Here is a 425,951-nt window from a genome sequence, read left to right on the forward strand (position 1 = left end):
TTTGGTGCGCGAAGGAGGAGACGTATACTTGGCGGATGAACTTGATGCGCAGGCAGAAGTAACCGGAAAGTCTTTTGTCGAGGTATTCCGTAACGAATATGGTTATCTGCTTGATTATGTAGACGGTAATATGATGGATTGGAGTGTACGTCCTAACATGATATTTACCGTAGCGTTTGATTATTCTCCTTTGGATCGTGCACAAAAGAAACAGGTGCTTGATATTGTGACCAAAGAGCTGCTCACTCCGAAAGGAATTCGTTCGTTGAGTCCGAAGAGTGGCGGATATAATCCGAACTATGTAGGTCCGCAGATACAACGCGATTATGCTTATCATCAGGGTACTGCTTGGCCTTGGTTGATGGGATTCTATCTGGAAGCTTATCTTCGAATTTATAAGATGAGCGGGTTGTCATTCGTTGAACGTCAGCTGATTAGTTATGATGATGAGATGACAAGCCACTGCGTTGGTTCCATTCCCGAATTGTTTGATGGGAACCCGCCTTTCAAAGGGCGTGGCGCAGTATCGTTCGCGATGAATGTAGCAGAAATACTGCGTGTCTTAAAGCTACTGTCTAAGTATTATTAAAAAAGGAGGAACGAAGATGAAAGTTTTAATGTTTGGATGGGAATTCCCTCCCAAAATATATGGTGGTCTTGCGGTTGCTTCTTATGGAATAACTAAAGGATTGAGTCTGCAAGGTGATATGGAGACGATTTTCTGTATGCCTAAGCCTAGCGGCGAAGAAGAGAAGTTCTTGAAAATAATCGGTATGAATCAAGTACCCATTGTGTGGCGTGATGTTCACTATGACTACTTGAAATCCCGCTTGTTGGAGATGACACCGGAAGAATATTACTCTTTCCGCGACCATATTTATGCCGATTTTTCTTATATGCATGTAAATGATTTGGGATGTATGGAATTTGCAGGTGGTTATCCCGGGAACTTGCACGAAGAAATTAATAATTTCTCGATCATTGCCGGAGTAGTAGCCCGTCAGCAGGAGTTTGATATCATTCATGCGCATGACTGGCTGACTTACCCTGCCGGAGTACATGCCAAAATGGTTAGCGGAAAGCCGCTTTGCATCCATGTGCATGCTACGGATTTTGACCGTTCTCGTGGCAAAGTCAATCCTACTGTTTATTCGATTGAGAAGAATGGTATGGATCATGCCGATTGTATCATGTGCGTATCCGAGCTAACTCGTCGCACTGTTATTAACGAGTATCATCAGGACCCCAGAAAGGTATTTGCAATGCATAATGCTGTTTATCCATTGTCGCAGGAACTGCTGGATATTCCGCGTCCCGATCACTCAAAAGAAAAGGTGGTCACTTTCCTCGGACGTATTACAATGCAGAAAGGACCAGAATATTTTGTAGAAGCTGCTGCGCTTGTATTGCAGCGTACTCGTAATATTCGTTTTGTAATGGCGGGGTCGGGCGATATGTTGAATGCCATGATTAACTTGGTTGCTGAACGTGGTATTGCCGATCGATTCCACTTCCCGGGCTTCATGAAAGGTAGACAGGTATATGAGGTTTATAAGAACAGTGATGTATTTGTCATGCCGTCTGTCTCTGAACCTTTCGGTATCGCTCCGCTGGAAGCTATGCAGTGTGGAACACCTTCCATCATTTCTAAGCAATCTGGATGTGGCGAGATTCTTGATAAGGTGATAAAAACTGACTATTGGGATATTCATGCGATGGCTGACGCTATCCATTCTCTGTGTACCAATCCGTCTCTTTTCGAATATCTCAAAGAAGAGGGAAAGAAGGAAGTAGATGGGATTACGTGGGAAAAAGTCGGCTTGAGAATCCGTGCTCTCTACGAGTCTGTGTTAAGAAACTATGGTAAATAACAAAACAATAAATAAAAATGAGAACTATCTGTCTTTATTTTGAAATACATCAAATTATCCATTTGAAACGTTATCGTTTCTTCGATATTGGTAATGACCATTATTATTATGATGATTATGCCAACGAAACGGGTATGAATGAGGTCGCTGAACGTTCGTATATTCCTGCTCTCAATACATTGATTGAGATGGCGAAAAACTCGGGGGGGGCTTTTAAAGTTGCGCTTTCTATCTCGGGAGTAGCCTTGGAACAATTGGAAATTCATGCTCCGGCAGTCATTGATTTATTGCACCAGTTGAATGAAACTGGGTGTTGCGAGTTCTTATGTGAGCCTTATTCTCATGGCTTGTCTTCACTGGCTAACGAGGATTGCTTCCGTGAAGAAGTACTTCGTCAACGTGATAAGATGAAACAGATGTTTGGTAAAGAACCGAAAGTGTTCCGCAATTCTAGTCTGATTTATTCTGATGAAATTGGTGGATTGGTAGCTTCTATGGGCTTCAAGGGAATGTTGACGGAAGGTGCTAAACATGTGTTGGGATGGAAGAGCCCGCATTATGTTTATCACTGTAATCAAGCTCCAAGTCTTAAACTCTTGTTGCGGGATTTCAAACTCTCTGACGACATCAGTTTGCGCTTCTCTAATTCAGATTGGGCGGAATATCCTTTGTTTGCTGATAAGTATATTAATTGGATCGATGCATTGCCACAAGAAGAACAAGTCATCAATATCTTTATGGAATTGAGTGCACTTGGTATGGCTCAACCGTTGTCTTCTAATATTCTTGAATTCATGAAGGCACTGCCGGAATGTGCAAAAGCTAAAGGAATCACATTCTCTACACCGACGGAAATCGTGACGAAGTTGAAATCAGTATCACAGCTTGATGTTGCCTATCCGATGTCATGGGTGGATGAAGAAAGAGATACTAGTTGTTGGCTGGGTAATGTCATGCAACGTGAGGCTTTCAATAAACTGTATAGTGTAGCCGAACGTGTCCATTTATGTGATGATCGTCGTATTAAGCAGGATTGGGATTACTTACAGGCTAGCAATAATTTCCGTTTTATGACAACGAAGAACAATGGTATGTGGTTGAACCGTGGTATCTATGATTCTCCTTATGATGCTTTCACCAACTATATGAATATTTTGGGTGACTTTATCAAACGGGTAGATGCATTATATCCTGCCGATGTAGACAGTGAAGAATTAAATTCTTTGTTGACTACCATTAAGAATCAGGGGGATGAGATTACTGAATTGGAAAAGGTATTGGCTAAATTACAGGCAAAAGTAGAAGCGGCAAAGAAAACGGCAGTCAAGAAGGCTACTAATGCTAAAGAGCCGGTGAAAGAGGCCCCTGCTACTAAATCAAAACCTGCTGCAAAGAAAGCTGAAGTAAAGAAAGCAACAGCCGAGCCGAAGAAGGCTACGGGAAAAGCTAAAAAGGCTGCTGTTAAGTAAGAAGTATAAAAATTTATTATATGGAACCGTGAGTGAGATAAAATCAAACTCACGGTTTTTAATATGGATTAAGTTAAGATCTTTGTAGGAGAATATACTTTTGTAAGATAGTAGCGCTATCCGATAGAAATAGTGACGCTATATGGTGACGATACCGTTAATATCCTAAGCATATACCGTCACTATTTCTTCTATATTAATCAGGAATCTTAGGCTTATTTATAACTATAACGTACGCTAGCAAAGATTGCTGTTTGAGCGGTTTTATTATGGAATTATTCTATCTGACTTCTCTATAAATATATTATAAAGCAATAGCGCAAGTTACATTGAGTAACCTGCGCTATTGCTTTATAATATTTCAACTATTTCTTATTTTGATTTTGTTCCAAAGTTTGTAGAAACAACTTCAAGTTTTAATTTGTATTTATCTTGTTGTTCTTTATCTAAAGAAATATTTGTGGCATTTGTACCTCCTTTTAATCGTGCATAACCAGGTTTCAGGTCATGTTGTATACTAATAACATTGCTCGAAGAACCATAATAGTTATTGCTTGAAGAAGAATCTGTGGTAACAAGTACTGGAATAAGTATAAATTTATTCCAATCGCTTAATCTTTCCCAATCTACGATATTATCAACAGGCTCTTCTTTGACATTTCCTTCTGCGTCAGTTATTTGGAGAGTTATCGTTCCACCATTCTTGAACTTCTTTTCTGCTTCTTCTCGTTCTCCATCTGCTAAACAGTCATTAATCATTTGAGTAATGTTGTTGAATGTATATTGAGTAAAGCTAGTAGTAGTAGGATTAAATAGAGATGAAGTTATACCATCACTAAGCTGATTATCTTTAAAGAAACTATCTTTATACTTTTTACGTATTAATAAAACATTACGAGGAGTAGACATACCAAACTTCTTGTCACTAGTTTCATTGTAGATAGGAATTCCTAATTTAACTGCATTCAAAGTATCTCCTTGGAGCTTTTCTGCTATTTGACTGATAGGGAGGGTTATTTGAGTGAAAATCCCTGCAGGACTCTTTAAGTAAGTCCATTTGGACTCATTTATACATTCTTGAATTTTTTCCGTATCGTTTTCCAATCGATTGGCTTGGATGACTTCACGGGTAGATGTGAATGATCGTCCGTTGTATATTACAGAGTCTTTTCCAGCAGATGTGTGTAGTAGACCACCTGTTATGCTGTCTCTGGCATGCTCCAAGAATGCTACATCCATTTGTACGGAATTTACGTAGAGGATAGTACCGTCTCCATAGTCGCTTTTTACGTACAATCCGGGGAATATACTTTGAAATTTTTTGTATAGGTCTTTCGTGCGTCCTTCTTTTAAAAGTTTCAGTCCCAAATCCTGTGTTTTAGTCTGATCCAATGTAATTTTAATATAAGGAACGTAAGTTGAAAGATTACGTATAGAATCACTAATAGACAAATCAACTGCTGTATAAGATTTATTGCCTAATAAACTTGTCGTACTATCATAATATCTTGTAGGGTCGATATTGGTATAATAAGCATCTGGGTCTTCATTCCAATACTTGTCGCCTTTTTTCTTATCTAATACATACATACTTAGTCGGCAAGCTGTTAATGAATCTCCAAAATAACTGTCATACCAAAGATAAATATTGATTTGGCAGTTACCAATAGGATTTCCGTTCTCGTCTTTAATGATGGTGTAGTTACCAGATACACCTTCTGCCAAGTTTTCGAAATTTGTCATCATCTTTCCAGTACCACTTTCGGTGGTTCCAGAAAAAGCTTCTGGGAAAGTCATTCCTTCAGGACAATTAAGTTGTGCCAAGAACCCTGCCTGATAAGTTCCGAATGTTTCATCAGTGAACTTACCTACATACCCCACATTAGTCATTGCATATATCTTACCGGCATGAACGGATTCTGTAGTCACATCAAATGTAGATAGCTTTCCATTGATATTCTGGTCGCTTCCCGGAAACATTCCCAATCCCAGTCCGGCAGTGTTATCATCACAACCCCAAAAAGTGATTGCCAGTAAAGCTATTAAGGCGTATTTTGCTTTCATGATCGTCGTATCTTGATTTTTTTTATTCTTCTTCGTTTGCAGTAGCATCCCATACCTGATCGTAGAACTCGTTGCAGGCATCTGCATAGTTTTCCGGGTTCTGGTAGTCAAGTACCAATTTGCCAGATTGGCGGGCATATTCAATAATAGACTCGTCTACTTTTTCGCTGTTTTGTATGACTCCATCCGAATAATCAACAGCGAGTTTACACAGAGCAGCATAGTCTACCGGCTCTTTCAAATCACCTAAATCTTTTTTGGAAATACCTTTCAGCATCAATTTGGCTGCGAAATCATCGCTAAGTGTATTCTTGAAGTCATCTTCATAAACAGAGAATACCACTTTGGCATCGCGGAAAGAAGGTTCGTCTTTATAGGCTTTCTTTATATAAAGAGGAGCTAGAGCTGTCATCCAGCCATGACAGTGAATGACATCAGGACACCAGCGAAGTTTTTTCACTGTTTCCAATACGCCGCGTGCGTAGAAAACGGCACGACTATCATTATCTTCATATTCTACACCATTTTCGTCCGCTGTCTGCATACGATTCTGGAAATAATCATCGTTATCGATGAAATATACCTGCATGCGTGCGGATTGGATAGATGCAACTTTTATAATCAAGGGGTGGTCAGTATCGTCGATGATCAGGTTCATACCCGAGAGGCGGATCACTTCGTGCAGCTGGTTTCTGCGCTCATTGATATTTCCCCATTTAGGCATAAAGGTTCTGATTTCACGGCCTTTTTCTTGTATCGCCTGTGGAAGGTTTCTACCTATATTGGCCATTTCGGATTCTGAAACGTAAGGTGTAATCTCTTGAGTAATAAATAAAACTTTATTCGCCTTTGTCATAATAACAATAGTTCACTATAATATTCTGCAAAGATACGAAAAAAAAGACACATTAAATAAGATATTCTTTCTTTATGTGGCAAATATTAGTTTATTTTGCAGAGTTTTTGCAAACGAGTAAAACATAAACCAATTGACGAAAATGAAAGTAGTGCACACTATCAAGGACTTACAGGCAGAATTGACTGCCTTGAGAGCCCAAGGTAAAAAGGTGGGACTGGTTCCTACAATGGGTGCTTTACATGCGGGACATGCATCTCTGGTAAAGCGCAGCGTAAGTGAGAATGGTGTAACTGTTGTGAGTGTTTTTGTGAATCCCACACAGTTTAACGATAAAAACGACTTAGAGAAGTATCCGCGTACATTAGATGCAGATTGCCGTTTGTTGGAAGAATGCGGAGCAGATTTCGCTTTTGCTCCTTCGGTAAGCGAAATGTATCCGGAACCGGATACCCGTCAATTTAGCTATGCACCATTAGATACGGTGATGGAAGGTGCTTTCCGTCCGGGGCATTTTAACGGTGTTTGCCAGATTGTCAGCAAACTGTTTAATGCCGTACAGCCAAACCGCGCATATTTCGGGGAGAAAGATTTTCAGCAGTTAGCAATTATTCGTGAGATGGTTCGACAGTTGAAATATAACCTTGAAATTGTGGGTTGTTCAATTGTGCGTGAGGAAGACGGGCTGGCATTGAGTAGCCGGAATAAACGTTTATCGGCAGAAGAACGTGAAAATGCTTTAAATATTTCCCGGACCTTATTTAAAAGTCGTAACTTTGCAGCCACTCACACAGTGAGCGAGACGCAAAAGATGGTAGAAGATGCAATCGAAGCTGCTCCGGGTTTGCGCATGGAGTATTTTGAGATTGTAGACGGAAACACATTGCAGAAAATTAGTAATTGGGAAGATACTTCCTATGCAGTTGGATGCATCACAGTGTTCTGTGGAGAAGTCCGACTGATTGATAATATTAAATATAAAGAATAACTAAAAAGACGAAACCTTATGATGATTGAAGTGTTGAAGTCGAAAATTCATTGTGCACGTGTCACAGAGGCCAATCTGAACTACATGGGTAGTATCACGATTGATGAAGACCTGTTGGATGCTGCAAACATGATTGCGGGAGAGAAAGTGTATATCGCTGATAATAACAATGGTGAACGCTTTGAAACCTACATTATCAAAGGTGAACGCGGTTCGGGTAAAATTTGCCTGAATGGTGCTGCTGCCCGCAAGGTGCAACCGGATGATATTGTTATAATCATGTCCTATGCATTGATGGATTTTGAGGAAGCCAAGTCGTTTAAACCGGCTGTAATCTTCCCCGATCCTGCGACGAACAAAGTGGTAAAGTAGAAAGTATCTTTGATATTTGAAATAAGAAAAGCCCCGTTTACATTTTGTAGACGGGGCTTTTCTTATTTTATTTTTATGCCGGGGGACGAGCGATGTTCCGCCCACGTGTGAGTTGGTTTTAGCCCACCTGCTAATAAGCGGCAATTAGTTACCGGCGTTTGCCTTCAATTGTTCATTCATGGCGGCAGCGGCTTTACGGCCATCGCCCATCGCCAGAATAACAGTAGCTCCACCGCGAACGATATCGCCTCCTGCATAAATCATAGGGATGGAAGATTCCATGTTGTCATCCACAGTGATGGTTCCTTTTCGTCCTAGTTCCAGTCCTTTGATGGAGCTTGGAACAATTGGGTTAGGGGATACTCCGACGCTGACAATTGCCAGGTCGATATCAATTGTTTCTGTTGCTCCCGGGATGGCTACAGGACTACGACGTCCGGAAGCATCCGGCTCGCCTAATTCCATCTTTTGCAAAATAACCTGTTTTACGCAACCTTGTTCATCAGCAATATATTCGATCGGATTATGTAGTGTAAGGAATTCAACTCCTTCTTCTTTAGCATGTTTTACTTCCTCGATACGTGCAGGCATTTCCTCTTCCGAACGGCGATAGATAATGATAGCGCGTTCTGCACCAAGACGTTTGGCAGTACGAACAGAGTCCATCGCTGTATTACCACCACCGATTACTGCTACGTTTTTACCGAAAGCTACCGGAGTGTCCGAATCTTCACTGGCAGCGTCCATTAGATTAACACGGGTGAGGTATTCGTTGGACGACATGATATTGATGGAATTCTCTCCCGGGATATTCATAAAGTTAGGCAGCCCGGCGCCGGAAGCCACAAATATTCCTTTGAAACCTTCAGCTTTCAAGTCCTCTACGCCGATTGTTTTTCCTACGATACAGTCTTTGATGAAGTTAACCCCCATCTTGCTAAGGTTATCGATTTCTACGTCTACAATCTTGTTTGGCAAACGGAATTCTGGAATACCATATTTCAACACACCGCCAATCTCATGCAATGCTTCGAATACAGTTACATCATATCCATATTTAGCCATATCTCCGGCAAATGCCAATCCTGCAGGTCCCGAACCGATCACAGCTATTTTGATGCCGTTCTTCTCTGCAATGACAGGTACGGAGATTTGCCCGCTTTCACGTTCGTAATCAGCTGCGAAACGTTCCAGATAACCGATAGCGACGGGCTTTTCATTCATTTTTAAATGAATACATTTTGATTCGCACTGTTTTTCCTGTGGACACACACGACCGCAAACAGCCGGAAGCGCACTTGTTTCTTTCAATGTTTTAGCAGCTTCAAGAAACTCTCCACGTTCGATATTCTTAATGAAGCGGGGAATATCAATACCTACCGGACAGCCTTCCGTACATCCCGGATTAGCACAGTCGAGACAACGTTTAGCTTCTGTAACAGCCTGTTCTGCTGTTAATCCTTGATTTACTTCCTCTTTACGGCTGTGTGAACGATATTCAGCGTCAAGCTCGTTCATTTCTACACGGGGAATGGCCGTACGTTCTTTCGGTTTCATTGATTTGCGTAATTCCTGTCTCCAGGCTGCATTACGGCTTTTCTCGTCGATTTCTTTGGTTGCTTCACATTCCGGTTGCAGTTTATGCATTTCTTCGCGCTCGATATTTTTGAATGCACCCATACGTTTCAGCATTTCATCAAAATTCACTTGGTGACCGTCGAATTCAGGACCATCTACACAAACGAATTTAGTCTTTCCTCCTACAGTGATACGGCAAGCACCACACATACCAGTTCCATCCACCATGATGGTGTTCAATGAAACATCAGTCGGAATTTCATATTTCTTAGTCAGCAAGCAAACGAACTTCATCATGATGGCAGGGCCGATAGCGAAGCATTTGTCCACTTTCTCGCGTTTGATAACTTCTTCTACGCCTTCTGTCACCAGACCTTTACGACCGTAAGAGCCATCATCTGTCATGATAATTACTTCGTCAGAGCTTTCACGCATTTCTTTTTCTAAAATAATCAGGTCTTTGTTGCGTCCGGCCAGTACAGTGATAACACGGTTGCCGGCTGCTTTCAAAGCCTGTACGATAGGAAGCATCGGAGCTACGCCTACACCACCACCAGCGCAGACTACTGTTCCGAATTTCTCTATATGGGTAGCTTGTCCGAGCGGGCCTACTACGTCAGTGATGTAATCGCCTTCATTCAGTTCACAGAGACGGGTAGAAGAAAGTCCGACTTCCTGCACTACCAGAGTAATGGTACCTTTTTTGAGGTCAGAACCTGCGATAGTCAATGGCATACGTTCTCCTTTTTCACCTACACGCACGATGACAAAGTGTCCGGCCTTACGGGATTTAGCAATCAAAGGAGCTTCAATTTCAAATTTGAATACTTTTTCAGAAAAGCGTTCCTTGCTAATGATTTTGTTCATTATCTAATTAATTTGTTGTTTTTATTACGTAACTGCTATCAGAATGATATAAATTTTGGCAAAGATACAGCTAATTTACGAAATATAAAAGAAAAGCCACTCTTTTGATGAGTGGCTCTCTGTATATGGGTGCTTTTATTAGTCTGTCATGTCAAGTCTTAGTCTATCATGTCAAAGCCGCAATACGGAACCAATGCTTTCGGAATTCTGATACCTTCCGGAGTCTGGTTGTTTTCGAGTAGGGCAGCAACGATGCGTGGCAGTGCTAATGCTGAACCGTTCAGTGTGTGGCAGAGTTCGGTTTTCTTTTCTGCATTACGGTAACGGCATTTCAGGCGGTTGGCCTGGTAAGTGTCGAAATTGGATACGGAACTTACTTCCAACCAACGCTTCTGTGCTTCAGAATATACTTCGAAGTCGAAGCAAAGAGCAGCAGTGAAACTCATATCTCCACCGCAAAGACGGAGGATACGATAGGGGAGTTCCAGTTTTTGCAACAGTCCTTCTACATGGTTAAGCATTTCCTGATGAGATTGTTTAGAATGCTCCGGTTTGTCGATACGAACCAATTCTACTTTGGAGAACTCGTGCAGACGATTCAGGCCACGTACATCTTTACCATAAGAACCTGCTTCGCGACGGAAACATTGTGTATACGCACAATTCATTATAGGTAATTGTTTCTCTTCCAGAATCACATCACGGTAGATATTAGTTACGGGAACTTCCGCTGTCGGGATCAGGTATAAATCATCTACTTCACAATGATACATTTGTCCTTCTTTGTCCGGAAGCTGCCCGGTGCCATAGCCGGAAGCAGCGTTGACTACTGTCGGCGGCATGATTTCGGTATATCCGGATTTGCGTGCTTCATCCAGGAAGAAGTTGATAAGGGCACGTTGAAGTTGTGCTCCTTTACCTTTGTATACAGGGAAACCCGCACCTGTGATTTTTACGCCCAGGTCGAAGTCTATTAAATCATATTTCTTTGCCAGTTCCCAGTGGGGGAGTGCATCTTTAGGAAGTTCGGTTTCCATACCTCCCATTTTTTCTACGACGTTATCTTCGGCACCTACGCCTTCCGGTACACTGTCATAAGGTATGTTTGGGATGGTATAAAGTACATTCTGCATATCAGTTGCAGCCTGTGTCATGGCAGCATCCAGCTCTTTGTTGCCTTCTTTTAGTTCGGCAACGCGGGCACGTGCAGTTTCAGCTTCCTCTTTTTTGCCTTCTTTCATCAGTTGACCGATGGTGCGCGAAAGTGAGTTAACCTCTGCCAGGTTTTTATCTAATTCATTTTGTGTGCTACGTCTCTTGTCGTTAAGAGCGATCACCTGATCGATCGTTTCCTTTGCATTCTTGAAATGCTTCTTTTCCAGTCCGCGGAGTACCGCCTCTGTGTTTTCTGTAATTTGTTTAATGGTAAGCATATCTATACTTTTTATGAACTTTCTTATTTAAGCTTACAAAGATAAAGAAAAAACGAATAATCAAGCAAATATATACCATCATAATATATATAGAAATAATATATATGGAAATAATACTATTGTGTGTTGTATATAAACCTCTGATGTCTGTTTGTATATAAACGTATTTTAATGATGGGTGTTTTATATAGAAGCTGGGCTATGAAGTGAATTGGATATAAAAAGAAAGGAGATACAATCTTGCAGATTGCATCTCCTTGTCTTAACTATTTTCAGTCCGGATAATTATGCTTCTGTTGCAGGAACGATAGAAACATATCTTCTATCTTCTTTACCTACTTTGAAATTAACTGTTCCGTCTACTAAAGCGAAAAGAGTGTGGTCTTTACCCATTCCGATGTTTTCACCCGGGTGGAATTCAGTACCTCTTTGACGAACGATGATGTTACCTGCTTTGCAAGCTTCGCCACCAAATATCTTAACGCCTAATCTCTTGCTCTGTGATTCGCGGCCGTTCTTAGAACTACCGACACCTTTCTTATGTGCCATTTCTTCTTACTTTTTAATTGATTAAGCTACTACTTCTGTAATTGTTAATTCAGTGAACTGTTGACGGTGACCGTTCAGTTTTCTGTGTCCTTTTCTTCTTTTCTTGTGGAAAACAAGAACTTTGTCGCCTTTAACCAAGTTTGAAACAACCTGGCAAACAACTTTAGCGCCTTCTACGGTAGGAGCACCTACTGTAACGTTTCCGTCTTTGTCTACCAAAAGAACTTTTTCAAATTCTACTGTTGAACCGTTTTCTGCACCTTCGATGTGGTGAACGAACAACTTTTGACCAGCTTCTGCTTTAAACTGCTGACCGTTAATTTCTACAATTGCGTACATCTTATATATAATGTATAAGTTAGCTCCGGCGGGTGGTCTTTAATCACTTAAAGAGCTCTTTATCGAACCCGTTGCGGAATAATCGGGCACAAAAGTACTATTTTTATTCGTTCCCGACAAATATTTCTTTTATTTTTTGTAGGAGATAAAATGATTACAGTAAATAAATGAGCATTTTAACTCTCATTGTAGCCTATTGGACCAACTCTCCCAAATTCTGCATAATGATTTTGTGTGGATAGTCACGGAGTTCTTCGGCTGTTGTCATTCCGTTCAATACGCCTGCAAAATCTACTCCTGCATTTCGGGCCGTTTCAGCATCTACCGTGCTATCTCCGATATACAAAGTTTCTTCGGGTGTACTTCCCAAATGTTCCAAAGCAAATAGTACCCCTTCCGGTGAAGGTTTCGGTGCTTTTACATCTTCTCCTCCCACAACTATATCGAGAAAATCCTTTGGCAGATATTCTTCCAGATAACTCAATATTCGGAAGCGATACTTGGTAGAGATAATTCCGACGCGGGCACCCCGTTTCTTCAATTCTTTCAGTGTAGATAATGTATCAGGAAAAAGACGGGTATTTACATTCATGTGTACATCAGCTTCCTGTCTGTATTCCTGCCGGAAAGATTCTAACTGTTCCGGGTCGGTAATTCTGGTAAGGATACTGAATGATTCTTCCAGTGTTTTGCCGATCGTGCGCTTGATAGCTTCATCGGTAACGGTTAAATACTGGTGCCGGGTGAGCACAATTCTGAAACACTTAACGATACCACGCGACGAATCGGCTAATGTGTAGTCGAAATCGAATAAATAGGTTTTGTAGTTCATTGGGGAAAACTTTTCCGCAAAAGTACTAAATACTTTTCTTATTTCACAGGTTCTACTGTATATCCTTGGCTTTTTAGTAACTTTAATAATCCTTTTTCTCCGGGAAGGTGCAGGGCGCCTACCGCAACAAAAGTCGGAGCAGCTTTCATGATAGCCGGTAATTTTTCAGCCCATATTTTATTACGGTTGTAAATTAGGGCATCTTCTTCGCTGGGAAGTGCGTCGCATTGATTGCCTTTGCGCTCTTCGCTGATTTTGAACATAGTGTTCAAATCCTGTTTCATGTAAGCGTTCGTGAGCTTTTTTAGGTTTTCTACTTCGGCTTCTATGTTATTAAGAGTGCACATGAGTAGCTGTGCTTGTCGTTGTAGTGAACTACCGTTGAAAAGCAGGTTGAATTGGAATTCGGCAGTTTCCAGACCATCCACTTTTTTCCCGTTTTGGGTGGCTTGGCTTTGAAAGAACGTGTCGAGTTGCTCTTGCGGGTTGAACTTTCCTACATGTTTTACGTAAGCCATTACCACTACATTATTCAACAGGAAGGCAGGTTTTAGCTTCGGAGCCATATTTAAGTCTACCATCAGGTTTTCTTTGCAGAATTTGTTAGCAGTCTCAAAGTCTTCCGGAGAAAGGAGGGAGGTCAGTGTGGTATCACTTTCGATCATCATTGCCTTTTGCATCTTTCCCATGGTGGCGGGCGACTGCATTTCCGACATTTTCAGTTCCCCATATACCTGTTGTGTTTCATTCATCGCTTTTTGAAGTCCGGCAATGCTGTCCATGATGCTGAATGGTGCCAGGTGATGAGTACCTATGATGTAGGACGGTTGGGTTAGTCCGTTACCGGACACTTTCCATAAAAGTTGTGCATTGGCACTGAATGCCACACAGATAAATATAACTGCTCCGATGAATGATTTCATAATTTTATATCATTAGAAGTTGATAATTAACGTATTCTGCCTCCGCTTATCCAGTGTTTGGTATAATAACTCTCGTTCAAGTTGCTAACGATCACTCCTTTACTGGTACTGGAATGAATGAACTTTCCGTTTTTCAGATAAATACCCACATGAGCTACTTTCTTTTTTGAACGGCTACTGGTAAAGAATACCAAGTCTCCTTCCCGAAGGTTTCGCTTAGCGACCTTATTACTTTCTTTTTTCAAGTCCTCTGTATTGCGTGGCACTTGGGTACGGTATACTTTTCGATACACTTGATAAACCAGCCCCGAACAATCTGTTCCTCGTTTAGAATCACCCCCACCACGATAAGGAACTCCTATCCAGTCGGCTGCTTCGAGATAGAGCTTATGATTATCTTCCAGATTGACATCTACACCTAATAAAATAGAAGCTCGTGCCAATGCTTGATAGTCCAGCCGGGGAGCGGAAGTGCGACAGGAACTAAATATAGCAGCCAGCCCAACTAATAGATAGATAAATCTTAATTTTGCCTTCATCAACTGTATTTCAATCGTCAATCATAAATCATAAATCACAACTCATAACTCATAAATCTCCCTCACTCTTCTTCTACATTAAAATAATCCTCCAGTTCTTTTTCTGCGGAGTTATCTTCGTTGATAATATCCCGGATGATGACCCCGTGTTCCAGTAAAGCGATCCGTGGACATACATCTACGGTATGATTGAGGTTGTGACTGGATATGATAACCGTAGCCTGATGTTCCTCATTGTATTTTTTAAGCAGATGTTTAATGATAGACTGCGAACTTGGGTCGAGGAAGTTGAACGGTTCATCCAATATCAGTATTTGCGGATAATGAAGCATAGCGGAGATTATCCCGATCTTTTGCTTGTTACCGGCGGAGTAGTTGCGAATTAATTTTTTGTGTCCGATCACTTCTCCGCTCATAAAGCGTTCGAAAGGGATAAGACGTTCGTCTACTTCTTCTTTCTTGAGTCCGTACATTTTCCCGATGAAATAGAAATATTCTTCCGGAGTGAGATAATCGATCAGGAAGCCATCGTCGATGAAAGCACCGGTAATGCTTTTCCAGTCTTCACTCTGGCTGACATCAATATCATTTATAATCACTTTTCCATCGTCTGCTTTTAGCAGATCCAACATCAATCGGAAAAGAGTTGTTTTACCGGCACCGTTGTTACCCACCAATCCGAGCATGTCGCCTTGATTGATTTCGTAATGTTCTATGTCTACGGCAACCTTTTCACCAAAATTCTTTTTAAGTTTATCAATGGTAATCATGATCTTCAATGTTTATATAGTTAATGATTCATGAACGTTTATTGGCGGCTGTCTCTGAAGCCTTCCATATTTTCGTACCGCCGTTTCATGAAGCGATGATATACATTTTTTATCCATAAAGGGGAGGTCAGGGTAAATCCGAGACCAATCACTAACAGGATTGTGTAAGTGATTGTTTCTCCCCAAAGTGCATTTAACAGGCTATATAAGATAAGCGGTACGCCGAAAGCACCGAAATTGACCAACATCTGTATGGCGCTATTGTTTTGTCGGCTTGTTACTTTTTCGTTCAAAGGTACTGTCTGTTTGTTGTAAACAGCCAGTTGGAAGAAACAGAAATAAATAAAGCCAATGGTATAGAAAAACCAGGCAAAAGCACCCAGTAAGGTAAGTTTGTTCATGATGATAGCGGGGATCATCAGTATGAAAGGTATAATCTCACCAATACTGTATGTGTAATATTTAGCTTTCAGCAAACTCATAATCGATTCTTTGCGAGACATCAGACCATCAATGTAGTTGCCTTCGAATGACATTATCTGTGAAAGGATAATCATTCCGAATACGGCAAAGTTATACACACAAATAAAAGAGGTCATGAAATTACCGTCATAGACACTGGAAAAGCTAAGTGCAACGGAGAAAGCTACAATTACGATAGAGATATTGCGTAGTGCACCTTTGCAGCGGCGGTTGCGTAAGAGCATTTTCAGTTCCAGCCGCATATATTCGCCCACTTCTCCGTAACGTTCGAAGAATTTATATTCGGAGACGTGTTTAATTTGGGTATCATCCACTTTGGCTAGCTCTGCATAAATCAGCCCGGACATGATTTTGCGGTTAATCAGCCATAAAAGGGCAATCACAAGTATGGTGCCGAGAAAATAGAAAATGTTTCCTTGTATATATCCGTCTCCCAGATCCATGAAGAAATAGAAGAGCGGGCTATCTTCGGGAATAAAAAGAAGGCAGCCTATTCCACCGTAGAAAGCGATAGGTAATAGAATCCACCAAATACGTTCGTTGATAAGAGTGCGGCAAAGCAAGTACCAGTAATTGTTGGCAATAATTAATAGTAAGATACCGATAAGATAGGTGATAACACCGGAGATACCGAAAAACTTGGTAATAGTGATGAAGGAAAAAGGGACAAACAGAAACAACCAGAACAGGTTGAACAGACTTAGTCCCGAGCGGATCAGTAAAAAGTCGATGACACGAATTCGTTTAACCGGCAACAGGAGGTAAGGTTTTACCTCCTGTGTCGGTGTTTTTTGTAACGGAACACGCAACAGAAAGTCCAGTGCCAGGATAAAGATCAGTACCACTGCGTTCATTACATGATATGGTTCCCGGTTGGGAACCATATCTGAAAAACCGAACGCGAACGTCGTACCGAAAAATATCAGGTAACCGGCCCAAAATGCGCCCATGACATAACCGAGTATTTTAGCAACTTTGTTCTTTTCATACATCGGGTGCCGTTTGGCGGCGAGCCTTCCATGTTTACGTAATTCGTTGAATATCATCATTCAGTAGATATACTAGAGAAATATTTATTTGTTTTCTTCCGGCATAGTCATAATGACTTGAATTTCGTTGTTCTGTTTCAGCAACTTGGCAAGGAAGTCTTGTACTTCTTTTGCAGTGATGCTGTTGACCAACTTTTCATAGTCTTTTGTATTATCGATACCGGTGTAGAAGTATTCGTCCATGTTATTGAGCCAGTAGCCATTTTCTTTTTGGGCGTCTTTATACTTCTTCAGCATATATTCCTTAATCTTCTGCATGTGTTCGGCAGACGGACCTTCTTTGGCCATTTTGTGGAGTTGTTCCACAACGATAGCAGAAAGGTGGTCTTTCTTGGCAGGATCAGTCTGGAATACGATTTGAAGAGCCAATTCTTCTTTCGGATATTTACCCAGGCTGCCGTTACAGCTTACGCCGTATGTACCACCTTCTTTTTCACGGATTTCTGCTGTGTAAACCAAATCCAAAGCCTGATCTAAGAAGCTAAGCAGGACATTGTTGCGCAAGTCGTATTTGCAACTACCGCTATAAAGGAACATGATGGTAGCCATCGGAGTTTCCTGTGCTTTTGCGAATACATTCTTGATCTGTCCTTTGCGGATATCCATGTGGTTGTCCTTGAAAGTCTCTTTACGGTTGATAGATGGCAGGCTACCCAGATATTTGGCGATCAACGGTTTCATCGTTGCCAAGTCTACATTTCCCACCAGGTAGAAAGTAAAGTCGCTTGCGTCTTTGTAGCGGTCTTTGTACATTTCGAGAATACGGTCGTAGTTGATCTGGTCCACCATATATTCTTTCATTCGGATAGCACGCGGATGATGACCATATAATACACTTGTAATAGTGTCACTGAAAGCAGTCATCGGGTTGGCATCCGCATTTTGAAGTTCGGCTTTCAAGCGGTTCTTGTAAGATTCGAATGCTTCATTGTCCTTGCGTGGAGAAGTGAAAGTCAGATAAGTGAGCTGCATCATTGTCTCAAAATCTTTCGGTGCACAGCTACCGGAAACCGTTTCTGTTGTATTGCCGATACCGGCAGCCACGTTTGCACGTTTACCGGCAAGAGCTTTACCCAAGTCAACCTTGCTGAAATTACCGATACCACCCACCAAGGCTACTCCGTTTAATTGAGCAATATTGATGATCTCTTCGTTCGGGAATATGCTCGTACCACCGAAACTTACCCCTTTCATAACAATTTGGTCAGCTTTGAAATCAGTAGGCTTCACATACACAGTTACACCGTTGGAAAGTACTAACTTAGTTGTACCATAAATGTCTCCGGCTTTTTCAGAAACAATTTTGCCACCTTTCAGTTCTTCCGAGATCAGCGGTTCGTTAGAGACTTTGTCTTCATAAGGCTTCAAGTCGAATGACTTCATTTGTTTCAGCAGAGCGGCAATCTCTTCTTTAGTAGGATATTTTACTCCTTCTTTTTCCGGACCGGCCAGCAGAACTACCTGGTTATTATCAGTAATCAGTTGTTGCATGATCTGGTTAACAGCTTCTACCGGAATATTCGGAGCCAATTTGTTCAAAAGCGTATATTCAACTTCGATTCCCGGAATCGGTTCTTTATCAAGGAAGTTGTTAACGTATTCGTTGACATAAGAGCCGCTTTTGGTTTTTTCACGTTCGTTGTAAGCAGATTCTACGGCTTGCAGATAGTTGGCGCGTGCGCGGTCATATTCTGTTGCTGTAAATCCGAAGCGGCGTGCGCGTTCTGCTTCTTCCAGGATAGTCTTCGTAGCTAAATCGATTCCGTCGATTTTGCTGCTTGCGCTGATACTGAATGCTTCTTTAGTTTTGGCAAGGAAATATTCTCCATATTCTGCACCGGCACTTGTGAAAGGAGGATTAGCAGTCTGGCGAAGTTCGTTCAAACGGTTGTTCAGCATATTCATAGCCATGCTGACCATGTAGCTCGTTGCGTAATAAGCGATGGTATTCTTCAAAGAATCCGGGGTAGCATCTTGTTTGAAGAAGATGTTGACAGACGGATTCTTCACTTCTTTGTCAGTACCGATATAGATCAGCGGTTCCTGATTGTCTGCTACCGGATAGTAGATACGTTCGGCCGGATTTACCGGAGCTTTTACGTCTGCGAATACTTTTTTAAGTTTGGCTTCAATTTCATCTACGTTGATGTCACCTACAATAACGATACCTTGCAGGTCCGGACGATACCATTTGGCATAATAATCGCGGATATCCTGATACGGGAAGTTGTTGATAACGTCAATGCTTCCGATAGGCATACAGTCTGAATATTTAGAATCCGGATACATTGTAGACTGTGCATCAGTCATGATACGAAGCATACCGCTGTTGCGGCTTCTCCATTCTTCACGGATTACGCCACGTTCTTTGTCTATTTCCTTGTCAGCAAGATCGATAGCGCTCGACCAGTCATGAAGGATAAGCAGGCAAGAGTCTACTACATTGATATTTTCAGTTGGTACGTTGCTGATATTATATACCGTTTGGTCGACACTGGTATATGCATTCAGGTTCGTTCCGAACTTGATACCTTTTGTTTCACACCAAGGTACGATACCGAGTCCGGTTTCATCACCCGGGAAGTTTTTGGTTCCATTGAAAGCCATGTGCTCCAGGAAGTGAGCCAAACCACGTTGTTGCGGTTCTTCAAGGATGGAACCTACTTTCTGTGCGATGTAGAATTCTACTCGTTTTTCAGGAAGTGCATTGTGTCGAATGTAATAGGTAAGCCCGTTGTCCAGTTTACCGATGCGGACATTTTTGTCCACAGGCAGTTCTTGCATGGGTTGTGCAAGTACGAGCTGGAAATTGCAGCATATAAAAAGGACTGCAATAAATAATCCACGTAATAAATGTTTCATGTTCTATTTAGTTTAAATAAATATTTCTTTGTTATTTGTCGTCTTGTTTGGTTGTAAATCACAAATAGACAGGGAAAAGAGTTATTTTATAGCTTCCCGTATCCTGACTAACTTCGTTAACAGCCCTTCCAGGAGGTCTAACTTTAGCATATTGGCACCGTCACTTTTAGCTACTGCAGGATTCTCATGTGTCTCAATGAATATCCCGTCAGCACCCACGGCGATACCAGCTTTGGCTACTGTCTCTATCAGTTGCGGCATTCCACCGGTTACTCCACTGGTCTGGTTGGGCTGCTGCAGGGAATGGGTGACATCCAGAATAACCGGATAACCGAATGATTGCATTTCAGGGATGCCGCGATAGTCTACAACAAGATCCTGATAACCGAAAGTCGTTCCACGTTCGGTAAGCATCACATTTTTATTTCCTGCTTCCACCACTTTATCGGCAGCAAACTGCATTGCCAACGGAGAAAGGAACTGTCCTTTTTTGATATTGATGGTTTTTCCGGTTTTCGCTGCTGCAACCAACAAATCGGTCTGGCGGCAAAGGAAAGCCGGGATTTGAAGTACATCTACATATTCGGCTGCCATAGCTGCTTCATCTGCACTGTGAATATCTGTCACAGTCGGAACTCCGAAAGTCTCATGTACCTTTCTTAATACTTTGAGTGCTTTTTCGTCACCGATACCTGTAAACGAATCCAGGCGTGAGCGGTTTGCCTTGCGGTAAGAGCCTTTGAATACGTATGGAATTTGCAGAGCTTCGGTGATTTTTACTACTCGTTCGGCAATACGCATTGCCATTTCTTCACCTTCTATAACGCATGGACCCGCCAACAGAAAGAAGTTACCGGCAGGATTGTTTTTAAGTTCTATCATTTTTCTTAATCTAATTATAAGTTTATGTTTCAGGCACGGATTACGCGGACTATACGGCTTTTGCAGATGTAGATTTACTAAAAAACGTGTAATCCGCGTAATCCGTGCCTGAATTTATCAATTTGGAATAATAAGCGTTGTTTTTTCCGAAAGTACCCCTACTTCCAGCGGGAAATGCCTGGGCAACAACCGCCCGTCCAAATCCACAGCGGCGTTTTGTGCCCGGAGTACTTTCACTTTCTTCGTCCGGTAGCTTTTCACTACCTTATGATTCAGGATTCTTCCCTGAATCAGCATCCATAGTCCGGAGATAATTTGCAGGAATTCCGGTCGGTAGATAACGGAGACATCCAGCCATCCGTTATAAGGAACGGCGCTAGGCGTCTGTCCCCATCCCCAGGCACTGCCTATGCATACGGTCATGATGCGTCCGCGGATATGTTCGTCGTTGATGCGGAGGTGCATTCTATAGAGTTTCCGTTCAAATATAAGAGAAAACAGGGCGGCCACGTAGGAAAGGAATTTCACCCCCCAGAAGCGTTTGGTCTGATCGGTGATTTTAACGATTCGTGCCCCCAGTCCGATATTAACAGCATTGAGGAAGTAGCGGCGTTGGTGTTCTTTTCCATCGTAGAAATTGCAGTACCCCACATCTATTTTCTTCAGCCGGTGATTGATGATACAGTCGACAGCCGGTTTATATTCGGTACTAAGCCCCCAATATTTGGCGAAGTCGTTTCCGATACCATTGGGAATCATGCCGAGAGCGATGTTTTCTTTATCTTCGGCATCGGATAGCATAATGCCGTTGATGGCATCATTCAATGCCCCATCACCGCCCACAATGACAATCGTGCGATAACCATTGTTGGCTAAAATCTTGGCAAGACGCTCTACCGAACCGAAACCTTCGGATTGTACATAGTCATAGTCCACGCCTTTACTGTCCATGTACTCCTTAATTTCTTTCCAGCGCTTTTTTACCTTTCGGGTACCAGCTTTCGGGTTGTAAATCACTCCCCATTTCTTTGGTTCTACACTCATATTCGTATATCTATCCTATTGTGTATTAAAAATCACACTATATAACTGACAAAGATACTAAATCCCTTCCAGTTTCTCTTTTACAAAAGCTATCTTTTCTTCCATCGGCAGTTCCGCATTCATCCAATGGATGGTAAATCCTCTTCTTTCCATGCCGCGAAACCAGGTCATTTGCCGTTTGGCAAACTGATGGATCGCAATTTCCAGACCGTTGAACATCTCTTCATAGGTTAGTTTTCCAATAACATACAATGTCAGGTATTTATATTCCAACCCATAATAGATTAAATCATCCGGCGCAATTCCTTGCTCGATCAATTGTCGCACTTCATCTACCATTCCTTCGTCCAACCGTTGTTTTAATCGGCGGGTGATCTTTTCACGACGCAGTTCCCGGTCAATATCCACTCCGATAATGAGGCTGTTCAATTCAGGAAACTCCCGTTCGGGAACCGGATGGGTAGCATAATATTCTTCAATCTCTATCGCACGGATAGCACGTTTCACGGTATCTACGTCGGTAGAATTGTGTAATGTTTTGTACCGGCCTAATATTTCCGTCAACTCTTCGAGCGAATGATTTGCCAAACGAATACGTAATTCAGGGTTTTCTGGCACGGGCATCAGCTTATATCCTTTCAATACGGATTCCAGATACATGCCTGTCCCTCCACATAAAACGGGGAGACAGCCTTTTTGTTTGATTGATTCGTAAGAAATCAGGAAATCGCGTTGATATTCGAATACATTATATTTATATCCGGGATCTGCAATGTCGATTAAGTGGTAGGGGATTGTACGTCCGTTTACTGTATAGTCTGCCAAGTCTTTTCCCGTACCGAGATCCATCCCTCTGTATATCTGACGAGAGTCGGCACTGATAATTTCTGTATTGAGTTCATAGGCCAAGGCCGCGGCAAAGGGAGTTTTACCCGAGGCTGTAGGTCCGAGTATGGCGATTAAATCATAGTCCGGCATAGCTTCATTCTTTTATATCTGCAAAATTACGAAATAATTTTAACCTGTTTGATATTCAATCACTTTTTTATCAAGATAAGGAGAGGGAGAAGGATTCTTTATGTTTTCGTTCTTGTACAAAATGAATTTCCACCTCCACGCCTGAAAAAGAATTTTTCATTTCATTTCTCATATTCTCATTGTTTTTGATAAACGAAAGATAATCAGATAGATATTTTATGAGAAATACTTTTTAAAACGGCATTTCTCATAAGTTTACCCGTATTTTGGCTCAAAATCGACCTTATTCTCATAGTGTTTCAGGGTATTTCTCATAGTCAAAAGCCATTCGTCCTTCCTTTTTTCTTTCGACTTACCTTATTTTTATCAGGAAATGAAGCTACTATTTAGATAAAATAGTGGCTTTTTGCTTGAAGATGCTCATTAGTTCCGATTGTCCCATATATTGTGGGAAAGTATTCCCATATATTGAAGGAAAACTTTCCCACAAAATGAGGGAATCCTTTCCCAAGCTGTTGGGAATCTTTTCCCACAATATATGGGACTAAGGCACTGTATATGGAAACAAGCAAAAGGAATACATCGTTCTATTTATTTAATGCCGGCTTCCGGCACATTACACTATGAGAAATACCTTGAAACACTATGAGAATAAGGTCTATTTAGAGCTAAAATACGGATAAACTTATGAGAAATACCGTTTTAAAAAGTATTTCTCATAAGATATTAATCTGATTATCTTCCGTTTATCTAAAAACAATGAGAATATGAGAAATGAAAATGAAAAATCGTTTGCAGGGAGCACGGAATAGATTGTATTTAGTTCATTTTTTGTACCAATAATGAGTCTATTCATATCTCAAATTCAGTTTCATTTATTTTTTGTTGATCGTTTGTATCGTCCGGCATACCTTTCCGTTTTTATCCACGCCTTCTATGGTAATATCCTCCGGTGCAGTGCTGTCCGGAGTATAATATTCTATAGTTGCTTTTCCGTCTGCATCCAGTTGTAAGGATGGATTCCAGTAGATAGTACTTCGTAAATCCGAACGTTGATCGTTCTTTTTCTCGGGAGTGTCATAAGTCGGTTGATAGAACTCTACTGAATCGCTATATCCCAATGGAGTACATGTAATAATGCCCTGTGCCGGTCTTGCCGGGAGATCCTTGCCGTCTTTCAGGGTAATGACAATAGCGCCTGCCGAACCGCGGGAACCTAAAATTGCTGCATCAGCACCACGAAGAAGGCTCAAACTGGACATGTCGCTGGTTTGAATCATGGTCAGTATGTCGTTGTCGTCTTCATAGACAACATCATCAATGACGATAACGGGCTGTTCAGGATTATTACGGATATGTATTTCGTTTCCGTTTGTCACACTGACCCCCGGAAGCCTGCTGACTGCATCGAAGGCCGTCTGTGCGCCGAATCCTTCAAGTCTGTCTCCTTCGATAGTGTAGGTGTTGATGCCTCCTGTATAAATACTTTCCGAACTGGCTTTCTTGCGGCTTCCTGTAACCACTACTTCTTTTAGGTTGTATACTCTCATTCCACCCTCCATGTAATACTGGTCGCGGGTATTTAGCAAATAATCTTCCATAAAGGAGGTTGATGTTCCATCATGAAAAGGAGATTTAGGAGCAGCTACCGGATATTGGGGAGCATCGATCACGATGTCTACTCCGGCGAATCCTCTTTTGGTACGTGCCTGAACGAGGAAAGTTGTGCTGTCTCTGAATGATGTATTGACGATGAATTCTCCTTTCTCATCTGTGGTAGTAGTGGCAACGATGTTCTGTTTGGGAGCTAAAATACAAATAGGTCCTTTTTTGACGTTGCCGCCGAAGAAACCCTTGATACGTCCGCTGATCGTTTGTCCTTTTTCTATATAGTTGGTAAGGTTCAGTGAAGGCGAAGTCAGTACATTTCGGATATGATGCCTACGCCATCCGTGCGTCATCATCAAGAAATCTATCGTGCGAAGTGTACGCAGGTCTTGCTGAAGAACATAATACCCCGGATTTTCTACATATCCTTTCAAATCTGAAGTTAGTAGAAGGTTCGATAAGATATTATCTGCAAGTGAGTCCGGCTGGATACTTCTTCTGTCTGTAATGCTGACGGAGAAACTACCTTCTACCGGAGTTCCGTTATCATCCTTTGCTGAAATTTGCAAGGAAACCTTTTCTCTTTTTCCGTATGTAGGCTTATCCGCAAGGATTTGCCATTGATGTGGATTCCGGTCGGGTACGAAAACTAAACGTTCGCTAAGTGCGTTTCCCTGTTGGTCGATTAACATAAAATGGGTGATACCTGCGTTGAATAAACTGTCATTCATTCTTCCAAAAGTCCTGTCGGCACTGACCGGTTGCAAGATTGCCAGCTTCCCACGAGTGTGTGCAATCAAGAATAACTTTTGAGGCCACTGGGTAGCTTCTGTTTTTTGGATTTCGTAGCGTATTTCTTTTTTGTAATGCGTCATGGAAAGAGCGATTCCTTTTTCTTCTGCGGCCGGAAGATCGAATCGCTTGGTAATGCCGTCACTAGACTTGGCAATCACATAATAGGAATTCCCTGCAATCGGGTTCAAGGTGAAAACTCCCATACCATCATGCTCCGAACGAAAAGCAGTTAATGTGTCTCCTTTTGCATCGAACAGAAATCCTTCTATTTCTGTGGAAAAACCATCCGATCCTTGAGCTTTGAAAGCTATGTTTTGATGAGCAACGGTCAAGAGAGCTCCACCTTCCGGGAAGAACTTAACGTCAAAGTCTTTTGTAAACGAAGGCAGATAGAACGTTCTCTTATAAATATATTGAGGATCGTCAAATTCTACTTCAATCTGGCGTGCGGCAATAGGCTTCAGATCCGGCAGAGAAATAGAAATCAAACCGCTTTCGTCCGTCTTTCTTTTACCTTTATCTTTTATCTTTCCGTTTTCGATGGTGCGATAGCGGATGGTTGTATTTCCGAAAGCCTCTTGTGTGTTGCTGGTAAATCTGACCCTGGCTGTATAATGTGATTCGTCTTCTTGTTGATACTCAATAGTTGAAACAATCGTGTTATCAATCGAATTACCAATTTTCAGATTACGTGAATAAAAGAATTCCGGTTCCTGGTTAAGCATCCAGTTGCTATATCCTCGCAAATAATAGTCACCTGCAGGGAGAGTGGGAGGGAGCGTGAAAGCATTATGAAAACCTAACGAATCTCTGCGAATCTTCTTGCGTTCCACGATAGAGTCGGAACGATTGACAAGCTCCGTAATGATGAAGTTACTTTGCGTATTGTCTTGATGAGTGACAGAATTTACGAGATACCCCTTGAACCAGATTTTTTCTCCTGCTCCATAGAAAGGCTTATCCAAATGCAGATACAGTTTCTCTTGCGGAACTTTCTCCAGCAGGTTGAAATACGCAAGAATTGTGTCTTGTGCATTTTGTGCAGATAAAGAGGTAACACAAAGCAGCATTCCGAAAAAGAAAGCCATTAAACCTCTATGGATGGAAAATGTAGTTTTGCTTTTCATACAGTATATCTTTAATACTGCGTAAAAATACCACTTATTTCAAGATCGCAAAAAAAGATTCGTCAAAACAATACAGAATGTGTATGATATTACAAACTTTTGTACGAATGATGGCTTTATGATTTATGCATCCAGATAGAAAGTACCTTTCTCTTTACTGCCAGTATGTTGATTACTGATACGACTATGAATAGAAGAATGCCCATACTGATAGCCGCCCACAGTGATCCGGTTTCCAGTTGTGGAAACAATAATTGGATGCTGTCTATGTAATAACTGCGTAGCCAGGAGACTAATCCGATGGATAATACAAGTACGATAACATTCAGTCCTACCGTGAGTAACTGATAAGGCAATGCTACCTTGTTGGGACTGTATCCGATTAATAACAGACTTTCCAACTTAGTCGTATTTTTTTGCAAGAGCAAGAAAATGCTCAACATCAGGATATAGAATGAAAGAATACTGATAAATAAACCTACCCCCAATACAATGCCTACGATAAGACGGAGGAAATAAGTCGTTTTTCCGGCATCCAGTTTGCCGTCTTCTGTTTCATATCCTTTCTTTTGAAAATAGCTGGCGATAGCGGAATCCGCCGGATTGCTCACTTCGATAATCAACCGCGCCGGTTGTGCTTCTGCATTCGGTGCGAAATTCTCATTCGCCCATTTCATAAAAGACTGGGGAACAAGAATCGTATTCAGACGATTGGAGAAGCCGACAATGTTTCCTTTGTATTGTTCCACCCGTCCGTTTCCACGCATCATGATATCCATTTGAATCAGCCCCATCAATCCTTCCGAGAGCTTGGGAAGACTACGGCTCTGTGCAAAACCGAAGTTATAAAGGTTCAGATAGTTGCGGGGAATGATAATGGGGATGGTATGCGTGCTTTCGTCGAAGTGCCACTTGTCGAGTTTGATGTCGACAAACTCATCAGGAACAGACTCAAAAAACATATCCGTGGAAAGATGAATACCAGCTTCCTGCATACCCAATCCTGCCGATACTTTGAATTGAGAAGGAGTGAAAGCCCCTATTGTTTTGGTAAACGGTTGTTTCTTCAAATCCGCAATATCTTCGGCAGAGAACGTATTACTCTTTCCTGCAAAAGAACCGAGTGTGCTGATTTTCTTTGTAGCTATGATGAAATCCTTTTTCATAAAGCTGTCTCCCTCGGTGAATACCGGAATGACATCTTTATAAAACTGCACACTAAGCAATACAATCATCATGCCGAATAGATTGGCTAAAAAGAAACCGGCCAGTTGACCGATACTGATATGTTGGCGGAGGAGCTTCCAGACAAGAGTTGGCATTTTATTTATGATTTTAAGATTTACGATTTGAAATGTTGCAGTGGAGGGAGACGGCTGATTTTCTCACTTACTATTTCCCACTCATTTTTTGTTATTTATTACTCGTTACAGTTGAAGTATATGGTTGTAAGGCAACTCGATATGCTTACCGATGGAGGTTGCGATTACACCGGCTCCTTGTGCCTTTGCCTCGGCAATGATAAGTTCACCCATGATGCGGCTGTTATCATCATCCAGATGGCTGATCGGTTCATCCAGAAATAAAAAGTCGAACGGCTGGCAGAGTGTCCGGATAAAAGCAACACGTTGCTGCTGTCCGAAAGATAGTTTGCCGGCTTTCACATTTATTTTATCTGCGATACCCAGTTGCTCGAAGAATGATAAGATTTCTTTTTTCTTTTTGCATCCGGTAAGGTTATTCTTCAATTGCACATTTTCAAGAGCGGTCAGTTCGGTGAAGATGCGTAAATCTTGAAAAAGCATACTTAGTGAATGCTTTCTTAGGTCGACCCATTGCTTCACGGAGTATGCTTTGATATTGGTTTCATCGAAATTAATAATCCCCTGGTAGTCGTTGCGATAACCATAGATATAGCTGCACAACGAAGATTTGCCGGTGCCGGAAGCTGCTTCAATCAGATACATTTCTTCTTTCCGGAAGATCAGATCCTGGTGCCATACATCCGAAGTCACCGAATTACGGTCAGCAAACACTTGGGGAAGTGTTTGCTGCAGGTGAATACTATTCATACCGTTTGTTTACAAATTAATTACATGCCGGCAAATTGCTTGGCAAAGTCTACGATTTGTTTGAGAGCGTTGACGTCTTTGTCTTTCAGGCAAAGGTCGATTTCGCTGATTTCTCCCTCTGAACTCATTGACAGATAAGAAATCTTATTGGCTAACTCAATATATGTTTTAACTTCCTGTCCTCCGAAACCTGCTACCATTTTAACAACAGGCAAGTCCAGTATTGCTTCAGCGTTGATTGCTACAAAGATGGTTTTACCCTTCATATCCGATGCGTAAGGAGCATCTTTTATCGATTTGTCGGCAGCTTTGCCCACGTTCTTGTAGAGTAACTCATCATTGGTAGCATACATTTGTTTATCCTTGATACCGAAGAATATATTCATGCCTTTTGTTTTGTAGACATATTCGTCCTTGCCAAGCTGAATGATATCTTCCCCTCTTTTCAGTCCCAATGATTGCTTGTTCTTATAAATTGTTTCGAGGGCATTACCATTCTTAACATCCGCATACATCATGAAAGTAGGAGCACTGTTCATCGTTACGTTGATTAATCCCGCAGAAATATCACCATTGAACGAGCCGAACAACTCTTTTACTTCGTCTGCTTTAGCAATAGATACTGTATTGCGGAATTCCTTATTCTCGCTCAACAGATTATAAAGCCCTTCTCCTTTCACACCTACGTTGAAGAACATCAGCGTGGAAGACGGGAAGTATTTAACGAAAGTGTTGTTTGCTTTTCCAAATGACTCCATTTGTTTTTTTATAAGTGCTTTCACGGCTTCGTTTTCAGTGTAGTTTTCTGTTTTGAGGGCAATCTTGCCTTTCTCAAAATTCAGTCCTCCTACAAGAGTGATGTCCTCTGCTTTCACCTCGGTTGGTAACCCCATGCTTATCTGGTTGCGATAGGTTGCAGGGATAGCTTCCATAGAAGCAAGGAAGTTGATATCGCTTTTCTGCTTTTCCATTTTTTGGAAAGCTCCTGATTTTACGATACTGTTATCGGCCGTCTGTTTCAACAGATTAGTGATGGCTTCTTTGGCTTTTTCAGTTTGAGTGGTTCCGCTTACATTGACTATCAATACAGTAGAATTGTTGAAAGCGAGCAGGCCGCCATTCATTGTTGTAAAACTGTAGCCGTCAGCTTCGCTTATCGGCTGGCAGATTTGTTCTTTAGCCATCACGTCGAGTGAAGCATGAAGATTGTCCTCATTGTTCACTTTACCTACAACAGTAGGGTAAGGGAAAGAAGAGGATGAGAATACATAGAATGGAGATTCGACATCGATTCCCGATTCACCCGGATTCTTCATGACCTTTTCCAGTTGTTGGAAGGTGGCGGCATTCATTCCGCTTTTCAGTGCTTCCAGTACTTTTTGTTTCGCAGCTTCATTCTCTTTATCATCCAATCCCGCTTTACTTGCAAGGGATTTGAGGTTGATAGAGGCAACTACCGAGGCGTCAGCCGGTATCACATTGGTATACTCCGATGTTTTGGAACATGCTGCCAGAAAAACAATCAGTACTGCCAGTACCGAGAGTCGTGAAATCGTTTTCTTTGCCATACTTATGTTATTTAAAAGTTGTATAATCATTGATTCAGACGTTTCTTTTCATTATTGATTTTGTAGATTCAGCGTATGGCAGGCCACCAGTGCCGCTGTTTCCGTACGGAGTCGTGATTTGCCCAAACTGATCGGAACAAATCCCTGTTCGATGGCTTTCTTGACTTCTTCTTCACTGAAATCTCCTTCGGGACCTATCAGGACAAGGGCGTCTTCTCCGGGTTTCAGGACATTCTTTAATAAAGGTTTTTCACCTTCATAACAGTGGGCGATAAACTTCTGTCCTTTGAACTCCTGTCTGATGAACGGATCGAATTCGATCATCTCATTCAATTTAGGCAACCGTGCCTTGAGAGATTGTTTGATTGCTGATACAAGAATCTTTTCAATCCGTTCGGTCTTGATGACTTTACGTTCCGAGAAACGGCAGTTGAGGAAAGTCAGTTCGTCAAATCCGATTTCGGTAGCTTTCTCTGCAAACCATTCGTTACGGTCCATGTTCTTCGTCGGTGCCATGGCAATGTGTAAATGGCACGGCCATAACGGTTCCTGAAAAATCGTTTCTTTGATCGTTACAAAACAACGTTTGTTGGTCGCAACAGTAATTTCAGCTTTGTAGAAGTTCCCCTTACCGTCCGTAAGAGTGATTTCATCTCCGATACCTAATCGCAGAACGCGGGTACAATGTTGTGCTTCCTCTTCGGGAAGTTCGTTGCTTTTCTGTATATCGGGAGTATAAAATACGTGCATAATGTTACTTATTGGTTTTTATTTCTTGAATTGATTTGGTCACGTATCCGGGCGGCTAATTCATAATTCTCATCTTTGATAGCCTGTTCCAGTGCTTCCTCAAGCGTTCTGGAAGTAGCGCCCGGCAAATCATGTTCTTCTTCAGCCTCTTCGTCGTTATCTGTTTCTTCAGAACGGGTTCTTTCTTCCGACGACATGTGAAGACATTCCTGTTCAAGAATAGATTCATAAATAAGGATCGGGCAGTCAGCACGCACTGCCAAGGCAATTGCGTCTGAAGTCCGTGCGTCAATGCGTATAATCTCTTCGTCTTTTTTAAGGTAAATATAGGAGTAGAAAATACCATCCTTTGCTTTGTAAATTAACACACGTATCAGACTGGTTCCCAGTATGGTAAGACTTGTTATAAACAGATCGTGTGTCAACGGACGGGGCGTTTTTACTCCCTTCAGATATAAAGCGGTAGCCTGGGCTTCCGCGGGACCGATGATGATAGGCAGTTGCCGTTCACCGTCCACTTCGCCTAATAGCATAGCAAACGCGCCTACTTGCGCCTGGCTGTTCGTGATATTTATAACTTGTAATTCTACCTTTTTGTCCATCGTTCTCTTTTACTTAATTTGTTTTACTCTCCTGCTGGTGTTTGTACTTGAATACCAAGGCAAACAGGATGCCGATCACCAGCGCGTATGCTGCGAATATCAGCCAGATATCCATCCATTCGCGACTCACCAGTCTGCCGTCAGCATACACAGAGAATGCATCAACTACCGCACCGCTGGCATATCCGCCAATGATGGCTCCCAGTCCGTTGGTCATCATAAAGAACAACCCCTGTGCACTGGCACGGATGGAGGAATTGGCTTCTTGTTCAACAAACAATGAACCGGAAATGTTGAAGAAATCAAAGGCCATACCATAAACGATCATGGAAAGGATTAGCATCCATAGTCCCGATCCCGGATCTCCAAAGCCGAACAGCCCAAACCGGAACACCCAGGCAAACATACTGATTAGCATGACTTGCTTGATTCCGAAATGGCGCAGGAAGAAAGGTATGGCAAGAATAAACAGTGTTTCCGACATCTGCGAGATGGACAGCAGGATTACCGAATGTTTCACTCCGAATGATTCTGCATATTCGGGGATGCTGGCAAAGCTACTTAAGAAAAGATCACCGTAAGTATTTGTAATCTGCAATGCCGCACCTAAAAGCATGGAGAAAAGGAAGAAAATAGCCATCTTCTTTTTCTTGAATAACACCAGCGCATCCAGACCGAAAGCGGAGAGCCATGATTTGTTTTCTGATTTAGCCGGTCGGCAAGCGGGAAGGGTGAAAGAATAAAGCCCGAGCAGTAACGCGGAAGCACCACCGACATAAAGCTGTGCACTTGAATTCTTAAACCCGGTAAGGTCGACCGCCCACATGGCACAGATAAAACCGATCGTTCCCCATACACGGATGGGAGGGAAGTCTTTAATTAGGTCACATTTATATTGTTCCAGTGCATTGTACGATACAGTGTTAGCGAGGGATAGCGTGGGCATGTATACCAACAAGTTGAGTAGCATAGCCCAATACATCTGGTCGTATCCTGTTGCGGTAGAAGCGTAGAAGAGGCATCCGGCTCCTGCGATATGGCAAAGCCCGTATAAACGTTCTGCATTAAACCATTTATCGGCAATGATACCAATAATACCCGGCATTACCAAAGAGGCAATCCCCATAGTGGCGAAAATGGCTCCGATCTGTCCTCCTTCGAAATGAAGTTCTCTTCCCATATAACCACCTAGTGATATTAACCAGGCCCCCCATACAAAGAATTGCAGGAAGTTCATAATAATCAAACGAACTTTTATACTCATGACTTTTTTTAATTTGTGTTTCTCTTCATGTTCATAAACCTTGCAAATATAATATTTTCGTTGAATAGGTGGACAAGTAATTTGATAAAAAGGGGATAAAAATGGCATAAATGCGAAGAAAAGAAGAGATTTGATCGTGAAAAAACAAATGAAGGGGGGTATAAAAAAAAGAAGGCTATCTATCCCAGACAGCCAATCTTTGTTAACCTTAAATCTAATACCATGAAAAACACAGTGCAAAGATAGACGGTTTATGTTATACAACATAATGTTTTCTCGAAAATCTTCTATTTGTTAACTCTAATTAACTTTGAATCCTCCATTTTTCTGTTATTGCCCTTCTGTTTCACCACAGATTACACGGATTAACACAGATTTTTATCAATCAATCATCATATCCGGATTCTCTGTTCTCATTTTAGAAAAGGAAAAGGACTTCGTGAAGCCCTGTGCCACCCTGTGGAACTCCTGCATGACTTTGTGATAAAAATCTGTGTTAATCCGTGTAATCCGTGGTGAATCCGGTTATTCTACATAAAGTACCAGGCCTTTCAGGTATTCTCCTTCAGGATGGTAGATGTTTACCGGATGGTCGGCGGGTTGAGTCAGTTGATGCAGGATGCGTACACTACGGCCTGACATGGCTGCTGCGGTAAACACGGCAGTACGGAAATTGTCCTTGCTTACTACTTGCGAACAAGAGAAAGTAAACAGGATGCCGCCCGGTTTGATTTTCTCGAATGCTTTGGCATTCAGTTTGCGATAACCTTGTAAAGCATTTCGCAGGGCGTCTTTGTGTTTGGCAAATGCGGGCGGGTCGAGAATGATTAAATCATACTGGTCGCCCATGCGGTCGAGATATTTGAAAGCGTCCTCGGCAAAAGCCTCGTGGCGGGAATCACCGGGGAAGTTCAGTTCTACATTTTTATTAGTCAGATCAATCGCTTTGGCAGAGCTGTCGACAGAGTGGACGAGCTTTGCACCTCCGCGCATGGCATAGAATGAGAATCCGCCGGTATAGCAGAACATATTCAGTACCGAGCGGTCTTTGGCATAACGTTCCAGTAAAGAACGATTTTCGCGCTGGTCTACAAAGAATCCGGTCTTTTGACCTTTCAGCCAGTCTACATGGAACTGCAAACCATATTCTTGCGCGATATTATCACTGCTTCCTCCTTTCAGAAAACCGTTTTCGGGGAAAAGATCTGCTTTAAAAGGAAGAGTTGTTTCTGATTTATAATAGATATTCTCGATCTTGTCGCCCATTACTTCGGATAAAGCTTCGGCAATTGTCATGCGGTCTACGTGCATTCCTGCAGAGTGTGCCTGCATGACTGCAGTTTTGGCATAAACGTCAATAACCAGTCCGGGGAGATTGTCTCCTTCACCATGAACAAGCCGGTAAGTGTTGTTGGTCGGATTGGTGGCGATGCCGATACTGCGACGCATATCGTATGCTATTTCCAGTTTGCGTTTCCAAAAACCGTGATCGATAGGTTCCTGATGGAAAGACAGTACGCGCACAGCAATACTTCCGATCTGGAAATGTCCTTCGGCAATAAATTCTTTTTTGGAGGTGTATACTTCTACAACTTCACCTTCATCGGGCTCTCCGTCAAAACGGGCGATAGCACCGGAAAAAATCCAGGGGTGGAATCTCTTAAGAGAATCTTCTTTACCGGGTTTTAGATATACTTTATGCATAATATAGCCTTTCCCTAATCCTCTCCCAGGGAGAGGAGGATTGAGATAGTTTTGTTATTGGTTATTAATTACTTATTTTATTATTTATCACTTATCATTTATCGTCTATGACTGCTGGTTGCTTATAGGGCCGGTAGTGACTTCTTCCCTTTCCTTGGGAGCAGGTGGGAGGGCAGCTATTTCCCAATCTCCTGTCTGTTTCAGCTCTTGCAACAGATTATAGATGTTGAGGCAAGCCCATGCATCCGTGGCGGCATATTGTTTCTGCCCGTCGCTCAATACATCAGCTTCCCAGTTGGACAAGCGCTGTGATTTGGATATTTTTTCTTTGAATAAGATGGCATAAATCTTTTGCAGACTTTTGTCCTGTATACCGAATTGGCGCACATAGTCCTGCAACTCGATACAGCTTTGTTGAGCGAAAGGTGCGCGTTTGTGCAGCATCATAAAGTCATCTTTCAGTGAAAGGCCCACTTTGATTACAGCCGGGTTCTCTAATAAGTCAACCAATGGCTGGGTCAATCCCGTCATGTTGAGCCGGAATAGGAAACAACATTCTTCAGAAGAAATCTGGAGGAGTGCTACTTTGTGCGATTGTCCTTTGGTAAAGGAAGGACGCGTTTCACTGTCAATGCCTATCACAGATCTGGATTGGAGGTAAGCTACTGCTCTTTCCGTTTCAGCTTCCGACTGGATAACGTAAATTCGTCCCGGAAAAACAGTTTTCGGGAGTTCTTTTAGTTCATCTTTATCTATGGTTCTTCTTACAATCATTTCTATTTTTATTCATCATCGTGGCAATGGCAACCGTCTTCGTGACAGTGGCAATCATCGTCGTGGCAATGACAGCCTTCTTCTTCACAACAATCGTTGTCGTCGCTTGGTTCGTAAAATCCTTCTTCATTACCATTCTCTTCCTCTTCTTCTTGGTTGTATTTCACGTCATGAAGGGCGCGTAGCGTGTTTACCAGTTTCTGTCCCCACAGTGTACCGAAGTTTTCCTGGCAGATAGCCAATGAATCATTCATTGTTTCGTTCAGTCCCAGTTGGAAGACAAATATGAAATCTTTAATATCCTGATAAATGTCAGCCAGATCTTCCGATATTGATTTTTTGATAGGTTGGTCGCTATAAACCATATCTTGCACGAATACGTCCAGATAATCATCCTTGTCACCCATCAATCCTGAAAGGTTAATACGCAGAATTTCGTAAATCTCTTCTGTGACATACGTTTCGGGTGCTTCGTCCCCGATCGTCTCACATTTGGGTAGCATAGATGCTTTGAGATAGAGCAGGGGGAGTATTTTTAATGATGTATCAACGAAAGTACTACGCTTCATGCGTTCGGCACGTTCGAGAAATGCACAAAATTCGGCGGCTACTGTAACGAACTCAATTACGTTCTTATCAAATATCGTTTGGCTTTCTTTTTCCATGATCTATATTGATTTGAAACGCAAAGGTAAGAAAAAGGATTGAATGAGCGTAGTGCTCGTTATTTTTTTATTATTTTTGCAGCTTAGAATCTCATTCCAGTTTTATAAAAATAGAATAAAAGACTCATGGCAAAGAAGAAATTAGATAAGGAGGCAGAAAGCACTCCCTCTTCCCCCAGTAAAATTGTGGCTGTATGTAAGAATGAAACTGTTCATTTTGTGATTGGATTGATGCTGGTCATCTTTTCCGTTTACCTGTTGTTGGCTTTTTCTTCCTTCTTCTTTACGGGGGCTGCCGATCAAAGTATTATCGATAGCGGTAGTTCGGCGGATTTGGCGGCTGTTAATAATCAGGTGAAGAATTATGCCGGTTCACGTGGAGCGCAGTTGGCAAGCTATCTGATAAACGACTGTTTCGGTATTTCCTCTTTCTTCATACTTGTTTTTCTGGCAGTGGCAGGATTGAAGTTGATGCGTGTACGTGTGGTCCGCTTGTGGAAGTGGTTTATTGGCTGCACGCTTTTATTAGTCTGGTTCTCCATATTCTTCGGATTTGCTTTTATGGATCATTATCAGGATTCTTTCATTTATCTAGGCGGCATGCACGGATATAATGTCAGTCGTTGGTTAATCTCACAAGTAGGAGTACCTGGTGTATGGATGATCCTGTTGATAACTGCTATCTGTTTCTTTATATATATAAGTGCGCGTACTGTTATTTGGTTGCGTAAACTTTTTGCGTTGAGCTTCCTAAAACGCGAAAAGAAAGAGAAGGAAGAAGTCACTCCGGAAGGAGAAGGCGATCAGGAATTCACGACTTCTCAACCGCAGGAAGTGGAGTTCAATTTGAAACGGACGTATAAACAGACACCTCCTCCGGCACCTGTGATGGATATACAGGCTGAAGAACCCGAAGATGAATTCCCGGTCAACCAGCCGGAGCCGGAAGAGTCTCCTTTGTCTGATGAAAGTGAAGGAGTGACGATGGTGTTTGAACCGACTGTTTCCAACCCTGTTCCCGCTGTGCAGGACGAACCTTTGGAAGAGGCGGAACCCGGGTTTGAAGTAGAACCTGCTGCTTCTGAAGAAGAATATGAGGGACCGGAACTCGAACCTTATAATCCTACTAAGGATTTGGAAAACTACCGCTTCCCGACTATCGACCTGATGAAGCATTTCGAAAATGATGATCCGACGATTGACATGGACGAACAAAATGCAAACAAAGATCGTATCATCAATACATTGCGCAGTTTCGGAATCGAAATCAGTACGATTAAAGCAACGGTAGGACCTACGGTAACTCTATACGAAATCACTCCGGAGCAAGGAGTACGTATTTCTAAAATCCGTGGTTTGGAGGATGATATTGCATTAAGCCTTTCTGCTGACGGTATCCGTATCATCGCTCCGATACCGGGTAAAGGAACAATCGGTATTGAAGTGCCGAACAAGAATCCGAAGATTGTTTCCGGACAAAGTGTGATCGGAAGTAAGAAATTCCAGGAATCCAAATATGATCTGCCTATTGTATTGGGTAAGACCATCACGAATGAAGTCTTTATGTTCGACCTTTGCAAGATGCCGCACGTATTGGTGGCGGGTGCAACCGGTCAGGGTAAGTCAGTAGGTTTGAATGCTATTATTACTTCCTTATTATATAAGAAGCATCCGGCAGAATTGAAATTTGTACTGGTCGACCCGAAGAAAGTAGAATTCAGCATCTATTCGGTGATTGAAAATCATTTCCTGGCCAAACTTCCTGATGGAGGCGAACCGATTATTACAGACGTAACGAAGGTTGTGCAAACCCTGAACTCTGTTTGTGTAGAGATGGATACCCGTTATGACCTGCTGAAGATGGCGCATGTACGTAATGTAAGAGAATATAATGAGAAGTTTATCAACCGTCGTCTGAATCCGGAAAAGGGGCATAAGTTTATGCCGTATATCGTAGTGGTTATTGACGAGTTCGGAGATTTGATTATGACTGCCGGTAAGGAAGTGGAACTTCCGATTGCCCGTATTGCGCAGTTGGCACGTGCTGTCGGTATTCACATGATTATTGCTACACAGCGTCCGACTACCAATATCATTACGGGTACGATTAAAGCCAACTTCCCGGCGCGTATCGCTTTCCGTGTATCTGCCATGATGGACTCTCGTACTATTCTTGACCGTCCGGGTGCTAACCGTCTGATTGGTAAGGGGGATATGCTCTTCTTGCAGGGAGCTGATCCGGTACGTGTACAGTGTGCCTTTATCGATACGCCGGAAGTAGAAGAGATTACAAAATTCATTGCCCGTCAGCAAGGTTATCCTACTCCGTTCTTCTTGCCCGAATATGTGAGTGAAGATAGTAATAGTGAAGTAGGGGATATTGATATGGGACGTCTCGATCCGTTGTTTGAAGATGCAGCCCGGTTGGTTGTTATTCATCAGCAAGGTTCCACTTCATTGATTCAGCGTAAATTTGCGATTGGCTATAATCGTGCCGGCCGTATAATGGATCAATTGGAGAAAGCTGGAATTGTTGGGCCTACGCAAGGTAGTAAGGCGCGTGACGTATTGTGTATTGACGATAATGATCTTGAAATGCGATTGAACAATTTACAGTAACAGTTCGTTTATTAATCAAATGAGAAAGTACATTTTTAGTGTTTTAATAGCTTTACTGTCTTTGCCTGTGATTGCTCAACAACAGCAGTCCCAGGCTAAAGTCATTCTTGACAAAACGGCAGAGGCGTTTCGTAAAGCTGGTGGCGTGAAGGCTGATTTTACTGTAAAGGCTGTGGCAAACGGCTTGGTAGAAGGTGCTGAAAACGGAACAATTCAGTTGAAAGGAGAGAAATTCGTACTGAAAACATCTGATATCATCACTTGGTTTGACGGAAAAACGCAATGGAGTTATGTGACAAAGAATGATGAAGTGAATGTCAGTAATCCGACGCAGGAAGAGTTACAGCAGATAAATCCGTATACATTTCTGTATATGTATCAGAAAGGATTCTCTTATAAGTTGGGGACAACCAAAACGTTTCGTGGAAAAGCTGTTTGGGAAGTCGTTCTGACTGCCAGGGATAAGAAACAGGAGTTGGAACGTATCACTCTTTTTGTGACGAAGGACACTTATGAACCTCTATATATTTTGCTTCAGCAGCGTGGACAGCAGACACGAAATGAGATAACCGTTACAAGTTATCAGACGGGGCGGAATTATACGGATCGTGTTTTTACTTTTGATAAAAAACAATATCCCAATGCAGAGGTGATAGATTTGAGATAACATGTTTTTATAACAAAACAATAAAGATAAATTAAAATGGCAGAAATAGAAAAAGTGAAATGCCTGATTATAGGTTCAGGACCTGCCGGATATACGGCAGCGATTTATGCTGGACGTGCAAATTTATGTCCGGTACTATATGAAGGATTGCAGCCGGGCGGCCAGTTGACTACTACGACAGATGTAGAAAACTTTCCCGGTTATCCGGAAGGTATCAGTGGCCCGCAGTTGATGGAAGATTTGCGTGCACAGGCGAGCCGTTTCGGAACAGATATTCGTTTTGGTATCGCTACGGCAGCAGATTTAAGCAAAGCTCCTTATAAAATAACAATTGACGGTGATAAAGTGATTGAAACGGAATCATTGATTATTGCTACTGGGGCAACTGCTAAATATCTGGGACTGGAGGATGAAAAGAAATATGCCGGAATGGGTGTAAGCGCTTGTGCTACTTGTGACGGATTTTTCTATCGTAAGAAAGTGGTTGCTGTAGTTGGTGGAGGTGATACTGCTTGTGAAGAAGCGGTTTATCTTGCCGGTCTTGCATCCAAGGTATATCTGATCGTTCGTAAACCTTTCCTGCGTGCATCGAAGATTATGCAGGAACGTGTCATGAACCACGAGAAGATTGAAGTTCTTTTTGAACACAATGCAGTTGGTTTGTTTGGTGACAATGGCGTAGAGGGTGTAAACCTGGTGAAACGTTGGGGTGAACCAGATGAAGAACGTTATAGTTTACCTATCGACGGTTTCTTCCTGGCTATCGGACATCAACCAAATACTGAAATATTTAAGGAGTATATCGATACGGACGAAGTAGGTTATATTATTACAGACGGTGATAGCCCTCGTACGAAAGTGCCCGGAGTTTTTGCAGCAGGAGATGTGGCCGATCCGCATTATCGTCAGGCTATTACAGCTGCGGGAAGTGGATGTAAGGCTGCCTTGGAGGCAGAACGTTACCTTTCTTCCAAAGGGCTTGTGTGATAAATATATCTTCGGTGTAAACGAATGAATGATAATTATGCCTTTTGGGGTGTGATTGATTATAAATAAAACGGTGAACATTAGTATTAAACTGGCGTTCACCGTTCTGTTATTCAGGTCCGGAATAAATGATGCGGATTCCACGCCCTGTTGAGTCAGCACCGTGAAATCCGCATGAAATATAGTTAGCTTTGTTTAATAAGCTTCTATTTCATCAATCCATAATTCGGCAGGAATAACTTCCGGGCCATTGTTCTTTTCAAAGTTAACCCCATTGCGCAGTGTGCCGCCATTCTTAATCTTAACTTTCAGGAAGGTAGCCTGTGTTGGCTCAAATTCAATGGAATCAGTGAATGCAATTCGTCCTGTTTCCGGATAATCGTGTTTCAAGGCTTTTTCAGCTACCGGAGTGTATTGTTTGCCATCTGCTGATACTTCTACGGCAACTCCTCCTGCAGGAAGAATTCTCATAGCCGGATTGAATAAAGAGCCGAAAATTATTTTGCTGATTTGTGTCGGCTTATCCAAATTAACGATAAATTCCAAGTCTTTACCTTCAACAATGCCGAAGCTGCACCACGGAGTATAAGAAGCGTTATTACCTCGTTTACCGTTGGTCAGTCCGAAGGTTGTCTTGTCAGCTCCTAATACATCGTTTTCATCAAATATATCGCCTGTCCATCCCATCTTATAATTAACAGTATAGGGCTTTCCTGTTAATAAATTACCATACAATGGTTTGTGAGCTACTTTCCCTAACATCTTTCCGTCTTTGAAAGCAACAGCTTTCAGGTCGATATTTCCTTCCAGAGCGAAAGGCTTTTCGTACAGAGTGGATGCTTTGTTTGGTTCACTGCCATCCGTAGTATATCGTATTTCTGCATTCGGATAGAAACTTTCCAGCATTACCATTAAAGGAGCGTTTTCATCCGCGTGCGTATTTACGTTTACGTCAAAGAAGTTGAGACAAGGTTTGGTGTTCATTACTTCCAAACGTTCAAATTCAGTTACCATTCGTTCGCAGAAATTCTTCCAGTCTTTGTTTGCGTTTTGTGTCCAGGCCGTTTCGGCAATAGCCATTGCACGCGGGAAGGCCTGATAGTCTGTACGTTCGGAAGTCTGCATATATTCTCTCCATATATTGCCTTGTATTCCGATGATATGCTTCTTGGCAAGCTCGTCTGCATCATCCGGGACAGGGTTGTAACTATATGTTTTTTTCAGTGTGTTGTATCCGCCGATAGTAGTCGGGGCAATTTCCGGTTCTTCCTGGTAGTAGTCCAGATATACATAAGGGTTCGGAGTCATGATTGCATTATGTCCGGCTTTGGCAGCGTTCATTCCTCCTTCTACACCACGCCATGACATAACAGTCGCATTTGGAGCCAGACCACCTTCGAGAATTTCATCCCAACCAATGATGTTCCTGCCTTTGCCATTCAGATATTTCTCCATGCGGGTTACAAAATAGCTCTGCAACTTATCTTCTTTACTATGCTTTATTCCGTCCGTCTTGCTGGGAGTCGTATCATCCTTCAGTCCTAACTGGCGGATTAGCTGCTGGCAGAAAGCACTGTTCTTCCATGCTGTCTTGGGACATTCGTCGCCACCGATGTGAATGTATTCGCTAGGGAATAATTCAATTACTTCATCCATCACTCCTTCAAAGAATTTGAAAGTTGTTTCACTCGGACAGAATACCTGTTCGAATACACCCCATGTAGGAGATACTTTATAAGTCTGTGTAGAATCACATGACAGTTCCGGATAGGCGGCCAGTGCAGCCAACGCATGTCCCGGCATTTCTATTTCGGGAACAACGTTGATATATTTACTTGCAGCATAAGCTACTACATCTTTGATTTGTTCCTGTGTGTAATACCCTCCGTGTTCTTTTCCGTCGAATACTTGCGGATAATTTACATAGTAATAGTCTACCAATGTCTTTTCACGTTTAGAACCGATTTCTGTCAATTTAGGATATTTCTTGATTTCGATTCTCCATCCCTGATCGTCTGTCAAATGCCAATGGAAAACATTCATCTTGTTCATTGCCAGCAAGTCGATAAACTTGTAAATATAGTCAATCGGTACATAATGGCGGCAAACATCCAGCATCAGTCCGCGGTGAACAAAACGGGGCGAATCTTCTATTTCTACAGCAGGAACCGACCAGTTTGCTTTCTTATCCAACTGGTTTCCGTAAACCGCCGGAGGGAGTAACTGATAAAGTGTCTGTACGCCGTAGAAGAATCCGTTCGGTTGAGAAGCGGTAAGCGTGATGCGACTGGGAGTAACGGATAATTTATATCCTTCCTTCGGCATACCTTCTTGTACAACAAAACAGATTGCTGATTTTCCATCTGCACTTTCTGCCTCTTTCAACGAGATTCCTGCTGTCTGTTTCAGACGTTTGGCCAGGCTGTCGGCAATACCTTTAACTTCCGGAGCATTGGCAGGAATTACCAGACTGACTTTGCTGTTTAGTTCAAAACGTCCTTCCTGTGGGAGAATTTGATTGGGTTTGGGAACGATGTTGTACTCGTTCACCGCTTCTTTTGTCTTTTGGCAACTGGGGGCAATCATAAGCAGAGACAAAAGAAGAAGAGAAATACTTTTCTTCATGGTCAAAATGTGTGTTAAGTTATAAATAGATTTGACAGGGCAAATGTACTTGTTTTAATGATAAGTTCCAATGATATGGAAATAAAAAAGCCGGAATGATGTCCGGCTTTTAGCTAAAGTTTCAGATTAATGTAGTTATATAATAAAGAGAGAGTTTTTATTTCAGTAGTTGCTCTTCGATGATTTGCACATACTTTTCCGGCGTAGCACCAACCTCGATTATCGGTTTGCCGCCTACCGGGATGAAGAATAACGTAGGTAATGCTTGTACACTGAAGTGGCTGCATAAATCTTTTTCTTTATCAGCATTTACCTTATAGAATATAACTTTTCCTTTATATTTTTCGGCCAGCTTTTCCATTTCCGGAAGTAAACGCATGCAAGGTCCACACCAAGTTGCCCAGAAATCAATCACAACCGGTTTGTCACCATTATAAACGAAATCATTTCCTTTTCGGTAGTCGAAAATGTGTTCGAGGAAGAACTGGCGGGTAATTGGATTCAATTTACCATCTTCAACTTTGGTTTCTGTCACTTTAGCTTCCGCTTCCGGTATAGGAACCATGTCAAACGGCTGAAAATAAATTTTCTGATGAATATAGTCGATGGATATAATTCCGTAGTCCAGTATCTTTTTGCCTAATACGGAACGTTTCAAGAATGGGTTTTTCACTGCTATGGCATCTTCAATCTTTGTTTTTACAAACATCGTTTCAGGTAGGATGAGGCTTTCCTCATTTTGACTTATTTCTTTATATCCATTGGAGACTTTTTGGTTACTCCCTTTGGTATATTGTGCGCTCCATGTATTGAAATCTGCTTCAGTAAGATTCACTAATCCTTCGCTCCATGTATCCAGGACAAAAGATATCGGCTTTCCCTGAATGTTTATCGGGCATACTACTCCTAATCCTGTTATCAGGTTAAAATTTTCCCGATAGTTAAGTTTCATATAAGAAGGACGGTAGGGTTGTGTAATCGTAATTTTCTTCCGTTGCATGTCAATGGTTAATACAGAAGTGCGGAAAACAGCACCACTTAATACACCCATAACCCCTAGCTTGCGTAGATAAGGTTCGTCTTCTAATGTGAAAGCCGGAAGATCGTTTGCAAATGTATTTTTACCAATAGCTACTGTTCCCATTTCATATACCTTTCCAACAGGTACCTGTTTAAATACAAAATCTTGGTAAGAACTAAAAGTTCCTCTCTTTTCTGTATTGATGTGTAACTTTTTGAGAGCTTCAGGAAGTAGAGCGTTATGTCCCGATAAATCAAGGACAAAGTCAGCTGCTTCACCATTTATAGTGGCTTCCACGATAATTTTTCCATCAATAGTTTTGAATGGAATGACCTCTGTCATACTGTTTTGTGTTTGTGCACTGATGCCTCCTGTGATACAAAATGCAAGCAAACAGAGATACATTTTAGTTATTATTCGTTTCATATATTCTTTCTGTTTAAAGTTTATTTCTCTTTCCTGATTTCAATTCTTTTCTCTTGATTATCTTTTTTGATGATAATATAGCCGGTATCACCAGGTATAGCATTCATAATTTCTTCTACGGTTATCTGGCTCATGGGGCAATCTTTAAGAGAAGTTCCGTTGATATTAATCACTTCGTCGCCGAAAGCAACTGTATCTTTCATGCTATCCCATATAGTTGTAATTTCGAATCTTTCGTTACGCGGTAATATGCTTACGTTCCAAAGAGCGGGAGCACCACCCATGTCGATTTTCCCTTCTTCAAATGGGAGGAAGTAAAAACGTCTCCGCATATAATCAATAATTACTTTACCATATTGCAGTAGATCCACCCCGATGATAGTTCCATTCATGACAGTTGTTGTACTACCTACGTTTGTGAATTCTTTTCCCATGATATTGATGGAAGGTACAGATACTTTTTTAATATCCACCGGCTTGCCCAACCCTGTTATTCCGGCAGCTACGATACCATATCCATGATTGGTAACTTGCGAGATGTCAGCCAGCCTGTTGTAATCTTCCGTAGAATAAAGTAGAAAGCCTCCGGCACCTGTGTCGAACAGAACTTTTAAATCATTATTTCCTAAACGAACGTTGACGATGGAATGATGTTCTGTTTCATCCAACAAAGGAATTCCGTCTGTAACCTTTAACTTTTCGGGACGATAAGGATAGTTGATTACCATTATTTTAGAACGGGAATCGAATGTTACTACCGACTGTGCAAAGGCATCTCCTCCAAGAATTCCGACAACTCCCAGGTCTGTGAAGAATGGATTCTTAGGTAGTACCATCGTTTTCAACTGTTTGATTTTGTAGTTCTTTCCGATGGAAACATTTTGTACGTGGGCTTCCTGATAGTTGGAGCCTTGTGCATTCACATCGGAAATGCGCATATATCCTGCGGCAGTAGCTTTCATTTCAGTTGCGGCGTCATACATAGTCCCGGTTCTTCCTCCTGTATCGACGATGTATTTTACATTTACACCATTAACAGTAACGGGTATAATGATTTTCTCCTGAATGAATTCATAAGGAATGGTATCGCAAACTTTATTCTGGATTTGCGCTATCGTTTCTTGTCCGCAGTTTAGAAATAATAGCAGCCATAAGCCGGTCAGTATTCCTATTCTTTTCATGTCATTCTTTTTTATAGATAATATTCTTTATTCCGGAAGCAGTTTCAATCGTTAGCTTCGTCTGTTTTTTCTCTTTCAATTCCGGTATTCCGTTCAGAATACTTTCGCAGAAGTCATATTTTTTAGCAGGTTTGCCATTAATCTTAATCACTTTGTCTCCTACTTCTATCTTACCTTTCGTGCTGCTCCAGACAGTAGATACATATAAGTCTCCGTCTTTGACCGTCAAATCGAAGTTGTTGCATTGATTGTTGATTTCATTATCCGGTTGGAAAGCTTCAAAATAGAATCTTCCACGTGGATAGTCGATAGTCACTTTTCCGTATTGTAATAACTTTACACCTAGTAATGTATAAGGGTGTTTGTCTGTATGGGTCGTTAAGTTGCGGAATTTGGTGGCTCCTACTGATAATAAGGGAATATGTACTCTATATGAAGATGCTTTATCTGCTTGTCCGGCTACTCCGATACTTCCTTCCCCATATCCTTCAGAAACGACTTCCATAGATGCCTCCGGTTTAATTCTCTCAAAATCACTTTCAATAAGAGATAACAGACTGGGACTGCCTGTATCAAATAATACAGTGATGTTGCTGACCGGAGCGATCTGTACATTGACAATTGGCATTCCCCCTTCTTTCGTGAAATTCAGCATTTTTCGTAAAGATACTGTAGAAGGCTTTTCGGCAGATGTGACTATGATATTTTTAGTCTGCGAATCAATGCTTACAATAGTACTTGCAAATAAATCGCTTCCGATGATACCATCTACTCCAAAACATTCCCAGCCTTTTACTTCATTGATGATTAGCGACGGGGCATTTTTAAAGTTAATAACATCATCGGGAGTCGTCAGATTTTCTATTCGCGTAGTTTTGTAATAGCTTTCCACGTTATTCACATCTGTCACCTTCATCGAGTCCGTTGCTGTTATTTGTAGTGCTTGGCCGGCTTTAGTAGTGAGTGCAGTGCGTCCTCCGGTATCAAAGATAAAAGGGCGTGCATTGCCGTTTACCTTCATTTCGATAATCATTTTTTCGCCTACCATCCGATAAGGTATGGTTGCTTTATATTGTTGGGCGAATAAAGAGACCGCCATGCAAAAGGCAATGACGGTTCCTATTAGACGAGTATGTTTCATAGACTAATCTTTATTTGCTGACTTTTTCTGCTTCCAAGATTGCTTGATAAGCATTTACGATACCTCCGGAAATACATAGGTCATCAAAAAGGAATAAATCCTGTGAAGGTCTATCGTCCACGCGGATTCCTTTTTCTACTTCTACACCTTTGCGTGAAGTGGCGCTTTTTAGTAATATGTCACGGATTTGAGAGCCGGTCAGTTTAGGAAAATAAGATTTTACCAAAGCAGCTACGCCAGCTAAGGTGGCCGAAGCCATTCCTTCTCCGCTTCCTTTTTGATAGGTATCACCCATATAAGATGAATAAATATCTGTTCCCGGAGCATAGATATCAAGAGTAGTTGCGCCGTAATTAGTATTCAATACCGGATTTCCATTCTTATCCGAGGAAGCAACTACCATAAAATTAGTAAGTTCCCCCTCTTTATTCATCTTACGATTGGGGAAGAATTCGTCTCTATCCATATCTACTGATAGATCCCAAACCGGAACTATGACTAATGCCCCTTTTTTCTCAGCCTCTTTCAACGCCTCTGACACCCATTGTTTCTGCTCTTCCGGATATATGGAGTTTTGTTCTGGTAATACGATTACATCTGCACCGTGGTTTACTGCATAGCGGATGGCCAATGCCATATCTTTCAGGTATGGTTCTCCTTCTCCCGGATGGATGCGTAAGGTCATGATTTCAGCATTGTCTGCAATACCGTTACTTCCGATACCATTGTCACGTTTAGCTGCGATAACGCCAGCCTTCATTACGCCTGTCGCCGCATCGGATGTCAACAATACATTATTGCCATAATGCGTATCGTTAATATCAAAAGGGTTATCACCTACAATTTCTTTTCGATTATCACTACCGTATTTCTTTAAAGCCTCTTCATAGGACGCTTTAGCTGTCTCTACACTTTTCTTTCCCATATTCTGATATACAGGTTCCCATTTGTCCGTATTATAGATGCTGAAATAGTAGGCGGTAAATACAAAAGCGACTTCAGAAAGACTGTCTCTTTCAGCTTTGGGATCATAACAACTTTGAAAGTCTTCAACGGTCAACTCTTTTCCGGGAAAACGTTTTTTCATGTCCTTATCGAACTTTTCAACATATTCTTCTATAACATAAGATAGTTGAAGACCACCGTAAGTTCCACCGATTCTTGATTCCGGCATAACTTTATAGCGATAGTAATTATACTCTTCCATGTTTTCCGGTGCGGAGACTTCCTGGCGTTTTCCATTTATTATTTTATAATACTTCTTTCCGTCAAAGATATAATCAGCATATTTATCTTTGAGACGGAAGAATTCACGTTCTCCTTCGCGTGTTAAAGTTTCCATTACTTGACCGTCTTTACCACCGATAAAGTTCCAGCCATTGATGTCGTCAACAAGCCCGTTTTTATCATCATCTTTTTGATTTGATTTTTCTTTTGGGTTGATCCAGATTGCGTGTTTCAGGTCTTCGTGCTCTACGTCCATTCCGGTTCCGATCAGTGCAACAACCGGTCTTTTTTTTGCTTTCTTTTTGTTGGCTTTCAGGTAATCATACGCTTTGTTTACTTCGGCTCCGTACACACTGTCCTGATCGAAAGAACAGTTAAACCAGTCCAGTTCGGATTGTTTTTTTTGTGTTTCTGCCTTTTGTTTGACTAACTGGGCTGATACAGCAACGCTGATAAAACAGCATACGATAGGAAATATAAGTTTCTTCATTGTCGAAAGAGTTATAATTTATATAGTTTGTTTATTGTCTTATTTTTAAAATGGCCTCGCGTACTTGTTCACCCCGAACGTTGCGTGCAGCGAGTTTGCCTTCTTTGTCAATGACTACAAGGAAAGGGATGGAGTAGAAGCCGTAAGCAGTCTGAATAGCGCTTGGAGTTTTGCTGTTTTTAGGGAATCCTGTCTTATCCCATAGCATCACCCACGGCAATTTTTCTTCATCCAGCATTTTTCTCCATTTAGCTTCGCTGTCATCCAGCGAGACACTGATGAATTCCAGATCGTCAGCCTTCAATTCATTGTATATGGTCAGCATACTGCGCATTTCTTTGCGACAGGGACCACACCAGGAAGCACAGAAATCCAGTACGACAATTTTTCCACGGAAGTCTTTCAAACTTACATTTTTTCCGTTGGCATCTATGAAAGTAAAGTCGGGACATTCTGCACCGATAATTTGGTGGGATAGGACCTCTACTCTGTTTACCAACCATTTGGCAGATAAGGACTTTCTGTCTTGCTCTGGTATCATGTCCAATAGCATTTTGTTGGATTGGTAATCATTTATATCTGCCAGATAGGCTAATGCAGCTGCCATGCTGGGAGTGAGTTTTCCTTTGACAGAAGTAGAAATCGTTGCTATATCCGGATCTCTTTCTGTGGGCATATAGGTTTGCAAGGTCAGAAACGGATCGATACCGGTGAATGAAAGCGAACTTTGTTCGGGGTTCTTTTCATCAAAGTAACCATTGATTGTTACCGGATTATTTTCCAGATAAATATTCTGTTCAGTTTCTCCTAAATAGAGTTTGTAGACATCAGGAATGATGTTTATTTCATTGGTACTGAATGTGCTGTTAGTACCGATGATACAACTTAATACAACGCCTTCATTCATATCTTTTATTTGCAAAGTCGTTGGTTTTAAGACCTTTATTCTTCCAGATATTTTCAGTCCATTATTTCCCCATACAGTGGCACCGCATAAGAGTAATATGATTAGCAATAGATTTCCTACTTTTGTCATTATTATAAGTTTATTGTTAATTATCAGAGTTCTTATTCTTCATCGGGAGTCTCCTGTATTGTAGGTAAAGGTAAATCCCAATCTTCCGGTCCGTTGGCTATTGCTTCCAGATCGATCTGGTATTTTTCTTTTAAATATTTCTGTACGAAAGCAAACTTTTCGGTGAGAAAAGGATATTTATCAGCGGGGTATACCTCTGCTAGTCGTGCTTGGTTATAGAACATGGAAAGATGCATATATCCTATAAAAGTCTCTTCATTGGTTGGAGGATAAGAGTTATTATCTGGTGTGCTGATACTACTGAATACATACGTGTTTACACTTCCCGGATATCCTCTGGTAAGATAAAAGTTCGGGTCATCTTCCATTCCCAAGCCTGCTATCAGATTGGTGACATGGTCGAATCCCACTTCAAATTCTTCAGGTATAATGATGTTCCCGGCTTTTACTGCTTTTTCCAATACGGGACCCAATATCATTTTCCGGCGTCTGTCAAGTATTTCCCTGTCTGTAGGGATTAAATAAGACTCGCTGGGATTGTCTTCTCCAAACATACAAGTACACCAATAATCCAGCCCATCGTAATTTTCGTGTATGGGTACAATCCAACTTGCTAGGATTACGCCTCCAACTTCTAATACGCCTTTACTATGGACATTGTATCCCAAATACCAATACATCGGCAGAACTTTAGAAGTGATCGGCGGATTCAAGTATGCAAAGATATGCTTTTTCATAAATTCGACATAGTAATTGGTCATTTCATCATTTATACAGCCTTGACCTTCGTAGCCACTACCGTATGCTATACCTGTCCAGCTACGGTTGAAATCCTCCTTTTGCAAATCCTTATAAATCAGATATACATTATAGTCTTCGTATATTTGAGCGATGTCATTGTCCCAACTATTATTTCCTTGAGGTACCTTGAAGCGTAATTCAACGCCTCCTTCTGTAGGAGTCAGTGTGTCTTCTTCATAACATGAGGTGAATGCCATACAAGCAAGTACCCCCCATAAGATATATATATTTCTCATATTCATTTCCTTTGTTTAATTCATCAGATATATATTATTAACTTTCCCGTTTTGGAGCTAAAGGGTTCTGTTCCAGTTTCTTATTTTTAATCAAGACAGCGTCCGGTATAGGCATGGTATAGGAAGGGTCATTCTGTTTTAATGTATATACCTGTTCTCCCCATCTATGAATGATTTGTGGCATTCCGTAGCGTCGGAGGTCAAACCATCGTTGCCCTTCAAAACAAAGTTCTTTTCTTCTTTCATTTTTGATGAAAGTTTTGAGTGCATCGCCTGTCAATCCGGTAGGTTCAACAAATTTGTCGGGGTCATAACGTTTAGCCAGTAAGGTTTTTAAAGCAGAGAGTGCTGTACCTTCATCATTATTATGAGCAGCTGCTTCTGCTAGATTTAAATAGGCCTCACCTAGTCGGAAGGATAAGGCAAAGTTTTCCGATCCACTAGGCTCACCTGTAGCCGAAAGTTTGTATTTACCGAAAGTAGTATAAGAGTCTTCATAGAAAACTTCATCATCTTTATTGAACTCTTTTGCTATATACTTTTCTTTTCTTAAATCTCCATCTTCAAAGCTTTCAATCAGGTTGTCAGAAGCGATAAAAGCTTCTCGGTAATAGGTGGTGGTATTACCGAAGTAACCTTCTTCCTCATACTCTACCGCCTGATCATTGAACACGGTAAGGTCTGAAACGCTTCCGTATAACCAAATAACCTCAGATGATTTTAAAGATGTAAAATTATAATAAGGCTCTGCCACTGTTGGAGAAGGGAGGTTATTTAAGTCTACTAAAGCGAAGGACCAGTCTTTTATTACTTTGTTGGCGTATATGGCTGCATCTTTCCAGTTTTCCATATAGAGAAAGACGCGGGACTTCAGCAATTGTATCATTGGAAGGCTAACCAGATAATTCGGTTCATATTGTTTATCTTTGCTTAAAGTAAGGAATAAACGTTCAGCTTCATTCAGATCGTCCACAATTTGGTTGTATACTTCCTCAACGGTGTTTCGTGTCATTAATAGTTGGTCTTCAGGTAGCAGGTTGCTGTCTAGTTTGAGTGGAACTCCTAAAGCCTGTTTGTTATAGTTGTATGGTGCTCCAAAATGATTGACTAACATAAAATAATAGAAAGCTCTTAATCCGAGGGATTGGGCTATTACATAATTTTTTTCAGCCTCCGTACCATTTACGTCACCGATATAATCAAGAGCTGCATTTGCGCCTAAGATATAGTTATAGTATCCTTCCCAGATATTCTGAAGAGGATAACCATTTCTTTCCATAATGAAAAACATATCCGGTTGCCATGTATAAACAGCTTGTTTGGCTTCTATATTTTTTAGAGAGTTGATGCTAAATTCATAATCAGTTTTGTGGAACTGAATGTCATCGTCTAAGAAGCTAAGAAAGGGTAGTAGGAAATTGCTTTTATCCTGTTTGGGATAAGCAGAACCGATTAACATTTCTTGCAAAGCATTTGCATCTTTGGGAACGTACTCACTTTGAGATTTAGGCTCTAGAAAATCTGAGCAAGAGGATAGTGATAGTAAGACTATTCCTGTTAGTATATATATAATTCTTTTCATTGTCTATCTTTTTATTTTTTTAGAAACCAATGTTAATACCTAATGAATAATTCCGTGGAAGTACACTGTTGCTAACTTCCGGGTCGAAACCGTTGAAACGTTTGCTGGCGATAACAAAGATGTTATCCATGTTAAAGTTGAGTGATAGATTTTTCATATATATTTTTTCGCACCACTCACGTTTCATTTGCCAGGATAGGCCGATGTTACGGCAGCGTAAGAAAGAACCACTGACCACCATAGCGTCAGATTGTTCCCATAATGGAATGCTATAAACATTCTCATTGTTGGGCAATTCTATATAAGCCATTCCTGCTTTGGGTAAAGAAGGAATGATTGTATGGGCTTCGTCTCCCGGTTCTTTCCAACGGTTCAGTAAATCGCGGTTTATATTTGTATATGGATCCGGCATATAATAAGAACTAGCGAATTGGTTGTATGGTGATGGCAGACGCTTCTTGTTGCCGAGTAAAAGTGAAAAACTGGTGTTTAAAGTTAATGATTTATAGCGGAAACTTAAGCTCAATCCACCGGTGAAATAAGGCTCTTTCTGACCAGAATATACCAGATAAGTAGTCGGATCTATTTGTCTGCTACGTTCTTCTTCCGGAATATCCAAAAGATTGAATAAAGCTTCACCGGTTTTTCCGTCTAATCCTGCAAAAGAGTATGACCAGAAACTGCTGAGCGGATATCCTTCTTTTAATACAATATCTGAACGTCCACTTAAGAAGGAAGCTGCATTGACATCAATGTCTGTATGTCCGCCTTCATTCCAGTTCTTGGAAGCATTCAAACTGACACTTAATGCATAGTCCCGTTTCTGTATCGGGGTAAAAGTTAATGTGTATTCGATACCTCTGTTGTGGATAATACCACCGTTGCGTTTCATGGATGTTATTCCATATTCATAAGGTAATTCCAGTTCAACAATGGCATTGGAGCGTCTTGTATAATATTCCAAATTCATATAAAACATACTGAATAATTCCAGGTCTACACCGAAATTCCATGATTTGGTACGTTCCCATGATAGATTCGGATTTGGGATTTGGGAGATGGTAGACTGATATCTGTTGTATAGATTAGCCACTTTCCCCTGATTTAAAATCAAATCCGGACTAATGCGCGTTACTGCATTTCCTTGAATACCATAGGTGCCGCGGAAGTTTAAAGTTGTTATCCATTTTACATATTTCCTCATGAAGTCCTCTTCTGAAGCTCTCCAGGAGAAACCGAATGAATAGGTAGGATCAATACGGTGATTGGCATCCTGACCGAAACGGTTGGATGCATCATTACGTATATTTGTATATTGAAGTTACGAAAAGAGTGTAATTTATTGGAACTGAGCGTAGGTTAATTGCTCATGATAGTAATAGGTTACGATTTAGTTAGTTATCTACTGCATCATCCTTCTGCGCGTTGCGTAACCTTCAAAGAACTCTTCGTATGCAAAAGTAACAATAAAACGGGAGATTTTGAAATGAATCTCCCTAATTTTTTTCTTCTCATACAAGTTTTTCCGTAAAAGCGGTTTTGTCCGTCGGCACACCATCGCCCAAAAGGATTTTGGTCGAACGTATGCCGACTACGCATAAGCGGAGAAAAGGGCTTTGCCTCACGCCTAAACAACAGTTTAGACTAATGATGCAAGGCCCATTTCTTTTGTGCTTATGCCAAAGAGGTGCTTTTACGGGTTTCTGACGATTTTTCTTTTTCCACTGTTCCTTTGAGCCGTAAGCGGAAAGCCGTGTCTGACCGCCCGATCCATAAATGGAACAAGCCGTCACACACGGCAGGCAAACCGGGAAGAATGATTTTATCCGTCCGACCGTACACGCTCGGCCAGACATATAAAATCATACTTCCTTGCCGGTGGTTTGCCCGGTTTCACGCCTCCGGCTATGTCCCTTTTCCTTTTGGCGTTTTCCCTTTTTTACGGATTTCTCTTTTGAAGTTTTCCTGTCCAATCTGCCTCCACTTCCGTTTACCTCCATTTTCGCGTCTTTCAGTGAGCCGCATCAGACAGTCATTTCCGTTCTGGGCGCAAAGGTAATTCCGGGATTGGACGGGAATGCAAGGTCAAGCCTCCTGTTTTCGGAAAAAATCTCCAGCCCTGCGGGTAGTATTTTTCCCGAAAAACCTTGCATTCCCTAATCCCTACCTTTTCAAGCACCCGAAACGAAAACGACCAATGCGACAGAAAGACGCATAAAAAAAATGTCGGATAAACGAGAGACAGATAAGATAGTTTGAAACTCAACTCCCTCAGCTCTTGAATCCGCATTAAAAAACAAAAAAATCAAAAACAGCGAAGATATGACGGCAACGGCAAATTTCAGACAAATGGCGCAGTACATAGGGCTTGCGATATGCGGCTTGATGGTGCGCACCGCCTTCGGGATGTTCGGCATCTTTTGGGGCATTATTAGAGAGATTGTAAACGGAGTGTTCCGAGTGGCGATAGGTGTAATCGTGGCTATCCTTTCCACTATTGCCTTCTTCGGCTTCATCCTTTGGTTATTCACCCTTTAACCCCTACTGACATGGCAAAGAGAAGCAGCAAAACGGCAGCGCAGCAGTGCAGATACTACGAGGTGGACAACATCTTCGTGTACATGGTGGAAACATACATCAACGGCAACATATCCGTGTTCCGTGAACTCTACCGAGAACTGAACAAGGACGCACGGAGGGACTTTACAGACTTCCTTTTGAGCGAGGTTGAGCCGACCTATTGGAGAGAGATACTGAAACAGACAATCTAAAAACGACAGCGATATGAAAGGAACAGAACATTTCAAGAGAACGATACAGATGCACTTGGAGCAGCGTGCGGCGGAAGATGCGCTCTTTGCGAAAAACTACCGCAACCCTGCCAAGAACATAGACGATTGCGTCACCTACATTCTCAACTACGTGCAGCGGAGCGGTTGCAACGGCTTCACGGACGGGGAGATATTCGGGCAAGCAGTCCACTACTATGACGAGAACGAGATAGAGGTGGGCAAGCCAATCCAATGCCAAGTGGCGGTGAACCACGTTGTGGAACTCACGGCAGAGGAAAAGGCGGAAGCACGGCAGAACGCAGTCCGCAGATACCAAGAGGAGGAACTCCGCAAGTTACAGAACCGCAGCAAGCCGAGAACCGCCACCAAAGCGACCGCACAAGAAGTACAACAACCCAACCTATTCAATTTCTGATTATGAAACCGAGAACACCCATACAGCAGGAAGTCGCACGATTGAGCGAGCGACTGCCGAAATTGACCGCCACACAGAGGGCATACGCTTTCCGCCATTGCTTCAAGCATTACGCCATCAAGAGGGCGGACGGCACGAACATCTGCACCGAGTGCGGACATTCGTGTAGGAGTGAACATGACCTTGCGGACACCGTTTGCGGATGCACCTGCCCGCATTGCGGAATGGAGTTGGAAGCGTTGCGCACCCGAAAGAGCGTGTTCAGCGAGAACGAGTATTTCTCCATCGTCACCACCTGCAAGCAGTACCAAGTGATACGCTTCTTCTTCGTCAAGTCCAGATACAAGGCAGGACAGGCAGCCGGGTATTCCATTTATGAAGTGGTGCAAAGGTGGATTTCGCCCAAAGGCACAACCGTCACCGTTGCCCGACTGCGTGGTATGTCCATACTTTACTACGACCTATGGGCGGAATACAGCGACATGGAGGTACGCAAGAACAACAAACTCCGTGCATACGATATAAACCCCGTCTGCACCTATCCCCGACAGCGTTTCATTCCCGAACTGAAACGCAACGGATTCAACGGCGAATACCACAACATCCTGCCTTACGACCTTTTCACGGCTATCCTTTCCGACAGCCGAGCCGAAACGCTGTTGAAGGCAGGGCAATACCCCATGTTGCGCCACTACATCCGCAGTTCCTTTGACATGGAGAGGTATTGGGCATCCGTGAAGATATGTATCCGCAACGGCTACACCATTTCGGACGGCTCCATGTGGCGTGACACCATAGACCTCCTGCGGCATTTCGGCAAGGATACGAACAGCCCGAAGTACGTTTGCCCCACCGACCTCAAAGCCGAACACGACAGACTTATGCACAAGCGCAACAAGGAGATAGAGCGCAAGAAGTTGGAGGAACGCATCCGCCAAGCGAAGAAGCACGAGAAGGCATACCGCAAACTCAAAGGCATATTCTTCGGCATTGCCTTTACGGACGGCACTTTGCAGGTGCGTGTGTTGGAGAGCGTTGCGGAGTTTGCAGCGGAAGGGACGGAACTGCACCATTGCGTGTTTTCCAACTCCTATTTCCTTGAAAAGAACTCCCTTATCCTATCCGCCACCATTGACGGCAAGCGCATAGAAACGGTGGAGGTTTCCTTGAAGACATTGGAAGTTGTGCAAAGTCGTGGCTTGCACAATTCCAATACCGAGTACCACGACCGCATTGTAAACCTTGTGAACAGCAACGTGAACCTTATCCGCCAGCGAATGGAAGCGGCATAGTATCAACCTATAATACCCAATAGTATGGAAGTAAGAATTGAAAGTATGATTTGTCTGTGGGACGATAAAATCCCCACGATGTTCCTTGAATTTGTGAACCTCCTCACTCTGGCAACGAGTGAGGAGCAGTTAAGACGGAGTGTAAAGGACTTTGCCGAAAAACACGAACTTGACAGGTTTTTCCTTTACGGCTTCGGCTCCCACCATTTCTACCTACACCAACGCTATACGAGCAACCCCGAAATGGTGATGCAAAACAGAGTGCTGTCAGTACATTTTTAACCACTCTAAATAAAATCAACGATTATGGCAACACGAATGACCATCAACGGAATAAGCACCTGCACCGAAGCAGGTACGGAGAAATACGAGCGTTTCCAATTAGGTATCGGCAGACGCAAGCGGACACTTGTGCAGTACGACTACCGACACACGGACGGAGAGTTATACTCTTGTGTAAAACCCACATTGGACGAGTGCCGAGCCGCACGGGACAAGTGGGTCATGGCAAAGGGAGGGAAGGAGGACAACCGATGAACACAGCCTATCAAACGCTGATAGTGAAGTTCAGCGAGCCTATCAAAGCATTGGACGGCATCTTTGACGATGCCGAAGCGTGGGGAGTTGATACCCTAAAAGGGTGGATAGACGACTACGAGAGCAGCAGGTTTACCGCCATCAATAGCCATACGGCAGTCATCACAAGCGAGTACAATATGGAGTGCCTGATGGAATGGTTGAAACGAAACACACCCATTGCCGAGATAACAGAATGTTAAACAAGTTGGCGGTGTCCGCACCGCCAACCTAAAACCAAGAAAAGCATGATAGCAAAGACGATTTTACAGCAGATAGGCGGCAGACGCTTTGCCGCCATGACGGGAAGCAAGGACTTTACAGACATGGGCAACGGCTTACGCATGAGCCTTGCGAGGAACAAGACAAGCGCAAACCGCCTTGACATCATCTACGATGCCGGCTTAGACCTCTACAATATGCGTTTCTACCGCAGGACGTTCAGTAAAAAGACATTCGAGTGCAAGACAAAGGACATCGAAACGCACGAGGGCATATATTGCGATATGCTGGAAGAAATGTTCACGATGGTAACGGGACTCTACACCCGTTTTTGAGTGGTGGCGGCGAAAGCCGCCCTACTTTCTTTCGGTGAGCATGATGGCGGACAAAGAAAGTAGCAAAGAAACCGCTGTCCCAATCTACGATAGTATTCACCAAAACAAGTTTCAATCATGGAAGAAATCAGGCAGAACGGAAAAATCATCCTGCACAGCGATGACGGGACAAGCATAAGGATGATTTTCAAAAACCTCACGGGGAGGAATTTTCAAGGTCAGGAATATGCGGAGTATATCCGGCATATCGCAATCGGGGAGATGGGATTTTCGCCCGGCATCATAGAGCATTGCAGGGACGGTGAAGTAATCGGCAAAGGAAAAATCCCGAATGTATGAAAAGCGGAAACTCCGATGAAGTTGCGGCTTCATCGGAGTTTCATTTGTCAGGCATTTGCCATATTACGGAATGTACAGCAGCGCAAACTCCGCCTTTCTCCGTTTGAGCAACATGGCGTGCCGTTTACCCTTGTAGTTGCAGAAAGCGATATATTCCCGGTAAATGTTCCTGTCGCCCGCCTCCAATTTTCGGATCAGCGTGCTTTTGGGTATCTTCCCGCTCCCCAAAAGCCGGTATGGACCGACATTGTAGGCGAGCGTGGCAAGGAGCAGACTGTCACGCCCGAATTTGCGGAACATGGCGCAGAACTTCCGCAAGTCTTTCCGCAGGAGCGCGTCCGCCTGCCGCTTCGTCATGGTGCGTGCCGAATACCTTTCCCCCGGCTGCACCTGATGACCCCAGCCCACGTATGGGTGGTGTTTCTCCGAGTGCCAGCCCTCAAAATACTTCGTACAGCGAACCGCCCGCTCGAAAGGCGGCAGGCGGTAGATTGCCGCCTGCCCGTCCGTCCCCTTCTGACGGCTGTCCCGTGCGGACACGGAGCAGACCGCCAGAAGCGAACAGAGGATAGCCATGAATGCACGCATCATCTCGGCAGAGGTTTGAAATTGCCTATGGGGATGACGGTCTGAATGTCATCCTTCACGTTCCGGTTGTTGAAGTCAAATTCCAATTCGTAGGAATTTTTGAAATTGTCCTCAACCACCACGATGAAGTTGTGCGCCTCGTCGCCCTCTGCCGTATAGTACAGCCGGAACTTCTCGTTTTCGAGCAGGTAGCGGTCGTTGGGCAGGAAAGTGATGCCGCCCGCCATTTTCAGCGTGCCTTCCCCCTCGAACTGGAAATACCGGATGGTGTAGAGCGTGTTGGCGTAATCGCCCGTCCTTTTCAGCTCACAGCGGATTTCCACCGTCTGCCCCTTTGTGACCTTGTTGGGCACGGGCATCGTTTCCACCGTGAACGGATAGGATTGCTGGATGTCCATGTCATCGTCACACGATGCGAGGGTGAGCGACACGGCGGCGAACAGGCAGAGTGCCAACGCCTTGAAGATGGATGTTCTCTTGTTCTTGTTGTTCAGTATGTTCATTGTCCTTTGATTTTTAAGTTATTGTTCATTTCTTTTTTTGCTGTCAGTTGCAGATACTCGTTCAAGTCCTTGCAACCGTCATAGAGTGCGGAACGGTCGGTGACACGTCCGCCGTAGCGTTTGCCAAGAACGTCAAGCGTCCTCCGCCCGGCTTCGTCACGGTCGAGGAAGCAGTCGATACGCCTGTACCCGTCCAAGTGTTTCACCGCCTTGCCTATGTTGGCGACGGAGTTCAGCACAAGGCTGTCGCCATTGCCGCCTATGCCGAGTGTGTCAGCGGACAAAAAGTCCATGAAGCCCTCGAACACGCTGCACACGTCAGAGGCGGTATCTTCCGGTTTTATCAGTGACACATCTTTCGGTGGTACGCAACCTTTGAATAGTTTGCTCCGGATTTCATAGCCGCCAGCCACGTTCGGGAAACCGATTGCGAAATACCGTTTTCCACGCACGCCGTAGTTCAGACGGCAGCAGTGACGAGATGCAACGGCATAAGGGATGCCCCGTTCCGCCAGATATTCCGTCAGTGGTGAGCGGAGCAGTGGGACGGCTTCCACTCCCTCAAAGGCAGGTTTGGACGGTTCCGGCAGGTACAACGGCTTTTCCGCTGCGACCAACGGCATACGGGCGGTTTCCGCTATGAATCTCGTCTGCGCCATGAAGTCGCCGCTTCGGGCAAACTCCCCGGCAAGCGTGAAGATGTCGCCGCCCCTGCCCAAACCGAAGTCGTACCAGAGTCGTTTCGCCACGTTTACGCGGAAAGAGGGCGTGCGTTCACTGCGGTACGGCGCACGATACCAAAGTTCGTTTCCGCTCCTTCGGACAGGCTCATGTCCCAACCGTGCGAGAAAGTCCGCGAGGGATATTTGCCTCATGGCGTCTATATCCGTCCGTTCCATGCGGCGCATCAGTTGATGACGAACTTGATGCCCAGCCCCCATTGGCAGTGGAACTTCCGGGTGTCGCCACCCCACAGGCAACGCTCCCGGAGGTTGGCGAGCAGGGCGATACGGTCAGCCACGTAAAACTCCACATCGAGCGTCAGCGCACCGCCGTAGACGAAGGCGTCCCGGTCATGCAGTGTCGAGCCGTCATGCAGTACCTTTTCGCCCCAATTCACCGATTCATACCCGGCGAGAGCCGAAGCCCCCGCATAGACGAACACGATTTTACGGGCATCGGAAAGTATCTTGAAATAGTAGCCGCCTTCCGCCGTGAACTGCGCCACAGGTATGGCGGTGTCCTTGTACGGGTTGTTTTTCAGGAGATACTCACCTCCGAACACCCATTTGTTACCCTTCTTCGTGTAAGTGGAGAGAGCCGCCCCGAAACTGTACCCGCCGTCGTTGCCGCCGGGTTTGAAGCCATCTGCCAGATTCGCCCTTGCCTCGATGCCCTGCATCTTCGGCAGGCATCGCTGGGCGTGCGCCTGCCCTGTGAACAGGGCAAGCGACGCGATGATTATTGCGATGTGCTTTCTCATGGTCAGCGCACTTGAAGTTCATTGATGGTATTGGCGCGCACCAAGTCCTCGTTCTCAATCACGAAAGACTGGTGACGCCCCCCGTTTTTCTCGTTCAGCTCCACCACGAGGCACTTGCCGTCGGGGATGGTGAACTTCGCCATCGTGAAGACCGTGCGTTCGCTTTTTTTGCCCGGCACGAGCGTGGCGTAGTTCTGCGCGCGGAGCGGCAGGATGATACGCTCCTGCACGGCGGTACGCTTCGCCACCTTCTTGTCCACGATTTTCCACGTGATGTAGTCCACATCGAAAGGCACGTTGCTCTGGTTCCTGATTTCCGTGTGGAAATACAGAAGCCCGTTGTGCGTGTAGATGCCTTTCAGAAGGTACTGGATGCCGAAACGCTTGCAGCCGATATGCTTCACCTCACGCTTGTTCTGCTTGTGGATGGACTTCATGATAAGGCGTACCAGCATGGGATTTTCACTGCCTAATTCTTTCAGGTAGATTTCCTGCGCGTTGTTCGGACGGTTCACCGCCTCGCCGTCATGGATGAAGTCGCACATCTCCACGTTGAGCAGCAGCGGTTCGGCGGCGTACTTCACGTTGAAAGTGTAAAAATTCCCGTCCTCCGTGATTACGGACATATTGGTTTCGTTCGGGAAGTTCCTCACGGTAGCCTTCACGCGGATGACGTTCTCCGCTCCGTCGGCTTTGCCCGCGATCAGGTCGGGCGAGCCTAAATCGACATAGCGCACCTCCGCCGGGAAGATGACATGCACGGTCTTGTCGTAGGTCACTTCCAAGCCGTGCGGGGGAACCATGCGGTCAAAACCCAGCTTTCTCGTCAGACCGTGATACAGGTCGCCGTTCGCTTCCTTCTGCGGATAGACCTCTTTTGTCAAGGTCGGTTGTTCACTGCCGTTGGTCGTTTCAACGGTTACGTTTTCCTGCGCGTTGGCAGTTGCGATGCCCATAGCGAGGGCAAACATCATGATTACTTTTCTCATTACTTTGGATTTTTAGTGGTAAATAAAAATTTGATTGATTGTTTCCTTAATTCACCTCCTGATAGAGCATGACCCTATACCCGGCTTTCAGATGCACTTTGACGGTGCGCATCTTCTTGGCAATGTACTGGCTCGTGCCTTGTATCAGCCCCTTGCCCAAGTCGGAGGCGAGCTGCGCCCCGGCATTGGTGGAGATGTTGATGCTGCTGCCGAGCGAACCGCCCATGTTGGCGGCAACCTCCCGGACAGCGTTCATCTCCATCGAGTTGGGGATGAATATGCCGGGCTGCCCGTCTGTGTCATAGACCTCCAACTCCACCGGGATAATCGTACCGTCGTGTTCCAGAGAGGTGATTTCAATGCCGAGCCGTTCGCCCTGAATCTTGGCTGCGCCGACCACCACCGTATTACGTGGGATGATCCTCTCAGCTACCGCCATCGGCTCCAGCAGCCGCAACCTGACCGCCTGCCCGTCCGTCACGCTTTGCGCCCCATAGACACATGCCGGTATGGTGTTCCTGTCCGATACGGTCGTGACGCCCACCGCCGTGTTGAAACTGCGGTTGCGCTCCTGCGAGAACGTGGTGACAAATTCGGCATTGCTCATGGGCTGTCCGAGCGAGGACACCACTTGGTGCGTCACTTGCCTGACGGGTTTTGCCGTGTTCTTTCCGGTTTTCTGCACGGGGGACGGCTCTGCGGTCTGTCCCGCTGCCGCCTGCGTGCCGTTCTGACCGCCCATGTACTTCGCCGCCAGTTCGTAGGATTTTTCCATGAGTGCCACCTGCTCGTCCATCGTGGAGCTTCTCTCTTTTCCGCTTTCCAGTTCGGATTCGAGCGTGGCGATGCGTTCCAGCAGTTCGTCCATCTCCGCATTGTCGTTCTTCGGCTGCTCGTAGAAGTTGCCGAGCGTGGCATTGAGGTCACGGTAGGCGGCTGCCGATGATTGGATGGTCTTCGGTGCGGGCTTCACCGCCTCTTCCGTTCCGCCGGGATTGGCAAGGTCGAAGTCGCCGCCATTGTCCGCTTCCGCCGTTTCGCGGTCGAACAGGTCGCCCAACTGCTGCATGGCGCGGCTGCGGTTCTCCTGCCTTTCCTCCATCGCCCCCTGCTCGTAGGCTTTCGCCTTGTCACCGATAATCCGGCGGTTCTCCTTGTCCGCATCGGGCATCTCGATGTTGTAGCCGCCCGTTCCCGGCTCCTGCTCCTTGCCGGAGGACGGGGCGAATATCAGCCACATCGCCCCGATGAATACCAGCACCATAGCAGGAAGCACTATCATTTTCTGGCGTTTCAGCCGTTGGGCTTCGGTCAGCGGCTTGCGCTCCTTTTTCGGCTTGTCGTTGCCGGGAGCCGCCTTGTTTTCGTTTTTGGGTTCATTCTTCGTCTGTTCCATATAAATAAGGTGTTACGTTGTGATTGTTATCCGGCTTCACGGACAGTTCCACCTGTCCGGCATGGTCTATCACCATCCGGCTGCCGTCATTCCTGCCGATGTCATAGACGGCTTTACCGAAAGTGTAGAGGGCAAGCGTGGCGAATGTGGCGAGCATCGCCAGCACGATGCGCCTGCGTGTCTTCGGCGGCAAGCCGTCCAGATACCCTTTGAGCCGTTCCACTAGCATTTTCTTTTTGTCGTGGAGTTTCCAGTACGCACTCCACAGTGATTTCTTGATTTTCTTCATGTCCGTTTACCTTTTGATGGTTTGTAAATCCTTGTTCTCGATGATGGTGAATCCTTCGATGGTGAACCCGTTGGGGTTGTCGTCCGAACGGGACGAGTTCAAGAGGCGGCATGTGGTCACGAGGCTGCGCTCGGTGACGTTGCTCTGCCGGATGATTTTCTGCGTGGCGTAGGTCACGGCACGGTAGGGATAGCCGTTGAAGTCGCACACCACGCTGTCCACCTTCAGCACTTGGTTGATGTTCCCGGCGATGATGCGGTTGTAGTACCCCTTCTCGGCGAAGTCCGAATAGTAGTTGTACACGCTCTTGTCCGCCAGCAGCAACGCACGCTTCACGTTGTGTTCTATCGCGCTCTTTTCGGGCGAGAGCGTGAAAAACAGCTCGTGGAAGCGGCGCACATGCTCCCTCGCTTCCGCCGGACGGTTCTGCGAGAGGTCCTGCGAGAGTGCCAGCATCAGCGACTTGCCGTTGTCCAGCACATAAATCTTTTCCCGCTGCCGCTCCGCGAAGCGGTAGGAACTCCACACGCTCCATACCGTTATCACGGCGCACAGCGAGAGGAAGACGATACCGAACAGGCGTATCTGCCTGAACGATGATTCGATGTTTTTAAGTGACTTGAATTCCATTTTACTTTTTCCGTTTATAATTGCACATTGATTATTTCAGCAGTTTCCCGGCACGTCCTACCACATTTCCTGCGGTAGCACCCGCCACGCTGCCCGCCATGCCTCCGGCGCGTCCCGCCATCTGGTTCACGTTGCGCCCGTAGCCGCCCATGCCCCCGGCTTGGATGATCCAGCCCGCCACCGTCGGAATGGTGAAGTAGCCGATGATGCCGATAATCATGAACACGATATACACCCCGTCGCTGGAATCCAGCGAGAAGTTGGGGTCGGTCTGCATGCGCTCGATGTCGCTCTGGAGCATCAACACCTGAATCTTGGCGAGTATGGTGCTGAATATGTCCGACACGGGCAGCCACAGATAGACCTGAATGTAGCGGCATATCCACTGCGTGAGCGTGCTTTGGAAGCCGTCCCACACCGATATGGCGAAGGCTATCGGACCGAGTATCGCCAGCACCACGAGGAAGAACGTGCGGATGGTGTCTATCACGAGGGCGGCGGCTTGGAACATCAGTTCCAGTATCTCGCGGAAGAAGTCGCGGATGCCCTTCTTCATCTTGTACATCCCCCGGTCGATATACATCCCCGCCATCGTCACCATGTCGGAGGGCGACCAGCCCAATTCCTCCAACTGTTTGTCAAACTCCTCGTTGGACACGAGGTAGGCGGTTTCGGGATTGCGCACCATCGCCTCGTATTCCAGCCTGTCCTTCTGCTCCCGGTACTTGTTCATGTCCAAAGTCTGCGTTTCGAGCAGTTTCGCCGTACCCTGCACGACGGGCGAGAGGACGCTGTTTATCGTGCCAAGCACCACCGTAGGGAAGAACATGACGCACAGACCGATGGCAAAGGGGCGGAGCATCGGGAAGACGTCTATGGGTTCGGCTCTCGCCAACGACTGCCATACCCGGTAGGCGACATAGAAGAGCGCGCCCAGCCCGGCGATGCCTTTAGCCACGCCCGCCATGTCAGCGCACAGCGGCATCATCTGCTCGTAGAGCGAGCGGAGAATCTGGTGAAGGTTGTCGAACTCCATAGGCTACCAGTATCTTTCGTTCATGCTCCCGTACAGCCCCATGATGCGGTCGAGGTCGTTTTTCTTCTTCGCACGCAGGTAGCTCACGCTGATGTTCTTGTTGGTGTAGTAGCTCACGAGGTTGCGGTAACGCTTCATCTTGGAGTGGCAGCGTTCCACCACGTCCATGCGCTCCTTGTCCGTCATGGAGAGCGTGGTGATGTTCACCACGTTCTTCAGCTCCGTAAGCACGTCATTGGATTCTTCCAGCAGCTTCGTGTAGCCGAAGGCGATGGCTCCGAGTTCCTCCACCGTGAAGTTGTCGTCGCGCAGCATCTTTTGGAAGTTGGTCACGTAGATGTCCGTGATGTCGCCCACCATCAGGATGGTCTGCTGCACCTTGCGGGCGTCCTTGACCAGATTGTTCACCGATTTGAGAGCGTCATAATACTTCTTGCCCTGCTCGTAGATTTTCACCGTTTCCTGAAAGTTGTTCACCATGTTCGTGGCGGTCTTCGAGGTGTGGATGATGTTCTTCGAGGCGTTGATGATGCCCTGCGCCAGATTTCCCGGATCGCTCACGACCCATTGGGCGGAAGCCCTGCCCGCGAAAAGCAGGCACAGGCAGATGGCGAATGTTATTCTTGTTCTCATGTTTCTTTGGATTTTAGCGGTTTATTATTTTTCTACCGGAGTTTCCGGCTGCGGCTTCACACGCACGTAGTCCCCATTCGGTGAGAAGGTCAGCACGTCGGTGGCTTCGTTATACGCCACGTCGATGCGGAATCCGGTGTTCATGAACAGGTTGCCGTTCTCCTCCTGCAAGAGATAGGTTTCCGGTTTCAACCTGCGGCGGATGCCGCTCCGTTTGAATACCGTCACCTTGTAGGCTCCGCCCTCCTTGTAGATAAGCACGTCGGGCTTGCCCTCCACGCTTTCCCAGTTCCCGCACAGCAGGTCGCGGCGGTTCTCCGCCACGTCGCAGGATTGCAGCACCATGACCGCCAATCCGATTAAACACTTGCTGACTTGCAGCATCTTCATTCTTGATATGCTCATACGCTTTTCTTTTTTCGTTGATAAATCTGTTTTACTGATTATTGATTACTTATTTCTTGTTTCTCCGTCTTTCGGCAAGCTGCCGGATGGCGGCTTCGATGTCTCCGCCCAATTGCTCCGCCAGACGGTACACCTCCACCTTTTCCGTTTCCTCGGTGGTGTACGCCAGATACTCTTCCGCGCTCACCTCGGTGGCATAGACCGCCGACTGCGTGCCGCCCAAGCCTATCCACACCTCCTTGTAGAGCCGTGAGGGGTTGTTCGCCATATTGATGGAAAGTATCTGCGACTTTTCCTTCTCCGTCAGTCCGAGCAACGCCTGAATCTGGTCGAACTTGTTCATGTACTTGCGCTGGTCGAGCAGGATTTTACAGTCCGAGTTGTTGATGATGCTCTCCTTGACGACGGGCGAGGAAATGATGTCGTCCACCTCCTGCGTCACCACGATTGCCTCACCGAAATACTTGCGCACCGTCTTGTACATATAGCGCAGGTAATCAGCCATATTTACCGAAGAAAGAGCCTTCCAAGCCTCTTCCACGATAAGCTGCTTACGCACACCTTTCAGACGCCGCATCTTGTTGATGAAGGCTTCCATGATGATGATGGTCACTACCGGGAACAGTTCGCGGTTGTCCTTGATGGAATCAATCTCGAAGACGATGAACCGTTTGCCCAGCAGGTCGATATTCTCCGCCGAGTTGAGCAGGAAGTCATAGCGTCCGCCCCGGTAATACTGCCGCATGGTGGTGAGCATGTTGTCGATGTTGAAGTCCTCCTTCTCCACCTTGATGTCACGCTCCGCCAGTTCCCGGCGGTAGTCGTCGCGCATGTACTCGTAGAAGGTGTTGAACGAGGGGACGATGCTCCGGTCTGCCCTGATGCGCTCGATGTAGGCACTCACGGCACTTCCCAATTCCCCGCTTTCGGTTTTCGTCACCTTGTCGTCCTCCGACTTCCAGAGCGTCAGCAGCAGCGTCTTGATGCTGTCCTTCTTCTCCACGTCGAACACGTAGTCGTCGGTGTAGAACGGGTTGAAACTGATGGGCTTCTCCTCCGTGTAGGTGAAATACACGCCGTCCGTGCCGCCCGTCTTGCGCCGTATCATCTCGCATAGCCCCTGATAGGAGTTTCCCGTGTCCACCAATACCACATGCGCGCCCTGCTCGTAGTATTGTCGCACAAGATGGTTCATGAAGAACGACTTGCCGCTGCCCGAAGGACCTAATAAGAACTTGTTGCGGTTTGTGGTGATGCCCCGCTTCATCGGCAGGTCTGAAATGTCGAGGTGCAGCGGTTTTCCCGTGAGCCTGTCCACCATCTTGATGCCGAAGGGCGAGAGCGAACTGCGGTAGTTGGTTTCCTCCGTGAAAAGGCACACCGCCTGCTCGATGAAGGTGTGGAAACTCTCTTCCGCCGGGAAGTCCGCAGCATTGCCGGGCATCGCCGCCCAATAAAGTGTCGGGCAGTCGATGGTGTTGTGGCGCGGCACGCACTCCATACTTGCCAGCTGGCTGCCCACGTCGTTCTTTATGTGCTTCAGCTCCTCCGCGTCGTCGCTCCACGCCATGACGTTGAAGTGCGCCCGCACCGAGGTCAGCCCGTAGGAGTGCGCCTCGTTCAGGTAGCGGTCTATCCACTCGCGGTTGATGCTGTTGCTTCTTGAATAGCGCGAGAGCGACTGCATATTCCTTGCGGACTTCTCGAATTTTTGGAGGTTCTCCTCGCTGTTGTCGATAATCACGTACTGGTTGTAGATGTGGTTGCAGGAGAGCAGCAGCCCCACCGGGGATGCGAAGGAGAGGCGGCAGTCCGAGCGGTCGGTGGAGAGTTTTTCATACCGGGTGTCGGTAGCCACCGTGCCGGGAAGGTCTTCCGCGTCGGACAGGGTGTGCAGGCACAGGCGGTTGTCGCCGATGCGCATCTCCCGTGCCGAGAGGTCGATGTCCTGCAACGTGGCATCGCCTTCGGGCATGAGCGAGAAATAACGCTCTATCAGTCCGGCTTTGCCGTCCGTCCCCACTATCTCGTCGGTGGAGAGGCGGCGCAGCCTGACGAAGCCGCTGTCGTTGATGATGCGCTCGAACTGTTCCGCAGCCTCCATGAACTTCGCGGCGGTTTCCTTGTCCAGTTCCTTCGGGATGATATGCCCCCGGCACAGCGTACTGAAATTGCTCTGCATCCGGTTACGCTCCTTCGTCGTCTTGGTCAGGTAGAGGTAGCAGGTGTGCTTCAGGTACGGACGCTCGTTGAAGTGACGTTCGAAAGAGCGGCTTAAAAAGCTCATGTCCTCCTTCTGCAATTCCGGCGTGTACTTCTCCTTGATGAACCAGTCCTGCTTGTGGACGATGGAGAAGTCCGGCAGCACCTTGATCGCCTTGCACCAGCAGCCGTGTATCGCCTCGTACTCCGCGCCCGTCACGGTGTAAAGCTCCGGCAGCTCCACCTCGAAAGCCACCGTGATGTCGGCGTCTTTGGAAATGATGCAGCCTTGTTCCACCGCTAATAGCGGGAACTTGTTTTCCAGTGTTGTCATTTTGGATGTATTCCTCATGTCGTTTCTTCCTTTCGTTTCCGTTTGAATAATCGGGTGATCCGCCGCCGGTTGATAAGGTATCGGGGATGGCTCCTTGTTGCCCCTAATTTCATAAGCCCGTGTTCGCCGTACCGGGCGTTCAGCGCGAAGGTCTGCCATACGAGTATGGAAGACGATGCCACGCCGAAGCCGATACATACCCACTGGTCAATGCCGACCATGTAGAGGATGACGAACAGGACGAAGAGAGCCAGCAGACCTCCGCAGAAGATGAAGAGGTACTGAGCCTTCAAGCCCTTGAACTCTACCGGACGGCCGATACCCTTGTTTATCGGGTATTCAGCCATACATTGGTTTATTAAAGGAAGAATGAGCGCAGGATAGTGGCGGCGACAATCAGGAAGATGCACGCCCCGAACCACGAGGCGGCAGTCTTGGAGGTGTCGGGATCGCCGGACGAGAATTTCCCGTACACTTTCACGCCCCCGATAAGCCCGACTACCGCACCGATGGCGTAGATGAGTTTCGTGCCGGGGTCGAAGTACGAACTCACCATAGAGGTGGCTTCGTTGATGCCCGCGATGCCGTTTCCCTGCGCGAAGGCGGAGGCGGTTGCGGCAACCAGAAGTGCCGCTGAGAGGATAAGTTTCTGTCTGTTGTTCTTATTCATAAACTGTTCTTGTTTTGTGCCGTCAAAAGGGTGGATGGTCCTTTATCGAGCGGTTGATATTCGGTTACTTTACTTTGGTTTAGTGGATTGCCCGTTTGTTTCTACGGACTTGGGTGTGTCCGTTGCGGACCGGCTGTTCCTTGTACCGCCATGCGCGTGGATGATGCCGTCTTACGTTTTCATTGTCATTCTTTTTTTATCGTTATACATAGTTGCGGATGTCGAAGTCCTCAATATTGTCCGGGACGACAAAATCCTTTTTCGGTTTCTTCAGCCGGATTTCGATAAGCCCCTTGATGCGGATGCTCATTTCAGACGAGCCGGTCATCAGCTTCTCGTATAGTTCCGTCCCTTCCATGTCGGTGAAGACCTTTGCCGCCCGCTCCCGTTCCGTCGCTGTCGCTTCCGGGGTCTTGGCGGTTCTGACCGCATCGTCTATCTCGTCGAAGCTGCTTCCCGATGCCCTCGGCGCGTCGGGAGTTTCTTCCTCCGGCTCGTCCTCCCCGAATTCCAGTTCCGAAGGCGTGAGGCTCGTGAAAGTTTCGTCGAGTTTATCCTCCGGGACTTGGGCGGGACGGGACACGGTTTCCGTGTTTCCGTCGTCAAAAGTAGCCTCTTCCTCCGTCAGCTCAATGCCTTTTTCCGAAGTGGCGGCTTCTTGCGTCGGTATGGCAGCGGTTGTCCGGGTCGATGCCATCCTGAAACGGCTCTTGCCGATGATGTCCGGGGGGTCTGCGGGCGGTGTGTCCTTTACTGTTTCGGTTTTTGCAGCCGTGCCGTCCAACGACCGCCACAGTCCGGCTATGCTTCTTAGGAAGCGGACAAGTCTGGTTTCCATGATTCTGTCATAAAGGAGCAGGAACAGGAACCACAGGTTGCAGCCGACCGATACGGTCAGCAGAATATCAGTCATGCTTATTGTTTCACTCATGCACGTTCTCTTTTTTTGAGGGTTAAAATACTGCGTCGTAATTCTGGGCGTAAAGGCTCTTTATCGCCTCCTCGCACTGGTTGAAGTGGTGCGTAAGCACATGGTCGATGTAGGCGGACAGCGACAGCCGGTCATGCCCGATCACACGGGTGATGCGCATGATGCGGTCGTGGTACTCCGGGCGCACATAAGCCATCTTTCCCTCGCGTGCCTTCACTTCGGCATCACGGATGAACAGCCGTTCATAGTCCTTCTCACCGCATTTGCCGCATAACGGCACGGGGGACAGGATTTCCACACTCGCCTGCACTTGGGCAAGCATACCGCCGCCGTCATGCTGCGGACTTCTGTTTTTCTGGTTCTTTTCCATATTCAAATCAAGTCTTCACGTTGTTTCTTGTACAGTTCGTTTATTTTCTCCTTGTGCTGTTCCAGATGTTGGCGCAGCACGGTATCCACGTAGCCGCCTACCGAGATTTCACGCCCGGCGATGTCGTTCACGATTTTGAGAATCTTGCTGTGAACGTCGCGGCTGATATAGACACACTGGCGCGTCTTTATCTCGTTGCGGCGGAGGAACAGCCCGGAATAGTCGTCCTCCTGCCGTTTGCGGCGGACGGTGTCCCTCTGCGGCTTTTCCTTTGCCGTATATTGCACGGGCGGCGGTTCCGTCTCAGGGACGCTTTCTTCTTCGGGAGCAGGTGCGGGCGGCTCCTGCGCGTGGTACAGGGTCCCGTCCTGCCTGCGTCTGCCGATGGAGGCTATCAACAGCTCTTCGTCGATGCCTTCGGTGTTCACTTTCCTGCTGCCCATGATTATTGAGGTCTGATGATACGGCTTATCTCTTCCGAGAACTCACGGATGCCGCTCCCTTTCAGCAGGGACGCATCCATCGGGAAGATGGTCGAGCGGAACACGCTCTTGCGCTCTTCCGAGAGGTCGCGCCGGAACTTCTTGCTGTCGGGCAGGCGGGTGGACAGCACCGGCAGCCCCATCTCGGCGATCACATCCTCATACAGGTCGTAAAGCCCGTTCTTCTCCCTGCCGTCCACCATCGTCCAGAACAGGTACAGCCCTTTTGTTTTCGCCTGTCCCGTCGTCATGAGGTTGTCACGGAACATCACGGCGAATTGCAGGGTGCTTTCCACGACAAAACGGTCGGCACTCATGGGCGCGAAGATGTAGTCCATCTGCGAGAGGGTCTTGACCACGCCCTTGCTTTTCAGGGTTCCCGGCATGTCGAAGAACACGACGTCGGGTCTCACCTCTTCTTCGGCAAGCATCCTTTCGGCGTCATCGAGGGCGTTAAGGGCGTCGCTTGCGATGACCGGGTAGGCGTTCTTCCTTATCTTGCGGAAGTGGTCACACGCGAGTGCCTTGAAATAGAGGCTCCCGCCGATAAGTCCCGTTTCACGTTCACGCAACCCGTGTATGCTGTGCTGCGGGGCGTCGCAGTCTATGACGGCGACATTGTGTCCTTTCACGTTGTGGAGGTAGTTGGCGGCAAGTGCCGTGACGGTGGATTTGCCGATGCCCCCTTTCTGTGTTGCGAATGCAACGAATGTTTCATTACTCATGGTTCTGTTGGTTTTAATGGTTGATGAATTGTTTTCCTGCTCCGATACGGAATCGGTGACATGTATATCCGCGTCCGCGAATCTCCGCCCGTCCGGTTCGTCACGTATCCGCTTCAACGGTGGGGCAGGGATTCGGATAACTGGTGAATGACGACATTGCGTCATGAAGTCATTGAATCCGTGAATCACCGCGTCATTGGAAAGCCGGGTATCCGGAGGTTCGGGTATCCGGTCAGGCAAATAGCCGCCGAAGCGGTTTGCCGGGTATTTGAAAGCCTCATTTTTCATATCTTCAAATCGTTCGTTTCTTGAATCATGCTGCAAATAAACAAGGATATTTTGGAACCTGTACCACTTCCCCGGCAAGTGGCGGCATGTTGCGCCGGTTGGCACTGATTGTCCGGGTCAAGCCTCTGTCCGATACCGCTTTAAGGGCGTAACTTTGCACCCGAACGGCAGGGTTCGCCGCAGGTGGCGCAGCCCGGAGTTTGAAAGGCATTCCCCCAATCCGTCCCCGACGGATTTTTATGTTCGCCTGAACATAGCAAGATGTCTTTTCAGCCGCTCAAAACGTTTTGAGCAGCCACGAAAAGCACTTGCCCTTGCAGGGGGCGGGCTTCCTCTCCGAAGTCGGGAAGCCTTTCAGACCTGCGGTGTCTGTGACCCCAAGCGGCGGCTTATGCCGTCCATCCGCTAAATCCAAAGTTTATATGAAAGAGAAAAGAAACAAGACCGGGAGAAATCCCAAACTTGATCCAGCGGTGTTCCGTTACACCGTCCGTTTCAACGAGGAGGAACACAACCGTTTCCTCGCCATGTTCGAGAAGTCGGGCGTTTACGCCAAGTCGGTTTTCATCAAGGCGCACTTCTTCGGGCAGCCGTTCAGGGTGCTGAAAGTGGACAGGACGCTGGTGGATTACTACACCAGACTGTCCGATTTCCATGCGCAGTTCCGCGCGGTAGGCACGAACTACAACCAAGTCGTGAAGGAACTCAGGCTGCATTTTTCCGAGAAAAAGGCAATGGCGTTGCTCTACAAGCTGGAGCAACAGACCGTCGAACTCGTGAAACTGAGCCGTCAGATTGTGGAACTTTCAAGGGAAATGGAGGCGAAATGGTCGCAAAAATCAGTGTAGGAAAGTCGCTGTACGGCGTGCTTGCCTACAACGGGGAAAAGATCAACGAGGCGAAAGGGCGGCTGCTCACCACCAACCGCATCTACAATGACGGCACGGGGACGGTGGACATACGCAAGGCGATGGAAGGTTTTCTCGCCTGTATGCCGGAGCATACGAGGGTGGAGAAACCGGTACTCCATATCTCGCTCAACCCGCATCCCGACGATGTGCTGACCGATACGGAATTGCAGGACATCGCACGCGAGTATCTGGAGAAACTCGGCTACGGGACCCAGCCGTACCTTGTTGTCAAGCACGAGGACATAGACCGCCACCACCTGCATATCGTGACAATCAATGTGGACGAGAAAGGCAGACGGCTCAATCAGGATTTCCTCTTCCGCCGCAGCGACCGCATCCGCAGGGAACTGGAACGGAAGTACGGGCTGCACCCGGCGGAGCGTAAGAATCAACGGATAGAGAACCCTCTGCGCAAGGTGGACGCTTCGGCGGGCGACGTGAAGAGGCAGGTCGGGAATACCGTCAAGGCTCTGAGTGGACAGTACCGTTTCCAGACGATGGGCGAATACCGCGCCCTCCTTTCCTTATATAATATGACGGTGGAGGAAGCGCGGGGAAACGTGCGCGGACGTGAGTATCACGGGCTGGTCTATTCCGTCACCGATGATGCCGGGAACAAGACGGGCAACCCGTTCAAGTCCTCGCTTTTCGGGAAGTCCGCAGGCTATGAAGCCGTGCAGAAGAAGTTTGCCCGTTCCAAACAGGAGATTAAGGACCGGAAACTCGCCGACATGACGAAACGCACCGTCCTTTCCGTGCTTGAAGGCACGTATGACAAGGAGAAGTTCGTTTCGCGGCTCAGGGAGAAGGGTATCGACGCCGTACTGCGCTACACGGAGGAAGGGCGCATCTACGGAGCCACGTTCATCGACCACCGCACGGGCTGCGTGCTGAACGGCTCGCGCATGGGCAAGGAGCTTTCCTCCAATGCCTTGCAGGAACACTTCACGCTGCCTTATGCCGGACAGCCGCCGATTCCGCTGTCCGTTCCGGTGGAAACAGGAGAGGATATGCGCGGACAGACCGCATCCGACTACGAGAACACGGCGGGCGGTGTCGGTCTGCTCACTCCCGAATGTCCGGCTGTGGATGCCGAGGAGGAAGCCTTTATCCGGGCGATGCAGCGCAAGAGGAAAAAGAAGAGGCGCAAGGACTTGGGAATGTAACCGGAAGTATCAACAATAAATATTTTTCAATCTATGTCACAACAAGAAGACGATTTGAGGGCATTGGCGAAAATCATGGATTTTCTGCGTGCCGTGAGTATTATTTTAGTGGTCATGAACGTGTACTGGTTCTGCTATGAAGCCATACGGCTCTGGGGCGTGGACATCGGCGTGGTGGATAGAATCCTGATGAATTTCAACCGCACGGCGGGGCTGTTCCGTTCCATCCTCTACACGAAACTGTTCGCCGTCCTCCTGCTTGCCCTGTCCTGTCTGGGGACAAAGGGCGTCAAGGGAGAGAAAATCACTTGGGGAAGAATCTGGACGGCACTTGCCGCAGGGTTCGTGCTGTTCTTCCTCAACTGGTGGATACTGGCATTGCCGCTGCCGGTTGAAGCGGTGACGGGACTTTACGTGCTGACCGTCGGCACGGGCTATGTATGCCTGCTGATGGGCGGTCTGTGGATGAGCCGCCTGTTGAAGCACAACCTCATGGATGATGTGTTCAACAACGAGAACGAGAGCTTCATGCAGGAAACACGGCTCATCGAAAGCGAGTATTCGGTCAATCTGCCCACACGCTTTTATTACAGGAAACGTTGGAACAACGGCTGGATTAACGTAGTGAATCCCTTCAGGGCTTCCATCGTATTGGGTACGCCGGGCAGCGGAAAGTCATACGCGGTGGTAAACAGTTTTATCAAGCAGCAGATAGAGAAGGGCTTCTCGATGTATGTCTATGATTTCAAATTCAGTGACTTGTCCACGATTGCCTATAATCATCTGCTCAACCACCCGGAGGGATACAAGGTGAAGCCGAAGTTTTATGTGATAAACTTCGACGACCCGCGACGCTCGCACCGTTGCAATCCCATTCACCCGGACTTCATGGAGGACATCACGGACGCTTACGAGAGCGCGTACACCATCATGCTCAACTTAAATAAAAGTTGGGTGCAGAAGCAGGGCGACTTCTTTGTGGAATCGCCCATCATCCTTTTCGCGGCTATCATCTGGTATCTTAAAATTTTTCAGAACGGCAAGTATTGCACGTTCCCCCATGCCATCGAGTTCCTGAACCGCCGCTATGAGGATATTTTCCCGATTCTGACCTCTTATCCCGAACTGGAGAACTATCTCTCACCGTTCATGGACGCATGGCTCGGAGGGGCTGCCGAGCAGTTGATGGGGCAGATAGCAAGTGCAAAAATTCCGCTCTCGCGCATGATTTCCCCGCAACTCTATTGGGTAATGTCAGACAGCGAGTTTACGCTGGACATCAATAATCCCGAAGATCCGAAAATCCTGTGCGTGGGTAATAATCCCGACCGTCAGAATATTTACGGTGCGGCTCTCGGTCTGTATAACTCCCGTATTGTGAAGCTCATTAACAAGAAGGGGATGCTGAAGTCTTCGGTAATTATAGACGAGCTTCCGACGATATATTTCAAGGGACTGGACAACCTTATCGCCACCGCGCGAAGTAACAAGGTTGCCGTGTGTCTGGGATTTCAGGATTTCAGTCAGTTGGTACGTGACTACGGGGACAAGGAAGCCAAAGTGGTGATGAACACGGTCGGAAATATCTTCTCCGGTCAGGTGGTGGGCGAAACAGCCAAGACGCTCTCCGAACGCTTCGGAAAGGTGTTGCAGAAACGGCAGTCCATTTCCATCAACAGGCAGGATGTTTCCACCTCCATCAACACGCAGATGGACGCGCTTATCCCGCCGAGCAAGATTTCCGGATTGACGCAGGGCATGTTCGTCGGTTCGGTGTCCGACAACTTCAACGAGCGTATCGAGCAGAAGATTTTCCACTGTGAGATTGTCGTGGATGCCGAGAAGGTCAAGCGCGAGGAGAAAGCCTACAAGCCGATACCCGTAATTACTGACTTCACGGACGAGGATGGCAAAGACTGCATGAAGGAAACAGTGCAGGCGAATTACAGGCGTATCAAGGAGGAGGTGAAACAGATTGTCGCCGACGAGCTGGAGCGTATCGCGGGTGACGAGAACTTGAAACATCTGTTGCAGCAGAAATAGCCGGCAGACGGCAACAAAAACGGGCGGGGCAAGTTTGAGACCTTGTTCCGCCCGTTATCTTTACCCTTCGTTTTCCGGATTTTCCTCTTTCAGCAATTTGTTTATGGTCGTTATCGTATGTGTCTGAAAGTAGGTCTTCAGTTCCGCGTCATCTTTCAGGAGTATGTCGCATTCCTCATCGTAAGTTCCGATGATATATTTTTTAAGTTCGGAAAAACTGTCCGAAAACGGTATCTGTCTGTTTTCCTGCCAGTATTCGGTTACTGCTTCGGTGATAAACGCCTTCAACACGGCTTTTTCCTCTTTGTCCAGTTTCTTGAAGCGTGTCGTTTCACGGCTCACGGGTAACGGCTCCGGCAGAATATCTTCCGGATTCTTGCCGCTGTGCATGGCGGACATGCAACTCTTGCAGATATGTTGTGCGTGACCTTTGCCGCTGAACTTCTCGTTCGCCTTGTAATCACCGCAGATACGGCAATAGTGTCCCTGCTGTTTCTTCTTCTTTTTCGCCATGCCTATTGCTGTTTTAACAATTCCAAGCCTTTCTCTGTAAGGCGGTATTTCTGTCGTGGGTGTTTAGGCTTTTCCGGGTAAATCGGCTCCACCAAATCCAGCCTTATTGCAGGATATAGGTAGAGTTCCAAGAAATTGCTTTTGTCTTTCAATCCGATCATGCCCATAATCTCTTTTGTCGAGAGCGTCTGTTTCTCTATTGCGGACAACACTTTTCCCACTTGTGGGGTGGTTGTGGGGTAACTGTCGGGCGACTGTGGGGTAACTGTCGGGTTGTACCCCACAGCTTTCCGGACATAGCGGAAAATAACCCATACGCTGTTTCCGTCCGTATGGAATTCCGGATCAGGAATGCCTACACGACGGCACTCGCTTATAATAAGCCCGATGCCCCTTCCCCAGCTTTCCAAGACCTCGCTTTTATACAGCACATTCGCTATGATCAGGTTTTGCGGTTCTGAATTATGACCGCTTAACAGCTTTTCCATTGTCATGTCAGGTGGAAATGTTCCGCTGTTCTCTATTTCCACACGGTCGTCATAGATGGCTATCCCCACCGAACTTCCGGGACGGTGGTACGAGCGGTGGCACAAGGCGTTTGTGCAGCACTCCCTCAAAGCCTTGTAAGGTATTTCCAGTTCCTCCTCACGGTATAGCCCCTCTATCTTTCCGGAAAGGGAGAGATGCTTGAAAAAGAACGCCATTGCCGCATCCAGCAGTGCGTAGATATTCCCGGTGACACGTTGATTGTCTATAAACTCGTCTTTCGTCGTGCCTTTGAAACGCGCCAGACGGAGCAGGCATTGGGGATAATAATAAAAATCACGACCGAACAGCACTGCTGAAGCATTGTTAAGTTTCCCGTCATGCAACAGACTGAATTTTTCGAGAATGGTCGGCAGGTCTTCCCTTATGGTTGTTTCAGGTAAACGACCGCTTCTGATTCCCCCGCGAACAGCACTAATGACGGCATGTTCGTCAAGGTCGGATATTTTAAGGTCGGGATTTGTCATTGACTCCCAAGCGTATTTCCCGCCCCGCTGTATCAGGTATTGGTTATACATCTCCTGCGGCATGGTGGACGTCGCGCTTTCCACCCGCAGGTAAGCCCGTCCTTTGTAAGAGAACGGACGCATATATCTTTGTTCTTCCGCAGACAGTGCGATGACGCTTTTGCCGGTGTATGGTATTTCAGTATAAGAAACTTCAACTGTGGCAAACGGCTCGATACGCCGGATCGCGTCCGCTATATCCCGCTTGGTTTTGTCGCTCACGTCCTGTCCGATGATTTTTCCCTTGTCGGTGACACCGAACAATACCGTGCCGCCTTCTCCGTTAAGGAAGGCACAAAGCGTTTCCATGCCGCGCTCCAACTGTCCGGTAGTTTCCTTGAACTCCACCCGTCCGCATTCTTTTTCGGCTATCAGCCGTTTTACTATGTCGAGGTTGTCTATGCTCATATACAATTCTGTAATGTGGGTACAAAGATAGTGCTTTTCGCTGGTTTTCGGGTGAATAGATAACGAAATGTATTTGCACGGCAGGTACAAAACCTACAAAAAATCAGAGAGTGGCATAACGTCACCCCCTGATTCATCATTGGTACAGGATTATTTTCTCAAACGTTCCATTTCCTCGTCGCGGAGCATCCTTTCGTTCAGTTTCTCCTGCATCCTGTCAAGGAAGTAGGTGCGGCTTTCGTTCTTCCGGCGTTTGATGTCGATATAGAAGCGGTAGCAGTCCTTTGATTCGATACCGAAAATCTTGTAGAGGAGCGGGGCGAGCTGTTTGAGCGGCATGTTGCCGTTGTTGATGCAGCCCATCTCGTTGATGCCGTAGATAAGTTCCACGAGGTCGATGGCGTTGCCCGTCCATTGCAGGGGTGAGGAGGGATTTTCGGTTGTGTTGTCGGAGGATGTACGGATGGGGATTAGTGGTGGCACTTGGGGAGCGGCAAGGAACTTCTGCATCTTCCTCACGAAAGAGAGTGCCTTGCTGATGTAGGCTGCAATCTCCCTCTTTTCTTCGGGAAGATTGCGTACGGGATGGTGCTGCAACTCGATTTCAATGTAAGCCAGCGCGATGATGGTGCGGTTGGTGTCCACATTGCCGCTGCATAGCTCGATTACTTGCGTGGCGAAAGCCGTATATGCCGTTTCCATATTGCAGTCCCCGGCTTCGTTTATACGGCGGAAGAACTCGGTTTCCGCCAATAAGAAATAATTCATGTCCTGTCAATTTTGAAATTTTACACTCTGTTTTTCGGTATGCGCACATGAATATGATTGGCAAAAAGCGTGTTCATAAAATAAAAAATCCGGCACGCTCTCTGCAAGGTGCTGGATTTCAGAATGATAATTTTATAATTTATTTGTCCGGCAGGAATCGTATTCAACGTAAAATGTTCATTTCCTGAACATTCGTCCACTTTCCGGACATCAAACGCACGCTTTATAGATATGGCGGACCACTCCGTTGCGATATGCTTTCTGTGAGGTCAGCGTCCATTGTGCCTGAGGCAAGGCGGATTGGAAAAAACGCTTTCCCGTTCCGGCAATGAAAGGAATCGTGTAAAGTATGATTTCATCCACCACACGCATACGCAGCAGCCCGTTGATATAGTCCGTCTTTTCAGGGGTGACTTCCGCCAGATAGCAGATGTCTGTTGTGGATTTCCGCCATTCGTCAAGCATGGATATGGAATAATCCGGTGTGATATGATAAAGGGCGTTTTCCCTTATCTCGTTGATACCGCAATCTTCAAGGCGCAGTTCCTTATACGCTTTGCAATATAACTCGGAGCTTTGACAACCGTCCATCGTGAGGACGGCAAGAATCTGTACTTTACCCATTAGCGTTTCCTTTCGTTGGGCAAGGGCAAAAAAGTAGCGTGCAATCCACGCTATCACTAATGGAGGCTCTGGAATGCCCTTAACAGGAATAGGTGAATGCACGCTATGCGTAGGCATAGCATAAGCAATCACGCAATAGTTCCTGTTAATGTTAATTTTCCAGATTCCCATTAGGACGCCTTGCGGTCTTATGTTATATATAGGCGGCAAAAGGCTCTGCCAATCGCCGTTACCTTCTGATATGTCATGCAAAGATAGCCATTTTCAGCGAATTGCGGGCTATGGTTGCTCAAATTTATACTTCAATCCATATTCTTCCAGTTTATTATAGAGTGTTGTCCTGCCTATTCCAAGCAGTTCGGCGGCGACCTTGCGGTTCCCGTCAGCCTGCTTCAAAGCACGTATAATCCGCTCTTTATCTTCCTCGTCGTTGCGTAGGGAGAAGCCGGTAACAGAGGTTGTTTCGGTTATCCCAAGTTCCAGATGCTCTTTCGTGACAAGTCCCGTCTGTGCCTGCAACACCGCACCCATGATTTTCTGCCGAAGCTCGCGCACGTTGCCCGGCCATGAATGGGTCAGCAACGCTTTCCGTGCTTCGGAACTGAATCCGCTAACCTTGCACTCCAATTCCTTATTGGCAATCTCACGGAAGAACTCCGCCAGCGGCATGATGTCCTCCTGACAGTCACGTAAGGGCAGAACGGTTATTTCAAAGTCATGTAGGCGGTATAACAAATCCTGCCGGAAACGCTTTTCATTGACCGCCTTTTCCAGATTCTCGTTGGTGGCGGCGATGATGCGGACGTTGAAACTGCGGTCGGACTTGTCGCCAACGGGACGGAACCGCCGTTCCTGTATGGCACGGAGTAACATCTGTTGAGTTTCTGGTGCGAGATTACCCACTTCGTCTAAAAACAATGTGCCGCCTTCCGCCTCGTGGAAATAGCCTTTCTTTGTGTTTTCAGCACCAGTGAACGCTCCTTTGACGTGTCCGAAGAACGCCGATGGTGCAAGCTCTTTGGTGAGTGAGCCGCAGTCCACCGCCACGAAAGGCTTGCCTAAACGCTTGCTTTTATCGTGCAGTAGATGGGCAATATGCTCTTTGCCAGTACCGTTCTCCCCGAATATCAGTACGCTCATGTCGGTAGGAGCTACCAGCCTTATCCGGTGCATGATTTTCTGAAAGGCTGAACCGTCACGGGCAAATACGGGCATGCGGCTTCGCCCGATATTCCGCTCTTTCAGTATGGTGCGGAGCAAAGGCACGAGTTTGTCCTCCACGAGTTGCTTGGGTATGTAGTCCAGCGAACCGAGTTTCATGCTTTCAACCGCCGTATGTACTTCGGCATAGTCGGTCATGATGATGAACGGCTGCGTCATGCCTTCTTTGCGCATCCAGCGCAATAGGTCGATGCCGTCACCGTCAGGCAGACGCAAATCAGAAACTACTATATCATTGTCAGCGGCTTGTTGCAGAAGTTTCTTCGCTGTCGAGAGGTGGAAAGCCTGCACGGTACGGAATTTCTCCCGTGCCAGCAGGTTGCAGACAAACTCGCAATATACGATGTTGTCCTCCACCACGATGATTTTTGTTTTATCCATTTTCGTATTTTCTCCTTTCTTCTTTTGCCAGCCGGATTATCTCCGAACCCTTATCCAATACGGCAGTCACGGCGTTGTTCAATGCTTCATAATCGGGAACGGCACTCCCATGAAGCTGTTTATAAAGTTCCCTTAATGGTTGGTCGGCACGCAGTATCTCCCACGAACTACGTAGGTGGTGTGTCAGGGCGTCCAGTTCTTGAAAGTCTTTCCGTTGTTCCGCATCCCTGACCGACTGCATTTCCTTTTCGGTTTCCGCTATCAGTTTATCCAACATGACGGATTCATTGCCGTAAGACAGTAGGGAGGAGAAATCAGGCTTTTCATTTTGTTTACCTTTCATGGCGCACTTGTCGGAAACTTCCATCAGCTCCGATATGGAAAACGGCTTGAGAAGGCAATCGGAAAATCCACGTTCTAAAAGTTCCTCTCTGTTGCAACTGCCCGAAGCGGTTGTTACAATAATCGGAATGATCCTTGAATTGCCCACATTGGAGGTGCGTAGCAGTTCCAACAACTCGAAGCCGTTTATATCCGGCATATTCAAATCGGTCAGAAGCAGACTGTATTCTTTCCGGCGTATCATTTCCATCAGTTCCGCAACATCGGTGCAAGTGTCGCAATGTATCCCTTCTTGTGCATACATTTCTTTCAGCATTAGGAGAAGTACCTTGTCATTGTCGATGGCAACAATATCATGGAGTGTTCGGTTATGATGAATCTGTGTTTTATTTATCCGTTCCGGCAATTCCTCGGCTGACTGCATGGGTATCTCCACCGTGAAACGGCTGCCCTTGCCTTTCTCGCTCTTCAGCTGGATTGTGCCGCCGAGCATTGTCACAATGCGCTGAACAATGGAAAGACCTAATCCGAAGCCGTCCTTTGCGGCAGCGTTTGACAAACGTTCAAACGCACCGAACACACGTTGCTGTTCCTCTTCGGTCATACCCGAACCCGTATCTTTGACGATAAGTTTCAGCATACCGTTATCATACCCCATTGTCAGAGAAACGGCACCGTTCTCAGTGAACTTGATGGCGTTTGACAGCAGGTTATTTCCAATTTGTAGAATGCGTTCCTTATCGGTCAGTACAACAGCATCCGTGTGATTCGTCACAGTAAGAGCAAGTCCCTTGTTTATGGCAATTGGCATAAACTCTGATTCGAGCGTATGCGCTATTGATGAAATCCTACACGTGGAGAAATTAGGTTGTTCCTTGCCGTCGTCCAGCCGGAAGAAACTCAGAAGAGTATTAAGCATTTCACGCATACGGTCGGAGGATTGCTGAATATTTCGGATATACATCCCGGTTTTATCCGCATTGAAGTTTTTTTGTATCAGTCCGGCATAGCCCGTTATTGCAGTCAGCGGTGTGCGTAATTCATGGGTAATGGTATGTACGGCTTTCTTGCGGGAGGTTATCAGTGCCTCGTTTCGCTTTGCCATTTGTTGCAGTCGCTCGATTAAATCTGCGGTTTCCTGTTTATATCGCTTGATGCGGTTGGCATTTCGGTGTATGATGATATATGATATGACCAGTAGCAGTATAACGAACCCTGTCAAGCCCCCAATCTGAATGAACGACCGTTCCCGCATGGCTGTTATCTCGGCTTCCCGCTTTTGTAGGTCAGTTTGTACTTTCCCGTCTATTTGAACAACCAGTCCTTGCAGTTGCCTGTTAAGTTCCGCATTTCGTGCGGCAAGGCTATCGGCATGAACCGATAAGCGGCGGCTTTGCGCCTGTTGTTCGGTTCTCATATTCCGGTTAAAGGAACGGTGCATCGTGGTAGTCACAGTTGGTTTCGCTTCTTCCTTTTTGCCGAAGATGCCCAAGAAACCTTTGCGCTTGGACTTCTTGGGCTGTTCCTGCACACTCTTCTGCACGATTACAGGTACTTGACTGGTTATCTTATCGTTGATGGCTTGTTGTTGTTCAAGTATTTGAACGATTTGGCACATCTGCCGTTCCTTATCTTCGAGAAGATGGCGTACGCTGTCTATACGCTCTGCCGGATAGGTAGCTTTGAAACGGCAGAGCATACTATCCATTGCCATACGCTGTGCATGGTAATGTTCGATATCTTTATCGTTCCATTCCAGTATTGTTTCACCAAATAGAGAAAATTTTATCATTTGAATATTGATATTGTTTATCTCTTTTCGGAACTCGTCTATTTTTTTATTGTCAAGTTCTAATGCTTCTATCTCCTGCCATTCATAGAAGCTATTATATGCTATACATCCGATAAGAACGGAGATAAGTATATACCCCAACCGTATTGTCTTATAGAAATTCCTGGATCGTTCCATTATTTTGATGATACTGATTTTTCAAACATGAATAAAAGTTTATCCTTTTCTTCCATACGGATATTATCAGAATAACCGCCTTTTGTTATTTGATACCCACACGGCTTAACCATAAAAGTGCCTAAGCCTTTAGTGTATGAACTTACTTCTGAAGCATAGTCTTTACTTGTATTTAATGGAACTTTCCCTTCAATAAGACACCACTCTTTATTACAACTGATACCTTTAATCTCAGACATCATTTTTTGCAGATCTGTAATAGCTTTGGAACTTGCTACTTGTGGTATCTGTAACTCAAAATAGAGCATCGGTTCGAGAATATCCACTCCTGATTGTTGCAAAGCCAACCTGAAGACATAAGGAGACAATTGTCTAAAATCGGCAGGGGTACTTATCGGACTATAATAAAGGGCATAAGTAAAGGTTACTTTCAAATCCGTCACTTCCCATCCATGCAATCCCGATTGGCAAGACATACGGATTCCTTCAAAAACGGCATTTTGAAAAGAATGGTTCAGATAACCAAAGGAGATTTCACTTTCGATTTGCACCCCTGACCCTATCGGTAAAGGTTCCAGAGTCAGTCCTATTGAGGCCCAGTAAGGGTTGGGAGGGACTTCGATATGGATAATCTTATTCACCTTCTTTTTAGGTCGTTCTTTGTAGATAGTCTTGATTTCATCAAAATGGGTCTTTACGGAGAATCGTTCTTCCAGCAATGTTTGTATGATTTCTTTTTGGGTTAAACCATATAACGAGATTTCCAATTCATCACTATATGAATTTATGGAAAAGGACAGAGACGGGTCTTCAATAAACAATACATTTAGAGCGGATATCAACTTGCTTCTCTCTTCGGGCTTGTCTGGTCGGACAGAAGATTTAAGGGCGGGATGCTGATGAGATAATCCTTGAATCAGACAAGGTTTAACACCTAAATAATCTCCGATTCTTAATTCTTCTATATCTTCTATAATTGCGATATCATTAGCAACCACTTCATCAACATTTATCTCTTTGCCCTGATAAATGGTTTTTAGATTTTTAATCTTGATGAATTTTTCCGAATCATTGACTTTTATAACGGTTCGAAGTCTCAGACTTCCGTCAATAATTTTTAGAAAACTTCTTTTATGCCCTTTGGGGTCATGTTCTATTTTATAAAGATAAGCTGAAAGTCTATTTGGGACTGATGCCGGAGGAAATATAAAAGAAATGATGGCGTCTAACAACTCATTGATGCCAATATTGCACATTGCTGATCCATGCAAGACCGGATAGGCTTTGGCTTTTGCCACAAGAGCGATTATCGCATTCCAATAATCTGCCGGTAAGATTTCTTTATCCGCCAAATATAGTTCTAATATATCGTCGTCATGGTTGCATACAAATTCTTTGTGTTCTGCCCTTATATCTGTTGAGGTGCAAATCGGGTAAACTACTCCATCGACAACCGTTTGCATAAACAAGACGTCTTGCGACAGATTTGTTTTTATGTCCAGATATAAACGCTCAAGATTTACGCCGGCACGATCAATCTTATTGATAAATATAATTGTCGGGATTTGCAGTTTTTGCAAAGTCTTGAACAGCAACTTTGTTTGTGCTTGTATGCCTTCCTTTGCCGATAATATGAGGACTGCTCCATCAAGCATTTTGAATGTCCGCTCCACCTCTGCAATAAAATCCATGTGTCCCGGAGTGTCAATGATATTGCATTTCACACCATTCCAAACAATAGATGTCGTAGAAGCCCGAATAGTAATTCCTCTACGTTTTTCTATATCCATAGAGTCTGTTATGGTGTCACCTTTATCAACACTGCCGCGCTTTTCCGTTGCTCCGCAGGCAAATAGCAGATTTTCGGTTACGGAAGTTTTTCCTGCATCAATGTGAGCAAGAATTCCTAAATTTATAATGTTCATTTGATTAAGCAATAATATACTACAATAGATGCATTGCCGAAACGCACCTTTTAATACCTCCTCGTAGCATGTGGAAAACTACAGGATTCTTAACTCGTATTAATATGTATATTATTACTGCCGCATAATTGAACGCAAATTTACGAAAAAAAAGTTCCCTGACAAAAGCACAAAGAACTTTTTTAATCTATACGTATTTTTATTTGGTATTATTAATTTGTTATGCGGCAGCTTAAAAGACGACACCAAACCAGAAAAATCATCTTGACAACCACCCGACTTTGAACTACGAAGGATGAAATTTTTCAGGGACAACTTCCAGCATTTCCAAAAAACAGTTTACCCATTGACTTGGAGACAAACAAACAATTTGAGCATTAAGGTTTAAACCGAATTTTTCCGAAATTGACCTGACCTGACTTTTCCTGAAAATCGACTTTAAAGCTGTTTTTACAGATAAATCAGGTTTCTCTAACAGACAGGAAATAAATGCTAAGTATTTGGCTTTAAACTTAAAATCAAAAAATAACTGTTTTCTTTTAATGTTTAACAGGGCTGATTTGACAGTTGGCGGTGGAAAGAAACTTTCAGGACCTACCTCATAGACAAGTTTCAAATCAAAAAAAGTATGATAGAAAACGGTATATGGATTGTAAAGCTTCCTCGAAAATAACTTTTGTGTAGGTTCTAACTGAAGGACAATGGAACCTCCCAGAAAATTTCCAAGACTCTCAAACATCAGGATTTTGAAAATATCGGAAGTAATGCCATAAGGAATATTTGACACCACTTTGAAAGGAAATTTCGGAACTGCAAAATTCCTAAAATCACAACCGACAACTTGAACATTTCGGGCATCAGAAAATAATTTTCGTAAATGTTCAACCAAAGCTGTGTCGTTTTCAATAGCAACAACATTGTTGGCGATTTTTAATAAATGAACAGTAAGAAACCCCTTGCCTGCCCCAATATCTAAAACCGTATCCTGATTACTTATATTTGCTTGTCTTATTGCATCTTTTATTAGCACTTTATCAATAGTAAAGTGCTGACCCGTAAAACGAACGGGCAATTTCTTTTTTGTCATTAGTAAACCCGTTGGCGGAATTAATTTAAGTTGATAAATATGAGTAAAAAGTTGTACATGTCGCTGATTTTTAGTAACTTAGTGGTGATTAAAACATTAAGTTCAAACCATCGTATGTACAACCTTTATGCAAAATTCGTCAAAATACTTGAGATATGCAAGCAATTCTCTGAAAATCTCGTCAATGATTCGGGTAATGTTCCACGTCGTGGTCCTGTTCCCAAGTTTTCGGATTTGGAAGTGGTGGCGCTATCCCTGACGGCAGAGACCGAGAGCATTGATAGTGAGAAGTGGTTGTTCGACTATAAATTGCAAGAATACAAGGACAGCATTCCCAATCTCATATCAAGGAGACAGTTCAATGACCGCAGGAAGAAAACGTCAGGCCTGTGTGAGGAACTGCGCAAGCGGATTGCCATGGAAATGGATGGCGGAGAGGAACAATTCTTTGTTGACTCCAAGCCGATAGAGGTCTGTAGGGTTGCAAGAGGAAAACGTTGCAAGATGGGGCGTGCCGGCAATTTCTCGCAAGCTCCCGACTTCGGCTTCTGTGCTTCGCAGAACACGTATTATTTTGGTTATAAGTTACACGCTCTCTGTGGGTTAAGTGGAGTTATCCATTCCTATGATCTGTCAAAGGCAAGTGTGGCTGACCTCCATTATATGAAGGATGTAAAACATACTTATCACGACTGTAGCATCTATGGTGACAAAGGGTATATTGGAGCTGACGTACAGCTTGACTTGTTCGAAACCGCACACATAAGACTGGAGTGTCCGTATCGGCTCAACCAAAAGGATTGGAAACCGACATTCATTCCGTTTGCAAAGGCAAGAAAGAGGATTGAGACAATATTCTCACAACTTACAGACCAGTTCTTGGTCATCAGGAACTACGCGAAAATAACGAATGGTTTGTTTGCCAGAATCATTGGCAAAATTAGTGCACTTACCATTCTGCAATACGTAAACTTCATTAACGACAAGCCCATTGGCAGAATTAAGTATGCACTAAATTAATTCCGCCAACAGGTTTAGTAACTTCTTACAGGTGAATACTTGAATTCAAATCGTGGAGAAGTGAATAGACAGTATTACCCGACAGAGCAACTATGACAACGTAACGCCTTTACAAAAAAGTCGGTACACGAAACCCATAGACTAATTGTCTTGACCTAAAAGAGATTGGAATTTTCAGGACTGCCTATCACTTAGATAGAAGTCCAAGGTCTGCTGAAATACATAATTCAAAAATTGAAATTGCTTGACTGCAAATTTAGTAACTTTGCTTGACAAATTAACGAGAAAGAAGAGAAAATGAAAACCGACCGCATAACATCACCTATACGCAAGCAGGGCTTTCGTGCTTCGTAGGACAGTTAAGTGGTAAATTTAAAGTTCAGTTCTTCGTAGGAAGTTCAGTGGTTAAAATCCCTGCCTGCGTATAGCTGAGAACCGTTATTTGATGATGAGGGCTATTCATATAAATGTAGGTTAAATTTTTCTGACCATTTCAAACTGTTGTCCTTTTGGGGTAAGTCCTAATGATGACAAGAAACCAGTGACTGATTCACAATCGCAATCAACATTAGTAAATTTGAGTACATCGCTTTGAAAATGACTGACAGCACTTTTAAGCAAGGACTTACCTATTCCTTTACGCCGGTAATCTTTTGCAACTGCGAGGGATGAAATATCGCCTGATGCCGGTTCAAAGATAACAAATCCGACAAGTTCTTCTCTTTCATAAGCTCCCAATATGTCCAAATTGTCGATTCCGCGTTCCAGTGAAGCCCTGTCATTTTGCCATGAAGGATGAAAATCGAACCAGGCCGTTTGGTTAAGGCAGTTTTTTAAATCCGATGGGAGTATGCGACATGCGGTATGGTTTACTTGCAATACAGGAACAATATCGCTCAGTTTGGCAGAGTAGTAGTTGAAATTTCTCTGTGTTTCAAAGCCTAATTTGCGATATATTTTTATTGCTTTGTGATTGTGTTGCAAAACTTCCAGTACATATTGCCGAACTCCTTGTTGATATATCAATTCGAGGCTGAAAGTGAATATTTTTTGGGTTAGGTGTAATCCCCGGAATGAAGGTACGGTTCCCGTCCCTGTGTCATAGGCCGTCAAGATGTTGTTGTACATGCCTGTTCCGTTAAACACAAAAGAAATCAGCCGTCCTTCGAAAAATGCTCCGAAAGATAGTTGTGGATTGTATCCTCGTCGGTCGAGCATGCGTCGCAATTCATCCGCATTCAAAGAGAAATCATAATCTTTGAATGCGGATGAGAATGCCGCATACAAATCTTTGAAAGAAACGGACTCTAAAGAATGAATGATGATTCCCATATCGGACGGTGTTATGTGTTTGGATTTTTATCACTATTCTCTACGGTTAAACCGTGCTGTTTGAGAAAGCTGAGCTTATCCCAATAACCTCTTTGGAAAACGATTTTATCGTTTTGCACATGGAAGAATCCGCATCCTCGCAACCCGAGCGGATCTTTCCATTCCATGATAGCCCATTCTCCATCCTCGAATATATGCTCAACAATACAAACCATTTTTGAGGTTGCAAATTCATTTACAAACATTTTATGGATAGCTGTTTTTCCTATAACCGGGGTGTTTGCGACTTGATGGTTTATGGCATCCTGAGCGTATAAGTTTGCCAAAGCGACTGCATCGGCGGCGTTGAAGCAGTCAATCCATTCTTGTAGTATCTCTTTTGGCGTCATATTTTTCGTATCTTTTATTCTTTAATATTTAATTGTTGCTTTTTCCTCTATAAGTTAGAATTAGACATTTTTTCTAATTCCTTTTGAAATGATCATCAAAAACAAAATTAGTATTTTTTTCTGTTTTACTGATGATTCTGTAGAAATATTCTCGTTCATATTATTGTGTCATAAGGAACGTGTCAAAAAAGCGGTTTCCACATTACAGCTTTATGGTAAAATGAGTTTAACCAACTACATAACGCAATCTGTTGTCGGTACTGTTATCTATTTCCCATTCGTATTCTATTTAGCCCCTTATTGTGGGTATGCAGCAAGTTATCTTATCGAATTCACTCTCTTTGGGAGTCAAATATGGTTGTGCAAATGGTGGCTGACAAAACATAAACAAGGTTAGTTGGAATGTTTTTGGTATAATGTTTATAAACATAAATCAAGAAAGAATAAATAAATTTAATAGAGGCTGCCCAAAAAGAAAGAAATTCTTGCAATCACTCTTCTACAGATACTTGCAGAGGGGATAAGATTTACTTTTAGACCTTTTGGATAGCCCCTATTAATATTTTATATAAAATTCATAATTTTAAATTTTTATCCCTTTCGATCGGTTTTCATCCTTAAACTGAAAACCCGGACGCCCGATAATGATATGATTGGCAATGAAATTGCCAGACGGACTTCGTTTATCCATCGGGCTGCGAATCTGCGGGACATCATCGGTTTGTTGTGGCGATATGCTCCGTACACCTTCCGCATCTGGCTTGATCTCCTGCCCGTTCTTTTCTTTTTCGGTGACTTCCTGCGCGGGCGGCGCAAGCTCCAACTGTATCTTGCGGTCAAGCGCGGCAAGTTCGGACTTCAACTGTTTCAGTTCGTCCTCTTTCTTCCACACCTTGCCCGCTATCTCCTGCAACTGCGGAACCTCCTTTTCCAGCACCTCGTTCTTCGCCTTATACTGGTCGATGATGGACGGAATCCTCTCCAATGCATTCAGGAAATTACGTGCGGCGGCTACCGGGTCAGCCATCGCCAGATGCCCGTTGTTATAGGTGTATTTGTAATTCCCTTCCACCACGAAGCGATTGTCGGTAAATTCCAGCCCCTCTTTGAGTATCCTCTCGCTGACCACCATTATCGGGAAACCGTAAATCTCCCCGACAGGCTTGTACAAACCGCCCGTCGTGGCGTTCTTGGCTATCTCCTGCAAACGCTTTCCAATAACTTTTTCGTCGGTTGAATCCACGCCGTCCACCTTGACAATATTAAGGCGACTACCTTCCTTATCAGTCTGCACAACGGAAAGAAAACGGTTCCAGTCCTCCGTCATGGCTTCGATGACAGCCGTGTTGTTGCGCAGTTCCCCCGTCTTGGCTTCCAGCTTGAACTCCGAATCGCGCTTGCCCTTGTTGAACGACTTGCGTTCCCCTTCAAGCGATGCGATACGCTTCTCCAGTTTCGCCTTGTCCAAAAGGTCGGTATTGCCGGAGAGCAACGCCATGTACTCCGAGAAGTTCATGCCCGATTTCTCGTCCATAGCCCCCTCATCGATGGTACGTGCGCCCATCGCCCCGCTTTTGAGCTGCGAGATGAACGTCTGCTTGCAGTGCAGCAGGTTGAACTTGTAGCTGTCCAACGACTTTTCCACCGCGTAGATGATGACATCCACATTGTTCCCGGCAAAACGCTTGGCAATCTCGTTGCCCGCCCTAACTCCGCGTCCGTCACGCTGTTGCAGGTCGGATGGACGCCACGGCGTATCCAAATGATGGATTGCGACACACCGTTTCTGCGCGTTCACACCCGTTCCGAGCATGGAAGTGGAACCGAACAGCACGCGCACCGTTCCGGCGTTCATGGCGTCTATCACCCCCTTGCGTGCCTTGTCGGTCTTGCACTCCTGAATGAAGCGCACCTCGCTTGCCGGGATGCCGTAGTCCTCCGTCAGCTTCCGCTTTATCTCGCTGTACACGTTCCATCCGTCGCCCGGCTGGTATGTTCCCAGATCCGAGAACACGAACTGCGTGCCTTTCTGCGCGTCGTATTTGTGGTAATACTCCGCAATCGTCTTGGCGCAGTGGGAAGCCTTGTTGTCGGGGTGGTCCTCATAATGCGGGTCTATCATGCGCATGTCGAGAGCCATCTTCCGCGCGTAATCGGTGGCGATAAGCATCTTCGCCTTCTCCTCCGTTTCCGACAGGGGCGGTCTGCCCAGCAGCGTGGCGTCACCCGTCTTGGCGAACTGCATCAGCTGTTTGATGAAATACTCTTGGTCGGGCGTGGGAGGTATGTGATGCAGTATCTCGTTCTTACGCGGACGATCCACACCCACGTCCTCCGCCGTGCGGTAATCGGTAATCTCGTTGTAGAAGGCGGCAAGCTCCGGCACTTTGATGAAATATCGGAAACGCTCCTTCTGAACCACATTGTTCGTCACGTTGAACTCGAAGTCGGTTGTCTTTTTGGCGAAAATTGCCGCCCATGCGTCGAAGCATCGGATATCCTGCCTTTCCAATTCCTTCGGACGCAGATACTTGAAGAGCAGGTACAATTCCGTCAGACTGTTGGAAATGGTTGTGCCGGACAGGAACGTAGCCCCCAAGTCCTTGTCCGTGCGCTCCTGTATAGTTCGTATGGCAAAAAGCATATTCAGGGCTTTCTGGCTTCCTTCCGAGTTTCCCAACCCCGCCACACGGTCATGCCGGGTGTTGAAAGTCAAGTTCTTGAATTGGTGCGATAAATCCGAAATTTTGGATTTGAGCCATTATCAGAACTTTTTTAATTTTCTTATTATATGAGATAATTAACTGATACCCATCCTTTTTTAGCCTAGTTTGGTTTGGATTATTTATGGATAGTTTTGTAAGAAAAGAGGCACCACACTTACAAGTATAGTGCCCATATTATCATTTACACAATCCTAAAAAACAACATGAGTTCGACGAATTATAAATATCTAAAAAGATTGTAATAAGTAAAATCTATCTTACTTTGTAGTATTAAATTACAAAGATTATTCTATACAATACTTATTATATGCGTCTTTATATATATTCCTCACTTCTTCTTGAAAAGCCGCTCTTCGATTATGTAATTCCATCAATTGGCCATTAATCTGCTGATAAATAATCTTGTGTGCCGGATTTGGGAGCAATGCTTCATCATATGCATCTGTTTCAAAATCCTCTTCTTCTATAGCCGCATGAGCAAGATTCAATAAATCTTCCTTGGTCATATCTGTTACAACCATCCAGTTTTCGCCTCTCGTAAAATAGGCTTTCCGATCTTCAATTTTTAAGTGTTTCATAAATGTCTTTCCTTTCTGAATATGCATGTTCACCAGCTTCTAAACTGTTCAACGTGATTTTGTAGTTCTCAATTGTATTACCTTTAACATCCCTTAAGGCTTTGGCAGTTGGATAGCCGCTATAAATGTTGAAATGAGTTCCATTTGCCTCCATCTTCTTTTCCGTATAAAGAATGTAATCAGGCTTTATAGAACCCCCTATTGTGTTATTATGCGTAGAAATAATCACTGGCATATTCTCTGCCATCTCCTTGATAAACTTATTTACCTCGTTCTTCAAAAAGAGATTATCAAACGAAGACTCTGGCTCATCAATAATGAGAATGTCACATAGAATAGCATCTTTAATTTTCTGCAAGAAGTTAAATTCCGAACGTTCTCCACCGGACACGGGCAAGCCTGAAGAATTAAGTATCCTGTAATCTATGGCTGCAAACAACTTATAAATACGGTCACTCTCAACACCTGCCGCTTTCAATTCATCTAAATACTGAACAGGGTTTCCATACTTCGCAAATGCGTTGGTAAGTGACACCTGTTTTAATCCGACAGTTTTCAAATCTGTGGCATTCGCAAATGGGCGTGCGGACACACTGATTGTAAAATGTCCGGCCTTTTCTGTACTAATAGTTCTGCTTTTCTTTATTGCTATAGCTACTTGGGCAAAAATTTCACGCTTTTTCTTATTGATGAAGTACTGGTATAAATCTATATTTGGAATACGAGGTGCAGCAGATTTCAATTGTAACGACTCCTTTACCATCTTGATTATGTTATTAACTTCTTTGAAGTACAAGTTGGCAACGTTATCCTTCCGGCATTGTTCTATCAACTCTTTCAAGAGTGACTTCAGTGAAGCTTCGGGCAAATGTCTATTGACAAGCGATTTGTAAAGCTGTGATTCTAATAAAGTCAGTGTCGCATTGATAAGTTTTTTAATCTCATCATAACTAAGCTCTTTGAAATCGCTTTCATTAAACAGTTTTGACTTTGAGAAAACATCGTTTACATCGCTCTGCTGCGCTGAAGACATAACCGCTTCAAGGTACTTCTGCAACTTCATCTCATCCTCATCTGCTGAACAAGTTTTCAATATATCTGTTACTATAATGCCAAACTCGCGCAAGTAATCCTCTGCAGAATTTTCTTGTCTTACTTTTAAATCATTTTCAAACTGTTCAGAATCATTCCTACTGGTATTGAGCAGTTCAAATTGTTTAATGTATTTTGCCCTTCCTTCAAAACGGCTGGCAATAGCATTCAAGGTATGAGTTTTTCCTGTAGAACGTTTCCCAAACATAATATTAAGCCCCGTTGACAACATCTGTCCATTCGGGAATATCTGAAAAAGTTTAATTCCTTTTTCTGAGGTCAGTGAAACCTTTGTCTTATCCATTAGGCAGAGTTTCAGTGTATTGACATTCACCTGATCAATATCAAAAAATGTATGGCTGACAGGATATTTATCTGGTGTAACACCTTTTTCTATTCTAAAGTCACTGAAATAGACAGGTGTAAGCTCTGTATCCTCCTTCTCCATATAAATAAACTTCTTGACGCTTGACACTTCACCTGCTATTATGTTTCTTCCCAATTTTTCGATGGTATCTTTATGAAGTTTTGGTTCTTTTTCATAATGTGGTATAAGTAAATATTTACTCAAGTCACCAAATATTCTAATGAATGTATCATAAGGAATATCATCATCCTTAGTTTTTATTAGATTTTTTACTTCTTCACATTTTGCATTAAAATCAAACAGCGTCCCGTCATCGTTATTCGCTATGACAAGAATATGCCCATTCTCCAAATCTACTTCAATACCGGGTAAGACGACTATTTGAGTCAATGCATCCTTTATTTCTTGGAACTGTGCGTAGTCAAACAAGTTGTGATTTGTGATAGCAATTACATCCAATTCTGTCTTTGCAACATAATCCAACAAAATGTCCTTATCGTACGTAAACGCTCTATCTGATACAGAAGGTACTGTATGAATATGCAGGTCACATCTTTTCATATTTTTTTAATCATTGTTATACCTATTTCAAAATCCCACAGGTCAAGTGGAGTTTTGGTTTCAAATTTACTGAATTATTTTGTATGACAGATGATTTTATGTAAATTTTGATGTAATGATGGCAAAATATACGCTAAATGATGCTTAAAATATTTCTATCTTGAAAGGGCTTGTAAACACATACTTCATTTATTTCTCGAAAGGATATTCAGGGGCATCGAACAGGTAGAATATTCAAAGCGCTACAACTTTAATAACTTCATTGTAAACATACTGGGATCATGACTACATATTGCTGTTTTCCCAAAGAAGCCATGCATCAATATCCTTCGTATATTGATGCATGGCTTTGGTTTGAATTCATCAAACTTACGTTAAAGATATTTTAAGACTCATATCCCCCCGTTTTTCCACTTCTTTGCGATATTTCTTTGATTCTCATTTTCAAGAGTTTCCAAAGCTTTTTCTTCTTGTTCTGTAGTTATGTCAAGATATACCATTGTGGTTTGAATACATTCGTGTCCAAGCAAATATGAAATTTGAGCTATGTTCATTCCGTTTTCGAGCCAATGTGAAGCCTTGGCATGCCTGAATTGATGAGCATGTAAATCCAACGGTACATCTTCACAAGTTTTATGAGCTATTGAGGCATATTTTTTCAGCATTTTATTCACATTTTCGGCAGACATCGGAATGTATAACCCTTTACTTTTTGAATAAAAGATCAATGCATCCATATCATCATGCTTTGGATGGTATTTCTTGAGGTACTTTTTTAGGCATTGCACCGGCTTGGATAAAAGAGGAAGAGGCCGTTTTTTTCTCCCTTTTCCTATGACAATCATGTGAGGTTTGGCACAATTCATGACAATATTACTAATTTTCAGAGTAAGAAGTTCATTAATGCGTACAGCTGTAGAGTACAAAAGCAACATCAATGTAAAGTCTCGAAAACCTGTTGCCGTTCTTTGATCAGGTGCGGACAACAGGGCATTGACTGCTTGCTTGCTAAGTCCGGCAACTTTCTTTTTGGTAGTCTTTTCATTCGGTACATTCTCTGCTTGTAGAAATAGAGCCATATAAGTCACATCTCTGTCCGCTATGTATTTTAAGAAGGCACGCAAAGCGGACAGTCTCACATTGCATGTTGTAGGAGTACAGCCTCTATTGTTTTTCATCCAGATAATCCATTCCATGATGTATTCTTTACGAAAACACTCCGCATTCAATGTTTCTGGCAAAACACCTTTCACATTTCTAAGAAATTCAGTATAGAGTGTCATGGAAACCTTGTAGTTTCTTTTTGTGTGAGGACTACATGCCTTTATTGAAGGTACATAGTATTCGAGCCAGTCATGTAGATAACAGGTTATCTGTACCGCTTGCGGATTAATCTTTTTCTTCATCTGTTCCTTGTATTAACGATTCGTACATTTCTATATCATCGAACTCCATGATGTCTGAGATTGCAGGTGTCAAAGAATAATAAGCCAAAGTACTCTCTATCTGCTTATGTCCCATGCTTTTGCTTAAAGCAAGCAACTTGTCGTGAATGGCAAATCCTTGGTGGATCCAACTGTTTATATTCTCAATGGCATAGTTGTGTCTTAACTCATACGGTGTGGCATGAAGTTTATTGCAACCTTGCCACAACACCCGAAAGTGATATGTTACCCAAGCAGGATTGTGCGGTTTGTCATCTGGCGTTGGGAAAAAGATTCTGCGGTTGGGGATCAATTCGGAAATCTTTCTGTCATAGATGCGCATCAGTGCCAACATTGTATCATGAAGGACAACAAAATGCTGGTCATACCCTTTACCCCTCTTGATGGAAATTACTCCGTTTTCAAAATTTACATCTTCCCGTTCCAATAAAATTGCTTCTGTCGTTCTCATTCCGGAACTGTATAACAGACGGAAAAATACAGGCAGGATTATACGTTGAATGACAGAAAGCGTACCGCGTCTCGGTTTTATGTTGTCACAGGCATTAAAAAAGCGTTCCAATTCTTGACGTGTGAAAGCATGTGGTATATAGGTTCGTGGAACTGACTTCGGGACTTGTGGTAAATCAATGTTCGTCAAACCACGTTTTTTCATGTACTTGATGAAATTGAGTATGGGATAAATTCTTGACACACAAGAATTGGTACTCTCTGATACCCTTTGTCTGCACCATTTATCAGCCATTTCTTGTGTAAGTTCTGCTTGTGCCGGATATTCTCTTGTACAAAAATGTTCGAACAGAATCACATTCTTAATGTAGCTGTAACTGTCACGTCCGGATGCTTTACGGTATTTTATGTATCCGTCTATTATTGGAGAAAGGTATGATTGTGCTCTCATTTATCAAACACCTCCTTTCTCATAGGGAATCCCTTTATACTTAGTGAACACTCTTTCAGGCGTTTGAATTCCGCACTGAGATAATGATCAAGGGATTCTGGCGATGAATGTCCGAGAGCAGCACTTATGACAGGTTGTTGTACACCTGACTGTAGCAGGGCTGTTGCAACGTGGTGGCGGAATAAATGTATGCTCTTTCTTTCCTTGGATTGTAACCTTATTCCAGCCTTGTACATGAGTTTTGAGCATATTGCATCGAGATTACTTGTGTGTAGTCTTCGGTATGGCGCATTTACTGTAAGGAAAATGTATGGATCCGGACATATCGGCCGCTCTTTCTGTAAGTAGTCAAAAATAGCATTTCCAACCACAGCACGAAGAGGCAGTATTAACTGATTACCGGTTTTTGACTGTGTAATTTTTATTAGGTCATGTTGCCAATCGAAACTGTCGAAAGTCAGCCCAGATATATCACAACCACGCAACCCAGTGTACATGGCAATTGTTATAATAGCTTTATCTTGTAATGAAACAGTGTCGTCATATTCCAGTGTATGCTTGATAGCGTTCAGTTCTTGTTTCGTGAGATATTGAATGTTTTTTCGTTTGTTTGGTATGGAGGGCAAGTATGAGATTATCCGTCCGACAGCTTCTCCATAATACGGTACACATGCCTTCAAGCCATATTCTACATTGTATTTGAAAGAATGTCCTTTCATTGGCATCTCTTCTGGAGAGAATACATGCAGTATAGCATCTTCAGTTATTGATGCAAGAGTAGCCATTCCATACCTTTGTAAATCAAAAAAGAAGGAACAAAGTGCAGACCTCACACTTCGAAAGAACCTTTTCTGCTGGTCGATAGAAGCGCTGACAATATCTACGACTTTCCTATATTCTTTGTTGAGCAAGTCATAGTGGTACGGCTTGTGGTAATGTTTATGTCCATCCGGAAATATACCCTCTTCCGCATACTGCCGGATTACACGCAATAAACGGACTTTATTCCTAAGTGTGTACTTGTTAGACCACAAATCCGCCAATGTACATTCCACATCGGCATAATTTTCCCACTGGTATTGTTTAAAATTATCAGACAACCATTTACCAAATTTACTCACATAATCTATATACATAGATGAATATCCGGCATTTTGCAAGTAGGTTAGCAGGCATGGGAGCTGCTCGTTTAAATGTAATACATCCATAATTGAATATCATTTTAATAGTTTGTTATTCTTAGTTATAGATGCAAGAATAATCATAACCTATTGTTTGGCAAAGTTTCTGATTATTAATATTATTAGATATAAAATAGGAGAGTTAAAAAAGTTCTGATAATGCGATAAATCCGAAATTTTGGATTTGAGCCACCAGTTCAAGAATCTGACTTTCAACACGCGCCACGACCGTGTGGCGGGATTGGGAAACAGCGAGGGAAGCCAGAAGGCACTTAACATGCTCTTTGCCATACGCACCATACAGGAGCGCACAGGAAAAGACTTGGGTGCGACCTTCCTCTCCGGCACGACTATCAGCAACTCACTGACTGAATTGTACCTGCTGTTCAAGTACCTGCGCCCGAAGGAGCTGGAACGGCAGGACATAAGGTGTTTCGACGCTTGGGCGGCGATATTTGCCAAGAAGACGACGGATTTTGAATTTAACGTGACGAACAATGTGGTCCAGAAGGAGCGTTTCCGCTACTTCATCAAAGTGCCGGAGCTTGCCGCCTTCTATAATGAAATCACGGACTACCGCACGGCGGAGGATGTGGGCGTTGACCGTCCTGCCAAGAACGAGATACTGCACCATATACCGCCCACGCCGGAACAGGAGGACTTCATACAGAAACTGATGCAGTTCGCCAAGACGGGCGATGCCACCTTGTTGGGCAGGCTGCCGCTTTCGGAAACGGAAGAAAAGGCGAAGATGCTCATCGCCACGGACTATGCCCGGAAAATGGCACTCGACATGCGCATGATAGACCCGAATTACGAAGATCATCCCGACAACAAAGCGAGTCACTGTGCCAAGATGATCGCGGAGTATTATCAAAAATACGACGCCCAGAAAGGCACGCAGTTCGTTTTCTCTGATTTGGGGACATACCAGCCGGGCGACGGGTGGAACGTCTATTCGGAAATCAAGCGCAAACTGACGGAGGACTACGGTATACCGCCAAGCGAGGTGCGCTTCATTCAGGAGTGCAAGACCGACAAGGCGCGGAAGGCGGTGATAGACGCCATGAACGCCGGGACGGTGCGTGTGCTGTTCGGCTCTACCTCTATGCTCGGAACGGGTGTGAACGCCCAGAAACGGTGTGTGGCTATCCATCATCTCGATACGCCGTGGGTGCGACATGAAGTCGCATAGATAATTGTTGGAATGATACTTTAAGTATCAGTTTTAACCCGCTGTTCCGTCAGCGGTAGCCTACCGACCGATGCACCTTAATGTTGTATTAAGCGGTCGGGACAAAGTACACTTTCACAAGACAAGACAGAACCGTGAGGGGAAGTCAAGTATGGTTAGTATCATACCGTAGAGTGGCGAGGCTGGATAGTATGGTTAGCGTAAGCGAACTGTTAGTAAACTTCGTAATGTCGTAAAAGAGTGCAAGATACTGATACACTCTACCCAAAATGGGATGCGGTCAGATAATCCTCTCCATGGTAGGATTACACGGATGTAAAGACCGTCGGAGGATGAGACAGAACCTAACCTATCCGTTAGTAATCTATGTGGAACATGGTAAGCCTGTACATCTCCTGTCAGACAAAAGACAGGTAAGCTGAAAGTAATGGATGCTGAATGATGTGCAGGTATAAGATAACAGAGAAAGCGAATGCCGTTCTGTAATGGGACGGATAGGGTTTGAGCCACTTATCACGAGTTGACAAGGGACAACATCAACCTACCACGAAAGTGGGCAGACTTCTGTGGTAATGTTTGGGAGGCAAATACCCAACATTAGCCAAATGGTAATTCTTTACAATAAACTTTTAGAACTTTTTAAAGTAGGAATGCAAATGAACGATAAAATCAAAGAAAATCTCCTCGACCAATCGTGTGCGCCGACTGACAACCTGCAATCAAATTGGGACAGAATAGACTGGACTAAGGCGGAGCAAGCTGTTAAGAAGCTTCAAGCTCGTATTGTAAAGGCTCAGAAGGAAGGCAGACATAACAAGGTGAAAGCCTTGCAATGGACGCTTACCCACTCTTTTTACGCAAAAGCCTTAGCCGTAAAGAGGGTTACTTCTAACGGGGGTGGTTGTACTCCTGGGGTTGACAAAGAAATATGGGATACCCCTAAAGCTAAAATGCAAGCAATAACCCAACTCAAACGCAGAGGCTACCAGCCAATGCCGCTGAGAAGAGTTCATATCAAGAAGAGCAACGGCAAACTGCGACCGTTGGGAATACCGACAATGAAAGACAGAGCCATGCAAGCACTCTATCTTATGGCATTGGAGCCTGTATCAGAAACTACAGCTGATACTCGTTCATACGGTTTCCGCAAGGAACGCTGCTGTATGGATGCAATACAGCAATGTCATAACATTCTCCGAAAGGGATATTCTCCCGAATGGATTTTGGAGGGTGACATAAAAGGGTGTTTTGACCATATCAGCCATGAGTGGTTACTTGCCAATATCCCAATGGATAAGGCAATACTCCGAAAATGGTTGAAATGTGGCTATGTTTTCAACAAGCAAATGTTCCCGACCGAGGAAGGAACACCGCAAGGTGGTATAATTTCTCCGACACTTGCCAATATGACTTTGGACGGATTGCAGAAAGCTCTTGCAGATAGATATAAGCGCCATCATGTTAATGGTAAGTTGTATTCACCAATGGTGAACCTTGTACGTTATGCGGATGATTTTATCATCACTTGCGAGAACAAGGAAACTCTTGAAAATGAAATCAAGCCATTGGTTGCTGAATTTATGTCTGAAAGAGGTCTGACCTTATCAGAGGAAAAGACGGTGATAACCAACGTGCATGACGGTTTTGATTTTCTTGGCTTTAATATCCGCAAATACGGCAAGGACATATTGACCAAGCCGACAAAGAAATCCGAGAAACGCTTTATGGAGAATATCCGTAAGGTAATTAAGGAGAACAAGGGTTGCAGACAGGAGTCGTTAATCAGAATGTTGAACTCTAAAATCCGAGGATGGGGAGGTTATTATCAGCATGGAGCGACACGTGATTCATTTCACAGAATCGACCATCAGATATTCCTCTCACTATGGCAATGGGCAAAACGCCGTCATTCCAAGAAAGGGAAACGGTGGATAAAAGACCGATATTGGCATGACATTCGAGGGAACAAATGGACTTTCGCTTCAAAATTCAAGAAACCAAACGGAAAGGAAGACCAATTGACATTATTGTCTCTGACTTCATCGTTTCCATTCCTGCAATACACGCAGATTAAAGGAGACATGAACCCGTTTGATGCAGACTGTCGTCTGTACTTCTATAAAAGAAAGAAGTCGAAAATGCTTGTTACGCTAAAAGGACGCAAGTCACTGCTGTACCTATGGGAAAAGCAAGGACGCAAATGTCCTATATGCGGTGAGCCTATTGATACGCACAAGGCATGGAATGTCATGCCAACCGTTCAAAACGGAAAGAAATGCAATCTGTTGGTTCATGATGAATGTTTTAAATTATCCCGCAAATCAAATGGAAACAAGAAGTAGTTTGAGCCGGTCTCTGCATACAAACAGAGGCTTAGAAAAGCTTGAGCCGTATGAGGGGAAACTCTCATGTACGGTTCTTAGGGGGGAAGAGGGCAGCAATGCCCTTGACCTACCCGATCGACCGTCCGACTTGCAACAGCGTGACGGACGCGGAGTTAGGGCAGGTAATGAGATTGCCAAACATTTCGCCGGGAACAACGTGGATGTAATCATCTACGCGGTGGAGAAGTCACTGGACAGCTACAAGTTCAACCTCCTGCACTGCAAGCAGACTTTCATAAGCCAGCTCAAAAGCGGTGCGATGGGTGCGCGTACCATCGACGAGGGGGCAATGGACGAAAAATCGGGCATGAATTTCTCGGAATACATGGCGTTGCTCTCCGGCAATACCGACCTGTTGGACAAGGCGAAACTGGAAAAGCGGATCGCATCGCTCGAAGGGGAACGCAAGTCGTTCAACAAGGGCAAGCGTGATTCGGAGTTCAAGCTGGAGTCAAAGACCGGCGAGTTGCGCAACAACACGGCTTTCATAGATGCCATGACGGAGGACTGGAACCGCTTCCTGTCGGTGGTGCAGACCGACAAGGAGGGCAACCGCCTTAATATAATAAAGGTGGACGGAGTGGATTCCGCCGATGAGAAGGTCATCGGAAAGCGTTTGCAGGAGATAGCCAAGAATGCCACGACCGGAGGGTTGTACACGCAGGTCGGTGAACTTTACGGTTTTCCGATAAAGGTGGTGAGCGAAAGGATACTCAAAGAGGGATTGGAGTTCACCGACAACCGCTTCGTGGTCGAGGGGAACTACAAGTACACCTACAACAACGGGCATCTGGCGATGGCTGACCCGTTGGCCGCCGCCCGCAACTTCCTCAACGCGATGGAGAGGATACCCTCCATCATCGACCAGTACAAGGCGAAGAACGAGGTGCTGGAGATGGAGATACCGCAGTTACAGGAGATAGCGGGTAAGGTGTGGAAGAAGGAGGACGAGCTGAAGCAGTTGAAGTCCGAACTTGCCGCCCTTGACCGAAAAATTCAGCTGGAGCTTGCGCCACCCACGCCCGAAGTCGCAGAAAAGGAGAATGAAGGGCAACAGCTCAAGCCGGAAGCGGAAGATGTGAGGAACAGGCAGGCGCAATATCCCGAAAATGCACCGCCGCAGATACGCAGTCCGGCGGATAGTATCGTTGCCAACCATGTCATAATCGGGCGTCCGGGACTGTATGCCAAGGAGGAAACCCGGTCCAAAGGATTGAAAATATAACCTAAGGAATTTTATCTGAAGTATTAATAAGGGCTATCCCAAAAGGTCTAAAAGTAAATTTTATCCTTTCTGCAAGTATCTATAGGATGGCAACTGCATTTTTTTCTTTTTGGGCAGCCCTTATTAAAATTTATTCTTATTTTAGGTTATATACATTCATGTCCATTTATGTAAAAAATTCCTGCTGACCTTGTTTATGTCTTGTCAGTCACCATTTGCAAAACCATATTTGACCCTCAAAGAGGCTGAATTTGATAAGTAACTTGCTACATACTCATAATAAGGAGCTAAATAGAACACGAATGGGAAATACACAAATGCTAAACTAAAGAAGATATTGGCCAAAATAAACGCTATACCGAGAGAGAAACTTGATTTTTCAACTTCCTAAAACGGTGTTGTTCAAACATTTCTACTTATTTGTACTTGCCAGTTGAACCTACGCTTCCCTAATAAAATGTCTATGGTAAAAAGTTAAAAAATCCTCCCACTTTTGTTAGATATATTTTTTTGTGTAATTTTGTAATCGTTATGCGGCAGTAATAATATACATATTAATACGAGTTAGTAATCCTGTAGTTCTCATATGCTACGAGGAGGTATTAAAAGGTGCGTTTCGACAATGCATCTACTGTAGTATATTATTGCTTAATCCAAATGAATATTATAAATTTAGGAATTCTTGCTCACATTGATGCAGGAAAAACTTCCGTAACCGAGAATCTGCTGTTTGCCAGTGGAGCAACGGAAAAGTGCGGCCGTGTGGATAATGGTGACACCATAACGGACTCTATGGATATAGAGAAACGTAGAGGAATTACTGTCCGGGCTTCTACGACATCTATTATCTGGAATGGAGTGAAATGCAATATCATTGACACTCCGGGACACATGGATTTTATTGCGGAAGTGGAGCGGACATTCAAAATGCTTGATGGAGCAGTCCTCATCTTATCCGCAAAGGAAGGCATACAAGCGCAGACAAAGTTGCTGTTCAGTACTTTACAAAAGCTGCAAATCCCGACAATTATATTTATCAATAAGATTGACCGTGCCGGTGTGAATTTGGAGCGTTTGTATATGGATATAAAAACAAATCTGTCGCAAGATGTCCTGTTTATGCAAACTGTTGTCGATGGATCGGTTTATCCGGTTTGCTCCCAAACATATATAAAGGAAGAATACAAAGAATTTGTATGCAACCATGACGACGATATATTAGAACGATATTTGGCGGATAGCGAAATTTCACCGGCTGATTATTGGAATACGATAATCGCTCTTGTGGCAAAAGCCAAAGTCTATCCGGTGCTACATGGATCAGCAATGTTCAATATCGGTATCAATGAGTTGTTGGACGCCATTTCTTCTTTTATACTTCCTCCGGCATCAGTCTCAAACAGACTTTCAGCTTATCTCTATAAGATAGAGCATGACCCCAAAGGGCATAAAAGAAGTTTTCTTAAAATAATTGACGGAAGTCTGAGACTTCGAGACGTTGTAAGAATCAACGATTCGGAAAAATTCATCAAGATTAAAAATCTAAAGACTATTTATCAGGGCAGAGAGATAAATGTTGATGAAGTGGGTGCCAATGATATCGCGATTGTAGAAGATATAGAAGATTTTCGAATCGGAGATTATTTAGGTGCTAAACCTTGTTTGATTCAAGGATTATCTCATCAGCATCCCGCTCTCAAATCCTCCGTCCGGCCAAATAAGCCCGAAGAGAGAAGCAAGGTGATATCCGCTCTGAATACATTGTGGATTGAAGACCCGTCTTTGTCCTTTTCCATAAACTCATATAGTGATGAATTGGAAATCTCGTTATATGGTTTGACCCAAAAGGAAATCATACAGACATTGCTGGAAGAACGATTTTCCGTAAAGGTCCATTTTGATGAGATCAAGACTATCTACAAAGAACGACCTATAAAAAAGGTCAATAAGATTATTCAGATCGAAGTACCACCCAACCCTTACTGGGCCACAATAGGGCTGACTCTTGAACCCTTACCGTTAGGGGCAGGGTTGCAAATCGAAAGTGACATCTCCTATGGTTATCTGAACCATTCTTTTCAAAATGCCGTTTTTGAAGGGATTCGTATGTCTTGCCAATCTGGTTTACATGGATGGGAAGTGACAGATCTGAAAGTAACTTTTACTCAAGCCGAGTATTATAGCCCGGTAAGTACACCTGCTGATTTCAGACAGCTGACCCCTTATGTCTTCAGGCTGGCTTTGCAACAGTCAGGTGTGGACATTCTCGAACCGATGCTCTGTTTTGAGTTGCAGATACCCCAAGTAGCGAGTTCCAAAGCTATTACAGATTTGCAAAAACTGATGTCTGAGATTGAAGACATCAGTTGTAATAATGAGTGGTGTCATATTAAAGGGAAAGTTCCATTAAATACAAGTAAAGACTATGCCTCAGAAGTAAGTTCGTACACTAAGGGCTTAGGCATTTTTATGGTTAAGCCATGTGGGTATCAAATAACAAAAGACGGTTATTCTGATAATATCCGCATGAACGAAAAAGATAAACTTTTATTCATGTTCCAAAAATCAATGTCATTAAAATAATGGAGCGGTCAGGAAATTTCTATAAGGCAATACGGTTGGGATATATACTTATCTCCATTCTTATCGGATGTATGGCATATAATAGCCTCTATGAATGGCAGGAGATAGAAGCATTAGAACTTGGCAATAAAAAAATAGACGAGCTCCGAAAAGAAATAAACAATATCAATATTCAAATGATAAAATTTTCTCTATTGGGTGAAACAATACTGGAATGGAACGATAAAGATATCGAGCATTACCATGCACGGCGTATGGCAATGGACAGTATGCTCTGCCGTTTCAAGGCCACCTATCCAGCAGAGCGCATCGATAGTGTGCGCAGTCTTTTAGAGGATAAGGAACGACAGATGTTCCAGATAGTCCGGTTAATGGATGAACAACAATCTATTAACAAGAAGATAGCCAATCAAATTCCGGTTATTGTACAGAAAAGTGTGCAGGAACAGTCCAAAAAGCCAAAACGAAAAGGTTTCTTAGGCATATTCGGCAAAAAAAAGGAAGTAACTCCAGCAGTATCAACCACTATCCTTCATTCGGTCAATAGAAACGTAATCAGCGAACAGAAAGTGCAGGATCGCCAATTGTCGGAACAAGCCGACAGCCTTGCAGCTCGTAATGCAGAACTTAACAGACAACTGCAAGAATTGATTTGCCAAATAGAAGAAAAGGTACAAACCGAACTGCAAAGCCGGGAAAACGAAATAGTTGCCATGCGTGAAAAGTCATTTATGCAAGTAGGCGGTTTAATGGGATTCGTTCTTCTATTGTTGTTAATTTCCTACATCATCATACATCGTGATGCAAAAAGCATTAAACAATACAAGCACAAGACAACTGATTTGATAAGGCAACTGGAACAATCCGTACAACGGAACGAGGCACTGATAACGTCAAGGAAGAAGGCGGTACATACTATCACCCATGAACTGCGCACACCGCTGACAGCAATAACAGGCTATGCCGGACTGATACGGAAAGAACAGTGTGAGGATAAGTCCGGGCAGTATATCCAAAACATACTGCAATCCTCCGACCGTATGCGGGATATGCTTAACACTTTGCTTGACTTCTTCCGCCTGGACAACGGCAAGGAACAGCCCCGTCTGTCACCCTGCCGGATTTCAGCAATCACGCACACACTTGAAACGGAGTTCATGCCTGTTGCCGTGAACAAAGGGCTGTCCTTGTCCGTGAAGACTGGACACGATGCCATTGTATTGACCGACAAAGAGCGAATAATACAAATCGGGAATAACCTGCTGTCAAACGCTGTCAAGTTCACAGAAGAAGGCGGTGTTTCTTTGATTACTGAATATGATAATGGAGTTCTGACACTGGTCGTTGAAGATACAGGTACAGGCATGACAGAAGAGGAACAGAAACAAGCGTTCGGTGCGTTTGAACGTCTATCAAATGCCGCCGCAAAGGAGGGTTTCGGGCTTGGGCTTGCCATAATGCGTAATATTGTGTCGATGCTTGGCGGAACAATCCGTTTAGACAGCAAGAAAGGGAAAGGCAGTCGTTTCACAGTTGAAATTTCTATGCAGGAAGCTGAAGAACAGCTTGGATATACAAGCAATACACCTGTTTATCATAACAATAAATTCCATGATGTTGTCGCCATTGACAATGATGAGGTATTACTTCTGATGCTGAAAGAGATGTATTCCCAAGAAGGAATACACTGCGACACTTGCACCGATGCTGCGGCACTGATGGAAATGATACGCCAGAAAGAATACAGCCTGTTGCTGACAGACTTGAATATGCCCGATATAAACGGTTTCGAATTGCTGGAACTGTTGCGTTCGTCCAACGTGGGCAATTCACCAACAATCCCGGTGGTTGTGGCAACCGCTTCGGGCAGTTGTAACAAAGGGGAACTATTGGCAAAAGGCTTTGCCGGATGCCTGTTCAAACCGTTCTCCATATCGGAACTGATGGAGGTTTCCGACAGGTGTGCCATAAAAGCGACACCGGACGGGAAACCGGACTTTTCCGCCTTATTGTCCTATGGCAATGAAGCCGTCATGCTGGAAAAGTTGATAACTGAAACAGAAAAGGAAATGCAGGCGGTACGGGATGCAGCAAAAGAAAAAGACCTGCAAAAGCTGGATTCCCTGATCCACCACCTGCGCAGTTCGTGGGAGGTGCTCCGTGCCGACCAACCGCTGAATGTACTTTACGGATTGCTTCGTGGCGATGCTCTCCCGGATGGTGAAGCGTTAAGCCATGCCGTGACTGCCGTGCTGGATAAGGGAGTGGAAATAATACGGTTGGCAGAAGAGGAAAGGAGAAAATACGAAGATGAATAAGACAAAAATAATTGTGGTGGAAGACAACATCGTGTATTGCGAATATGTCTGCAATATGCTGTCACGGGAGGGCTACCGCAATATGAAGGCTTACCACCTCTCAACCGCGAAGAAACATCTGCAACAGGCAACAGATAATGATATCGTGGTTGCCGACCTGCGTCTGCCTGACGGCAGTGGCATAGACCTTTTGTGCTGGATGCGAAAGGAGGGAAAGATGCAGCCCTTCATCATTATGACCGACTACGCCGAAGTTAATACCGCCGTGGAAAGCATGAAACTCGGCTCGATAGACTATATTCCCAAACAGCTTGTGGAGGATAAACTTGTCCCCCTGATCCGTTCCATACTGAAAGAACGTCAGGCAGGACAACGCCGTATGCCTATATTCGCCCGTGAAGGTTCCGCCTTTCAGAAAATCATGCACCGCATAAGGCTGGTAGCCGCCACCGATATGAGCGTGATGATATTTGGTGAGAACGGCACGGGCAAGGAGCATATTGCCCACCTGTTGCATGACAAGAGCAAACGTGCAGGCAAGCCATTTGTGGCGGTGGACTGCGGTTCACTCTCCAAAGAGCTTGCACCGTCGGCTTTCTTCGGACACGTCAAAGGTGCATTTACAGGTGCGGACAATGCCAAGAAAGGATATTTCCATGAGGCGGAAGGCGGCACGTTGTTTCTGGACGAGGTAGGAAACCTCGCGTTGGAAACCCAACAGATGTTGCTCCGTGCCATACAGGAGAGGCGGTATCGCCCGGTCGGAGACAAGGCAGACCGGAATTTCAATGTCCGCATCATCGCTGCTACCAATGAAGATTTGGAGGTATCGGTGAATGAAAAGCGTTTTCGGCAGGATCTTCTGTACCGCCTGCACGACTTCGGGATAACCGTTCCTCCGTTGCGTGACTGTCAAGAAGACATTATGCCGCTGGCAGAGTTCTTCCGTGATATGGCAAACAGAGAGCTGGAGTGTAGCGTGAGCGGGTTCAGTTCCGAAGCACGTAAAGCGTTGCTGACACACGCATGGCCGGGCAACGTGCGGGAACTTCGGCAGAAAGTTATGGGTGCTGTATTGCAGGCGCAGGAAGGTGTTGTCATGAAAGAGCATCTGGAACTTGCCGTGACGAAACCGACCTCTACTGTCAGCTTCGCCTTGCGCAATGACGCGGAGGATAAGGAGCGGATATTGCGTGCGTTGAAACAGGCAAACGGCAACCGGAGTGTCGCCGCAGAACTGCTCGGCATAGGCAGGACAACACTATACAGCAAACTTGAAGAGTATGGACTTAAATATAAATTCAAGCAATCATAGCCCGTAATTCACTGAATTTGGCTATCTTTGCATAACATTTGAGAAAAACGGCGATTGGCAGGAGCTTTTCGCCGCCAACATATAGGATAAGACCGCAAGGCGTTTCAAGCGAAAATCTGGTAAATTGGAACTACGGAGACGATTGCGTGATGCTTATGCTATGCTTACGCATAGCGTGCATTCACGTACTCTCCGTAAAGGCTTTACCAGAGCCATCGCTTGAAGGTAGTGTGAATTGCACGCTACTTTTTTACCCTTGCCTAACGAAAGGAAACGATTATGGGTAAAGTTCAGATTCTCGCCGTACTGACGATGGACGGATGTCTTTCTTCAGAGTTATATGATAAAGCACATCAGGATTTGTGCCTTGACCGTTGCGGTCTTGATGAAATCAGGAAGAAAGCCTTTTACCGTGTGACACCGGACTATTCCATTTCAATGCTGCACGAATGGAGAAAAGACTGCACAAACATCCGTTACCTCGCGGAAGCCACACCGGACACGGCAGACTATATAAACGGACTGCTGCGGATGCACGCTGTGGATGAAATCATACTATACACCGTTCCTTTCATATCCGGAAGCGGACGACATTTTTTTAAGTCGGCTCTGCCAGAGCAACACTGGACGCTTTCCTCTTTGAAAAGCTATCCCAACGGTGTATGTCGCATTATCTATATCCTTGATAAAAAAGCAAGATAGCCAAAATGTGCGGCAAGCATACATTTCTATTTTCAGGAATAGAATAAATGTTCCGATTACAAACAATTTAAGTCGGAGATAATTTGTCCTTGTGAAAAAATACTGAATTTTATACCTCTGAAATCCAGCACTTTGTAAAATTGAGTGTTGGATTTTTTATTTTCTGCCGCGTTTTTTGCCAATTATATTCATGTGCGCACGCAGAAAACAAAGTGTAATTTTCAAAATTGACAGAACCATGAATTATTTCTTGCTGGCGGAAACCGACTTTTTCCGCCTGATAAACGAAGCCGGCGACTGCAATATGGAAACGGCATACACGGCTTTCGCCACCCAAGTGATCGAACTGTGCAACGGCGGCATGGACATGAACCTTACCGTCATCGCGCTTGCCTACATCGAAATCGAGTTGCAGCACCATCCCGTACGTAATCTGTCAGAAGAAAAAAGAGAGATTGCCGCCTACGTCAGCAAGGCTCTGTCTTTCGTAAGAAAGATGCAGAAATTCCTTGCCACGCCCCAAGTGCCACCACTAATATCCGCCAACAACGCAACAGAAACCACCGCCAGCCTTCTTCAATGGACGGGCAATGCCATCGACCTCGTGGAACTTATCTACGGCATAGACGTGATGGGCTGCATCAACAACGGCAATATGCCGCTCAAACAGCTCGCCCCACTTCTCTATAAGATATTCGGGGTTGATTCTAAAGACTGCTACCGCTTCTACACTGATATCAAACGCCGGAAGAACGAAAGCCGCACCTATTTCATTGACAGGATGCAGGAAAAACTGAACGAGAGAATGTTGCGTGATGAGGAGTTGGAGCGGATGAGAAAATAAAAAAATATCCATTACATATGAGAAGACAGGAATACTCGTATCCTGTCTTTTTATTTTCATTTAATTATATATTAATTAGCACAATATATGTGAGTTTTTCATTCCTATAAGGACAAATTTCAGAAACGTATGTCTGGTAAATTATTGAGTCATCATAGTATGAACATATATCATTACTAAAAACAATGAAACAACTTCCATAAGATTGTGGTTGTAAAAATCGCCATTTAATAGCCCGTTTTTTTTGTAAAATTCGCCAATTAAAAAAATATGATTATCTTTGCATTATATTTTATAAGGTATGGAAACAGTAAATAGAATACTTCAAGAGAAGATTACAGCACGAATCGCGCCCAATAAAGCAGTACTGATTTTTGGTGCTCGCCGTGTTGGTAAAACGGTAATGATGCGTAAAATTGTGGACAACTATTCAGGTAGGACGATGATGCTCAACGGCGAAGACTACGACACATTAGCACTATTGGAGAATCGCTCAATAGCCAATTATCGGCATTTATTGGATGGTATTGATTTGCTGGCTATTGATGAGGCACAGAACATACCACAAATCGGTAGTATTCTGAAGTTGATAGTTGATGAAATACCGGGAATAAGTGTCTTGGCAAGTGGTTCTTCGTCATTCGATTTGCTGAATAAGACTGGTGAACCGTTGGTCGGCCGCAGTACGCAATTTCTCCTTACACCATTCTCGCAACGGGAAATCGCACAGACGGAAACGGCACTTGAAACCCGCCAGAACCTCGAAGCGCGCTTGATTTACGGTTCCTATCCCGAAGTAGTAATGATGGAGAACTATGAACGTAAAACAGACTACCTACGTGATATTGTCGGTGCATACCTGCTTAAAGATATCTTAGCAATTGACGGCTTAAAAAATTCGAGCAAGATGCGCGATCTACTGCGATTGATAGCTTTTCAGTTGGGCAGCGAAGTTTCTTACGAAGAGTTAGGTAAACAACTCGGCATGAGCAAGACGACCGTTGAAAAATACCTCGACCTATTGGAAAAGGTCTTCGTTATCTATCGTCTGGGGGCTTATTCGCGTAACCTACGCAAGGAGGTTACAAAAGCTGGCAAGTGGTACTTCTACGACAACGGCATTCGCAATGCCATTATCGGGGCTTTCTCACCGCTGGCCATTCGGCAGGATGTCGGTGCGCTGTGGGAGAACTACATCATCGGAGAGCGGCGCAAAGCGAACTTCAATGAGGGACTGCACAGGGAGTTCTATTTCTGGCGCACCTACGACAAACAGGAAATCGACCTGATTGAGGAGAGTGCCGACAGTCTTACCGCCTTGGAGTTCAAGTGGGGAAATAAAATGCCGGCCGCACCGAAAGCCTTCCAAGAAGCCTATCCCTATGCCGAGTTTCATGTGGTAAATCGGGAGAATTATTTGGAGTTCGTATAATCAATAAATTACGTATATGGAAACAAAACTACAATCCAAACAGCAATATCCGCGGTTTATCCAAAATAAACCGTGTGGTATTGACAAATTCGATGGAGGTTCGCAAGAAAGGTTGGCAAAAACTATTGCTCGCCATTTTTGTCAGAATGATTCATTGGATGAGGAATGTACTTTACCTCGAATTATCGGCATCGAAGGTATTTGGGGATCTGGAAAATCCAACGTGGTTAAAATGTTGGAACGTGAATTATCAGACGACTATTACTTTTTTGAGTATGACGCATGGGGACATCAAGAGGACTTGCAACGCCGCTCTATATTGGAATTGCTTACAAGCAAACTTATTGATGATGGTATCCTATCTGGAAATGCAACAATAAAAGTCAAAGGTGGAGGTACGAAAACCGTATCATGGTCTGAAAAGCTGAAATATTTATTAGCCCGTAAAACGGAGACCGTAACCGAAAAATATCCCCTTATCAGTAATGGTATGGTTGCGGCATTTTTGGTTGCAGTTTTAACTCCGATATTTACATTTATTGCGTATGCAGTAAAACCTACACCCACAACATGGTGGTTTTCTTTATTGTCTATTATCATAGCTGCACTGCCAGTTCTTATTGCATTGTGCGTTTGGAAATGGGCATATAGCAAAGATCATAAATATGGATGGAGTTATATGTTAGCTATTTATCAAGATAAAGTCGAAAAGGACGTTTGCTATGAGACTTTGAGCGAAGACGAACCAACGGTTTACGAGTTCAAAACATGGATGCAAGACATTTCTGATTTTATCAAGGAAAAAGGACAACGTAAATTAGTCCTTGTTTTTGACAACATGGATCGTCTCCCCGCTGAAAAAGTAAAAGAATTATGGTCTTCTATCCATACGTTCTTCGCCGATAGCGGTTTTGAAAATGTTTGGGCTGTTATTCCTTTCGATGAAACACATTTAGCTTGTGCATTCGGAGATGAGACCGACGAACAAACGAAACAACTGACCAAGTATTTTATCAATAAAACTTTCCCTATTGTTTATCGTGTTGCTCCTCCTGTTATTACCGACTATCGAAGTATATTCAACAAACTGTTTGTTGAAGCATTTGGAGAAACAGAAAATGAAGCGAAAGAAACTATAAATCGGATATTCAGATTGGTAAATCCTAATGCCAATGTTAGGGAAATTATATCATATATCAATGAGATGGTCGCTCTTAAACAAGAGTGGTGTAACGAAATTTTGATGATAAACATAGCATTGTTCTGTTTGAAGAAGACGGATATTCTGGCAAATCCAGTAGAACAAATATTGTCCGGCGACTATCTGAATGGCATTCAAACAATAATTAACAATGATCTGCAAACACAACGCGAAATTGCAGCTTTGGTATATGGTGTCGATGTTGAAGATGCTCGACAAATTCCATTGAAAAAATATATTGAAGGCTGCATCAACGGAGAAGAAGACCACGACATAAATCAATATGCAGAGACTAATAAACAATTTGACACTGTATTAGAAGAAGTTATACAATGTATGGACAATGCGCTTATCGATAAGATTATACATTGTTTGCATAAATTAACTCGAAAGAGCGATGTTATTCTGCGTGTATGGCAAAGAATAGCACAATTGAAATTAAAAGAATCCATAGAGAAGCAGGTGTTCCCTGTCGAATACCAAGAACTGCTGTTGCATTTAGACACGGAAAGCCAAAACCATGTGATTGCTCAATTATATAAGAAGATAGTTCGGTTCAATGACTTCAATGGCGGCGACTATTTCAAAACGTTAGATGCAATAGACAGGTTTATTGCGCAAAATAAGTTGGCGTGCGATTTTACGTCATTGATTGAAGCAAAAACAGTCAAGCCAAATACATTTATCGATTATATTCAAGCTGCAAATGCAACAGATGCTGCCTATCGGGATAACGCGACAACTAAAGCATATAAATATTATCAAGTAGCAACAAATTCGGAGGCGCTCGATAATTATTTGGCAAACTTACTACCCGATAATTTCGACCATGCAGATATTGTAAAAACGTTAAAAGATAATTCTACCTATACGTTTCCAACGCTTTTGCAAGCGATCACGAATTGCATTGATGAACAGAATGTAAATAAAGATAATATAGGGGCTATATTTACAACCTATCGTTTATTGGCATCTGACGAAGAAAGACCTTTACCTGTAACGTTAGATTCAACCTACATAAATCAGTTGCATTCTGAATTAGAAACTGATGGCCGAAACATTAAAGAGTCTGGATATTACGATTTAGTCGCCATGCAATTGGCACATGGTCATTCCGTTTCCTTAATAGAGGGTGGAGATATAAAATATGTTGCAGAACTCATGGACTATTATGTGGATCATGGAGACTTATTAGTAAATAGTGTGGGATGGAATATACCGCTATTAAATGAAACACTACAATACATGGTAAATCATAAACTTGGCTATAAATTATTGCTCTCAGACATATTGCCCCAATTTGAAGATATTAAGAACAGAATAGGTGTAACGGATGAGGTATTTATCGAGCATTTAGCAGAGTGGAATACCGATTTGGATAAGTATATCACTAAGAACAATATTAAAGATGTAATTCCTGACGCATCTTTTTACGATTTGACCACTAAAATAAGCAATGTCCTGACCGATCATATCAATAAAATAGCGTTCGAAGCGTTGTCTGAAATAAGTGTTGATACATTATACGCCCAAAGAACAGCACATACATCATATTATTGGTTTGTCGCAATAAAACATTTACTGGCTAAAATCAAATCCTTGCCAGATAACTTGACTGAATTTGGCAAAAAGATTCTGATGGATATTGCTTCTGGAACTCAAAGTTTGAATCCTTTCCCTAATTGTTTCAAGAATATAGTTGAAAGATTGGATAAACGAAAAATTAAATCGACAGTTACCGATATAAGAAATGATTTCTGCATCGGTAAAAAGACTATCAATGCAATAAAGTTTCAATTTTTCGAAACATGGCTTAGATCGCATGGTAATTTGAAAAGTCAAGCTGGAGACGTTATTGATAAAATAGTGAAACCTGTAATTTCCGATGGGGCATGCCGTTCATTGATTCTGCAAAACAAAGATTTTTATATGGATTTAATAAATACAGCAGGGGATGATGCTTATGAATTGAAAAAGAGTCTCCGAAACCTCATACAAAAAGATTCAGATCCGCAATTGGTTAAATTTGTCAATTCGATAGATTCAGTACCTGAGGTTGAAACCGCGTAAGTATTTGTCTAACAAGTCCGAATTTTACGATTTTACCCGTCAGAACTGAAGTGCCCCCCAAAAAAATTGTATCCAACTTTTGGGGGTCACTTCAAACTTCGATAGGGATAATTTTCAATTTTGGGGACTTGTTAGACAGTCTCATTATCTGGTAGCAGTTTACACAGCACCGGATCGTTTTTGATACGCTCCAGTTCCTCCTGCACAATCTGCTTCACCTCTTCCTTGATGCGCCGGTAGTTCGCCTGCACCGTTTCCTTCATGCGGTCGTTGCCGTCCTCGTCCGTGAAGTTTGTAATGACGGGAATTTTCTTGTAGGCACTTTCTTCCCGTTTCACCTTTTCGGCATCCACCACAATCTCGCAATGAAAAATCTTCTGCTCGATACGCTCGTTGAAGTTGTCGGATACAGAACCGACAAACATTCCCTGCGTAAGCCCGGAAATCTTACTCGGTGGAATGAGCGCGTCCATCTGCGTGTTGATGGAGGTGGAAACATCCTGCCGGTTGATGGAGATGGACTGCCGTTTCTGCAACACCTTACCGAACCGCTCGGAGAGCGTCTTGGCTGTTTCCCCCACCACCTGACCGGAGAAAATATTGCCGACAGTGTTCATCACCACTTTCGCCTCTTTGTCCCCGTAGTCACGCACTAACTGGCTGAAATCCTGAAAGCCCAGACACACGGCAACCTTGTTGCTTCGGGCGGTAGCTATAAGATTGTCCAACCCTTTGAAGTATATTGTGGGCAACTCGTCGATGATGACCGATGACTTCAGCATCCCCTTCTTGTTGATGAGCTTCACGATACGGGAATTATACAGACCGAGTGCCGCACCGTAGATATTCTGACGGTCGGGATTGTTACCCACGCAGAGGATTTTCGGCTCTTCGGGATTGTTGATGTCCAGCGTAAACTCGCTGTCTGACATCACCCAGTAGAGCTGCGGTGAAATCATCCTCGAAAGCGGGATTTTTGCCGACGCTATCTGACCCATGAGCTGCTCCGCAGCCCCTCCAAGCCACGCATCCATGAACGGCGAAAGGTAGTTCTCCAGCTCCGGATAAGAGGTCAGTATCGGAAATATATCCTCGTAACGGCGGTTCAGAAACTCGATAGCATGGGGAAACGTGCAAAACTTCCCGTTCTGATAGATTTTGAGATACCAGATAATACTGGCAAACAGAATGATAGGTGACTCCACGAAGAAGTCGCCCTGCTTTTGCACCCACGTTTTATTGAGGTTGAGCATTATTGTGTAGGCACTCTCATAGGCATCCGTAATATCTTCCATAAAATCCGGGTGAATGGGATTGCACCGATGAGAGCGTCGCGGGTCGTCGAAGTTGATCACATAGAACTTCGGCTTTACCTTGTAGCCGTCCGGGTGGTTCAGCAAATGGTTGTAGGCAATAGTAGATAGGTCGGGATACTTGAAATCGTAGATGTATTGACTAAAGCCCTTTTCAATCTGTTGCTTGATAAAATTGTTTACCACGGCATAGGACTTGCCGCTGCCCGGCGTACCCAACACGATGGACGCACGGAAGGGATTAACTACATTGATCCAACCGTTGTTCCAGCGTTTCCTGTAATAGAAACGTGTCGGCAGATTGACCGAATACTCGCTTTCGATAAGCCTCGTTTCCTGCATGAAACTCTCGTTCTCGTTGTTGAAAACATCCTCCATCAAATTGTGTTTCAACAGGCGGCTCATCCACAGACCACCCATCAACAGGCAGACATAGCCCGTTCCAATGGTAAGGACATACAGTCCCGTCACCGCTTCAAGCGGCAGCGGCAGGGGCAGCAACCACCAGTTCAGGAAAAACAGCACGAACCCGACGGCAAATGCTGTCCAGATTCTCCCCCAAGTGATTTTCTCACCCTTGACACCCTTCGTACCCAGACAGGACAAGGCAAGCAAAAGGACGGAAAACAGCTTCGTGTAGAGAATGGAATGGAACAGCCCCGCCGTGCGGTCGAAGTTCAGAAGGATTTTGTCCACCACGCCGATGTTCACGCCCCACAGCCGGATGGCTTCGTAGCAGAACCAGTACACGTTCATGACCACTAAAATGATACTCACGGCACGCAGAAAATCCATGATTTTCGCCAATGCCCTCAAATCGTCTTCTTGTTGTGACATACATTGATTTTTTAATTGTTGATACTCTGATTACATACCCAAGCCCTTGCGTTTTTTCTTCTTTTTGCGCTTCATCGCCCGGATGAAAGCCTCTTCCTCGGCATCTACCGCCGGACCTTCGGGAGTGAGCAAGCCCATACCGCCCGATATATCTTCACTGTCGTAGGCGGTCTGCCCGTGTGCCTTGTCCGCAGCATCCACAGGGATGGATAGCGGTATCGGCGGTTGTCCGGCGTATGGCAGGGTGAAGTGTTCCTGCAAGGCATTCGCCGAAAGCTCCTTACCCATGCGCGAACCGTTCAGCACGCATCCCGTGCGGTGGTCGATGAAGGTAGCCCCATAGATGCGCCCTTCCTCTGTGTAGCGCAGTACGGTGTCGATGCCCTTCTCTTTGAGTTGGGATACAAATTTGTCCTTGTCATAAGTGCCTTGCAGCACGGAAAGGACGGTGCGTTTCGTCATGTCTGCCAGTTTCCTATCCTTGATTTCCGATTTGGAACGGACAAACTTCTTCTGTACGGCTTCATAGCCTGCGGACTTCCCGAAAAGCGAGGATTTGAACGGGTTGCCCACCTTGTTACCCTTGTCGTCCGTGACGGAATAGACCAGCCCGTGATACTCCCGTCCGCGCACGTTGCCCCTCGCTTCCTCCACCGTCATATTATATAAGGAAAGGAGCGCACGGTATTCGCCCATCGTCTGGAAACGGTACTGCCCATTCAGAGCCTTCACGGTGTTGCCTACCTGCTTCTTCACATCACCTGCCGATGCGGCCACCTTGCGCAACGGATTATCCAATCTCTGATTTTTACGTTCTGCCGGATGCAATCCGTACTTCTGTTCCAGTTCCCTGCGGATACGGTCGCTGCGGCGGTAGAGAAAATCCCGGTTGAGCCTTTTCCCGTTCTCGTCCACGTTGACCGTCACGATGTGCAGGTGGTGGCGGTCGATGTCCTCGTGCTTGAATACAAGATAAGGCTGGTTTCCGAAACCGAGTTTTTCCAGATACTCGCGGGCGATATTCTGCAACTCAATATCGGTCAGCACATCCTCCGGGTGCGGGTTGAGAGAGATATGCACCACCGGCTTCTCGATCTTCATCTGCGGTGGCAGGAAGGTGAGAAAACCCTCCATCGCCTTGCCTATGTCCACCGTTCCCGAACCGTCATTGTAGATGCGGTTGGTGGTGAGAAGCCGCCCCTGCGCCTCGTTAATCTTCTCCCCGTTGTAGGCAATCGCGCCGTACAACGAACTTCCTACACTGATTTTTGCGACCATTTTGCCTCCATTTCCCTTGAAAGTTCCACAATCCGGCGGCTCAGTTTCACGAGTTCGACGGTGTGTTGCTCTAATTTGTAGAGCAACGCCATCGCCTTTTTCTCTGAAAAATGCAGCCTCAGTTCCTTCACGACTTGGTTGTAATTCGTACCCACGGCACGGAATTGTGCATGAAAATCCGACAGTTTGGTGTAATAGTCCACCAACGTCTTGTCCACCTTCAGCACCTTGAACGGTTGCCCGAAGAAGTGCGCTTTGAGGAAAACAGACCGTGCATAGACACCCGATTTTCCGAACATGGCGAGGAAACGGTTGTGTTCCTCCTCGTTGAAACGGACGGTGTACCGGTACACCGCCGGATCAAGTTTGGGATTTCTCCCTGATTTGCTTTTCCTTTTCTCTTTCATATTACTTTGGATTTAGCGGATTGACGGCATAAGCCGCCGCTTCGGATTACAGCACCGCAGTTCTGAAAGGCTTCCCGACTTCGGAGGGAAAGCCCGCCCCCTGCAAGGGCAAGTGCTTTTCGTGGCTGCTCAAAATATTTTGAGCGGCTGAAAAGACATCTTGCTATGTTCAGGTGAACATAAAAATCCGTCAGGGGACGGATTGGGAAAATACCTTTCAGGACTCCGGGCCGCGCGTCATCGGCGAACCCTGCTGTCCGGGTGCAAAGTTACGCCCTTAAAGCGGTATCGGACAGATGCTTGACCCGGTCAATGACTGCCAACCGGCGCAACGTGCCGCCACTTGCCGGAGAAGTGATACAGGTTCCAAAATATACTTGTTTATTTGCAGCATGATTCAAGAAACGAACGATTTGAAGATATGATAAACGGAACATTCAAATACCCGGAAATCCGCTTCTTCGGATACTTGCCGAAACGGATACCCGAACCGTCGGAAACCCGGTTCTCCGACAATTCGGTGACGTATGGATTCAATGACTTCATGACGCAATGTCGTCAATCACCATTTGTCCGACGCACCGCTTCACCACAGAACCGGATACGCGACGACCCGCCTGCGTGTGTAGTCACGGAAGCGGATGGTGCGACAGCCAAATCCGTATGGAAACAGAAAAACAAATCATCAACAATTAAAATAAATGGAACTATGAGTAAGGAAATCTTCGTTGCATTCGCAACACAGAAAGGTGGCATCGGCAAATCCACTGTCACGGCACTTGCCGCCAGCTACCTGCACAACGTGAAAGGCTACAATGTCGCCGTCGTGGACTGCGACGACCCGCAGCACAGCATCCACGGGCTGCGCGAACACGAAATGGGGCTTATCGACAGCAGCACCTACTTCAAGGCTCTCGCTTGCGACCATTTCCGCCGGATCAAAAAGAACGCCTACACCATCGTCAAAAGCAATGCGGTGAACGCCCTCGACGATGCCGAGAGGATGATTGCCACTGAGGACGTGAAACCCGACGTGGTGTTCTTCGACATGCCCGGCACACTCCGAAGCAACGGCGTGATAAAGACGCTCTCGCAGATGGACTACATTTTCACTCCGCTGAGTGCCGACCGCTTTGTCGTGGAGAGTACCCTGAAATTCGTCACGATGTTCCGCGACAGGCTGATGACTACCGGACAGGCGAAAACAAAGGGGCTGCATCTGTTCTGGACGATGGTGGACGGCAGGGAGAGGAACGACTTGTACGGCATCTACGAGGAAGTGATAGCCGAAATGGGCTTTCCGGTACTTTCCACCCGCTTGCCCGACAGCAAGAAGTTCCGCCGTGACCTTTCGGAAGAGCGCAAGAGCGTTTTCCGCTCCACCATCTTCCCGATGGACACGGCACTGCTGAAAGGGAGTGGCATCCGGGAGTTTTCCGAAGAGATAAGCGACATCATCAGACCGCAGTGAGCATGGGCAGCAGGAAAGTGAACACGGAAGGCATCGACGAGGAACTGCTGTTAGCCTCCATCGGGCGGCGCACACAGGACGGGACACTGCGCCCCGCACAGGAAGTACCCGCAGCTGCACCGACCGAAGAGGACACCGCCGCACCGGAACCATCTCCTGTGCAACCCGTAACACGGGAAAAAGCGCAGAGGGAAAGTGGACGCCGGAAAAGGCAGGACGAGGACTACAACGAGCTATTCCTGCGCCGCAACGAGATAAAGACCCGCCAATGTGTCTATATCAGCCGTGACGTCCACGGCAAGATCCTCAGAATCGTGAACGACATCGCCGGAGGGGAAATCTCAGTAGGCGGATATGTGGATACCGTGCTGCGCCAGCATCTGGAACAGCACAAGGAGAGAATCAACGAACTGTACAAGAAACAACGTGAAGATCTGATTTGAAAATGGAAAAAGAAATGACACCGAATGAAAAAAGACCACAGCAAGACTGCGGAGGTATGTTTACCCAAGTGCAGGCGAGTGTGGAAATACTGTCGCCTGTCCCGGTAAGCGGCAAATGCAGTGAGAAGGACTATGAACGCCTGTTCATCCGCGACCCGGAAGTAAAGGCACGTGAGGGGAAGATGGCGTATGTGCGCCCGGAGTACCACGAGCGTATCATGCGTATCACCCGTGTAATCGGGCATGACCGGCTTACGCTGTCCGCTTACATCGACCATGTGCTGACGCACCACTTCAACCAGTGCGAAGATGCGATAAAGAGCCTTTATGCCCGAAATTACAATTCAGTATTCTAACCAAAAACGGAAGGATATGAATTACACAATCAGCATGACAGACATTCTGCTGGCGGTATCGGTCGGCTGCAACCTCTGGTTCCTGTTCCTGCTCCTTTACGAGCGCATCATGGACACGCGGATTGTCCGCTTCTTCAAGGGCATTGTCGGATTATGGCGGTCACTGGACGGGAATGAGGCTAAACGCATAGCGGCACACGAGGAAGTCCCTGCGGAAAAGGCGGACATCATCGGCAAGAGCCGTTTCAGGATGGCATCCACCCGGACAACCGCTGCCATACCGACGCAAGAAGCCGCCACTATTGAAAAAGGCATTGAGCTGTCGGAGGAAGAGGCTACTTTTGACGACGGAAAAACGGGAAACGCATCCCGCCCGGCACAAGTCCCGGAGGAAAAACTCGATGAGACCTTCACGAGCATACCGCCGGAGGAACTGGGATACGGGGACGACGAACCGGAAGAGGACGCCTCGGACACGCCACGGGCTTCGGGCAGCAGCTTTGACGAGATTGACGACGCCTGCAAGACCGCCAAAAACCCGGACGCGACACAGGCGGAACGTGAAAAGGCGGCTAAGGTGTTCACCGACATGGAGGGCACGGAGTTGTACGAGAAAATGATGGAAGGCTCTTCGGAGATAGGCATCCGCATCAAGGGGCTTATCGAGATTCGGCTGAAGAAATCTGAAAAGGAGTTCGTCGTGCCGGACAACATCGAGGAGTTCGACATTCGCAACTATGTATGACAACAATAAAAGAAATGAACATGAAAGAATGACATCAACCCACGCGGCGAGGAAACGCAAGGCGCATCCCCATCCGCAACGGACACGCCCACGTCCGTGGAAACAAACGGGCATCCACTAAAACCAAAGTAAAGAAACAAAGTATCAACCGCCCGACAAAGGACCATCCACCCTTTTGACGGCAAAAAACAAGAACAGTTTATGAACAAGAACATCTTGAAAAACAGAAAAGCAATCCTCTCCGCGGCACTTGTCATCGCCGCAACCGCCTCCGCTTTCGCGCAGGGAAACGGCATCGCGGGCATCAACGAAGCCACCTCTATGGTGAGTTCTTATTTCGACCCCGGAACTAAACTGATATACGCCATCGGTGCAGTCGTCGGGCTTATCGGGGGCGTAAAAGTGTACGGCAAGTTTTCATCGGGCGACCCCGACACCAGCAAGACAGCCGCCTCGTGGTTCGGCGCGTGCATCTTCCTGATTGTTGCCGCCACCATCCTGCGCTCATTCTTCCTTTAATAAATAATGTATGGCTGAATACCCAATCAACAAGGGTATCGGCCGTCCGGTAGAGTTCAAGGGCTTGAAGGCACAGTACCTCTTCATCTTCTGCGGAGGTCTGCTGGCTCTCTTCGTCCTGTTCGTCATCCTCTACATGGTCGGTATCGACCAGTGGATATGTATCGGCTTCGGCGCGGCATCGTCCTCCCTCCTTGTATGGCAGACCTTCGCGCTGAACGCCCGGTACGGTGAACACGGGCTGATGAAATTAGGAGCGGCACGGAGCCATCCCCGATACCTTATCAACCGGCGGCGGATAACCCGTCTGTTCAAACGACAACGAAAGGAAGAAAGACAATGAGGAATACATCGAAAATGACAACACTGGAAAACAGGTTCCCACTTTTAGCGGTGGAGCATGGCTGCATCATCTCAAAGGACGCCGACATCACGGTGGCTTTCGAGGTGGAACTACCGGAACTTTACACCGTGACGGGTGCGGAGTACGAGGCGATACACAGTTGCTGGTGCAAGGCTATCAAGGTGCTGCCGGACTACTCCGTCGTCCACAAACAGGACTGGTTCATCAAGGAACGCTACAAACCGGAGCTTCAGAAGGACGACATGAGCTTTTTAAGCCGCTCTTTCGAGCGTCACTTCAACGAGCGTCCGTACCTGAAACACACCTGCTACCTCTACCTGACCAAGACAACAAAGGAGCGTAACCGGATGCAGAGCAATTTCAGCACGCTGTGCCGGGGACATATCATCCCGAAGGAGCTGGACAGGGAAACCACGACCAAGTTCTTGGAAGCCTGCGAACAGTTCGAGCGCATCATGAACGACAGCGGGCTTGTCAGGCTGCGCCGCCTCTCCACCGATGAGATTGTGGGTACTGAGGGAAAGACGGGACTTATTGAACGCTACTTCTCGCTCATGCCGGAAGGTGACACCACCTTGCAGGACATCGAGCTTTCGGCAAGGGAGATGCGCATCGGCGACAACCGCCTGTGTCTGCACACCCTCTCCGACGCGGAAGACCTGCCGGGCAAGGTGGCTACCGACACCCGTTACGAGAAGCTCTCCACCGACCGGAGTGACTGCCGACTGTCATTCGCCTCCCCGGTGGGGCTTCTGCTCTCCTGCAACCATATCTACAACCAGTATGTGCTGATAGACAACAGTGAGGAAACCTTGCAGAAGTTCGAGAAGTCCGCCCGTAACATGCAGTCGCTATCTCGCTATTCAAGGAGCAACAGCATCAACCGCGAGTGGATAGACCAATACCTGAACGAAGCCCATTCCTACGGACTGACCTCGGTACGGGCACACTTCAACGTCATGGCGTGGAGCGACGATGCGGAGGAACTGAAGCATATCAAGAACGACGTGGGCAGCCAGTTGGCAAGCATGGAATGCGTGCCGCGCCACAACACCATCGACTGCCCGACACTCTACTGGGCGGCGATACCCGGCAATGCGGCGGACTTCCCGGCGGAAGAGAGTTTCCACACCTTCATCGAACAGGCGGTGTGCCTGTTCACAGAGGAAACCAACTACCGCAGCTCGCTCTCGCCCTTCGGCATCAAGATGGTGGACAGGCTCACGGGAAAACCGCTGCACCTTGACATCTCCGACCTGCCCATGAAGCGAGGTATCACGACCAACCGCAACAAGTTCGTGCTGGGTCCTTCGGGCAGCGGCAAGTCTTTCTTCATGAACCACCTCGTGCGCCAATATTATGAGCAAGGCGCACATGTGGTATTGGTGGACACGGGAAACTCCTATCAGGGCTTGTGCGGCATGATCCGACGCAAGACAGGCGGAGCGGACGGTGTGTATTTCACCTACACGGAAGATAAGCCCATCAGCTTCAACCCGTTCTACACCGACGATTACATCTTCGACGTGGAGAAGAAGGACAGCATCAAGACCCTGTTGCTGACGCTCTGGAAGTCGGAGGACGACAAGGTGACAAAGACGGAGAGCGGCGAGCTGGGCAGTGCCGTGAGTGCCTATATTGAGCGCATCCAATCCGACCGTAGCATCGTGCCGTCGTTCAACACCTTCTACGAGTATATGCGTGACGACTACCGCAAGGAACTGGCACAGCGTGACATCAAGGTGGAGAAGTCCGACTTCAACATCGACAACATGCTCACCACCATGCGGCAGTATTACCGGGGCGGGCGTTACGATTTCCTGCTCAACTCCACGGAGAACATCGACCTGCTCGGCAAGCGGTTCATCGTCTTCGAGATAGATTCGATTAAAGAAAACCGCGAACTGTTCCCCGTCGTGACCATCATCATCATGGAAGCCTTCATCAACAAGATGCGGCGGCTGAAAGGCGTGCGGAAACAGCTTATCGTGGAAGAGGCTTGGAAGGCCCTCTCATCGGCGAACATGGCTGAATATCTGCGCTATATGTATAAGACGGTCAGAAAATATTACGGCGAGGCAATCGTGGTGACGCAGGAGGTGGACGACATTATCAGTTCTCCGGTGGTCAAAGAGAGCATTATCAACAACTCGGATTGTAAAATCCTGCTTGACCAAAGGAAATATATGAACAAGTTCGACCAGATACAGGCGTTGCTCGGACTGACGGAAAAGGAGAAGTCGCAGATACTCTCCATCAACATGGCGAACAACCCTTCACGGCTCTACAAGGAGGTGTGGATAGGCTTGGGCGGCACGCAGTCGGCGGTCTATGCCACGGAGGTCAGCGCGGAAGAGTATCTGGCGTACACCACCGAGGAAACGGAAAAAGTGGAGGTTTACCGTCTGGCGGAGAAGCTGGGCGACGACATCGAAGCCGCCATCCGGCAGCTTGCCGAAAGGCGGAGAAACAAGGAATAACTAAAAAACAGAATGTATCAACCAAAAAAGAAAAACGCGTATGAATTTACCAAAAGTGAAAATGCTGCAAGTCAGCAAGTGCCTTATCGGATTGGCGGTCATGATGCTGCAATCCTGCGACGTGGCCGACAACCGCCGCGACATGCTGTGCGGGAACTGGGAGAGCGTGGAGGGAAAACCTGACGTGCTTATCTACAAGGAGGGCGAAGCCTACAAAGTGACGGTGTTCCGTCGTAGCGGTCTGCGCCGCAAGCTCAAGCCGGAAACCTATCTCTTGCAGGAGGAGAACGGCAACCTGTTCATGAACACCGGCTTCCGCATCGACGTGTCCTACAACGAGGCCACGGATGTGCTGACTTTCTCGCCAAACGGGGACTATGTGCGGGTGAAGCCGCAGCCGGGACATCCGACCGAAGAATAACAACCACTAAAATCCAAAGTAACATGAGAACAAGAATAACAATGATTATCTGCCTGTGCCTGCTTTTCGCGGGCAGGGCAAGCGCACAGTGGGTCGTAAGCGATCCGGGCAATCTAGCGCAGGGCATCATCAATGCCTCCAAAAACATCATCCATACCTCCAAGACCGCCACGAACATGGTGAGCAACTTTCAGGAGACGGTGAAAATCTATCAGCAGGGCAAGAAGTATTACGATGCCCTCAAATCGGTGAACAATCTGGTCAAGGACGCCCGCAAGGTGCAGCAGACCATCCTGATGGTGGGCGACATCACAGACATCTATGTGAACAGTTTCCAACGGATGCTCCGTGACGGGAATTTCAGACCCGAAGAGCTTTCCGCAATCGCTTTCGGCTACACGAAACTGCTGGAGGAAAGCAACGAAGTGTTGACGGAACTCAGGAACGTGGTGAACATCACCACGCTCTCCATGACCGACAAGGAGCGCATGGACGTGGTGGAACGCTGCCACTCGAAGATGAAGCGTTACCGCAACCTCGTGAGCTACTACACGAACAAGAACATCTCCGTGAGTTACCTGCGTGCGAAAAAGAAGAACGACCTCGACCGCATCATGGGGCTGTACGGGAACATGAACGAAAGATACTGGTAGCCTATGAAGTTCGACAACCTTCATCAGATTTTACGTTCACTTTATGAGCAGATGATGCCGCTGTGTGGGGACATGGCTGGTGTGGCGAAAGGCATCGCCGGGCTGGGTGCGCTGTTCTACGTCGCCTACCGGGTATGGCAGTCGCTGGCGAGAGCTGAACCGATAGACGTATTCCCGATGCTCCGTCCTTTTGCCATCGGTCTGTGCATCATGTTCTTCCCGACTGTGGTGCTGGGCACGATAAACAGCATCCTCTCACCCGTCGTACAGGGCACGGCAAAGATGCTGGAGGCGGAAACGCTGGACATGAACCGATACCGGGAGCAGAAGGACAAACTGGAATACGAGGCGATGGTACGCAACCCCGAAACCGCCTACCTCGTGTCCAACGAGGAATTTGACAAGCAACTGGAGGAACTCGGCTGGTCGCCCTCCGACATGGTGACGATGGCGGGAATGTATATCGACCGGGGAATGTACAACATGAAGAAGAGCATCCGCGACTTCTTCCGCGAGATACTCGAACTGCTGTTCCAAGCCGCCGCCCTCGTGATAGACACCGTCCGCACCTTCTTTCTCGTGGTGCTGGCGATTCTCGGTCCGATAGCCTTCGCCCTGTCGGTATGGGACGGTTTCCAAAACACGCTCACGCAGTGGATATGCCGCTATATACAGGTCTATCTGTGGCTACCGGTATCGGACATGTTCAGCACCATACTGGCGAAGATACAGGTTCTGATGCTGCAAAACGACATCGAGCGGATGCAGGCAGACCCGAACTTCTCGCTGGATTCGAGCGACGGGGTGTATATCGTATTCCTCTGCATCGGCATCATCGGCTACTTTACCATTCCCACCGTTGCGGGCTGGATTATCCAAGCCGGAGGCATGGGCGGTTACGGTCGCAACGTGAACCAGATGGCGGGACGAGCCGGAAGCATGGCGGGCAGCGTGGCGGGTGCAGCCGCAGGAAACGCAGTCGGACGTGTCGGCAAATTGCTGAAATAATCAATGTGCAATCATAAATTGGAAAATATAAATGGAATTCAAATCACTTAGAAACATCGAATCGTCGTTCAGGCAGATACGCCTGTTCGGTATCGTCTTCCTCTCGCTGTGCGCCGTGGTGACGGTGTGGAGCGTGTGGAACTCCTACCGTTTCGCAGAGAAGCAACGGGAGAAAATCTATGTGCTGGACAACGGCAAGAGCCTGATGCTCGCCTTGTCTCAGGATTTGTCGCAGAACCGCCCGGCGGAGGCACGGGAACATGTGCGCCGTTTCCACGAGATGTTCTTCACGCTATCACCTGAAAAAAGCGCGATTGAACACAACGTGAAACGTGCCTTGCTGCTGGCGGACAAGAGCGTGTACCACTATTATTCGGACTTCGCGGAGAAGGGGTACTACAACCGCATCATCGCCGGGAACATCAACCAAGTGCTGAAGGTGGACAGCGTGGTGTGCGACTTCAACGCCTATCCCTACCGTGCCGTGACCTACGCCACACAGAAAATCATCCGGCAGAGCAACGTCACCGAGCGCAGCCTCGTGACCACCTGCCGCCTGCTGAACGCATCGCGGTCGGATGACAACCCGAACGGTTTTACCATCGAGGGTTTCACCATCATTGAGAACAAGGATTTACAGACTATCAAACGGTAACAGGACATGAAAAGTATCAGAAAATCAATGTGGGGCATGTATTGGAAACTCCACGACAAACGGAAACGCTTGGCGGCAAGTCTCAAAGGGTATCTGGACGGCTTGCCGCCGGAAACACGCCGCCGCATCGTGCTGGGGATGTTCGCCGCCTTCGCGGTGCTTGCCCTTTACACCTTCGGCAGAGCCGTCTATGACATCGGCAGGAACGACGGCTCACATATGGAAACGGGACACGCCGGACGGGTGGAACTGCCGACCCCGGCGGAAACAGGCAATCACTTAACACCTTATTTATATGGAACAGACAAAGAATGAACCGACGAAAGAGAACAAAGCTGCTCCCGAAACGGGGAAACCGAAAAAGGAGCGCGAACCGCTGACAGAGGCGCAACGGCTGAAACGGCAGAAGATGATCGTGCTGCCCGCTATGGTGTTGGTGTTCATCGGGGCGATGTGGCTGATATTCGCCCCGTCCTCCGGCAAGGAGCAACCGCCGGGAACGGACGGATACAACACCGAGATGCCCGACGCTGACAAGGCGAACCGGCAGATTATCGGCGACAAGCTGAAAGCCTACGAGCATGGGGAGATGGAAGAGCGTCAGGAGAGCCGCAACCGTGCCATCGGGCAGCTGGGCGACATGTTCGACCGCGAGATAGCGGGAACGGAGAACGGAGTGGACTTCGACCTCGCCAATCCGGGCGGCAAGGAAGAAAGGGCAAAGCCAGCCACGCCGCAGACCATCCAGTCCTCCGCAGCCGCCTACCGTGACCTGAACGCCACGCTCGGAAACTTCTACGACCAGCCGAAAAACGACAATGCGGAGATGGACGAATTGTTGGAGCGCATCGCATCGCTGGAGTCGGAACTGGAAAGCGAGAGGGGCAAGGCTTCCTCTATGGACGAGCAGGTGGCTCTTATGGAGAAGTCCTACGAGCTGGCGGCAAAGTACATGGGCGGTCAGAACGGAGGACAGCCATCGGCGGAACAGAGGGCAGAGCCAACTACCGTGCAGAAAGGGAAGAAGAACAAGGCAATGCCTATCAGACAGGTGGAGCATCAAGTAGTTTCTTCACTCTCACAGCCTATGAGTAACGCGGAGTTTGTCGCCGCCTTATCGCAGGAACGCAACCGGGGTTTCAACACGGCTGTCGGCACGGCGGAGGTATTGGACAGGAACACCATACCGGCGTGCGTGCATGGGGCGCAGAGCGTGACGGACGGGCAGACGGTAAGGCTGCGCCTGCTGGAGCCTATGGCGGTGGCAGGCAGGACAATACCCCGGGGTGCGGTGGTGGTCGGCACGGGCAAGATACAGGGTGAGCGGCTCGACATCGAGATTACCTCGCTGGAATACGACGGCACGATTATCCCCGTGGAGCTTGCGGTCTATGACACGGACGGACAGCCCGGCATCTTCATCCCGAACTCGATGGAGATGAACGCCGTCCGGGAGGTCGCCGCCAACATGGGCGGCTCGCTGGGAAGCAGCATCAACATCTCCACCAATGCCGGGGCGCAGCTCGCCTCCGACTTGGGCAAGGGGCTGATACAAGGCACGAGCCAGTACATCGCCAAAAAGATGCGAACCGTCAAGGTGCATCTGAAAGCCGGGTACAGGGTCATGCTTTACCAAGAAAAATATTGAAAACAATAAAAATTACCACTAAAATCCAAAAGTAATGAGAAAAGTAATCATCATGTTTGCCCTCGCTATGGGCATCATAACTGCCAACGCGCAGGAGAATGTAACCGTTGAAACGACCAACGGAAGTGAACAACCGACCTTGACGAAGGAGGTCTATCCGCAGAAGGAGGCGGACGGCGACCTATATCACGGGCTGTCACGCAAGCTGACCTTCGACCGCATGATACCGCCGCACGGTCTGGAAGTGACCTACGACAAGACCGTCCACGTCATTTTTCCGGCGGAGGTGCGCTATGTCGATTTAGGCTCGCCCGACCTGATTGCCGGGAAAGCCGACGGAGCGGAGAACATCATCCGTGTGAAGGCTACCGTAAGGAATTTTCCCAACGAAACGAATATGTCCGTCATCACGGAGGACGGCAGTTTCTACACCTTCAACGTGAAGTACGCCGCCGAACCGCTGTTGCTCAACGTGGAGATGTGCGACTTCATCCATGACGGCAGCACGGTGAACCGCCCGAACAACGCGCAGGAAATCTATCTGAAAGAGCTGGGCAGCGAAAGCCCGATGCTGGTGCGCCTTATCATGAAGTCCATCCACAAACAGAACAAGCGCGAGGTGAAGCATATCGGCTGCAAGCGTTTCGGCATCCAATACCTGTTGAAAGGCATCTACACGCACAACGGCTTGCTTTATTTCCACACGGAGATAAAGAACCAGAGCAACGTGCCTTTCGATGTGGACTACATCACTTGGAAAATCGTGGACAAGAAGGTTGCGAAGCGTACTGCCGTGCAGGAGCAGATTATTCTGCCGCTCCGCGCGCAGAACTACGCCACCCTCGTGCCGGGCAAAAAGAGCGAGCGCACGGTCTTCACGATGGCGAAGTTCACCATCCCCGATGACAAGTGCCTCGTGGTGGAATTGAACGAGAAGAACGGCGGCCGTCACCAGTCCTTCGTGATTGAGAACGAGGATTTGGTACGCGCGGGTACCATCAACGAACTTCAAGTACGCTGACCATGAGAAAGTACATCGCAATAATCATCGCGTCGCTTGCCCTTTTTACAGGGCAGGCGCACGCCCAGCGGTGTCTGCCGAAGATGCAGGGCATCGAGGTGAGGGCGGACATGGCGGACGGCTTCAATCTCGGCGGCAAGGACGGCGGGTACAGCTTCGGGGCGGCTCTCTCCACCTACACGAAGAAGGGGAACAAGTGGGTGTTCGGTGGCGAATACCTGTTGAAGAACAATCCCTACAAGGACACCAAGATACCCGTGGCGCAGTTCACGGCGGAGGGCGGCTATTACTTCAAGATACTGTCGGACGCCCGAAAGATTGTTTTCGTCTATGCCGGGGCTTCGGCTCTCGCCGGATATGAGGCGGTAAATTGGGGGAAGAAGGTGCTGCATGACGGCTCCACGCTGCACGACCGGGACGCCTTCATCTACGGCGGTGCGCTGACGCTCGATGTGGAGTGTTACGTGGCAGACCGTATCGCCCTGCTTGCCAACCTGCGGGAGCGTTGCCTTTGGGGTGGCGACACACGGAAGTTCCACACGCAGTTCGGGGTCGGTATCAAGTTCATCATCAACTGACACGGGCATGGAAAGGACGGAAATAGATGCTGTCAGAAGGATGCCGCTTGCGGATTTTCTCGCACGGCTGGGGCATGAGCCTGTCAGAAGGAGCGGTAACGAGCTGTGGTATCTTGCCCCGTACAGGGGCGAGCGCACATCCTCTTTCCGTGTGAACGTGGCGAAACAGCTCTGGTACGACTTCGGTTTGGGCAAGGGCGGCGACATCTTCACGCTTGCCGGGGAGTTTCTGCAAAGCGATGACTTCATGAAGCAAGCGAAGTTCATAGCGGAAGCCGCCAATATGACGGTTGCCGGATGGGAAAAGCCCGTCTATCTCTCGAAGCCGACCGAATCCGTTTTTGAGGATGTGGAGGTCGCTCCGCTGCTCCGCTCACTGCTGACGGAGTATTTAGAGGAACGGGGCATCCCTTACGCCATCGCATCCCGTCACTGCTGCCGCTTGAACTACGGTGTGCGTGGGAAACGGTATTTTGCCGTTGGCTTTCCGAACATGGCAGGTGGCTATGAAGTCAGAAGCCGATATTTCAAGGGTTGCATACCTCCGAAGTCTGTATCACTGGTAAAGGCGAATGACATCCCGGCTGACGAGTGCCTCGTGTTCGAGGGCTTCATGGACTTTCTCTCTGCCGTGACGCTTGGTGTAACCGGTAACGCTGACTGTCTTGTGCTGAACTCAGTCGCCAACGTGGAGAAGGCGGCGGGATTGCTGGACGGATACGGGCGCATCGGCTGCTTCCTCGACCGTGACGAAGCCGGACGGCGGACGCTTGCCGCACTTACCATGCGATACGGGGAACGTGTCACCGACCGTTCCTCCCTCTATGACGGTTGCAAGGACTTGAACGAGTACCTGCAACTGACAACGAAAAAACAGAAAAACAACCATCTAAAAATCGAAGAACAATGAACATACTGAACAACAGAAACAAGAGAACATCAATATTCAAGGCAGTGGCGTTATGCCTGATAGCCGCCATGTCATTCACCCTCGTGTCATGTGACGATGACATGGACATCCAGCAGTCCTATCCCTTCACGGTGGAGGTCATGCCCGTGCCGAACAAGGTAGTAAAGGGGCAGACAGTGGAAATCCGCTGTGAACTGAAAAAGGAGGGCGACTTTTCGGGTACGCTCTATACCATCCGCTATTTCCAGTTCGAGGGGGAAGGCTCGCTCAAAATGGATAACGGCATCACCTTCCTGCCTAACGACCGCTACCTGCTGGAGAACGAAAAATTCCGCCTGTACTACACGGCGGCGGGTGATGAGGCGCATAATTTCATCGTGGTGGTGGAGGATAACTTTAGCAACTCCTACGAACTGGAATTTGACTTCAACAACAGGAATGTAAAGGACGACGATCTTACCATCGTTCCCATCGGCAACTTCAGCCCCTTGTTGAAATGATGCGTGTATTCATGACAATGCTCTGTTCACTTCTGACGGTCTGTTCTGTGTCCGCGCAGATCAGCCGCCAAGAGGGAACGGACGGGCAGGCGGCAATCTACCGACTGCCGCTTATGGAACGTGCTTTTTTATGCTGCCGCTACTTTGAAGGCTGGCACTCAGAAAAACACTACCCATACGTCGGTTGGGGTCACAAACTTTTGCCAAACGAGAAGTATTCGGCACGAACCATGACAAAACGGGATGCGGATGAACTTTTGCGGAAAGACCTGCGCAAATTTGTCGCCATGTTCCGTAAATTCGGGGTTGATTCGATTTTGCTTGGCACGTTAGCTTACAATGTGGGACCGGCGAAGCTGTTAGGCAGCAAAACAATCCCCAAAAGCACCTTAATCAAGAAGCTGGAAGCTGGTGACAGGAACATCTACCGTGAGTATATAGCCTTCTGCAACTACAAAGGAAAACGCCACGCCATGCTGCTCAAACGGAGAAAGGCGGAGTTTGCGCTGTTGTATATCCCATAAAAGGACTGACAAAACTGGCAAAAGACGTGCCATATTTAACTTGGCACGTCTTTTGCTCTATCACTTGATAGATTATCGTAGGATTTTCTCGTTAATTGACATCGTTGAGCCATTTTTGCCTATCGGTTTCCAAATAACACTTCAAGTTGTAAGTGTTGTGAGAGCAATACAAAACATAGTTATTAACCATAAAAAGTATAGCGAAATTATGAAGAAAGTATTTAGGAAAATTCAGAAAGGAACAACAAAAATGATTGAACGTATCAAATCGTTGGGGGAAATGGAGACGAAGCAGAAATGTGTAGTTCAACGGTTCGAGATTATCATTCCCCTCCACCAAAAAATAACGACCCAATATATAGCCTCCGCAAGTTTTACTTGCGGATTTTTTAGTTATCGCAGATTGGACAAAGGTTTCTTTGCTACTTTCTTTGTCCGCCATCATGCTCACTGAAAGAAAGTAGGGCGGCTCTCGCCGCCCCGCCACTCAAAAGCGTGTGTAAAGTCCCGTCACCATCGTGAACATTTCCTCCAGCATATCAAAATAGATACCCTCGTGTACGGCAATGTCCTTTGTCTTGCACTCAAAGGTCTTTTTGCTGAACGTCCTGCGGTAGAAGCGCATATTGTAGAGGTCTGCCCCTTCGTCATAGATGATGTCAAGGCGGTTGGCACTTGTTTTGTTCCTTGCAAGGCTCATCCGTAAGCCGTTGCCCATATCTATGAAATCACGGCTACCTGTCATGGCGGTGAAGCGTTTTCCGCCTATCTGCTGTAATATCGTCTTGGCTATCATATCTTTTGTTTTTAGGGTTTTAAGTATTGGCGGTGCGGACACCGCCATCCCGTTCAAAATTCTCGCATTTCGGAAATGGGGGTCTGCCGTTGTAGCCACTCTTTCACACATTCCATATTGTACTCGCTCGTGATGACTGCCGTATGGCTGTCGGTGGCGGTGAAACGTGTGCTTTCGTAATCATCTATCCACCCCTTGAGGGTGTCCGTTCCCCACGCTCCGGTATCGTCAAAGATACCGTCCAATGCCGTGATAGGTTCGCTGAACTTGACTATCAGCGTTTGATAGGTCGTGTTCATAGTCTGTCCTCCTTTCCCTTCTTTGCGTTCAGCCACTTGTCCCGTGCGGCTCGGCACTCGTCCAACGTGGGTTTGACACAAGAGAACAATTCTCTGTCTATGGGGTGGCGGTAGTCGTACTGCACAAGTGTCCGCCTGCGTCTTCCGATACCCGATTGGAAACGCTCGTATTTCTCCGTACCTGCTTCCGCGCAGGTGCTTACTCCGTTGATGGTCATTCGTGTTGTCATAATGTTGCTTTTTAGATGGTTAAAAATGTACTGACAGAACTCTGTTCTTCATCACCATTTCGGGGTTGCTTGTGTAGCGTTGGTGCAGGTAGAAATGGTGTGAGCCGAAGCCGTAAAGGAAAAACTTGTCAAGTTCGTGCTTCTCGGCAAACTCCTTTACGCTCTTTCTCAATTCCCCCTCACTCGTTGTGAGAGTGAGGAGGTTCACAAATTCAAGGAACATCGTGGGGATTGCATCATCCCACACACAAATCATACTTTCAATTCTTACTTCCATATCAATGTTGTTTTAGGGGTTATGCTATGCCGCTTTCATCCGCTCACGGATAAGGTTGGCGTTCTTGTTCACAAGGTCTATGATGCGCTCGTGATATTCGGTGTCCTGGTTGTGCTTGCCGTGGCACTGCACCACTTCGAGGGTTCGCAAGTCCACCTCTACGGTTTCAATAATCTCATCGCCAATCCTTGCCGATAGTATGAGGGTGTCGGCTTTCTTGTAGTATCCACTGCCAAACACGCAGATGCCCTGCGTCTTGCCCTCGTTGTAATACTCGTCTATGCTTTCAAGCACCTTGACGATTATTTCCTCGTCCGTGATTACCAAGCCGAAGAATTTGGATTTGTTGGCGATGAAATCCTCCGCATCTTTCTTTCGTTGGAGTTGTCGCTGTTGCTCACGCTCACGCCTTTCAATCTCCCAACGGCGTTGCTCTGCGGCTCTTTCCTTCTCGTGTATGGCTTCAATTTTTCGGGTTGCGTTGTCGTGTGCCGCCATGAAATCTTCGGGACAGATGTTCTTCGGGTTACGGAGGTCTTGACCGAGTTTTTTGAGCATACGCAGATAGTCGCACCACATTGAGAGGTTGTCTATCTGATACTTGTGACGCTTGGCAATCAGATATGATGCCCAACATTCATCGGCAGTACGGGTATTGAAAAGAAAGTGTTTCATGACCTCAATCTCACCGCCTTTCATAAGGGTTTCAATTCTTGGGTCTGAAAGCAAGGCTTTGAAAAGACGCACGGGGGAGATGCCGTGGAAATCGCCCTTGAAGCCGTTACGTCTGAGTTGGGGCAATATCCTCATCTTTGGATATGCACAGCTTCTTGCCACCACATCATCGTATAGGCTGTTGTGCGGTCTTACCTCCATATCGCTGCCTAATGCCCACACATCGCAATAGCAGAAAAGGAAGCCACGGAGCAACGCCATGTCCGTAACCTTGCCGTCGGGTGAAATCCAACGCTGCACGACCTCGTGGCAGTAGAAACGCATCGGTTCGCCTTTCCTGCTCTCGCATCTGACCTGCGCCACGCGGATTACCTGATACCCTTTGCAGGTGGTTATCACGCTGAAATTCTGCGTTTCCTTGTAGATGCGTCTGCGTGTGTCCTGCACTTTGAGTTCGGCATGGCATTTGGGGCAGGTGCAGCCTTCAAGGGTGTCGCATAGTCCGCTGTCGCTGTGCCACTCGTGACCGCAGTCGGAACAGGTGATGTTCCCTTTCTTGGTGCGGTAGCCGATATGCTCAACGCAGTGGCGGTATGCCCAATCTATTTGTGTCGCTGATATGGGGCGAAGGTTGGCGGAAAGTCTTGCCACCTCTTTCTGTATCTTGGTCTTCGGTTTCATAAGCCTAAATCAAATAATGAGGGTTGGGGTTGGTTTTCTTTTCTCGCTGACGGTCTGTGGCGGTTCTGCAACTTGCGGAGTTCCTCCTCTTGGTATTTGCGGACAGCGTTCTGACGTGCCTCCGCCTTTTCCTCTGCCGTGAGTTTCACAACGTGGTTCACAACCACTTGGCAGTCCATCGGTTTGCCCACCTCTATCTCGTTTTCCTCATAGTAGTGGATGGCTTGCCCGAATATCTCTCCGTCCGTGAAACCGTTGCAACCGCTTTTCTGCACATAGTTCAGAATGTGGGTCACGCACTCGTCCATGTTCTTGGCAGGGTTGCGGTACTTCTTTGCAAATAGCGCATCTTCCTCCGCACGCTGTTCCAAGTACATATATATCGTTCTCTTGAAATGGTCTGTTCCTTTCATATCGCTGTCATTTTTAGATTATCTGTTTCAGTATCTCTCTCCAATAGGTCGGCTCTACCTCGCTGAGAAGGAAGTCCATGAAATCCCTCCGTGCGTCCTTGTTCAGTTCGTGGTACAATCTTCGGAAAGTTTCAAAATTGCCGTTGATGTACGTTTCCACCATATACACGAAGATGTTGTCCACCTCGTAATATCTGCACTGCTGCGCTGCCGTCTTGCTGTTTCTTTTTGCCATGTCGGTAAGGGTTAAAGGGTGAATAACCAAAGGATGAAGCCAAAGAAGGCAATGGTGGAAAGGATAGCCACGATTACACCTATCGCCACTCGGAACACTCCGTTTACAATCTCTCTGATGATGCCCCAAAGGATGCCGAACACCCCGAAGGCGGTGCGCATCATCAAGCCGCATATCGCCAACCCGATGTGTTGCGCCATTTGTCTGAAATTTGCCGTTGCCGTCATATCTTCGCTGTTTTTGATTTTTTTGTTTTTAATGCGGATTCAAGAGCTGAGGGAGTTGAGTTTCAAACTATCTTATCTGCCTCTCGTTTATCCGACATTTTTTTTATGCGTCTTTCTGTCGCATCGGTCGTTTTCGTTTCGGGTGCTTGAAAAGGTAGGGATTAGGGAATGCAAGGTTTTTCGGTCAAAATACTACCCGCAGGGCTGGAGATTTTTACCGAAAACAGGAGGCTTGACCTTGCTTTCCCGTCCAATCCCGGAATTACCTTTGCGCCCAGAACGAAAATGACTGACTGATGCGGCTTACTGAAAGGCGCAAAATGGAGGTAAACGAAAACAGAGGCAGATTGTGTAGAAAAAAACTTCAGGGGAAAATCCGTAAAAAAAAGAATCACCAAAAGGAAAAAGACATCACCGGAAGCGTGAAAAGGGCAAACCACAACAAAGGAAGTATGATTGTTTCCGATCCGACGAAACTTGTTCAGCCGGGTGGCAACAATCATTCTTCCCGGTTTGTCCGGCTGTGTGTGGGCGCCTGTTTCATTCATGGGGCAGGCTGACACACTCTGCATTCACTTTCCGCTTCCGGCAAAAGAGACAGCGAAAAAAGAAAAATCATTTGAAAACCCGTAAAAGCACCTCTTGGCATAGGCGCAAAAGAAAGGGGCATTGCTTCATCTGTCTAAACATCGTTTAGGCGTGAGGCAATGCCCTTTTCTCCAGCTATGCGGTAGTCGGCACACGTTTGTTCCAAACTCGTTTTGGGCAATGGTGTGCCGACGGACAATACCGCTTTTACGGAAAATTCTTATGAATGAGGGGATAAAAAACGGGAGTTTATATCAAAATCTCGAATTAAATAGCTACTTTTGCATACGAAGAGTTCTTTGAAGGTTACGCAACGCGCAGAAGGATAATGCAGTAGATAACTAACTAAATCGTAACCTATTACTATCAAGAGCAATTAACCTACGCTCATTTCCAATAAATTACACTCTTTTCGTAACTTCACGTTGCAAAGTTACAATAAAAAGAGGAATAAAGGCAGACGGTTTGTTTTTAGAACCGAATCTCCATTTAATTTCATAGAAATCTCTATCTTTGTTACTCGTTTTTTTTGAGTTTGAATTTTAATTGGATATACAATAATGAAAATAGGAGATAAAGTACGCTTTCTTAGTGAGGTAGGCGGTGGAATCGTAACTGGATTCCAGGGAAAGGATTTTGTGTTGGTAGAAGATGCAGATGGGTTTGATATTCCAATGCCGATACGCGAGTGTGTCGTGATTGAAACAGATGACTATAATATGAGGCGTAAACCCGGTTCGTCTGCGCCGAAACCGGAAGAACCTGTTAAACCGGTAAAACCGGAGATGCCTGTTATTCAACGTCAGCCGGAGGTGCGTGGAGGAGATACTTTGAATGTATTTCTGGCTTATGTGCCCGAAGACGCAAAAGCGATGATGACTACTCCTTTTGAAACTTATCTGGTAAATGATAGCAATTATTATTTGTATTACACTTATTTGAGTGCCGAAGGGAAAGCATGGAAGAACCGTTCGCACGGTTTGGTGGAGCCTAATACAAAATTGCTGTTGGAAGAGTTCACCAAAGATGTACTGAATGATATGGAACGGGTGGCTGTTCAGTTGATCGCCTTCAAGGACGGTAAGCCTGCGGCTATCAAACCGGCTGTTAGTGTGGAGATACGGATCGATACCGTGAAGTTCTATAAACTTCATACCTTTAGCGATTCTGATTTCTTTGAAGAACCGGCTTTGATTTATGACATTGTGAAAGATGATATGCCTGCCAAACAAGTATATGTTTCGGCGGAGGAGATTCAAAAGGCTTTGTTGCAGAAGAAGTCTGTAGATAAACCGAAGTCACAACCTATTGTGAAACCAAACCATACTACTCATGGCGGAAAGAGCGGAATTATTGAAATAGATCTTCATATTGATTCTTTGCTGGATGATACTCAAGGGATGGGCAATGCTGAAATACTGAATTATCAATTGGATAAGTTTCGCGAAGTGATGGAAACTTATAAGAATAAGCGTGAACAGAAGATTGTCTTTATTCACGGCAAGGGGGATGGGGTACTTCGAAAGGCTGTCATTGATGAATTGAAACGGAAATATAGTAATTGCCGTTATCAGGATGCTTCTTTCCAGGAATATGGGTTTGGGGCTACGATGGTGACTATTAAATAATAGTATAAAAAAAGTGGAAGCCAACCGGCTTCCACCCTCTCTCTCTTTTACATATTAATCATTTTACTTATTCAGTTCAATACCTTTATTCTGTAAAGTGATATTCATCAAAGCTGCATACTTGGCGTACTGTTCAGCACTAAGAGTCTTTCTCATCAGTTTCAAGTTACCATAAACAGCGTTGCGCAATTTTGCTTCTTTATCTTTCTTCGCTGTTGTGGCTCTTGACATCTGTGTGGAGAAATAATCGCAAATATTGGCTACTTCTTCACTCTGATCGGAGTTTAACTTTAAATATTTGCCTAGTTTACTTACATTGATGTTACCTTCCCATTTTGCAGTTGTAGGCTGATTTCCGGCTGCAAATGTTGAAGCAGCAAGGCAGAGCGCTGCCACTAATGTTAATCCTAAACGTTTCATAATACCTACTTTTTTAATTGTTATACCTAAAAACTATTCCTAAAAACAAATCTAATACCTATTGAAAATACTGTCTAAGCGCTTAGCTTTTTCTTTTTACCTATGCAAATATAAGAATATGTTTTATAGCATAAAAATAAAGAAAAGGAAAAGATTCTTTTTAGGCTGATTTCTTGATGTAAGTCAAGAGATGATCTGCTTTTTGATATAAAAATACCTTTTTATGAAACATTTTTGTAATACGTGTGCGAAAACGATAGTAGAGTATTTCTCTATTTTAGGATTTATTGCTGTTAAAATGATATTGAGCAAAGGAATGTGACTAGGAACGGAACGCTGAAATCGACAACAAAGCCATGGAAGATGGAAATGATTACAAATTCCTTTCCCGAATATCGGGTAATGATAGGAAGAGTGGTATCCATCGTTGTGGCTCCACCAACAGAAATAGGAGCTAGCTTTCCAAAATATTTCACTAATAAGGGTGCACACAGCAAAGCGATAATTTCACGCATAATATTGGAAAGTAATGCGATAGTTCCCAATTCGGGACCTTTATATTCGGTGATAAATATGCTGGAGAGCGAGTAATAACCAAATCCGGCTCCAACTGCCATACAGTCTAAAGGACTTCGCTGGCTCATAAAAGCTCCCGCTATGGCGCAGCCTGCTAATGTGCCGAGTATCGTCATGATAGGAAGGAATACAAGCCGGGGATTCAGGGACCGAAAACTCTTCAGGGTGTTCGGATCGTTACCGATGCTGATACCTACGCAGAACATGAGTCCGCAGAGGGCATAGTAACTAAGTTTACTGTCGGTGAAGTCGTATGGGATAAGATGGTAAACTCCACAAAGAGTGCCGATAATGAAAAAAGAGACAATAATCAAACTACCTTTCATGCTTTTGTCTCCTTTCCTTTACTATATAATAGGTACCACAAGCCCCATGCACATAAAGTACTTCCTATGACCGCAGCTACCGTGATGACAACAGCTTCCAGTCCAAGAGTGTGTAATCCTTTGATGATAGATTCATTACCCCCTACATCTATTCCGAGAAGAAAGAGAAGAATCCATATAAGGAGAGTGATTATCTTGTGTATCCATGATAGTCTTTTACTGCGTAACAAGTAGCCAAGAAGCATGCCTGTCAGCATAATTCCAATAATGATAAACATAGTTAGTGCCTGCTTTTTGGCTGCAAAGATAGTATTAAATGTAAATCTTGGCTAATCTCTTCCACGATTTCTTTCATGGCTATTGACAGACATTCGACCATATCATCCACGCAAGCGGCATTGACAGACGGTGAATCTTCAAAACTACGGTTTATCGCAGTCTGCTATCCATAATTTATGATTTGTTTTCATCGTTGTGGTTTTTCTATATGAATGATCTTACTTGTCTCCGTACTGATTCCAATCATCCCAATTCCTCCATGTACATTGCTGGGGTACTTGATTGGTTCATTTATTGTTTCATCGTAAGCGTCGGAATCTACCAGGTTAAGTGCTTTCAGATAGTAATATTCTGTTTCCGTGATGCTTAAAAGACGTACAATAATATCCATCTTTACATTGGTGCCGTATTCAGGAAATCCGTCAATATCTGTCTGGTTGTAAACCGTCATTGTGTAAGATGTATTTTTGAATCGTGAGTCGTCGAATACACCATATATATTCTTTACGGTGTCGAACATGCCGTTGTCTTCGTCATCGCTGTTGGTGGGCTGTCCGTCTGTCAGCACAATATCCTCGCGGGATATAAAATGATAGCGATGTATTGTCCGGCTGACAAATTCCCCTGTTTCTTCATTATAGTCTTTCACTGTCATTTGCTTATCCATGATAAGCCGGTAGTAATTATCTTCGTTGGATCGATCTTTGATATTGATTTTGTATCGGAGAAAATTCTGCGTATAATAATACTTTGTCATTGGAATGGTGACCGTATCGATATCAGCTATTTCATGTGGACGCTGTGGTACGGTCACTTCAGTCCATGCGTGATATTGTCCGTCGTCTGTGAGGGCGTCGATACGAACTACATCTCCGGGAGTAAATTTGCTGGAAATATGGAAGCGGCATTGCATATCTCCTTCCGTTTGGGGTGGGAGCGGACGTAAACTTTCTGATAACTGTCCGTTAACGCGTACTTCCACCGTGGCATTTTCTACATGAGTGGCGTATCCTCTTCCCGTGAAATTGAGATAGAGAACGTTGGTCAGACTGTCTGCGTTGATTAGTGCGTTCATCACTAGTTTGGGGGGATTGTCCTTTACACTAAAAGGGAGTTCGTTTTCGCAAGAAACTGTTGTCAGCAATGCTATTAACAGGATAAATGGATAACATATACGAGTTCTCATAATGGGTTTAGAATTTATAAGTGTAAGTGAATGATGGAATTAATGGAAGTATAGTATACTTCTTGATAATCGGTTTGTTGGGATCGTTTTTGCTGGTGCTGCGATATACAAAGGTAGGATTCATCGCATTATATGCATTATACAGACTGATATTCCAGGTACGCATACCATGTTTGGTCTTTTTGTTGAAATTGACTCCCACATTCAACCGGTGACTGGCTGGTAACCGGTAATTATTACGATGCTCCACATATGAAGCTTCTCCGATGGTGGGTGAAGTTATGCTTGAATCAAAATAATCTCCATATCCATATCCTCCCCCAAATCCGTTGTTTGTGCCGTCACTAGGACGGATGACAGCGGTTTTCTCTTCAGGGATTGTACTTGTTCCACCTGTATAGAACACCCAGGAAGCACCGATGTCGATACGGTCGCTGAACTTATGGTTGATTGTCAGGTTGATATTGTGTCTTCGGTCATATTTATATGGGAACCGTTCACCGTTGTTGATACCGCCTTTGGCAAACTGACGATCACTTTTGGATAAAGTGTAGGACAACCATCCTGTTGTTCTTCCAAGGGTTTTCTGTGCCATAAACTCAATGCCGGCCGAACGTCCTTTGCCCATTTCCACTTTGTTTTCCCAACCGGAGGAAGAACCGAAGAAACTGACGCCTTCCTTATATTCCAGCACATTATACATATCCTTATAATACCCTTCTACCGAGAATTCCCATCCTTTGATTCCCGTATAGTATCCGCCCAATGAATATTGGTGGGAGCGCATTGGCTTGATCTTTTTAGTGACCGGAACCCATAAATCCGTAGGCATGGCAATGGGCATTGACGATAGTAAATGTACATATTGGCTCATTTGGGTATAAGATGCTTTCAGGGTTACATCTTTTCCCAATTGATAGCGTGCGGAAACACGTGGTTGCAAGGAAAAGTAACTTTGTTTTTGCACATGAAACAATGAGAAATGCAGTCCGAGATTCAGGCGCAGACGATCATTCATCTTGATGTTGTCTTCCAGGTAAGCGGATAACTCATGTCCGTAAATCCGGTTGTTGGCTATGCTGTGGTAGGTTGTGTCCAGGTCTATTTTATCTCCTGTCTTATTGGAGATTTTAGAGGTCATAACTTCCGGGCGGAAACGATGATAGATATATCCTGTTCCAAATTTGAGGTGGTGTTTGGGAGATGGATTATAATCGAAGTCGATCTGGTAATTCCAATCATTGATTCCCGAACGGTAATCGGCTGAATACCGGTTGGTAAATGATGTACCGCTACTGCCGAGATATTGATTGTTGGTATATGAGTTGATGTCGAATAAATAGTTGCTGTAGGAGACTGTCGTATTGCAGAATAAACGGTTGTTGAATACATAGTTCCATCTGGCAGAAAGAATCGTGTTTCCCCAATTCATTTTGCTTCCGTCTTTGAAATCTGTATTTCCGTCATAATTGGCAGCAAAATGATCCTTTCCATTGTAGGCAGATAGATAGACGCGGCTCCGGTCGGAGAATTTATGATTGATTTTGGCATTGATGTCATAAAAATAATAACTGTATTCCTCGTCATCCGGCATGAATGGTTTAGCGATGAGGTCGAGATACGAACGTCTGGCGGAAATATTGAAAGACGTTTTCCCTTTCACAATCGGACCCTCCAGGTTGATTTTGCTAGTTAGTAGTCCGATACTAAGTGTGCCGTGGTATTTCTGCATATCTCCGTCATTGGTACGGACGTCGATGACAGAAGAAAGCCGTCCGCCGAAACGTGCCGGAAAAGAACTTTTGAATAGTGTTACTTTTTTGACGGCTTCCGGAGTAAAAACCGAAAAGAATCCGAACATATGGTCTACGTTATATACAGGAATCCCGTCAAGTAAGATTAGATTTTGATCCGGGCTTCCACCACGTATATACAGTCCGGCAGATCCATCTACTCCTGCCTGTACGCCGGGCATCAGTTGGATGGCTTTCATTACATCTGCCTCTCCCAGTATGCTCGGAGTATTTTTTATTTGCGTCATTGGAATTTCGATAGATCCCATTTGGGTGGCTATAGTTCCTGTCTCGGTTTTGTCGGAAACGATGACTACTTCCTGCAATTGCGTGTTACCCTGCATGCGGATATTTAATAATGTATCTTGTGAGAGCGTAAAATGATGCGCTTCTGTGGCATAGCCCAGATAGGAGAAACGCAGTTCGGTTTCTCCTTCGGGCAGGGTGATGCTGTAAAAACCGTAAGGATTGGTGGTTGTTCCTTGATTTTGATGACTCTCAATGATGTTGGTTCCAATCAACGTCTCGGAAGACGTCCCATCAGTGACATATCCGCTGATAGTGAACTTGCGGCTTACAGTTTTTGATTCTTTTTTCTTTTGCAGAAGGATATGCCGGCCGGTGAACTGATAACTGATCTGCTCATTTTTGAACGCAAGGTCAAGTATCTCACGCAAAGGCTTATCCTTTACTTGCAAATTGATTTTATGTTTTATGGTAATTTCCTCACTGTAGATAAAGGAATATCCGGTTGAATTCTCAATCCGTTTGACGAATTCTTTCAATGTGGCGTTTCGTAGTGTCAGCGAAAGTCGGGCGTCCGCATTTTGCGCGTATATTTGTGTGGTGATAAGGAATGCTACCCCTATCAGAACAATGGTTCTGACAGGGAAGCGATCTTGGAATATAATATTCATCTTAGTCTGGTTTAGCAGTGATAATAATCTGTTTATTGTTTTGTGAGTAGTCGAAATAACCGGCATTATGTAATACAGATAAAATAGTTGTCAGGTCTTCTCCATTGCGGAAGCGTGCTGTGATCCGGTAATTTTGCAAAGCCGTGTCGGCTATGTGAATCGTTGCTCCGAATGAATTGGATAGTTCGCGGGCAATCTCCTGCAAAGGTAGGTCGTCGAATATAAACTCTCCCTGCCGCCAGGAAATTTCATCTTCTACGTTTTCTAAAACCTTGCGGGTGAGTTTTTCTTCCACCTTATTATATATAGCAATCTCATTCGGCTTCAAAATCATACGAACTGACTTACTTTTATTGCTGACTGCTACCGAACCTGTCAATAACGTTGTCTTTACATCTGGATTGTTCTGATAGGCATCTACGTTGAAGTGAGTTCCCAACACCTGAACGTCAATCGTTTCAGTCTGCACGATAAACGGATGTTTCTTGTCTTTGCTTATTTCAAAATAAGCCTCCCCATTTAGCTCCACTTCCCGCTTGTCCGATTTGAACTTTTCAGGATAAGAAAGTGAAGAATAATGGTTGAGAGTGACGGTGCTGCCATCAGGAAGACAGACCGTGCGTGTCTCTGCCAAGGTGGAAACCGTTTGTATCGTGACCGGTTGCATATATAAATAGGCTGTCCATACCGATAGGCAAAGTAGAGCTACTGCCGCCGCTGCCGAGAAAGTACGTATCAGTGTCAGACGCCGGGTATATGACTTCAGTCTTTTCTCTAGTTCCGGGTAACTGGCTGTTGCTGAAAACCGCCCTCGCGGTGAACGCGTGGAAGCGACGAGCTTGTTCAGTATTTCTTCTAATTCCGTATCGGTAAATTTCATAGTTCTTTCTGTATTACTTTTGATCTGTTATTTTCGTTTCAACAGAATGGTCAGTTTGCTGATTCCTCCTTCTTTCCACTGGGGAGTGCAGGATAAAGTGACATTCTGCTTCTTCAATATCATCTGTTTAGGATAGATTTTTATGACAGTTGTTGCTGACTTCTTACCCGCTTTGATGATTACTTTCTTTTCTGTTAGCTGTACCACTGCTGCTTGTCCTATTACCGGAGGAGGTGTGGCAAGTACTACCGTCCGGTCTTCTTTTGTTTTTTCTGTTGCAACGATTTTAATTTTCAACTCACATTCGGATTTGTCGCTTTCACATTCTACTGTTTCCTTCGAATGTTCAAATCCTGCATAGTCCTTTGGTAGGTTGTCGTTGTCATTGTTGCATGAAAACAGGCACAGACAAACTGAAAGAAGGACAAAGATTCCCATGTTTGCGTCATTTAGCTTTTTCATTTTCTGTCTTTTTTAGTGATTGATTGACTTATTTGTTGATAAAGACCGGAGGGGGACAGAAACTCCCTACGCTCTTTGTCTAAAAGAATGTTAATCTATTTCGGCCCGGTTAATCATCTCTTTTAAACGTGTGATTGCTTTCTGAAGTTGTGCGTCCACTGTATTCATGCTGATGCCTAATTCTTCTGCTACTTGTGCGTAACTCTGTTTTTCTTCACGGATGCGGATGAACACTTCCCTGCAACGATCCGGAAGCCGGTCGAGTGCTTTTACGTAAAGAGCGAACAGTTCTTCACTGATGAGCGATTCTTCCGGTGAATAGCTTTGTTCTTGAGGCTCCGGCAGAGAATCGGGATGAATAAGCGTATGTCTTGATTCTTTTTCCAGATAATTGAGCGAAGCATTTTTGACGAGAATGAAACAATAATCTTCAATGTTTCTCACATCAAGCAAATTGCTGCGTTGCTTCCATAGTTTCAGGAATACATCGAGAACGATTTCCTGCGACCATTCTTCCTGTTTCACATAATAATAGGCAATACGAAAGAGACGGTCGTAAGTCATGTTGTAAAAGTCCCGGAAAGCAGTCTGCGAATCCAGTTCTTTCATTTGCCGCAATAACTTTCTTACTTCTGATTCGGTCATCGGCTTTTTGTTTGTTTGGTTAGTCTACCCAAAGTAAATCACTCATTATACTGTCGGAAATAAAAATCCCTTCACGCGTCAGGCGCAAAGCTCCGTTGTATTCCTCCAGTTTACCATTTTTCAGATAAGGTGCAGCCATTTTTTGACAATACTCCCACATTTCATTGCCGAACATCTGTTTCAGTTTCTCTATAGGTGTTCCCCATACGGTACGTATGGTAGTGATAATAAATTCGTTGTAGCGGGTGGTTGGGTCCAGATACTCTGTCTCGAAAGCACGGCAGTCTTCTTCTATACCTTTTATATAGGTGTCGATTGAAGACACATTCCATTCCCGTGTCATTCCGTCAAAAGAATGTGCCGATGGTCCGCATCCCAGATAAGCTATTCCTTTCCAATAGGAAGTGTTGTGGCGGGAATATTTTCCGGGGCGGCAGAAATTGGAAATCTCATAGTGTTCGAATCCTGCTTTCTGCAAATGCTCTATCAGTGATGTGAAAAATTCTAAACTGGAGTCTTCGTCTACCTCGGATATCTGGTGCTGTTTTAACATATTATATATAGGTGTATCTTCCTCATAAATCAAGTGATAGGCGGAGATATGTTCTACATTCAGACTGATAGCTTGACGGAGATCGTTTTCCCATCGTTCTTTTGTTTCTCCGGGCAATCCGTAAATTAGGTCGATACTGATGTTCTGGAAATCGGCTTTCCGGCATCTGTCAATTGCTTCGATGGCTGTACGGGCATTGTGGCGGCGTCTCAATAGTTTGAGCGTAGCGTCATCAAAAGTCTGTATTCCCATGCTGAGGCGGTTGAAAGGAAGTGAGGAAAGCATTTCCAGATATTCCTGCGATAAATCATCCGGATTAGCTTCCAGAGTGATTTCCTGACAATGATTCAATCCGTAGTGCTCGCGGATGGTATCAAATATTTGTTCAAAATCCTCTTTTTCCAGTTGAGACGGGGTTCCGCCACCGAAATAAATAGTTTCTATATCTTCTCCTTTCAGGTATTCTTTACGCATCGCCAACTCCCGGCAGAGAGCCTGTACATAACGGGTTTTGAGTTCGCTGCGAGTGGTTGAGTAGAAGTCGCAGTAGATGCAGCGCGTTTTGCAAAAAGGAATGTGAAGATAAATACCTGCCATAGCTATGCTGTTTGGGTTTGTGGGTGTAAAAGTAAGACTATTATTAGATATATCAAAAAAGCTGTTGACGGAAATTATTTATAATGCAGCAGGAATACGCTAAAGAGATAATTCCCCCATTGATTAGTGGAAGATAATTTCCTGCAATGCTGAATTTAAGATCTTTTCTTTTATAAATAAGATTCGAACTAGTAGCCGGGTTTTCGTTTGACTTAAGTCAAACGATAGAATGACTTAAGTTAAACTATCGCTTGACTTAAGTCAAACGAAAACTGATTAGGCAACGGGGAAACTATTGTATGAAAGGAAAACAACTAAAAATAACATCGTGCCGGATTACTCGTTGCAACTATGAAATTAGTTTATAGCCATGCGAAAATAATTTTTAACCCGATTCGAAAATGTTCGTGTTAAAGATGTGTTACATAACATTGTTTAGTAACACTGCCATAAGTGTTGCTTTTCCCCCAATTAATCCCTAATTTGCGCATCACAAAATTAATGGTATGTGAGAAACATACTGAGTAATTACTAAAATCTTATATATTATGAAAGTATATCAGACTAATGAAATCAAGAACATTGCCTTGTTGGGAAGTTCTGGCTCTGGGAAAACCACTCTCGTGGAAGCGATGCTTTTCGAGAGTGGTGTTATAAAACGTCGCGGATCTGTTGCCGCAAAAAACACAGTTAGCGATTATTTTCCTGTTGAACAAGAGTATGGTTACTCCGTTTTCTCCACCGTTCTCCATGTAGAATGGAATAACAAAAAACTTAATATTATTGACTGTCCGGGATCGGACGACTTCGTAGGCAGCACAGTGACTGCACTAAATGTGACCGACACAGCAATTATCCTTCTTAATGGCCAATACGGCGTCGAAGTCGGTACACAAAATCACTTCCGTTATACAGAAAAGCTGAATAAACCTGTTATTTTTCTAGTCAACCAGCTTGATAATGAAAAATGCGATTATGATAATATCCTCGAACAGCTGAAAGAGGCATACGGCTCTAAGGTTGTTCCCATCCAATATCCGATAGCTACCGGTCCGGGCTTTAATGCGTTGATCGACGTATTGTTGATGAAGAAATACTCATGGAAACCCGAAGGAGGGGCTCCGACAATCGAAGATATTCCGGCAGAAGAAATGGATAAGGCTATGGAAATGCACAAAGCATTGGTCGAAGCTGCTGCCGAGAATGATGAAAATCTGATGGAGAAATTCTTTGAGCAAGATTCCCTGTCAGAAGACGAAATGCGTGAAGGCATCCGTAAGGGATTGATCGCCAGAGGTATGTTCCCTGTATTTTGCGTCTGTGGAGGTAAAGATATGGGCGTTCGTCGCTTGATGGAATTCTTGGGTAACGTTGTTCCTTTTGTATCTGAAATGCCGAAGGTACAGAATACGGAAGGTAAAGAAGTGGCTCCGGACTCCAATGGACCGGAATCTCTTTATTTCTTCAAGACAAGTGTGGAACCGCATATCGGTGAAGTTTCCTATTTTAAAGTAATGAGCGGTAAAGTTCATGAGGGAGACGATTTGCTGAATGCCGACCGTGGTTCGAAGGAACGTATCGCGCAAATCTATGTGGTAGCCGGTGGTAACCGTGTCAAGGTGGAAGAATTGCAGGCCGGTGATATCGGTGCTGCCGTGAAACTGAAAGACGTGAAAACCGGTAATACGCTGAACGGTAAGGATTGTGACTACAAATTCAATTTTATCAAATATCCGAACTCTAAATATACCCGTGCCATTAAGCCGGTGAATGAAGCGGATGTGGAAAAGATGATGAGTATCCTGAACCGTATGCGCGAAGAAGATCCTACCTGGGTGATTGAGCAATCAAAAGAACTGAAACAGACTTTGGTACACGGTCAGGGAGAATTCCATCTTCGTACCTTGAAATGGCGTTTGGAAAACAACGAAAAACTTCAGGTAAAATATGAAGAACCGAAGATTCCGTATCGTGAAACGATTACAAAGGCTGCCCGTGCCGACTATCGTCATAAGAAACAGTCCGGTGGTGCCGGCCAGTTTGGTGAAGTTCACCTGATCGTAGAACCTTATAAAGAAGGTATGCCTGTGCCTGAAACGTATAAGTTCAATGGACAGGAATTTAAGATTACCGTGAGAGGTACGGAAGAGATACCATTGGAATGGGGTGGTAAACTGGTGTTTGTTAACAGTATCGTCGGTGGTTCTATCGATGCCCGCTTCTTGCCTGCTATTATGAAAGGTATCATGTCTCGTATGGAGCAAGGACCGTTGACGGGTTCGTATGCTCGTGACGTGCGCGTTATTGTTTACGATGGTAAGATGCACCCAGTAGATTCGAATGAAATCTCCTTTATGCTTGCCGGACGTAATGCCTTTAGTGAAGCCTTCAAGAATGCCGGTCCGAAAATTCTGGAACCGATTTATGATGTAGAAGTGTTCGTTCCGTCTGATAGGATGGGAGATGTGATGGGAGATCTGCAGGGACGTCGTGCCATGATTATGGGTATGAGTAGCGAAAAAGGTTTTGAGAAACTGGTTGCGAAAGTACCTTTGAAAGAAATGTCGTCTTATTCTACGGCGCTTAGCTCTCTCACGGGTGGACGTGCTTCGTTCATTATGAAATTCTCTAGTTATGAACTTGTGCCGACGGATGTTCAAGATAAGTTAATGAAGGACTTTGAAGCTAAACAAACTGAAGAATAAGTATAAATGATAGGTGATAATTGATTGAATATTCACTATAATATTCGGTATTTATCATCTGTTAGGCATAAAGAATCAACTAAAACGTTAAAACCGCCGCCTTTTTTAAGTAAAAGGGGGCGGTTTTTGTTTAACTATGATTAATAAAGATGGAAAAACACAAGGAGAAGATTTAATTTTTTATTAAATTTGCAAACCAAAGGAGGGGTTTTATTGTTGTAGTAATCAGAATACAACCTAAATAGCTCCTTACGGTTAATTTCCGGGAAGTTCCGGTTAAATCAAGTTAATGCATTAGGAGTGTTAATTAGGGAGTGTTAATTTTGTTGCTATGAAGAAGTCAACAATTTGGATATTAGGTATTGTAATGGGGCTTTCCTTCCTTAGCTTGCTGTATTTGCAGGTAAGTTATATAGAGGAAATGATGAAAACCCGTAAGGAACAGTTTGATTCGGCTGTACGCAATAGCCTGGATCAGGTTTCCAAGGATGTGGAATATGCAGAGACCAGACGTTGGTTGATCGAAGATATTTCAGAAGCAGAAAGAAAAGCGCTGATTGCGAATAATGCTTCCATACAACAAGACAACTTGATTCAGCAAACGCAGCGGTTTACAGTGAAGTCTAAGGATGGAAAAGTATATTCGGATTTTGAGCTGAAAGTGATGACCACTAAGCCCTCCGAGCTTCCGAAGGCTATGATTTCTCCTTACAGGGGGACAAAGACCATTCCGGAAACTTCGCGTTCATTAGTGGAAGCCATCAAGAATCGGTATATGTATCAACGGGCATTACTCGATGAAGTGGCCTGGCAGATGATTTACCGGGGAAGTGACAAGTCGATTGGAGACAGAGTACGGTTTAAAGAATTGGATGACTATCTGAAATCGAGCTTATATAATAATAGTATAGATTTGCCTTATCACTTTACAGTGATCGACAAAGACGGAAGGGAAGTCTACCGTTGTGCGGATTATGAGGCAAAGGGAAGTGAAGACGCTTATCAGCAGGCATTGTTCAAGAATGACCCGCCTGCCAAAATGAGTATCTTGAAAGTACACTTTCCGGGGAAGAAAGATTATATCTTTGACTCCATCAGTTTCATGATTCCGTCGCTGATATTTACACTGGTATTGTTAGTGACATTCATCTTTACGATTTATATCGTATTCCGGCAAAAGAAACTGACGGAAATGAAGAATGACTTTATCAATAATATGACGCACGAATTTAAAACACCGATATCTACCATTTCATTAGCAGCCCAGATGTTGAAAGATCCGGCGGTGGGAAAATCTCCGCAGATGTTCCAGCATATATCGGGAGTGATTAATGATGAAACCAAGCGTTTGCGCTTCCAGGTGGAAAAGGTGCTCCAGATGTCGATGTTCGAGCGTCAGAAGGCAACTTTGAAGATGAAGGAGATTGATGCGAATGAATTAATAGCAGGAGTTGTCAATACCTTTGCGCTGAAAGTGGAACGGTATAATGGTAAGATAACATCGAACCTTGAGGCCACCGATCCTGTTATATTTGCAGATGAGATGCATATCACGAATGTAATCTTTAATCTGATGGATAATGCGGTGAAATATAAGAAACCGGAAGAGGATCTGGAACTGAAAGTGAGAACGTGGAATGAGTCGGGTAAACTGATGATTTCGATACAGGATAACGGTATTGGTATCAAAAAGGAGAACCTGAAAAAGATATTTGAAAAGTTCTATCGTGTACATACGGGTAATCTGCACGATGTGAAGGGCTTTGGACTGGGATTGGCTTATGTGAGAAAAATTATATTGGATCATAAGGGAACCATCCGGGCAGAAAGCGACCTGAACGTGGGAACTAAATTTATTATTGCATTACCTTTATTAAAAAATAATTGATATGGACGAGAAACTGCGTATTTTATTGTGCGAGGATGACGAAAATCTTGGCATGCTTTTAAGAGAATATTTACAGGCAAAAGGTTATTCTGCTGAGTTATATCCTGATGGAGAAGCCGGTTATAAGGCTTTCTTGAAGAATAAATATGACTTGTGCGTGTTTGACGTGATGATGCCTAAAAAAGACGGCTTCACACTGGCACAGGATGTCCGTGCAGCAAATGCTGAAATTCCTATTATCTTCCTGACGGCCAAAACGCTGAAAGAAGATATCCTGGAAGGCTTTAAAATCGGTGCGGATGATTATATCACCAAACCGTTTAGTATGGAAGAATTGACATTCAGAATTGAAGCGATCTTGAGACGTGTTCGTGGAAAGAAGAACAAAGAAAGCAATATCTATAAGATTGGTAAGTTTACTTTCGACACACAGAAACAAATTCTGTCGTCAGAAGGCAAACAAACTAAGCTGACTACCAAAGAGTCTGAACTGCTCGGATTGCTTTGCGCACATGCCAATGAGATTTTGCAACGTGACTTCGCTCTGAAAACAATCTGGATTGACGATAACTATTTCAATGCCCGTAGTATGGACGTGTATATCACGAAATTGCGTAAGCATCTGAAAGAAGACGATTCAATCGAAATTATCAATATTCACGGAAAAGGCTATAAGCTGATTACTCCGGAAGTTGAATCTTAATGATTTGAGATAACTCCAAATAAAAAATCCCGGGAACATTCGTTTCCGGGATTTTTTATTGATTTTGCGAAATTAATCAGCGATCTTCTTATTAATAACAATATAAGAAATGAGTCCCAGTACTACAAGTACTACTGAAGTACCCAGGATGGCGTTGTTGTTTACATTTCCTGTAAAGGAACAAGCCAGCAGGATGACTACTCCGACCAAGATTAATATCAATCCTAAGTTCTTTAATAAACCTTTCATGTGTGTGTATTTTAATAGATTATAATATTCCAGTCACAAATTAAAGCATAATTCTTTAACGGGCGAAATTATTTGGATAAAAATTCCATTATAAATGCACGATTTAGTGGATTTTATGATTTGGAGAGAAGTTCTTCTATCTAATCTTTTGTATTGTAGAACACCTTTTTCAGTACCTCCTGTCCAATGCTCAATTCGTCGAGAGTGATACCGTGAAGAGCCTCTTTCAGAGTCTGTCCGGCAATGACACGCGCTTTTTCCTCCAGTTCTTTCCCGTCTTTGGTCAGATGGATCAGGTTGGTGCGGCGGTCTTTTTTATCGGAAATGCGCACAACAAGATGTTGCCGTTCCATATTATCTATCAAACGGGTCATGCTGGGCTTGTCTTTAAAAGTTGCATTACACAACTCTTGTTGCGTCACGCCGTCTTTTTCCCACAGGAAAATGAGTACCGTCCATTGTTCGGGGCTGATTTCCAATCCGTTCTGACGGAAGTTACGATACAGTTTCCGGTTGATTGCCGCAGAAACTTTGCCATTTAATATGGCAAATATAAGTCGAATGTCGAAATTGAATTGCTCTATCATGAAATTATTGTTTAAACAACTTTGCAAAGGTAAGTCTCTTCCCGGATAAATCCTATCTTCGGATACAAAAAAAGATTAAATATTTGTAGTTCAAAATAAAATGTCTAACTTTGCACCCGCATTTAAAATCAAATAATTTATTTATTTAATTAAACGAAGTATGAATCAATACGAAACCGTTTTCATTTTAACTCCCGTTTTATCTGATGTTCAGATGAAGGAAGCGGTAGAAAAATTCAAAGGCGTTCTTCAAGCTGAAGGTGCTGAGATTATTAATGAAGAAAACTGGGGACTGAAGAAATTGGCTTACCCAATTCAGAAAAAGTCTACAGGTTTTTATCAACTGATTGAGTTCAATGCAGATCCTACTGTAATTGACAAGCTGGAAATTAATTTCCGTCGTGATGAACGCGTAATCCGTTTCTTGACTTTCAAGATGGATAAGTATGCTGCTGAATACGCTGCAAAAAGAAGAAGTGTTAAATCAAACAAAAAGGAGGATTAATCATGGCACAACAAGTTCAATCAGAAATCAGATATTTAACTCCGCCGTCAGTAGACGTTAAGAAGAAAAAGTACTGCCGTTTCAAAAAGAGTGGTATTAAGTATATCGACTACAAAGATCCTGAATTCTTGAAGAAATTCTTGAATGAACAAGGAAAAATCCTTCCGCGTCGTATTACAGGTACTTCTTTGAAGTTCCAACGTCGTATCGCGCAGGCTGTGAAGAGAGCTCGTCACTTGGCATTGCTGCCTTATGTAACTGACATGATGAAATAAGAAGGAGGAAAAGTATGGAAATTATATTAAAAGAAGACGTAGTAAACTTGGGTTATAAGAACGATATCGTAAACGTGAAATCCGGATACGGTCGTAATTATCTGATCCCGACTGGAAAAGCTATCATCGCTTCTCCTTCTGCAAAGAAAATGTTGGCTGAAGAACTGAAACAGCGCGCTCACAAACTTGAGAAAATCAAGAAAGATGCTGAAGCTATGGCTGCTAAGTTGGAAGGCGTTTCTTTGACTATCGCAACTAAAGTTAGCTCAACCGGTACTATCTTCGGTTCTGTTGGTAACATCCAGATTGCTGAAGCATTGTCTAAACTGGGTCATGAAGTTGACAGAAAGATCATCGTTGTAAAAGACGCTGTGAAAGAAGTTGGTAGCTACAAGGCTATCGTTAAGCTTCACAAGGAGGTTTCGGTAGAAATTCCTTTCGAGGTAGTTGCTGAATAAGAGCAAATTTACTTCATATATGAAAAGCGATTTGTTCTGAACGAATAAATCGCTTTTTTTTGTTATCTTTGCTATTACTATTATGAAATTCAACTATTGTTTTCTAAAGAAGAGGTTTTTGCTTCTGCTGATTGCTTTGGGAATTGGCAGTGTTCTTTATGCAAATAATGAGTTGAAACTATTGACTGATTCTTTGCGTAGAGTGATAGATGAAAAACACGTCTTTGTTAAAGAGAAAGAGGATCGGATAAACCGGATAAAATGTATGTTGAGAAGTCCCGGTTTGACTCTTGAAGGAGAATATAGAATCAATCTACGGTTATATAATGAATATAAAAAGTTTCATATTGATTCAGCCATCCATTATGTTGATCGCAATATTGAGATTTCTCGCCAGTTGAATAGACCTTATTTCACCAACCAGTCGTCTTTACATCTTAGCCTTTTATATTCGATGTGTGGCAGGTTCCGCGAAGCGGAGATTATTTTGAAAAGTATAAAGACTTCAGAACTTCCCAGAGATTTATTAATAAACTATTATCAAACTTATTCCAGTTTTTGGGGACACTATTCGATTTCTGTCGCCAATAATCTGTATGGTAAGCAGCAGGCTGCTTATCAAGATTCTCTGTTTGCCCTCATTGACCACACTTCTTGGGATTATCGAATGTCCCAGGCTTCTTATTATATTTGGCGTGATACATTGAAATCGAAAGAGATTTTTAAGGAACTGTTGGAGATTGAAGAAGTGGGGACGCCTAATTATGCCATGATAACTCATTCGTATTCTAGGTTATGTCACCATCAGAAAAAGTATGATGAGGAAAAAAAATACCTGATGTTGTCGGCAATAGCCGATACCCGGAATGCTACGCGGGAAAATGCATCCCTGCAATCTCTTGCATTGATAGCCTATGATGAACAGAATTTAGCTGATGCCTTTAAATTTACACAGTCTGCTATCGATGACGTTATATCTTCCGGTATTCATTTCCGTGCCATCGAAATTTATAAATTTAATTCTATTATTAATACAGCTTATCAGGCGGAGCAGGCCAGATCACGGTCGCATCTGACTACTTTTCTTATTTCTACAAGTATTATCCTTTTTCTTTTAGTCCTGTTGGTGCTTTTCATCTATATTCAGATGAAAAAGACGTTGAAAATAAAACAGGCATTGGCACAGAGTAATGAGGAACTTTTGCGATTGAACAACAAACTGAATAGCATGAACAGCCAACTGAATGATACAAATAATCAGTTGTGCGAAATTAATAGTATAAAGGAGTATTATATAGCCGAATTCTTTGACGTATGCTTTAGCTATATCCATAAAATGGAGAAATATCAGAATATGCTGTATAAAATAGCTATTAATAAATACTATGATGAACTGATTAAGAAGCTAAAATCATCTGCGCTTATCGACGATGAACTTAGCGCTTTATATACTCGTTTTGATAAGGTCTTCTTGGGTTTGTATCCTACTTTTGTTTCTGATTTTAACGCTCTGTTGAAAGATGAAGAGAAAATTATTTTAAAACCGGATGCTTTATTGAATAGAGAACTTCGTATTTATGCTTTATTACGCTTGGGTATTACGGATAGTGGAAAGATAGCGAACTTTCTCCGTTGCTCTACAAGTACGGTTTATAATTATCGTACGAAAATGAGAAATAAGGCAGCCGTCGACAGGGATGAATTTGAGAATGAAATTATGAAAATTAGTTCAACACAAGAGACATAATTATCATTTTAACATTATAATACTTTCCAAATCATCTACATTTTTTTGATGTGTCAGGTTAGCTAAGTTGTTGATTAATAGTGAAAAATGCTATTTTTATATCTACATAAAGTAGTGTAAGTCAAATAAGCCGTTATTTATTTAGCTAGATTTGCAATATCAGTTTTTAGCTCATCAGTTTGGTAGTTAGAAGTTGATGTTTTATCTATTATTTGTACTTAAATTCACTATGTTTAATTATGAACACGCAATCTTCAGTAGACACGAGAATTAAAGTTGGAATTATCGGTTTTGGTAGGATGGGAAGATTCTACTGGGAAGCGATGACTAAAAGTGATCGGTGGAATATTGCTTATATTTGTGATACTAATCCGGCATCACGTCAGTTAGCCAAGAAGCTTTCTCCTAACTCTATTATATTAGAAGATAATCAAAAGATTTTTGAGGATGAAAGTGTGCAGGTAGTCGGGCTTTTCACTTTGGCTGACTCGCGGATGGAACAAATAGAAAAAGCTATTCGTTACGGTAAACACATTATTTCAGAAAAACCAGTTGCAGATACAATGGAAAATGAGTGGAAAGTTGTAGAAATGACAGAAAACACAAATCTCATTTCTACGGTAAACTTGTATCTGCGAAATTCCTGGTATCATAATTTAATGAAGGAATATATCCAGCAAGGGGAAATCGGAGAGTTGGCTATTATTCGTATTTGTCACATGACTCCCGGCTTGGCACCAGGTGAAGGTCATGAGTATGAGGGACCTGCTTTCCATGATTGCGGAATGCATTATGTAGATATTACCCGTTGGTATGCAGGATGTGATTATAGAACATGGAATGCCCAGGGAGTGAATATGTGGAACTATAAAGATCCTTGGTGGGTGCAATGTCACGGAACTTTTCAAAATGGGGTCGTTTTTGATATTACCCAAGGATTTGTTTATGGGCAATTATCTAAAGACCAGACACATAATTCGTATGTAGATATTATAGGTACAAAAGGGGTTGTGCGTATGACGCATGACTTCAATACTGCTGTTGTCGACCTGCACGGTGTCAATCAGACCATCCGTGTAGAGAAACCTTTTGGCGGCAAGAATATAGACGTGTTGTGTGACCTGTTTGCTGATTCGGTAGAAACCGGAAAACGCAGTTCACGATTACCGCTAATGCGCGATTCGGCTATTGCATCCGAATATGCATGGACATTCTTGAAAGATACCCGCAAACACGATTTGCCCGCTATTGGTAATTTGCGCACTTTGGAGCAAATACGCGAACGAAGAAAAAACATGAAAAATGGATATGGATTGTTGCACGGCAACCTTCCAAAGATTATTAACCCTTAAACAAATAAAATCATGTCAAACATTTCGAGGAGAAAATTTCTCAAAACGGGAGCCGCTGCTTTAGCAGGTATAACCATTGCTCCTAGTACAATTTTAGGTATGAGTCACGGGCATGTGTCGCCTACTGACAAATTAAATCTTGCAGCTGTGGGTATTGGTGGCATGGGACATGCCAACATTAATCACGTAAAGGGCACTGAAAATATTGTGGCTCTTTGTGATGTGGATTGGAAGTACGCAAAAGGCGTGTTCGACGAATTCCCCAAGGCTAAAAAATACTGGGACTATCGTAAGATGTATGATGAAATGGGTAAATCTATCGACGGTGTGATTATCGCAACTGCCGACCATACTCATGCTATTATCACTGCTGACGCAATGACAATGGGAAAACATGTATATTGTCAGAAACCATTGACCCACTCTGTTTATGAATCTCGTTTGTTGACAAAACTGGCTGCATCAACGGGCGTGGTCACCCAAATGGGTAATCAAGGGGCATCGGATGAAGGTACGGATTTAGTATGTGAATGGATTTGGAATGGTGAAATCGGTGACGTAACGAAAGTAGAATGTGCAACAGACCGTCCTATTTGGCCTCAAGGATTGAATGTTCCTGAAAAGGTTGATAAAATTCCTAGCACATTAAATTGGGATTTGTTTACAGGTCCTGCTAAAATGAATCCTTACAATGCTATTTATCATCCTTGGAACTGGCGTGGATGGTGGGATTACGGAACAGGTGCATTGGGTGATATGGCTTGTCATATTTTGCATCAGCCGTTTAAAGCATTGAAATTGCAGTATCCTACCAAAGTGGAAGGTTCATCGACATTATTGTTGAATGCTTGTGCTCCACAGGCACAACACGTGAAAATGATTTTCCCTGCTCGTGAAAATATGCCGAAAGTAGCTATGCCTGAAGTGGAAATACATTGGTATGATGGCGGTATGATGCCAGAACGTCCGAAAGGATTCCCAGAAGGAAAACAACTGATGCAGAGCGGTGGTGGTTTGACTATTTTCCACGGAACAAAAGATACATTGATTTGCGGATGTTATGGACAGAATCCTTGGTTGCTTTCAGGTCGTAAACCAAATGCACCGAAGGTTTGCCGTCGTGTTCCTAAAGCAATGAATGGTGGTCACGAAATGGATTGGGTACGTGCATGTAAAGAAGATAAATCTAATCGTATCATGACTAAATCTGACTTCTCAGAAGCCGGACCAATGAATGAAATGGTGGCAATGGGCGTATTGGCTATTCGTCTGCAAGCGCTGAACAAAACTCTCGAATGGGATGGAGCTAACATGTGCTTTACAAATATCGGTGACAACGAAACCATCCGTACCGTTATCAAAGACGGATTCAAGATTCATGACGGTCATCCTACATTTGATAAGACATGGACTGATCCGATCAATGCAAAACAGTTTGCGGCTGAATTAGTGAAACATAATTATCGTGAAGGCTGGAGACTGCCTGATATGCCAAGATAAAAGTAGATTAAAAATTAAAGATTAAAAATTAAATAGTTGATATCATGAAAAAAGTATTTTATCCATTAGCTTGTTGTTGTCTTGCTGCAGGCGTTTTCGCTTCTTGCGGTGGTCAGAAGAAAGCAAATGCTCCGGAAGAGCAAAAAGTTGCGTTGACTTACTCTAAATCATTGAAAGCGGCAGAAACAGATAGCTTGAATCTGCCTGTTGATGAAAATGGTTATATCACAATCTTTGATGGCGAAACATTTAACGGATGGCGTGGTTATGGAAAAGACCGTGTTCCTTCTAAATGGACAATTGAAGACGGTTGTATCAAATTCAACGGTTCTGGTGGCGGTGAAGCTCAAGACGGTGATGGTGGTGACCTGATCTTTGCTCACAAGTTTAAAAACTTCGAACTGGAGATGGAGTGGAAGGTTTCTAAAGGTGGTAACTCCGGTATTTTCTATTTAGCTCAGGAAGTTACATCGAAAGATAAAGACGGTAATGATGTGCTTGAACCTATTTATATTTCCGCACCTGAATATCAGGTATTGGACAATGCCAATCATCCGGATGCAAAATTGGGTAAGGACAACAATCGTCAGTCAGCTTCTTTGTATGACATGATTCCGGCAGTTCCTCAAAACTCTAAACCGTTTGGCGAATGGAACAAGGCTAAGATTATGGTTTATAAAGGTACAGTTGTTCACGGACAAAACGATGAAAACGTACTTGAATATCATTTGTGGACAAAACAATGGACTGATATGTTGCAAGCAAGTAAGTTCAGTGAAGAAAAATGGCCTTTGGCATTTGAATTGCTGAATAATTGCGGTGGCGAAAATCACGAAGGTTTCATTGGTTTGCAAGATCACGGTGACGATGTTTGGTTCCGCAACATCCGCGTGAAAGTTTTGGACTAATCGAATAGCAATAAAGAAAGGCACGGGTTACGTGTATTTCACGTTTTTTTTGAATGGCGATTGCCATGGAGTAACCGTGAAGTCTGTGTAATCCGTGCCTGTTTTTTTCTATGTAAACCTGAATAATTGTAACCCACTAATATCTATTATATGAAAACTAGAATTTATATCTGTGCATTGGCTGCTCTTTTCATGATTCCACTGGCAGTAACGGCACAAACCAAGAAAAAAGCTAAAAAAGAAGTAGCAATTCAGCTCTATTCTGTCAGAGATATATTAAACAAGGTAGACAACAAAAATGGTAAGTGTGACCCCACTTATACTGCTCTTCTGAAGAAATTGGCAAACATGGGATATACCGGTGTTGAAGCAGCTAATTATAACAACGGTAAGTTTTATGACCGGACTCCCCAACAATTTAAGAAAGATGTCGAATCGGCAGGATTAAAAGTCTTGTCTTCACATTGTACAAGACAATTGTCTAAAGAAGAATTGGCTTCCGGCGACTATTCAAAGTCACTTGAATGGTGGGATCAATGTATTGCTGATCACAAAGCTGCCGGTATGAAATATATTGTAGCTCCGTGGATGGATGTACCTAAGACGCTCAAGGATTTAGAAACATATTGTGTATATTATAATGAAATAGGTAAGCGTTGCAAACAACAAGGTTTGTTGTTCGGATATCATAATCACGCTCATGAATTTCAGAAGGTAGAAGATAAAGTGATGTATGATTATATGTTGGAACATACGAATCCTGAATATGTTTTCTTCCAGATGGACCTTTATTGGGTAGTTCGCGGACAAAACAGTCCTGTTGATTATTTTAATAAATATCCTGGTCGCTTCCAGATATTCCATGTGAAAGATCACAGAGAGATTGGACAAAGTGGAATGGTAGGTTTTGATGCTATCTTTAAGAATGCAAAAACTGCAGGCGTTAATTATCTCGTTGCTGAAATCGAAAAGTATAGTGTTCCGGTAGAGGAAAGTGTAGAAGTAAGTCTGGATTATTTATTGAACGCTCCTTTTGTGAAAAGTTCATACGCTAAATAACGTGTGGCTTGCTAAAAATAAAGGCATAAAAAAAAAGTCTGTGCATGCTTTCGCATGGCAGACTTTCAATTCTCTCTAAGCTGTTTCTGAATTATTCAGCTACAGTTTCAGTTGCAGTGCTATCAGCATTCAAAGAATCTGCTGCTGCGGCTGCTGCTTGTTCAGCTTCAAGAGCTGCTGCTTCTACTGCTGCGATTGAGTCAGCGATACGGATAGAATCCTGAGTTGCTTTTGCTGCGTCAGCTGCTTTGTTACCACATGATGCGAATGATACTGCTACGATAGCTACGGCCATCAAAACTAATTTTTTCATTTTCTTTGCTTTTTAAAAACGTAATACAATCAATTGCTTTATTAAAACGATGCAAAGGTATGTACTTTTTCAATATGTTGTTCTCGAAACGCCAACTTTTTTTATATTTTTTTTTGTAACTGGCCACTTTTCTCCCCTTTTTATATGTTTTAGAACATGCTAATCGACAGCAATACTGTTATATAAGTATCTTTTTATGCTTCTTTTGGGTGTTTTTTCAAATTCAGTAGGGTAGAGTTGGATCTTGCTGATTTTCTCATAAGCGGCTACGTTGCTGTTCAGATTCTTAAGATTTTCATCCATGATTGTTTTCAGGTTATCCGGATTATTTAATCCGAGAGAATCCAACGCTTCGTAATCGGCATAAACAAGTGCCACTAATTTTTTATTGCGTTCGATAACAAGACTTTCGAGAATGAAAGGCAGGTTATTCAGTTTGGTTTCCAACTCTTCGGGGAAGATATTTTGTCCGCTAGAGCTTAAGATCATAGTCTTGAGTCGTCCCCGGATGAAAATATTTCCGTTGCTGTCCATGGAACCGAGGTCGCCGGTACGTAACCAGCCGTCCTGCGTGAATACTTCCTGCGTTGCTTCCTGGTTCTTGTAGTAGCCCACCATCACATTCTCTCCGCGAACCTGGATTTCTCCGGTTTCTGCTTCCGGGTTTTCTTTATAGATACGTGCTTCCATTATATCCAGAATCTTTCCGGAGGAGCCTAATACAAATTCATCCCAGGGGGCATAGCTGATAAGCGGACCACATTCCGTCATTCCATAACCGATCGTAAAAGGAAATTTGATTTTGTAGAAGAATTCTTCTACTTCCTTATCCATAGCGGCGCCACCGATAATGATCTCTTTAAACCGGCCTCCCAATGCATCAATCAGTCTTTTACGTATCTGGTTGTAGATTTGGGTGTCGAGCAGAGGAATATTGAGTGCCCACTTCATACCTTTTTTATTAATGAGTGGCTGGATAATATTCTTATATATCTTTTCAATCACTAACGGGACAGTAATAATAAGGTTGGGTTTCACTTCTTCAAAAGCCTTCATTATAATTTTAGGAGAAGGCGTTTTTCCAAGCAAAGTGACATGGGTCCCGACAGCGGTTGCTGTCAGAAAGTCAAATGCACAACCGTATGCGTGGGCAAGGGGAAGGAAAGACAGCACTTTATCCCCTTTTTTAAGGAGTTCGGTACGAATACCGAAAGTGACATTGCCGGCAAGATTGTTTCCTGTCAGCATCACACCCTTACTGAAACCGGTGGTTCCGGAAGTGTAATTTAACAGCATCACCTTGTCATTGGATAAAGTGGTGTACTGAACATCTTCACGGGTAAATCCTTTCGGATACAAAGCATGCATCTCTTTATCGGTATTTTTCAGAAACTTCTGTATGGTTTCCCCGTCACGTTGATAAAGACACCGGAAATCAGTCAATGAGAATACTCCCCGTAGCCCCGTTAATTTTTCCTCTTCCAAATTCTCCCAAATGCTGTCGCTGGTGAACAGGAATACAGATTCGGAATGATTGACGATATGATGAACGTCATTAGGCGTAAAATCTTGAAGGATAGGGACAATGATCGCTCCGTATGTGATCGTTGCCATATAGGCGATGCACCAATGAGCGTTATTTTTGCCGATAACTGAAATTTTATCTCCTCTGCGAAGGCTACAATGTTTGAATAACAGATGTAAACGGGCGATTTTTTCAGCTACCTCACCGTATGTGTATTGGGTATCTTCTCCATAATCAGTATAACAAGGCAGATCCCAATTCTCACGAAAACTATTTTCGTATAGTTTAATGAAATTCTCTTTAATCATTGCACGTTTTTTAGTGAATTGTGCAAAAATAGGAATAAACTTTCGTATCCTAAAGTGTTTTACTGATAATAATGTGTAACTTTGCAAAGTTAATGTGTTTATAACAGCTTATGATAGATACCACTGTATTTCAAAATAAGACAGCCGTTTATTATACTTTAGGCTGCAAATTAAATTTTTCAGAGACTTCAACTATCGGTAAAATCCTGCGTGAGGCAGGAGTCCGGACTGCGCGCAAAGGAGAGAAAGCAGATATCTGTGTGGTAAATACCTGTTCGGTGACGGAGATGGCGGATAAAAAATGCCGGCAAGCCATTCATCGCCTGGTAAAGCAGCATCCTGGTGCTTTTGTGGTAGTGACCGGATGTTATGCGCAATTGAAGCCCGGCGACGTGGCAAAGATTGATGGAGTAGATGTAGTGCTGGGAGCGGAACAGAAGGGAGAGTTACTTCAATATCTGGGCGACCTCCAAAAGCATGAAAAAGGAGAGGCTATCACCACTACAACCAAAGATATCCGTTCGTTTTCTCCCTCGTGTTCACGGGGAGACCGTACCCGTTTCTTCTTGAAGGTGCAGGATGGATGCGATTACTTCTGTTCATATTGCACGATTCCTTTCGCCCGCGGGCGAAGTCGTAACGGGACTATTGCTTCCATGGTTGAGCAGGCCGGGCAGGCAGCTGCTGAAGGCGGAAAAGAAATCGTTCTGACCGGAGTGAATATCGGAGATTTTGGTAAAACAACAGGAGAGAGTTTCTTTGATCTGGTAAAAGCATTGGATCAGGTAGAGGGAATCGAACGTTATCGTATTTCTTCCATAGAACCCAATCTGTTGACTGATGAGATTATCGAGTTTGTGTCTCATTCCCGTAGTTTTATGCCTCATTTTCATATCCCTTTGCAATCCGGTTGCGATGAAGTTTTGCAGTTAATGCGTCGTCGTTATGACACTGCTCTTTTTGCTTCGAAAGTGAAGAAGATAAAAGAGGTGATGCCGGATGCTTTTATCGGAGTGGACGTGATTGTGGGAACCCGTGGAGAAACACCCGAATACTTTGAACAGGCTTATCAGTTTATTGATGGTCTGGATGTGACGCAGTTGCATGTGTTTAGCTATTCCGAACGTCCCGGAACGCAAGCCTTAAAAATAGAATATGTGGTTTCTCCGGAAGAGAAGCATCAGCGTAGTCAGCGTCTGTTGGCACTATCGGATCAAAAGACACAGGCTTTTTATGCACGTCATATCGGGCAGACAATGCCGGTATTGATGGAAAAATCGAAAGCTGGTGCTCCGATGCATGGATTTACGGAGAATTATATTCGTGTAGAGGTGGAAAGTGATGACTCGCTGGATAATCAGGTAGTTAATGTACGTCTGGGAGATTTTAATGAGGAGATGACAGCACTTAAAGGTATAATTTTGATATAAGTTATGAGATCAAAACTTATCTATTGGTTGGTATACAGTGGAATGTGGCTGTTTTCAGCTCTTCCGTTCCGGGTTTTATATATGCTTTCGGATTTAAATTATCTGCTGATGTATCGTGTTGGAAAATATCGTCGGAAAGTAGTTCGGGGAAATCTATTGAGATCATTTCCGGAAAAAACAGATGCGGAGAGATTACAGATAGAACGCAAGTTTTATCGCTATTTGTCGGATTATATGCTTGAAGATTTGAAATTGTTGCACATGTCTGCCGAAGAACTTTGTGAGAGAATGACTTATAAGAATACGGAACAATATCTTGAACTGACAGAAAAGTATGGAGGTATTATAGTAATGATTCCTCATTATGCCAATTATGAGTGGTTGATAGGCATGGGAGCAATCATGAAACCGGGGGATGTTCCCGTACAGGTCTATAAACCGTTGAGGGATAAATATTTGGATGAGTTGTTTAAACGTATTCGTTCTCGTTTCGGGGGGTATAATATTCCGAAACATTCTACAGCCCGTGAAATTATTAAGCTCAAACATGATGGAAAAAAGATGGTAGTCGGTTTGATTACTGATCAATGGCCCAGTGGATATGATAAATATTGGACTACCTTTTTAGGACAGGAAACTGCTTTTCTGAATGGTGCGGAGCGAATTGCCAAAATGATGAATTTCCCTGTTTTCTATTGTGAGCTTAGTAAGAAGCGCAGAGGATACTGTGAAGCGGAGTTCAAGTTAATGACGGAAACACCGAAAGAAACAAGAGAAGGAGAAATCACGGAAATGTTTGCTCATAGATTAGAACAGACGATTCGTAAAGAACCGGCATATTGGTTGTGGTCTCATAAACGTTGGAAAATGACTCGTGAAGAAGCTGACCGATTAGAAGAGAAAGAATTGAACAAGAAGAAGGAATAACAATGAAAGTTTCAGTTGTAATTTTAAATTGGAACGGATGTGATATGCTCCGTACTTTTCTTCCGTCCGTCGTCCGGTATTCGGAAGGGGAGGGGATCGAGGTCTGTGTGGCTGACAATGGTTCTACGGACGCTTCCGTTACTTTGCTTCAACAGGAATTTCCTTCTGTCAGAACGATTGTTCTCGATCAGAATTATGGCTTTGCGGATGGATATAATTTAGCATTGCAGCAGGTCGACGCAGAATATGTAGTTCTTTTGAATTCGGATGTCGAGGTGACGGAGCATTGGTTGGAACCAATGATTGCTTATCTTGATAAGCATCCGGAGGTAGCTGCTTGTCAGCCGAAGATACGAAGCCAGCGGCAAAAAGAATATTTTGAATATGCCGGAGCAGCCGGTGGCTTTATTGATAAATACGGTTATCCTTTTTGTAGGGGGCGTATTATGGGAGTTGTGGAGAAAGACGAAGGTCAGTATGATACGGTAATTCCTGTTTTCTGGGCCACGGGGGCAGCGTTGTTTATCCGGCGCACTGATTATGTGAATGTCGGAGGATTGGATGGACGTTTCTTTGCTCACATGGAAGAAATAGATTTGTGCTGGCGACTTCGTTCGCGGAATCGTGAGATTGTCTGTATGCCTCAAAGCATTGTCTATCATGTGGGGGGAGCTACTCTTAAAAAAGAGAATCCTCATAAGACTTTTCTTAATTTCCGTAATAATCTTGTCATGCTCTATAAGAATCTTCCACAGGAGGAGTTAAATAAAGTGATGCGTATCCGGACTTGTCTCGATTATCTGGCGGCGTTCAATTTCTTGTTGCAAGGGCACTGGGATAATGCTAGTGCTGTGATGCGTGCGCGGAAAGAGTATAAACGATTATGTCCGTCGTTCTCTTTATCCCGTGAAGAAAATATGAGAAAAAAAACTTTGAATCCGATACCTGAACGGACAAAAAGTAGTATCTTGTGGCAGTTTTATGCGAGGGGATGCAAACGATTCTCTCAATTGTCGGATTTAAAAGGATAGCAAATGGAATCAAAGGTTAGAAGAGGCATCGGGCTGGTAGCGCATGATGCAATGAAAAAAGACCTCATCGAATGGGTACTGTGGAACTCGGAACTGTTGATGGGTAATAAATTCTATTGTACAGGTACTACGGGTACTTTGATATTGGAAGCATTGAAGGAGAAACATCCTGATGAAGAGTGGGATTTTACGATTTTAAAATCAGGTCCGTTAGGTGGTGATCAACAGATGGGATCACGTATTGTGGATGGGCAGATTGATTATCTCTTTTTCTTCACGGATCCCATGACATTGCAACCGCACGATACGGATGTAAAAGCATTAACCCGTTTGGCCGGTGTAGAAAATATTGTTTTCTGTTGTAACCGTTCTACGGCGGACCATATAATTTCCAGTCCGTTATTTATGGATCCTGATTACGAACGCATTCATCCGGACTATTCCAGTTATACGAAACGTTTCCAGGATAAACCTGTGGTGACGGAAGCTGTCGAATCGGTAAATCGAAGAAAAAAGAAGAGAAAATAAGTTGGTTCGGAGTGTAAATAATAGAAGCGGATTGCCTATTATTTAATAAGATAATGCAGATAATACAGATTAAAATTGTATTATCTGCGTTGTTTATAAGGCAATTATCCCCTGTTTATACTTAACTGGAAATAATGGATCAATTGAGAAAAGTTGTTGGTGAGTTCCCTTTATAAAATAGTGACGCTATCCAGTAAGGATAGTGACGGTATATGACAACGATAGCGTCACTATCACAAGCATATACCGTCACTATCTTTTCTACTTCAATTAGGAAGTTTGCGTTTGCATATTGTGTATGCTAACAACAATTCCCAATTGTTCCGAAATAATGGCAAGGGGAGTTCTTGCAAGTGATTTTAATCTGTATTCTGCTAGTTTACGTCATATCATTTATAGAGCAATATATCATTCATCTCTGCTACATTGCAGTTCAATGCCTGCTGATTCTATATCTGCTCCCATTGGCGGATTCCGTTTGGAAAGCCGGAGTTCTATTTTCTCAATGCAAGGGAATTGGTCAAAGAGTTTTTGTATAATCCGTCCGCTGACATGCTCCAGTAACTTTGACGGAATAGCCATTTCATTTTTTATCACCTGATGTACTTCGGCATAGTTGACGGTGTCGGTAACTTCATCTGTCCGGGCAGCTTTGCTGATATCCACTTTCAGTTTCAGGTCAATGAGATATTCATTTCCAATCAGATTTTCTTGCGGTGCGACTCCATGATAGGCGTAACAACGAATTTCCTTCAAAAGGATATAGCTACTGTTTATCTTCATATACTGTCTTTTTAGTGTGATCTTGTTTGACTTTTAACAGGTCTTTCTGTGCAACCATTTGTGGAATCACTTTAAGAAAGACGGGTGTGAGCAGAAGGCAGATGCTTAATGTTATAAGCAGAAGTGCGCTTGCCTGTGCCCAACTATTGTGAATATAACGGCTGACTAATGGACCTAAAAAATGAAGTATCGGTCCATGAATACTCAAGGTGATGATTGAATATCGTCCCAAGTAAGAAACAACCTTTATCTTTTTCACTTTTTTGCAAAGTAACATAATCATAAATATTCCTGCAAACGCAGCGATATATACTTGAAAAATATTTCCCGTATAATTGTTGGTACGCATACCCAATGTGGTAGCGGTAAAGTACATTACCACCAGTGCCAATACAATAAAAACCGGTATCAGTTTGTCGAAACGATGGCTGGGATATAGAAAGAAATTATACCGTCGGATCCAGAAACCGGCCACATAGAAGGGGAGGGCAGTCATGGAAACATCTATATACAGGGGTAACTCTATCTGTAATTTTCCGAGATAAAATCCTGCGCAACCAATCAGGATTGTCACAGCGAACATGACAGGCAGATGCTTTTCGCGCAGAAAGTGAATTAGATAAAACAGGATGTTGCAATTGAATAATGCGAGTAGAAACCAGATCGGTGGATTGAACTTGATAAGGTCGTGTCCATGAAATACAACCAAGAGTTCATTCCACGACACAGGCAGTTGAAATACCCCCGGAGCAATCTTCCAAACAATGTATTTCATTAGAAATGCACTTAGATAGAAGAAAAGAAAAGGAATAATCAATTTGTTTATTTTTCGCAGGATGAATCCGAGCAGGCCTTCGTATGATTTGAAAAACACTCCCGAGATAAAGAAGTAAAGCGGCATGCGGAAACAGGATAACATCGAATTCGTATCCAGTTGTTCGAAGGCCCCTCCAACGTGTGCCATTACCACAAGGATAATGCAGACTCCTTTGGTTAAGTCCACAAAATCAATACGTCTGCTCTGGTTGCCTTCCATTATCTCTTTTAATTTCTCTTTTTCGGCGCAAAGATACTTTATAAATCGGAATAAAAAGAGGAACATTGAAAAAATAAACGAATGATGCGAAAAGCGAAAAAGTATGATATATAGTAATGATATTATTGCGAAAAAAACGGTTGACTATGTTTTGAAACTCCTTATTTTACCTCTGTTATCAATATATCCTTGAAAAACGAATGACGCGGATCACATAGATTTTAGTGTTCTTAATCTAGTGTTATCCGCGTCGGTAGTGTCCGGAAAATATCCTTTTTGAAAGTTACTTGTATCTTTTATTCTATTTATTCGGATCTCTTCCTGTGTATTTAATCAGTTCACCAATCTTATCATTAAGTGTTTTTGCTTTCATCAACTGTTCCAGAGTGAGATGCATTCGGTATCTCCAGTAATTGCGTGGATTGGATGGAACATTAATTCGCTCTTCCGCCACATTCGGATTTCTCCATTTCCCGTCTATCGATAACCAATCCTGGAAAGACAAGATACAGAGAATGGAATTACTGTTGAGATGGTTGCGTACGATTTCCTCGCACAACTCCGGAGTGGCAGTTGTCGGTGCAACTCCGTAATGTCCTAACGTTGCATTATAGTAACGTTGGGTCTGTTGATAATCTTCTTCCCACCAGCCACGCAACGTAGACATATCGTGAGTGGAGATTGTGCAGACAGACCGGTACGGATACTCATTTAAATGCCCGAATTCATGCATCGGATTCTTAGGCATTCGCTGAATTTCCAGACTAAGAATCCGGAGATCATTCATCACCGATGACACACAAGCAGGAATCATCCCCAAATCTTCTCCACAAACCAACATGCGGGTTGATTGTGTCAGTTGAGGTAACTTCTTCATAGCCTGTTGATACCAGAACTCGTTGTGCCGGTGATAATAATACTGGTCGTATAGTCTGTTAAACGCATTTTTCTCTTCTTCGTTCAGCGACCGGAATACGAAATCCCGTTGCACACCGATGCGCGGGTGGTATTTACCTTCCTCTTTCTTATCCGCAACAAATAAGACGTTGCTGATTAATGAATAAAGCCCTTCCCGAATCCAGACACTATCTTCATCATTTCTACCGATAAAGAATTGTTCTACCTCCCGTTGTGTTTCGAATCCCGGTTTCATCCGATAAAGTCCGGAGTCATCAACCAATTGAAGAAAGTCCTGTTTGACTAAATGGGTATGCGGTCCGAACAACTGTCCGAGGAAAGATTCATGGATGAATGGTAGCAGATATTCATCCCGGAACGTTAGACCATAACTTTCGATTTCTTCCCGGCTCATCGGTAAAGAAGGATCAAACTGACCTAACAATCCGTGTACAGCGTGCATTGGTATTTCCCAAATACGGAAGAAACCGAGGATATGATCGATCCGGTAAGCATCGAAGTATTCCGCCATTTTCTGAAAACGCTTCATCCACCAGCGGTATCCGTCTTTTTCCATGACATCCCAGTTGTATGTGGGGAATCCCCAGTTTTGCCCGTTGATCGAGAAATCATCGGGCGGAGCACCCGCTTGTCCGTCGAGATTGAAGTAATGGGGTTCTGTCCAGGCTTCCACGCTGTTGCGGCTGATGCCAATCGGAATATCCCCCTTTAATACGACACCGTGTTGGCGGGCATATTCGGTTGCAGACAATAATTGCAGATGCAAATGATACTGGATATAATAATACAACGAGATGTGAGGATAATCTGCTGTTCCCGGTTGGCACATTTTTTCTATATCTTCCGCTTGGTAAACAGAGTGTCGCGGCCATTGGCGGAAATTGGGCGTTTTGTAGGCATCGCGCAGATAACTAAAGACTGCATAAGGTTGCAGCCATTCCTTGTTCGTTTCAAAGAAATCTTTGAAACCTTTGGAAGCCAATACCTTTTCTCCTTCCTGTCGGAACAGTAAGTTGAAAAACTCCCATTTAGTTTGGTTGACCGCTTCGTAGTCAATAGCAGGGAGGCTGTTCAGTTCCTTTTGTTTCTTGCTGAATTTCGATGCCGCTTCTTTATCTTTCAGAGTTCCCATTTGCCTGATATCCGCATACATCGGATGGAAAGCATAAATAGAAATGCTGTTATAAGGATAAGAGTCCGTCCATGCATGAGTCATGGTGGTGTCGTTGACCGGTAAAATCTGAATAACTTTCTGGCGAGTATTTACTGCCCAGTCTACCATACGTTTCAAGTCGCCGAAATCACCTACTCCGAAACTTTTCTCTGATTTTAAAGAAAATACGGGTATAGCGATTCCTGCCCCTTTCCATGCGGGAATGTCGAAATAAACATATCGGTCGGCAATCACGAGCGTTTCGTTGGTCTTCAGTTCCGGGTCTGCCAGATAGCGGTTAGGGTTTTTCTCCCAGCAGTCTGCTTTTTTTTCCTGTTTGTTGTAGAGGATGAATTTATATTCCAGCGGATATTTTAGTTTGCTGGCGTCCAGCTCTATCTGCCATTCTGGGAAATTGGTATCACTCATCAATACCGCTTTCTCCGGGTCCCAGTGACCTAATGATTTCTGGTTGCCACAAATTGCCAGGCAATAATCTTTATTGATACGTGGGGCGTAGGCCTTGATAACCAGTCCCTTCTTATATCTTTGCGGGATATTCTCTTTTTCAGGATGTGCCAGTAAGGCTTCTGTAAAAGCAGAACTATAAAGATATAGTTGTTCCGGAATATTTTTCCAGCAATCATTGATTCTGTATATCTTCCTGGAGCTGCCTGATAAGAAAATAGATCTCGAAAAACTGTCCCATTCCTTGCGGATAACTATTCCGTTTTGCTCTATCTGATAGCTATAATTGATAGTCATCCCTTCTTGAGGGACTTCAAGCTCAAGTTCTGCCGTCCAATAGATACCATCGGTGGTGTGTAAAGGAATTGATTCCGGAAATAAGCCGGAAATCCTTACTTCTTCTCCCCAATTGGTGCGGTATTCAATATTAAATGATAGAATCATATATATTAGATTTTGATTGTATATGTAAGACACTGCAAGTATAAGACATTTTTTTGAATAAAAAATAAAAGGAGCCGCACCGGACTCCTTTTAATCTTTTGTTTATATATTAATTAACATACGTAGGACTATTATCCACATCTGGAAGCGCCGCAAGTAGTACAAATCAGACAGCCTTCCTGATAAACCAATGTCTCGTTGCCACAGTTCGGGCACTTCTTACCTTTGGCTTCCGTTCCATCCTGAATATACTTCTTCAATGCACGTTCTACACCGTTTTTCCAAGTGTTGATACTTTCACTGTTCAATTGCAGAGAGCCAACCAGTTTGATAACCTGTTCAATCGGCATCCGGTAGCGAAGCACGCCGGAAATCAATTTTGCATAGTTCCAGTATTCCTTGTTGAACTTCTCTGACAATCCTTCAATGGTCGTCTTATATCCGCGTTTGTTCTCGAATTGGAAGTCGTAACGTTTGGTACCGTCTTCATCCACATTTTTGATGATACGTCCGCAAGTTACGCTCTTAGGCAGCAAGATACCTTCGTCGTCATCTTGCAAACCAGTGAATATTTCATAAGGGTGTCCGTCCAATAATCCGACAAAAGCTACCCATTTTTCCTTGTTGTTCTGGAAACGGACAACGTCTGCTTCCAATATTCTCGGACGTACCTCTACAACCGTAGGCGGTTTGCAAGGAGGAAGTCCTTCTTTCTTGTCTTTATCCGATTTCGTAGAGATCAGCACTCCGGAGCGTGAACCGTCACGATATACGGTACAACCTTTACAGCCGGATTTCCATGCCTCTACATACAGGCGGTTTACTAAATCTTCGTCCACATCGTTCGGCAGATTGATGGTTACGCTGATAGAGTGGTCTACCCATTTCTGGATTCTTCCCTGCATCTTCACCTTCATCAACCAGTCGACATCGTTAGAAGTCGCTTTGTAATAAGGAGATTTGGCAACCAGTTCGTCAATCTCTTCCTGGGTGTAACGTCTGACCGGGTCGTATCCGTTAGCTTCCATCCAAGTAACAAATTTATGATGGAATACGATGTATTCTTCAAATGCGTCCCCTGTTTCGTCTACAAAGTCTACATGCACATTCGTATCGTTCGGGTTCACCTTTCTTCTACGTTTGTAAACAGGCAGGAATACAGGCTCGATACCCGAAGTGGTCTGCGTCATCAAACTGGTCGTTCCGGTTGGAGCAATCGTCAGGCAGGCAATGTTGCGGCGACCATATTTCTTCATGTCCTCATACAGTTTCGGATCAGCTGCTGCCAGGCGTTGGATGAACGGATTGTTCTGTTCACGTTCGCTATTATATATTTCGAAGGCACCGCGTTCTTTGGCCATTTCCACTGAAGAACGATAGGCGCCGAGAGCTACTGTCTTGTGTACTTTTTCAGAGAATTCCGTTGCTTCTTCCGTTCCGTAGCGCAATCCTAAAGCAGCAAGCATATCACCTTCTGCAGTGATACCTACGCCAGTACGACGACCTTGTCCGCTCTTCTTGTAGATTTTCTCCCAAAGTGCACGTTCCGCATGTTTCACTTCTTCGTTTTCCGGATCTTCGTCAATCTTGGTCATGATACGTTCGATCTTCTCTAGTTCGAGGTCGATAATATCGTCCATGATCCGTTGAGCGAGAGCCACGTGTTTTTGGAACAGGTCGAAATCAAAATAAGCATCCGGTTTGAACGGATTTACCACATAAGAATATAGATTGATAGCCAATAAGCGGCAAGAATCGTAAGGACATAGAGGAATTTCTCCGCATGGGTTGGTAGATACCGTTCTGTAACCCAGGTCTGCATAGCAATCAGGCACAGATTCACGGATAATCGTATCCCAGAACAAAACGCCCGGTTCTGCCGATTTCCATGCATTGTGAACGATTTTCTTCCACAAGGTAGAAGCGTCGATTTCCTTGGTGAATGTAGGTTGGGCAGAGTCGATAGGATATTGCTGTACATACGGCTTTTCGTCTACGGCAGCCTGCATGAAAGCGTCGTCCAACTTGACAGAAACGTTTGCTCCGGTCACTTTGCCTTCGGTCATCTTGGCATCAATGAATGCTTCCGAATCCGGATGCTTGATAGATACGCTCAACATCAATGCACCGCGACGTCCGTCTTGAGCTACTTCACGAGTGGAATTCGAATATCGTTCCATGAACGGAACAAGACCGGTAGAAGTCAACGCCGAGTTTTTAACGGGAGAACCTTTCGGACGGATGTGTGATAAGTCATGACCTACACCACCGCGTCTTTTCATTAGTTGTACCTGTTCTTCGTCGATTTTGATGATAGCGCCATAAGAGTCGGCTGCACCATCCACTCCGATAACGAAGCAGTTGGATAGTGAAGCAACCTGGTAGTCGTTACCGATTCCTGTCATCGGGCTACCTTGGGGGACGATGTACTTGAAGTGATCCAGTAAATCATACAGTTCTTTTGCTGTCAACGCATTCGGATACTTCGATTCTACGCGTGCCACTTCATTTGCAATTCTCCAATGCATGTCTTCCGGGGATTTTTCATAGATATTACCGAAAGAATCCTTTACTGCGTATTTGTTTACCCAAACCCTTGCAGCAAGCTCGTCGCCTTGAAAATATCGTAAAGATTCTTCATAGGCTTCGTCGTAAGAATAAATCTGTTTTTCCACGATTCAATTTGTGTTAAATCTCGTTTTTAATAAGTAATATGTAGAAGTTTACTTATCGTTAACAAATGTAGGCGCAAAGCTAAGAATGTTTTTTCATCTATCAAAATAAAAATGAATTAATTTATTAACAGGTTGCAAGTTTTCCATTTGTTTATGCTAAGTATTTGATAAACAGTTAGAATTGAATTTTGTTCAAAGGTTAAAGTTCTCCAAAAAGAAAACTATTCTATTCTGCTAGTGTGGTGGATTATTTTTTTCTTTTTATATCTTTGCAAAAAAAAGATATGTTTGAAACCGTAAAGAACAGAAGAACTATCCGGAAATATCTGCCTAAAGATATAAATCCGAGTTTGTTAAATGATTTGCTTGAAACCTCTTTCCGTGCTTCTACGATGGGTGGGATGCAACTTTATAGTGTGATTGTGACTCGCGATGCGGAAATGAAGGAGAAACTTTCGCCTGCTCATTTCAATCAGCCGATGGTAAAAAATGCTCCGGTCGTATTGACTTTTTGTGCTGATTTCCGTCGTTTCAGCAAATGGTGTGAACAGCGGAAAGCAGTGCCGGGCTACGATAATTTAATGTCTTTTATGAATGCGTCTATGGATACTTTGCTTGTTGCGCAGACTTTTTGTACGCTGGCGGAAGAAGCAGGACTCGGCATTTGTTATTTAGGAACTACCACTTATAATCCTCAAATGATTATTGATACCCTCCAACTCCCCGAACTGGTATTCCCTCTCACCACAATAACGGTAGGCTATCCGGACGGTATTCCCGCACAAGTAGACCGTTTGCCTTTGGAAGCTGCCGTGCACGATGAAAAATATCACGACTATACACCGGAAGGAATAGATAAACTCTATGCCTACAAAGAATCATTGCCGGAAAACAAGCAGTTTATCGAAGAAAATAAAAAAGAAACATTGGCTCAAGTCTTTACAGACGTGCGTTACACAAAGAAAGATAACGAATTTATGTCCGAAAATCTATTGAAAGTACTTCGTCAGCAAGGATTCTTGAAATAAGTATTAAGTATCAAGTATTAAGTATTATCCATGCGGATGGACTTTATCATGCGATATTGTATAGCAACGGTAATACTTAATACTTGATACTTGATTTCAGTTTCTCTTTTTCAGTAACGATTCTATTTCCTGTACTTCTGCACTAAAGCTTTTGTCCACCTCCAATTGTCCTTTTACGGTTTTGCAGGCGTGAAGTACCGTTGCATGGTCTTTGTTACCGATAAACTTACCTATCTTAGAAGTTGAAAAGTCTGTGTGGTTTTTAGCTAGATACATGGCAATCTGTCGTGCTTGAACGACTTCCCTTTTTCTGGATTTTGTATGTATGGCAGACGGTTCCAGATCAAAATGTTTGCATACCACTTTGAGGATATCATCGATGGTAACCGCTTTTGTTTCGTTATGAACCACGCCATGTACAATGTGTTGTGCCAAATCCAAATCTATTTCTTTGTTGAAAATAGTGGAACGAGCCATGATAGCAATGACGATACCTTCCAGATCGCGTACACTTTCATTCACATTTTCGGCAATATAATCGATCACTTCCGGAGGGAATTGTAATCCGTCGCGGTGTATCTTGTTGCGTAGAATGTTTTTGCGAAGTTCTACCGTCGGCTTTTCAAGCTCGGCTACCATACCCCATTTGAAACGGGTCAGGAGGCGTTCTTCAATACCTTGCAACAATACAGGAGCACGGTCTGAAGTTAATATAAGCTGTTTGCCGTTCTGGTGTAAATGATTGAAGATATGGAAGAAGTTGTTCTGCGTCTTGGTGACACCGGCAAACTCCTGAATATCATCAATGATTAATACATCGATCGTCTGGTAAAAGTTAATAAAGTCGTTGGTCGTGTTATTGCGTACAGAATCCGTATATTGTACCTGGAACAAATGTGCCGAAACGTACAATACTCTTTTCTCTGGATAAATTTCTTTGATTTTCGTGCCTATTGCGTTTGCCAGGTGCGTCTTTCCTACTCCGGATGCTCCATAAAGGAATAACGGATTGAAAGCAGTCCCTCCCGGTTTTTGCGCTACGGCTTCCGCCACACTTCTTGAAAGTTTATTGCTGTATCCTTCAATGAAGTTCTCAAAATTATAATTGGGATTCAAATGCGGGTCCAAATCCTGAACGGCAGGAGCCTGTAGGAAGCTGGGAGCTTTGTTTCCTCCGATTATGCTTTTGGGAGTAACAGCCGTAGAACGATTGCTTGCTTCGAGATTCACGGTTTGATTCGGAATCGAAGTCTTGTCCACCATGACATTGTACATCAACTTGGTTCCTTCGCCAATGACCTTATATAATGTCTTACGTATAAGATCTACGAATCTCTCTTCCAGTATTTCATAGAAAAACTGGCTCGGGATCTGTAAGATCAACGTTTTGTCCTCATATTTCAACGGAACAATAGGGGCAAACCAAGTATTATATGTCGTCTCGGGAACATTGTCTTTAATAACGTCGAGACAGCGGTTCCAAAGTACGACATGATTTGATTCAATCATAGTAACTTTTAATACATTTATTAATTAAGCAAAACTTCTACGTTTGCAAAATTGGGAATCTTATTCGGAAAAAACAAATCTATTTTTTCTTGTTTTTTTCATGCTAACAATAATGTGTTTACTTTCAATGACTTATGCGTTTGTTGTCGGACACACTCTGTTTACCCTCTCTTGCATTTTTGTAAGTATCTGTATGTTAATGTCTTATATATATAATTTTAGCCTTTTTTCTCACTTTTGTACGTTTGTACGGGAATATTATTTCGGTTTGTAGATAGACATTTGAAGAGCAATCTACTTTCTTTTGAAAGCCCTTCGTTATTTAGATAAAATCTATATAACGATAATTTGCTACTTGTCTTTCTTGCCGAATAATGAGAAGTGAACGTACCGTTTCGGATGCTCTTTCAGGTCTTCTAATAAGCTGGCTGCATTTTCAGTTGTTGCATTCAGATTATTGTATAAAGTCGGGTCGTTGAAGAGCAGTCCGATAGTGTTATCTTTGCTGTTTAATTTTTCTGTAAGTATTTTTACGTTAGCCAGCGTTTCGTCTATTTTTTTGAAAGTGGCTGCATAGTCTACTTCTTTCAAATTTCCGCTGATGACAACGAAGTTGTCTCCGATGGTGTTCAGCTTGCTGGTGAGTTGAGGTATGTCATTACTCATCAGCCCTTTTACCTGCGAACTGACTACTGCCAGGTTGGCGGTTGTCTTCTCTATCGAGTGCAGGGTGGCAGGGATGCTCTTGTCTCCTAATATATTGTTCAGAGAGATGAGGATAGAATCCAGTTTCGGAAGCATTTCTTCTACCTTTGGGATCAGTTTCGCCGCGCTTTCCATCATTCCGTTGTTCAGTGTGCCGGGGATCGTATCTCCTACGGCATATTTTTCGCGCGGGTTGTTTGCCAGAAGAATATTCATGCGTACGCCTCCCATAAGTTCGGATACAAGCTCGGCACTACTTCCTTTGGGAATCCGCAGTTCCGTGTCCAGTTCCACTTCGACAATTACATTTCCGGGTTTGGCATAATCATAATAGATGTCACGTACGATACCTACACGAACACCGTCGGCAAATACCGGGCTTGATTTGGTGAGTCCGTTTACATTTTCAAATTTGGCATAGAAATAGCTGGAAGGTTGAAACATGTGTATACCTTTCAGCCAGTTAATTCCGTATATAAGCACACATAGTGCAACGATACCTGCAATACCTATTCTGACTTCTTTTGTAATGTACTTCATTTTATCTTTTTATTTATTTCTTCTTTTTTTGAATTCGGCAATCGCTTCATTGACGTTCATTTTCTCGCCGTTCCGGAAAGCGATGATAAAGGCGTCTTTGAATTGTGCCGTAATGGTGCGCTTCGTACGCAACACCTTGTTATAATCGGAGGAAGCTCCATACGTGTATTTGTATATTCCCCCTTCCTTATAATAATCTACCTCTTTCAGTCCTTTCAGCCGTTTGTCGTTTTTGGCGAGAGGTTTGGAAGAAGTAAGTATCTGTATCTTAAACGTAATTTCACTGTCATTGGTTGCACTCTCTACTACAATTGGGAGTTTCGGTGCTGTTTTGGCTGTCGCGGCAGGTTTTGTTTTTGCTTCGGCCAATAGCTTTTCCTGTTGGGGAGCTGTGTTCACGCTTTCGGTATCCTTTTGGGCAATTGCCGGGGCATTGTCTTCTTCCTGTTCGGTTGGGACGATCGTTCTGCTGACTCCCGTTAGGCGCAGTTCATGTTCTCTCTTATAATTTAAGAAAGCACGGTAGATGCCTTTTGCCATGGTGCCGGCCCCTTCTTCAGAATTCAGATAGCGCTCCTCTTCGGGCGTAGAAATAAATCCTAGTTCTATCAGAATGCTCGGCATGGCACTCGCTTTTAAGACAAGGAATCCGGCTTGATGCACTCCACGGTCTGCCCTTCTACAAGTTTGGCGAAATTGTTTTTGCATCAGCGAAGCTAGGTGTACACTCTGCTCCATATATTTATCTTGCATGAATTCAAATATAATATATGACTCGGCAGAGTTCGGGTTGAAACCGGCATATCTTGTTTTGTAGTCACTTTCGTAGAGGATTACGGAGTTCTCTCGCTTGGCAACTTCCAGATTTGCGTCTGATTTGGCCAAACCCAGTGTCCAGGTTGAAGCACCTTTTGCGGTACGATTGTTAGCCAGTGCGTTGGTGTGAATGGAAATAAAGAGGTCAGCCTTCGCGTTGTTGGCAATTTCTGCGCGTCGGTCTAAAGGGATGAATACATCTTTGCTACGAGTGTAAATCACTTTGACGTCGTCGCAATTCCTTTTAATCAGATTTCCCACTTTCAGGGCAACGTTCAGATTGATATTTTTCTCTTTCGAGATTTTGCCGATGGCGCCCGGATCATGTCCGCCATGTCCTGCGTCAATAACTACTACAAAATCCTTCCCCCATAAGTGGTTAGTACATGAGGGTAGAAAAAGTAGCCAGAGGCAAATGAATATGTATAATATGTACGGTCTATTCAGTTTCATATCTATAATACGGTGCAAATGTAGTAGAAATTTGTAGAAAACTCATTATTTGCCATTAAGTTTTGTGTTTTTTTCGGTTTAATGGTAGCTTTTTTCCTGAAATCTCCGTTACTTTGTGCTTCGAAGTTAAAATGTACGACGATGCTTAAGTTTTTGAAGAATTGGACGTTACCTATTGCTATGCTGGTAGGTGCTATAGGTTATCCGCTGTTTATCAGCCTTTCTTTTCTGACTCCCTATCTTATTTTTACGATGTTGCTATTGACCTTCTGTAAGGTATCTCCTCGTGATTTGAAGCCTAAACCTCTCCATTTGTGGTTGTTATTGATTCAGATTGGCGGAGCGTTGGCTGCTTATTTGTTGCTTTATCGCTTTGATAAAATAGTAGCAGAGGGAGTGATGGTTTGTATTATTTGTCCTACGGCTACGGCCGCTGCGGTGATTACTTCCAAGTTGGGTGGGAGTGCAGCCAGTCTGACTACTTATACATTGATAGCAAATATCGGTGCGGCTATTGCTGTGCCTATTCTTTTTCCTTTGGTGGAGGTGCATCCTGATGTCACTTTTTGGGAGGCGTTTCTTGTTATTTTAGGTAAGGTATTTCCGTTGTTGATTTGTCCTTTTTTGGCTGCCTGGTTGTTGAGTAAGTGTTTGCCAAAAGTGCATCAGAAGTTATTGGGCTATCATGAACTTGCTTTTTATTTGTGGGCTGTGTCTTTAGCTATCGTAACAGCGCAGACATTGTATTCCTTGCTCAATGACCCAGCGGATGGTTTTACGGAAATCATGATTGCTGTCGGAGCACTGATTACCTGCTGTTTGCAGTTCTTTTTGGGGAAGACAATCGGCTCAATTTATAATGACCGTATCAGTGGCGGGCAGGCGTTGGGACAAAAGAATACGATTCTGGCTATTTGGATGGCACATACTTATTTGAATCCATTGTCTTCTGTGGCTCCCGGTTCGTATGTGTTGTGGCAGAACATCATCAACAGCTGTCAGTTGTGGAAAAAGAGAAAAAATGAGATAAAATATTAAATATAAGATATTGGTATTTAGTATTTTATGTTTATTGAGTGTAATTTCCTTTATTTTCCTTGTTTTCTTGTTTAGTCTAATAAATGCCTTTATTTTGTTACTATTTTGTTACCCGTATTCATTGGAGTAACAAAACAAATCGCTATATTTGTATCGGTAACAAAATAAGAACATAATTATGGCGAAGAAAAAACAAGAAGTTAAATTGAAAGAACCTGTAAGGATTAGATTCAAGCAGCTTGCCAATGGCAACCAGTCTATTTATTTGGACTATTATACAGGTGATGTTATTAGAAAAGAAAATTATGTTGGCGGTAAACGGCAATATGAATTTTTGAAGTTGTACCTTATACCCGAAAAAACGAGGGAGGATAAGGCGAAGAACGAAGCTACATTGGCTCTTGCAAAAGCGATTCAGAGTAAGAGGATAGTGGAGTTACAAAATGATGCACACGGTTTTCAGAACACCAACAAGTCAAAAGCGAATGTGATTGATTATTTAATGAACATGAGAAGCCAATCTAAAGAACGTGGCAGCTTGAACTATGAAAAGACTGTTGGTAATACCATCCGTGAACTAAAGTTGTTCAGAGGGGATTACATAGCTTTTCGTGATATAGATAAGGACTTCTTAAATAGCTTTGTGGATTTCTTGAAACAAGCGAAGAAAGCAAGCAAGTTTGGTTTGTTAAAGGCTGGGGGTGTATTAAGTAATAATTCCGTTATTGCTTACTATGGGGTGCTGCGTACCGCTATAAATAGAGCCTATAAAGAGGGGATTATTACGGTCAATCCAACGAAAGAGTTTGATTTTGCCAGTAAGGTAAAAGCGGAAGTCAGCCGCAGGGAGTATTTGACAATAGAGGAATTGAAGCGGCTTATCGGGACAGAGTGCAAGTATGAGATAATGAAACAAGCCTTTCTTTTCAGTTGTTTGTGTGGGCTGCGTGTAAGCGATATAAGAAAATTGAAGTGGAACGATTTGCAGAAAAGCGGTGAAAGAATAAGAATTGAAATAAAGATGCAGAAAACAAAAGAACCGCTTTATCTGCCTATATCCGATGAAGCGTTAAAGTGGTTGCCGCAACAAAATGAAGCAAAAGGCGATGATTTGATTTTTCCTTTGACGCATGAGGGAACTATAAATAAAATACTTCAAAAATGGGCGAAAGACGCAGGGATTATTAAGCATATCTCGTTTCATGTTGCCCGGCATACCCATGCTACCATGATGCTTACATTGGGGGCTGACTTGTACACAGTTAGCAAATTGTTAGGACATAAAAATATTGCCACAACTCAAATTTATGCGAAGATTGTCGATAAGAAAAAAGAAGAAGCTATAAGTTTGATACCGAATTTGACGGACTGATTTAAAAAGAAAGTATGGTTATATCACAGTTACCGTACTTTCTTTCTTTTTTTGTCTTTGTTTAGCCGGAAAAATATATCTTTGTTTCTACTAACTGAAACATAGATTATTATGACAGAAGAAGAACTGAAAATAAAATTCGACCATATACAAGGTATATTCAATCGCTGTATCAATCATGCCAGCCAAGTTATGATAGATAATATTGCCTCTAAGTCCTTATATTTCGACGCAGAACAGGCTGATAAACTGGAACAGCAAGAATATGTTCGTACCACTGATGAGTTGGTGCAGTTATATATTCGTTATTCTGTGTTGAATGATATTCAATATTTTTATTCTGTATCTGATTTCTTTTGGGAAAGCGGTTTTTATGAATCCTTGAAATCCGATGAGAAAAGAAAATACATGTCGTTTAATCCTCTTTCATTTGATTATTCCCGGTATGAGCAAGATAATACGGTTTATGATGAAGAACTGCCTTATTTTTCTGTAATAGTTAAAACTGTTGTATTGGAAAAATATTCTGCGTACTTGCGAAAAAAGAAAGAAAGTAAGGTGCAAGCGGAAATGCAGCCACAACAGAAAGAGCCGCAACCAATTCAAGATAAATGCCAAGAGCCTAAAATTATCTCCCATATTGCTGAAACAGAAAATCCGTTTAAGTCTATTTTAAACGACAGACAAATAGCATTGTTGGTGGATTGTATCAATGAAGTGGAAATTTTCAATGCTCCTATGACTTTTGAAGATTTGAAAGCAATACTTTCCTGTAAGCCAAAAGTTATATTTAGGTCTAATAACAACAGGCAGGTAGCTTTTCTTTTTTCGGAATTAAGCAATCGTGGTTTGATAACACCTAACTGGCAATCTGTTATAGCAAAGAATAAGTTGTTTGTTACGAAGAATATAAAGAAAGATAAATATCTGAATCAAGGTGATTTAGCCACAGCCGCCAATTATGTAAAAGGGGTGGAACATGAAAAAGATTATGTAACCATCAGCAATTATATCAAACAACTGAAAAAACTTTAAGAATAGGTTAATACCTCAAACATAGCTTAATCCACTATCAAGCTATTCCTCAATACTTTTGCCCCCGTAATCGATTACAAGAAACTGGAGGGCATGCACTCCATATTGTCTAACGCAAATACTTTTGTTATATGGAAACAAGTATTGAGAAGCGAGTTGCAGAACTCGAAAATTTAGTGTTCCTTTCAAAGAATGTGCTTAGTTTTGATGAAGCGAGCAAGTTCTTGAACCTTTCAAAAAGTTACCTGTACAAGCTGACTTCGGGTAACTTGATACCCCATTACAAGCCGCAGGGCAAAATGCTTTATTTTGAGAAAGCGGAATTAGAAGCGTGGTTGCGTCAGAACCCGGTGAAGACGCAGGCGCAGATAGAGCAGGAAGCGCAGAAATATATCCTTAACCGTCCCTTAAAGAAATAGCGGCTATGGAAAATAGAAAAGCGACAGAAGCCGGGCAGGATGTCACCATGCAGAAAGAGGATTTTGCAGCCCTTTGGAAAACCATCCATCTAAAGGTGACGGACACTTACGAAGTGCCGCCCGAAATACTCTGGGTGAACGGCTCTACCATTGGCACGCTGGGTAATTTCAGCGCATCCACAGGAAAAGCCAAGAGCAAAAAGACATTCAACATTTCCGCCATCGTTGCGGCAGCGTTGAAGAATGACGAGGTACTGAAGTATTCGGCATATCTGCCACCGAACAAGCGGAAAATCCTCTATGTAGATACCGAGCAGAGCAAATACCATTGCCATAAGGTCATGGAGCGTATTTTGCGACTTGCCGGACTGCCTACCGACAAGGACAGGGACGATTTTGTTTTCATCGTGCTAAGGGAGCAGACCCCCGACAAGCGGAAACAGATTATCGGCTATATGCTTGAAAATATGCCCGATGTGGGGTTGCTCATCATTGACGGAATCCGTGACTTGATGTATGACATCAACAGCCCCAGCGAATCAACCGACCTAATCAACCTCTTGATGCGCTGGTCAAGCGGATATAACCTGCATATCCACACTGTACTGCATTTGAATAAGGGGGATGACAACACAAGGGGGCATATCGGTACGGAACTGAACAACAAGGCTGAAACCGTCCTGCAAATCACGAAAAGCCAGCAGGACGGCAACATAAGCGAGGTAAAGGCGATGCACATACGTGACCGGGAATTTGACCCGTTCGCATTCCGTATCAATGACAACGCTTTACCCGAAATCGTGGATGATTATGTATTCCAACAACCTAAGCAGGACAGGAACTTTTCGCTTGCGGAACTGACTGAACGGCAACACCGGGAAGCGTTGGAGAACGGTTTCGGCAAGCAGGTGGTACAAGGCTATTCCAATGTCATAGCGGCATTGAAACAGGGTTATGCGAGTATCGGTTACGAGCGTGGACGCAATGTTCTTGTGTCGCTTAACAAGTTTCTTGTGAACAAGCGCATGATTGTGAAAGAGGGCAAGGGCTACCGCTATAATCCCGATTTCCATTATTAAAAGTCAGTTTGGTTTAGTCCGGGTGTATATACAAGAGGAACGGACTTACTATTTCCCTGTATCGGAACAGGCAGGTTTAGTATGGTACGGGTGTATATATAACGGACTAAACAGGACTGGCGCACTTTTCAACTATTTTTTTTATCCCCAAAAAAGAAAATGTTATGAACATCGAAGATGTGAAACAAATACCCATCGCAGACTATCTGCACAGTTTAGGTTACTCTCCTGTCAAGCAGCAGGGTAACGGTTTATGGTACAAATCACCGTTAAGGGAGGAACACGAACCGTCTTTCAAGGTGAACACTGACCGCAACCTTTGGTATGACTTTGGCGCAGGCAAGGGCGGTAACATCATCGCACTGGCAAAGGAACTCTATTGTTCCGACAGCCTGCCATACCTTTTAAACCGGATAGCGGAACAGACACCGCACGTCCGTCCGGTCAGTTTTTCTTTTCCCCAGCGTAGGACAGAACCGAGCTTCCAGCATTTGGAAGTCCGTGACCTTACCCATCCGGCATTGCTCCGTTACTTGCAGGGACGGGGTATCAATGTCGAACTGGCAAAAAGAGAATGTAAGGAACTCCATTTTACCAATAATGGCAGACCGTTCTTTGCTATCGGTTTCCCGAACATGGCAGGAGGTTACGAGGTTCGCAATTCCTTTTTCAAAGGCTGCATCGCCCCGAAAGACATCACCCATATACGGCAGCAGGGAGAGCCGAGGGAGAAGTGTTTGGTGTTCGAGGGTTTCATGGACTACCTCTCTTTCCTTACGCTCCGCATGAGGAACTGTCCGACCATACCCGACCTTGACAGGCAGGATTATGCCATTCTTAACTCTACCGCCAATGTGTCGAAAGCCATTGACGTGCTGTACCCGTATGAACGCATCCACTGTATGCTTGACAATGACAAGGCTGGATATGAAGCGACACGGGCTATCGAATTGGAATACCCCTACCGTGTGCGTGACTTCTCGCACAATTATAGGGGATATTCGGACTTGAACGATTATCTGTGCGGCAGGAAGCAGGAACAGAAAAACGCAGCCAGCCAAGTGCAGGAAACGAAGCAGGAAACCGGACAACGTGCCGCCCCAAGACAAAAGAGAGGCAGGGGCATTTAATCCGGCAGGACTACCAACGGCTGGCGGTTTATTTGGAGAGCAAGGTTATGTTTCGGTAAACCGAAACTACCTTGCTTTGCTCACCGCAAAGAAAATTTCTCCCGTTGGTCGCAATTTTTAAGATACCATTTAAATGTAAAAACCTATGACGAATATAAAGGATAAGCCGGGGGGACGTCCGGCAAAGAAACGGATAGAGAAGCAGCAACGGGTTGTCAGTACGAAACTGACCGAGTTGCAGTATTACGCCATCAGAAAGCGAGCCGGGGAAGCTGGGTTACGTGTCAGTGAGTATGTAAGGCAGGCGGTTGTTTCGGTAGAGGTCATACCCCGGCTGAACAGGCAGGATGCGGACACCATCCGCAAACTGGCAGGGGAAGCCAACAACATCAACCAGTTGGCGCACCGGGCGAATGCCGGAGGTTTCGCACTGGTGGCGGTGGAACTGGTGAAGCTCAAAAACCGGATTATTGAAATCATAAACCATTTGTCAGATGATTGGAAAAATAAAAAAGGGAAGCGGGTTTAAGGGCTGTGTGAACTATGTGCTTGGCAAGGAGCAGGCGGTTTTGCTTCATGCGGACGGGGTTCTGACTGAAAGCCGGGGAGATATAATCCACAGCTTCTGTATGCAGACCGGGATGAATCCCGACTTGAAAAAGCCTGTCGGACATATTGCGTTGAGTTATTCGGCAGTGGATGCGCCCAAATTGACAGATGGGAAGATGGTACAGCTTGCGCAGGAGTATATGCGTGAAATGAAAATCACCGATACGCAGTATATCATCGTGCGCCATCAAGACCGGGAACACCCACATGTGCATATCGTGTTCAACCGCATAGACAATAACGGCAAGACCATTTCGGACAGGAACGACATGTATCGTAACGAACAGGTATGCAAGAAGCTGAAAGCCAAACACGGGCTTTATTTCGCCGAGGGAAAAGAGCAGGTGAAGCAGCACCGATTGAAAGAGCCGGACAAATCAAAATACGAGATTTACACGGCTGTGAAAAATGAAATCGGCAAATCCCGTAACTGGCAGCAGTTGCAGCACAGGTTAGCGGAAAAGGGTATCACTATCCAGTTCAAACGAAAGGGACAGACTGACGAGATACAGGGCATATCCTTTTCCAAAGGCGAATACACGTTCAAGGGGTCGGAGATAGACCGCAGTTTCAGTTTTTCCAAACTGGATAAATGTTTCGGGGATGCAGGAATGAATGTTGCCGAAAGCCAACGGCAAACAACTTTCGCACCCGTTCGGGAACAAGCACCTGCACCGGACAAGGCTGACAGTCCGTTGATAACAGGTTCACTCGGTCTGTTTTCTGCTTCTTCTCCCCCAGTGGATGAAGAACCTAATTTTAATTTGAGAAAGAAGAAGAAAAAGAAAAAACAACTTAAACAGTAAAGACATGGAAGATAATTTGATTTTAGAGGGGCTTCTCTCTATGGTTACGGAACTGAAAGAGAAGCAGGAAGCACAGGCAACGCCAGCCAGTCGGGAGGAAACTCTCGAACGGCTGGGAGCAATCGAACAAGCGTTGTCGGAACTGCACAGTAATTCGGCTGTTCCCGAAGAAAAGTTGCGGGTTATTCAAAGCCAACTTGACGACATAAGGAGCAGGATGCAAGGTCAGCAGAAGAACATAGAGGACACCAAGAAAATAACATTGGAAACCTACCGTTGTTTCAAGGTAATGATTGATACTTTGGGCTCTTGCAAGACGGATAAAGAGGAAGCTACGCCCTTACCGTTCTATCAACGGATTTACAACAAGGTCGCTTCTTGGATTCGTCCGGGATTGTTTGTTTTTTCGGCAGTGCTGGTCGTCTGTTCCGTTTCCATATTCTTGAATGTCCGTTTGGCTGAACGTATGCAGCAGTTGCAGGACAACGATATGAAATACCGCTATTTGCTGATGCAAGGACAGGCAGACGGGGAAACTTTTGATATGCTGGAAAACAAGTTCAAGTGGCAACGGGATAACGGTTTTATCCGAAGTTTGACCGATTCAGTGATGGATTTTGAATATCGCATCCAAAAGCAGGCGGAAGCACTGGAACGTGCAAGGCTGTTGAATGAGCAAGCCGAACAGCTAAAGAAAGAAGCCGATAAGTTGGGTAAGCCATAAACGGGGAAAGTCGGAACAGATGAAGTACATTCACCGTTCCGGCTTTTCAGATTCACTTCTTTTTCTTCGTACAGTGTTCTTTCTCGAACTGGCGTAGCGTGGTGACGCTGAACCGTTCTTTAATAAACTCCCGGATATCGGAAGCCTTGTAATACACTTTTCCGCTGATAGTGAAGTAAGGCAGCGCACCGATAGCCCGGTAGCGTTGCAGAGTTTTGATACTTACTTTGAATAATAAACACAAGTCTTGATTATCCAATAGGTTGTCATCTTCGGGTAGTACCTTGTCCGCATTGCGTAGTACCCGTACATCCTTGCAGAGTTCTTCCAGCTTGGCGTACAGCTTCTGCATCCATACGCTGAAATCGTCATTGTCTATATACATGATTGCTTCATTTTTCTGATTATACATTCTTGTCTGTCAATCAATTGATGAAGCAAAGTTCAGAAAATAGGCGCAAAGAAATTACGGGGGAACTAATGGAATCCCCTATAAATAAATCATAAGTCACAGATTATCTATATCCTTTCTTGTCATGTTCCTTTTTGATAAGTTCTACCAATCCATTAAGAAACCCGGTCAGTTTGCCCGGCTTTCGTTTTATCACGTCCTCATGTTTTTGGTAACAGTCGCCTATCTTGATGTTGAACAGCCATTCAAAGGCTTTCACCAAGTCCACCAAGTAGGCGGGCTTGCCGTTCTGATACACGATGTTTTTGGAGAGGAACAGACCGCTTACCATTTCCATGATGTTGATAAGGGTTGTCTTGTCTGCGAGATAGAGAGGGGAAAGGGGCTGTTTGTTGATACGTTGCTGTAGCTGTTCCGGGTATTTGATGCGCCACTCGATAAGGCGTATTTCAGTGTTCAAAAGTCCTATCGCTTCATCAATTAGATGCAGATGGGGCATTTTTTTCTTGCTCAAACCGTACACGATACGATTTAAGACGGTGCAAACCAAAGGAAAAATAACGTAGTAAAACGTTGTAATCCTGCTCATTGATACTAAAATTGGCTACATGGGTCGCCAATTCTTCGATAGCTTCTGCAAATTCAGATGCAGACACTTTACGTTGTGAGCATTCCGACAATAAGCGGAAAAATCTTTGGTCGAATATTTTTTTCATTGAGTCGATTAAAAATACTATTTGACAGCAATCAAATAGAAATGTTATTGATAATATTTTTAACTTCATATTTTAAAGAATCTGGTCTTATTATAGTTGCACTATCTGCAAAAGACAGATACCAATGTGCAAACTTACTGATTGAAAATGTTAGAAAATGAAGTTCAAACATATCCCCTATCTCTTTCTCAGATGTTAATCCGTAATAATATTTATCATCATTCATTATGGAGGTTTTATTCTTTTCTATTCTTATAACGATTTCATGTAATTTTTCTTTATCATAAAACTCGCGTATGAATTTTTCCAAAGGAGGATGCTCCCGTGATTGTAATTCATTAAGAATGTGCATTTTTTGAATTCTATCTATCCGAAATGTAAGATAGATTTCTTTGGGAAGATAAAAGCCTATTAGATACCAGTTAGTTCTCGAAAAGAAAATTCCAACAGCTTCAATCTTTCGTTCTGAAACACTTAACGCATTACTTCCCAAATAAGATATTTCAATAATTCTTTTTTGGTATATACTTTGTAAAATAAGTAAAAGAATATCAGGTTTATAGGTAGATGATTTATAAGTATCCAATACAGACATGCACTTTTCCATTGTTTCTAACATATTTTTGTCTGCAAAACGCATGACAGACCTAATCTTTTCTATTCCAGACTTATAATGTTCGTTGCTATTTGAATCAGTTAGTTCATGTACTAATTTCTCTGCAATCAAAAAGGACAAAGCCTCTTTTTGAGTAAACATTAGAGGAGATAATTTGAATCCTTCTGCAAGTGAATAACCAATACCGGGATTTCCTATGATAGGAATGCCTGCCTCTTCCAATGTTCTTATATCTCGATATACAGTGCGAATGCTTATATTAAAACGTTCTGAAATTTGCTGTGCTTTCACTAACGAGTGCGATTGTAACTGAATCAATATAGCAGAAATACGGTCTATTCTATTCATTTTGCATCTTTAATTTGAATATTTGAATCTTCAATAATAACAGCTTGTTTATTACTTATAGGAATAAGCTGCAACTTCTCATTATATAGTTGAACTATCTTTTCACCTTTTTTCTTGAATGGAAAATTTCCATAATGGGGAATCGTATAAAAATCGACCAAATCTAAAGAAGTACAGTCTTTCAATTCAGGAGCCTTTTCTATTGGATCAAAATTCACACTTCTCATATATTCTGCATCGGGAGAGGCTATTATTGCTCCGGCAGATTCCCCAATATACAGTTTACCCAATTTCACTTGTTTAGATATAATTTTATCAACACCTTTTCTTTTTAACTCTTGCAAAAGGAAAAATGTATTTCCACCTGTTATGTAGATATAATCGCATTTATGTAATATAGAAGATATTTCCTCTTTGGGCAGTTGGGTAATCTCGACTTCTTCAACAATCATTCCTGCTTCTTCTAAAGCCTTTTTCCCCTTTTTTACATAGAATCGTATTGGTTCTGTAAGGCTTGCAGTTGGTATAAAAGCTATAATTTTCCCTTGCAAATCTTCTTTGGCACAATCGACAAATAGATTAGCAACATCAGCAAATGATGAGCATAAAAATAATCTTTTCATATTCTATAATATTAAGTTGAATACTTTTTGATACAAAGATAGCGTCTTCTATGACAGCCCTATGTCAGTAAGTCTAAATATTGAAGAGTTTTTTTCATCAAAACAATCCATTATTGAAATTTACCCTATTTGTAATGTGGCTGCGTTCCCTTATGAAAAGAAGAAATAATTTTGTTCCCTTTATGAAAAACAAGTGCTACACAACCTGCCGGGATAGAACGTTGAAAGCCTTGCTTTACATCATCTATCCTTAAAAACCAATATTGCTTTATATAAGGAGCGAGCAATTTGGTAGGTTGTATTACTTGAATTTTCTCCATTCTGTTTTAATTATCAAACAAAAGTAAGATTTCTTAGATAGATATTAGGTGTAAAAAAGGGACATTCTAATTAAAACATCCAAATATCTGTTGCCTAAATCATTCAAAGTTCTCTGCATTGGAAGATATGTCATAGATAAGTTGAAAAAGTTATTATAAACACAAGTTTAGTTTGTGTTTTTGTCTATATATCCAAAACGGACTAAACTAATTTCTATTGACAGCAAATTATATATGCTGGCGAAAAGAAAAACAGTATTCTTCTTTTCGCCAGTTTTGCTTTTATGGTTAGAGAGCTTTTGTTACCTTTGCACATGAAGCCCACCGCAAAGCGATTTCTTCGTTTTTTTGTTACTATTTTGTTACCCACTATTAGTAATAGGTGGGCTTTTGCTTTGATAATCAGAGTTATATTATGCTGTATGTATAATATGTGGCAGAATATTATCAATTCGTGGCAGTTGTGGAAAAAGAGGAAAAATGAATTGAAAAATCAAGCCAAAGAATCGTAATGGATATAAATCAGAATTTAATTCAATACTAACAGAGTGGAAAGCATGAAAGATATAATAGAGTTATTACAAAACGAAAGAACAAAAACAGTTGACGCTTTAAAACAAGGCGAGCAGGATAAGTTATCTCATCTTCAACAGATAGACAAGGCTTTAGGCTGGCTGAAAGTCGTTGAAGATAATGAGTTGGCAACTGTAGGGAGCTATAAGATTCATAGATTGCCTGATCCAAACTCTGGCTTCTCTTATTATCATTTAATGGTAGACAACGAAAGTGGCGATCCGAAAGATTGGACGGAGTACAAACCCGATAATCAGTCATTGGAACTCTGCTTTGATGATATTATAATAACACGAAAGTAATCTTTTACGTCAGTTATATTTTAGAACTGGTTCTGTTTTGTTATCTTTGCGTCGAAACATTGTAACACACAAAGAAAACATGAAAAATAAAGCCGTTGTAGTCGTTGTTATTTTAGGAAGTTTGATTATATCGATATTTGCAGGTTGCCGACAATCTCCTTTGAAATACATTCCCCCGACAATAGATTCTGTCAATAACGACAAAAGCAGGATGGGGTTGAACGGAAAAGTCAAAACGTTGGATATCTATTATTATCGTCCGGAAAATACATCGTCTTTCTTTTCGACGAAATTCAAAAAAGGCGAGAAATGGGAAGAGGACGGAATACATCACTACCATTTTCATTTCAATATCGACGGCAATCTTGCTCAATGCAACGAGTACAAAATATTATCCGAAAGACCGATTATACCTATGAGACTTGGGGACATACATCTACACTTAGCTTTCCGAAAACTAACAGTACGATTGTCAGTAAGTATAATACTGACGGGAAACTGCTGGAAATTGTGTATAGTGATTCCCATGGGGAGATAAATACTTATGACGACAGGGGAAATCTTATCCGAACCAAACAGATTGACGGCACGATTGACAAACCGGCTATGACCGAATATGATTATAACGAACATGATTTGTTGGTAGCGAAGAGGGAATATTATAATATAGGGGAATTATCGGGAAAAACAGTCTATGAGTATGATACAAATGGCTTGTTGGCGCAGACCCAAGTGTATGATTTGTTGAGTCGTGATAGGCCGGAAACGCATTTCATCTATGAATACAGTGACAGTAACCGCGTTGTGAAAAAATATAGGATTGGCGATGAAGGTAATAAAGAGTTAGAGTTCTGGTGTAAACGTGAATATTATCCGAACGGTAAACTGAAAACCGTTGTTCGTAATAGTATCGTGCAAGAGAAATACGATGAACAAGGACGGCCGATTGACGAGCGGCCAGGATTTGAAATACTCTACAAAGACTTCCAAGACTACGGCTGTGATGCGAATGGCAACTGGATTGAAACAAAGAATTTCAAAGATTATGTTGATTTTGGCACGGGGCTCGGTCGTATATTAAAACCTTATGTCGAGCGTATTTTTACTTATTACGAAGAATAAAAACTTAAAATTGAACAATATGCACACAAACACACCCACATAGCAAGCGGTAAGATTCCAGAAATCATAGTAACATTGTTAGTGCATACTAAAAAAAAGAAAACGATGGGAAAAGTAATGAAAGTATTCAAGACACTGATAAACGAGTTGTTTGGAACTAAGAGAGAGTATAAAGTGGAAGGTTTGGGCATCTTTACCTGTAAGGTTTGTGATTGGTGGCGAGATAAATGCTGCCTTTGGAGTGGTGCAGTGCAATTGCCCTTTTACTCGGTAGAAACTCTTGTTTTGATAGAAGGGGACGCTTCTGCTCCGTTCTCCAGGCAATTATTGGAATTACAGGTGCTATTGCAGAACTGGGTACCTATGGCAGAACAACTAGATAGCATGCTGTCCAGCAAAAGCCAGCAGAAACATAAAGAAAAAATATACGGATCCTGGCAGGATGATTTTTATCCCTATACGATCGTGCCGGCTGTACTATATAGTGACAGTTGGGAGATTGTGTTTTACAGGAATAGTGGTGTAAATTATAATTTCACTGTTTTTTGGAAAGACAACAGAGTACAGGATTTACGTTTGGGAGGTTCTTGAATCCTTCCTTTATTTATAGCATTTCCCGTTCTTTCTTTGTCAAACTTTTGACTACAATATCGTAGGAGTTGCTTACAAGCTCTTTGATTTTCTCATCAGGTACATCTTGGTTGAAATAGACACTGATCCAATATTTCTTGTTCATGTGCCATCCTGGCCTTATGCCGGTATATTCAGTTTGCAGTTCTCCGGATTCGTCAGGGTTGCATTTGATACAACAAAAATCGAAAATCTCAATGTTAACGAAACAGAACCATTTGTCCGCTACATAAAAGCATAGAACGTCACGGCTATATTTGTCGGGCACATTGGGAAACGGCATCTTCTCATGGACTCCCTTAAAAGACAGGCAATATTCTCTAAATTCTTCGATATTCATTTCACTTTTTTATGTTCGGTTATCTATGCAAAAATAGTTAGAATAAAGGAGTGGATAACCATCTTTCTATGAAAATATTCAGGTGAGATGTGTTTCCACGTCTTTGTTTGGTTAGTCGACTTCTTCAAATGAATAGCCGATCTTAAAAACTACTTGACGCTCCACCGCCACCGCTACGTCCACCACCAAAACTGCCGCTACTGCTACTGCTGCCGCTACTACTACTGCTGCTACTACTGTGACTATTACTAGGACTGTCACTATTTGGGGGTGTCTTGCGGGGAATCTTCTGTGTTGTCTGCTTTTTATCTCCGCACATTAAGCAAAGATAGTCGGCAACCTCCAATCCGGCATCGGAATATGTGGCTTCTTTAACTGTTTTCCACGGACTGATACGCTTGGAAGCAATGGTATGGCATTGATTACACATCTTATATTCGCTTCCGACGACAGATTTATACCGCAATATCCAGCCGCAGGAAGTACATTGATAAATACGGTGGATGGCAGAACCTAGTTTGTGTTCCATTTGCTCGGAAGCAGATAATAAAGGGGTTGCAAGCTCATTGGATAAAAGTTGTAAAGCCACAGCTTTGCAAGAGTCGCAGGTCTTACTCTGCAAAATAACACGTTGTTTTTGGTAGAACTTATACCATAAGGATGCCGCAATAAGTGCAGGCCAGACCGGAAAAAACAACACAAGACATCCAAGTGGGCTGTAAAGTGTCAGGACTTTGATTGCTGCTAATGCTGAACCGTCTTTGGGGCGAGCTTTATTTACCTTCATGCGATAAGTGAGAACATTTACCAGTATCAAGAATATCCAAAGCATAGGCGACTGATTTGCCAGAAAATTCCACAACGTATTGCCGGCACTTTTCCAGTAATTATCAGAAGTGCTTTGAGAAACTGGTTCATAGTCGCTTCCATAAAGCACCAATGTTACAGTCCGGACTCCCTCTGTCATTCCTCTGTCAAAGTCGTTTTTTCTAAACCACGGAACCATTTCATTCTGTTGAATGCGAAAGCATAAAGCGTCGGGAAGTACTCCTTCTAAACCGTATCCGGTTGCGAAAGTGACTTTACGTTGATCGAGTACTAAAAGAATCAGTAATCCGTTGTCGTCCGCTTTCTTTCCGATGCCCCAGTGCTCAAAAAGCTTGTGGGCAAACTCTGCCGGAATATCTTCTCCGATAGAAGAGAGCGCAACAACCGCCACTTCAATACTCAATGAATCTTCTAACTGTGACAACATATTATTTATCTCCCACACATAACTTTCATCCAATATCTGATTCGGATTGCTAACCCAATTGGAAGAGCTTTCATTACGCGGATTGGGGACATCTGTTACTTTATAAATTTCTACTGTTTGTTCGTGCTCTAAAGTCAATGCAAAAGCATGATTACCAAAGGCATAACAGAAAACAAGAAGTAATGTCCGGGCTATTCCCCTGAAGCTTTTTTGTGTTTTATCTTTCATTGTTTTGTTATTAACTGATTGTTCTTAGAGTAGAAAATAACTATCATAACTCTCATTCTTTTTGCTAATATAGTTATAATCTGATGAATAAGAATGATAGATGTCTCTGAAATTTTGTATCTATCATACTTTCTTCATGAAATATGGGTATCTATCATTCTTATTCCACTGTTTTTACTGTTTAATCTTTCATGGTATTAACCCGCACATAAATTTTATGACTGCCGCTTCCAATGGTGTCAAGTACTCCTTCCTTTACCCATCCGTTCAATTCATTCAGCGCTTTGTTCTTTAGTAGTCCCGTCAGTTGCGTATACTCTTTGCGTCGTATCATCGGTCGTTCATCCAGAAACCTCTCCAACCTGCGCCGACGCTCTTCCACCGGAACTTCGGCGGAATGTGCAAATCCCGACTTCGCTTTTTCTACAAATCCGCGAACCTTCTTTCGGAAAGAAGATGATGGACGAAAATTTACATTATCGAAATAAATGGACTGCGCATGTATTTCTTTGGCATCCATCACCGGACGTGCTTTCAGCTTGGCTGAAAAATATCCAAGGTTCCCCAACTGAACGTGATATCCGCTGACTAAATATTCGGATATTTTATTTTCAATAGCCAGCTGAACTCCTTCAATATCTGCCGGCGTAAAGCTGGAAGCTTGAGCGATCTCTTTTACAATTTGTTGAAAGTCGATGGTTCCGTTCGATACGATGCGGGGATACAACGGCTGTTCGTCTTCGTCTTCTTTCGAAGACGGCTTTTTGCGAAAATCATACTTTGCGTACATGTCTTTTCTATTATGGGTTAATGTGGCTAAAATGCCTTTTAAAAGGCATTTTAATGATTGTTTTGCAGCAAGATAACCTACAATTGAAGCCTGGATAATCAACTGGAATCAGTGGCTTTTCTTGGGCACACATTTGTGGGCTCTACAGCCCACGAATGTAAACTATACAGCCCGCATAGGTGGGCTGTACGGCACACTTATGCGGGCTGAAGTCTAACTGCCTGCAAAGATACATTATCCTGCCTTTATTCGCAAATTTAGTAAGCATTATTTCTGTAAAATAAAGTCGTGTGGCGTAGCAAATAAAAGCGGTGAAATTTGTTTGGGCGAAGAGCATGTTGTATCTTTGTATGGCTGTAGTGCAGCTTTCCTTTTACTGGAAATAATAATAAAAAAAGATGAGAATAACATTAGTCAGAGACGATGGCAAGGTAAAAACCTTACGGACGTTGAAAATGGAGCTCCTTTTGGAGCAGATGAAAACGGAAGTCAAGGCGCAGCCCGTCTCAAAGATGAGGGAAGTCTTGCGGTATACTCTTCCGGGAAATTCGATTGAAGAGGTGCGTAAAGTTCCCAAAGTGATGCCTGCCGCAGCTTTTGTCCGTAAAGAAGGGGTAATGACCTTGAATGAATATAACGGCATAGTGATGATGGAAGTCAATAACCTTTCGGGGAGGGCGGAAGCCGACGAAATAAAAGAACGGGTCAAAGAGCTTCCGCAAACATACCTTGCTTTTACCGGATCTTCCGGCAAATCAGTAAAGATATGGGTGCGGTTCACCTATCCGGACGACCGCTTGCCGACTTTACGCGAGCAAGCGGAACTTTTTCACGCGCATGCTTATCAGACGGCTGTGAAATATTATCAGCCACAACTGCCTTTTGATATCGAACTGAAAGAACCGTCGCTCGAACAATATTGCAGGCTGACGTATGATCCTGAACTTTATTTCAATTCGAAAGCAATGCCCATTTATATGAAGCAGCCCGTCAGTCTTCCGTCCGAAACGACTTTTATCAAACGAACGCGGGAAACTGATTCTCCTTTGCAGCGAATGGCGCCCGGATATGAAAATTATGAAGCATTGTCGGTGCTTTTCTCCGCTGCATTCAACAGGGCGCTCGAAGAACTGGACGGATATCGGGAGGGAGACGATCTGCAACCGCTACTAGTGTGTTTGGCGGAGCATTGTTTTCGGGCAGGTATCCCCGAAGAAGATACGGTGCGGTGGACAAAGGCGCACTACCGGCTCCCTTCGGACGAGTTGCTGATTCGTGAAACTGTGAAAAGTGTCTACCGTTCCGCTAAGGGATTCGGCAAGAAGAGCAGTCTGACGGCCGAACAGCTTTTCGCCATGCAGATGGACGAATTTATGAAGCGCCGTTATGAATTTCGATACAATACGCTGACCACGGAAGTGGAATATCGCGAACGGAATAGTTTTAATTTCTATTTTCGTCCGGTGGACAAGCGGGTGCTGGCGAGTATCACGATGAATGCCATGTATGAAGGGGTGAAAATGTGGGATAGGGACGTAATCCGCTATTTGGATTCTGATCATGTGCCTGTTTATCAGCCTGTGGAGGATTTTTTGTATCATCTGCCTCACTGGGATGGTAAAGACCGGATTTTGGAACTGGCCAACCGTGTTCCCTGTGATAATCCACATTGGGCGCCGTTGTTCCGTCGGTGGTTTTTGAATATGGTTGCCCATTGGAGGGGAATGGATAAGAAACACGCCAACAGTACGTCACCTTTGCTGATTGGCCCGCAGGCATATCGGAAATCGACTTTTTGCAGAATGCTTCTTCCTCCTGCTTTACAGGCGTACTATACGGATAGCATTGATTTCAGTCGGAAACGGGACGCGGAGTTGTATCTGAATCGCTTTCTGCTTATCAATATGGATGAATTCGACCAGATTAGTCCTACCCAGCAGGCTTTTCTGAAACATATTCTGCAAAAGCCGGTGGTGAACACACGTCGTCCGAATGCTTCGGCAGTGGAAGAGCTTCGCCGGTATGCATCGTTCATTGCCACGAGCAATCATCGGGATTTGTTGACGGATACTTCCGGTAGCCGTCGTTTCATCGGTATTTACATGACGGGAGCTATAGATGTGTCGCGTCCTATTGATTATGAACAGCTTTATGCACAGGCGTTGGAGTTGCTTTATCACAACGAACGTTATTGGTTTGACTCCGAAGAAGAGGCTATCATGACGGAAAACAACCGTGAGTTTGAACAATCTCCTGCCATCGAACAGTTATTTATGGTTTATTATCGTAGGGCGGAAGAAGAGGAAGAAGGAGAATGGCTACTGGCTATTGACATTCTGCGCCGGATTCAGAAAGCGAGTAAGATGACGTTTTCCGCCAGGCAGGCATCTTATTTCGGGCGTATCTTGCAGCGGCTCGGAGTGAAATCTAAACGGAAAACGTATGGTACGTATTATCATATTGTACCTTTGGAGGTAGAATAATCAAGTATGATAGATACCCCGTTTTTGATGGTCTAAGTATGATAGATACCGGAAATAATAGTTATCTATCATACTTATTCTTTTAATTATAAGTGGTTTATGAAAATGAATGAGAGTATGATACTAGTTTTTTTACTCATAGAGAAGATATTTTTTTCTGATCTCCTTGTAATCCTGTAATTCCTTTTGCCAACTATTCCGGATAGCCTCTTCCGATTCTCCTTTGAGGATAGCTTTGCGTACGCTGTCAGTTCCCATCAGCAAATCAAACCATCGGGCACGGGAGAAGAAAGCTGCTTTTTCGCCGGATAAGCGATAAAAGTTCAAGAAGTAGCGGAGTGTAAATCCATTTACATTGGTTACATTCCGGAGATCTTCCCCATAACAGGTGATACCTTTGTGCATCGGATTTTTGTCAAAACCGGGTAAGGAGCGGGGAGTAAAAGTGAAACTTCCGTATTTCTTATTAGGTGCGCCTAATACCTGGAAAGGAAAAGTTGTCCCCCGTCCCACGCTGACGCGGGTGGCTTCAAAAGGACAGAGCGAGGCGTACAATCGGATAGACTGATCGTTCGGGAGGTTGGGCGACGGTTTGATGGGAAGTGAATAAGGTGCTCCGTGTTTCCATCCGGTCATTGGAATTACCTTTAATGAACAAGGATTTTTCTTGTTGGCAATCCATCCTTCCCCGTTTATCATCTGTGCCAGTTCGCCGATGGTACATCCGTGGAGAACCGGAAGAGGTAACATACCGACAAAACTCCGGTAGGCAGGTTTGAGTATCGGACCATCCACATAATCGCACGGATTGGGGCGATCCAGTACAACCATTTCTTTCTTGTTCTCTGCGCAAGCTTCCATCACATAATACATCGTGCTTATATAGGTATAAAAGCGTGCCCCTACATCCTGAATGTCGAATACAATCACATCGACATCTTTTAGTTGGGCAGCTGACGGCTCTTTGTTGTCACCATAAAGCGATACGATAGGAATGCCGGTGCGGGAATCTTTTCCGTCTTTCACTGTTTCACCTGCATCTGCGTTACCACGGAAACCATGTTCGGGAGCAAATACCTTGACCACTCGGACCTCTCTCTTTAATAAGGTATCGAGAAGATGAACCTGCTTTCTTCCCACAACAGAAGTGTGATTGACCACCATTCCGATGCGTTTTCCTTTCAGCAACGGCATATATTGATCCATTTGTTCTGCTCCCGTGACAATTTGACTGCTTACACGCATTGGTGACAACATAATGAATAGAAATATAAGAATGAAGGAAGCTCGAGTTTGCATATCGGTAATTTTTTTTGTAATATTGCACAAAAATATTAATTTCTCATCAAGAGAGCAAAAAATAAAGCACATGAATCCATACGAAATCATTGATAAATATTATCCGGAAAATACGCAGCAGAGACAAATCTTAGTAATTCATAGTCTGGCGGTGTCCGGAAAGGCAATGAAAATGCTGGATGCTCATCCCGAATTGCGTTTAAACCGGAGTTTTGTGAAAGAAGCTGCTCTGTTGCATGATATTGGAATTTTTCAGACCGATGCTCCCACCATTCAGTGCTTTGGCACTCATCCTTATATCGCCCACGGATATTTGGGAGCTGAAATCTTGCGGGCGGAAGGTTTCCCCCAACACGCATTGGTGTGCGAACGCCATACGGGAGCCGGACTCTCGTTGGAAGATATCATTGCCCAGCAGCTCCCCGTTCCTCATCGTGAGATGCTGCCCATTACCCTGGAAGAGCAATTGATTTGCTTTGCGGATAAATTCTTTTCTAAAACCCATCTGGATGAAGAGAAAACTGTGGAAAAAGCGCGGCAAAGTATTGCAAAATATGGTGAAGAAGGCCTAAGCCGCTTTGATAGATGGTGTTCTCTCTTTTTATAGCACTAAAAAATAATTAAATAACGAAGATTCTAACTCATATTTGGTGAAGATTGTGTACTTTTGCCACTTCAAGCGTAAACTATTAGTTAATGGCGCCATTGAAAGCAAAAATACTTATATCATTCATACTGCTGATTGTCTTACTGATGCTTCCCGATGAGGCTACGTCTCAGCGTCGAAGAAGAGGAATGATTGCCTCCAATACCGCACAAACGGATTCCCTTCAGGGAAATGATTCGTTGAAAGCAGATACGGTAACGGTACGCATTGATTCCATCGCACCGGTAAAGAAGAAACAACCACTCGATGCACCGGTTGTTTATGAATCCAACGACTCCACTGTCTTTACTTTGGGAGGAGCCGCTACACTTTATGGTAGCGGAAAAGTGAATTATCAGAACATCGAACTGGCTGCGGAAGTTATTTCGATGAATCTGGATAGTAGTACTGTGCATGCTTATGGTATCAAGGATACTACCGGAGTGGAAAAAGGTAAACCGGTATTTAAAGAAGGTGATACCTCGTATGATACGGAAACAATCCGATATAACTTCAAAACCAAGAAAGCGGGAATTACTGATATCGTCACCCAGCAGGGAGAAGGATATGTGACCGGAAGCAAGGCGAAGAAAGGGGCCAATGATGAAATTTTCATGGAGCATGGGCGTTATACAACCTGCGATCATCACGATCATCCCCACTTCTATATGCAGCTGACGAGAGCTAAGGTGCGCCCTAAAAAGAATGTAGTGACAGGACCTGCCTATCTGGTTGTGGAAGATGTGCCTCTGCCGTTGGCTGTGCCGTTCTTCTTCTTCCCATTCTCCAGCAGTTACTCTTCCGGTTTCATTATGCCGACTTATATGGATGACTCCAGTCGTGGTTTCGGTTTGGCAGAAGGAGGATATTACTTTGCCATGAGTGATATCATGGACTTGAAAATAACGGGAGATATCTTCACGAAAGGTTCATGGAGATTGTCTGGATTGACAAACTATAATAAACGCTATAAATATTCCGGTACGCTGCAAGCGGACTATCAGGTCACCAAGACTGGAGATAAAGGGATGCCGGACTATACAGTTGCTAAGGACTTTAAGGTGGTATGGAACCATCGACAGGATGCTAAAGCCAGTCCGAACACTACATTCTCTGCCAGTGTGAACTTCTCGACCAGTAGTTATGAACGTTCTAATATCAACAACCTTTATAATTCGCAGTTGTTGACTCAAAATACCAAAACATCAAGTATTAGTTATTCTCGTAGTTTTCCCGATATCGGTCTGACCTTATCCGGAACTACCAATATCGCACAGACAATGCGTGACTCTTCTATTGCGGTCACTTTGCCTGACTTGAATATTACGTTGAGCCGTCTGTTTCCGTTCAAGCGCAAGAAAGCGGCAGGAGCCGAACGTTGGTACGAGAAGATTTCCATTGGTTATACGGGACGTCTGACAAACAGTATCCGTACTAAAGATGACCATTTGTTCAAAGCCGGACTAAGCTCATGGGAGAATGCGATGAACCATAACATTCCTATCAGTGCTACTTTTACGCTGTTCAAATATTTGCAGGTCAATCCTTCTGTGAATTATACAGAACGATGGTACACCCGTAAAATCAATCAGCATTATAACGAAGATACTCACAGGCTGGAATCATTGCCGGGCGATTCTCTTAACGGCTTTTATCGTGTATCCAATTACTCGGCTAGTTTGGCTCTAAGTACGAAATTGTATGGTATGTATAAACCGATCTTTGCGAAGAAGAAGGAGATACAGATTCGTCACGTATTCACACCGCAGGTGAGTTTGAGTGGTGCTCCGGGATTTGGCAAGTACTGGGAAGAATATACCGATTATAATGGTAATACACAATATTATTCTCCTTTTACCAATCAGCCTTATGGCGTGCCTTCTCGTGAGGGGTCGGGAACGGTTAGTTTCTCGATAGCTAATAACTTGGAGATGAAGTATTATGACGCAAAGAATGATACAGTCAAGAAAGTTAGCCTTATTGATGATTTGAGTGCCAATATGTCCTATAATATGGCGGCAAAGGAAAGACCGTGGAGTGACTTAAGTATGAACCTCCGTCTGAAACTGACCAAGAATTATACTTTCAATATGAATGCCCAATTCGCTACGTATGCTTATACATTCGATAAAAGCGGTAATGTAGTGACCAGTAACCGTACAGAATGGTCGTATGGTCGTTTTGGGCGTTTCCAAGGATATGGTTCTTCTTTCAACTATACCTTTAATAATGACACATGGAAGAAATGGTTCGGTCCGAAAGAGGAGGATGAAAAAGGAAAAGATAAGAAGTCGGAGGATAGTGACGATGAAGAATCTGACGGAACGGAAGGAGATGGTACTACACCTAAGAAAGTAGAGAAAGCACAGGCAGACCCGGATGGTTATCAGGTGTTTAAGATGCCTTGGTCGTTAAGCCTTAGCTATTCGTTTAATATCCGTGAAGATAGGTCTAAGCCTATTAACCGTTATTCCATGCGATATCCTTATACGTATACGCATAACATCAATGCAAACGGAAATATAAAGATTTCTAATAACTGGTCGCTCTCGTTCAACTCGGGCTATGATTTTCAGGCAAAAGAGATTACGCAGACTTCTTGTACAATCTCCCGTGACTTGCACTGTTTCAACCTGTCCGCCAGTCTTTCTCCTTTCGGACGCTGGAAATATTACAATGTTACCATCCGTGCGAATGCAAGCATCCTGCAAGACTTGAAGTATGAGCAGAGAAGCCAAACGCAAAGTAACATTCAGTGGTACTAGGATAAGTTGAGAGTGGAGAGTTGAGAGTGGAAATTCGGACGTGTAATTGTTTTGTTACAATATAGAAAAAGAAAAATGGCTGCGCTATCATTCGACGAATAGTGCAGCCATTTTTTTACTCTTTACTCTTTATTCTTAACTCTCAACTCTTAACTCTCAACTCTCCACTCTCAACTTCTCCAACTACCATGCGATTTCTGTTTTTCCATGGGTTTTCAGGTAATCGTTTGTACGGCTGAAATGTTTGTTTCCGAAGAAGCCGTTGTAAGCTGAAAGAGGAGAGGGATGGGCGGAAGTGAGTACCAGATGCTTGTTGCGGTCGATAAACGCTCCTTTCTTTTGAGCGTATGATCCCCATAAGATAAATACCAGGTTTTCTTTTTCTTCTGCCAGGGCACGGATTGCAGCATCGGTAAATGTTTCCCAGCCACGATTCTGATGTGAACCTGCTTGATGGGCACGTACCGTCAGAGTTGCGTTGAGTAATAAAACTCCTTGTTCTGCCCAGCGAGTCAGGTTTCCCGTGGTCGGGGCATCTGAACCGATGTCGGCTTTGATTTCTTTGAATATGTTCACTAATGAAGGGGGAAAAGGCACTCCGTCGTTTACAGAGAAACAGAGACCATGTGCTTGTCCCGGTCCATGGTAAGGATCTTGTCCTATAATTACAACTTTCACTTTGTCGAAAGGACAAAGGTTGAAAGCATTGAAGATCAGTTTTCCCGGAGGGAAGATCTGATACTGGCTATATTCGCTTTTGACGAAATCGGTCAGTGTGCGAAAGTAGTCTTTGTCGAATTCGGGTTTTAAATGTGCTTTCCAGCTTTCTTCAATTTGTACGTTCATAGTCTGTTATATAAGGTGTATATCAAGTTCTTCACATTCTTTGCGCATATCTTCGGGCCAGATGCTGGCTTGTATCTCTCCAATGTGAGCTTTGCGAAGGTAGAACATACACAAGCGGGATTGTCCGATACCTCCTCCGATGGATAGTGGAAGGGTGTCATTCATCAATCGCTTGTGGAAATAAAGTTCCAGTCTTTTTTCTTCTTTTTCTTCTTTCAACTGACGTTGCAAGGCTTCTTTGTCAACACGGATTCCCATAGATGACAATTCGATGGAGCGTTGCAGTACATTGTCCCACAGAAGGAGGTCGCCGTTTAGTCCGGGCAAGTCGTTCAATCCTTTGGTTGTGTAGTCGTCATAGTCCGGTGCGCGTCCGTCGTGTTTCTTGCCGTCGCTAAGTTTACAGCCTATGCCTATGATAAACACAGCTCCGTATTTCTGACAGATGGCATGTTCGCGACATTTGGGTTCCAGATCCGGATAAAGTTGGCGCAATTCTTCTGAATGGATGAAATGTAGCTTTTGTGGCAGGCACGGCTTGATTTGCGGATACATTTCGTATACCATATATTCTGTACGGATCATAGCTGCATAAATACGGTTGACGATCTCTTTCAGGAAGTTTACGTTCCGGTCTTCATTGGTGATGACACGTTCCCAGTCCCACTGGTCTACGTAGAGAGAATGCAGGTTGCCCAGTTCTTCGTCTGAACGGATTGCGTTCATATCCGTATAAATACCATATCCGGGTTCGATATGATAGTCAGCTAAGGTCAACCTTTTCCATTTAGCCAATGAATGAACCACTTCGGCTTGTGCATCGCCCAGATCTTTAATAGGGAAAGAAACGGGTCGTTCTATTCCGTTCAAATCGTCATTGATACCCATTCCTTTCAATACGAAAAGGGGGGCAGTTACACGTCTAAGGCGTAGCTCGGATGACAAGTTTAATTGGAAGAACTCTTTTATTTGCTTGATTCCCAGCTCGGTCTGTTTGAGGTCGAGTAGCGGATTATAGTTCTTAGGTTTTATCAAGTAACTCATAGGTTTGTTAAATGTTAATTGTCGGCAAAGATAGGAATAAAATTGATATATGTAATGGATATTCTCTAAAAGATTGTCAATTTGATAAAGTAAATGCTCTAAAGCATTTCAAAATAACAGTCTTCTAATATAGGGAAGTACCTTAAGAACTATAAAAAAAGGAGAATCATTAGGAAGATGAGAAGATTTTTTATACTTTTGTCCTCGCATTTAGAAAGAATGGCCCCGTAGCTTAGTGAATAGAGCGTCAGATTCCGGTTCTGAAGGTCGTGCGTTTGAATCGCACCGGGGTCACAGATGAATCCCTTGATAATCAGTAGATTATTGAGGGATTTCTTCTTTGTTATACCTTGTAGAACTGGGCTTAAAATGGTGGATTTACTCGTTGTAGTTGATAGTTGTTGGTTAATTGTTGGTGGAAAATATAATACCTAACATGCTGATGTTCAAGGTGACAGTTAGATTTAAAAGAGGTCGATAGCATCCGGATTGGTATAGACATCGTGCTGCATTCCGAATTCATGAATTTGTCCCGTCTCGGTGAATATTTTCACCCGATACGAGAAGCAGGGGGCGACAAGGGGATCGATCTCGAACATTGTATAATCGAAGCAGTAGAGCTTGTGATAAGAACTATGATAACGGTTACATCCACTATTGACCCCGTAATTATAAAAACATTTAGTGTAATTTCTGATTCCTTCCTTTCGAGCCAATTTACGCAACTGACTTTGCACCTCTTTATTATTGCAATAATCCGCATAATCCGATGTATTGTCGAGTGGAACTCCGTTTAATAGAATCTTGCCCTTGAAAAAATTAACCGGAACCTCAGCCGGATCCGGATCGTCATAATCGTACTCTTTTTCTTTCGGCACGTAATCCCAATGCAAATTGAACTGCATCACCTCCTTTTCGGGGGAGACTAAAGCGACAAAGCCGATTTCATCCCAAAAATAGTTGTTATATCCCACATTGCCATCTTTTCCGTAAAGGATTCTATTTTCGGGTCCAAATATTTTAATAAGGGAATCAATGGGGATGCCTATCGAGAATACTTGCCCGTTGTAAGTTGCACATTTTTCTGTAAATACGAACAGATGCTCGGTATTGATCCCTTTGGCTTCGAGCTCTTTTTTCGTATAACCAGAGTTCATGTACCCGTTGTCAGCAACTTCACGATTACCAATTCCGATGCAGCCAACAACAAAAATAACCAATAAGGAAGAGAGAATTATTCTTTTCATAATCACTAATAGCCCAAGTTGGAAATAAGAATTTGCATCTTTAATATACTGCCCGTGGTTGGGGTAATTGCGTTTTTTAATTTTCTATTTATTCCTCTTTCAGATGGGAAGTGCAAATCAGCTGTTTGGCAGCGTTATCCGGGTTGTTGTCATCATAGAAATTCCAGTCTCTTTCCAGTCTTTTGGCTACATCAATTCCTGCTGTATAATAGAGATATTTGTTCTTTGCTACATCAAGAATACCGTAAGTAAGAATATCCTTTTCTTTTCCTTCTTTATCTGTATAGACGCTTTTTACTAATAATATCTTATATTTTCCATCTTCCCGAACACAGTATTCTTTATTGGCTTCCAACGTATATGTGCCGGAAACATCTGTCACATTGGAGGCGGCAGCGTCCATTTCTACAACAATTTGTTTGGGCTCTCCGGTAGTCGGAGTGTCTTTTGAGTCGTCATTGCAGGCAAACAGCAAAACAACGAATAGTAATTTAAGTAATTTCATCTTTGTATTTTTATTGTTTTTTGATTCTTTTCCTGGTGTGAATGTGTTTAATCAGAATTGTCAATTATGCAAATATACAACTTTCACATGATAAAAAAACAGTAATAGATAAAATCTTGTGTTCCATATTATTATCTGTAGTTGCATAATTTAGTCTAAAGAGAATGAAAAGTTGTTTTAGATGATTGAAATCTCATAGAAAATGCTAACTTTGTAACGATGAAGAAGTAAAAAAATGATGTTGATATAGTGTATTTATAGCTTTCCGGAAGTAGATATCTGACGATAAATTATATTAATCCCATAAATATAAATTAGAATGGAAGAAGCTAGAAAAAAGAAATGGGCTAGTGTGGCGCTGATTATCGGAGCTATTGGTTTTATCATTATTATGATTTACTTTACAGTTATTTCAAGTCTCAACATGTAAAACAGATCATTATGGCATTGAAAAATTGAAGCTTGGACATTTCGTTTGAATCTGTCCAAGCTTGTTTTTTGTGGTTCTGAATGAGATTGACCGGTAATCTGGCAATGCCTCTTCTTTAGCTTCTTGAAACCTGAAGTCCCTTGTCAGAAAGCGTCATTTCTACAAAACGAGCGCGTGGGTTGGGAGCTTGTTCTGTCAATATCCGTCGGATCTGTCCGGCTGCTTGAGGGTCTTTGGCTACCATATATAAATAACCGCCGCCGCCTGCGCCGGGGAGTTTGTATCCTAGGGTATAATCTTTGATTTTCTCGATAATGGCTGCTACTGCCGGCGGATTGGTTCCGCAATCTAATGCCTGGTTTTGTATCCAGGTTTTGCCGACCAATCGACCGAAACTATCGAAGTTGCTGCGCAGGATAGCTTCACTCATATCCATTGCATGGGCTTTCATCTCGGCTAGCAAACTTAGATGTGGACCGGAATTGAGGAACATGGAACTGACGATTTCTGCCAGAATACTTTTGGCAGTACGGGTAATTCCTGTATAATATAACAGATGACAGTCGCGGTAGTCAGGATGAATAAAGAGTTGATCGGGCAACCAACGCACTAATGGATGTTGTTCGAAACCTGCTTCGGATTGTAGTAGTTTAATGCCGGAAAAAACACCGCCATATTGATCCTGCCAACCTCCTCCCGTGGTCAGTAGTTGTTCCAATACTAATGTGTAACTGCATATATCATTCTTATCCCAAGCCAGTCCGCAGAAATCATTGATTGCTCCGAGCACGGTGGAGGCCAGAATGGAACTGGTACCTAACCCCGAGCCAGCAGGAATAGCAGCCAACAGGGTAATTTCAATTCCTGAACCGAAAGCTTCCAGTTGTTTGGCTAAAGAAGGGTAGGATTCTGTTGAGAATGCCGGTGCGAAGCCTGCCAATGTTAGGGCAGCTTTGGGGATAGAAAATGGAGAACCCACCTTTTTGTAATCTTGCAGTTCCTCGTAATTTCGTATCACTTCCATTGCGCCCATATCAATGGAGCGAAGGGTAATATGATATTCTTTGCAAGGTTTAACGTATACTTGCAGCGGCGGTTGGCCGTTCAGTTCGATGGCAAGATTGACAACGCTTCCTCCTGAATAAAGAGAGTAGGGAGGGGTGTCCGTCCATCCTCCTGCCACATCAATGCGTACAGGGCTGCGGCTCCATACAATCTGATCGGAATAAACGTTGAGTGTGGGATGACTTTTACGTTCGTTCATCACTCCCAATAAACCGTCGCGGAGCAGTTGGAAGGCTGCCTGTTCTTCTTTTGCGCAATCTTTGTCTTCACGTAGTTTCATGATGCGTGCGCGAAGCATCCGGTTGTGTATCCGTAGCATGGGTGCGGCATCTTCTTGCAGGACATCGGGAGTATCCAGATTAAAACGTACAAATTCGTTTGCGGCATCCAGTAAGTCAAGTTGATAGAATACGCTTTTTTCATAATTAGCCGCCAGTCCTTTCCAGTTCTCTTTACGGAAAGCATTGCGCTGTTCATAAAGACGCTTGAGGTTGGCGCCTGCCGAGATTTCGTCGGCAGAAACTTTCTCTGCTTTCAGCCAACGTTTTTTCCCTTCTTCCAGTTGGGGCTCCGATGTCATCCAGCGCACTAATATGCCTAAATCTTCAACAGAAGTTACTTTGGGGAAGATAGATGCTGATTGTAAATCATCGGTGCGTCCTTTTATATCCTCCCAGGTAATTCCTCTTTCTTCCATCCAGCGGGTGAAAGGGATATTAAGATAGGTAGTCGTTGATTTGTCTAACGCTCCTTTGAACACATCATCCAAGCCATACGGACGTGCAACAAAGTCATTGTCGCCGATAGGGATAATGTCGATGCAGACTCCATCCGGCAAGTTGATGTTCCATTGATTTTCGGGAACTCCTGTTATTATTTGGCGGGAACCCAGTTTCCAGCCTTTTCCCACATGGCTATTCTCAATCCATAAGTTGGCATTGTCTGCAGAAAGAGAAACTTGTGTAATAGAGTTCTGGATAAAGATAGCCGGATTCGGTTTTACTTTCCGGTGCATGATCCTTCTTTGATCGCGTACCTTGTCTTGTATGGCTAAAGTAGAAGAAATCAGTTCATGGCTTGTGCCATAATGATAGAATTCTCCACCGGGCAAAGGCAATATGGCTACGGATAACTGATTGATTTCTTCATCTTCCGTTTTGGGATGCTCTCCCAAAGCCAAGCCGTAGTCCGAGTATAAGTCATAATAATTAATATCATTGGTTCCTTCTTTTAATGACCGTTTCATCAATACTTCGATGGCGCGGTCACTCAAAATCCAGATACCGATGTCCATCAGGAAAAGATGAGTTTTCGATAATCCTTCTAATTCTTCAAGAGAAGGTTTCTGTAACATGAAGTCGAGAACCTCCGGCTTTTTCCGGTCGGAAACAAATACACCATGATGGGTTGCCAAGGAAGGATTTACCCATAAGCCGTAGCACACTACGTCTGCATTCGGAATATCCTGAAGTGGCTTTTCCGAACGGATATATACATCTCCGCTTGCGATCAGCGTATTCAGACCGGCCGGAGCCTGATTCATAATCCTTTCATAGAGCGGGAGCTGCAATGATAATAGATTCTGTCCGAGTTTTTGTCCTCTTTCCCAACTGAAGATCGGGATCGGAGTCAATATTTTGCCGGAAGGTCCGTAGCTGGGCAGGCGACGGCTTTGTCCGCCTGCATGGAGCAATATTCTTTTTTCATCTCCTATCCAGTTGCCGAAAGATTTTTGTGGCGCGAATGCCTGATGGCAGGCTTGCAATAACCATGTCGTTCCGCCGCCGGAGCCTAGTTTGCTCCCAATGGGGTCTGATGTACAAAACCAATCGGTATGGTTGACTTCTTCCAGTTCGTGGAAGCAATGGATCAAATTGGGTGGTAGGGATAATAACTTTTGCATAGTAGAATCTGCGTTGGCTTAGATGGAATCTAAGCGAATTAAACTCCTGTAAAAATACGATTTATATTCCTTCTTTTCAATGTTTTTCTCCTGTTTTGAAGAATAAATTATCTTTTCAGCTTTTAGGTGTTCTTTTCAAACAGCGTATCCCAATGGTCGCTTAGTGCTTGCATGGATGGCAGTAGCAGATCGGCTCCGGCATCCAGCAATACTTGTCCGTCCAAAGGACCTGTATTTACAGCTATTGTAAAGATACCCGCATTGTGTCCGGCTTCCACTCCTAACGGAGCGTTCTCTACTACGATGGCTTCATCAGCTTTAAGTCCGCCTTTTTTCAATGCCATCAGATACGGTTCGGGATTGGGCTTACCATATTTTACATCGAACGCTGTAACCATCAATTCTTTACGAAACATTCCCGGATAGTTGTGCTCCAACCGTTCGAGCAGGGATAGTTGGCCGGAACCAGTGACCACCATCGGAATCAGTCCATCCTTTTTTACTTTTTGTAGCAACTCCCATGCACCGGGCATACGTTTTGCTTCGGGATACGAATTGAACAAAACACTTTTCTCCTGATAGATACTTTCTATTTCTTCTTGGGTAGCTTCTCTACCCAGTTCACGTTGGAAAACAATATTAATAGTGGAGGCTCCTGTCCGTCCTTCGTGCATATATGCTTCTTCGCGGCTAAGAGTGAGTCCGTGAGATTTCATTACTGTATGCCAGGCTTCCGAATGATAGGGCATAGAGTCAAAAAGTACGCCGTCCATGTCAAACAGGACGGCTTTCAGTTTCTTTTTCATACTTTGGTACGTTGCAGAATCTTTTTAAGATGATATTTTATTTTTTTATGAGCATTTTCTTCAGATCAGACACGGGAATAACCACATCGTGTTGCTTGCCGGATTCCTTGCCAATATATCTGTACATTATGTTTTTGTTGTTATTCACGCAGGTTTTGATGAATAACTGGGTGGCCGGATCAGTCTGACTTGCCAGCATTGATACAATACTCTCTTTCACTTCTGCTGCATTTTCTTTAATCTGGCTGATGGGAGACAATTCTTCGTCCACACTGCATATATAAACAACCGATTCGCCTATGACTTCGATCTTTTCGACCATGACTTCTTCACTGGCTTTCATTGGAAATTGCAGATTCGCTATTTTCAACTGTGCTTCAAGCTTTGTTTGTTCGCTTTGTGCCGGGTTGACGTTTGTATTAAGAACTTCTTTCAATTCTTCGGAGGTCAGCTCGCAAGTTGCTTGTTCGCCCGACTTATTGCCCACAAATATCATGTATAATCCAGAATTACACTCGGTCATCAGCTTAAGCATCTGTTTAACATCTGCCGCCGGATTTTGAAACATCATTTTGATAGATGATTTCATGATTTCCGGATTGTCTTTCAACATTTTTATATCGGTAATCTCTTCGTTCATGTTCAGTGTGTACACTACGTTATTCCCGTCGTAGATGATACTGGTGATCTTACCGACTTCCCCCATGTCCAATGGACACTGTTTGTTGGCTACCGCGATCACTGTTTTGAGTTTGGCTTCCTGGCAACCGGTCATTACGAGCATTAGCAATGATATGCTACATAATAATATGAATCCACTAGATTTCTTTAATAAATTTCCTGTCATTCTATTTGTTTTTTTAGTTTGATTCGCTTAATCTACAACTGTATACGAGGCAAAGATAACGATAAAAAACGAGAGATAAGTTAGAACGGGGAGATAGTTTAGTGATTAGTTGTCATGTGGTATGTACTATCAACTCTTGTCGCGCAGACTGCTCGCCACTACTAAATTGTGGCGTATTACTTGTATAATTATTTGTTGTTTAGAAGAATATGTGTATTTTTGTAACGTTATAAACTCGACGATAGCATGAAAAAGAGAGTATTATTGTTGCTACCATTGTTTTTAGGCGCCTGCTCTGATAGCGGGGAAAGTCCTGTTATCAAGATAGAAAAGCTTTATGCAAAGGTTGAATCGGATGATGAGAATTCCAGTTCCGGTGAAAAAGACTATGCAAATCAGAGGGACGAACTGCCGGCCTTGAAGGTGGGAGATGAAGTGAAAGCTCTTCTGCTTTTGGATGGAAATGGAGCTGAACTGAAAACCTTTAGACTTCAGAATGATGATGAAGTGGATACTAAACTCATCTTTGAGAAAACAGAAGTATCTACAGAGGGAAATCTGACAGATGTGGAAAAGGGACAGCTTCGTTTTAAGGATGGTGTGTCAAAAGCTAAAATTATGGTGATTGCGACCATCAAACAAGTAGATAAGAACGGCGATGTAAAATTAGAGTTCTATCTTTCTTCCAAAGCCGAATGTGAAGGAGCACAGGAAGAAATCGGTTTGAAGACGAAAGCGGAGGATGATAAGTGAAAATTGACGAGTGGTAGCAACTAACAAAGTAAGTCGGTAAATTGTAACTAAATAGCGACATTTAGGAATGCCTCCATTTTGGATTTCAATGAATAATGAACGGTGAACAAATCCATGCATATAGCATAGTTGTTCACCGTTCATTGTTTATAGTTCACCGTTTATAAAAACGTTCTTGATTACAGTTTTGCACGGATTGCTTTAGATTCTTCTTCATACCCCGGTTTGTCAAGCAACGCAAACATATTCTTTTTGTATGCTTCCACACCCGGTTGGTTGAATGGATTCACGCCTAACAAGTAACCGCTGATACCGCAAGCCTTTTCGAAGAAATAGAGCAGACCACCGATGTTGTATTCGCTCAATTCCGGAAGTACGATGCGCATATTAGGTACACCACCGTCTACGTGAGCCAACTGTGTTCCCAATTCGGCCATCTTGTTCACTTCGTCCACACGTTTGCCGGCTAAGAAATTCAAGCCGTCCAGATTTGCTTCATCAGAAGGAACTTCCAGTTTGTGGTTAACCTTCTCTACTGAAATCACCGTTTCAAAGATAGAACGTTCGCCTTCCTGAATCCATTGACCCATAGAGTGGAGGTCTGTTGAGAAATCTACCGATGCAGGGAAGATACCTTTATTGTCTTTTCCTTCAGATTCTCCGTAAAGCTGTTTCCACCATTCGCTTACATAGTGCAGTTTTGGGCAGAAGTTAACGAGGATTTCGATCTTCTTACCATTTCTGTACAACTCATTGCGGGTAGCAGCGTAGATAGCAGCAGGGTTTTCAGCAAATGCAACGTCCGAACCACATACTTTTTCCATGTCGGCAGCACCGGCAACCAGTTTGTCGATATCGAATCCGGCCACTGCAATAGGCAGCAAACCAACCGGAGTCAGGACAGAGAAACGTCCGCCTACGTTATCGGGGATGATGAATGTTTTGTATCCTTCTTTGTCGGCTGTTACACGGGCAGCACCTTTCTTGGCATCCGTCACGGCAACGATTACTTTCTTTGCAGTTTCTTTGCCGCGCTGATCTTCACATTGCTTCTTCAGCAAACGGAAAGCAAGAGCTGTTTCAGTAGTAGTTCCTGATTTAGAGATATTGATGACACCGAATTTCTTGTCTTTCAGATATTCAGTCAGTTCGTACAGATAATCTTCGCTGATATTGTGTCCTGCATAGATCATGACAGGAGCTGTTTTCTTTTCCTGCAACCAAGTGAAGCTGTTAGACAAAGCTTCGATGACGGCACGGGCACCCAGATAGCTACCACCGATACCGGCTACGATTACTACTTCACAATTGTCTCTTAATACTTTTGCAGTAGCGTTCAGGTCGGCCAGGTGTTCTTTAGTGATAGAAGAAGGCAAATGCAACCATCCTAAAAAGTCGTTACCTTTGCCTGTACCTTTTTCAAGCATTTCCTGTGCGGCTTTTACTTCAGCTTCGTAAGCAAAAACCTTTTCTTTGGAGATGAATCCAAATGTTTTTTCAATGTTTAAACTAATCATATATTTTAAGTATTAAGTTTTAAGTATTAAGTATTAGTCATCAAGTATGGATTGTCAAGTATGAGTACCTGCGGGTAATACTTAAATGCCTAATACTTAATACTTAATATTTTTTTATCTAAAAGAGTCAGTCAACAGTTTAATCTCGATCATTGGTGAGATACGTTCGTACAGAATGTTGTACACTGCGTCCAGTATCGGCATATTGACATGATGATGCTTATTGATTTCTTTGATACATTTTGTACCATAGTAACCTTCCGCAATCATTTCCATTTCAATTTGCGCACTCTTAACGGAATACCCTTTACCTATCATCGTTCCGAAAGTTCGGTTGCGGCTGAAGTTGGAGTAACCGGTCACCAATAAATCCCCCAGATAAACAGATTCATCCACGTTTCTGTTCAACGGATGCACCGTATTCAAGAAACGGTTCATTTCCTGAATGGCGTTGGAGATCAGTACAGCCTGGAAGTTGTCGCCATATTTCAGACCGCTACAGATACCGGCAGCGATGGCATATACGTTTTTGAGTACCGAACTATATTCGATACCCGCTACGTCATCACTGACAGATGTTTTGATGAAGCTGCTTCCCAAACGACGTGCGAAGATACGTGCTTTGTCTTTGTCAGGGCAGGCGATAGTCAGGTAGGAGAGGCGTTCCAAGGCTACTTCTTCTGCGTGGCAGGGACCTGCAAGGACTGCTATATTTTCTGGTGGTACACCATATTCTTTTGTGAAGTATTCCGATACAATAACGTTGTCATCGGGTACGATTCCTTTGATAGCGGTGATGATAAACTTATCTTTTATCTTGGTTTTCAGTTTTTTCAGATGCGCCTTCAGATAAGGAGAGGGAGTGACGAAGATCAGTGTATCCGATTCTTTCACCACATCGTTGATGTTGGAACTGAATGAGATGCGTTTTGTATCAAATTTCACTCCTGTCAGATAAGCCGGATTGTGCCCTAATCGTTTAAAATCGGCAATGCGGTCGTCTCGCCGCATATACCAATTGATAGAGTCTTCTTGGGCCAGACACATCTTTGCGATGGCTGTAGCCCAACTTCCTCCGCCCATTATCGCTATCTTGCCGGGTAATTTCATTTGTATGGATTTGGATGAAGAACTTATTAAATTTTCTGTATCCACTCAGTTACGTCGTTTACCGACGGATTGGTCAGTTCTAATTTATATTTCTTGTTAATGCCACAGATGTCCTGGTGCAACTTCTGCGGATTGACATCTTTCATGTCAGCTACAGTGTTGTAACCGGCTTTTTGGATCACCGGAACCCAGTCTTCTGCGATTCCCAATTCCATATATTTAGCGGCAGCGTCTTTTTTCACTACTTTTTCCGGACGCATTTGCGGGAAGAATAATACTTCCTGAATAGTGGTCTGTCCGGTCATTAACATTACCAGGCGGTCGATACCGATACCGATACCCGATGTAGGAGGCATACCATATTGTAAAGCGCGCAAGAAGTCCTGATCGATAATCATCGCTTCATCGTCTCCCTTGTCGGCCAAACGCATCTGCTCTTTGAAACGTTCTTCCTGATCCAACGGGTCATTCAATTCCGAGTAAGCATTAGCCAGCTCTTTACCGTTCACCATTAACTCGAAACGTTCGGTCAGTCCCGGTTTAGAACGATGCATCTTGGTCAGCGGAGACATTTCAACCGGATAATCGGTGATGAAAGTTGGCTGGATATACGTACCTTCGCAGAATTCTCCGAAGATTTCATCAATCAGCTTGCCTTTACCCATTGTCTCGTCGATTTCCTCCATTTTCAGTTCCTTGCAAACTTGGCGGATTTCTTCTTCGCTCTTGCCGTTCAGGTCGTATCCTGTCTTTTCTTTGATAGCATCCAGGATAGGCAGGCGGCGGTAAGGAGCTTTGAAACTGATCGTTTTTCCGTCAACAACGCTTTCCGTACAGCCGTTTACAGCGATACAGATACGTTCCAGCAGTTTTTCGGTGAAATTCATCATCCAGTTGTAATCCTTGTACTGAACATAAAGTTCCATACAGGTAAATTCCGGATTGTGAGTTTTATCCATGCCCTCGTTACGGAAGTTCTTACCTATTTCATATACACCTTCAAAACCACCTACGATCAGTCGTTTCAGATAAAGCTCTGTTGCGATACGTAGGTAAAGGTCTATATCCAATGAGTTATGGTGAGTGATGAACGGGCGTGCACTGGCTCCACCGGCAATAGATTGCAGGATAGGAGTTTCCACTTCCGTGTAACCAGCCTCATCCAAAACGTTGCGCAATGTTTTCACTACAGTGGCGCGTTTCAGGAATGTTTCTTTGATGCCGTCATTTACTACCAGGTCAACATAGCGTTGGCGATAACGGAGTTCGGGATCTTCAAAAGAGTCGTAAGCTACTCCGTCTTTGTATTTAACGATTGGCAACGGTTTAATAGACTTTGCAAGTACAGTCAGTTTCTTTGCATGGATACTGATTTCACCCATTTGTGTGCGGAACACGAAACCTTCGATACCGATAAAGTCACCTAAGTCGAGCAGGCGTTTGAATACAGCGTTGTACAGTTCTTTGTCTTCTCCCGGACAGATATCATCGCGGGTGATATACACCTGGATGCGACCTTTAGAGTCCTGCAATTCAACGAAAGAGGCTTTACCCATCACGCGGCGGCTCATGATACGACCGGCTACGGAAACCTGGCGTGGCTCTTCGTCGTCTTTAAATTCAGCTTTAATATCTGTAGAGAAAGCATTGGTTACATACTCTGCTGCAGGGTATGGATCAATACCCATTGCACGAAGCTCATTCAGACTGTTACGTCGAATAATTTCCTGTTCACTTAGTTCTAATATATTCATTTCGTTACGTATTAACTCAATTTTGTGGGCAAAAATACGAAACTTTTCTCATATATCCTGTAATCCGTCTCTTTTTTGTATCTTTGCACCCTCAAACTAATAGGTATGACAGGACAAAAGACACCCACTGCGTTGGGTACGGAAAAGATTGGAAAGCTTTTGATGCAGTATGCCATTCCGGCAATTATCGCCATGACGGCGTCTTCTCTTTATAATATGGTAGATAGTATTTTCATTGGTCATGGAGTAGGGGCGATGGCTATCTCCGGGTTGGCATTAACCTTTCCGCTAATGAATCTTGCCGCGGCTTTCGGCTCTTTGGTGGGGGTAGGTGCGGCTACATTGGTTTCGGTGAAATTGGGACAGAAAGATTACGATACCGCACAGCGGGTACTTGGCAATGTACTGGTATTGAATATTATCATCGGGCTTGCCTTTACAGTCGTCACATTGTTGTTTCTCGACCCTATTCTTTATTTCTTCGGTGGTAGTGATGCTACGGTAGGTTATGCCCGCGATTATATGGTTGTTATCTTGTTGGGTAATGTCGTCACCCACCTTTATTTAGGTCTGAATGCTGTACTGCGTTCGGCGGGACATCCGCAGAAGGCGATGTATGCCACGATTGCTACGGTAGTGATTAACACAATACTCGACCCTGTTTTTATTTATGGCTTTGGTTGGGGAATACAAGGAGCGGCAATCGCTACCATTACTGCACAGGTGATCGCATTGGCATGGCAGTTCAAGCTATTTTCTAATAGAGAGGAACTGTTACATTTTCATAAAGGTATTTTCCGGTTAAAAAAGAAGATTGTGTTTGATTCTTTAGCAATTGGTATGGCTCCTTTTCTGATGAATCTGGCAGCTTGTTTTATCGTGATTTTGATTAATAAGGGGTTGAAACAGTATGGAGGTGATTTAGCTATTGGAGCTTTTGGAATTGTCAACCGCCTGGTATTCCTTTTTGTCATGATTGTGATGGGATTGAATCAGGGGATGCAGCCCATTGCCGGGTATAATTATGGTGCCAAGCAATATCCCCGTGTGACGAAAGTCTTGAAAATTACGATTTATGTAGCCACCCTTATCACTACTATCGGTTTCTTGATGGGGATGCTGATACCTGATTTGGCAGTTTCTATTTTCACCACGGATGAAGAACTGGTTCGTATTTCTGCTAAAGGACTGCGTATTGTGGTCATGTTCTTTCCCATTGTCGGTTTTCAGATGGTGACTTCCAACTTTTTTCAGAGTATAGGTATGGCAAGCAAGGCTATATTCTTGTCTGTCTCCCGTCAGGTTCTAATTCTGATACCTTGTCTGCTGATCCTTCCACACTTCTACGGACAACTAGGAGTTTGGATCAGTATGCCGATTTCCGACCTGATAGCAAGTATGATTGCCGGAACGATGCTTTGGTATCAGTTTCGCCAGTTCTCATTATCGAGTAATTTAAAACATTAAAAAAGAAAATATGATAACTTCACAAATGTCCTACGAGGAATTGGCGAATGAAGTAGCAAAGGATTATATGGACGTGAGCATAATCATGCGGAAAAAAATGCCGGATGCTCTAAAATATTTCCGCAGGCAAAGCAAATTTCCGATGTTTCTTTTCTCTACAGTCACTTCACCCAGGAAGAACAAATGGATTTTGATATTCTTCGCCAAGAGTAAGCGACGTTTGAAACAGTATGTTGATAGTTTTCTTGTTTGTGTTAGAGAAACAGATCATGGTAAGTATGTTTATCGATACGATTTACCGGCTAAAGAAGGTTCTCTCCCCGGTGTGACTTTTTATCCACCTCATTTTTTTAGCAGATATGCTCTACGGATGGGATTGGAACTCACCGGAGAAGATCTGATAAAAAGATATTTTAAAACGAACACTGCTATGCACTATAATGCCGATCATTTATTCTTGAGTGAAGAAGAAATGAAAGATTTGCTGAATCCTGTGTGGTACACTAGTCCGGATGGTATTTCGCTCGGATCGGCTACGATGGTGTCCGGCATGGAACTTTTTATCTGCAAGACTTTCGTTCCCTGGAATATGTGTAAAAGGGATCAACTGATAACGTGTGGAAAAGAGGAAATGTTTCGATTGCAAGAAGATCTTGCGCTGGATACTCATGAGGAGGACGTTGTGAGTCAATCAGAGAATCATAAGATTGTTGAAGAGTTTGCACGGATGATAATGGAACTTATAGAGAAGGCTGGTTAAACTAGTCAACCATCATCAGGGAAGTACTAATGCAATCTTCCTGAAATAATCGGTTGGTAACAAAGGTAGTGTTGGGTAGTCGTTTTTAATATAAGAATAGGACGATTATATATCAATATTGTACGCAATCGGCGAATAATCCTTTTCTATTGATTATGTGGCTTATTTAAAAGCGGCAGGACAGCTGTAATGATAAAACCAGTATTCTGGACATCCTTATGGAATGTCCAGAATACTGGTGATGATTTGTACCTGCCGGGGAGTAAACGTTCGTGTACGCGGGTGATAACCTGTGGCAGTTAATAACTGAAGCAGTTCTTTATTTATTTTAATCCATTTGGTGAATATGCGTATGGCGCAACGGGGTGTAATGTTCGGATTGTACATACAAGCCAATTCCTTTTTCTTATAAGTTTTAATGCGAAACGGAATTTCTTCCTCTTCTGATGGCAATTCTTTCATGTTGATATTTTAATGTTTTAAGATGTGGTAAAGATACAAAATAAAAAAGGCGTTGTCAAGTCTTTTACAGGAATACTTTGGGAAACAGTATCCGCCCGTAGGCGGGTACTGTTTTTCTGCTTTTAAAGGCTGATGATTAATCTTATGCTGCCGGGTCCGGTGCTTCTCCTTTGCCGTCATCCGGGTTTGGATTCGGGTTGGGGTCCGGTTGTTCCGGGCTGATGGAACCATCATCGGAAGCTACCGCTTTTTGAACACTGACTTTACTTAGCATCTCTTTGAATTTGTAGCCCGGAGTGAAAATGATTTTCACTCTGCGTATTGTATCGCTATCTACCTCTTTTTCAGTATCCTGACTTTCGCAATTCATGCCAGGACGGAAGCATCCGAAATCTCCTAATTGAACAGAGATGCCTTTTCTAAGGTTGAGATTTAATGTATCGATCAAAGCATCGAGTACAAATTTTACCGCTCCACTGGGGACCATTCCGACTTTGGTGATTTCCTCGCACAAATCTCTGAAATCCACCGTATTGGTGATTACATTTTGTGCTACATACTTTTCAGCTTTAGTTTTATCAAAGCCGAATGTTCTTTTTTTAATGACGTATCTAAGTGCCATAATTTTTTGTTTTTTAAATTAGTTACTTTATTTATCAATTCTCTTTGTGATCACGATGCAAAGATACTATGGGCACTTTCCGGGGAGGTGCTTTAACGGTCCTAGATGTACGTACTTTGATTCACTTTTATTTATTTTGTTTGTATGCTTCTGATTTATAGGTTCTTATATCTTCTGCTTTAATAGCCATTTCCAAATAGGGAGTATTTCAATCAGTTTCACGATACTCAAATGTTCTTGATAATCATAAAATATGCCGAAAAACGATGAACGTTGTAAGAATAAACACTATATTTGTACATATTACACTAAGATAATAGAGGTATAGTATGCTACATTCAAGCCAATCAGCCCCCATTGTTGATGGCAAAGTCATGGAGTTTGTGATTTTTGCCATTGAGAGTGCCGCCCAGAAGTTGGGTATTCCGGCTCCTACTCTTTATAACCGTTTGGAAAAACTGAATCTTATCCGTCAATACCTGATAAGTGGATATGACATGCTTCACACCCAGAGTCGTGAGTACATAGCCGATACGTTGGTAGAAGCTCTTGAAAACTGGGAAGCCTACTATAAAGAAAAAGGAGAATTTGTATGAAAGTCTATCATGGTAGTACGCAGGCCGTAGAATATCCTTTGGTCGGTGTCGGACGCGAAAACCTCGACTTTGGTAAAGGATTCTATGTAACAGATATCTATGCCCAGGCTGAACGTTGGGGAGCTGTCATGGCATTACGCCATCCAGGTAGCACATCTGTAGTAAACATATACGAGCTTGATGTTGAAAGGATAACTTCATCCGGATACAAATGGCTTCACTTTGACGGGTATAACAATGACTGGTTGGAATTTATTGTCAGTAGCCGTTTAGGAAAACAGCCATGGTTGGAGTACGACATTGTGGAAGGCGGTATTGCTAATGATCGGGTTTTCGACACAATAGAAAATTTTATGGAAAACCAGATTACTAAAGAAGTAGCTTTAGGACGTTTGCGTTTTGAGCAGCCCAACAATCAGTTATGCATTCTCAATCAACGTCTTATTGACGAGTGTCTCTCTTTCAAAGAATATATAACAATAAAATAAACTACGTTTATGATAGATGTATTAGTATGGAATAAATACACTCGTGTGGTGATGCAATTAGCGGAGCGTTTGAATATTTCTCCCGAAAAAGCATTGTACTTGTTCTATAACAGTAAGGTATACGCATTGCTTCTTAATAAACAATACCCGCTTATAACATTGAGTGATGCCTACATCACTGATGAAATCATACTTGAGTTACAACAGCAATAATCCTGTTGTAACTCTTAATTCTACTTGTTCCAAGAGTTTATACCTTTATATATACAGTCAACTTTCCAACCCCTTCTTTCCGTATTATTCCGTCAGTGATAAAGGAATTTAATTCTTCAATAGCCACTTTTTTATTTCGTCCTGTCAGATGGCTATAATCTGTCCGGCTGATGAATAGGTGATTTTCCAAGTATGTGTTGAGGCGGTCGCGACACGTCTCACGGGAGATACTATTTTTCTTAGGGCGTGTGATAGATTCTCCTCGTTGCAGCCTCATTTTGTCGCCTACTTCTTTCTTGAATGGACGACTTGCGCGGAAATTAATATTTTTCATTTGGACAGACGCTGCCCGAATTTCTTTTTTATCTTTAACCGGCGGACATTGCAACGATGTAGAGAAGAATCCGAAGTTTCCCATTTCTACATTCCAGCCGTCGGCTAGTAAATCCCGTGCTTCATTGGCAAAGGCTTCCATGGCTCCTGCCAATAAACTTCTGCTGATACCGGTAAATTTGTGGACACGATCCAGAAACTCTTCTTTATCTACGGTTCCTTTGGAGACAATACGGGCATGTAGCGGTTGTTTCTCTTCTTTGTTTGGACTAGGAGTCTCAAATAAGTCATATATTGCACTCATATACTAATGTTTAGTGGTTTTATAGTTACTGTTAATTCGTTCTACAACTGTTGACTTTTAGTTCCACAGTTGTTTCCCTTTAGTTCCACATCTGTTATTGTTTCGTTCCATATTTGTGGAACGAATTGATGTGTGCTACAAAAGTAGTTAGTTTATGTAAGAGAGAGGTGCTTTAATTGTAGAGTGGTTTCTTATATGAATAAGATAACTAATTGAAGCCTGTCTATTTATATACATACGCTTTAATTATACAATCATCATTTATTTTCTTTCCTAAACATTTATAACTCTCTCTTGTTATTTTCCGAAAAGTATTTGTACCTTTGTCATTGGAACGTAGCATGCCTTTGTGGTATGCGATTGTGCGTTTCCTCGGTGAACAGGAAATCGTAGCGGATTTTTTTTACTTACGCCGGGAGACGCCTGTACTTCTATGACTTCTCATAGGGTACGGGCTGTCTGCCCGTGTAAGTAAGGTAGCCGCTACTACCTCCTGTTTGCGGGATTGTGGCAGCTCCGTACTCTTTTATAATAAAAGGTACGGAACTAGTTGATATTATTAATCTAGTTCCGTTTTTTTTATGTCAAATTGGCTCACAACAAAACAGATGTCTGAAAGACGCGACATTCAAGAAGCTATTCTAAAGAATTGGGCAAATCTTGGATACATTACGAGTTCCCGAATCAACGATCAGTTGTTTTTGGATGATGAGAGTTTGGACGCTTATCTGGAAGCTCACAAAAGACTTGGTTTAGAAGCGGATTACCTTTCCAAAATCGTAGAAGAAAAGAAACTGGAACGGGACTTTATCATTTCCAAATATGATGATTTACTATATGTATTGAGAACACAGAAGACTTGTAAACCGCTATATGAAATAATCATTCGTGAACTGGCAGCATTGATTCTTCACCCTGTTGCCCGCAATGTTTTCTATTCTATTTCTACAGGAGAATCGGTAGCGAAAGTGGCTGGTCGGCATCAAATTACCTATGGGAAGACATTACAAATGTATAATTCTATACTTAAAGGGTTGAAATTGAAGAAAGATATATTGGCTACTTATCGAAAGCGTGCTATCAATGCTCGTTTTTTATCTTTGGCAGACAATAATAAGAATATAAATGTTGGGCAGGAGGAGTGGATACTTCAATTGCCTGTTTGTAAAGTAGCTGATACCCGGTTGGCTAATATCTTGTATAATCAAGATGTTCGAACGGTAAAGGACTTATTGGAAATCGTATCGGGAAGAGGTTGGAAAAGTCTGTTGAGAATAGAAGGAGTAGGAAAAACTTCCTACTATCATTTATTATCCAAACTTCAGATGATAGGTGTTGTGGATGAAAGTCTGGATCGGATTCTTGCCGGATGCTCTAATGGTAAGTTCGATAATAAATGACGGGTAGGACATAATTATGGAAAGAGAGATGATATAAAGAGGTTATTTTAAAGGAAAGATAGAGATTTCAACTTCTAAAATAGCCTCCTTATATTATATATGTATGAACATACTGTCTATCTCTCTGCCTCTATTGTATAAGTAAAGCTATCTGCCCGGTAGTATCCGACGTTGTATTCAATAGGTACTCCGTTCACATCATAAACAAATCTTTTCCTTATTAATATAGGGTCATTGGATTTTATCTCCAGTTTCTCTGCAATAAATTCCCCTGCAAGTCTGGCTGAAATCTCCTCTTTGCTGGTTTTTACCACTATATTATATTGGGTTTCCAGCATTTCGTATAATGGGCGTGTATAATCTTCCTCTCCTGTCAGTGGAATATTGGGGTTGAAATAAGAGATGAAGTAAACAAACGGATATTCTTTTTTTCCTCTGACGCGCTCCATCACTACACAGCGAGTGTCGGGACTGGAACCTAAATCAAAGAATGTGCCGATTTCTTCAGTTGGACGCTTTAAACTGATATGCAGCTCGAAATTGCGAATCTCGATACCTAACATCTTCATTTCCTGTGAGAAACTAAGCCAGTTCTTTACTCCGCCTACGATACCTTTCTTTACTACCTTCGTTCCGTAACCTTTCTTGCGCACCAAAAGCCCCTCAAACACGAGTTTGTTGATAGCTTGTCTCAATGTGTTCCTTGAAATATGTAATTGTTCAGACAATTCTACCTCGTTGGGAAATAGCTTCCCGTTTTTGTACTCTTCAGATTCTATGAGTCTTCTTAGTATCTCTTCTGCCTGAATATGAAGCGGTTTATCACTATTATGATCTAATTTCATATCTATCCTGATTGGTTTATTTTCAGCAAATATAAGATTTATCAAAAAATAATCCAAGTTTTGTTTGGAATAAAAATAAAATCTATATATTTGCACAATTGAAAGTATGTATGAACATGTAAAATTTAAAAACGCTATAAACATGAGAAAAGCTAATTATGATAAATTTCCTTCTACGAAGCTGACAGGGATGCTTGTTCAGGGGTGGGATTCTATCATTTCTATGTTAAAAGAGAAAATGGATGCAAGAAAAGTGCTGGCTGTGGATTTATATACAGGAGTATATGAAGAAGAAGTGCTGGATGCTTTTTCAAAAGAATTCTCCGGAAGAGTGATGAATGTACGTGATTTGATGAAACCGGAAAAAGAAATTCAAACGTTGACAGAACGCTTCATGACTGAAGATGTATTATTCGGCTATGTCACCAACTTGAGGCTGGAAGATTATTTGGATGCGGACAAGGTGGCTGCTGCACGGAAGCAAATCAGTGAAGCGAAAGAAACCATTGTAATCATAGGTACGGGAGCTGCCGTTGTTGCTCCGCAGGATGCGATGGTGGTTTATGTGGATATGGCACGTTGGGAAATCCAACAACGTTTCCGTCGGCATGAGGTAAAAGCTTTAGGTATAGACAATCGGAACGATGCTGTTTCTTTGCAATACAAGAGAGGGTATTTCAACGATTGGAGAGTATGTGATAGGTATAAGGAAAGATTGTTTGACAGGGTAGAATTCTGGATTGACACCCATGTGGCCGGGACACCGAAGATGATTGATAAGGATACTTTCTTTAAAGGGGTAGAGGCAACGGTGAACACACCGTTCCGGGTAGTTCCTTTCTTCGATCCGGCTCCCTGGGGTGGTCAATGGATGAAAGAGGTTTGCGATCTGGATCGTGAACGCGAAAATTTCGGCTGGTGCTTTGACTGTGTACCTGAAGAGAACAGCCTTTATTTTGAAGTGAACGGAGTGCGCTTTGAACTGCCTTCGGTTGATTTGGTTTTGCTGAAAAGTAAAGAGTTGCTTGGTGAACCGGTGGAGGCACGCTTTGGAAAAGACTTCCCTATTCGTTTCGACTTTTTGGATACGATGGGCGGAGGTAATTTGAGTTTGCAGGTGCATCCTACTACTCAATTTATCCGTGACAGCTTCGGTATGTACTACACGCAGGATGAAAGTTACTACATGGTAGACGCGGAAGAAGATGCCGTAGTTTATCTGGGAGTGAAGACAGGAGTGGACAAAGAAGCGATGATCGGCGATTTGCGTAAAGCACAAAAAGGTGAACTGGTGTTTGACGCAGAAAAATACGTAAATAAGATTCCGACGAAGAAACACGATCACTTCCTGATCCCGGGAGGAACCGTTCATTGTTCCGGTGCCAACAGTATGGTGCTTGAAATCAGTTCGACTCCGAACCTCTTTACTTTCAAACTATGGGACTGGCAACGCTTGGGACTGGATGGAAAACCGCGTCCAATCAATGTGGAACGTGGTAAATGCGTTATCAACTGGAATCGCGATACGGAATATGTGAATGAACACCTTCGCAATCAGTTTAAGGAAGTTGCTTCCGGAGAAGGTTGGGTAGAAGAACGTACCGGACTGCATCCGAATGAATTTATCGAAACTCGTCGCCACCGTTTCTCATCACCGGTGTTGCATCACACAAACGATAGTGTAAATGTACTGAATCTGTTGGAGGGAGAAGAGGCCGTAGTTGAGAGTCCTATTCATGCTTTTGAACCTTTCGTGGTGCATTATGCCGAAACATTTATCATTCCTGCTTCTGTGGGTGAATATACAATAAAACCTTATGGAAAGTCCTGTAATAAGGAATGTGTCACTATCAAGGCGTATGTCAGATTTTAGTAGTTGAACTTTTTAAGCCTAAAATAGTATATGTATGAATATGATAAACGGGTCGTTTTGACCCTGGATGCAGGAGGAACAAATTTTGTGTTTTCTGCCATTCAAGGAAATAATGAAATGATAAGCCCAATAAGTCTTCCGGCAGTTTCTGATAATTTAGATGAATGTCTGGAAGTATTGGTAAAGGGATTTGATAGAGTAATAGCTGCTATATCAGTTCCTCCGGTAGCAATAAGTTTTGCTTTTCCGGGTCCTGCTGATTATAAGAATGGAATAATTGGTGATTTGCCCAATTTTCCTTCATTCAGAGGAGGTGTTGCATTAGGTCCTTTATTGAAGCATAAATACGGAATTCCGGTTTTTATAGAAAATGACGGAAATCTGTTTGCTTACGGTGAAGCCTTATCGGGTGCATTACCTATGATAAACAGAGAGTTATCTTTAGCTGGTTGCAGCAGGGAATATAAAAATTTGATTGGTATAACATTGGGAACGGGATTCGGCGCAGGAGTTGTTATAGATAAAGTCTTATTGACCGGAGATAATGGTTGTGGAGGGGATATCTGGCTTATGAGAAATAAGAAATATCCAGATATGCTTGCCGAAGAAAGTGTTAGTATACGCGCTGTGAAAAGAGTGTATGGCGACTTGTCCGGACAAAACTCTGCCTCATTGAGTCCAAAGGATATTTATGACATTGCTGAAGGTATAAAGGAAGGCAACCGTCATGCAGCAATCACAAGTTTTAATGAACTTGGCATGATGGCAGGTGCTGCTGTCGCTTCGATGCTGAATGTTGTGGATGGCCTGGTGGTTATAGGTGGTGGGGTTGCAGGCGCATCAAAGTATATATTGCCTGCTCTGATAACAGAACTTAGAACACAACTGACTACTTTTTCGGGAAATAAGTTTCCATGTGTTTCCATGGAGGTATATAATGGAGAAGATGAATCGGAAAGAGCTCGCTTTTTGAGTTTATCTGATAGTCAGGTTGTCATTCCAGGTACTCGTTTGACTACTACCTATCATCAATTAAAACAGACCTTGGTACTGTGTAGTAAAGAAGGTGCCAGCCGCTCTATTATGCGAGGTGCTTATGCCTATGCGCTACAAAAAATAGACTTAACGTAATATTCGTAAACTAAATATCATATGAAAACACTTAAAAAAATCATTTTCATTTCTATTGTGTTAGGAATGATATCATCATTAATTATTTCGTGTAAAAATGATGATAAGGGACAGACAGGGTTACTGACCTTAAGTACTTTGGAGGGGAAAATTAAGATTGGGGATTATGTTTCTGTAGAACTGTCACTGCCTCATCCTGATTTGATTTCGAAAATTGTGGTTAAAAAAAGTATCGAAGGAAAAGAAGTCAGTTCCTATTTAAAGGAATTGAATGTGAGGGAATTGAGCTTTCCATATACATTTACTGAGGAGATTATTGCCGGTGATGAAAATGGAATATTAGTGTACTCCTTTTATGGAATGGATGAGAATAACAGTGTGGTGGATGCCGCAGATCTGGTTTTAACAGTGGAGCTGGCGCAGATTCCGTTATTGCTAAAATATGACTGGGTATTGGCATCACAAACTATTAAAGGAGAAGATACAGCTACTCCTGACTTGAAAGATGATATACACCGGTTTAATTCAGACTTGACTTGGCAGGTTGATTGGGGATTCATATTCTCAAGTGCCGCTTTGGAAACGTTAAATTCCTATTGTGCATGGAAGGTTACTATGGACGGAGCTACTGTCAAGACTTTATCTACCATTCACTATAATGTGTTTTCACCGTCCCAAGCTTTGATGACTCATTATAATGTATTACAGTTGTCGGATCGTAAAATGATATTGGAAAGTTATCAAGACCTTTCAGGACTAGGGGATGGCTATTCTTCAAATGAAAGAGTGTTGGAAGTTTATACGCCAGTATCCAAAACTGAAGATTTTACTCCTTATCGGGGACAAAATCCGGATAACTATATTGTAGCGTCTTGTAATCCGGGATCTTATTAATAAACAATCTAATCATAAAAACACATGAATAATTTATTTAGGAGCATAACTTTATTGTTGTTGATGTTTATTCTGGGAAGTGTTAGTGCACAGAATAAAAGTTTGAACGTCAAGGGTACAGTTCGTGATGCAATGGGTGACCCCATTATCGGAGCTACTATTTTACAGCAAGGTTCAACTTATGGAACCATTTCTAATAAGGATGGAGAATTTTCATTATCTGTTCCCGACAAATCAGTACTTGAGATTTCTTTTGTGGGATACCAAACAAAGATCGTTAAAGTTACCGCACAAAAGAGAGAATTTCACATAGTGCTGGAAGATGATATGCAAGTATTGGCTGATGTGGTAGTGGTAGGATATGGTGTGCAGAAGAAAAGTGATCTGACTTCGTCAATTTCCACTATCAAGTCAGAACAATTGTCTTCCACTTCGATAACTTCTTTGGACCAGGGTATTCAGGGAAGAGCAGCCGGTGTAGCTGTTTTGAACACTTCGGGGCAGCCCGGTGCCGGAACTTCTATTCGAATCAGAGGTACCAGTTCTATTAATGGAAATAATGAACCTTTGTATGTGATTGATGGTGTTCCTGTGATTAGTGATGCAAATACATTCAGCACCGGGACTTTAAAGAATCCGGCTCTTAATCCTTTGACTAATATCAATCCCAATGATATTGAATCCATTGAAATTTTGAAAGATGCTTCTGCAACTTCCATATATGGTGCCCGTGGAGCGAATGGGGTTGTGCTGGTCACTACCAAACAAGGTAAAAATGGAAAGCCTAAAGTCTCTATCGGAGCTAAATACACATTGCAGCAGGTAACTAAAAAAATGGATATGCTGAATGCAGTCCAATTGGCCGAATTAGGAAATGAAGCAACGGACAATGCTGGTGAAGAAAGAAATCCCGTTTTTGCTGGGTTAAATAATCTGTCCAAACTGAATACGAACTGGCAAGATGAGATATTCCGCACAGCACCTATGCAGAACTATGATATTTCAGTATCAGGTGGTAATGATAAAACGACTTATTTTGTTTCCGGTAATTTACTGTTGCAAGATGGTATAATTATTGGTTCAGATTTCGGAAAAGGAAGTTTCCGCATTAACTTGGGGCAGCAAATAAATAAATGGCTAAAGACTGGCGTATCTGTGAATCTGAGTTATAGCCGTTCAAATGGTGTAGTAACAAACTCGGAAGGAGGATTTGCTTCTTCTATCACTTCTTGGGCATTGGAGATGAATCCGGCTCTTCCCGTGAGAAATGAATCCGGAGATTATATTTATGAAAACAATCTGACGACAACTAATAATGTGGGTAATCCTGTACAAGATGCCTATGAAGCGAAAAATAGAAATACTTCATTCCGGACATTGGCTAATGCTTATTTAGAATGGGTTCCAATTAAAAATCTAACCTTTAAGACTAGTATCGGTGTTGACTATTTCTATATAAAGGATCAGGCTTTTGCTCCCGGGGAGATTAAACGTGCAGAATCGAATGGTGGCTATGCCAGCATAGGAAATCGTGACGGTTACAACTGGGTATGGGAGAATACCGTCAACTATACAAACACTTTTGAGAAGCATACGATTAGCGCTTTGGCCGGTATGACGGCGCAAGCTTTTGTCTCGGAAAATTCGGCAGTTTCAACAGCTGATTTTACAGACGGATTTTTAGGATTCAACTCAATACAATCAGGAGCATTGCGTCAAGCTGCAAGTTCGGGTATCTCCGAATGGCAGATGTTATCTTATCTGGCTCGTGTGAATTATAATTACGGTGGTCGTTATTTAATGAGTCTGACCGGTCGTATTGACGGATCTTCAAAATTTGGTAAGGGAAATAAATATGGCTTTTTCCCTTCAATCTCGGGTGCATGGAGAATTTCAGAAGAGAATTTCATGAAGCAGGCACAAGCCATTTCAAATATGAAGTTGAGAGTAAGTTATGGTATTGTGGGCAATGAAGGAATTCCTCCATATAGTTCGCAAGGTTTAATGTATAACACGGAAGCTTATTTTGGCAATAGTGAAGTGGCAACCGGCGTGGTGCCTTATACATTGAGTAATCAAGACTTGAAGTGGGAAACAACTTCGCAGGTGAATCTTGGTTTTGACTTGGGTTTATTTAATAATCGTCTTACCTTAACTGCGGACTATTACCGAAAAAATACGCGCGACTTGCTGCTTGCTATGCCTGTGTCGTTTAATACCGGTTATGATACAGCCGTAAAGAATGTTGGCAGTCTGCGTAATGAGGGTTTTGAATTTGCTTTGGGTGCAGTACCTTTTGCCGGTAAATTCGGCTGGGATATGAATTTTACTCTCGGTTACAATAAGAATGAAATTACAGATTTAGCTGGAAGCCAGGAAAATCTTTCGGGGACATCTATTTTGGGAGTAACCTATTGGACTAAAATAAATGAGGGTAAGCCTATCGGTACAATTTATGGATATAAAACTGATGGAATAGCACAATTGAGCGAAGACTTGTCTAAAATTCCATATTTCTCTGGAAAAACCTTGAAACATGGTGATCGTAAATATGTCAATAAGAATGGTGATAATGTGATTAATGAGGACGATTTATATGAGTTGGGAAATGCTAATCCGGATTTTACTTTCGGATTCAATAATACCTTTACTTATAACCTGCGCGATCATTCATCCATTGGGCTGACAGTCTATTTGCAAGGTGCGGTAGGTAATGAGATTGTGAACTTCAATAAGTTTTCATTGGAAAGTTTTGACGGACATAAAAATAATTCTGTGGCAGCATTGGAAAGATGGACTCCTGAGAATCCTACTAATAAATATCCTCGTGCCACGACTAAATCATCTGGTACTATTTTGTCCGATCATTATGTGGAAGACGGTTCATATCTCAGAATAAAAGATATCACGTTAAGTTATACTTTCCCCAAAAGCATCCTTCAGAAATTTTATTGTGAGGGACTTACAATCTTTGCCGGATTAAAGAATATTTATACGTTCACCAATTATTCCGGATATGATCCTGAGGTAAGTCGTTTTTCTAACGACAATCTTTCAATGGGAGCTGATTATGGTTCTTATCCGATGTCTAAATCGTATGAGTTTGGTTTAAGAATGAATTTTTAAAAAAGAATAGATTATGAAAAAATACATATTAAGCATTTTATTGAGTGGAGCATTCATGTTCACTGCTTGTTCGGATTTCCTCGACGAAGTGCCTAAAGGGAATATTACAAGTGAAGGATATTATAAAACAGCTCAGCATGCTATATCCGCCACCAATGCTATTTATGATTATTTGATTATCGGATATGCTCCGAATGGGTTATGGGATAAAAACTATGGTGGTACTTTCTACAATGATTATTGGGTTCTTCAGGATATGTTTGCTGATAATTCGGAAACTAATCAGACCAGCATTGACTACCAATCGGTGGAAAATATGCAAATAGACCAATATAATCAGCCTGTAGAATTGCTGTGGAGAGATTTTTATCAAACGATAAAATGTTGTAATGTCGTGATTGATAAAGTTCCATCTATTGATATGGATGTGACTTTAAGAAATCAGTTGGTGGCCGAAGCAAAATTCTTTAGAGCAATGATGTATTTTGATTTGATCCGGATGTTTGGTGATGTTCCTTTACGCGAACATAATGTTGAAAGTGCAGAGGAAGATGCAACTAGCCGGACCTCCAAAGAGACAATTTATGAATTGATCTTTTCGGATCTTAAGACTGCTGAAACCGATTTGAAGTACACTGAACGCTTTGGCGGAGGAAGACCTTATCCTGCATCTGCATCAGCTTTGTTAGCCAGGGTTTATCTAACTTATGCAGCAGAACATCATAGTCAGGAGCATTACCAGCTTGCTGTAGACAAGGCTAAATCTGTCATCCCGAATTTCCCTATGCTTGAAAACTACGGTGATTTATTTAAAGTGGCCAATCGTTTTAATACGGAAATAATCTGGGGAGTAAACTTTAGCGCAACGTTGAGTGAAGGTTGGAAAGGTGCACAGTTTTTGGTACGTTTATTGCCTGCCCTTGACGGAGTAAGCAATGCCCAAGGATGGGAAAATGCTACCGAAGATTTATGGAATAGCTTTGACCAGCAGAATGACCAGCGCCTGGATGTTACTTTGAAGAGAAGTTTTACTTATAGTGATGGTAGCATTAAGGATTTCGATAAGCCCTATGTTTTTAAGTATTGGGATAGTCAAGCCGAACCTAAAGGGAATAATACAGAGGCTATATTTCCGGCAATTCGTACAGCAGAGATGTATTTGATTATAGCCGAAGCTTTGAATGAAATAAATCAAGGAGCTAATGAGGAGGCGGTAATCGCAATTAATGCTGTAAGGAACCGTGCCGGACTGACCACGGCTGTACCTACTGACTATAAGGGATTTAAGAAGGCCGTATTGAATGAGTATCGTCATGAATTTGTGATGGAAGGACATCGTTGGTTTGATTTGACCAGGATGTGTACACCGCAAGAATTTGTGTCTATCATAAAGGCTGCCAAACCGGAATCTACTCCTAAAGAATACCATGTGAAATTTCCTATTCCTCAAAGAGAAATAGACCTGTCACAAAACATGATTACGCAGAATGAAGGCTATGGACAATAACCAAAAAGATAGAATTATGAATAAGTTTATCTATTTGTTGGCCTGTACATTATTTGTATCTTGCCAAAACAACAATAAGTCATCTGTAACACAGATGGAAGTCGAACTGGATTCAATGTGGTGTACACGGTTGATGCCTGGACTTGGCAGTGGAGTGACAGGAGGTGACGGTGCTATATCAATAGACTTGAAGGATGGACGGAATCTTTTTATGTGGGGTGACTCGTTTTTTGGAGATGTTGTCGATGATAAAAGGAGTAAAGACTCTAAATTTGTGATGGGTAACACTTTTACGATTATCAATGAGAAAGGAGAACTGGAGACCTTGTATAGTGGTGATTTGAAGAATCCTTCTGCATATATACTGGCAGAGCAGGATGGGGATTCACCCCGTTGGTATTGGCCTGGAGATGGATTTGTGAAAGATGGTATTCTTCATTTGTTCATGTCCAAGTTCAGGAAAGTGGGTGAGGGATCTTTTGGTTTTGAATATATGTGTTGTGACTATTTTCGTCTGGATGTGAAAACCATGAAGATCATTGATAAGATGAATATCCCTGCTGCCAATCAGAATGGTGTACACTATGGACATGCAGTGATGCCTTATCAAAATGCAATCTACATTTACGGAACAAAGTCGGACTCGACAGGAGCAAAGGCAGTTGTTCATGTGGCGAAGGCTGAATTGGTTGATAATAAGCTGGCGAACTTTGTGTATTGGGATGGGGCTAGCTGGCAGGCGGATGCTACTAAAACAGCGAAACTTGAAGGACTTCAGAAAAATATCTCTGAGCAATTCAATGTATTTAGTCTAAATGAAAAAATTGTGTTGGTTTCCCAAAATCGTTCGGGAAATGCCAAAGAAATTTATTCCTATATTGCCGACAGCCCTGAAGGTGCATTTAGTCATGAGAAATTGCTCTATACGGTCGATGAACCTAATTTTGAAAAAGACAGTATGATGACTTATAATACAATGGTACATCCTCAATACATGAAAAATGATAAAATATTGATGTGTTATAACGTTAATACCTATGATTTGAAGAAGGTATTTGAGAAGGCATCATTGTACCAGCCTCGTTTCTTCTGGGTACCCGTAGATCATATATTAAAGTGATAGTTATGGTAAAGAATAACTCTTATTTGAAAGCCATTCCCGTGCTTGCCGCTTTTTTTGTTATGGGATTCTGTGATATAGTCGGTATTTCATCCGACTATATGCAGAAGAGCTTTAATTGGTCTCCAACTATGACAGGTTTTGTTCCTTCAATGGTATTTATCTGGTTTCTATTTTTAGGGATTCCTGTTGGTAACAGAATGAGTAAATACGGACGGAAAAATACAGTACTCGCCAGTATGGCGGTAACAGTTGTTGGGATGTTTTTGCCATTGTTGGTCTACAGTAGTGTAACATGTGTTATTGCGTATGTTTTGCTAGGTATAGGGAACGCCATATTACAGATCTCTTTAAATCCGTTATTGAATAATGTTATTTCCAGCCCTCGGCTATTGACTAGCAGTCTGACGGCCGGACAGGTTATCAAGGCTGTCTCTTCGTTGGTAGGTCCTGAAATTGTATTATTTGCTACCCTGCATTTTGGTGATGATAAATGGTATTATTGTTTCCCCATTTTAGGCGCTATTACATTATTCTTTGCTTTATGGTTGACGTTTACTCCCATTCGGAGAGAGCAGGTGGAAGAGAGTAAAGTATCTGTTTCTGATTCTTTCAACCTGCTGAAAAATAGAACCATACTCATTCTTTTTTGGGGAATATTCTTTATTGTAGGTGTGGATGTCGCTACAAATTATGTCAGTTCAAAATTAATGAGCATCCGGTATGATTGGACTGCGGAACAAGTGAAGTTTGCTCCACAAGTATATTTCTTTAGTAGAACGGTTGGTGCTCTTCTCGGTGCTTTCTTGCTGACCCGCATTGCAGGTGCCCGCTATTTCAAAGTCAATATTCTGGCATGTATCATGATGCTTGTATTATTGATTAGTGTTCAGAATCCCGCTGTTAGTCTATTATGTATTGGCGGAATTGGCTTTTTTGCTTCGTCTGTATTTTCTATTATTTACTCGATGGCATTTCAAGAGTGTCCCACAAAAATGAATCAGATTTCCGGGTTAATGCTGACGGCTGTAGCCGGAGGGGGAGTGGTAACTCCTGTTATTGGGTTTGCAATAGATAACGCCGGAATTACGGCTGGAGTTATTGTCATTTTACTTTGTGTGTTGTATCTCACCTATTGTGCTTTTGCGGTAGGAGAACGGAAATGTGGAGAGCAGACATATAATAAATAAAAATATAATGATGAATCAAAACATAATAAAAGGATTGCTAGTAGCTGCTATATGGTGCAGCAATATTCTTGTACTTCAGGCAGCACAAGATAATATAGCCCCACGGGCGCATGTCACGGTATCTAATGTGTTGAATGAGAATTATGCTGCCGACAACCTGGTTGACGGTAAAATAATGTATGATGATAAGGGCGAGTGGGCTTGCAAGGGAAGTGTTACATCGTGGGGAGTCATGTATACCCCGTGGGCACAGTTGGAATGGGATGAAGAAGTGTGTGTGGATCGAGTGGTGCTGTATGACCGGGTATCTCTTGCTGAACACCTTGCCGGTGGAACTCTTCATTTCAGTGATGGATCTCAGCTTAGTGTAACAGCTATTCCCAATGATGGAAGCCCGAAAAGTATCTCTTTCCCTAAGAAAAAGGTGAAATGGATTCGTTTTGAGGCAACAGATGGGAATGGAAAGAATTTGGGGTTGTCTGAAATCGAAGTTTTTGCCGCACATGGTAATCAAACTGACTATGTAGAGTGGGTTGACCCTTATATTGAAACTACCCGGGGACGGTGGTTTTTCTGTACTCCGGGCGGACGTCCCTTTGGTATGGTGGCTGCTCATGCTTTCACCCGCAATAAAAATCAGGGAGGTGGCGGATATAATTATAATTTTCCGGATATCTTAGGATTCTCTCAAATAAATGAATGGATGATTTCCGGTCCGAACATTATGCCGGTTGTAGGGGAAATAAATCCTACTGAAGGTATGGCAGGATGGAAATCACCTTTTAAACATGAAAGTGAAATAATTCAGCCAGGCTATCATCGTCTGTATTTGGACCGGTATAAGACTTGGGTGGAGTATACGGCAACAGAGCGGGCTACATTCTACCGTTTGAATTATACCGAAAATGTAAATGCCAAATTATTGGTGGATGTAGGTAGTGTTTTAGGGAATTGCTCTATGGATAAAGCTACCTTACTGCGTGTCAGCAATACACGTGTTGTAGGAGAATTTTTCACGACAGAACGCTTTTGGGGTGGTCCTGACAGCATAAAAATAAGCTTTGTACTAGATTGTAACCGTCCCATAAAAAGCATTGACGGATGGAATGAGAAAGGTGTCTTGCCCGATGTTGAGGCTATTGCGGGGAATGCTGCCGGTATGGTTTTGAACTTTGGACAATTGAATGCTGAAGAGTTGCTTTTTAAAATGGCATTCTCATATACAAGCGTAGACAATGCAATAGCCAATATGGATGCGGAACTGAACCATTGGGATTTTGACAAGGTATGTAAAGAAACCCGTTCTGTCTGGAATGAGGCTTTAGGACGTATAGCTGTTGAAGGTGGTACGGATGCTCAACGCATCAAATTCTACACTGACCTTTGGCATGTATTGCTAGGGCGACATAAAATAAATGATGTGAATGGCTATTATCCGGATTATGCCGGAAATAAATACGTCAATAAACGTACGTCTGAACCTATGAAGGTACGTCGTCTTCCACTTACGGCGGATGGAAAACCTAAGTTTAATATGTATGGCTTTGACGGGCTTTGGTTGACACACTGGAATTTAAACGTATTATGGGGTCTGGCATGGCCCGAAGTCATGGATGATTTATCTGCTTGTTTAGTTCAGTATGCTGATAATGGTAAGCTGTTGCCTCGTGGGGCATGTTCGGGTGGATATTCATTTATTATGAGCGGTTGTCCGGCTACCAGCTTGCTGGTAAGTACATATATGAAAGGAATTATGAAAAAAGCCGATCCTTTGCATACATTTGATGTCATAAAACGTAATCATATGCCTGGCGGAATGATGAGCTATGAGAGTGCTGATGATTTAAAGTTTTATATCAGTCATGGTTATTGTCCGGACAATGCAAGTAAAACTCTGGAATGGGCATTTCAAGATTGGGGAGCAAGCCGGATGGCTGCAAGGTTGGGAAAACACTCGGATGCACGTATGTTTGAAAAACGCTCACGAGCATGGACTCCTTTATTCAATGCGGAACTGGGCTTGGTATTTCCGAAAAAGAGAAATGGTGAATGGCTGCATCAGGATGCATTGAGTGGAAACGGTTGGGTGGAAGCGAATTCCTGGCAGGCCACATGGTCTTTGTCTCATGAACTGCCTAAGCTGGTAAAGATGATGGGAGGAGCAGATAAGTTTTGCGAGAAATTAAATTTCGCATTTGAGCAGGCAAGAGATTTAGATTTTGTTTATGCTTACAGTGGAGGATACGTAAGTTATGCTAATCAGCCCGGATGTTCTAATGCACACATCTTTGCTTATGGTGGAAAACCTTGGTTGACACAATATTGGGTACGTCAGGTAAAAGAACGTGCGTATGGAGGAATTACTCCAGATAAAGGGTACGGTGGTCATGATGAAGATGAAGGTCAAATGGGAGGGGTCAGTGCATTGATGGCACTTGGACTATTTAGTGTAACAGGTACGGAATCTGATACTCCATACTACGATATTACTTCACCTATTTTTGATAAGATCACAATCAAACTGAATGGGGATTATTATGAAGGAAGTACATTTACTATAACTACCCACAATAATTCTGCTGAAAATTGTTATATCCAACGTGCGCAATTGAACGGTATGGAATGGAATTATGCACAATTTAATCATGCAGACTTTACGAAAGGAGGAAAGCTTGAGCTATGGTTAGGCAATGAACCCAATAAATCGTGGGGAAAACTTAAATATTTGGCTCCGGACTCAGATTTATAATTGAAATAAAACAGTTGTTATTTCTCTATTAAGTGATTGGAATAATGCCGAGTAGTGGTTCTGTTATAACTAATCATGTTGACAGAACCACTTCTTTTAGAGGCGTCTATTAAAGAGAAGAAGATGCTATCTTCGCCCGAATCCTACTTAGCGACTGCGGAGTTATCCACAAGTAAGACGCAATATGTTTTAAAGGTACATATTGCAATAATTCCGGAGTCTCTTTGATAAGGTTGAGATAGCGTTCTTTAGCCCGTGGGCTTCCCGAGCTGATAAGCCAGTTCTCCTGTTGAAGAAACTGATGATCCATGAGGCGGAGCCCCAAATTAGCGAGTCCGATGGATGAGGCGAATAGCTGATTCAGAGCTGTTCGGGAAATACAATAGGCCACACTGTCACACATGACCTCAATATTTATTAATGAGTAGGCATTATCTACATAGCCCCAGACGGAGAAAGCAGCTTCTCCGTCTGAAGCAAACCAGATGGTAGTATCCACTCCGTCTTTATGATAATAGGCTCGCCATATTCCTGTCTTGATAAAATAAAGATTACAGTTCTTTGTCCCCTCGCGTACTATTAAATCTCTCTTTTTGAAATGTACCTCTTCCATACAGTTCAGTAGAGACTGTACATCGGTTTCTGATACCTTGTATCTATCGCAAAGTTTTTCAATGAATGTTCTCATATTGCAAAGATACTTATCGTCGGCAGACAATGAAACGATCTTTCAAATAAATTCCGAAAATATAGAAAGTGGTTAATAACTCTGCCAATGGTACGGCTAGCCAGATACCCGGTATACCCAATACCGGAGGGAGCGCAAAGAATCCGATCAACATAAATACGACTCCCCGGAGAAGAGTGATAATTGTTGCCCGCTGACCTCTTTCGACACTCTGATAATAACCAATGCCAATCATGTTGACGGCAAAGAAAATGAATCCTACTCCGAAATAAGGAAGCCCGTTTACTGCTATATCAAATGCAGCGTAGCTGCGGTCAATGAATAACGAAACAATGTCCTGACAGCATAGTGCGGTAAGAATGAAAAAGCTGATACCGCAGATTAAAGCAGTCCGAATGGCGAGATGCAGTGTCTTTCGTACACGTTCGGGCTGTCCGGCTCCGAAGTTGTAGCTGATAATCGGCTGTGCGGATTGTGCAATGGCATTATAGACCATGAAGATGATAGGGAAGAAGTAACAGGCAATACTGAATGCTGCCACTCCGTCTTCACCGAGATGGCGGATGAAAACGTAGTTCCCCAGAAACATCATACAGGCAATGGAGGCTTCACTGATAAAAGCAGAACTTCCCAGTTTAATCATATAACCGATGTTGCGAAGAGTCAGTAACAGACTTTTGATACTTAACTTTATCCGGCATAGATGGAGGGTACGAGAGAAACGGAGTAAGTAAATCAGTGTCATCAACCCTCCCACGACAGTTCCCAGACTGGTGGCAAAAGCTGCTCCCATTATTCCCCAACCAAGTTCGAAGATGAATATATAATCCAGTATGATATTGAGTATGGCTGCAACCGCATTACACATCATGGCATAGGTGGGTGAACCGTCCAGACGGATGCAGAACATACCTATATTTAAGACTTCGTAGAATACGAGAAAAGGAATGTACCATGCCATATATTCTACAGCTAACGGCAACAATCGGTCCGAACTACCTAATAATCTGGCTAATGGCTCTATAAAATAAAGGCACAGAGCAGACAGGATAAGTATGAGCAATGCGGAAAAAGCAATTGCCTGAGTGATATTAATACTTGCTACTTTGCGTTTTCCCTGAGATAAATGAATGGAAGCCACCACCGAAGCTCCCACTCCGAACATCAGTCCGATACCCGCTGCGATCATAAAAAGCGGTGCAGTGATATTTACTGCCGCCAGCGCGTCACTGCCAATTCCTTTTCCTACAAATATCCCGTCCGTAATAACGAACAGAGCCGAGAATACCATCCCAAGTACCGTAGGAATTAGTAACTTACGGAACAACGTGGAGATGTTCATACTGCCGAAATCAATACTATCTTTCATAACTTTCTACCTTTGTCGTTGAAAATGGCGACAAAGGTAGGGTTATGGGAGGAGATAAAAATTACCATTTGGTAATTTTTATCTCTATATTTAATAGGGAAAAGAATCTCTTATGTATATTCTATCAATTATTTGAGCATGTTGAAATCCTTTATTCCAAAAACTTCAGTGGATATTTCACCCAACCAACCGCTTTTACTATTAACACCCACTTGTACTTTGATAAAATCAACGTACTTCAGGTTTGCATCCTTACCGTCGAAAGTTACAGCATGGGATATCTTGAAATGATTGTCAGACGGTCCGGCATTATAGTTGTCATCATCTGTCAGACGATCAATGGCACTGAAATTATCAGCATATCCCCATTCATAACTATCATTTACCCAATAAGTACCATTACCGGATTGATCGTAATTACGCTCTTTCAGGCGAGTACCTCGCAAAGTATATTGTTTTTCCTTTACCCAGGCGGGATAATAATAATCTTGCCGGTGAAAAGCACCCAGATAATCAATAGACCCACTTTGACCATGATTGTCTGTCCATGGGGTGGGAAGCTGAATACCAGTTGGTTTATGATAGGTGACGGCATAGTCCTGCCAGGTTTCGGCTTTCCCATATTCGGATCCGCGCAATTCATACCAAGTGTCATTAGGTAACCCATCACCATTTTCGTCCTGCATTACCCATATAATTCCTGGTTCTGACGAACCATCAAAAGCGTTTCCTGTAATAGCAATGTTGTAATCTCCATCATTCACGATACTATGATCGAATCCAACGATGATGTATCCACCGAATCCGCCTAGGGAAACATAAGCCGTCTGATTGATTCGTTCTTCTGCATAGGTGCAGGCTTCTGCCATAGTTGTTGTGGTATGATTCTCATTGATGAATTGACCGGGAGCCGGTAAATATTCATATACTCTGTTCATTGACGCAGAACTTGTGGCGCTAATCTTCCGCTGGTATGTTCCTGCGGGAGGGCAAACATTGATTTTTAATGTTTGCGTAGCGAGTATATATGAGTTCCTCATTTCTACCTTTACTGTGTGTTCTCCCTGCTGCTCGGATGTAAACAGATAAGTATCATTTTCTCCGGATTGCACTTGTTCATTGTCCACAGTCCATGTATAGACTGCATCCAGTGCATTATTCACGTCAACCGGTTTGATACGGATAGTTCTGCCGGCTGACATGTTATATTCCGTTTGCAGGAATGTCCAGTTGAAATCTACTTGATCCGGTGAACAAACTTCTACTTTGAAAGTTACTTCGTCATCGCCATCTTCATTGTGAGTAGCAAAACGAACCTGATATTCGCCAAGCTCGATTGTGGGGAGAGTACAGGTTAATTCGTTCGAAATATCTTCACCGTTTATTTGCCAGGAGTAACTGGTTTCCAGAAAAGAATCTACTATAGGTGTAATGGTTAGTTCAGAGCCTTGAAGCACTTTGAAACCTTTGTCGGCATCCGCAATAGAGATAGTAGGTACATCAAGTTGAAAGACATCGATACGTATCTCCTTTTCTGTTGTCCCTCCGGCATTGGTGGCAGAAATCAGAATGAAATACCTGCCTGCTTCATCGGCTGAAAATGTCAGGGTGGAAGTGGTACAGATACTCTTTCCATCTATTGTCCAGTTAAAGGTCGTTTCCGAATCGGTATTTTCATAAATGGGAGCGATGGTTATCTCCCGACCAATTTTTGTTTTATAGATGGGGGATTCTTCTTTCAAGGTAATGACAGGAGCGGAAAGAAGAGGAGAGTCCTCCTCTTCTTTCACGCATGATATTAATGCTAACAGAACAAATAAAAAAAGTATAATATGTTTCATTAGAATCTCACTGCTACATCATCATAAGCAAAATAGGCAGGTTGGCTGAAACCATATCCGTTATCATTACTTCCAGTGACATTAAAGTCTATTTTGACCACTTTGCCTAATGCGGATAAATCCCATTTTGTCCATTCAAGTATATTACCCTCGGCTCCAACCAAATAAAATTCCGGACGTGTAGCTACTTCTTTTCCATCTTCATCATAACCGATAGCAACCAGTTTCACCCAATCATCTTTGCCTGCGGGTGCGGTCAAACCGTTACCGTTGGCCACACAGTTGGCTAGGTAGGTCGTCATAGTCACATACATGTGGTCAACTACACGAGCAACTCCGTCTCCAAAGTAAATATAGGGTAATGGACCGTTGGCATATCCGGAATTGTCTGCATAGCCGTAATGTACGCAGAAGTTTTTGGAACCATTATGTCCTCCAAAACCAGTTTTTGCATCCTGATAATAAACGGCTAGTTGGTGCTGGAAGTCTCCATGAGTAAGATCCATATCCAGATAATTGGAAATTGCGTGTCCGCCACCCCAGTATTGGTAATCACCCCATCCGTTAGGAAGTTCGGAAGCAAGAAAAGTGTTGTTTGCATCACTCCAGTTATAGAGTTGGTTATTCTTAGGATAAAGTAGTGGGCCACCATATTGTTGGCTGTCAATTAATGATGACCAGTTTCTTTCTCCTACCATGTTAGCATCACCTTTATAATCAACATCCTCGAATGTCAAGAAGTGTGCTTCACGCACTGCTCTTAATTGCATTTTTATTACTTTACCGAAAGCTTTGGACGGAGTGACAAGTATTTTAAGTTCACCATCTTTGACATCATCACCTGAAACTGCCGGAGCTGTGATTCTTAAGTCTTTATCATTAAGAACCGCTGTCCATCCTTGCGGAATAGCAATTAATGTTGCGTCGTCTATATTGGCAGTTGTAAGAAGATACGTCCTTGTTTCATTAGACGAGAACAAGGTATAATCCCTATTGGCAATGTCAAATGTATATGTTTCCCCTTTGGGCAATGTGAACGACGTTCCATCTGCAAGAGTAACTAGTACATGATTGTCATTAACTGTAACAGATTTGAAGAAAGAGTCTCCGTCTTGTCCTTCCGCTTTCACAGGTTTTCCGTCTGTTCCGTTAATGCGTTTGGCTCCTTCGCCTGTATCAACGGTCCAGTATCCGTCACTGTCAACTCCCATAACTGGAGTTGTACCCGTCACTTTTAACTTGTTAGTTGCATCCGGCAGCCATTCTGTAGTACCGTTGGTAGTAATGGTCCAGTAATATATTCCGTCTTCGTCAGCTTTCACTCCAATCACAGGAGCATCTGTACCATTCTTTCCATTTTTGATAGATACGGTGCTTCCATCACTGAAAGTTAATGTGTAGCCATCAGATGTCTGTTCCGTGTTGGTGATTACTTTCCCTTGATTTAATGCGTCTACCAAACTCTGTAAAGTTGTAATTTCAGAGTTCATTTTCTTGACTGTTGTTTCTAGTGTTTCTACTCGTCCGTCGAGATCATTGACTTTATCCCAGAGATCATCGTCATTGTAGCAACTGCATACTGTAACGACAGTGAGCAGTAAAAATAGAATTTTCTTCATTGCTTTTGTTTTTAATTATTAATAGAATTGTGAATTATTGAATCTCTTTTAGTTTCTTATCTGTAAAGGCAATATGTGCCGGAATGTCCCCCGTGATGACTGACCATTTCTTTTTTCCATCCCGGGAGAAACAGTATAATGTGCCGGGAGTCACATAGTCTTTGGCATCGGTGACGAAGAATTCACCTGTTTCCGGATTGATTGCTATTCCATAAGGTATCTTGATAGATTTTTCCGTACCATCTGTAATAAAATTGCGGGTATCAGTTTTCTTTGTTTTTGTATTATAGATGGCGTAAGAGACTGTCCAACTGTTGGTGTAATAACTCCATTCTGTACTGTATACATACAGTGAATCTCTGCAAATGGCCATTTCTGTATTGGGAAGAAGCGGTAGTTCTTCGATTACTTTATCGGTATTGGAATCTATTACAAATGTTTCGGAGTAAGTGTCATAATAATCTCCCCGGGATGAGACATAAATATTTCCGTATTGGTCTAATTCCATTCTATGCAAATTGATTCCCACATCAATGGTTTTGATAACTTTGAATGTGTTCAAGTCGATGACGGATACCGTACGGTCATAATTAGGTACGCGATACCCGCCGGAGTTGGCTACATAGAGTTTGTTGCCCACAATCACCATTTCTTCCGGCTGGTAGCCGACCACACAGGTGTCCTTGACAGTCAGTGTGGTAGTGTCAACACGTGCTACATACCCCAGTCTGGCGTTGGGATCTATTTTGACAGGGCCTGCATACGAACTGACGTATGCATATTTATCTTTAAAGACGATATAACGGCAATTAGGTATGGAAATTTGCGTGATGTGTTTTGCTGTTTCTACATTCATCACTTCTACGAAATGAGAACAGTTGATGATGGCATATAACTTATTTCCATAGATTTGGATATCATTTCCCACATCCCCCAATTCTTGTACGACTCCCGGGTTCCGTTCCGCATAGATATTCTTATGATAGATACCGGTTTCGTAATCAAAGTAATCAAGGGTAGCCTTGTTGCTTCCCATATTTCCTTCATTGAGTAGAAAGAAACCTTTGACAGAGGTGCCGCTTACTCCGGGAGTAACTTGGTTGGGAGTTGACGGAATAATGCGTTCATCTTCGCGACAAGAAGTCGACAGAAGAACAAAACAGATAATGATGGATAGAACAGATATTCTCATAACATGACGTTTAATTTGATTTTAAAACTTGTACCGGGCATAGGATAGCATTGCACTACTTCATATTGCTGATTGAAGATATTATTAATTTCTGTCGTTACACGTATTCCCGTTTTCCCCCATTGAAAAGTTTTGGATAGGGAAAAATCATGGGTATACCAAGGCTGTGCGTAGTTCTCCGGGATATTGGCGACTGCTTCATAACGTTCACCTGTATAAATGAAACTATAGTTGCAAGACCATGTTTGATAACTTCCATTGAGGATGATGGAACCTCCATGCCAAGGTATATAAGGAATCTGGCCTCCATACCATTCACTGGTAGGATCGGTAAAATCCTGTGCCTTTTGATAGGTGTAATTGAATAGAGTGCTAAGTTCCACCTTTCCGAAACCCCATTCTCCTCGTATGGCTGCGTCTAATCCCCGAATTTCCACATGTCCGAGATTTATCATAGTCCAACGGAACTGGTTGGAGGTAGGCATGGCAATGATTTTATCATCTACTTCATTATAGTAACCATCTATTTGTAAGTCCAGGCTTTTCAGCCAATGGTTATTCCAGGTGTGAGAGAAAGTGATACCCACATCGTATTGGGTGGTATATTCTGGTTTTAAGTCCTTATTGCCTATAAAAGTATAATACAAATCATTGAGAGTCGGCATGCGAAAGACTTTCTTATAAAAGGCCCGTACATTCAGAGGGAGCTTGGTCAATGGTTGCCAGGTGGCTATGACAGACGGAGTGTATTTGTTTTTGGTGCCTGCATTGGCTCCTTTGGTACGTGTATTGTCGTCGACATGAGTATATAACAGGCTCGCCTGCAACATGAGGCGGTTGAAGTCAAAGGACGTGGCGGCAGAAGTCAGGATTGTATTACGGGTTGGATAGACAAAATCTATGAGATCGGCCCGTAATGTATTCCATTGAAAATCGTTGGATAATGACATACTCCACCAGGGATAGATGGTGAATAAATGGGCGGCCGAAGCATAGATTTCTTGCTGTCGGTAGTGATTGTCTACATACATGGTGGTGACATCCAGTCTGGGATCGGATAAATAGTGGAGATAGTCATAAGCATATTTTCCGTTGGCTAGCAGACTGTACCAAGGCTTAAAATAGTTTTGAAAAGAGCCTTGCACAAACAGATTGGTATCCCACTGCCGGTCCTGATGGCGAAATTTACCCGGTTCTTCTCTTACCGCAGCTCCGGGGTATCCCCGTTCCGAATTGTATAGGTATGCTTTGGCTTTCCATTCTCCTTTGGGGATTTTTCCGAAGAATGCATTCTCCAAACGTAACATTCTTACGTCTCCATTTTGACGGACAGCTGTTGTGTCGTAACCATCTTTCTTGGCGTATGTGAATTTATATCGTCCTGATGTATACATATACTCCGTACTGATGGAACTGCTTATTCGTTCGTTGAAACGATGTTCCCAAAGTAGTGACGGATTGATGGTAGAGAATGAACCGCCTTTCACCCCGATGTTCAGATTGTTTTTCTTTTCCCCTTTGAATAGGGGTTTTCGTGTCTGCATATATATGGCACTTGCGGAACTATAATCTTTGGCAGGTTGGAAGATGGCACTTTTTTGACCATTATATAGTGAAATGACTTCCATATTATCTAATGAAAAACGGCCTAGATCGACAACTCCATTTTGCGCATTTCCTAATTCAATACCATCATAAAATACTCCGACATGATGACTGCCCATACTTCGTATATTGACGGTTTTTAGTCCTCCAATACCTCCGTAATCTTTTATCTGTACTCCGGAAAAGTAGCGCAAAGCATCGGCAACGGAGTAAACATTGAGCTTCTCAAGTTCTTTGCCGGACAGAATCTGTACAGGAGACATCTTTTTTTGCATCCGATTACTGTAGATAGTAACTTCTTTGAGTTTGAGAAGTGTATCAGACAGAGAAGTCTGATGCCGAACCTTGGATTGGGAAATGGCCGGTAATGTGGTAAATAAAGATAGAATCAAACATAATATCCACCGTAAATGGATACAATGCTTATTGTATGAATGGACTTGAATAGAAAGCATGTCTTTTATTTTATAGGTATAAAAAATCCGTTTGTTCAGATCTGAATTCAATCTACACAAACGGACATATAGCTATTATACCAAATAAAAGATAATTGCTTATTTTCTATTTGACTACTACCCGAAATCCCGCAGGTGTAAATCAGAGCATCAAGGCAGGTCTTCTGACTCATCCCATTTTGCAACGCCTTCCCAGATAAACTATCCAGTGACTTTCGTGTTGCAATTTTGCTCTCTGATTACAAGGAGCGGAGATTTACAGCAGCAGGTTCTGTTGCCGGTTTACACGGCATTCCCTTTTAATTCCTTAACAACGCAAAAGTTGTTCAAGGAAACCTTAACGGCACAAAGTTAGAAAGTTTTTATTAATTAGTTTGTTTTATTCTAAAAAAATATCCCATTGACCAATAACAAATATTCCGGCATCTGATCCTATTCTCTCCATTTGTTAGTAATCAATTGGATGGAAAAGGATATATTAATATGTTATCCCAACGACAGAATCAATATTTGTGCCGTCAATACTCGCAGGAACATGGTGAGCGGATAGACTGTAGCGTAACCAACGGCAGGCGCATCACAGGATGTTAGGTCATTGGAGTAAGCTAATGCCGGTGGGTTGGTGGTCGAACCTGCCAAAACCCCGATCAGCGTGAAATAATTCAGCTTGCAATAATATCGTCCTATCAATCCCGTAATCAGAAGTGGCAGGATAGTTATAATTACTCCGTAGCCTACCCATACATATCCTCCGCCATGAATGACTGTTTCTACAAACCCTTCGCCTGCCCCCAGACCTACACAGGCGAGGAAGATGGAAATACCGATTTCACGAAGCATCAGGTTGGCACTCATGGTGGTATAAGTAATCAGCTTGTATTTCGGACCGAAACGGCTAATCAGGATAGAAACGATGAGCGGACCGCCTGCCAATCCTAGTTTCACAGGTTGCGGAATTCCGGGAAATGCGAAAGGAAGACTTCCCAGAATACATCCTAAAGCGATACCTATAAAGATAGGAATCAGGTTCGGATGATTTAAGCGTTTCATGGAGTTGCCAAGTACTTTCTCTGCATGGGCAACAGCCAGTTCAGAACCTACAATGGTGACACGGTCTCCCATTTGTAACTGTAATTGTGGAGAGGCTACCAAGTCTACTCCCGAACGATTGATACGGGTGATGTTTGCTCCGAAGTTGTTTCTGATTTTGAGTTGTGAAAGCGTTTTTCCGTTCAATTCCGGTTTAGTAATCAGGATACGGCGTGAAATGAGCTCTTTGTTCAGTTGTTCCCATTCCATTTTGATTTCCTTTCCGAAGAATACAGTGATTGCTTCCACGTCAATCGGGGTAGAGATCACTAATATGATATCCCCTACATGTAGAATTGTTTCGGAATTGACCAATTCGGTTTCTCCACCCTCGCGGTGTTTGATGCGGGAAATGACAAACTTACGGTTCAGTAACGGGCGGAGTTCTTTAATCCTGATGCCGTCTACCGATTCGTTTCTCACTTCAATGGAGATAGGACGTACGGTAAGTTCCTGGAGATGTCCCAGACCGACTTCCGCTTCTTTTTCTTCTTGAGCAGTATTGATGCGAAGGAGATATTTCAAAGCAAGCAGTGAAAGGATGATACCTACTACACCCAGCGGATAACTGACAGCATATCCTAAAGCAATTTCGGGAGCATCTATACCATTCAAATCACTATTGGCCTGTTGTGCGGCTCCCAGCCCCGGAGTATTGGTGACGGCTCCCGACAGAATACCTACCATTGTGGTAATCGGAGTTCCGGTGGTGAAGTGCAGGATAACAGTAATGGTTACTCCTAATACTACTACCAGCATGGCCAGCATATTCAGGGTAAAGCCACCCTTTTTGAATGCTGAAAAAAAGCCGGGTCCTACCTGCAAACCAATTGAGTAAACAAACAGAATCAGACCGAATTCTTTTAGAAAGTGGAGCAGGTGTTCGTCCAGATTCATGTTGAAATGACCGAATACGATTCCGACAAAGAGTATCCAGGTAACTCCCAGAGATACTCCCCACACTTTGATTTTTGCAAGGATGATTCCAAACGCTATGGTTAGTGACAGAATCAGTACGGAGTGTGCCACTCCGCCGCCCCAAAGATTGGGGTAACCTTCAAATAAATTTCTTAGAACTTCCATTGTGATTATTATATGATGATATTTAGTTTAGCTAAAAGTACCCCCGGAGAAATCACTTCTGCGGGGATACGCACACATTGAGCATGACGGTCTAATGCCGTCCTTTTGATATTTTAGCTAGAGAGAATTTATCCTCCTTCAATCATTTCCGATGTCATGACTACTCGATTATTTTTTACAGTTTGCCGTTTTCCTATCCCACGAGTAAAAACAACTATAAAGGTATGAATGGCAGGTCTTCTGACTGACTCCCTTCCTGATTCCTTCCCGACCTTGACTATCTATACCCGGTCAGTGGTAAAAGTAAATATCAAGAAGTTGAATAGAGTTTCACAGCAGCGGGACTGTCCGGGATTTACACCCGATTCCCTTTTAATTCAGATAGTTGATATGGCTATCTGAAACCAATTCGGGGGCAAAGATAGCGAATTTATATAGAACCCAAATGAATGCTACCTATTTATTTTATACACAGTCTGATTGTTGTCGGATATCTGTTTGTTTATTTGATGCGTACTCTCATCTCCTGCACATCAAACGTGACGGATTCATTTCGGAAAAGTCTTTCTATATGTCCGCTGGCCACCATTTCCGGAGTAGGCAGCGTGTACATCTGCGGATTATCTATGAGCATGATGGAGTCGCAAAGCGATAAGGCGATGTCGAGGTCATGAGTGGAGAATAAGACACATTTTTTTTCTTCCTGTGCCAATTTTTTTAAAAGCAAACAGAGCTCGTAGCGGTTGGGTAAGTCCAGGAAGGCGGTCGGCTCATCAAGCAGGATGACAGGAGTATCCTGTGCAAGGGCACGGGCAATCATGATTCGCTGACATTCGCCATCGGACATTTTATCCATTGTCTTTTCTGCATAACTGGACATACCGACTAGTTGCATAGCGTCGTCCACCCGCTTTTGGTCTTCCGGTTGCAGTTGGCCGATCCAGTTGGTATAGGGAGCACGCCCTAAGGCTACTACATCTTTACAGCGGAGATTAGCGATGCGTACTTTATCGGTGGTGACAAAGCTGATATTCCGGGCTAATTTTTCCGGTTTCAATGAAGCTATGTTTTTTCCTTGCAGAGTAATTTCTCCTGATTGAGGCTTTTCCAGTCCCATCATGGCACGGAGCAGGGTACTCTTTCCCGTTCCGTTACGTCCTAACAGGGCAACGAGTTGTCCGCCTGTGATTCGGGCATTTACCGTTTCCAACAGCGTGCGCTGTCCATATCCTAATGTCAGTTCTTTAAGCTCTATCATTTGAATCTACGCAAGTTTTTAGCAATTACCCATAAAATAACCGGAACACCTAGCAAGGCGGTGATGCAGTTAACCGGAAGCAGAAACTTCTTGGCGATGATGTCGCAGAGAAGCATGCTGATAAGCCCTGTCAGCATGGTGCCGGGGACCAGTATCCGGTGGTCGGCGTTGTTGAACAGCAGTCGTGTGACGTGCGGTACTGCCAGGCCGATAAATCCTACCGGACCACAGAAAGCGGTGACCGTTCCTGTCAGCAGTGCGGTAGAAACGAAGATGAACGTGCGTGAACGTTTAATGTTCATTCCCATCGTTCGTGCATAATTTTCACCGAGCAGTAGCAGGTTCAGCGATTTGATACAGGCTACGGAAATCAGTAAGCCGATACATAGCATTGGTATCATGATTCCCAATTGGGTGACTGTGATATGGCTAAGAGATCCCATTGACCAGAGTGTGAACATTTTCAGTTGTTCGGCCGAACTTAGGTATTGGAGTATCTGAATGATAGCGCCTGCTACGTAGCCTATCATGACTCCCATAATCAATACACCGAGAATGTTTTTTACTTTCCGGCTGATAATGGCTACTCCCAATAAGATTACGGCAGTTCCTATCCAGCCCGAACCTACGATACCCAGCGACTGAAGAATTGGAAACTCCGCCCATCCAAGTAATGGAGCACCTAGTATGAACAGAGCTACGCCCAGTCCTGCACCGGAACTTACTCCCAGCAGGTAAGGATCTGCCAACGGATTCTGGAATACTGTTTGCATTTGTAAACCGCTAACGGAGAGTGCTATTCCTATCAAAGCCGCTACCACTACCCGTATGAAACGGATAGAAAGGAGAATATTCCGTGTCATTTCGTCACATTCGCCTCCGGTGAGTACAGCCCATACCTTGGTGATAGGAATATATGTATCTCCCGTTGCCATGTCTATCAGTAATAACAGTATGGCAACTATCCCCAGTGTAATGAATAAAAAGGGAGTACGTTTATCAGGCTGTTTCATTCCAGGTGTCTGTAATAGTAAAGTGAATCGGATACGAGTTCGGGGTGAAAGATATGAATCAGGTCACGCAATACGACGTCGGGACGTACCACTGCAGATTCCCAGTAGTCATTACCTCCTGTTGGTGTTGTTCGTAAATTGTTGTTGTAAACAGTTTTTTCGCGTACAGCTTTGGCGTCTACAAATTTAGGATTGACCGTCTTTAGTTCATCCAACGTAGAAGCCATGCCTACATTAATCCAGTAGTCGGCCTTTTGTATCAGTTTGTAAGCCGTTTCCAGTCCGATGGGAGTGGAACTGTTAGAATTGTTTTCTTTGTAGATGTAATCCGCACCCGCATCAGTTACCAATTGTGCCATGTAACTTTGTGTGGAAGGCATCACCCAACTGTCGTTCCACGGGGTATTGAGCATAACGGTAGGACGTTGCTCTACCGATTCGGTGAGCGCTTTCAAAACTTGATAACGTTTAGGGATTTCACGGAATATCTCGATGCCTTTTTTCCTGCTGTCTGTTAATTCGGAAAGAGCTACCAGCCATTCGGCTTTACCAAGCGGTGATTCCTCCAAATATTCTCCTACATACATATAAGGTATAGACAGTTCTTTCAGTTTGTCTGTTACGGCAGTTTGCGCATCTCCGATACCGTATAACAGGACAACATCCGGTTTCAGTCCCAATAATAACTCATAATTCATTTCGGGACCCATGTCTTTAATGGAATCTTTGTGTGCAAGGATATATGGATTGGATACATAGTCGATGCCCGATACTCCGATAATTCTGTCCACTTGTCCTAATGCGTCGAACATGGCGATGTAGGAAGAAGCCATACATACGATGCGTTTGGCTCCGGCAGGAATCGTAGGACCGGTAAATCCGGCAGGCGCTTGTTCACCGTTGCGGGAAATGAAATAAGACATTTTCACGTCTTTGGCTCCCTGCCATGGATTGGAAACCTGAATAAGTGTGCTGGCGGTATTGTTCGCACCCATAATCTTGAATCCGGTAGCATATTCAGGTGTATAGACATCCTGTTTGAAAGCCTCGAGAGAAGTCTTCTTGTTGGATATACAACTAGCCAGAAAGAGAAGACATAGCCATGTGAGGATTGAAATAGGAGATTTCATCTTTATTCGTGTATCTTTTAAATGAATAAATAATTTTCGGTGTCTGAAGATTGACATTGTGGGGCAAAGATAAGTATCTTTGGAGATATTCTTTCTTTTTTTATTGCATTTTCTCCGAAATCATTCCTATTTATGTATCTTTGCAAGGTGAATTTTGGTGTCACTTTTCCGATGCTACGGAAAGAGTGGTGAAAAGGGAATCAGGTGAAAATCCTGAACAGACCCGCTGCTGTAAGCTCCGCTGAAGTTTTCCTGCAATACTCAAATCCACTGTCTCGATCATGAAGAGGCGGGAAGGGCGTCAGGAAAATGGAGTAAGTCAGAAGACCTGCCAGAATGAAGTTTTCGATACTTTCCGGGAGTAAGGTTCGAAAAATACTTGAATAATCTGAAGATTAATCTTATAGATAAAATATGAGCAGATATAATAGTATGCGGCTGAAAGGAAAATGCTGGCCGGTTGTTTGCCTTTTGTTATTTCTCGTTTCTTGTGGACAGAAGAGTAAAAACAATACGCAGGCAGTCGGAGTGGCGGTTAGCGCCTCTGATTCCTCCCGGATCATTCTTCCGGAATATGCTGAAGGTTTCGAAGTGCAATATGTAGAGGGAGGGTGTCTGGTGACCATTCAAGACCCGCAGAAAGAAAAAGGTAAAGGGGAAATTTATCAGTATGCGTTTGTCAGGGATAAGGAAGCCTTTGCGAAAAATAAAGTATCCGCTGATTATGTAGTGCAGCCCGTTCCGATAAAGAATATCATTTGTATGACTTCGTTGCAGCTATCCAATTTTATAAAACTGGATGAGCTGGATCATGTGGTAGGTATTACAAGCACCCGCCATTTGTTTAACGAGGAAGTAAAACGCCGGTTGAAAGAGAAGAAAATTCGTAAGATAGGGATAGAGGGGAACTTTGATAATGAAGTCATTATCTCCATGAATCCCGATCTGATTCTGATTTCTCCTTTCAAACGGGGAGGATATGACGCATTGAAAGAGGTAGGTATTCCTTTGATTCCGCATTTGGGATATAAAGAGAATTCTCCCCTCGGGCAGGCAGAATGGATTAAGTTTATCGGTCTGCTGATTGGAGAAGAGGAGAAAGCAAATGTAATCTTTGATTCGATTAAGGCTGAATATAATACATTGAAGCAGCTGACGGCAAAGATTGAGAAAAAGCCGGTTGTTTTTAGTGGTGAGCTGCGTGGCGGCAACTGGTACGCCGTAGGAGGACGTAATTTCCTCGCACAACTTTTTCGGGATGCCGGTGCAGATTATTTCCTAAAAGATGATCCGAATACAGGTGGAGTGACTTTAGACTTTGAGACTGTTTACAGTCGCGCGGAAAGTGCTGATTATTGGCGGATATTGAACAGCCATAACGGCACGTTCACTTACGACGCCTTGAAAGCACAGGATTCCCGGTATGCTGATTTCCGGGCATTCAAAGATAAAGGAGTGATTTATTGTAATCTCAAGGAGAAACCTTATTATGAGAATGTTCCCACTCATCCGGAAGTGCTGCTGAAAGATTTGATTAAAGTATTTCATCCGGAACTGCTACCGGAATATACTCCCGTTTTTTATGAGCTTTTAAAATGAGAAGGGTATGAAAACTCCTGTCTGGTTGTTGATGCTTCTGTTGGTTGGATTGATTTTTTTTCTTTTCTTCCTGAATCTCGTATTGGGTTCTGTATCTATACCGTTTCGTGCTGTATGGGATATTTGCCTGTGGGGAGATCATGAGAACCACATCTGGACGAATATTATCTGGAAATCGAGAATGCCCCAGGCAGTCACTGCGTTGGTTGCCGGAGCAGGGTTGTCCGTCAGCGGATTGCAGATGCAGACAGTTTTCAGAAACCCGTTGGCAGGGCCTTCAGTGTTAGGGATTAGTTCCGGAGCAAGTATGGGAGTGGCTTTTGTCGTTTTATTGTCAGGCAGTCTCGGGGGAGTGGCGTTGAGCAGTCTGGGGCTGATTGGTGAATTGGCGCTGACGGTTGCCGCTATTGCAGGAGCATTGTCTATCATGGCGCTTATTGCTTTCGCCTCACAGAAAGTAAAAGGAAACGTGACTCTGTTGATTATCGGTGTGATGATTGGTTATGTAGCCAATGCCGTGATTGGAGTATTGAAGTTTTTCAGCGTCGAAGAAGATATTCGCGCGTATGTCATTTGGGGATTAGGAAGCTTTTCCCGTATTTCCGGTGACCAGTTATTCCCATTCCTTTGTACAATGGCTGTACTTCTTCCACTCTCTTTTCTGTTGATTAAGACATTGAATCTGTTGTTGCTTGGAGACAGTTATGCGCGAAATCTGGGCTTGAATATCAAACGTGCCCGTTTGTTGGTAATCTCCTGTTCCGGAGCTTTGGTGGCGATTGTAACGGCTTATTGTGGCCCGATTGTTTTTCTGGGACTGGCTGTTCCGCATCTTTGCCGTGCTTTGTTCCGTACTTCCGACCATCGGATATTGATGCCTTCTTCTTTACTGGTAGGGGCGGCAATGGCGTTATTGTGTAATCTGATAGCCCGTATGCCGGGATTTGAAGGTGCTTTGCCGGTCAACTCCGTCACAGCTTTGGTCGGTGCACCGGTGGTAGTGTCGGTGTTGTTCCGTAAGCGTAAGGGAGAGGTAAATGAATGATAATCAGAACAGGGAGAAACTTAACATGCAAGAGCAAGAAACCATAACTATCAGGAACCTGGCCACAGGCTATAAAGGAAAGCATAAAACGCATATCGTAGCCCGTGATATAAATGCCAGTATTTATGCTGGCGAACTCACTTGTCTGCTTGGAGCCAATGGAGCGGGGAAGTCCACTTTGTTGCATACACTGTCCGGTTTCCTACCGAAATTGTCGGGAGAGATCCGGATCATGAATAAAGAGGTTGAGAAATATTCCGATGCGGATATGTCGAAAGTCATCAGTGTGGTGCTGACAGAAAAGTGCGACTTGCGTAATATGACGGTGGAAGAGATGGTAGCGTTAGGAAGAAGTCCTTATACTGGTTTTTGGGGAGTGTTGAAGAAAGGAGATAAAGAAATTGTTTCCCGTGCGATAGCCGGTGTAGGGATAGAGGTGCTAACCGGTCGGATGATGCATACGTTGAGTGACGGAGAAAAACAAAAGGTGATGATTGCCAAAGCGTTGGCGCAGGAAACACCTGTGATTTTTCTGGATGAACCGACTGCTTTCCTTGATTTTCCAAGTAAAGTGGAGATGATGCAACTGTTGCATCGGTTGTCCCGCGATACGGGGAAAACTATTTTCATGAGTACCCATGATTTGGAACTGGCTTTACAGATTGCCGATAAAGTCTGGATGATGGATAAAGAAAACGGTGTGACTATCGGAACTCCTGAAGACTTGTCACTGAATGGTACATTGAGTAACTTCTTTTCCCGTAAAGGAATCATGTTCGACCAAAATACGGGATTGTTTAAAATCAACAATGAATATTCTGTAAAGATGCATCTTGAAGGGCATGGTCAAAAATATGCGATGGTCAGGAAAGCTCTTTTGCGAAATGGAATTCTGGCAGGGCGTGAGATTGAATCTGATGTTTACATAGAAACAGGTAATCTTCAGACGGAAGGATTTTTGCTGCATTTGCCGGAGAATGAAGTTCGAAAAGCGGAAGACATTGAGGTATTGCTCAAGTTGGTGTCCGGTTATCTAGTGAATAGCAGATATAGTTGATTCAAAAAATCCTCAAAACTGTATGGAAATGAGCCGAAATATAATCTCTTAACACTCTACTACAGAATTAAAAAGTAAAAAATTGCTGTCACCTGTCACATGTTTGTATTTAAACATCTGACAGTGAATGAGTAGTGGTGTGACGGCAGCATGTGACAGCACAGTGACAGTACTTTTGCTGTCACCTCTTCTCCTTCTTTTAGAAGCAAGTTCCAAGCAAGTTTCCTTTGTTTGAAACTAAAGTTTCAACAAAGAGAAACTAGAGTTTCCAGCCTTGAAACTGATGGTTTCAAGCAATTGGAACTAGAGTTTCAAGCTTATGGAACTAAAGTTCCATCCCATGAAACCAATGGTTTGAAGGTATGAAACGAATGTTTTCCTATGACTAAAAAATATGAAGCTATACAGGTTGTGATTTTCAGGAAAGAGAAAAGGAAGAGAAGAAAGAATCGTGGGAGAACATGTGACAGCAAAAGTACTGTCACTGTGCTGTCACATGCTGCCGTCACACCACTACTCATTCATTGTCAGATGTTTAAATACAAACATGTGACAGGTGACAGCAAATTTTCACTTTTTAATTCTCTAGTAGATGCTCGCTGGGATTATATTTCAACTTATTTTTTATGACTTGACTTATTTCAAAACCGTATAGAAATAAACCTGTCAATAATAGATTTAGAATAGGGTAGAGTGAAATTGATATGAAATCTCCCCAGTCTCATTGATTAATAAAATGGCGAGCTCTCCTTTGGGAAAAAGTGGTGTACAGTGTATATGACATAGTTGTACCAACTTGTTGAACAAAATTTCTTTATCTTTCTTGTTTGGTATTCCCCATAGTTCGCGGGCAAGCGTCATTTGTTCGATCAATGCTAAAGTCTCATCTGAACAGCTGCACTGAATAGCTATTTCTTTTAAAAAGTCTTTGTTCATTATGACTTTCTTGCTGTGAGTATCCAAGTGTCCTTCTGCCAGTTTTACCGCTTTTCCTATCATAATCCCCATGCTTACCTTTTGAAAACCAGTCTCTGCTGCTATTTTTAATGTCTCTCCGATAAAGTTTCCGTAATGCACAAAAGCCTGTGGAGGGAGATTCGGATAGAGGCTCCGGACAAATTTCTCACTTTTGGCTCCGGAATTGATAACCAATCGTTCCGCATTAATTGCATAGGCCACTTCCACTTCCTTGCGTATGGCATCGACGAATGCTTCCGAAGAAAAAGGTTTCACAATACCCGAAGTTCCGATAATGGAGATCCCTCCAATAATTCCCAATTTCGGGTTGAATGTTTTCAGAGCCAGTGTTTCTCCTTCGGGAACGCTGATAGTTACGTCCAGCCCTCCTCCATAAAGCAAGGATAGTTCATTGACGATCATTTTCCGGGGAGTCGAATTAATGGCAGGTTCACCGACGGCTAATCCCAATCCGGGAAGTGTGACTTTTCCCACCCCTTTTCCTTGCAGGAAATGTATGCCGGGAGAATCGGAAAAAGATACAGTGGCTACAATCTGATGTCCGTGGGTAACGTCCGGGTCATCTCCGGCATCTTTGATGACACTGGCAGTGGCGGTATTCTCATCCGTTTTTTCTACCTTATATATAGGTAGGACGACCCTTTCTCCATCCGGTAATGTCACTTCCGTTTTTTCTTCAAAACATTCTTCTGTCAATGCAAGTAAAGCGGCTTTGGCTGCGGCTGTTGCGCAGGTTCCGGTAGTGAATCCACTTCTTAGGGCATAAAATCCCGGTACATTTAGTTCAACAGCCCGTCTCAATCCGTATTTCCCATTTACTGTAATAAAACCCTCGGGCAGGGGAGGACGGCGGACCACATAAATTTTGATTCCGTTTTTCAGAGCAGCTTCTATTTTTTCGATGAAGCCTCCCGAACTGCCGCTTTCTTTTGTGATAATCGCTTGCGGGGAAAGTTGCTTAAAAAGGAGTGATTCATCTTCTTCGGGTTGATAGAAAATCAGTTTTTCTTTGGGGAATCCTGCCTTTATGGCAATATCTACGGATTCCGACCGTTCCAGAACCCGAAAGATACAGTCATGCTCTTTCCAGAAACCTTGTAGCTTGGTAATAGTTTGAGTGCCGGTAAGAGCCAGTAGTTTCTCTATACCGTCCTGTTTCATACGGGCGACGGCATCTTCGAAGTCATCACACCAAATGATTTCCTCCGATAATTCCGGATAGATACGTTCCAGACGTACTACCTTGATCGTTAATTCTTTTGCCGCGAGGAAGATATTCAGGTGGAGTTGTTGCGCAAATGGATGGGCGGCATCTATTATTAATCGGATGTCGTGTTCACGGCAGAAAGAAATGATTTTTTCTGAATCCATGTTGCCGGTCAGTCGCGTCATATTTCTGCACGTGACTTCCTGAAGGGTGCCACGTGTGGAATAATAAAAGGGTTGTCCTGCTTCATCGAGGGTTTCAGCGGCAGTGCGTCCCTCCGTCGTTCCTCCGAAAATCAGTATCATGGGCGGAAAAGATGTTTGAATTCATCAGCATATAGTCTGGATAATCCCTCCCGGTGGTCGATGGCATTACCGACTACAAGCAGGGTAGTAAGAGTCAGATGGTTGTCACGGACAATTTGAGCAAGATCTTTCAGCTTGCCGCGATATATCTTTTCTTCTTTCCAAGTGAGTTTGTAGCAGGCAGCTACGGGCGTTTCGGGAGAGTAGGCTTGCAAGAGTTCTTCCTGTACCTGCTCCACAATAGCAGCACTTAGATAGATGCACATCGTGCTTTGCGAGCGCGCCAGCAAATGAAGTTTTTCTTTCTCGGGCATCGGTGTCCGACCCTCTCCACGTGTGAGGATAATGCTTTGCACTTCTTCAGGAATGGTGAACTGTGATTTGAGGGCGGCTGCTGCGGCCTGAAAAGAAGAAATGCCGGGAGTGATGTGATACCTCATTCCGTATTGGTCGAAGAATGCCATCTGTTCGGCAATAGCTCCGTAAATACACGGGTCACCTGTGTGGAGACGTACCACAAACAATCCCTTGTCATAGAAAGACTTCATGAGGGTGAATTGTTCCTCCAATGTCATGTCTGCCGAACTTCTAACGGTAGCGCCCGGTTTGGCGTAATATGTCAGTTCGCGGGGCACCAGACTGCCGGCATAAAGAATGAGGTCTGCCTTTTCCAGCATTCTCTTGCCTCTTACAGAAATCAATTCCGGGTCGCCCGGACCGGCCCCCACAATCTCGATATGCCCGTTGTTGCGGTCACTATCAGCAGAAAGTGCTACGGCAAAGGTAAAATTATTTCCTTCGGATAGTATTCTTTTTTGCTTTTCCATCAACAATCTGCCGTAATCGGAGGCACGGATAGCAGAACTTTCGGCCACCCCATCAACGCCTGTCACTTCTTTCACTTTTTCGGAGGGATTCGGAACGCTGATATCTGCCAGTTCTTCGGCTTTATAAATATGTAGTTCACTGTTTGAGAACTGCGTATGTAATTCTGCAATCAACGGTTCGTCTTTTTTCAGTTCAATCGTTGAAATGCTTTTCACTGCAAGTGGAGAAAGATGGTGTCGCAATAATTCATCTTTCATATAAATGCAGACTCCTTGTGGAGAACATTCTTTTTTGCAGCCTACCCCGATATGAAGCACGGGCGGATAGAACTGCAGTGTCGGGATAGGAGCGTCATATTCCCACGGACCAACAGTGATGAGTAATTGGTATTCGGCCAGCGGTATTTCTTCCAATCTATAATAGATATCTGTATGTTCCGGACAGCTCTGTTCAAGTTCGGCCGTTCCTTTATCCTTGACACTAAGCAGCAGGGCTGTCTTGTGTTTATTCACAAACTGAAAAATAGCCTGATTCATGGAAGCCGGTGTTGCCGAAGTTCTCCATCCGTAACGGGAGGTAAACGTATCCAGCGCCCACAACTGTTGATTATCACTTTGGGTGGTGACGATGGCTTCCCCTCCGGTGATTCCCGCAACGATTCGTGTCAGTTCATTGCCGCCTCCGATATGTCCGGACAGTACGGAGATAACGAAACGTCCGGTACTGTCAACGTTAATCACTGCCGGATCGGTATATTTGTTCCGGATGCAGGAAGCAATACTTCTCACACAGATGCCGAGTGCACCGATAAAAACGATTGCTTTAAAATCGGAAAAATGTTCTTTCATAAATCCGCTGTACGAGGTGATTGTTTCGCATCCCTCTGCTTCTCCTTTGAGGTATATGGCGGATTCTGCTAACTCTCTGCTTATATTCCTGGCTATGGGCAGACTTGACTCGGAAATTAAAATGATTGCTGTCTGAACGCTCTTTTCCATCCTGAAAATAATTAATTGAGGTAATGTTGCAAAAGTACAATAATAATCAGTTTCTTTTCTTGAGAGGTAGTGTAAATTTCGTGTTACTAAAAATATTTTTAGATATGTTATGAGATACAAATTAAATGTAGTAATTTTGCAGCACTTTAGGTGATGTTTTCAATCGTCCGATTGAACATAAAAGGGAATCCGGTGTGAATCCGGAGCAGTGCCCGCTACTGTAACATCCATCTATTGAAAGTTTTACTACTGCCACTGTGCCGGATGCACGGGAAGGCGAACTTTCAGGATGAAGTCAGGAAACCTGCCTAAGGAAGAAACAATAGTTAACTTGTTCTCGGGGCTAAGAACATAAACTATAGAAATTTAAGCATAATCACAAAATGTTGAAAAAACTTATTTTGACCACCATGTTGGTCGGTGTATGTTGTGTTGTGTCCGCTCAGGTTACAATCAAGGGGCGTGTGTTGAATTCTGAAACCGGAGAGCCTGTTGTCGGAGCGAATATTCGGGTGGACCATAGTCTGCAGGGGGGAACTACGAATGCAAAAGGAGAGTTTATAATCAAGGGATTGCCTGATGGCAAACAAACCCTGCAAGTATCACATCTCAATTATGAACCGCAACGGTATTCCACTTCAAAGAGTGTAAATGACGTCGTGATACGCATGACGGAAAGTCATAACAATTTAAATCAGGTGGTAGTGACCGGAACCGGAACACATCGCCGGATGGTGGATAGTCCCATCCCGGTAAATGTCTTGACTGCCAAAGATATCAAGGAGGCCAATGTTACGAATCTTGAGGAGGCTCTTACCAAACTCACTTCTAACTTTTCTTTCTCTACCAGCGGTATGGGAACGGAAATGGTGCTTAATGGCTTGAATAGCGATTATATCCTTGTATTGGTGAACGGTCGGAAACTGATTGGCGATGATGCGTTGATGCGCATCAACATGGCAAACGTGAAACGAATTGAAATACTGAACGGTTCGGCATCTGCGCTGTATGGTAGTGACGCCATTGGTGGAGTTATTAATATCATCACGGATGATAGCAAAAACAAGATTGACGCATCGAGCACTACTAAGGTGAGTGACCACGGACGTTTTTCGGAAGCTGTGAATCTGGATTTGAATGTTGGCAAACTTTCATCGTATACTTCTTACCAACGCCAACAGTCGGATGGCTGGAAACTTCATCCGATGACCGAAACGGTGAATAAAAAAGGGGAAGTGAAACTGGATCCTACCGATAAACAGGCTTTCACCGGTTATCATTCGAATACGGTCAACCAGAGTTTCTCTTATTCTCTGAATCATAAGACAACGCTGTATGCACAGGGTTCGTACTATAATTTCCTGAACGACCGTCCGGTAACGGAATATAAATATAATATGTATCATGAGAATTATACGTATGGTTTCGGTATGAAGTATATTGTGAATAAGAAAGCATATATCGATGCCGATTTTTATTCGGACAATTACAAGTCGGCTTATGACTATATTCAGGAAAGCGGTGACTTTAAGATTGGAGATAAGGAAACACGTAAGAAACAATATTTTTACCGGGGAAATGTGAAGAGTATCATCAAGGTGAACAGCAAGAACAAACTGTCTGCCGGATTGGAATATCTGGATGAAAAGCTGGAAAGTGAATCGGACAATATCTCTAATAAGACGCTCTACACCATGGCTTTATATGCACAGGATGAGTGGACGATTGCCGAATCTCTGCAAGCAGTAGTGGGATTGCGTTACATTTATAATGAAACATTTGAAGATCATTTCACTCCGACAGCTTCTATTATGTATAGGGAGGGTGGTTTCCGTGGCCGATTGTCTTTTGCAACAGGTTTCCGCACGCCTACTCTTTCTGAAATTTACGCTACGGATCTGGCAAAGACTACCAATCGCTATACTATCGGAAATCTGGAACTGAAACCGGAAGAAAGCAAGAATTTCTCATTGAATCTGGAATATACTCATTCCCGTTTTTCTGTATCAGCAACGGCTTTTGTAAATAATGTGACGGATATGATTAATTACCGTACTTTGAGCGATGAAGAAGCTGCACAGTACGGTGATTATGATGAAGTGCGCCAGCGTGACAACATCGATAAAGTGAGAATCAAAGGGGTGAATGTAAATGCAAATGCTTACCTGGGACTTGGATTCAATCTGGGAGCCGGCTATACGCTGTTGGATGCAAGAAATCTGATAACGGACAAACCGATTGACAAAAGTGTCAAGTATGCAGGAAACGTAAATGCGCAATGGTCTAAGAACTGGGGATTGTATGGACTGAACATCAATATGGTTGGTCGCGGACAGGGAAAGAGATATTCCGAAACGTATGACTATGATTCATCCGGTTTTATGCTTTGGGATTTGAATACAGGACATACATTCAATCTGAAATATTTCATTCTGAATGCCGGTTTGGGTGTTGAGAACCTGTTCGACTGGGTAGACGACCGTCCCTGGAATACGAAGAAACCTTATTCGACCATTACACCGGGAAGAGCTTTCTATGCAAGCCTGACGATTCGTTTTAGAAAATAAGGATAAGAAATAATCGATAAGAAAGATGGAAGATTTGAAACCGGTATATATCGTTTCTTTAGGTCCGGGTGAAGCGGGGCTTATCTCTTTGATAGGAGGTGCTACACTATGTCGGGCAAATGCTATTTTTTGCCCGAAAACAAATGCGCGTTCCCGGTCTTCTGTTCTTCTGAAAGAATTGAAGATAAAGAAAGAATCTATCAGACGCTATACATTGCCGATGAGTAAGAAGCGTGAGATGGCTTATGAGGCTTACGATAAGGTTTTTGAAGAAATAGTCAGCCTGTATTCGGAAGGTTTATGTGTGGCGATAGTGGCTGAAGGAGATGCCGGTTTTTATTCTTCTACCAGTTATTTGGTCGGAAGGCTCAAGAAAGCGGGAATACCTATCAAGCAGATTGCCGGTGTTCCGGCGTTTATTGCAGCGGCGGCTTCCATCGGTCTTTCCATTGTGGAACAAGAAGAACGGTTGACGGTGTGTCCGGGAAAAGTGGACAGAGAACTGTTCAGCCGGATTGCTTCCGGTAGTGAAGTGGCGGTAGTGATGAAACTATCGCAGTGTGAGGAGGAAGTGAAGCATTTTATAAGTTTGGAGGAAGGACTTGTCTGTCATTATTTCGAGAATGTGGGAGCGGACGGGGAATTTTATACGTGTGATAAGAAAGATATATTGGCAAGGGAATTTCCTTATTTCTCTTTAATGATAATAAAAGGTAGATGAAACGAATGAGACAAATATGGTTAGCAGGACTTGTTTTGTTGTCTTTATCCGCAGAGGTAAGTGCACAGAGCAATGTCGCCATGCAGGATTCGATTCCTGAAATAGTGGTGACAGGTACGGGAACGGAACACTATCTGAAAGATGCACCTGTGCAGACGGAAGTGATTAGCCGCAAAATGCTGGATAGTTATGCAGGGGCTACCTTGGAAGATATTTTGAGCGGACTGTGTGCTTCTTTTGATTTTAGTGCTGGTGATATGGGAGCCAATATGCAATTGGGAGGACTCGGCAATGGTTATATATTAATCCTTGTTGATGGTAAGAAGATGCATGGTGATGTAGGCGGACAGAATAATCTGGGCTTGATCGATCCGGCTCGTATTGAACGTATTGAAATCGTGAAAGGAGCTGCTTCGGCACTTTACGGAAGTGATGCTATTGCAGGAGTGGTGAATATTATATTAAAGAAACACCGCGAAAATATTTTGATAGAAAATACAAGTCGCGGCGGATCGTATGGAGAATTCCGGCAGTCGAATACCGTACAGTTCAAGGTTGGTAAATTTACTTCTTCCACTAATTTCCAACTGAAGCATTCAGACGGATGGCAGAATACAACTTATGAAGATCCGAACCGTTATGAATATCCTATAACCAATTCCATCAATAAGACTGTAAATCGCTATACGGACTGGCAAGTGGCACAGCGTTTCGATTATCAGGCTACAAAGGATTTGAGCCTTTACGCTGACGGTAGCTTTTATCGCAAACGGATATATCGTCCTTGCGGAGTGCCTGACTATAAGACTTATGATTTCCTTTATCGTAACTCTTCTGTTGCGACAGGAGGTAAGTTGAAGCTGAAAAATAGCAATAGCATTATGCTGGACGTCAACTATGATAGTCATGCTTATTATTATATGTACACTCGCGAGACTTGGGATAAGGAGTATGATGATAGTGGCAAGGAGATCAGTTTTCCATATTTCCCTGGTGATAAAGGATTGCAAAGCGATCAAAGCCGCTTGTTATTGCAGTTGAAAGGTATATTCAATCTGCCATACTTCAATCGTTTGAGTGTGGGTACTGATACGGAAATCAATTGGCTGGATGCTCCCCGTCGACTGGATGAAAAAGATCAGGTATCCGATTATACGACCTCTTTCTATGCGCAGGATGAATGGACGCCTATTGAACGGTTGAATATCACAGCGGGAGGGAGACTGACAGTGAATCAGAACTTTGGTGTGCGCATCACTCCGAAAGTATCGGCACTTTATAAGTTAGGAGCTTTTAATCTGCGTGCTACCTATTCGGAAGGATTCAAGACACCGACACTGAAAGAATTGCATTACCGTTATATCCGTCAGATGTCAATAATCTCATTGAATCTGGGAAATACGGAGTTGGATCCACAGACCAGCCGTTATGTTTCCGGTGGACTGGAATATAATGGAACTCGTTTCAGTATCAATGTCACGGGATATTGTAACTGGGTAGATAATATGATAACTCTAGTCACTATTCCTCTTTCGCAGGCTCCGGGTGATCTGGTTGTTACCTATGATCCTGCCCGTGTACGCCAGTATCAGAACATGGATGATGCCCGTACTTATGGGGTGGATGTGAATGCCAAATGGACACCGGTCCAATCACTGACTCTGACAGGAGGTTATAGCTATCTGGATACTGAAGCGAACCAATATGATGAAGAAGATCAAGTGATGAAACATGTCATTATTGATGGTATGGCTCATCATCGTGCTACTGTGAGTGCCATCTGGACGCATGCGTGGAGACGGAGTAACTATCGTCTTGGCATTGGAGTTTATGGACGTATTCAGAGTAAACGTTATTATCAGGATGATGGAAATGGCAAGGCTTATAATCTTTGGAGGCTGAATACCCGTCACCAATTCAAATTGGGCAAACGATGGAATGCCGAGGTGAATGTGGGAATCGATAATATCTTCAATTATTATGAGACAACGTATCACAGCCTGAATTATGGTACAACTACAGCGGGACGAACTTTCTATGGTTCATTGATGATACAATTCGGACAAAAAAAGACAAAAAATACATGATGTTTAACCCTTTAAAATTTTAAAGACATGAAACAGTTTAGATTTATGATGATGACAGCTTTAGTAGCTGTAATGTCCCTTTCGGCAGTATCTTGCTCCGACGACGATGATGATGTGGCAAAATCCAACCACGATAAGAAGATGGAAGCAGTAACTGCCGAAGTACAAGCCAACAAAAAGCATGATACAGCCTTGCTGCTAGTGACTTTTGGTAGTACGTGGGATGCGCCTCAAACGACTTTCAATAATATGAAAGCGCAGTTTGCTAGTAAGTTCCCTAACATGGATATTTATTTTTCTTTCACTTCGGAGATTTGTATGACCCGTTGCGCGGCAAAAGGTTGGAATTATTATGCACCTTCTTTCTATTTGGAAGCTATTGGTCTGGCAGGATATAAGACGGTTTGCGTGCAATCTCTTCATGTTATTCCCGGCGAAGAATTCCTTCGGGTACAGAATGTCGTGAAAGATTTCCATAATGATGGTGAGCACCCGGAATTTGCCAACGTGAAAGTATATTTGGGTGGTCCGTTGTTGGAAACAGAGGAAGATGTAACCAATGTAGCAAAGATTCTGCATGAAACTTATAAAAGTAAAGTGGAGTCGAATAATATTGTGACTTTCATGGGACATGGAAATCCCGAAAATTATAACTACGGGAATGGTAACTCTCGCTACACGATGATGGAAGCAGAGTTGCAGAAACTTAATTCTAATTATTTTGTGGCTACTGTAGATATGGAAGATAATTATATAGACGATATGATTTCCCGTATGCAGGCAGCTAACAAGAAATCAGGTAATGTGATCTGTCATCCGTTGATGTCTATTGCAGGCGATCATGCTAATAATGATATGAAGGGTGGTGTTGGTGCCACGGCTGAAGAAGGAAGTTGGCGCTATGAATTGGCAAAAGCCGGATATACTTGCCCGTTGGCTAACTGTGATATCAAAGGATTAGGTGATTATTCCAAGATTGTAAGCGTATGGGTTAGCCATATTGAGAAGAAGGTCGCTGATAATGATGCAATGTATGATCCGGATGCGGAAGAAGAATAATTGGTTGATTAGTTGAGTGTGAAATAATCATACTGCTAATAAACAAAATAAAGCCAACCAAAATGGCCGTATTTGCTATAAATAAAACGGGATCATTTTAGTTGGCTTTTTATATAGTCAGGATATTCTGTGATTTTTTATTCAGAACTATCTGATTACATTTTATCTTGTTTAAGTTTTTATCTTTACCTTTGTTTCAGGTATAATCCTGAAGATGTATGAAAGAAAATAAGATCATAGTAGCAGGTATCGGTCCCGGTAGCCCGGAAGATATTACTCCAGCTGTCGTTAATGCCTTGAAAGAGTCAGATGTAGTGATTGGATATAAGTATTATTTTCAGTTTATTACCTCCTGGCTGTCGGAACAGACAGAATGTATAGATACCGGAATGAAGCGGGAGAAAGCCCGTGCAGAATTGGCTTTTGAATATGCTGAACAGGGAAAAACTGTTTGTGTCATCAGTTCCGGTGATGCGGGAATTTATGGGATGGCTCCGTTGATTTATGAAATGAAACGGGAACGGGGGAGTGAGGTCGATATCCTCGTGCTGCCCGGTATTAGTGCTTTCCAGAAAGCTGCGTCATTGCTGGGTGCTCCCATCGGTCATGATTTTTGCATTATCTCTCTGTCCGACTTGATGACTTCCTGGGAAATCATAGAAAAAAGAATCACTGCCGCTGCTACTGCCGACTTTGTAACAGCCATTTACAACCCTAAGAGTGAGGGACGTTACTGGCAGCTTTATCGTCTGAAAGAAATCTTTCAGGAATCCCGTTCACCGGAAACGCCCGTAGGTTATGTCCGTCAGGCAGGTCGGGAAGAAGAAACGGTGGTAGTGACCACCTTACAGGATTTCGATCCGGAAGAAGTGGATATGTTTACAGTAATACTGATTGGCAATTCACAAACTTATCAATTTCAGAACCGGATGGTAACTCCTCGCGGATATTATCGCGAACAGGAAAAGGGGGAAGTCGGAAAAGGACAGGAGATTATGATGAACTCTTTCCGGAAGATAGAGGAAGAGATGCAGAATAAAGAGATCGACCTTGACCGTAAGTGGGCTTTATTTCATGCCATACATACCACAGCGGATTTTGAAATGGAGAAGCTGGTATATACGGATAAGGAGGTTGTAAAGAACTTGTATGAACAGATTGCTTCCGGACGGATTAAGACGATTATCACAGATGTCACGATGGTAGCTGCCGGCATACGGAAAGGTGCTTTACAGCGTTTAGGGGTGGAAGTGAAATGTTATCTCTCCGACGAACGTGCAGTGGAACAGTCGAAGAAACGGGGAACTACCCGCTCACAGGAAGCTATTCGCCTGGCTGTAGAAAAACATCCGGATGCTCTTTTTGTATTTGGTAATGCACCTACGGCATTAATAGAACTGTGCGATCTGATTCGAAAAGGAAAAGCACACCCATCCGGGGTTATTGCCGCTCCCGTAGGATTCGTGCATGTGAAAGAGTCGAAATACATGATAAAGACATTCATGGAAGTACCGAAGATTATTGTTCAGGGCAGACGGGGAGGAAGTAATCTTGCCGCTACATTGGTGAACGCGATTTTATGTTTTGATGATGCCCGGACACTGCGCCCCGGCAGAGATGTATAGAAGAGTATAGACATTTTATATGACAGAATGCAGGAATTTCATATCATAGGAATAACAGATAGTCGCGAACTCTCTTTCAGTAAGGAGGTTCAGGCTTTGATTGCCCGTTCTCATGTCTTTTCGGGTGGAAAGAGACATCATGAAATTGTGGCGGCCATGTTACCGGAATCATCGGTTTGGATAGATATAACTGTGCCTCTTGACGCTGTGTTCGAGTGTTATGCCGGTTATCAGGAAATAGTAGTTTTTGCTTCCGGTGATCCTTTGTTTTTTGGTTTTGCCAATACGGTGATGCGTAAACTGCCCGAGGCTGTTGTCAAAGTCTATCCGTCTTTTAATTCCTTGCAGCTTTTAGCGCACAAAGCCTTGTTACCTTATCATGATATGCGGACGATTTCTCTGACTGGCAGACCGTGGAAAGCCTTGGATGAGGCTCTTATTTCCGGAGAGACATTGATTGGTTCGCTCACTGACAGAGAAAAAACACCTGCATCCATAGCTGCCCGGATGCAAGCGTACGGATATGCCAACTACCGGATGATTGTGGGTGAGCAGTTGGGGAATGAAGAGGAAACAGTGGTAGAATATAGTGTGGAGGAAGCGATGGAAAGGCATTTCAGGATGCCGAATTGTGTGATTTTAAAGCGTATTACCGTTCGTGAACGGCCGTTCGGAATTCCGGAAGAGCAGTTTGAATTGTTGGACGGGCGGGCGAATATGATAACCAAAATGCCTGTTCGTCTGCTGTCATTGAGTCTGTTCGATTTGAGAAACAGATCGGTGATGTGGGACGTGGGTTTTTGTACCGGTTCTGTTTCCATTGAGACGAAGTTGCAATTTCCTCATCTCGATATTGTTGCTTTTGAGAAAAGAGAGGCGGGGCGGCAATTGATGGAAACGAATAGTCATCGGTTTGGCTGTCCGGGAATAACGACGGTGATTGGAGATTTTTTGGATATACCGTTAGAGAAATTTCCCATGCCTGATGCTGTCTTTATTGGAGGTCATGGTGGCAAGTTGGGAGAAATGATAAAGAAAATAGCTCCTTTATTGCCTGTTGGTGGGACGCTGGTGTTTAATTCTGTATCCGAAGACAGTAGGAATCAATTTGAGAAAGCAATAGGCGATAATGGATTGAAACTTGAACAAGTGATCCGACTGACAGTAGACGAGCATAATCCCATTGATACACTGAAAGCTATAAAACGATGAAACAGACCAGTCATTTTTTAATTGGAGCCGCTTCTTCGGGGGGTGGAAAAACAACCTTTACAACAGGGTTGTTAAGACTGTTTCGTGATAGAGGACTGAATGTGCAGCCTTATAAATGTGGCCCTGATTATATTGATACGAAATATCATGAGATGGCAGCAGGTAATGCTTCCGTCAATCTCGATCTCTGGTTCTCTTCTCAAAAACATGTAAAGGAGACGTATGCAAAATACGCGGCTGCAATGGATGTATGTGTGACCGAGGGAGTGATGGGACTTTTCGACGGCTTCGAAGGAATGGAGGGAAGCAGTGCGGCTATTGCCGCCTTATTGAATATCCCTGTTGTTCTTGTAATCAATGCCAAATCAACGTCTTATACAGTAGCTCCGATTCTATATGGCTTTAAATATTTCAATCCGTCGGTGCGACTTGCCGGTGTGGTATTCAATCAGGTAGCTTCCGAACGCCATTACTCTTTTTTACAGAAAGCCTGTGAAGATGTAGGTGTAGAATGTTTCGGCTTTCTTCCTCGATTGAAAGAACTGGAAGTACCCTCCTGTCATTTGGGATTGACGTTGGATGCTTCCTATCAGTTTGATAAATTCGCTTCTGTGGTGGCGCAGGCGATTGAAGAGCATGTGGCGGTTGACCGGATTCTTGAAGTATGTAGTGTACCATTGGTTGATTATAATGCACATACCTCGATTCCATCGACAGAAATCTCCAAAGACATTCTTTTAGAAAGAAAATGGAAGATAGCAGTAGCACAGGATGCTGCATTTAATTTCATGTACCGTGAGAACTTGGCTCGTCTGAAAGAATTAGGGACAGTTACCTTTTTCAGTCCCATGAGCGATGAACATCTGCCCGATTGTGATTTAGTTTATTTGCCGGGTGGTTATCCCGAATTTTTCCTGAAAGAGCTGGAAAGTAACATAGCCATCAAGCAACAATTAAAAATGTATGTGGAAAGCGGAGGTCGTTTGCTTGCCGAATGTGGTGGGATGATGTATCTTTGTGACAGTATCCGGGGAATGGATGGAAAACAATATGCCATGGTCGGATTACTGCATCAGAGGGCTACTATGGAAAATATGAAATTAAGGCTTGGTTATCGAACCCTCCGGATAGGAGAGCAGGTATGGAAAGGACATGAGTTTCATTACTCTTCCATTGAAAAAGAACTTCCATCCATTGCGGAGGTGACAGATGCAAAAGGAAATCCTGTTTCCACTCCGCTTTATCGATATAAGAATCTGATTGCAGGCTATACACACCTCTATTGGGGTGAAATGAACTTAATGAAACTTTGGGAATGATGAGAAGAATATATACCCGTACGGGAGACAATGGAACTACCGGAATCTTTGGTGGTGAGCGTGTCGAAAAAGATGATATCAGGATTGAGGCTAACGGTACGATTGACGAACTGAATACGGTGATAGGAATAGTCCGCTCACTTCTTCCTGAACAGGATGAATGGCACGAATGGCTGTATGAAATACAGATGGAACTGATGTCATGCATGAGTCATGTGGCTACTCCATCCGTTAAAAGGGGCGAAAACCCGAATACCTTGCGTACGGATCTGACCGGTCTTCTGGAAAAAAGAATGGATACAATGAATGCCGCTATGGAAGATAATGGCTATTTTATACTACCGGGTGGTACACAAATTTCTGCACAATTGCATCATGCGCGTGTTATAGCAAGGCGTGCCGAACGGAGGCTTTGCACATTACATTGGCAGGACCCGGTGCCGCAATCTCTGCTTGAATTCATCAACCGATTATCCGACTTATTCTTTGTCATGGCACGCTATGAAATGTATCGGCAGCACTGGACTGAAGAGAAATGGAGAGCTTTCGGTTATAAGCGCAAAGCTTCAACCCCTGACCAAAGTAAATAGAAAGATGGAGAAGAAAAAACTAAATTCCTTTATGCTTGCCGGAACAGGTAGCGATGTCGGGAAAAGTATTCTGGCTGCGGCATTCTGCCGCATATTGAAGCAGGACGGATATCATCCTGCACCGTTCAAGGCCCAGAATATGGCTTTGAATTCGTATGCCACTCCCGAGGGATTGGAGATCGGCAGGGCGCAAGCTGTTCAGGCGGAAGCTGCCGGTGTTCCCTGTCATACGGATATGAATCCGTTGTTGTTGAAGCCAAGCTCCGAACATACTTCGCAGGTTGTGTTATTGGGGAAACCAATCGGTGACCGGAATGCGTATGAGTATTTCCGCAAGGAGGGAAGGGAAGAATTACGAAAAGTAGTCAATGAGTCGTATGATCGCCTCGCTACCAGATATAATCCGATAGTGATGGAGGGGGCCGGCAGTATCTCGGAAATTAATCTGCGGGACGTCGACCTGGTCAATATGCCTATGGCAAAACACGCTGGGGCAGATGTTTTTCTGGTGGCGGACATTGATCGTGGTGGTGTATTTGCCAGTGTGTATGGTTCTATTCTATTGCAGACTCCGGAAGAACGTTCATTGATTAAGGGTATTATTATCAATAAGTTTAGAGGGGATATCCGCCTGTTTGAGTCCGGAATAAAGATGATCGAAGACCTCTGCAAGGTTCCTGTGCTTGGAGTAGTGCCTTACTATAAGGGGATTTATATAGAAGAAGAGGACTCTGTGATGCTTGAGTCTAAAAACCGGGAGGCTATGGCCGGAAAAATCAATATAGCTGTGATCTTGCTGCGTCATCTGTCTAACTTTACCGATTTTAATGTGTTGGAACGGGATGAACGGGTACATTTATATTATACCAATAATGTGAATGAAATAGCGAAAGCAGATATTGTATTGTTACCCGGAAGCAAGAATACGCTGGATGATCTTTATGAATTGCGCTGTAACGGAGTAGTACAAGCTATTCTGAAAGCTCATCGGGAAGGGGCGACCATCATGGGCATCTGTGGCGGTTATCAGATGATGGGGCTGGAAGTACGCGATCCTGACGGAGTAGAGGGAAGTTTTAAATTACTCCCCGGCTTGGGGTTACTTCCTGTTATCACTACCATGCAGGGAGATAAAGTGACCCGGCAGGTGAATTTCACTTTTGATGAGTCGGATACGGTTTGTAAGGGATATGAGATACACATGGGCAGAAGCGTACCTGCCGAAGGATTCTCCCCTTCTCCTTTAAATAAACTGGAGGATGGAAGAGAGGATGGTTACCGGAATGGCCGAAAGTGTATGGGAACATATATTCATGGCATACTTGACAACCGGTCATTTATAGATTTCCTGCTCAAGCCTTATGCTGACAAACTGGAACAGCAGACCTTTGACTATGCAACATTCAAGGAAGAACAATATGATAAGTTGGCGGAACATGTGAGAAAACACATCAATATGTCGTTACTTTATAAAATATTAGAAAGAAATGATTGAGGGACACGGAGACGATCTTTATAAATACGGAAAGAAAATAGTTAGCAATTTCAGTTCAAATGTGTATAACCGGATCGATCATTCGGGACTTTACCAACGACTGAATGAGCGGCTCTCTACCATTTGCAGTTATCCCGAGCCGATGCCTTATTCTTTGGAAAGTGAAATAGCTCGGAGGTATTCGCTCACTCCCCGCCAAGTTTGTGTGACTAATGGAGCGACGGAAGCTATTTACCTGATAGCACAAGTCTTTCAAGGACGTATTTCAGCCGTGTTGGGACCAACCTTTAGCGAGTATGCGGACGCATGCCGGGTACATCGGCACAAAGTGAAGCCTTTTTATTCGTTGGATGCTTTACCGGAAGATGCGGAACTGGTATGGATCTGCAATCCGAATAATCCGACAGGTGAAGTGCGAAATAAGGAAGACCTGAAAGCATTGGTCGATTCTCATCCTGATAAATTGTTTATATTCGATCAGTCTTACGAGTATTTCACATTAAAGTCACTTCTTGGGATTAAAGAAGCCGCTTCCTTTCCAAATGTGATCCTGCTCCATTCAATGACCAAGCAATACGCGATTCCGGGACTGCGGGTAGGTTATTTTACTGCCTCCGAGGGATTGACCGATGATGTTCGTTGCCGTCGGATGCCTTGGTCTGTGAATAGCCTGGCTATTGAAGCCGCAAAATATCTTCTGGAAGAGGGAGACGGCATTTCAGCGGATATTCCGCAACTTCTGGCAGAATGTGAGCGACTGACAAACCTCCTGCTTGCCACGGGTATGTTGGAAATATGGCCAACTGATACGCACTATATGTTGATAAAACTACGTATGGGGAAAGCGGCGGCCCTTAAGGATTTTCTAGCCGTGAATCATGGAATACTCATTCGGGATGCATCCAACTTTGAGGGATTGGACGAGCGTTTCTTTCGGATTGCTACGCAAACTCCCGAAGAAAATGATAAGCTGGTGAAAGCAATCAGTGAATGGATGGAGCAGATAATGAGTTAAGATATATTTTTGTTTATGATGAGTTACTTTATCGCTATAGGAGTAGTGCTGCGTGTTTTATTGCCGGCCTGGTTGATGGATCGTCTATTCGGTGATCCGGTGTCTTTGCCTCATCCTGTCATCTGGTTCGGCAAGATGATTGCTTTCGGGGAAAAGAGACTGAATAAAGGATCTTATAAGCTATGGAAAGGAGGAATCATGTCTGTTCTGTTGATCCTGTTCGTTTATTCGGTCACCATAGGGATCGAATATGCCCTTTCTTTTTTAGGAACTCCTGCGGTGATTGGTTTTGATATAATCTGCATTTTCTTTTGTCTGGCCGGAACTACATTGATTAAAGAGGTCAGAATGGTATTTGAGGCGGTTGATCGTTCTTTGGAAGAGGGGCGTATTCAGGTTGCCCGTATTGTAGGGCGTGATACCTCCGAACTTTCTGCACAAGAAGTCAGGACTGCTGCTCTTGAAACTTTGGCGGAAAATTTGAGTGACGGAGTGATTGCTCCTCTTTTCTGGTATTTGTTGTTGGGCGTTCCGGGAATGATGGCCTACAAAATGGTGAATACGCTTGATTCCATGATTGGTTATCATAGTGATCGTTATCTTCTTTTTGGGCGTGTGGCAGCTCGTGTTGATGATGTCGCTAATTATATTCCTGCCCGTCTTACTGCTTTTCTGATGGTCTTGGCAAGTGGTCGGCTGAAACTCCTGTCATTTGTGAAGAGATATGGCAGAGAACATGCAAGTCCCAATTCCGGCTATCCGGAAGCCGCTCTTGCTGGTATCCTGAATTGTCGTTTCGGCGGTCCTCATCACTATTTTGGTCAACTTTTTACAAAGCCTTATATCGGAGTGAATGAACGTTTGCTGGACACATCCGATATGCGGATGGGAGTTGCTATCAACCGTCGTGCAGAAGAGATGATGATTGTCCTGACTGTTTGTTTACGGGCGCTCTTGATATAGAAAAATTCCTCCATAGGCAGGTACTGTCTGAAATGCTTCTTCCGGTTGAATCAACTTTGCATAAATCTGTGCGCAAATCAATACGCCGCCATGAGCAAATACTACTATATTTTCAGCCTCCTTTTGTTTGATTTCGTCTAAAAACGCGGCTACTCGTCTATATTGGTCGGCAAACGATTCTCCATTGGTTGCTTTTACATTCAAGTAATCGTCGTACCAGCACTGTAGATTCGGGTCTTTGATTTTATCAAAATACTGCATTTCCCAATCTCCGAAATTAAGTTCCAGTATTCTTGGGTCACGGATGGCATCTCCGAATCCACAATACTGTGCCAGACGGGTGCATCTGGATAGAGGACTGGTGTAAGCCATATCAAAGTGAATGGATTCGATTTTAGCTTTGGTTACGGCTGCTTCTATCTCAAATGTAGGACGTAAAGGAACGTCTGACTGACCGTAACAAAGACCTTTAGGAACGTCGACAGAGGTATGTCTGATTAGGTAAATATTCATAGGTTTACTTATTTTATATAGATAGACATCACTGCTCCCAGCCAGAAACTTATTTCGCTTAAGAGAAATAATGCACCGCAACAATCTCCGGTATATCCGTTCAGACGTCGTTTCATCATCCGGCAGATAAAGAAGAATACCAGAATGGGAAATATACACACGGGCCAGTAGCTTGGAGGAAGTAATAGGAGAGGCAGTATTCCCCCCATCGCAGACATAACGATCTCCCCCAAATTCATTCTTGTATATACTGTTCCGGATTTGCTATCTTCTTCTTTCCGTGCGTAGGGCAGGTAATTGATGATATTGGAAGAAATGAATTTGCTCCAGGTATCTCCGCTTAGTAATAAGAAAGGAGTAACTGTTAAGGGAAGTGCGACCAGTAGATTGTAAGCAAGCAGATAATAGATGATTAATCCCAAAACTCCATAGCTTCCGATATGGGAATCTTTCATGATGCGTAACGTGCTTTCCCTGTTCGTTCCACCTCCGAATCCATCGAAGAAATCGGCCAATCCATCCTCATGCAATGCTCCTGTGATAAGTAAACGTGAAGTCAGTGCCAGGATTACGGTTACTCCGTGAGGTAAAATAGTACTGGCTCCCCAGAAAATCAATGCCATCATTCCCCCGGTCAGCCAGCCACTGAAACTCCAATAACTGACAACGTGTTTGAAACACTCCTGCGGAATTTCTTTTATTTTCCAGAAAGGCAATCGTGTAAAGAATATGAGTGCGGCAAGTATCTGGTTCATCTTAGAAATATTTAGTGATAGAAGCATGAGCAAATGAATCCATCTCATTCAACATTTTCACTGCAGAATCTACAATGGGATAGGCACAAACGGAACCGCTTCCTTCTCCAAGTCTTAGTCCGAGATTGAGTAGGGGACGTGCTCCGAGATAGTCCAATAATAGCTTATGTCCGCTCTCGTCTCCCTGATGACCGAATATGGCATAGCTCATCACTTCCGGATAAAGGCGTGAAGCGGCAAGAATACAATTGGTCATAATAAATCCATCAATTAGAATAACCATTCCCAGTTCGGCAGCTTTGAGCATTGCTCCTACGGCCATTACCATTTCGTAACCTCCGAAACGGCAGAGGATTTCTTCTGTGGAATGCTCTCCCGGATATTGTTCGAGAGATCTTTTCAGAACTTCGTATTTGTGATTTATTCCCTGATGATTGAGTCCGCTTCCTGCACCTACACATTGATCTAATGGGATTCCGGTGAAGCAAGTCATCCATAGGGAAGAGGACGAAGTATTTCCGATTCCCATTTCACCGAAGCTAATGATATTGCAGCCTTCCTGGTGAGAAGTGTCCACACATTGGGCACCATGCTCCAAGCAGAGTTCCATCTCTCCAGGTGTCATGGCTGCTTCATGAAGGAAATTGCGTGTTCCTCTTCTGACTTTCATGTTAATGATGCCTTTTTCATAAGGTAAATCATAATCGACTCCTGCATCTACAATTTTAAGAGTGAAACCGTGCTGTCGGCACAGGAAGTTAATCCCTGCTCCTCCATGAAGAAAGTTGCTGATTTGTTGCCAGGTTACTTCTTTAGGAGATGGGCTGACTTTTTCTTCTACGATGCCATGATCTGCGGCAAAGATTATATTTTGAGGATGAGTTAATCGTGGAGAAAGGGATTGTTGGATCAGTCCGATTTGCAAAGCGATTTCTTCCAGTCTTCCAAGCGATCCTTTAGGCTTGGTCAGATTATTGATTTTGTCAATCAGAGCTTCTTTGATAGCTTCATCCGGCTTTTGAATATGAAACGTTTTCATGTTTATTTTATTTTTACGGGAATACCACTTGCCATGAGATATACATCGTCGGCATGCGATGCGATGTATTGATTGGTCCAACCTTGCAAGTCTGTGAATTTACGTTGCAGTTTGTTCTCGGAAACTCCCCCCCAACCAATCTCATTAGTTACAAATATGAAAGTGGCGTCCTGCTGGGTAAATTTGTCGAATTCTTTTTTGACGGCTTCCAATGAGGAGGCAACATTAGAATCAAACTCCATAAAGAAGTTAGTGCACCAAAGAGTTACACAATCTATCACTACGACTCTGCCCGCTACATTGTGACGGCTCAATTCTTTTTCTTCTTCTATATTTGTCCATTCAGGACCGCGGTTCTTTTGATGGCGTTCCACCCTTTTTCTGAATTCTTCGTCCCATATCCTGGCAGTGGCCAAGTAAACCGGTGACGTAGTAAGTTCATGCGCTTTTTTTTCCGCGAACGAACTTTTACCGGATCGTTGTCCTCCTGTGATTAATATAATCCTTTTCATTAAGTTGCTGATTGAATAATGGATGGACAAAGGTATAAAAAATAACTCTGGGATTAAACGTTTTACGTAAAAGTTATTAACTTTGTCCCGATTTGTTTTAGATCAACATAAATATCAGACTTAACTACTATTGGATATGAACGCTTGTAAGTTAGTGGGATTGCTTTTGCTGCTACTTTGGGGACATACTACTTTGTATGCTCAACAAGTGAGAACTGTGCGAGGAAGAGTGCAGACAGTGGAAGCCGGCAGTAATGAGAAGCGGGCATTACCATCTGCCAGCATTGTTATTTTGGCGAAAAGCGATTCTGCTTTTATCAAGGGAATAACAAGTGATAAGAATGGGCGTTTCGTTCTTAATTATCAACCGCAGAAGAAAAAGAAATACCTGTTAAAGGTCTCTTTTATGGGAATGCAATCTGTATACCGGGCACTGGAAGACTCTGTATTGGTGAATATCGGTACAGTGGTATTGAAAGATGATGATATTCAGATTAGTGAAGTGACGATAACGGGAAAATTGCAGGAAGTAGTGATGGAGGGAGATACTACGGTTATCAATGCTGCCGCTTTTAAAACTCGTGAAGGAGCTTATCTGGAGGATTTGGTGAAGCGTGTTCCCGGATTGGTATATAATAAGAAAGATAATTCGTTGACATACAACGGACAGCCCATCAGTGAAATCAATGTAAATGGCGAAGCCTTTTTCTCCGGAGATAAAAAGACGGCACTCGAAAATCTTCCGGCAGACCTGATTAGTAAGTTGAAAGTGTACGATAAAAAATCAAAAGAAGAAGAATTTACCGGAATTAGTTCAGGAGAAAAGAAATATGTACTTGACTTGCAGACTAAGGATGAATTGAATAAAACCTGGCTGACGAATGCCACTGTGGGATATGGAAACAATCAAAAGAAGGATTTGGAAGGGCAGGTGAATTATTTTAGCAAAGATGGAGAAAATCTTTCTTTCATAGGACGTTCCACCAACCGATATCAGAATAGCACTTACAAGGATAATATTAATAATTCGGTGGGAATGAATATGACTCATAAATTCGGAAAGAAGTTTTCTTTGACCGGAAGTATGAACTATAATCTCAATCGGAACGGAAATATTTCTTCCATGTATCAGGAGCAATATTTAACTGCTGGTAACCAATATTCTGCGTCCACTAATGAAGGTAACTCTAAAAGCCGGTCGTTCAATTCTAATATCATGGGTAGTTGGGAAGTGGATAAACGTACACGCATACATTTTAACGGTGGTTTCAGCTTTTCTCCTAACCGGAATGAAAGTAATAGCCAGAATGCTTCTTTTGACGCTCCTCCTAACGTCAATCATGAAAGCTTGTTCGATGATTTTGAATCGATTTCCCAAGATATCAAAGTAAATCGTAGTGAAAACCGGTCGCGTTCGGAAGGGCAATCGAACCGTTATAATTGGATGATGGGGATTATGAGGCGGCTGAATGAAAAAGGTACAACTTTAGGATTGAACATTCAAAGTTCGGATTCTTGGGGGGATAATGAAAGTTTTTCGCTTTCAAAAACTACTTATTTCCGTCTCAAAGATAAGCAAGGCAACGATTCATTGCTTTATCGTAACCAGTATTTGAAGTCACCCCAGAAAAATAATTCGTGGCGGGTAGGGATTAACTTCACCCAACCTATCGGTAAGAAAATGCATTTTCGTGCAGCGTATAATTGGAACACTCATTATGAACGCGATAACCGCGACACTTATGAATTGTCTTCTTTGGCGAAGTCGGATGTTTTTGGTGAGTTGCCTCCTGACTATGAAAAGGGGTATGTAGATAGTTTGAGTAATCGAAGTCATAGTCGTACTAATGGACATGATCTGAATGTAGGCTTCAATTACTCTGATGACACATGGATGGTGAATGCATCATTAGGGATTACTCCGCAAAGGCGAACCATTGAACGAAAAATGGGGAAACTGTATGCGGATACCACTGTGCATACTATCGACTTTCAGCCTATGATATGGCTGGCCTGGAAAAAGAAAGAGGCACGAATAACTTTCAATTATGACGGTAGAACCCGGCAACCTTCTTTATCGGACTTAATGCCACTTACAGATAATAGTAATCCATTATATATTACTCGAGGGAATCCGGATTTGAAGCAAATGTTTGCTCATAGTATGCGTATAAGCTTTCAACATTCTAAAAAAGGCATATCTGCGAATCTTGGAGGACAGTTGGAACAGAATAGCGTTACACAGGTAATGATATATGATGCACAGACTGGCGGACGTGAGACATATCCTGTCAATATAAACGGTAACTGGAATGTGTATGGAAGTGCTAACTGGTGGAAACGTTTAGGACATTTCTCTTTACGGTTGGATATGAACGGTAATCATAGTAATCGTGTCAGCATGATTAATGAAGATAGAAGTCTTGAGCCGGTGAAAAGTACAACGCGTGACACTGGCTTGAATTGTGAAGCGAATGTTTCTTATCAGCCTGCCTGGGGAGGTATTGACTTCTCTACTTCCTGGAATTATCAGTATTCGCTCAACTCTGTGAATGATAACAATACATATACCCGTTATTATAATTTCCGTTTGGAAGGATATGTTGATCTTCCTTTGGGCATACAATTACGAACGGATGGGGCTTATACTTTCCGTAATGGTACGAATATCCGTAAAGGAGAAGATGATGAGATGTTATGGAATGCGAGTGCTACCTGGAGATTCTTGAAAAAGAAAGAAGCAGAACTGTCTGCTTATTGGGTAGACATTTTAGGAAAGAGGAAAAGTTATAACCGTATGGCAACTTCCGACGGCTTTTATGAGTATCGTACGCAGGAAATAAAAGGGTATTTCATCGTTACTTTCAAATATAACTTTCGTTTGATGATGTGATTTTTAGAAAAAAGTCGTATGTTTGCTACAGAACCATAAAACAAAATGTACTATGAGCGGTAATTATGTTATCAACATCGGTCGGCAACTAGGTAGCGGCGGAAAAGAAATAGGAGAGAAGTTGGCAGCCCGTTTGGGGATTGACTTCTACGATAAAGAATTGATTAATCTGGCTTCTGAAGAAAGCGGGTTGTGCAAAGAATTTTTTGAAAAAGCGGATGAGAAAGCTTCGCAAGGTATTATTGGCGGATTGTTCGGCATGCGTTTCCCTTTTATCAGTGAAGGAGCTATGCCATGTAATAACTGTTTGAGTAATGATGCCCTGTTTAAAGTGCAAAGTGATGTGATTCGTCATCTGGCGGCAGAAAAATCTTGCGTCTTTGTCGGACGCTGTGCGGACTATATTCTGCGTGAACATCCCCGTTGTGCGAATGTTTTTATTTCGGCCTCTAAGGAAGATCGTATTGCGCGATTATGCGCCATGCATCATATTGATGCGGAAGCTGCAGAAGAAATGATAGAAAAAGCGGATAAGAGACGTTCGGAGTATTATAATTATTATAGTTATAAAACGTGGGGAGCAGCTGCTACTTATCACTTGTGTGTCGATTCTTCTTCTTTGGGAGTTGAAGAGACAGTTCGGTTTATAGAAGAATTTGTAGTGAAGAAACTACAGCTTATATAATAGGCGTAGAAGAAGTCTATAAGAAAAAGAAATAAAGCCGGTATATTCCATTGAAGGATATGACCGGCTTTATTATTTATAAATAAAACATGATTTACATCATCGTTAATAATATCATCTGCCCCGTCAGAATACGGAGGAACATGGATAATGGGTAAACTGTAGAATACCCTACTGCCGGAGCATCTCCGGATGTTGTTTGATTGGCATAAGCCAATGCGGGCGGGTCGGTATTACTACCGGCTATCAATCCCATCAGGGTGAAGTAGTTTACCTTATAATATAATCTTGCGATAGCACCGATTATAAGCAACGGGATAACGGTGATAAGGAAACCACAACCTACGTATAGTAATCCGTCACCTTCAACTACCGTTTGCACAAAGTTGGCTCCGGCATCTATACCGACACTGGCAAGGAAGAGCACGATACCGATTTCGCGAAGCATCAGGTTAGCGCTCATGGTTGTATAAGTCACTAAATGGAGCTTATGACCGAAACGTCCGATAAGAATAGCTACTACCAGCGGTCCGCCTGCCAAACCTAATTTCAGAGGAGTCGGCATACCGGGGAATGCTATAGGAAGGCTACCCAGGAGAATTCCTAAGAAGATACCAACGAAAATAGTCACAATGTTCGGTGTGTCCAGACGTTTTAACTGATTACCCAAAACACCTGCCACACGTTCAACTGCATCTTGCTGACCTACCACCATTACACGGTCACCTACCTGAAGTACCAGATTTGGATCGGCAAACAAGTCCATACCGGAACGGTTGATGCGGGTAACGTTCACTCCGTACATACTACGAAAATGCATAGATCCTAAAGTCTTTCCGTTGATTTCCGGTTTAGTCACCAGAATACGGCGGGAAACCATGGGAAGGTCTTGTTTCTCCCAGTCGAGTTCCACTTCTTTACCGATAAATACGGTAATTGCAGGAGCATCTTCTTCTGAACAGACAATGAATAATTGATCCCCCATATTGAATATGGTTTCATGGTTGGGGATACTTACATGACCTTCATGACGAATACGGGAACAAACGAACTGGCGGCCTAAAAATTCCTTGATTTCAATCAAAGTTTTTCCGCTGATTGATTCATTGCGTACTTCCAGACTCATCATGTGAGGTTTGTGATGTGCATCTCCACTTTGGATTTTCAGACTTTCTTCCTCTTTAGCCATATTGACACGGAAGATGTAACGGATAGCAATGATTGAACCGATAATACCTACCACGCCCAGCGGATAAGCACACGCATATCCCAGTGCGATTTGTGGACCAGTGTAATTAAGCTGGTTCAATGCTTCATTGGCGGCACCAAGTCCCGGAGTGTTTGTGACAGCTCCATAGAGGATACCTACCATCATCGGCAGTTCTACTCGGCCGTTCCAGAGGTAGTAAAGCCCCAGTGCAACGGCAATATTTAACACTACGATGCCTACAGCCAACAGGTTCAATGTCATTCCTCCTTTTTTGAAAGAAGAGAAGAAAGATGGCCCCACCTGAAGACCGATACAGAATACGAACAAGATCAATCCGAATTCACGGATGAAATGTAGGATGTGTGTATCGGCTGTGAAGCCGAAATGTCCCATTAGGATGCCGGCAAACAAAACAAATGTGACGCCCAAAGATACTCCGAATATCTTTATCTTGCCCAAATACACTCCGGCTGCCACTACAAATGCGTAGAGAAGCACGATGTGAGCTACGGAGCTGGGGTCCCACAATAAACTTTGTAACCAATCCATAATATAGCAGTTTTTATAATGTTTTTCTAAAAACGGGTGCAAAATTACTCATAACATTGGAGCAAATCAAATAAATGGAGAACTAAAAAAATAAAGAATGAAGAATTTCTATACAGATTCTATGCGAGAGTGAGAGGTGTGCGAATTTTCTATAAAAAGAAGTTTTGTTTTAACTTATTGGTTATATTTGCATGTCGAACAACAGACAATAAGAAAGAGATAGATAAAAATAAAGACAATATTAATCTTGTTTTAATTTTAGATAAACTATGGCAGACAAAAAAGAAAAACTCTTCTCAGACTTTTCTCCTGTCTCCACCGAACAATGGATGGAGAAGGTTACAGCCGACTTGAAAGGTGCTGATTTTGAGAAGAAGCTCGTTTGGAAAACAAACGAAGGGTTTAAAGTGAAACCTTTCTACCGGATGGAAGATCTGGAGGGTTTAAAAACTACTGATGCGCTTCCCGGAGAGTTCCCTTATCTGAGAGGAACTAAAAAAGACAACAATGAGTGGTTGGTTCGCCAGGAAATCAGGGTAGAATGCCCCAAAGAGGCCAATGCAAAAGCACTGGACATCTTAAATAAGGGTGTTGATTCACTATCTTTCCATGTAAAAGCAAAAGAACTCAATGCGGAATATATCGAGACGCTGTTGAATGATATTCAGGCAGAGTGCGTTGAATTAAATTTCTCAACTTGCCAGGGGCATGTTGTGGAGTTGGCTAATTTGCTGGTGGCTTATTTTCAGAAGAAAGACTATGATGTGAAGAAGCTGAAAGGCTCTATCAATTATGATTTCTTCAATAAGATGCTGACTCGCGGTAAGGAAAAAGGGGATATGGTACAGACAGCGAAAGCGTTGATCGAAGCTATCCAGCCGCTTCCTTTTTATCGTGTATTGAATGTAAATGCAATCTCATTAAACAATGCCGGAGCTTATATCTCTCAAGAGTTGGGTTATGCATTGGCTTGGGGTAATGAATACATGAATCAGTTGACTGATGCCGGTATTCCCGCTGCCGTAGTAGCTAAAAAGATAAAATTCAACTTCGGTATCAGCTCCAATTACTTCCTTGAAATTGCGAAGTTCCGTGCCGCACGTCTATTGTGGGCAAATATCGTAGCTTCTTATAAACCTGAATGTCTGCGTGATTGCGATAATAAGGGAGCTAACGGCGAATGTCGTTGTGCAGCAAAAATGGCGGTTCATGCCGAAACTTCTACTTTTAATCTTACTTTGTTTGACGCACACGTGAATTTACTTCGTACACAGACTGAAGCAATGAGTGCCGCTTTGGGTGGGGTAGATTCAATGACAGTCGTTCCGTTTGATAAGACTTATGGGACTCCGGATGAGTTATCAGAACGTCTGGCTCGCAATCAACAACTATTGCTGAAAGAAGAATCTCATTTCGATAAAGTAATTGATCCGGCTGCCGGTTCTTATTATATTGAGAACCTGACTGTATCCATTGCTAAACAAGCGTGGGAAATCTTCCTTGCTACAGAAGAAGCAGGTGGTTTCTATGCCGCATTAAAAGCTGGTACGGTTCAGGCTGCAGTAAACGAAAGCAATAAAGCTCGTCATAAAGCAGTGGCACAGCGTCGTGAAATTCTGTTGGGTACTAACCAATTCCCGAATTTCAACGAAAAAGCCGGTGACAAGAAACCTGTGGAAGGAAAATGCTGCTGTGGAGGTGACTCTCATACTTGTGAGAAAGATGTGGATACATTGGTATTCGATCGTGCAGCCAGTGAGTTTGAAGCGTTACGTCTTGAAACGGAAGCATCGGGCAAACGTCCGAAAGCGTTCATGTTGACAATTGGTAATCTGGCGATGCGTCAGGCACGTGCGCAATATTCTTGCAACTTCCTGGCTTGTGCCGGTTATGAAGTAATCGATAATCTTGGATTTGAAACAGTAGAGGCAGGAGTAGAGGCAGCGATGGCTGCGAAAGCTGATATTGTTGTCATCTGTTCCAGCGATGATGAATATGCTGAATATGCAGTTCCTGCTTTCAAGGCCTTGAATGGTCGCGCTATGTTTATCGTTGCCGGTGCTCCGGCTTGTATGGATGACTTGAAAGCCGCAGGTATCGAAAACTTCATCCATGTTCGTGTCAACGTATTGGATACCTTGAAAGAGTTTAACGCTAAACTATTGAAGTAAGATGAGAAAAGATTTTAAAAACATCGATATATATGCCGCATTTCAGCCTGCTAATGGTGCTGAATGGCAAAAGGCTAACGGTATCTCCGCTGACTGGAAAACACCGGAACACATTGAAGTGAAGCCTGTTTATACAAAAGAAGACCTCGAAGGAATGGAACATCTCGGCTATGCTGCCGGACTTCCTCCTTATTTGCGTGGTCCGTATTCAGTAATGTACACCCTTCGTCCCTGGACCATCCGTCAGTATGCCGGATTCTCTACTGCCGAAGAATCCAATGCTTTCTATCGCCGTAATCTGGCTTCCGGTCAGAAAGGTTTGTCAGTAGCATTTGACTTGGCTACTCACCGCGGTTATGATCCCGATCACGAACGTGTAGTGGGTGACGTAGGTAAAGCAGGTGTATCTATCTGTTCATTGGAAAACATGAAAGTTTTGTTCGATGGTATTCCTTTGAATAAGATGTCTGTATCCATGACGATGAATGGTGCTGTGCTTCCGATTATGGCATTCTATATCAATGCCGGTTTGGAACAGGGTGCTAAACTCGAAGAAATGGCAGGTACTATCCAGAATGATATTTTGAAAGAATTCATGGTGCGTAATACCTATATTTATCCGCCTGCATTCTCTATGAAGATTATTTCTGATATTTTCGAATACACTTCACAGAAGATGCCGAAGTTCAACTCTATTTCTATCTCCGGTTATCACATGCAGGAAGCAGGTGCTACCGCAGATATTGAGTTGGCTTATACATTGGCTGACGGTTTGGAATATCTCCGTGCCGGAACAGCAGCAGGTATTGATATTGATGCATTTGCTCCGCGTCTTTCTTTCTTCTGGGCAATCGGAACCAATCACTTCATGGAAATTGCCAAGATGCGTGCCGCACGTATGCTGTGGGCGAAGATTGTGAAACAGTTTAATCCGAAGAACCCGAAATCACTGGCCTTGCGTACTCACTCACAAACTTCCGGATGGTCATTGACGGAACAAGATCCGTTCAACAACGTAGGACGTACCTGTATTGAGGCTATGGCTGCAGCTTTGGGACATACCCAATCTTTGCATACCAATGCATTGGATGAGGCTATTGCTCTTCCGACAGATTTCTCTGCACGTATCGCACGTAACACACAGATTTATATTCAGGAAGAAACTTACATCTGCAAGAACGTTGACCCATGGGGCGGCTCTTACTATGTAGAATCTCTGACGAACGAACTGGCACACAAGGCTTGGGAACATATTCAGGAAATTGAAAAACTGGGTGGTATGGCGAAAGCTATCGAAACAGGTATTCCTAAAATGCGTATCGAGGAAGCGGCTGCACGTACACAGGCTCGTATCGACAGCGGTCAGCAGACCATTGTGGGTGTGAACAAGTATCGTTTGGAAAAAGAAGCTCCGATTGATATCCTTGAAATTGATAATACGGCAGTTCGTCTTGAACAGATTGAAAACCTGAAACGTTTGAAAGAAGGACGTAATCAGGCTGAAGTGGACAAGGCATTAGCAGCTATCACTGAATGTGTGAAGACCGGCAAGGGTAACTTGCTTGAACTGGCAGTTGAAGCAGCTCGTGTTCGTGCTACTTTGGGCGAAATTTCTTATGCGTGCGAACAGGTTGTAGGACGTTATAAAGCAATAATTAGAACTATATCAGGCGTGTATTCATCAGAAAGTAAAAACGATAGCGACTTCAAGCGTGCTTGTGAACTGGCAGAGAAGTTTGCGAAAAAAGAGGGACGTCAACCTCGTATCATGGTTGCAAAGATGGGACAGGACGGTCATGACCGTGGTGCCAAGGTAGTAGCAACGGGTTATGCGGACTGTGGTTTCGACGTGGATATGGGACCGTTGTTCCAGACTCCGGCAGAAGCTGCTCGTGAAGCGGTAGAAAACGATGTTCATGTAGTAGGTGTTTCTTCACTGGCTGCCGGTCATAAGACATTGGTTCCGCAGATTATTGAAGAACTGAAGAAACTGGGACGTGAAGACATTGTGGTGATTGCCGGTGGTGTTATTCCTGCACAGGATTATGACTTCCTGTATAAGGCAGGTGTAGCTGCTATCTTTGGTCCGGGTACTCCGGTGGCGAAGGCTGCTTGTCAGATTTTGGAAATTCTGATGGATGAAGAATAACTTCTGAGATTCTTTAGAATCTTATAATATTCCCACCTTTTAGACTTGTTTTGGTTTAAAAGGTGGGATGTTTTTTTTGTTTGCATCCATTGCCTGAAATTAATTTTGCCTATATTTGCCCCGGGTTTCATAGTAAAAGACTCGACAGATGAACGAAACGATAGCAGAATTGGATATCCGTTTTGAGCAGTTTTATGCCGCTAACTTCCCTCGTGTGAAGAACTTTGCGAAGTTGTTGACCAAGTCGGAGGAGGATGCGGAAGACATTGCCCAGAATATATTTCTTAAGTTATGGACACGTCCTGAACTTTGGCAAGATCAGGAAACCATGACTGGTTATCTCTATACTGTGACTCGGAATGAAATATTCAACCTGTTCAAGCATCAGAAGGTAGAGCAGGAATATGAAGACAAAGTTTTGAAAGCCCAGTTGTTGGGTGAACTTTGTGACGAAGATTCCTCCCTGTTAGAAAATCTATACTATAAAGAAGTATTAATGCTTATTAGGATGACACTCAGTCAGTTGCCTGATCGCCGTAGACGGGTTTTTGAGATGAGCCGTTTTGAAGGACTTTCTCATAAAGAAATAGCAGATAAACTGCAAATCCCCTTGCGTACCGTAGAAGATCACATCTATAAAACATTGACGGAACTCCGCAAAGTGTTAATGTTTGTTATTCTATTCCGTCTTTTCCCGTAGTTGTCCTTGCTGAGTAGTGATATTTACGTAAGCGTTTCTAAACAGAACAATAAATATCACCTTATGAAGAATTATATTCGCGATGTAATCGACCGTTATATCAATCACGACTATCCGAAAGAAGTCGATCAGGATTTCCGTACATGGCTGACCGACGAAGAACGTGCCGATGAAAAAGATCATGAACTCAATCAACTTTGGGAGGCTACCGAATCGGCAACGACTTCCGGCTACCGTCATTCTTTGGAACGGATGCGTGAACTGACAGGCATCGGAACGAGGCGCAGGATACATTCTTTACGTACTCATCTGGTAGTGTGGCGCGTAGCGGCAGCTTTGTTGATTGCATTTTCTTCCGTTTCTATCTATCTGGCTTTGCAGAACCGGCAGGCACCAGATTTGTTGCAAGCATATATTCCTACCGCCGAGATGCGGAACATCACTTTGCCGGATGGTACGCAGGTATTGATTAATTCCCAAAGCACTTTACTTTATCCACAGCAATTTAAGGGTGATACCCGTTGTGTGTATCTTGTGGGAGAAGCCGGCTTCAAGGTGAAACGTGACGAAGAGCATCCTTTTATCGTGAAGTCCTCGGACTTTCAGGTGACGGCACTCGGAACGGAATTCAACGTGACAGCCTACCCCGACGAAGAGGAAGTGACAGCTACCCTGATTTCCGGAAAAGTGTTGGTAGAGTACAATAATCAGCAGGGGCAGGAGATCTTGAAGCCGAACGAGCAACTGGCTTATAACAAACGTACCCGCTCCGGAAACGTACTTCATCCTGATATGCAGGATGTCACTGCTTGGCAACGTGGCGAAATCGTTTTCCGCAGTATGACATTGGAAGAAATCTTCACCCGTCTCGAACGCAAATACCCTTACACCTTTGTTTATAGTTTCCGTAGTCTGAAAGAAGACCGGTTCAATCTTACTTTCGGGCAAAATGCTTCTATGGAAGAAGTGATGGATATTATCGCTCGTGTGACGGGAAATCTGGACTATAAAATAGTGGGAGACAAGTGCTATATTTCAGGCACCGGGGAAGGGCGTCTCCGGCACCGATGAAGATAGGCTCCGGTACCGGGGAAGACATGCTTCGGCACCGGGGAACAAAATAGAACTTGTAAACACTGAATATTAACCTTAAAATACATTGAGCCTATGTGGAAAAAATATCCGGGAGAAGCTGCAACCTTCCCCCGGATGTGAAATCGAAATTCTTACTATTAGCGTTAACCAGACGCTACTAAATTCGAGAATCTAACTTTATCTGTATAAACTAATACTAAGAAGATGCAGCAAATTTATGAATTTATAGCCAATAAGCAGGCAATCAGTCGAGTATTTATGCTTTTTTTGTGCTGTCTGCTCCTTTCTACCCCTACTTTTGCTCAAAGTAGTAATGCCCGGATTACGATCCATAAGAAAAACATATCGGTCATCGAGGCATTGAAAGAAGTGGAAAAACAAACGAAACTGTCCGTTGGTTACAACGAGTCGCAGTTGAAAAACAAACCCTCCATCGATTTGGCGTTGGAAAAAGCCACGTTGGAGAACTCTCTCACGGAAATCCTAAAAGGTACAGGATATACGTATCAGCTCAAAGGAAAATATGTCATCATCGTTCCACAAGAACAGAAAGCAACCGAAACTGCTTCCACCAAACGTATCACCGGACGCGTACTGGATGATAGCGGAGAACCGTTGATTGGTGTCAATGTACGTGTGGAAGGTACAAGCATTGGAACTATCACAAACATAGACGGTAACTTTTCGCTCGAAGCTCCTGCAGGAAGTGTGTTGAGTATCAGTTATGTAGGTTACACTCCACAGACGGTAAAAGTAACCGGACAGAATACATATAGCGTGCAACTGGCTTCGGATACAAAACTGTTGAGTGAAGTCGTTGTAACAGCACTTGGCATCAAACGCGAGCAGAAAGCATTGAGCTACAACGTACAGCAAGTAAAGTCCGACGAACTGACCCAAATTAAGGATGCTAATTTTGTAAACAGCCTGAATGGTAAAGTTGCGGGTGTTACTATCAATACGAGCTCTTCCGGTGTCGGTGGGGCAAGTAGAGTGGTGATGCGTGGAACAAAGTCTATTGAACAGAGTAGTAACGCCTTGTATGTGATTGACGGTATTCCGATGTATAATTTCGGTGGCGGAGGAGATACGGAATTTGGTTCAAAGGGAGCTACCGAGGCCATTGCTGATATTAATCCGGAAGATATAGAAAGCATTTCCGTACTGACTGGAGCGGCAGCTGCCGCCCTTTATGGTAGTAATGCGGCAAACGGTGCGATTGTGATTACTACAAAAAAAGGACAGGTAGGTAAGCTGCAAGTAGGTGTATCAAGTGGCATCGAATGGTTGAATGCTTTTAAGATGCCCGAGTTCCAGGACCGTTATGGTACAGGTAGTAATGGTAAAACAGGAAATTCCAATATTTATAGCTGGGGACCGAAGTTAAACTCGGCTGCTCAAACAGGATATGAGCCGGATGATTTTTTTGATACGGGTGCGGTATATACAAATTCCGTTACGTTGTCTACCGGAACGGATAAAAATCAGACTTTCTTTTCTGCGGCTGCCGTCAATTCGGCAGGGATGGTTCCCAACAATAGGTATAACAGATATAATTTCACTTTCCGCAATACGACCAGTTTCTTGAATGATAAGATGAAACTGGATGTAAGTGCAAGCTATATTCTTCAGAACGACCGTAATATGACCAATCAGGGGCAGTACTCCAATCCGTTGGTTTCTGCTTATCTTTTCCCTCGTGGGGATGATTTCTCTATAGTGAAGAATTTCGAGCGTTGGGATGAAGCCCGGAAAATTAGCGTACAGTTTTGGCCGCAGGGCGAAGGTGACCTTCGTATGCAGAATCCTTATTGGATTGCTTACCGTAATCTCCGTCTCAACAATAAGAAACGCTATATGGCTTCAGCAGGTTTGAGTTACCAGATTCTTGACTGGCTGAATGTGGCAGGGCGTGTCCGCATCGACAATACTCATAGCGAATATGAAGGCAAGCTTTATGCAAGCAGTAGCAACACGCTGACTGACGGTAGTTCACAAGGCCATTATACAGTAAATAACGGACAATATTCGCAGACTTATGCCGATGTGTTGGTGAATATTAATAAACGTATTCAGGATTTTACGATTGTAGCCAATATCGGTGCCAGTTATAGTGGAGTGACTAGTAAGGAATTGGGCTATGCGGGGCCTATACGAGAAACTGGTATTCCTAATCTGTTCAATGTTTACGACCTTGACAACGCAAAAAAACGTGCTACGCAGGTGGGTTGGCGCGAAGCGACCGAATCTATTTTTGCCAGTGCCGAAGTAGGGTGGAAAAGTATGCTTTATCTCACCGTTACAGGACGTAACGACTGGGCTTCGCAGCTGACACATTCTCCGCAGGCTTCATTCTTCTATCCTTCCGTAGGGCTTTCGGCTGTCATCACTGAAATGTTGAAACTGCCTGATTGGGTGGATTATCTTAAAGTACGCGGAGCATTCAGTTCCGTAGGTAATCCTTATCCTCGTTTTCTTACCTATCCTACTTACTCGTATGATGCCAATAAGCAGGACTGGAAATCGCAGACGAATTATCCCATTGGTAAACTATACCCCGAGCGTACTGACTCATGGGAAGTAGGTCTGGATGCAACCCTGTTTAAAGATTTCAAATTGAGCGGATCTTTCTATTACGCCAATACTTATAATCAGACATTTGATCCTCGGCTTCCTGTTTCGTCAGGATATGACAAACTGTATGTACAGACGGGTTATGTACGCAACTATGGTTTCGAGGCTATGTTGTCTTATGGACATCGTTGGGGAGATTTCGGTTGGGACAGTAGCTTTACTTTCTCGGCCAACAAGAATGAAATCGTTGAACTGGTGAAGGATTATGTTCACCCGGAGACGGGAAAAACTTACAACGTCAATAAACTGGAACTCAAAACCGATGAAGGCCGCGGATTCGGAAAGGCGAAATTTATCCTGAAGGAAGGTGGTACGCTGGGCGATCTTTATACCCATGCCGATTTGAAGCGTGATATTAACGGTAATATCCTGATTGACGATAGCGGCAATGTGACAGCCATCGACAATGCCGGTGACATAAAGTTGGGAAGCGTACTTCCTAAGGCAAATTTAGCTTGGAATAATAGCTTCTCTTATAAAGGTATCAATGCCGGTTTCTTGTTGACAGCCCGTTTGGGCGGAATCGTTTATTCGGCAACACAGGCTTATCTTGATCTCTACGGAGTATCTGAAACATCTGCTGCCGCGCGTGATGCCGGAGGAGTATGGATAAACGGCCGTAGCCGCGTGAATCCGCAAAGCTTCTATGAAGTGGTAGCATCGCAGAGCGGATTGCCTACCTACTATACTTATAGTGCTACCAACCTGCGTCTGCAGGAGGCACATATCGGTTACACCGTTCCGCGCCGCTGGCTGGGCAATGTTTGTGATATCAATGTATCCCTTGTGGGCAGAAATCTCTGGATGATCTACTGTAAAGCTCCTTTCGATCCTGAAGCAGTAGCTACTACGAACAACTATTATCAGGGAATCGACTACTTCATGATGCCGAGTACCCGGAATATAGGATTTAACATAAAGATTAACTTCTAAATACTATGATGGACATGAAACGAATATATAACATTCTTCTGATAATGATCCTTTCATTATTTCTGCTTCCGTTGGGCGGTTGTTTCGACAGCGACATCAACCGGAGTATGTACGAAGCGGACGGAGAAGAAATGCAGCGTGAGAATCATATTGTAGGTGCTACGCTCAAAGGAATGCAGGGATTGGTGATTCCTACACGTGAACACCTTTACCAGTTTATGGATGCCATGGCAGGAGGAGCATACGGTGGTTATCTGGAAGGAATTGTAGACACTTGGGTGATGAAATTCTCTACTTTCAATCCCGAACAGGGATGGCTCAAATCCCCGTTTGCCGATCCGATTAAAGACATGTACCCGCAGTACCGCGATATGATGAACAAGACGGATGACCCTGTGGCTTTAGCTTTTGGTAAAATTCTCCGGGTGTGTATCATGCATCGTGTGACGGACATTTATGGTCCGATTCCTTATTCGAAGATGATGGATAATGATAATTCGGGTGAAGACCTGGCTGTCCCTTACGATTCGCAGGAGCAGGTATATACACAGATGCTGAAAGAACTGGAAGAAGCGGATAAAGTGTTGGAGGAAAACAAAGACCTGTCGTCCGAGGCTTTCCGCAAACTGGAAGACTTGTATTACGGAAATATTTCCAAATGGCGTAAGTTTGTACATTCCATGCAACTTCGCATTGCCATGCGTATGAGCTATGTCAATCCTACCGAGGCGCAACGTATTGCGCAGAAGGCTGTGGAAGCGGGAGTGATTGAATCGAATGAGGACAACGCCATGCTTCATGTGGCGGAGAACCGTTCGGAGTTGCTATTTAATAACTGGAATGACTACCGTATCAGTGCCGATTTAGTTTCTATTATGAAAGGTTATGAAGATCCGCGTTTGGATAAGATGTTTGTCAAAGGTGTGCAGACAGTCGATCAGGATGGCGAGAAAGTCGATGTATACGATTATTACGGTGTACGTATCGGCATATTTACCCAGAAGAAAGACGACATGATTAACCTTTACTCAAAGCAGGTGATTTCCAGCACCGATCCTTATCTCTGGATGAATGCGGCGGAGGTGACTTTCCTTCGTGCCGAGGGCGCGTTGCGTGGTTGGAATATGGGAGGCGATGCGCAGGCATTGTATGAAAAGGCTATTGCCCTTTCATTCGAAGAGCGTGGCGGAGCCACCGGAGCGGACCAATATGTGAAGGATGCGACGAAAAAGCCTATAGACTATGTGAACCCGATGGACGGGGCTGATATTAAGTATAGCCATCCGGCGGTAAGTACCATTACGATTGCCTGGGAACCTGGAGCGGAGTATTTCGAACGGAACCTGGAGCGTATCATTACTCAAAAATGGATTGCAATATTCCCGCTGGGGCTGGAAGCATGGGCGGAACATCGTCGTACGGGCTACCCGAAGTTGTTGCCTGCCGTGGAGAATAAAGACCCCAATAATAGTGTGAATGTAACAATCGGTCCCCGTCGTCTGCCTTTCCCTGCAGATGAATATACGGGAAATCCGAAATACATCGATCAAGCTGTAGAAATGCTGAATGGTCCCGATGCCGCAGGAACTAAACTTTGGTGGGATAAGAAAGACCATTCCATTGAGAATAGTCAATCTTCAAACTAGAACGAACCTTTAAATCAATGAGATTATGAAATATAAATCAATCTTTAAGTTATGCCTACTGACTACTTTCCTGTCGGTTGCCACCATCAGTTGCGACGACTGGACGGAAATGGAAATACACGATAGTCAGGTGAATGGGTTTAAGGAACAGAATCCGCAAGAATATGCGGCATATACGCAGAATCTTCGCGCATATAAAGCAACGAAACATGCTGTCGTTTATGCCCGGTTGGATAATGCTCCGGAAGTATCTACCGGTGAGAAGGACTTTCTCCGTGCGTTGCCGGACAGTATCGATATAGTGACGATGCGTAATGCCGACCGTCTGTCCGAATATGACCGGGAGGATATGAAGTTGGTACGTGAGGATTATGGTACGAAAGTGCTTTACTATATAGATTGCACGGCTAAAGATAAACTGAATACCTCTATTACTTCTGCTGTTGAGGCAGTGCGTACAGGGACATTTGACGGGCTTGCCCTCGGTTCGGAAGGCTCTGCGGTAGACGTCTCGGCGTTAAAGTCGCTACTGGATGCTTTGGGACAGACACCGTGTCTGTTAGTTTTTGAAGGTACCCCTTCCTTGTTGCCGGAAGCGCAGCGCAGCCTTTTCAACTATTTCGTACTTGATATTTCCGGTGCATCCGATGAATATGATATAGAAACCTCCGTATTTTATGCCACCGGATATGGCAAGGCCGCTCCGGATCGCCTGCTGTTGGCTGTCACTCCTGACGGTACATTGACCGACTATAACGGAGTGACGCGCAATGCCATCGCCGGAGCTGCTTACGGTGCTCTCAATATGGAAACGCCATTGGGAGGTATTGCTATTTACAATATCTCTACCGATTACTACGATACTGATATTATTTATAAACAGACCCGTGGAGGTATTCAATTCCTGAATCCTGCTTCGGCTCACTAAACGATGTAAACTATGAGAATACATAAACTTTATCAGTGCTTTGCAGCCGCAGTTTTGTTATTTCTGCCGGTTGCCTGTGATAATACGGATTACAGCGAAAAGTCACCGTTCGATAATTCGGCATACTTGAATGTGGCTGCCAGTAAAAATACGGAGGCTTTCACTTTTAACCGTAAGGTGACAAGCCAAACGAAAGTCTTTAACGTGAACTTGACTTATCCGTCGGGGAATGACGTGAAGGTCAGTCTAAAGGTAGACCCTTCAATGATTAGTACCTATAATGCAAAGAATGATACTCACTATGAAGCACTTCCCGAAGCATATTACCAGCTGTCGACAGACGCGGTGACTATTCCGGCAGGGAAGACTACCTCCGAAGAAGTACACATCAAGTTTCTGAAACTCGATGAACTGGAGATTGATGCTACCTATCTTTGTCCTCTTTCTATAGGAGGAGCCGAAGGGGTAGGCATCATGAACGGTTCACGCACAATGTATTACCTCGTGCGTCGTTCCAGTGCCATCACTACGGCAATGAACCTGAAGAACGTGTATGTTGCCGTTCCGGGATTCGACAAGGGAAGCCCTACCGCAGATGTAGTGAATAATCTGACAGCTATTACAATGGAAGCAATCATACGGATTAACCAATTTGATGATGAAACGAATATTTCTTCAATAATGGGTATCGAGCAGTATTTGTGTGTGCGTTTGGGAGATGTTGACTTTCCTCGTCAGCAGTTGCAGGTTCAGACCCCTGTGGGTAAATTTCCTACTGCCGACAAAAAACTCCAACTTCAAGCGGGAGAGTGGTATCACATCGCATTGACGTGGGATTTGAATACGCAGGTGATTGCTTTCTATGTGAACGGAAAATTGCAAAGCAGAGAAGAAGGACACGGCAAGAGCGATGTAACAACCATTAGTTTGGGGGATAAACTGGCGGATGATGACACAGGTAATGGTGGTGACTTTAATTTCTATTTCGGACGTTCGTACGGACAATCTCATGATATAAGTCGTCAGTTAAACGGTGATATTAGTGAAGCCCGTATATGGAGCGTGGCACGTACCGAACAGCAAATCTATGAGAATATGTATAATATCGATGACCCGGCAGCCGAATCTGATTTACAGGCTTACTGGAAATTTGATGAAGGCACCGGAAATACGATTATAGACCGGACCGGACACCATAATGATGCGAAGATGATTCCATACTTTACGAATGACACCTATACACAGCCACGTCCGAAAACGGAAGCAGAGTTATGGCCCAGTGGTGTGGAAGTGCCTATAATGAATAAATAAGTCAAAGTGGTTATAAACTAAAAACGAATGACGATATGAAACGAATATTAAAATATATCTGGCTTTGGGGCTTGCTGTCTTTATGCGTTTCTTCTTGTGAGGAAGAAGCAGCTGTAATCAATCCTGATGTTTCGCATGATAAACCGACCGAAGTGGTTATAGGTGATTCACCAAGATTGTGCAGCGAGTTGCAGACAGATAATCAACAGGTGTTCCTTATAGTTACTGATAAAGAGAATGAGGTCGTAACAGACCAAGTGTCTGTTGTACTGAAAGAAGCCGCTACGGGAACGAAGAATTTGACAGTGGTGGTAGATAAAGATTTCGATGTGGAAACTTTCCAATTAGCATATACCAACTCGAATTACACATTGTTGCCGGATAATGCTTATGAGTTGGGCAATGGTGGTAGTCTGACAATTGCTGCCGGAGCTATGCAATCGGGTAAGATGACTTTAATTCTTAAAGGATGGATGTTACCGGTTCCAAGTAATTCTAATTTAGGAGCTTCTCAGTATCTACTTCCTCTTAAAATTAAGGAAGATGGTAAATATCAAACGTTGCTTTATCGTATCAATTGGACCAATGGAAAGCATCGTTTGACTTCTTCCAGAAAAGGATATACTTGTATAGGATATGTTGACACTGAAAAGATGAGTCCTTTGGTAAGCTCTGTGTATTGGCTGGAAGATGCAAGCTGGGAGATGAGTAAAGCTTCTCAACTTTTTGATGTTGTAAACTTATTAAGAGCTACTGTTGGTACAGGAGGTGAACTGAAATTGAATGCGGACATAAGCCACGTTCTGAAAAATGCGGATAAATACATTCGTCCGTTGAAATTAATGGGAATGAAAGTTTGTCTGACTGTGAAGAATAGTTCAACTATAGGCTTTTGTCATTTGACAGATGGTGAGATTGAGAATTTTGTAGCACAAGTGAGAAATGCAGTGGAGTTGTACGAGTTGGATGGTATTGATCTTTGGGATGACAGTGATGAATATGGTATAGATGGTATAAAGAATACTAGTACTTATCCTAAATTAATAAAAGCCTTACGTGAGGCATTATCCAAAGAGACAATGTTAACGGTTGCTGATAAAGGGGAAGCGACTGCCCTCTTTTTTGATAAAGAAAAGTGTGGTGGTATAGAGGTTGGAAAATATATTGATTATGCTTACACAGGTTATATAAACCAATATTCTCTTCCTTTTTGGACGAAGTTTGAAATACCTGAAGCTGAATGGATGATTTGTGGACGAAAACCGTTTGCTGGATTGGAAAAAAGTGATTTTGTTTGTTTTACACGAGACTTTACGAAATTTTATCTTGACTATTATTCGGCTGATATGAATTTTATGTCTTTCGTTATGGATATGGGTACAGGCGATGTGCCGGGAATGTCTGTTTTTAATGAAAGCAAAGGGTATATTGCTTATGACATACCTGATAATGTGCGAGGAATGGAGATACTCACAATAGGAGTTACGACTGATATGCAAATGATGATCGATCCGTCAGTTCAGATCTCTGTACATCCTCACGAGGCTGGTGCAGTTGGAAATGATGTTGATAATACTTATTTCCGTAAAGACTGGTAACAGCTTAAGATGCTAATTCTCCATATTGAGAATCCATAAACCTTTTCTGGTGGATATTATTTATTCTTTTGATAATAAAGTAGTATATCAGAATTCGTAATCAAACAGTTATCAGTCATCTCGGACTGGCTGATGTCGAATCTGTCCGTAGTTTATAGTTGAATACAACAAAATAACTTTTTTACTAATAAATTGAATCATGAAGAATGTATTGAAAATCTGGTTAGTCGACAACACTGTAACCGTCGACAACAAAGACGATAAGATCGGTCAGCTCGAATCGTCCGGTAATCTTTCGTTGAAGGACATCCTCGACGAGATGCACAAGGAAGACACCGGGCTCCGTCCCGAAACCATCGAGCACGTCGTGAAGCTCTACAACCGTGTTGTGAGCGATCTCATCCTTAGCGGATATAGTGTCAACACCGGTCTTTACCACGCCGTAGCGCAACTCCGCGGTGTTATCGATGGCGGAAAATGGAATCCCGAGAAGAACTCCGTCTACGTCTCCTTCACCCAAGACAAAGAACTGCGTGAAGCTATCGCCCAAACCTCTATCAGTATTTTGGGCGAACGCCAAAGCGTGATGTACGTTGCCGGATTCTCACCTGCCACCGCCACTGCAGGCCGTCCGTTCACAGTCAATGGCCGTATGTTGAAAATTGCAGGTACGGATTCTTCCGTCGGCATCACTATCACCGACAGCAAAGAACAAACCACACCTGTCGACCTCAATATGTTGGCCGTCAACAACCCGTCACAACTCACATTCATTGTTCCTGCCGGTCTGGCCGATGGCGAATATACCCTCACCGTCACTACACAGTATGCAGGAAGCACGCTCCTGAAGACACCCCGAACCGCTATCGCTACTTTCTACGTCGGCACGAAACCCGATGCAGGAGGCGGCTCCGGTTCCGGTGGTAGCGAAGGCGGCGGAGGAGAGGCGCCCGATCCTGCGGCATAAATGTTCTCTTGGCCTGGCGGAGCAATGTCCCGCCAGGTTTATGCAGAGAGGCTGCATAGCTCTATACACGCATCATGTATAGAGTTGTGCAGCCTTCGTGTATAGGGCTATACATGATAAATGCATAACTTTGATCTTTTTCTCTGTTTTGCCCTCTTTTTCATCAAAGACTTATGTATATAGCCATAATTGAGCTTGGTATTTATTTATCTTTTTCGCATTATCTTTTTTATGGTACTAATTTATTAGTACTTTTGTCTTTACCGAAAGAAAAGATCAACGATTATGGCAAGAATAACGATTCCATACGCAGTGGCCGACTTCGCAGAAATGCGTGAACGTGGCTTTTATTATGTTGATAAGACAAATTACATTCCGGGGCTTGAAGACTATAATGCTCCCATCTTTCTCCGTCCCCGTCGTTTCGGGAAAAGTCTGCTCATCTCCATGTTGGCCCACTACTACGACCGTACGAAAGCGAATCGTTTTGAAGAACTTTTTGGCGGCACCTGGATTGGCGAACATCCTACGGAAGAACATAATCAATATTTGGTGATTCGTTATGACTTCTCGGCTATGGTGATGGCGGATGATATGGAAGGGGTGGTACAGAACTTCAATGACCTGAATTGTGGACCCGTGGAAGTTACGGTAGAACATAACCGAGACCTGTTTGGTGATTTTCAGTTTACAACTCGAGGAAATGCTGTGCAGATGTTGGAGGAACTTTTGGGTTATATCAGCTCACATGGATTGCCTAAAGCATATATATTGATTGACGAATACGATAACTTCACCAATCAACTGCTTACTTCCTATAATGACTCACTTTATGAGGAAGTAACCACTAGTGATAGTTTTCTTCTCACCTTTTTTAAAGTTATCAAAGCGGGTATCGGCGAAGGCACGATTCGCACTTGTTTCTGCACAGGCGTATTGCCTGTCATCATGGACGACCTGACCAGCGGGTACAACATTGCGGAAATCCTCACATTCAAACCCGTTTTTTTGAATATGCTCGGCTTCACCTATGAAGAAACGAAAACATACTTGCGCTATGTACTTGATAAATATGCTCCCGGTGCAAGCGAAGAACGTTTCGATGAAATCTGGCAGCTTATTGTGAACAACTACGACGGTTATCGTTTTAGCCCTGTCGGTGAACGTCTTTTTAACTCCACTATCTTAACTTATTTTTTTAAGAAATTTGCCGCTAATGCCGGAAGTATTCCCTCCGAACTGATCGATGAGAACCTGCGTACGGACATCAACTGGATTCGCCGCCTGACTCTTTCGCAGGACAACGCCAAAGAGATGCTCGATGCCCTGGTGATAGGCGGTGAATTGTCATACAACGTCAGAGATCTGTCCGGCAAATTTAACAAGAAGAAATTCTTCGAGAAAGAATTCTATCCGGTCAGCCTGTTCTATTTAGGCATGACAACCTTGAAGAGTGCTTACCGCATGGTACTTCCCAACATGACCATGCGCAGCATCTACATGGATTATTACAACCAACTGAACAAGATCGAAGGTAACGCCAGTCGTTACGTCCCGGTTTATGAACTTTATGATTCCAATCGTAGTTTTGAACCCCTTGTGCAGAACTATTTCGAGCAATATCTGGGACAATTCCCCGCACAGGTTTTCGATAAGATCAACGAGAACTTTATCCGTTGTTCTTTCTACGAGCTTGTCTCCCGCTATTTGAGCCATTGTTACACTTTTGCCATCGAACAAAATAACTCCGTCGGTCGTTCGGATTTTGAAATGATCGGCATCCCGGCACGGATTATTACACGGACGATCGCGTGGTGGAATTTAAATACTATCGTTCCAAAGATGCCGACCGTATGCTTGCGCTCACCGAACCGCTGGTAGAACACGTAGAGCAAGTGAAAGGTTATGCCGCAGATACAAAAAGAAAATTCCCCAATTACCATGTTCGTTCGTACATTGTGTATATCTGTGCCAACAAAGGGTGGAAGTGTTGGGAGGTTTAATATGAATCATTTGTAGATAAATATGAGGAAGAAGTAATTATACTCTCTTATTCCTCGGGTAGCCATCGACTGACATTTCGTGTGTCAGTACTGAATTCTATTCCAACCTTTTTGACTTCCCGTTCATCTGCCTGATAAGGGATAAGATATCCTTTATCTTCGATTTGCTGTAATGCTTGCTCGGCTGTGCCATTTAGTTTGAATTCGAATACATAAATATACTTCGGTGTTTTGACAACTGCATCAGCCCGTCCTTTTGCACTGCGTACTTCTGCTTGTGTGAACTGTCCCATGAGTTTGAATATCAGATAGAAAACAGTCTGGTAATGCCGCTCTGTCTGGTCATTCAGTTCGTAAGGTATATCGGCAAAGAAGGCTTGAAGGCGGGTTAGAAAAGCATTGATATTGCCACTTTCCAACTCATGGACAAATTTGCCAATATAGAAATCTTGCTCATTATCGGGAATATTAGAGTAGAATGGCAGAAGGAAATTCATAAAGCCATATCTCACTTCATCATTGGGAAAAGCAAGTTGATAAGTCTTGAAACGAGGGTCGTATTCTTTAATCGTCAGATACCCGCTTTGATAAATCAGCGGAATAGGATTCCTGCTTTCTGCCCGGTACTCGTTGAATGACGCTGCGTTTGCTTCCACTCCGTCAATGAGCGTTCGCAGGTCATAGTTGCTATCCATCAGCATCTTGACAAGGAAAGTAGGAGTGCCTGTCTGAAACCAGTAATTCTCAAATTTATATCCATCGAACACATTTAATACACTGAACGGATTGAACATGCCTTCTGCATATTCACAGAAATGATACCCGTCGTAAAGTGAGGTCATCTTATGGATTGTATCTTCTGGTGTCATCCGGTTGTATGAGGCCAGCTTATCCAATTCCGGAGTGAATGTATCTATCAGTTCCTGCTTGGTGATGCCGCAAATGGTGGCATAAGGCGGTTTCATGCTGATATCATTCAGTTGATTCAAATCACTGAATACACTGACTTGTGAGAATTTGGTAACACCTGTCAGAAATACGAAACGCAGATAGCGGTCAGCACTTTTCAATACTCCATAGAATGCTTTTAGCATTTTGCGGTATTCTTCAAACAAGGGCAGATTATCCAGAGCTTGCAAAAGAGGTTTGTCATATTCGTCTACTAATACGACTACTTGCTTTCCGGTTTGCACACATGCGCGTTCTATAATATAGGCGAATCGTTCTTCCGGTTGTCGATCTTGCTTTTCGGTTCCGTAGATTGCTTCCCATTTTTCCAGATGTTGGTTGAGCATCGCTATCAGATCTGCCGGAGAATCATACTTGCGTGCATTCAAGTCAATATGAAAAACCGGATAGACTTGCCAGTCAACTTCCATTTGTGAGATGGCTAGTCCTTCGAATAAGTCCTTGCGTCCCAAAAAGTAAGCCTCGAAAGTGGAAATCAGCAGGCTTTTTCCGAAACGTCGGGGACGGCTAAGGAAATAGGGGATGCTTGTGGACACCATTTTTCCGACAAGGGCGGTTTTATCTACATACAGATAATTTCCTTTGCGGATTTTCTCGAAAGTTTGTATTCCGATGGGCAATTTGCGGTTTAAATCAATCATACTTGTTCTTTGTTATAAGAATTCTACTCTTGCAAAGGTAACATATTTTGTGGGATATTGTTCTTTTAGACAAATATTCGTGTAACTTTGCAAATTGATAGTTTAAAAACAAGAAGAGAAAAAATGATAGTTTGCATAGCCGAAAAGCCGTCTGTAGCACGTGATATAGCCGAAGTACTCGGCGCTCATACCAGAAAAGAAGGATATATAGAAGGAAACGGATACCAGGTGACCTGGACATTCGGGCATCTTTGTACCCTGAAGGAGCCACATGAATACACCCCTAACTGGAAATCATGGAGCTTGAGCAGTCTGCCGATGATTCCGCCACGTTTCGGTATCAAGCTGATTGGGCATGATCCGGGTATTGAGAAGCAGTTTCATGTGATAGAGTGGCTGATGCAGAATGCGGATGAAATCATCAACTGCGGTGATGCCGGGCAGGAGGGAGAATTGATTCAGCGCTGGGTGATGCAAAAAGCTGGCGCACGCTGTCCGGTGAAGCGCCTGTGGATTTCTTCGTTGACGGAAGAAGCTATTCGTGAAGGATTCTCGAAACTGAAAGACCAAGCTGAATTTCAATCACTTTACGAAGCCGGTCTTTCCCGTGCGATGGGTGATTGGCTGTTGGGAATGAACGCTACCCGTCTTTATACCCTTAAATACGGTCAAAACAAACAGGTGCTCTCTATCGGTCGTGTACAGACACCGACGCTGGCATTGATTGTCAACCGTCAATTGGAGATAGCCAATTTTGAACCCAAACAATATTGGGAACTGAAAACAAACTATCGTAATACCACTTTCTCTGCACTCATTCGCAAAAGTGATGAAGAAATTGCCGCGGAAGAGGAAAAGAACGGCGGAAAAAAGAAAATAGATAACCCGGGCATCGACCCTATTGCCAACCGGGAAGAAGGCGAAGCATTGGTAGAACGTATTAAAGACCTACCTTTTGTAGTCACCAATGTCGGCAAGAAAGACGGGAAGGAATACGCTCCACGTTTGTTCGATTTGACTTCCCTTCAGGTAGAATGTAACAAGAAATTCGCTTATTCGGCCGATGAAACACTGAAACTGATCCAGTCTCTTTATGAGAAGAAAGTGGCTACCTATCCGCGTGTGGATACCACTTTCTTGAGCGATGATATTTATCCGAAATGTCCTGCTATCCTGAAAGGACTCCGTGATTACGAAGTCTTGACAGCTCCGTTAGCTGGCACTACACTTCTTAAATCAAAAAAGGTATTTGACAACTCGAAAGTGACGGATCACCATGCCATTATCCCAACCGGAGTCTATGCTCAAAACTTGACGGATATGGAACGTCGTGTCTACGACTTGATAGCCCGTCGTTTTATAGCCGTGTTCTATCCGGACTGTAAAATTTCTACTACCACCGTGATGGGAGAAGTGGATAAGATAGAGTTTCGGGTAACTGGAAAACAAATTCTGGAACCGGGATGGCGTGTCGTGTTTGCCAAGGAAGTAAAAGATCCTACCGAAGAAAAAGAGGAAGAGGATGAAAATGTACTTCCTGCTTTTGTGAAGGGGGAAAGTGGTCCTCATATTCCGGACCTGAACGAAAAATGGACACAGCCGCCCAGACCTTATACTGAAGCAACCTTGCTTCGTGCAATGGAAACAGCCGGAAAACTGGTGGACAATGATGAACTTCGCGATGCTTTGAAAGAGAATGGTATCGGTCGTCCGTCTACCCGTGCTGCAATCATTGAGACGTTGTTCAAGCGAAATTATATCCGTAAGGAAAGAAAGAACCTGATTGCCACCCCGACAGGAGTGGAGTTGGTGCAGCTTATTCACGAAGAATTATTGAAATCGGCAGAATTGACAGGTATTTGGGAAAAGAAGTTGCGTGAGATTGAAAAGAAAACATACGATGCCCGCCAGTTCCTCGAAGAACTAAAGCAGATGGTTTCAGAGATCGTAATGAGTGTACTTTCTGATAATACGAATCGACGCATAACTATTCAGGACGCAGTTGCTGCAAAAGCCGAAGAGAAAGAGAAGAAAGAACCTAAAAAGCGTGAACGAAAACCGAGTACACCGAAAGAAAAGAAACCAAAAGCGGAAAAAACGACGAATGAAGTGAAGACTGATTCGCCCGGTTCTCCTGCTCCGGTGGCCATGGCAGCTTCAACTCCTTCTGCGGCAGGTGAGGTAGATGCGTTTGTAGGTCAACCCTGTCCACTTTGTGGTAAAGGAACCATCATTAAAGGGAAGACTGCTTACGGGTGTTCGGAATGGAGAAATGGATGTACTTTCCGGAAGAATTTCTAATTTTCTGCACAGTAACAAGGTAAAGTGTATGGCTGAAATAGTTTAGTGGAAAACTACTTGATTTATAGAAAAATACACTATATTTGTACATAAATCTATATGGACTACTATGAACCGTTTTGCAAACTACTACAAGAAGATATTCTCGCAAGAGTATATAGATCGCACCATTTCGGGCGGTATCAAGTCACAGCTCACTCTACTACTCGTTACCATTGCTACGGCGCTGGCTATCTTTTTTATTATCGCGATACTCTTTTCCATCCAACTGCATGGACACGAGGAATGGGGAGAAAGGCTCTGGGCGGTGTACAACAACTTTGTCGATCCCGGTAACCAAATAGAAGAGACTGCCTGGCCTAACAGGATATTAGTGGGACTTATCAGCATTTCGGGATCCGTTTTATTGGGTGGTGTGCTCATCTCTACCATCTCTAATATTATAGAGCGGCGTGTGGGAGTGGTATACGCGGGGCGAATGACCTACCGTAATATAAAAAATCATTATGTATTGATCGGGTTCAATGAGTTGTCTATCAATATGATACGTGAACTGTATGACGAATGTCCTTCGGCACGTATCTTGCTGATGAGCGGTATAGAGTCGGCAACGGTGCGGCATCGTATACAGTCGGCTCTGCCTGTTGAAGTTGAGCGACAAGTGCTTGTTTACTTTGGCAACATTGAGTCGATCGAAGAACTTCAGCGGTTGAACATAGAGAGTGCTATTGAAGTATATGTGCTGGGTGATGAAGAACGTTACGGGCGCGATGCTAAAAATATAGCTATTGTGCACTTGGTAAGTACTCTGCGTGGTAAATGTTATGATGGTAAGATGATGCCTGTGTATGTACAGTTTGATAGCATCCCTTCGTATTCTAACATACAGAAAATGAATCTGCCGCCCGAAGTCTTTTGTATAGAAGGCAAGCCTAATATTTTCTTTCGGCCCTTTAATCTCCATGAAAACTTGGCCCGGCAGCTATGGAGCCTTTATGGAGCTGATTGTGAAAGGCGTTATGATCCGCTGGATTATCGCCCCATAAGCATTACACAACAACCTGATGGAAGTTGGAGTGCTACCAGTCAAGACTATGTGCATCTGGTTATCGTGGGATTCAACCGAGTGGGACGTTCGTTGCTACTCGAAGCATTGCGTATCTGCCATTATGCCAATTATGATGACCGTCTGCCTGCAGATGAACGTATACGTACCCGTATCACTTTAGTGGATCGCGAGATGGAGGCACAGAAAGACTACTTCAAAGCTCAATTCCCCTATATAGAGAGCCAAATAGATGATATTGAGGTGGAATATTGCCATGATGATATTTGCAGTACTGCTATGCGTACCCGCCTGCAGCAGTGGGCACAAAATAAGCATTGTATGCTTACAGTGGCCATTTGTGTGCATGATCCTGATTTGAGTCTTTCATTAGGACTCAACTTACCACATGAAGTTTATCAGTATCAGTGTCGTGTGCTAATCCGTCAGGAGTTTAATAATGATTTGTCGTCGATGGTGGACGACGAGAAGGGACGCTATCGCTATGTCAAGGTGTTTGGTATGGTAGACAGGGGAATAAAGAAAAACATCTTGCAAGATAAACTGGCTTTGTATGTGAACTACTTATACGATTGTTGTTATGCTGATGAAAGCCTCAAACAAAAAGAGGTATTGAAGAAGATGTATGAATCCTATGGTAACCATTCTGCCGACTTTATTTTGATGAACCACCAGGCGCAGTATTTGTGGAATAAACTAAGCGAGCCGTTGCGTTGGGCTAACCGCTATCAACTAGATGCCTATAGTGTATTTTGTCGCACATTGGGCTACGGCATCAGACGGAGTGACCACTCACCGGCACACATATCCGAATCTATGTTCAATGAAGATCTGCCAGCTCAAGTTTTGTATCTGTTAGTACGCATGGAGAAGTACCGATGGAATGCCGAGCGTACGGTGGCCGGCTGGAGACGTGCTAAGGTGAAGGATAAGGTATTTTTGCAACATCCTCTTATTATGCCTTTCAGCGAATTACTACAAAAGTATCCCGAGGAGGTAGAGAAGGATGCTGATGTAATTTATAATCTGCCCTACATACTGGCATTGGGAGGATATGAGCTTTATAGATTGGCCGATTAATAAGCCGACTTAACATTTATACATAAGTTAGAGAGACACTACTAACCGCAACCCGTAATCAATATCCCACCGTTGTGGGGTCACTCCATAACGGCTGGTGACTTTACAGTATTTCTCGAAGGTGTAATAACTGCCTCCGCGTAATACTTTATGCATATCCTTTTTATTTATTTAATATCTATCGCTAGAAATGAGTTCTGCGATGATAACTATCATGCGTCGAAAACCAAAAACTTCCTCATTCACTGAATAAATTCTTTTTTTTCATTAAAATCATCTTTCTTGTAGGCAATAATCGTGGCATATTTGTTATTTATAAAATGAGAGTATCAATTATTTAAATAGAAAGAATATGAAGAAAAGATTAGTAGGAGTTGCATTGGTGTTGGCTGCCGTCTCTTTGGGGAGTATACAGCCTGTGGAAGCATGTACGCGTGCAGTATACATAGGTCCTGATCAGATGGTGATAACGGGGCGTACCATGGACTGGAAAGAAGATATCATGACGAATATCTATGTGTTTCCACGTGGTATTCAGCGTGCGGGACATAACAAGGATAAAACGGTGAACTGGACTGCCAAATACGGAAGTGTGATTGCCACAGGATATGATATTGGTACTTGCGATGGAATGAACGAGAAAGGATTGGTGGCGAGTCTGCTTTTCTTACCGGAATCCATTTACTCTCTTCCCGGTGATACCCGTCCGGCAATGGGAATCAGTATTTGGACACAGTACGTACTCGATAACTTTGCTACGGTACGCGAAGCCGTGGATGAACTGAAAAAAGAGACTTTCCGAATTGATGCTCCCCGTATGCCGAATGGAGGGCCGGAATCTACCTTGCATCTGGCTATAACCGATGAAACTGGGAATACGGCTGTACTGGAATATCTGGATGGAAAATTGAGTATTCACGAAGGGAAAGAATACCGGGTGATGACAAATTCTCCCCGATATGACTATCAATTGGCTATTAATGATTATTGGAAAGAAATTGGTGGCTTACAGATGCTACCGGGAACAAATCGTGCGAGTGACCGCTTTGTCAGGGCTTCTTTCTACATTCATGCCATTCCGCAAACTGCTGATGCAAAAATTGCAGTTCCCAGTGTATTGAGTGTGATGCGTAATGTTTCCGTGCCATTTGGTATTAACACGCCGGAGAAGCCTTATATTTCTTCTACCCGTTGGCGTTCCGTTTCCGATCAGAAGAATAAAGTGTATTATTTCGAATCTACTTTGACACCGAATATGTTTTGGCTGGACCTGAAGAAAATTGATTTTAGTCCGAAAGCAGGGATTAAGAAATTGTCTCTGACAAAGGGAGAGATTTATGCAGGTGATGCAGTGAAGGATTTGAAAGACAGTCAATCGTTTACTTTCCTTTTCCAGACTCCGGTCATGTAATTTGTTGGTATCTGTAAATATATAAAAAGAGCGGTGGACAGGTTTGTAATCAAACACTTGTCCATCGCTCTTTTTTATATACCGTTTATAATTAGACTTTTTGTCTGTCCGCTTTATCGTCTGGCGTATTCTTGATGAAATTCAATGACTGCCTCTATCCCTTTACGGAAAATATCCAGTGAAAAGTTTTCGTTTGGTGAATGGATGGCGTCTGATTCCAAACCGAATCCCATCAATACAGTTTTGATTCCCAAGACTTGTTCAAAAGTAGAAATGATAGGAATACTACCACCACGGCGTACTGCCAACGGTTTCTTTCCGAAAGCAATTTCAAAGCCTTTTTCGGCAGCCTGATAAGCAGAAAGCGAAATCGGGCATACGTATCCTTGTCCTCCATGCATTGGAGTTACTTTCACCTGAACAGTTTCCGGAGCAATGCTTGAAATATACTCTGCAAACATCTGCGAAATCTTATGATGATCCTGATGCGGAACTAACCGGCAGGAAACTTTGGCATACGCCTTTGAAGGAAGTACGGTTTTAGAACCTTCTCCCGTATATCCGCCCCAAATGCCACATACGTCAAAAGACGGACGACAGCTGTTACGTTCCAATGTGCTGTATCCTTTTTCTCCGAAAAGCTCTTTTACGCCGATTGCTTCTTTGTATTTCTTTTCGTCAAAAGGAATATGCGCAATCATTTCCCGTTCGGCTTGCGGAACTTCTTCCACATCGTCATAGAATCCGGGAACGGTAATCCGTCCGTCAGCATCCGTCACCTTGCTGATAATCTGGCAAAGTGTGTTGATGGGATTAGCCACCGCACCGCCGAAATGTCCGGAATGTAAGTCCCGGTTCGGTCCGGTCACTTCTATTTCCCAATAAGCCAGTCCGCGAAGACCGGTTGTTAAAGACGGAAGTTCAGCTCCCAGCATACTCGTATCCGAGACAAGGATGACATCTGCCTTCAGTAACTCCTTGTGTTCTTCGCAGAAAGCCTCCAGGCTGGGTGAGCCTATTTCTTCTTCACCTTCGAAGATGAATTTTACATTATTCTTCAGCAAATCGTTTTTAAGCAGATACTCGAACGCCTTTACCTGGATGAATGATTGTCCTTTGTCGTCATCTGCTCCACGCGCCCAAATATATCCGTCCCGTATTTCCGGTTCGAACGGCTGGCTTTTCCAAAGCTCCAGCGGTTCGGCCGGCATCACATCGTAATGAGCATAAACCAATACAGTCTTTGCGTCCGGATCGACCATCTTTTGAGCAAAAACAATCGGATTGCCCTTTGAGGGCATCACCAATGCTTCATCTGCTCCGGCTTCAAGTAACAACTGCGCCCAGCGTTCCGCACAAGCCAGCATATCATCGTGATGCTCCGGCAGAGCACTGATGCTGGGGATACGGATGAGGCTGAACAAGTCATTCATCATTTCCGGTTCGTGCGCTATTATGTATTTCTGAATTTCGTTCATTACAGTTGCGTCGTTTTATCCAGTAAGTAATAATCAAGTATAGTCATGGCGGCCATTGCTTCCACGATAGGCACGGCACGGGGCAGTACACAAGCGTCATGGCGTCCGCGTGCTTTCAGGGTGGTGTCGATACCATCAATGTTGACGGTTTCCTGTTCCATCAGCAACGTTGCAATCGGTTTGAATACTACACGGAAATAAATATCCTGACCATTACTCAATCCTCCCTGGATACCTCCGGAGTGGTTGGTATGTGTCTCGATGCGTCCGTTGTTATTATAGAAAACATCGTTCTGTTCGGAACCTTTCATTTTCAATCCCTTGAATCCTTCGCCGTATTCAAATGCTTTGGCAGCGTTGATACTTAACATGGCGTTGCCCAAGGCAGCGTGAAGTTTACCGAAAACAGGTTGTCCAAGTCCGATGGGGCATCCTTTGATGACGCAGGTCAGTGTGCCACCGATGGTGTCGCCTTCTCCTTTCACCTTATATATAAGGTCTGCCATTTCTTTTGCTTTTTCCGGGTCCGGACAACGTACATCGTTTGTTTCTATCAAATCGAGGTCGTAATCCGAGTAAGTGCCCTCCAATTTGATAGGACCTACCTGCGAAGTATAGGCAGTGATATTGATACCCAGTTGACGAAGTGCCAACTTAGCCAATGCGCCGGCTACCACGCGCGAAATCGTTTCGCGTGCGGAAGAACGTCCGCCGCCACGGTGGTCACGGATTCCGTACTTCACTGTGTACGTGTAATCAGCGTGTGAAGGACGATATACATTTTTCAGATTGTTGTAGTCATTGGAGTGTTGGTTTTCATTCCAAACGATAAAACCAATAGGGCATCCGGTGGATTTCCCCTCAAAAATACCTGAAAGAAACTCAACTTTATCAGCTTCTTTACGTGCAGTGGTAAGAATGGATTGTCCCGGACGGCGACGATTAAGTTCTTGTTGTACAAATTCTTCGTCGATGACAATTCCTGCCGGAAATCCGTCAATCACTCCTCCAACTCCTTTTCCATGAGACTCACCGAAACTTGTGAGCCGAAAGATATTGCCAAATGAATTAAACATAGTTGTGGCTTTTTTAAAATTACTATATGCAAATATAACAAAGTTTTCGATAAGAAAGTTGTGAACTCGAAATATCTTCGAAAAAGGAAGCATATTGAACCTTTTTTCTTCTTTTTAGTTTATAAGGGACGAAATTTATTATAATAACTAAACCAAAGACGTATGAAAAAGAATCTATTGTATTTATTGGCATTGGTCTGCTCTCTTACTTTCTTTGCTGCTTGTAGCAGTGACGATGACGACAGTGATAACAAGAATAATGGGAATCCTCCTGAAGAGGAAGCTGTGATAACGGCTCCGGATGTAGTCGGAACGTATTGGGGAAATCTGGATATATCCATGATACCGGATGGTTCTGACCAGGAAATTGTCATAGGAGATGGAATAGAGAAGTTTATCACCCTATCGCAGGTCGGCAATACGGAGGTGAAGATTGAATTGAAGGAGTTTGAATTGTTCATCAATCAACAGATTCTGAAGTTTGGAGATATTGTTGTTGATAAGTGTGAAGTGAAGAAAGGGGAAGGTGTGTCTACATTTACCGGACAGCAAGACCTTACGTTTGAGGGAAATGCCGCTGCTTTGGGTACCTGTCCTGTAACTGTTACGGGAACGGTAGAAGATGGAAATGCAGACATGACCATTAACGTGAAAGTGCCTACATTGCAACAGACTGTAAAGGTGACCTACTCCGGAGTGAAACAGGTGGCAGAGTCTGGTGGAAATTAATTTCTTGTTCACCACAGATTACACAGATTATTTATATTGATAGTCTATGACTTATAAATCAATCTGTGTTAATCTGTGTAATCTGTGGTGAGACTTAAAATGCGTACCCAAAACCTATATTCAAATAGATAGGATACATTGCAAAAGTGATTGTATTAAAATCGCTTTTAAATATATCGTTCAATCCCCAGGTGAGATCAGCATACACATTGAGGTGCTTGAAAGCTCGCCATCCGGCTCCCACCTGTAATCCCCACTGGAAATGTCTCAAGTCGTCCGAGAAATCGTAGGTTGCAATTTTGCCGTCGGTAAATTCTACTTTCGGACCGGTGGGATCATCTTCCCGCAAATATCCTTCGTACACATGACCTGAAAATTCTCTTGAAAGCAGATACGAGAAATAAGGTCCGGCTTTGATGTTCCATCGGTTACTTAGTTTGTAGGTAGCCATTAGAGGTATAGTCAGTCCGGCGGTATGTACTTTGGTTTTCACTCCGCCCGTCCATACTCCGCTGATTCTTTCACCTCCTTGTCCGAGAATTTCCATATTGTAATTTTTTACGGTGGCTTCGGTGGTCATTGCTTTGTTTTCGAGCCGGAGTCCGACTATGATTCCGAGTTTGTTCTGAACGGCAATCCATTTGGTTACTTCGCCCCCTATGCTGATGGCCAGTGTCGGGTTATATCCGTCAATCGAACGGATTTCTACCGGAAGGGGAAGCGGGGCTGTGCCGCCAATGCTGAAACCTGCTTTGATTTCATATTCCAGTCCGTGAAGGGCGGAACGGATCAGTGTTTCATTTCGGTCTACCTGTGAATAGCCGGGGAGAGCTATTCCTATACAGGCTAGTAAACTGAATATATACGGATAGATTCTTATCATTATGATTGTTATAAAGTTATTTAATTCCGTTCGTTTGATAATGTGCACGTTTTGTATGAGTACATTGCTTGAGCGCATTATCAGCGTATTGCTATGGGAAATTCTTCTTCGAAATCCCGCTAATTTTCCGAGCGATAGATTAACTCTGCCTCGTCGATCAGTAATGTACTTCCGATTGCTCCGTTAAAATGATCTCCTTCCAGGCTTGAGGTGAACACGATGGCTATATTATATTTCCCATCCCTTAGCTTCTCCTTATCAATGAATTTTCCGGGGAGAGTGATGAAAGGAAGTTTAAAGTAAGTCCATTCGTTCGTTTCTTTGGCATTATTAATCCGTGCTGTTGAAATCAGGTTCGGACTGGTGAATGCATTCGTTCCGTCAAGAGTAGGAACAGATTCGCTGGTTTCGTACATGATGGCATATATGTCACAGATGTCCCGTTTCCCGTTCACTGGCTTTCCTCCTTCTGTAAACTGATCTCCCGCTTTGTATTTATAATAACCTGCCAGATAAGTGGGTACATGCCGGAAAGGGAGGCCGAATTTGGTTGCTTTCAGAGGATTGCTCATAGCGTTATTCACATCGAAAGAGCCGATAAACAGATTTCCTGCCGCAATAGGCATTCCTGCTATCTGGCCGAAGAATCCGGTACTGCGTGTCACTAAGGAGAGGCATTTGCCGGCTTTTCCGTCTGTTATTTGGAAAGTGGGATAATCATCGGCTGTTTTAGCTACTCCGGTCATGGCATAACCCGCATTTCCGCTGGCCCATTCCATGACGACCTTATCTCCTTCGCGTTCCACAAATATATAGTACTTCTTTCCGCCCAGTGTATCTTCGAAATTATAGTTCGTGGCAAGTTCCGTGTCGATCACTGATACGGTATACATTTTCTTCCAAACACCATCGGCAGCTGTGACAGTATATTCCTGTGGGGTATTGAAGTTTCGTTCCGTGCCGCTAAGCGGACTGATCGCAGCTCCCGGAGTCAGTGTAAATTCAGGCTTGAGTTCTGAAATATCAGTTCCCGGACCAACAAAGATAGTTATGGAATTATTGTTAATAATAGGACTGGTTGTCATGGCTACTCCCGGTAGTATACAACTTAATATGTCTGCTTCTGCATTGAGAGCTTCTTCGCGGATACATGAAGAGGAAACAATAGCTAGTAGCAAATAAACAACTATGTGTTTTGCTTTCATTTTTCTATCAATTCTTTCTGTTAAAGTTTGGTGTATGGGAGGTTTTATAACAATATGAGATTTTATTTGTTCATTATAGAATGTTGGAAAAGAAAGAATTTCCTATTTTTGTGGAACCAAAACTTATAAGTCCATGACTGAATCAGAAAGAAGGCAAATTATAGAATTGATTAAGAAGGAGGTCATTCCGGCTATCGGATGTACGGAACCTATCGCAGTAGCGCTTTGTGTAGCTAAAGCTGCCGAAACACTGGGAGCGAAACCGGAAAAGATAGAAGTCCTGTTAAGTGCTAATATATTAAAGAATGCCATGGGAGTCGGAATACCGGGAACGGGTATGGTCGGGCTTCCCATAGCGGTTGCTTTGGGTGCGTTGATTGGCAAATCAGATTATCAGTTGGAGGTATTGAGGGATTGTACGCCGGAAGCGGTGGAGCAGGGAAAACAATTCATCGCAGAAAAACGGATTTGTATTTCTCTAAAAGAAGATATTACGGAAAAGCTGTATATCGAAGTGATTTGTAAAACGGAAGATAAAACGGCTAAAGCCATCATTGCCGGTGGACATACTACCTTTATATATATAGCCAAAAATGAACAAACGTTGCTCGACAAGCAACAGACAGTCAGCGAGGAAGAGGAAGAGGCTTCGCCCGAACTAAACTTGCGTAAAGTATATGACTTTGCACTGACTGCTCCGCTGGATGAAATCCGTTTCATCCTTGACACAGCCCGTTTGAACAAAGCTGCTGCCGAGCAAGCCTTTAAAGGTAACTACGGACATTCTTTAGGGAAAATGCTTCGGGGAACTTATGAGCATAAAGTGATGGGGGATAGCGTGTTTTCTCATATCCTTTCTTATACGTCGGCTGCCTGTGACGCCCGTATGGCCGGTGCTATGATTCCTGTAATGAGTAATTCCGGCAGTGGTAATCAGGGGATATCCGCTACACTTCCTGTCGTTGTCTTTGCAGAAGAAAACGGAAAAAGTGAAGAAGAACTGATCCGTGCTTTAATGCTTAGCCATCTCACTGTTATATATATCAAACAAAGTTTGGGGCGTCTGTCTGCTTTGTGTGGTTGTGTGGTAGCTGCCACAGGTTCCAGTTGTGGAATCACCTGGTTAATGGGAGGAAACTACAATCAGGTTGCCTTCGCTGTTCAAAACATGATTGCCAATTTGACAGGAATGATTTGTGACGGTGCAAAACCGAGTTGTGCCTTGAAGGTAACCACCGGAGTTTCGACAGCCGTACTGTCTGCCATGATGGCAATGGAAGACCGTTGTGTGACTTCCGTAGAAGGAATTATAGATGAAGATGTAGACCAAAGTATCCGTAACCTGACAAGAATCGGCTCGCAAGCCATGAACGAAACGGATAAAATGGTGCTTGACATCATGACGCACAAAGGATGCTGATTTTAAGTATTAAGTATCAAGTATTAAGTATTAGGCATTAAGTATTAGCCGGAATGACGGCATAAAAAAAGTATTAAGTATTAAAACTCCGGCTATATTCGCACGAAATTAATACTTAATACTTTATACTTAATACTTCAATTAATGACAGTGTCCGCCTTCGCAACCGCAGTCGTCGCCACAGCCATCACCGCAGCTGTCGCATCCGCAACCGCAACCACCTTCGCCACTCATCATTTTCACCAATTCCTGGATTTCTTCGTTGGTAGCAGGACGGCTTTCCAGTATTTCACCTTCGAAAATCAGGTCGGCACCAGCCAACGGGTGATTGAGGTCAACTACTACAACATCCGGTTTAATTTCTACTACGCTGGCATTCACGCGCTGACCGTCGCCAGTCATCAAAGGTACGATGTTACCTTCTTTAATACGTTCGCTGTCAAACTTGCCATCTATTTCAAAAATATTTTTGGGGAGGTCAATAACGTGTTGTTCGTCATATTGTCCGTAAGCCTTATCTGCCGGAATGGTAAAATCAAATTTATCACCTTTAGAAAGAGCAGTTATCTGATTTTCGAAATCTTCGAGTGTTGTTCCTAATCCTGAAATGAATTGAAAGGGATGTTCTGCTTTTGCTTCTTCGAACAACTCTTTTTCACCATCTTCCATTGTATATAGTTTGTATGCAACGGTAATGTACTTGTTTTCTACTGTTTCCATCTGATCTTTTTTGTTTCTGATTAATAATTCCCGTAAATACGGGTCTACAAAGATACGAATTATTTGCTTGTACTCCGGTATAGGGAGGGTAAATTTCAGATTATTAAGTGCTTTTGTCAGAAAAAGGAAGTGAGGTGCGCAGTTAGATAATAGTTGTAAATTCAACCTTTAAGTGATAAAATAGAGAAATAATACCTCTCTTTTCTTACAATTATTCGCTTTTAAGTGATTTTTTTCTTCGATTTGTTTGGATATAATAAAAAAGCCCTTACCTTTGCAGCACGAAAATAAAGAAAAGAAGATATGAATATGTTACATACATCTATTAACCTAGCAGTCCTGCATATTATTCGCGTCGTGGTGGTCCCATCAAGAGCGTGAGAAAGGTTTTTGTGTTGTATGTGTTCGTACCATAAAAGATAGAATTTAGAGCCTTTCTCACTTGTGTGAGGAAGGCTCTTTAATTAAAAGATAGATTGAAATGAAAAAGCAATTACGCAGTTCGTTTAGTACACAAGGCCGTCGGATGGCGGGAGCCCGTGCATTGTGGGCAGCCAACGGCATGAAGAAGAATCAAATGGGTAAACCCATTATCGCTATCGTCAATTCGTTCACACAGTTTGTCCCGGGGCATGTACACCTACATGAAATCGGTCAGCTGGTGAAGGCAGAGATTGAGAAGCTGGGATGCTTCGCTGCGGAATTCAATACAATAGCTATCGACGATGGTATAGCAATGGGACATGACGGTATGCTTTATTCGCTTCCTTCACGTGACATCATTGCAGATAGCGTAGAATATATGGTTAATGCGCACAAGGCGGATGCAATGGTATGTATCAGTAATTGCGATAAGATCACTCCCGGAATGTTAATGGCGGCTATGCGTCTGAATATCCCTGCCGTATTTGTATCGGGTGGTCCGATGGAAGCGGGAGAATGGAATGGCCAGCACCTGGATTTGATCGATGCGATGATTAAATCGGCCGACGAGAGTGTTAGCGATCAGGAAGTAGCGAATATCGAGCAAAATGCTTGTCCTACTTGCGGATGCTGCTCCGGTATGTTTACCGCCAACTCGATGAACTGCCTGAATGAAGCAATCGGACTGGCTCTTCCCGGCAACGGAACCATTGTAGCGACACACGAAAACCGTACGCAACTTTTCAAAGACGCTGCGGAACTGATCGTGAAAAATGCAAAATTATATTATGAAGAAGGAGACGAAAGTGTACTTCCCCGTAGCATCGCTACCCGTCAGGCTTTCCTGAACGCCATGACGCTGGATATAGCAATGGGGGGATCTACCAATACGGTTCTTCACTTGTTGGCTGTTGCTCACGAAGCAGAGGTAGACTTCAAGATGGATGATATCGACATGCTTTCCCGCAAGGCTCCTTGTCTCTGCAAGGTGGCTCCCAATACACAGAAATATCATATTCAGGATGTAAACCGTGCCGGTGGTATCATTGCCATTATGGACGAACTGGCAAAGGGAGGTTTGATAGATACATCCGTTCGTCGGGTAGACGGAATGTCACTGGCAGAAGCCATTAATGAATATTCAATCACCAGCCCGAATGTGAGCGAAAAAGCAATTAAGAAATATTCGAGCGCAGCCGGAAATAAATTCAATCTCGTACTTGGTTCACAAGGTATGTACTATAAGGAACTGGATAAGGACCGTGCAAACGGATGTATTCGTGACTTGGAACATGCTTACAGCAAAGACGGCGGACTGGCCGTATTGAAAGGTAATATTGCTCAAGATGGTTGTGTAGTAAAAACAGCAGGTGTAGACGAAAGTATCTGGAAGTTTACCGGACCTGCCAAAGTATTTGATTCGCAAGAAGCAGCCTGTGAAGGCATCCTCGGAGGTCGAGTCGTCAGTGGCGACGTCGTCGTCATCACGCACGAAGGTCCGAAGGGTGGTCCCGGTATGCAGGAAATGCTTTATCCTACCTCTTATATAAAATCCCGTCATCTCGGAAAAGAATGTGCTTTGATTACCGACGGACGTTTCAGCGGTGGAACTTCCGGATTGAGTATCGGACATATTTCTCCTGAAGCGGCAGCTGGAGGCAATATCGGAAAAATTGTAGACGGAGACATTATCGAAATCGATATTCCGGCCCGGAAGATTAACGTGCGACTGACGGATGAAGAACTGGCGGCCCGTCCGATGACTCCTGTTACTCGTGACCGTTATGTACCGAAGAGCCTGAAGGCGTATGCCAGCATGGTAAGCTCTGCCGATAAGGGAGCAGTGAGAATTATATAATATAGTTGGTGATAGTTGATAGGTAATAGTTAGCTGCGCAGCACTTAGCGCAATGATTGTAAACCATTCATTTTCAACTGTCATTTCTCAACTATCATTTATCATTTATCAACTATCAACTAATATGAAAGATTTAATAACAGGTGCAGAGGCTTTGATGCGCTCCTTGGAACATCAGGGAGTGACTACCATCTTTGGTTACCCCGGTGGTTCTATTATGCCGGTATTCGATGCCTTGTACGATCATCAAAATATATTGAATCATATCTTGGTTCGTCACGAACAGGGAGCTGCCCATGCCGCACAGGGTTATGCCCGTGTATCGGGTGATGTAGGTGTTTGCCTGGTGACGAGCGGTCCCGGAGCAACCAATACGGTAACAGGCATTGCGGATGCGATGATCGATAGTACGCCTATCGTAGTGATTGCCGGACAGGTCGGAACAGGCTTTCTTGGGACGGATGCTTTTCAGGAAGTTGACTTGGTAGGTATCACCCAGCCAATCACTAAATGGAGTTATCAGATTCGCCGTGCGGAAGATGTAGCCTGGGCGGTAGCACGTGCGTTTTACATTGCTCGTAGTGGTCGTCCGGGGCCGGTGGTACTGGACTTTGCCAAAAATGCGCAAGTAGAGAAAACGAAATACGAACCGACGAAAGTCGATTTTATCCGTAGCTATGTTCCTGTTCCCGATACGGACGAGGAGTCTGTACAGGCTGCTGCCGAACTGATTAATAACGCTGAACGTCCGCTTGTATTGGTTGGACAAGGTGTTGAACTGGGAAATGCACAGAGCGAATTGCGCGAGTTTATCGAAAAAGCGGATATGCCTGCGGGTTGTACGCTGCTCGGGCTTTCGGCTTTGCCAACAGAACATCCGTTGAATAAAGGTATGTTGGGTATGCACGGCAATCTGGGACCGAATATCAATACCAATAAATGTGATGTGCTGATTGCTGTCGGTATGCGTTTTGACGACCGTGTGACCGGTAATTTGGCTACTTATGCCAAACAGGCAAAAGTGATTCATTTTGATATCGATCCTGCGGAAGTTAATAAGAATGTAAAGGTAGATGTAGCTGTATTGGGAGATTGCAAGGAAACACTGGCTTCTGTGACGAAACTTCTGAAAAAGCACACTCATACCGAATGGATTGATAGCTTCAAAGAATATGAGAAAGTAGAGGAGGAAAAAGTAATCCGTCCTGAACTTCATCCTGCCACAAACTCGTTGAGTATGGGGGAAGTGGTACGTGCGGTAAGTGACGCTACTCACCATGAAGCTGTTTTGGTAACAGATGTAGGTCAAAATCAGATGATATCTGCACGCTACTTTAAATATACGAAAGAACGCAGTATCATTACTTCCGGAGGACTTGGAACAATGGGCTTCGGGCTTCCCGCAGCTATCGGGGCAACTTTCGGAGCACCGGAACGTACCGTATGCGTATTTATGGGAGATGGCGGACTGCAAATGAATATTCAGGAACTGGGTACGATTATGGAGCAGAAGGCTCCGGTGAAGATTATCTGCCTGAACAATAATTACCTCGGAAACGTACGTCAGTGGCAAGCTATGTTTTTCAACCGTCGCTATTCGTTTACCCCGATGTTGAATCCGGATTATATGAAAGTGGCCTCGGCTTATGATATTCCTTCCAAACGTGCTTTCACTCGTGAAGAACTGAAGGAAGCTATTGCTGAAATGCTGGCAACGGACGGTCCGTTCCTGCTCGAAGCTTGCGTGGTGGAAGAAGGCAATGTTTTGCCGATGACTCCTCCAGGTGGTTCGGTAAACCAGATGTTGCTGGAGTGCTAGGAGAAGTTGAGAGTTGAGAATGGAGAGTTGAGGGTTCGCATTTAAAAAATTAGAGTTATGAGTGATAAAACGTTATATACAATCATTGTTCATTCGGAGAATATAGCCGGGTTGCTGAATCAGGTAACTGCTGTATTTACCCGTCGGCAAATAAATATTGAGAGTCTGAATGTATCTGCTTCTTCTATTAAAGGTGTACATAAGTATACAATAACAGCCTGGACTGATAAGGACATCATTGAGAAGGTAGTGAAACAGATCGAAAAGAAGATCGACGTGATTCAGGCACATTATTTCACAGAGGATGAAATTTATTTCCACGAGATTGCATTATATAAGGTGTCTACTCCTGCTTTTCAGGAGAATCCGGAAGCATCCAAGCTGATCCGTAGATACAATGCACGTATAGTGGAAGTCAATCCGGTATTTTCCATTGTCGAGAAAAATGGAATGAGCGAAGATATAACTTCGCTCTATGGTGAACTGAAGGCTTTGAATTGTGTTTTGCAGTTTGTTCGTTCGGGACGTGTAGCGATTACTACCAGCTGTTTTGAACGGGTGAATGAGTTTCTCGATGGACGGGAAGCTATGTATAACCAAAGTAAAAACCAATAAGAATAATGAATGAAGAAAATAGAATAGGGACTTATCAGTTTGTGGCAGAACCGTTCCATGTTGACTTCAACGGACGTCTGACTATGGGGGTACTGGGAAATCATCTGCTGAATTGTGCAGGTTTTCACGCCAATGACCGTGGTTTTGGTATTGCAACGCTGAATGAGGACAATTACACATGGGTGCTTTCACGTCTGGCTATTGAGTTGGATGAAATGCCTTATCAGTATGAGAATTTCTCGGTTCAGACGTGGGTGGAAAATGTCTACCGCTTGTTTACGGACCGTAATTTTGCTATTATTGATAAGGATGGGAAGAAGATTGGCTACGCACGTTCCGTATGGGCAATGATTAATCTTAATACCCGCAAGCCTGCCGACTTGTTGACTTTGCATGGGGGAAGTATCGTAGACTATGTCTGTGATGAGCCTTGCCCGATTGAAAAGCCTTCACGCATCAAAGTGACAAGCGATCAGCCGATAGCTACCCTGACGGCAAAATACAGTGATATAGATATCAACGGTCATGTAAACAGCATCCGTTACATCGAGCATATCCTTGATTTGTTCCCGATTGAATTGTATAAGACCAAACGTATCCGTCGTTTTGAAATGGCGTATGTGGCGGAAAGCTATTTTGGTGATGAACTCTCTTTCTTCTGCGATGAAGTGAACGCAAACGAGTTTCACGTAGAAGTGAAGAAGAATGGCAACGAAGTTGTTTGCCGCTCGAAAGTGATATTTGAATAAATGTGAGAATATAAAATCAATTAATAACAGATGGCGTAAGTCATCAAAAACTAAAAACAAAAAGAAAATGGCACAGTTGAATTTTGGAGGTACTACTGAAACTGTAGTAATCCGTGACGAATTTCCATTGGAAAAAGCTCGTGAAGTATTGAAAAATGAAACAATCGCTGTAATCGGTTATGGCGTACAGGGTCCTGGACAGGCGCTGAACTTGCGTGATAACGGTTTCAATGTAATCGTTGGTCAACGTGAAGGAAAAACATACGATAAGGCAGTAGCGGACGGATGGGTTCCGGGTGAAACTTTGTTCGGTATCGAAGAAGCTTGTGAGAAAGGTACTATTGTAATGTGTCTGTTGTCTGACGCAGCAGTAATGTCTGTATGGCCTACTATCAAGCCTTACCTGACTGCCGGAAAAGCTCTTTATTTCTCACACGGTTTTGCTATCACTTGGAACAACCGTACAGGTGTAGTTCCTCCTGCTGATATCGACGTTATCATGGTTGCTCCTAAAGGTTCGGGTACATCTTTGCGTACTATGTTCCTCGAAGGACGTGGCTTGAACTCTTCTTATGCTATCTATCAGGATGCTACAGGCAAGGCTTACGAAAGAACTATCGCACTAGGTATCGGTATCGGTTCCGGTTATCTGTTCGAAACAACTTTCCAACGTGAAGCTACTTCTGACTTGACAGGTGAACGTGGTTCATTGATGGGTGCTATCCAAGGTTTGTTGCTGGCACAGTACGAAGTATTGCGTGAAAACGGTCATAGTCCTTCTGAAGCATTCAATGAAACAGTGGAAGAACTGACACAGTCGTTGATGCCGTTGTTCGCAAAGAACGGTATGGACTGGATGTACGCTAACTGCTCTACTACTGCTCAACGTGGTGCTCTCGATTGGATGGGCCCATTCCACGATGCTATCAAACCGGTAGTTGAAAAGTTGTATAACAGTGTGAAGACTGGTAACGAAGCACAGATTTCTATCGACAGTAATTCACAACCTGATTATCGTGAAAAATTGAACGAAGAACTCCGTCAATTACGCGAGAGCGAAATGTGGCAGACTGCTGTAACTGTTCGTAAACTTCGTCCGGAGAATAATTAAACTGGATAAATTATACAAGTTTTAAGAGGGGAGAGAGCAAATAGTTCTCTCCTTTTTTATTGGAAATACATTGTATAAAAGGAGGAGTGAATCCTTTAAATTGCTTTTTTTAGAAAAATATATCTATAATATGACTAAAATATGCAAGTTTATGTTTATATTTGCACCATCAAATAAAATAAACGAGAAGTATGATGTATTTTAACTTGCCCAAAAGAATGATTAACATTACTAAATTAGTATGTGTTATTGGTGTTGTTTCTGTTGCTTTCTCCAGCTGTTTGCAGAAAGATGTATATGATCCTGCTAATTCAGGAGATAAAGAAGAGGAGGTTACTTTAGATAACTATTTCGACTTTGCTACTACTAAAAATATTCAATTGAATATTGATTATGGAAAGGAATGTCCTAGAGCTTATTTTGAAGTTTATGCTGAAAATCCGCTTTCTTATGTGGCAGAAGGCGGTCAGATTATAAAGAAAGCAGGGGTGTCACACATTGCAACCGGATTTACAGATATACAAGGACGTTATATCAAACCGGCTTCTTTCCCGACAGCTGTTTCAGAAGTTTATATTTATTCTCCGGATTTTGGTGTGCCGACTTTGTATAAAACTAAAGTTGTCGGTTCGGATGTCAGCGCAAAAATAACCTTCGAGAATGCTCTTGATGTTACTCCTGTGGATTCATCAACGAGAAGTGCACAAACAAGATCCTCTTTGAAATTTATTACAAATGTAATTCCGAATGTATTAGGAACTTGGAATGTAAATACTGGTAGACCTAACTATCTGGATGCTTCCAAAAAAATAAATGTGGACGCAACTCTCAAGAGTTATATAACGACATATTTTCCGGAAGGAAAGAATAATGTAGGAACTAATTTAGTCTCTGATGATGCTGATATTCTGATAAAAGAAGATGCGAATGTCGTTGTCAACTATTTCGGAGGAGATACAGGTGCGCAAAGTGTGTTTGCTTACTATTGTTATTCGGAAAATGCCAGTATTGATGAAATAAGACAAGCTGCAAAGCATGCATGTGTAATCTTCCCTAATGCACATAAAAGTAGTCTGGGTAATTATAGTGGGGTTGCGGTAAATTTGAAATATATAAATGAGACAGGCAGCTTTCCGGAAGAAGAACCGGAACGTATCCCAGCAGGTACAAAGATTGGTTTCCTAATTTGGAATGACGGTTGGAGAGGTGTTAAGGCCAATGGAAATATGTTCTATTCGACTAAATCTTTGAATAGTGACAAAATTTCTCACACTGCAATTTTTGCAGCAAAAAATAAAGTAGGTGAAAGAGTGAATGTGATAACAATGGAAGACTGGAAAAATGGAGAAAATGACTATAATGATGTTGCTTTCGTCATCTCTTCTAATCCTATTGCTGCTATTGAAGTGCCGGATGTTCCTAATCCGGGTGATCGGCAAGGAACAGAAAAGTATTCTGGAGTGCTTGGTTTTGAAGATAACTGGCCGGAACAAGGAGATTATGACTTGAATGATGTGGTCATGAAATATCAGTCAAGCGTTGATTATAATATAGATAATAAGGTGCTTAATATTATTGATAAGTTCACCTTGGCTTGGACGGGAGCTAATTATAAGAACTCGTTTGCTTATGAAGTTCCTTTCGATTTGAGTAAAGCTTCTAAAGTAACGGTTAATGGTAGTGAAACTTCTTCCTATTCAGGTAATGTGATAACATTATTCAAGGATGCTAAAGCTGAATTGGGAGTATCCAATGTGAATGCGGAGGATATGATTAATCAGAATATTCAAGAGAAGACATATACGGTATCCATACAATTTAATAACCCTACTCTTGATAAATCAGTGGTGGTAGCTCCTTATAATCCTTTTATAAAAGTATTCAACTCTGCCACAGAAGTCCATCTGACAGATCATAAGCCGACGACTGGTGCGAATAATCGTTTCCCTTCCGGAGCTGATATTTCTCGTGGTGATGTAGATGGTACCTATTTCATTTGCAAGGATGGTTTTCCGTTTGCTATTCATGTAGATGCACGTTTGGACGCTTCTATTTTGAATTTAGATCTTAAAAAGGAGAATCAGCGCATTGACAAAACATATCCTAAATTTGCAGAATGGGCAAAAACGCGCGATCCGCAAATAAAATGGTGGAAATAGTTGGATCGCATTAGAATAATCGACTATCTTTGAGGATGAAAAATTAAGAATAGTACTGATGTAAAATATTGTTTGTTTTGTTTGTGTTAAAAAAAGTGTGGTTTCGGGAGAAAGTGTGCTTTGTTAAAAGGAGGATTAAGTATTTAATCCTCCTTTTTAATGAATAACATCAACCTTTTATAGAAAGGATGCTTGGCAAGGGTGGAGGCATCTCCTAATATAACAAGTTTCATTCTTGCCCGCGTAATCGCTACATTCATTCTTCGCAAGTCATTTAGAAACCCGATTTGTCCGTCCTCGTTGGCACGTACGAGACTGATGAAAATAACGTCTCGCTCCTGTCCCTGAAAGCCGTCTACCGTATTCACGGTGATGAGGCTGCGGAAAGGGCGTAAAAAGCTGCTTCCTTTTATTTTTCCTCTCAAATATTGCACTTGTGCCTTGTATGGCGAAATCAGACCGAAATCAATTCTTTCATCCAGTATTCGCTCTTTGCCGATACGTTCGATGTAAGTTTCCAGTTCTTGCAGTAGTAGGTTGGCTTCCTGCTTATTGATGCGTCCGAAGCTTTCTCCTACAAAATCTTCGTGAAAGTCCATCTCTGAAGTATCGATCCAGTTCATGGGAGTGTCGAAATCAAGAATCCCCCGATAGCGTACTTCCGGAGCAGCTTCCAGTTCTCCGTGATAAAACCAGTCGGAGGGAAACTGCATGATGGTTTCATGCATTCTGTACTGTACTTTTAATAGAGAGACCGCGGAAGGTTTTTGTTGAACGACTTTTTCCATTAATGTATGATCCAATCCTCCACGGGAAGCTTCTATACATTTGATAGTCGGCGGAAGCTGACAATGATCTCCTGCAAGGATGACCCGGTCTGCTTTGCGGATAGCGATCCAGCAGGCAGCTTCGAGGGCTTGTGCAGCTTCGTCGATGAATAAAGTCGAAAAACGACGTCCGTTGAGCAGGCGGTGGTTGCTGCTGACTAGGGTAGAAGCAATCACACGGGCACTGTCGAAAAGATCGGCATTGATTTGTATTTCCAACTCCGTGGCACGGTCGCGGAGACGACTCATGCGATTACGCATTCCTTCCCGTTCAGAATAACTACCCCGGCGCATCCGGCTACCCATTTCGCGGATAGATTTACGGATTCCCCAAAGCTCCGGATAGGCAGGATGACTTTCAAACCGGCGTTCGTAGGTGGATGAAAGCATTTTGTCGTTGACTCGGGTCGGATTTCCAATGCGGAGCACGGGTACTCCCCGGTCTACCAGTTTCTCACAAATCCAGTCGACAGCCGTGTTGCTTTGTGCACAGACAAGCACTTGTGGTTCCCGGTGTAACGTTTCGTAAATCGCTTCGACAAGAGTCGTTGTCTTTCCGGTTCCCGGAGGACCGTGAACAATAGATACGTCACGCGTACATAGCACCTTGTTGACTGCTGTTTCCTGTGTACTGTTCAGCCATGGAAAGCGGACAGGATATAATTCGCGGAATCCCGGTTTTTGGGTACCCAACAAAATGTCGCGCAGTTCCGCCAGGCGGTTGTCTTTGGCGCGTATCGTGTCTTCCAGTGCCTCGAACATGGCCCGGTACGATGTTTCGTCAAAATAAAGTTGTACCCCCAGTATACCGTCAGTTTGCAGTTCCGCTAAAGCTCCCGCTCCGGGGAGTACAACGACCATTCGTTCTTCGTCGGCAAAGCTGACGGTAGCGATGAAATCCATATACTTCACTTTTCCTTCGAATGACTGGTGGAAAAAGCAAACAGGACGGCCGAACTCAAAGGAATGCTCTATTTCTTTATTTTCGGTCCGTGTAATATCTATTACAAGCTGATTCAGCGAATTGTAGTAACTTCGGCCAAGAGAGACAGGATACCAGCAGAGACCGCGCTTCACTTTACGGGCAACGCCCATTGTTTCGGTCTGCCGCTTAAATTCTTCCTTCTCATATTCATACTCCATCCGCAGGAGGAGTTGCTGCTGCTGAAGGTCTATAATGGGACTTTTCGGATTATTACTCATAATAGGCGCAAAGGTAACAAATCTTCGTTCCGGGTAGAAAAAATATTTCATTTTGTTAAACATTACTCGAACGTCGTTCGTTATTTTAATAGATAGACTAAAAAAACAAAAAGCAATATGGTATATGATGTGACTATGTTAGAAGCTTTCTACGCTGCTTATAAAGGAAAGGTAGAACACGTACGGGCTATACTGAAACGCCCTTTGACGTTGGCCGAGAAGATTTTGTATGCTCATCTGTATGATGTAGCCGATTTGAAAGATTACAAACGGGGGGAGGATTATGTGAATTTCCGTCCCGACCGTGTGGCTATGCAGGATGCAACTGCGCAGATGGCATTGCTTCAATTTATGAATGCAGGTAAGGATCAGGTGGCTGTGCCTTCAACAGTGCATTGCGATCACTTGATACAGGCGTATAAAGGTGCAAAGGCGGATATTGCTACGGCAAGACTAACCAATGAAGAAGTATACGACTTCCTCCGTGATGTATCTTCCCGTTATGGTATCGGCTTCTGGAAACCGGGAGCAGGAATTATCCATCAGGTAGTGCTCGAAAACTATGCTTTCCCCGGCGGTATGATGGTGGGAACAGACTCTCATACGCCTAATGCAGGCGGACTGGGCATGGTGGCTATCGGTGTTGGTGGTGCGGATGCCGTGGATGTGATGACAGGAATGGAATGGGAGCTGAAAATGCCGAAGATTATCGGTGTCCGTCTGACCGGAAAACTAAGCGGTTGGACCTCTCCGAAAGACGTGATTCTGAAACTGGCCGGCATCCTTACCGTAAAAGGAGGAACGAATGCTATTATCGAATATTTTGGTCCCGGAACCGAATCCCTTTCTGCTACCGGGAAAGCTACCATTTGCAATATGGGTGCCGAAGTTGGAGCTACTACCTCTTTATTCCCGTTTGACGGACGCATGGCTACTTATTTGAGAGCTACCGGAAGAGATTGTGTAGTCGATTGGGCTGAATCTGTTGGTGCAGACCTTCGTGCAGACGACATTGTGACCGACGAACCATCCAACTATTACGACCGTGTGATTGAAATTGACTTGTCAGAACTCGAACCTTATATAAACGGGCCGTTTACACCGGATGCCGCTACTCCTATCTCTGAATTTGCAGAAAAAGTGTTATTGAACGGCTACCCTCGTAAAATGGAGGTGGGCTTGATAGGTTCATGTACCAATTCTTCTTATCAGGATTTGAGCCGTGCAGCTTCTCTGGCAAAGCAGGTGACAGAAAAGAATTTGAGCGTCGCTTCTCCGCTGATCGTCAATCCGGGTTCGGAGCAAATCCGGGCTACTGCCGAAAGAGACGGTATGATTGAAGCTTTTGAACGGTTGGGAGCCACGATTATGGCAAATGCTTGTGGACCTTGTATCGGTCAGTGGAAACGTCAGACGGACGATCCGACACGAAAAAACTCAATCGTCACCTCTTTCAATCGTAATTTTGCCAAACGCGCTGACGGTAATCCCAACACATACGCGTTTGTAGCTTCTCCGGAACTAACGATGGCGTTAACAATAGCCGGTGATCTCTGTTTCAACCCGTTGAAAGACAGACTGGTGAATCATAACGGAGAAAAAGTGAAACTCTCCGAGCCTGTAGGAGATGAACTTCCTTTGAAAGGTTTTGAACAGGGAAATGAGGGATATATTGCCCCCCACGGAGCAAAAACGGAAATCAGGGTAAAACCGGATTCCCAACGTCTCCAGCTTCTGACTCCTTTCCCGGCATGGGACGGACAGGACTTGCTGAACATGCCTTTATTGATTAAAGCACAGGGAAAATGTACTACCGACCATATCTCTATGGCAGGTCCATGGCTCCGCTTCCGGGGACATTTGGAGAATATTTCCGACAATATGCTGATGGGAGCTGTCAATGCTTTCAATGGTGAAACGAATAGTGTTTGGAATCGTTCGACAAATACTTATGGAACAGTTTCCGGTACGGCAAAGATGTATAAATCCGAAGGTATTCCGTCTATTGTTGTTGCCGAAGAGAATTATGGAGAAGGTTCCAGCCGTGAACATGCAGCCATGGAACCACGCTTCCTCAATGTACGTGTCATTTTGGCTAAGAGTTTTGCCCGTATCCACGAAACAAATCTGAAAAAACAAGGAATGCTTGCTCTTACTTTTGTAGATAAAGTAGACTATGACAAGATTCGGGAACACGATCTTTTGTCCGTATCAGGCTTAGTCCATTTCGCACCGGGGCGCAATCTGACGATTATTCTTCATCACGAAGACGGAACGAAAGAAAGTTTTGAAGTGCAACATACCTATAATGAACAGCAGATAGCTTGGTTCCGTGCCGGTTCTGCCTTAAATACAAGATAAAAAATGAGCAAAATAACCATGCAAACAGATGGTACGCTGTTGGTACCCGATGTGCCTACCGTACCTTATATTACCGGCGATGGAGTAGGAGCCGAAGTAACTCCTGCCATGCAAGCCGTAGTGGACGCAGCTATCCGGAAAGCATACGGCGGCAAACGTCGGATCGAATGGAAAGAAGTGTTGGCGGGAGAACGTGCCTTCAACGCGACTGGTTCCTGGTTGCCGGATGAAACAATGGAAACCTTTCAGGAATACCTGGTAGGAATCAAAGGTCCGTTGACAACTCCTGTCGGAGGTGGAATCCGTTCGTTGAACGTAGCACTGCGTCAGACACTTGATTTATACGTCTGTCTTCGTCCGGTTCGTTGGTATCAGGGAGTACAGTCGCCTGTCAAATCACCGGAGAAAGTGAATATGTGTGTGTTCCGTGAAAATACGGAAGATATTTATGCAGGTATCGAATGGGAAGCCGGAACTCCGGAAGCTGAAAAGTTCTATCAATTCTTGAAAGACGAAATGGGCGTGACAAAAGTCCGTTTCCCGGAAACCTCTTCTTTCGGTGTGAAACCTGTATCACGTGAGGGCACGGAGCGTCTTGTACGTGCTGCCTGCCAGTATGCGCTCGACCATCATTTGCCTTCCGTAACACTGGTGCATAAAGGGAATATCATGAAGTTTACCGAAGGTGGTTTCAAAAAATGGGGCTACGAACTGGCGCAACGTGAATTTGGCGATGCTTTGGCAGATGGCAGACTGGTGATAAAAGATTGCATTGCAGATGCTTTCTTACAAAATACACTCCTGATTCCCGAAGAATATTCCGTAATAGCCACCTTAAACCTCAATGGAGACTACGTTTCCGACCAACTGGCGGCCATGGTAGGCGGTATCGGCATCGCTCCGGGAGCAAACATCAACTACCAGACAGGTCATGCCATCTTTGAAGCGACTCACGGAACAGCCCCCAATATTGCGGGAAAAGATGTGGTGAACCCTTGTTCTATTATCCTTTCGGCAGTAATGATGCTCGAATATTTTGACTGGAAAGAAGCGGCTGCTCTGATAGAGAAAGCCTTGGAACAAAGCTTCTTGGACGCTCGTGCTACACACGATTTAGCCCGTTTTATGCCGAATGGAACCTCCCTCTCTACTTCCGCTTTCACTCGTGAGATCGTGGAAAGAATTGAAAAACAAAAGTAACGAATAAAAAACGAAGAAAGATGAAAAAAGAGTACTTGATTTACAAGCTTTCCGAGGAAATGAAGGAAGCTACCCGGATTGATACAGAATTGTTCTCCAAGTTTGATGTGAAGCGCGGATTGCGTAATGAAGACGGCACAGGTGTATTGGTAGGTTTAACCAGAATCGGTAATGTAGTAGGATATGAACGTGTTCCGGGGGGGGGACTGAAACCCATACCGGGAAAACTGTTCTATCGCGGTTATGATGTAGAAGATATTTCTCACGCTATAATCAAAGAGAAACGCTTTGGCTTCGAAGAAGTGGCTTACCTATTGCTTTCCGGACGTCTGCCGGATAAAGAAGAATTGCTTTCTTTCCGTGAGTTGATTAATGACAATATGCCGTTGGAACAGAAAACGAAAATGAACATCATCGAGTTGGAAGGAAACAACATCATGAATATTCTTTCACGCAGCGTATTGGAAATGTATCGTTTTGACGCAAATGCGGATGATACCTCCCGGGATAACCTGATGCGTCAGAGTATTGAACTGATTTCAAAGTTCCCCACTATCATCGCTTATGCTTATAATATGCTTCGTCATGCTACTTTCGGACGTTCTCTGCATATCCGCCATCCGCAGGAAAAGCTCTCTATTGCCGAGAATTTCCTGTATATGCTGAAAAAAGACTATACCGAACTGGATGCACGTACCCTCGATTTGTTATTGATTCTTCAGGCAGAGCACGGTGGTGGTAATAACTCCACTTTCACCGTTCGCGTTACTTCTTCTACCGGAACAGATACTTATTCGGCCATCGCCGCAGGTATCGGTTCGCTGAAAGGCCCGCTTCACGGAGGTGCCAATATTCAGGTTGCTGACATGTTCCAGCACCTGAAGGAAAATATCAAAGACTGGACAAGTGTAGATGAGATAGACACTTACTACACCCGAATGTTGAACAAAGAAGTGTATAACAAAACCGGATTGATCTATGGTATCGGACATGCCGTTTATACCATCTCCGACCCTCGTGCTCTTCTATTGAAAGAACTGGCTCGCGACCTTGCCCGTGAAAAAGGCAGAGAAAGCGAATTTGCTTTCCTCGAACTGTTGGAAGAACGTGCCATCGCTACTTTCGGACGGGTTAAAAACAACGGAAAGACAGTGTCCAGCAATATCGATTTCTATTCGGGCTTCGTGTATGAAATGATCGGTTTGCCGCAGGAAATCTTCACTCCACTGTTTGCCATGGCACGTATCGTAGGCTGGTGTGCACACCGCAATGAAGAATTGACCTTCGACGGTAAACGGATTATCCGCCCGGCTTATAAAAATGTACTTGATGATTTGGCTTATATCCCAATTAAGAAACGCTGATAAGAATCAATCCTTTTATTAAATAGATAAGTAATCCCGGATGTGTGCCTGATCATTTCAGAAGCGCATCCGGGAAATTTTATATTTTCTCCTTTTTTATGTTCGTAAAAGAATGTACTTCAGATTCTTTCTATTTTTTGTATCGTCGTTTATCTCATTTTTGTTATTTTTGCGTGTTACAAAATAGATCGGTATGAGTATAGATACTTTTAATCTGTTTCTGGGGGTGATGAGCCTGATTGCTTTGTTTGTTTTTATCGCCCTTTACTTTGTGAAAGCCGGATATGGTATTTTCCGCACAGCATCGTGGGGAGTAGCTATCTCCAATAAGCTAGCCTGGATATTGATGGAAGCTCCGGTTTTTGTGGTGATGTGCGTGATGTGGATCTATTCCGAACGTCGGTTTGAACCGGTGATTTTCACTTTCTTCCTCTTCTTTCAAATTCACTATTTTCAGCGTGCTTTCATCTTCCCTTTGCTATTGAAAGGGAAAAGTAAGATGCCACTGGCAATCATGTCGATGGGAGTTCTTTTTAATTTGCTGAATGGTTATATGCAAGGGAAATGGATTTTCTATCTTGCTCCCGAAACGATGTATCAAGCCGGCTGGTTCACTTCACCGTGGTTTATTTTCGGCACACTGCTCTTTTTCGCAGGTATGCTGTTGAACTGGCAGTCGGATTATATCATCCGTCATTTGCGCAAACCGGGAGACACCCGGCATTATCTGCCTCAAAAAGGAATGTACCGTTATGTCACTTCCGCCAACTATTTCGGTGAGATAGTAGAATGGGCAGGTTGGGCGATACTCACTTGTTCACTTTCCGGTCTGGTCTTCCTTTGGTGGACGATTGCTAACCTTGTTCCCCGTGCCAACGCTATTTGGTGCCGTTACCGGGAAGAATTCGGAGACGCAGTGGGAGAACGGAAACGAGTGTTCCCTTTCCTTTATTAGGGGCGCTTTTTATCATGACTTACGTATGACTTAAATAAAATATCAACTACTATGGAATCTAAACTTTTTAGCCCGGTCACCTTTGGCCCTTTGACGCTGCGGAATCGAACGATCCGTTCGGCAGCTTTTGAGAGCATGTGTCCGGAGAATACTCCCACGCAAATGTTGCTGGATTACCATCGGTCGGTAGCTGCGGGGGGAGTGGGTATGACAACAGTGGCTTATGCTGCCGTGACACAAAGCGGACTTTCTTTCGACCGTCAGTTGTGGTTGCGTCCGTCCATTATTCCCCGTTTACACGAATTGACAAAAGCCGTGCACGATGAAGGTGCCGCAGTAGGTATACAAATCGGGCATTGTGGAAATATGTCCCATAAAAATATATGTGGTGTCACTCCTATATCCGCATCTTCAGGCTTCAACCTCTATTCTCCTACGTTTGTGCGTGGAATGGAAAAAGAGGAGCTTCCGGAAATGGCGAAAGCGTATGGAAATGCAGTCAATCTGGCGAGGAAAGCCGGGTTTGACGCCGTTGAAGTACATGCGGGGCACGGCTATTTGATTAGTCAATTCCTGTCTCCCTACACCAATCATCGGAAAGATGAATACGGCGGTTCGCTCGAAAACCGGATGCGTTTTATGGATATGGTGATGGAAGAAGTGATGAAAGCGGCGGGCAATGATATGGCAGTTTTCGTAAAAATGAATATGCGCGACGGCTTCAAAGGAGGAATGGAGATAGACGAATCCATACAAGTGGCCAAACGTCTGTTGGAACTTGGCGCTCATGGATTGGTGTTGAGTGGTGGTTTTGTCAGCAAAGCGCCGATGTATGTGATGAGAGGTGCCATGCCGATTCGTTCGATGTCTTACTATATGAATTGTTGGTGGCTGAAATACGGAGTCCGTATGTTTGGCAAATGGATGATCCCCTCTGTACCCTTCAAAGAGGCCTATTTCCTTGAAGATGCACTGAAATTCCGTGCGGCTCTTCCGGATGCGCCGTTGATTTATGTCGGTGGTCTTGTTTCCCGTCAGAAAATAGATGAAGTGCTCGATTCCGGTTTTGATGCCGTGCAGATGGCGAGAGCATTACTGAACGAACCGGGATTCGTGAACCGGATGAAACAGGAGGAACAAGCACGCTGCAACTGTGGACACAGTAATTATTGCATAGGACGTATGTATACGATAGAAATGGCTTGTCATCAACATTTGAAAGAACAATTACCTTCCTCTTTACAAAAGGAGATTGATAAACTGGAGAAAAAATGAGTGAAATGAAATGGGCAATCATCACCGGTGCGGACGGAGGAATGGGAACAGAAATAACACGTGCCGTAGCCAAAGCCGGTTATCGAATCATAATGGCTTGTTATCATCCGAAGAAAGCGGAGGTTGTTCGTGAACGTTTGAGCAAGGAAATTGGAAACCCGGATTTGGAAGTAATAGCTATCGATTTATCTTCTATGCAATCCGTAGTTGCTTTTGCCAGTCAGATCTTAGAAAGGAATCTTCCCATCTCTTTGTTAATGAATAATGCCGGAACGATGGAGACAGGTTTTCATACTACTTCCGAAGGATTCGAACGAACAGTAAGTGTGAACTACATGGGACCTTATCTGCTTACCCGGAAATTAATTCCGTTGATGGTGCGTGGAGCGCGTATCGTAAATATGGTTTCCTGTACATACGCAATCGGCAAGCTCGACTTCCCAGATTTCTTTCATAGAGGGAAAACGGGAACGTTTTGGCGGATTCCTGTTTACAGTAACACGAAGTTGGCTTTATTATTGTTTACTTTCGAGCTTTCCGAGCAACTTCGAGAGAAGGGGATTACCGTCAATGCTGCCGATCCGGGAATTGTTTCTACTGATATCATCACTATGCACAAGTGGTTCGATCCGTTAACGGATATTTTTTTCCGTCCTTTTATCCGTAAACCCAAGAAAGGGGCTTCTACGGCAATCGGTTTACTGTTGGACGAAAAGGAAGCCGGTGTGACAGGACAACTGTATGTCAATAACCACCGGAAAAACTTGTCTGATAAATACACGAATCATGTGCAAAAAGAGCAGTTGTGGGAGGTAACGGAACGTGCGTTGGCGAGTTGGCTGAAGTAGGTTTTCTTTTCTTTTTTTATTTAAATTATCCAGTATTTACTTATATATAGGTATTGTACATATCTATATATCTCATTTTTGTTGTCTTATTTTTACCAATAGATAGGGATTGTTTGGCATCCCTCTTTCTGCTTACCTTTGCATCGCTTTTAGAGCAATGAAAAGGTATAAAGTAAAAAGGTAAAAAGGAGATGAGCAATAAATATTTTTTAGTTTTTCTGGCATTCTTGTTTTCCGTATCTGTATATTCACAACATGGGCGTCATCGTAGTAGTTTAATTTCGGGCAGAGTGATGTCTACAGAAAAAGAAGTGGTGGATTTTGCGACAGTTTATCTGAAAGGAACCAACCAAGGATGTTATACCGATGAAAAAGGTATATATCATTTGAAAACTACAGCAGGTGAATATACACTCGTCGTTTCGGCTATCGGTTATCAAACGGTAGAAAAGAAAGTTAAATTAGCCAAGGGAGAAAGAATAAAAGTAAACGTCACTATCGCGCCGGCGGTAAAAGAACTGGGAGAGGTGCTGGTCACGACATCCGGAGTCGGCCGTGTGAATCAGTCTGCTTTTAATGCGGTAGCCATTGATGCGAAGAAATTGCATAATAGTACGCAGACTTTGGCGGGTGCACTGACTAAAGTGCCCGGTGTAAAACTCCGCGAATCAGGTGGAGTGGGATCGGATATGCAATTGTATATCGATGGCTTTAGCGGGAAACATGTGAAAATCTTCATTGACGGCATACCACAGGAAGGAGCCGGTGCCGCATTCGATTTGAACAATGTTCCTATTAATTTTGCCGACCGTATAGAAGTCTATAAAGGAGTGGTTCCTGTAGGATTCGGAACCGATGCTATTGGGGGAGTGGTTAATATTGTCACCAACAAGCAACCCGGAAAGTGGTTTATGGACGCTTCCTATTCTTACGGGTCATTTAATACTCATAAATCATACGTGCGCTTCGGACAAACGTTCAAGAATGGTTTTATGTATGAGGTCAATGCTTTTCAAAACTTTTCGGATAATGATTATTATGTAGACACTTACGTACGCGAATTTGAGATTAAAGAAGATGGAAGCGTACGTTTTCCGCCACTTGATAAAAATAAGATTTATCATCTGAAACGTTTTAATGACCAGTATCATAATGAAGCCGTGATTGGAAAAATCGGCCTGGTAGGAAAGAAATGGGCAGACCGTTTGGCGTTGAGTTTCAATTATTCCCATTTCTATAAAGAGATACAAACAGGCGTTTATCAAGATGTCGTGTTCGGTGAAAAATTCCGCAAAGGACATTCGTTGGTCCCTTCTTTAGAATATTACAAAAAGAACTTATTGGTGAAAAACCTGGATCTGCTGTTGACTGCCAATTACAATCATAATATCACCAACAATGTCGATACCGCTTCGCGGGCTTACAACTGGCGTGGAGATTTTTATGAAAAAGGTAGCCGGGGAGAACAGTCTTACCAGAACAGTGAATCTAAAAATAGAAACTGGAATGGGACGCTGAAGATGAATTATCATATCGGACAGGCGCATACGTTTACTTTCAGTCATGTAATCAGTGATTTTGAACGTACGAGCCGTTCTACCATCGGTGCTTCTTCCAAATTCACGGACTTTTCTATTCCTAAAATCACTCGTAAAAACGTCAGCGGGCTTTCTTACCGTCTGATGCCGTCGGACAGATGGAATGTGTCGGCATTTGCCAAATATTATCGGCAATACAACAAGGGACCGGTATCGCAGAATACGGATGGAATAGGCAATTATATCAATCTGTCCAATACGGCAAGCGCTCTTGGATATGGAGCGGCAGGTACCTATTTTATATGGAAAGATCTTCAGGTGAAACTTTCGTACGAAAAGGCTTTCCGCCTGCCGACCACGGACGAACTCTTTGGAGATGAAGACCTTGAAGCTGGCAAAATGAATCTGAAACCGGAGAAAAGTGATAATGTCAATTTGAGTTTCAGCTATAATCATCAGTTTGGCAAGCATGGATTGTATGCCGAGGCCGGTTTGATATATCGGGATACGAAAGATTACATAAAAAGAGGACTGGACGTATTGGGAGGAACAAGCTACGGATATTATGAGAACCACGGTCACGTAAGGACCAAAGGGTATAATTTGTCATTGCTTTATAGCTTCTCGCGTTGGTTTGATATAGGAGGAACATTCAATAGCATCGATACTCGTGATTACGAAAAGTTTCTGGCGGGTTCCTCTTTGCAAGAAAGCATGCACTATAAAGTGCGTATGCCGAATCTGCCCTATCGTTATGCTAATATCAATGCAAATTTTTATTGGAATGACCTGTTTGTCAAAGGAAATGTGTTGAGCATCGGCTATGATAGCTACTGGCAGCACGATTTTCCTCTTTATTGGGAAAATCTCGGAGATAAAGATTCAAAGAATATGGTGCCGGAACAGTTTTCTCATAATCTGTCTTTGTCCTACACCATGAAGAATGGACGTTATAATGTATCATTTGAATGTCGGAATTTCACCGATGCCCAACTGTTTGACAATTTTAGCCTGCAAAAAGCGGGGCGCGCATTCTATGGAAAGTTCAGAGTGTTTTTCGGTAAATAATAAGAGTAAGTTTTTAGTATCAATCAATAATAAAGAATATATGAAGAAGTTTTTATTACAGGCTTTTGCTGTAGCTTTTTGTTTGAGTAGCGGTGTGTTTGTGGCATCTTGCGACGATGATAATAATTCGGTGGATAACCCTCCGATTGATGGAGAAACGGCTTATGTGGTGGCTGCCACAACTGGTGAAGCAAGTTATTTGGTAGTAGCCAATTCTTTGGATGAAGGAACAGTGTCGACCCAAGGGAATGGAACTGAAGTGATTGGCGGTACCTATTGGGTATATAAAGGATTGGATTATGTGTTTGCTTTGGTTTATAATAAAGGTGGCGCAGGTACAGGCGCTTCCTATTATCTGGGTGCAGATGGTAAAATGAAAGAAAAGTACACATACACTTATAATCGTATCACGTCTTATGGAACTTGGGGGGATAAAGTGGTGACTGTTTCCACCGGGGACTCGAAAATAACGGATGAGGATCAGAATGTGGCTCAAGCATTGTTGTTCAACTATCTGGATGCAACCGACGGCAGTCAGGAAGAGGGTACCTTGCTTGCCGAAAATTACTTGGGTAATGGTGAAAAAGTTTCATGGGCAGGTCTGGTTGAAGCTAACAATAAGATTTATACATCTGTCATCCCAATGGGAATGAGTAAGTACGGTATTAAAAAATGGCCGGAAGCTGTGACAGATCAGGAACTTGTGACTAAGACTGACGGTGGTAGCGGCAGCGGTGCATATACAGCCGGTGTCATTCCTTCTACACAATACCCGGATAATGCTTACGTGGCAATTTATAGTGGCACGAACTTCAATGAGACTCCGGTGATTGCCAAGACTGATAAAATAGGCTATGCATGCGGTCGTATGCGTTCACAATATTATCAGACCATTTGGGCTGCTGATAATGGTGACGTCTATGTGTTCTCTCCCGGATATGGACGTACGGCAGTTTCATCTTCAGATTTGAAGAAGGTTACAGGACAGAAGCCTTCGGGCGCAATGCGTATCAAAGCAGGCGCAACAGATTTCGATCCGGATTACTATGTGAACTTTGAAGAGATAGGCACTAAACATCCTATTTTCCGTTGCTGGCACATCTCTGAAGATTACTTCCTGCTTCAATTGTATAAAAAGGGAGCGGAAGATATGATTAATGGCGGTACAAGTGCAGATGTCAGCGAATTAGCTGTTTTCAAGGCGGAAGATCAGACGATTATGCCTGTTACAGGTCTGCCGGCTGACGGAAAATTTGGTGGCGAGCCTTATGGAGAAAAAGGCTATGCTTATATGGCTGTCACTGTGACTACGGGCGAGAAACCGGCCTTCTATAAAATAGACGCAAAAACAGGCAAGGCAGTTAAAGGTTTGACGGTAGAGGCTGACGCTATCACTACGGTAGGTAAGATGGAATATCTTTCAAAATAATACAGTCGGTTAAATAGAGAATCTTTTGTATATAAAAGCCTGCCGAGCGGAAAGCTTTGCAGGCTTTTTCAAGAAATAGGATTGAAAACATGAAAAAAATATTCAGAAAGATACATTTGTGGCTTTCCGTCCCTTTCGGACTGATAATAACTCTTGTCTGCTTCTCCGGTGCCATGCTGGTATTTGAAAATGAGGTGAATGAGTGGTTTCGACGCGATCTTTACTACGTGGAAACGGTAAAGGAGTCTCCTCTTCCTATGGATAAGTTGCTTGAAAAAGTGGCGACGACATTGCCTGACAGTGTATCGGTGACCGGTGTCAGCATATCTTCTGATCCCGGACGTGCGTATCAGGTTAGTCTTTCCAAACCACGTCGTGCATCTTTGTATGTAGACCAGTATACGGGCGAAGTAAAAGGAAAAAGCGAGCGTAGCGGCTTTTTTATGTTTATGTTCCGAATGCATCGCTGGCTGCTGGATAGTATGAATCCGGGAAATGAAGGGATCTTTTGGGGCAAAATGATTGTAGGTGTCAGTACGCTTTTACTTGTTTTTGTACTGATTTCGGGAATTGTCATTTGGTGGCCGCGTACACGTAAAGCATTGAAGAATAGCCTGAAAATAACAGCAACAAAAGGTTGGAGAAGGTTTTGGTATGACTTGCATGTGGCAGGTGGAATGTATGCTCTGATCTTTCTACTGGCTATGGCACTGACGGGATTGACCTGGTCTTTTCCGTGGTATCGGACGGCTTTCTATAAGGTCTTCGGGGTGGAAGTACAGCAACGTGCCGCCCAAGGACATGAACAGAAAAGTGATGCTCAAAAGAGGGATACCAAACTGGCAGCCCATCGGGAAAAGAAAAGAGAAGGAAATGAGGTTCGAAAGGGTGAAAGAGGCGGACGTCCGGAAAACAATCACAGTGATATGTACTCGGTAACTTCACCATTCGTTTATTGGCAGGAGATTTATGATAAACTAAGACGTCAAAATCCGGAGTATAAGCAAATCAGTATTTCTTCTGGTACGGCAAGCGTGTCTTTCAACCGTTTCGGGAATCAGCGGGCATCTGACCGTTATTCTTTCAATACGGATAATGGTGAATTTACAGAAACAAGTCTTTATCAACATCAAGACAAGTCGGGAAAGATTCGTGGTTGGATTTATTCTGTGCATGTTGGTAACTGGGGAGGAATGTTTACTCGCATACTTACCTTTATTGCTGCCTTATTGGGGGCTGCACTACCACTGACTGGATATTATTTATGGATAAAAAGACTCATAAAGGTACGGAAATGAATGAAATTTTTTCCTACTATAAAGTTGAAAAACATAAAAACATCTGCCACCTGCAACGAAACGCGTGTAATACACTAGTTAATAGATAGTTGTAACGTTGCAGATACCTGTGGCAGATAGGTTGCAGATAAAGTATCTGCAACACGTTATATAATCAAAGAAAAAGCCTTGCTTCCTTTGTGCAAAGCTATGGGATAATTGGGGTGACCCTATGGAGAAATTGTGGTGTCTCTACGGGGAAACGACAGTATCCTTACGTAGAAACTGTAGTGTCCCGCCTTAGAAACTCTCGTTTCCTGCCGTGGAAACTGTAATTTCTAATGCCGGAAACGACAGTTCCCCGCCTGGAAACGGGAAGTTAATGTATACAATAAACTTTTGTACCCATAGAGAATTAGCTTATGTAAGGCTTATACTGTGTGGCAGATACTTTGATCTGCAACCTATCTGCAACAGTATCTGCAACGTTACAACTATCTATTAACTAGTGAATTACACGCGTTTGGTTGCAGGTGGCAGATGTTTTTATGTTTTTCAACTTTATAGTAGGAGGATTACGCATCAAAATTAGGGTCGCAATCGTAAGTCATAAAACAAATTCACCTCTGTGTCCGTGTCCTCTGTGGTGAAAAGAAGCATTGAATAAATGAAAGAAGAGCGGTGAATGATAAGGAAATCTCCCGTTCATCCACCGCTCTTTATCTTATCTTATATACTGATATAAGCTGAACTCCTAAAAATAGAAAGATTAGATTGAAAGCTCTTTCAATACAGTGACAAGATCTCTCTTGATTGGTTTGTCATTCTTAATAGCCTTACTGAACGGTACGTAAACGATTTCATCATGTTCGATTCCGATCATTACGTTACGTTGATCTTCCATAATAGCATCGATAGCAGCAGCACCGAGGCGGCTTGCCAGGATACGGTCGTGGGCAGTCGGGCTACCACCACGTTGCAAGTGACCTAAGATCGTCACACGTACATCGTATTGCGGGTATTCGTTTTTCACACGTTCGGCATAATGCATGGCTCCTCCGGTCAGTTCGCTTTCGGCTACCAATACAATACTACTGTTTTTTGATTTACGGAATCCGTTCTTGATAAACTCTTCCAGTTGGTCGACTTCCGTACTGAATTCCGGAATAATAGCAGCTTCCGCTCCCGAAGCGATCGCTCCGTTCAATGCAAGGAAACCGGCGTCACGTCCCATCACTTCTACAAAGAACAAACGTTCGTGTGAAGTGGCCGTGTCACGAATCTTATCCACAGCGTCCAATATCGTATTTAATGCAGTGTCATATCCGATGGTAGTATCTGTACCGTAAAGGTCATTATCAATAGTTCCCGGCAGTCCGATACATGGAACATCAAATTCCTGTGCAAAGATGCGTGCACCTGTCAGTGAACCGTCTCCACCAATGATAACCAAGGCGTCAATGCCTTCTTTTTTCATATTATCATAAGCCAACTGGCGACCTTCCGGAGTCGTGAACTCTTTACAACGGGCTGTTTTCAAGATAGTACCACCCAACTGGATGATATTACTCACATTCTGACTCTTAAATTCTTTGATTTCACCTGTGACCAGACCTTTATAGCCTCTGTATATACCTTTGACTTGCAATCCATTGTAGATAGCTGCACGTGTCACTGCACGTATAGCAGCGTTCATTCCCGGAGCATCACCTCCGGAGGTCAAAATTCCGATACACTTAACTGTTCCCATATAACAATCTCTCATTAATTAGTTTGACGCGGCAAATGTACAATAAAAAGTTGAAAGCAGCGGTTATGAAGTTTTTTTTCGTATGAAGAAAACATTAAAAATGTTCAAATAGCCCTTTCTTGCTTTCTTTTTATTCATTCGTGTTACTTTGCCGTTTTTTCTTATGTTGCTTTGCTATTATTCTTTATATGAATAAAGCAATTATTCTTTGATAAGCGTCCGAATGTGATTGTAAATCTTCTCCATCAACCATTTCGGAGTAGAAGTCGCCCCACATACACCAATCGATTTTACGTTTTGAAGAAGAGAAGGATCGATTTCTTTCTCGTTATCTATCAAATGCGAATTAGCGTTCACCTTCAAACATTCTTCAAACAGCATCTTTCCGTTCGAACTCTTTTTGCCGCTGACGAAGAAGATCAAATCGTGTGTAGCCGCAAACTCCCGGAGCTTAGGCATACGGTTGGCAACCTGACGGCAGATCGTATCATAATATTCGAAAGTCGCCTCCGGTGAAATATGTTGTTTGAAGTATTCTACGATTTCTTGAAATTCGTCCAGTGACTTGGTTGTCTGTGAGAAAAGGCGGATACTTTTATTTAAATCCAGCTTTTTGGCTTCCTCTGCCTTTTCAATCACAATTGCTTTTCCGTCTGTCTGCCCTACCAGTCCCAGCACTTCTGCGTGTCCGCTCTTGCCGTAGATGACAATTTGTTTTTCTTCGTCACTGTCTGCCAGATAGCCTTGTCGGATGCGTTTCTGCAAACGTAATACAACCGGACAGGTCGCATCGATAATCTCGATATTATTTTCACGGGCAATCATATAAGTTTCCGGTGGCTCTCCATGCGCCCGGAGCAATACTTTTGCATTTTTCAATTGCTTGAATTCTTCCCGATTGATAGTGATTAATCCCATCGTTTTCAGCCTGTCCACTTCCCGGCTATTATGCACAATGTCTCCGAGGCAATAGAGTGTTTCTCCCTTTGCCAACTCTTCTTCTGCCTTATGAATGGCTGTCACCACACCAAAGCAGAAGCCGGAACCTTCGTCTATCTCTACCTTGATCATAAAACAAACTATTTACTTACCTTATTAAATTGTTCGAAAAGCCATTTTTTCTGCTCTTCAATCGATAAGTCGGTATTATCCAGGAGCAGCGCATCTTCTGCTTTGCGCAACGGACTTACTTCCCGGTTTTGATCGATATAATCCCGTTGTTTCACATTTTCCAGAATCTCGTCGAAGCTGGCTGCCTGTCCCTTTGCTTTCAGCTCGTCATAACGGCGTTGAGCACGGATTTCGGGAGTGGCGGTTACAAATATTTTCAGTTCCGCATCCGGGAAAACAGTGGTACCTATGTCCCGGCCATCCATGACAATCCCCTTCTCATTTCCCATTGCTTGTTGTTGAGCTACCATTGCTTCACGTACGAAGTCGAGCGTACTGATAGGACTCACTTTGGAAGAAACCTCCATCGAACGGATTTTATTCTCTACATTCACACCGTTGAGATAAGTGTCGGGACGTCCGGTTTCCTTATTCAGCCGGAACGATATATGAATGTCCTTAATTTCTTTTTTCAGCCTCTCCGTATCGATAACGTCTCCGTCGAAAATTCCGTTTTCTATACTATATAAAGTGACCGCACGATACATGGCTCCGCTGTCAATGTAAATGTAGCCCACTTCACGGGCCAGATCTTTAGCCATTGTGCTTTTTCCGCAAGAGGAAAAACCATCGATTGCAATTGTTATCTTTTTCATATTCAGTTCATCTGATTTGTTCGCCAAAGATACGGTAAATTTGAAAATCAACCATAAGTTTGCCGTTAAAAGGAGCAAGACAAGTACGAAAGAATTAAAAAAGTTAAAAAGCCGGATAAAAAGAGGCAAAGAGGGGAACGAATACATGAAAATGTACTATATTTGCCCGGAGACACATGAAAGGACACTTTTTTTTAATCATTATATTAATAAATTTATGGAAGTTAAAAAATCACCCAAAGCAGACCTGGAAGGCAAGAAGTCTACATGGTTGCTCGTTGGTTACGTGGTAGTTCTAGCTTTCATGTTCGTGGCGTTCGAATGGACCCAGCGTGACGTGAAGATTGATACAAGCCAGGCAGTAGCTGATGTCGTGTTTGAAGAGGAAATTATTCCTATTACCGAAACCCCTGAACAAGCGGCTCCACCACCACCTGAAGCTCCAAAAGTAGCAGAATTGCTGGAGATTGTGGATGATAAAGCTGATATTGAGGAAACAACAACTATTATCAATGAAGATAACCAAGCTCGTGTAGAAGTAAAATATGTGCCTGTACAAGTTGTTGAAGAAGAACCGGAAGAACAGACTATTTTCGAGGTTGTAGAAAACATGCCGGACTTCCCGGGCGGACAAGCAGCTTTGATGCAGTATCTGGCAAAGAATATTAAATATCCGACTATCGCACAGGAAAACGGAACTCAAGGACGTGTTATCGTACAGTTCGTTGTTAACAAAGACGGTAGTATCGTAGATGCGAAGGTTGTACGTAGCGTTGACCCGTATCTGGATAAAGAAGCCCTCCGTGTGATTAATACCATGCCGAAGTGGAAACCAGGTATGCAGCGCGGAAAACCGGTACGTGTTAAATTTACGGTTCCTGTGATGTTTAGATTGCAGTAATTTGTAATAATATAAATTAGGAGGCTGCTTTCGGCAGCCTCTTTTTATTCATTAATTTTTTTATTCATCATGTTTACAGCTTCTCAATTACTTGATAAGATAAATCATCATATTTCTGAAATTCAGTTTACCCGGACGCCGAAAGGACTTTATGAACCGATTGAATATATCCTTTCTCTGGGTGGGAAGCGGATACGTCCTGTATTAATGTTGATGGGATATAACTTGTATCGGGAGGATGTGGCGTCTATATACGATCCTGCCACTGCAATTGAAGTTTACCACAACCACACCTTGTTGCATGATGATTTGATGGATCGCTCGGATGTGCGCAGAGGCAAACCTACTGTACACAAAGTATGGAACGATAACACTGCTGTTCTTTCGGGAGATGCTATGTTGATTCTGGCATTTCGCTATATGACGGGATGTCCGCAGGAACATCTGAAAGAAGTGATGGATTTATTCAGTCTGACTACACTTGAGATCTGTGAAGGGCAGCAGCTGGATATGGAATTTGAGTCCCGCTGTGATGTGACAGAAGACGAATACATTGAAATGATTCGTTTGAAAACGGCAGTGTTGCTTGCTGCTAGTCTTAAAATCGGTGCAATTTTGGCAGGAGCGACTGCTGAAGATGCAGAGAATCTTTATCATTTTGGGATGCATATCGGAGTTGCGTTCCAATTGCAGGATGATTTGTTGGATGTATATGGAGACCCGGAAGTGTTCGGGAAGAAGATAGGCGGAGACATTCTTTGCAATAAAAAAACATATATGCTTATCAAAGCATTGGAGCACGCAGATGAAAAGCAGCAGGAAGAATTGAATCGTTGGTTGAATGCAGAAACTTTTCAACCAGCAGAAAAAATAAAAGCGGTAACTGAAATCTATAATCAGTTGAATATCCGTAATGTCTGCGAAAACAAAATGCGCGAATATTACACCCTTGCTATGGAAAGTCTGGCTGCAGTCGCCGTTGCAGAAGACAGGAAAAAAGAATTGAAGAATCTTGTGAAATTATTAATGTATCGTGAAATGTAGCTAAGTGTCAGAGATATGCCTTACAGACGATTACCAAATACAGATCAAGCAAGAGTTCGGGCGTTGAAAGCGGCAGTCGAAAAGGGGGAGATGTATAACGTACGTGACTTGGCTATTACATTAAAGACATTATTTGAGGCACGTAATTTCTTACATCGGTTCGAGGCTGCGCAAATTTATTATACACAGTGTTACAACAACCAGTCGCGTGCCAGCCGTAAGCATCAGATGAACGTGAAGACCGCCCGGTTGTATATCTCTCATTTTATCCAAGTACTCAATTTGGCAGTACTTCGCGATGAAATCAAAGTGGCGCATAAAGAATTATATGGCCTGCCTGCTTCAAACACAGTGCCGGACCTGTTGAGTGAAGCCGCACTGGTAGAGTGGGGGAAGAAAATAATTGAAGGCGAACAACAAAGAACAACTCAAGGCGGCATACCTATTTATAATCCGACTATTGCACGTGTAAAAGTGCATTATGATATTTTTCTGGAAAGCTACGAACGGCAGAAAAACTATCAGGCATTAACCAGTCGCAGTCTTGATGAATTGGCATCCATGCGTGGGCGTGCAGATGAATTGATTCTGGATATCTGGAACCAGGTAGAAGCTAAATATCAGGATGTCACTCCCAATGATACCAGATTAGAAAAATGTCGCGACTACGGACTGATATATTATTATCGTTCCAGCGAGAAAGTAAAAGAAGAAAAAGAAATATCATGCTGATAGATACTCATTCTCACCTTTTTGTTGAAGAATTTACCGAAGACCTGCCGCAGGTGATGGAACGTGCACGGAAAGCGGGAGTTTCCTATATTTTCATGCCCAATATAGACAGTACCACCATTGATGCTATGTTGTCAGTGTGTAGGGATTATCCGGGTTTTTGCTATCCGATGATCGGGCTGCACCCGACTTCCGTCAATGAATCCTATGAACAGGAATTAGCAGTTGTACACAAGTACTTGTCGACTTCTAATGAATTTGTGGCTATCGGAGAAATAGGCCTTGACCTTTATTGGGACAAGACTTTTCTGAAAGAACAAATTTTGGCTTTTGAAAAGCAAATAGAGTGGGCACTAGAGTATGACCTTCCGATTGTAATTCATTCAAGAGAAGCATTTGAATATATATATAAGGTAATGGAGTCCTATAAAAAGACACCATTGACCGGCATTTTTCATAGTTTCACCGGGACATCGGAAGAAGCGGCGAAATTGTTGGAATTCGAAGGATTTATGTTAGGCATTAACGGAGTCGTTACTTTTAAGAAATCGACTTTACCGGAAACACTGACGACAGTTCCTTTAGAACGCATTGTGCTCGAAACCGACTCCCCTTATTTAGCTCCTGTGCCGAACCGGGGGAAGAGAAATGAGAGCGCCAATGTAAAAGACACACTTATGAAGGTGGCGGAGATTTATCAGATAACTCCAGAGCACGTAGCAGAGGTCACTTCTGTTAATGCGCTAAAAGTGTTTGGAATCCGCAAATAAGGTTCGAAAGGTTTTAAATTATATTAATTTGCAGTATTTATTCAAGATAAAAGAGGGAGAATGCTTCAAGAAAAGAAAAAAAAGAATACATTTGTAGCTGAAAATGCAGAAAACATGCAGGGAGAGATGCTCGAGTGGTTGAAGAGGCACGCCTGGAAAGCGTGTATACGCCAAAAGTGTATCCGGGGTTCGAATCCCCGTCTCTCCGCAGACATGAAAAAGAGAAGAGAAGTAAATACAATAATAATAATCAATTAATTAATCTTAAAAATTAGACACACAATGAAAAAGTTATTTGCAATTGTTGCTGTGATTGGGGCCTTCACTTTTGGCTCAATTCAACTTGCTCAGGCTCAAGATGCTCCTGCAGCAGAACAAACTGAACAACAAGCTGCTCCTGCCGCTGAAGCTACTACTGCTGCTGCTCCTGCTGCAGAAGAAGGTGGTATTCACAAGGAAATCAAAGTTAAATTCATCGAAGGTACTGCATCTTTCATGAGTTTGGTAGCTATCGCTTTGGTGATCGGTTTGGCTTTCTGTATCGAACGTATCATTTATTTGAGTTTGGCCGAAATCAACACAAAAAAATTCATGGCATCTATCGAAGCTGCTTTGGAAAAAGGTGATGTTGAAGCTGCTAAAGACATTGCTCGTAACACCAGAGGTCCGGTTGCTTCTATTTACTATCAAGGTCTGATGAGAATTGATCAGGGTATTGATGTAGTTGAGAAGTCAGTTGTATCTTACGGTGGTGTACAGGCTGGTTACCTTGAAAAAGGATGTTCTTGGATCACACTGTTTATCGCAATGGCTCCGTCACTCGGATTCTTGGGTACTGTAATCGGTATGGTGCAGGCATTTGATAAAATCCAGCAGGTAGGTGATATCTCTCCGACGGTTGTTGCAGGTGGTATGAAAGTTGCCTTGATTACAACTATCTTCGGTTTGATCGTAGCATTGATCCTTCAGGTATTCTACAACTATGTACTTGCTAAGATTGAAGCTCTGACTAGCGAAATGGAAGATTCTTCTATCTCTTTGTTAGACATGGTAATCAAATATAACTTGAAATACAAAAAATAATCGAAGATGAGTAAGTTAACATATAGAGCATCGTATTATGCACTTTATGCGATGTTTGCCATCATCCTGATCGTATTGTGCCTTTTCTTCTTGGGAGGAGATGCAACAGGCGATGCAGTGATTGCGGGAGTAGATCCCGAGATGTGGCAGCCGGCTCAAACAGACGCCTTACTTTATTTGATGTATGCTTTGTTTGGCATTGCCATTGCAGCTACTATACTTGGTGCAATATTCCAATTTGGAGCAGCCTTGAAAGATAATCCGGCAAATGCTATCAAATCTTTACTTGGTTTGGTTCTTTTAGTTGTTGTTTTAGTTGTTGCTTGGTCTATGGGTGACGGAACACCAATGCAGATTCAGGGCTATAGCGGTACAGACAACGTTCCTTTTTGGCTGAAAATAACTGATATGTTCCTTTATTCTATTTACATCCTGTTGTTTGTAACAGTTGTTGCAATCATCGTGAGTGGCATAAAGAAGAAATTATCCTAATCAATTGAGTAATTCTCAATTAAATAAGTAATAACAATGGCAAGAGGAAAAAGAAAAGTTCCTGATATTAACTCAAGTTCTACGGCGGATATCGCTTTCTTGTTGCTGATCTTCTTCTTGATTACAACATCAATGGATACGGACCGTGGTTTGGCAAGACTTTTGCCTCCACCGCCCGAAGATCAAGATCAGGATAATACTGATAAAATCAAAGAACGTAACGTATTGCAGGTATACTTGAATAAAGATGATGCTTTGATGTGCGGTAATGATTATATCGGTGTTGATCAGTTGAGAGAGAAAGCTAAAGAATTTATTGCTAACGTTGCTAACGCAGAACATATGCCTGAAAAAACACAAAAGAATGTAGAATTCTTTGGCACATATCTGGTTAATGACAAGCACGTAATTTCTTTGCAGAATGACCGTGGATCTTCTTATCAGGCTTATATCAGCGTGCAGAACGAATTGGTGGCTGCATACAATGAATTGAGAGACGAGTTGGCTGAACAGAAATTTGGAACTACATATGCGGAATTGAATGACGATCAGCAAAAAGCGATTCGTGAAATTTATCCGCAACGAATTTCTGAAGCAGAACCTAAAAAATACGGAGAAAAAAAGAAGTAAGTAATGGGAAAATTTAATAAGACTGGTAAACGTGAAATGCCGGCATTGAATACTTCTTCGTTGCCTGACCTTATCTTTACCTTGTTGTTCTTCTTTATGATTGTAACAACAATGCGTGAGGTAACGTTAAAGGTACAGTTTACACTTCCGCAAGGTACTGAACTCGAAAAACTGGAGAAGAAATCGCTGGTAACATTCATCTATGTAGGAGAACCTACGCAGGAATATCGCGCAAAAATGGGTACTGAAAGTCGTATTCAGCTCAACGACAGCTATGCTGAAGTTGGTGAAGTACAGGACTTCATTTTCCAGGAACGTGCAAGCATGAATGAAGGTGATGCAGCTAAAATGACTGTATCTCTGAAAGTAGACCAAAAGACAAAGATGGGTATTATTACTGACGTAAAAAATGCTCTTAGAAAATCTTATGCTTTGAAGATTAACTATTCAGCTACTAAACGTGGTGAAAAGTAATTAGTTAATTTGATATATAAAAAGGAAGGGTGTCCAAATCGGTTTGGACACCCTTCTTTTTTATATATTAATATTACACATTTGTACAACTCTTTCTATCGGGATTCTTTTTTAATTGTCTTTTACTCCATATACTTCTTTATGTATTCTCTTTTTGATTGTTTCAAAATCCTTTTCACAATCCAGCTCTCCGTGTACCATTAAATACATGGGAAGAAAATCATCTCCAGGTTTGTAAGGAGGTTGACAGTAGTCTTTTTCCCATAGTGTAAAGCCCTGGCGTTGATAAAAGCTGATACGTCGTTTGGCCATTTCTTCCACCGGACGTTCTACTTCCAATACGATTGGGCGTTTTAAATAATTGCACAAGTATTCCAGTGTACGTTTTCCATAACCTCCATTTCGCAGGGCAGGATTGGTTGCAAAGTGTTCTACATAGTAGAAACTGTCAAAATCCCAATAAGTAATGAAGCCGACTGGCAGGTCATCGTCGAAGATGATGTTATTATGAAAGTTGCCCGTACGGTCAGTGTACTCGCGCAGTTGTTCCAACTGACGGTACTCTTCCGGTGGAAATGCGTCAATTAAGAGCTCTTCCATAAATTTGTAATGTTGCAGATCCGACGTACTGATTGGTTGAAGTCTAATCATGAGGTTTGGGTTTTAAGTTTGACAATAATATGATTGTATATTGATTTTGTTTTTGGATGAGTATTTACCATTGGTTACCATCGATGATTGTTATTCAATTAAGGAACATAAAACTCAATCATTCGGCGGATGGCACGTTGACAAACCGGGCAAAATTCCGGATATCCGTTTGTTTTCATGCGACAGTCGTAGGCAGGACGATAAATACCTTTAGCGGAATAGCCGCCTCCTTCATATACTCCTACCGGATATTTCTTTCTTTCAGCAATAGGAGTAGGGATCGGAGTGCCTAGTGGAAGCATATCTTTCCATTTGGAAGCAAAGTTCACCTGTGTTGAAATATTCTGTTCCCACGGTTCGACATCCAGTGGATAAGTATCCGTCATCACATCATCCTCATAAAAATACTCGTCGGCCAATCCACCAAAGCTGTGCCCGAATTCGTGCACTACCACCGGTTTGAACATAGGGTGATGAGCTGTGGTTAGCGTATAAGAATTGTATATTCCTCCTCCGCCGTATACATCTGTGTTAGCGAGGATAATGATATGCTCGTAAGGGATACCAGCCAATGCATTGTGGATAGACTTTACCCGGCTGGTAGTCAGATAGCGATCTGAATAAAAGGTATCGAAATGAGAATGAACCGCCGTTTCTTTCCACAGATTTTCGCGGGGAACACTGACACCACTATCCGTTGAAGGACTGGCTACGGCAACAATATTAAATTTACCCTTCATGGAACGAAACGGCTCGTACGAAAACAAACTTTCGCAGGTACGTTGTGCATCCTGATAGAATATATCCATTTCTTTTTCTGTATATCCCTCTGCCAGGATAGCAACATCTATGCAGTCTTTTTCATTGCCACTTTGCAACATATACCGGTGTGGAGTAACATGTGATACTCCCCGTTTATGAATCAGTATGTCATCTGGACGCACGATATGTTTGTAAGTAGCCATTGTTTTCTTTCGCGGAGAATATAAAGTGACTTCTATTTCCACAGGCTGTTTGGGATAAGGAAGAAGAAAGGTATTCTCAAACCCTTTAGCTGTTTCTTTGGCTTCGTCTGTTGACAGCCATTCTTGAAATAAAGAAGAGAAAGAAGTTTTGTAGATACACTGTTTGCTGGCAAGGTCTTTCACAATAATTTGTCCGTTGCCTTCCAAGGGAAGTTCGGAGAGATGGTGTTGACGGCCTGCCCAGGTGGGAAGCTGTGAAAGCTCATCCAGATAAATAGACTGTTGTGTAGCATCCCCGGTAAAGATATAATCCACTCGCATTGTTTTGTTCTGAAAATAATCAGCAAAATTCTGGGCATAACTTCCTATAGAAGTGTAGAAACACAGAATGATACAGCAAATATGTTTCATATAAATGGTATATTTATGTTTTTCGCAAAGGTACGAACTATTGTTGACTTATCCGCTTTCTGCAAATAAAAGTAATAGATTATAGTATTTGTTGTCGAAAAATCGCTAACTTTGCATAAAAGATTCATTGATAAAAACAATTTGATTCAAAAATGGGACATCATCAATTAGATGCTTTAGATGAGCAAATTCTGAGACTGATTGCAGGGAATGCGCGTATTCCTTTTTTGGAAGTGGCAAGAGCATGTAATGTTTCCGGTGCTGCGATCCATCAGCGTATTCAGAAGCTTACTAATCTAGGAATATTAAAAGGTTCGGAGTATGTTATCGACCCCGAGAAAATTGGATATGAGACTTGCGCTTATATTGGTATATATCTAAAAGACCCCGAATCCTTTGACTCGGTAACAAAAGCTTTAGAAGCTATCCCCGAAGTGGTGGAATGTCATTTCACTACCGGAAAATACGATATGTTTATTAAAATTTACGCAAAGAATAACCACCACTTATTGAGTATTATTCACGATAAGTTGCAACCATTGGGCTTGGCGCGTACCGAAACATTAATCTCCTTCCATGAAGCCATTAAGCGGCAGATGCCGATTATGGTCGACATAGAAGATGAAGATTAATCATTAGTCAGTATTCGTGGTTGGATCACAGTAAGAAACAATTTTCTTACTTTCTTACGTAATCAACGAAAGCATAGGAGCAGAGATGTTTCTCATCCGCAGGATGGGCTTCTCTGCTTTTTTCCTGCCATACCTTTGAAGATACTTCCGGAAAATAGGCATCAGCTTCGGGAGCTGTACTGTCTATCTCTGTCAGGCAAAGTTCGTCAGCGAAGGAAAGAGCCTGCTGATAAATGCTTGGCCCTCCTATAATATAAATATGTTCATCCTCCCGGCAACTTTTCAAAGCCGTTTCGAGTGAAGGAAACACTTCCGCACCGGAACATACTGTATCCGGATTGGAAGATAAAACGATATTTCTTCGATTGGGCAATGCGCCTTTCGGTAATGACTCGAAAGTTTTGCGTCCCATAAGTATGGTGTTTCCGGTAGTTAATGCTTTGAAACGTTTCAAATCATTCGGTAACCAGAAAAGAAGCTTATTCTCAAAGCCTATAGCCATGCGGCGGTCTACGGCAGCAATGATGGATACTTTACTCATATTTTTTACACGGCTACTGCTCCTGCAATATGCGGATGCGGATCATAGTTTACTAACTCGAAGTCCTCAAATTTAAAATCGAAGATGTTTTTTACGTCCGGATTGATTTTCATTTGCGGCAATGGACGAGGCTCCCGTGATAATTGGAGCTTCACTTGTTCCAGATGGTTCAGGTAGATATGAGCATCACCGAAAGTATGAACGAAATCGCCGGCTTTCAAACCTGTCACTTGTGCCATCATTTGCAGTAATAATGCGTATGAAGCAATATTGAAGGGAACACCGAGAAATATATCGGCACTGCGTTGATATAGTTGCAGGCTCAACCGCCCGTTTGCTACGTAAAACTGAAAGAATGCATGGCAGGGAGGTAGATTCATATTGTTCAAATCTGCTACGTTCCACGCACTAACGATGATACGGCGTGAATCCGGATTGTGTTTGAGGGTCTCCACTACTTCGCTGATCTGGTCGATGAAGCCGCCGTTGTAATCAGGCCATGAACGCCATTGATAACCGTAGACATGACCCAAATCACCGTTCTCGTCCGCCCATTCGTTCCAAATACGTACTCCGTGTTCCTGCAGGTATTTCACGTTTGTATCTCCTTGCAGAAACCAAAGCAATTCGTATATGATTGATTTCAGATGCAGTTTTTTGGTTGTCAGGCACGGGAAACCGTCATCAAGGTTAAAACGCATCTGATGACCGAAGATACTGATCGTTCCGGTTCCGGTACGATCACTTTTTTCCGTGCCTTCGGTTAGCACGCGATTGAGTAAATCCAGGTATTGTTTCATAATGAATAATTTGCAGTGAAAATGATTCTCCGTACAAAATTACAAAAATGGAGTGAATAAATTAGCAAACCAGCCGACGAACTTCTTCCAGGGAGAACGCTTTTTCCAAAACTCCGGTGTCAGCTGGGTGCAATGCTCGATATCGTTTCGGAACATATTATTTAATTCCCCCGTTATTCTTTTATCAAAAATAAAGGCATTTGTTTCGTAGTCATATCGTAGGCTGCGGCTGTTCAGGTTGGCAGTACCGACTGTGCAGAACAAGTCGTCGACCATCATAATTTTCGAGTGATGGAATCCCCCGTTGTACATGTAGACAGTAGCTCCCCTTTTCATCAGTTTATGTAACTTATAAAGTGCGGCATCCGGGGTAAAAGGAATATCGGAAGCAGAGGAAACCATGATGGTTACATCTACTCCCCGGTCGATTGTCCGGTTCAACGCCTTTTTGATGGAAGAAGTCGGTACAAAATAAGGATTGACGATATGAACATTCTTTTGTGCCGAATAAATGCTCATGGCATAGGCATGACTCAACATACGGCTATTCTTTTTCGGGGTACGGTCTACAATTGCTACAACGATATTTGTGCTGTCTGTCTGTCCCTCATGTTGGGGGAAATAAGCTTCTCCTCCTACGTTCTGTTTAGTCTCTTTGTTCCAGATCGTCAGGAAAATCTCTTGCAAATCGTTGACTGCATCCCCTTCGATACGCATGTGCATATCACGCCAGGTTCCGATTTTGGGTAGTCCGTTGATATAATAATCGGCGATATTCATTCCGCCTGTATATGCCACTTTTCCGTCGATAACAGCAATTTTGCGATGGTCGCGGTGGGCGGCGTGATTGATATAAGGGAAGGTGAACGGGTCAAACTTGACGATTTCGATTCCCTGTTCACGTATTTTCTTGAGGTGTTTCTTTTTAAGGGGCTTGTTGTTCGACCAGTTTCCGAAAGCGTCAAACATAGCTCGTACTTCAACGCCTTCTTTCACTTTTTCGGCTAATAAAGTGAACAAAGCATTGGCAATGGAGTCATTTCGGAAGTTGAAATATTCCAGATGAACATGGTGTTTAGCTTCCCGGATGGCTTCAAATAAATCGATAAACTTTTCCCGTCCGCTTTTTAGCAGTTTGACTTTATTATTATCAGATATAGGGATTCCCGACTCTTCTAGGAAATGCAGTACTAGGGAATCGCTTGTTAGTCCGATTGAGTCTCTGGGCTGCGTCATCAGACTGTCGATGACATCTGCCTGAACATGTAATAAAGACAGGAACAGAAATAAAATAAATATACGTAATTTCAAAACTCTTCTCTCTATTTTAGTTTACAGAGCAACAAATATACAACATCTATGTTTGGGCTTACTTGGAGTAAAGGGTAGATTTATTATTGTTTAACACTAAAAGGGAGGGATAAAGAGTTCTTTGACTCATAAATATAAAAATCCGGGAAACTTATGCTTTGGACTTTTAATCTGTATTTATTTTGTTTATGCCATAGAAGCAACCTTTCGTGTAGCCATAAATAATAATACAACAGCTGCGATAATAATTGACTTTGGATCAAGGCTGGTAGTGCCATGATTAATCATGCCGATAAATACTTCTCTTATTGTTCCCCAAGCTGCTTCCAATCCGCCTAACCATACGAAAAGTACGGCAGCCACAGTCATTACGAAGGCACTCCAGATACGAGCCAGATGGTTGCTACGACCGGGTAAATGGTGCATGACACGGCGACTGAATCCGTTGTCTGCTATTTCCTGCTTGTTTTCTGCGAAGAAATCGCGCAAGAGCTTATCATTGTCTATTTCTGTCATAACCGTTTTGTTTTAAATACGTTGCTAATTTTTCTTTTCCACGTGACAGGTGGCTTTTCACCGTTCCTGACGGTACTCCTACAATACCTGCTATTTTGTCGATACTAATGTCCTCCATATAGAACAACATAATGCAGGTTCTTTCCACTTCCTTCAGCATTTTGAGTGACTGATAAACATCCATTTTCTGTCCTACATTCTCTTGTTCGGTACTGTTGATGGCGTCTATTTCCTTTGTATCCAAGTCGGCTGTCTCTTTCCGGCTGCGAATATAATCATAAAAAACATTATAAGCAATACGGTACAGCCACGTAGAGAAACTTGACAAGTTTCGGAAAGAGGTAATGTTTGTATATGCTTTGATAAATGTATCTTGTGCAAGGTCGTCACTCAATTCGCTGTCGCCGCAAGTTAGGTTCAGGAAGAATCGCCGGATGGGCGACTGGTACTTCTCCACCAACTGGTCGAAGGCCCTGGTGTTCTTGAACACCACGACCTGCGCGACTAACGATATATCATTGAGTTGGCTCATTTATTCTCGTCGTTCTTTGCTTCGTTTACTTCATTATGTTTCTCTCCGGGTGCGGAAGGGATAATTTCGAAGCTATCGTTTTTGATGTTATCCTGATTCTTTTTTTCATCTTTATGGGTAGTATACGTCCGGGGAGCATCTGTACCTTGAGCCTGTTGTTTACTACCGATGATCCATTGTCCGATACCCATAAATGTAACGAGTAAACCGATCGCTCCAATTCCGAATTCACCGGTGATTGCCCAAAGGAAGATGAAAAGACCGATACCTGTAAAGGTGTTCTTGATGCCTTGTGAACGTGAGTCAACCGTTTTGTTTTCACGAATAAATTCTGCTGGCAATGGCTGACCTGCAGCGAGTGCCTGTTCGGCAAGACGATAGCGTGCTTTCCGATTTTTATAACGGAAGAAGAAGATTACAAACAGAATGAATACCGGAAATCCGAAAACGGCAATGATCGATATGATTGCTACGAGAATTCCTCCGTTGATACCAAAGCCGTGGAATGGGAAATCGTCGTCATCCGATTCGAATGTAAAACTGGCCTTACCATGACCAGTACTGACATTACTTGAGTTTGCATCTACTTCTGTGGAATCAGTGTCCGCTGTATCTACACCGATGACTGTGACAGCAGTATTGTTTGTTTTTGCTTTATTGTCTTTGGTCACAGTTACCTTTACTTTTCCGACGGAATCGCGGACAACAGTAGTTTGGTTTTGGGCAATAGCCAGTGTGCAAGTGGTCAGTACAACCATCAATGCTAATAGAAAATTTTTCATATCAATAGTTTTTTTATTTATTTCTTTGTCTGTTAGACGTAGTTAATATCATAGAAAGTTGCAAAGAGACGAAATATTTTTGATATTTGCGGAAATTAATAACGAAAAATGGAATTACCCGCTTCTTTCATAGATTATACCCGTGCCCTGTTGGGCGATGAAGAATACGACAAATTAGCTGTTGCTATCCAACAAGAACCACCTGTCAGCATCCGGTTGAATGATGGGAAATTAAAAATTGAAAATGGAAAATGCAGAATTGTACCGCAAGCAGGCTGTATTACTGATTTTCAACTTTCAACTTTTAATTTAGAATTAAATCAAGTCCCTTGGTCTTCCGAAGGCTTTTATTTGGATGAGCGTCTCACTTTCACGTTTGATCCATTGTTTCATGCAGGTTGTTATTATGTTCAGGAGGCTTCTTCTATGTTTGTGGAGCAGGTGCTCCGGCAGTATGTCACCGGACCGGTGAAGATGCTGGATCTTTGTGCAGCTCCCGGTGGAAAGTCTACTCATGCCCGTAGTGTGCTTCCTGAAGGGAGTTTACTGGTGGCTAATGAAGTCATCCGGAACCGTTCGCAGATTCTTGCGGAGAATTTAACGAAGTGGGGACATCCGGATGTGGTAGTAACCAATAATGATCCGGCAGATTTTTCGGCTTTGCCGTCTTTCTTTGACGTGATTCTTACAGATGTTCCCTGCTCCGGTGAAGGTATGTTCCGTAAAGACCCTGTCGCTGTAGAAGAGTGGAGTCCCGAGAATGTAGAAATCTGTTGGCAGCGCCAGCGGCGGATTATTGGTGATATTTGGGATACGTTGAAGCCTGGGGGAATTCTTATATATAGTACGTGTACATTTAATACAAAAGAGGACGAAGAGAATGCACGTTGGATTCAACAAGAGTATGGAGCCGAACCGTTAACTGTGCAGATACAGGAAAACTGGAATATAACAGGAGATCTTTTACCGGATAATTGTGATGGTTCTAAATCTTCTATTCCTGTCTATCATTTTTTCCCTCATAAGACGAAAGGCGAAGGCTTTTTCCTGGCAGCTTTTCGGAAGCCGGAGACAGGAGACGAGATTCCGGTATCTTCTTTTGCCAAGGAGAAGACTTCTAAAAAGAAAGATAAGAAAGGAGGAGCAGCCTCTTCTCCTGTTTCGAAAGAACAGCTGAATATTGCAAAAAGCTGGCTGAATGATGAAAATTCGGACAAGTATATATTGTCGGCAGAAGGAACAAGTATCCGGGCTTTTTCAAAGCATTATGCTGATGAATTAATAGCGATGAAACAATGCCTGAAAATCGTATCGGCAGGAGTGGAGATAGGAGAAGTGAAAGGAAAGGATTTGATACCTGACCATGCATTGGCGATGTGTAGTTCACTTTTATGCCGGGAAGCTTTCGCTACGGAAGAAATAAGTTATAAACAGGCTATCACTTATTTACGAAAAGAGGCCATTACCTTGCCGGTAACAGCCCCTCGTGGATATGTTTTGCTTACGTACCAGCATATTCCTCTCGGATTTGTGAAGAACATCGGTAATCGTGCCAATAATCTCTATCCGCAAGAATGGCGTATTCGTAGCGGATACTTGCCGGAAAATATACGCATATTATCGGAAAGTACAGTTGATTAAAGAAGACCCTGCTGATTAAGGCAGTATTCCGGCAGGTATTTCCTGTTCGGAAAGGGTAAAACTAATTTGTTTGCCTGTGCCTGGTTCACCTCCAGCGATTTCTTCCAGCGTGTAGGAAGGAGGTGGTGCAGGTGATGTTCGCGTTTCTCCGATGGGTGGAGTATTCCAATTCAGATTCAAGCTTTTATCCAAGCGGTGAAATACGTATGCGTTTCCCCACAAGATGAATTTATGATTGGAAATAGGTGTTGCCACATCTTCCGAAAAGGTGAGAGTCAGTATAGCTTTCTCATTATTTCCTTCTTCTTTTTCCAGTTTGTAACTTCCTCGAGTTATTAAGGTTAGTCCGGATGAAAAAGCTGTTTGTTCTCCCTGTTTGAAAAAATAAGCATCCCGCGCGTGATTGTTAATTAGAAAAATGTCGGAAATGCCGGGCAGAAGATTTGCGTCTCCGTTGGGTAAGTTAGACAAGTAGCTGCGGAGCAACTTTATATCCTCGTAATTGTCGACAACCTTGATTGGCAGGGTGCAGGTTTCTTGTGTGGCGTTGTCCGTTACTGTCAGATAAGTTTGCCCGGTGAGAATACCGGTAACATAAATCATACGTCCGGCAGGTACTCCGGTCCAGCCGGTTTCGGTTCCTGCGCTTGCGATGCGTGTGTCTTTAACTTCAAGTGAGTAATCACCATTTCCGCTTTCCAGTCCAAGGTAACGTCTGCCACCCATGGGCACTTCATATTCACTGTTGTAAAAACGAAGTGGATTTTCTTCATCCTCTTTACATCCACTGAATAGTGTAAGGATGCAACATAACATGAATAGATAGAATTGTTTAGGTCTCATAATCTGTATTTTATGTTCGTTGCAAATGTAACATATTATTTTGAAATATTTAGTTGGAACTTGAAGAAAATGAGAGGGAGAGGGGAGATATATTTAGGCACGGATTACACGGATTACGCTGTTGCTTTATGGTAATCATATTGCTGAAAAACGTGAAATCCGTGTAATCCGTGCCTGAAATTATTATATAAACATACTTACATCACTTAAAATAGAAATTAATATGTTCGGCGTAATCCATGTCTAAAGGATTTTATGTACTATTTACAGCTTACTCTTGTAAATCCGTGCCATTGCTTTCTGGTACTGATTTTCCAGTTGCAGATAATTTTGATGGCTTTGATAGATGACAGAAACTTCAACGAAATATTCAATCATACTAATTTGTCCACCTGTCAAAGCTTGTTTCAGCAGTGACAGATCTTGTTGCGACTGGAAAGTCTTGCTGTATTCTTCCATCGAAGCGTGCAGTGTTTTCGCTTCCCGGTAAAGCTGTGCCAATTCGGACTCTACTTGCAGGGTAGCATTATCCTTTTGCAAGTCAATGTTAAGAGCCTGTGCTTTAGCGATTTTTACCTTATTCCGGTTTTCGAAAAGTGGGAAAGAGAAACCTACCACTACACCGTTGAAAGGTACGCCTGTTTCTGTGTTCCGGCGGTAGCCGAGTTCCAGTTTGGGTAGCCATTGTGATTTATTGACAGCAATCTGTTTACGGGCAACAAGACTTTCGTTGCCGAGTGCCATAAGAGTACGGTCCGTTGCCATGACTTCCGACTTCAATATTTGATAATCGCTTGGGAAAGGTATAGCCGGATATTGGTTTTCCTCGAAAACTACCGGAATATTACCATTCAGCGTATTCAACTCCTGCTGTTTGTTGCGGAGTGCTGTTTCGTTCAGAGACGCTTCTGTTCTGACATTCAACAGTTCCAGATTGATTTTGTTGGTTTCGAGAGCATTTGCATCTCCTGTTTGAAGACGCTTGGCATACATCTTTGCAAGTTCTTCCGCATTGCGGAGGCGTTCTTCCAGAATATGCTTTTGCTGACGAAGCATGATAATATCCAAGCAAAGTTCTTTCGCCTGTAACAGCTTCTCTTGACGGAAAACATCCGATTGACTGTCAAAAGCTCCGGCTTTCAGACGATTCAACTTGTTGCGTGTAGCATATAAGCTGGGAAAATCAAAGCTTTGTGAAACGACCAGTTCGCCGATTGTTTCGCTTTTATCTTTCGCTCCCCATAGATGTGCGTAAGAAAGAGTAGGATCAGGCAGGTTATTATCCGTTTTAGCTTCCAGCTTCTGCGAAGTAATCAGTTGCTCGTTTGCCTGCAACTCCTTATTGTTCGTTTCGATATTCTTCAATACCTGTTCAATTCCGTTTTGGGCTTGCACTTCGCCTATGGTTAAGAAAAGAAGTGCAGCGCTTATGGTCATGATTTGTTTCATTTCTAATTTCTTTATTTATTACAAGCTATTGTTGATAGATACTTTATGATAAGGCATCTATTTGTTTGGCACCGAGGAACGATCCGTTTCTCACCGAGAAACACTTGGTTCCTCACCGGGGAACGATGGTTTCCTCACCGAGGAAAAACATCACCTGCTACAGGCTTTCCTGAGCCTTTTTCCGATGCATCATCAGATAAACAATCGGAACGATAAAACCGTTCAAAAAAGTAGACGTTAATAACCCTCCTAAAATCACTTTTGCCATCGGACTTTGAATCTCGTTACCCGGCAAGTCGCCGCCGAGTGCCAATGGAATCAGTGCCAGTGCAGAAGACAATGCCGTCATCAAAATCGGATTCAGACGGTCGAGAGAACCTCGGATCACACTATCATACACATTCAAACCTTCTTCCTTTTGCAGATGATTGTAGTGGCTGATGAGCAACATACCGTTACGCGTTGCAATACCGAACAAGGAAATGAAACCGATGATAGCCGGAATACTGACTTCTCCTGTTGTAATCACCAAAGCAAATACACCACCGATCAGTGCCAGCGGAAGATTCAGCAAGATGACGCCCGACTCTTTCACGCTGCGGAACTCATTATACAATAATAAGAAGATTACTACGATGCTGATAAATGAAGTCAGCGCCAGTGTCCGGCTGGCAGCCTGTTCACTTTCAAACTGTCCGCCATACTCGATGTGATAGCCTTCGGGCAGTTGCACCGATGTGTCGATGCGTTTCTGAATATCATTTACAACACTACGCAAATCGCGGTCGGCCACATTGGCAGAAATCACAATTTTACGTTTTACATTCTCGCGGTTGATCGTATTTGGTCCCATGGCCGATACCACTTCTGCTACATAGCTCAAAGGAACTTTGCGACCGTCATTCGTGTCTACCATCAAGTTGCGGATTTTTTCTATTTCATCCCGGGCATCATCCTTCACTTTCACGATCAGATCGAAACTCTTGCCTTGCTCATAAACCTGCGAGATCACTTTTCCAGCCAAAGCTACGTTCACATATTCCGAGAACTCCGGCAGAGTAATACCGAACTTAGCCAACATTTCCCGTTTAGGCTGTATTTTCAGTTGCGGACGTTCAATCTGTTGTTCCACGTTCAGGTCGGCAACACCGGGAATATCACTGATAGCTCCTTTAATTTGATTACCGAGTGAGAACATTTTATTCAGATCGTCTCCGAATAGCTTGATAGCGATATTCGCTTTCGTACCCGATAACATAGCATCGATACGGTGGCTGATTGGTTGTCCGATTTCTATATTTGCCCCGGTGATAGTACCCAACTTTTCACGTACATCAGCTACCAGTTCACTGCGCGAACGATCTTTCAGTTCAAACGGAGCTTCTATTTCAGAAACGTTTACCCCTAACGCGTGCTCGTCCAGTTCGGCGCGTCCCGTTTTCCGGGCTACGGTTTGTATTTCGGGAATCGTCATCAATAACTCTTCTGCCCGATGTCCCATTTTATTGCTTTCTTCCAGTGAAATACCCGGTAGAGAACTAATATTGATGGTGAACGATCCTTCATTAAAGGAAGGAAGGAAACTGCGTCCGAGTGTAAAGAACACTCCGAGCGCAACCACAAAGAGTGCGATTGTACTTCCAAGTGTCACTCGTTTGTGTGCCAGCACCCAAGTCAGTGCCTTTTCATAAATCCCTTTCATCCAACGGGCAAGGGGAGCTTCTTTCAGTTCCTTGTTTGTCTTATTGCTTCCTAATAGATAAGAACAGAGCACCGGAGTCAGCGTCAGAGCAACTACTGTCGACGCGAACAATGCCACGATAAAGGCAACGCCCAGCGGAACCAACATTCTGCCTTCCATTCCGCTAAGGAAGAACAACGGTACAAAGCTGACAACGATAATCAGCGTAGAATTAAGTATAGGCATCCGCACCTCTTTCGAAGCATTGAATACCACCTCGAGTGTACTTAACCTTTCCGCTTTTGCTTTCTGACGGTTCTCCCGCAGTCGTTTATACACGTTTTCCACATCGACGATGGCGTCGTCTACCAATGAGCCGATGGCTATCGCCATACCTCCTAAACTCATGGTGTTGATTGTCAGTCCCATGTAATGCAGCGTCAGAATCGAAACAAGCAGAGAAAGAGGCAGTGTTACCAATGAAATCAATGTAGTGCGCACATTTGCCAGGAACAGGAAAAGTACGATTACTACAAAAATACCTCCTTCAAAGAGTGATTTCTTCACATTGCCGATGGAACTCTCGATAAAGCGGCTTTGACGGAATATGTCCGTTGAAACTTTTACGTCCGGTGGCAGGTTCTTTTGAAGGTCTTTCAAAGATGTTTCCAGTTTATCCGTCAGTTCCAGCGTACTGGTAGCCGGCTGTTTGGTAACAGTCATCAGTACGGCAGATTTTCCACGCTCTGAAGCAGTTCCCAGTTTCGGGGCTTTCGGTCCGATGGTTACGTCCGCAATATCTTCCAGCGTGACAGGGAAGTTGTTCACTGTCTTTACTACCGCTTTGCCAAGTTGCTCTGTTTTAGAAGTTGAAAGTACACCGCGTACAATATATTCATTTCCAAATTCGTAGAGCACACCTCCATTTGCGTTCAGGTTCATATCCTGTGTCACAGCCATCACTTCTCCCATCGAAATGCCGTAATGACGCATCCGTTCGGGATCCAGCTGAATCTGATATTCTTTGATATCTCCTCCGAGTACGGCAACCTGTGCCACTCCTCCGGTAGACAATAGACGGGGACGGATAGTCCAGTCCGCAATCGTACGAAGATCGAGCATCGAAGTGGAGTCGGCAGTCAGACCGACGATGAGCATTTCGCCCAAGATGGAAGATTGTGGGCCGAGTGTCGGTTTACCAACGTTGACCGGCAGTGATTCACTCACCACCGCTAACTTCTCGCTAACAATCTGGCGAGCGAGATAAATATCGGTTCCCCAATCAAATTCTACCCAGACAACGGAAAATCCGTTGGTAGAAGAAGAGCGGACACGACGCACACCCGTAGCTCCGTTTACGGCAGTTTCAACAGGAAAAGTGACGAGCTGTTCAACCTCTTCCGCAGCCATACCGTTGGCCTCTGTCATGATGACTACCGTAGGTGCGTTCAGGTCGGGGAATACGTCTACTTCCGTATGCATGGCGGTATACGTTCCCGCAATTAGCAGGAGGATGGCCGCGCAGACTACAACCAACCGGTTGTGTAGGGAGTAATGTATAATTTTATTAAGCATTTCTTTAAGAATTAAGAATTAAGAATTAAGAATGAAGAATTAGAAATGAAGAATTAAGAATGACTATGCAGCACGTGCAATAAACATATACCAATTATTGCGCAGCCAAATTCTTCATTCTTCATTTCTAATTCTTCATTTAATCAATGTTCGTGACTATGTGCCGGGATGGCATTGCTTGCGCTTGCCAGTCGAACCTGATAAGCACCTTCGGTCACTACACGGTCGCCAGCCTTCACTCCGGTCAGGATCTGAACACTTTTACCGTTGTCGGCTCCTATCGTTACTTCCTGTTTTTTATAACCCTCTTCGTCCAGTTGCAGGTAGATAAAGAAGATTCCTTGTTCCTCTGTCAGTGCCGTGCGTGGAAGAGACAGTACGTTTTCCATCGCTGAAGAAAGCAAGAATACCTCCACGAATGATCCGGGGATCACTTCCCCTTTATTGTCGAACTCAAAAGTGACAGGCACATAAAAAGAGTTGTCTCCGGCAGCTTTTCCAAAAGAGAGAAGTTTGCCGTTCAATGCTTTCAGCTCGTAAACCTGATTATTATAAGGAGTCTGGAAATTGGCGGAACTGATTGTACGGAGGTATGGATAATACTTTTCCGACACTTCGGCACGGAGGAAAAGACGACGATTCTGCGTCACGCTCACCAGCGGTTGTCCGATGGTCACGTAGTCGCCTTCTTTCACAAGAATGCTTTTCACATATCCTGCAATAGGAGCTGTAATACTTTGGCCGATAGCCGAATGATTCTTGGAAAGGGCTTCGTAACTAAGGCGGGCATTTTCATAACTTTGTTCTGCCTGTGCAAAATCCTTGTCAGATACAATCTTGTTTTTAACAAGCTCTTTCATACGTTCGTACTCCTTCTTAGATACCTCGTAGGCAATGCGGGCACGTTGTACCGGATCACCGTCGGCGATATTTTTTGAAGAAATCGTGACTAGCGGCGTGCCGCTGCCGACGCTCATTCCTTCCGTTACTTTTCCACGGAAAGATACAACGCCGGCCACTGTAGCTACGGCAACCGATTCATCACCTTGGGCAGCCAGCACCTGTCCGCTGGTTTTAATCACTTGCTGGAAAGGTGCAGGTTCGATAACGCTCACCTTGACACCGGCTGCTTCAGCTTTTGCCTTCGGAAGGATGATTTCATCACTGTGCGCTTCGGCAGACTCGTTATGTCCATCGGCCGCTTCATGGTTGTGTTCTCCGCTACATTCGCCTTCATGAGAATGATTGGAACCCTCTGCCTCGTGATTATGTCCTTCCGTGGCATGATCGTGTTCATTGTGTGTGTGTGTGACGGTACTATTATTACAGGAACCCAGCACGAATAAGCCTAGGATTCCTACGAAAATAAGTTTTTTCATAATGATATTTTCCTACTAAATTTTACTGTTTTTTTACGCTACAAAGATAAGGTAACGCAAATGCAACTGATTTGCATTTACGCTTTTACGCAAAAACAGAGTAGGGAGGGGCACGAAGAGGAGTGGCACGGTGTATATCCGTGCCATGCAGAGAGTCTCGGTAGACGTAATAGTTCTTAATCCGTCTCTCTTGTGGCCGTAATAGATGTTCGATGATTACATCCGTGAACAGGGTAGCGATGAATACATAATCCGGTCCGCTATCCGTATGTACGGATGGAGTGGGAGAGTAGAAACGAGTCATACATTCGCTGCTGCAACATGAATCGTTTCCCGGGTGATGATGATGCGTGGGACATTGTTGTTCTACAGGCAAGTCCTGCTTCATGCAAATCATTCCGTTGGGGTGATGGTGATGGGGAATAACGGCTGCCACCAACATTATGATGTTGATTAAAAACAGCAGAGTTACTATTATTCGTTTCTTCCCTTTCATCCTTTCTTTTAGAGAATTTATTTTTTTATTGATTCCTTTTCTTTTTCTTGCAAACGTTCCAGCAATTCTGTTGCTGATACATAAATTACTTTTCCATCTGGTGTTCCCTGACTAAGGAGTTTACCATTGCGAGCATTTTTTTCCAGCAATCGCTTTTCTGCCAGCTGAAGACCGCGTCGTAATTTATCGCTCAATTCTTGCATTTCATTATTTGACATAATTCTTGATGCATTTAAAAAGTTCAAGTTCATATATTCGATCCTCGCCATGTTGGTAACCTTCGGCTACAATTACTCGAGGAGAAATACTGTTATCGGCTAACAGCCAATAGTCTACACGCGGCATATAAATCTGAAACAGATTGTTAATGCCTGCCTGATATCGGCGGTAGATAACGTCCATCGGTACATTATGTCCCCCTTCATTGACCCGTTGTAACACACGGTTGACGGCAAGTTCCGGAGAATTCAGCCAGAAATAAATCAAGCTGACTTTATATCCGGCATTTTGTGCTCTTTGAATGAGCCGGGTGTATGAACGGGTTGCCAATGTTGTTTCAATAGAGAAACTTACTTTAGCAGCTAATAGTTCATTAATACGTTTCAACATCAGACGGCCGGCTTCTATAGCCATACTTTCCGGATTGAACGGTGATAAACCTTTGGCGATTTCATCCGCATTAACGAACTCTTTGCATAATAAAATTTCAGGCAGTACAGTGTAGGAAGCTGTTGTTTTACCAGCTCCGTTACATCCGCTTATAATGTATAACTGCCTTGTTTCATCCATTTTTTTCTAACTGCCTGTTATAAATGATGTTGCAAATATACAAATACTTTTATTCCGCCTGCAGCCGATACCCTCTTTTTATTATTTATTATTTCTTTTCCAGTTCTTGCAACGAATCCATTTTTTTCTTTTCGAGGAACTCGTAGATGCCGCAAAGATGTTCCGTCACCTTTTGATTACCGAACTCATATACCTTGGTCACCAGTCCGTCGAGGAAGTCACGGTCGTGTGAAACAACAATCAGCGTGCCGTCAAAATCCAGCAATGCCTGTTTCAGGATATCTTTCGTTTTCATGTCCAGATGATTCGTCGGCTCATCCAGGATCAGGAGGTTGACAGGTTCCAACAGCAATTTAATCATGGCAAGGCGGGTACGCTCCCCACCCGAAAGTACTTTCACCTTCTTCATTGATTCCTCGGGACCACCAAACATGAAGGCACCCAGTAAATCACGAATCTTGTTCCGGATATCCCCCTTGGCTACATCATCAATCGTTTGGAAAACTGTCAGGTTTTCATCCATCAACGAAGCCTGATTTTGAGCGAAATATCCGATTTGTACATTATGTCCTAGAGTCAGTGTACCGTCATGTTCGATTTCCTTCATGATACATTTCACGAGTGTAGATTTACCTTCACCGTTTTTACCGACAAAAGCTACTTTATCACCACGCTCAATCGTCAGATTGGCGTTGCGGAACACCACTTTCTCTCCGTATGCCTTTCCAACACCCTCCATGATAACCGGATAACTGCCCGAACGGGGTGAAGGCGGGAATTTCAGTCGCAATGCAGAAGTATCCTCCTCATCGACTTCGAGCAATTCCAGCTTTTCCAGCATTTTGACGCGGCTCTGTACCTGCAACGTCTTTGAATATGTTCCTTTGAATCGTTCGATGAACTCCTTCGTTTCAGCAATAAACTTCTGCTGCTCGTCGTATGCCTTCTGCTGCTGTTCGCGGCGATCCTTACGCAGTTGCAGATATTGGGAATAGTTCACCTTATAATCATAAATACGTCCCATCGTCACTTCGATGGTGCGTGTTGTAATATTATCCACGAATTTGCGGTCGTGGCTGATTACGATAACTGCTTTCCCGTTATTAATAAGGAAATCTTCCAACCATTGAATAGATTCAATATCCAGATGATTCGTCGGCTCATCGAGCAAGAGTACGTCCGGTTTCTGCAACAGCAACTTAGCGAGCTCGATGCGCATCCGCCATCCACCGCTGAAATCACTCGTCTGGCGTTGAAAATCGCTCCGGGTGAACCCTAATCCGAGCAATGCCTTTTCCACATCCTCTTCATAATTAGTTGCGTCAATCGAATAAAACTTCTCGCTCAAGGCAGACACTTCTTCAATCAGCGCCATGTAACTGTCGCTCTCGTAGTCCGTCCGTGTCTCGAGCTCTTTGTTCAGTTTTTCAATCTGCGCTTCCATTTCATGCAGATGTGAAAAAGCCTGTGCCGTTTCGTCAAACACTGTTCTTCCGTCTTCCGTCATCAGATGTTGAGGCAGATAGGCTACTACGCAATCTTTGGGCGCGGAAACTTTTCCACGTGTCGGTTGTCGTGTGCCTGCCAAAATTTTCAGCAGCGTACTTTTTCCCGCCCCATTTTTACCCATCAGTGCGATGCGGTCTTTTTCATTAATTACGAAAGAAATATCACTAAATAAAGTAGTGCCGCCAAACTCTACGGCTAGTCCGTCAACAGAAATCATACTATTCTTTTAAATTGAGGCGCAAAGATAGCGAAATATATGAATCTTTTTTATAACTTGCGGGCTGAAAAGGGAGATTAATCCCCAAAAACAGATAAAAAAACAATATATAAGCGATATGGAAAGCGAACAAATGAATGAATTCAGACCCTTAATTTTAGTAGCTGAAGACGATGACAGCAACTTTAAATTAATCAAGGCTATCATAGGCAAAAAGTGTGATATCGAGTGGGCTAAAAATGGGCAGGAAATGGTGGAGTTGTTTCAACAGCATCAGGAAAGAACCAAAGCAATGCTGATGGATATCAAGATGCCGGTGATGAACGGGTTGGAGGCAACGAAGATAATTCGTGAGTCTAATACCGAAATTCCTATTATCATGCAGACAGCTTATGCTTTCAGCTCGGATAAGGAAAACGCAATGAACGCAGGAGCAACTGAAGTGTTGGTGAAACCTATTACTTTGAGTATTCTCCGCACTACTTTAAGCAAATATCTACCCGATTTGCAGTGGTGAAATTGATTGGTACGGGAATTTTTTAAATTTATTTAAAAGGTGCTTAAACGGTAAATACGGAATAAAGTAGAAAAAGAGTATGATCGGGTAGAAAAATGGTATATAAAAGATGCCGTTGAATATTCCTTTTTCTCTATTATTATTTGAGCATTCATCTGATGAAATTGGATAAAATAAAATAGGCGAACCTCACGGTTGGCCTATTTTTGTTCGCCTCTGTTAATTTGTTAGAGTACAGAAACGACTCTATGTAAAGTCTCTCCTTTGAGAGATTTTAAGTTCATTATTTGTTTCCGCCGGCCCACCAGACAGCTTCGCTATATACATACTGGCCATCACCGAAAGCAGCTTTCACTTCAGGATTTGCCAATACGTCGTCTGCTCCATAACCGAAGCGCAATGGGAACTTATTGTTGTTCAGCGGGTTCTTCAGTACAATGAAGTTTTCTCCTGCACCTTTCAAACGACGGTAGTCGTTATAGGCTTCCAGTGATTCGCCGGATGCACCGAAGAAGGCGAGATACTTCTGTATCATTGTCTCTTGCAGAGGGTTGGCATCGAATAACGGTTCTACTTCATCCGTGAAATAGGTTTCTGCTACATCTGCCCCCAAATCGCTGTCACCATCATATACCCAAGTGTCGGCGGCATCTATAATTGAGTTTTCCAGATTCTCGAATCCGGCAGTGATTGCAGCTTTTAAAGCATTCTTAGCTTCACTCAGTCTGCCTCCCAAACGGCATAATGCTTCTGCTTCGAGGAATTTCACTTCGTGATAACTGATTAAAAGAGTAGGAGCCGACATTGCCCATGATATCATTGACATACCATAATTGTTCTGCAACTCTTGCGGAGTTCCGTTAGGAGCCGCTTTGATACCTGCGATGTCTGTAGCTTGCGTACCTCCGTATCCATAAGCAATATAGCCGGTGGGATCGGGCTCCAGAAATGCTTGCGGTGCTCTGGGGTCATTGCGCTCAACAAACTTTTCAATCAGACTGGCACTGGCTGCCAAACTGTTACGGCTATAGCTGAATGACCAAAGCGGATTCAACTGCGAATCAGCGTCATAAACAGCCAGTTTACATTCTTCACTTGCATTAGCAAATGATTTGCTCACATAAGTAAGAATGTTCTGAAGATCAGTTGTCTTATTGGCACTTTTATTGAGCAGACGCATTGTATAGCGTGCTTTTAACGCATAAGCTGTCTTGAGCCACATACTTGCTTGAGTACTGGTGTTTGAACCGTAGATCAAGTCTTTAGAACCGACTGCGCCGGACAGACCTGCATCTTTGGCAGTACCGTTATCCAGCAGAGTGATGGCATCATCCAGATTCTGCATCACTTCCTGATAAATGCTTTCCTGCGTATCTATTTTGGGCTGCATATACATTGGTGTGCCGTCCGGATTGAGGATACCAGTCTGGCTGTACGGTGTATTTCCAAATACATCGGCAGCCACTGCTCCGTTGTAAGCGAGCAGGATTTTAGCAATTGCTTCCGTCACTACGTTTCCTTTTTCCGAAGGATCTTCTTCACACTTCTTGATAACGATTTTAGCGTTCTTGATATTTGAATACACGTTGATCCATGCGTTGTTGTAGGTAGTAGCCGTTGTAGGCTCTCCGCTACGTACTTCCGCCCGGTAAAGCTGGTTGGATATACCCGTTTCGTGTTCAATGTAAACAGAAGAATAGAGCGAGAAATCCCCTCCCACAGTGCTGAATGCAGTGCTTACCCCTAAGTCTGTAATCAAAAATTTTGCAGGCGCATCCAGAGGATTGTTAGGGTTTTCATTGATTTTATCCATTGCGTCTTCCGTACAAGCAGAAGCAATGGCAGCAGTCAAGAAAGAAACTGCCAGCAATTTTCCTATTGATTTATATTTTTTCATTGTCTTGCAGATTAAAATTTAATGTTGAAACCAAAGCCGAAACTAGCTGTCTGCGGCATTGAATAATCTTCAAATGCTCCTGCCATGTTGTTGTTACCCTGACTGGCTTCCGGATCGAGGTCAGGCAATTGAGCCCAGATCAGGATATTTCTGGCAAATGCGTTTACAGAAAGTTCTATCGAACGTTTTTGAAGAATTTTGTAGTTGACAGCCACTTCACGCAGTTTGATGAAAGAATTGTCATATACAGAAGATTCGTCAATATCGTTCAGGCGGCTGTAAAATACCTGTTGTGCGTTTGCACCTGTGATAGCGATATCATTTTTAGTTCCATCGGTTTTGTATCCGTCGAAGATGATGGTACCTTCGCGGTTTTCCGTTCTCTTGCTGACACCGTAGTAGTCTGCCAGTCCGGTTGTTCTGCTGTACATCTGGCCACCCTGTTTCCAGTCGAGTACTGCGCTGATTGTACACTTCCATAAGCGTAATGTGGTGTTGAAACCCATCAGGAAGTCCGGAGAAACCTTACCGATTACCTGTGCTTCACCAGCGATAGGAAGACCGTTTTCGTCTACCAGACGATTACCGTTTTCATCTCTCTTGAAACCTACACCATAGATAACAGGGAATTTCTCACCTGCCGAAGCACGTACCTGCGGAGTAACATAACCACCCAGAGAGATATTTTCTACACCCGGTGCCAGTTCATCTACGTAGTTATCGATCTTCGTCCAGTTGAATGCAAAATCCCAGTTGATATTTTTCGTCCGGATGGGGTTGAAGCCGAGAGTGAATTCGTGCGTGTTGGTATGAATCTTACCACCGTTGGTGAGCAGTTTGCTGGCACCGGTAGAAGAAGCCAAAGGCACTTCAAAAATCTGGTCTTTTACATTCTGGCGTGAGTACGTATAACTGAATGTGATTAAGTTATCGAGGAAGTTCACGTCAGTACCCACTTCATACGAACGTGTGTTCTGCGGTTTCAGTTTCGGGTCGAAAATCGTGTAGTACGGAGTATAGGCAGTAGTACCTTTCATCGGATACATGATCGGAGTCAGTGTGTAAAAACCACCTCCATAGGTCGGAGTTGAGTAGTAGTTTTCGAGGAAATCCCCTGCTTGTCCTACTTCCGCATAAGATACTCTCAATTTAGCGTGATTAACAACATTGTTTTTCAATGCATCCAGTTCCGTCAGGATGAAGCCTGCCGAAATAGAAGGATAGAAGAACGAACGGTTGTTGCGTGGCATATTAGATACGTAGTCCTGACGTCCGGTGAGGGTCAGATAAAGCATATTTTTGTAAGAAGCCGATACGTTACCGAAGAATCCCACTGTGCGGTTTTTCCACGTCTCTTCCTCTGTCTGTTGAGTAGTGGCGTTGTTGATGTGGTTCCATCCCGGGAAGTTGTAGTTCGTACCATATTCATAATACTTCTTTCTGTTACTTTGGATAATTTCGTTACCCAATACAGCATTCAGTCCCCAGTCCTCGTTGATGCGCCAGTCATAGTTGATGGTCAGCAAAGAGTTGTATGTAGCGTTCGTCCAGCCGTAGTTTTCGATTTGTCCGCGACCGCCACCCGTGTTACTACCGTATCCGTAGCTGTCTACATAGTGAGTGGTGTAAGCATCCACGCCGACCATGTATTTTGCGTTCAACTTGTGGTTGGTTGTACCAAAATCAGTCTGATAGCTTGCGTATACATTTCCGAAGAAACGGTTGGTATCTTCTGTGAATTTGTTGTTTTCCATCGCCCAATAAGCGTTGTCAAAGCTACCACGGAAAGAATTCTGTGTGTACGGGTTACCGTCTACGTGACTTGGAATACCGGCAAGATCATAGCTGGGAGGAGCTGCGTAAACCGTTCTCAACAGACCGTTACCGGAAGTCACTGCCTTGTCGATAGAAGTAGTGATATAGTTAGCTGTAAATCCGGAACTCCAGTTGTTGGTCAGTTTCGTGTCAGCACTAACCTTTACATTATATCTGTCCATACCAGTGCTTGAGATAATACCGTCCTGATGTGTATTTCCCAATGAGATAGAGTAGGAGCTCTTGTCGAGCATCTGCGCTACATTCAATGAATTGCTCCAGGTGATTCCTGTGTCGAAGAAGTCTTTTGCATTGTCATACGCCTGTGGAGTAGCCCACGGGTCAAGACCGGCTGCTGCACGTTGGGGAACATAATATTTTCCCTGTTGCTTACCGAACTTCTGCGTGTATTCGTTATCCGTGTTACCTCCATACGTTGCGTCGTTTGGAAGTTCGGAAATCTTAGGTCCCCAAGACGTTCCCGAAGTAGTGCTGAATACTCCACCCGAACCTTGTGCGTATGTTTTCTGGAACTCCGGCAGACGACCGACTACATCGAAGCTGACATTAGAAGAGAAGCTAACCTGCGGTTTGCCTTTTTCCAGCCCTTTACCACTTTTGGTTGTGATGATAATCACACCATTGGAAGCACGGATGCCATAAAGTGCAGAAGCAGCCTGTCCTTTCAAAATGTTGATACTTTCAATATCATTAGGGTCGATATCTACCGCACGGTTGGCGAAGTCGGCTCCGCTCACACTACCATTGTTCTGTATGTCTGTACTAACGTCCGGCGTACTGGTTACCGGCATTCCGTCGATAACGTAAAGCGGAGTGTTGTCACCCGAGAAGGAACGTGCACCACGGATGGTGATCTGTGAAGAAGCTCCTGGCATACCACTTGAAGGCTTAACGTCCAAACCGGATACTTTACCTTGCAGCGCTCCTGCCAGATTGGAGTTGGCAGCTTGCGTCAGCTGATCTGATTTTACGTCCTGAACGGCGTAACCCAGTGCTTTCTTTTCACGCGAGATACCCATGGCTGTCACCACAACCTCATCCAGTGCCTTTGCGTCACTTTTTAATACGACTTTAATTACTCCCGGTTTGATGGAAACGTCCTGCGAAATCATTCCTACATAAGAAATGCGCAAAGTTTTAGCAGAACTTGGTACATGGTCGTTTCAGTTTTCATCATTGTTAATAGTTCTTTAGTCTTTTGAGAGATGCAAAATGATAAAAAGATACCATTTGGGAGGAAATAATGCTCTTTTTATCTTGAAAATATCTTTTTGGACAATATCTTTATGATAGAAATTCTATTTTAAAATATATTAAATTGAATATTCATAGTTATAGTTTGTTGCTTTTTGCTGGATAACTGCTTGCAAAATAATACTTTTTAGTTAAATACGTAACACTTTTTCCGGTTTGTCATAATTAGTATTATCTTTGCAACCTGTTAGAGACAAAAAATCTGTTTATAGGTTAAATTTAAGAGAGAATTTATGAAAAGAAAATTGATGTTCTTAATGACCTTCCTTTTTATAGGTATAGGTCTGATGACAGCGCAGACATCCAGAGTTACCGGTTTGGTTACTTCTGAAGAAGATGGACAACCTGTCGTAGGTGCTTCAATATTGGTGAATGGCACTACCCTTGGTACTATCACTGATATTGATGGTAAGTTTACAATCGCAAATGTACCAAGTTCTGCTAAGACTTATTGATCTTTTTTCTTCCTGTTTTTTCGTGTTTTCTTCTTCTATCTTATTGCTTTTCAGTTGTTTTGTTTCTATTTTCGCAAATTGTCCGGTTCTTCCGGTTTCTTTTATTGAAATTTCCTTTATCTGCTCTTGTTTATTTAGTAGTCTTTTTTTCTCATTGATTTTGAGATGGGGGGTAATATTCTACCCGAATTTTTAATGAATTTCCCAGTGTTTTCACTATTATTTCAATTATCTTCGGCTTTGAATAAAAATATGTTTGATGACGTTTTAATATCTGTGTTTTAAGGGTTATAAATTAAATGCTATAGTCTGACAGTGATTGGAGTTATGACTTATAGTAAAGAAGAATGCAAGATACTGTAATAATAACTTGTACGACACCCGGGTCTCATACATACCGACACCCGGGTGTTGAGCATACTGACACCCGGGTGTCAAGCTGCATGACACCCGGGTGTCGTACAACTCAATTCTGCTAAATGAAATAGATACAGAGCTATACTATATTTATTTGTACTAGAACAAATTTAATTCATATCTCTACAAAATGCGATTTTCCAGTTTACATTGTTTTACTCTGCCATGATAACTTCGACATCATAACCTATGAAAAGGCCGCTCTCTATGACACCGGTAATGGTTTTGAGTTGTTCTTCGAGCGAAGAATCAATATAGTTAAAACGAGTGTCGAGGATGAAATTCCCATTTTCTGTAAAGACAGGCCCGTCTTTGCCGTGGGCTGGACGCAGGACGATTTCTGATGCACCCAGTCGTTGCAGCTCATGCTCTACATAAGTTAGTGAGTCCGGAAAGACCTCTACCGGAATGGGAAATTTATTTCCCAACTGATTGACGCGCTTGCTGGGGTCGATGATGATGAATGTTTTGCGGCTGCTTCTAATGAGCAGTTTTTCTTTGAACATAGCTCCGCCACGTCCTTTAATCAAGTTTTGCTGTGGGTCTACTTCGTCCGCTCCGTCAAATGTCCAGTCGGGTCGCTTGTTCCAAAGGGTAGTTTGTGGGATGCCTAGCTGTATGCAAGTCATCGAGATTTCTTGAGAGGCGGGAATCACTTCAATATGCAAGTGCTCTTCACGAATCCGTCGCGCCAGTTCGAACAGAGTTAGATAGACTGTAGAGCCGGAGCCGGCTCCTATCACATCTCCGTCTTTTGCCGTGGCGGCAATTTCACGGGCTACGTGTTCTTTGGCTTCCCGGTTGATAATGGAGTCCGACCATTGCAGGTGCTTTATAAGATGATTTTCCCAGTCCATAAATTTATGCTTTATAATTGTTTTAAATTACTCTTTTATATATAACGAATTGGCGAATCTGTTTGTTTGTTTCAACTTTAGAGAGAGGCTTTAGAGATAATTCGGATCAGGCAACAATCATTGTTGGTATATGCTATAAGTGGACGTAAGCCCTCCGATTGACGTAGAAAAGATAGTGACGGTATATGCTTGGGATAGTGACGGTATCATTGTCATATAGCGTCGCTATTTGTATCGGATAGCGTCACTATCTTTTAGCAGGGAACTCGCCAACAACAATTTTTACTTGGTCCGATCATTCAATCATTTAAATAGTTAATAAACGATTCGTTAATTTTTAACTTTATTGCGTTAAACGTTAACAAACCTCTGCTTTTTATTAAACCGTGTTATAAGTTAGGCTGCTTTGCCCTGAAAATTTGGAGATAACCGAAAAGTCCGTATCTTTGTACTGTGTTTTTCATAGTATTAGATTTAAGGTTAACAAAGATTGGCTGTCTGGGATAGATAGCCTTTTTTTTGTCCCTACTATTCCTTATAGAATCAGCCAGATGGCAATGATATGCCCGATGCTGCCTCCCAGACAAAACAAGTGGAAAGTGGCATGCATATATGGTTTGCGCAACGAATAAAAAACAGCTCCCACGATATACGAAACTCCTCCGCCAATCAGCCACCAGAAAGCGGTAGTGGCTCCCAGTTCTCCCAGATGATCTAACAAAGGTTTCATGGCTACCAATATACAGGCGCCCATCCCTACGTAACAAGCCGTTTCGAGATTGCTATGTTCTTTCAGTTTTTTGAAGCTAAGAATGAAACCGGCGATAGCCGACAGCCAGACGAAAGCGAAAATTCCCCATCCCCATCCGCCGGCATGCCGCAGAACGAGCAGGGTAAAAGGAGTATAGGTTCCGGCAATGTGCAAATAGATAGCTCCATGATCGAATTTACGGAGCAGCTCTTTCAGCTTTCCCGGACGACTGCCGTGATACCACGTAGAGCTGACATAAGAAGAAAGCATCCCCGCCAAGTAGACAGATACACAAGCAACTGCCCACTGCGGTTCTATATTTTCGGAAGCCTTTTCCAATAATAAATATCCGGCCACGATTCCAAGCAGAATACCTATTCCATGGCTAAGGGTATTTGCCCATTCTTCTATATTATTGTATCGTTTGTTCTTCAATGTTCCTTTTTTTGAATTGTTAAGTCATAAAAAATATTGAGTTGCAAAGATACTTTATTTTCCGTAAAGCGTTCCCCCCCCCCTTATTCTTTTTTTAGAATGATTTTTCCACTGTATTGCCCGGCTACTTGCTTGCGGAAATCAAGAAATGCCGCATATTCATCCGGACTGTAAACCCCTTTAGACATGAACAATCGGTGAACGATGCATATTTTCTTATCTTTCACCTGAATGTCGGAATGAAAACTGCCAAACTTGCTTTTCACGTCAAGTGGTTTCGGAAGTCCTTCAATCACATAGCCTTCCGGCAGTTGGATGCGGATACTGTCTGTATCTGTGTAGCCGTAGTCGATATGAATAGGATAAGTGCGCTTCGTCAGAGGAGGAACACTAAATTCTTTTCGGAACACATTGGCGGGGATAAACAAGCGGTTTCCCGTCTTATGACCGTATTGATTGCTGGTGGCAGTGTAGCGGAAAGTGATGGATGGATTTGCCTCCTTACATTCGCTGATTTGCAGATTCCGGATATCGGCTTGAGACAAGTGGATGCCCGAGCGGATGCGGTCTTTCTGTTTGTTAGGTTCCAGATAGACGATGCCTGCTTCATTTTCGTATTGGAAGATCCGGGAGACTTCGTTCACTTCTATCCGTGCTTTTGCTGTGGGGGAGAGAGTGATGTCGGCAGCGATGTGCTGCGTGTTCAGCGAGTCGGGATAAGTGGGCAGGCGGCACATTTTGCCACCGTCCGGTTCAATTAGTAAAGCATCGTGTCCGGCAATATCCTGGTGAACATAACCGAATGGAAGCGACGGATTGGTGCATTCCAGCCAAAGCGTGTCTTGTGGAAGCGGAACTTGCAGAATGACGTGATTCATTTGGTTGGCACTGGAGAAATCCGGTAACAAACGTTCGTTGGTGGTACTGATAATTGTATAAGTAGAAGCAATCCCCAATTCTTTCAGCATGGCACGGGTGTAATTGGATAATCCCTTACAGTCGCCGAATCCCGTGCGGCAGACATCGGCAGCAGCAATAGGCTGTAAACCTCCGATACCCAGTTGGATGCTGACGTAGCGGGTGGTTTTTGCCAGATAATCATAAATGGCGTTCACCTTGTCCCGGTCGGTGGCACAGTTGGCTGTCAGTTCGTGCAGCTTGGCGCGGAAAGGTTCGGTGAGCAGGTCGCGCCCGTCGAGCAATCGGTATTGCCACTCTCCGTACTTTTGCCAACTGCTCATATCGCCCTCCGACTTGTCATACTTGAAGGCGGAAGGCGCAAAATAGACACGTGGAAGCAGTTCTGCAAAATCCGGCCCGAAAGGTTCTTTGACGATGGGAGAGAGTTTGTAGGCGGTGGCTCCAATCACTTGCTGCCCGTCGGCTCCGGTAGATTCTTTTACTTGGATTTTTTTTCCTTGCGTGTTCAGCTCACGGTATCTGCATCCTTGTCCTGCAGGCAGCTCAATACGGTAAGTTGCTTTCTCCACCCCTTGGTTGGGGTATGCCTGCGGTATAAAGGTGGAATAGCCGATCAATCCGTTATTGCACTTCACTTCCCATTCGTATTTCACAGTGAAAGGGAATGTGGGATAATTACATTCATAATAATAGAAATAATCGTCCGTGCTAAGCGAAGAACTATATTCACTTTTCTGAAGTTCGCCTTTCTTTATCTTGCGTACACTTTGTCCGCCGGCATTGATGATCTCTCCGGAAAATCTCTGCAAAGAACGGAACATGTCACACCCGCAGAAGAAATGTGCTGCATCCAGTCCCTTATGGTTGAGAACAGTGATTGTCAGGCTCTCTTTTTCTATGGATTGAGTCATGGATTTGCAGAGAACCTCTGTGCGTGCTTCCACGATAATGGAATTGGCATCCTTGAGAATATCCTGTGCACGCACTGTCTGTGTGTGCAGACTTAGGCAAATAAGGACACCGGACAGGCTGAATGCCCGACGTATTATTTGCTTTAGGATGGAGTGATTGGAACGAATCATTCTATTAACAGGTAGAGTTTATATTTTCTTGAGTACGATTAGTGCATTATTTTTTTCGATCACTTTGGTCCAGAGTTCCTGTAGCTGTTTGTATTGTTCGGAAAGGAATATGTATCCTTTCAGGTGGAATACATAATTGAGCAGGATTGTATTTCCCTGTTTCTGGATCATATATTTACATTGTAATCCGTCTCCTTCTGACCGGATGGTTTGTGATTGAGGCAGCTCCTCCACTTCGTAGCCATCGGGGAGAGTCAGCGTAGACAGCATCGTGAACTTGTACGGATAGGGGAATTCGATGGGAAGTACCCGTTCCGTCTGGATAAACGGATTATTTTTCAATTGCGGAAAGAGCATCGGATTAATATAAAGGTGATCGTTCGTCCGGTCGGCTTGCAAGACGAAGTCGAACTCTTCTTCTATCAGTGCGTAGTCATTTTCTTGTTTTTTCACTTTCAGGTTGGTGAAAGTGAGTTTCTCTTTCTGGCTGACATTGTTTTTAGGATTCGAAACGAGACTGTCTTGCTTATGCTTCTCATTCGTCTGATATTCGATGGCTTCCTGCCCGTAAAGAACCGTGCTGCGATGTCCTTTCACTTGGTTTCCCTCTATTCGGGCATCAATCTTCATAAAACTTTTATTGTCGGAAAGAGCCATCACGTTCACCCATTTCTTATCTTCTTTCTCTTTGAGGGAAAGTATGCGTGCTTTGTTTACAGCTAAGTCGAGTGGCAATATATTGAGGGCGGGTACAGCCATGGAGCTGTCTAAAAATACATATTTCTGTTTGGTTATGTCGTAGACGGCGACAATGAATGTATTCAGTTTCTGAAGGGAAGGAAAGTTGTAGGGCAGTATGCCTGATGAACGCCGGCTCATAGCCACCGGATAGGCTTCCAGTCCGAAGTCTTTCAGGATGCTGATAAGGATAAAATTGAGGTCGGCATTACTGCCGCTTCCTTTCTTGATAACCTTTTCGAGTTCTTTACTGTAGAGCTGATACCGTCCGTTCCAGGCCATTTTCTTTTTGAGTACCTGGAAGGCGCAGATGATTTTCTCCTCGAAATTCATTTCGCTGTTGTAGGCTTGTTTGGTTTCGGGACGGAAAGGGTTGGTGAGCGAGAGATATTTGCCGAACTGTGTATTTTCCGGTTTTAGCAGTTGGTGATCTACATCTTCCCATTTCTGGCTGTATGGCTTGTATTCATTGGGTGTGAATTGGGTTCCTTGCAGGTCGAAACTGACTTGTACTTTATAGTCTTCCGGGCACCAGCAATAGGATTCGTCCTGTCGGATAGCCGGAAGGTTGCGTGAGATAAAGGTGGTTTCCTGTGCCGAAACGGTGAAGTCTTTGCTGACTCCCCCTGCACCGGACCCGTCACGTTCCGTGGCATGAATGGAGGAGTCTCTTTGCTTCACTTGTATGTAATCCTTTCCCCGGAGTTCGATGTTGTAGACGAATACATGAGGGATTGTGATTTTGTATTGGTTGTAGAGCATAGGAAGTTCCTCCTGCATCATCCAGTTGTCGATATGTGAAAAATAGTCGGAGTAGAGTTTGTAGTGATATTCGATGACAGTCCCCTCTTTGACGGCAGGCAGAGAGAATTTTAGCATTTTATACAGGTTGTTGATTCGCTCGAAAGAAATGGATTCCCGCTTCATGGGTGTTTTGATACATTTTCCATTTTCCATGTTGTAGGAGCAGCCTTCTATGTCACTGGCTCTTTCCTGTCCTTCATCTTTATCGGTAGGAGAGTAGTAAGGAACGGAAACATCGGCGTATGACACTCCCTGCGGTTTTAGAATTTTGATGCGTACCCAATGCTCGGTAGTCAGCTGGAAACCGTCGTGGTAGATGAAGTCACTTTGTCCCTGATGGAATAGATAAATGGCCGTGGCGGTAGTGTCCGGGGCATAAGAGGTGAGAGACAGTTCTTCTTTGGAAGGTTTTCCATATTTCAGATTGGGCTCTATGGTGGCTGTTGTGGCTTGTTGTGGGTAGGCAGGCAACAGCAGGTATTGCAATAGAAATGCGCAGAGAATGAATAGTTTTCTCATAATTGTGTTTTTTGTAGTATGTTCACAAAGATAAAAAAAATAGAGAAAGGTATATCGCCTTTCTCTATTTAATTTTTATTTTATGTATAAAATATATTATACCAAATGTCCGATCCATTCTTCACGGTCGCCGGGGAGAAGGTCGATAACAGGAATTTCTACCATTGTGTAACATCCCGGCTGTTGCTTCATCGAAGCACGTGCCACACATACCAGCACTTGTGCTGTCAGTGCGGGGTTGTTGATGCGCATATTAAATTCGAACAACTGATTCTGTGTTTTGCCGGATACACCTTTGCGAGTGAGATTTACACCGTGACCCATATCCAATAGAGCGTCTACGCTCGGAACGAGTTTCACGTGTGTTTCATCATTCACGAAGTAAGGATCTGCTTTGATGGCAGCAGCTACTTCTTCAAATTTATATCCGTCTTTCAGTTCGATGTACACCATGCGGCGGTGGATTCCCGTGCCGGTAGGAATAGTCATGGAAAGAGCGGCTTTCACCCCGTCGATAGCTTTTACGGCTACTGTGTGTCCCATGCTCATACCCGGACCGAAGTTGGTGTAAGTGATTCCTTTCGGAGCAATCGCTTCGAGCATGGTGCGCACGATGGAGTCGCTTCCCGGATCCCATCCGGCAGAGATGATCGATACGGCTTTATGTTCTTTGGCGGCAGCATCCAGTGTGCGGCGTAAGTCTACGATACCAGTGTGGATATCGAAACTGTCTACCGTATTAACTCCCATTGCCAGATATTCTTTTGCATATTTCTCAACGCTGCGGGTTGGCGTGCAAAGAATAGCTACGTCTACATCCCCCAACTCTTTTATGTCCTTTACTACTGCATAGTTTGCCAACTCTTCCGGTTTGTTCTCTGCTCCTGCACGACGAACGACTCCGGCTATTTCGAAATCAGGTGCCGCCTGAAGCGCTTCCAGTACATAATGTCCGATGTTACCATAACCAACGATGGCAGCTCTTACTTTTTTCATTCTTTTCTTGGTTTTAATGAACAAATTTCTTTCTTTTGCTTGCAAAAGTAAACAATTTACTACTAACTTTGGTTCATTCGCTTTAATATTTTATTTTTTTTCACTAGCAGGCAATACCGGTCCGCATGAAAGCAAATCAGGGTGTGATGTGCTGCATCGAAAAAACTCTGTGGCCTCTGTGTCCTCTGTGGTGAAATTGTTTTATCTTTGTCCCTGTTATGATAGAATATATTAGAGGCGAACTTGCCGAACTAAGTCCGGCAACCGCAGTGATTGACTGTAACGGGGTGGGATATGCCGCCAATATATCCTTGAATACCTATTCGGCTATTCAGGGAAAGAAAAACTGTAAGCTATATATTCACGAGGCGATTCGGGAAGACGCTTATGTGCTTTACGGATTTGCCGAGAAGCAGGAGCGGGAGATTTTCCTGTTGTTGATTTCCGTCTCCGGAATCGGGGGGAACACGGCACGTATGATTCTCTCGGCGCTCTCACCTGCCGAACTGGTGAACGTAATCAGCACCGAAAACGCGAATATGCTGAAAACGGTGAAAGGTATCGGGCTGAAGACTGCGCAACGGGTGATTGTTGACCTGAAAGATAAGATAAAAACGATGAGTGGGTCTGCCGGCGGAGGTGCTTCCGCAGGTCTGTTGCTGCAACCTGCCAATGCGGAAGTGCAGGAAGAGGCGGTGTCTGCATTAACAATGCTCGGTTTTGCTGCCGCGCCTTCACAGAAGGTGGTGTTGGCTATCTTGAAGGAAGAACCGGATGCTCCGGTAGAAAAGGTTATCAAACTGGCTTTGAAACGTTTGTAGTATGAAACAACAGAAAATTTATATGCAGGCATGGCTGGACGCTCACGGTCGTGCAAAGGTAGTGAATACGGATGAATGGTATCTGGATTTCGCTAATCAGCTATTGCCATTGGTGGCTGAATCTTATATATATGGTGGGAAAGAGATGGAAGAAGACCAGAAGCAAGTGGCTCTGACGTGTGCTTTGTACTTGGAAGATTGCGTGGCAGACGGAGGAAACTGGCGTCAATTTATCCACTGGCATCAGGAAAACTACGGACGTTACCTGCCTTTCTACACGTTGACGGACGAATATCTGCCGGACGAAATCAACCGTGAAGATGTTGTTTTCCTTTTGTGGGCAATCAATTCACCGGTCGGTGATGATTTTGACGGAGTGGAGAACCCGATGGATGCAGATTTGCTGGAGTTTGCAGATGTATTATACAACCGTTTGGATGCTGCGTTCGAATTGGCTCCTATCAGTGATTACCTTGCGACGGATTGGTTGCTGGAAACGGAATTGATGCAAAAGAAGCGAATGCCTTTGCCGATAGCTTTGCCGGGAGAAAAAATGCCTGCCAACGTTGAGCGTTTCCTTGAAGCAAGTAAAGGTGAACCGCTTTTATATTTCGACTCTTACGATGCGCTGAAATTTTTCTTTGTGCAATCATTGAAGTGGGAGGATGAAGAAGATTCTCTGTTGCCTGATTTAAAAGAGTTTGATAACTTCGTGGTTTTCGCCAATCCGAAAGGGTTGTTGATAGGGCCTGATGTGGCCCCATATTTTGCGGACAAACGCAACCCGCTCTACAATGCTGAACTGGCAGAAGAGGAAGCATACGAGCTGTTTTGTGAAGAAGGTTTGTGCCCGTTTGATTTGTTGAAATATGGAATGGAACATGAGCTGTTGCCAGAAGCACAGTTCCCGTTTGAGAATGGAAAAGAACTGTTGCAGGAAAACTGGGATTTTGTGGCTCGCTGGTTTCTGGGCGAATATTACGAAGGAGAATAAGAGGAACAAGAATTAAGGTATAAGTACTGTTTATATAAGTGTTGTCTATGCCAATCAAAAAAAATAACAATCCCTTTGCCGGAAAGACAAAGTCCGCAGCCGGTAAAAAGAAGACAACCGGAAAACGGGTTGGAAAATCAAAACAGGAAAAGGCTAATAATCAATTGAATAGAAGAGTAAAATAAGGATGTGGAGGCTACGCCGTTTTTGCCTACCAGGCAACGCCGTTTTATGATGGCAGACTACGCCTTTTCTCCATACCAGGAAACGCCTTTTCTCCCGCGCAGAGAATAAAGAGGCTTATTATACATTTGACGGGAATAGTTGTCGTTTATGAAAAATAACAACTATTCCCGTCAGTTTTATTGTTGACCGATGGTTTTTTCTGCTAAATAGCTTCTCTTTTGACGGTTTTTAGTTAAATGGGAATATAATTCAGACAGAAGAACAAAAGAACAAAAAATAAAATAGCAGTTCAATAAGCAACAAAAATAATTTTCAAAGCGCAGCCTTTATGTTCTTTTGTTCTTATGTCTAAAAATAAAAAAATCATTTATCTCATTTCCGCACAGATCGTTTTCTTTTTGCCAAATGGAGTTTCCTTTTTATTAATCGGTAATTTCCTCCTGTGCTTTCCGTTCTTTTTTCTTATTGATAAATCCGATTTTCAGGTTAGCTTCCTCTTGTTCTTTTTTAATCTGTTCCATTGCAGAGAGGATTTGCGCTAATTCATAAACATTGGCTGCGGCTAGTCGGTCGGTGGGACTCATCGTTGTTTTATAGGTACGGTCGCCCATATATTCCACACGGATATTTTTGTCTTTATTGAGATGTAGGAATTCGATTACATTACCGTCTTCTCCCAGTTTGTAATCAGCTTTTTCTATTTTCTCGTTCATATCGGTCGTTTCGTAGCTGTCTTTGGAGCTTGGAGTTTCGGCAAAACTGCCGTCAGGAGCAATCACTTTCACTTTGTTGTGGTGGATATTGCCGGCACCGCAATAGATAGAGGTCATACTCATGATGCCTTGCTCGTTCACTTGGAAGCGGAGGTACGAACGGTGCATGTTTTTCTCAATGGTCTGTGTAGGCCAGAGGTAGTTGCCTACTTGTTGATATTCGGCATCTTTTTCTAGTGTGAATTTGTCTTTGATGGCGTTGAATTCTTTCGTTTTTGCCTGAAAGGTGCTATCCAGATAAGCAAGCGTTTTTTGCTGTGCTTTTGTTTCAACATCAAGCATTAGTGCCTGTCCTGCCTTACGTGCTTCGAACGCTTTGGGATACAGAATCTTGATACTGTCAATTTGTAACTTAGCTTCTTCATAGTCGCCACGTTCGTAGGCAGCCTTGGCAACCATCAGTTTTTCATTGGCTTTTTTCTCAAGGCCATTTCCGCAGGCAGCTAATGCCAGCGTACCACAAAAGAGGATAATCAGTTTTTTCATCACAAATTTTATTTACTGGTTCTATTATTTACATGAAGAAGCAGTGTCCGTTTGCCATTCACTGTTCATCGTTCTGTTCTTCATTCACTTTATTAGCGGCAAAAATACAAATATATCCCTTATTTTTGTAATTTTGTCCCCTCAAAACTTATAACTAAAAAGAATGATAGAGTTGACTCAAGAGGAATTGAAGCAGTATTTTAGCGAACCCATCTTCGGACAGATAGCCGAAACGGCCGATGCGCTCGGCATGGAGTGTTATGTGGTAGGTGGCTACGTTCGTGATATTTTTCTGCAACGTCCCTCTAAAGATATAGATGTAGTAGTTGTAGGAAGTGGAATTGCAATGGCAGAAGCCCTTGGAAAACGGTTGGGACGTGGTGCTCATGTCTCTGTTTTCAAGAATTTCGGGACAGCACAAGTAAAATACAGAGGTACGGAAGTAGAGTTTGTAGGTGCGCGTAAGGAGTCTTATCAACGGGATTCGCGCAAACCGATTGTTGAAGACGGTACGCTGGAAGACGATCAGAACCGTCGTGATTTCACGATCAATGCTCTTGCCGTATGTCTCAATAAGGCACGTTTCGGCGAGCTGGTAGACCCGTTCGGAGGCATGGAGGATATGAAGGAAAAGACAATCCGCACTCCGCTCGACCCGGATATCACTTTCAGCGATGATCCTTTGCGCATGATGCGTTGCATCCGTTTTGCTACGCAGCTGGGCTTTTACATTGACGATGATACTTTCGAATCGCTTTGTCGGAATAAGGAACGGATTGAAATTATCTCCCGTGAACGTATTGCGGACGAACTGAATAAGATTATTCTTTCTCCGATTCCCTCAAAAGGTTTTATTGATTTGGAACGTAGCGGTTTGCTGCCGTTGATTTTCCCGGAATTTGCTGCCTTGCAGGGAGTGGAAACACGGAACGGACGTTCGCATAAGGATAATTTTTATCACACATTGGAAGTGCTGGATAATATCAGCAAGAAGACTGATAACCTTTGGTTACGCTGGGCTGCTTTGCTGCATGACATTGCCAAGCCTGTCACGAAACGTTGGGAACCGAAAGCGGGATGGACGTTCCATAACCATAATTTTATCGGTGAAAAGATGATTCCGAATATCTTCCGCAAGATGAAGCTGCCGATGAATGAGAAGATGAAGTACGTGCAGAAGCTGGTTAGCCTGCACATGCGTCCGATTGTTATCGCGGATGATGTGGTGACAGACTCGGCTGTACGCCGTCTGCTCTTTGAAGCGGGAGATGACATTGACGACTTGATGATGCTCTGTGAAGCGGATATTACTTCCAAGAATATGGAACGTAAGCAGCGTTTCCTGAATAACTTCCAGTTGGTTCGACAAAAACTGAAGGATTTGGAGGAGAAAGACCGTGTCCGTAACTTCCAGCCACCCGTGAGTGGAGAAGAAATTATGGAGATTTTCGGTTTGGAACCTTGTCGTGAAGTCGGTGTTCTGAAAAGTGCTATAAAGGATGCTATCTTGGATGGAGTGATTCCGAACGAATATGAGGCTGCTCATGCTTTCATGCTCGAGCGGGCTAAGAAGATGGGGCTGACGCCGGTGCGCTGATAGAAGGACGGAACAGATATATTATAGTATTCAAACACAGGTTTATACGAATCAGTAGTTGAATTGGAGTAAAACTGTACTGAAATGAACTAAATGATAATTTTGCGGGGTGCCCTGAAAGGGCTTAATTATATAGCGTAGGGCAACGCCCTACGTAAAAACGGCAATCTGAATTTGCGCCCTGAAAGGGCATAATTGTATACGGTTCCGCCCTTTCAGGGCTTGTGGCTGATGTGTTTTTTTCGTAGGGCGTTGCCCTACGCTATATAATTAAGCCCTTTCAGGGCACCCCAATAAATATATAATTGTAAGGCTTTCAGCCTAACTGCAAAATTCTCATTTAACTGCTAAATTCCCATTTAATTAAGAACTGTACTGAAATGAATGAAACCTTGCTTTCTAACTGCTGATTACTCATTATTTCTTTATCCGTACGTTTACTGTTTGGGTAGCGTCACCGAGAAATATGGATTGGGCGTATGTTGTTCGAAGATGATAGCTTTCATCTTTTCTACAACGTCCGGATGTTGGAGTGCTATATCAGTATCTTCGTGAATGTCCGTTTTTAAGTTGTAGAGGAACGGTGTTCCTTTTTTTACCACCATCTTCCAATCGTCCATGCGTACGGCAATCTGGTCTGTTTCATCAAATTCCCAATACAGGAAATCATGTTTCTTTTGCTTTTTCTTACCCAGCAGTGTGGGAGCAAAAGAAATCCCATCGAAATAATCGACTTCTTTTTCTTTATTGCCATATTTCTTTTCGTAGTCCTTGATGCCGATCACTTCGCAGAATGTAGGCATTAAATCATAAAAAGCACAGATGTGATCGTTCACTTTACCTGCTGGTATGTGCCCCGGCCAACGCGCGATAAACGGAATACGTATTCCTCCTTCATGACACTGGCGTTTTAATCCGCGCAGCTTTCCGTCTCTGCCGAAGAAAGTAGGGTCGGCTCCGCCTTCTTCGTGAGGGCCGTTGTCACTGGAGAAAATAACCAATGTGTTTTCGTCCAGCCCTTTCTCTTTCAGCTTTTTCAGGACTTCACCCACGTAATAATCCAGCCGGGTAATCATTCCTGCAAATTGAGCATGAGTGTGCGTAATAGCATTGTATCGTGAGCCTTCGCTTCCTTTAAACTCTTTGTCCGGGTTGAATTTGGCTTTGTATTCATTCAGGATGGAATCTTCCGGTTGAACGAGTTCCGCATGAGGTAAGGTGTAAGTCAATATGCCGAAAAACGGTTGTTGGTCGTCTTGTTGGTCCAGCCACTCCAATGCTTTCTGATGAATCATGTCGGCCGAGTATTGCGGACGTTTCTGGTAGTCGGGACCATACATCGGATATTTGATGTTTTCATCCATCACCACCCGCACCACTCCGGTGTCGCCCAACGCTTTACTATAACGGTTCAGGAAATTGGGATAGTAGAGATGAGCCTGAAATTGACAGATGTAACCGTAGTATTCATCTATTTCCCGTTTGTCGGGAGTAGAACGCGAGCCTTCATATCCTCCCGCCCATTTGCCGAACATACCCGTGGTATAGCCATTGTCTTTCATTATTTCCGGTAAGATTACATGGTCGGAATCATAAGGGTGTTGTCCTACTATCGAATATTCTTGGTTTTGCCCATACAACACGATCGGTACATTTTTCCAGTATTCTTTGTTGCCTCGCACCTCGCAGTGGCCTGAATGTTGCCCTGTCATGAATGAAGCTCTGGAAGGCGCGCTGACGGGACTGCCGGCGTATGCCTGTGTAAAACGCATACCTTCATTCGCCATCGTGTCTATATGAGGGGTGCGGATAAATGGTTGACCGTAACAGCCTAAATCTCCATATCCCATGTCATCGCAGAGAATGAAAAGAATATTGGGTGGAGTATTTGATTGGGGCGGTGTAGTGTTTTCCGGTGATTTGTTAGTGGCTGTTGCAGCGCAGGCAACAGTGGACATAAGGGTTAGAATGAAAGGTTGTTTCATTGTTTTTGGGGGTTAAGTGTGTTATTATTAGTAGAAAAAGATGTGTCCGTTCTTTGCCGGACACATCTTTTTCATCATCTGTTTAACTTAATTCAATGATTTCTTCATTGCAGTTCGTCAGCTTTTCTATTCCTTCGTTGGTTACTACCCAAGAGTTTTCAATGCCTACGGGGCCTACACCCGGAATAACGATTTTCGGTTCGAGGGCAAAGACCATGCCCGGTTCTAATTGTTGTTTCATGCGGGGAGCCAATACCGGAGCTTCATTAATTTCGAGTCCGATACCGTGGCCGATAAACTTGGCTTGTTGCCCTGTTCCCATAAATTTGTCGGCAAATCCGGCTTCTTTGGCTATTTCGACAGCTATGTCGTAAAGCACTTCACAAGCAATGCCCGGTTTGGCGATGGAAGCAATTTTTTCCTGAATATCCAAACAAACCTGATGGGCGGTGTAAGCCTCTTCGGGCAGTTTGCCTATTGAGAATACACGGCTCATGTCGTTCATGTAACCGTTGAAGTTGCCTCCCAAGTCCACCATAACGCTCTGACCTTCTTTTAGCGGAGTTTTATTTGCTCCTCCCGGCAAAGCAGGATCAAGGCCCTGTCCACCTAAAGCAAAATCATAAGGCGAGGGGTATCCGGCATTGTCTCCGGTCAGTACGCTACCCATGAATATTTCCATGCTGCGTCCGAATACCCGGAAAATTCCGAGGCAACCTTGCAGACGCATCAGGCGTTCTATTTCAATGGAAAACTCGATGTCCGTCATACCGGGGCGATATACGCTTGGAATCTGCTCGTATGCCTTGGCGTGGGCAATGCCCGAACGGCGGAACATCTCAATTTCTACAGGTGTTTTTACGCTGCGTGCCTGACGAATCAACGGGGTGCCATTTACAACTTCTGCTTCCGGAAACAGGCTGGCCAGACGGCAATATTCCGTATAAGGAAGCTCGTCACCTTCTAACATCAGTTTGGTTGGCATCGGCAATCCTTGTTCTTTCAACAGGTCAAGGATTTGTTCCGGTTTGCGAATCGAGAACGAATGTTCTCCTGTGATATTATTAGGGCGTTTGAAAAACAATAGTGCAGGCGAATGAAGAGGGAGGTAAAGATAGCCACTGACTACACAGCCATACGTGTAAATTAAATTTGCATTACAAGTGATAAGTGCGGCGTCGATGCCCTGTGACACCATCAGACTGCGAATCTTGTCACGGCGAAATTTCAATTCGGGTTGTAGCATTTTTTATTTATTACATGATTATTAATTACAAAACTATCAATGGTAAATTATTAGTTGTGAGTTGTTTATCTGATATAACAAATTCACAAACCATTATTTAACCTATCATGCCACAAAGATAATTAATTCCAGCGAAAATAATGTTAATCTCAAAAAAATAGCGCCACCCGCGTCCTGTCACAGGAGGCGAGCAGCGCAAACCACAAATACAAATACAACTAAACAAAGTCTTCTAAATAACGCCTTGTCCCATCATTGCGTGAGCTACTTTCATAAATCCGGCAATGTTGGCACCCTTCACATAATTAATGTATCCGTCGGGTTCCGTGCCGTACTTCACGCATTGTGCATGGATGCCGTGCATGATTGCATGGAGCTTTTCGTCCACTTCGGCAGCACTCCAGCTTAGGTGCATTGCGTTTTGAGACATTTCCAGACCGGAAGTGGCAACACCGCCTGCGTTGACCGCTTTACCCGGAGCATACATTATCTTATGTTCAATGAAGAGATCGATTGCTTCGGGGGTACATCCCATGTTGGAAATTTCTCCGACGCAAAGTACGTCATTTTTTATGAGATTTTGGGCATCTTCTCCATTTAATTCATTTTGGGTAGCACAAGGAAGCGCGATGTCTGCTTTCACTTCCCACGGGCGCTTGCCTTCTACAAAGGTAGCATTCGGATATTGTTCTGCATAAGGTGCAACAATGTCATTACCCGAAGAACGAAGTTCGAGCATATAGTCTATCTTTTCACCGCTGATACCATCCGGATCGTAGATATATCCGTCCGGGCCGGAAATTGTAATCACCTTGGCACCCAGTTCGGTAGCTTTGGTAGCTGCTCCCCATGCAACGTTGCCGAAGCCAGAGATAGCGACTGTCTTACCTTTTATGTCAATACCTTTTGCTTGTAGCATCTGATTTACAAAATACAGACCACCGAAACCGGTAGCTTCCGGGCGAATCAACGAGCCTCCGAATTCTAATCCCTTACCGGTGAATGTACCTGTAAATTCGCGAGTCAGTTTCTTATACATGCCAAACATATAGCCCACTTCACGTCCGCCTACGCCGATATCACCGGCAGGTACATCCATATCCGGTCCGAGGTGACGCCATAGCTCCAGCATGAAGGCCTGACAGAAACGCATGATTTCGGCATCACTCTTACCGCGCGGAGAGAAATCGGAACCCCCTTTTCCACCACCCATAGGCAGCGTGGTCAGTGCATTTTTGAATGTCTGTTCGAAACCGAGGAATTTCAGAATGGAAAGATTGACGGAAGCATGGAAACGGATACCGCCTTTATAAGGACCGATCGCATTATTGAATTGTACACGATAACCGAGGTTGGTCTGCACCTCGCCTTTGTCATCCACCCACGTCACACGGAAAGTGAAGATACGGTCGGGTTCTACCAATCTTTCTATGATTTTAGCTTTTTCAAATTCAGGATGTTGATTGTATATATCTTCGATAGAAAGAAGAACTTCCTTCACTGCTTGAAGATATTCAGATTCACCGGGATGCTTAGCCTCCAAAGAGGACATGATTTTCTGGATGTTCATGATACTATATTTTAAAAGGTTAATTCTGATAAAATGTCAACTAACTCACTGCAAATATAGGAAAATTTTTCAAAGTTGCTTGTTCTAATGCGGATATTTTGATTAAATAATGATAAAATGTCAATTTCTTCTGCTGAAAAACACAAAGCCCCGCAGCCTGTAATGTAAAATACAGGTTACGGGGCTTGTATGTGTTTATAAATAGGAAGTGCCGCTTTAGAATTTTGGTTTCATTCCTAAATTATACATGATGAATCCGTAAATATCAGCTTGTTCTTCCAGCACTTTAGCCATTGGTTTGCCAGCGCCATGCCCGGCTTTGCTGTCAATACGGATCAGTGTCGGATTGGTACCGTCGTTGTCGGCTTGCAGGGTAGCGGCAAACTTGAATGAGTGGGCAGGGACTACACGGTCGTCATGGTCGGCGGTAGTGACCAGTGTTGCCGGATATTTCGTGCCCGGTTTCAGGTTGTGCAGTGGAGAGTAGCCTTTGAGGTATTCAAACATCTCTTTGCTGTCTTCGCTTGTGCCGTAATCGCTTGCCCAGTTCCAGCCGATAGTGAATTTATGGTAGCGGAGCATATCCATCACACCTACTTGCGGGATCGCTACACGGAACAGGTCGGGACGCTGTGTCATGCAGGCACCTACCAACAGACCACCGTTGGAACCTCCTACAATGGCGATTTTATCTTTATTCGTATATTTCTGGTCGATCAGATATTCGGCAGCAGAGATGAAATCATCGAATACGTTCTGTTTCTGCATTTTAGTTCCGGCTACGTGCCAGTCTTCACCGTATTCACTACCACCGCGCAGGTTTACTTGTGCGTAGATACCCCCATTTTCGAGGAATGGAATGCGCATGGCGCTGAAGCCCGGGTTGAGGCTGATGCCGAAGCCACCGTATCCGTAGAGGAATACAGGGTTTTTGCCGTCTTTCTTCAAATCTTTCTTATAAGTAAGGAACATCGGAATTTTTACGCCGTCTTTGCTGGCGAAGAATACTTGTTCGGTCACAAAATCGTCCGAGTTGAATTGTACTTTCGGGGCACGATATAGTTCGTAGGTATTCTGATCCATGTCGTATTTGTAGGTAGCACCCGGTATGGTGAATGAAGTGAATCCGAAGAAACATTCTTTGTCGTCTTTGTTGCCGCTAAAGCCTACGGAACCGAGTGACGGCAGTTGGATTTCCTGAATTTGTTTACCGTCGAGACCGTAAACGTATGCGTGGTTCGAGGCATCTTTGTCATAAGTAAGGAACAGTTTGCCACCGATCACTTCCGCATTTGAAAGAACAGCTTCCGATTCGGGTACGAGTTCTTTCCAGTCCTCCAGCTTCGGACGGTTGATGTCAGCTACCATGATCCGGTTTTTCGGTGCACCGTAGTTGGTATAAATATAAATCTGGTCGCCGATAACTTCGATTGGGTAATATTGGTAGTCGAGGTCTGTAGTCAGCTGGATGAAGGGTGAATTCGGCTTTTTCAAATCCCGTATAAACAGGTTGTTACCTCTTCCGGCGCCGGATTCCGTCAGGAAGAGAATCCGTTCGTCTTCACTGGTGCTCGATGTATAGAAACGTTTCGGATAAGCAGGATTCTGATAAATCAGTTTATCTTTTGACTGTGGCTCACCGATTTTGTGATAATAGATTTTGTGATTCTCGTTCACGTTGGAGAACTCTTTTCCTTTGGACGGTGCATCATAGGCACTGTAGTAGAAACCGTCTCCCTGCCAGGCAGCACCGGTGAACTTGGCCCATTCGATGTGGTCTTCCAGCAGTTTTCCGCTTTCGGTATCCATTACATAAATTTCAGACCAGTCCGAACCGCTGCGTGAAATACTGTAAGCGGTGTACTTGCCGTCGTTTGAGAAATAAAGACCGGTCAGTGCTACTGTTCCGTCGTCCGATAGTTTGTTCGGATCGAGGAAAACACGCGGTTCGCCGTCCAATGAGTCCTGCACATAGAATACACTCTGGTTCTGCAGACCGTCATTTTTACTGAAATAATACTTTCCATGTTTCTTGATCGGGGCACTGATCTTCTCGTAATCGGCCAGTGTCGTCAATCGTTTCAGAAGGTTTTCGCGGAACGGGATCTGGCTAAGATACTCATTCGTTACTTTGTTTTGTGCTTCTACCCAGGCAGTAGTGGCTGCACTGGTGTCATTTTCCAACCATCTGTAAGGGTCGGGAACTTGTGTGCCGAAGTACACATCTACAGTGTCTACCTTTGCCGTCTCGGGGTAGACCAGCTTTTTTTGTTGGGGAGCGCATGACATCACCATGATTCCACTCATTAATAAAGTTACTTTTTTCATGTGAATAAAAAGTCTTTTTGAATAAACTTAAAGTTACAAATCTACAAAATAATAAGAGATAAACAAGTAAACTTTATAAAGAAGATGATGGAAAATGAGATTTAAAGAATTAACTTTGCAAAAGTAATCATCAAGTATAAAGGACTATGGGTAATTTTATTACGAGTATCAAGGTTAATCATATTTTTCATTTGGAGAACTTTTGTATACCAATCTCTGAAAATGAAAAAAAACATCTGATTATTACGGGAAAGAACGGAAGTGGTAAGACTATTCTGTTGAATGCAATAGTGGAGCATTTAAGTCAGGTTTGTAATGATAAGATGTTGAGTTTCTTAGATTTAAAGAAAAATTTAGAGTCTAATCAAGCATGGTTGCAGCAAGCTGAGACCACTGGTGATTCGAAAAGTATTGCTTCCGGCCAGAATAATGTTGAATATTATAAAAATAGAATTGAAGAATTTTATGGAAAAGTAGAACTTTCATTCCATGATATATACTCCATCTCTAAGGATTTTTTTAGTCAGAACTTTATTATAGCCTACTATGCTGATGAACGTAAGTCTCTTTTTGTAGAACCTAAGAATCCTGTTAAGCCGGATTTGAAGATGAAGACTGATCTGAAACATAATAAAGTAGATCAGTTCTTGAATTTTATGGTTGACTGTAAAGTGCAAGAGGCTTTAGCTCGTAATGAAGGAAAAACAGAGGATGCTGATTATATTCGTCAATGGTTTGTCGGCTTCCGAAATATTCTTCGTCAGATATTTGATGATACAACCTTAGAACTTGATTTCAATTATAAAGATTACTCTTTCCTCATTCAAACACGCGGAAAGTCGTTTAAATTCACCGAACTATCAGCAGGATATTCGGCTGCATTAGACATTGTAGCTGATTTAATTTTAAAAATGCAATCACAGAATAATGTGGTCCGTGCATACGAGAAAGAAGGAATTGTGTTGATTGATGAAATAGAAACGCATCTTCATTTGGAACTACAAAGAGTGATTTTGCCGATATTGACTACTATTTTTCCTAACATACAGTTTGTTGTCACTACTCATTCCCCTTTTATTCTTAATTCTTTAGAGAATGCTGTTGCTTTTGATTTGGAGCATCGTGAACCAATTGAAGACTTAACGGATTATTCTTATGAAGCATTAGCAGAAGGTTACTTTGGTGTTCGTACAGACTCCAGTGAGATTCAAATGCGTTTACAACGGATGGAAGAATTGATTCGTTCCGATCAGCTTTCTATTTCGGATAAAAGTGAGTTGGAAATGTATCTGCAGGATTTTGATAAGATTCCGGAAGCAGTTGCTCCTGCTATTAAAGCTAAATATTATGATCTGAAAAGAGAGTGGCAAAATAAGAATTAATTAAGATGATTAGAATTTGTAAAAATGCAGATAAGCCACAAACTTTAGATAAGAGTTATAATACGGACGAGGTCTGCAAACAATTACTGATGGATCAGAATGATAAATGTTATCTATGCGAACGGCGTTTGACAACTGATTATCAAGTAGAGCATTTTAAATCGCAAGCCAATAATGGAGACTTGAAACAAACATGGGAAAACTTATTTGTAGCTTGTGGATACTGTAACAATAAAAAGTCGAATAAGTATGATGATATCTTAGATCCGACTCAATATGATATCGAAACTATAATAGAACATTCAAATGATTTTGTTAATCAGAAAGCAATATTTGATAGTGATAATAGAACTTCTGAAGTACTTTTAACGATAAAGTTATTGAATTTATTATTTAATGGAAAACTATCTTATAGGAATTGTCGTGAGCAACGATTTTATGATGAATTTATTCAAAAAATGAATTTCTTTTCTTATGTTGTTGATGAATATATGTCAGGTAAGAAAGAATATTATTATCCGGTTATAAAAGAACAGTTGGATATTCGTAGTGAATATTTGGGATTTAAATATGCAATTATTCATAGTAACGATTTGCTGAAACATGATTTTGGAGATATGACGATTTGGAATAAGAAAGGAGAATGACTTTATGCTTAGTAAATATAAATTAAACCAGCTTTACTTCAAAGATACACAGTTCGCCAACCTGATGACAAGGCGAATTTTTAACGTGTTGTTAATCGCCAACCCTTATGACGCTTTTATGCTGGAAGATGACGGGCGCATTGATGAGAAGATTTTCAATGAATACACCTCTTTATCTTTGCGTTATCCGCCTCGTTTCTCGCAGGTATCCACAGAGGAGGAAGCATTGGCGCAGTTGGAAAATATGTCGTTCGACCTGGTGATTTGTATGCCGAGCACGGGGGATAATGACAGTTTTGATATCGGTCGTCATATAAAAGAGAAATATGAGCATATTCCTATCGTGATCCTGACTCCTTTCAGCCATGGTATTACCAAACGGATTATCAATGAAGATTTGAGTGCGTTTGAATATGTGTTCTGTTGGTTGGGCAATACCGACCTGCTGGTGTCTATTATCAAATTGATAGAAGACAAGATGAATCTGGAACACGATGTGCAGGAAGTCGGTGTGCAGTTGATTCTTTTGGTGGAGGATGGCATTCGTTTCTATTCTTCTATTTTGCCGAATCTGTATAAGTTCGTGTTGAAGCAGAGTCAGGAGTTCTCTACTGAAGCCTTGAATGCGCACCAGCGTACACTTCGTATGCGCGGGCGGCCTAAGATTGTACTGGCACGTACGTATCAGGAGGCAATGGAAATTTATCATAAGTATCAAAATAATATATTAGGAGTAATCACCGACGTCCGTTTCCCGAAAGTGGAGCGGGGGGAGAAAGACGGTCTGGCAGGTATCAAGCTGTGTGCCGAGATACGCAAGAACGATCCGTTTGTTCCGTTGATTATCCAGTCGTCCGAATCGGAAAATTCGTCTTATGCCGCTAAGTACGGCGCTAGCTTTATTGATAAGAACTCAAAAAAGATGGATGTCGATTTGCGTCGTATCGTTTCCGATGATTTTGGTTTTGGTGATTTTATATTCCGTAACCCGGCTACCGGGGAAGAGATTGCCCGTGTCCGGAATCTGAAAGAACTGCAAAACATTCTTTTTGCCGTACCTGCGGAGTCTTTCTTATATCATATCAGCCGGAATCATGTGTCGCGTTGGTTCTATTCTCGTGCCATGTTCCCGGTAGCCGAGTTTTTAAAACCGATTACCTGGAATAGTCTTCAAGATGTGGATGCTCACCGGAAAATCATCTTTGAGGCGATTGTGAAGTATCGTAAGATGAAGAACCAGGGAGTCGTGGCTGTGTTTAAGCGAGACCGTTTCGACCGTTATTCTAACTTTGCCCGTATCGGGGATGGTTCTTTGGGCGGAAAAGGGCGTGGACTGGCGTTTATTGATAATATGGTGAAGCGTCATCCGGAGTTTGAAGAGTTTGAGAACGCACGTATTGCTATTCCTAAAACGGTGGTGCTTTGTACGGATGTGTTTGATGAATTTATGGACACTAATAATCTGTATCAGATTGCGCTGTCAGATGCGGATGATGCTACGATTCTGAAATACTTTCTGAAGGCAAAGTTGCCTGACCGCTTGGTGGAGGACTTCTTTACTTTCTTCGATGTAGTGAAATCTCCGATTGCCATCCGTTCCTCATCTTTGCTTGAAGATTCTCATTATCAGCCGTTTGCAGGAATCTATAACACATACATGATTCCTTATCTGGATGATCGGTATGAAATGTTGCGCATGCTTTCGGATGCCATCAAAGGGGTGTATGCATCAGTCTATTTCCGTGACAGCAAAGCGTATATGCAGGCTACTTCGAATGTGATCGATCAGGAAAAGATGGCTGTTATCTTGCAGGAGGTAGTTGGCAATCAATATGGCGACCGTTATTATCCGTCTATGTCGGGTGTGGCTCGTTCACTGAATTATTATCCTTTAGGAGATGAAAAAGCCGAAGAAGGAACGGTTAATCTGGCTTTGGGATTAGGGAAATATATTGTAGACGGTGGTATGACCCTTCGTTTTTCTCCCTATCATCCCAATCAGGTGTTGCAAACCAGTGAAATGGAAATCGCTCTGAAAGAGACCCAGACCCGTTTCTATGCTTTGGATTTAAAAAATGCCGGACATGATTTTTCTATTGACGATGGTTTCAATTTACTGAAACTCCATGTCAAAGAGGCGGAAAACGATGGTGCCCTGCGTTATATTGCCTCTACGTATGATCCGTACGATCAGATTATCCGAGATGGTCTGTATCCTGGGGGGCGCAAGGTGATTACTTTTGCCAATATCCTGCAACATGATGTTTTCCCGTTGGCTCGTATTCTGCAGTTGGTCTTGAAATATGGTGAACAGGAGATGCGCCGTCCGGTTGAAATTGAATTTGCAGCAACGTTAAGTCGCGAACATGATAAATCCGGAACCTTCTATCTGTTACAGATACGTCCTATCGTAGACAGTAAAGAAATGCTGGACGAAGATTTGAACGAGATACCGGATGAAGATGTGATTCTCCGCTCATATAATTCGTTGGGACACGGTATCATGAATGATATTTATGATGTGGTCTATGTAAAAACCGATAATTATAGTGCCTCTAACAATCAGGCAATTGCTTGGGAGATAGAAAAGATCAACCAACAGTTCTTGAATGAAGGAAAGAATTATGTGCTTGTCGGTCCGGGACGTTGGGGAAGCAGTGATACATGGCTCGGTATTCCTGTGAAGTGGCCTCATATCTCGGCTGCCCGTGTGATTGTGGAAGCCGGACTGACCAACTATCGGGTAGATCCCAGTCAAGGAACACATTTCTTTCAGAATCTGACTTCGTTCGGGGTTGGATATTTCACTATCAATGCCTTTATGAATGATGGTGTGTATAATCAGGACTTCCTCAATGCGCAACCTGCGGTGGAAGAAACGAAATATCTTCGTCATGTCCGCTTTGAGAAACCGATGGTGGTCAAGATGGATGGAAAGAAGAAGCAGGGTGTGGTTTTGATGCCGGAGGCTTAAGGTGGAATAGGGGCCAGTTGTAAATCGTGAGAGAGATTTGAGGTGTAGCAACTGCATTTCCCTTGATAACAATTTTATAATATATGGTGTTAGAATGAAAGTGATATCCTTACATGTTCCTACCTATTAAGAAAAACTAACTATTGCTTACGAATAGACTCTATTGATATATTTATATGTGAAATTTGAATGGTAACTTTCCGCTGATTATTAAAAACAGAATATAATCAGCGGAAAGTTTTGTTTTTCATGGTTGATGTTAGATGTATTTCCTTAAAAATAGAACAGAAACATGAAATATAGACCTTGTGGATATCTGAAAATAATAGTTATTTTGCAACCGTTTAAATATTATTATCTGTGTGATGGGAATATCACACAGATGTGTTTATTAATTAAAAGCAGAATAGAAATGAGAAAGAATTTATTTTATTACTTATTTACCGTATTGTGTACAGCAACTTTGTTTATTTCTTGTAGTGATGATGAGGACACTCCCAATCCTGTAAATCCTTTGGTAGGTGTGTATAGCTTGAGTGATTATGAAACAGCAGATTTTGTGGTGGCAGAAGGAGATGACCCTATTAAAAATTTTCCGAAGGCAGGTCCTTTGTATGCAAAATGGGATGCAAAGAAAGAAGATCCGTTTACAGTAGCAGCAAGTGGAATGTTTCGTATGATGGGGGCGACTATGCTTCCTCAGGTGTTGAATACGATTGAGATGAGTGAGGACGGAAATATTATTGCTTCCTATGTGGATAAACCGACTTTGCAGGGTACAGATAAATTGATGAATTGGGCTATGGCGGGACTAATGGGTGGAATGTTTCCAGAAAAATCTGAGATTACTTCATTGGCTGCCACTTCGGGATTTGTGAATTCACCTGCCGGACTTGCTACATGGTCTGAAAGTAATGGTAAAGTAGTAGTAAAACTAAATATTACTAATATTTTGGGTGCTGCTCTTGGAGGTCAGGATGCAAGCAGTTTGGAAACCATCATCAATCAGGTACTGACAGGAGAACCTGCTGTGTTGAAAGAATTATTGAAAAGTTTGTTTCAGATTGATTTGGCGAATGTAACTGATGCTTCTATTCGTCAGTTGCAGGGATGGGCATTAAATGGTATTCCGATGAATAAGAAAGAAGAAAATGGAAAAACTTATTTGTATTTGGATAAATCGGCTTTTGATACTTTTATGACACTCCGTGACACAGGAGAAAAAGATGATTATGGAGAACCAATTATAAAAAACGATTTGCTTTATGTATGGGAGGCGTTGGTTAGTGCTAATTTGATTCCAGCAGAGGCTGCTGGAGCAGTTGCGCTGATACAAATAATTTCAGGTTACTGGAGTGAGACAAAGACCTTTGATATTGGTTTGGATTTGATGAAACAATAATAGCAGGATTTATGCGATAATTAAAAAGGTTGGAAACGTCATTAGTCTTCCAACCTTTTTCGTTTTTAGGTATATTATGGAATGTATTGACAACTATTGATAAAAATAAGATTTGTGTAGGTAAATTAAAATTAGTTACTTTGTAAAATGAATGTTTGGTGAGGAAAATTGTTTATTATTAATCCTTTAGTAAGATAGAAATAAATGAAAAAAGAATTATTTTGCTATTTGACTTTTCTTTTATGCGTGGCAATATGTTTTGTATCTTGTAGCGATAAAGACGAAACTATAGTGTGTCCAATAAAGAATTTCACATTTACAGATGTAAGTGGTTTGGCTTTGACTTATAGTGGGAAGCCTATGTTAGGGAAGAAGGTAGAATTTATTCCGGATGCAGCAGATGCAACCAAAGCCCGATTGATATTGTCAGGAGCCTTGGTGGATTTATCTGATATTTTAGGTTCAGTGGCTATGAATAGCAGAGCCGGTATAACAGATCTGTTGAAGTTTGCGAGTCCGGGAGTTATCCCGGGAGAAAAGACAACTGAACTTCATGTTACTCTGAATATAGATGGTGACATGGTGACTTTTTCCGGAGAAGAGGAGCAGAACGGAGGTATTATTCGGTATAACGGTTCAGCGACAAAGAGCTTTTTGAAATTGGACTTGAACGTGGCATTGCCTGAAAATGGCTTTGCTGATACTTCATGGAATTTGGTGCCACAGAAGAGTGTCGAACCTGTATATTATGTTTGGAAGACTTCAGCAAATCCGATATGGGGGAGTATTTTGGTTAGAGCTATTTTTATCGCTAAAGTGGTTGATAATAAATCAATCCCCCAATTGTTATCAGCTATATTGAAGGAAGTACGTTTCCTGCCCGATGGAAATATACAGGCAGTTTATAAAAATGGTATTGCTGATGCGGAATGGAATGATTCAGATTTGAATTTGGCTATGTATAGAATGGGAGAACAGGAGAATCAGATTAAACTCTTTTTAAATCTGTCGCAAATAATGGATACGACTATGTCAGTTACAACTTTAAGTCGAGCATCGGGAATATCTTCTGTAGACATTAAAGAGTTACTGAAATTGATTCCGATGTTGAGTGAAGGAATTCCTCTTTATTATGAGCAAGATGGAAATGGAGGTATGAAAGTCTATGTTGGAGAAGACGTGTTATTGCCTCTATTGAAAGCTGTAAAACCGTTGTTTGAGGATGAAGAGTTTGTAAACGGACTATTGGAAATGCTAGAGGCTCAAGCTGGTGATATGGCATCTTTAGTTAAAGCTTTGAAGCCAGTATTAAAAAGTCTTCCGAAGGTAATAGATGGTACAACAGAAGTTAAGTTTGGAATAATGTTTACCGCTCTGCAACCATCAGCAGAAACAAATATCTTGAAATAAAGATATAATAATAATTTCCTTTGTACAAAAATAGCATCATAAAAAGGGCAGTCCTCAAAAATGGACTGCCCTTTCTCATGGTGCTATAAAACAGGATGATATTTTTCGTTAGAATGCATACGCAAATCCTATATTCAGATAAATAGGATACATAGCGAAGCTTATCGTTGTGAAGTCTTTTTTGAAAATGTCATTCAATCCCCACGTGAGATCGGCATACACTTTTAGATGCTTGAAAGCCAACCAATCCGCTCCTGCCTGAACTCCCCATTGAAAGTGGCGAAGCTCTTCCGAGAAATCATACTTTGCGCTTTTATCGCCCTCAATTGATACTTTGTCACCAGTGGGATTTTCTTCACGCAGATATCCGTCGTACACATTTCCTGAAAATTCTCTTTCCAATATGTATGATGCATATACACCAGCTTTCATGTGCCAACGGTCGTTTATTTTGTAAGCGGCTAATACTGGCAATGTGAGATATGAATTATTTACATTCGTACTAACTTTTCCTGTCCAATTCCCTTTTAAACGTCCGCCATCGCTAGCAATGATTTCCATATTATAATTCTTTACTGTAGCATCTGTCTTCATCTTGCGGCTTTCCAAGCGAATTCCGGTAACGATACCCCACTTCTTCGTTGGCTCTATCCATTTAGTCATATTTCCTTCCAAACTGATGGCTAATGAAGGATTATAAGAGTTGATAGATCGTATTTCTGCTGGCAAAGGAATAGGAGAAGTTCCGCCGATACTGAATCCGGCTCTAACTTCATACTCCCAACCGTGAAGTGCTGCATTAATTAAGGTTTTGGTCCGGTTGGTCTGTGCAGAGACAGAATACACGCTAATAATTGTAAATATAAAAGCTATATATAGGTTTCTTTGTGTCATATTTTTCTGTTTTTAGGTTATTCTTCACAAACTAATTCTAGGTCATCTACATAAAGAGTGCTCCCTATTGCCCCTTTGAAACGATCTCCGTCTTTACTGGCAGAAAGTACGATGCTTATCTTATACTCTCCGCGTGATAAAGCTTCCATGTCTACTTCTTTTCCATATTTGTTGTAATCGAATGGTATGTTGAACTCGGTCCATTGATCAGTTTCTTTTCTTTCTTTTTCTGGAAGAAGTGCCAATGCTATCATGCGTGGATCTTTGAATTCATTGATGGCTAGATATCCGTCCATAGTACGAAGTGTTTCATCAGTTTTGTAAAAGATGCCATACACAATGAAATTGTCTTTTTGTTCCGGTATTTCGTTTGTACCATCCATATATGTGCTACCTGCCTTGTATTTGTAATATCCTTTCAGACGGAGCGGTTTTTTGTGGAATATTCTTCCGAAAGCGGTTGATTTTAAAGGATCGCTGACAGAAGAATTGAAATTAAACGTTCCGATGAAAAGATTTCCTGCTGCCAAGGGAGCACCAACAAGGCTTCCTAATCCTCCGGTTGATTTAGTTACCAGTTTGGCACATTTACTGTTCTCAATTCCTCCGTTGGCTTGTGATGTGGGGTATTCTGTAGCAGGACTATTTCCAGATACTAGCACATATCCTTGATTGGCACTTGCCCATTCCATAAATTCACCTTTTGCTTTGTTCTCTTCATAGAAAATGTGGTATTTGCTGCTTTTGGAACTCAGTTTATCAAAATGAAACTGCTCGGGGATAATTTGCAAATCATCTGAAATACTGACAGAATAGGTGCGATGCCATTTACCATCGGCTGAGGTAACGGTATAACGTACGGGATGAGTGAAGTCTTGGATACTTCCACTTGCAGGTTCGATAGTGGCACCTTCTGTTAATACAAATTCTGGAGCCAATTGTGTAAGGGTAGCTTTGCTATTTACACTGATATAAAGGGGATAAGCATTTATGGATTCATCGTAAGGTTCGTAATAGTTTGTATTGTCATATTCGAATATTTCTTTGGGTAGAATACATTTTAAAATGTCTGCTTCGGTATTCGGTTCTTCGTTTTGTATGCATGCAGTACTCAACAAAGATAACAGGGTTGTGGCTAATACATTTGTAAATTTCATCTTATATATTATGAATTAGTAAATTATGAGGAGCAAAGATACGGATTTTGAATGAACTTCAGGTGATTTTTGATAAAAAACTCCCGCACTTCCTTTCGGAAGGAGAGGAAAGGAATGATTAAATATTCAATTAATAGGCTCAAGTTTCGTATCTTTTCATAGTATTTGGCTTGTATTTGGTTTTTTGAAGTAGATGAATCAACTGGGAGAAGTACAAGAGTTGAAGAAAATAGGTACTTGTACTGCTGTAATAAAGTACATGGAACAGATGGAAGAAGTACTTAAAATCTGCTTTTTCAGTACTAAAACGCTCCACTAAATATTTATTGTTTATTTCAAAGACATTCAAACCATAGATAATTCATTTGTAAGAATAGCGAATTTAACTGATATTGTAAATAAAGTTCTTAATTATTTTACTATATAAGTGTGAAAAGATAAAGCGCTGTTATACAACAAGATGTGCCATCTGTTTTTTCCTTTAAAACAAACGCCCCGTTTCATTTAAAGGAACGGGGCGTTTCTCGGTGTGCATCGGGGCGTTCCTTTAAAAGGAACGGTGACCCGGTTTTTGCCTATGGACAAAATATAAATATATTTTCTTTTATTCATTCCGAATTTTGCTCATAACGCGGAAGAACACAATGAAGAAATAAGACTCAACTTCAACTAAGTAGCCAAATATGTGTTAAATCCCCAAGAATAATGACTGAGCCCATATTATACCCTTTTGGGTATAAATATAATGTAATTTTTCTGTTTTACACCCTTTAGGGTATAAAAACTCCCGCACTTCCTTTCGGAAGGCGGGAGCCTTTAAATAAACTATAGCTTATATATCTTTCGCTGATTATACGATACCTTGTGCCATCATTGCTTTAGCAACCTTCATGAATCCGGCTACGTTAGCACCCTTCACATAGTTTACGTATCCGTCGGCTTCTGTACCGTACTGAACGCAAGCTTCGTGGATATTCTTCATGATGCTCTTCAGTTTTTCGTCTACTTCTTCAGCGCTCCAGCTCAATTTGATAGAGTTTTGAGTCATTTCAAGACCTGATACTGACACACCACCGGCATTAGCAGCTTTACCCGGAGCGTAAAGGATCTTAGCATCCTGGAACACTTTGATAGCTTCCGGAGTAGAAGGCATGTTAGCTCCTTCAGATACGGCGATACAGCCGTTTGCTACCAGTTGACGAGCGTGGTCGCCATTCAATTCATTTTGAGTAGCAGAAGGAAGAGCGATATCACATTTTTCACCCCAAGGTTTAGCTCCTTCTACATATTTGCAACCATATTTTTCTGCGTATTCACGGATACGACCACGGTACAGATTCTTCAGTTCCATGATGTAGTCCAGTTTTTCGCGGTCGATACCATCCGGATCGTAGATATAACCGTCAGAGTCAGAGCAAGTAACTACTTTACCACCCAGTTCGATTACTTTTTCGATTGTATATTGAGCAACGTTACCAGAACCGGAAACCAGACAAACTTTACCTTTCAGGTCAGTGCCTTTTGTTTTCAGCATTTCCATCAGGAAGTAGATGTTACCATAACCGGTAGCTTCCGGACGAATCAGTGAACCACCGAATTCGCGGCCTTTACCTGTGAATGTTCCGGTAAATTCATGAGCCAGTTTTTTATACATACCGAACATGAAACCTACTTCACGGCCACCAACACCGATGTCACCAGCAGGAACGTCAGTTTCAGGACCGATGTGACGCCACAGTTCCAGCATGAATGCTTGTACGAAGCGCATTACTTCGGCATTTGACTTTCCACGAGGAGAGAAGTCGGAACCACCTTTACCACCACCCATCGGCAGCGTAGTCAGTGAGTTTTTGAATGTTTGTTCAAAGGCAAGGAACTTCAAGATAGAAAGGTTTACAGATGCATGGAAACGGATACCGCCTTTGTAAGGACCGATCGCGTTGTTGTGCTGAACACGGTAACCCATGTTGGTCTGAATATTACCTTTATCATCCATCCAAGTCACGCGGAACTGATATACTCTATCAGGAATACACAAACGTTCGATCAAGTTTACTTTATCAAACTCCGGGTGTGTGTTGTATTCTTCTTCAATAGTAGAAAGTACTTCTTCTACTGCTTGATGATACTCCGGTTCATTGGGAAATCTTCTTTTCAGATCGTCTAATACCTTTGCTGCATTCATAATCTTTTTTTCTTTAATTGGTTGATATAAAAATAATGTGCTAATTTGACAATTTGCTCATGTGCCGCTCGACTATGTGCTTTTCTGCCGTATAGCAATTTGCACACTTGTATATGGGTACATCGGATTTTTATTTCCGGTTGCAAAAGTAAAGATAAAAATTGAACTAGCAAACATTTTATAAAGAAAAATGCGATAAAATATCAAATTTGATATTTTATCGCATTAAAAATAGGAAAAAAGATATTTATTTGTTCTTTTTGATCGACTTATAAACAGGAATAAATACTAATGCTGCCGAAATGACAAGCATTACTATCGTCATCCCGTCAATTCGTTCGGCTTTTGTTAGAACTAAATAGCAAAGCGCCAACCAAAGCAGGCTGATGCAAACTATTTGTGATTTGGATAACGGGCGTTTCATTTCACTCCTCTTTTCTTTTTGTCAACAATGGCATCGATCACGGCTACGGCTGTGATATTCACAATGTCACGGACGGAACTTTCGAAATCGGTGAAGTGGATAGGTTTGTTCAATCCCATCTGGATAGGGCCGATGAATTCTGTATCCGGGTCCATTGCCTGCAACAGTTTGTAACCGGCGTTTGCTGAACTTAGGTTCGGGAAAATCAGAGTATTTACATCTTTACCTTTCAAGCGGGTAAACGGATATTTGGTATCACGCAATTCGCGGTTCATGGCAAAATTAACCTGCATTTCACCGTCGATAGCCAATTCCGGATATGCTTCCTGCATGTGAGCAACTGCTTCGTGCACTTTCACTGGGCTACCTGCGGTATCAGCGCCGAAGTTAGAGTATGACAACATAGAGATAACCGGTGTGTGATTGAAGAAACGAACTGTTTTATCGGACAGTTTGGCGATATCAATCAATGTTTCCGTATCGGGGTGGCGGTTAATCAATGTGTCTGCCAGGAAGTAAGTACCTTTTTTGGAGTTCAGGATATGCATGGTACCGAAGTGTTTGAAGCCCGGTTGGATGCCGATCACTTCTTTTGCCACTTTGATCGTATTGCTATATCTTGTATAAAGTCCGGTGATGAATGCGTCTGCATCTCCTGTTTCCACCATCATCATACCGAAGTAGTTGCGTTCGAACATCTTGTCGTTGGCTTCTTCGTAGGTAAATCCTTCGCGTGCACGTTTTTCTGCAAGGATGCGGGAGTAACGCTCGCGACGATCTGATTCGTCCGGGTGACGAAGATTGACGATTTCAATGCCTTCCAGGCTAAGCTCCATTTCTTCTGCCAGTTTTCCGATAGCTTCGTCGTTTCCTAATAAGATAGGATGACAGATACCTTCGGCTTTTGCTTCAACGGCAGCTTTCAGCATATTCGGGTGGATACCCTCGGCAAATACGACACGTTGCGGTGAGCGGCGGGCAGTATCATACAGTTGGCGGGTCAGTTTGGATTCGTAACCCATCAATTCGCGCAGGTGAACACAGTAAGCGTCCCAGTCTTTGATTTCTGTGCGAGCCACTCCGCTTTCCATAGCAGCTTTTGCCACTGCGCAGGAAACTTCGGTGATGAGGCGTGGATCTACCGGTTTCGGGATAAAGTATTCCGCACCGAAAGAAAGGTTGTTTACGTGGTAGGCTGCGTTGACTACATCAGGTACCGGTTGTTTTGCCAGGTTGGCAATAGCGTGTACGGCCGCAATCTTCATTTCTTCGTTGATTGCTTTAGCTTGAGTGTCCAAAGCACCACGGAAGATATATGGGAAACCGATTACATTATTAATCTGGTTCGGATAGTCGGAACGTCCGGTAGCCATCAGTACGTCAGGACGTGCTGCCATGGCATCTTCGTAAGAGATTTCCGGTGTCGGGTTGGCCAATGCGAATACGATGGGCATCGGAGCCATGCTGCGTACCATATCTTGACTCAACACATTTCCTTTTGACAGGCCGAGGAATACATCCGCGCCCTTGATTGCTTCTTCCAGTGTGTGGATATCTGTGCGGTCAGTTGCAAAATATCTTTTCTGTTCGTTCAGATCGGTACGTGTCTTGCTGATAACGCCTTTACTATCCAGCATGACAATATTTTCGAGGCGAGCGCCCAAAGATACATATAATTTAGTACAAGATACTGCGGATGCACCGGCACCGTTCACGACGATTTTCACATCCTCGATTTTCTTTCCTGCCACCTGCAAGGCATTTACCAAACCGGCGCTGGAGATAATAGCAGTACCGTGCTGGTCGTCGTGCATTACAGGAATGTCTAATTCTTCTTTCAGGCGACGTTCGATTTCAAAACATTCGGGCGCCTTGATGTCTTCCAGGTTGATACCTCCAAAGGTAGGAGCGATTGCTTTCACTGCCGCAATGAACTTCTCCGGATCTTTCTCGTCTACTTCGATGTCGAAAACGTCGATACCGGCATAGATTTTGAAAAGCAGCCCTTTACCTTCCATTACAGGTTTGCCGCTTAATGCGCCTATATCGCCCAGTCCGAGTACGGCTGTACCGTTAGAAATAACAGCTACAAGATTTCCTTTAGCTGTATACTTGTATGCATCCTGCGGGTTCTTCTCAATTTCGAGACAAGGTTCTGCTACACCGGGGGAATATGCGAGTGATAAGTCGGTTTGTGTACTATAAGGTTTGGTAGGCACTACCTCAATCTTGCCGGGTTTGCCCTGTGAGTGATAGAGCAAAGCGGCTTCTTTCGTTATTTTAGCCATGGTATATATGTAATTTGTTAATAAGTTATCAATTGGCTGCAAATGTAGGAATAAAAGTTAGAAATTGTAGTATTTCGGAGATAATTTCTATTAATTTTATAGCAAAATGACTAAAATAATGGGTATATATGTAATTTAGCTGTAATTGTGTCTCATTTGTGAAAGGAAGGTGTGTTAAAATACTCTTATCACTTTCATTTAGGCACGGATTACACGGATTAATACGGTTCCATTAAACTAAAACTGTGTAATTCGTGCCTAAATAATATCAATCTAATAGATGATTTTACTTTTGACCCATTCTGATCCTGTTGCTTATTCTTTTTCTGACGGTGTATGCGTTGTCCGCCAAAATGTATTCTTTACTTCGCGGGCTACCTCTCTCCAACTTGGCATGCTTTTTAATGAACGGCGAACCGGAAAATCATAAAGCAATAATAATAGGAAAAGGAAGATGCAGGCATAAGCCACCCATCCATAAATTTGCTTGATGCTTATTTCCATCATCTGATTGATAAATTCTTCCATATAATGACCTATGTTGAACGGGCTGCTGCTGAAAGACACATGGTCGATGGCCGAACCGTAACGTGCCAGATTGTCGGGAACATAATAAGCCAATCCCTGCGCATAGACCGCACAGCCTAATACACCGCCAACTACCATGTGCAGCATATTGAATACACTTAATCCCTGGAAGAAATGCTGGAACGTCATGGTTTCTTCCAGACACACCATGAAGGTGGCACTCAAGACGGCATAGGCAAATCCCCTGCACACCGTTGGCAGGTAGAGCTGTGAAATATGTATATCAGTAGATAGAGTCAGGTAAAAACCGATCAGATAGCCGATCAGCCCAAGGAAGCCGACAATAATCAAGCGCACATAGTTGTATTGTTTGATGTGCATCCACCAATAAGAGAATACACAACCACAAACGATACCGATAATGGCAAACCAGTCGAGTTGTGAACTGACCAGTTCTTCATATTTCATCACTTCTTCGTAAAAGACTTCTTCTAATACATGCTCGGTTGCAAGAAATGCTTCCACTAATGTGACTAGTCCTAATAAGGACCAAAAGTGGCGATAAGTCCACATCTTCGGTTCGAGAAAAGGATGGCGGATTGTCATCATACGCCAAATACAAATAGCCAGAGTGATGAAAATCACGATAGTCAGTTGGCGGATTACCGGGCTGTTCCACCAGTCGTACCAGTCTCCGTAGTTGAAGAGGAAGGCGATTTCCGCTAATAAGGCGGCCCAGAGCACTCCACCCAGCCAGTCGATACCGAACAGGGGAAATTTGCGCATGAACCTGAAATGTTTCACACAAGTAAACTGAATTAGCAGGACGATTAGCATTAATCTGGCGATGAACAGATTCATATATGTCCAGTGGTAGTGATACATTAAATAAGTCGTAATCAGGTCGGACAGCTGAATACTTCCCAGAATTACAATATGAAGCCAGGGAAAGAAAACCGTGAAATCCCGTTTGGGAGTCATCCATAACTGAATATTGGACATACATTCAAAAGTTCCCTGTATTTTGCACATTCCTTCGATGAAACAGATCAGCCACAACAGTGGGAGGAAGGTGATATGTGGAGCTATCAAGTTACAGAGTAAGACTCCCAGTGCTGCCGATGTGAGTAGGGTTTTATTGGTAAAACGAAACTTCATGCGAAACAATAACGGGAAATAGATTGCCATACCTGCCAGATTAGCGTACATGCACATTAAAATATCCTCACGCATCAGTGCCATGCTGCCGATCATCTGATTCAATGCACCCAGATAGACACCGCCCGATAACTGGAAGGTGACGGCAATGAAAAGATAAATCCACGGCTGCATCCTCCGCGGTACGAAGCTGCGGAACATTGGCATAACGAAAGGACCATTCAGAACAGGAGCACTCATAAAAATTAAAGATTAAAAATTAAAACGATAATTAAGGCAATAATTAAGCAATTTATAATTAAAGCAATAATTAAAACGATAAAGGGTTGAAGCGGTTAGTACTTCACCTCACATTCTACGTTGAAGCCTGCACGCATACGTTTCAAATCTTCCGGTTTGTTTCCTTTCAGACTGATGCGTACGGGAATACGTTGCTCCACTTTGACGAAATTACCGGTGGCGTTATCTTGTGGAATCATTGAAAATGCCGCTCCTGTTGCGTCGGAAATAGACTCTACTACTCCTTTGAATGTTATGTTTGGCACGGCGTCTGCGGTTATTTCCACTTCTGCGCCTTCCTTGATATTCGGAAGCTGGGTTTCGCGATAATTGGCGATTACCCACAGGTCGCTGCTGTCTACGATGTCGACCATGGTTTGTCCCGGCTGTACCAGCTGGCCTTCCAAAATTTCTTTCTTTCCTGTGGTACCGTCACATGGAGCAATGATAACTGTATAAGAAAGATTCAGACGGGCAAGCTCTAATGCAGCTTCTGCCAGGCGGACACCTGCCTCATTCTGTCCTAAACGATGGGTTTGCTCGCTTTTCACTAAAGAGGTAGACAATTTAGCTCGTGACACCTGTTCATAACGGGCTTTGGCTGCTTCGTAAGCTGTATGTACGTTGTCATATTGTTGTTTAGTCACTGCATCTTCCTGCAATAACTTTTCGAAACGGTTCAGTTCGCGTCTTGCATTTTCCATTTGTACACGTACTTCCTCAATGCTTGCGTCGCTCACGCTCAAGTTGTTTTGAGTAGTGGCGATGCCAATGGTAGTGGCCTGTCTTCCTGCGGTAGCATTGGCTAAATCAGCTTCTGCCTGTGCCACACGGAGGCGGAATTCGGTATCTTCGATGATAAGGAGCGTGTCGCCTTTGTGTACTTGTTGATACTCGTCGAAACAGATTTTTTTGATGAACCCCGGAACACGAGTGTTGATTGGCGTGATATGTTGTCTCACCTGCGCATTATCAGTATATTCAATGTTTCCAAGGTGAATGAACCGGGAACAAACATAGGTGACACCACCGATAAGAAGACAGATTATCACAATATTATATATAATCTTCTGGGTTTTTCTAGCTATCATAATCATTTATATTTTAAACAGTAAGTAATTTCATTCTCTTAATTTACAATCCAAATTGTCTAATCGTAAAATCTATAGGGTATGTGTGATATATTTCATTTTATAGTAACTGTATATCAAGTTGATGCGTGCATTGACCAGACCGAGGTCGGCGCTTAGTTTCATGTTGCTGGCGTCGAGCATATCGGTGAGCAGAGCGAGATCATTTTTATAGCGGTTGCTGATTACGTTATAGTTTTGGTCGGCGAGTTCCACACTTTTCTCCTGCGTACGTAAGTCGGTAAAAGAAGTGAGGAAGTTGACATAATTTGCCTGAACTCCGTTTTCTATTTGTTCCTGTGCCAATGAATATTCTTCCTGTGCCCTGCGTGCGTTCAATTTTGCCTGACGTACTTTCTTGTTATTTTTGAATAAAGAAGAAAGGTTGTATTTTATGCCGACACCCACATACCAGTAATTGAAGTTGTTGTCTAGTACCGGGACTTCAATCGTGATAGGACCGTCCAAATGCTCTCCGGCTACAAGAGCAATTTTGGGAAGCAGTTCCGAACGTTCCAGTTTTACTTTCTGCTCGCTCATTTGTACAGACAGCTGGGCTTGTTGCAGGCCGACATTACTTTGGGCCGCCATCATTTGCCAGTCGTTTTCTGCCAGTGCTTTTACTTCCTCATCCAACAAGGTAGGATCAGGGACGATTTCTGTTCCGGCGGGCAGGTGTAGCGTAGTCACCAGTTGGTGATTCATAATTTTGCAGGCATCTTGCACCTTTGCCAATTGCAGTTTAAGCGTCTCTTTCTGCAATTCATAACGGGTGATATCATTCTTTAAAGCTGTTCCCTGCGTACGGCGTGATTCCATGTTGCGGATCACCTGTTCCGTCAGGTCCAGATTTTTTTGTAACACTTGCAACTGGTTATTCAATTTATATAAATCCAGATAATAGCCGGTCAGAAGAAAACGGATCTCCTGACGGTTCTTTTGCCAGTCTAATGCAGCCATTTGTTGCCCGAGTTCTGCCAAAGTAATGCTGCTGTTGATGGCTCCACCGGCATAAATCACTTGCTGCGCCTCCAAAGCAAAGTTATTGCCGAAGTGCGGCATAGGAATGTTTTGCCCGTTTTTGAAATCACGGTCCCACAAATATCCGTCACCCAGGTAACTGAATGAGAGTGAAGCCCCTATGTCCGGTAAACGTTGTGACTTGGCAGCTTTCAAAGCTTCTTTGGCTGCCTCTTCCCCCGTTTTATACGTTTGAATACTCTGACTGTTCTCGTCTGCCAGACGGAACATTTCGTTAATGCCCAAAACTCTCCTGTCAAGCGTCTGGGCAAACAGTCTTTGGCTACATAGTACGGCGTATAGCAGCACTATGAGCCATCTTTTTTTGCTCATAAAGTGAAATGAAATTTAATTAATAGTAGAAGTTTGAATTTTCTATGGTAAATTCTCTGTAGTGAAGACCGAATTATCAAATTTGCACTGCCACACCCCAACCGTGAAAGTCATGCATTTTGTTCTTGTAACGAATGTCGATTTGATAATATCTTAGTTTCATCTTAATACCTGTTTTCTATTTTGGATTTGCGAAATTATGAAAAAAAACAGGTAAGTTGTAATTCTATATAGCCTAAAATATAACATTGTTTAACCAAACAAGAAGAAAAGAGAAGGATTGTTCTGAAAAGAGCCGGGTTTCATTATCATCTTCCATAGTATAAGGTGTTGGCAATTAACTTCTCTCGGTAAAAGCGGGTGTCTTCCAACAAAAAGCCATTCAAATCGTCGTTTCCGCAATTGAATGGCTTTATATTCTCTGTGTCTTCAATCTTAATCAGTCTCATCAAGGAAGTCACATCATAAACGTTGCTATTTTCTTTAATTTCTCATATGCAGCTTTGACCCGCTGCTTTTCTTGTTGGGAAGCAGGTTTAACATTCTGCATTGATGCCAGGAAACGTTTGGCATCTTCACCAAAGAGTATCGGGGTTTCTTTAATTGGTCTTGCCATATTACTTTTTCCTTTTTTACGTGAATACTCTTGCAAAGATAGTCCATTTCTTCCTTAGTTCCAAATAGTTTCTGCCAAAGAATGCTTATTTATGTTTCTCCGGAAAAACCTACAATCTTACCTCTTTCGTGAATACTTCTCCGAAACGATTCTTAACCATCACTTTGACAGACTTCGTACCTTTCGCAGGCTGTGCCCGGAAAAGATGCCGTGTATGATAGCCGGTTTTCTTCCCTTTCACCATGTTGATGTAGTCCTGATCTTCATCATCAAAAGCCTGCATGGCCCCTTTCAATACTCCGTCTTCGTACCAGTTTACCGTATACGTTCTGTCCCAATCCCAGATGTTGGCTACCACATAGTCTTTCTGGCTTTCAAATTCTCCCGGCTTGTAGAGCCGGAACTGATAATCGGGAGAACAGCCTGTCGCTTTGTAACGCCACTTCACATCGTCACCTTTCACTTCTACCACCAGGTAACCGTTCGGCGCTCCGCAACGGTTCACGTGTCCTGCCCACCATGCACCGCAGGCAGCTCCGATATTATGTTCATAAATAGTAGGCGCAGGTTGCTGATTCTCATAGAAATGTGTGTGTCCCGAGAAAATATGAACCTGATACGGTCTTAATAGTTGGAAAAGCGCGTTGGCGTTGCGTGCATTTCCACCGGCCGATACCGTGTTGTTGGCTACCGGAGCGTGTACGTTCAGGAATACGGTGCTTCCTTCGGGCACATAACTTAAATCTTTTCTCAACCAGTCCAGATCTTCCGGTGTGAATCGTTCCGTGTATTTCTTATTACCATCGTAGTCGATGTCTTTCATTGCGATTACATGGATTTTTCCAATGTTGAATGAATAGTTGGCCGGACCGAACGACTGGTAATAATTCTGTTCCCCATATCCGTCTGCCGGATTGTCCGTCTGTGTCATGGATTTGTAGAGCAGGTTGAAATCATGGTTTCCCATTAGTTGGAACATTGTGATACCTAAATTAGAGACGGCTTGCCGGTAAGGAGCATATAAGTTCATGGCATCCCACACAAGGTCGCCCAGTCCCATACCAACGATTTCGAAGTTCTTTAGCGAGTCGGCAGTTTGTTTCAGGTCGGGCACTGTCTCTGTGCGGAAGCGGTCCAGTTGTTTCTCGTTCCTCACTTGCGGATCGGAAATGGCGATATAGACAAATTCATCCGCCGGCTTCTGCCGTTTGGTCAGAACGAAGTTGCACTGATTCTCGCTTTTCTTCGCATCCAAATATTGATAGAAGCCGTCGGCTACACCCTCTTTGGAAGGAAGCTCATAGTCTGCCGGAGTAGAGATGTAAACCATCGGATAACGTGCCGGATCGGTGTTCAAAACATAGTTTCCTTGTGCGTCGGTTGTTTTAAAATGCGCACCGTCAGTTACTACTACACCGCTGACAGGCTTACCTGTGTTATCTTTCACACTGCCTTTCACAACAGTCTGACCAAAAGCGGCAACAACATTTAGCTGGAGACATAAGATTGCCGCAAACAGCATATTTCTATTACATACTTTTTTCATTGCTTATAACTTTCTTAGAGTGACTTGATTGAATAATGCGATAATCTCTTCCGGTTCGTCTGCCGACTTTACAGCCTCTTCGAAAGACTTGCTGTTATCGTCGAAACACATCACATTGGCACAATCCAGAATGTGTGCCATGTTGGATGTAGCAACTTCCCGGCTCACTTCTTCCTTTTTCACTGCTGATGTAGTCGTTGAAGTGTTCTTTGATAACCGCTGGGTAGACCGATGTAATTTTTGTCCTGTTGTATAGGGTGACTTGCAACATATACACTAGGAGGCAAAACGTGTTTCATCCTTTCAACAAGTGGGCAAAGAACTCGGAACTTATTTCATGTTTTTATTTTTTAGGTTTTAAAATTAGATGATAATCTTTTTCTAAATTATAATCGTTGTAATTAGGCTTTAAATAATTAGGCATTGACTCCAACTCTTCAGAAGTGCGATTTTCCTTTAATTTGAATGTTTTTATTATATGAGAAACTGGCGCACCATTTTTAGGTTGTATTTTGATGGAAAAACGTACACAAACATCTCCGGCATATTTATTAAAATTAGCCCAATCTGTATTCCAGTGATTTGTATAAACTCCCTCTTCCCAATAAGTATATTTTTCATTATTATACGATGTCTTTAAAGATCTACATAAAACCTCTTTGTTATAATATAAAACGATTTCTTGATTTGTTACATGTATATCGGCAATGGCCTTTACTTCTGGATTAAATTCTAAGTAAGGTGAATAATCTTTACTTGTATCAAAGACAATGCGATGAACTTCATTGATATAATCACCATATTCTGGATCAACTCCTTGATATTCATAGTATTGTTCGTGAGATTTTATTTCTGGCTTTCCTTTAAAATTCACGACTCCCAGTATTTTATTATATAATGGAACATAACCTGTTGCATTTATAACATTTTCTGTTCCTGGTAACCAAAATGAAATTGGCATTGAAGGAAATGCTCCGCTATTTGTGCTTGTACCTGACAAGGAAATTGTAGTCATCAATTGATAATTTACTGGAGGATTTATTCCTTTATTGCTGCTTCCACCCACAATTCCACTAACAAATCCAACTATAAGTCCTGGCAGACCAGACGTAGATCCCTTTAATGCAGAACTCACTCCATTATATAACGCATTAAAAATCCCATTTTTTAGCCCTAACTTATTATTTGATTGTCCATCTTTAGCATCGGATATTTTGTTCCTCTCTAAAGAATTTAGTCCAATTCCAGCCAAAATTCCAGTCCCTATTGATTTTAATTCATCAGATTGTAATATGTTTCCCATTTTATTTGAATGATCTACTGCTCCTTGACCTAGAATGGCATTAAGCTTTCCTTCCATTTTTCCATCTAAGTATATTTTAGAAACACTATAGTAATTCAAAAACCAATTAAATCGTATTTCATTATAAGGAATAGAAGAAAGATTTTGATCATAAGCCAATTCATATTCCATCATATACCATCTGTTAGTAGCTAATGGCATTGAACCATCAATAGGGGCGGGCTGTAGTTGTACGTAGCTTTTCTGATCTTTTGCCACTGCATCTAGGACTGGCTGTCCTAAAAAATTTAAAATAGATGTTTCCTTGGCAGAAATAACAGAAATACCATTTTGTATATAAGAAGAAGTTGCTACGAAAGGTGTTGTTATATATAAATATATTCTCATTGTACCTCGATACTTATTATATAATACAAAGAAAGGATTATTTACTATACTAGAAGCCTCTGAACTAAAAGCGTTGTAAAGCATCTCCCACCCATCAAAAGATTTGTAATCATTAAGTATATCTGTTTCATAAAATGAAGACAAACTCCCTGCTCCAATCCAAGGAACCGGTATTCGTGCATATCCTGCAGGAGTTGGCATCCAATCGGCATTTTCCCAATCGAAGTCAGGCGTTACCACTGAACGAGTTATTAATGAAGGGGCCAGATTCCAGTCAGTTTTACTGTCATCAGAACATGAAGTCATCGTCAGGCAATATCCTAACACTAAAAATAATAATCGAAATAAATTTTTCGTGTCCATAATTTTGATATTTTAATGATACATAAATAGTATTAATTCTCTATTAGATAATATGAAATTAAAACAATAGTTCGTTAAATATTCATTTAATCTTTATGTGGTAATAGTTACAAACTTCTGTTTTTTATTCTTTGACCAAGCGAGAATGGTGTTCCTGCGGAAATCTTTCGTGACTACTGGAGTAGCGTCCAACTGGATAAATATAAATTTGCACTCGTGACAAAGTGGTGGTATGACGGAAAAGGCAGGCAAATTTATCGGATAGTGCATCCGTAATGCTTCAATTATCATTATATTTGCCACTCTATTACCAAGGAAGGTCTCTTTGTTTTGGGGCAATCGGCTGAATGATGCTTGGATAGGAATAACCTATAGTGTCTTTAATCTAAAACGAAAAATAATAAATGGAAATTCAAAATAGTATATTTAACTACGCTGCTTTGCTTAAACAAGTCAAAGCACGGGTGGCACTCGCACAGAAAAAAGCGATTTATTCCGCTAATGAAGAAATGCTTTCTATGTATTGGGACATCGGCAAACTTCTTTGTGAAAGCCAGAAGCAGATAGGATGGGGGAACAATGCACTTGAACAGCTTGCCAATGACTTGAAGAATGATTATCCGAAAGTGAAGGGCTTTTCCCCACGAAATTGCAGGTGTATGATTCAGTTTCATAAAGAATATAATCAAGAGCTTACAATTTGGCAACCAGTGGTTGCCAAATTAGAAATGTCAAATTGTGTTCTTCCGATAAAACAGTTAAGCTGGTCACACAACATCACTTTAATACAACGGGTAAAAGACCTGAAAGCCCGCTATTGGTACATGATTCAATGTTTGAAGAGTGGATGGAGTCGTAATTTCTTAATTGAAGCTATCAATCAGGACTACTACCATACTTACGGGGCATTGGCAAACAACTTCGATTCCACTCTCCCGGAAATACAAGCCAAGCAGGTAAAAGAAACCTTAAAAGACCCCTATATTTTTGATATGCTGACTTTCACTGACGAATATAACGAAAGAGATGTAGAGTTAGGGTTGGTTAAGCATATTGAAAAGTTCCTTCTCGAAATGTTATGCAAACCTTTACATAAAAGTTCGAACAAACCTTGCTGAATGCAGGTGTGGAAGTGAACGAGGCACTGGTACAGTATCAGACTGCCCGCGAGAAAGCCGACTACTACGACAAGCAGGTAGCCTCTTTGCAAACAGCCGCTAAGAGCACAAGCCTGTTGATGAAGCATGGCAACACCACTTATCTGGAAGTGCTGACGGCACAACAGACGTTGCTCAACGCGCAACTGTCACAAGTGGCGAACCGCTTTACCGAAATTCAGGGTGTGATTACGTTGTATCAGGCTTTGGGTGGCGACCGTATGTAGGGAGGTATGTTTAAAATGGATGGCATCCGTTACATTGACTAACATCTGGTACCTGATAATTTGAATGTTTGTGTATGAAGAGAAAGAGGTGGGCTACCCTGTGAAGGGGAACTCACCTCTTTTGTTTTAGCTGTCTATGTCATATAGGTTAAGAAGGGTTTCTTTAATTCTGTCTTTTTTTCTCTCTATATCAGAACACTCTTTTTTGTTTACCATCAGGTAAGAACTGATTTCTATAAATTCGTAATGTTCAAAACGTTCTTTACCAAATAATTGGGTAGCCATGTTTTTGTATAATCTGAACCTTTGATTGTTGGCTCTTCCTTCTATTTTGTTAGATTCTAAATCTAAACTTTGAGCACCATTTATCACAAATGAAGCTAGTGGGAATTTTTGTAAAATGAGAGGGACAATGCTGGCACAAGTCATAAATATACGTAGAGTTTCTGTATAGTTGTGCATTTTAGTCTTTGACAGATATCTTTTCTGTTTGAGTAGAATTTATAAATATATGCAAAATCAAAAGCGTCACCAACATTTGGTGACGCTTTTTGAATAAATATCATCTTATAAGGCCTTATATTATCCAGCATTACGGTACAAGTCTTATACTTGTATTTACAGGAATATTTGTTTCGTTTACACGATTCCCGTTTCCGACAATTTTTTTGAGAGACACAGTTTTATATTCGCTTATTGATTTCCATCCAAGTCTCTCACCTTTGCTCTTTTTGGTGTTGTTAGCAGCCAATAAAGCTTCTTTCTGTTTTTTTAAACTGTTTCCCATAATTAATGTCTCCTTTAGAGCTATGCCCCAAATATCTGTTTGGAACGTAATAATGTTATTACTCCGCAAAAATAACAAATATATTTGCAAGAGGGGGTGGCTGATTGTGGATTGATGAGTGCTTTTAACTTCTTTTGTCTAATTACTCTATAACTCTTCGATCATGCTTAAAGGTAAATCAGTACATTCGGCAATAGATTGGTTGTCTATCCCTTTGGCTTTCATATTCCGCGCTATTTGTAGTTGGGCTTTTTGGGCGCCTTCTTTTATCCCTTTCTCCATCCCTTCTTTCATCCCTTTTTGTTCAGCTGCATCCATTGTCACCAAATAATCGCGGTACACCTTGACGCTATTGTCGTATCGCTCCCTGTCTTCCGGAGACATGGAAGCTACATCGGCGATATCTTCCAATTTCTCGAAGACAGCTTTTCGTGCCTTGAACGGCAAGATAGGTCGATCTAAAATCTTATTTCCACTCATCCGGGCGTTCTATTACATATCCGTTTGGTAGCTGCACTTTTTGGGGCAATATATGTTTCTTGAATATATTAAAAGCGCCATCAAGTTTACGTGTGCCATCACTTAGGTTCGATAAATTAGATGAATATCTGTTAGGAGGAAAATATACATAGACCTTTTGTAACGGGTTAAATTCTCTTATCAGCTCTACAGGTGGTATTAAATCGCTGTCTGCTGATACAATGATAGCAATGTCACAGCGCTTTTTATAGGCGTCCGACAGAATCTTTGTAGCTATTCGTACATCTGTCTCTTTTTCTTCAAAAGAATGAATGATACCACCACAATAACGGCATTTAATCTCTTTTTTGAGGTATTTACCCAATATCAAGTTAAATTTAGGGTTACATTTGTTTGCTTGAAATAGTTTATCTTGCCTATCGTGTTTGCCTGCATCTGTTGGACGAGCTGAAAAATAATTGACTTCTACCAATTCTTGATAGGGCTTTAGAAAACTATTAAAGAAGCTGACTAAATCCAGCCAATAACACATTTTCCATTTTTTGGACTTCAGCCCGTAATAGAAATTAAAACCGTCTACATAGACTATTACTTTCTTTTTGTCTTCCATAGCGTTATATATAAAAAAACCCATCTTTAATTGATGGGTCAGCCTTAGTATTTCTCAACTAAGGGGGGTAATTTGTACCACAAAGGTACAAATCTTTTTTAGAATAACAAATTGATAGGTTCTTTTTCTTCCTTTTTTATGATTTACTTTATTCTTTGGTTTCTCGAGTTACAAATACTGGCTCTACAAGTCGAGGCCTTTTCCTTGTATGATAAAGATGCGATAGTTCTTGGTTTTCTATCTTTCTTTGCCTGAATTTATGATATAAACGAATGATGATGGCATGTTTCGTTTTTATATTCAGACTTTTTCCCGGTTTATCTTCCCCTGATTAGCTTTTTCAGTGTCCCGTTGTATGTGTTTTCAAATTCCGTCGGATGATTGAGCGCCCAAAGAATGTAATCACCCGGTTCGTTCTTTTTGAGCAGGGTAGGGCGGTATTGGGAACTAAGGATTTTCCATAAAATCCCGCCGGGACCTCCCAGTTCTTTACGTCGGGCAAGGGCGGCAATCGCTTTCACTGTCTGTTCGTTCCGGATACCGATTGTTTGCATATTTAGTAGAAGTATAGCTTCCGATCCCCCTCCCGTTTGCATCCCTTCCGAAATCGTTTTCGGAGCTGTTTCTAAGACCGTTTTCGGAGCTGTTCCCGGAGCTGTTTCAGAAATTGTTTCAGAAACCGTCTCCGCAATAGATTCCGTTTTTTCTCTTCCAATCGATTTATCCAAAGACAAACCCTCTACAACGACAGGCGAAGCCTGAAAAACGCTGTTTGACGGAACGGGCGGCATTATCCTCTCATTCTCTTTTTGGCATTTTCCTTGTCTCTCTGTCTCTTTGTCTTTTTTGATTTCAGATTTGATCTCATTTTCCATATCCATTTCCTGTTTACCTTTGATATCTGTATCCGTTTCCTCTTTTGTTTGTGGCATTGTTGTAGCAAAATCATGGGATTCTGTTACATCTTTAAAATCTTCCTTGATAAGCCAGAAATGTTCCAGAGGTAATTTGTATTTTCTCCGGCTGTCGGTGATGATTTTATGATATTGTTCCTGAATGGCCTGTGAAGTCAATACACCGTACTCCTTATATATAAGATCGTCGAACAGCCCTACCGCCAGGCAATCATCAATGATGGCCTGCATTTCCTCCTCCCCGCAACACGCTTCCTGGGCGATGTCGAAGAGCGTGTCTTTGTTCCACGAAATATAATAACCTTTCTCTTTATAAATGAGGCAAAGCAGTGAAGTGAGCGCAGCAATCCCTGCCGCATGGTGGCGACAGGAGATGCGGCGTACTTTTCTGTCTTGCAGAAAATTGACATCGAGGGGAAAATAATCTAATCCGGGTTTGGAAATGCGGGCCATGATGATAAATTACTGATTGTAAATAATTGATAATTATTGAATAAACTCCGCTTTTACATCGAAGCAGGGGCAGGATTTTATATACTCGTTCGGTGAGATAATACCGTCTCCATTAAGATCGGGACTGGTGTCCCGATGTCCTATCACCTGTTGCAGAGAAGGGAAGACAAGGCGCAAATCTTCTACCAACCGGGCAAGTGCTTCACGCTGCGCTTCCGTTCGTGTGTCGGCAGGCCGACCGTTCCTGTCCAGTCCGCCAATGTAGCAGATACCGATAGACCGATGATTCCATCCCGTGCAATGTGCTCCGTCGAGGGCAACATCCCTTCCCGGTTCAACCGTGCCGTCGAGACGGACGACGAAGTGATAACCGATAGAACGGAAGCCGCGTTGACGATGCCAGCGGTCGATGTCGGCAGCGGTAAAATCCTGTCCCGCACGAGTGGCGGAACAATGGATGATGATGGTGTCTCTCATTGTGAAATCCTCCTTTCTTGTTTGCGTATAGTAGGGGAGGTGAATCCGAAGGCGGCAGCCTCCTCTGCAGACAGTTGACGGTAATATTGCTTTGTCACCGAGTGGTGCACCGGAGTGAAAGGAGCGTGAATCGGTGGTACAGCCGTATCCGTTATTGCCAATGAGTTTAAAAAGACAGGCAGTTGTGATAAAGCCGATGAATTGGCAAAGGGAACTTTCATGAAATCGTTTCCCCGATGTTGCCTTGCACGTAGGTTATGTAGCCATACACGATCCGGATGTTTCAGTTGCAGGATGAGCCAGTGTTGGTGTGACGGTTTCAGGCGTTCCTCTCTGCCCATTTCTTTCATAGACGGGTAGGCACGTAAAATGATTCCTTTCGCATCCGTTACGGCGCAGGGAGCTTTACGGGAACCTGTTCCGGTGGGGCGTAATCCTGTGCGGATGGCGTGCATCGTGTTGGTGTATGCATCGCACCATTCAAGGTTTGACACGTGGTTGTTCATCGTGTTTCCGTCAAGGTGGTTTATTTGCGGCAGATGTTTCGGGTTCGGAATAAATGCTTTGGCAATTAAGCGGTGGACGTGGTAATCGGTACAAATTCCTTTATTCAGGAGTGATACCGTTTCATAACCGGTTCCGATGATTTTAGTGCAAAGAATTAACTTCGATTTGCCCTTGAAACTCAATACCCGCCCATGATCTGAAATCATATAGTCGGGGTTTTCTTCAATAAATCTCCAATTTTCCATACTTGATACTGATAAATGTTAATAAAATTATACTCTGTTAAAAAATAGTCGCTTCTCTGAATTTAGCAAGGAGAAACGGCGTTTCCTGCATCTGTTAAACGGCGTTTCCTAGTGTGGAAAAGCGGCGTTTCCTGTATGTGTTAAACGGCGTTTCTTGCTGTCTTCATCTTGCTCTGTAGGAGGTTCGAGCCGTTCGGCACAGTGAATGAGAAATTCTAATTCTTCCCGGCAGCCTTGAATCGCTTCTTGCAGGGAGTCTACATTATACTGTCTGCAAAGAGCTTCCCACTCTTTTCGTTCTTGCTGATTCATTCCTTTTTCTTGTAGATTCATTCCACTTCGATATCCAGAAAATTTTCAGCATGAAAGGTGCGCCAGCCTTTGACATCGATGTCGTAATAGACGACAAATGTGTTCTCCGGTTTCGGTGTGTACGGGCGGCGGAAACTATGTTCGTAGCCGATGAGTGTGCCGGTGGCACGACGGATGGTTCCATCCTGCTTGGTATATCGGAAACAGACGTTTCCGTGATGCATTTGTCGGATAAGCTTTCCTATCCGGTGAGCCGTGACGAGTGCATCGTGCCGGCTCATGCCATTACTTTGCCGGATGACAGCGGCCTGCTTCATAAGCCGTATCCGTTGAAGTGAATGATTCTTTTTGATTTCAGTCATTTTCTTATTCGGTTTATTTTTGATTACGGTGGCAAAGGTAGAAGATGAGTTGCGTAAAGGTTGTCCAAGCTTGACGCATAAAAAAAGAATGGATACGAATGTGTCATGCTTGAATGAGTCGATGCGTTAAAAGATTCGACCTGTTTTTTTTTGATTATGGCAGTAAGGTAGAAAATGGGTACCACCAACCCCATCTATATTTGAATTTATTCATGGAATAAGAACGAATGTGTCATGCTTGAACACAAATGTTAAAAGAAATATCGGACTTTTGTGGAATAATATAAAAATAAATCATGAAAAAGGAAAGCAAGAAATTTAAAGTAAAAAGTAGAGATAAACAGAGTAAAACAACCGGTGTCCGTCATAGTGACGACGATGTGAAGAAAGCGGTGGTGGATCGTATTTTTAAGATAGAACAGTTGAATAATATTCCGGAAAGATATGTGGCGAACCATTCGAATTGTTCGCGCTCTTCAATAGGACGTATGTGTAAATGTAAATTTGACGGTCAGAGTCCTATCCCCGATTGGACAACTATTCATAATTATTCTGCTTGTATCATTGGAAAGTCTGAATTTATTCCCGGATTTCCCGAAGTGTTGTGTCATGTTTTAAATCTAATTGTTGACGATTCGGCAGATATAGACTGCACAGTGGATAATGACTGCCATATAGACATTGAAATTCGATTTCATACCTCCAAAAAACTGGTTAAGGATCCTATGGAAAAGGAAGGAGATAGGGAGAAAGAGGAACAATAAAAAGTAGAACCTTAATTCCGCAACACTATTATAAAATATTTTTTTTAAGTACCTGAGCAACAAAAAGTTGCTCAGGATTTTGCCATGTCAGAGGATTCACTTAACTTAGTGTTGCAAAAAAATAATCAAACAAAACCTCATCAGGCATGGCAAAAATGCAAATAAAATCCGAGAAGCTCACTCCTTTTGGAGGAATATTTTCA

The 425,951-nt window shown here is 43.3% G+C and carries 359 protein-coding genes, 2 tRNA genes, 13 pseudogenes and 4 riboswitches (1 of these 378 running past the window's edge); of the genes and pseudogenes, 171 read left to right on the forward strand and 203 right to left on the reverse strand.

The window, feature by feature from the left end:
* The 3 genes in view from HMPREF9009_RS09405 to HMPREF9009_RS09415 are tightly spaced (at most 17 nt apart) and all read left to right on the forward strand, a layout consistent with a single transcriptional unit that may run on beyond the window.
* Positions 1-589 carry the 3' portion of a glycogen debranching enzyme N-terminal domain-containing protein gene (locus HMPREF9009_RS09405; protein ID WP_049701985.1) on the forward strand. It extends 1,349 nt beyond the left edge of the window, so the window shows 589 of its 1,938 coding nt (coding positions 1,350-1,938); its start codon lies beyond the left edge, outside the window; its stop codon occupies positions 587-589.
* Positions 590-605: 16 nt separating this feature from the next.
* A complete protein-coding gene (locus tag HMPREF9009_RS09410) occupies positions 606-1,871 on the forward strand; it encodes a glycosyltransferase family 4 protein (RefSeq protein ID WP_004316709.1) in 1,266 nt (421 codons plus the stop codon).
* A 17-nt stretch (positions 1,872-1,888) separates the two neighbouring features.
* Positions 1,889-3,340, forward strand: a complete 1,452-nt coding sequence (locus HMPREF9009_RS09415; protein ID WP_049701986.1) for a glycoside hydrolase family 57 protein — start codon at positions 1,889-1,891, stop codon at positions 3,338-3,340.
* Positions 3,341-3,712: 372 nt separating this feature from the next.
* Here HMPREF9009_RS09415 and HMPREF9009_RS09420 read toward each other — a convergent pair whose 3' ends face one another.
* Both HMPREF9009_RS09420 and HMPREF9009_RS09425 read right to left on the reverse strand, forming a co-directional pair.
* Positions 3,713-5,404: a DUF4270 domain-containing protein gene (locus HMPREF9009_RS09420; RefSeq protein ID WP_049702329.1), complete on the reverse strand. Its 1,692-nt coding sequence runs from the start codon at positions 5,402-5,404 to the stop codon at positions 3,713-3,715.
* A 22-nt stretch (positions 5,405-5,426) separates the two neighbouring features.
* On the reverse strand, positions 5,427-6,260 hold the full coding sequence (locus tag HMPREF9009_RS09425; RefSeq protein WP_008020874.1) for a glycogen/starch synthase: 834 nt from the start codon (positions 6,258-6,260) through the stop codon (positions 5,427-5,429).
* Between the two features lie 142 nt (positions 6,261-6,402).
* On the opposite strand from HMPREF9009_RS09425, the gene panC reads away from it, so the two are divergent.
* The gene (gene panC, locus HMPREF9009_RS09430) at positions 6,403-7,248 is read left to right on the forward strand and encodes a pantoate--beta-alanine ligase (protein WP_049701987.1); all 846 of its coding nucleotides are present in this window, start codon (positions 6,403-6,405) and stop codon (positions 7,246-7,248) included.
* An 18-nt stretch (positions 7,249-7,266) separates the two neighbouring features.
* A complete protein-coding gene (panD, locus tag HMPREF9009_RS09435; protein ID WP_004316702.1) occupies positions 7,267-7,620 on the forward strand; it encodes an aspartate 1-decarboxylase in 354 nt (117 codons plus the stop codon).
* Between the two features lie 144 nt (positions 7,621-7,764).
* Here panD and HMPREF9009_RS09440 read toward each other — a convergent pair whose 3' ends face one another.
* The 23 genes from HMPREF9009_RS09440 to HMPREF9009_RS09550 all read right to left on the reverse strand — a co-directional run bounded on the left by HMPREF9009_RS09440 (position 7,765) and on the right by HMPREF9009_RS09550 (position 35,677).
* Positions 7,765-10,065: a bifunctional dihydroorotate dehydrogenase B NAD binding subunit/NADPH-dependent glutamate synthase gene (locus HMPREF9009_RS09440; protein ID WP_049701988.1), complete on the reverse strand. Its 2,301-nt coding sequence runs from the start codon at positions 10,063-10,065 to the stop codon at positions 7,765-7,767.
* Between the two features lie 158 nt (positions 10,066-10,223).
* On the reverse strand, positions 10,224-11,498 hold the full coding sequence (gene serS, locus HMPREF9009_RS09445; RefSeq protein ID WP_049701989.1) for a serine--tRNA ligase: 1,275 nt from the start codon (positions 11,496-11,498) through the stop codon (positions 10,224-10,226).
* Positions 11,499-11,783: 285 nt separating this feature from the next.
* Positions 11,784-12,047 (reverse strand): 50S ribosomal protein L27, encoded by a 264-nt coding sequence (gene rpmA, locus HMPREF9009_RS09450; protein WP_004316697.1) that lies wholly within the window; start codon positions 12,045-12,047, stop codon positions 11,784-11,786.
* A 21-nt stretch (positions 12,048-12,068) separates the two neighbouring features.
* Positions 12,069-12,386 (reverse strand): 50S ribosomal protein L21, encoded by a 318-nt coding sequence (gene rplU, locus HMPREF9009_RS09455; RefSeq protein ID WP_004316691.1) that lies wholly within the window; start codon positions 12,384-12,386, stop codon positions 12,069-12,071.
* 193 nt (positions 12,387-12,579) lie between these two features.
* The gene (locus tag HMPREF9009_RS09460; protein ID WP_049701990.1) at positions 12,580-13,218 is read right to left on the reverse strand and encodes an HAD-IA family hydrolase; all 639 of its coding nucleotides are present in this window, start codon (positions 13,216-13,218) and stop codon (positions 12,580-12,582) included.
* 38 nt (positions 13,219-13,256) lie between these two features.
* Positions 13,257-14,141 (reverse strand): TraB/GumN family protein, encoded by an 885-nt coding sequence (locus HMPREF9009_RS09465; RefSeq protein ID WP_049701991.1) that lies wholly within the window; start codon positions 14,139-14,141, stop codon positions 13,257-13,259.
* 26 nt (positions 14,142-14,167) lie between these two features.
* Positions 14,168-14,680, reverse strand: a complete 513-nt coding sequence (locus HMPREF9009_RS09470) for a C40 family peptidase (protein WP_049701992.1) — start codon at positions 14,678-14,680, stop codon at positions 14,168-14,170.
* A 62-nt stretch (positions 14,681-14,742) separates the two neighbouring features.
* Positions 14,743-15,450, reverse strand: a complete 708-nt coding sequence (locus HMPREF9009_RS09475) for an ABC transporter ATP-binding protein (RefSeq protein ID WP_049701993.1) — start codon at positions 15,448-15,450, stop codon at positions 14,743-14,745.
* Positions 15,451-15,488: 38 nt separating this feature from the next.
* Positions 15,489-16,982, reverse strand: coding sequence for a DUF5687 family protein (locus tag HMPREF9009_RS09480; RefSeq protein ID WP_008020902.1), 1,494 nt, complete (start codon positions 16,980-16,982; stop codon positions 15,489-15,491).
* A 24-nt stretch (positions 16,983-17,006) separates the two neighbouring features.
* Complete coding sequence (locus HMPREF9009_RS09485) at positions 17,007-19,844, reverse strand: M16 family metallopeptidase (RefSeq protein ID WP_049701994.1); 2,838 nt, start codon at positions 19,842-19,844, stop codon at positions 17,007-17,009.
* Positions 19,845-19,925: 81 nt separating this feature from the next.
* The gene (gene kdsA, locus HMPREF9009_RS09490; protein WP_004316678.1) at positions 19,926-20,726 is read right to left on the reverse strand and encodes a 3-deoxy-8-phosphooctulonate synthase; all 801 of its coding nucleotides are present in this window, start codon (positions 20,724-20,726) and stop codon (positions 19,926-19,928) included.
* A gap of 117 nt (positions 20,727-20,843) precedes the next feature.
* The gene (locus tag HMPREF9009_RS09495; RefSeq protein ID WP_004316677.1) at positions 20,844-21,770 is read right to left on the reverse strand and encodes a diacylglycerol/lipid kinase family protein; all 927 of its coding nucleotides are present in this window, start codon (positions 21,768-21,770) and stop codon (positions 20,844-20,846) included.
* Positions 21,771-21,827: 57 nt separating this feature from the next.
* The gene (miaA, locus tag HMPREF9009_RS09500; RefSeq protein ID WP_049701995.1) at positions 21,828-22,748 is read right to left on the reverse strand and encodes a tRNA (adenosine(37)-N6)-dimethylallyltransferase MiaA; all 921 of its coding nucleotides are present in this window, start codon (positions 22,746-22,748) and stop codon (positions 21,828-21,830) included.
* Between the two features lie 875 nt (positions 22,749-23,623).
* Entirely contained in the window at positions 23,624-26,278 is a 2,655-nt protein-coding gene (locus HMPREF9009_RS09505) for a TonB-dependent receptor plug domain-containing protein (RefSeq protein WP_049701996.1), read from the reverse strand.
* Between the two features lie 116 nt (positions 26,279-26,394).
* Positions 26,395-27,600 (reverse strand): hypothetical protein, encoded by a 1,206-nt coding sequence (locus HMPREF9009_RS09510; protein ID WP_049701997.1) that lies wholly within the window; start codon positions 27,598-27,600, stop codon positions 26,395-26,397.
* Between the two features lie 105 nt (positions 27,601-27,705).
* Complete coding sequence (locus HMPREF9009_RS09515; protein ID WP_049701998.1) at positions 27,706-28,350, reverse strand: ATP-binding cassette domain-containing protein; 645 nt, start codon at positions 28,348-28,350, stop codon at positions 27,706-27,708.
* Between the two features lie 20 nt (positions 28,351-28,370).
* Positions 28,371-29,918 carry a DUF4836 family protein gene (locus tag HMPREF9009_RS09520; RefSeq protein WP_049702330.1) on the reverse strand — a complete coding sequence of 516 codons (1,548 nt, stop codon included), beginning with the start codon at positions 29,916-29,918 and terminating at the stop codon, positions 28,371-28,373.
* Between the two features lie 51 nt (positions 29,919-29,969).
* Positions 29,970-30,668, reverse strand: coding sequence for a 16S rRNA (uracil(1498)-N(3))-methyltransferase (locus tag HMPREF9009_RS09525; RefSeq protein ID WP_004315426.1), 699 nt, complete (start codon positions 30,666-30,668; stop codon positions 29,970-29,972).
* A gap of 8 nt (positions 30,669-30,676) precedes the next feature.
* Positions 30,677-31,270 carry a bifunctional nuclease family protein gene (locus tag HMPREF9009_RS09530; RefSeq protein WP_049701999.1) on the reverse strand — a complete coding sequence of 198 codons (594 nt, stop codon included), beginning with the start codon at positions 31,268-31,270 and terminating at the stop codon, positions 30,677-30,679.
* A 13-nt stretch (positions 31,271-31,283) separates the two neighbouring features.
* Positions 31,284-32,534, reverse strand: a complete 1,251-nt coding sequence (locus HMPREF9009_RS09535; protein WP_049702000.1) for a nucleoside permease — start codon at positions 32,532-32,534, stop codon at positions 31,284-31,286.
* 525 nt (positions 32,535-33,059) lie between these two features.
* A complete protein-coding gene (locus HMPREF9009_RS09540; protein WP_049702001.1) occupies positions 33,060-34,238 on the reverse strand; it encodes a class I SAM-dependent rRNA methyltransferase in 1,179 nt (392 codons plus the stop codon).
* A gap of 105 nt (positions 34,239-34,343) precedes the next feature.
* Positions 34,344-35,012: a 3'-5' exonuclease gene (locus HMPREF9009_RS09545; RefSeq protein WP_049702002.1), complete on the reverse strand. Its 669-nt coding sequence runs from the start codon at positions 35,010-35,012 to the stop codon at positions 34,344-34,346.
* An 8-nt stretch (positions 35,013-35,020) separates the two neighbouring features.
* Positions 35,021-35,677 carry a DUF5063 domain-containing protein gene (locus HMPREF9009_RS09550; protein WP_049702003.1) on the reverse strand — a complete coding sequence of 219 codons (657 nt, stop codon included), beginning with the start codon at positions 35,675-35,677 and terminating at the stop codon, positions 35,021-35,023.
* A gap of 126 nt (positions 35,678-35,803) precedes the next feature.
* Here HMPREF9009_RS09550 and HMPREF9009_RS09555 point away from each other — a divergent pair, with 126 nt between their 5' ends.
* Genes HMPREF9009_RS09555 through trxB form a run of 3 tightly spaced genes read left to right on the forward strand, consistent with a single transcriptional unit; the run spans position 35,804 to position 39,950 of the window.
* Complete coding sequence (locus tag HMPREF9009_RS09555) at positions 35,804-38,296, forward strand: DNA translocase FtsK (RefSeq protein WP_049702004.1); 2,493 nt, start codon at positions 35,804-35,806, stop codon at positions 38,294-38,296.
* 19 nt (positions 38,297-38,315) lie between these two features.
* The gene (locus HMPREF9009_RS09560) at positions 38,316-38,963 is read left to right on the forward strand and encodes an outer membrane lipoprotein periplasmic chaperone LolA1 (RefSeq protein ID WP_049702005.1); all 648 of its coding nucleotides are present in this window, start codon (positions 38,316-38,318) and stop codon (positions 38,961-38,963) included.
* Positions 38,964-38,999: 36 nt separating this feature from the next.
* Positions 39,000-39,950: a thioredoxin-disulfide reductase gene (gene trxB / locus HMPREF9009_RS09565; RefSeq protein WP_004315443.1), complete on the forward strand. Its 951-nt coding sequence runs from the start codon at positions 39,000-39,002 to the stop codon at positions 39,948-39,950.
* 195 nt (positions 39,951-40,145) lie between these two features.
* Here trxB and HMPREF9009_RS09570 read toward each other — a convergent pair whose 3' ends face one another.
* From HMPREF9009_RS09570 to HMPREF9009_RS09615, 10 genes and pseudogenes are all read right to left on the reverse strand, one after another.
* A complete protein-coding gene (locus HMPREF9009_RS09570) occupies positions 40,146-42,575 on the reverse strand; it encodes a glycoside hydrolase family 20 protein (RefSeq protein ID WP_049702006.1) in 2,430 nt (809 codons plus the stop codon).
* 157 nt (positions 42,576-42,732) lie between these two features.
* Positions 42,733-44,022, reverse strand: coding sequence for a thioredoxin domain-containing protein (locus HMPREF9009_RS09575; protein WP_049702007.1), 1,290 nt, complete (start codon positions 44,020-44,022; stop codon positions 42,733-42,735).
* Between the two features lie 20 nt (positions 44,023-44,042).
* Entirely contained in the window at positions 44,043-45,203 is a 1,161-nt protein-coding gene (locus HMPREF9009_RS09580; RefSeq protein ID WP_049702008.1) for a pepsin/retropepsin-like aspartic protease family protein, read from the reverse strand.
* Between the two features lies 1 nt (position 45,204).
* The gene (locus HMPREF9009_RS09585) at positions 45,205-46,344 is read right to left on the reverse strand and encodes an aspartyl protease family protein (protein WP_049702009.1); all 1,140 of its coding nucleotides are present in this window, start codon (positions 46,342-46,344) and stop codon (positions 45,205-45,207) included.
* Positions 46,345-46,354: 10 nt separating this feature from the next.
* Positions 46,355-48,061, reverse strand: coding sequence for a S8 family serine peptidase (locus HMPREF9009_RS09590; RefSeq protein WP_049702010.1), 1,707 nt, complete (start codon positions 48,059-48,061; stop codon positions 46,355-46,357).
* Between the two features lie 31 nt (positions 48,062-48,092).
* Positions 48,093-49,097, reverse strand: a complete 1,005-nt coding sequence (locus HMPREF9009_RS09595) for a peroxiredoxin family protein (RefSeq protein WP_049702011.1) — start codon at positions 49,095-49,097, stop codon at positions 48,093-48,095.
* Between the two features lie 32 nt (positions 49,098-49,129).
* On the reverse strand, positions 49,130-50,140 hold the full coding sequence (locus HMPREF9009_RS09600) for a hypothetical protein (RefSeq protein WP_083444168.1): 1,011 nt from the start codon (positions 50,138-50,140) through the stop codon (positions 49,130-49,132).
* 31 nt (positions 50,141-50,171) lie between these two features.
* Positions 50,172-51,716: a RagB/SusD family nutrient uptake outer membrane protein gene (locus HMPREF9009_RS09605; protein WP_049702012.1), complete on the reverse strand. Its 1,545-nt coding sequence runs from the start codon at positions 51,714-51,716 to the stop codon at positions 50,172-50,174.
* Positions 51,717-51,735: 19 nt separating this feature from the next.
* Positions 51,736-53,025 (reverse strand): annotated as a pseudogene (locus HMPREF9009_RS09610) (TonB-dependent receptor); the annotation flags it as partial.
* A 365-nt stretch (positions 53,026-53,390) separates the two neighbouring features.
* Positions 53,391-53,582: a hypothetical protein gene (locus tag HMPREF9009_RS09615; protein ID WP_014224645.1), complete on the reverse strand. Its 192-nt coding sequence runs from the start codon at positions 53,580-53,582 to the stop codon at positions 53,391-53,393.
* Between the two features lie 456 nt (positions 53,583-54,038).
* Between HMPREF9009_RS09615 and HMPREF9009_RS09620 the strand changes: the two genes are divergently transcribed.
* The 9 genes from HMPREF9009_RS09620 (at position 54,039) to HMPREF9009_RS09655 (ending at position 57,687) form a co-directional block, all read left to right on the forward strand.
* Complete coding sequence (locus HMPREF9009_RS09620) at positions 54,039-54,254, forward strand: hypothetical protein (protein WP_007366490.1); 216 nt, start codon at positions 54,039-54,041, stop codon at positions 54,252-54,254.
* 11 nt (positions 54,255-54,265) lie between these two features.
* Positions 54,266-54,487, forward strand: a complete 222-nt coding sequence (locus HMPREF9009_RS25120; RefSeq protein WP_007366491.1) for a hypothetical protein — start codon at positions 54,266-54,268, stop codon at positions 54,485-54,487.
* A 13-nt stretch (positions 54,488-54,500) separates the two neighbouring features.
* Positions 54,501-54,923, forward strand: coding sequence for a PcfK-like family protein (locus HMPREF9009_RS09625; RefSeq protein WP_049702013.1), 423 nt, complete (start codon positions 54,501-54,503; stop codon positions 54,921-54,923).
* A 2-nt stretch (positions 54,924-54,925) separates the two neighbouring features.
* Positions 54,926-56,215, forward strand: coding sequence for a PcfJ domain-containing protein (locus HMPREF9009_RS09630; protein WP_049702014.1), 1,290 nt, complete (start codon positions 54,926-54,928; stop codon positions 56,213-56,215).
* A 24-nt stretch (positions 56,216-56,239) separates the two neighbouring features.
* A complete protein-coding gene (locus HMPREF9009_RS09635) occupies positions 56,240-56,497 on the forward strand; it encodes a hypothetical protein (RefSeq protein WP_049702015.1) in 258 nt (85 codons plus the stop codon).
* A gap of 24 nt (positions 56,498-56,521) precedes the next feature.
* On the forward strand, positions 56,522-56,752 hold the full coding sequence (locus HMPREF9009_RS09640) for a DUF3873 domain-containing protein (protein ID WP_049702016.1): 231 nt from the start codon (positions 56,522-56,524) through the stop codon (positions 56,750-56,752).
* Positions 56,749-56,994, forward strand: coding sequence for a DUF6956 domain-containing protein (locus HMPREF9009_RS09645; protein ID WP_049702017.1), 246 nt, complete (start codon positions 56,749-56,751; stop codon positions 56,992-56,994). The genes HMPREF9009_RS09640 and HMPREF9009_RS09645 overlap by 4 nt, the downstream gene beginning before the upstream one ends.
* A 45-nt stretch (positions 56,995-57,039) precedes the next feature.
* A complete protein-coding gene (locus tag HMPREF9009_RS09650) occupies positions 57,040-57,348 on the forward strand; it encodes a hypothetical protein (protein WP_049702018.1) in 309 nt (102 codons plus the stop codon).
* Positions 57,349-57,465: 117 nt separating this feature from the next.
* Complete coding sequence (locus HMPREF9009_RS09655; protein WP_009276858.1) at positions 57,466-57,687, forward strand: DUF7688 family protein; 222 nt, start codon at positions 57,466-57,468, stop codon at positions 57,685-57,687.
* 63 nt (positions 57,688-57,750) lie between these two features.
* Here the strand turns inward: HMPREF9009_RS09655 and HMPREF9009_RS09660 are convergent, their stop codons facing one another.
* From HMPREF9009_RS09660 to HMPREF9009_RS09745, 18 genes are all read right to left on the reverse strand, one after another.
* Positions 57,751-58,278 carry a glycoside hydrolase family protein gene (locus tag HMPREF9009_RS09660; RefSeq protein ID WP_049702019.1) on the reverse strand — a complete coding sequence of 176 codons (528 nt, stop codon included), beginning with the start codon at positions 58,276-58,278 and terminating at the stop codon, positions 57,751-57,753.
* Positions 58,275-58,778 (reverse strand): DUF3872 domain-containing protein, encoded by a 504-nt coding sequence (locus HMPREF9009_RS09665; protein WP_049702020.1) that lies wholly within the window; start codon positions 58,776-58,778, stop codon positions 58,275-58,277. Before HMPREF9009_RS09665 ends, HMPREF9009_RS09660 begins: the two co-directional genes overlap by 4 nt.
* Positions 58,775-59,677 carry a toprim domain-containing protein gene (locus tag HMPREF9009_RS09670; protein WP_049702333.1) on the reverse strand — a complete coding sequence of 301 codons (903 nt, stop codon included), beginning with the start codon at positions 59,675-59,677 and terminating at the stop codon, positions 58,775-58,777. The genes HMPREF9009_RS09665 and HMPREF9009_RS09670 overlap by 4 nt, the downstream gene beginning before the upstream one ends.
* Positions 59,678-59,685: 8 nt before the next feature.
* Positions 59,686-60,261, reverse strand: coding sequence for a conjugal transfer protein TraO (locus tag HMPREF9009_RS09675; protein WP_049702021.1), 576 nt, complete (start codon positions 60,259-60,261; stop codon positions 59,686-59,688).
* A gap of 2 nt (positions 60,262-60,263) precedes the next feature.
* Positions 60,264-61,250 (reverse strand): conjugative transposon protein TraN, encoded by a 987-nt coding sequence (gene traN, locus HMPREF9009_RS09680; protein ID WP_049702022.1) that lies wholly within the window; start codon positions 61,248-61,250, stop codon positions 60,264-60,266.
* Positions 61,251-61,296: 46 nt separating this feature from the next.
* Positions 61,297-62,646, reverse strand: a complete 1,350-nt coding sequence (gene traM / locus HMPREF9009_RS09685) for a conjugative transposon protein TraM (RefSeq protein WP_049702023.1) — start codon at positions 62,644-62,646, stop codon at positions 61,297-61,299.
* Positions 62,627-62,935: a TraL conjugative transposon family protein gene (locus tag HMPREF9009_RS09690; protein ID WP_049702024.1), complete on the reverse strand. Its 309-nt coding sequence runs from the start codon at positions 62,933-62,935 to the stop codon at positions 62,627-62,629. Before HMPREF9009_RS09690 ends, traM (HMPREF9009_RS09685) begins: the two co-directional genes overlap by 20 nt.
* 6 nt (positions 62,936-62,941) lie before the next feature.
* Positions 62,942-63,565: a conjugative transposon protein TraK gene (traK, locus tag HMPREF9009_RS09695; protein WP_004308925.1), complete on the reverse strand. Its 624-nt coding sequence runs from the start codon at positions 63,563-63,565 to the stop codon at positions 62,942-62,944.
* A 31-nt stretch (positions 63,566-63,596) separates the two neighbouring features.
* The gene (gene traJ, locus HMPREF9009_RS09700) at positions 63,597-64,601 is read right to left on the reverse strand and encodes a conjugative transposon protein TraJ (RefSeq protein ID WP_049702025.1); all 1,005 of its coding nucleotides are present in this window, start codon (positions 64,599-64,601) and stop codon (positions 63,597-63,599) included.
* A gap of 3 nt (positions 64,602-64,604) precedes the next feature.
* The gene (locus tag HMPREF9009_RS09705; RefSeq protein WP_049702026.1) at positions 64,605-65,234 is read right to left on the reverse strand and encodes a DUF4141 domain-containing protein; all 630 of its coding nucleotides are present in this window, start codon (positions 65,232-65,234) and stop codon (positions 64,605-64,607) included.
* 24 nt (positions 65,235-65,258) lie between these two features.
* Entirely contained in the window at positions 65,259-65,639 is a 381-nt protein-coding gene (locus tag HMPREF9009_RS09710; protein ID WP_049702027.1) for a DUF3876 domain-containing protein, read from the reverse strand.
* A gap of 49 nt (positions 65,640-65,688) precedes the next feature.
* On the reverse strand, positions 65,689-68,193 hold the full coding sequence (locus HMPREF9009_RS09715; protein ID WP_049702028.1) for a TraG family conjugative transposon ATPase: 2,505 nt from the start codon (positions 68,191-68,193) through the stop codon (positions 65,689-65,691).
* Positions 68,190-68,522 (reverse strand): DUF4133 domain-containing protein, encoded by a 333-nt coding sequence (locus tag HMPREF9009_RS09720; RefSeq protein WP_007366512.1) that lies wholly within the window; start codon positions 68,520-68,522, stop codon positions 68,190-68,192. The genes HMPREF9009_RS09715 and HMPREF9009_RS09720 overlap by 4 nt, the downstream gene beginning before the upstream one ends.
* Positions 68,523-68,533: 11 nt before the next feature.
* Positions 68,534-68,845 (reverse strand): DUF4134 domain-containing protein, encoded by a 312-nt coding sequence (locus tag HMPREF9009_RS09725; RefSeq protein WP_009016663.1) that lies wholly within the window; start codon positions 68,843-68,845, stop codon positions 68,534-68,536.
* A 202-nt stretch (positions 68,846-69,047) separates the two neighbouring features.
* On the reverse strand, positions 69,048-69,776 hold the full coding sequence (locus HMPREF9009_RS09730; protein ID WP_083444171.1) for a conjugal transfer protein TraD: 729 nt from the start codon (positions 69,774-69,776) through the stop codon (positions 69,048-69,050).
* Positions 69,777-69,798: 22 nt separating this feature from the next.
* Positions 69,799-70,146 carry a DUF3408 domain-containing protein gene (locus HMPREF9009_RS09735; RefSeq protein ID WP_049702029.1) on the reverse strand — a complete coding sequence of 116 codons (348 nt, stop codon included), beginning with the start codon at positions 70,144-70,146 and terminating at the stop codon, positions 69,799-69,801.
* Positions 70,147-70,148: 2 nt separating this feature from the next.
* Positions 70,149-70,589 (reverse strand): DUF3408 domain-containing protein, encoded by a 441-nt coding sequence (locus HMPREF9009_RS09740; RefSeq protein ID WP_005944168.1) that lies wholly within the window; start codon positions 70,587-70,589, stop codon positions 70,149-70,151.
* 2 nt (positions 70,590-70,591) lie between these two features.
* A complete protein-coding gene (locus tag HMPREF9009_RS09745) occupies positions 70,592-71,641 on the reverse strand; it encodes a ParA family protein (protein WP_083444172.1) in 1,050 nt (349 codons plus the stop codon).
* 422 nt (positions 71,642-72,063) lie between these two features.
* Here HMPREF9009_RS09745 and mobA (HMPREF9009_RS09755) point away from each other — a divergent pair, with 422 nt between their 5' ends.
* Genes mobA (HMPREF9009_RS09755) through mobC (HMPREF9009_RS09765) form a run of 3 tightly spaced genes read left to right on the forward strand, consistent with a single transcriptional unit; the run spans position 72,064 to position 75,761 of the window.
* On the forward strand, positions 72,064-72,489 hold the full coding sequence (gene mobA, locus HMPREF9009_RS09755; protein WP_005944180.1) for a conjugal transfer protein MobA: 426 nt from the start codon (positions 72,064-72,066) through the stop codon (positions 72,487-72,489).
* Positions 72,468-73,718 carry a conjugal transfer protein MobB gene (gene mobB, locus HMPREF9009_RS09760; RefSeq protein WP_049702030.1) on the forward strand — a complete coding sequence of 417 codons (1,251 nt, stop codon included), beginning with the start codon at positions 72,468-72,470 and terminating at the stop codon, positions 73,716-73,718. The genes mobA (HMPREF9009_RS09755) and mobB (HMPREF9009_RS09760) overlap by 22 nt, the downstream gene beginning before the upstream one ends.
* A 33-nt stretch (positions 73,719-73,751) precedes the next feature.
* On the forward strand, positions 73,752-75,761 hold the full coding sequence (gene mobC, locus HMPREF9009_RS09765) for a conjugal transfer protein MobC (RefSeq protein WP_049702031.1): 2,010 nt from the start codon (positions 73,752-73,754) through the stop codon (positions 75,759-75,761).
* A 60-nt stretch (positions 75,762-75,821) separates the two neighbouring features.
* Here the strand turns inward: mobC (HMPREF9009_RS09765) and HMPREF9009_RS09770 are convergent, their stop codons facing one another.
* The 8 genes from HMPREF9009_RS09770 to erm(F) form a co-directional block, all read right to left on the reverse strand.
* A complete protein-coding gene (locus tag HMPREF9009_RS09770; protein WP_049702032.1) occupies positions 75,822-76,274 on the reverse strand; it encodes a hypothetical protein in 453 nt (150 codons plus the stop codon).
* A 2-nt stretch (positions 76,275-76,276) separates the two neighbouring features.
* Positions 76,277-77,734: an ATP-binding protein gene (locus tag HMPREF9009_RS09775; protein WP_049702033.1), complete on the reverse strand. Its 1,458-nt coding sequence runs from the start codon at positions 77,732-77,734 to the stop codon at positions 76,277-76,279.
* 150 nt (positions 77,735-77,884) lie between these two features.
* Positions 77,885-78,502, reverse strand: a complete 618-nt coding sequence (locus HMPREF9009_RS09780) for an RteC domain-containing protein (protein WP_049702034.1) — start codon at positions 78,500-78,502, stop codon at positions 77,885-77,887.
* Between the two features lie 210 nt (positions 78,503-78,712).
* Complete coding sequence (locus HMPREF9009_RS09785; RefSeq protein WP_049702035.1) at positions 78,713-79,126, reverse strand: dihydrofolate reductase family protein; 414 nt, start codon at positions 79,124-79,126, stop codon at positions 78,713-78,715.
* A 279-nt stretch (positions 79,127-79,405) separates the two neighbouring features.
* Entirely contained in the window at positions 79,406-80,728 is a 1,323-nt protein-coding gene (locus HMPREF9009_RS09790; RefSeq protein ID WP_049702036.1) for a sigma-54-dependent transcriptional regulator, read from the reverse strand.
* Positions 80,721-83,039, reverse strand: a complete 2,319-nt coding sequence (locus HMPREF9009_RS09795; protein WP_049702037.1) for a hybrid sensor histidine kinase/response regulator — start codon at positions 83,037-83,039, stop codon at positions 80,721-80,723. The genes HMPREF9009_RS09790 and HMPREF9009_RS09795 overlap by 8 nt, the downstream gene beginning before the upstream one ends.
* The gene (gene tet / locus HMPREF9009_RS09800) at positions 83,039-84,964 is read right to left on the reverse strand and encodes a tetracycline resistance ribosomal protection protein (protein WP_049702038.1); all 1,926 of its coding nucleotides are present in this window, start codon (positions 84,962-84,964) and stop codon (positions 83,039-83,041) included. The genes HMPREF9009_RS09795 and tet overlap by 1 nt, the downstream gene beginning before the upstream one ends.
* Positions 84,965-85,250: 286 nt before the next feature.
* Complete coding sequence (erm(F), locus tag HMPREF9009_RS09805; protein WP_004295323.1) at positions 85,251-86,051, reverse strand: 23S rRNA (adenine(2058)-N(6))-methyltransferase Erm(F); 801 nt, start codon at positions 86,049-86,051, stop codon at positions 85,251-85,253.
* Between the two features lie 39 nt (positions 86,052-86,090).
* Between erm(F) and HMPREF9009_RS09810 the strand changes: the two genes are divergently transcribed.
* Positions 86,091-87,071 carry an IS982-like element IS1187 family transposase gene (locus HMPREF9009_RS09810; RefSeq protein WP_032536584.1) on the forward strand — a complete coding sequence of 327 codons (981 nt, stop codon included), beginning with the start codon at positions 86,091-86,093 and terminating at the stop codon, positions 87,069-87,071.
* Between the two features lie 474 nt (positions 87,072-87,545).
* Here the strand turns inward: HMPREF9009_RS09810 and HMPREF9009_RS09815 are convergent, their stop codons facing one another.
* Entirely contained in the window at positions 87,546-88,403 is an 858-nt protein-coding gene (locus tag HMPREF9009_RS09815) for a GNAT family N-acetyltransferase (RefSeq protein ID WP_007366527.1), read from the reverse strand.
* 11 nt (positions 88,404-88,414) lie between these two features.
* A complete protein-coding gene (locus HMPREF9009_RS09820; RefSeq protein ID WP_007366528.1) occupies positions 88,415-88,792 on the reverse strand; it encodes a nuclear transport factor 2 family protein in 378 nt (125 codons plus the stop codon).
* A 118-nt stretch (positions 88,793-88,910) separates the two neighbouring features.
* Between HMPREF9009_RS09820 and HMPREF9009_RS25125 the strand changes: the two are divergent.
* Positions 88,911-89,189: pseudogene (locus HMPREF9009_RS25125) on the forward strand (DUF418 domain-containing protein); the annotation flags it as partial.
* 186 nt (positions 89,190-89,375) lie between these two features.
* Here HMPREF9009_RS25125 and HMPREF9009_RS09825 read toward each other — a convergent pair.
* The 6 genes and pseudogenes from HMPREF9009_RS09825 to HMPREF9009_RS09850 form a co-directional block, all read right to left on the reverse strand.
* Positions 89,376-91,532, reverse strand: a pseudogene (locus tag HMPREF9009_RS09825) (helicase-related protein); the annotation flags it as partial.
* A 270-nt stretch (positions 91,533-91,802) separates the two neighbouring features.
* Entirely contained in the window at positions 91,803-92,096 is a 294-nt protein-coding gene (locus HMPREF9009_RS09830; protein ID WP_049702039.1) for a hypothetical protein, read from the reverse strand.
* Positions 92,077-94,116: a phosphotransferase gene (locus tag HMPREF9009_RS09835; protein WP_049702040.1), complete on the reverse strand. Its 2,040-nt coding sequence runs from the start codon at positions 94,114-94,116 to the stop codon at positions 92,077-92,079. Before HMPREF9009_RS09835 ends, HMPREF9009_RS09830 begins: the two co-directional genes overlap by 20 nt.
* 392 nt (positions 94,117-94,508) lie before the next feature.
* Positions 94,509-95,522, reverse strand: a complete 1,014-nt coding sequence (locus HMPREF9009_RS09840; protein ID WP_049702041.1) for a tyrosine-type recombinase/integrase — start codon at positions 95,520-95,522, stop codon at positions 94,509-94,511.
* Entirely contained in the window at positions 95,506-96,462 is a 957-nt protein-coding gene (locus HMPREF9009_RS09845) for a tyrosine-type recombinase/integrase (RefSeq protein WP_049702042.1), read from the reverse strand. Before HMPREF9009_RS09845 ends, HMPREF9009_RS09840 begins: the two co-directional genes overlap by 17 nt.
* On the reverse strand, positions 96,459-97,670 hold the full coding sequence (locus HMPREF9009_RS09850) for a tyrosine-type recombinase/integrase (protein WP_049702043.1): 1,212 nt from the start codon (positions 97,668-97,670) through the stop codon (positions 96,459-96,461). The genes HMPREF9009_RS09845 and HMPREF9009_RS09850 overlap by 4 nt, the downstream gene beginning before the upstream one ends.
* 151 nt (positions 97,671-97,821) lie before the next feature.
* Here HMPREF9009_RS09850 and HMPREF9009_RS09855 point away from each other — a divergent pair.
* From HMPREF9009_RS09855 to HMPREF9009_RS09900, 10 genes and pseudogenes are all read left to right on the forward strand, one after another.
* Positions 97,822-98,817: pseudogene (locus HMPREF9009_RS09855) on the forward strand (hypothetical protein); the annotation flags it as partial.
* A gap of 677 nt (positions 98,818-99,494) precedes the next feature.
* Positions 99,495-101,180, forward strand: a complete 1,686-nt coding sequence (ltrA, locus tag HMPREF9009_RS09860; protein ID WP_049702337.1) for a group II intron reverse transcriptase/maturase — start codon at positions 99,495-99,497, stop codon at positions 101,178-101,180.
* A 103-nt stretch (positions 101,181-101,283) separates the two neighbouring features.
* Positions 101,284-102,447, forward strand: a pseudogene (locus HMPREF9009_RS09865) (DNA methylase); the annotation flags it as partial.
* Between the two features lie 657 nt (positions 102,448-103,104).
* Positions 103,105-105,030: a tetracycline resistance ribosomal protection protein Tet(Q) gene (gene tet(Q) / locus HMPREF9009_RS09870; RefSeq protein ID WP_004291466.1), complete on the forward strand. Its 1,926-nt coding sequence runs from the start codon at positions 103,105-103,107 to the stop codon at positions 105,028-105,030.
* A complete protein-coding gene (locus tag HMPREF9009_RS09875) occupies positions 105,030-107,348 on the forward strand; it encodes a hybrid sensor histidine kinase/response regulator (RefSeq protein ID WP_004291467.1) in 2,319 nt (772 codons plus the stop codon). Before tet(Q) ends, HMPREF9009_RS09875 begins: the two co-directional genes overlap by 1 nt.
* Positions 107,341-108,663, forward strand: a complete 1,323-nt coding sequence (locus HMPREF9009_RS09880; protein ID WP_004291471.1) for a sigma-54-dependent transcriptional regulator — start codon at positions 107,341-107,343, stop codon at positions 108,661-108,663. The genes HMPREF9009_RS09875 and HMPREF9009_RS09880 overlap by 8 nt, the downstream gene beginning before the upstream one ends.
* 279 nt (positions 108,664-108,942) lie before the next feature.
* A complete protein-coding gene (locus HMPREF9009_RS09885) occupies positions 108,943-109,365 on the forward strand; it encodes a dihydrofolate reductase family protein (protein WP_004291474.1) in 423 nt (140 codons plus the stop codon).
* Between the two features lie 238 nt (positions 109,366-109,603).
* A complete protein-coding gene (locus HMPREF9009_RS09890; RefSeq protein WP_004304269.1) occupies positions 109,604-110,209 on the forward strand; it encodes an RteC domain-containing protein in 606 nt (201 codons plus the stop codon).
* Positions 110,210-110,510: 301 nt separating this feature from the next.
* The gene (locus HMPREF9009_RS09895; protein ID WP_004291480.1) at positions 110,511-111,641 is read left to right on the forward strand and encodes an ATP-binding protein; all 1,131 of its coding nucleotides are present in this window, start codon (positions 110,511-110,513) and stop codon (positions 111,639-111,641) included.
* Positions 111,642-111,657: 16 nt separating this feature from the next.
* A complete protein-coding gene (locus HMPREF9009_RS09900; RefSeq protein ID WP_004291481.1) occupies positions 111,658-114,912 on the forward strand; it encodes a P-loop NTPase fold protein in 3,255 nt (1,084 codons plus the stop codon).
* 131 nt (positions 114,913-115,043) lie between these two features.
* On the opposite strand, the gene mobC (HMPREF9009_RS09905) is transcribed toward HMPREF9009_RS09900, so the two are convergent.
* From mobC (HMPREF9009_RS09905) to HMPREF9009_RS26140, 4 genes are all read right to left on the reverse strand, one after another.
* Entirely contained in the window at positions 115,044-117,062 is a 2,019-nt protein-coding gene (mobC, locus tag HMPREF9009_RS09905; RefSeq protein ID WP_004291482.1) for a conjugal transfer protein MobC, read from the reverse strand.
* A 30-nt stretch (positions 117,063-117,092) separates the two neighbouring features.
* On the reverse strand, positions 117,093-118,340 hold the full coding sequence (mobB, locus tag HMPREF9009_RS09910; RefSeq protein WP_004291483.1) for a conjugal transfer protein MobB: 1,248 nt from the start codon (positions 118,338-118,340) through the stop codon (positions 117,093-117,095).
* Positions 118,319-118,747 (reverse strand): conjugal transfer protein MobA, encoded by a 429-nt coding sequence (mobA, locus tag HMPREF9009_RS09915; protein ID WP_004291488.1) that lies wholly within the window; start codon positions 118,745-118,747, stop codon positions 118,319-118,321. The genes mobB (HMPREF9009_RS09910) and mobA (HMPREF9009_RS09915) overlap by 22 nt, the downstream gene beginning before the upstream one ends.
* A 381-nt stretch (positions 118,748-119,128) precedes the next feature.
* A complete protein-coding gene (locus tag HMPREF9009_RS26140) occupies positions 119,129-119,293 on the reverse strand; it encodes a hypothetical protein (RefSeq protein ID WP_196029218.1) in 165 nt (54 codons plus the stop codon).
* Between HMPREF9009_RS26140 and HMPREF9009_RS09920 the strand changes: the two genes are divergently transcribed.
* The 19 genes from HMPREF9009_RS09920 (at position 119,292) to HMPREF9009_RS26380 (ending at position 133,497) form a co-directional block, all read left to right on the forward strand.
* Complete coding sequence (locus HMPREF9009_RS09920; protein ID WP_005783105.1) at positions 119,292-120,218, forward strand: ParA family protein; 927 nt, start codon at positions 119,292-119,294, stop codon at positions 120,216-120,218. The two genes, HMPREF9009_RS26140 and HMPREF9009_RS09920, sit on opposite strands and share 2 nt — an antisense overlap.
* A 2-nt stretch (positions 120,219-120,220) precedes the next feature.
* Positions 120,221-120,661 (forward strand): DUF3408 domain-containing protein, encoded by a 441-nt coding sequence (locus HMPREF9009_RS09925; protein ID WP_004291503.1) that lies wholly within the window; start codon positions 120,221-120,223, stop codon positions 120,659-120,661.
* A gap of 2 nt (positions 120,662-120,663) precedes the next feature.
* Positions 120,664-121,017 (forward strand): DUF3408 domain-containing protein, encoded by a 354-nt coding sequence (locus tag HMPREF9009_RS09930; protein ID WP_004291505.1) that lies wholly within the window; start codon positions 120,664-120,666, stop codon positions 121,015-121,017.
* Between the two features lie 16 nt (positions 121,018-121,033).
* Positions 121,034-121,762, forward strand: coding sequence for a hypothetical protein (locus HMPREF9009_RS09935; RefSeq protein ID WP_004304280.1), 729 nt, complete (start codon positions 121,034-121,036; stop codon positions 121,760-121,762).
* 201 nt (positions 121,763-121,963) lie between these two features.
* A complete protein-coding gene (locus HMPREF9009_RS09940) occupies positions 121,964-122,281 on the forward strand; it encodes a DUF4134 domain-containing protein (protein ID WP_002560983.1) in 318 nt (105 codons plus the stop codon).
* 10 nt (positions 122,282-122,291) lie between these two features.
* Positions 122,292-122,624 (forward strand): DUF4133 domain-containing protein, encoded by a 333-nt coding sequence (locus tag HMPREF9009_RS09945; RefSeq protein ID WP_004291514.1) that lies wholly within the window; start codon positions 122,292-122,294, stop codon positions 122,622-122,624.
* Positions 122,621-125,125, forward strand: coding sequence for a TraG family conjugative transposon ATPase (locus tag HMPREF9009_RS09950; RefSeq protein ID WP_004291515.1), 2,505 nt, complete (start codon positions 122,621-122,623; stop codon positions 125,123-125,125). Before HMPREF9009_RS09945 ends, HMPREF9009_RS09950 begins: the two co-directional genes overlap by 4 nt.
* 40 nt (positions 125,126-125,165) lie before the next feature.
* Positions 125,166-125,546: a DUF3876 domain-containing protein gene (locus tag HMPREF9009_RS09955; RefSeq protein ID WP_004291516.1), complete on the forward strand. Its 381-nt coding sequence runs from the start codon at positions 125,166-125,168 to the stop codon at positions 125,544-125,546.
* 23 nt (positions 125,547-125,569) lie between these two features.
* On the forward strand, positions 125,570-126,199 hold the full coding sequence (locus HMPREF9009_RS09960; protein ID WP_004304283.1) for a DUF4141 domain-containing protein: 630 nt from the start codon (positions 125,570-125,572) through the stop codon (positions 126,197-126,199).
* A gap of 3 nt (positions 126,200-126,202) precedes the next feature.
* Entirely contained in the window at positions 126,203-127,207 is a 1,005-nt protein-coding gene (traJ, locus tag HMPREF9009_RS09965; protein WP_004291518.1) for a conjugative transposon protein TraJ, read from the forward strand.
* Between the two features lie 31 nt (positions 127,208-127,238).
* Positions 127,239-127,862 (forward strand): conjugative transposon protein TraK, encoded by a 624-nt coding sequence (gene traK, locus HMPREF9009_RS09970; protein ID WP_004291519.1) that lies wholly within the window; start codon positions 127,239-127,241, stop codon positions 127,860-127,862.
* Positions 127,863-127,868: 6 nt separating this feature from the next.
* Positions 127,869-128,177, forward strand: coding sequence for a TraL conjugative transposon family protein (locus HMPREF9009_RS09975; RefSeq protein WP_004291520.1), 309 nt, complete (start codon positions 127,869-127,871; stop codon positions 128,175-128,177).
* On the forward strand, positions 128,158-129,510 hold the full coding sequence (gene traM, locus HMPREF9009_RS09980; protein WP_004291521.1) for a conjugative transposon protein TraM: 1,353 nt from the start codon (positions 128,158-128,160) through the stop codon (positions 129,508-129,510). The genes HMPREF9009_RS09975 and traM (HMPREF9009_RS09980) overlap by 20 nt, the downstream gene beginning before the upstream one ends.
* 34 nt (positions 129,511-129,544) lie before the next feature.
* Positions 129,545-130,531, forward strand: a complete 987-nt coding sequence (gene traN, locus HMPREF9009_RS09985) for a conjugative transposon protein TraN (protein WP_004291522.1) — start codon at positions 129,545-129,547, stop codon at positions 130,529-130,531.
* Between the two features lie 2 nt (positions 130,532-130,533).
* Positions 130,534-131,109 (forward strand): conjugal transfer protein TraO, encoded by a 576-nt coding sequence (locus HMPREF9009_RS09990; protein WP_004291523.1) that lies wholly within the window; start codon positions 130,534-130,536, stop codon positions 131,107-131,109.
* Positions 131,110-131,116: 7 nt separating this feature from the next.
* Positions 131,117-132,019, forward strand: a complete 903-nt coding sequence (locus HMPREF9009_RS09995; RefSeq protein ID WP_004291524.1) for a toprim domain-containing protein — start codon at positions 131,117-131,119, stop codon at positions 132,017-132,019.
* A complete protein-coding gene (locus HMPREF9009_RS10000; RefSeq protein WP_004291525.1) occupies positions 132,016-132,519 on the forward strand; it encodes a DUF3872 domain-containing protein in 504 nt (167 codons plus the stop codon). The genes HMPREF9009_RS09995 and HMPREF9009_RS10000 overlap by 4 nt, the downstream gene beginning before the upstream one ends.
* Positions 132,516-133,043, forward strand: coding sequence for a glycoside hydrolase family protein (locus HMPREF9009_RS10005; protein WP_004291526.1), 528 nt, complete (start codon positions 132,516-132,518; stop codon positions 133,041-133,043). Before HMPREF9009_RS10000 ends, HMPREF9009_RS10005 begins: the two co-directional genes overlap by 4 nt.
* 64 nt (positions 133,044-133,107) lie before the next feature.
* Positions 133,108-133,497: a hypothetical protein gene (locus tag HMPREF9009_RS26380; RefSeq protein ID WP_004291527.1), complete on the forward strand. Its 390-nt coding sequence runs from the start codon at positions 133,108-133,110 to the stop codon at positions 133,495-133,497.
* A 33-nt stretch (positions 133,498-133,530) separates the two neighbouring features.
* Here HMPREF9009_RS26380 and HMPREF9009_RS10015 read toward each other — a convergent pair whose 3' ends face one another.
* From HMPREF9009_RS10015 to HMPREF9009_RS26385, 9 genes are all read right to left on the reverse strand, one after another.
* The gene (locus HMPREF9009_RS10015) at positions 133,531-133,839 is read right to left on the reverse strand and encodes a hypothetical protein (protein ID WP_004304290.1); all 309 of its coding nucleotides are present in this window, start codon (positions 133,837-133,839) and stop codon (positions 133,531-133,533) included.
* Positions 133,840-133,892: 53 nt separating this feature from the next.
* Positions 133,893-134,138, reverse strand: coding sequence for a DUF6956 domain-containing protein (locus tag HMPREF9009_RS10020; RefSeq protein WP_004291529.1), 246 nt, complete (start codon positions 134,136-134,138; stop codon positions 133,893-133,895).
* The gene (locus HMPREF9009_RS24825; RefSeq protein WP_004304291.1) at positions 134,135-134,368 is read right to left on the reverse strand and encodes a DUF3873 domain-containing protein; all 234 of its coding nucleotides are present in this window, start codon (positions 134,366-134,368) and stop codon (positions 134,135-134,137) included. Before HMPREF9009_RS24825 ends, HMPREF9009_RS10020 begins: the two co-directional genes overlap by 4 nt.
* A 19-nt stretch (positions 134,369-134,387) precedes the next feature.
* On the reverse strand, positions 134,388-134,645 hold the full coding sequence (locus HMPREF9009_RS10025) for a hypothetical protein (protein ID WP_004291531.1): 258 nt from the start codon (positions 134,643-134,645) through the stop codon (positions 134,388-134,390).
* A 24-nt stretch (positions 134,646-134,669) separates the two neighbouring features.
* Positions 134,670-136,001, reverse strand: a complete 1,332-nt coding sequence (locus HMPREF9009_RS10030; RefSeq protein WP_004291532.1) for a PcfJ domain-containing protein — start codon at positions 135,999-136,001, stop codon at positions 134,670-134,672.
* A complete protein-coding gene (locus tag HMPREF9009_RS10035) occupies positions 135,998-136,414 on the reverse strand; it encodes a PcfK-like family protein (RefSeq protein ID WP_004291533.1) in 417 nt (138 codons plus the stop codon). The genes HMPREF9009_RS10030 and HMPREF9009_RS10035 overlap by 4 nt, the downstream gene beginning before the upstream one ends.
* A gap of 13 nt (positions 136,415-136,427) precedes the next feature.
* Complete coding sequence (locus HMPREF9009_RS10040; RefSeq protein WP_004291534.1) at positions 136,428-136,649, reverse strand: hypothetical protein; 222 nt, start codon at positions 136,647-136,649, stop codon at positions 136,428-136,430.
* An 11-nt stretch (positions 136,650-136,660) separates the two neighbouring features.
* Positions 136,661-136,876 carry a hypothetical protein gene (locus HMPREF9009_RS10045; RefSeq protein WP_004291535.1) on the reverse strand — a complete coding sequence of 72 codons (216 nt, stop codon included), beginning with the start codon at positions 136,874-136,876 and terminating at the stop codon, positions 136,661-136,663.
* A 161-nt stretch (positions 136,877-137,037) separates the two neighbouring features.
* Positions 137,038-137,448: a hypothetical protein gene (locus tag HMPREF9009_RS26385; protein WP_004291538.1), complete on the reverse strand. Its 411-nt coding sequence runs from the start codon at positions 137,446-137,448 to the stop codon at positions 137,038-137,040.
* Positions 137,449-137,554: 106 nt separating this feature from the next.
* Between HMPREF9009_RS26385 and HMPREF9009_RS26390 the strand changes: the two genes are divergently transcribed.
* Entirely contained in the window at positions 137,555-137,767 is a 213-nt protein-coding gene (locus HMPREF9009_RS26390; RefSeq protein WP_007567577.1) for a hypothetical protein, read from the forward strand.
* Positions 137,768-138,024: 257 nt separating this feature from the next.
* Positions 138,025-139,092 (forward strand): DUF2027 domain-containing protein, encoded by a 1,068-nt coding sequence (locus HMPREF9009_RS10055; RefSeq protein ID WP_049702046.1) that lies wholly within the window; start codon positions 138,025-138,027, stop codon positions 139,090-139,092.
* A gap of 63 nt (positions 139,093-139,155) precedes the next feature.
* Here the strand turns inward: HMPREF9009_RS10055 and HMPREF9009_RS10060 are convergent, their stop codons facing one another.
* From HMPREF9009_RS10060 to hemW, 9 genes are all read right to left on the reverse strand, one after another.
* Positions 139,156-139,512 carry a hypothetical protein gene (locus HMPREF9009_RS10060; RefSeq protein WP_004316265.1) on the reverse strand — a complete coding sequence of 119 codons (357 nt, stop codon included), beginning with the start codon at positions 139,510-139,512 and terminating at the stop codon, positions 139,156-139,158.
* A 293-nt stretch (positions 139,513-139,805) separates the two neighbouring features.
* Entirely contained in the window at positions 139,806-140,414 is a 609-nt protein-coding gene (locus HMPREF9009_RS10065; protein WP_004307956.1) for a LysO family transporter, read from the reverse strand.
* Entirely contained in the window at positions 140,411-140,692 is a 282-nt protein-coding gene (locus HMPREF9009_RS10070; RefSeq protein WP_004321999.1) for a LysO family transporter, read from the reverse strand. The genes HMPREF9009_RS10065 and HMPREF9009_RS10070 overlap by 4 nt, the downstream gene beginning before the upstream one ends.
* 188 nt (positions 140,693-140,880) lie before the next feature.
* Positions 140,881-141,879 carry a DUF4249 domain-containing protein gene (locus tag HMPREF9009_RS10075; protein WP_008776242.1) on the reverse strand — a complete coding sequence of 333 codons (999 nt, stop codon included), beginning with the start codon at positions 141,877-141,879 and terminating at the stop codon, positions 140,881-140,883.
* Between the two features lie 7 nt (positions 141,880-141,886).
* The gene (locus HMPREF9009_RS10080; protein ID WP_015531371.1) at positions 141,887-144,589 is read right to left on the reverse strand and encodes a TonB-dependent receptor; all 2,703 of its coding nucleotides are present in this window, start codon (positions 144,587-144,589) and stop codon (positions 141,887-141,889) included.
* Position 144,590: 1 nt separating this feature from the next.
* On the reverse strand, positions 144,591-145,469 hold the full coding sequence (locus HMPREF9009_RS10085) for a FecR family protein (protein WP_004307960.1): 879 nt from the start codon (positions 145,467-145,469) through the stop codon (positions 144,591-144,593).
* A gap of 27 nt (positions 145,470-145,496) precedes the next feature.
* A complete protein-coding gene (locus HMPREF9009_RS10090) occupies positions 145,497-145,931 on the reverse strand; it encodes a hypothetical protein (protein ID WP_015531372.1) in 435 nt (144 codons plus the stop codon).
* Between the two features lie 90 nt (positions 145,932-146,021).
* On the reverse strand, positions 146,022-146,576 hold the full coding sequence (locus HMPREF9009_RS10095) for an RNA polymerase sigma-70 factor (RefSeq protein ID WP_049702047.1): 555 nt from the start codon (positions 146,574-146,576) through the stop codon (positions 146,022-146,024).
* A 19-nt stretch (positions 146,577-146,595) separates the two neighbouring features.
* A complete protein-coding gene (gene hemW / locus HMPREF9009_RS10100; protein ID WP_049702048.1) occupies positions 146,596-147,726 on the reverse strand; it encodes a radical SAM family heme chaperone HemW in 1,131 nt (376 codons plus the stop codon).
* Between the two features lie 548 nt (positions 147,727-148,274).
* On the opposite strand from hemW, the gene HMPREF9009_RS10105 reads away from it, so the two are divergent.
* The 3 genes from HMPREF9009_RS10105 (at position 148,275) to HMPREF9009_RS10115 (ending at position 153,022) form a co-directional block, all read left to right on the forward strand.
* Positions 148,275-150,431 carry an elongation factor G gene (locus HMPREF9009_RS10105; protein WP_004299324.1) on the forward strand — a complete coding sequence of 719 codons (2,157 nt, stop codon included), beginning with the start codon at positions 148,275-148,277 and terminating at the stop codon, positions 150,429-150,431.
* A 331-nt stretch (positions 150,432-150,762) separates the two neighbouring features.
* Entirely contained in the window at positions 150,763-152,319 is a 1,557-nt protein-coding gene (locus HMPREF9009_RS10110; RefSeq protein ID WP_004299325.1) for a sensor histidine kinase, read from the forward strand.
* A 1-nt stretch (position 152,320) separates the two neighbouring features.
* Positions 152,321-153,022 (forward strand): response regulator transcription factor RprY, encoded by a 702-nt coding sequence (locus HMPREF9009_RS10115; RefSeq protein ID WP_004299326.1) that lies wholly within the window; start codon positions 152,321-152,323, stop codon positions 153,020-153,022.
* 72 nt (positions 153,023-153,094) lie between these two features.
* Here HMPREF9009_RS10115 and HMPREF9009_RS25920 read toward each other — a convergent pair whose 3' ends face one another.
* Positions 153,095-153,271 (reverse strand): hypothetical protein, encoded by a 177-nt coding sequence (locus HMPREF9009_RS25920; RefSeq protein WP_004299327.1) that lies wholly within the window; start codon positions 153,269-153,271, stop codon positions 153,095-153,097.
* 140 nt (positions 153,272-153,411) lie between these two features.
* On the reverse strand, positions 153,412-153,858 hold the full coding sequence (locus HMPREF9009_RS10120; RefSeq protein ID WP_004299328.1) for a MarR family winged helix-turn-helix transcriptional regulator: 447 nt from the start codon (positions 153,856-153,858) through the stop codon (positions 153,412-153,414).
* Positions 153,859-154,018: 160 nt separating this feature from the next.
* On the opposite strand from HMPREF9009_RS10120, the gene rpsF reads away from it, so the two are divergent.
* The 8 genes from rpsF to HMPREF9009_RS10160 all read left to right on the forward strand — a co-directional run bounded on the left by rpsF (position 154,019) and on the right by HMPREF9009_RS10160 (position 161,662).
* Positions 154,019-154,363 (forward strand): 30S ribosomal protein S6, encoded by a 345-nt coding sequence (gene rpsF / locus HMPREF9009_RS10125; protein WP_004299329.1) that lies wholly within the window; start codon positions 154,019-154,021, stop codon positions 154,361-154,363.
* Between the two features lie 2 nt (positions 154,364-154,365).
* The gene (gene rpsR, locus HMPREF9009_RS10130) at positions 154,366-154,638 is read left to right on the forward strand and encodes a 30S ribosomal protein S18 (protein WP_004307964.1); all 273 of its coding nucleotides are present in this window, start codon (positions 154,366-154,368) and stop codon (positions 154,636-154,638) included.
* 14 nt (positions 154,639-154,652) lie between these two features.
* Positions 154,653-155,096, forward strand: a complete 444-nt coding sequence (gene rplI, locus HMPREF9009_RS10135) for a 50S ribosomal protein L9 (RefSeq protein WP_004307965.1) — start codon at positions 154,653-154,655, stop codon at positions 155,094-155,096.
* Positions 155,097-155,178: 82 nt separating this feature from the next.
* Positions 155,179-156,843 (forward strand): DUF6377 domain-containing protein, encoded by a 1,665-nt coding sequence (locus HMPREF9009_RS10140; protein WP_004299331.1) that lies wholly within the window; start codon positions 155,179-155,181, stop codon positions 156,841-156,843.
* A 239-nt stretch (positions 156,844-157,082) separates the two neighbouring features.
* Positions 157,083-158,195 (forward strand): Gfo/Idh/MocA family protein, encoded by a 1,113-nt coding sequence (locus HMPREF9009_RS10145; protein ID WP_004316255.1) that lies wholly within the window; start codon positions 157,083-157,085, stop codon positions 158,193-158,195.
* Positions 158,196-158,207: 12 nt separating this feature from the next.
* Positions 158,208-159,695, forward strand: coding sequence for a Gfo/Idh/MocA family oxidoreductase (locus tag HMPREF9009_RS10150; protein ID WP_004316254.1), 1,488 nt, complete (start codon positions 158,208-158,210; stop codon positions 159,693-159,695).
* Between the two features lie 44 nt (positions 159,696-159,739).
* Positions 159,740-160,603: a 3-keto-disaccharide hydrolase gene (locus HMPREF9009_RS10155; RefSeq protein ID WP_004316253.1), complete on the forward strand. Its 864-nt coding sequence runs from the start codon at positions 159,740-159,742 to the stop codon at positions 160,601-160,603.
* Between the two features lie 150 nt (positions 160,604-160,753).
* Positions 160,754-161,662: a sugar phosphate isomerase/epimerase family protein gene (locus tag HMPREF9009_RS10160; protein ID WP_049702049.1), complete on the forward strand. Its 909-nt coding sequence runs from the start codon at positions 160,754-160,756 to the stop codon at positions 161,660-161,662.
* Positions 161,663-161,753: 91 nt separating this feature from the next.
* On the opposite strand, the gene HMPREF9009_RS10165 is transcribed toward HMPREF9009_RS10160, so the two are convergent.
* Together HMPREF9009_RS10165 and HMPREF9009_RS10170 are read right to left on the reverse strand one after the other, a co-directional pair.
* Positions 161,754-161,975 carry a hypothetical protein gene (locus HMPREF9009_RS10165; protein ID WP_004299336.1) on the reverse strand — a complete coding sequence of 74 codons (222 nt, stop codon included), beginning with the start codon at positions 161,973-161,975 and terminating at the stop codon, positions 161,754-161,756.
* Between the two features lie 159 nt (positions 161,976-162,134).
* Complete coding sequence (locus tag HMPREF9009_RS10170) at positions 162,135-163,808, reverse strand: long-chain fatty acid--CoA ligase (RefSeq protein ID WP_049702050.1); 1,674 nt, start codon at positions 163,806-163,808, stop codon at positions 162,135-162,137.
* 110 nt (positions 163,809-163,918) lie between these two features.
* Here HMPREF9009_RS10170 and mtaB point away from each other — a divergent pair, with 110 nt between their 5' ends.
* The 4 genes from mtaB to HMPREF9009_RS10190 are packed head-to-tail and all read left to right on the forward strand — an operon-like array spanning position 163,919 to position 167,724.
* Positions 163,919-165,238, forward strand: coding sequence for a tRNA (N(6)-L-threonylcarbamoyladenosine(37)-C(2))-methylthiotransferase MtaB (mtaB, locus tag HMPREF9009_RS10175; protein WP_049702051.1), 1,320 nt, complete (start codon positions 163,919-163,921; stop codon positions 165,236-165,238).
* A gap of 3 nt (positions 165,239-165,241) precedes the next feature.
* Positions 165,242-166,165, forward strand: coding sequence for a lysophospholipid acyltransferase family protein (locus tag HMPREF9009_RS10180; RefSeq protein WP_004316248.1), 924 nt, complete (start codon positions 165,242-165,244; stop codon positions 166,163-166,165).
* A gap of 2 nt (positions 166,166-166,167) precedes the next feature.
* Complete coding sequence (locus HMPREF9009_RS10185; RefSeq protein WP_049702052.1) at positions 166,168-167,196, forward strand: glycosyltransferase family 2 protein; 1,029 nt, start codon at positions 166,168-166,170, stop codon at positions 167,194-167,196.
* A 3-nt stretch (positions 167,197-167,199) separates the two neighbouring features.
* Positions 167,200-167,724 (forward strand): methylglyoxal synthase, encoded by a 525-nt coding sequence (locus HMPREF9009_RS10190; RefSeq protein WP_004306620.1) that lies wholly within the window; start codon positions 167,200-167,202, stop codon positions 167,722-167,724.
* A 408-nt stretch (positions 167,725-168,132) separates the two neighbouring features.
* Here the strand turns inward: HMPREF9009_RS10190 and folB are convergent, their stop codons facing one another.
* The 4 genes from folB to HMPREF9009_RS10210 all read right to left on the reverse strand — a co-directional run bounded on the left by folB (position 168,133) and on the right by HMPREF9009_RS10210 (position 175,201).
* Positions 168,133-168,507, reverse strand: coding sequence for a dihydroneopterin aldolase (gene folB / locus HMPREF9009_RS10195; RefSeq protein ID WP_008024999.1), 375 nt, complete (start codon positions 168,505-168,507; stop codon positions 168,133-168,135).
* Positions 168,491-169,543: an acyltransferase family protein gene (locus HMPREF9009_RS10200; RefSeq protein ID WP_049702053.1), complete on the reverse strand. Its 1,053-nt coding sequence runs from the start codon at positions 169,541-169,543 to the stop codon at positions 168,491-168,493. Before HMPREF9009_RS10200 ends, folB begins: the two co-directional genes overlap by 17 nt.
* A 301-nt stretch (positions 169,544-169,844) precedes the next feature.
* On the reverse strand, positions 169,845-172,526 hold the full coding sequence (locus HMPREF9009_RS10205) for a 4-alpha-glucanotransferase (protein WP_049702054.1): 2,682 nt from the start codon (positions 172,524-172,526) through the stop codon (positions 169,845-169,847).
* A 131-nt stretch (positions 172,527-172,657) separates the two neighbouring features.
* Positions 172,658-175,201, reverse strand: a complete 2,544-nt coding sequence (locus HMPREF9009_RS10210) for an adenosylcobalamin-dependent ribonucleoside-diphosphate reductase (protein WP_049702055.1) — start codon at positions 175,199-175,201, stop codon at positions 172,658-172,660.
* Between the two features lie 284 nt (positions 175,202-175,485).
* Between HMPREF9009_RS10210 and HMPREF9009_RS10215 the strand changes: the two genes are divergently transcribed.
* Positions 175,486-176,229 (forward strand): NADPH-dependent oxidoreductase, encoded by a 744-nt coding sequence (locus HMPREF9009_RS10215; protein ID WP_004321972.1) that lies wholly within the window; start codon positions 175,486-175,488, stop codon positions 176,227-176,229.
* A 96-nt stretch (positions 176,230-176,325) separates the two neighbouring features.
* On the opposite strand, the gene dnaA is transcribed toward HMPREF9009_RS10215, so the two are convergent.
* The 3 genes from dnaA to HMPREF9009_RS10230 form a co-directional block, all read right to left on the reverse strand.
* On the reverse strand, positions 176,326-177,738 hold the full coding sequence (dnaA, locus tag HMPREF9009_RS10220) for a chromosomal replication initiator protein DnaA (protein ID WP_004299347.1): 1,413 nt from the start codon (positions 177,736-177,738) through the stop codon (positions 176,326-176,328).
* Positions 177,739-178,089: 351 nt separating this feature from the next.
* The gene (locus HMPREF9009_RS10225; RefSeq protein WP_004299349.1) at positions 178,090-178,983 is read right to left on the reverse strand and encodes an MlaD family protein; all 894 of its coding nucleotides are present in this window, start codon (positions 178,981-178,983) and stop codon (positions 178,090-178,092) included.
* Between the two features lie 9 nt (positions 178,984-178,992).
* A complete protein-coding gene (locus HMPREF9009_RS10230) occupies positions 178,993-180,252 on the reverse strand; it encodes an N-acetylmuramoyl-L-alanine amidase family protein (protein ID WP_049702339.1) in 1,260 nt (419 codons plus the stop codon).
* Positions 180,253-180,333: 81 nt separating this feature from the next.
* Between HMPREF9009_RS10230 and HMPREF9009_RS10235 the strand changes: the two genes are divergently transcribed.
* From HMPREF9009_RS10235 to HMPREF9009_RS10275, 9 genes are all read left to right on the forward strand, one after another.
* The gene (locus HMPREF9009_RS10235; RefSeq protein ID WP_083444173.1) at positions 180,334-181,290 is read left to right on the forward strand and encodes a bile acid:sodium symporter family protein; all 957 of its coding nucleotides are present in this window, start codon (positions 180,334-180,336) and stop codon (positions 181,288-181,290) included.
* Between the two features lie 178 nt (positions 181,291-181,468).
* Entirely contained in the window at positions 181,469-182,662 is a 1,194-nt protein-coding gene (locus HMPREF9009_RS10240) for a site-specific integrase (RefSeq protein WP_004315367.1), read from the forward strand.
* A gap of 111 nt (positions 182,663-182,773) precedes the next feature.
* Positions 182,774-183,697 carry a hypothetical protein gene (locus HMPREF9009_RS10245; protein WP_049702057.1) on the forward strand — a complete coding sequence of 308 codons (924 nt, stop codon included), beginning with the start codon at positions 182,774-182,776 and terminating at the stop codon, positions 183,695-183,697.
* Between the two features lie 131 nt (positions 183,698-183,828).
* Entirely contained in the window at positions 183,829-184,116 is a 288-nt protein-coding gene (locus tag HMPREF9009_RS10250) for a helix-turn-helix domain-containing protein (protein ID WP_005802192.1), read from the forward strand.
* A 5-nt stretch (positions 184,117-184,121) separates the two neighbouring features.
* Positions 184,122-185,195, forward strand: coding sequence for an AAA family ATPase (locus HMPREF9009_RS10255; RefSeq protein ID WP_049702058.1), 1,074 nt, complete (start codon positions 184,122-184,124; stop codon positions 185,193-185,195).
* A gap of 164 nt (positions 185,196-185,359) precedes the next feature.
* Complete coding sequence (locus HMPREF9009_RS10260; protein WP_049702059.1) at positions 185,360-186,325, forward strand: toprim domain-containing protein; 966 nt, start codon at positions 185,360-185,362, stop codon at positions 186,323-186,325.
* Positions 186,326-186,470: 145 nt separating this feature from the next.
* Positions 186,471-186,854 (forward strand): MobC family plasmid mobilization relaxosome protein, encoded by a 384-nt coding sequence (locus tag HMPREF9009_RS10265; protein ID WP_049702060.1) that lies wholly within the window; start codon positions 186,471-186,473, stop codon positions 186,852-186,854.
* Positions 186,820-187,740: a relaxase/mobilization nuclease domain-containing protein gene (locus HMPREF9009_RS10270; protein WP_049702061.1), complete on the forward strand. Its 921-nt coding sequence runs from the start codon at positions 186,820-186,822 to the stop codon at positions 187,738-187,740. Before HMPREF9009_RS10265 ends, HMPREF9009_RS10270 begins: the two co-directional genes overlap by 35 nt.
* A gap of 4 nt (positions 187,741-187,744) precedes the next feature.
* Positions 187,745-188,464: a hypothetical protein gene (locus HMPREF9009_RS10275; protein ID WP_004315359.1), complete on the forward strand. Its 720-nt coding sequence runs from the start codon at positions 187,745-187,747 to the stop codon at positions 188,462-188,464.
* A 52-nt stretch (positions 188,465-188,516) separates the two neighbouring features.
* On the opposite strand, the gene HMPREF9009_RS10280 is transcribed toward HMPREF9009_RS10275, so the two are convergent.
* The 6 genes from HMPREF9009_RS10280 to HMPREF9009_RS10305 all read right to left on the reverse strand — a co-directional run bounded on the left by HMPREF9009_RS10280 (position 188,517) and on the right by HMPREF9009_RS10305 (position 191,499).
* Positions 188,517-188,849: a helix-turn-helix domain-containing protein gene (locus tag HMPREF9009_RS10280; RefSeq protein WP_049702062.1), complete on the reverse strand. Its 333-nt coding sequence runs from the start codon at positions 188,847-188,849 to the stop codon at positions 188,517-188,519.
* A 130-nt stretch (positions 188,850-188,979) separates the two neighbouring features.
* The gene (locus tag HMPREF9009_RS10285) at positions 188,980-189,399 is read right to left on the reverse strand and encodes an RteC domain-containing protein (RefSeq protein ID WP_049702063.1); all 420 of its coding nucleotides are present in this window, start codon (positions 189,397-189,399) and stop codon (positions 188,980-188,982) included.
* Complete coding sequence (locus tag HMPREF9009_RS10290; protein WP_004315356.1) at positions 189,353-189,592, reverse strand: hypothetical protein; 240 nt, start codon at positions 189,590-189,592, stop codon at positions 189,353-189,355. Before HMPREF9009_RS10290 ends, HMPREF9009_RS10285 begins: the two co-directional genes overlap by 47 nt.
* Before the next feature lie 31 nt (positions 189,593-189,623).
* On the reverse strand, positions 189,624-190,556 hold the full coding sequence (locus tag HMPREF9009_RS10295) for a helix-turn-helix transcriptional regulator (protein ID WP_004315355.1): 933 nt from the start codon (positions 190,554-190,556) through the stop codon (positions 189,624-189,626).
* Entirely contained in the window at positions 190,553-191,179 is a 627-nt protein-coding gene (locus tag HMPREF9009_RS10300; protein ID WP_004315354.1) for a Type 1 glutamine amidotransferase-like domain-containing protein, read from the reverse strand. Before HMPREF9009_RS10300 ends, HMPREF9009_RS10295 begins: the two co-directional genes overlap by 4 nt.
* A 125-nt stretch (positions 191,180-191,304) precedes the next feature.
* Positions 191,305-191,499: a DUF6597 domain-containing transcriptional factor gene (locus HMPREF9009_RS10305; protein ID WP_049702064.1), complete on the reverse strand. Its 195-nt coding sequence runs from the start codon at positions 191,497-191,499 to the stop codon at positions 191,305-191,307.
* Between the two features lie 557 nt (positions 191,500-192,056).
* Between HMPREF9009_RS10305 and HMPREF9009_RS10315 the strand changes: the two genes are divergently transcribed.
* The 3 genes from HMPREF9009_RS10315 (at position 192,057) to HMPREF9009_RS10325 (ending at position 194,087) form a co-directional block, all read left to right on the forward strand.
* Positions 192,057-192,374, forward strand: a complete 318-nt coding sequence (locus tag HMPREF9009_RS10315) for a hypothetical protein (protein WP_049702066.1) — start codon at positions 192,057-192,059, stop codon at positions 192,372-192,374.
* Positions 192,375-192,746: 372 nt separating this feature from the next.
* Positions 192,747-193,496 carry a hypothetical protein gene (locus HMPREF9009_RS10320; RefSeq protein WP_225739850.1) on the forward strand — a complete coding sequence of 250 codons (750 nt, stop codon included), beginning with the start codon at positions 192,747-192,749 and terminating at the stop codon, positions 193,494-193,496.
* Positions 193,497-193,601: 105 nt separating this feature from the next.
* A complete protein-coding gene (locus HMPREF9009_RS10325) occupies positions 193,602-194,087 on the forward strand; it encodes a hypothetical protein (RefSeq protein ID WP_049702067.1) in 486 nt (161 codons plus the stop codon).
* 13 nt (positions 194,088-194,100) lie between these two features.
* Here HMPREF9009_RS10325 and HMPREF9009_RS10330 read toward each other — a convergent pair whose 3' ends face one another.
* The 3 genes from HMPREF9009_RS10330 to HMPREF9009_RS10340 all read right to left on the reverse strand — a co-directional run bounded on the left by HMPREF9009_RS10330 (position 194,101) and on the right by HMPREF9009_RS10340 (position 196,739).
* Positions 194,101-194,466 carry an MmcQ/YjbR family DNA-binding protein gene (locus tag HMPREF9009_RS10330; protein WP_009038839.1) on the reverse strand — a complete coding sequence of 122 codons (366 nt, stop codon included), beginning with the start codon at positions 194,464-194,466 and terminating at the stop codon, positions 194,101-194,103.
* Positions 194,467-194,608: 142 nt separating this feature from the next.
* Positions 194,609-195,949, reverse strand: a complete 1,341-nt coding sequence (locus tag HMPREF9009_RS10335; RefSeq protein ID WP_049702068.1) for a TPM domain-containing protein — start codon at positions 195,947-195,949, stop codon at positions 194,609-194,611.
* A gap of 181 nt (positions 195,950-196,130) precedes the next feature.
* A complete protein-coding gene (locus tag HMPREF9009_RS10340; protein WP_049702069.1) occupies positions 196,131-196,739 on the reverse strand; it encodes an HU family DNA-binding protein in 609 nt (202 codons plus the stop codon).
* A gap of 398 nt (positions 196,740-197,137) precedes the next feature.
* Between HMPREF9009_RS10340 and HMPREF9009_RS10345 the strand changes: the two genes are divergently transcribed.
* Entirely contained in the window at positions 197,138-199,222 is a 2,085-nt protein-coding gene (locus HMPREF9009_RS10345; RefSeq protein ID WP_049702070.1) for a BT4734/BF3469 family protein, read from the forward strand.
* A 132-nt stretch (positions 199,223-199,354) separates the two neighbouring features.
* Here the strand turns inward: HMPREF9009_RS10345 and HMPREF9009_RS10350 are convergent, their stop codons facing one another.
* Positions 199,355-200,521, reverse strand: coding sequence for an exo-beta-N-acetylmuramidase NamZ family protein (locus tag HMPREF9009_RS10350; RefSeq protein ID WP_049702071.1), 1,167 nt, complete (start codon positions 200,519-200,521; stop codon positions 199,355-199,357).
* A gap of 70 nt (positions 200,522-200,591) precedes the next feature.
* Between HMPREF9009_RS10350 and HMPREF9009_RS10355 the strand changes: the two genes are divergently transcribed.
* The gene (locus HMPREF9009_RS10355; protein WP_004312347.1) at positions 200,592-201,128 is read left to right on the forward strand and encodes an HDIG domain-containing metalloprotein; all 537 of its coding nucleotides are present in this window, start codon (positions 200,592-200,594) and stop codon (positions 201,126-201,128) included.
* An 89-nt stretch (positions 201,129-201,217) separates the two neighbouring features.
* Positions 201,218-203,932 (forward strand): putative LPS assembly protein LptD, encoded by a 2,715-nt coding sequence (locus tag HMPREF9009_RS10360; RefSeq protein ID WP_015531394.1) that lies wholly within the window; start codon positions 201,218-201,220, stop codon positions 203,930-203,932.
* Positions 203,933-204,115: 183 nt separating this feature from the next.
* Here HMPREF9009_RS10360 and ung read toward each other — a convergent pair whose 3' ends face one another.
* Entirely contained in the window at positions 204,116-204,778 is a 663-nt protein-coding gene (gene ung, locus HMPREF9009_RS10365; protein ID WP_004299369.1) for a uracil-DNA glycosylase, read from the reverse strand.
* Positions 204,779-204,784: 6 nt separating this feature from the next.
* A complete protein-coding gene (asnA, locus tag HMPREF9009_RS10370) occupies positions 204,785-205,822 on the reverse strand; it encodes an aspartate--ammonia ligase (RefSeq protein ID WP_004299370.1) in 1,038 nt (345 codons plus the stop codon).
* Positions 205,823-206,043: 221 nt separating this feature from the next.
* Between asnA and HMPREF9009_RS10375 the strand changes: the two genes are divergently transcribed.
* Positions 206,044-206,116: transfer RNA gene (locus tag HMPREF9009_RS10375), tRNA-Arg, on the forward strand.
* A gap of 170 nt (positions 206,117-206,286) precedes the next feature.
* On the opposite strand, the gene HMPREF9009_RS10380 is transcribed toward HMPREF9009_RS10375, so the two are convergent.
* From HMPREF9009_RS10380 to HMPREF9009_RS10400, 5 genes and pseudogenes are all read right to left on the reverse strand, one after another.
* A complete protein-coding gene (locus tag HMPREF9009_RS10380; RefSeq protein ID WP_151921859.1) occupies positions 206,287-207,069 on the reverse strand; it encodes a DUF7738 domain-containing protein in 783 nt (260 codons plus the stop codon).
* A gap of 88 nt (positions 207,070-207,157) precedes the next feature.
* Positions 207,158-207,574: a hypothetical protein gene (locus HMPREF9009_RS10385; protein WP_049702073.1), complete on the reverse strand. Its 417-nt coding sequence runs from the start codon at positions 207,572-207,574 to the stop codon at positions 207,158-207,160.
* Positions 207,575-208,119: 545 nt separating this feature from the next.
* Positions 208,120-210,975 (reverse strand): annotated as a pseudogene (locus HMPREF9009_RS10390) (bifunctional fucokinase/fucose-1-phosphate guanylyltransferase); the annotation flags it as partial.
* Positions 210,976-211,094: 119 nt separating this feature from the next.
* Positions 211,095-211,778, reverse strand: a complete 684-nt coding sequence (locus HMPREF9009_RS10395) for an HAD family hydrolase (RefSeq protein WP_004299374.1) — start codon at positions 211,776-211,778, stop codon at positions 211,095-211,097.
* A gap of 37 nt (positions 211,779-211,815) precedes the next feature.
* Complete coding sequence (locus tag HMPREF9009_RS10400) at positions 211,816-212,625, reverse strand: hypothetical protein (RefSeq protein WP_049702075.1); 810 nt, start codon at positions 212,623-212,625, stop codon at positions 211,816-211,818.
* A gap of 246 nt (positions 212,626-212,871) precedes the next feature.
* Here HMPREF9009_RS10400 and HMPREF9009_RS10405 point away from each other — a divergent pair, with 246 nt between their 5' ends.
* Positions 212,872-213,378: a DUF5035 domain-containing protein gene (locus HMPREF9009_RS10405; RefSeq protein ID WP_049702076.1), complete on the forward strand. Its 507-nt coding sequence runs from the start codon at positions 212,872-212,874 to the stop codon at positions 213,376-213,378.
* 179 nt (positions 213,379-213,557) lie between these two features.
* Here HMPREF9009_RS10405 and HMPREF9009_RS10410 read toward each other — a convergent pair whose 3' ends face one another.
* The 3 genes from HMPREF9009_RS10410 to lysS all read right to left on the reverse strand — a co-directional run bounded on the left by HMPREF9009_RS10410 (position 213,558) and on the right by lysS (position 217,759).
* Positions 213,558-214,895: a glucose-6-phosphate isomerase gene (locus HMPREF9009_RS10410; protein WP_004299377.1), complete on the reverse strand. Its 1,338-nt coding sequence runs from the start codon at positions 214,893-214,895 to the stop codon at positions 213,558-213,560.
* Between the two features lie 114 nt (positions 214,896-215,009).
* Positions 215,010-216,005: an NAD(P)H-dependent glycerol-3-phosphate dehydrogenase gene (locus HMPREF9009_RS10415; RefSeq protein ID WP_008024959.1), complete on the reverse strand. Its 996-nt coding sequence runs from the start codon at positions 216,003-216,005 to the stop codon at positions 215,010-215,012.
* Positions 216,006-216,031: 26 nt separating this feature from the next.
* Positions 216,032-217,759, reverse strand: coding sequence for a lysine--tRNA ligase (gene lysS / locus HMPREF9009_RS10420; RefSeq protein WP_049702077.1), 1,728 nt, complete (start codon positions 217,757-217,759; stop codon positions 216,032-216,034).
* A 75-nt stretch (positions 217,760-217,834) separates the two neighbouring features.
* Between lysS and HMPREF9009_RS10425 the strand changes: the two genes are divergently transcribed.
* Both HMPREF9009_RS10425 and HMPREF9009_RS10430 read left to right on the forward strand, forming a co-directional pair.
* The gene (locus tag HMPREF9009_RS10425; RefSeq protein WP_008024957.1) at positions 217,835-219,226 is read left to right on the forward strand and encodes an MATE family efflux transporter; all 1,392 of its coding nucleotides are present in this window, start codon (positions 217,835-217,837) and stop codon (positions 219,224-219,226) included.
* 10 nt (positions 219,227-219,236) lie between these two features.
* Positions 219,237-219,986 (forward strand): hypothetical protein, encoded by a 750-nt coding sequence (locus HMPREF9009_RS10430; RefSeq protein ID WP_049702079.1) that lies wholly within the window; start codon positions 219,237-219,239, stop codon positions 219,984-219,986.
* Between the two features lie 216 nt (positions 219,987-220,202).
* Here the strand turns inward: HMPREF9009_RS10430 and HMPREF9009_RS10435 are convergent, their stop codons facing one another.
* Complete coding sequence (locus tag HMPREF9009_RS10435; protein WP_004313513.1) at positions 220,203-220,448, reverse strand: DUF4248 domain-containing protein; 246 nt, start codon at positions 220,446-220,448, stop codon at positions 220,203-220,205.
* 142 nt (positions 220,449-220,590) lie between these two features.
* Positions 220,591-221,070, reverse strand: a complete 480-nt coding sequence (locus HMPREF9009_RS10440) for an HU family DNA-binding protein (RefSeq protein ID WP_004313515.1) — start codon at positions 221,068-221,070, stop codon at positions 220,591-220,593.
* 329 nt (positions 221,071-221,399) lie between these two features.
* Between HMPREF9009_RS10440 and HMPREF9009_RS10445 the strand changes: the two genes are divergently transcribed.
* From HMPREF9009_RS10445 to HMPREF9009_RS10455, 3 genes are read left to right on the forward strand one after another with little or no spacing between them, the layout of a single operon-like run.
* Positions 221,400-221,666: a DUF3791 domain-containing protein gene (locus HMPREF9009_RS10445; protein WP_049702080.1), complete on the forward strand. Its 267-nt coding sequence runs from the start codon at positions 221,400-221,402 to the stop codon at positions 221,664-221,666.
* Positions 221,663-222,154, forward strand: a complete 492-nt coding sequence (locus tag HMPREF9009_RS10450) for a DUF3990 domain-containing protein (RefSeq protein WP_049702081.1) — start codon at positions 221,663-221,665, stop codon at positions 222,152-222,154. The genes HMPREF9009_RS10445 and HMPREF9009_RS10450 overlap by 4 nt, the downstream gene beginning before the upstream one ends.
* 9 nt (positions 222,155-222,163) lie before the next feature.
* Entirely contained in the window at positions 222,164-222,367 is a 204-nt protein-coding gene (locus HMPREF9009_RS10455; RefSeq protein ID WP_049702082.1) for a DUF3791 domain-containing protein, read from the forward strand.
* A gap of 37 nt (positions 222,368-222,404) precedes the next feature.
* On the opposite strand, the gene HMPREF9009_RS10460 is transcribed toward HMPREF9009_RS10455, so the two are convergent.
* Positions 222,405-223,004, reverse strand: coding sequence for an HU family DNA-binding protein (locus tag HMPREF9009_RS10460; RefSeq protein WP_015531404.1), 600 nt, complete (start codon positions 223,002-223,004; stop codon positions 222,405-222,407).
* Between the two features lie 608 nt (positions 223,005-223,612).
* Here HMPREF9009_RS10460 and HMPREF9009_RS10465 point away from each other — a divergent pair.
* Entirely contained in the window at positions 223,613-224,404 is a 792-nt protein-coding gene (locus tag HMPREF9009_RS10465; protein ID WP_049702083.1) for a hypothetical protein, read from the forward strand.
* Between the two features lie 116 nt (positions 224,405-224,520).
* Here the strand turns inward: HMPREF9009_RS10465 and HMPREF9009_RS10470 are convergent, their stop codons facing one another.
* The gene (locus HMPREF9009_RS10470) at positions 224,521-225,249 is read right to left on the reverse strand and encodes a GntR family transcriptional regulator (protein ID WP_008024915.1); all 729 of its coding nucleotides are present in this window, start codon (positions 225,247-225,249) and stop codon (positions 224,521-224,523) included.
* A gap of 142 nt (positions 225,250-225,391) precedes the next feature.
* Between HMPREF9009_RS10470 and HMPREF9009_RS10475 the strand changes: the two genes are divergently transcribed.
* Genes HMPREF9009_RS10475 through HMPREF9009_RS10510 form a run of 8 tightly spaced genes read left to right on the forward strand, consistent with a single transcriptional unit; the run spans position 225,392 to position 238,839 of the window.
* Positions 225,392-227,122 (forward strand): class I mannose-6-phosphate isomerase, encoded by a 1,731-nt coding sequence (locus HMPREF9009_RS10475; protein WP_049702340.1) that lies wholly within the window; start codon positions 225,392-225,394, stop codon positions 227,120-227,122.
* 30 nt (positions 227,123-227,152) lie between these two features.
* Positions 227,153-228,253 carry an ROK family protein gene (locus HMPREF9009_RS10480; protein ID WP_049702084.1) on the forward strand — a complete coding sequence of 367 codons (1,101 nt, stop codon included), beginning with the start codon at positions 227,153-227,155 and terminating at the stop codon, positions 228,251-228,253.
* Between the two features lie 21 nt (positions 228,254-228,274).
* Positions 228,275-229,147 (forward strand): hypothetical protein, encoded by an 873-nt coding sequence (locus HMPREF9009_RS10485; protein ID WP_049702085.1) that lies wholly within the window; start codon positions 228,275-228,277, stop codon positions 229,145-229,147.
* A gap of 24 nt (positions 229,148-229,171) precedes the next feature.
* Entirely contained in the window at positions 229,172-232,273 is a 3,102-nt protein-coding gene (locus tag HMPREF9009_RS10490; RefSeq protein ID WP_049702086.1) for a SusC/RagA family TonB-linked outer membrane protein, read from the forward strand.
* A gap of 13 nt (positions 232,274-232,286) precedes the next feature.
* Positions 232,287-233,780 carry a RagB/SusD family nutrient uptake outer membrane protein gene (locus HMPREF9009_RS10495; RefSeq protein ID WP_008998877.1) on the forward strand — a complete coding sequence of 498 codons (1,494 nt, stop codon included), beginning with the start codon at positions 232,287-232,289 and terminating at the stop codon, positions 233,778-233,780.
* Positions 233,781-233,796: 16 nt separating this feature from the next.
* The gene (locus HMPREF9009_RS10500) at positions 233,797-234,900 is read left to right on the forward strand and encodes a DUF4185 domain-containing protein (protein WP_004312381.1); all 1,104 of its coding nucleotides are present in this window, start codon (positions 233,797-233,799) and stop codon (positions 234,898-234,900) included.
* A 5-nt stretch (positions 234,901-234,905) separates the two neighbouring features.
* Positions 234,906-236,090, forward strand: coding sequence for an MFS transporter (locus HMPREF9009_RS10505; RefSeq protein ID WP_022199251.1), 1,185 nt, complete (start codon positions 234,906-234,908; stop codon positions 236,088-236,090).
* Between the two features lie 10 nt (positions 236,091-236,100).
* Complete coding sequence (locus HMPREF9009_RS10510) at positions 236,101-238,839, forward strand: GH92 family glycosyl hydrolase (protein WP_008776271.1); 2,739 nt, start codon at positions 236,101-236,103, stop codon at positions 238,837-238,839.
* Between the two features lie 109 nt (positions 238,840-238,948).
* Here the strand turns inward: HMPREF9009_RS10510 and HMPREF9009_RS10515 are convergent, their stop codons facing one another.
* From HMPREF9009_RS10515 to HMPREF9009_RS10560, 10 genes are all read right to left on the reverse strand, one after another.
* Complete coding sequence (locus HMPREF9009_RS10515; protein ID WP_008998873.1) at positions 238,949-239,527, reverse strand: Crp/Fnr family transcriptional regulator; 579 nt, start codon at positions 239,525-239,527, stop codon at positions 238,949-238,951.
* Positions 239,528-239,540: 13 nt separating this feature from the next.
* Entirely contained in the window at positions 239,541-240,896 is a 1,356-nt protein-coding gene (locus HMPREF9009_RS10520) for an MATE family efflux transporter (RefSeq protein WP_049702087.1), read from the reverse strand.
* 128 nt (positions 240,897-241,024) lie between these two features.
* A complete protein-coding gene (locus HMPREF9009_RS10525) occupies positions 241,025-242,737 on the reverse strand; it encodes a PKD-like domain-containing protein (RefSeq protein ID WP_049702088.1) in 1,713 nt (570 codons plus the stop codon).
* Positions 242,737-244,356 (reverse strand): PL29 family lyase N-terminal domain-containing protein, encoded by a 1,620-nt coding sequence (locus HMPREF9009_RS10530; RefSeq protein WP_004312387.1) that lies wholly within the window; start codon positions 244,354-244,356, stop codon positions 242,737-242,739. The genes HMPREF9009_RS10525 and HMPREF9009_RS10530 overlap by 1 nt, the downstream gene beginning before the upstream one ends.
* 34 nt (positions 244,357-244,390) lie before the next feature.
* Positions 244,391-245,548, reverse strand: coding sequence for a DUF5074 domain-containing protein (locus HMPREF9009_RS10535; protein ID WP_004312388.1), 1,158 nt, complete (start codon positions 245,546-245,548; stop codon positions 244,391-244,393).
* On the reverse strand, positions 245,545-247,608 hold the full coding sequence (locus HMPREF9009_RS10540) for a TonB-dependent receptor (RefSeq protein WP_008024894.1): 2,064 nt from the start codon (positions 247,606-247,608) through the stop codon (positions 245,545-245,547). The genes HMPREF9009_RS10535 and HMPREF9009_RS10540 overlap by 4 nt, the downstream gene beginning before the upstream one ends.
* 136 nt (positions 247,609-247,744) lie before the next feature.
* A riboswitch (cobalamin riboswitch) is annotated at positions 247,745-247,963 on the reverse strand.
* Between the two features lie 131 nt (positions 247,964-248,094).
* On the reverse strand, positions 248,095-249,780 hold the full coding sequence (locus HMPREF9009_RS10545) for a putative transporter (RefSeq protein ID WP_049702089.1): 1,686 nt from the start codon (positions 249,778-249,780) through the stop codon (positions 248,095-248,097).
* 212 nt (positions 249,781-249,992) lie between these two features.
* Positions 249,993-250,204: riboswitch (cobalamin riboswitch) on the reverse strand.
* 78 nt (positions 250,205-250,282) lie between these two features.
* Positions 250,283-251,038, reverse strand: a complete 756-nt coding sequence (locus HMPREF9009_RS10550) for an ABC transporter ATP-binding protein (RefSeq protein WP_049702090.1) — start codon at positions 251,036-251,038, stop codon at positions 250,283-250,285.
* Complete coding sequence (locus tag HMPREF9009_RS10555) at positions 251,035-252,051, reverse strand: FecCD family ABC transporter permease (RefSeq protein ID WP_049702091.1); 1,017 nt, start codon at positions 252,049-252,051, stop codon at positions 251,035-251,037. Before HMPREF9009_RS10555 ends, HMPREF9009_RS10550 begins: the two co-directional genes overlap by 4 nt.
* On the reverse strand, positions 252,048-253,181 hold the full coding sequence (locus tag HMPREF9009_RS10560; protein WP_049702092.1) for an ABC transporter substrate-binding protein: 1,134 nt from the start codon (positions 253,179-253,181) through the stop codon (positions 252,048-252,050). Before HMPREF9009_RS10560 ends, HMPREF9009_RS10555 begins: the two co-directional genes overlap by 4 nt.
* A 138-nt stretch (positions 253,182-253,319) precedes the next feature.
* Positions 253,320-253,532: riboswitch (cobalamin riboswitch) on the forward strand.
* Positions 253,533-253,595: 63 nt separating this feature from the next.
* Here HMPREF9009_RS10560 and HMPREF9009_RS10570 point away from each other — a divergent pair.
* The 3 genes from HMPREF9009_RS10570 to HMPREF9009_RS10580 are packed head-to-tail and all read left to right on the forward strand — an operon-like array spanning position 253,596 to position 256,882.
* A complete protein-coding gene (locus HMPREF9009_RS10570; protein WP_081354154.1) occupies positions 253,596-254,780 on the forward strand; it encodes an ABC transporter substrate-binding protein in 1,185 nt (394 codons plus the stop codon).
* 7 nt (positions 254,781-254,787) lie between these two features.
* Entirely contained in the window at positions 254,788-255,825 is a 1,038-nt protein-coding gene (locus HMPREF9009_RS10575) for a FecCD family ABC transporter permease (RefSeq protein ID WP_008024880.1), read from the forward strand.
* Between the two features lie 25 nt (positions 255,826-255,850).
* On the forward strand, positions 255,851-256,882 hold the full coding sequence (locus tag HMPREF9009_RS10580; RefSeq protein ID WP_032812070.1) for an ABC transporter ATP-binding protein: 1,032 nt from the start codon (positions 255,851-255,853) through the stop codon (positions 256,880-256,882).
* 678 nt (positions 256,883-257,560) lie between these two features.
* On the opposite strand, the gene cbiD is transcribed toward HMPREF9009_RS10580, so the two are convergent.
* Positions 257,561-259,372, reverse strand: a complete 1,812-nt coding sequence (gene cbiD / locus HMPREF9009_RS10590) for a cobalt-precorrin-5B (C(1))-methyltransferase CbiD (RefSeq protein ID WP_008024877.1) — start codon at positions 259,370-259,372, stop codon at positions 257,561-257,563.
* On the reverse strand, positions 259,369-261,198 hold the full coding sequence (gene cobM / locus HMPREF9009_RS10595) for a precorrin-4 C(11)-methyltransferase (RefSeq protein WP_008024875.1): 1,830 nt from the start codon (positions 261,196-261,198) through the stop codon (positions 259,369-259,371). The genes cbiD and cobM overlap by 4 nt, the downstream gene beginning before the upstream one ends.
* 131 nt (positions 261,199-261,329) lie before the next feature.
* A riboswitch (cobalamin riboswitch) is annotated at positions 261,330-261,525 on the forward strand.
* 56 nt (positions 261,526-261,581) lie between these two features.
* Here cobM and HMPREF9009_RS10600 point away from each other — a divergent pair.
* The 11 genes from HMPREF9009_RS10600 (at position 261,582) to cbiB (ending at position 275,851) form a co-directional block, all read left to right on the forward strand.
* Complete coding sequence (locus HMPREF9009_RS10600; protein WP_008024874.1) at positions 261,582-263,765, forward strand: TonB-dependent receptor; 2,184 nt, start codon at positions 261,582-261,584, stop codon at positions 263,763-263,765.
* A 25-nt stretch (positions 263,766-263,790) separates the two neighbouring features.
* Positions 263,791-264,486, forward strand: a complete 696-nt coding sequence (locus tag HMPREF9009_RS10605; protein ID WP_049702095.1) for a precorrin-2 C(20)-methyltransferase — start codon at positions 263,791-263,793, stop codon at positions 264,484-264,486.
* Positions 264,483-266,573: a TonB-dependent receptor plug domain-containing protein gene (locus HMPREF9009_RS10610; RefSeq protein WP_232313577.1), complete on the forward strand. Its 2,091-nt coding sequence runs from the start codon at positions 264,483-264,485 to the stop codon at positions 266,571-266,573. Before HMPREF9009_RS10605 ends, HMPREF9009_RS10610 begins: the two co-directional genes overlap by 4 nt.
* A gap of 27 nt (positions 266,574-266,600) precedes the next feature.
* Positions 266,601-267,632: a sirohydrochlorin cobaltochelatase gene (locus HMPREF9009_RS10615; protein WP_008024868.1), complete on the forward strand. Its 1,032-nt coding sequence runs from the start codon at positions 266,601-266,603 to the stop codon at positions 267,630-267,632.
* A 218-nt stretch (positions 267,633-267,850) separates the two neighbouring features.
* Complete coding sequence (gene cobJ / locus HMPREF9009_RS10620) at positions 267,851-269,257, forward strand: precorrin-3B C(17)-methyltransferase (RefSeq protein ID WP_049702096.1); 1,407 nt, start codon at positions 267,851-267,853, stop codon at positions 269,255-269,257.
* A 27-nt stretch (positions 269,258-269,284) separates the two neighbouring features.
* Positions 269,285-270,469, forward strand: a complete 1,185-nt coding sequence (locus HMPREF9009_RS10625; protein ID WP_049702097.1) for a bifunctional cobalt-precorrin-7 (C(5))-methyltransferase/cobalt-precorrin-6B (C(15))-methyltransferase — start codon at positions 269,285-269,287, stop codon at positions 270,467-270,469.
* Positions 270,466-271,788: a cobyrinate a,c-diamide synthase gene (locus tag HMPREF9009_RS10630; RefSeq protein ID WP_049702098.1), complete on the forward strand. Its 1,323-nt coding sequence runs from the start codon at positions 270,466-270,468 to the stop codon at positions 271,786-271,788. Before HMPREF9009_RS10625 ends, HMPREF9009_RS10630 begins: the two co-directional genes overlap by 4 nt.
* Complete coding sequence (locus HMPREF9009_RS10635; RefSeq protein WP_049702099.1) at positions 271,788-272,378, forward strand: cob(I)yrinic acid a,c-diamide adenosyltransferase; 591 nt, start codon at positions 271,788-271,790, stop codon at positions 272,376-272,378. Before HMPREF9009_RS10630 ends, HMPREF9009_RS10635 begins: the two co-directional genes overlap by 1 nt.
* 4 nt (positions 272,379-272,382) lie before the next feature.
* Positions 272,383-273,873, forward strand: a complete 1,491-nt coding sequence (locus HMPREF9009_RS10640; protein WP_049702100.1) for a cobyric acid synthase — start codon at positions 272,383-272,385, stop codon at positions 273,871-273,873.
* Entirely contained in the window at positions 273,866-274,888 is a 1,023-nt protein-coding gene (locus HMPREF9009_RS10645; protein ID WP_049702101.1) for a threonine-phosphate decarboxylase, read from the forward strand. The genes HMPREF9009_RS10640 and HMPREF9009_RS10645 overlap by 8 nt, the downstream gene beginning before the upstream one ends.
* A gap of 15 nt (positions 274,889-274,903) precedes the next feature.
* Complete coding sequence (gene cbiB, locus HMPREF9009_RS10650) at positions 274,904-275,851, forward strand: adenosylcobinamide-phosphate synthase CbiB (protein ID WP_049702102.1); 948 nt, start codon at positions 274,904-274,906, stop codon at positions 275,849-275,851.
* Here cbiB and cobC read toward each other — a convergent pair.
* Genes cobC through cobU form a run of 4 tightly spaced genes read right to left on the reverse strand, consistent with a single transcriptional unit; the run spans position 275,831 to position 278,670 of the window.
* Entirely contained in the window at positions 275,831-276,364 is a 534-nt protein-coding gene (gene cobC, locus HMPREF9009_RS10655) for an alpha-ribazole phosphatase (RefSeq protein ID WP_049702103.1), read from the reverse strand. The genes cbiB and cobC overlap by 21 nt on opposite strands.
* A gap of 8 nt (positions 276,365-276,372) precedes the next feature.
* Entirely contained in the window at positions 276,373-277,119 is a 747-nt protein-coding gene (locus HMPREF9009_RS10660; RefSeq protein WP_049702104.1) for an adenosylcobinamide-GDP ribazoletransferase, read from the reverse strand.
* Position 277,120: 1 nt separating this feature from the next.
* Positions 277,121-278,158: a nicotinate-nucleotide--dimethylbenzimidazole phosphoribosyltransferase gene (gene cobT, locus HMPREF9009_RS10665; protein ID WP_049702105.1), complete on the reverse strand. Its 1,038-nt coding sequence runs from the start codon at positions 278,156-278,158 to the stop codon at positions 277,121-277,123.
* Positions 278,159-278,160: 2 nt separating this feature from the next.
* Complete coding sequence (cobU, locus tag HMPREF9009_RS10670) at positions 278,161-278,670, reverse strand: bifunctional adenosylcobinamide kinase/adenosylcobinamide-phosphate guanylyltransferase (protein ID WP_008024847.1); 510 nt, start codon at positions 278,668-278,670, stop codon at positions 278,161-278,163.
* Between the two features lie 136 nt (positions 278,671-278,806).
* Here cobU and HMPREF9009_RS10675 point away from each other — a divergent pair, with 136 nt between their 5' ends.
* Positions 278,807-281,563 (forward strand): outer membrane beta-barrel protein, encoded by a 2,757-nt coding sequence (locus HMPREF9009_RS10675; RefSeq protein ID WP_049702106.1) that lies wholly within the window; start codon positions 278,807-278,809, stop codon positions 281,561-281,563.
* Positions 281,564-281,615: 52 nt separating this feature from the next.
* Positions 281,616-282,248, forward strand: coding sequence for a cytidylate kinase-like family protein (locus HMPREF9009_RS10680; RefSeq protein ID WP_004313556.1), 633 nt, complete (start codon positions 281,616-281,618; stop codon positions 282,246-282,248).
* Positions 282,249-282,342: 94 nt separating this feature from the next.
* Here the strand turns inward: HMPREF9009_RS10680 and HMPREF9009_RS10685 are convergent, their stop codons facing one another.
* Entirely contained in the window at positions 282,343-284,007 is a 1,665-nt protein-coding gene (locus HMPREF9009_RS10685; RefSeq protein ID WP_008641106.1) for a putative transporter, read from the reverse strand.
* 269 nt (positions 284,008-284,276) lie between these two features.
* Between HMPREF9009_RS10685 and mutA the strand changes: the two genes are divergently transcribed.
* From mutA to HMPREF9009_RS10740, 11 genes and pseudogenes are all read left to right on the forward strand, one after another.
* Positions 284,277-286,178 (forward strand): methylmalonyl-CoA mutase small subunit, encoded by a 1,902-nt coding sequence (gene mutA, locus HMPREF9009_RS10690; protein ID WP_008641109.1) that lies wholly within the window; start codon positions 284,277-284,279, stop codon positions 286,176-286,178.
* 1 nt (position 286,179) lies between these two features.
* Entirely contained in the window at positions 286,180-288,327 is a 2,148-nt protein-coding gene (gene scpA, locus HMPREF9009_RS10695; protein WP_008641116.1) for a methylmalonyl-CoA mutase, read from the forward strand.
* A 148-nt stretch (positions 288,328-288,475) separates the two neighbouring features.
* Positions 288,476-289,027: an RNA polymerase sigma-70 factor gene (locus tag HMPREF9009_RS10700; RefSeq protein WP_004313560.1), complete on the forward strand. Its 552-nt coding sequence runs from the start codon at positions 288,476-288,478 to the stop codon at positions 289,025-289,027.
* Positions 289,028-289,090: 63 nt separating this feature from the next.
* The gene (locus tag HMPREF9009_RS10705) at positions 289,091-290,098 is read left to right on the forward strand and encodes a FecR family protein (protein ID WP_004313561.1); all 1,008 of its coding nucleotides are present in this window, start codon (positions 289,091-289,093) and stop codon (positions 290,096-290,098) included.
* Positions 290,099-290,326: 228 nt separating this feature from the next.
* Entirely contained in the window at positions 290,327-293,689 is a 3,363-nt protein-coding gene (locus tag HMPREF9009_RS10710; protein ID WP_049702107.1) for a TonB-dependent receptor, read from the forward strand.
* A gap of 5 nt (positions 293,690-293,694) precedes the next feature.
* A complete protein-coding gene (locus HMPREF9009_RS10715) occupies positions 293,695-295,335 on the forward strand; it encodes a SusD/RagB family nutrient-binding outer membrane lipoprotein (protein ID WP_008024828.1) in 1,641 nt (546 codons plus the stop codon).
* 25 nt (positions 295,336-295,360) lie between these two features.
* The gene (locus tag HMPREF9009_RS10720; protein WP_049702108.1) at positions 295,361-296,263 is read left to right on the forward strand and encodes a glycoside hydrolase family 18; all 903 of its coding nucleotides are present in this window, start codon (positions 295,361-295,363) and stop codon (positions 296,261-296,263) included.
* A 12-nt stretch (positions 296,264-296,275) separates the two neighbouring features.
* A complete protein-coding gene (locus HMPREF9009_RS10725; protein WP_049702109.1) occupies positions 296,276-297,574 on the forward strand; it encodes a DUF1735 and LamG domain-containing protein in 1,299 nt (432 codons plus the stop codon).
* Between the two features lie 35 nt (positions 297,575-297,609).
* Complete coding sequence (locus tag HMPREF9009_RS10730) at positions 297,610-299,172, forward strand: BT_3987 domain-containing protein (protein WP_049702110.1); 1,563 nt, start codon at positions 297,610-297,612, stop codon at positions 299,170-299,172.
* Between the two features lie 199 nt (positions 299,173-299,371).
* Positions 299,372-300,139: a DNA-binding domain-containing protein gene (locus tag HMPREF9009_RS10735; protein ID WP_049702111.1), complete on the forward strand. Its 768-nt coding sequence runs from the start codon at positions 299,372-299,374 to the stop codon at positions 300,137-300,139.
* Between the two features lie 285 nt (positions 300,140-300,424).
* Positions 300,425-302,142: pseudogene (locus tag HMPREF9009_RS10740) on the forward strand (ATP-binding protein).
* 47 nt (positions 302,143-302,189) lie between these two features.
* Here the strand turns inward: HMPREF9009_RS10740 and HMPREF9009_RS10745 are convergent.
* The gene (locus HMPREF9009_RS10745) at positions 302,190-303,752 is read right to left on the reverse strand and encodes an ATP-binding protein (RefSeq protein WP_008641128.1); all 1,563 of its coding nucleotides are present in this window, start codon (positions 303,750-303,752) and stop codon (positions 302,190-302,192) included.
* A 123-nt stretch (positions 303,753-303,875) separates the two neighbouring features.
* Between HMPREF9009_RS10745 and HMPREF9009_RS10750 the strand changes: the two genes are divergently transcribed.
* Together HMPREF9009_RS10750 and HMPREF9009_RS10755 are read left to right on the forward strand one after the other, a co-directional pair.
* Positions 303,876-306,053 carry a DNA topoisomerase 3 gene (locus HMPREF9009_RS10750; RefSeq protein ID WP_008024816.1) on the forward strand — a complete coding sequence of 726 codons (2,178 nt, stop codon included), beginning with the start codon at positions 303,876-303,878 and terminating at the stop codon, positions 306,051-306,053.
* A gap of 109 nt (positions 306,054-306,162) precedes the next feature.
* A complete protein-coding gene (locus tag HMPREF9009_RS10755; RefSeq protein WP_049702112.1) occupies positions 306,163-308,199 on the forward strand; it encodes a hypothetical protein in 2,037 nt (678 codons plus the stop codon).
* A gap of 27 nt (positions 308,200-308,226) precedes the next feature.
* On the opposite strand, the pseudogene HMPREF9009_RS26310 reads toward HMPREF9009_RS10755, so the two are convergent.
* Positions 308,227-308,370 (reverse strand): annotated as a pseudogene (locus HMPREF9009_RS26310) (formylglycine-generating enzyme family protein); the annotation flags it as partial.
* A gap of 181 nt (positions 308,371-308,551) precedes the next feature.
* Between HMPREF9009_RS26310 and HMPREF9009_RS10760 the strand changes: the two are divergent.
* Positions 308,552-309,610 (forward strand): linear amide C-N hydrolase, encoded by a 1,059-nt coding sequence (locus HMPREF9009_RS10760; protein WP_008024815.1) that lies wholly within the window; start codon positions 308,552-308,554, stop codon positions 309,608-309,610.
* A 113-nt stretch (positions 309,611-309,723) separates the two neighbouring features.
* On the opposite strand, the gene HMPREF9009_RS10765 is transcribed toward HMPREF9009_RS10760, so the two are convergent.
* Both HMPREF9009_RS10765 and aroC read right to left on the reverse strand, forming a co-directional pair.
* Positions 309,724-311,088 (reverse strand): dipeptidase, encoded by a 1,365-nt coding sequence (locus HMPREF9009_RS10765; protein WP_049702113.1) that lies wholly within the window; start codon positions 311,086-311,088, stop codon positions 309,724-309,726.
* The gene (gene aroC, locus HMPREF9009_RS10770; protein WP_008024813.1) at positions 311,088-312,164 is read right to left on the reverse strand and encodes a chorismate synthase; all 1,077 of its coding nucleotides are present in this window, start codon (positions 312,162-312,164) and stop codon (positions 311,088-311,090) included. The genes HMPREF9009_RS10765 and aroC overlap by 1 nt, the downstream gene beginning before the upstream one ends.
* 162 nt (positions 312,165-312,326) lie before the next feature.
* Here aroC and HMPREF9009_RS10775 point away from each other — a divergent pair, with 162 nt between their 5' ends.
* Positions 312,327-312,893 carry a calycin-like domain-containing protein gene (locus tag HMPREF9009_RS10775; RefSeq protein ID WP_049702114.1) on the forward strand — a complete coding sequence of 189 codons (567 nt, stop codon included), beginning with the start codon at positions 312,327-312,329 and terminating at the stop codon, positions 312,891-312,893.
* 94 nt (positions 312,894-312,987) lie between these two features.
* On the opposite strand, the gene HMPREF9009_RS10780 is transcribed toward HMPREF9009_RS10775, so the two are convergent.
* Both HMPREF9009_RS10780 and HMPREF9009_RS10785 read right to left on the reverse strand, forming a co-directional pair.
* Complete coding sequence (locus tag HMPREF9009_RS10780) at positions 312,988-313,776, reverse strand: porin family protein (protein ID WP_049702342.1); 789 nt, start codon at positions 313,774-313,776, stop codon at positions 312,988-312,990.
* A 119-nt stretch (positions 313,777-313,895) separates the two neighbouring features.
* Positions 313,896-314,981: a PCMD domain-containing protein gene (locus HMPREF9009_RS10785; RefSeq protein ID WP_004299471.1), complete on the reverse strand. Its 1,086-nt coding sequence runs from the start codon at positions 314,979-314,981 to the stop codon at positions 313,896-313,898.
* A gap of 133 nt (positions 314,982-315,114) precedes the next feature.
* Between HMPREF9009_RS10785 and HMPREF9009_RS10790 the strand changes: the two genes are divergently transcribed.
* Positions 315,115-316,401, forward strand: a complete 1,287-nt coding sequence (locus tag HMPREF9009_RS10790) for an L-cysteine desulfidase family protein (protein WP_049702115.1) — start codon at positions 315,115-315,117, stop codon at positions 316,399-316,401.
* Between the two features lie 141 nt (positions 316,402-316,542).
* On the opposite strand, the gene HMPREF9009_RS10795 is transcribed toward HMPREF9009_RS10790, so the two are convergent.
* Complete coding sequence (locus tag HMPREF9009_RS10795) at positions 316,543-317,121, reverse strand: FKBP-type peptidyl-prolyl cis-trans isomerase (protein ID WP_004313581.1); 579 nt, start codon at positions 317,119-317,121, stop codon at positions 316,543-316,545.
* Positions 317,122-317,602: 481 nt separating this feature from the next.
* Between HMPREF9009_RS10795 and ilvD the strand changes: the two genes are divergently transcribed.
* From ilvD to HMPREF9009_RS10825, 6 genes are all read left to right on the forward strand, one after another.
* A complete protein-coding gene (gene ilvD / locus HMPREF9009_RS10800; protein ID WP_004312414.1) occupies positions 317,603-319,402 on the forward strand; it encodes a dihydroxy-acid dehydratase in 1,800 nt (599 codons plus the stop codon).
* A gap of 124 nt (positions 319,403-319,526) precedes the next feature.
* A complete protein-coding gene (gene ilvB, locus HMPREF9009_RS10805; protein WP_004313582.1) occupies positions 319,527-321,221 on the forward strand; it encodes a biosynthetic-type acetolactate synthase large subunit in 1,695 nt (564 codons plus the stop codon).
* 57 nt (positions 321,222-321,278) lie between these two features.
* Positions 321,279-321,836, forward strand: coding sequence for an acetolactate synthase small subunit (ilvN, locus tag HMPREF9009_RS10810; protein ID WP_004299476.1), 558 nt, complete (start codon positions 321,279-321,281; stop codon positions 321,834-321,836).
* Positions 321,837-321,841: 5 nt separating this feature from the next.
* Complete coding sequence (locus HMPREF9009_RS10815; RefSeq protein WP_008015591.1) at positions 321,842-322,585, forward strand: acyl-[acyl-carrier-protein] thioesterase; 744 nt, start codon at positions 321,842-321,844, stop codon at positions 322,583-322,585.
* 67 nt (positions 322,586-322,652) lie between these two features.
* Positions 322,653-323,696 carry a ketol-acid reductoisomerase gene (ilvC, locus tag HMPREF9009_RS10820; protein ID WP_008015592.1) on the forward strand — a complete coding sequence of 348 codons (1,044 nt, stop codon included), beginning with the start codon at positions 322,653-322,655 and terminating at the stop codon, positions 323,694-323,696.
* Between the two features lie 191 nt (positions 323,697-323,887).
* Positions 323,888-325,855, forward strand: a complete 1,968-nt coding sequence (locus HMPREF9009_RS10825; protein WP_049702116.1) for an LruC domain-containing protein — start codon at positions 323,888-323,890, stop codon at positions 325,853-325,855.
* A 143-nt stretch (positions 325,856-325,998) separates the two neighbouring features.
* On the opposite strand, the gene HMPREF9009_RS10830 is transcribed toward HMPREF9009_RS10825, so the two are convergent.
* Positions 325,999-327,936 carry an AAA domain-containing protein gene (locus HMPREF9009_RS10830; protein WP_049702343.1) on the reverse strand — a complete coding sequence of 646 codons (1,938 nt, stop codon included), beginning with the start codon at positions 327,934-327,936 and terminating at the stop codon, positions 325,999-326,001.
* A 66-nt stretch (positions 327,937-328,002) separates the two neighbouring features.
* Here HMPREF9009_RS10830 and HMPREF9009_RS10835 point away from each other — a divergent pair, with 66 nt between their 5' ends.
* The 9 genes from HMPREF9009_RS10835 (at position 328,003) to HMPREF9009_RS10875 (ending at position 341,221) form a co-directional block, all read left to right on the forward strand.
* Positions 328,003-330,246 carry an aconitate hydratase gene (locus tag HMPREF9009_RS10835; protein WP_008024798.1) on the forward strand — a complete coding sequence of 748 codons (2,244 nt, stop codon included), beginning with the start codon at positions 328,003-328,005 and terminating at the stop codon, positions 330,244-330,246.
* 3 nt (positions 330,247-330,249) lie between these two features.
* A complete protein-coding gene (gene icd / locus HMPREF9009_RS10840; protein ID WP_008650282.1) occupies positions 330,250-331,446 on the forward strand; it encodes an NADP-dependent isocitrate dehydrogenase in 1,197 nt (398 codons plus the stop codon).
* Between the two features lie 20 nt (positions 331,447-331,466).
* On the forward strand, positions 331,467-332,810 hold the full coding sequence (locus tag HMPREF9009_RS10845) for a citrate/2-methylcitrate synthase (RefSeq protein WP_004299485.1): 1,344 nt from the start codon (positions 331,467-331,469) through the stop codon (positions 332,808-332,810).
* 193 nt (positions 332,811-333,003) lie between these two features.
* Positions 333,004-333,765, forward strand: coding sequence for a DUF1295 domain-containing protein (locus tag HMPREF9009_RS10850; RefSeq protein ID WP_008024796.1), 762 nt, complete (start codon positions 333,004-333,006; stop codon positions 333,763-333,765).
* Between the two features lie 51 nt (positions 333,766-333,816).
* On the forward strand, positions 333,817-335,040 hold the full coding sequence (locus HMPREF9009_RS10855) for an NADH:flavin oxidoreductase (RefSeq protein ID WP_004312420.1): 1,224 nt from the start codon (positions 333,817-333,819) through the stop codon (positions 335,038-335,040).
* Positions 335,037-335,888 (forward strand): SDR family oxidoreductase, encoded by an 852-nt coding sequence (locus tag HMPREF9009_RS10860; protein ID WP_008770745.1) that lies wholly within the window; start codon positions 335,037-335,039, stop codon positions 335,886-335,888. Before HMPREF9009_RS10855 ends, HMPREF9009_RS10860 begins: the two co-directional genes overlap by 4 nt.
* Before the next feature lie 191 nt (positions 335,889-336,079).
* A complete protein-coding gene (locus tag HMPREF9009_RS10865) occupies positions 336,080-338,494 on the forward strand; it encodes a TonB-dependent receptor (protein ID WP_004321848.1) in 2,415 nt (804 codons plus the stop codon).
* Between the two features lie 40 nt (positions 338,495-338,534).
* Positions 338,535-339,923, forward strand: a complete 1,389-nt coding sequence (locus HMPREF9009_RS10870) for a DUF4374 domain-containing protein (protein WP_049702344.1) — start codon at positions 338,535-338,537, stop codon at positions 339,921-339,923.
* A gap of 89 nt (positions 339,924-340,012) precedes the next feature.
* Complete coding sequence (locus HMPREF9009_RS10875; RefSeq protein ID WP_032850942.1) at positions 340,013-341,221, forward strand: PepSY-associated TM helix domain-containing protein; 1,209 nt, start codon at positions 340,013-340,015, stop codon at positions 341,219-341,221.
* 748 nt (positions 341,222-341,969) lie between these two features.
* Here the strand turns inward: HMPREF9009_RS10875 and pfkA are convergent.
* From pfkA to cmk, 3 genes are all read right to left on the reverse strand, one after another.
* Positions 341,970-342,950, reverse strand: a complete 981-nt coding sequence (pfkA, locus tag HMPREF9009_RS10880) for a 6-phosphofructokinase (RefSeq protein WP_004297914.1) — start codon at positions 342,948-342,950, stop codon at positions 341,970-341,972.
* A gap of 201 nt (positions 342,951-343,151) precedes the next feature.
* Positions 343,152-344,021: a 4-hydroxy-3-methylbut-2-enyl diphosphate reductase gene (locus HMPREF9009_RS10885; protein WP_004321844.1), complete on the reverse strand. Its 870-nt coding sequence runs from the start codon at positions 344,019-344,021 to the stop codon at positions 343,152-343,154.
* Positions 344,022-344,029: 8 nt separating this feature from the next.
* Positions 344,030-344,863 (reverse strand): (d)CMP kinase, encoded by an 834-nt coding sequence (cmk, locus tag HMPREF9009_RS10890; RefSeq protein WP_198154748.1) that lies wholly within the window; start codon positions 344,861-344,863, stop codon positions 344,030-344,032.
* Between the two features lie 70 nt (positions 344,864-344,933).
* Here cmk and HMPREF9009_RS10895 point away from each other — a divergent pair, with 70 nt between their 5' ends.
* From HMPREF9009_RS10895 to HMPREF9009_RS10935, 9 genes are all read left to right on the forward strand, one after another.
* Positions 344,934-345,617: an energy transducer TonB gene (locus HMPREF9009_RS10895; RefSeq protein WP_004321840.1), complete on the forward strand. Its 684-nt coding sequence runs from the start codon at positions 344,934-344,936 to the stop codon at positions 345,615-345,617.
* 69 nt (positions 345,618-345,686) lie between these two features.
* Positions 345,687-346,661 carry a polyprenyl synthetase family protein gene (locus HMPREF9009_RS10900; protein WP_049702117.1) on the forward strand — a complete coding sequence of 325 codons (975 nt, stop codon included), beginning with the start codon at positions 345,687-345,689 and terminating at the stop codon, positions 346,659-346,661.
* 15 nt (positions 346,662-346,676) lie between these two features.
* On the forward strand, positions 346,677-347,393 hold the full coding sequence (locus HMPREF9009_RS10905; RefSeq protein ID WP_008024785.1) for a hypothetical protein: 717 nt from the start codon (positions 346,677-346,679) through the stop codon (positions 347,391-347,393).
* Complete coding sequence (locus HMPREF9009_RS10910; protein ID WP_049702118.1) at positions 347,387-348,163, forward strand: TatD family hydrolase; 777 nt, start codon at positions 347,387-347,389, stop codon at positions 348,161-348,163. Before HMPREF9009_RS10905 ends, HMPREF9009_RS10910 begins: the two co-directional genes overlap by 7 nt.
* A 120-nt stretch (positions 348,164-348,283) precedes the next feature.
* A tRNA-Ser gene (locus tag HMPREF9009_RS10915) sits at positions 348,284-348,371 on the forward strand.
* A 74-nt stretch (positions 348,372-348,445) separates the two neighbouring features.
* Positions 348,446-349,246, forward strand: a complete 801-nt coding sequence (locus tag HMPREF9009_RS10920; RefSeq protein ID WP_004315775.1) for a MotA/TolQ/ExbB proton channel family protein — start codon at positions 348,446-348,448, stop codon at positions 349,244-349,246.
* A 6-nt stretch (positions 349,247-349,252) separates the two neighbouring features.
* The gene (locus tag HMPREF9009_RS10925) at positions 349,253-349,738 is read left to right on the forward strand and encodes a hypothetical protein (protein WP_008019454.1); all 486 of its coding nucleotides are present in this window, start codon (positions 349,253-349,255) and stop codon (positions 349,736-349,738) included.
* A gap of 36 nt (positions 349,739-349,774) precedes the next feature.
* Positions 349,775-350,368 carry an ExbD/TolR family protein gene (locus HMPREF9009_RS10930; protein ID WP_004315773.1) on the forward strand — a complete coding sequence of 198 codons (594 nt, stop codon included), beginning with the start codon at positions 349,775-349,777 and terminating at the stop codon, positions 350,366-350,368.
* A 3-nt stretch (positions 350,369-350,371) separates the two neighbouring features.
* Positions 350,372-350,842, forward strand: a complete 471-nt coding sequence (locus HMPREF9009_RS10935; RefSeq protein WP_004315772.1) for an ExbD/TolR family protein — start codon at positions 350,372-350,374, stop codon at positions 350,840-350,842.
* Between the two features lie 111 nt (positions 350,843-350,953).
* On the opposite strand, the gene HMPREF9009_RS10940 is transcribed toward HMPREF9009_RS10935, so the two are convergent.
* Positions 350,954-351,493 (reverse strand): GNAT family N-acetyltransferase, encoded by a 540-nt coding sequence (locus tag HMPREF9009_RS10940; protein WP_008024780.1) that lies wholly within the window; start codon positions 351,491-351,493, stop codon positions 350,954-350,956.
* 98 nt (positions 351,494-351,591) lie between these two features.
* On the reverse strand, positions 351,592-352,869 hold the full coding sequence (locus tag HMPREF9009_RS10945; protein WP_049702119.1) for an IgA Peptidase M64: 1,278 nt from the start codon (positions 352,867-352,869) through the stop codon (positions 351,592-351,594).
* Between the two features lie 152 nt (positions 352,870-353,021).
* Between HMPREF9009_RS10945 and HMPREF9009_RS10950 the strand changes: the two genes are divergently transcribed.
* Positions 353,022-353,501, forward strand: coding sequence for an Lrp/AsnC family transcriptional regulator (locus tag HMPREF9009_RS10950; protein WP_004315769.1), 480 nt, complete (start codon positions 353,022-353,024; stop codon positions 353,499-353,501).
* Between the two features lie 46 nt (positions 353,502-353,547).
* On the opposite strand, the gene HMPREF9009_RS10955 is transcribed toward HMPREF9009_RS10950, so the two are convergent.
* The 6 genes from HMPREF9009_RS10955 to HMPREF9009_RS10980 all read right to left on the reverse strand — a co-directional run bounded on the left by HMPREF9009_RS10955 (position 353,548) and on the right by HMPREF9009_RS10980 (position 357,983).
* The gene (locus HMPREF9009_RS10955; protein ID WP_049702120.1) at positions 353,548-354,042 is read right to left on the reverse strand and encodes a dihydrofolate reductase; all 495 of its coding nucleotides are present in this window, start codon (positions 354,040-354,042) and stop codon (positions 353,548-353,550) included.
* Between the two features lie 5 nt (positions 354,043-354,047).
* Positions 354,048-354,842, reverse strand: a complete 795-nt coding sequence (locus HMPREF9009_RS10960; protein WP_008024773.1) for a thymidylate synthase — start codon at positions 354,840-354,842, stop codon at positions 354,048-354,050.
* A 39-nt stretch (positions 354,843-354,881) separates the two neighbouring features.
* Complete coding sequence (gene cls / locus HMPREF9009_RS10965) at positions 354,882-356,153, reverse strand: cardiolipin synthase (RefSeq protein WP_049702121.1); 1,272 nt, start codon at positions 356,151-356,153, stop codon at positions 354,882-354,884.
* A 186-nt stretch (positions 356,154-356,339) separates the two neighbouring features.
* A complete protein-coding gene (locus tag HMPREF9009_RS10970) occupies positions 356,340-356,669 on the reverse strand; it encodes a DUF5056 domain-containing protein (protein WP_049702122.1) in 330 nt (109 codons plus the stop codon).
* Positions 356,650-357,201 carry an RNA polymerase sigma factor gene (locus HMPREF9009_RS10975; RefSeq protein ID WP_049702123.1) on the reverse strand — a complete coding sequence of 184 codons (552 nt, stop codon included), beginning with the start codon at positions 357,199-357,201 and terminating at the stop codon, positions 356,650-356,652. Before HMPREF9009_RS10975 ends, HMPREF9009_RS10970 begins: the two co-directional genes overlap by 20 nt.
* Positions 357,198-357,983: a DUF6249 domain-containing protein gene (locus tag HMPREF9009_RS10980; protein ID WP_049702124.1), complete on the reverse strand. Its 786-nt coding sequence runs from the start codon at positions 357,981-357,983 to the stop codon at positions 357,198-357,200. The genes HMPREF9009_RS10975 and HMPREF9009_RS10980 overlap by 4 nt, the downstream gene beginning before the upstream one ends.
* Positions 357,984-358,091: 108 nt before the next feature.
* Between HMPREF9009_RS10980 and HMPREF9009_RS10985 the strand changes: the two genes are divergently transcribed.
* Positions 358,092-359,624 (forward strand): methyltransferase RsmF C-terminal domain-like protein, encoded by a 1,533-nt coding sequence (locus HMPREF9009_RS10985; RefSeq protein ID WP_049702125.1) that lies wholly within the window; start codon positions 358,092-358,094, stop codon positions 359,622-359,624.
* 15 nt (positions 359,625-359,639) lie between these two features.
* On the opposite strand, the gene HMPREF9009_RS10990 is transcribed toward HMPREF9009_RS10985, so the two are convergent.
* The 8 genes from HMPREF9009_RS10990 to HMPREF9009_RS11025 form a co-directional block, all read right to left on the reverse strand.
* The gene (locus HMPREF9009_RS10990; protein ID WP_049702126.1) at positions 359,640-360,467 is read right to left on the reverse strand and encodes a hypothetical protein; all 828 of its coding nucleotides are present in this window, start codon (positions 360,465-360,467) and stop codon (positions 359,640-359,642) included.
* Between the two features lie 264 nt (positions 360,468-360,731).
* Positions 360,732-361,916, reverse strand: coding sequence for a TolC family protein (locus HMPREF9009_RS10995; protein WP_008024761.1), 1,185 nt, complete (start codon positions 361,914-361,916; stop codon positions 360,732-360,734).
* A 157-nt stretch (positions 361,917-362,073) separates the two neighbouring features.
* Entirely contained in the window at positions 362,074-365,172 is a 3,099-nt protein-coding gene (locus HMPREF9009_RS11000) for an efflux RND transporter permease subunit (protein ID WP_049702127.1), read from the reverse strand.
* A gap of 143 nt (positions 365,173-365,315) precedes the next feature.
* Positions 365,316-366,551, reverse strand: a complete 1,236-nt coding sequence (locus HMPREF9009_RS11005; protein ID WP_049702128.1) for an efflux RND transporter periplasmic adaptor subunit — start codon at positions 366,549-366,551, stop codon at positions 365,316-365,318.
* A gap of 85 nt (positions 366,552-366,636) precedes the next feature.
* Entirely contained in the window at positions 366,637-367,047 is a 411-nt protein-coding gene (locus HMPREF9009_RS11010) for a DUF6769 family protein (RefSeq protein ID WP_008024755.1), read from the reverse strand.
* A 17-nt stretch (positions 367,048-367,064) separates the two neighbouring features.
* Positions 367,065-367,265, reverse strand: a complete 201-nt coding sequence (locus HMPREF9009_RS11015) for a hypothetical protein (protein ID WP_004314140.1) — start codon at positions 367,263-367,265, stop codon at positions 367,065-367,067.
* A complete protein-coding gene (locus HMPREF9009_RS11020; protein WP_004314141.1) occupies positions 367,255-367,836 on the reverse strand; it encodes a zeta toxin family protein in 582 nt (193 codons plus the stop codon). Before HMPREF9009_RS11020 ends, HMPREF9009_RS11015 begins: the two co-directional genes overlap by 11 nt.
* Positions 367,837-367,924: 88 nt before the next feature.
* Complete coding sequence (locus tag HMPREF9009_RS11025) at positions 367,925-369,562, reverse strand: ABC-F family ATP-binding cassette domain-containing protein (RefSeq protein WP_008024752.1); 1,638 nt, start codon at positions 369,560-369,562, stop codon at positions 367,925-367,927.
* A gap of 118 nt (positions 369,563-369,680) precedes the next feature.
* Here HMPREF9009_RS11025 and HMPREF9009_RS11030 point away from each other — a divergent pair, with 118 nt between their 5' ends.
* The gene (locus HMPREF9009_RS11030; RefSeq protein ID WP_004314143.1) at positions 369,681-370,079 is read left to right on the forward strand and encodes a response regulator; all 399 of its coding nucleotides are present in this window, start codon (positions 369,681-369,683) and stop codon (positions 370,077-370,079) included.
* Between the two features lie 283 nt (positions 370,080-370,362).
* Here the strand turns inward: HMPREF9009_RS11030 and HMPREF9009_RS11035 are convergent, their stop codons facing one another.
* Positions 370,363-371,976, reverse strand: a complete 1,614-nt coding sequence (locus HMPREF9009_RS11035) for a SusD/RagB family nutrient-binding outer membrane lipoprotein (protein ID WP_049702129.1) — start codon at positions 371,974-371,976, stop codon at positions 370,363-370,365.
* 11 nt (positions 371,977-371,987) lie between these two features.
* Positions 371,988-374,957 (reverse strand): annotated as a pseudogene (locus tag HMPREF9009_RS11040) (SusC/RagA family TonB-linked outer membrane protein); the annotation flags it as partial.
* Positions 374,958-375,299: 342 nt separating this feature from the next.
* Here HMPREF9009_RS11040 and HMPREF9009_RS11045 point away from each other — a divergent pair.
* A complete protein-coding gene (locus HMPREF9009_RS11045) occupies positions 375,300-375,521 on the forward strand; it encodes a carboxypeptidase-like regulatory domain-containing protein (protein ID WP_008024747.1) in 222 nt (73 codons plus the stop codon).
* Positions 375,522-376,093: 572 nt separating this feature from the next.
* Here the strand turns inward: HMPREF9009_RS11045 and rpiA are convergent.
* From rpiA to HMPREF9009_RS11070, 5 genes are all read right to left on the reverse strand, one after another.
* Complete coding sequence (gene rpiA / locus HMPREF9009_RS11050) at positions 376,094-376,795, reverse strand: ribose 5-phosphate isomerase A (protein WP_049702130.1); 702 nt, start codon at positions 376,793-376,795, stop codon at positions 376,094-376,096.
* A 535-nt stretch (positions 376,796-377,330) separates the two neighbouring features.
* Complete coding sequence (gene trhA / locus HMPREF9009_RS11055; RefSeq protein ID WP_049702131.1) at positions 377,331-377,981, reverse strand: PAQR family membrane homeostasis protein TrhA; 651 nt, start codon at positions 377,979-377,981, stop codon at positions 377,331-377,333.
* 83 nt (positions 377,982-378,064) lie between these two features.
* A complete protein-coding gene (locus tag HMPREF9009_RS11060) occupies positions 378,065-379,984 on the reverse strand; it encodes a transglutaminase domain-containing protein (RefSeq protein WP_049702132.1) in 1,920 nt (639 codons plus the stop codon).
* Between the two features lie 18 nt (positions 379,985-380,002).
* Entirely contained in the window at positions 380,003-382,045 is a 2,043-nt protein-coding gene (locus tag HMPREF9009_RS11065; RefSeq protein WP_049702133.1) for a DUF3857 domain-containing protein, read from the reverse strand.
* A 96-nt stretch (positions 382,046-382,141) separates the two neighbouring features.
* Positions 382,142-383,041, reverse strand: coding sequence for a diaminopimelate dehydrogenase (locus HMPREF9009_RS11070; protein ID WP_049702134.1), 900 nt, complete (start codon positions 383,039-383,041; stop codon positions 382,142-382,144).
* Positions 383,042-383,259: 218 nt separating this feature from the next.
* Here HMPREF9009_RS11070 and ruvA point away from each other — a divergent pair, with 218 nt between their 5' ends.
* Both ruvA and HMPREF9009_RS11080 read left to right on the forward strand, forming a co-directional pair.
* On the forward strand, positions 383,260-383,862 hold the full coding sequence (gene ruvA, locus HMPREF9009_RS11075; RefSeq protein ID WP_004314150.1) for a Holliday junction branch migration protein RuvA: 603 nt from the start codon (positions 383,260-383,262) through the stop codon (positions 383,860-383,862).
* Position 383,863: 1 nt separating this feature from the next.
* Complete coding sequence (locus HMPREF9009_RS11080; RefSeq protein ID WP_049702135.1) at positions 383,864-384,856, forward strand: DUF3843 family protein; 993 nt, start codon at positions 383,864-383,866, stop codon at positions 384,854-384,856.
* Between the two features lie 608 nt (positions 384,857-385,464).
* On the opposite strand, the gene HMPREF9009_RS11085 is transcribed toward HMPREF9009_RS11080, so the two are convergent.
* Entirely contained in the window at positions 385,465-386,301 is an 837-nt protein-coding gene (locus tag HMPREF9009_RS11085; protein WP_049702136.1) for an outer membrane protein assembly factor BamD, read from the reverse strand.
* Between the two features lie 163 nt (positions 386,302-386,464).
* Between HMPREF9009_RS11085 and HMPREF9009_RS11090 the strand changes: the two genes are divergently transcribed.
* The gene (locus HMPREF9009_RS11090) at positions 386,465-387,898 is read left to right on the forward strand and encodes a CCA tRNA nucleotidyltransferase (protein ID WP_049702137.1); all 1,434 of its coding nucleotides are present in this window, start codon (positions 386,465-386,467) and stop codon (positions 387,896-387,898) included.
* Positions 387,899-388,335: 437 nt separating this feature from the next.
* Here the strand turns inward: HMPREF9009_RS11090 and HMPREF9009_RS11095 are convergent, their stop codons facing one another.
* The 4 genes from HMPREF9009_RS11095 to HMPREF9009_RS11110 all read right to left on the reverse strand — a co-directional run bounded on the left by HMPREF9009_RS11095 (position 388,336) and on the right by HMPREF9009_RS11110 (position 395,027).
* Positions 388,336-389,883: an arylsulfatase gene (locus tag HMPREF9009_RS11095; RefSeq protein ID WP_049702138.1), complete on the reverse strand. Its 1,548-nt coding sequence runs from the start codon at positions 389,881-389,883 to the stop codon at positions 388,336-388,338.
* An 82-nt stretch (positions 389,884-389,965) separates the two neighbouring features.
* Entirely contained in the window at positions 389,966-391,129 is a 1,164-nt protein-coding gene (locus tag HMPREF9009_RS11100; protein WP_049702139.1) for a M24 family metallopeptidase, read from the reverse strand.
* 232 nt (positions 391,130-391,361) lie between these two features.
* Positions 391,362-392,699: an NADP-specific glutamate dehydrogenase gene (gdhA, locus tag HMPREF9009_RS11105; protein WP_008024724.1), complete on the reverse strand. Its 1,338-nt coding sequence runs from the start codon at positions 392,697-392,699 to the stop codon at positions 391,362-391,364.
* 216 nt (positions 392,700-392,915) lie between these two features.
* Positions 392,916-395,027, reverse strand: a complete 2,112-nt coding sequence (locus HMPREF9009_RS11110; protein WP_049702140.1) for a prolyl oligopeptidase family serine peptidase — start codon at positions 395,025-395,027, stop codon at positions 392,916-392,918.
* A gap of 146 nt (positions 395,028-395,173) precedes the next feature.
* Between HMPREF9009_RS11110 and HMPREF9009_RS11115 the strand changes: the two genes are divergently transcribed.
* The 5 genes from HMPREF9009_RS11115 to HMPREF9009_RS11135 all read left to right on the forward strand — a co-directional run bounded on the left by HMPREF9009_RS11115 (position 395,174) and on the right by HMPREF9009_RS11135 (position 402,842).
* Positions 395,174-396,409, forward strand: coding sequence for an AAA family ATPase (locus tag HMPREF9009_RS11115; RefSeq protein WP_049702141.1), 1,236 nt, complete (start codon positions 395,174-395,176; stop codon positions 396,407-396,409).
* Positions 396,410-396,414: 5 nt separating this feature from the next.
* The gene (locus HMPREF9009_RS11120) at positions 396,415-397,056 is read left to right on the forward strand and encodes an HNH endonuclease (RefSeq protein ID WP_049702142.1); all 642 of its coding nucleotides are present in this window, start codon (positions 396,415-396,417) and stop codon (positions 397,054-397,056) included.
* A gap of 4 nt (positions 397,057-397,060) precedes the next feature.
* The gene (locus HMPREF9009_RS11125; protein ID WP_015531471.1) at positions 397,061-400,030 is read left to right on the forward strand and encodes a PEP/pyruvate-binding domain-containing protein; all 2,970 of its coding nucleotides are present in this window, start codon (positions 397,061-397,063) and stop codon (positions 400,028-400,030) included.
* 412 nt (positions 400,031-400,442) lie between these two features.
* The gene (locus tag HMPREF9009_RS11130; protein WP_225449901.1) at positions 400,443-401,432 is read left to right on the forward strand and encodes a DUF4925 domain-containing protein; all 990 of its coding nucleotides are present in this window, start codon (positions 400,443-400,445) and stop codon (positions 401,430-401,432) included.
* 204 nt (positions 401,433-401,636) lie between these two features.
* Complete coding sequence (locus HMPREF9009_RS11135; RefSeq protein ID WP_049702143.1) at positions 401,637-402,842, forward strand: DUF4925 domain-containing protein; 1,206 nt, start codon at positions 401,637-401,639, stop codon at positions 402,840-402,842.
* A gap of 108 nt (positions 402,843-402,950) precedes the next feature.
* On the opposite strand, the gene HMPREF9009_RS11140 is transcribed toward HMPREF9009_RS11135, so the two are convergent.
* From HMPREF9009_RS11140 to HMPREF9009_RS11180, 12 genes and pseudogenes are all read right to left on the reverse strand, one after another.
* Complete coding sequence (locus HMPREF9009_RS11140) at positions 402,951-403,736, reverse strand: porin family protein (protein ID WP_004317272.1); 786 nt, start codon at positions 403,734-403,736, stop codon at positions 402,951-402,953.
* Positions 403,737-403,753: 17 nt separating this feature from the next.
* Positions 403,754-404,893: a PCMD domain-containing protein gene (locus HMPREF9009_RS11145; protein WP_049702144.1), complete on the reverse strand. Its 1,140-nt coding sequence runs from the start codon at positions 404,891-404,893 to the stop codon at positions 403,754-403,756.
* 850 nt (positions 404,894-405,743) lie between these two features.
* Entirely contained in the window at positions 405,744-407,078 is a 1,335-nt protein-coding gene (locus HMPREF9009_RS11150; RefSeq protein WP_049702145.1) for an NADP-specific glutamate dehydrogenase, read from the reverse strand.
* A gap of 247 nt (positions 407,079-407,325) precedes the next feature.
* The gene (locus tag HMPREF9009_RS25735) at positions 407,326-407,502 is read right to left on the reverse strand and encodes a hypothetical protein (protein ID WP_004317275.1); all 177 of its coding nucleotides are present in this window, start codon (positions 407,500-407,502) and stop codon (positions 407,326-407,328) included.
* On the reverse strand, positions 407,499-409,790 hold the full coding sequence (locus HMPREF9009_RS11155; protein WP_008024705.1) for an NADP-dependent malic enzyme: 2,292 nt from the start codon (positions 409,788-409,790) through the stop codon (positions 407,499-407,501). Before HMPREF9009_RS11155 ends, HMPREF9009_RS25735 begins: the two co-directional genes overlap by 4 nt.
* 315 nt (positions 409,791-410,105) lie before the next feature.
* Complete coding sequence (locus HMPREF9009_RS11160; RefSeq protein WP_049702146.1) at positions 410,106-411,716, reverse strand: hypothetical protein; 1,611 nt, start codon at positions 411,714-411,716, stop codon at positions 410,106-410,108.
* Between the two features lie 95 nt (positions 411,717-411,811).
* The gene (locus HMPREF9009_RS11165; RefSeq protein WP_008024693.1) at positions 411,812-412,846 is read right to left on the reverse strand and encodes an HlyD family secretion protein; all 1,035 of its coding nucleotides are present in this window, start codon (positions 412,844-412,846) and stop codon (positions 411,812-411,814) included.
* Positions 412,847-412,918: 72 nt separating this feature from the next.
* On the reverse strand, positions 412,919-414,238 hold the full coding sequence (locus tag HMPREF9009_RS11170; RefSeq protein WP_049702147.1) for a TolC family protein: 1,320 nt from the start codon (positions 414,236-414,238) through the stop codon (positions 412,919-412,921).
* Positions 414,239-414,695: 457 nt separating this feature from the next.
* A complete protein-coding gene (locus tag HMPREF9009_RS25930; RefSeq protein WP_008024688.1) occupies positions 414,696-414,854 on the reverse strand; it encodes a hypothetical protein in 159 nt (52 codons plus the stop codon).
* 109 nt (positions 414,855-414,963) lie between these two features.
* The gene (locus tag HMPREF9009_RS11175; protein ID WP_049702148.1) at positions 414,964-416,400 is read right to left on the reverse strand and encodes a calcineurin-like phosphoesterase C-terminal domain-containing protein; all 1,437 of its coding nucleotides are present in this window, start codon (positions 416,398-416,400) and stop codon (positions 414,964-414,966) included.
* Between the two features lie 3 nt (positions 416,401-416,403).
* Positions 416,404-416,586: pseudogene (locus HMPREF9009_RS25740) on the reverse strand (hypothetical protein); the annotation flags it as partial.
* A 157-nt stretch (positions 416,587-416,743) separates the two neighbouring features.
* Positions 416,744-418,453, reverse strand: coding sequence for a hypothetical protein (locus HMPREF9009_RS11180; RefSeq protein ID WP_008024686.1), 1,710 nt, complete (start codon positions 418,451-418,453; stop codon positions 416,744-416,746).
* Between the two features lie 404 nt (positions 418,454-418,857).
* On the opposite strand from HMPREF9009_RS11180, the pseudogene HMPREF9009_RS11185 reads away from it, so the two are divergent.
* Together HMPREF9009_RS11185 and HMPREF9009_RS11190 are read left to right on the forward strand one after the other, a co-directional pair.
* Positions 418,858-419,529 (forward strand): annotated as a pseudogene (locus HMPREF9009_RS11185) (PDDEXK nuclease domain-containing protein); the annotation flags it as partial.
* 23 nt (positions 419,530-419,552) lie between these two features.
* Positions 419,553-419,837 (forward strand): annotated as a pseudogene (locus tag HMPREF9009_RS11190) (TolC family protein); the annotation flags it as partial.
* A 126-nt stretch (positions 419,838-419,963) separates the two neighbouring features.
* Here the strand turns inward: HMPREF9009_RS11190 and HMPREF9009_RS26145 are convergent.
* The 9 genes and pseudogenes from HMPREF9009_RS26145 to HMPREF9009_RS11235 all read right to left on the reverse strand — a co-directional run bounded on the left by HMPREF9009_RS26145 (position 419,964) and on the right by HMPREF9009_RS11235 (position 424,984).
* Positions 419,964-420,266, reverse strand: coding sequence for a hypothetical protein (locus HMPREF9009_RS26145; RefSeq protein ID WP_225449910.1), 303 nt, complete (start codon positions 420,264-420,266; stop codon positions 419,964-419,966).
* Between the two features lie 163 nt (positions 420,267-420,429).
* Complete coding sequence (locus HMPREF9009_RS11200) at positions 420,430-420,624, reverse strand: hypothetical protein (protein ID WP_049702346.1); 195 nt, start codon at positions 420,622-420,624, stop codon at positions 420,430-420,432.
* A 147-nt stretch (positions 420,625-420,771) separates the two neighbouring features.
* Positions 420,772-421,071, reverse strand: a pseudogene (locus HMPREF9009_RS11205) (hypothetical protein); the annotation flags it as partial.
* 19 nt (positions 421,072-421,090) lie between these two features.
* Positions 421,091-421,714 carry an NYN domain-containing protein gene (locus HMPREF9009_RS11210; RefSeq protein WP_009038705.1) on the reverse strand — a complete coding sequence of 208 codons (624 nt, stop codon included), beginning with the start codon at positions 421,712-421,714 and terminating at the stop codon, positions 421,091-421,093.
* A 317-nt stretch (positions 421,715-422,031) separates the two neighbouring features.
* Entirely contained in the window at positions 422,032-423,081 is a 1,050-nt protein-coding gene (locus HMPREF9009_RS11215) for a DUF4373 domain-containing protein (protein WP_049702151.1), read from the reverse strand.
* Positions 423,082-423,114: 33 nt separating this feature from the next.
* Entirely contained in the window at positions 423,115-423,558 is a 444-nt protein-coding gene (locus tag HMPREF9009_RS11220) for an N-acetylmuramoyl-L-alanine amidase (protein WP_049702152.1), read from the reverse strand.
* A complete protein-coding gene (locus HMPREF9009_RS11225; RefSeq protein WP_049702153.1) occupies positions 423,555-424,310 on the reverse strand; it encodes an HNH endonuclease family protein in 756 nt (251 codons plus the stop codon). The genes HMPREF9009_RS11220 and HMPREF9009_RS11225 overlap by 4 nt, the downstream gene beginning before the upstream one ends.
* Before the next feature lie 108 nt (positions 424,311-424,418).
* Positions 424,419-424,643, reverse strand: a complete 225-nt coding sequence (locus tag HMPREF9009_RS11230; RefSeq protein WP_049702154.1) for a hypothetical protein — start codon at positions 424,641-424,643, stop codon at positions 424,419-424,421.
* Positions 424,640-424,984, reverse strand: a complete 345-nt coding sequence (locus tag HMPREF9009_RS11235; protein ID WP_049702155.1) for an SH3 beta-barrel fold-containing protein — start codon at positions 424,982-424,984, stop codon at positions 424,640-424,642. The genes HMPREF9009_RS11230 and HMPREF9009_RS11235 overlap by 4 nt, the downstream gene beginning before the upstream one ends.
* Before the next feature lie 296 nt (positions 424,985-425,280).
* Here HMPREF9009_RS11235 and HMPREF9009_RS11240 point away from each other — a divergent pair, with 296 nt between their 5' ends.
* On the forward strand, positions 425,281-425,748 hold the full coding sequence (locus tag HMPREF9009_RS11240; protein ID WP_008770760.1) for a hypothetical protein: 468 nt from the start codon (positions 425,281-425,283) through the stop codon (positions 425,746-425,748).
* The last annotated feature ends 203 nt before the right edge of the window (positions 425,749-425,951 follow it).

The organism is Bacteroides sp. 3_1_13 (assembly GCF_001185845.1).
GTDB lineage: Bacteria > Bacteroidota > Bacteroidia > Bacteroidales > Bacteroidaceae > Bacteroides > Bacteroides xylanisolvens.

Coding starts and splice junctions, on each gene's coding strand:
- HMPREF9009_RS09425 (WP_008020874.1), bottom strand. CDS start 6,260: ATGACAAAGGCGAATAAAGTTTTATTTATTACTCAAGAGATTACACCT.
- HMPREF9009_RS09815 (WP_007366527.1), bottom strand. CDS start 88,403: ATGGGAATCATCATTCATTCTTTAGAGTCCGTTTCTTTCAAAGATTTG.
- HMPREF9009_RS10680 (WP_004313556.1), top strand. CDS start 281,616: ATGAGCGGTAATTATGTTATCAACATCGGTCGGCAACTAGGTAGCGGC.
- HMPREF9009_RS10295 (WP_004315355.1), bottom strand. CDS start 190,556: ATGAATAGAATAGACCGTATTTCTGCTATATTGATTCAGTTACAATCG.
- HMPREF9009_RS10475 (WP_049702340.1), top strand. CDS start 225,392: ATGAGAAAAGCTAATTATGATAAATTTCCTTCTACGAAGCTGACAGGG.
- HMPREF9009_RS10110 (WP_004299325.1), top strand. CDS start 150,763: ATGAAGAAGTCAACAATTTGGATATTAGGTATTGTAATGGGGCTTTCC.
- HMPREF9009_RS10415 (WP_008024959.1), bottom strand. CDS start 216,005: ATGAAATTACCCGGCAAGATAGCGATAATGGGCGGAGGAAGTTGGGCT.
- HMPREF9009_RS11135 (WP_049702143.1), top strand. CDS start 401,637: ATGAAAAAAGAATTATTTTGCTATTTGACTTTTCTTTTATGCGTGGCA.
- HMPREF9009_RS10435 (WP_004313513.1), bottom strand. CDS start 220,448: ATGAAAGAATTGCCATCAGAAGAGGAAGAAATTCCGTTTCGCATTAAA.
- HMPREF9009_RS09940 (WP_002560983.1), top strand. CDS start 121,964: ATGAACAAGAACATCTTGAAAAACAGAAAAGCAATCCTCTCCGCGGCA.
- panC (WP_049701987.1), top strand. CDS start 6,403: ATGAAAGTAGTGCACACTATCAAGGACTTACAGGCAGAATTGACTGCC.
- HMPREF9009_RS09730 (WP_083444171.1), bottom strand. CDS start 69,776: ATGAGTGAAACAATAAGCATGACTGATATTCTGCTGACCGTATCGGTC.
- HMPREF9009_RS09710 (WP_049702027.1), bottom strand. CDS start 65,639: ATGAGCATATCAAGAATGAAGATGCTGCAAGTCAGCAAGTGTTTAATC.
- HMPREF9009_RS10360 (WP_015531394.1), top strand. CDS start 201,218: ATGGCGCCATTGAAAGCAAAAATACTTATATCATTCATACTGCTGATT.
- HMPREF9009_RS09515 (WP_049701998.1), bottom strand. CDS start 28,350: ATGAATAGTATTCACCTGCAGCAAACACTTCCCCAAGTGTTTGCTGAC.
- HMPREF9009_RS10320 (WP_225739850.1), top strand. CDS start 192,747: ATGCAACGAGTACAAAATATTATCCGAAAGACCGATTATACCTATGAG.
- HMPREF9009_RS10685 (WP_008641106.1), bottom strand. CDS start 284,007: ATGGATTGGTTACAAAGTTTATTGTGGGACCCCAGCTCCGTAGCTCAC.
- HMPREF9009_RS09635 (WP_049702015.1), top strand. CDS start 56,240: ATGGAAGTAAGAATTGAAAGTATGATTTGTCTGTGGGACGATAAAATC.
- HMPREF9009_RS10035 (WP_004291533.1), bottom strand. CDS start 136,414: ATGAAAGGAACAGACCATTTCAAGAGAACGATATATATGTACTTGGAA.
- HMPREF9009_RS09590 (WP_049702010.1), bottom strand. CDS start 48,061: ATGAAGAAACTTATATTTCCTATCGTATGCTGTTTTATCAGCGTTGCT.
- trxB (WP_004315443.1), top strand. CDS start 39,000: ATGGCAGAAATAGAAAAAGTGAAATGCCTGATTATAGGTTCAGGACCT.
- cobU (WP_008024847.1), bottom strand. CDS start 278,670: ATGAAAAGGATTATATTAATCACAGGAGGACAACGATCCGGTAAAAGT.
- HMPREF9009_RS10615 (WP_008024868.1), top strand. CDS start 266,601: ATGAAACAGTTTAGATTTATGATGATGACAGCTTTAGTAGCTGTAATG.
- HMPREF9009_RS09835 (WP_049702040.1), bottom strand. CDS start 94,116: ATGAAAAGATGTGACCTGCATATTCATACAGTACCTTCTGTATCAGAT.
- HMPREF9009_RS10835 (WP_008024798.1), top strand. CDS start 328,003: ATGGTATATGATGTGACTATGTTAGAAGCTTTCTACGCTGCTTATAAA.
- HMPREF9009_RS10940 (WP_008024780.1), bottom strand. CDS start 351,493: ATGATTAGACTTCAACCAATCAGTACGTCGGATCTGCAACATTACAAA.
- HMPREF9009_RS10090 (WP_015531372.1), bottom strand. CDS start 145,931: ATGAAAAAGCTAAATGACGCAAACATGGGAATCTTTGTCCTTCTTTCA.
- tet (WP_049702038.1), bottom strand. CDS start 84,964: ATGAACATTATAAATTTAGGAATTCTTGCTCACATTGATGCAGGAAAA.
- HMPREF9009_RS09600 (WP_083444168.1), bottom strand. CDS start 50,140: ATGAATATGAGAAATATATATATCTTATGGGGGGTACTTGCTTGTATG.
- HMPREF9009_RS11115 (WP_049702141.1), top strand. CDS start 395,174: ATGGGTAATTTTATTACGAGTATCAAGGTTAATCATATTTTTCATTTG.
- rpiA (WP_049702130.1), bottom strand. CDS start 376,795: ATGGACTGGGAAAATCATCTTATAAAGCACCTGCAATGGTCGGACTCC.
- HMPREF9009_RS10075 (WP_008776242.1), bottom strand. CDS start 141,879: ATGAGAACTCGTATATGTTATCCATTTATCCTGTTAATAGCATTGCTG.
- mutA (WP_008641109.1), top strand. CDS start 284,277: ATGGCAGACAAAAAAGAAAAACTCTTCTCAGACTTTTCTCCTGTCTCC.
- HMPREF9009_RS10025 (WP_004291531.1), bottom strand. CDS start 134,645: ATGGAAGTAAGAATTGAAAGTATGATTTGTGTGTGGGATGATGCAATC.
- HMPREF9009_RS11180 (WP_008024686.1), bottom strand. CDS start 418,453: ATGGACACGAAAAATTTATTTCGATTATTATTTTTAGTGTTAGGATAT.
- HMPREF9009_RS11060 (WP_049702132.1), bottom strand. CDS start 379,984: ATGATTCGTTCCAATCACTCCATCCTAAAGCAAATAATACGTCGGGCA.
- pfkA (WP_004297914.1), bottom strand. CDS start 342,950: ATGGGAACAGTTAAGTGTATCGGAATTTTGACCTCCGGAGGTGATGCT.
- HMPREF9009_RS09990 (WP_004291523.1), top strand. CDS start 130,534: ATGAGAAAGTACATCGCAATAATCATCGCGTCGCTTGCCCTTTTTACA.
- HMPREF9009_RS10790 (WP_049702115.1), top strand. CDS start 315,115: ATGACTGAATCAGAAAGAAGGCAAATTATAGAATTGATTAAGAAGGAG.
- HMPREF9009_RS09950 (WP_004291515.1), top strand. CDS start 122,621: ATGAGGAATACATCGAAAATGACAACACTGGAAAACAGGTTCCCACTT.
- HMPREF9009_RS10410 (WP_004299377.1), bottom strand. CDS start 214,895: ATGATTAGTTTAAACATTGAAAAAACATTTGGATTCATCTCCAAAGAA.
- HMPREF9009_RS10345 (WP_049702070.1), top strand. CDS start 197,138: ATGAGAATAACATTAGTCAGAGACGATGGCAAGGTAAAAACCTTACGG.
- HMPREF9009_RS10395 (WP_004299374.1), bottom strand. CDS start 211,778: ATGAAAAAGAAACTGAAAGCCGTCCTGTTTGACATGGACGGCGTACTT.
- HMPREF9009_RS11220 (WP_049702152.1), bottom strand. CDS start 423,558: ATGAGAGACACCATCATCATCCATTGTTCCGCCACTCGTGCGGGACAG.
- rpsR (WP_004307964.1), top strand. CDS start 154,366: ATGGCACAACAAGTTCAATCAGAAATCAGATATTTAACTCCGCCGTCA.
- HMPREF9009_RS10015 (WP_004304290.1), bottom strand. CDS start 133,839: ATGATAGCCAAGACGATATTACAGCAGATAGGCGGAAAACGCTTCACC.
- asnA (WP_004299370.1), bottom strand. CDS start 205,822: ATGAGTTACTTGATAAAACCTAAGAACTATAATCCGCTACTCGACCTC.
- aroC (WP_008024813.1), bottom strand. CDS start 312,164: ATGTTTAATTCATTTGGCAATATCTTTCGGCTCACAAGTTTCGGTGAG.
- HMPREF9009_RS10735 (WP_049702111.1), top strand. CDS start 299,372: ATGAAGAATGTATTGAAAATCTGGTTAGTCGACAACACTGTAACCGTC.
- HMPREF9009_RS10140 (WP_004299331.1), top strand. CDS start 155,179: ATGAAATTCAACTATTGTTTTCTAAAGAAGAGGTTTTTGCTTCTGCTG.
- HMPREF9009_RS10785 (WP_004299471.1), bottom strand. CDS start 314,981: ATGAAAGCAAAACACATAGTTGTTTATTTGCTACTAGCTATTGTTTCC.
- ltrA (WP_049702337.1), top strand. CDS start 99,495: ATGAACGATAAAATCAAAGAAAATCTCCTCGACCAATCGTGTGCGCCG.
- lysS (WP_049702077.1), bottom strand. CDS start 217,759: ATGAATATATTAGAACTAAGTGAACAGGAAATTATTCGACGTAACAGT.
- HMPREF9009_RS11165 (WP_008024693.1), bottom strand. CDS start 412,846: ATGATAGCTAGAAAAACCCAGAAGATTATATATAATATTGTGATAATC.
- HMPREF9009_RS10155 (WP_004316253.1), top strand. CDS start 159,740: ATGAAAAAAGTATTTTATCCATTAGCTTGTTGTTGTCTTGCTGCAGGC.
- HMPREF9009_RS10830 (WP_049702343.1), bottom strand. CDS start 327,936: ATGAAATATTTTTTCTACCCGGAACGAAGATTTGTTACCTTTGCGCCT.
- HMPREF9009_RS09560 (WP_049702005.1), top strand. CDS start 38,316: ATGAGAAAGTACATTTTTAGTGTTTTAATAGCTTTACTGTCTTTGCCT.
- HMPREF9009_RS26385 (WP_004291538.1), bottom strand. CDS start 137,448: ATGCAGAGTGTGTCAGCCTGCCCCATGAATGAAACAGGCGCCCACACA.
- HMPREF9009_RS09820 (WP_007366528.1), bottom strand. CDS start 88,792: ATGACGCCAAAAGAGATACTACAAGAATGGATTGACTGCTTCAACGCC.
- HMPREF9009_RS11010 (WP_008024755.1), bottom strand. CDS start 367,047: ATGAAAGGGAAGAAACGAATAATAGTAACTCTGCTGTTTTTAATCAAC.
- HMPREF9009_RS10170 (WP_049702050.1), bottom strand. CDS start 163,808: ATGATTAAAGAGAATTTCATTAAACTATACGAAAATAGTTTTCGTGAG.
- HMPREF9009_RS11090 (WP_049702137.1), top strand. CDS start 386,465: ATGATAGAGTTGACTCAAGAGGAATTGAAGCAGTATTTTAGCGAACCC.
- hemW (WP_049702048.1), bottom strand. CDS start 147,726: ATGGCAGGTATTTATCTTCACATTCCTTTTTGCAAAACGCGCTGCATC.
- HMPREF9009_RS10060 (WP_004316265.1), bottom strand. CDS start 139,512: ATGAAACGTTTAGGATTAACATTAGTGGCAGCGCTCTGCCTTGCTGCT.
- HMPREF9009_RS09810 (WP_032536584.1), top strand. CDS start 86,091: ATGAGTAAAAAGTTGTACATGTCGCTGATTTTTAGTAACTTAGTGGTG.
- HMPREF9009_RS09570 (WP_049702006.1), bottom strand. CDS start 42,575: ATGAAGAAAAGTATTTCTCTTCTTCTTTTGTCTCTGCTTATGATTGCC.
- kdsA (WP_004316678.1), bottom strand. CDS start 20,726: ATGATAGAACTTAAAAACAATCCTGCCGGTAACTTCTTTCTGTTGGCG.
- HMPREF9009_RS09775 (WP_049702033.1), bottom strand. CDS start 77,734: ATGAGCATAGACAACCTCGACATAGTAAAACGGCTGATAGCCGAAAAA.
- mobA (WP_004291488.1), bottom strand. CDS start 118,747: ATGAAAGAGAAAAGGAAAAGCAAATCAGGGAGAAATCCCAAACTTGAT.
- HMPREF9009_RS10490 (WP_049702086.1), top strand. CDS start 229,172: ATGAATAATTTATTTAGGAGCATAACTTTATTGTTGTTGATGTTTATT.
- mobC (WP_049702031.1), top strand. CDS start 73,752: ATGTCACAACAAGAAGACGATTTGAGGGCATTGGCGAAAATCATGGAT.
- HMPREF9009_RS10910 (WP_049702118.1), top strand. CDS start 347,387: ATGCTGATAGATACTCATTCTCACCTTTTTGTTGAAGAATTTACCGAA.
- HMPREF9009_RS10445 (WP_049702080.1), top strand. CDS start 221,400: ATGCTACATTCAAGCCAATCAGCCCCCATTGTTGATGGCAAAGTCATG.
- HMPREF9009_RS10850 (WP_008024796.1), top strand. CDS start 333,004: ATGAGTATAGATACTTTTAATCTGTTTCTGGGGGTGATGAGCCTGATT.
- HMPREF9009_RS10900 (WP_049702117.1), top strand. CDS start 345,687: ATGTTTACAGCTTCTCAATTACTTGATAAGATAAATCATCATATTTCT.
- HMPREF9009_RS10610 (WP_232313577.1), top strand. CDS start 264,483: ATGAAACGAATGAGACAAATATGGTTAGCAGGACTTGTTTTGTTGTCT.
- HMPREF9009_RS11085 (WP_049702136.1), bottom strand. CDS start 386,301: ATGAAAAAACTGATTATCCTCTTTTGTGGTACGCTGGCATTAGCTGCC.
- HMPREF9009_RS10115 (WP_004299326.1), top strand. CDS start 152,321: ATGGACGAGAAACTGCGTATTTTATTGTGCGAGGATGACGAAAATCTT.
- HMPREF9009_RS25735 (WP_004317275.1), bottom strand. CDS start 407,502: ATGAAACGCCCGTTATCCAAATCACAAATAGTTTGCATCAGCCTGCTT.
- HMPREF9009_RS10730 (WP_049702110.1), top strand. CDS start 297,610: ATGAAACGAATATTAAAATATATCTGGCTTTGGGGCTTGCTGTCTTTA.
- HMPREF9009_RS10715 (WP_008024828.1), top strand. CDS start 293,695: ATGATGGACATGAAACGAATATATAACATTCTTCTGATAATGATCCTT.
- HMPREF9009_RS10385 (WP_049702073.1), bottom strand. CDS start 207,574: ATGAAATTACTTAAATTACTATTCGTTGTTTTGCTGTTTGCCTGCAAT.
- HMPREF9009_RS11020 (WP_004314141.1), bottom strand. CDS start 367,836: ATGGATGAAACAAGGCAGTTATACATTATAAGCGGATGTAACGGAGCT.
- HMPREF9009_RS10575 (WP_008024880.1), top strand. CDS start 254,788: ATGAAAACTCCTGTCTGGTTGTTGATGCTTCTGTTGGTTGGATTGATT.
- HMPREF9009_RS11155 (WP_008024705.1), bottom strand. CDS start 409,790: ATGGCTAAAATAACGAAAGAAGCCGCTTTGCTCTATCACTCACAGGGC.
- ruvA (WP_004314150.1), top strand. CDS start 383,260: ATGATAGAATATATTAGAGGCGAACTTGCCGAACTAAGTCCGGCAACC.
- HMPREF9009_RS10080 (WP_015531371.1), bottom strand. CDS start 144,589: ATGAATATTATATTCCAAGATCGCTTCCCTGTCAGAACCATTGTTCTG.
- HMPREF9009_RS10145 (WP_004316255.1), top strand. CDS start 157,083: ATGAACACGCAATCTTCAGTAGACACGAGAATTAAAGTTGGAATTATC.
- HMPREF9009_RS10305 (WP_049702064.1), bottom strand. CDS start 191,499: ATGGAGAAAATTCAAGTAATACAACCTACCAAATTGCTCGCTCCTTAT.
- traJ (WP_004291518.1), top strand. CDS start 126,203: ATGAAGTTCGACAACCTTCATCAGATTTTACGTTCACTTTATGAGCAG.
- cmk (WP_198154748.1), bottom strand. CDS start 344,863: ATGTATTCGTTCCCCTCTTTGCCTCTTTTTATCCGGCTTTTTAACTTT.
- HMPREF9009_RS09650 (WP_049702018.1), top strand. CDS start 57,040: ATGATAGCAAAGACGATTTTACAGCAGATAGGCGGCAGACGCTTTGCC.
- rpmA (WP_004316697.1), bottom strand. CDS start 12,047: ATGGCACATAAGAAAGGTGTCGGTAGTTCTAAGAACGGCCGCGAATCA.
- HMPREF9009_RS09540 (WP_049702001.1), bottom strand. CDS start 34,238: ATGCATAAAGTATATCTAAAACCCGGTAAAGAAGATTCTCTTAAGAGA.
- HMPREF9009_RS11130 (WP_225449901.1), top strand. CDS start 400,443: ATGAGAAAGAATTTATTTTATTACTTATTTACCGTATTGTGTACAGCA.
- HMPREF9009_RS09770 (WP_049702032.1), bottom strand. CDS start 76,274: ATGGCGAAAAAGAAGAAGAAACAGCAGGGACACTATTGCCGTATCTGC.
- HMPREF9009_RS10635 (WP_049702099.1), top strand. CDS start 271,788: ATGAGAAGAATATATACCCGTACGGGAGACAATGGAACTACCGGAATC.
- mobB (WP_004291483.1), bottom strand. CDS start 118,340: ATGGTCGCAAAAATCAGTGTAGGAAGTTCGTTGTACGGCGCGATTGCC.
- HMPREF9009_RS09525 (WP_004315426.1), bottom strand. CDS start 30,668: ATGCACGTATTTTATACTCCCGATATACAGAAAAGCAACGAACTTCCC.
- HMPREF9009_RS10235 (WP_083444173.1), top strand. CDS start 180,334: ATGGTAGCTTTTTTCCTGAAATCTCCGTTACTTTGTGCTTCGAAGTTA.
- HMPREF9009_RS10085 (WP_004307960.1), bottom strand. CDS start 145,469: ATGAAATTTACCGATACGGAATTAGAAGAAATACTGAACAAGCTCGTC.
- HMPREF9009_RS10030 (WP_004291532.1), bottom strand. CDS start 136,001: ATGAAACCGAAGACCAAGATACAGAAAGAGGTGGCAAGACTTTCCGCC.
- HMPREF9009_RS11065 (WP_049702133.1), bottom strand. CDS start 382,045: ATGAGAAAACTATTCATTCTCTGCGCATTTCTATTGCAATACCTGCTG.
- HMPREF9009_RS11120 (WP_049702142.1), top strand. CDS start 396,415: ATGATTAGAATTTGTAAAAATGCAGATAAGCCACAAACTTTAGATAAG.
- HMPREF9009_RS10165 (WP_004299336.1), bottom strand. CDS start 161,975: ATGAAAAAATTAGTTTTGATGGCCGTAGCTATCGTAGCAGTATCATTC.
- panD (WP_004316702.1), top strand. CDS start 7,267: ATGATGATTGAAGTGTTGAAGTCGAAAATTCATTGTGCACGTGTCACA.
- HMPREF9009_RS10495 (WP_008998877.1), top strand. CDS start 232,287: ATGAAAAAATACATATTAAGCATTTTATTGAGTGGAGCATTCATGTTC.
- HMPREF9009_RS10500 (WP_004312381.1), top strand. CDS start 233,797: ATGAATAAGTTTATCTATTTGTTGGCCTGTACATTATTTGTATCTTGC.
- HMPREF9009_RS10380 (WP_151921859.1), bottom strand. CDS start 207,069: ATGAAAAGAATAATTCTCTCTTCCTTATTGGTTATTTTTGTTGTTGGC.
- HMPREF9009_RS10270 (WP_049702061.1), top strand. CDS start 186,820: ATGATTGGAAAAATAAAAAAGGGAAGCGGGTTTAAGGGCTGTGTGAAC.
- HMPREF9009_RS10505 (WP_022199251.1), top strand. CDS start 234,906: ATGGTAAAGAATAACTCTTATTTGAAAGCCATTCCCGTGCTTGCCGCT.
- HMPREF9009_RS11080 (WP_049702135.1), top strand. CDS start 383,864: ATGAAACAACAGAAAATTTATATGCAGGCATGGCTGGACGCTCACGGT.
- mobB (WP_049702030.1), top strand. CDS start 72,468: ATGGTCGCAAAAATCAGTGTAGGAAAGTCGCTGTACGGCGTGCTTGCC.
- HMPREF9009_RS10855 (WP_004312420.1), top strand. CDS start 333,817: ATGGAATCTAAACTTTTTAGCCCGGTCACCTTTGGCCCTTTGACGCTG.
- HMPREF9009_RS10745 (WP_008641128.1), bottom strand. CDS start 303,752: ATGATTGATTTAAACCGCAAATTGCCCATCGGAATACAAACTTTCGAG.
- HMPREF9009_RS10860 (WP_008770745.1), top strand. CDS start 335,037: ATGAGTGAAATGAAATGGGCAATCATCACCGGTGCGGACGGAGGAATG.
- HMPREF9009_RS10755 (WP_049702112.1), top strand. CDS start 306,163: ATGAACCGTTTTGCAAACTACTACAAGAAGATATTCTCGCAAGAGTAT.
- HMPREF9009_RS10300 (WP_004315354.1), bottom strand. CDS start 191,179: ATGAAAAGATTATTTTTATGCTCATCATTTGCTGATGTTGCTAATCTA.
- HMPREF9009_RS09745 (WP_083444172.1), bottom strand. CDS start 71,641: ATGAAAAATGAGGCTTTCAAATACCCGGCAAACCGCTTCGGCGGCTAT.
- HMPREF9009_RS10545 (WP_049702089.1), bottom strand. CDS start 249,780: ATGGAAGTTCTAAGAAATTTATTTGAAGGTTACCCCAATCTTTGGGGC.
- HMPREF9009_RS10945 (WP_049702119.1), bottom strand. CDS start 352,869: ATGAAACATATTTGCTGTATCATTCTGTGTTTCTACACTTCTATAGGA.
- HMPREF9009_RS11025 (WP_008024752.1), bottom strand. CDS start 369,562: ATGATTTCTGTTGACGGACTAGCCGTAGAGTTTGGCGGCACTACTTTA.
- cbiB (WP_049702102.1), top strand. CDS start 274,904: ATGATGAGTTACTTTATCGCTATAGGAGTAGTGCTGCGTGTTTTATTG.
- HMPREF9009_RS10765 (WP_049702113.1), bottom strand. CDS start 311,088: ATGAACGAAATTCAGAAATACATAATAGCGCACGAACCGGAAATGATG.
- HMPREF9009_RS09585 (WP_049702009.1), bottom strand. CDS start 46,344: ATGAAACATACTCGTCTAATAGGAACCGTCATTGCCTTTTGCATGGCG.
- HMPREF9009_RS10330 (WP_009038839.1), bottom strand. CDS start 194,466: ATGAATATCGAAGAATTTAGAGAATATTGCCTGTCTTTTAAGGGAGTC.
- HMPREF9009_RS11160 (WP_049702146.1), bottom strand. CDS start 411,716: ATGAGTGCTCCTGTTCTGAATGGTCCTTTCGTTATGCCAATGTTCCGC.
- HMPREF9009_RS11110 (WP_049702140.1), bottom strand. CDS start 395,027: ATGAAAAAAGTAACTTTATTAATGAGTGGAATCATGGTGATGTCATGC.
- rplI (WP_004307965.1), top strand. CDS start 154,653: ATGGAAATTATATTAAAAGAAGACGTAGTAAACTTGGGTTATAAGAAC.
- HMPREF9009_RS09530 (WP_049701999.1), bottom strand. CDS start 31,270: ATGGACAAAAAGGTAGAATTACAAGTTATAAATATCACGAACAGCCAG.
- HMPREF9009_RS11175 (WP_049702148.1), bottom strand. CDS start 416,400: ATGAAAAAAGTATGTAATAGAAATATGCTGTTTGCGGCAATCTTATGT.
- HMPREF9009_RS09460 (WP_049701990.1), bottom strand. CDS start 13,218: ATGAACTACAAAACCTATTTATTCGATTTCGACTACACATTAGCCGAT.
- HMPREF9009_RS11200 (WP_049702346.1), bottom strand. CDS start 420,624: ATGGGAAACAGTTTAAAAAAACAGAAAGAAGCTTTATTGGCTGCTAAC.
- HMPREF9009_RS11005 (WP_049702128.1), bottom strand. CDS start 366,551: ATGAAAAAACTTATTTTCGTAGGAATCCTAGGCTTATTCGTGCTGGGT.
- HMPREF9009_RS10955 (WP_049702120.1), bottom strand. CDS start 354,042: ATGAGTAAAGTATCCATCATTGCTGCCGTAGACCGCCGCATGGCTATA.
- HMPREF9009_RS10630 (WP_049702098.1), top strand. CDS start 270,466: ATGAAACAGACCAGTCATTTTTTAATTGGAGCCGCTTCTTCGGGGGGT.
- HMPREF9009_RS09875 (WP_004291467.1), top strand. CDS start 105,030: ATGGAGCGGTCAGGAAATTTCTATAAGGCAATACGGTTGGGATATATA.
- HMPREF9009_RS09995 (WP_004291524.1), top strand. CDS start 131,117: ATGGAAAGGACGGAAATAGATGCTGTCAGAAGGATGCCGCTTGCGGAT.
- HMPREF9009_RS09655 (WP_009276858.1), top strand. CDS start 57,466: ATGGAAGAAATCAGGCAGAACGGAAAAATCATCCTGCACAGCGATGAC.
- HMPREF9009_RS10260 (WP_049702059.1), top strand. CDS start 185,360: ATGAACATCGAAGATGTGAAACAAATACCCATCGCAGACTATCTGCAC.
- HMPREF9009_RS10675 (WP_049702106.1), top strand. CDS start 278,807: ATGAACGCTTGTAAGTTAGTGGGATTGCTTTTGCTGCTACTTTGGGGA.
- HMPREF9009_RS10555 (WP_049702091.1), bottom strand. CDS start 252,051: ATGAAACAGCCTGATAAACGTACTCCCTTTTTATTCATTACACTGGGG.
- HMPREF9009_RS10905 (WP_008024785.1), top strand. CDS start 346,677: ATGCCTTACAGACGATTACCAAATACAGATCAAGCAAGAGTTCGGGCG.
- HMPREF9009_RS09895 (WP_004291480.1), top strand. CDS start 110,511: ATGGAAACAGTAAATAGAATACTTCAAGAGAAGATTACAGCACGAATC.
- cbiD (WP_008024877.1), bottom strand. CDS start 259,372: ATGATACTGATTTTCGGAGGAACGACGGAGGGACGCACTGCCGCTGAA.
- HMPREF9009_RS10215 (WP_004321972.1), top strand. CDS start 175,486: ATGTTTGAAACCGTAAAGAACAGAAGAACTATCCGGAAATATCTGCCT.
- HMPREF9009_RS10775 (WP_049702114.1), top strand. CDS start 312,327: ATGAAAAAGAATCTATTGTATTTATTGGCATTGGTCTGCTCTCTTACT.
- HMPREF9009_RS09465 (WP_049701991.1), bottom strand. CDS start 14,141: ATGAAATCATTCATCGGAGCAGTTATATTTATCTGTGTGGCATTCAGT.
- HMPREF9009_RS11170 (WP_049702147.1), bottom strand. CDS start 414,238: ATGAGCAAAAAAAGATGGCTCATAGTGCTGCTATACGCCGTACTATGT.
- HMPREF9009_RS10825 (WP_049702116.1), top strand. CDS start 323,888: ATGATGTATTTTAACTTGCCCAAAAGAATGATTAACATTACTAAATTA.
- cobM (WP_008024875.1), bottom strand. CDS start 261,198: ATGGAAAAGAGCGTTCAGACAGCAATCATTTTAATTTCCGAGTCAAGT.
- HMPREF9009_RS09535 (WP_049702000.1), bottom strand. CDS start 32,534: ATGAGTATAAAAGTTCGTTTGATTATTATGAACTTCCTGCAATTCTTT.
- HMPREF9009_RS10120 (WP_004299328.1), bottom strand. CDS start 153,858: ATGATAGAGCAATTCAATTTCGACATTCGACTTATATTTGCCATATTA.
- HMPREF9009_RS10845 (WP_004299485.1), top strand. CDS start 331,467: ATGAAAAAAGAGTACTTGATTTACAAGCTTTCCGAGGAAATGAAGGAA.
- HMPREF9009_RS10160 (WP_049702049.1), top strand. CDS start 160,754: ATGAAAACTAGAATTTATATCTGTGCATTGGCTGCTCTTTTCATGATT.
- HMPREF9009_RS09630 (WP_049702014.1), top strand. CDS start 54,926: ATGAAACCGAGAACACCCATACAGCAGGAAGTCGCACGATTGAGCGAG.
- mobA (WP_005944180.1), top strand. CDS start 72,064: ATGAAAGAGAAAAGAAACAAGACCGGGAGAAATCCCAAACTTGATCCA.
- HMPREF9009_RS11140 (WP_004317272.1), bottom strand. CDS start 403,736: ATGACACAAAGAAACCTATATATAGCTTTTATATTTACAATTATTAGC.
- HMPREF9009_RS09840 (WP_049702041.1), bottom strand. CDS start 95,522: ATGAAGAAAAAGATTAATCCGCAAGCGGTACAGATAACCTGTTATCTA.
- HMPREF9009_RS09505 (WP_049701996.1), bottom strand. CDS start 26,278: ATGAAAAGCAAAACTACATTTTCCATCCATAGAGGTTTAATGGCTTTC.
- HMPREF9009_RS11125 (WP_015531471.1), top strand. CDS start 397,061: ATGCTTAGTAAATATAAATTAAACCAGCTTTACTTCAAAGATACACAG.
- traK (WP_004291519.1), top strand. CDS start 127,239: ATGGAATTCAAATCACTTAGAAACATCGAATCGTCGTTCAGGCAGATA.
- HMPREF9009_RS11235 (WP_049702155.1), bottom strand. CDS start 424,984: ATGACTGAAATCAAAAAGAATCATTCACTTCAACGGATACGGCTTATG.
- HMPREF9009_RS10895 (WP_004321840.1), top strand. CDS start 344,934: ATGGAAGTTAAAAAATCACCCAAAGCAGACCTGGAAGGCAAGAAGTCT.
- HMPREF9009_RS10240 (WP_004315367.1), top strand. CDS start 181,469: ATGGCGAAGAAAAAACAAGAAGTTAAATTGAAAGAACCTGTAAGGATT.
- HMPREF9009_RS09545 (WP_049702002.1), bottom strand. CDS start 35,012: ATGATTGTAAGAAGAACCATAGATAAAGATGAACTAAAAGAACTCCCG.
- HMPREF9009_RS10700 (WP_004313560.1), top strand. CDS start 288,476: ATGAACGAAACGATAGCAGAATTGGATATCCGTTTTGAGCAGTTTTAT.
- HMPREF9009_RS09645 (WP_049702017.1), top strand. CDS start 56,749: ATGAACACAGCCTATCAAACGCTGATAGTGAAGTTCAGCGAGCCTATC.
- HMPREF9009_RS09930 (WP_004291505.1), top strand. CDS start 120,664: ATGGAAAAAGAAATGACACCGAATGAAAAAAGACCACAGCAAGACTGC.
- HMPREF9009_RS09510 (WP_049701997.1), bottom strand. CDS start 27,600: ATGCCAACTCTTGTCTGGAAGCTCCTCCGCCAACATATCAGTATCGGT.
- HMPREF9009_RS09620 (WP_007366490.1), top strand. CDS start 54,039: ATGACGGCAACGGCAAATTTCAGACAAATGGCGCAGTACATAGGGCTT.
- HMPREF9009_RS10930 (WP_004315773.1), top strand. CDS start 349,775: ATGGCAAGAGGAAAAAGAAAAGTTCCTGATATTAACTCAAGTTCTACG.
- HMPREF9009_RS09625 (WP_049702013.1), top strand. CDS start 54,501: ATGAAAGGAACAGAACATTTCAAGAGAACGATACAGATGCACTTGGAG.
- HMPREF9009_RS09885 (WP_004291474.1), top strand. CDS start 108,943: ATGGGTAAAGTTCAGATTCTCGCCGTACTGACGATGGACGGATGTCTT.
- ilvD (WP_004312414.1), top strand. CDS start 317,603: ATGAAAAAGCAATTACGCAGTTCGTTTAGTACACAAGGCCGTCGGATG.
- ilvC (WP_008015592.1), top strand. CDS start 322,653: ATGGCACAGTTGAATTTTGGAGGTACTACTGAAACTGTAGTAATCCGT.
- HMPREF9009_RS09615 (WP_014224645.1), bottom strand. CDS start 53,582: ATGATTTTATATGTCTGGCCGAGCGTGTACGGTCGGACGGATAAAATC.
- HMPREF9009_RS11150 (WP_049702145.1), bottom strand. CDS start 407,078: ATGAATGCAGCAAAGGTATTAGACGATCTGAAAAGAAGATTTCCCAAT.
- HMPREF9009_RS09665 (WP_049702020.1), bottom strand. CDS start 58,778: ATGAACATACTGAACAACAAGAACAAGAGAACATCCATCTTCAAGGCG.
- traM (WP_049702023.1), bottom strand. CDS start 62,646: ATGGAACAGACGAAGAATGAACCCAAAAACGAAAACAAGGCGGCTCCC.
- HMPREF9009_RS11070 (WP_049702134.1), bottom strand. CDS start 383,041: ATGAAAAAAGTAAGAGCTGCCATCGTTGGTTATGGTAACATCGGACAT.
- HMPREF9009_RS10600 (WP_008024874.1), top strand. CDS start 261,582: ATGTTGAAAAAACTTATTTTGACCACCATGTTGGTCGGTGTATGTTGT.
- HMPREF9009_RS25120 (WP_007366491.1), top strand. CDS start 54,266: ATGGCAAAGAGAAGCAGCAAAACGGCAGCGCAGCAGTGCAGATACTAC.
- HMPREF9009_RS10750 (WP_008024816.1), top strand. CDS start 303,876: ATGATAGTTTGCATAGCCGAAAAGCCGTCTGTAGCACGTGATATAGCC.
- HMPREF9009_RS10225 (WP_004299349.1), bottom strand. CDS start 178,983: ATGAAGTACATTACAAAAGAAGTCAGAATAGGTATTGCAGGTATCGTT.
- HMPREF9009_RS25930 (WP_008024688.1), bottom strand. CDS start 414,854: ATGGCAAGACCAATTAAAGAAACCCCGATACTCTTTGGTGAAGATGCC.
- HMPREF9009_RS10455 (WP_049702082.1), top strand. CDS start 222,164: ATGATAGATGTATTAGTATGGAATAAATACACTCGTGTGGTGATGCAA.
- HMPREF9009_RS10315 (WP_049702066.1), top strand. CDS start 192,057: ATGAAAGATATAATAGAGTTATTACAAAACGAAAGAACAAAAACAGTT.
- HMPREF9009_RS10280 (WP_049702062.1), bottom strand. CDS start 188,849: ATGTATATAGACAATGACGATTTCAGCGTATGGATGCAGAAGCTGTAC.
- HMPREF9009_RS10530 (WP_004312387.1), bottom strand. CDS start 244,356: ATGAAGAAAATTCTATTTTTACTGCTCACTGTCGTTACAGTATGCAGT.
- HMPREF9009_RS09720 (WP_007366512.1), bottom strand. CDS start 68,522: ATGGCTGAATACCCGATAAACAAGGGTATCGGCCGTCCGGTAGAGTTC.
- HMPREF9009_RS10920 (WP_004315775.1), top strand. CDS start 348,446: ATGAAAAAGTTATTTGCAATTGTTGCTGTGATTGGGGCCTTCACTTTT.
- HMPREF9009_RS11210 (WP_009038705.1), bottom strand. CDS start 421,714: ATGGAAGACAAAAAGAAAGTAATAGTCTATGTAGACGGTTTTAATTTC.
- HMPREF9009_RS09780 (WP_049702034.1), bottom strand. CDS start 78,502: ATGAATTATTTCTTATTGGCGGAAACCGAGTTCTTCCGCCGTATAAAC.
- HMPREF9009_RS10985 (WP_049702125.1), top strand. CDS start 358,092: ATGGAATTACCCGCTTCTTTCATAGATTATACCCGTGCCCTGTTGGGC.
- traN (WP_049702022.1), bottom strand. CDS start 61,250: ATGAGAAAAGTAATCATGATGTTTGCCCTCGCTATGGGCATCGCAACT.
- HMPREF9009_RS11030 (WP_004314143.1), top strand. CDS start 369,681: ATGGAAAGCGAACAAATGAATGAATTCAGACCCTTAATTTTAGTAGCT.
- HMPREF9009_RS10335 (WP_049702068.1), bottom strand. CDS start 195,949: ATGAAAGATAAAACACAAAAAAGCTTCAGGGGAATAGCCCGGACATTA.
- HMPREF9009_RS09595 (WP_049702011.1), bottom strand. CDS start 49,097: ATGACAAAAGTAGGAAATCTATTGCTAATCATATTACTCTTATGCGGT.
- HMPREF9009_RS10430 (WP_049702079.1), top strand. CDS start 219,237: ATGATAACTTCACAAATGTCCTACGAGGAATTGGCGAATGAAGTAGCA.
- HMPREF9009_RS25920 (WP_004299327.1), bottom strand. CDS start 153,271: ATGAAAGGTTTATTAAAGAACTTAGGATTGATATTAATCTTGGTCGGA.
- HMPREF9009_RS10935 (WP_004315772.1), top strand. CDS start 350,372: ATGGGAAAATTTAATAAGACTGGTAAACGTGAAATGCCGGCATTGAAT.
- HMPREF9009_RS10725 (WP_049702109.1), top strand. CDS start 296,276: ATGAGAATACATAAACTTTATCAGTGCTTTGCAGCCGCAGTTTTGTTA.
- rpsF (WP_004299329.1), top strand. CDS start 154,019: ATGAATCAATACGAAACCGTTTTCATTTTAACTCCCGTTTTATCTGAT.
- traM (WP_004291521.1), top strand. CDS start 128,158: ATGGAACAGACAAAGAATGAACCGACGAAAGAGAACAAAGCTGCTCCC.
- HMPREF9009_RS09580 (WP_049702008.1), bottom strand. CDS start 45,203: ATGAAAAGAATAGGAATACTGACCGGCTTATGGCTGCTATTATTTCTA.
- HMPREF9009_RS26145 (WP_225449910.1), bottom strand. CDS start 420,266: ATGACTTGTGCCAGCATTGTCCCTCTCATTTTACAAAAATTCCCACTA.
- icd (WP_008650282.1), top strand. CDS start 330,250: ATGAGCAAAATAACCATGCAAACAGATGGTACGCTGTTGGTACCCGAT.
- HMPREF9009_RS09420 (WP_049702329.1), bottom strand. CDS start 5,404: ATGAAAGCAAAATACGCCTTAATAGCTTTACTGGCAATCACTTTTTGG.
- HMPREF9009_RS10640 (WP_049702100.1), top strand. CDS start 272,383: ATGGAGAAGAAAAAACTAAATTCCTTTATGCTTGCCGGAACAGGTAGC.
- HMPREF9009_RS10720 (WP_049702108.1), top strand. CDS start 295,361: ATGAAATATAAATCAATCTTTAAGTTATGCCTACTGACTACTTTCCTG.
- HMPREF9009_RS11225 (WP_049702153.1), bottom strand. CDS start 424,310: ATGGAAAATTGGAGATTTATTGAAGAAAACCCCGACTATATGATTTCA.
- scpA (WP_008641116.1), top strand. CDS start 286,180: ATGAGAAAAGATTTTAAAAACATCGATATATATGCCGCATTTCAGCCT.
- HMPREF9009_RS09795 (WP_049702037.1), bottom strand. CDS start 83,039: ATGGAACGATCCAGGAATTTCTATAAGACAATACGGTTGGGGTATATA.
- HMPREF9009_RS10045 (WP_004291535.1), bottom strand. CDS start 136,876: ATGACGGCAACGGCAAATTTCAGACAAATGGCGCAACACATCGGGTTG.
- HMPREF9009_RS10515 (WP_008998873.1), bottom strand. CDS start 239,527: ATGAGAACATTCATTGAAAAACTTTGCGATAGATACAAGGTATCAGAA.
- HMPREF9009_RS10875 (WP_032850942.1), top strand. CDS start 340,013: ATGAAAAAAATATTCAGAAAGATACATTTGTGGCTTTCCGTCCCTTTC.
- HMPREF9009_RS10760 (WP_008024815.1), top strand. CDS start 308,552: ATGAAGAAAAGATTAGTAGGAGTTGCATTGGTGTTGGCTGCCGTCTCT.
- HMPREF9009_RS09660 (WP_049702019.1), bottom strand. CDS start 58,278: ATGATGCGTGCATTCATGGCTATCCTCTGTTCGCTTCTGGCGGTCTGC.
- HMPREF9009_RS10950 (WP_004315769.1), top strand. CDS start 353,022: ATGGGACATCATCAATTAGATGCTTTAGATGAGCAAATTCTGAGACTG.
- HMPREF9009_RS10040 (WP_004291534.1), bottom strand. CDS start 136,649: ATGGCAAAAAGAAACAGCAAGACGGCAGCGCAGCAGTGCAGATATTAC.
- cobJ (WP_049702096.1), top strand. CDS start 267,851: ATGAAAGAAAATAAGATCATAGTAGCAGGTATCGGTCCCGGTAGCCCG.
- HMPREF9009_RS09945 (WP_004291514.1), top strand. CDS start 122,292: ATGGCTGAATACCCAATCAACAAGGGTATCGGCCGTCCGGTAGAGTTC.
- serS (WP_049701989.1), bottom strand. CDS start 11,498: ATGCTTACCATTAAACAAATTACAGAAAACACAGAGGCGGTACTCCGC.
- HMPREF9009_RS11000 (WP_049702127.1), bottom strand. CDS start 365,172: ATGCTTAATAAAATTATACATTACTCCCTACACAACCGGTTGGTTGTA.
- HMPREF9009_RS10975 (WP_049702123.1), bottom strand. CDS start 357,201: ATGAGCCAACTCAATGATATATCGTTAGTCGCGCAGGTCGTGGTGTTC.
- HMPREF9009_RS09410 (WP_004316709.1), top strand. CDS start 606: ATGAAAGTTTTAATGTTTGGATGGGAATTCCCTCCCAAAATATATGGT.
- HMPREF9009_RS10995 (WP_008024761.1), bottom strand. CDS start 361,916: ATGAAACAAATCATGACCATAAGCGCTGCACTTCTTTTCTTAACCATA.
- HMPREF9009_RS10185 (WP_049702052.1), top strand. CDS start 166,168: ATGAAAGTTTCAGTTGTAATTTTAAATTGGAACGGATGTGATATGCTC.
- HMPREF9009_RS09440 (WP_049701988.1), bottom strand. CDS start 10,065: ATGAACAAAATCATTAGCAAGGAACGCTTTTCTGAAAAAGTATTCAAA.
- HMPREF9009_RS10450 (WP_049702081.1), top strand. CDS start 221,663: ATGAAAGTCTATCATGGTAGTACGCAGGCCGTAGAATATCCTTTGGTC.
- HMPREF9009_RS10460 (WP_015531404.1), bottom strand. CDS start 223,004: ATGAGTGCAATATATGACTTATTTGAGACTCCTAGTCCAAACAAAGAA.
- HMPREF9009_RS09715 (WP_049702028.1), bottom strand. CDS start 68,193: ATGAGGAATACATCCAAAATGACAACACTGGAAAACAAGTTCCCGCTA.
- HMPREF9009_RS09830 (WP_049702039.1), bottom strand. CDS start 92,096: ATGAAACACTTAAAAATTGAAGATCGGAAAGCCTATTTTACGAGAGGC.
- HMPREF9009_RS10005 (WP_004291526.1), top strand. CDS start 132,516: ATGATGCGTGTATTCATGACAATGCTCTGTTCACTTCTGACGGTCTGT.
- HMPREF9009_RS10470 (WP_008024915.1), bottom strand. CDS start 225,249: ATGAAATTAGATCATAATAGTGATAAACCGCTTCATATTCAGGCAGAA.
- HMPREF9009_RS09520 (WP_049702330.1), bottom strand. CDS start 29,918: ATGGCAAAGAAAACGATTTCACGACTCTCGGTACTGGCAGTACTGATT.
- HMPREF9009_RS09550 (WP_049702003.1), bottom strand. CDS start 35,677: ATGGAAAAAGAAAGCCAAACGATATTTGATAAGAACGTAATTGAGTTC.
- HMPREF9009_RS09640 (WP_049702016.1), top strand. CDS start 56,522: ATGGCAACACGAATGACCATCAACGGAATAAGCACCTGCACCGAAGCA.
- HMPREF9009_RS11095 (WP_049702138.1), bottom strand. CDS start 389,883: ATGAAACAACCTTTCATTCTAACCCTTATGTCCACTGTTGCCTGCGCT.
- HMPREF9009_RS09900 (WP_004291481.1), top strand. CDS start 111,658: ATGGAAACAAAACTACAATCCAAACAGCAATATCCGCGGTTTATCCAA.
- HMPREF9009_RS09880 (WP_004291471.1), top strand. CDS start 107,341: ATGAATAAGACAAAAATAATTGTGGTGGAAGACAACATCGTGTATTGC.
- HMPREF9009_RS11015 (WP_004314140.1), bottom strand. CDS start 367,265: ATGTCAAATAATGAAATGCAAGAATTGAGCGATAAATTACGACGCGGT.
- HMPREF9009_RS10290 (WP_004315356.1), bottom strand. CDS start 189,592: ATGAAAAAAATATTCGACCAAAGATTTTTCCGCTTATTGTCGGAATGC.
- HMPREF9009_RS10815 (WP_008015591.1), top strand. CDS start 321,842: ATGAATGAAGAAAATAGAATAGGGACTTATCAGTTTGTGGCAGAACCG.
- HMPREF9009_RS10230 (WP_049702339.1), bottom strand. CDS start 180,252: ATGAAACTGAATAGACCGTACATATTATACATATTCATTTGCCTCTGG.
- HMPREF9009_RS10190 (WP_004306620.1), top strand. CDS start 167,200: ATGGAATCAAAGGTTAGAAGAGGCATCGGGCTGGTAGCGCATGATGCA.
- HMPREF9009_RS11035 (WP_049702129.1), bottom strand. CDS start 371,976: ATGAAAAAATATAAATCAATAGGAAAATTGCTGGCAGTTTCTTTCTTG.
- HMPREF9009_RS10885 (WP_004321844.1), bottom strand. CDS start 344,021: ATGATCAAGGTAGAGATAGACGAAGGTTCCGGCTTCTGCTTTGGTGTG.
- HMPREF9009_RS09480 (WP_008020902.1), bottom strand. CDS start 16,982: ATGATGATATTCAACGAATTACGTAAACATGGAAGGCTCGCCGCCAAA.
- HMPREF9009_RS10350 (WP_049702071.1), bottom strand. CDS start 200,521: ATGCAAACTCGAGCTTCCTTCATTCTTATATTTCTATTCATTATGTTG.
- HMPREF9009_RS10065 (WP_004307956.1), bottom strand. CDS start 140,414: ATGAAAGGTAGTTTGATTATTGTCTCTTTTTTCATTATCGGCACTCTT.
- HMPREF9009_RS10865 (WP_004321848.1), top strand. CDS start 336,080: ATGAGCAATAAATATTTTTTAGTTTTTCTGGCATTCTTGTTTTCCGTA.
- HMPREF9009_RS09415 (WP_049701986.1), top strand. CDS start 1,889: ATGAGAACTATCTGTCTTTATTTTGAAATACATCAAATTATCCATTTG.
- HMPREF9009_RS10560 (WP_049702092.1), bottom strand. CDS start 253,181: ATGAAATCTCCTATTTCAATCCTCACATGGCTATGTCTTCTCTTTCTG.
- HMPREF9009_RS10250 (WP_005802192.1), top strand. CDS start 183,829: ATGGAAACAAGTATTGAGAAGCGAGTTGCAGAACTCGAAAATTTAGTG.
- HMPREF9009_RS10480 (WP_049702084.1), top strand. CDS start 227,153: ATGTATGAATATGATAAACGGGTCGTTTTGACCCTGGATGCAGGAGGA.
- dnaA (WP_004299347.1), bottom strand. CDS start 177,738: ATGATTGAATCAAATCATGTCGTACTTTGGAACCGCTGTCTCGACGTT.
- cobT (WP_049702105.1), bottom strand. CDS start 278,158: ATGAAAACGTTTCATATTCAAAAGCCGGATGAAGCTATCAAAGAAGCT.
- HMPREF9009_RS10180 (WP_004316248.1), top strand. CDS start 165,242: ATGAGATCAAAACTTATCTATTGGTTGGTATACAGTGGAATGTGGCTG.
- ilvB (WP_004313582.1), top strand. CDS start 319,527: ATGAAAGATTTAATAACAGGTGCAGAGGCTTTGATGCGCTCCTTGGAA.
- HMPREF9009_RS10780 (WP_049702342.1), bottom strand. CDS start 313,776: ATGATAAGAATCTATCCGTATATATTCAGTTTACTAGCCTGTATAGGA.
- HMPREF9009_RS09955 (WP_004291516.1), top strand. CDS start 125,166: ATGAATTTACCAAAAGTGAAAATGCTGCAAGTCAGCAAGTGCCTTATC.
- HMPREF9009_RS09935 (WP_004304280.1), top strand. CDS start 121,034: ATGAATTACACAATCAGCATGACAGACATTCTGCTGGCGGTATCGGTC.
- HMPREF9009_RS10405 (WP_049702076.1), top strand. CDS start 212,872: ATGAAAAAGAGAGTATTATTGTTGCTACCATTGTTTTTAGGCGCCTGC.
- HMPREF9009_RS09485 (WP_049701994.1), bottom strand. CDS start 19,844: ATGAAACATTTATTACGTGGATTATTTATTGCAGTCCTTTTTATATGC.
- HMPREF9009_RS10095 (WP_049702047.1), bottom strand. CDS start 146,576: ATGACCGAATCAGAAGTAAGAAAGTTATTGCGGCAAATGAAAGAACTG.
- HMPREF9009_RS09790 (WP_049702036.1), bottom strand. CDS start 80,728: ATGGATAAAACAAAAATCATCGTGGTGGAGGACAACATCGTATATTGC.
- HMPREF9009_RS09705 (WP_049702026.1), bottom strand. CDS start 65,234: ATGAGAACAAGAATAACATTCGCCATCTGCCTGTGCCTGCTTTTCGCG.
- HMPREF9009_RS09925 (WP_004291503.1), top strand. CDS start 120,221: ATGGGCAGCAGGAAAGTGAACACGGAAGGCATCGACGAGGAACTGCTG.
- HMPREF9009_RS09785 (WP_049702035.1), bottom strand. CDS start 79,126: ATGGGTAAAGTACAGATTCTTGCCGTCCTCACGATGGACGGTTGTCAA.
- HMPREF9009_RS10510 (WP_008776271.1), top strand. CDS start 236,101: ATGAATCAAAACATAATAAAAGGATTGCTAGTAGCTGCTATATGGTGC.
- HMPREF9009_RS10325 (WP_049702067.1), top strand. CDS start 193,602: ATGGGAAAAGTAATGAAAGTATTCAAGACACTGATAAACGAGTTGTTT.
- HMPREF9009_RS10020 (WP_004291529.1), bottom strand. CDS start 134,138: ATGAACACGACCTATCAAACGCTGATAGTCAAGTTCAGCGAACCTATC.
- HMPREF9009_RS10580 (WP_032812070.1), top strand. CDS start 255,851: ATGCAAGAGCAAGAAACCATAACTATCAGGAACCTGGCCACAGGCTAT.
- HMPREF9009_RS10275 (WP_004315359.1), top strand. CDS start 187,745: ATGGAAGATAATTTGATTTTAGAGGGGCTTCTCTCTATGGTTACGGAA.
- HMPREF9009_RS11215 (WP_049702151.1), bottom strand. CDS start 423,081: ATGGCCCGCATTTCCAAACCCGGATTAGATTATTTTCCCCTCGATGTC.
- HMPREF9009_RS09605 (WP_049702012.1), bottom strand. CDS start 51,716: ATGAAAAGAATTATATATATACTAACAGGAATAGTCTTACTATCACTA.
- HMPREF9009_RS09960 (WP_004304283.1), top strand. CDS start 125,570: ATGAGAACAAGAATAACAATGATTATCTGCCTGTGCCTGCTTTTCGCG.
- HMPREF9009_RS10070 (WP_004321999.1), bottom strand. CDS start 140,692: ATGTTTATCATTATTGGAATTATGCTGACAGGCATGCTTCTTGGCTAC.
- HMPREF9009_RS10970 (WP_049702122.1), bottom strand. CDS start 356,669: ATGACAGAAATAGACAATGATAAGCTCTTGCGCGATTTCTTCGCAGAA.
- HMPREF9009_RS11145 (WP_049702144.1), bottom strand. CDS start 404,893: ATGAAATTTACAAATGTATTAGCCACAACCCTGTTATCTTTGTTGAGT.
- HMPREF9009_RS10055 (WP_049702046.1), top strand. CDS start 138,025: ATGAAAATAGGAGATAAAGTACGCTTTCTTAGTGAGGTAGGCGGTGGA.
- folB (WP_008024999.1), bottom strand. CDS start 168,507: ATGAAGATAAACAGTAGCTATATCCTTTTGAAGGAAATTCGTTGTTAC.
- HMPREF9009_RS10200 (WP_049702053.1), bottom strand. CDS start 169,543: ATGGAAGGCAACCAGAGCAGACGTATTGATTTTGTGGACTTAACCAAA.
- HMPREF9009_RS10550 (WP_049702090.1), bottom strand. CDS start 251,038: ATGATAGAGCTTAAAGAACTGACATTAGGATATGGACAGCGCACGCTG.
- HMPREF9009_RS10570 (WP_081354154.1), top strand. CDS start 253,596: ATGAGCAGATATAATAGTATGCGGCTGAAAGGAAAATGCTGGCCGGTT.
- HMPREF9009_RS11230 (WP_049702154.1), bottom strand. CDS start 424,643: ATGAATCTACAAGAAAAAGGAATGAATCAGCAAGAACGAAAAGAGTGG.
- HMPREF9009_RS09475 (WP_049701993.1), bottom strand. CDS start 15,450: ATGATTACCATTGATAAACTTAAAAAGAATTTTGGTGAAAAGGTTGCC.
- HMPREF9009_RS10150 (WP_004316254.1), top strand. CDS start 158,208: ATGTCAAACATTTCGAGGAGAAAATTTCTCAAAACGGGAGCCGCTGCT.
- gdhA (WP_008024724.1), bottom strand. CDS start 392,699: ATGAACATCCAGAAAATCATGTCCTCTTTGGAGGCTAAGCATCCCGGT.
- HMPREF9009_RS10525 (WP_049702088.1), bottom strand. CDS start 242,737: ATGAAACATATTATACTTTTTTTATTTGTTCTGTTAGCATTAATATCA.
- mobC (WP_004291482.1), bottom strand. CDS start 117,062: ATGTCACAACAAGAAGACGATTTGAGGGCATTGGCGAAAATCATGGAT.
- mtaB (WP_049702051.1), top strand. CDS start 163,919: ATGATAGATACCACTGTATTTCAAAATAAGACAGCCGTTTATTATACT.
- miaA (WP_049701995.1), bottom strand. CDS start 22,748: ATGCCGGACTATGATTTAATCGCCATACTCGGACCTACAGCCTCGGGT.
- HMPREF9009_RS10205 (WP_049702054.1), bottom strand. CDS start 172,526: ATGATTCTATCATTTAATATTGAATACCGCACCAATTGGGGAGAAGAA.
- HMPREF9009_RS09495 (WP_004316677.1), bottom strand. CDS start 21,770: ATGAGTGTAGAACCAAAGAAATGGGGAGTGATTTACAACCCGAAAGCT.
- cobC (WP_049702103.1), bottom strand. CDS start 276,364: ATGAATATTTACCTAATCAGACATACCTCTGTCGACGTTCCTAAAGGT.
- HMPREF9009_RS10400 (WP_049702075.1), bottom strand. CDS start 212,625: ATGACAGGAAATTTATTAAAGAAATCTAGTGGATTCATATTATTATGT.
- HMPREF9009_RS11240 (WP_008770760.1), top strand. CDS start 425,281: ATGAAAAAGGAAAGCAAGAAATTTAAAGTAAAAAGTAGAGATAAACAG.
- HMPREF9009_RS09850 (WP_049702043.1), bottom strand. CDS start 97,670: ATGGATGTATTACATTTAAACGAGCAGCTCCCATGCCTGCTAACCTAC.
- HMPREF9009_RS10960 (WP_008024773.1), bottom strand. CDS start 354,842: ATGAAACAATACCTGGATTTACTCAATCGCGTGCTAACCGAAGGCACG.
- HMPREF9009_RS09555 (WP_049702004.1), top strand. CDS start 35,804: ATGGCAAAGAAGAAATTAGATAAGGAGGCAGAAAGCACTCCCTCTTCC.
- HMPREF9009_RS09740 (WP_005944168.1), bottom strand. CDS start 70,589: ATGGGCAGCAGGAAAGTGAACACCGAAGGCATCGACGAAGAGCTGTTG.
- HMPREF9009_RS10245 (WP_049702057.1), top strand. CDS start 182,774: ATGACAGAAGAAGAACTGAAAATAAAATTCGACCATATACAAGGTATA.
- HMPREF9009_RS10000 (WP_004291525.1), top strand. CDS start 132,016: ATGAACATACTGAACAACAGAAACAAGAGAACATCAATATTCAAGGCA.
- HMPREF9009_RS09920 (WP_005783105.1), top strand. CDS start 119,292: ATGACGCAATGTCGTCAATCACCATTTGTCCGACGCACCGCTTCACCA.
- traJ (WP_049702025.1), bottom strand. CDS start 64,601: ATGGAGTTCGACAACCTTCACCAGATTCTCCGCTCGCTCTACGAGCAG.
- ilvN (WP_004299476.1), top strand. CDS start 321,279: ATGAGTGATAAAACGTTATATACAATCATTGTTCATTCGGAGAATATA.
- HMPREF9009_RS10705 (WP_004313561.1), top strand. CDS start 289,091: ATGAAGAATTATATTCGCGATGTAATCGACCGTTATATCAATCACGAC.
- HMPREF9009_RS09725 (WP_009016663.1), bottom strand. CDS start 68,845: ATGAATAAGAACAACAGACAGAAACTTATCCTCTCAGCGGCACTTCTG.
- HMPREF9009_RS09845 (WP_049702042.1), bottom strand. CDS start 96,462: ATGAGAGCACAATCATACCTTTCTCCAATAATAGACGGATACATAAAA.
- HMPREF9009_RS09670 (WP_049702333.1), bottom strand. CDS start 59,677: ATGGAACGGACGGATATAGACGCCATGAGGCAAATATCCCTCGCGGAC.
- HMPREF9009_RS10340 (WP_049702069.1), bottom strand. CDS start 196,739: ATGTACGCAAAGTATGATTTTCGCAAAAAGCCGTCTTCGAAAGAAGAC.
- HMPREF9009_RS10710 (WP_049702107.1), top strand. CDS start 290,327: ATGCAGCAAATTTATGAATTTATAGCCAATAAGCAGGCAATCAGTCGA.
- HMPREF9009_RS10540 (WP_008024894.1), bottom strand. CDS start 247,608: ATGCTTTCTATTCAAGTCCATTCATACAATAAGCATTGTATCCATTTA.
- HMPREF9009_RS10535 (WP_004312388.1), bottom strand. CDS start 245,548: ATGAGAATATCTGTTCTATCCATCATTATCTGTTTTGTTCTTCTGTCG.
- HMPREF9009_RS09575 (WP_049702007.1), bottom strand. CDS start 44,022: ATGAAACGAATAATAACTAAAATGTATCTCTGTTTGCTTGCATTTTGT.
- HMPREF9009_RS10105 (WP_004299324.1), top strand. CDS start 148,275: ATGAAAGTATATCAGACTAATGAAATCAAGAACATTGCCTTGTTGGGA.
- HMPREF9009_RS26140 (WP_196029218.1), bottom strand. CDS start 119,293: ATGAAGTCATTGAATCCATACGTCACCGAATTGTCGGAGAACCGGGTT.
- HMPREF9009_RS10520 (WP_049702087.1), bottom strand. CDS start 240,896: ATGAAAGATAGTATTGATTTCGGCAGTATGAACATCTCCACGTTGTTC.
- traN (WP_004291522.1), top strand. CDS start 129,545: ATGAGAAAAGTAATCATCATGTTTGCCCTCGCTATGGGCATCATAACT.
- HMPREF9009_RS10645 (WP_049702101.1), top strand. CDS start 273,866: ATGATTGAGGGACACGGAGACGATCTTTATAAATACGGAAAGAAAATA.
- HMPREF9009_RS10625 (WP_049702097.1), top strand. CDS start 269,285: ATGCAGGAATTTCATATCATAGGAATAACAGATAGTCGCGAACTCTCT.
- HMPREF9009_RS09735 (WP_049702029.1), bottom strand. CDS start 70,146: ATGGAAAAGAACCAGAAAAACAGAAGTCCGCAGCATGACGGCGGCGGT.
- HMPREF9009_RS09890 (WP_004304269.1), top strand. CDS start 109,604: ATGAATTATTTCTTGCTGGCGGAAACCGACTTTTTCCGCCTGATAAAC.
- HMPREF9009_RS10355 (WP_004312347.1), top strand. CDS start 200,592: ATGAATCCATACGAAATCATTGATAAATATTATCCGGAAAATACGCAG.
- HMPREF9009_RS09975 (WP_004291520.1), top strand. CDS start 127,869: ATGAAAAGTATCAGAAAATCAATGTGGGGCATGTATTGGAAACTCCAC.
- HMPREF9009_RS11045 (WP_008024747.1), top strand. CDS start 375,300: ATGAAAAGAAAATTGATGTTCTTAATGACCTTCCTTTTTATAGGTATA.
- HMPREF9009_RS10440 (WP_004313515.1), bottom strand. CDS start 221,070: ATGGCACTTAGATACGTCATTAAAAAAAGAACATTCGGCTTTGATAAA.
- traK (WP_004308925.1), bottom strand. CDS start 63,565: ATGGAATTCAAGTCACTTAAAAACATCGAATCATCGTTCAGGCAGATA.
- HMPREF9009_RS10925 (WP_008019454.1), top strand. CDS start 349,253: ATGAGTAAGTTAACATATAGAGCATCGTATTATGCACTTTATGCGATG.
- HMPREF9009_RS10485 (WP_049702085.1), top strand. CDS start 228,275: ATGAAAACACTTAAAAAAATCATTTTCATTTCTATTGTGTTAGGAATG.
- HMPREF9009_RS10465 (WP_049702083.1), top strand. CDS start 223,613: ATGTCTGAAAGACGCGACATTCAAGAAGCTATTCTAAAGAATTGGGCA.
- HMPREF9009_RS10605 (WP_049702095.1), top strand. CDS start 263,791: ATGGAAGATTTGAAACCGGTATATATCGTTTCTTTAGGTCCGGGTGAA.
- ung (WP_004299369.1), bottom strand. CDS start 204,778: ATGAACGTACAAATTGAAGAAAGCTGGAAAGCACATTTAAAACCCGAA.
- HMPREF9009_RS09675 (WP_049702021.1), bottom strand. CDS start 60,261: ATGAGAAAGCACATCGCAATAATCATCGCGTCGCTTGCCCTGTTCACA.
- HMPREF9009_RS10990 (WP_049702126.1), bottom strand. CDS start 360,467: ATGAGACCTAAACAATTCTATCTATTCATGTTATGTTGCATCCTTACA.
- HMPREF9009_RS24825 (WP_004304291.1), bottom strand. CDS start 134,368: ATGACAACACGAATGACCATCAACGGAGTAAGCACCTGCGCGGAAGCA.
- HMPREF9009_RS10255 (WP_049702058.1), top strand. CDS start 184,122: ATGGAAAATAGAAAAGCGACAGAAGCCGGGCAGGATGTCACCATGCAG.
- HMPREF9009_RS10265 (WP_049702060.1), top strand. CDS start 186,471: ATGACGAATATAAAGGATAAGCCGGGGGGACGTCCGGCAAAGAAACGG.
- HMPREF9009_RS09690 (WP_049702024.1), bottom strand. CDS start 62,935: ATGAAGAAAATCAAGAAATCACTGTGGAGTGCGTACTGGAAACTCCAC.
- HMPREF9009_RS10870 (WP_049702344.1), top strand. CDS start 338,535: ATGAAGAAGTTTTTATTACAGGCTTTTGCTGTAGCTTTTTGTTTGAGT.
- HMPREF9009_RS10980 (WP_049702124.1), bottom strand. CDS start 357,983: ATGAAAAATTTTCTATTAGCATTGATGGTTGTACTGACCACTTGCACA.
- HMPREF9009_RS10660 (WP_049702104.1), bottom strand. CDS start 277,119: ATGAACCAGATACTTGCCGCACTCATATTCTTTACACGATTGCCTTTC.
- rplU (WP_004316691.1), bottom strand. CDS start 12,386: ATGTACGCAATTGTAGAAATTAACGGTCAGCAGTTTAAAGCAGAAGCT.
- HMPREF9009_RS11100 (WP_049702139.1), bottom strand. CDS start 391,129: ATGCTACAACCCGAATTGAAATTTCGCCGTGACAAGATTCGCAGTCTG.
- HMPREF9009_RS10795 (WP_004313581.1), bottom strand. CDS start 317,121: ATGGAAACAGTAGAAAACAAGTACATTACCGTTGCATACAAACTATAT.
- HMPREF9009_RS09470 (WP_049701992.1), bottom strand. CDS start 14,680: ATGAAGGCAAAATTAAGATTTATCTATCTATTAGTTGGGCTGGCTGCT.